The sequence below is a fragment of the Paenibacillus sp. PDC88 genome (assembly GCF_900106725.1).
Lineage (GTDB): Bacteria > Bacillota > Bacilli > Paenibacillales > Paenibacillaceae > Paenibacillus > Paenibacillus shunpengii.
On the sequence record NZ_FNNT01000003.1, the window covers coordinates 1 to 461373 of the forward strand.

At 47.1% G+C, this 461373-nt stretch carries 394 protein-coding genes, 1 rRNA gene, 5 pseudogenes and 1 riboswitch (1 of these 401 only partly in view); of the genes and pseudogenes, 96 read left to right on the forward strand and 304 right to left on the reverse strand.

The genetic code is table 11. The features are described 5' to 3' along the window. From BLW49_RS10655 to BLW49_RS10685, 7 genes are all read right to left on the reverse strand, one after another. Positions 1-193 (reverse strand): 16S ribosomal RNA (locus tag BLW49_RS10655); the annotation flags it as partial. 449 nt (positions 194-642) lie between these two features. Further along, on the reverse strand, positions 643-2658 hold the full coding sequence (gene ligA / locus BLW49_RS10660; RefSeq protein WP_090724568.1) for an NAD-dependent DNA ligase LigA: 2016 nt from the start codon (positions 2656-2658) through the stop codon (positions 643-645). A gap of 245 nt (positions 2659-2903) precedes the next feature. Beyond that, entirely contained in the window at positions 2904-5225 is a 2322-nt protein-coding gene (pcrA, locus tag BLW49_RS10665; RefSeq protein ID WP_090724570.1) for a DNA helicase PcrA, read from the reverse strand. A gap of 40 nt (positions 5226-5265) precedes the next feature. After that, positions 5266-5976 carry a heptaprenylglyceryl phosphate synthase gene (locus tag BLW49_RS10670; protein WP_090724571.1) on the reverse strand — a complete coding sequence of 237 codons (711 nt, stop codon included), beginning with the start codon at positions 5974-5976 and terminating at the stop codon, positions 5266-5268. Positions 5977-6266: 290 nt separating this feature from the next. Beyond that, positions 6267-6743, reverse strand: coding sequence for a hypothetical protein (locus tag BLW49_RS10675; RefSeq protein WP_090724573.1), 477 nt, complete (start codon positions 6741-6743; stop codon positions 6267-6269). Between the two features lie 254 nt (positions 6744-6997). After that, a complete protein-coding gene (locus BLW49_RS10680; RefSeq protein WP_090724574.1) occupies positions 6998-9556 on the reverse strand; it encodes a diguanylate cyclase domain-containing protein in 2559 nt (852 codons plus the stop codon). 18 nt (positions 9557-9574) lie between these two features. Then, positions 9575-10171, reverse strand: coding sequence for a biliverdin-producing heme oxygenase (locus BLW49_RS10685; protein WP_090724576.1), 597 nt, complete (start codon positions 10169-10171; stop codon positions 9575-9577). Positions 10172-10367: 196 nt separating this feature from the next. On the opposite strand from BLW49_RS10685, the gene BLW49_RS10690 reads away from it, so the two are divergent. After that, entirely contained in the window at positions 10368-10748 is a 381-nt protein-coding gene (locus BLW49_RS10690) for a TIGR02328 family protein (RefSeq protein WP_090724577.1), read from the forward strand. A gap of 124 nt (positions 10749-10872) precedes the next feature. On the opposite strand, the gene BLW49_RS10695 is transcribed toward BLW49_RS10690, so the two are convergent. From BLW49_RS10695 to BLW49_RS10785, 19 genes are all read right to left on the reverse strand, one after another. Continuing rightward, positions 10873-12273 carry an undecaprenyl-phosphate glucose phosphotransferase gene (locus BLW49_RS10695; RefSeq protein WP_090724579.1) on the reverse strand — a complete coding sequence of 467 codons (1401 nt, stop codon included), beginning with the start codon at positions 12271-12273 and terminating at the stop codon, positions 10873-10875. After that, the gene (locus BLW49_RS10700) at positions 12270-13202 is read right to left on the reverse strand and encodes a glycosyltransferase family 2 protein (protein WP_076314574.1); all 933 of its coding nucleotides are present in this window, start codon (positions 13200-13202) and stop codon (positions 12270-12272) included. The genes BLW49_RS10695 and BLW49_RS10700 overlap by 4 nt, the downstream gene beginning before the upstream one ends. Positions 13203-13282: 80 nt before the next feature. After that, on the reverse strand, positions 13283-14281 hold the full coding sequence (locus BLW49_RS10705; protein ID WP_090724580.1) for a glycosyltransferase family 2 protein: 999 nt from the start codon (positions 14279-14281) through the stop codon (positions 13283-13285). 150 nt (positions 14282-14431) lie between these two features. Then, a complete protein-coding gene (rfbD, locus tag BLW49_RS10710) occupies positions 14432-15313 on the reverse strand; it encodes a dTDP-4-dehydrorhamnose reductase (protein WP_090724582.1) in 882 nt (293 codons plus the stop codon). 3 nt (positions 15314-15316) lie between these two features. Next, a complete protein-coding gene (rfbB, locus tag BLW49_RS10715; RefSeq protein ID WP_076314571.1) occupies positions 15317-16333 on the reverse strand; it encodes a dTDP-glucose 4,6-dehydratase in 1017 nt (338 codons plus the stop codon). 88 nt (positions 16334-16421) lie between these two features. Next, positions 16422-17318 carry a decaprenyl-phosphate phosphoribosyltransferase gene (locus tag BLW49_RS10720; protein ID WP_256209715.1) on the reverse strand — a complete coding sequence of 299 codons (897 nt, stop codon included), beginning with the start codon at positions 17316-17318 and terminating at the stop codon, positions 16422-16424. Between the two features lie 15 nt (positions 17319-17333). Beyond that, positions 17334-17732: a divergent PAP2 family protein gene (locus tag BLW49_RS10725; RefSeq protein ID WP_090724584.1), complete on the reverse strand. Its 399-nt coding sequence runs from the start codon at positions 17730-17732 to the stop codon at positions 17334-17336. Positions 17733-17764: 32 nt separating this feature from the next. After that, complete coding sequence (locus tag BLW49_RS10730; protein WP_090724585.1) at positions 17765-18880, reverse strand: glycosyltransferase family 4 protein; 1116 nt, start codon at positions 18878-18880, stop codon at positions 17765-17767. A 4-nt stretch (positions 18881-18884) separates the two neighbouring features. Further along, the gene (locus BLW49_RS10735) at positions 18885-19310 is read right to left on the reverse strand and encodes a GtrA family protein (RefSeq protein WP_090724587.1); all 426 of its coding nucleotides are present in this window, start codon (positions 19308-19310) and stop codon (positions 18885-18887) included. A gap of 31 nt (positions 19311-19341) precedes the next feature. After that, positions 19342-21021 carry a hypothetical protein gene (locus tag BLW49_RS10740; RefSeq protein WP_143042110.1) on the reverse strand — a complete coding sequence of 560 codons (1680 nt, stop codon included), beginning with the start codon at positions 21019-21021 and terminating at the stop codon, positions 19342-19344. A 795-nt stretch (positions 21022-21816) separates the two neighbouring features. Beyond that, positions 21817-22989 carry a glycosyltransferase family 4 protein gene (locus tag BLW49_RS10745; RefSeq protein WP_090724591.1) on the reverse strand — a complete coding sequence of 391 codons (1173 nt, stop codon included), beginning with the start codon at positions 22987-22989 and terminating at the stop codon, positions 21817-21819. A gap of 27 nt (positions 22990-23016) precedes the next feature. Beyond that, entirely contained in the window at positions 23017-24084 is a 1068-nt protein-coding gene (locus BLW49_RS10750; RefSeq protein WP_090724592.1) for a glycosyltransferase family 4 protein, read from the reverse strand. An 18-nt stretch (positions 24085-24102) separates the two neighbouring features. After that, a complete protein-coding gene (locus tag BLW49_RS10755) occupies positions 24103-25587 on the reverse strand; it encodes a class I SAM-dependent methyltransferase (RefSeq protein ID WP_177178712.1) in 1485 nt (494 codons plus the stop codon). Positions 25588-25592: 5 nt separating this feature from the next. After that, positions 25593-26861, reverse strand: coding sequence for an ABC transporter ATP-binding protein (locus BLW49_RS10760; protein WP_090724596.1), 1269 nt, complete (start codon positions 26859-26861; stop codon positions 25593-25595). Positions 26862-26878: 17 nt separating this feature from the next. Continuing rightward, a complete protein-coding gene (locus BLW49_RS10765; RefSeq protein ID WP_256209747.1) occupies positions 26879-27616 on the reverse strand; it encodes an ABC transporter permease in 738 nt (245 codons plus the stop codon). 41 nt (positions 27617-27657) lie between these two features. Continuing rightward, positions 27658-28614, reverse strand: a complete 957-nt coding sequence (locus BLW49_RS10770) for a GDP-mannose 4,6-dehydratase (RefSeq protein ID WP_090724599.1) — start codon at positions 28612-28614, stop codon at positions 27658-27660. A gap of 28 nt (positions 28615-28642) precedes the next feature. Continuing rightward, positions 28643-29602 carry a GDP-mannose 4,6-dehydratase gene (gene gmd / locus BLW49_RS10775; RefSeq protein WP_090724600.1) on the reverse strand — a complete coding sequence of 320 codons (960 nt, stop codon included), beginning with the start codon at positions 29600-29602 and terminating at the stop codon, positions 28643-28645. A 29-nt stretch (positions 29603-29631) separates the two neighbouring features. After that, entirely contained in the window at positions 29632-30708 is a 1077-nt protein-coding gene (locus BLW49_RS10780; RefSeq protein WP_090724602.1) for a mannose-1-phosphate guanylyltransferase, read from the reverse strand. A 1-nt stretch (position 30709) separates the two neighbouring features. Further along, complete coding sequence (locus BLW49_RS10785; RefSeq protein ID WP_090724604.1) at positions 30710-31999, reverse strand: glycosyltransferase family 4 protein; 1290 nt, start codon at positions 31997-31999, stop codon at positions 30710-30712. 337 nt (positions 32000-32336) lie between these two features. On the opposite strand from BLW49_RS10785, the gene rfbA reads away from it, so the two are divergent. The 3 genes from rfbA to BLW49_RS10800 all read left to right on the forward strand — a co-directional run bounded on the left by rfbA (position 32337) and on the right by BLW49_RS10800 (position 36434). Continuing rightward, positions 32337-33215 carry a glucose-1-phosphate thymidylyltransferase RfbA gene (rfbA, locus tag BLW49_RS10790; protein ID WP_090724605.1) on the forward strand — a complete coding sequence of 293 codons (879 nt, stop codon included), beginning with the start codon at positions 32337-32339 and terminating at the stop codon, positions 33213-33215. Positions 33216-33233: 18 nt separating this feature from the next. Then, the gene (gene rfbC / locus BLW49_RS10795) at positions 33234-33794 is read left to right on the forward strand and encodes a dTDP-4-dehydrorhamnose 3,5-epimerase (protein WP_090724607.1); all 561 of its coding nucleotides are present in this window, start codon (positions 33234-33236) and stop codon (positions 33792-33794) included. Positions 33795-33965: 171 nt separating this feature from the next. Further along, on the forward strand, positions 33966-36434 hold the full coding sequence (locus BLW49_RS10800) for an O-antigen ligase family protein (RefSeq protein WP_090724609.1): 2469 nt from the start codon (positions 33966-33968) through the stop codon (positions 36432-36434). Between the two features lie 70 nt (positions 36435-36504). On the opposite strand, the gene galU is transcribed toward BLW49_RS10800, so the two are convergent. The 9 genes from galU to uvrB all read right to left on the reverse strand — a co-directional run bounded on the left by galU (position 36505) and on the right by uvrB (position 50864). Further along, positions 36505-37386, reverse strand: coding sequence for a UTP--glucose-1-phosphate uridylyltransferase GalU (gene galU / locus BLW49_RS10805; RefSeq protein ID WP_076314559.1), 882 nt, complete (start codon positions 37384-37386; stop codon positions 36505-36507). Between the two features lie 234 nt (positions 37387-37620). Next, a complete protein-coding gene (locus tag BLW49_RS10810) occupies positions 37621-40134 on the reverse strand; it encodes a U32 family peptidase (RefSeq protein ID WP_076314558.1) in 2514 nt (837 codons plus the stop codon). Positions 40135-40413: 279 nt separating this feature from the next. Then, positions 40414-42321, reverse strand: a complete 1908-nt coding sequence (locus BLW49_RS10815) for a stalk domain-containing protein (protein WP_090724610.1) — start codon at positions 42319-42321, stop codon at positions 40414-40416. After that, positions 42318-43472 carry a S1C family serine protease gene (locus tag BLW49_RS10820; RefSeq protein ID WP_371264549.1) on the reverse strand — a complete coding sequence of 385 codons (1155 nt, stop codon included), beginning with the start codon at positions 43470-43472 and terminating at the stop codon, positions 42318-42320. The genes BLW49_RS10815 and BLW49_RS10820 overlap by 4 nt, the downstream gene beginning before the upstream one ends. 272 nt (positions 43473-43744) lie before the next feature. Continuing rightward, complete coding sequence (locus tag BLW49_RS10825) at positions 43745-43954, reverse strand: hypothetical protein (RefSeq protein ID WP_170862559.1); 210 nt, start codon at positions 43952-43954, stop codon at positions 43745-43747. A gap of 120 nt (positions 43955-44074) precedes the next feature. Then, the gene (ant(6), locus tag BLW49_RS10830; protein WP_090724611.1) at positions 44075-44923 is read right to left on the reverse strand and encodes an aminoglycoside 6-adenylyltransferase; all 849 of its coding nucleotides are present in this window, start codon (positions 44921-44923) and stop codon (positions 44075-44077) included. 145 nt (positions 44924-45068) lie between these two features. Next, positions 45069-47930 (reverse strand): excinuclease ABC subunit UvrA, encoded by a 2862-nt coding sequence (gene uvrA / locus BLW49_RS10835; RefSeq protein WP_090724613.1) that lies wholly within the window; start codon positions 47928-47930, stop codon positions 45069-45071. A 107-nt stretch (positions 47931-48037) separates the two neighbouring features. Beyond that, positions 48038-48370 carry a hypothetical protein gene (locus BLW49_RS10840; protein ID WP_090724614.1) on the reverse strand — a complete coding sequence of 111 codons (333 nt, stop codon included), beginning with the start codon at positions 48368-48370 and terminating at the stop codon, positions 48038-48040. A gap of 499 nt (positions 48371-48869) precedes the next feature. Further along, the gene (gene uvrB / locus BLW49_RS10845) at positions 48870-50864 is read right to left on the reverse strand and encodes an excinuclease ABC subunit UvrB (protein ID WP_090724616.1); all 1995 of its coding nucleotides are present in this window, start codon (positions 50862-50864) and stop codon (positions 48870-48872) included. A 464-nt stretch (positions 50865-51328) separates the two neighbouring features. Between uvrB and BLW49_RS10850 the strand changes: the two genes are divergently transcribed. Continuing rightward, positions 51329-52123: a flagellar motor protein gene (locus tag BLW49_RS10850; RefSeq protein ID WP_090724617.1), complete on the forward strand. Its 795-nt coding sequence runs from the start codon at positions 51329-51331 to the stop codon at positions 52121-52123. Beyond that, positions 52107-52943: a flagellar motor protein MotB gene (locus BLW49_RS10855; protein WP_090724619.1), complete on the forward strand. Its 837-nt coding sequence runs from the start codon at positions 52107-52109 to the stop codon at positions 52941-52943. Before BLW49_RS10850 ends, BLW49_RS10855 begins: the two co-directional genes overlap by 17 nt. 159 nt (positions 52944-53102) lie before the next feature. Here BLW49_RS10855 and BLW49_RS10860 read toward each other — a convergent pair whose 3' ends face one another. The 5 genes from BLW49_RS10860 to ftsE form a co-directional block, all read right to left on the reverse strand. After that, on the reverse strand, positions 53103-54398 hold the full coding sequence (locus tag BLW49_RS10860) for a PDZ domain-containing protein (RefSeq protein ID WP_090724620.1): 1296 nt from the start codon (positions 54396-54398) through the stop codon (positions 53103-53105). A 163-nt stretch (positions 54399-54561) separates the two neighbouring features. Continuing rightward, positions 54562-56022 (reverse strand): S41 family peptidase, encoded by a 1461-nt coding sequence (locus tag BLW49_RS10865; protein ID WP_090724622.1) that lies wholly within the window; start codon positions 56020-56022, stop codon positions 54562-54564. Positions 56023-56592: 570 nt separating this feature from the next. After that, the gene (locus BLW49_RS10870; protein ID WP_090724624.1) at positions 56593-57900 is read right to left on the reverse strand and encodes a murein hydrolase activator EnvC family protein; all 1308 of its coding nucleotides are present in this window, start codon (positions 57898-57900) and stop codon (positions 56593-56595) included. 133 nt (positions 57901-58033) lie between these two features. Next, positions 58034-58951, reverse strand: a complete 918-nt coding sequence (gene ftsX, locus BLW49_RS10875) for a permease-like cell division protein FtsX (protein ID WP_076314548.1) — start codon at positions 58949-58951, stop codon at positions 58034-58036. Then, positions 58941-59627: a cell division ATP-binding protein FtsE gene (gene ftsE, locus BLW49_RS10880; protein ID WP_047912341.1), complete on the reverse strand. Its 687-nt coding sequence runs from the start codon at positions 59625-59627 to the stop codon at positions 58941-58943. Before ftsE ends, ftsX begins: the two co-directional genes overlap by 11 nt. A 204-nt stretch (positions 59628-59831) precedes the next feature. Here ftsE and BLW49_RS10885 point away from each other — a divergent pair, with 204 nt between their 5' ends. Further along, entirely contained in the window at positions 59832-61301 is a 1470-nt protein-coding gene (locus BLW49_RS10885) for a VanW family protein (protein WP_090724626.1), read from the forward strand. A gap of 151 nt (positions 61302-61452) precedes the next feature. On the opposite strand, the gene BLW49_RS10890 is transcribed toward BLW49_RS10885, so the two are convergent. From BLW49_RS10890 to BLW49_RS10900, 3 genes are read right to left on the reverse strand one after another with little or no spacing between them, the layout of a single operon-like run. Then, positions 61453-62196 carry a hypothetical protein gene (locus tag BLW49_RS10890; protein ID WP_090724627.1) on the reverse strand — a complete coding sequence of 248 codons (744 nt, stop codon included), beginning with the start codon at positions 62194-62196 and terminating at the stop codon, positions 61453-61455. 14 nt (positions 62197-62210) lie between these two features. Next, entirely contained in the window at positions 62211-62984 is a 774-nt protein-coding gene (locus BLW49_RS10895; RefSeq protein WP_090724629.1) for a hypothetical protein, read from the reverse strand. Then, positions 62977-63630: a YhbD family protein gene (locus tag BLW49_RS10900; RefSeq protein ID WP_090724630.1), complete on the reverse strand. Its 654-nt coding sequence runs from the start codon at positions 63628-63630 to the stop codon at positions 62977-62979. Before BLW49_RS10900 ends, BLW49_RS10895 begins: the two co-directional genes overlap by 8 nt. Before the next feature lie 576 nt (positions 63631-64206). Here BLW49_RS10900 and BLW49_RS10905 point away from each other — a divergent pair. Then, a complete protein-coding gene (locus BLW49_RS10905) occupies positions 64207-64992 on the forward strand; it encodes an alpha/beta hydrolase (RefSeq protein ID WP_076314543.1) in 786 nt (261 codons plus the stop codon). A gap of 89 nt (positions 64993-65081) precedes the next feature. Here the strand turns inward: BLW49_RS10905 and argH are convergent, their stop codons facing one another. The 7 genes from argH to argC all read right to left on the reverse strand — a co-directional run bounded on the left by argH (position 65082) and on the right by argC (position 73516). After that, entirely contained in the window at positions 65082-66488 is a 1407-nt protein-coding gene (gene argH / locus BLW49_RS10910) for an argininosuccinate lyase (protein WP_090724632.1), read from the reverse strand. A gap of 137 nt (positions 66489-66625) precedes the next feature. After that, positions 66626-67858, reverse strand: coding sequence for an argininosuccinate synthase (locus BLW49_RS10915; RefSeq protein WP_090724634.1), 1233 nt, complete (start codon positions 67856-67858; stop codon positions 66626-66628). 128 nt (positions 67859-67986) lie between these two features. Beyond that, a complete protein-coding gene (gene argF, locus BLW49_RS10920; RefSeq protein ID WP_090724635.1) occupies positions 67987-68931 on the reverse strand; it encodes an ornithine carbamoyltransferase in 945 nt (314 codons plus the stop codon). Between the two features lie 14 nt (positions 68932-68945). Then, positions 68946-70196: an acetylornithine transaminase gene (locus BLW49_RS10925; protein ID WP_177178713.1), complete on the reverse strand. Its 1251-nt coding sequence runs from the start codon at positions 70194-70196 to the stop codon at positions 68946-68948. Positions 70197-70302: 106 nt separating this feature from the next. Continuing rightward, positions 70303-71136, reverse strand: coding sequence for an acetylglutamate kinase (argB, locus tag BLW49_RS10930; RefSeq protein ID WP_090724639.1), 834 nt, complete (start codon positions 71134-71136; stop codon positions 70303-70305). A gap of 26 nt (positions 71137-71162) precedes the next feature. Beyond that, positions 71163-72398 (reverse strand): bifunctional glutamate N-acetyltransferase/amino-acid acetyltransferase ArgJ, encoded by a 1236-nt coding sequence (gene argJ / locus BLW49_RS10935; RefSeq protein ID WP_090724640.1) that lies wholly within the window; start codon positions 72396-72398, stop codon positions 71163-71165. Between the two features lie 68 nt (positions 72399-72466). Continuing rightward, on the reverse strand, positions 72467-73516 hold the full coding sequence (gene argC, locus BLW49_RS10940) for an N-acetyl-gamma-glutamyl-phosphate reductase (protein WP_090724642.1): 1050 nt from the start codon (positions 73514-73516) through the stop codon (positions 72467-72469). Positions 73517-73907: 391 nt separating this feature from the next. Between argC and cls the strand changes: the two genes are divergently transcribed. Beyond that, positions 73908-75356: a cardiolipin synthase gene (gene cls, locus BLW49_RS10945; protein ID WP_076314535.1), complete on the forward strand. Its 1449-nt coding sequence runs from the start codon at positions 73908-73910 to the stop codon at positions 75354-75356. Between the two features lie 277 nt (positions 75357-75633). Here the strand turns inward: cls and BLW49_RS10950 are convergent, their stop codons facing one another. The 82 genes from BLW49_RS10950 to BLW49_RS11355 all read right to left on the reverse strand — a co-directional run bounded on the left by BLW49_RS10950 (position 75634) and on the right by BLW49_RS11355 (position 177554). Beyond that, positions 75634-76533 (reverse strand): YitT family protein, encoded by a 900-nt coding sequence (locus BLW49_RS10950; protein ID WP_090724643.1) that lies wholly within the window; start codon positions 76531-76533, stop codon positions 75634-75636. 117 nt (positions 76534-76650) lie between these two features. Next, positions 76651-77764 (reverse strand): peptide chain release factor 2 gene (gene prfB, locus BLW49_RS10955; RefSeq protein ID WP_143042111.1). Its coding sequence is split into 2 segments (ribosomal slippage): positions 76651-77691 and positions 77693-77764, totalling 1113 coding nucleotides; the frame shifts between segments, so codons are not numbered across the junction. 156 nt (positions 77765-77920) lie between these two features. After that, the gene (gene tnpB / locus BLW49_RS10960; protein ID WP_090724647.1) at positions 77921-79009 is read right to left on the reverse strand and encodes an IS200/IS605 family element RNA-guided endonuclease TnpB; all 1089 of its coding nucleotides are present in this window, start codon (positions 79007-79009) and stop codon (positions 77921-77923) included. 297 nt (positions 79010-79306) lie between these two features. Continuing rightward, positions 79307-81814, reverse strand: a complete 2508-nt coding sequence (secA, locus tag BLW49_RS10965; RefSeq protein WP_076314532.1) for a preprotein translocase subunit SecA — start codon at positions 81812-81814, stop codon at positions 79307-79309. A gap of 541 nt (positions 81815-82355) precedes the next feature. Then, positions 82356-82928 (reverse strand): ribosome hibernation-promoting factor, HPF/YfiA family, encoded by a 573-nt coding sequence (gene hpf, locus BLW49_RS10970; RefSeq protein WP_076314531.1) that lies wholly within the window; start codon positions 82926-82928, stop codon positions 82356-82358. A gap of 545 nt (positions 82929-83473) precedes the next feature. Then, positions 83474-83671 carry a cold-shock protein gene (locus BLW49_RS10975; RefSeq protein WP_007132290.1) on the reverse strand — a complete coding sequence of 66 codons (198 nt, stop codon included), beginning with the start codon at positions 83669-83671 and terminating at the stop codon, positions 83474-83476. A 291-nt stretch (positions 83672-83962) separates the two neighbouring features. Beyond that, positions 83963-88729, reverse strand: coding sequence for an S-layer homology domain-containing protein (locus tag BLW49_RS10980; RefSeq protein ID WP_090724648.1), 4767 nt, complete (start codon positions 88727-88729; stop codon positions 83963-83965). A gap of 307 nt (positions 88730-89036) precedes the next feature. Then, positions 89037-90107: a tetratricopeptide repeat-containing glycosyltransferase family 2 protein gene (locus BLW49_RS10985; RefSeq protein ID WP_090724650.1), complete on the reverse strand. Its 1071-nt coding sequence runs from the start codon at positions 90105-90107 to the stop codon at positions 89037-89039. Between the two features lie 44 nt (positions 90108-90151). Further along, positions 90152-91879 (reverse strand): glycosyltransferase, encoded by a 1728-nt coding sequence (locus BLW49_RS10990; RefSeq protein ID WP_090724651.1) that lies wholly within the window; start codon positions 91877-91879, stop codon positions 90152-90154. A 20-nt stretch (positions 91880-91899) separates the two neighbouring features. Then, positions 91900-93849 (reverse strand): glycosyltransferase, encoded by a 1950-nt coding sequence (locus tag BLW49_RS10995; protein ID WP_090724652.1) that lies wholly within the window; start codon positions 93847-93849, stop codon positions 91900-91902. A gap of 15 nt (positions 93850-93864) precedes the next feature. After that, positions 93865-94206, reverse strand: coding sequence for a hypothetical protein (locus BLW49_RS11000; protein WP_090724654.1), 342 nt, complete (start codon positions 94204-94206; stop codon positions 93865-93867). Further along, positions 94206-94589, reverse strand: coding sequence for a flagellar export chaperone FliS (gene fliS, locus BLW49_RS11005; RefSeq protein ID WP_090724655.1), 384 nt, complete (start codon positions 94587-94589; stop codon positions 94206-94208). Before fliS ends, BLW49_RS11000 begins: the two co-directional genes overlap by 1 nt. Positions 94590-94607: 18 nt before the next feature. Further along, positions 94608-96101, reverse strand: coding sequence for a flagellar filament capping protein FliD (gene fliD, locus BLW49_RS11010; protein WP_090724657.1), 1494 nt, complete (start codon positions 96099-96101; stop codon positions 94608-94610). Between the two features lie 21 nt (positions 96102-96122). Next, positions 96123-96458, reverse strand: coding sequence for a flagellar protein FlaG (locus BLW49_RS11015; RefSeq protein ID WP_090724658.1), 336 nt, complete (start codon positions 96456-96458; stop codon positions 96123-96125). Between the two features lie 137 nt (positions 96459-96595). Then, positions 96596-97366 (reverse strand): flagellin N-terminal helical domain-containing protein, encoded by a 771-nt coding sequence (locus BLW49_RS11020; RefSeq protein ID WP_090724660.1) that lies wholly within the window; start codon positions 97364-97366, stop codon positions 96596-96598. A gap of 156 nt (positions 97367-97522) precedes the next feature. Continuing rightward, on the reverse strand, positions 97523-97750 hold the full coding sequence (gene csrA, locus BLW49_RS11025; RefSeq protein WP_090724662.1) for a carbon storage regulator CsrA: 228 nt from the start codon (positions 97748-97750) through the stop codon (positions 97523-97525). Next, positions 97750-98160, reverse strand: a complete 411-nt coding sequence (locus tag BLW49_RS11030; protein WP_090724663.1) for a flagellar assembly protein FliW — start codon at positions 98158-98160, stop codon at positions 97750-97752. Before BLW49_RS11030 ends, csrA begins: the two co-directional genes overlap by 1 nt. Positions 98161-98360: 200 nt before the next feature. Further along, complete coding sequence (gene flgL, locus BLW49_RS11035) at positions 98361-99269, reverse strand: flagellar hook-associated protein FlgL (RefSeq protein ID WP_090724665.1); 909 nt, start codon at positions 99267-99269, stop codon at positions 98361-98363. A 25-nt stretch (positions 99270-99294) separates the two neighbouring features. Then, positions 99295-100854 (reverse strand): flagellar hook-associated protein FlgK, encoded by a 1560-nt coding sequence (flgK, locus tag BLW49_RS11040; protein WP_090724667.1) that lies wholly within the window; start codon positions 100852-100854, stop codon positions 99295-99297. 15 nt (positions 100855-100869) lie between these two features. Beyond that, positions 100870-101370 (reverse strand): flagellar protein FlgN, encoded by a 501-nt coding sequence (locus BLW49_RS11045; protein ID WP_090724668.1) that lies wholly within the window; start codon positions 101368-101370, stop codon positions 100870-100872. A 13-nt stretch (positions 101371-101383) separates the two neighbouring features. Then, entirely contained in the window at positions 101384-101668 is a 285-nt protein-coding gene (gene flgM / locus BLW49_RS11050; protein ID WP_076314517.1) for a flagellar biosynthesis anti-sigma factor FlgM, read from the reverse strand. 132 nt (positions 101669-101800) lie between these two features. After that, the gene (locus BLW49_RS11055; protein WP_076314516.1) at positions 101801-102208 is read right to left on the reverse strand and encodes a flagellar protein; all 408 of its coding nucleotides are present in this window, start codon (positions 102206-102208) and stop codon (positions 101801-101803) included. Positions 102209-102464: 256 nt separating this feature from the next. Continuing rightward, on the reverse strand, positions 102465-103418 hold the full coding sequence (locus tag BLW49_RS11060; RefSeq protein WP_090724670.1) for a ComF family protein: 954 nt from the start codon (positions 103416-103418) through the stop codon (positions 102465-102467). A 206-nt stretch (positions 103419-103624) separates the two neighbouring features. After that, on the reverse strand, positions 103625-105631 hold the full coding sequence (locus BLW49_RS11065) for an ATP-dependent helicase ComFA (protein ID WP_090724672.1): 2007 nt from the start codon (positions 105629-105631) through the stop codon (positions 103625-103627). Between the two features lie 201 nt (positions 105632-105832). Then, a complete protein-coding gene (locus BLW49_RS11070) occupies positions 105833-106255 on the reverse strand; it encodes a hypothetical protein (RefSeq protein WP_076314514.1) in 423 nt (140 codons plus the stop codon). A gap of 709 nt (positions 106256-106964) precedes the next feature. Then, entirely contained in the window at positions 106965-107687 is a 723-nt protein-coding gene (locus tag BLW49_RS11075) for a response regulator transcription factor (protein ID WP_047912369.1), read from the reverse strand. A gap of 4 nt (positions 107688-107691) precedes the next feature. Next, positions 107692-108852 (reverse strand): sensor histidine kinase, encoded by a 1161-nt coding sequence (locus tag BLW49_RS11080; protein ID WP_076314513.1) that lies wholly within the window; start codon positions 108850-108852, stop codon positions 107692-107694. Positions 108853-108899: 47 nt separating this feature from the next. Next, entirely contained in the window at positions 108900-111608 is a 2709-nt protein-coding gene (locus BLW49_RS11085) for a stalk domain-containing protein (RefSeq protein WP_090724674.1), read from the reverse strand. 253 nt (positions 111609-111861) lie between these two features. Beyond that, positions 111862-115563, reverse strand: coding sequence for a SwmB domain-containing protein (locus BLW49_RS11090; protein WP_090724676.1), 3702 nt, complete (start codon positions 115561-115563; stop codon positions 111862-111864). Between the two features lie 350 nt (positions 115564-115913). Beyond that, entirely contained in the window at positions 115914-117116 is a 1203-nt protein-coding gene (gene metK, locus BLW49_RS11095; protein WP_090724677.1) for a methionine adenosyltransferase, read from the reverse strand. Between the two features lie 226 nt (positions 117117-117342). Then, positions 117343-117621: an alpha/beta-type small acid-soluble spore protein gene (locus tag BLW49_RS11100; protein ID WP_090724679.1), complete on the reverse strand. Its 279-nt coding sequence runs from the start codon at positions 117619-117621 to the stop codon at positions 117343-117345. Positions 117622-117892: 271 nt separating this feature from the next. Continuing rightward, positions 117893-118399 carry a hypothetical protein gene (locus BLW49_RS11105; protein ID WP_090724680.1) on the reverse strand — a complete coding sequence of 169 codons (507 nt, stop codon included), beginning with the start codon at positions 118397-118399 and terminating at the stop codon, positions 117893-117895. Between the two features lie 90 nt (positions 118400-118489). Next, complete coding sequence (locus tag BLW49_RS11110) at positions 118490-121291, reverse strand: hypothetical protein (RefSeq protein WP_090724682.1); 2802 nt, start codon at positions 121289-121291, stop codon at positions 118490-118492. A gap of 127 nt (positions 121292-121418) precedes the next feature. Then, positions 121419-124448: an S-layer homology domain-containing protein gene (locus BLW49_RS11115; RefSeq protein WP_083656036.1), complete on the reverse strand. Its 3030-nt coding sequence runs from the start codon at positions 124446-124448 to the stop codon at positions 121419-121421. A gap of 539 nt (positions 124449-124987) precedes the next feature. Further along, complete coding sequence (locus BLW49_RS11120; protein ID WP_090724684.1) at positions 124988-125329, reverse strand: hypothetical protein; 342 nt, start codon at positions 125327-125329, stop codon at positions 124988-124990. A gap of 147 nt (positions 125330-125476) precedes the next feature. After that, positions 125477-129370, reverse strand: coding sequence for an S-layer homology domain-containing protein (locus BLW49_RS11125; RefSeq protein WP_076314505.1), 3894 nt, complete (start codon positions 129368-129370; stop codon positions 125477-125479). A gap of 165 nt (positions 129371-129535) precedes the next feature. Then, entirely contained in the window at positions 129536-130657 is a 1122-nt protein-coding gene (locus BLW49_RS11130; RefSeq protein ID WP_076314504.1) for a glycosyltransferase family 4 protein, read from the reverse strand. Positions 130658-130817: 160 nt separating this feature from the next. After that, positions 130818-131519, reverse strand: a complete 702-nt coding sequence (locus BLW49_RS11135) for a WecB/TagA/CpsF family glycosyltransferase (RefSeq protein ID WP_256209748.1) — start codon at positions 131517-131519, stop codon at positions 130818-130820. Positions 131520-131633: 114 nt separating this feature from the next. Beyond that, positions 131634-132806 (reverse strand): polysaccharide pyruvyl transferase CsaB, encoded by a 1173-nt coding sequence (gene csaB, locus BLW49_RS11140; RefSeq protein ID WP_076314503.1) that lies wholly within the window; start codon positions 132804-132806, stop codon positions 131634-131636. Further along, the gene (locus tag BLW49_RS11145) at positions 132779-134797 is read right to left on the reverse strand and encodes a DUF5693 family protein (protein ID WP_076314502.1); all 2019 of its coding nucleotides are present in this window, start codon (positions 134795-134797) and stop codon (positions 132779-132781) included. Before BLW49_RS11145 ends, csaB begins: the two co-directional genes overlap by 28 nt. Before the next feature lie 325 nt (positions 134798-135122). Next, positions 135123-136838, reverse strand: a complete 1716-nt coding sequence (locus BLW49_RS11150) for a phospho-sugar mutase (RefSeq protein WP_076314501.1) — start codon at positions 136836-136838, stop codon at positions 135123-135125. A 96-nt stretch (positions 136839-136934) separates the two neighbouring features. Beyond that, a complete protein-coding gene (gene fabZ, locus BLW49_RS11155; RefSeq protein ID WP_076314500.1) occupies positions 136935-137366 on the reverse strand; it encodes a 3-hydroxyacyl-ACP dehydratase FabZ in 432 nt (143 codons plus the stop codon). Between the two features lie 291 nt (positions 137367-137657). Then, on the reverse strand, positions 137658-137861 hold the full coding sequence (locus tag BLW49_RS11160) for a DNA-directed RNA polymerase subunit beta (RefSeq protein ID WP_076314614.1): 204 nt from the start codon (positions 137859-137861) through the stop codon (positions 137658-137660). Between the two features lie 9 nt (positions 137862-137870). Continuing rightward, positions 137871-138695 carry a flagellar hook-basal body protein gene (locus BLW49_RS11165; protein WP_076314499.1) on the reverse strand — a complete coding sequence of 275 codons (825 nt, stop codon included), beginning with the start codon at positions 138693-138695 and terminating at the stop codon, positions 137871-137873. 50 nt (positions 138696-138745) lie between these two features. Next, on the reverse strand, positions 138746-139630 hold the full coding sequence (locus BLW49_RS11170) for a flagellar hook-basal body protein (RefSeq protein ID WP_076314498.1): 885 nt from the start codon (positions 139628-139630) through the stop codon (positions 138746-138748). A 109-nt stretch (positions 139631-139739) separates the two neighbouring features. Next, entirely contained in the window at positions 139740-140738 is a 999-nt protein-coding gene (locus BLW49_RS11175) for a rod shape-determining protein (protein WP_047912384.1), read from the reverse strand. A 315-nt stretch (positions 140739-141053) separates the two neighbouring features. After that, positions 141054-141341, reverse strand: a complete 288-nt coding sequence (gene spoIIID / locus BLW49_RS11180; protein ID WP_047912385.1) for a sporulation transcriptional regulator SpoIIID — start codon at positions 141339-141341, stop codon at positions 141054-141056. A 203-nt stretch (positions 141342-141544) separates the two neighbouring features. Beyond that, positions 141545-142288, reverse strand: coding sequence for a M23 family metallopeptidase (locus BLW49_RS11185; RefSeq protein ID WP_076314497.1), 744 nt, complete (start codon positions 142286-142288; stop codon positions 141545-141547). Between the two features lie 84 nt (positions 142289-142372). Then, positions 142373-144049: a stage II sporulation protein D gene (gene spoIID / locus BLW49_RS11190; RefSeq protein WP_256209717.1), complete on the reverse strand. Its 1677-nt coding sequence runs from the start codon at positions 144047-144049 to the stop codon at positions 142373-142375. Positions 144050-144465: 416 nt separating this feature from the next. Further along, complete coding sequence (gene murA, locus BLW49_RS11195) at positions 144466-145806, reverse strand: UDP-N-acetylglucosamine 1-carboxyvinyltransferase (protein WP_083656032.1); 1341 nt, start codon at positions 145804-145806, stop codon at positions 144466-144468. Positions 145807-146404: 598 nt separating this feature from the next. Beyond that, a complete protein-coding gene (locus tag BLW49_RS11200) occupies positions 146405-146662 on the reverse strand; it encodes a DUF1146 family protein (protein WP_047912388.1) in 258 nt (85 codons plus the stop codon). Between the two features lie 295 nt (positions 146663-146957). Then, positions 146958-147356, reverse strand: a complete 399-nt coding sequence (locus tag BLW49_RS11205) for a F0F1 ATP synthase subunit epsilon (protein WP_076314495.1) — start codon at positions 147354-147356, stop codon at positions 146958-146960. A 75-nt stretch (positions 147357-147431) separates the two neighbouring features. Beyond that, complete coding sequence (gene atpD, locus BLW49_RS11210) at positions 147432-148838, reverse strand: F0F1 ATP synthase subunit beta (RefSeq protein ID WP_076314494.1); 1407 nt, start codon at positions 148836-148838, stop codon at positions 147432-147434. 114 nt (positions 148839-148952) lie between these two features. Then, complete coding sequence (gene atpG / locus BLW49_RS11215; protein WP_047912392.1) at positions 148953-149819, reverse strand: ATP synthase F1 subunit gamma; 867 nt, start codon at positions 149817-149819, stop codon at positions 148953-148955. Positions 149820-150116: 297 nt separating this feature from the next. Further along, a complete protein-coding gene (atpA, locus tag BLW49_RS11220) occupies positions 150117-151631 on the reverse strand; it encodes a F0F1 ATP synthase subunit alpha (RefSeq protein ID WP_076314493.1) in 1515 nt (504 codons plus the stop codon). 19 nt (positions 151632-151650) lie between these two features. After that, positions 151651-152193 carry a F0F1 ATP synthase subunit delta gene (locus BLW49_RS11225; RefSeq protein WP_076314492.1) on the reverse strand — a complete coding sequence of 181 codons (543 nt, stop codon included), beginning with the start codon at positions 152191-152193 and terminating at the stop codon, positions 151651-151653. Next, positions 152190-152678, reverse strand: coding sequence for a F0F1 ATP synthase subunit B (gene atpF, locus BLW49_RS11230; protein WP_076314491.1), 489 nt, complete (start codon positions 152676-152678; stop codon positions 152190-152192). Before atpF ends, BLW49_RS11225 begins: the two co-directional genes overlap by 4 nt. Before the next feature lie 91 nt (positions 152679-152769). Next, positions 152770-152982 carry a F0F1 ATP synthase subunit C gene (gene atpE / locus BLW49_RS11235; protein WP_076314490.1) on the reverse strand — a complete coding sequence of 71 codons (213 nt, stop codon included), beginning with the start codon at positions 152980-152982 and terminating at the stop codon, positions 152770-152772. 101 nt (positions 152983-153083) lie between these two features. Then, a complete protein-coding gene (gene atpB, locus BLW49_RS11240) occupies positions 153084-153845 on the reverse strand; it encodes a F0F1 ATP synthase subunit A (RefSeq protein ID WP_076314489.1) in 762 nt (253 codons plus the stop codon). Between the two features lie 32 nt (positions 153846-153877). Continuing rightward, entirely contained in the window at positions 153878-154255 is a 378-nt protein-coding gene (locus BLW49_RS11245; protein WP_076314488.1) for an ATP synthase subunit I, read from the reverse strand. Next, positions 154248-154535, reverse strand: coding sequence for an ATPase F0F1 (locus BLW49_RS11250; protein ID WP_256209718.1), 288 nt, complete (start codon positions 154533-154535; stop codon positions 154248-154250). The genes BLW49_RS11245 and BLW49_RS11250 overlap by 8 nt, the downstream gene beginning before the upstream one ends. Positions 154536-154754: 219 nt before the next feature. Continuing rightward, positions 154755-155909: a non-hydrolyzing UDP-N-acetylglucosamine 2-epimerase gene (gene wecB, locus BLW49_RS11255; protein ID WP_076314487.1), complete on the reverse strand. Its 1155-nt coding sequence runs from the start codon at positions 155907-155909 to the stop codon at positions 154755-154757. A gap of 34 nt (positions 155910-155943) precedes the next feature. Then, positions 155944-156573 (reverse strand): uracil phosphoribosyltransferase, encoded by a 630-nt coding sequence (gene upp / locus BLW49_RS11260; protein ID WP_090724685.1) that lies wholly within the window; start codon positions 156571-156573, stop codon positions 155944-155946. A gap of 239 nt (positions 156574-156812) precedes the next feature. Beyond that, the gene (gene glyA / locus BLW49_RS11265; RefSeq protein ID WP_076314485.1) at positions 156813-158060 is read right to left on the reverse strand and encodes a serine hydroxymethyltransferase; all 1248 of its coding nucleotides are present in this window, start codon (positions 158058-158060) and stop codon (positions 156813-156815) included. Positions 158061-158102: 42 nt separating this feature from the next. Further along, positions 158103-158699, reverse strand: a complete 597-nt coding sequence (locus tag BLW49_RS11270) for a TIGR01440 family protein (RefSeq protein ID WP_076314484.1) — start codon at positions 158697-158699, stop codon at positions 158103-158105. 195 nt (positions 158700-158894) lie between these two features. After that, positions 158895-158977, reverse strand: a riboswitch (ZMP/ZTP riboswitch). 71 nt (positions 158978-159048) lie between these two features. Beyond that, positions 159049-159621, reverse strand: a complete 573-nt coding sequence (locus BLW49_RS11275) for a low molecular weight protein arginine phosphatase (RefSeq protein ID WP_076314483.1) — start codon at positions 159619-159621, stop codon at positions 159049-159051. Positions 159622-159735: 114 nt separating this feature from the next. Next, complete coding sequence (locus BLW49_RS11280; RefSeq protein WP_047912405.1) at positions 159736-160296, reverse strand: manganese efflux pump MntP; 561 nt, start codon at positions 160294-160296, stop codon at positions 159736-159738. A 79-nt stretch (positions 160297-160375) separates the two neighbouring features. After that, positions 160376-161398, reverse strand: coding sequence for an L-threonylcarbamoyladenylate synthase (locus BLW49_RS11285; RefSeq protein ID WP_076314611.1), 1023 nt, complete (start codon positions 161396-161398; stop codon positions 160376-160378). Between the two features lie 293 nt (positions 161399-161691). Beyond that, positions 161692-162360, reverse strand: coding sequence for a stage II sporulation protein R (spoIIR, locus tag BLW49_RS11290; RefSeq protein WP_076314482.1), 669 nt, complete (start codon positions 162358-162360; stop codon positions 161692-161694). 279 nt (positions 162361-162639) lie between these two features. Next, the gene (locus tag BLW49_RS11295) at positions 162640-163842 is read right to left on the reverse strand and encodes an FtsW/RodA/SpoVE family cell cycle protein (RefSeq protein WP_076314481.1); all 1203 of its coding nucleotides are present in this window, start codon (positions 163840-163842) and stop codon (positions 162640-162642) included. Positions 163843-164028: 186 nt separating this feature from the next. After that, a complete protein-coding gene (gene prmC / locus BLW49_RS11300; protein ID WP_090724687.1) occupies positions 164029-164916 on the reverse strand; it encodes a peptide chain release factor N(5)-glutamine methyltransferase in 888 nt (295 codons plus the stop codon). Positions 164917-164923: 7 nt separating this feature from the next. Continuing rightward, a complete protein-coding gene (gene prfA / locus BLW49_RS11305) occupies positions 164924-165991 on the reverse strand; it encodes a peptide chain release factor 1 (RefSeq protein ID WP_047912410.1) in 1068 nt (355 codons plus the stop codon). 403 nt (positions 165992-166394) lie between these two features. Beyond that, positions 166395-167495 carry a redox-regulated ATPase YchF gene (gene ychF, locus BLW49_RS11310; protein WP_076314479.1) on the reverse strand — a complete coding sequence of 367 codons (1101 nt, stop codon included), beginning with the start codon at positions 167493-167495 and terminating at the stop codon, positions 166395-166397. Positions 167496-167747: 252 nt separating this feature from the next. Beyond that, positions 167748-168224 carry a GNAT family N-acetyltransferase gene (locus BLW49_RS11315; RefSeq protein ID WP_256209720.1) on the reverse strand — a complete coding sequence of 159 codons (477 nt, stop codon included), beginning with the start codon at positions 168222-168224 and terminating at the stop codon, positions 167748-167750. Between the two features lie 24 nt (positions 168225-168248). Continuing rightward, on the reverse strand, positions 168249-169358 hold the full coding sequence (gene fni, locus BLW49_RS11320) for a type 2 isopentenyl-diphosphate Delta-isomerase (RefSeq protein WP_090724688.1): 1110 nt from the start codon (positions 169356-169358) through the stop codon (positions 168249-168251). 142 nt (positions 169359-169500) lie between these two features. Continuing rightward, positions 169501-170979: a phytoene desaturase family protein gene (locus tag BLW49_RS11325; protein ID WP_090724689.1), complete on the reverse strand. Its 1479-nt coding sequence runs from the start codon at positions 170977-170979 to the stop codon at positions 169501-169503. After that, entirely contained in the window at positions 170979-172193 is a 1215-nt protein-coding gene (locus tag BLW49_RS11330) for a glycosyltransferase family 2 protein (protein WP_090724691.1), read from the reverse strand. The genes BLW49_RS11325 and BLW49_RS11330 overlap by 1 nt, the downstream gene beginning before the upstream one ends. Positions 172194-172195: 2 nt before the next feature. Further along, a complete protein-coding gene (locus tag BLW49_RS11335; protein ID WP_090724692.1) occupies positions 172196-172933 on the reverse strand; it encodes a lysophospholipid acyltransferase family protein in 738 nt (245 codons plus the stop codon). After that, a complete protein-coding gene (locus BLW49_RS11340; RefSeq protein ID WP_090724693.1) occupies positions 172902-173672 on the reverse strand; it encodes a carotenoid biosynthesis protein in 771 nt (256 codons plus the stop codon). The genes BLW49_RS11335 and BLW49_RS11340 overlap by 32 nt, the downstream gene beginning before the upstream one ends. Before the next feature lies 1 nt (position 173673). Next, the gene (locus BLW49_RS11345) at positions 173674-174546 is read right to left on the reverse strand and encodes a phytoene/squalene synthase family protein (RefSeq protein WP_090724695.1); all 873 of its coding nucleotides are present in this window, start codon (positions 174544-174546) and stop codon (positions 173674-173676) included. Next, positions 174547-176007 (reverse strand): phytoene desaturase family protein, encoded by a 1461-nt coding sequence (locus tag BLW49_RS11350; protein ID WP_090724697.1) that lies wholly within the window; start codon positions 176005-176007, stop codon positions 174547-174549. Continuing rightward, positions 176004-177554, reverse strand: coding sequence for a phytoene desaturase family protein (locus BLW49_RS11355; protein ID WP_090724698.1), 1551 nt, complete (start codon positions 177552-177554; stop codon positions 176004-176006). The genes BLW49_RS11350 and BLW49_RS11355 overlap by 4 nt, the downstream gene beginning before the upstream one ends. Before the next feature lie 432 nt (positions 177555-177986). Here BLW49_RS11355 and BLW49_RS11360 point away from each other — a divergent pair, with 432 nt between their 5' ends. The 7 genes from BLW49_RS11360 to BLW49_RS11390 all read left to right on the forward strand — a co-directional run bounded on the left by BLW49_RS11360 (position 177987) and on the right by BLW49_RS11390 (position 186443). Beyond that, the gene (locus BLW49_RS11360; RefSeq protein WP_076314470.1) at positions 177987-179489 is read left to right on the forward strand and encodes a phospholipase D family protein; all 1503 of its coding nucleotides are present in this window, start codon (positions 177987-177989) and stop codon (positions 179487-179489) included. Between the two features lie 137 nt (positions 179490-179626). Continuing rightward, positions 179627-180220 (forward strand): TetR/AcrR family transcriptional regulator, encoded by a 594-nt coding sequence (locus tag BLW49_RS11365; RefSeq protein WP_076314469.1) that lies wholly within the window; start codon positions 179627-179629, stop codon positions 180218-180220. Beyond that, positions 180217-180567 (forward strand): DMT family transporter, encoded by a 351-nt coding sequence (locus BLW49_RS11370; protein ID WP_076314468.1) that lies wholly within the window; start codon positions 180217-180219, stop codon positions 180565-180567. The genes BLW49_RS11365 and BLW49_RS11370 overlap by 4 nt, the downstream gene beginning before the upstream one ends. Further along, a complete protein-coding gene (locus tag BLW49_RS11375) occupies positions 180568-180882 on the forward strand; it encodes a DMT family transporter (protein WP_076314467.1) in 315 nt (104 codons plus the stop codon). It abuts the gene before it with no gap. Positions 180883-181070: 188 nt separating this feature from the next. After that, positions 181071-181988 (forward strand): TetR/AcrR family transcriptional regulator, encoded by a 918-nt coding sequence (locus BLW49_RS11380; protein ID WP_177178714.1) that lies wholly within the window; start codon positions 181071-181073, stop codon positions 181986-181988. 49 nt (positions 181989-182037) lie between these two features. Further along, a complete protein-coding gene (locus tag BLW49_RS11385; protein WP_090724701.1) occupies positions 182038-185238 on the forward strand; it encodes an efflux RND transporter permease subunit in 3201 nt (1066 codons plus the stop codon). 239 nt (positions 185239-185477) lie between these two features. Next, positions 185478-186443, forward strand: a complete 966-nt coding sequence (locus BLW49_RS11390) for a 1-phosphofructokinase family hexose kinase (RefSeq protein WP_256209722.1) — start codon at positions 185478-185480, stop codon at positions 186441-186443. Between the two features lie 21 nt (positions 186444-186464). Here BLW49_RS11390 and BLW49_RS11395 read toward each other — a convergent pair whose 3' ends face one another. Further along, on the reverse strand, positions 186465-187103 hold the full coding sequence (locus BLW49_RS11395) for a DJ-1/PfpI family protein (RefSeq protein ID WP_371264550.1): 639 nt from the start codon (positions 187101-187103) through the stop codon (positions 186465-186467). Between the two features lie 125 nt (positions 187104-187228). Between BLW49_RS11395 and moaA the strand changes: the two genes are divergently transcribed. Then, positions 187229-188230 carry a GTP 3',8-cyclase MoaA gene (moaA, locus tag BLW49_RS11400; protein ID WP_090724703.1) on the forward strand — a complete coding sequence of 334 codons (1002 nt, stop codon included), beginning with the start codon at positions 187229-187231 and terminating at the stop codon, positions 188228-188230. A 127-nt stretch (positions 188231-188357) separates the two neighbouring features. Here the strand turns inward: moaA and BLW49_RS11405 are convergent, their stop codons facing one another. Further along, a complete protein-coding gene (locus tag BLW49_RS11405) occupies positions 188358-188963 on the reverse strand; it encodes a LysE/ArgO family amino acid transporter (protein WP_090725069.1) in 606 nt (201 codons plus the stop codon). A gap of 149 nt (positions 188964-189112) precedes the next feature. Between BLW49_RS11405 and BLW49_RS11410 the strand changes: the two genes are divergently transcribed. The 3 genes from BLW49_RS11410 (at position 189113) to BLW49_RS11420 (ending at position 192394) form a co-directional block, all read left to right on the forward strand. Continuing rightward, complete coding sequence (locus BLW49_RS11410) at positions 189113-190573, forward strand: MocR-like pyridoxine biosynthesis transcription factor PdxR (protein ID WP_090724705.1); 1461 nt, start codon at positions 189113-189115, stop codon at positions 190571-190573. Between the two features lie 259 nt (positions 190574-190832). After that, complete coding sequence (locus tag BLW49_RS11415) at positions 190833-191660, forward strand: aldo/keto reductase (RefSeq protein WP_305728142.1); 828 nt, start codon at positions 190833-190835, stop codon at positions 191658-191660. 125 nt (positions 191661-191785) lie between these two features. Then, a complete protein-coding gene (locus BLW49_RS11420; protein WP_090724708.1) occupies positions 191786-192394 on the forward strand; it encodes an NAD(P)H-dependent oxidoreductase in 609 nt (202 codons plus the stop codon). Here the strand turns inward: BLW49_RS11420 and BLW49_RS11425 are convergent. Further along, positions 192372-193022 (reverse strand): molybdenum cofactor guanylyltransferase, encoded by a 651-nt coding sequence (locus tag BLW49_RS11425; protein WP_090724710.1) that lies wholly within the window; start codon positions 193020-193022, stop codon positions 192372-192374. The genes BLW49_RS11420 and BLW49_RS11425 overlap by 23 nt on opposite strands. Before the next feature lie 206 nt (positions 193023-193228). Here BLW49_RS11425 and BLW49_RS11430 point away from each other — a divergent pair, with 206 nt between their 5' ends. Next, positions 193229-194422 carry an MFS transporter gene (locus tag BLW49_RS11430; RefSeq protein ID WP_256209723.1) on the forward strand — a complete coding sequence of 398 codons (1194 nt, stop codon included), beginning with the start codon at positions 193229-193231 and terminating at the stop codon, positions 194420-194422. 361 nt (positions 194423-194783) lie between these two features. On the opposite strand, the gene BLW49_RS11435 is transcribed toward BLW49_RS11430, so the two are convergent. Then, complete coding sequence (locus BLW49_RS11435) at positions 194784-196487, reverse strand: glutamine--tRNA ligase/YqeY domain fusion protein (protein WP_090725070.1); 1704 nt, start codon at positions 196485-196487, stop codon at positions 194784-194786. A 148-nt stretch (positions 196488-196635) separates the two neighbouring features. After that, positions 196636-196926, reverse strand: coding sequence for a hypothetical protein (locus tag BLW49_RS11440; protein WP_090724714.1), 291 nt, complete (start codon positions 196924-196926; stop codon positions 196636-196638). A 116-nt stretch (positions 196927-197042) separates the two neighbouring features. Between BLW49_RS11440 and BLW49_RS11445 the strand changes: the two genes are divergently transcribed. From BLW49_RS11445 to BLW49_RS11455, 3 genes are all read left to right on the forward strand, one after another. Then, positions 197043-197297, forward strand: a complete 255-nt coding sequence (locus BLW49_RS11445) for a DUF2164 domain-containing protein (RefSeq protein ID WP_076314455.1) — start codon at positions 197043-197045, stop codon at positions 197295-197297. Positions 197298-197360: 63 nt separating this feature from the next. Continuing rightward, positions 197361-197909, forward strand: coding sequence for a GNAT family N-acetyltransferase (locus BLW49_RS11450; protein WP_076314454.1), 549 nt, complete (start codon positions 197361-197363; stop codon positions 197907-197909). 149 nt (positions 197910-198058) lie between these two features. Continuing rightward, positions 198059-198274: a hypothetical protein gene (locus BLW49_RS11455; RefSeq protein WP_076314453.1), complete on the forward strand. Its 216-nt coding sequence runs from the start codon at positions 198059-198061 to the stop codon at positions 198272-198274. A 270-nt stretch (positions 198275-198544) separates the two neighbouring features. Here BLW49_RS11455 and BLW49_RS11460 read toward each other — a convergent pair. The 8 genes and pseudogenes from BLW49_RS11460 to BLW49_RS11495 all read right to left on the reverse strand — a co-directional run. Further along, positions 198545-198670: pseudogene (locus BLW49_RS11460) on the reverse strand (RNA polymerase sigma factor); the annotation flags it as partial. 183 nt (positions 198671-198853) lie between these two features. Further along, on the reverse strand, positions 198854-199351 hold the full coding sequence (locus tag BLW49_RS11465) for a GNAT family N-acetyltransferase (protein WP_256209724.1): 498 nt from the start codon (positions 199349-199351) through the stop codon (positions 198854-198856). Positions 199352-199696: 345 nt separating this feature from the next. Beyond that, positions 199697-201805, reverse strand: a complete 2109-nt coding sequence (locus BLW49_RS11470; RefSeq protein ID WP_090724715.1) for a glycosyl hydrolase family 18 protein — start codon at positions 201803-201805, stop codon at positions 199697-199699. After that, positions 201805-203358: a chitinase gene (locus BLW49_RS11475; RefSeq protein WP_090725073.1), complete on the reverse strand. Its 1554-nt coding sequence runs from the start codon at positions 203356-203358 to the stop codon at positions 201805-201807. The genes BLW49_RS11470 and BLW49_RS11475 overlap by 1 nt, the downstream gene beginning before the upstream one ends. A gap of 407 nt (positions 203359-203765) precedes the next feature. Then, complete coding sequence (locus BLW49_RS11480; RefSeq protein WP_090724717.1) at positions 203766-205001, reverse strand: MFS transporter; 1236 nt, start codon at positions 204999-205001, stop codon at positions 203766-203768. Positions 205002-205037: 36 nt separating this feature from the next. Further along, on the reverse strand, positions 205038-207131 hold the full coding sequence (locus BLW49_RS11485) for a molybdopterin-containing oxidoreductase family protein (protein WP_090724720.1): 2094 nt from the start codon (positions 207129-207131) through the stop codon (positions 205038-205040). 286 nt (positions 207132-207417) lie between these two features. Continuing rightward, on the reverse strand, positions 207418-208245 hold the full coding sequence (locus BLW49_RS11490; protein WP_090724722.1) for a formate/nitrite transporter family protein: 828 nt from the start codon (positions 208243-208245) through the stop codon (positions 207418-207420). 228 nt (positions 208246-208473) lie between these two features. Then, on the reverse strand, positions 208474-209850 hold the full coding sequence (locus tag BLW49_RS11495) for an FAD-dependent oxidoreductase (protein ID WP_090724724.1): 1377 nt from the start codon (positions 209848-209850) through the stop codon (positions 208474-208476). Positions 209851-210304: 454 nt separating this feature from the next. Here BLW49_RS11495 and BLW49_RS11500 point away from each other — a divergent pair, with 454 nt between their 5' ends. Further along, a complete protein-coding gene (locus BLW49_RS11500; protein WP_090724725.1) occupies positions 210305-211540 on the forward strand; it encodes an MFS transporter in 1236 nt (411 codons plus the stop codon). Between the two features lie 141 nt (positions 211541-211681). On the opposite strand, the gene BLW49_RS11505 is transcribed toward BLW49_RS11500, so the two are convergent. From BLW49_RS11505 to BLW49_RS11595, 19 genes are all read right to left on the reverse strand, one after another. After that, complete coding sequence (locus BLW49_RS11505; RefSeq protein WP_090724727.1) at positions 211682-212158, reverse strand: glutathione peroxidase; 477 nt, start codon at positions 212156-212158, stop codon at positions 211682-211684. Positions 212159-212307: 149 nt separating this feature from the next. Beyond that, positions 212308-213162, reverse strand: a complete 855-nt coding sequence (locus BLW49_RS11510) for an ABC transporter ATP-binding protein (protein ID WP_076314445.1) — start codon at positions 213160-213162, stop codon at positions 212308-212310. Between the two features lie 279 nt (positions 213163-213441). Further along, complete coding sequence (locus BLW49_RS11515; RefSeq protein WP_090725075.1) at positions 213442-215010, reverse strand: DEAD/DEAH box helicase; 1569 nt, start codon at positions 215008-215010, stop codon at positions 213442-213444. Between the two features lie 33 nt (positions 215011-215043). Next, positions 215044-216414 carry an aldehyde dehydrogenase gene (locus BLW49_RS11520; protein WP_090724728.1) on the reverse strand — a complete coding sequence of 457 codons (1371 nt, stop codon included), beginning with the start codon at positions 216412-216414 and terminating at the stop codon, positions 215044-215046. Positions 216415-216434: 20 nt separating this feature from the next. Continuing rightward, a complete protein-coding gene (locus BLW49_RS11525; RefSeq protein WP_090724730.1) occupies positions 216435-218099 on the reverse strand; it encodes an ABC1 kinase family protein in 1665 nt (554 codons plus the stop codon). Continuing rightward, positions 218099-218500 (reverse strand): phasin family protein, encoded by a 402-nt coding sequence (locus BLW49_RS11530; protein WP_090724731.1) that lies wholly within the window; start codon positions 218498-218500, stop codon positions 218099-218101. Before BLW49_RS11530 ends, BLW49_RS11525 begins: the two co-directional genes overlap by 1 nt. 80 nt (positions 218501-218580) lie before the next feature. Further along, positions 218581-219225, reverse strand: a complete 645-nt coding sequence (locus BLW49_RS11535) for a ThuA domain-containing protein (protein WP_076314441.1) — start codon at positions 219223-219225, stop codon at positions 218581-218583. A 221-nt stretch (positions 219226-219446) separates the two neighbouring features. After that, a complete protein-coding gene (locus BLW49_RS11540; RefSeq protein ID WP_083656024.1) occupies positions 219447-220778 on the reverse strand; it encodes a hemolysin family protein in 1332 nt (443 codons plus the stop codon). A 236-nt stretch (positions 220779-221014) separates the two neighbouring features. Next, positions 221015-221836 (reverse strand): uroporphyrinogen-III synthase, encoded by an 822-nt coding sequence (locus tag BLW49_RS11545; RefSeq protein ID WP_090724733.1) that lies wholly within the window; start codon positions 221834-221836, stop codon positions 221015-221017. A 103-nt stretch (positions 221837-221939) separates the two neighbouring features. Next, positions 221940-223280, reverse strand: a complete 1341-nt coding sequence (locus BLW49_RS11550; RefSeq protein WP_090724734.1) for a GerAB/ArcD/ProY family transporter — start codon at positions 223278-223280, stop codon at positions 221940-221942. A 24-nt stretch (positions 223281-223304) separates the two neighbouring features. Then, a complete protein-coding gene (locus BLW49_RS11555) occupies positions 223305-223532 on the reverse strand; it encodes a hypothetical protein (RefSeq protein WP_090724736.1) in 228 nt (75 codons plus the stop codon). Beyond that, positions 223529-224713, reverse strand: a complete 1185-nt coding sequence (locus BLW49_RS11560; protein ID WP_090724737.1) for a Ger(x)C family spore germination protein — start codon at positions 224711-224713, stop codon at positions 223529-223531. Before BLW49_RS11560 ends, BLW49_RS11555 begins: the two co-directional genes overlap by 4 nt. Beyond that, complete coding sequence (locus tag BLW49_RS11565) at positions 224714-226471, reverse strand: spore germination protein (protein WP_090724739.1); 1758 nt, start codon at positions 226469-226471, stop codon at positions 224714-224716. A gap of 187 nt (positions 226472-226658) precedes the next feature. Then, positions 226659-227072 carry a DoxX family protein gene (locus BLW49_RS11570; protein WP_076314435.1) on the reverse strand — a complete coding sequence of 138 codons (414 nt, stop codon included), beginning with the start codon at positions 227070-227072 and terminating at the stop codon, positions 226659-226661. Between the two features lie 30 nt (positions 227073-227102). Next, positions 227103-227975: a M56 family metallopeptidase gene (locus BLW49_RS11575; RefSeq protein ID WP_076314434.1), complete on the reverse strand. Its 873-nt coding sequence runs from the start codon at positions 227973-227975 to the stop codon at positions 227103-227105. After that, the gene (locus BLW49_RS11580) at positions 227975-228391 is read right to left on the reverse strand and encodes a BlaI/MecI/CopY family transcriptional regulator (protein WP_090724740.1); all 417 of its coding nucleotides are present in this window, start codon (positions 228389-228391) and stop codon (positions 227975-227977) included. Before BLW49_RS11580 ends, BLW49_RS11575 begins: the two co-directional genes overlap by 1 nt. Positions 228392-228564: 173 nt before the next feature. Continuing rightward, complete coding sequence (locus tag BLW49_RS11585) at positions 228565-230028, reverse strand: catalase (RefSeq protein WP_076314432.1); 1464 nt, start codon at positions 230026-230028, stop codon at positions 228565-228567. 247 nt (positions 230029-230275) lie between these two features. Beyond that, a complete protein-coding gene (locus tag BLW49_RS11590) occupies positions 230276-231088 on the reverse strand; it encodes a response regulator transcription factor (protein ID WP_076314431.1) in 813 nt (270 codons plus the stop codon). Next, positions 231067-231462 (reverse strand): Fur family transcriptional regulator, encoded by a 396-nt coding sequence (locus BLW49_RS11595; RefSeq protein WP_047912458.1) that lies wholly within the window; start codon positions 231460-231462, stop codon positions 231067-231069. The genes BLW49_RS11590 and BLW49_RS11595 overlap by 22 nt, the downstream gene beginning before the upstream one ends. 194 nt (positions 231463-231656) lie before the next feature. On the opposite strand from BLW49_RS11595, the gene BLW49_RS11600 reads away from it, so the two are divergent. Beyond that, complete coding sequence (locus BLW49_RS11600; RefSeq protein ID WP_090724741.1) at positions 231657-231983, forward strand: hypothetical protein; 327 nt, start codon at positions 231657-231659, stop codon at positions 231981-231983. Here BLW49_RS11600 and BLW49_RS11605 read toward each other — a convergent pair. The 15 genes from BLW49_RS11605 to BLW49_RS11675 form a co-directional block, all read right to left on the reverse strand. Continuing rightward, positions 231897-233003 (reverse strand): GerAB/ArcD/ProY family transporter, encoded by a 1107-nt coding sequence (locus BLW49_RS11605; RefSeq protein WP_090724743.1) that lies wholly within the window; start codon positions 233001-233003, stop codon positions 231897-231899. The genes BLW49_RS11600 and BLW49_RS11605 overlap by 87 nt on opposite strands. A 2-nt stretch (positions 233004-233005) precedes the next feature. Then, a complete protein-coding gene (locus BLW49_RS11610; protein ID WP_177178716.1) occupies positions 233006-234259 on the reverse strand; it encodes a Ger(x)C family spore germination protein in 1254 nt (417 codons plus the stop codon). Then, on the reverse strand, positions 234222-236093 hold the full coding sequence (locus BLW49_RS11615) for a spore germination protein (RefSeq protein WP_177178717.1): 1872 nt from the start codon (positions 236091-236093) through the stop codon (positions 234222-234224). The genes BLW49_RS11610 and BLW49_RS11615 overlap by 38 nt, the downstream gene beginning before the upstream one ends. A gap of 159 nt (positions 236094-236252) precedes the next feature. Then, a complete protein-coding gene (locus BLW49_RS11620) occupies positions 236253-237197 on the reverse strand; it encodes an aldo/keto reductase family protein (protein ID WP_090724747.1) in 945 nt (314 codons plus the stop codon). Positions 237198-237353: 156 nt separating this feature from the next. Next, entirely contained in the window at positions 237354-237758 is a 405-nt protein-coding gene (locus tag BLW49_RS11625) for a DUF350 domain-containing protein (RefSeq protein ID WP_090724749.1), read from the reverse strand. 3 nt (positions 237759-237761) lie between these two features. Continuing rightward, complete coding sequence (locus BLW49_RS11630; RefSeq protein WP_090724750.1) at positions 237762-239096, reverse strand: glutathionylspermidine synthase family protein; 1335 nt, start codon at positions 239094-239096, stop codon at positions 237762-237764. Positions 239097-239101: 5 nt separating this feature from the next. After that, positions 239102-239452 carry a hypothetical protein gene (locus tag BLW49_RS11635; protein ID WP_256209725.1) on the reverse strand — a complete coding sequence of 117 codons (351 nt, stop codon included), beginning with the start codon at positions 239450-239452 and terminating at the stop codon, positions 239102-239104. Position 239453: 1 nt separating this feature from the next. Beyond that, positions 239454-239933, reverse strand: coding sequence for a hypothetical protein (locus BLW49_RS11640; RefSeq protein WP_076314424.1), 480 nt, complete (start codon positions 239931-239933; stop codon positions 239454-239456). A gap of 182 nt (positions 239934-240115) precedes the next feature. Continuing rightward, positions 240116-242539, reverse strand: coding sequence for an EAL domain-containing protein (locus tag BLW49_RS11645; RefSeq protein WP_177178718.1), 2424 nt, complete (start codon positions 242537-242539; stop codon positions 240116-240118). A gap of 135 nt (positions 242540-242674) precedes the next feature. Next, positions 242675-244321 (reverse strand): extracellular solute-binding protein, encoded by a 1647-nt coding sequence (locus BLW49_RS11650; RefSeq protein WP_256209726.1) that lies wholly within the window; start codon positions 244319-244321, stop codon positions 242675-242677. A 15-nt stretch (positions 244322-244336) separates the two neighbouring features. Then, positions 244337-246673: a helix-turn-helix domain-containing protein gene (locus BLW49_RS11655; protein ID WP_090724754.1), complete on the reverse strand. Its 2337-nt coding sequence runs from the start codon at positions 246671-246673 to the stop codon at positions 244337-244339. A 223-nt stretch (positions 246674-246896) separates the two neighbouring features. After that, positions 246897-248018, reverse strand: coding sequence for a glycoside hydrolase family 88 protein (locus BLW49_RS11660; protein WP_177178719.1), 1122 nt, complete (start codon positions 248016-248018; stop codon positions 246897-246899). A 31-nt stretch (positions 248019-248049) separates the two neighbouring features. Continuing rightward, complete coding sequence (locus tag BLW49_RS11665; RefSeq protein WP_047911344.1) at positions 248050-248931, reverse strand: carbohydrate ABC transporter permease; 882 nt, start codon at positions 248929-248931, stop codon at positions 248050-248052. Positions 248932-248942: 11 nt separating this feature from the next. Further along, a complete protein-coding gene (locus tag BLW49_RS11670; protein WP_090724757.1) occupies positions 248943-249866 on the reverse strand; it encodes an ABC transporter permease in 924 nt (307 codons plus the stop codon). 50 nt (positions 249867-249916) lie between these two features. Then, positions 249917-251545, reverse strand: coding sequence for an extracellular solute-binding protein (locus BLW49_RS11675; protein WP_090724759.1), 1629 nt, complete (start codon positions 251543-251545; stop codon positions 249917-249919). Positions 251546-251857: 312 nt separating this feature from the next. On the opposite strand from BLW49_RS11675, the gene BLW49_RS11680 reads away from it, so the two are divergent. Together BLW49_RS11680 and BLW49_RS11685 are read left to right on the forward strand one after the other, a co-directional pair. Continuing rightward, positions 251858-253414, forward strand: coding sequence for an FAD-dependent oxidoreductase (locus tag BLW49_RS11680; protein ID WP_090724761.1), 1557 nt, complete (start codon positions 251858-251860; stop codon positions 253412-253414). Between the two features lie 242 nt (positions 253415-253656). After that, positions 253657-254880, forward strand: a complete 1224-nt coding sequence (locus BLW49_RS11685) for an NAD(P)/FAD-dependent oxidoreductase (protein ID WP_090724762.1) — start codon at positions 253657-253659, stop codon at positions 254878-254880. Between the two features lie 101 nt (positions 254881-254981). Here the strand turns inward: BLW49_RS11685 and BLW49_RS11690 are convergent, their stop codons facing one another. Then, entirely contained in the window at positions 254982-255362 is a 381-nt protein-coding gene (locus BLW49_RS11690; RefSeq protein ID WP_083656012.1) for a YrhK family protein, read from the reverse strand. Between the two features lie 202 nt (positions 255363-255564). Between BLW49_RS11690 and BLW49_RS11695 the strand changes: the two genes are divergently transcribed. The 5 genes from BLW49_RS11695 (at position 255565) to BLW49_RS11715 (ending at position 260089) form a co-directional block, all read left to right on the forward strand. Further along, positions 255565-255891 (forward strand): PadR family transcriptional regulator, encoded by a 327-nt coding sequence (locus BLW49_RS11695; RefSeq protein ID WP_047911339.1) that lies wholly within the window; start codon positions 255565-255567, stop codon positions 255889-255891. Next, the gene (locus tag BLW49_RS11700; RefSeq protein WP_090724764.1) at positions 255888-256535 is read left to right on the forward strand and encodes a DUF1700 domain-containing protein; all 648 of its coding nucleotides are present in this window, start codon (positions 255888-255890) and stop codon (positions 256533-256535) included. The genes BLW49_RS11695 and BLW49_RS11700 overlap by 4 nt, the downstream gene beginning before the upstream one ends. Further along, positions 256536-257495 carry a DUF4097 family beta strand repeat-containing protein gene (locus BLW49_RS11705; RefSeq protein ID WP_090724766.1) on the forward strand — a complete coding sequence of 320 codons (960 nt, stop codon included), beginning with the start codon at positions 256536-256538 and terminating at the stop codon, positions 257493-257495. A 94-nt stretch (positions 257496-257589) separates the two neighbouring features. Continuing rightward, positions 257590-258807, forward strand: a complete 1218-nt coding sequence (locus BLW49_RS11710) for an NAD(P)/FAD-dependent oxidoreductase (protein WP_090724767.1) — start codon at positions 257590-257592, stop codon at positions 258805-258807. 58 nt (positions 258808-258865) lie between these two features. Then, the gene (locus tag BLW49_RS11715) at positions 258866-260089 is read left to right on the forward strand and encodes an NAD(P)/FAD-dependent oxidoreductase (protein ID WP_090724769.1); all 1224 of its coding nucleotides are present in this window, start codon (positions 258866-258868) and stop codon (positions 260087-260089) included. A gap of 123 nt (positions 260090-260212) precedes the next feature. On the opposite strand, the gene BLW49_RS11720 is transcribed toward BLW49_RS11715, so the two are convergent. Further along, positions 260213-261007 carry an SDR family NAD(P)-dependent oxidoreductase gene (locus BLW49_RS11720; RefSeq protein ID WP_090724771.1) on the reverse strand — a complete coding sequence of 265 codons (795 nt, stop codon included), beginning with the start codon at positions 261005-261007 and terminating at the stop codon, positions 260213-260215. 117 nt (positions 261008-261124) lie between these two features. Next, on the reverse strand, positions 261125-262159 hold the full coding sequence (locus tag BLW49_RS11725) for an AraC family transcriptional regulator (protein WP_090724772.1): 1035 nt from the start codon (positions 262157-262159) through the stop codon (positions 261125-261127). Between the two features lie 246 nt (positions 262160-262405). Between BLW49_RS11725 and BLW49_RS11730 the strand changes: the two genes are divergently transcribed. The 5 genes from BLW49_RS11730 to BLW49_RS11750 all read left to right on the forward strand — a co-directional run bounded on the left by BLW49_RS11730 (position 262406) and on the right by BLW49_RS11750 (position 266464). Further along, positions 262406-262882: a DUF2798 domain-containing protein gene (locus tag BLW49_RS11730; protein WP_090725078.1), complete on the forward strand. Its 477-nt coding sequence runs from the start codon at positions 262406-262408 to the stop codon at positions 262880-262882. A 202-nt stretch (positions 262883-263084) separates the two neighbouring features. After that, complete coding sequence (locus BLW49_RS11735) at positions 263085-263603, forward strand: hypothetical protein (protein ID WP_177178720.1); 519 nt, start codon at positions 263085-263087, stop codon at positions 263601-263603. A 322-nt stretch (positions 263604-263925) separates the two neighbouring features. After that, positions 263926-265122 carry an MBOAT family O-acyltransferase gene (locus BLW49_RS11740; RefSeq protein WP_090724774.1) on the forward strand — a complete coding sequence of 399 codons (1197 nt, stop codon included), beginning with the start codon at positions 263926-263928 and terminating at the stop codon, positions 265120-265122. Between the two features lie 18 nt (positions 265123-265140). Continuing rightward, positions 265141-266301, forward strand: a complete 1161-nt coding sequence (locus BLW49_RS11745) for a hypothetical protein (RefSeq protein ID WP_090724775.1) — start codon at positions 265141-265143, stop codon at positions 266299-266301. Next, a complete protein-coding gene (locus BLW49_RS11750; RefSeq protein WP_090724777.1) occupies positions 266282-266464 on the forward strand; it encodes a hypothetical protein in 183 nt (60 codons plus the stop codon). The genes BLW49_RS11745 and BLW49_RS11750 overlap by 20 nt, the downstream gene beginning before the upstream one ends. Before the next feature lie 91 nt (positions 266465-266555). Here BLW49_RS11750 and BLW49_RS11755 read toward each other — a convergent pair whose 3' ends face one another. The 20 genes and pseudogenes from BLW49_RS11755 to BLW49_RS11850 all read right to left on the reverse strand — a co-directional run bounded on the left by BLW49_RS11755 (position 266556) and on the right by BLW49_RS11850 (position 288231). Further along, positions 266556-267173: a nitroreductase family protein gene (locus BLW49_RS11755; protein ID WP_090724778.1), complete on the reverse strand. Its 618-nt coding sequence runs from the start codon at positions 267171-267173 to the stop codon at positions 266556-266558. A 342-nt stretch (positions 267174-267515) separates the two neighbouring features. After that, the gene (locus BLW49_RS11760; protein WP_090724780.1) at positions 267516-268586 is read right to left on the reverse strand and encodes an ABC transporter substrate-binding protein; all 1071 of its coding nucleotides are present in this window, start codon (positions 268584-268586) and stop codon (positions 267516-267518) included. Then, complete coding sequence (locus BLW49_RS11765; protein WP_076314402.1) at positions 268583-269386, reverse strand: ABC transporter permease; 804 nt, start codon at positions 269384-269386, stop codon at positions 268583-268585. The genes BLW49_RS11760 and BLW49_RS11765 overlap by 4 nt, the downstream gene beginning before the upstream one ends. Continuing rightward, complete coding sequence (locus BLW49_RS11770) at positions 269373-270194, reverse strand: ABC transporter permease (protein ID WP_256209727.1); 822 nt, start codon at positions 270192-270194, stop codon at positions 269373-269375. The genes BLW49_RS11765 and BLW49_RS11770 overlap by 14 nt, the downstream gene beginning before the upstream one ends. Beyond that, the gene (locus BLW49_RS11775; protein ID WP_090724781.1) at positions 270184-271320 is read right to left on the reverse strand and encodes an ABC transporter ATP-binding protein; all 1137 of its coding nucleotides are present in this window, start codon (positions 271318-271320) and stop codon (positions 270184-270186) included. The genes BLW49_RS11770 and BLW49_RS11775 overlap by 11 nt, the downstream gene beginning before the upstream one ends. Positions 271321-271574: 254 nt before the next feature. After that, complete coding sequence (gene rocF, locus BLW49_RS11780; protein WP_090724783.1) at positions 271575-272480, reverse strand: arginase; 906 nt, start codon at positions 272478-272480, stop codon at positions 271575-271577. A gap of 162 nt (positions 272481-272642) precedes the next feature. Continuing rightward, positions 272643-273809 (reverse strand): nitric oxide synthase oxygenase, encoded by a 1167-nt coding sequence (locus tag BLW49_RS11785; RefSeq protein ID WP_090724784.1) that lies wholly within the window; start codon positions 273807-273809, stop codon positions 272643-272645. Positions 273810-273982: 173 nt separating this feature from the next. Beyond that, the gene (locus BLW49_RS11790; protein ID WP_076314397.1) at positions 273983-274462 is read right to left on the reverse strand and encodes a Dps family protein; all 480 of its coding nucleotides are present in this window, start codon (positions 274460-274462) and stop codon (positions 273983-273985) included. 401 nt (positions 274463-274863) lie between these two features. Further along, on the reverse strand, positions 274864-275616 hold the full coding sequence (locus BLW49_RS11795) for an HAD family hydrolase (RefSeq protein WP_090724786.1): 753 nt from the start codon (positions 275614-275616) through the stop codon (positions 274864-274866). Between the two features lie 286 nt (positions 275617-275902). After that, complete coding sequence (locus BLW49_RS11800; protein WP_090725082.1) at positions 275903-277609, reverse strand: adenine deaminase; 1707 nt, start codon at positions 277607-277609, stop codon at positions 275903-275905. 116 nt (positions 277610-277725) lie between these two features. Further along, positions 277726-278163, reverse strand: a complete 438-nt coding sequence (locus BLW49_RS11805; RefSeq protein WP_143042112.1) for a hypothetical protein — start codon at positions 278161-278163, stop codon at positions 277726-277728. A 193-nt stretch (positions 278164-278356) separates the two neighbouring features. Continuing rightward, positions 278357-279418, reverse strand: a complete 1062-nt coding sequence (locus tag BLW49_RS11810) for an ABC transporter ATP-binding protein (RefSeq protein WP_076314394.1) — start codon at positions 279416-279418, stop codon at positions 278357-278359. Positions 279419-279439: 21 nt separating this feature from the next. Beyond that, the gene (locus BLW49_RS11815) at positions 279440-280228 is read right to left on the reverse strand and encodes an ABC transporter permease (RefSeq protein ID WP_076314393.1); all 789 of its coding nucleotides are present in this window, start codon (positions 280226-280228) and stop codon (positions 279440-279442) included. 5 nt (positions 280229-280233) lie between these two features. After that, the gene (locus BLW49_RS11820; protein WP_090724789.1) at positions 280234-281055 is read right to left on the reverse strand and encodes an ABC transporter permease; all 822 of its coding nucleotides are present in this window, start codon (positions 281053-281055) and stop codon (positions 280234-280236) included. Beyond that, positions 281056-281997, reverse strand: a complete 942-nt coding sequence (locus BLW49_RS11825) for a nucleoside hydrolase (RefSeq protein ID WP_090724790.1) — start codon at positions 281995-281997, stop codon at positions 281056-281058. Positions 281998-282008: 11 nt separating this feature from the next. Then, the gene (locus tag BLW49_RS11830) at positions 282009-283049 is read right to left on the reverse strand and encodes an ABC transporter substrate-binding protein (RefSeq protein ID WP_076314390.1); all 1041 of its coding nucleotides are present in this window, start codon (positions 283047-283049) and stop codon (positions 282009-282011) included. A 225-nt stretch (positions 283050-283274) separates the two neighbouring features. Continuing rightward, positions 283275-283619 (reverse strand): DUF2294 domain-containing protein, encoded by a 345-nt coding sequence (locus BLW49_RS11835; protein WP_076314389.1) that lies wholly within the window; start codon positions 283617-283619, stop codon positions 283275-283277. Positions 283620-283913: 294 nt separating this feature from the next. Next, entirely contained in the window at positions 283914-284636 is a 723-nt protein-coding gene (locus tag BLW49_RS11840; RefSeq protein WP_076314388.1) for a hypothetical protein, read from the reverse strand. A 239-nt stretch (positions 284637-284875) separates the two neighbouring features. Continuing rightward, positions 284876-285822 (reverse strand): annotated as a pseudogene (locus tag BLW49_RS11845) (nucleoside hydrolase). A gap of 177 nt (positions 285823-285999) precedes the next feature. After that, entirely contained in the window at positions 286000-288231 is a 2232-nt protein-coding gene (locus BLW49_RS11850; RefSeq protein ID WP_090724791.1) for an MMPL family transporter, read from the reverse strand. Between the two features lie 185 nt (positions 288232-288416). On the opposite strand from BLW49_RS11850, the gene BLW49_RS11855 reads away from it, so the two are divergent. Next, positions 288417-289034: a TetR/AcrR family transcriptional regulator gene (locus BLW49_RS11855; protein ID WP_076314385.1), complete on the forward strand. Its 618-nt coding sequence runs from the start codon at positions 288417-288419 to the stop codon at positions 289032-289034. 13 nt (positions 289035-289047) lie between these two features. Here BLW49_RS11855 and BLW49_RS11860 read toward each other — a convergent pair whose 3' ends face one another. Together BLW49_RS11860 and BLW49_RS11865 are read right to left on the reverse strand one after the other, a co-directional pair. Continuing rightward, entirely contained in the window at positions 289048-289944 is an 897-nt protein-coding gene (locus tag BLW49_RS11860) for a diacylglycerol/lipid kinase family protein (RefSeq protein WP_090724793.1), read from the reverse strand. Positions 289945-290045: 101 nt separating this feature from the next. Further along, a complete protein-coding gene (locus tag BLW49_RS11865) occupies positions 290046-291353 on the reverse strand; it encodes a serpin family protein (protein ID WP_177178721.1) in 1308 nt (435 codons plus the stop codon). A gap of 153 nt (positions 291354-291506) precedes the next feature. Between BLW49_RS11865 and BLW49_RS11870 the strand changes: the two genes are divergently transcribed. Continuing rightward, positions 291507-292031, forward strand: coding sequence for a hypothetical protein (locus BLW49_RS11870; protein WP_047911309.1), 525 nt, complete (start codon positions 291507-291509; stop codon positions 292029-292031). Positions 292032-292196: 165 nt separating this feature from the next. Here BLW49_RS11870 and BLW49_RS11875 read toward each other — a convergent pair whose 3' ends face one another. The 4 genes from BLW49_RS11875 to uxaC form a co-directional block, all read right to left on the reverse strand. Next, positions 292197-294050 carry an ABC transporter ATP-binding protein gene (locus tag BLW49_RS11875; protein WP_090724796.1) on the reverse strand — a complete coding sequence of 618 codons (1854 nt, stop codon included), beginning with the start codon at positions 294048-294050 and terminating at the stop codon, positions 292197-292199. Next, the gene (locus tag BLW49_RS11880; protein WP_090724797.1) at positions 294047-295774 is read right to left on the reverse strand and encodes an ABC transporter ATP-binding protein; all 1728 of its coding nucleotides are present in this window, start codon (positions 295772-295774) and stop codon (positions 294047-294049) included. The genes BLW49_RS11875 and BLW49_RS11880 overlap by 4 nt, the downstream gene beginning before the upstream one ends. After that, the gene (locus BLW49_RS11885) at positions 295771-296346 is read right to left on the reverse strand and encodes a MarR family winged helix-turn-helix transcriptional regulator (RefSeq protein WP_090724799.1); all 576 of its coding nucleotides are present in this window, start codon (positions 296344-296346) and stop codon (positions 295771-295773) included. Before BLW49_RS11885 ends, BLW49_RS11880 begins: the two co-directional genes overlap by 4 nt. 316 nt (positions 296347-296662) lie before the next feature. Next, entirely contained in the window at positions 296663-298090 is a 1428-nt protein-coding gene (gene uxaC / locus BLW49_RS11890) for a glucuronate isomerase (RefSeq protein WP_090724800.1), read from the reverse strand. A gap of 399 nt (positions 298091-298489) precedes the next feature. On the opposite strand from uxaC, the gene BLW49_RS11895 reads away from it, so the two are divergent. Both BLW49_RS11895 and BLW49_RS11900 read left to right on the forward strand, forming a co-directional pair. Continuing rightward, a complete protein-coding gene (locus tag BLW49_RS11895; RefSeq protein ID WP_177178722.1) occupies positions 298490-299239 on the forward strand; it encodes an MBL fold metallo-hydrolase in 750 nt (249 codons plus the stop codon). Next, positions 299229-299498: a hypothetical protein gene (locus BLW49_RS11900; RefSeq protein ID WP_090724803.1), complete on the forward strand. Its 270-nt coding sequence runs from the start codon at positions 299229-299231 to the stop codon at positions 299496-299498. Before BLW49_RS11895 ends, BLW49_RS11900 begins: the two co-directional genes overlap by 11 nt. On the opposite strand, the gene BLW49_RS11905 is transcribed toward BLW49_RS11900, so the two are convergent. Beyond that, positions 299479-301800, reverse strand: coding sequence for an ATP-dependent DNA helicase (locus BLW49_RS11905; RefSeq protein ID WP_090724806.1), 2322 nt, complete (start codon positions 301798-301800; stop codon positions 299479-299481). The two genes, BLW49_RS11900 and BLW49_RS11905, sit on opposite strands and share 20 nt — an antisense overlap. Before the next feature lie 187 nt (positions 301801-301987). After that, positions 301988-302815 carry a glycerophosphodiester phosphodiesterase gene (locus BLW49_RS11910; protein ID WP_076314378.1) on the reverse strand — a complete coding sequence of 276 codons (828 nt, stop codon included), beginning with the start codon at positions 302813-302815 and terminating at the stop codon, positions 301988-301990. Between the two features lie 230 nt (positions 302816-303045). Between BLW49_RS11910 and BLW49_RS11915 the strand changes: the two genes are divergently transcribed. Together BLW49_RS11915 and BLW49_RS11920 are read left to right on the forward strand one after the other, a co-directional pair. Further along, a complete protein-coding gene (locus BLW49_RS11915; RefSeq protein WP_090724807.1) occupies positions 303046-303534 on the forward strand; it encodes an antibiotic biosynthesis monooxygenase family protein in 489 nt (162 codons plus the stop codon). A gap of 297 nt (positions 303535-303831) precedes the next feature. Next, positions 303832-305730 carry an LTA synthase family protein gene (locus tag BLW49_RS11920; RefSeq protein WP_090725083.1) on the forward strand — a complete coding sequence of 633 codons (1899 nt, stop codon included), beginning with the start codon at positions 303832-303834 and terminating at the stop codon, positions 305728-305730. 154 nt (positions 305731-305884) lie between these two features. On the opposite strand, the gene BLW49_RS11925 is transcribed toward BLW49_RS11920, so the two are convergent. The 4 genes from BLW49_RS11925 to BLW49_RS11940 all read right to left on the reverse strand — a co-directional run bounded on the left by BLW49_RS11925 (position 305885) and on the right by BLW49_RS11940 (position 309156). Beyond that, positions 305885-306556: a GNAT family N-acetyltransferase gene (locus BLW49_RS11925; RefSeq protein ID WP_090724809.1), complete on the reverse strand. Its 672-nt coding sequence runs from the start codon at positions 306554-306556 to the stop codon at positions 305885-305887. A gap of 73 nt (positions 306557-306629) precedes the next feature. Beyond that, complete coding sequence (locus BLW49_RS11930) at positions 306630-307292, reverse strand: GNAT family N-acetyltransferase (protein WP_256209728.1); 663 nt, start codon at positions 307290-307292, stop codon at positions 306630-306632. A 21-nt stretch (positions 307293-307313) separates the two neighbouring features. Then, complete coding sequence (locus BLW49_RS11935) at positions 307314-308168, reverse strand: carbon-nitrogen hydrolase family protein (protein ID WP_076314374.1); 855 nt, start codon at positions 308166-308168, stop codon at positions 307314-307316. Between the two features lie 100 nt (positions 308169-308268). Next, positions 308269-309156 (reverse strand): cidABC operon transcriptional activator CidR, encoded by an 888-nt coding sequence (locus tag BLW49_RS11940; protein ID WP_090724811.1) that lies wholly within the window; start codon positions 309154-309156, stop codon positions 308269-308271. A 164-nt stretch (positions 309157-309320) separates the two neighbouring features. Between BLW49_RS11940 and BLW49_RS11945 the strand changes: the two genes are divergently transcribed. From BLW49_RS11945 to BLW49_RS11960, 4 genes are all read left to right on the forward strand, one after another. Continuing rightward, positions 309321-309752 carry a CidA/LrgA family protein gene (locus tag BLW49_RS11945; RefSeq protein WP_076314372.1) on the forward strand — a complete coding sequence of 144 codons (432 nt, stop codon included), beginning with the start codon at positions 309321-309323 and terminating at the stop codon, positions 309750-309752. Beyond that, complete coding sequence (locus BLW49_RS11950) at positions 309688-310362, forward strand: CidB/LrgB family autolysis modulator (protein WP_090724813.1); 675 nt, start codon at positions 309688-309690, stop codon at positions 310360-310362. Before BLW49_RS11945 ends, BLW49_RS11950 begins: the two co-directional genes overlap by 65 nt. A 111-nt stretch (positions 310363-310473) precedes the next feature. After that, positions 310474-311010, forward strand: coding sequence for an AbrB/MazE/SpoVT family DNA-binding domain-containing protein (locus BLW49_RS11955; RefSeq protein WP_076314370.1), 537 nt, complete (start codon positions 310474-310476; stop codon positions 311008-311010). A 153-nt stretch (positions 311011-311163) separates the two neighbouring features. After that, positions 311164-311475 (forward strand): winged helix-turn-helix transcriptional regulator, encoded by a 312-nt coding sequence (locus BLW49_RS11960; protein WP_076314369.1) that lies wholly within the window; start codon positions 311164-311166, stop codon positions 311473-311475. Between the two features lie 86 nt (positions 311476-311561). Here the strand turns inward: BLW49_RS11960 and BLW49_RS11965 are convergent, their stop codons facing one another. From BLW49_RS11965 to BLW49_RS11975, 3 genes are all read right to left on the reverse strand, one after another. Continuing rightward, complete coding sequence (locus tag BLW49_RS11965) at positions 311562-312542, reverse strand: Gfo/Idh/MocA family protein (RefSeq protein WP_076314368.1); 981 nt, start codon at positions 312540-312542, stop codon at positions 311562-311564. Between the two features lie 193 nt (positions 312543-312735). Then, positions 312736-314391, reverse strand: coding sequence for a glycerol-3-phosphate dehydrogenase/oxidase (locus BLW49_RS11970; protein WP_090724814.1), 1656 nt, complete (start codon positions 314389-314391; stop codon positions 312736-312738). A gap of 251 nt (positions 314392-314642) precedes the next feature. Beyond that, positions 314643-315299, reverse strand: a complete 657-nt coding sequence (locus tag BLW49_RS11975) for a GntR family transcriptional regulator (protein WP_083656004.1) — start codon at positions 315297-315299, stop codon at positions 314643-314645. Between the two features lie 237 nt (positions 315300-315536). On the opposite strand from BLW49_RS11975, the gene BLW49_RS11980 reads away from it, so the two are divergent. From BLW49_RS11980 to BLW49_RS12000, 5 genes are all read left to right on the forward strand, one after another. Continuing rightward, positions 315537-316466 (forward strand): phosphate/phosphite/phosphonate ABC transporter substrate-binding protein, encoded by a 930-nt coding sequence (locus tag BLW49_RS11980; protein WP_090724816.1) that lies wholly within the window; start codon positions 315537-315539, stop codon positions 316464-316466. A 77-nt stretch (positions 316467-316543) separates the two neighbouring features. Next, positions 316544-317311 (forward strand): phosphonate ABC transporter ATP-binding protein, encoded by a 768-nt coding sequence (gene phnC, locus BLW49_RS11985; protein ID WP_047911290.1) that lies wholly within the window; start codon positions 316544-316546, stop codon positions 317309-317311. Position 317312: 1 nt separating this feature from the next. Next, positions 317313-318104, forward strand: coding sequence for a phosphonate ABC transporter, permease protein PhnE (gene phnE / locus BLW49_RS11990; protein WP_076314364.1), 792 nt, complete (start codon positions 317313-317315; stop codon positions 318102-318104). Then, positions 318101-318940 (forward strand): phosphonate ABC transporter, permease protein PhnE, encoded by an 840-nt coding sequence (gene phnE, locus BLW49_RS11995; RefSeq protein WP_256209729.1) that lies wholly within the window; start codon positions 318101-318103, stop codon positions 318938-318940. The genes phnE (BLW49_RS11990) and phnE (BLW49_RS11995) overlap by 4 nt, the downstream gene beginning before the upstream one ends. Before the next feature lie 147 nt (positions 318941-319087). Continuing rightward, entirely contained in the window at positions 319088-320095 is a 1008-nt protein-coding gene (locus BLW49_RS12000; RefSeq protein ID WP_090724817.1) for a tyrosine-protein phosphatase, read from the forward strand. Between the two features lie 240 nt (positions 320096-320335). On the opposite strand, the gene BLW49_RS29175 is transcribed toward BLW49_RS12000, so the two are convergent. From BLW49_RS29175 to BLW49_RS12010, 4 genes are all read right to left on the reverse strand, one after another. Next, positions 320336-320467, reverse strand: a complete 132-nt coding sequence (locus BLW49_RS29175) for a hypothetical protein (RefSeq protein ID WP_256209730.1) — start codon at positions 320465-320467, stop codon at positions 320336-320338. Between the two features lie 311 nt (positions 320468-320778). Next, complete coding sequence (locus BLW49_RS28775) at positions 320779-320934, reverse strand: hypothetical protein (RefSeq protein WP_177178723.1); 156 nt, start codon at positions 320932-320934, stop codon at positions 320779-320781. A 95-nt stretch (positions 320935-321029) separates the two neighbouring features. After that, on the reverse strand, positions 321030-322523 hold the full coding sequence (gene glpK / locus BLW49_RS12005; protein ID WP_090724819.1) for a glycerol kinase GlpK: 1494 nt from the start codon (positions 322521-322523) through the stop codon (positions 321030-321032). A gap of 25 nt (positions 322524-322548) precedes the next feature. Then, positions 322549-323106: a glycerol-3-phosphate responsive antiterminator gene (locus BLW49_RS12010; protein WP_076314359.1), complete on the reverse strand. Its 558-nt coding sequence runs from the start codon at positions 323104-323106 to the stop codon at positions 322549-322551. A gap of 332 nt (positions 323107-323438) precedes the next feature. On the opposite strand from BLW49_RS12010, the gene BLW49_RS12015 reads away from it, so the two are divergent. Beyond that, positions 323439-324914 carry a PTS transporter subunit EIIC gene (locus BLW49_RS12015; protein WP_090724820.1) on the forward strand — a complete coding sequence of 492 codons (1476 nt, stop codon included), beginning with the start codon at positions 323439-323441 and terminating at the stop codon, positions 324912-324914. A 78-nt stretch (positions 324915-324992) separates the two neighbouring features. On the opposite strand, the gene BLW49_RS12020 is transcribed toward BLW49_RS12015, so the two are convergent. Continuing rightward, positions 324993-325751 carry a GTP cyclohydrolase II gene (locus BLW49_RS12020; protein ID WP_090724822.1) on the reverse strand — a complete coding sequence of 253 codons (759 nt, stop codon included), beginning with the start codon at positions 325749-325751 and terminating at the stop codon, positions 324993-324995. 353 nt (positions 325752-326104) lie between these two features. Between BLW49_RS12020 and BLW49_RS12025 the strand changes: the two genes are divergently transcribed. From BLW49_RS12025 to BLW49_RS12035, 3 genes are read left to right on the forward strand one after another with little or no spacing between them, the layout of a single operon-like run. Further along, positions 326105-327364 carry an ABC transporter substrate-binding protein gene (locus tag BLW49_RS12025; RefSeq protein WP_090724823.1) on the forward strand — a complete coding sequence of 420 codons (1260 nt, stop codon included), beginning with the start codon at positions 326105-326107 and terminating at the stop codon, positions 327362-327364. A 40-nt stretch (positions 327365-327404) separates the two neighbouring features. Next, the gene (locus BLW49_RS12030; protein WP_076314355.1) at positions 327405-328346 is read left to right on the forward strand and encodes a carbohydrate ABC transporter permease; all 942 of its coding nucleotides are present in this window, start codon (positions 327405-327407) and stop codon (positions 328344-328346) included. A 15-nt stretch (positions 328347-328361) separates the two neighbouring features. Next, positions 328362-329189 carry a carbohydrate ABC transporter permease gene (locus BLW49_RS12035; protein WP_076314354.1) on the forward strand — a complete coding sequence of 276 codons (828 nt, stop codon included), beginning with the start codon at positions 328362-328364 and terminating at the stop codon, positions 329187-329189. A 122-nt stretch (positions 329190-329311) separates the two neighbouring features. Here the strand turns inward: BLW49_RS12035 and BLW49_RS12040 are convergent, their stop codons facing one another. The 7 genes from BLW49_RS12040 to BLW49_RS12070 all read right to left on the reverse strand — a co-directional run bounded on the left by BLW49_RS12040 (position 329312) and on the right by BLW49_RS12070 (position 337679). Then, positions 329312-330898: an FAD-dependent oxidoreductase gene (locus BLW49_RS12040; protein WP_090724825.1), complete on the reverse strand. Its 1587-nt coding sequence runs from the start codon at positions 330896-330898 to the stop codon at positions 329312-329314. Positions 330899-330933: 35 nt separating this feature from the next. After that, positions 330934-331758 carry a MurR/RpiR family transcriptional regulator gene (locus BLW49_RS12045; RefSeq protein ID WP_076314352.1) on the reverse strand — a complete coding sequence of 275 codons (825 nt, stop codon included), beginning with the start codon at positions 331756-331758 and terminating at the stop codon, positions 330934-330936. Continuing rightward, a complete protein-coding gene (locus BLW49_RS12050; RefSeq protein ID WP_076314351.1) occupies positions 331736-332455 on the reverse strand; it encodes an N-acetylmannosamine-6-phosphate 2-epimerase in 720 nt (239 codons plus the stop codon). The genes BLW49_RS12045 and BLW49_RS12050 overlap by 23 nt, the downstream gene beginning before the upstream one ends. A gap of 30 nt (positions 332456-332485) precedes the next feature. Further along, a complete protein-coding gene (locus BLW49_RS12055) occupies positions 332486-334012 on the reverse strand; it encodes a DUF4127 family protein (RefSeq protein WP_090724826.1) in 1527 nt (508 codons plus the stop codon). Positions 334013-334509: 497 nt separating this feature from the next. After that, positions 334510-335310: a carbohydrate ABC transporter permease gene (locus tag BLW49_RS12060; protein ID WP_371264556.1), complete on the reverse strand. Its 801-nt coding sequence runs from the start codon at positions 335308-335310 to the stop codon at positions 334510-334512. Positions 335311-335390: 80 nt separating this feature from the next. Beyond that, entirely contained in the window at positions 335391-336269 is an 879-nt protein-coding gene (locus BLW49_RS12065; protein WP_076314348.1) for a carbohydrate ABC transporter permease, read from the reverse strand. A gap of 90 nt (positions 336270-336359) precedes the next feature. Further along, positions 336360-337679, reverse strand: coding sequence for an ABC transporter substrate-binding protein (locus BLW49_RS12070; protein ID WP_076314347.1), 1320 nt, complete (start codon positions 337677-337679; stop codon positions 336360-336362). Between the two features lie 329 nt (positions 337680-338008). On the opposite strand from BLW49_RS12070, the gene BLW49_RS12075 reads away from it, so the two are divergent. The 5 genes from BLW49_RS12075 (at position 338009) to BLW49_RS12095 (ending at position 343116) form a co-directional block, all read left to right on the forward strand. Next, positions 338009-338968 carry an MraY family glycosyltransferase gene (locus BLW49_RS12075; RefSeq protein ID WP_083656002.1) on the forward strand — a complete coding sequence of 320 codons (960 nt, stop codon included), beginning with the start codon at positions 338009-338011 and terminating at the stop codon, positions 338966-338968. 203 nt (positions 338969-339171) lie between these two features. Next, positions 339172-340350 (forward strand): hypothetical protein, encoded by a 1179-nt coding sequence (locus BLW49_RS12080; RefSeq protein ID WP_076314346.1) that lies wholly within the window; start codon positions 339172-339174, stop codon positions 340348-340350. Positions 340351-340361: 11 nt separating this feature from the next. Beyond that, a complete protein-coding gene (locus BLW49_RS12085; RefSeq protein ID WP_076314345.1) occupies positions 340362-341111 on the forward strand; it encodes a glycosyltransferase in 750 nt (249 codons plus the stop codon). Between the two features lie 2 nt (positions 341112-341113). Beyond that, on the forward strand, positions 341114-342457 hold the full coding sequence (locus tag BLW49_RS12090; protein WP_090724827.1) for a glycosyltransferase family 4 protein: 1344 nt from the start codon (positions 341114-341116) through the stop codon (positions 342455-342457). Further along, positions 342454-343116 (forward strand): class I SAM-dependent methyltransferase, encoded by a 663-nt coding sequence (locus tag BLW49_RS12095; RefSeq protein WP_090724829.1) that lies wholly within the window; start codon positions 342454-342456, stop codon positions 343114-343116. Before BLW49_RS12090 ends, BLW49_RS12095 begins: the two co-directional genes overlap by 4 nt. 26 nt (positions 343117-343142) lie before the next feature. Here BLW49_RS12095 and BLW49_RS12100 read toward each other — a convergent pair whose 3' ends face one another. The 4 genes from BLW49_RS12100 to BLW49_RS29180 all read right to left on the reverse strand — a co-directional run bounded on the left by BLW49_RS12100 (position 343143) and on the right by BLW49_RS29180 (position 350649). Next, positions 343143-345125, reverse strand: a complete 1983-nt coding sequence (locus BLW49_RS12100; RefSeq protein ID WP_177178724.1) for a glycosyltransferase — start codon at positions 345123-345125, stop codon at positions 343143-343145. A 19-nt stretch (positions 345126-345144) separates the two neighbouring features. Further along, positions 345145-346965, reverse strand: a complete 1821-nt coding sequence (locus BLW49_RS12105; protein ID WP_177178725.1) for a glycosyltransferase — start codon at positions 346963-346965, stop codon at positions 345145-345147. Continuing rightward, positions 346958-349129, reverse strand: a complete 2172-nt coding sequence (locus BLW49_RS12110; RefSeq protein ID WP_090724834.1) for a glycosyltransferase — start codon at positions 349127-349129, stop codon at positions 346958-346960. The genes BLW49_RS12105 and BLW49_RS12110 overlap by 8 nt, the downstream gene beginning before the upstream one ends. Before the next feature lie 86 nt (positions 349130-349215). Further along, positions 349216-350649 carry a DUF6385 domain-containing protein gene (locus BLW49_RS29180; RefSeq protein ID WP_256209732.1) on the reverse strand — a complete coding sequence of 478 codons (1434 nt, stop codon included), beginning with the start codon at positions 350647-350649 and terminating at the stop codon, positions 349216-349218. 235 nt (positions 350650-350884) lie between these two features. Between BLW49_RS29180 and BLW49_RS12125 the strand changes: the two genes are divergently transcribed. The 3 genes from BLW49_RS12125 to BLW49_RS12135 all read left to right on the forward strand — a co-directional run bounded on the left by BLW49_RS12125 (position 350885) and on the right by BLW49_RS12135 (position 352587). Continuing rightward, positions 350885-351289 carry a hypothetical protein gene (locus tag BLW49_RS12125; protein WP_090724835.1) on the forward strand — a complete coding sequence of 135 codons (405 nt, stop codon included), beginning with the start codon at positions 350885-350887 and terminating at the stop codon, positions 351287-351289. A gap of 151 nt (positions 351290-351440) precedes the next feature. After that, the gene (locus tag BLW49_RS12130; protein ID WP_090724837.1) at positions 351441-351974 is read left to right on the forward strand and encodes a hypothetical protein; all 534 of its coding nucleotides are present in this window, start codon (positions 351441-351443) and stop codon (positions 351972-351974) included. A 31-nt stretch (positions 351975-352005) separates the two neighbouring features. After that, a complete protein-coding gene (locus BLW49_RS12135) occupies positions 352006-352587 on the forward strand; it encodes a hypothetical protein (RefSeq protein WP_090724839.1) in 582 nt (193 codons plus the stop codon). Positions 352588-352590: 3 nt separating this feature from the next. Here BLW49_RS12135 and BLW49_RS12140 read toward each other — a convergent pair whose 3' ends face one another. The 11 genes from BLW49_RS12140 to BLW49_RS12190 form a co-directional block, all read right to left on the reverse strand. Then, positions 352591-353922: an MFS transporter gene (locus BLW49_RS12140; RefSeq protein WP_177178726.1), complete on the reverse strand. Its 1332-nt coding sequence runs from the start codon at positions 353920-353922 to the stop codon at positions 352591-352593. 60 nt (positions 353923-353982) lie between these two features. Further along, positions 353983-355155 carry a winged helix-turn-helix domain-containing protein gene (locus tag BLW49_RS12145; RefSeq protein ID WP_090724843.1) on the reverse strand — a complete coding sequence of 391 codons (1173 nt, stop codon included), beginning with the start codon at positions 355153-355155 and terminating at the stop codon, positions 353983-353985. A gap of 128 nt (positions 355156-355283) precedes the next feature. Then, positions 355284-356078, reverse strand: a complete 795-nt coding sequence (locus BLW49_RS12150; protein ID WP_090724844.1) for an ABC transporter ATP-binding protein — start codon at positions 356076-356078, stop codon at positions 355284-355286. After that, positions 356078-357001 carry an ABC transporter permease gene (locus BLW49_RS12155; RefSeq protein ID WP_090725090.1) on the reverse strand — a complete coding sequence of 308 codons (924 nt, stop codon included), beginning with the start codon at positions 356999-357001 and terminating at the stop codon, positions 356078-356080. The genes BLW49_RS12150 and BLW49_RS12155 overlap by 1 nt, the downstream gene beginning before the upstream one ends. A gap of 96 nt (positions 357002-357097) precedes the next feature. After that, a complete protein-coding gene (locus tag BLW49_RS12160; protein ID WP_076314336.1) occupies positions 357098-358144 on the reverse strand; it encodes an ABC transporter substrate-binding protein in 1047 nt (348 codons plus the stop codon). A 286-nt stretch (positions 358145-358430) separates the two neighbouring features. Further along, entirely contained in the window at positions 358431-359063 is a 633-nt protein-coding gene (locus BLW49_RS12165; protein ID WP_090724846.1) for a helix-turn-helix transcriptional regulator, read from the reverse strand. Positions 359064-359105: 42 nt separating this feature from the next. After that, positions 359106-359999: an oxygen-dependent tRNA uridine(34) hydroxylase TrhO gene (locus tag BLW49_RS12170; protein WP_076314334.1), complete on the reverse strand. Its 894-nt coding sequence runs from the start codon at positions 359997-359999 to the stop codon at positions 359106-359108. Between the two features lie 319 nt (positions 360000-360318). Further along, positions 360319-361149, reverse strand: a complete 831-nt coding sequence (locus tag BLW49_RS12175; protein WP_076314333.1) for a carbohydrate ABC transporter permease — start codon at positions 361147-361149, stop codon at positions 360319-360321. Continuing rightward, complete coding sequence (locus BLW49_RS12180) at positions 361149-362015, reverse strand: carbohydrate ABC transporter permease (protein WP_076314332.1); 867 nt, start codon at positions 362013-362015, stop codon at positions 361149-361151. Before BLW49_RS12180 ends, BLW49_RS12175 begins: the two co-directional genes overlap by 1 nt. A 19-nt stretch (positions 362016-362034) precedes the next feature. Next, positions 362035-363243: an ABC transporter substrate-binding protein gene (locus tag BLW49_RS12185; protein ID WP_371264557.1), complete on the reverse strand. Its 1209-nt coding sequence runs from the start codon at positions 363241-363243 to the stop codon at positions 362035-362037. Between the two features lie 307 nt (positions 363244-363550). Beyond that, positions 363551-364522, reverse strand: coding sequence for a quinone oxidoreductase family protein (locus tag BLW49_RS12190; protein WP_076314330.1), 972 nt, complete (start codon positions 364520-364522; stop codon positions 363551-363553). Positions 364523-364652: 130 nt separating this feature from the next. Between BLW49_RS12190 and BLW49_RS12195 the strand changes: the two genes are divergently transcribed. Next, on the forward strand, positions 364653-365180 hold the full coding sequence (locus tag BLW49_RS12195; protein WP_090724849.1) for a nucleoside 2-deoxyribosyltransferase: 528 nt from the start codon (positions 364653-364655) through the stop codon (positions 365178-365180). 76 nt (positions 365181-365256) lie between these two features. Here BLW49_RS12195 and BLW49_RS12200 read toward each other — a convergent pair whose 3' ends face one another. The 3 genes from BLW49_RS12200 to BLW49_RS12215 form a co-directional block, all read right to left on the reverse strand. Continuing rightward, positions 365257-366174, reverse strand: a complete 918-nt coding sequence (locus BLW49_RS12200; protein ID WP_076314328.1) for a prenyltransferase — start codon at positions 366172-366174, stop codon at positions 365257-365259. 830 nt (positions 366175-367004) lie between these two features. After that, positions 367005-367472 carry a signal peptidase II gene (gene lspA / locus BLW49_RS12210; protein WP_090724852.1) on the reverse strand — a complete coding sequence of 156 codons (468 nt, stop codon included), beginning with the start codon at positions 367470-367472 and terminating at the stop codon, positions 367005-367007. A gap of 259 nt (positions 367473-367731) precedes the next feature. Then, positions 367732-368679: a nucleoside hydrolase gene (locus BLW49_RS12215; protein ID WP_090724854.1), complete on the reverse strand. Its 948-nt coding sequence runs from the start codon at positions 368677-368679 to the stop codon at positions 367732-367734. A gap of 201 nt (positions 368680-368880) precedes the next feature. Here BLW49_RS12215 and BLW49_RS12220 point away from each other — a divergent pair, with 201 nt between their 5' ends. Both BLW49_RS12220 and BLW49_RS12225 read left to right on the forward strand, forming a co-directional pair. Beyond that, positions 368881-369330 carry a DinB family protein gene (locus BLW49_RS12220; protein ID WP_090724856.1) on the forward strand — a complete coding sequence of 150 codons (450 nt, stop codon included), beginning with the start codon at positions 368881-368883 and terminating at the stop codon, positions 369328-369330. 128 nt (positions 369331-369458) lie between these two features. Next, the gene (locus BLW49_RS12225; protein WP_143042114.1) at positions 369459-370364 is read left to right on the forward strand and encodes a DUF6612 family protein; all 906 of its coding nucleotides are present in this window, start codon (positions 369459-369461) and stop codon (positions 370362-370364) included. Between the two features lie 147 nt (positions 370365-370511). Here the strand turns inward: BLW49_RS12225 and abc-f are convergent. The 7 genes and pseudogenes from abc-f to BLW49_RS12255 form a co-directional block, all read right to left on the reverse strand. Next, positions 370512-372149: pseudogene (abc-f, locus tag BLW49_RS12230) on the reverse strand (ribosomal protection-like ABC-F family protein); the annotation flags it as partial. Positions 372150-372263: 114 nt separating this feature from the next. Further along, the gene (locus BLW49_RS28780; RefSeq protein ID WP_177178727.1) at positions 372264-372404 is read right to left on the reverse strand and encodes a hypothetical protein; all 141 of its coding nucleotides are present in this window, start codon (positions 372402-372404) and stop codon (positions 372264-372266) included. Positions 372405-372515: 111 nt separating this feature from the next. Then, complete coding sequence (locus tag BLW49_RS12235; protein ID WP_090724860.1) at positions 372516-373514, reverse strand: glycosyltransferase; 999 nt, start codon at positions 373512-373514, stop codon at positions 372516-372518. Between the two features lie 149 nt (positions 373515-373663). After that, on the reverse strand, positions 373664-373879 hold the full coding sequence (locus BLW49_RS12240; protein ID WP_076314321.1) for a cold-shock protein: 216 nt from the start codon (positions 373877-373879) through the stop codon (positions 373664-373666). 124 nt (positions 373880-374003) lie between these two features. Further along, entirely contained in the window at positions 374004-374207 is a 204-nt protein-coding gene (locus BLW49_RS12245) for a cold-shock protein (protein ID WP_047912726.1), read from the reverse strand. 436 nt (positions 374208-374643) lie between these two features. After that, complete coding sequence (locus BLW49_RS12250) at positions 374644-375297, reverse strand: glycerophosphodiester phosphodiesterase family protein (RefSeq protein ID WP_256209735.1); 654 nt, start codon at positions 375295-375297, stop codon at positions 374644-374646. 311 nt (positions 375298-375608) lie between these two features. After that, the gene (locus BLW49_RS12255; RefSeq protein WP_090724862.1) at positions 375609-376154 is read right to left on the reverse strand and encodes a TetR/AcrR family transcriptional regulator; all 546 of its coding nucleotides are present in this window, start codon (positions 376152-376154) and stop codon (positions 375609-375611) included. A gap of 161 nt (positions 376155-376315) precedes the next feature. Here BLW49_RS12255 and BLW49_RS12260 point away from each other — a divergent pair, with 161 nt between their 5' ends. Continuing rightward, the gene (locus BLW49_RS12260; RefSeq protein WP_090724863.1) at positions 376316-377020 is read left to right on the forward strand and encodes a GAP family protein; all 705 of its coding nucleotides are present in this window, start codon (positions 376316-376318) and stop codon (positions 377018-377020) included. Between the two features lie 127 nt (positions 377021-377147). Here the strand turns inward: BLW49_RS12260 and BLW49_RS12265 are convergent, their stop codons facing one another. Together BLW49_RS12265 and BLW49_RS12270 are read right to left on the reverse strand one after the other, a co-directional pair. After that, positions 377148-378581 carry a pectate lyase family protein gene (locus tag BLW49_RS12265; protein WP_090724864.1) on the reverse strand — a complete coding sequence of 478 codons (1434 nt, stop codon included), beginning with the start codon at positions 378579-378581 and terminating at the stop codon, positions 377148-377150. 298 nt (positions 378582-378879) lie between these two features. After that, complete coding sequence (locus tag BLW49_RS12270) at positions 378880-379395, reverse strand: DUF2179 domain-containing protein (protein ID WP_076314316.1); 516 nt, start codon at positions 379393-379395, stop codon at positions 378880-378882. Between the two features lie 242 nt (positions 379396-379637). Here BLW49_RS12270 and BLW49_RS12275 point away from each other — a divergent pair, with 242 nt between their 5' ends. After that, positions 379638-380672: a Leu/Phe/Val dehydrogenase gene (locus tag BLW49_RS12275; RefSeq protein ID WP_090724865.1), complete on the forward strand. Its 1035-nt coding sequence runs from the start codon at positions 379638-379640 to the stop codon at positions 380670-380672. Between the two features lies 1 nt (position 380673). Here BLW49_RS12275 and BLW49_RS12280 read toward each other — a convergent pair whose 3' ends face one another. The 8 genes from BLW49_RS12280 to BLW49_RS12315 form a co-directional block, all read right to left on the reverse strand. After that, positions 380674-382287, reverse strand: a complete 1614-nt coding sequence (locus BLW49_RS12280; protein ID WP_090724867.1) for an alkaline phosphatase family protein — start codon at positions 382285-382287, stop codon at positions 380674-380676. A gap of 236 nt (positions 382288-382523) precedes the next feature. Continuing rightward, entirely contained in the window at positions 382524-383147 is a 624-nt protein-coding gene (locus BLW49_RS12285; RefSeq protein ID WP_090724868.1) for a PepSY domain-containing protein, read from the reverse strand. Positions 383148-383326: 179 nt separating this feature from the next. After that, complete coding sequence (locus BLW49_RS12290; protein ID WP_177178728.1) at positions 383327-384109, reverse strand: PepSY domain-containing protein; 783 nt, start codon at positions 384107-384109, stop codon at positions 383327-383329. Positions 384110-384184: 75 nt separating this feature from the next. Beyond that, the gene (locus tag BLW49_RS12295) at positions 384185-385561 is read right to left on the reverse strand and encodes a sensor histidine kinase (RefSeq protein ID WP_090724872.1); all 1377 of its coding nucleotides are present in this window, start codon (positions 385559-385561) and stop codon (positions 384185-384187) included. Beyond that, entirely contained in the window at positions 385558-386274 is a 717-nt protein-coding gene (locus BLW49_RS12300) for a response regulator transcription factor (protein WP_090724873.1), read from the reverse strand. Before BLW49_RS12300 ends, BLW49_RS12295 begins: the two co-directional genes overlap by 4 nt. 50 nt (positions 386275-386324) lie before the next feature. Next, entirely contained in the window at positions 386325-386969 is a 645-nt protein-coding gene (locus BLW49_RS12305) for an SDR family oxidoreductase (RefSeq protein ID WP_090724877.1), read from the reverse strand. Positions 386970-387251: 282 nt separating this feature from the next. Continuing rightward, positions 387252-388433: an NAD(P)/FAD-dependent oxidoreductase gene (locus BLW49_RS12310; protein WP_090724879.1), complete on the reverse strand. Its 1182-nt coding sequence runs from the start codon at positions 388431-388433 to the stop codon at positions 387252-387254. Between the two features lie 36 nt (positions 388434-388469). Continuing rightward, a complete protein-coding gene (locus BLW49_RS12315) occupies positions 388470-388904 on the reverse strand; it encodes a DUF1641 domain-containing protein (protein WP_090724880.1) in 435 nt (144 codons plus the stop codon). Positions 388905-389716: 812 nt separating this feature from the next. On the opposite strand from BLW49_RS12315, the gene BLW49_RS28785 reads away from it, so the two are divergent. Further along, on the forward strand, positions 389717-389869 hold the full coding sequence (locus BLW49_RS28785) for a hypothetical protein (protein ID WP_177178729.1): 153 nt from the start codon (positions 389717-389719) through the stop codon (positions 389867-389869). Between the two features lie 138 nt (positions 389870-390007). Then, positions 390008-390529, forward strand: a complete 522-nt coding sequence (locus tag BLW49_RS12320; protein WP_090724882.1) for a cupin domain-containing protein — start codon at positions 390008-390010, stop codon at positions 390527-390529. Here BLW49_RS12320 and BLW49_RS12325 read toward each other — a convergent pair. From BLW49_RS12325 to BLW49_RS12340, 4 genes are all read right to left on the reverse strand, one after another. Beyond that, positions 390505-391113 (reverse strand): TVP38/TMEM64 family protein, encoded by a 609-nt coding sequence (locus tag BLW49_RS12325; protein ID WP_256209736.1) that lies wholly within the window; start codon positions 391111-391113, stop codon positions 390505-390507. The two genes, BLW49_RS12320 and BLW49_RS12325, sit on opposite strands and share 25 nt — an antisense overlap. 363 nt (positions 391114-391476) lie before the next feature. Next, on the reverse strand, positions 391477-392340 hold the full coding sequence (locus BLW49_RS12330; RefSeq protein WP_090724884.1) for a transglutaminase family protein: 864 nt from the start codon (positions 392338-392340) through the stop codon (positions 391477-391479). Between the two features lie 7 nt (positions 392341-392347). After that, the gene (locus BLW49_RS12335; RefSeq protein WP_090724885.1) at positions 392348-393349 is read right to left on the reverse strand and encodes an alpha-E domain-containing protein; all 1002 of its coding nucleotides are present in this window, start codon (positions 393347-393349) and stop codon (positions 392348-392350) included. Continuing rightward, on the reverse strand, positions 393350-394807 hold the full coding sequence (locus BLW49_RS12340) for a circularly permuted type 2 ATP-grasp protein (RefSeq protein WP_090724887.1): 1458 nt from the start codon (positions 394805-394807) through the stop codon (positions 393350-393352). Between the two features lie 331 nt (positions 394808-395138). Here BLW49_RS12340 and BLW49_RS12345 point away from each other — a divergent pair, with 331 nt between their 5' ends. The 3 genes from BLW49_RS12345 to BLW49_RS12355 are packed head-to-tail and all read left to right on the forward strand — an operon-like array spanning position 395139 to position 397074. Next, positions 395139-395507, forward strand: a complete 369-nt coding sequence (locus BLW49_RS12345) for a GntR family transcriptional regulator (protein ID WP_047912709.1) — start codon at positions 395139-395141, stop codon at positions 395505-395507. Continuing rightward, positions 395507-396400: an ABC transporter ATP-binding protein gene (locus BLW49_RS12350; protein ID WP_090724888.1), complete on the forward strand. Its 894-nt coding sequence runs from the start codon at positions 395507-395509 to the stop codon at positions 396398-396400. The genes BLW49_RS12345 and BLW49_RS12350 overlap by 1 nt, the downstream gene beginning before the upstream one ends. Continuing rightward, positions 396400-397074 (forward strand): hypothetical protein, encoded by a 675-nt coding sequence (locus tag BLW49_RS12355; RefSeq protein WP_090724890.1) that lies wholly within the window; start codon positions 396400-396402, stop codon positions 397072-397074. Before BLW49_RS12350 ends, BLW49_RS12355 begins: the two co-directional genes overlap by 1 nt. Before the next feature lie 289 nt (positions 397075-397363). On the opposite strand, the gene BLW49_RS12360 is transcribed toward BLW49_RS12355, so the two are convergent. Together BLW49_RS12360 and BLW49_RS12365 are read right to left on the reverse strand one after the other, a co-directional pair. Beyond that, the gene (locus BLW49_RS12360) at positions 397364-398548 is read right to left on the reverse strand and encodes an acyltransferase (protein WP_090724892.1); all 1185 of its coding nucleotides are present in this window, start codon (positions 398546-398548) and stop codon (positions 397364-397366) included. A 304-nt stretch (positions 398549-398852) separates the two neighbouring features. After that, positions 398853-400259, reverse strand: coding sequence for an MATE family efflux transporter (locus BLW49_RS12365; RefSeq protein ID WP_090724893.1), 1407 nt, complete (start codon positions 400257-400259; stop codon positions 398853-398855). Between the two features lie 272 nt (positions 400260-400531). On the opposite strand from BLW49_RS12365, the gene BLW49_RS12370 reads away from it, so the two are divergent. Continuing rightward, complete coding sequence (locus BLW49_RS12370; RefSeq protein ID WP_090724895.1) at positions 400532-401995, forward strand: alpha-amylase; 1464 nt, start codon at positions 400532-400534, stop codon at positions 401993-401995. A gap of 110 nt (positions 401996-402105) precedes the next feature. Here the strand turns inward: BLW49_RS12370 and BLW49_RS12375 are convergent, their stop codons facing one another. Then, positions 402106-403404: an alpha-glucosidase/alpha-galactosidase gene (locus BLW49_RS12375; protein WP_076314296.1), complete on the reverse strand. Its 1299-nt coding sequence runs from the start codon at positions 403402-403404 to the stop codon at positions 402106-402108. Positions 403405-403610: 206 nt separating this feature from the next. Between BLW49_RS12375 and BLW49_RS12380 the strand changes: the two genes are divergently transcribed. Then, positions 403611-404441, forward strand: coding sequence for an AraC family transcriptional regulator (locus BLW49_RS12380; protein ID WP_090724897.1), 831 nt, complete (start codon positions 403611-403613; stop codon positions 404439-404441). A gap of 71 nt (positions 404442-404512) precedes the next feature. Here the strand turns inward: BLW49_RS12380 and BLW49_RS12385 are convergent, their stop codons facing one another. Further along, positions 404513-405574 carry an LCP family protein gene (locus BLW49_RS12385; protein ID WP_090724898.1) on the reverse strand — a complete coding sequence of 354 codons (1062 nt, stop codon included), beginning with the start codon at positions 405572-405574 and terminating at the stop codon, positions 404513-404515. Between the two features lie 306 nt (positions 405575-405880). Between BLW49_RS12385 and BLW49_RS12390 the strand changes: the two genes are divergently transcribed. From BLW49_RS12390 to BLW49_RS12400, 3 genes are read left to right on the forward strand one after another with little or no spacing between them, the layout of a single operon-like run. Then, positions 405881-406444, forward strand: coding sequence for a bifunctional transcriptional activator/DNA repair enzyme AdaA (locus BLW49_RS12390; RefSeq protein ID WP_090724900.1), 564 nt, complete (start codon positions 405881-405883; stop codon positions 406442-406444). Between the two features lie 36 nt (positions 406445-406480). Continuing rightward, positions 406481-407029 (forward strand): methylated-DNA--[protein]-cysteine S-methyltransferase, encoded by a 549-nt coding sequence (locus BLW49_RS12395; RefSeq protein ID WP_090724902.1) that lies wholly within the window; start codon positions 406481-406483, stop codon positions 407027-407029. Further along, entirely contained in the window at positions 406989-407945 is a 957-nt protein-coding gene (locus BLW49_RS12400) for a DNA-3-methyladenine glycosylase family protein (protein ID WP_090724903.1), read from the forward strand. Before BLW49_RS12395 ends, BLW49_RS12400 begins: the two co-directional genes overlap by 41 nt. A 31-nt stretch (positions 407946-407976) precedes the next feature. On the opposite strand, the gene BLW49_RS12405 is transcribed toward BLW49_RS12400, so the two are convergent. Further along, a complete protein-coding gene (locus BLW49_RS12405; RefSeq protein ID WP_076314292.1) occupies positions 407977-408312 on the reverse strand; it encodes an ArsR/SmtB family transcription factor in 336 nt (111 codons plus the stop codon). 5 nt (positions 408313-408317) lie between these two features. Further along, complete coding sequence (locus tag BLW49_RS12410; RefSeq protein ID WP_090724905.1) at positions 408318-408731, reverse strand: SRPBCC family protein; 414 nt, start codon at positions 408729-408731, stop codon at positions 408318-408320. A 213-nt stretch (positions 408732-408944) separates the two neighbouring features. On the opposite strand from BLW49_RS12410, the gene pepT reads away from it, so the two are divergent. Continuing rightward, entirely contained in the window at positions 408945-410180 is a 1236-nt protein-coding gene (gene pepT, locus BLW49_RS12415) for a peptidase T (RefSeq protein ID WP_090724906.1), read from the forward strand. A 106-nt stretch (positions 410181-410286) separates the two neighbouring features. On the opposite strand, the gene BLW49_RS12420 is transcribed toward pepT, so the two are convergent. The 5 genes from BLW49_RS12420 to BLW49_RS12440 form a co-directional block, all read right to left on the reverse strand. Next, entirely contained in the window at positions 410287-411399 is a 1113-nt protein-coding gene (locus BLW49_RS12420) for a mechanosensitive ion channel family protein (protein ID WP_076314289.1), read from the reverse strand. A gap of 218 nt (positions 411400-411617) precedes the next feature. Beyond that, positions 411618-413711 carry a catalase gene (locus tag BLW49_RS12425; protein ID WP_090724908.1) on the reverse strand — a complete coding sequence of 698 codons (2094 nt, stop codon included), beginning with the start codon at positions 413709-413711 and terminating at the stop codon, positions 411618-411620. A 168-nt stretch (positions 413712-413879) separates the two neighbouring features. Then, positions 413880-414800 (reverse strand): macrolide 2'-phosphotransferase, encoded by a 921-nt coding sequence (locus BLW49_RS12430; protein WP_090724909.1) that lies wholly within the window; start codon positions 414798-414800, stop codon positions 413880-413882. A 469-nt stretch (positions 414801-415269) separates the two neighbouring features. Next, positions 415270-416304 carry a Gfo/Idh/MocA family protein gene (locus BLW49_RS12435; RefSeq protein ID WP_090724911.1) on the reverse strand — a complete coding sequence of 345 codons (1035 nt, stop codon included), beginning with the start codon at positions 416302-416304 and terminating at the stop codon, positions 415270-415272. Positions 416305-416319: 15 nt separating this feature from the next. Then, on the reverse strand, positions 416320-417201 hold the full coding sequence (locus BLW49_RS12440; RefSeq protein WP_076314275.1) for a sugar phosphate isomerase/epimerase family protein: 882 nt from the start codon (positions 417199-417201) through the stop codon (positions 416320-416322). A 206-nt stretch (positions 417202-417407) separates the two neighbouring features. Between BLW49_RS12440 and BLW49_RS12445 the strand changes: the two genes are divergently transcribed. Beyond that, on the forward strand, positions 417408-418025 hold the full coding sequence (locus BLW49_RS12445) for a cupin domain-containing protein (protein ID WP_090724912.1): 618 nt from the start codon (positions 417408-417410) through the stop codon (positions 418023-418025). Beyond that, a complete protein-coding gene (locus BLW49_RS12450; RefSeq protein ID WP_090724914.1) occupies positions 418004-418267 on the forward strand; it encodes a helix-turn-helix domain-containing protein in 264 nt (87 codons plus the stop codon). Before BLW49_RS12445 ends, BLW49_RS12450 begins: the two co-directional genes overlap by 22 nt. Positions 418268-418282: 15 nt before the next feature. Here BLW49_RS12450 and BLW49_RS12455 read toward each other — a convergent pair whose 3' ends face one another. Further along, the gene (locus BLW49_RS12455) at positions 418283-419080 is read right to left on the reverse strand and encodes a hypothetical protein (protein ID WP_090724915.1); all 798 of its coding nucleotides are present in this window, start codon (positions 419078-419080) and stop codon (positions 418283-418285) included. 189 nt (positions 419081-419269) lie between these two features. Between BLW49_RS12455 and BLW49_RS12460 the strand changes: the two genes are divergently transcribed. From BLW49_RS12460 to BLW49_RS12470, 3 genes are all read left to right on the forward strand, one after another. Further along, the gene (locus tag BLW49_RS12460; RefSeq protein WP_076314272.1) at positions 419270-420310 is read left to right on the forward strand and encodes a FecCD family ABC transporter permease; all 1041 of its coding nucleotides are present in this window, start codon (positions 419270-419272) and stop codon (positions 420308-420310) included. Then, complete coding sequence (locus BLW49_RS12465) at positions 420311-421357, forward strand: FecCD family ABC transporter permease (RefSeq protein ID WP_090724917.1); 1047 nt, start codon at positions 420311-420313, stop codon at positions 421355-421357. A gap of 134 nt (positions 421358-421491) precedes the next feature. Further along, on the forward strand, positions 421492-422688 hold the full coding sequence (locus BLW49_RS12470) for a M20 family metallopeptidase (protein WP_090724919.1): 1197 nt from the start codon (positions 421492-421494) through the stop codon (positions 422686-422688). 101 nt (positions 422689-422789) lie between these two features. On the opposite strand, the gene BLW49_RS12475 is transcribed toward BLW49_RS12470, so the two are convergent. After that, the gene (locus tag BLW49_RS12475) at positions 422790-423698 is read right to left on the reverse strand and encodes a helix-turn-helix transcriptional regulator (RefSeq protein ID WP_090724921.1); all 909 of its coding nucleotides are present in this window, start codon (positions 423696-423698) and stop codon (positions 422790-422792) included. Positions 423699-424177: 479 nt separating this feature from the next. Here BLW49_RS12475 and BLW49_RS12480 point away from each other — a divergent pair, with 479 nt between their 5' ends. Continuing rightward, the gene (locus BLW49_RS12480) at positions 424178-425668 is read left to right on the forward strand and encodes a peptide MFS transporter (protein WP_090724922.1); all 1491 of its coding nucleotides are present in this window, start codon (positions 424178-424180) and stop codon (positions 425666-425668) included. A gap of 248 nt (positions 425669-425916) precedes the next feature. Continuing rightward, entirely contained in the window at positions 425917-426123 is a 207-nt protein-coding gene (locus BLW49_RS12485) for a hypothetical protein (RefSeq protein WP_076314267.1), read from the forward strand. A gap of 113 nt (positions 426124-426236) precedes the next feature. On the opposite strand, the gene rlmN is transcribed toward BLW49_RS12485, so the two are convergent. The 3 genes from rlmN to BLW49_RS12500 form a co-directional block, all read right to left on the reverse strand. Next, complete coding sequence (gene rlmN, locus BLW49_RS12490) at positions 426237-427325, reverse strand: dual-specificity RNA methyltransferase RlmN (protein WP_090724924.1); 1089 nt, start codon at positions 427323-427325, stop codon at positions 426237-426239. Positions 427326-427612: 287 nt separating this feature from the next. After that, on the reverse strand, positions 427613-428461 hold the full coding sequence (locus tag BLW49_RS12495) for an aldo/keto reductase (RefSeq protein WP_090724926.1): 849 nt from the start codon (positions 428459-428461) through the stop codon (positions 427613-427615). Positions 428462-428490: 29 nt separating this feature from the next. Further along, positions 428491-429696, reverse strand: a complete 1206-nt coding sequence (locus BLW49_RS12500) for an MFS transporter (protein WP_090724928.1) — start codon at positions 429694-429696, stop codon at positions 428491-428493. Between the two features lie 133 nt (positions 429697-429829). On the opposite strand from BLW49_RS12500, the gene BLW49_RS12505 reads away from it, so the two are divergent. Next, the gene (locus BLW49_RS12505; protein WP_076314263.1) at positions 429830-430210 is read left to right on the forward strand and encodes a winged helix-turn-helix transcriptional regulator; all 381 of its coding nucleotides are present in this window, start codon (positions 429830-429832) and stop codon (positions 430208-430210) included. A gap of 99 nt (positions 430211-430309) precedes the next feature. On the opposite strand, the gene BLW49_RS12510 is transcribed toward BLW49_RS12505, so the two are convergent. The 9 genes from BLW49_RS12510 to BLW49_RS12550 all read right to left on the reverse strand — a co-directional run bounded on the left by BLW49_RS12510 (position 430310) and on the right by BLW49_RS12550 (position 439194). Further along, complete coding sequence (locus tag BLW49_RS12510; protein ID WP_076314262.1) at positions 430310-430705, reverse strand: rhodanese-like domain-containing protein; 396 nt, start codon at positions 430703-430705, stop codon at positions 430310-430312. Positions 430706-430889: 184 nt separating this feature from the next. Further along, positions 430890-431912: a FecCD family ABC transporter permease gene (locus BLW49_RS12515; RefSeq protein ID WP_076314261.1), complete on the reverse strand. Its 1023-nt coding sequence runs from the start codon at positions 431910-431912 to the stop codon at positions 430890-430892. After that, complete coding sequence (locus tag BLW49_RS12520) at positions 431905-432915, reverse strand: FecCD family ABC transporter permease (protein WP_076314260.1); 1011 nt, start codon at positions 432913-432915, stop codon at positions 431905-431907. The genes BLW49_RS12515 and BLW49_RS12520 overlap by 8 nt, the downstream gene beginning before the upstream one ends. Before the next feature lie 18 nt (positions 432916-432933). Next, a complete protein-coding gene (locus tag BLW49_RS12525) occupies positions 432934-433962 on the reverse strand; it encodes an ABC transporter substrate-binding protein (RefSeq protein WP_076314259.1) in 1029 nt (342 codons plus the stop codon). Between the two features lie 136 nt (positions 433963-434098). Further along, positions 434099-434974, reverse strand: coding sequence for a helix-turn-helix domain-containing protein (locus BLW49_RS12530; protein ID WP_090724930.1), 876 nt, complete (start codon positions 434972-434974; stop codon positions 434099-434101). 172 nt (positions 434975-435146) lie between these two features. Next, entirely contained in the window at positions 435147-435983 is an 837-nt protein-coding gene (locus BLW49_RS12535) for an alpha/beta hydrolase (RefSeq protein WP_090724931.1), read from the reverse strand. 79 nt (positions 435984-436062) lie between these two features. Further along, positions 436063-436995 carry a hypothetical protein gene (locus BLW49_RS12540; RefSeq protein ID WP_090724932.1) on the reverse strand — a complete coding sequence of 311 codons (933 nt, stop codon included), beginning with the start codon at positions 436993-436995 and terminating at the stop codon, positions 436063-436065. After that, positions 436974-437642 carry an RNA polymerase sigma factor gene (locus tag BLW49_RS12545; RefSeq protein ID WP_090724934.1) on the reverse strand — a complete coding sequence of 223 codons (669 nt, stop codon included), beginning with the start codon at positions 437640-437642 and terminating at the stop codon, positions 436974-436976. The genes BLW49_RS12540 and BLW49_RS12545 overlap by 22 nt, the downstream gene beginning before the upstream one ends. Before the next feature lie 88 nt (positions 437643-437730). Beyond that, a complete protein-coding gene (locus BLW49_RS12550; protein ID WP_090724936.1) occupies positions 437731-439194 on the reverse strand; it encodes a copper amine oxidase N-terminal domain-containing protein in 1464 nt (487 codons plus the stop codon). A 320-nt stretch (positions 439195-439514) separates the two neighbouring features. On the opposite strand from BLW49_RS12550, the gene BLW49_RS12555 reads away from it, so the two are divergent. Next, a complete protein-coding gene (locus BLW49_RS12555) occupies positions 439515-440102 on the forward strand; it encodes a hypothetical protein (RefSeq protein WP_076314255.1) in 588 nt (195 codons plus the stop codon). 77 nt (positions 440103-440179) lie between these two features. Here the strand turns inward: BLW49_RS12555 and BLW49_RS12560 are convergent, their stop codons facing one another. Further along, positions 440180-441553 (reverse strand): leucine-rich repeat domain-containing protein, encoded by a 1374-nt coding sequence (locus BLW49_RS12560; RefSeq protein WP_090724937.1) that lies wholly within the window; start codon positions 441551-441553, stop codon positions 440180-440182. Positions 441554-441686: 133 nt separating this feature from the next. On the opposite strand from BLW49_RS12560, the gene BLW49_RS12565 reads away from it, so the two are divergent. The 5 genes from BLW49_RS12565 to BLW49_RS12585 all read left to right on the forward strand — a co-directional run bounded on the left by BLW49_RS12565 (position 441687) and on the right by BLW49_RS12585 (position 447990). After that, complete coding sequence (locus BLW49_RS12565) at positions 441687-443126, forward strand: multicopper oxidase domain-containing protein (protein WP_090724939.1); 1440 nt, start codon at positions 441687-441689, stop codon at positions 443124-443126. Positions 443127-443514: 388 nt separating this feature from the next. After that, positions 443515-444204, forward strand: a complete 690-nt coding sequence (locus BLW49_RS12570; RefSeq protein WP_090724940.1) for a response regulator transcription factor — start codon at positions 443515-443517, stop codon at positions 444202-444204. Beyond that, entirely contained in the window at positions 444201-445205 is a 1005-nt protein-coding gene (locus BLW49_RS12575) for a sensor histidine kinase (RefSeq protein WP_076314251.1), read from the forward strand. The genes BLW49_RS12570 and BLW49_RS12575 overlap by 4 nt, the downstream gene beginning before the upstream one ends. 101 nt (positions 445206-445306) lie before the next feature. Further along, positions 445307-446062: an ABC transporter ATP-binding protein gene (locus BLW49_RS12580; protein ID WP_047912670.1), complete on the forward strand. Its 756-nt coding sequence runs from the start codon at positions 445307-445309 to the stop codon at positions 446060-446062. Next, a complete protein-coding gene (locus tag BLW49_RS12585; protein WP_090724942.1) occupies positions 446059-447990 on the forward strand; it encodes an FtsX-like permease family protein in 1932 nt (643 codons plus the stop codon). The genes BLW49_RS12580 and BLW49_RS12585 overlap by 4 nt, the downstream gene beginning before the upstream one ends. A 148-nt stretch (positions 447991-448138) precedes the next feature. Here the strand turns inward: BLW49_RS12585 and BLW49_RS12590 are convergent, their stop codons facing one another. Beyond that, positions 448139-449353 (reverse strand): MFS transporter, encoded by a 1215-nt coding sequence (locus BLW49_RS12590; RefSeq protein ID WP_177178731.1) that lies wholly within the window; start codon positions 449351-449353, stop codon positions 448139-448141. A 310-nt stretch (positions 449354-449663) separates the two neighbouring features. After that, positions 449664-450482 (reverse strand): alpha/beta fold hydrolase, encoded by an 819-nt coding sequence (locus BLW49_RS12595; protein WP_076314248.1) that lies wholly within the window; start codon positions 450480-450482, stop codon positions 449664-449666. A gap of 199 nt (positions 450483-450681) precedes the next feature. On the opposite strand from BLW49_RS12595, the gene BLW49_RS12600 reads away from it, so the two are divergent. Further along, positions 450682-451572 (forward strand): diacylglycerol/lipid kinase family protein, encoded by an 891-nt coding sequence (locus BLW49_RS12600; protein WP_090725096.1) that lies wholly within the window; start codon positions 450682-450684, stop codon positions 451570-451572. Between the two features lie 3 nt (positions 451573-451575). On the opposite strand, the gene BLW49_RS12605 is transcribed toward BLW49_RS12600, so the two are convergent. The 8 genes and pseudogenes from BLW49_RS12605 to BLW49_RS12630 form a co-directional block, all read right to left on the reverse strand. Continuing rightward, the gene (locus tag BLW49_RS12605) at positions 451576-453138 is read right to left on the reverse strand and encodes a histidine kinase N-terminal 7TM domain-containing diguanylate cyclase (RefSeq protein WP_177178732.1); all 1563 of its coding nucleotides are present in this window, start codon (positions 453136-453138) and stop codon (positions 451576-451578) included. A gap of 269 nt (positions 453139-453407) precedes the next feature. After that, on the reverse strand, positions 453408-454463 hold the full coding sequence (locus BLW49_RS12610) for an LLM class flavin-dependent oxidoreductase (protein WP_076314246.1): 1056 nt from the start codon (positions 454461-454463) through the stop codon (positions 453408-453410). Between the two features lie 115 nt (positions 454464-454578). Next, entirely contained in the window at positions 454579-455247 is a 669-nt protein-coding gene (locus tag BLW49_RS12615; RefSeq protein ID WP_090724945.1) for a YdeI/OmpD-associated family protein, read from the reverse strand. Between the two features lie 206 nt (positions 455248-455453). Next, positions 455454-456209 (reverse strand): SDR family NAD(P)-dependent oxidoreductase, encoded by a 756-nt coding sequence (locus BLW49_RS12620; RefSeq protein WP_076314244.1) that lies wholly within the window; start codon positions 456207-456209, stop codon positions 455454-455456. Between the two features lie 282 nt (positions 456210-456491). Beyond that, positions 456492-457055 carry a LamG domain-containing protein gene (locus BLW49_RS29185; RefSeq protein WP_371264558.1) on the reverse strand — a complete coding sequence of 188 codons (564 nt, stop codon included), beginning with the start codon at positions 457053-457055 and terminating at the stop codon, positions 456492-456494. A 99-nt stretch (positions 457056-457154) separates the two neighbouring features. After that, positions 457155-459695, reverse strand: a pseudogene (locus BLW49_RS29190) (LamG-like jellyroll fold domain-containing protein); the annotation flags it as partial. A 624-nt stretch (positions 459696-460319) separates the two neighbouring features. Continuing rightward, positions 460320-460886 (reverse strand): annotated as a pseudogene (locus BLW49_RS29195) (S-layer homology domain-containing protein); the annotation flags it as partial. Between the two features lie 221 nt (positions 460887-461107). Next, positions 461108-461373, reverse strand: the final stretch of a protein-coding gene (locus tag BLW49_RS12630; RefSeq protein ID WP_256209737.1) for a sugar-binding transcriptional regulator. It continues 712 nt past the right edge of the window; only the last 266 of its 978 coding nucleotides appear in the window; its start codon lies beyond the right edge, outside the window; the stop codon is at positions 461108-461110.

Here is a 461373-nt window from a genome sequence, read left to right on the forward strand (position 1 = left end):
AGAGAAGAACCTATCCGGTATTAGCTACCGTTTCCGGTAGTTATCCCAGTCTTATGGGCAGGTTACCTACGTGTTACTCACCCGTCCGCCGCTAACCATCAGGAGTGCAAGCACTCCATCAAGTTCGCTCGACTTGCATGTATTAGGCACGCCGCCAGCGTTCGTCCTGAGCCAGGATCAAACTCTCCAATAAGGATTTATCGAGCTGAACACCCTTCGAATCGCTTCGAGAAAATATCCAACCTTCAAAATATTGAAAGAGCGATTAAGCTCATTTAAAAAAACTGACGAGAACGTAATGTTCTCTTAAATTTCATCATCCATTTGTTCAGTTTTCAAAGAACTTGATTCTTTTATCTTAGTCGCTAATTTCTCGCGACTGGATATTTATCATATCATTTTACTGTCGTTGTTGTCAACATCTTTTTTCGACGTTTTTCAATATCTTTCGACAATGTTTTTACACCGCTTGAAGCGACAAGAAATAATATAACACGTTAAAATTATTTTGACAACCCTTTTTATAAATTAAATTTCTTTTTACGGAACTGAGAAAAAAAGAAACGCAGCTGTCGACAAAGATCAATACGACAGACTGCGCTTCTACATCTATAACAATACATGCTGGTTAACGATAGAATTCTACTTAAGCTGCAGAAGCTTAACGAACTCATCTTCGTCTTCAATGGTGTCTATGCCTAGCTGCTGTGCTTTAGCCAGCTTACTTCCGGCTTTTTCTCCCGCTATAACGAGATCTGTTTTTTTCGATACACTTCCCGTTACTTTTGCGCCCAGCGCCTCAAGTCGTTCGGTAGCCTCTTCTCTCGTTAGCTGATGCAAGGTTCCTGTAAGCACAACGGTCTTCCCGCTGAAGAATGAATCGGTCACAACGGCCTGTGCTTCTTCAGGTGCTTTGGCCTCGACTCCAAGAGACAGCATCTTCTCGATACTCGCTTGTATAAATGGATCCTGGAAGAAGGATACGATACTCTCAGCAACAATAAGTCCCACATCAGGAAGCTCCACCAGCTCCTCTACTGTCGCATTCATAATGCGGTGAAGATCTCGGTAATGGTCAGCGAGCATTTTGGTGGTTGATTTTCCGGTGTTCGGGATACCCAAAGCATATAAGAAGGATGCTAGATCTCTGCCTTTGCTCTCTTCGATGGCTGCCAGCAGATTTTTCGCCTTCTTGTCACCGAATCGGGATAACCCAATAAGATCTTCATAAGTCAGGGTGTAGAGCTCTGCCGCTTCTTTTAAGCCTTTTTCATCATGAAGCTGAATTGCCGTCTTGTCACTGAACGTTTCAATGTCCATGGCATCGCGGGAAGCAAAATGAGAGATGCGGGCTACGATTTGCGGCTTGCAGTTCATTTTATTGTTGCAAAATAAATGTGCACCCCGCTCCTCCAGTGGGAACCCGCAAGAAGGACATTCTGTAGGATACACAATCTCTTCACCATCTGCCTCTTCTGTCACCTTACCCAATATTTCAGGGATGACATCGTTCGATCGGCGAATAAAGACACGCGTTCCGAGTGCGAACTTCAAGTTCTTACGCTCAATATCGCCAACGTTGTTCAGTGTACAGTTGGATACCGTAACTCCTGCTAGTTCAACCGGTTCAACACGAGCCAGCGGCGTGACTTTTCCTGTACGTCCCACATTCCAGCTGACCGAGTTCAGCACCGTCGTTGTTTCCTCCGCCTCAAACTTATAGGCAACAGCCCACCGGGGGAATTTATCTGTATAGCCCAGTACCTGCCGGGTACGCATATCTGTAAGCTTAATCACCGCTCCATCAATAAGATAGTCCAGCTTATCACGGTTCTCCTGGATTTCCGCGAGACGCTCCATCACATCGTCAAACTCTTGGAAGTAGCTGATATATGGATTTACCTTGAAATGATTGTCGCGTAAAAACTGCATCATTTCTTCATGACTCTCAAATTGAACTGCGTCCGAATAGCCCACATTATAGAAGAAAGCACTGAGTCTGCGCTCTGCTGTCACTTTGGGATTCAGGTTGCGAAGGGCGCCTGCTGCGGCATTACGCGCATTTTTGAGAGGATCGGCTGCCGTCTCGTTGTATTTGTTCAGCACGGAGAGATTCATAATCCCTTCACCTTGAACCTCAATCGTACCGTCGGTGTATGGAATGGTCAGCGGCACAGACTTGATCGTTTTTACTTGCGCCAAAATACCTTCACCTGTAACTCCATTCCCCCGGGTCGAGGCTTGAACAAGCTGCCCATCCGTGTAGGTCAAATTCAAAGTGAGACCATCAAACTTCAATTCAATCGCATAACCCGGTTCCGGAAGCGGTGTATCAGGATTCTTGCTGTTATAATCCTGAACAAGACGCTGTACTCTGCCGTTCCAGCTGCGAAGCTGTTCAATGTTCTGTGCCTTGTCCAAGCTCCATAGAGGAGATAAATGGCGATGAGGCTTGAAGCCTTTGAGCAGCTCGCCTCCCACACGCTGAGTCGGAGAATCGGGCAGTACAATCCCGCTTTGCGTCTCCAGCGATACCAGCTCATCGTACAAAACATCATATTCTTTATCACTAATCTTGGGCTTATCCAGCGTGTAATAGTGATAGTTGTACTCATTCAGCTCCTTTACGAGCTGTTCCAATCGATGCATTGGATCCATGTAGGGCTATCCCTCCGTGAAAATAAATTAAAATAATATGTAAGGCCCGTGAGAGGCCAAATTCATGCATTGCCAGAATATGCAGCTAGATGCTAGATAAGCGCATTCTGCCCTACAGATATTACCTTCTCACGGGTACCTCATTAAATGGTGTACTCACCTATGATGTTCAGTTTAAATCCGAAAGCTTGATCGGTTAATCAGCAAAAAGCTATGCATACACAGCCTTGTAATCATAATCATTATTATTCCACTTTGGTAATCGGCGCAAAACCGGCAAGCAGACGTTTCACACCAACCGGCGCAGGAAAAGCAATCTGCAGCTCCATATCATTGCCTGCACCTTTAATGGAGACAATCGTGCCTGTTCCCCATTTGCCATGCTGAACTTTATCGCCTGCGGCGAAATCCTTCGAGCCACTGCCTGCTGCACTTGCGGCTGCAGCTGGTCTTCCTGTCGTAACAGATACTTTAGATGCAGCTGCAGATGCTGTGGAACCACCGAAGCCGGTACTGGTTCGAGAGCCTCCAAAGTTGCTTCCTCCTCCAGAGAATCCGCGTCCTCCATAGGAACCGCCAGCATTGGTGCCTCCTCCGCGGCGATAGCGGTCCTGGGCTATTTTCGTATCCTCCTTGAGATCTTCCGGAATCTCATCCAGGAAGCGAGAAGGCGGGTTCGCTGTCGTCCGTCCGAACAACGTCCGCATTTGAGCACAGGACAAGAAGAGCTGCTGTTCCGCACGCGTAATCCCTACATAGGCAAGGCGACGCTCCTCTTCAAGCTCCTCCTCATCCATAAAGGTCCGGCTGTGCGGGAACACACCTTCCTCCATCCCGATAATGAAGACAACCGGAAACTCAAGCCCCTTGGCACTGTGCATCGTCATCAGAACGACTGCATCGTCCTGCTCTTCCTCATCATCATTCATGCTGTCAATGTCAGCGATCAGAGCGAGATCCGTTAGGAACGAAACGAGCGACTTATCTTCGTTGTTCTTCTCGAATTCCATCGTCACAGACAGGAACTCATCTATATTTTCAAGTCTGGCCTTGGACTCCAGCGTATTCTCATTCTGAAACTCCAGACGATACTGGCTCATCTCCAGTATTTTTTCCGTCAGCTCCGTTACCGATAGATACTCAACCATCCGATGCAGGGCCGCAATCATATCATAAAATTCAACCAGCGCATTGCGTGTACGTCCAGCAAACCCCAGATCATCAACCACCTCAAGCACCTTGAAAATGGACACGCCTCTCTCCCCTGCTGCGACAGCGAGCTTGCCAACGGTCGTATCACCAATGCCGCGTTTAGGCACATTAATAATTCGTGTCAGACTGATATCGTCATCAGGGTTCGATAGAAGGCGCAAATAAGCAAGGACGTCCTTGATCTCTTTACGGTCATAGAACTTAATCCCGCCGACGATTTGGTAAGGAATATCGGACTTAATCAATATTTCCTCGATTACCCGGGACTGTGCGTTGGTCCGATACAATATTGCATGATCCTGGTAGCTCTTGCCCTTATTGACGTTCTTACTGATCTCTGACGTAACAAAGTATCCTTCGTCATGCTCGGAATCTGCACGGTAGACCTTAATCTTGTCTCCGCCCGTCTTATCCGTCCACAGCTTCTTCGGCTTGCGTCCCGAATTAAGGGCGATGACAGCATTAGCTGCGTCCAGAATGTTGGAGGTGGAACGATAATTCTGCTCCAGCAGAATCGTACGAGCTTCCGGATAATCCTCTTCAAAGTTCAAAATATTGCTGATATCCGCACCGCGCCAACGATAGATCGACTGGTCACTATCACCTACAACGCATATACGGTGATGCTTGTCCGCCAGCATCCGAGTTAACATATATTGTGCACGGTTTGTATCCTGATACTCGTCCACATGGATGTATTGGAATTTCTTTTGATAAAAATCAAGCACTTCCGGCACTTCCTTGAAGAGCTGAATGGTCGTCATGATGAGGTCATCGAAATCAAGCGAGTTGTTCGCCTTCAGCCGTTTTTGGTACATCGTGTATACTTTCGCCACAATACCTTCAAAATAATCGCCAATCTTCGCTTCATACTGTGCCGGAGTGACCAATTCATTCTTCGCGGTGCTCATGGCAGACTGAATCGCTTTGGGTTCAAATTTCTTCGTATCGATGTTCAAATCCTTCATGCAATTACGAATAACCGACAGCTGATCTGCCGAGTCTAGAATACTAAAGTTCGAAGTGAATCCGATTCGTTCTATATCACGGCGCAAAATCCGCACACACATGGAGTGAAACGTGGATACCCATATATCCCGTCCTTCAGAGCCGACGAGCTTGGATACCCGTTCCTGCATCTCCCGTGCTGCCTTATTCGTAAATGTAATGGCGAGAATGCCCCATGGTGCTGTTTTCTTAGTGGCAATCAAGTAAGCGATACGATGGGTCAACACTCTCGTCTTACCACTGCCTGCGCCGGCCATAATAAGAAGCGGCCCTTCTGTTGTAACAACAGCCTCCCGCTGCGGAGGGTTCAGACGTGCAACAGCGTCCTGTATATTAATGGATTGCATACATGCAAGCCCCTTTCGTTATTGAAGTAAAAAAAGTGCATCACCCGGTTTGTTTGTTCTCACCCGGTTTGACAGCCTTAACCGTAGCAAGCGCTGATGGCAGATCATAATAAACGGCATTACCGACAACAATAGTGTGTGCTGCTTTTGCCGCCTGAGCTGCTGTATCATAATCAACAATTCCGCCGCCATAAAATAGCTGAGACTGGAATGCTGCATGGCGAGCAGCCTCTACCTTTTCCATCTCACCGAAGGTTCCACTGTATTCAATATACACAACAGGTAGATTCATCAGTCTGTCCGCTACCTGTACGTAAGCAGCAACCCCTTCGGCCTCAAGGTCTGTATTCGGAGAAGTCAGCCGCGCTACCGTTGAATCCGGGTTCAATACAATATATCCTTCACACACAATAAGCTCCCAAGGAATCATATACCCAAACTGCTCAATGGCGGCCTGATGCTGTCCGGTGATCCAGCGCGTATCCTGTGCATTCAGCACCATGGGGACCATGTACAGATCAAATCCCGGGACAACCGCCTCAAGGTCAGAAATTTCTTGCACACATGGAAGCTCGTATCTCCGTACCCTGGACAGCAGGTCCACCGTGTTATCGTACGTGACGCCGGAAGAGCCGCCGATCATAATCGCATCGGATCCAGACATGCATACCGCATCAAGCGCCTCATCCGTCAGTTCCCGGTCAGGATCGAGTTTGAAAATATGCTTCCATTCCTTGATCATTTCCTTCAAAATTCCATTCCTCCACGCGAGCAAATCACTACTAAAACAAGTCTATGATAGGGGATAAGGTAAGTCAATGTTCGTATGCGAGGCGAACAAGATTTTTAGCTGGAAACGGAGGATGGAATACCAAAAAACCTGCGCCTTTCTCGCGAAAGAGCAGGTTTACACAGGAACTAGGAAGCCACGGATAGGGAGCTGCCTTAATTACGCTGTCATTGATTTAATTTAACCGGATTAAACATTTGTGCTCTAAACCATTCACTCATTAAATCATTCACTTATGACACAATCCTGCCTCAATACTCACTTACCCGATTGCGGACATATAATTGTTTGGGCTTCTCCGCGTAGAGCTTCTGCAATTCTCTCAGCTCCCGTTTTAATTGAGCATTCTCATCCTTCAGTAGACGAATCTGCTCCTCCGCAACATGAAGCTTATCCTGCAGCTTCTCCTCCAAGGTCCAGTGCTTACGGTTATGCCGCTGTCTGCCCTCATTCATAAGCCCCTTCTCTCCATACTTATCAAAGATCGCCCTCCATCGCTGCAGGCATCTCTTCGGAGTATCGGTACCTATCGCTTCCAAGCAGAAGCCGCCGCGTATAAAAATCTCCCTTGGCCGTATGCCGTCCTGATCTGCCCGTATCGCAGCAATTTTGAAAACGGGTGTGTATGTAATATTCCTGCCCTCTATACTGGACACATTCGGATTATGTCTGAGCTCATACAGCTGGGCCTGTGTAAACTCTTTGGGTCTTCGGGTTGCTTTTGCCATATCCTAAAACCTCACTTACGCTTATGTAATTTATATAATTCTTCCGAGCTGATCAAAAAAAGACCCGCTAAGAGGCGCGATCTAAGCAGCCTTCCAAGCGAGTCTGAATGGTGTGCTTAAGGACAGCCCCTAAGCTAATTATCTGCAAAATACTTCCAAAAGTTTATAGAGAACCTTAAATTCATCGTGAATATATGCAGTGACTCATTCATGATGAAATAGAATTGAATGAATCATTTATGAAATAAGTTCCGTTATAGCATCGTAACATTGTTCTTACCTTGGTTTTTGGCTGAACGCAGGGAAGCTTCTGCTTGCTCGAACAAAACATCAGGATGAGTCGTTGCATCGGGCAATATGACCGCTGCGCCAACGCTTACGGTCAACCATTCATGATTGTATTCATGTAGACTATGTTGTACAGGGATTTGAAGTGCCTCGACTCCTTGTCTGATCTCTTCTGCCAGGGTCAGCATCACTTCTTTGGTCACATCCTTGAGCCGCAGCCTGAATTTGCCGCCGCTTTTTCTACAAATGGAAGCATGATATTCTTCCCTTTCTCCAAGTACTCTCAGGACGTCAGCAACCCATTGCAGACAGAGATCTCCGTTCTTAAGCCCATGGGTAAGATTGTACGTGCGAAAATCATCTACATCAATCATGAGCAGCCCCATGGAGTATTTCTCTTCTATACAACTCTCCCATTCCTGACACAGCTCTCTATCAAAAACAGAGCAGATCGAAAGTCCTGTGAGCGAATCGGTAACAAGATAGCTTTTGAGCTGATCTGTCATTTCCGCATATTCCTTTTTGTCACTACTGGATACACCCTGATGGATTAGAATCATAAAGGACGGCTCGCCCCCATGCATAACAGAAGCCAGCGTATACTCCAGAAGGAGTGAATCACCATCAGCCTGTTTGAAATAAGATTTGCCTGTAATCAGCTCAGTATTTCCCGTATCAAGCTCTTCCATCTTCTGATGAAAACCATCCTTTGATGAATCAGCGATATAATGATGAAACGCTTTGCCGTTCAGCTCTTCTGTTGACTCGTAGCCAAGCTGCTGAGCTGCTTTAGAATTACAGTATATGATCTTGCCTTGGGTTACCGTAAAAAATCCGACCGGAGACAGCTCCATCAGCTGCAAATACCGGTGTTCATTATCTCGAAGAATGCGGGCATTTTGAATCGCTTCTACTTCCATCTGTCTGAGCTGATTCTCTGTCTGGCTCCGAACAATACTTTTTAGCTCAGGGAGAATATTCAGCTCCTTGCTCAGCCAAGGATACGAAGTTGATTCTACTACCTCTCGCCATTTTTCAAAAGATTTGCGGGGGGACAAGCGGTATCCGTCGTCTGCTTTTATGACCGCTTTCGCTGGATCGCCTGCCCAATCCACGGTCTGAAGCACCTCGGCTCTGAACCAAATGATATAATCCCGATGCATTTGGTCCATAGACAGATAGAGCACTCCAGAGCCTACTTTTTTGTATTTCTCAGCTGGAGGATACTCTGCACTCAGCTTCGAAGAATGATAGGTATAGTCCTTCGCTTGACTCGAAAGCCAGTCTGCCAGATCTCGAACCTGTTCAGCAGAAGGCGTCTTCCCATAAAACATGAGATCATTCTGATACGATACGACCACTCCTGATGCTTTCATCAGATGAAGCAAAGACTCCTGCTCCTTATCCAAATCCGCAATCACACGGTTTGAGCTTGTATTGCCAATAAAGATCTGCACAATTCGCGAAGCGGTCTGTCTCAGCCTAATCTCTTCCTGATAATCATCCAGCTGCTGACGCTGAACCAATTCACTGCTGAAGAAAGCACCCAAAAAATTACACAGGTTCCTTATACGGTGGGGCACATATTTAGGAGAATAGTGATGGCACGTAATCAGTCCCCACAGCTCGCCATCATGAATCAGAGATATCGTTACCGTGGCCTGGACTCCCATGTTCTGCAGATATTCAATGTGCATGGGAGATACACTTCTGAGCACAGACAGGCTGAGGTTCAGCGGTTTACCTGTCAATGGCTGCACAGTCGGCACAATCGGCACAGGTGCATAATCTACGTCAACAATCGTTCTAAGCCAGTTGCGGAGGTAGAGCTCACGGGCTTGTCTCGGAATATCGGAGGCTGGATAGTGATGACCCAAAAAAGGTTCCAGCCCCACTTCCCTCGCTTCCGCTATAACCTTACCATTCCACTGCTCATCAAATTCATAGACCATGACCCGGTCGTACCCAAGCATCTCCTTCACTTGTTCAGCAACCACCTGGCTGGCCTCATATCTCGTACTGGTACGCTTAACTCGACTGAAGAAGTTATGAATCCAGTTATAATCATTCGTCGTAGACGGCTCTTCTTGAGCCGGCTCAAGCTCTAATATAATCAGACCTTCGCTGGAATGAGCGATGCCAAAGAAACGATCATCTGTATCACCAGCGTTAATCTTTAAACTCATATATTGCAGATCTGACGTATCACTCGCGCTTAAATTACGATCAATCAGCTCTTGCAGTGACTCCCCGCCAATGAGATCTGCAACCGGTGTTCCGATCAGCTCCTCCGCATTTCGTCCGAAAAATTCAAAGGTATTGGCACTGCATTGCACAATCGTATGGGGAGATTCACTCAACACGGAGATCAAAACCCCATGCGGCTGAATCATTCCCGGAATGTGTATCGGCTCCTTCTCACAATTGGTCAGGTCTATAGGCTCACCCGGATCGAGTTCCTCTTGTGAATTGTACAGTGTTCGATTCAATAACTGGTCATCCTGGTAATCCCCGGTTCCTGACATTGTCGTAAGATCCTCCCTTTATAATTGGCTACCAGCAGTACGGCTGATAAGCCATTGATTGAGCAATCGGAAGGTCTCTTTTGCCGTACCAACGATTATCTCGCGATCCGCACCGGCTTCAACAGCCGTGTTCATCGTCTCACTTAATTCTTTCCACTGCGTACGTGTATCTTGTCCATAAGCATTAAAATAAGAGAGGCCCGCTCCTGGCTCCAGGGCAAGATGGTCCTTCAGCTTACGGGTGATGATCTGTCCTCCCAGCGTGGAGCCTTCAATGACATATAGATAACCCAGCAGCTGTTCGGTTGAAGCGATCTCGGGAATGTCATGGCAGATGGGAATCTGCTCTCTATTCGAAGAGATGAATGCCAGATCCTGCTCCAGCAGTGGTGATTTGGCACGGTGCTTCATATCGATGCCGAGCTCCTGGACACCATCTATCTTTGCAATTTGCTGTTCAATCGGCAGAATAAAGCCGTAAAATTTCTCTAGATACGCCTGGTATTCGGCTGTAGTAAGGGTATGGTTCATAATGGCTGTGGCGTAATCATTTTGCTCAATCTGATCATGATCCTCCGCCGTTTCTTTTCTGAGCTGTTCCATAATGGTTGTCATATCCACGAACCTCCCTATTCCTATAAAATTAAAAATATAGATCAAAATCCAATTCTTTCAGTATAAACAATGTTTGTCGAAAAAACGATAGATTTTCAAATAACCCCATAGGAAGATGTTTGCCATTGACCTGCTTAAATCCTCTCGCCTATGCTTATACAAATAGAAATAAACGATGATTGGGTGAGAAATATAAATGCGTTTGTGGCATGAAGATCTAATCCGTGTGCTCCCGAGACCCCAGCTGCTGGGACAGCACCGGGAATGCTGCGCCCTGCGGGGCGGCGGATGGGGCAAGAAACACGCGACCGTGAATTATGTGTTTGACTATCATCCGCTGAAGCTGGTTCGTTACCACATTTTAATTATGGAAGAAATGAAAAACCGAGGATACAACGTAGACAGCCTTTGGGAGAATCCTGCTTATCGCGGAAAGCAGACCGATTCTTGGGATTGGGCGGAAGCATACGATGTGATGTCCCATGCGCGGTATGATGAGCATGACGATGTCTACCTGAAGGAGTGTCTCGATAATCTTGCAGAAAAGGGCATTATTCTTGAAATGGGTGTGAAGTAGGCGGACAGTTTAAGGTAATAGGTAGAGGGAGATATTTTGATTAGATAGAGGCAAGTAATAAGGACGGTAAAGAAAAAGATGGCGTTCTCTTGGAGCAAGAGTCTGCCATCTTTTTTCATAGCTTTCAGTATGCGTTCTTAAATCCATTAAGGATGGTCTTAAAAATAATTTTGATGTCAAACAGCAGGGACCAATTCTCAATATAGAAAATATCCTGCTCGATCCGGTCCTGAATAGAAGTGTCTCCACGTAGTCCCTGGCTCTGGGCAAGCCCAGTAATCCCTGGACGCACATGATGCTTAATCATGTATTTTGGAATTTCCTCCTTGAACTGATTCACAAAGTACGGACGCTCCGGACGCGGACCAACCACACTCATATGTCCGAGCAGTACGTTGAAGAACTGTGGAAGCTCATCTAGACTCGTAGCTCTTATGAAGGAGCCGAATCTCGTGCGTCTCGGGTCATTGCGAGTAGTCCAGCCGGTGTCCACCATTCCCTCTGGAAGCAGCTTCATCGAGCGAAACTTGTACATATGGAAGGTTCTGCGGTTCAGGCCCACACGCTCTTGTTTAAAAATAATCGGTCCAGGTGAAGTCAGCTTCACCCCCAGCGCAACAAGCAGCATCAATGGGAGGGTAATGATAATGGCCAGTATGGAAAAGACGATATCGAACACCCGCTTGACCAATCGGTTCATCGTCAGATCGAGCGGAATGTCTCTTACGTTGATAAGCGGCATGCCGGCAAAGTAATCAAACATCGGGCGCGCTGGCAAATAATCAAAAAAGTCCGGGATGATTAAGGTGCGGACACCTGCTTTTTCACATGTGTTAATAATCTCCGGATATTTGCTGTGTGCATCCAGCGGGAGAGCGAGTACAACTTCATCGATCAAATGTTTAGTAAGAATGGCTGACAGATCATCCATCGAGCCTAGAATCGGCTTGAAATGCTTCTGCTCGTCCGTATCCCACTTCCGATAATCGTCCAGAAAGCCAATGACCTCATAACCTAAGTCAGGATACTGTCGCAAATTATTGTAGAATGTTCGGCCAAGAGAGCCCGCTCCTAGAATGAGCATAAACTGACGATTGTACCCTTTTTGACGTAAGGACTTAAGAATCTGTTTTAATACATAGCGGTACAGCAGGGTAAAGGTAATGTTCCCGATCATGTACATTCCCAGATAGGCACGGGAAATATCCACTTCTTTGAAGAAAAACATCAAGCTTAACAAAATGAATAAGCTGATTAAATGAATCTCGATAATTTTCCAAAAATCCTCGGCATACCGCTTCTTACGCTTAGGCGTGTATAAAGATACTAGAAAACCAATGATAATGGCAACTGCTCCATATACAAGGCTCCACAGCGTATAAGTTTCGAGAGGTACGGACACATCGTATGGCAGCAATCCACTCTCAAACTTCAGCCACCAGGCGAGTAAAAAAGAAAGCTGTATAATGAAGAAATCCACACCGACATACAGCTGTGTTAACAACTGCTGATTTCTGCGGATCATAAGTTCACCTCATTGCGAGAAGACTTTCCGGTTAATTGAGGCTCTGACTCTCCCCTGCTAACAAACCGGGCCAATCCATTTTTAAAGAAAGATGCTGCGAGTTTGACTCCAATTCCGCTATACACGGCTGCATTTGTCACTACACTATATTTCGCTTGGTAATGCTTCTGATGAAATATCCACATGGCTCTATGAAATTCGTAGATGATCTTGGCTGGCTTTCTTCGAGAACTGGCGCCTTTGTAGTGAATAATATATGTATATGGGTAGTAGTGAATGTCCCAGTCCGCTTGTTTGATCCGGTAGCACCAGTCTATATCTTCGCCGTACATAAAGAAGGTCTCGTCCAGACCTCCCACCTGCTCTATAGCTTCTCGCCTTACCAGCATAAATGCCCCTACTAGGCAATCGATAGGATAAGCTTGATCCGGATCCAGATGTCCCAGCTGGTATTGATTATACTTCGGGTTATCGGGAAACAGCTTCGAAATGCCAAATGCATAATAGAATGACGCAGAAGGCGTCGGGAAGCCTCTCTTGCAGGCCTTATCCAGCGATCCATCCGGCAAAATAATCTTGCAGCCCGCTGCTCCTACCTTCTTATTCTCCGGGGCATCCATGAAGGATAGCATCGTTTGCAAAGTGTCCTGCTGTACGACGGTATCCGAATTGAGCAGAAGTGAATATCGGCCACTAGCTATCGCGAGCCCCTGATTGTTCGCTTTCGCAAATCCTGTATTCTCTTGGTTGGCTATTAGGCGAACCTCTGGAAACTGTTCAGCAACTGCTTCAACGGTACCGTCGCTAGAATGGTTATCTATTAAAATGATTTCATAGGCATACTCCGTTCTGGATTCATATACAGATGCAATGCAATCCAGCGTCAGCTGCCTCGTATTGTAATTCACGATGATAATGCTAAGATCCATGAGAAATCTCCTGACAAATTGTACTAATATATCGACAATTATAGCACATGGAGATATATTTTTCCTGAAATGTCCTGGATTTAACTTTTAGGAGGGGTTTTACGAGCCCTCTGAATGTATCCTCTTTTTGCTTTTAATTCCGTACGGCATTTATAAAATGACTTCCAAGCGCTTAAAACATCCCTTTCCTTCCATAGAAAATAAAAATGACTTGCCAGTTCGTAAGGTAGAAAAAAAATCAAATTCTTTAACAACATACCTACACTCTCATTTTTATAGATCATCTTGTAACGATTGATATAAGAGACTTGGCGAATAAATAAAGGTATGGATTTCCGATTATCTTTTTTCCATCCCCGTTTATGCAGAGCCACCGCTTCAGCAATATAGAAGGATTTCCAGCCAAATACCTGAGCTCGCCAGGCTACATCCACATCCTCTTTATAGGCAAAAAAATCACCATCGAAAAACTGCCCGTTAATACTGATGTCGTTAATCATTTTTCGAGAATACATTGCTGCAGCGCCAGAGACGCCAAACACCTCACCAGAAGACTTCCATTTATCCGCTGATTCGCCTGCACCCCGATCAAACGCTCTATAGGTCCTGTTCATCGTTAGACCCGTACTATCGATTAAAGATGGATCTTCTTTGAGCCTAAGCATTCCTGTGGCACTTCCAACTTCGCTATGGTGATCCATGAATTCGACTAAATATCGAATATAATTAGGTTCAAGGGAAACATCCGGATTCAACACCAGCACATAGTCTGTCGCCGTGGCTTGTATCGCCTGATTATGGGCAGGAGCAAATCCCGTATTGGATTCATTCTCAATGAGTTGAATGTTAACCTTACCTTCTCGATAGGCAGGATGCTGTCTGATCCGATCTGTGGTCTGGTCCGAAGAGTTGTTATCCACGATGACAATAGATCGAACGGGATAGCTCTGTAGGAGAACATGATCAATACATTCCTTAATATCGCCGGCACTGTTATATGTAACGACATGCACACTAACCGTGCTATACCGTTGTTCATTATTTAGTATCTGCTTTGGTTTTGCTAAGGTTTCCTTCATTGTGTACAGTTGTCCTTATCTCATTTAGTATATTGATTGTCGTGATTCCATAATAAACCATACAAGTTAATCTGACATCCACTATAAATCAAAAAGGCCCCATCTCACCTTTCCCCCGCTGGAAAAGATAAAACGAGACCTTCTCATCATCTATTCTGTTCTAACACTTACTGCTTTCATTTCGGCCAAGAAGTCGTTTAATCCTTCCCGCCATGGACGAAGATCCGTTAAACCATTTGTTCGAATAGCGAGATGCTCCATCACCGAATTTTGAGGACGGGGCGCAGGCCGAGGAAACATATCTGTCGTGCACGGCTCCAAGGATGCAGTTACCTTCATATCAAGCACCTGAGCTGCATCTTCCAGTATCGCTTGTGTAAATTCATACCACGTGCAAGAGCCGCTGTTAGAGGCGTGATAGATTCCATACTTTTCTGTCTGGATCAATTCATACAGAAATGCGGCCAAATCTACTGTGTAGGTAGGAGATCCCTTCTGGTCGTTCACCACATTCAGCAGGGGCTTTTCCTGTCCCAATTTTAGCATCGTCTTCACAAAGTTACTGCCGTGAAGGCCATAAACCCAAGAAGTACGTACAATAAAATAACGTGAAGATAAGCTTTGAGTCAGAACCTCGCCAGCTCTTTTCGACTTACCGTAGATACTTTGAGGGTCCGTATTGTCATACTCATGATAAGGTTCAGAGGATTGGCCATTAAATACATAATCTGTACTAATATAGACGATTTTAGCTCCAATCTTCTCAGCAGCTACGGCCAAGTTTCGGCTTCCTGTGGCATTCACTAAGTAGGCACCTTCTACGTCTGTTTCCGCGGCATCCACTGCGGTGTAGGCTGCACAGTGAATAATCGCTTGTGGACTGAATCCAGTCACTACGGCTTTACACTGTTCTGAGTTTGTAATATCAAGTGTTTGACGATCACAAGCAAGGATCTCGCAGCCTTTACTTTGCAGCAGCAAAACAACGTCCTTCCCGAGCTGACCTGCTGCTCCGGTAACCAGAACTTTCATCGATTAGTCCCCCAGTCGCCCTCCATATTGTTGGGAATAGTATTGTTGGTAGGCTCCGGATTGAATGCGGGTCCACCACTCCTCATTGTCCAAATACCACCGGATCGTTTCCTTGATTCCCGTCTCAAAGGAATGCTTCGGTTTCCACCCAAGCTCCGTCATCGTTTTGGCCGGGTCAATGCCGTAGCGGCGATCATGCCCAGGACGGTCCTTCACATAGGTAATCAAGGATTTGGGCTTCCCAAGCTCCTCTAGAATGGTCTCAACGATCTGTATATTCGTCCGTTCGTTGTTACCTCCGATATTGTACACCTCGCCAAGTTTACCTTGATGGATGACCAAATCGATGGCACTGCAATGGTCCTCGACATACAGCCAATCCCTAATGTTTAACCCGTCTCCGTATATGGGCAGGGATTTGTCCGAGAGAGCTTGAGAAATCATAAGCGGAATGAGCTTCTCAGGAAATTGATAAGGTCCATAATTGTTTGAACAGCGTGTAATGTTTACAGGGAGACCAAACGTTTCATGATAGGCTCTGACAAGCAGGTCACCGCCCGCTTTGCTCGCAGAATAAGGACTGTTTGGCGCCAAAGGCGTTTCTTCCGTAAATAGCCCTGTAGCTCCAAGAGATCCATATACCTCATCCGTCGATACCTGAACAAATTTGGATACGTTATACTTCTTCGCCGCATCGAGCAGCACCTGCGTTCCAAGCACATTTGTCTTAACAAAAACGTCCGGTTCCATAATGCTGCGATCCACATGAGATTCTGCCGCAAAATTGACAACGACATCTACATCCTGCTGAATCAAGGCATCCATAGTTTTTGCATCCGTAATGTCTGCTTTTACAAAGGTATGCTTAGGATTGTTTTCGACTGACTTTAAATTTTCCAGATTACCAGCGTATGTGAGTGCATCAACGTTAATGATCTCGTAATCTGGATATTTTTCTAACATGTATAGTACAAAATTACTGCCTATGAACCCAGCGCCGCCCGTTACAAGTAGTTTCATATAGAATTTTCACCACCCTCTAGTACCTGAATATATTTGCAACTAACAAAATATCTACAGCTCTGTTCTGAATCAATAAATATGTATATTACGTAAAATTTTTAATTATAACAACTAAAATAGAAAATAAGATAACAGTAACTAAGATGTGCTTGTCATTTAACAGTACCTCTTCCGGTTTTCCACCGGCATTTTCCATGTGTATCAGGTAGTAATACCTAAATATCCCGTATAAAACAAAAGGAATTGTAAACATCATTGCTGTTCCTTCAGAATAACAGTACATTGAATAGAACATAATCAGGACACCGGTAATCACCGTCATAAGTTGATCAAGTAACTCAACACTATAAAATTTCAAAACTTTCCGTTGACTGATCTGTTTGTTCTTAAGCAAGAGCAATTCGTGCCTTCTCTTGCCTAATGCTAAAAACAAGGAAAGACCTAAAGTACATAGAATAAACCATGAAGTTAATAATCCATCAACAGCAATAGCCCCCGTTACAGCTCTGAGAACAAATCCTGCCGCAATTATCATTACATCTATAATCACAATGTGCTTTAAATAAAGACTATAAGAAAGGTTCATAACAAAATAAACAAGCACAGCAATTAAGACATGACTATTAATAGAGATCGCTATTCCAACTGCAATTAAAAAAGTGAATAATAATAAAATAATAGATACAGGAATATTTATTGCACCAGATGCAATGGGTCTGTATCTTTTTTCTGGATGAAGCCGATCTTTATCTACATCAACAATGTCATTAATAATATAGATTGTGCTAGCCATAAAGGAGAATGAGAGAAAGGCTAAAAATGCTTTTAGTAAGATCCCAGGGTCAAGAAAAGCCCCTGAAAATATAGCCGATGCAAATACAAGAAGATTTTTTGTCCATTGCTTAATACGCATTTCTGTAAGCATATCAATTAATACATGAAATAACTTTCTTTTCTTCTGTACTACCATTTGATGTTCCAAGATGATACACTCCTACTAAAAAATATTTATCACATAACCTATTAAAATCCCCAAAACGATTCCTCCAACCACTTCAACCTTTGTATGCCCTATTCTTTCTCTTAACTTACCTGAATCCCTTATATTTAGTATATTGATGTTTTTGGCGTGTTCTCCGACATATTTACGCAACCCGGTCGCATCAAATATGACGATCATCACCAATGCAACTCCTAAGCCAAAAACAGCAGAATTAAATCCTTCTCTTAAACCAATTAGCCAAGTAATTGTAGTTACCACAGTTGTATGATTACTAGGAAATCCACCGTTACCAATATATGTGTTCGCTTCTTGTCCAAAACGAACTCTATTAATTAAATACTTCAAGCAGCCTGCAATAAACCAAGCAATAAAAGGAACAAAGAAATAACTCATCCGTACGATCTCCTATTCGTATCCAACTAGTTCTATTGTTGAAAACACTCCATATATTTCAGTGCTGCGCTTTCTACTCCGAATATTTCTTTAATCATTTCTGAATCTTGTATATATTGATCCCTATTTTCCAAAACTTTAATTATTTCTTGAGCAAGCTGATCCACATCTTTAGGCGGCGCTGTTTCTCCCATTTTTGTTTTTCTCGTTATAACCCTTACTCCGGGTAAGTCTGAAGCTACCACCGGTACACCTGCAAGCATTGATTCGACCTGAACCATTCCAAAGGCTTCGAGCGAATTTGTACTCGGGAGAACAAAGAGATCAAGTGAGTAGTAAAAATCAATGAGTTCTTGTGTCGATAATCTCCCTAGAAATTTCACATAGGTATCATCCCAACCTATACTACTCTTTATGTCCTCGTAGACACTACCGCCTGCAACATTGCTGTAATCACCAGCTATCAAAAATTGAGCATCCGGTACAGCTTTCTTTACGATAGGTGCTGCTTGAAGCAAGATATCTATCCCCTTCTCCTCAACAATCCTTCCACAAAACCCTATATATCTATTATCATGTGCGGAGCGAGGCTTTGAATTGCTAAATTCTTTATAGAATGAAGAGGTAGGATGAATTTCTACCCACTTATCTCTATATTCTGGAAGTATTCTTGAACTTTCTGCATAATCATAAGAACTCACAATTATCTTCCTTGCCCTTTTAAAACTCCACCTAGAGGAAATATCCATTAGTTTCACAATAGTGGAGTTAACCAGAGATTTGGGAAGATTAACATCGCACTGATAAGTTAGAAATAATTTGTCTTTACTTGTCAAATGGCTAATTATACCGGCTTCTGCCATTGGTAGATGTAAATTAACTACGTCTGCGTTTTTTTGATACTTTTTAAATAATCTAAGGAACTCTAAGCTAATATAGCCTTTACTTATATTGAACAGAACATCTGCACGCTTTATTTTGACTCCATTAATTTCTTCGGACTTCGGTAGTTCTTTTTTGTGCCTCGCCGTCAATACGGTCACATCATGCTTTTTAGCCAACTCCTCAGCTAAGGATTTAGCACATTCTGAAAGACCGCTTATATATGGATAGTAATAATTTAGAACAATTAATATCTTCAGTCTCATTTCTTTACCTCTTCTTTGTATTGAAAACAAATAATTTATTCACACCAAAGGTTGCCACAATAATTGTAATGCTCAAAAGAATACGTGATAAGTTCACATTAAAACTCAAAATAGATACTAATAAATAGAACAAACCGCTATCAATTAATAAAGACACGATTCTTACGATTACAAATTTTACGAATTGTTTATATTCATTTTGTGAGGAATTTTTGAAGACGAATTTCTGATTAAAAATATAATTAATGATGACTGCAAAAATATAACTTATTACATTCGCAGTTATGTAATACATCCCTAGACCTTCCAACAAAAAGAAAGCAAAAAGATTGAGAGCGGTCGTAACCGCCCCCCAAAAACCATATTTAACCAACTCGATTATACTTCTTTTTGTATTTTGAATTTCCAAATCAGAACCAGGTGAATCCACATCTTACACCACCAATAATTATTAGATACTCTTATTTTAAATCAACGTCGAGATGCCTAAGAATAAACCCGAAGTTTCTAGTATCTCCCGTATCTACCGTGTTTAAATTCCCTTCAGAAATAACCGTTATGCTTAAACTTTCGTTAGGCAAAAGATTTATCGTCTCTGTTTCAATAACATTGTTAGACATTCCTTGACCAATTAAATTGCCATTAGCATACACCTTAATAGGGCGGGAAGAAAATATTCCATTCTCAGTCTGTAAAGATATACTTAAAGTTTGTTTATTATCGCTTCCATTAAATACAGATAGCTCCGACTCATTAGAACTTGTCCATCTAAAATAACCAATCCCGTCTTGTTCAAGATTATAGAACCCACTCATCGGCCTAATTGCTACTGTTGGAGCATGTAACAAAACATACTTATCGTTATGCCACAGCACTTCTTCTGTTTGGGATAAAAACGAGTAATAATCCTGCTTTGAAACTATTGAATATTTTGTGTTTTCAAAATCGTGTGGAACGAGAAATCCAAAATAGGAATTATCAAATTCATAAGTTTTATTGTGCTTTATGGGAACATCTTTTAGAGCATAAACAATACTATGCTTATCAGCAGGAGAACTGCTCGTTATTCCTATCGGCTCATCGGGCGGAACTAATTTCACAGCTTCTTTTAATTCAATAACAGCATGATCGAAATAATATATGTACCCCCCTTTATAATTTTGATAAGCAGTTACTACATTAGAACCAGCAACAAAGATAACAGCTGAGCCAAGGATTATCTTCCTAATATAGGATTTTTTCGAGTTAAGTTTCCAGCCGTCAGCAAAATAAGCAAAGAATAGAATTATAAACGGGGCAATCGTTGTAATATGTTTCATTTCAGCATATGCACTCGTACTGGATCTTAAATACAGCTCATTTGCGGCAAAGAAAATGATAACGCCTAGTATCGCATATTTATACCATTCTTTTTTTATAAACATCCCGATAACAACAACGGATATAAATACTAGAAGGAGGAGAAACTTAAAAATTGTATGGCCTGCTATAAAATATTGAGAGTTAATTCCTAATACGTTTAAATCATATCCTAAATGCTCAAAATCAGGTCCGCCATACAGTTTACTAATAATCTGATCCTTACTCATTAAATTGCCTAAATAGGGATCTATATCACTCGCATCATCTATGACCCTTGTGAGTATATTGATATTAAATCTGGCTGCAATAAACATTCCCACTGGATTGAGTATAAAAGAGAGTGACCCAACCTTAAGTGAATCAATCAAAATATTAATTCTAGTTTCACTACTAGCTGTTATATATTTGCTCACACCAATAGCAATAAAAATAAATAATAAATAAATCGCATACTCAGAATATACGCTCAATGTTCCTACTAGTAACAATGCCGATAAGAAGACAAAGCCCTTATGTTGTTTTTGTCTGTCCAACCTTATGAACAAACCTGTGAAACTGATTAGACATGTTATACCGAAAATTTGGGGCGCATACTGTGAGAACATAAGAAATGCCCACAATCCACCTGCTGCAAATATAGCAGCAGCACATAAAGAGGCTTTCCTACTAACATTTAAACAATAGGAAAGGAAAAAATAAGCTGAAAAAACAGTCAATGTAGCAAGTGTACCGGTTAACAAGTAATATACTTCATGCGAATCCAGTTGAAAGACACTCATGAAGAATGCCCCCAACAGGTCAGTTCCGATTCTCGTGTTATTTACCATATAATGAGCAAGCGAGTTAAATGGCATCTCAGAGGAAAAAAGGATTGACTCCGTGAATCTATGAGATTTCAGCCAATCCATACTTGATAGATAATAGGCAATATCATTATTACCATTCTGTAAGCTCAATAGTTCATTTTTAAATAGAATTGGAAACTGCAATATAACGATTGCTATAAATATAATTAGTAATAACAATTTATTAGAACACATTGTTCTCAGCCAAATCATACTAATATCTCGTATAACAAATAATAAAGCGTATATTAGTAGACCAGTAAGAATTAGAGCAGTAATTTTCACTGGAAGAGCAAGGGAAAGAATTTGAATGACGCAAGTCAGCGAAATGGCTCCTATCACTGGAATGAAGACGGAGAACCTCTGGTCAGACAATAACCCTTGGTCCAATCTAATTAATTTGAAAGCTAACAAGCCAGATATACAAAATATCAGTATCATGAGAACTGATAGGAAAATTGGTAACATTATTTAAAGACTCCTTCGGCATTATTAACAAAAAAACTTACCCATCGACTAATTCAAACACATATAAAATTAAAGGCTAATGGAAAGGATTATCACATCAAGGATCTTATTTCATGTATATTTTAAAAATAGCTGTAAATTCTATTACTTGGATTTATATACGCAATAAGGAACGAACTTCTGCCTTCACCATCAACAATTTATACAACAGACCCTAATTGATAATCCAATCTGGCCTTTCTTATAGGACTTATGGGCTCCTCATCGATTAACACATTCAATAAATTTCCCTAAAATAATTTCCCAATCAAAGTGTTTCATTACGTACTCTTTTCCACTCAGTCCCATTTTTTTTCTTAAGTTATCGTTCTCGAGCATCATATTTAGACAATATACAAATTCACTATAATCTGTATAATATAAACCTGCGTTTCCTCGTTCACAATGTCCTACCAATACATCGCAATGCCCATTGACAATAACCGGTGTTTCGTAATACAAACTCTCAAGTACTACCATGGATAGGCTTTCGAACTTAGAAGGCATCATTAAAACCTTAGCGTTCTTCATCGCAGCAAATTTCTCTTCATCCGTCACAAAGCCCAGCGGGATAATGTCGGGATCATTTGGGATATCAATCACAGATTTACCTATCAAAACCAACTTAGGGGGTTTTGAGACTGTTTTTTTATATCTTAAATAATAATCAAATAATTCCTTGCATCCTTTAGATTCATCAATTCTACCGACATATAGAATGTAATCCTCATGAATATTAAATTTTTCCTTAAATCCTTGAATATCTATTTCCTTGTTAGGAACATCGACACCCACACCTGCAACAACGCTATGTAAATGGTCGTTGTGAAAAGTTTTATGAACAAAATCTTTTTCTTCTTCAGTTAAAAAAATGAGGGATTGAGGAAGATGAAAGAGCGGTTTAAAGATAGAAAAATATATATAAGGTTCATCATGGGCAGTAGGAACTAGAATACTTTTCTCTGGGATTTGCTGCACTCCCCAAAAAGCAGTAAAATATAGATATGTAAAAAAAATCACTTTATCATACTGATCATGATTACTTTTAATATAGTTAATCAAATCAAACGATACAGGTCCTTGTGCCTTCATCCATTCTAATTCGTCATATACATTTCTATCAGCGTTTGTAAAAACCTGCTCATTAACCTTATTGAACTTCTTCATTTCTCTAGGAAAATCCGTTTTAAATCTTCTGACCGTCAGGTTATGGATTTGTTCGACATCCGCCTGATAATGATTTTCCCAGGTGGTGTAATCCAAAGCTTTCGTAGTCAATATCTCTACATCATATATTCGGCTTAATTTTTCAGCAATCAGCCTGCAACTCAGCTCTGAACCACCATTCACCTCTAGACCGTATCTTTGCACAACAAAAGCAATTTTCTTTTTCATACTTCCTCCATGATCAATCAAGCTTATCTATTTAACTGCGGCCATTTCACCTTTTAATTTACTCATAAAGATTTCAGTTGTATTCTCCTTAGAGAAATATTCCAGACGTCTTTTCTGGTTCATTAAAATTTTCTCTCGAAGTTCATGATCATCAACCATCACCTTGATTAAGGAGGCTACGGAAGAATACTCTTTGTCCATGAACAAAATCCCTCCATTCCCTAGCGTCTCGGGAACCGCTGCCTCCTTGTAAGCTACAATGGGAATTTGGAATTTCATCGCTTCAAGAATCGGCACGCAGAAGCCTTCATGCTCGCTCATATTCAAGAACATATCTGCATTCCTGTAGTAGGATAGAATGTCTCCAAAAGGTATATGGCCCGTTAAGTGGACGTCTTCTAAATGCAGTTCTTTAATTAGTCCTTTTAACTGCTCGTAGTACTTCTCCATTCGAGTGTAAGAACCCACTAGATGTAAGCGGGCATTTTTATCAAAATACTTTTTGTAAATATAAAAAGTTTTGATAATATCCTCTTGTTTTTTATTCGGGGCTAATCTTCCGACAAACAGAAAATCAGTCCCTATTTTAGATTGTTGAAGCTTTTTAAAAAGCGCTGCATTATATTTACCATCATAATCTTCATAATTAATGATGATCGGTGTTACATGGGTGTTGGAATATCCGACCTCATCAAGTTCTGCTTTGTTATAAGCAGAGTCTGCAAAAGCAATATCTATAAAATCTTTCAAAAAGAGCAGTTCTTTTCTCCCTTTATCACATAGATCAGCGGATTGATTGTCATAGCCTCTGAAGTAATGACTTGGAGTTATATTATGATATATTATCATTCGTTTATCAGTGAATTTTGGTATTTCATAAGCTAGGTCACATCCAATGGCCAAGTGATAAATAACCGGCTGATCTTTTGGTATACTGTGGGCAGGCTGTACAAGATGAGAAACTTTAGGATGGATATGCTCGGCATAAATCTTTGATTTAATCCCCATCTTCTCCATGGCCACCTTCATATTGATTGCTGAATTACTGACCGCATCGCCATAACTCATAGCGGGTAAAAGTTGATTTATAATCATCGTATATCACCGTACTCCTCATTTTTTGCCTGCGACAAAGTAATCCTGATTTCCAAACACAACTTCATTCCAATGCTGTAACCCCGTATTAAATCTAGCCAGGGCTTCCGGATCCATCGTCGGGATCGACAAGGACGGCAGTTGAACAATAGGATTGTTAGGAGAGAAATATTTGACCTCTACGCCTCTAAACCCTTCCGATTCCCATATAAACTGAGCTGTAAACGGATGAATAGGCTTATTATGAGTCAAATCCAAATAAAAGCTTTGGGCGAAAATAGATAAGCTTCGTGGATTAGGTGTCTCGGCAATAAGCCAACAATTCGGTTTTAATTTTTTGTAGGCTAACTTAACCATATTAATGATATCTTCCGGCTTCATATGCTCGATAACTTGGCCCAGGAAAATACCCTCCACGGAATTATCCTCCAAAGTCTGAAGGTATGATATCAAGTCAGCCTTTTTAACGTTAAATCCTCGTTCACGGCAATACTCAACCATATCATCGTCAATATCTATTGAGACGACACTAATATTTTGCTGCCACATCAATTCTGTAAACTCCCCACGACCGCATCCAAGATCGAGCACATTGGAAGCTTGCGAGAAGTAAGGAAGGTATTGTTTTTGTCTTTCAATTATCTCCTCCCTGCTTCCTCTGAAATATTCCTCAAATAAATAATAATCAAAATCAAGTCCAGTATTTTGAGACTCATCTTTATATCCATCTTTCGCTATAGCAAGTTCGATATGACCATAATCATCTGTTTGGACAGATCTTAATTTCCGTTCTATTCTTCTTAGGCGTTCATTAGCAACCCGAGTAGTTTGCTTCAAAGTAATCAGCTCTGCATCAAAATGAGTTTGATTCAATTGTTCAATATGGGATAGTTTATTATAGAAAGTGTTTTTTATCTCTGTTAACTCTTCCTTAGCGTTGGTTAATTTATCTTCCATTTCTCTAGATAAAGCATTAGCATAGGCAATGCCAGCCTGATCTTTATGCTTTTCAGACAGCTCATGTATTTGGGCTTTTAATACTCTTATTTGTTCATTTTTATTTTCTAGTTCGGCTTGAACGCTGCTATAATTCGCCTTATTCAGTTCGAATTGTTCACATACTGTCTTATATTGTGAGAACAATTCATTTATCGTTCTTGTTAGATTTGCATTAAACTCATTTTGTCCTGATGCATATGGATTGATATACCATCTCAATAATTTACGAATTAACTTTTTACCCTTAACTATTATTGGCCCTAAGTATTTTCTATGTGATGTTATATTAAACTCCGGATTTGTATTCCATGAACGATTTAAGATATCCACTTTCTCATGTAACGCTCTTAGATCCAGAGTACTGTCCGGAGTGTAATTATTCTCAACTTTACTTAAAGAAACTTCATGCAGCTTTTCTGTTATATTGTGTTTGTTCAGCTCTTTTTTCATCTTTGAAATAATTTCTCGCACATCTATCTCATCATCATTGATTTCGATTTCCATAGTCCTCATCCTTTCAATTCCCAAGTATGATCCAAACGAAAAATACCTACATCATTTATATCTGAAGATACTTGAAATGAATAGACGCTGGTTAGATAGTCGTACGGTTCTCCATTTTCATGATGTACTGCTACATCCAGCTTATAGACACCTGGCAGAAGCGTTAGCTTGCTAATATTAAATCTGATATGGCCTTCATTCGGTAAAGATTCAGAAGGAATGGAACGATCAATATATGTGTTGGTTCCATAGCAATAGGTATTATCGCTTGTAAAAAAACCAACTCCGAATACTACACTGCTGGCTTTTTCATTGATCTTATATTGAATATTGATGATCATTTGTTCCCCAGTATTGAAATTTCTTTTGATTTGTTCTTGAGAGTCACTAAACCAAACATTGAGTATTTCTATCTTCTTATTTCCTACTCTGCTATGATTTGAGCTTTCTATCGGTTTCGCTATATGCCAAAGTTCAGGTGATTCATTCAACGGTATTTCATTGCTTTCTGACTTTTGATCTTCGATCAATCTTTTATTTTCTTCTTCTGATAGAAAAGCCATATATTGCATAATAATATCTCTAGGAGATCCATCAGCCCTTACTTTTCCGTTATTAATCCAAACAGCTCGGTCGCAAATTTTCTCGACCATACTATTGTCATGTGTAACTACAACAATTGTTTTGCCTTTTCCTTTTAATTCTTTTATTTTCTCTAGGCATTTGTTTTGAAATGCACTATCACCCACAGCTAAAACTTCATCTATCAGTAAAATATCGGGGTCTACACTTATGGCAACAGAAAAAGCTAAGCGCATATACATTCCAGACGAATATATCCTCACAGGCTGATGAATATATTCATGAAGTTCTGAAAACGCAATAATTTCATTTAATTTAGCATCAATTTCTTTCTTTGATAGACCCAATATCGAAGCATTCATATAAATATTTTCAATCCCCGTAAATTCCGGGTGAAATCCTGCACCTAATTCTAAAAGACTTGAGACTCTTCCATTTATTTTTATAGAACCTACATCCGGATAGAGTATTTTGGTCATAAGTTTCAGAAGTGTGCTTTTCCCTGATCCATTTCTTCCAACTAATCCTACGGTCTGCCCTTCATTGATCATCAGATTAATTTCTTCTAGAATCCAATCCTCTTTAACTGTTTGTTTCCCAAATCTCAACACTTTATCTTTTAAAGTATTTTGTTTATCGATATAATTTCTGAATTTTTTTGATACATTACTTACCTCAATGGAGTATGACATAGGACGTTCGTTCTCCTTTACACTTCTTCAGCAAATCGTTTACTCAATTTCCTGAAAATAAACCAACTAAATAACAACAGAATCAGATTATAGACTAGTGATTTTAATAAATTTATAAACTCAGGATTACGCTGATAGTAAAATATATCTTGCAGAGACTCGATTATTGGCTTCATAGGATTAAAATCAAATATAAATTGATATTGTCCCGGAATCATACTCGAGGGATATATAATAGGTGTAAAGTAGAACCACGCCATCACAATTACCCCTAATATATGTTCCAGATCTCTAAAATAAACATTCAGAGAGCTGAAAAGTAAAGTCAGGGCATACGTAAGCAGGAACTGTAAAAAAAGAATAACCGGAAAAAACAAAGCATGAACTGACAGGGTCATCCCGCTAATAAAAATAGCAGCAAACATAATAATAAGTCCGAATAAATAGTTCACCATACCTCCGAACACGGTCGATAATGGCAGAACTTCATGCGGAAAATAGATCTTCTTGATGAGATTTGAATTTCGAATGATGATGCTAGCGCTACCCTGGACCGAAGAGGAAAAATTCAACCAAGGCAGCAAACCTATAAACATGTATATCGTGTAGTTATCCATATCAAATCTCATAATTGTAGAGAACACAATAGTATACACCAAAAGCATCAACAAAGGATTGAGAAAAGTCCAGAGGAATCCCAAGATAGATCCCTTGTATCTAGTTCTTAGATCAGAGAGCACTAAGCTTTTTATCATTTGTTTATAGTTAAACAGTTCTATTAGTATATTTTTCACAGTTATACTCTTCCTTCAATCTTTACTCTATTGCGCCAATAATTAAGCACGTCCCCTAGTGTTTCTTCAATACCTATATGTTGTTTCCAATTAATTGTACTAGTGATTTTTTTATTTGAACCTATATAAAGAGGAATATCAATGGCTCTGAGTAGAGATGGCTCTGTTACGATATCAATCTCTTTATCTGATAGGGCAACTAATGATGTCAGAATATCAGCAATGGATACTGGCTCGCCTGAACAAATATTATATGCTTCCCCTGGAATACCTTTTCTAATGATTTCACTGTAAGCTCTGATAATATCTCTAACATCAAGGAAATCTCTCTTTGCAGAGAGATTTCCCACTTTCATGATTTGCTCTGACATTCCCAACTCTATTTTTGCGATTTGATGCGAAAAATCAGAAGTTACAAAGCCCAAATCCTGTCCTGGTCCAATATGGTTAAATGGCCTTACATGGACAATTTGCAAACCTAGTTTCATATACATTTTTGCAAGCATATATTGAGACACCTTAGAAATACCATACGGGCTAATCGGATTTAAAGCACATTCTTCATTAATAGGCATGGAATCAGAAATAACCATTCCGTATTCTTCTGAGGACCCTACGGAGAGAATGCGTACCTTCTCCCCAATGTCCGACTTGCGGATCGCCTCATAAAAATTAGCTGAGCTAATCACATTTGATTCCAAGGTTTCCACTACTTTATCCCACGATTTTCTAACGGAACTTTGGGCAGCAAGATGAAAAATCATATCCGGTTTAACATGATTTAAAACCTCAATCATTTCTGCTTCGTTCGAAAAACCCATTGCAATTCTATTCTTAGCCCCACCTTGAATATTCAATGTATTACGAGTGGTCCCCCATACTTCTATATGATCTGATAGCAAATATTCTTCTAAATGTTTGCCAACAAATCCGTTTACACCTGTAATTAGAGCTCTCATTTTTAAGCCTCCTTCTATTCTGAAAGCCTTATTTGAGTTTCTCCAAATCACTATCAACCATCATTTTAACCAGTTGTTCAAATCCAACTTCAAGATCCCAACCCAGATTCTCTTTTGCTTTCGTGCAGTCACCGAGAAGTAGATCTACTTCAGCTGGTCTTACAAATTTTTGGTCAATTACAACATAATCTCTCCAGTTAAGACCAACATGACTAAAAGCAATCTCGACTAGTTCTTCTATCGTATGAGTTTCACCAGTGGAAATCACATAATCATCTGCTTTGTCTTGTTGTAGCATTAACCACATTGCCTTCACATAGTCTCCCGCAAAGCCCCAGTCTCTCTTTGCATCTAGATTCCCCATGCGAAGTTCATTTTGAAGTCCTAGCTTAATTCTTGCGACCCCATCTGTTACCTTGCGTGTTACGAATTCAATACCACGACGCGGTGATTCATGGTTAAACAGGATCCCTGAACATGCATACATATTATAGCTTTCTCTGTAATTCACAGTAATCCAGTGTCCATAGACTTTAGCCACTCCGTAAGGACTACGAGGATAAAAAGGCGTTGTCTCTTTTTGTGGCGTTTCTACTACTTTCCCGAACATTTCACTACTTGATGCTTGATAAAATCTAGCTTCTGGTTTAACTAATCTAACCGCTTCAAGCATATTCGTGACACCCATCCCCGTGGCTTGTCCTGTAGCAACCGGCTGGACCCAAGATGTTGCAACAAAGGACTGTGCCGCCAAATTATATACCTCATCAGGATTAGCGATCCGAACCGCATTGATTAATGAACCAAGATCCAACAAATCACCGTCAATGAATTCAATTTCGTTTTTAATGTGTTCAATATTTTCCATGATCGGGACACTTGTTCTGCGGCGTAAGCCAAACACTTTATATCCTTTAGAAAGCAACAACTCTGCCAAATATGATCCATCTTGTCCAGTAATCCCAGTAATAAGTGCACGTTTTGTCATGTAGTGAATTCTCCCTTTAAATTAATATATTATAAGTACTGCTCAAGCTTCTGCATACGCAATTCTTTAAGCAAAAGCTTGACTTCTTGAGCTTTATCTTTAGTGCATATGAGTGTTACATCTTCTGTATCGACGATGATTAAATCTTCTATTCCGAGTGTTGCTATTAACTTTCCATTACTCTCTATAATGCAGCGCTTGGTGTCTAAGTTTAAAATATTCCCTTTAATTACATTACCATGATCATCTAATTCATTTATGCGTTCCAGTGCTGTCCAGCTGCCGACATCATCCCATCCAAACACACAAGGTATAACATAAATGTTTTTCACTTTTTCCATGATCCCGTAATCTATGGATTGGTCCGGCATTTTTTTAAATTCAGAGCGAATTACAATCTCACGATTTCCGGATTTCATTCCAGCCTTCATTGTCTCCATAATATCATGCATGTCAGGCATCAATTCCCGTATGTAACTTCTTATGGTATCGGTCTTCCAAACAAAAATTCCGCTATTCCAGTAAAAATTCCCAGCGGACAAATATGCTTGAGCCGTTTCAAGATTTGGCTTTTCAACAAATTTATTCACTTTATAAACGTTCAAACCATTTATTTCTGTAACTTCTTCAGTACTCTGAATGTACCCATATCCTGTCTCTGGATATTTCGGCTGAATACCTAATGTCACTAGATTGTTATTATCTTGTGCAACTTGAATAGCAGTCTCTAATATTTTTATAAATCCTGCTTCGTTCTCAATAATGTGGTCTGATGGAATAACTACCATTGTGCTGTCCGGGAATTTTTCTTCTATAAGAATGGAGGCAAGTCCAATACACGGAGCAGTATTTCTTCCTACAGGCTCTATAATAATATTCTCATGTGGTAGATGAGGAATTTGTGCTTTAATTAGTTCAGCATATAATTCATTAGTCACAACGAATATTTGACTTATATCCATTAGCAGCTCTAAACGAGCGATGGATTGCTGTATCATCGACTTACTTCCGGAAATATTTAAAAATTGTTTAGGAAGATTTGTGCGGCTTTTCGGCCAAAACCGTTCACCTTTTCCCCCTGCCATTATTACGCTAGTAATCGTCATTTCAACCTCCAAGATTCCTCAAAGCAATATATTTTAATCTTTTCTCTATAAGATTACCGACAGCTTGTGGAGAAAAGTGTTCCTTAATATATGATTCTCCCTTTGATGCTGTCTTGAGATAATACGCTCTGTCATTAAAGAGCTTCCTCATATACTCACTTGCATGGTTCACATTTGGATCAGCCCAACATTGATAAGACTTATAAGGGCCATGATCATGATTTAACTGGATTAATTCGTAGTCAACAAGGCACGAATTATCCGGAGTCATAAAGTCTGTATTTGAAGACCAGTTAGTTCCTATCACTGGTTTACCTAAATACATCGCCTCCGCAAGTCCTAAGCCGAACCCCTCGCTTCGATGAAGGGATATGTAGCTATCAATTACTGAAATTAAAGCATTGGTATCATTTCTAGATAACGTTCTTTCTAATAAGTAAATATTCTTATAGCCGCCTATCAGTTCATGCAGCTCCTTAAGATCATCCGATTTGCTGTCAGCACTATTCACTTTAATAACCAAACCGACATTCAAGTCATTTGAATGAAATGCTTTTTTAAAAGCATGAATTGCTGCTTGAGGATTTTTCCTTTCCTGATAGCTTTTTAAATCATACATGGTTAGAAACAGAAACCGGTTGTCAGGTATACCAAAGTACTCTCTATCTCTTGAATTTTCAATTTTAACCTCAATGCTGTGAGGAATTTTGACTACAGGAACAGGACTTTTAATTGCAATGGAATCTACGACAAAAGTGGACGGTGCCCATATTTCATTTACCAGACTGAAACTTTCTTCCCATTCATCTGGAAAGTCAGGCAATTCCCAATGCCAGAATCCAATATTATAATGGTCTTGAAAAATACCATTGCCAAAATGAGCATAGATTTCCGTCATCTGTTCTGCATTAATATGAAAAATGTTTATATTATATTTGTACTCTGTTACTTCTTTATGAATCCAGGATGTATCATTCATTCTAGCGGGATTTGTGCCGATAAAATTAATGATGCCAAAAGGCAAATCTACAGCGCTTATACTTCTGGCTGCAATTCGGCAGGATTCTCCGATTCCCATTTCTGCTCTTGCATACCCAATCAAATTAATTCCGAATTCTTTCTCTGTTTTAATTATACGGCTATTCGAATGATTAATAGGGAATGCTTTCTTTAAAATCCTTTTTTTAACTTTTTGTCTGATAGAAAAAGGGACAGCCTTGACAATTATCGGTTTGGAGACCACCGCTAACCGGTATAACCATCTAAAAAAGTAAGACTTTATATTTTCCACTAATCTTCCCCTCAATCAAAAACAATAAAAAGAAAATACTACACAAATAAAGAAACGAATTATGTCGTAAATAAGAGAATTAGCAGATTTATCCGACATCTCATCCAGTATACGGTAAAAAAACAATTACGTCGAGAAATCTTGGGAAATTAATACGATATTTTCTACTTAAGTAGATGTCCTTTTCTTATAACTACAATTTGTAAATGAATGTCATTATTTATCATCCATATTCATTTTATATACTTAAAAGGTAAAAATGGACATTAATATGATGTGCGCGTAAACTATAATAGTTAATATTTTTATATTCGTTATTATAAGGAGATCCTATTAAATGAAAGGAATTATTCTAGCCGGTGGCAGCGGCACTCGTTTATACCCCCTTACCTTGGTAACAAGCAAGCAATTACTGCCGATCTACGATAAACCCATGATTTACTATCCATTATCTACTTTAATGCTTGCAGGAATTAGGGAAATTTTGATTATTTCAACTCCCGAAGATACGCCGAGATTTGAGAGTTTATTAGGAGACGGCTCACAGTTTGGCCTCAGTTTGAAGTATATGGTTCAGCCCGTCCCCCTTGGATTGGCACATGCCTTTATTCTTGGCGAAGATTTCATAGAGAGAGATTCCGTAGCCATGATTCTCGGAGACAATATCTACTATGGCGCTGGTATGCGGCAGTTACTTATCCAAGCCTCCAAGAAAAATCATGGAGCCACTATATTCGGTTATCACGTACCTGACCCGGAGCGATTTGGCGTTATCGAGTTTGACCAGAACGGAAAAGTTATCAGTTTGGAAGAAAAACCTTCTTATCCGAAATCAAATTACGCGATAACTGGGTTGTACTTTTATGATAATCAAGTCGTTTCAATTGCAAAAAGTATCTCCCCCTCGAAACGTGGAGAATTAGAGATAACTTCAATTAATGAACAATATTTGAAGCTCGATGCTCTGAATGTTCAACTTCTCGGACGCGGTTTTACTTGGCTGGACACAGGTACTCATCAAAGTTTGGCCGATGCAACCAATTTTGTAAAAACAATCGAGGATCATCAAGGAATTAAAATCGCAGCTTTAGAGGAAATTGCATATATTAATGGATGGATTACAGAGGAGCAGCTACTCGTCCACGGTCAAAGATTCGCTAAAACTTCTTATGGAGAATATTTAATTAAGGTTGCAACTGGAAAAATAAAATATTAAGGAGTGCGAGCTATTACTATGAAAATCACACCTACTAAACTGGATGGGGTAATGATCATTCAACCCGACTATTTTGGTGATCATCGTGGATGGTTTATGGAAACATACAATTCTTCTAACTTTACTAAATACGGGCTGGATATTAACTTTGTCCAGGATAATCAATCATATTCGGCTAGGAAGGGAACACTTCGGGGACTTCATTATCAATTAAATCCAAAAGCACAATCGAAACTTATTCGATGTACACGCGGTGCTATATTTGATGTAGCTGTAGATATTCGCAAAGGCAGCCCAAATTATGGAGAATGGTACGGTTTAGAGCTAAGTGAATCGAACAAGACTCAGCTCTTGATTCCAAAGGGTTTCGCTCATGGATTTATTACTCTTACTGATGACACAGAAGTGCAGTATAAGTGCGACGAGATCTATTCACCTGAATTTGATCAGGGCATTATATGGAACGATCCTCAAATTAATGTGATTTGGCCATCGAAAGTGATCCCCATACTGTCTGATAAGGATGCAAACGCACCTTTGTTAATACACGCTAATAACAATTTTGTTTACAAGCTATAAATAGAAACTAAATTTAAATCAAGCTGACGATGGTGCTCCTTTTACTTCTGACTATATTAATAACATGAGCTGATTATATATTGCATCAGGTATCTATTTTAAACAGTTCCAAATTCCCAAGATATTGTGCTAAAATATTTGTCGTATCTACTAGAAAAGGAGAATTCTACCTTGTCGAATCCAGTATACGGTAAATCCGCTAAGCCATCGAGCGGTATTGATCCGAAGAACCAAATCAGTGTTACCCGATGGATTCTAGTCATTGGCTTCATCTTATTTTTGTTCTGGGCTCCGTTCCAGATCGCCCTATTTAATGGACAAATGTTAAATTTCGAGAAGCCAATCTATTGGGCAGTACTCATCTCAACTCTCTTAATGTTCCTATGGATCGCCAGCTATTACAAAGAAATTAAGCTAGAAACACAAAGAGATTGGCTGCTGGTCGCTGTCCTGTTGCTTCCATTAACTTATGTCATCTCTCTTATATCGGCAGCCTCCCACTATCTTGCAACGAACATGGTACTCATTCAATGCATTTATGCGGTTGTATTTGCCATTGGAGTGTATATTCTCCAAAGCAAACAAATCAATCATATCATACATTTGGCAATTTTGGGTATTTCATATGTTATTGTCGGATTTGGTCTATTGAACTGGCTGGGAGGGTCGAATCTGGCAGCGAATCTTGTCGGATGGTTTACGAGCGCTGTACAAAATGGAAAATACATCGATGCCGTGATGGTTGATTCTAACGGTCCGAGGCTAACCTCAGTATTCCAATATGCTAATACATATGCAGCATTTCTCATGGCTCTGCTCTTTGCATCCATCTTTAGCTTAGTTAGATCTAATAAATGGTACGGTCAGTTAACTCATGGATTTATGCTTGTTCCGATCATTGTCTCCATTATGCTGACTTTGTCGAGAACAGGTCTTGTTCTTCTACCGGTTGTTTTTGTTGTGTTATTACTGTTCCTGAAGCCTGCAAAACAAATTTTATGGATCATATACTGTCTCATAGCGGGCGCAGCGACGGTAATTGTACTTAATCCTATTACTTCAGCAGGTCTGGCATTGCATGAACAATATTCAGCATCTACAGCTTTAAACGGCTGGATTTACCTGATTGTTGCATCTATTGCTGTGGCAGTTCTTGCCTGGGTTATTCAGAGCTATGCTGCTTCCCGCCTGACAAACGGAGTACAGCGCTGGTCTGATCGCAAATTATCGAGCCTATGGATTCCCATCGGATCTTCCATTGTTGCAATTATTGCTGCTCTGCTGCTTCTGTTTACGAGTCTCAAAAACATTTTGCCCGACAGCATTCAAGTTCGTTTGGAGAACATCAACTTTAACCAGCACAGTGTGCTCGAGCGATTTACGTTCTATCGGGATGCACTGAAGCTGCTAGCCGACTATCCAATCATTGGAGCCGGCGGTGGAGCTTGGGCGGCTTTATATGAAACGTACCAGAATAACCCGTACACGAGTCGCCAAGCGCACAACTTTTTCATGCAATATCTCGTAGAGGTCGGTATTCTAGGATTCATTATTTTTATGGCCTTTATGATCTTTATTATCTGGAAATATATCAGAGGGTACATTCGTCAGTCGGAGCAAGACAGAGAGTCCCATTTCCTGTATTTCATCATTACATTCTCAATCCTGGTTCATAGTATCCTGGACTTTAATATGAGTTATGCATTTATAGGTATGCTCGTCTTTCTCGGGTTCGGCGGTATGGCCGCGGTTATGGATAATAAGCCCCTGAAGAAGCTCAGCTTCAAAGGAGCAGGTATTCGTTACCTATATGTCGGGGCTGTAGGTATTCTGTCTATCTTTGTACTATTTACTTCGGTTCGTTATCTGCAGTCCAGCTACGCTGCTGTCGATGCACAGCAAGTCGTTCAGACAAGTCAGGATTTTAATGAAATCAAGACAGCGCTGGATAAGGACCTGTCCATCCGAGACACTCACCCGGATTCCTTGCTGCTGATGGCAGAGATCTACCAGCAGGTCTATACACAGACTCAGGATGAACAGTATTACAATGAGGCAATGGCATGGATTAACAACGGGCTTGAAGAGGAGCCTTATAATAAAAATATGCTAAAACGCAAGATTTCTCTTCTCCAGACAAAAGGGGAGAATGAGCAAGCATTTGCTATTCAGGAAGAAAAAGCCGCCAACTTTGCTTGGGATATTGATTGGTACGAGACGCTGATCAGCCAAGCCTTCGAATATGGTTACCAAGCTCTTGGCAATCAGGATACAGCGAAGAAGGACGAATACTTCGCAGCAGGATTACAAGCTTACCAGCATGTAGTAGAGGGTATCGAGCATCTGAAGACACTGCCTGAAGGACAGCTCCAAGGGCGTGCATTTGAAATCACACCCGCTATTGCTCTGAATGCAGGTAAGATACAATTTATGAAGAATCAATCCGCTGAAAGCGCAGCTACCTTGAAGCAAGGTTTGACAGAAGATATGAATGACCCTGCCAATCAAGAACTAGCCCGGTGGTATCTGGCATCATTACAAAAAGCAGGCCAAACCGACGAACAGGTCTACAATCAGTTAATTGGAACTCAGCCTGAAGCAGATGAGCAAATCGATCAGTTAGCCTCTTTAAATTTCTAGCAATACAAACAAAGCAGCGAGTTGAAGAGTTGTCTTCAGCTCGCTGCTTTTTTAGATCGATAATCCTTGCTTATTTCAAAGTCCGATAAGAGCTCAAGAGCTCCTCCAGATATTCACTTAATCCTTCACGAAGCTCTTCACGCTGCATCGCATAATGAAGAGTGGTCTGGATAAATCCTAACTTCTCTCCGACATCATGACGAGTTCCATCGAAATGGTATGCCAAAATGTCTCTGCTGGCACCAAGTGTAGCAATCGCATCCGTCAGCTGGATTTCACCATTCACACCCGTATGTTGATTCTCAAGGATATTGAATATATCTGGTGTTAATATATAACGCCCCATAATCGCCAGATTAGATGGGGTGCTTCCTACTGGTGGTTTCTCTACTAAATTATTGGCTGTATATACTCTATCTTCGATTTGATTTCCTTCTATAATTCCATATCTCGATACTTGTTCCCACGGAACGGGTTGAACTCCGACTACAGGCTGTTCATGCTGCTCATATATACCCATCATCTGCTGCAAACAAGGAGGATCAGATTCAACAATATCATCTCCAAGTAATACGGCAAACGGCTCATTTCCTATAAACTTACGAGCACACCAGATTGCGTGCCCGAGTCCCTTAGGTTCCTTTTGTCTAATATAATGGATATCTGCCATCTCAGAAGATTTACGAACTTCTTCAAGCAACCCCCATTTTTGTTTTGATGCCAGGTTATGCTCCAGTTCAAAATAGTTATCAAAATGATCCTCGATCGCTCTTTTTCCTTTACCTGTCACGATAATAATGTCTTCTATTCCGGAGGCTACCGCCTCTTCCATTATGTATTGGATCGTAGGCTTGTCTACGATCGGCAGCATTTCCTTGGGCATTGCTTTGGTCGCTGGCAAAAATCGTGTACCTAGTCCAGCCGCAGGAATTATCGCTTTTCGAATCTTCATTCAGAGATCTCCCTCGTTAAGATATGAATTCATTATAAAGGAATGAACTGGAAACTTCTCTAAGCAGAATCAATTTCATAACTCATTAAAACAACGACGAGTATGGAATTGCTTTGATACTTGGAAGCTTTTCATGGCTTTAATATCTCTACATAATGTTGTTCACACAATAAATTTTTCACTAGCAAAAAGAGCCACCCTCTTCATTGTAAAGAGAGCGGCTCTAATTCATTTTTATTTCACCAATTGCCCACGTGTTACGCCTAGCTGGTTGGTTGCCTTAAGTGTCTTCCATACCTGTGTACCGCTGATCTCACCGCGCAGTGCACGGTTGTACAGTCCAAGCACCTCACGTACCTGCTCCGGTGTCTCTTCCAAGAACTCTACGCGGTAGCGGGATACACCCAGATCCATGAAGTTCGTCAGATACTCGGCACCGGATTGCTCGACGGCATTGTATACCGTGTTCCGGCAGCCTTCATCGACACGCACCGGATGAGACATACCAATACGGTCCTGCAGAGATACGCTGTGATCTTCACAAGGACGTCCGCAGTTCGTGTAGTCCGTTCCTTCACTGAGGAACGTACAATATACACAGTGCTCTGTATGGAACATCGGCAGATGCTGATGAATAACAACTTCCATCTTGTCTGTACGGGAACGCTCCAGCAGATCGACCATTTGCTGAATGTTCAGGTCATACGATGGAGTAACCGCATCACAGCCTGCTTCAAGGAATAGCTCAACCGCTTTATGGTTGGCAATGTTCAGTGAGAAGTCACCAATCAGCTCCGGATGGTTCGCCTCCGGGTTCTCCATACGATGACGCAGGTAGAAATACAGTGCGCCCGTATTACGAACCAGCACCGCGTCCGGCTTCAGACGCAGGATGTTGTTATGGTAGCCGTTCTCACCAGGCATGTGGATGCGTGGTGTAACGAGTGCAATTTTCTTGCCTGCAGCATGCACCATCTCTACCGCAGCCGGGAACTGCTTGATGAACTCGAAGTCTGCATAGATAAAGTCTACGCCCGCTTCAAGACAAGCCTCTACTTGAGGCAGACTGCGGCATAATGCGGTGAGCTCCGCTGCACCGCGCTTCACCGCTGGAGCTGGCTTAACGGAATCACCGTAAACCTCCACTTCACGCTTCACATATACCGGCGGCTTCGGACGTTCTCCTGCCAGCATTTCCACTGCCTGACGGCGAATGTTGTTCAGCTCCCGCATTGGAATAATGATATCTCCATGCAGCTGTACATCCAGTTCCTCGAGCTGATACACTGTACCACCCAGTCGTCCAAACTGCTCTTCGAGCAGCTCATCATTCATCGGGCGTTTCTTCGCTAGTTCAAGCTCCATCTCGGAGTTCACCTGAACCGTAGTGCCTTTCTGCACATCGGTCCACCAGGTTTCGAGTGGCTGCCCTGGTCTTCCTACCGCCTTCACATGAACTGGGAAGACACGATATGGCTTCTCTGTCTCATAGCTTTGACGCAGACGCTTATCCAGTGCTGGGTCGTTCGTCTTCCAGATCCGATCGCCCTCATGCAGACGGCGCAGATCCACATCACTGCGGCCAGGCACGATGTCAATGATCCAGCCTTCGCCTGCTTCGCCTTCAATCTTCACGCCTTTACGACGAATATCATAGACACGTCCGCCTTCTTCGCGCTTAGTTGGGTCGCCGGCATCAAATACAATACCGTCTCCACGCTTCACCGGAGCTTCCAGTTTACATACGACGCCGTCGCGAAGAATTTTTTCTACACGGCCCAAATAGACACCACGGCTCTTCGGAAACGTTCCGTCCACCAGCTTCTTGTTGTTGGTCCCTTCAAGGAAGCCATGCGTAAAGCCACGGGAGAAGCTCTGCTGCAGCTCACGAATCTCCTCAGAGCTAATTGGATCCTTAATCCCGTCAAAATAGGCATCAATGGCTTTGCGATATTTGCTTACTACATTCGCTACATATTCCGGTGTCTTCAGACGCCCTTCTATCTTGAAGGAAGTAACACCCGCTTCAATCAGCTCAGGCATAATATCGATTGCAGCCAGGTCCTTCGGAGATAACAGATAAGCAACATCACCCATTGGCTTCTGCTCGCCATCCACCATCAGATCATAAGGAAGACGGCAGGCCTGTGCACACTCACCGCGGTTTGCAGAGCGTCCGCCCCACATCTCGGAAGTCAAGCATTGACCTGAATAAGAAACGCAGAGTGCACCATGCACGAATACTTCCATCGGCAGCTTCGCTTGCTCACCGATTTTTTGAATCTGCTTCAGGTTGTTCTCACGGCCTAGTACGACACGTTCAATATCAAAAGGCTTCGTAAACTCTACCGCCTCCGGCGAAGTAATCGTCATTTGTGTTGAACCGTGAATTGGGAAATCTGGCGAGATTTCGCGGATCAGCTTCACTAGACCCAGATCCTGCACAATTACTGCATCCACACCTGCATCTACACAAGCATCAACCAATTCTTTGGCGTCCGCCAGCTCATTTTCAAATACTAATATGTTAAACGTCAGAAAGCCCTTGACTCCATAGCTATGCAAAAAAGCCATAATCTCAGGCAGCTCTTCCATCCGGAAATTGTTCGCTCTTGCGCGGGCATTAAACTTCTCCACACCGAAAAAGATTGCATCTGCGCCATTCGCTACTGCTGAACGCATACAATCCCAATCGCCGGCAGGTGCTAACAGCTCGACATCTTCTCTTCTCAATGCTTTTGTATTCATATATCCTCCTAAACAGGCTTTTTTTACTTTGCCTATATCCTAATACATCGTTCAAATGATCAACTAAATACTCTATCAGTGTAGCCATTCTGCTAAACAACTATAATAGTGTATCAAATCCTTGTTCTTTCCTCTACTACTTCCTGAAAAAACCGAAATTTCCGTCCATTCTCCATGGACTTTTCTATCAACAGTGTAACAAGGGTCCTTCTTTAACTCTATAAAAAAAGAACCCGCATGCCAAATAAATTTAGCTCTGCCGGTTCTTCACCGTATTCATTATTTATTGAATGAAAAAGAATCAAGCGTCTTCGAAAGAGCATTCAGCTGTACTTCCGTTCGATTCGCATCATTCAGTGCTGCGGTTACGGTGTAAGTTATGCCGTCATGCTCAAATACAAGCTGCCTGCCTTGCATGGGAACACCCTTCTCGACTTCATGATAAGTGAACTCGGTCGCCGGTTCTCCTGCAAAGGTCATATTCTTCGTATCCGTCACACGGAAATCCTTGCGGCTCTGGGCTGCTTCAGCATACGATTCACGGAGCTGACTGACGGCCATCTCTACGGAAATCTCCTTATCCACATGAATGGAGAAAAAACCTCCTGTAAACTGATACGCTACAATTGTGGATTCAAATCGGTTCTCCACTGGAGTCCAGTATCTCGGGATATCGAGCGTGTAGCCGTATGTTTTGGAAGTCCGGGTGATCATACTCGACTTATTGACTAAATAAGGATCTTCGCCCAGCTTGCCAAAATTCTCGGAGACGGTATCATAATCAATTTCAAGTGAAGCGAGGATCTCTTCGAACAAGCCCTCATCCCCTGCCGCCGTCTCAGGTACAGCGTATTCCAAATAATAACGATATCCGTTCTCTTGAATCAGCACATTGTATTCTGTAGTCCAGCCATCTCCAAAATCATATTGGAACTGGTTCACCTGAGCATCCTTACCCGCTACGTTCAGCGTGTAGGAATCGACCTCCCGGTGAGCATCCTCCACGAACACATCCCGCATCCACTGATTCAGCTTGTCGCTCCAATCCTTAAGCGATGCGCCTTCCGGCGCCGAAGTCACCTGGAGGGATAAATGCGTCCCTTCCTTACTCTCATAGATCAGGGACTGATTATCCTTGTCCCACTCCGCAGGCACTGACAAGGCAATACCATAATCTTCGTTATACACTGACGTCATGCCATTCTCAACCGTGGACAAATCCTTCATTGTCGTATCCGATATGTTGAATGAAGTGCGGAAAGAATTCAACAGTGAGGCATGCTTTTGCAGATCCTTGTAATTGACAGCCTCATAGTCGGAAAAATAGACTTCATACAGGCGCCCATGATCGTAGTATTGTCTTGCTTCCCAGAACATACCATCTCCATCCTTGGTCACGATGCGGGCATAAGGTGTAACGGCCTCTCCATAGGCTTCACGATCCATCACGGTCTCACCCATATCCTTGGCGTCCTGAACAAGCTGCTGCAGCATATCCTCCGCATCCAGCTCTACTTCCTGATCACTGACCAGCACTTCAAGATAATAGGTGCCTTCGGCGTTCATGAAGCTGGTAAAGTCCTCACTCTCATTGTAGGATCCTCCCACAATCAGTCCGGTTGGATAATTCATAGACCATTCGTAGTAACTGTTCCCTATCTTTGTCTTGCCTATATCGCTATCAATTTCGTTCTCGGGATGTTCCTGAGGAGCTTCAGCACCATTCGCTTTCATACGAATAACCAGCTCACCTTGATCTGACTTATGAAGTGTGGCTCCAATACCTGCAGCTACTGGGCGCAGCGGGACCATAAGCACATCCTTCACCATCTTGGGTGCAGCAGCCATTTCTACTTTTTCCCCATCGATCCAGGCGGTCTTGCTCCCGATGGTGAGTGCAACCGTATGTGGACCATCCATGACTTTGACGACATCTTCTCCGGATAGACGAATCTCGCTATGGAAAGCTTTTTTGAATACCCCTGCCGGAACCATCAGCGTTCCCTGCTCCACATAGGGCTTATGAATCGTTTGCTTCTCTCCATTAATGGTTGCCGTCTGGCTTCCCGTCCTTAGTCTAAGCTCTTCCACAAGATCAGAAGCTGCAGCCGGCTGAACTGCACTGCTTAACACAATGATGCCCGTCAATAGCGCCGTTGTAATGGTACGTACCGTTCTTGTATTCATCGATCTACCTCATCCCATGCTTCGTCTTCAACTGAAACGACCGAATTCTCACCCTGCGTCAATACCAGATATCGAGTTACGATGTCTCCATCTGACTGCATGAGCAGCTTCACTTTCTGGCCAGGCAGATACTTCTTAAGCAGCTCATTAATATCGACAACCGAAGTGACTCGCACCCCATCTATGCTGTACAGCACGTCACCTTCTTGGATTTTGGCCTTCTCTGCTTCATTTGTATGAACACTCGTAACGGTCAAAGGATCATCAGTTGGCAGCCCCACAATGGCCGACCAGCTCTCCTCCAGCGTAAGCCCCAGACTTGCGCGCTTGACTTCGCCATATTTAAAGTAATGATGGATTACATAATGTACCGTCTCCGCAGGGATCGAGAAGCCTGTATTCTCCACTCCAACCGCTGCATACTTCATTGTGTTAATCCCGATCACTTCACCCTTTAGATTTACGAGCGGACCGCCGCTGTTCCCCGGGTTAATGGCTGTGTCGCTTTGAATCAGACGATAGGATGCATTCACTCCCCGATTGAGCCCGCTGACCACACCTACTGTAGCTGAATTCCGCAGGGAAAAAGACACCGGTGTGCCGATCGCAATGACGGTCTCGCCCACCCGCATATGGGAGGAGGAGCTGGCCAGCTTCGCTGTTTTCAACGATTTCGCATTGATCTTAATCAGTGCTAAATCGCTGGTCGGGTCGCTGTAACTGTCAGTGATCTTATAGGTCTTACCATCGGATGTGACTACAACTGCATTGGATAAACCGTCAATGACATGGGCGTTCGTCACTATCCATCCGTTTGATTTGATAATGACACCCGTTCCGTGCGTCAAATTGTAACGATCTGAGCTTCCTCCTTCTGCACCTGCATCCGGGCGTCCTATGATTCCAACAACAGAAGGGGATACGGCCTCGACAACCTCCGGTATTTCATCTTTTGCTGTATAAATGAATGTTCCTGTCTTCGTGTCATATTGACCTGTACCGCCTAACGCTTTAATAAGGTCTTTTGAATTTATGTATATTTGATCATCCTGTAGCTTCGCATTCAGCTTAACACTAGCGCCTTCGATTACTGCCGGGTTAATCGCACTTGCCCCAAGCATAAGGATTGCCATGACAGCAGCTGTTGTCATTTTTGTTCTTACCTTGTTTAGATTGAGATTTGTGTCCTTGTTTCTATCCGTTATTCTATCGTTATTTGCATTTCTAGCTCTAGTTCTATCTATATTATTACGTTCCAAATGGCTTCACCGATTCCTCTCCCAATCTATCATTCTCGTACTCTTATGTGATATTCTGAATCCATACGCCAGCTGCATTCTTTCTTCAAATGAGGATTAAAAAACACCTTCCCTTCGCACAGGGGAAAGTGTTCTGCAAATCTACTTATGTTGTATGTAACCGTCTAGCTCAACCAATGCTTGATCATCGCATAATCCGTAATTAGAAATACGATTAAGCTGACAACACCAAAAGCAATGGCAAACAAATTCTTCTTGGGTGCCTTGATCAGGCGAACAACACCGATGAAGATAATAATGGTAAATAGAATGACGAAGATATCAAATCCATTAAATTTAGAAGTTGTGCCTCCAGCTTCCGCTAATAGCAGCATACATGCGCCCCCTTATGACGAGATATCATATACGTACAAGCGTTTACACCTTCTTATATGTTATCTTCATCGCCCCGGTTTAGCAAGACTTTTCATCCAGAAAATCTAAAATAATCCAATTCAATTCCTATAAATACTTTTCGTATAATTAGTAATGACTTCATCATAATCGGGATACTTATATCCGAAACTTTCTGACACCGCTTTTGAATAATTTCTAAATAACTCATAACAAGTGAATAAAGACTGCCACATTTCCTCATACCCATTCTCCACATAAGTGGACAGGAGTTTTTCCCAATCTTCATCTGGGAGGCAGCGATTTATAAACTTATAGTTCTTCCCTACACTAAAATGATATCCTTGCTCTGATCCAATTTTCCAAGCCATCATTCTCAATAAATTCGGTCTTGCAATCTCGTTCAGATGGTCAATAGCGAATAGGATTTCTTTTCTCCCCAACCCTTTAACCACGTATGTGGAAACCATCCAGAACTCATTACAGCAATCATCGAATTCTCTTGCTGTCGGCTTTTTAATCCAATATTGACGATCATTTGCGATTACTTCGTGTTTAACGAGATTGTCCTTATCAAGCAGCACCTGAACTAAACCATCGCTGTGGGTAAAATAATCGTTAGCCTCGTGGACTGGGATAAGTGTCAGGTCTAACTTATTCCAATCTTCAAATAGGATTAAGTATGAATACCAATTACCTAACTCCGGCGGAAAGAGCTCCATATCTTCGGGTTTTTGCATCATAACCGGTTTCCCGAATACTTGAAGCCACTGATCATTCTCCTTGAAAGAATTCATGTCCGTTACAAAGTATGACAGGTCATAATCTTGGAATAGATCAGGAGGAATATTGGGGTTTGTTCGGGACCCTTCCAAAGTAACCAATCGAATTCGATCATCATTTTTGGCAAAATCGATCAGCTTCTTCATCATCTCTTGTTCATTTCTCACGACAGTCATCCTCCGTTACAACTATTTTTTAGATAGCATGAATAATAGAGAGTTCGATATAACCACGTCGCTCTAATGATGACGGATTACTTTAAAAAAGCTGGAGATGAGATAAATGTATCTCCTCCAGCTCTTCATGCAGCAGCTATGAACGGTTTAACACCAGGGTTTGACTGCGCTCGGTATCCCGTTCCAACACCGGCTTCAGGTATTTACCTGTGTAGGATTCATTCACTTTGACGATTTGCTCTGGAGAACCTGTACCGATAATGGTACCGCCGCCGTCTCCGCCTTCCGGTCCCAAGTCGATAATATGGTCGACCGTCTTGATGACATCCAGATTGTGCTCAATGACAAGCACGGTTTCCCCAGAGTCCACCAGTCGATGAAGTACCGTCAGCAAACGATCAATATCATCCACGTGCAGACCGGTGGTCGGCTCGTCCAAGATATACATCGTCTTACCGGTACTGCGGCGGTACAGCTCAGATGCGAGCTTGACGCGCTGCGCCTCTCCCCCGGATAGTGTTGTTGCCGGCTGTCCGAGCTTGACGTATCCTAAGCCGACATCCAGCAGGGTTTGAATTTTGCGATGAATCTTAGGAATGTTGCGGAAGAATTCCACCGCATCTTCAATCGTCATATCTAGTACTTCAGAAATGTTCTTTTCTTTGTATTTAACCTCTAACGTTTCCCGGTTATAACGTTTCCCTTTGCAGACTTCACAAGGTACATAAACGTCCGGCAGGAAGTGCATCTCGATCTTAATGATTCCATCGCCCTTACACGCCTCACATCTGCCGCCTTTGATGTTAAAGCTGAATCGGCCCTTTTGGTAGCCGCGCAGCTTGGCTTCATTCGTTTGAGAGTACAGATCTCGAATATCATCAAATACACCCGTGTACGTTGCCGGGTTGGATCGAGGTGTACGGCCGATTGGAGATTGATCAATATCAATGACCTTGTCAATATGCTCCAAGCCTTTCATTTCCTTATACTGCCCTGGGCGTACTCTTGCCCGGTTCAAATCCCGTGCCAGTGTTTTGTACAAGATCTCATTCACAAGGGTAGATTTGCCTGAACCGGATACACCAGTAACCGCTGTAAATACACCTAGTGGAATCTTCACATTAATGTTCTTGAGATTGTTCTCCTTCGCACCGCGAATTTCCAGCCAGCGATCATCCGTCTTCCGTCTCTCGGCAGGAACAGGGATAAACTTGCGTCCGCTGAGATAGCTGCCCGTCAATGAATTAGGATCATTCATGACTTCCTGCGGTGTGCCCTGCGATATGATCTGACCGCCATGAATTCCGGCTCCCGGACCGATATCAATAATATAATCCGCTGCCATCATCGTATCCTCGTCATGCTCTACGACAATGAGCGTATTTCCAAGGTCACGCATATGACCCAGTGTTGCAATCAGACGGTCATTGTCACGCTGATGCAGTCCGATGCTTGGCTCATCCAATATATACAATACACCCATGAGACTGGAGCCGATCTGTGTCGCGAGCCGAATACGCTGTGCTTCCCCGCCAGATAATGTTCCAGCAGCTCTGCTCATGGTGAGGTAGTTCAACCCGACGTTTACGAGGAATCCCAGACGACTGTTGATCTCTTTGAGAATCAAATGGGCAATCGCCTGTTCCTTCTCGGAGAGCTGCAAATTGCTGAAGAATTCCATGGCCGCTCCAATGGAGAGATTGGTCACATAAGCCATGTTGTTGCCATTGACAGTAACGGCCAGCACTTCTTTTTTGAGACGATGACCTTTACATGTTCCACACGGCTTCTCGCCCATAAAGCCTTCGATGAACTCACGAATGCCTTCCGAAGCCGTATCACGATACCGGCGCTCCAGATTGGGAATAATCCCTTCAAATACAACATAAGCTTCTTTTCTTTGGCCAAAATCATTCTCATAACGGAAACGGATCTTCTCACCATTCGTCCCTCGAAGGAGCTTGTTCATCTGATCTGGTGACAGCTCGCTGACAGGAACGTTCATCGGAATCTTGTAATGCTCACATACGGAACGTAAAAATTGCGGGTAGTAGTTCGACGTCCCTCCAGCCCAAGCTTCAAATGCACCGCCTTCGATCGACTTGCTGCGATCTGGAACGAGCAGATCAGGATCGACAATCATCTTAGTTCCCAAGCCGTCACAATCCGGACAGGCACCAAATGGACTGTTGAACGAGAACATACGCGGGGAGAGCTCCTCCATGCTGAATCCGCATATCGGACAGGCATAGTTGGAGCTGAATCTCAGCTCTTCTTCTCCAATGATATCAACCAGCAGCTGACCGCCGGATATTTTAAGCGCGGTTTCAATCGAATCGGACAAACGTGACTGAATGTCTTCCTTCACGACGATCCGGTCCACTACGACCTCAATCGTATGCTTCTTGTTCTTCTCAAGCTCAATGTTCTCCGACAAGTCACGGAGCTCGCCATCAATCCTTACCCGTACGAAGCCTTGCTTCGAAATATCTGCCAGCAGACTCTTGTGCTCACCCTTGCGGCCCGAAATAACAGGCGCAAGAATCTGCAGTCTTGTCCGTTCCGGGTAGCCCATGATCCGGTCAACCATCTGCTCTACGGTCTGGGAAGTAATCTCCACACCATGATCCGGGCAATGCGGATGACCAATGCGTGCAAACAATAGACGCAAATAGTCATAAATTTCGGTAACGGTTCCTACCGTTGAGCGCGGATTGCGGCTTGTTGTTTTCTGATCTATCGAAATCGCAGGAGACAGTCCATCTATCGAATCTACGTCGGGCTTCTCCATCTGACCTAGAAACTGACGGGCATATGCGGACAGTGACTCTACATATCTGCGCTGACCTTCGGCATATATCGTATCAAATGCCAGCGATGATTTACCGGATCCGCTCAATCCGGTCAGGACGACAAAACGGTCGCGCGGGATCGTTACATCGATGTTCTTCAGATTGTGCGCCCTTGCGCCTTTAATGATTATACTCTCATTCGCCACACTCTCATCTCCTTAAAAGAACCCTCCTAAATCCTCCCTGAGAGGGAGGACCCCAAAGGGACCTCCCTTTGGAAACCGGAAATTGGCCGAAGTAGTTGGGCTCGTGGTTATTTACAGCTGGGTTGTTGTGCTTGGACCGCATTCGTTCTGGACAACCCATCTGGTTGTCCAGAACATGCTTTACATCCGACGCGTACCGTGAGTGGGATTGCTTCGCTATATCCCACGGGCGGACCATTGCTCTTCGAGCTCGGTCCTTCAAGTGCATGTTGGTGGGATTGCTTCGCATCATCCCACAGGCGGACCATTGCTCTTCGAGCTCGGTCCTTCAAGTGCACGCTCCTGCGTGGGATCGCTTCGCTCCATCCCACGGGCGGACCATTGCTCTCCGAGCTCGGTCCTTCAAGTGCAACTTCCTGCGTGGGATTGCTTCGCTCCATCCCACCGGCGGACCATTGCTCTTCGAGCTCGGTCCTTCAAGTGCGCACTCCTGAGTGGGATCGCTTCGCTCCATCCCACAGGCGGACCATTGCTCTCCGAGCTCGGTCCTTCAAGTGCAACTTCCTGCGTGGGATTGCTTCGCTTCATCCCACAGGCGGACCATTGCTCTCCGAGCTCGGTCCTTCAAGTGCATGTTGGTGGGATTGCTTCGCATCATCCCACAGGCGGACCATTGCTCTTCGAGCGCGGTCCTTCAAGTGCAACTTCCTGCGTGGGATCGCTTCGCTCCATCCCACAGGCGGACCATTGCTCTTCGAGCTCGGTCCTTGTTCTACTAAATTAAACAATATATCAATTTATCAATAAGTATAGCCCTTATGATCAGCTTTCAACGTTATTAAACGAAATACAATTATGAAATTAAAGAGTACAGAAATAGCAACGTACCTTATGCACTCTTTAAGAAGAGAACGACCCCTCGGCCGTTCTCTTCTTATTTTATTCAGCCTTCAATTCAAGCAGGGCGTCACGCAGTTCTGCGGCACGCTCGAACTGCAAATTCTTCGCTGCATCCTTCATTTCAGCCTCAAGACGCTGCATTAACGACTGACGCTCGCGCTTCGACATCTTCTCTGTGCCGCCTGTCAGATAATCGCTCTTCGCCTCGGCCACCTTCGTTGCCTCAATAACCTCACGAATCTTCTTGCGGATGGTCTGTGGTGTGATTCCATGCTCTTCATTATAAGCGACCTGAATCGCACGACGACGTTCCGTCTCCTTAATCGCTTTATCCATGGAGTCCGTAATCTTATCACCATACATGATAACTTTACCTTCACTGTTCCGGGCTGCGCGTCCAATAGTCTGAATAAGTGAGCGTTCAGAACGCAGGAAGCCCTCTTTGTCAGCATCCAATATAGCAACAAGCGATACTTCAGGAAGATCAAGTCCTTCCCGCAGCAGGTTAATTCCGATAAGTACATGGAATGTGCCGAGCCGGAGATCCCTCAGAATGGCCATACGCTCCAGCGTCTTAATATCTGAGTGCATATATCTGACCTTAATGCCGACTTCCTTGAAGTAATCGGTCAGATCCTCTGCCATCTTCTTCGTCAGTGTCGTAACAAGCACGCGCTCATCCTTCTCTACACGGTCCCGAATCTCACCAATCAGATCATCAATCTGACCTTGGGTTGGTCTCACTTCAATGATCGGATCAAGCAGACCTGTTGGACGAATAATCTGCTGAACCATATCTCCTTCGGTATGCTCAATTTCATAAGGACCTGGAGTGGCAGAGACGTATACGAGCTGCTTCGTCTTCTTCTCGAATTCCTCGAACTGCAATGGACGGTTATCCAGTGCGGACGGCAAACGAAATCCGTGCTCTACGAGTACGGTCTTCCGTGCACGGTCACCGTTATACATCGCACGAATTTGGGGCAATGTCACATGCGACTCGTCAATGACAACCAGCATATCGTCAGGGAAATAGTCGAGCAGTGTATACGGTGTAGCTCCTGCTTCTCGGAAGGTCAGCGGTCCAGAATAATTCTCAATCCCGGAGCAGAAGCCGACTTCCTTCATCATCTCAATATCGTATCGCGTCCGCTGTTCCAGACGCTGTGCCTCGAGCAGCTTGCCCTGCTCACGCAGTTCAGCAAGACGCTCCTCAAGCTCACGCTCAATATTAACAAGCGCTACTCTCATCGTCTCCTCACGCGTAACGAAGTGAGATGCCGGAAATATGGCCACATGATCGCGCTCACCGATCAGCTCGCCGGTCAGCACGTCAATCTCTGTGATGCGCTCAACCTCGTCTCCAAAAAGCTCGATTCGCATCGCGTGCTGATCTTTAGATGCCGGAAAAATCTCAATGACATCACCGCGCACACGGAATGTCCCCCGGACAAAATTAAGGTCATTGCGCTGATATTGGATATCCACGAGACGTGACAAAATCTCCTTGCGAGACTTCTCCATCCCTACACGAAGCGACAATAGCATATTGGAATATTCGATCGGAGAACCGAGACCGTAGATACAGGATACACTCGCAACAATAATAACGTCTCGGCGCTCGAACAAAGAACTTGTAGCCGAATGCCGAAGCTTATCAATTTCTTCATTTATACTTGAATCCTTCTCAATGTACGTATCTGAAGAAGGAATATAGGCTTCTGGTTGATAGTAATCGTAATAGCTTACAAAGTAATCTACCGAATTGTTAGGAAAAAACTCCTTGAACTCACTTGCGAGCTGTGCCGCAAGCGTCTTGTTATGTGCAATAACAAGCGTGGGTCTATTTAACTTCGCTATGGTCTGAGCAATGGTAAACGTCTTACCGGTACCTGTAGCACCAAGCAATGTCTGATGCCTCTTCCCTTGCCGGATCCCTTCTACCAGCTCTACAATCGCTTGCGGCTGATCCCCTTGAGGTTCAAATTCCGATACGAGTTCAAATCCTTTATTGCTCATGACAATATCGCTCATTGCCCAACCTCACCTTCATCGTCTAAAATAGTTTTACACCAGGATTATGCAAATTTCGATCTCTCTCGCTAAGAAACTACAAATATCCAGATAGAATGAAGTCATCAATGTACATACTTACACTCAAAAACTTCAAATCAACCTAGATATTGTTGTAAGAACTGCCCATAGCAAGCTGTGCAATATCCTTATATATGTCGAGATTTACCGAAAATATAACATTCGGAAACCATTTTATATCTGTATTGCTTATTTACCTAACATTAAACAAATGAAGTTCCTCAGCCGAAATAAAAAAGAACCCATCTCAAAAAGTGGAATGAAGCTCTTCATCAGGCTGTTTCATCGGCTCTTCGTTCGTGAGTTAAGCAAAAGCATTTATAAGAATGTTTGTTCCCGTTTATTATACTCGGTTCATGTCCTGGATGCAAATATAGAAAGCAAATGAATGGAGGGAATTTTTGATGGATATCGCGACCCTAATCGGCCTTATAGCCGGAGCTGTCGCAATCATTGGAGGATTTTTATGGGAAGGGGGACAAATAACAGGACTATTTCAAGGGACAGCTGCTCTTATCGTCTTCGGCGGTACGATTGCAGCCGTACTTATCAGCTATCCGCTGCACCGGATCCGTACTCTGCCTGCCGGCATTAAACTGGCCTTCAAACCGAATTGGTCTGAAGTGAATGAATGGCTGGAGGATATCGTAGAGATGTCCATGGTTGCAAGACGTGAAGGCGTTCTAGCCCTGGAGCAGAAGGTCGTTGATCACCCTAATGTTTTCTTAAGAGAAGGCATTCAGTTAGTTGTGGATGGAACAGATCAGCCGATCGTCCGTCAGATTATGGAGCTGGATATCGATGCCAAGGAACAGGAGTATGATAACTATGCCAAGCTATTTGAGTCTGCAGGCTCCTATGCGCCTACCATGGGGATTATCGGGACCGTTATGGGACTCATTCAGGTGCTTGGCCATCTGACAGATCCGAGTCAGCTCGGTCCATCGATCGCCGTTGCTTTTATCGCGACCTTATATGGGGTGGCCAGCGCTAACCTGATTTTCTTGCCTATCGCCTCCAAGATCAGAGCCAAGAGCGCAGAGGAAATTATGGGCATGGAAATGATTCTGGAAGGTGTATTGTCAGTACAAAATGGTGATAATGCGCTGCTCGTTCGCAAAAAGCTGAACACTTATATTACCTCACTGCCAAATTCATTAAGCCCGAGGAAGGATGTCATGCATGAGACAGCGGAATAGGCGAACACGGAATGTAAAGTCAGCGCATTCCTCCGGCTCTTCGCATGATCGCTGGATGATCACCTATGCGGATCTCATTACGCTTCTGCTCATTTTCTTCGTGATGATGTATGCGATGAGCCGGCTTGATGCAAACAAGTATGAGGAAGTCACCAGCTCCTTGCAGACTACCTTTCAGAGCTCAAGTGGAATTCTTGACGGAGGAAATGGCGTAATTAACTATCCCTCTGGCCAGAACGGTGAGACAGGCAGTGGAGCAAACCAGCCCGGTTCGAGCGGAGCCGGTTCAGATACGGAACAAGAGGCAGACAGCGGACCTTTGACCGAACGAGAGACTGCCTTCCGTGAGCAAGAAAAAGAGCTTCAGGATCTCATGGCCTTGATCGAAGATTATATAAGAGACCATGAGCTTGAGAATCTTATTTTTGTAGTGGACAAGCCTCAAGGGATCTCCATTACGCTGAGTGAACAATTTCTGTTTCGCACTGGGGATGCAAATTTAATGGAGGGTGCAGGCCCCGTTCTGTCTCAATTAGCCAGCTTGTTTAGGGATCTTGCGACAACCATCTCAATCGAGGGTCACACCGATAATACCCCAGTGACATCGGGCTCCAAATACCGGGACAACTGGGAACTCTCCGGTGAGCGCGCACTCTCTGTGCTTCGTTATTTTATTGAGCAGGAAGGACTGGATCCGAACAGCTTCCAATATGCCGGATATGCGGATAACCGGCCTGCAGCAGAGAATACGACCGCCGCGGGCAGACAACAAAACCGCAGAGTGGAAATTACGGTTCTGCGCCAGCTGCAAAGTGAGTAAAGCTAGATCTCATTTGAATATAAAAAAGTAAAACCTCCACCCTGCTTTATAGGCAGGATGGAGGTTGTTTTTTGTGCAGAGAAGCTTGTGTGTAGATGTTCCCCTTCTCCGGCTTAGCTTATCGCGTGATTGCTTAAAGTAATTTCAGCTTCTATTCCCTCATGCTTCGTGACTGAAAGGATCGGGCGCTGGCTTATCGGTACGATGTGTATCCACCTTCATCCCGACGATCTGAAAGAACGAGGCAGGACGCTCATCGACTGCAAAGCCGGAATCCGGATCCGGCGCAAGCAGTGCTCCGAGCTGGTGATGCTCACCTTCGTATATCGCACGCTGCAGGAATTTACTCTCGCCTTCAATATTGCGTACTTCCAATTTGCAAAATGCAGGGTTCATACGAAGCGCGCTGTGCAGCTCCGCTTGGGAGTTGACATGCTGCCCATTCACTCGGAAGATAACCTCACCCGTCTGGATCCCCAGCTCCTCCGCAGGACTTCCCGGCAATACGGCCAGAACCTGCAGTCCCTGCTTAGGATGTACATAGATTGGGCTGCGATTTTCTTCCTCCGACGAACTGATCCAGCATATCGCTTCGAGACCTAGAAGAGCAAATAACACCGCCACCAGTGACAGCGGATTCCACCACACGGACAAGAGACTCAAGACAAGCAGTATGACTCCATACAGCAGGAGCCGCTTCGTGGTAAGCGCTGATTTGTCTTCAGGCAGCATACTTTTTGTCATTTCACTAAATCCGACAATAAATGGAACAGCAAAAAGCATATACATATCGGCACCGCCGGAAATCAGCGGACTCCACGCTAAATCTGCTCCACTTCCCGAATTGGTGGGCATAAGCAGCATAAGCGGCACCGGTACATAGTACTGCAGCTGATAACCGCCGACAAGCTTGCCCCTCTTCCCTTTAAAATAAACAGGAGAAGCGTTTTGCCGCTGCTGCAGCCTTACGAACAGAGCCTGAGTCAAGTGCAGCACTGCTGCTAGCACCAGCAGCTGAGGAATCGGCAGATCACGGATTGTAGAGACGACGGCTTCGAGGAAGCCTTGAGGCTCCCAGCTGCCAAACAGCTTAAGCACCCATTGTATGATACCGAGTAAACCCACTGCATATACCGCGTTCAGGTATCTGATCCGCAGCAGCATCAGTGTAATCGATGTTACCCATATCACCAGCACAGCCTGTGCTGTCATTTCAATTCCCAGGAATAAATAAACGACAGATACAATAAGACCAATCAGTATACCTGTAAAAATAGCTCGCAGCGTTAACAGCGGCCACCCATTAAGACGTGTGTGAAGCAATCTTCGTTCCAGCATCCCCTGACGACGGTAACTGAGCGCTAATAATACGATGGCTATATAATAAAATGGCTGAGTCAGCAAAGCGATTAATGCATCCACAACAAGCCATAGCCATGTGATGACTTCATTCAAGTTAGCTCACGCCCCCTCATAATTCAACTGCTGCATGCCCTCTCCAGATACTTGATCCAAGTAAAAAAAGAAGGCTGAACAAGCAGCCTTCTTTCATCTGTTTTTCTAATATCGACAAGAAAAACTTATTCTGAACGCTTGATGTTCGGGTCGTTTTTCTCTCTTAATTCGACGCTGCTGAAGAGATCTCCTGCTTCATCTTGGAAACAGCCTGTTTGAGCTGCGTATCGTATGCAGGATCGCCGATTCGCTCAATGAGCGCCGTCTCGAGTGCTGCAGCCGTTTCCTCGTTGATATTTCCGCTCACGCTCAGTCCTTGTGAGCTTTGGAAAGCTTTGACGGCTTCTACGGTCTTATTATCATAATATCCGTCTTTACGATCCGTCTTATATCCGAGACCCTCGAGCATCGTTTGTGCGTTCTTCACGTCCGTGCTGTTGGTATCGTACTTCAATGGAAGATTATCCTTATTGATTGGTGCCACGGAGAAATAATCAGGCTGACTTACACTAATGTCAGGCTCAATTCCTTTCTCATGAATCCAATCACCGTTTGGCGTAAGCCACTTGGCTATCGTAATCTTCACAAGACTTCCGTCACCAAGCTGACGTTCAAAGCTGGTCTGCACCGTTCCTTTACCGAAGGAATGCTCACCGAGCAGTGTCGCTCCAGCAGATTGCTGCAGTGCGCCTGCCAATATTTCAGATGCGCTCGCACTTCCTTTGTTCATCAGGACACTCACCGGGTAATCCTTCGCTGAACCTTTGGACTTATTTGTTTCCCGAGTTCCGTTCTTGTCTTCCACTTGCACGATCAGTTCTCCAGAAGGAACAAACTGCTCTGCAATATCAATGACGACAGACAGTACGCCGCCCGGATTGTTACGAACGTCGATGACAAGCCCCTTCATGTTCTGGCTTTCAAGCTTAGCAAGCTCCTCCTTGAACCGTTCAGCTGTATTCAAAGAGAACTGCGTTATCGTAATGACACCGACACCATCTTCCTTCATCTCCGCATACACGGTCTCCAGATCAATGTCATCTCGTATAATACTGAACTCGAGCGGCTCATTGGATCCAGAACGCTGAACCTGAACCTTGGCTTCGCTGCCCTTCGGTCCACGGATCTTGGAGACGGCATCATTGAGATCAAGCCCCTGCAAAGATTCACCATTGACAGACAGGATCACGTCCTTAGCCCGTATTCCTGCTTTTTCAGCGGGAGAGCCCTTGATCGGTGATACCACTACAACATTGCCATCCTGTGAGGATACCTCTGCGCCAATACCTGTAAATGAACCTTCAATCGATTCTTCGAATTGAGCAGCTGTTTCCTGACCCATGTAATTAGAATAAGGATCTCCGAGGGCCTCCATCATTCCATTAATAGCGCCATCAATTAATTTAGTACGGTCCACATCTTGATAATAGTTAGCCTCGATCAGGTCAAGTGCGGTTTCAATCTTCTGCAGTTCATTCTTCTGATTGCTGCCGGTTACACTGGCAAGCAGCCCTTCTCCGCCCTGGCTGTTCAGCCCCGGGTAATTTACAACAGCGAGTGTAAGCAAGCTTCCACCCAGAAGCGCAAGAACCACCAGCAGTATAGCAGAGCGCTTCTTCATCATGAGCGTCACCGCCCTTTCTATTCCGACTTACTTGCTTTGGATGTAAATAGGATACAAGTTAACTTAGAGCCAGGCTTCATCAGAGGATGAAACCGTCGGCGGCTATGTTACGCCATCCGTTTCATCCTTGGATGAAACCGTCGGCGGCTACGTTACGCCATCCGTTTCATCCTTGGATGAAACCGTCGGCGGCTACGTTACGCCATCCGTTTCATCCTTGGATAAGATAAAACAAGCTCCTTATTTACTTGTATCATATTTCGCTGAAGGATGAAACACTGCACGACTGTGTTGCGCTTATTGTTTCATCCTTGGATGAAACAGCACACGAACGCTTTACGTTGCCTGATTCATCCTCGGATGATTCAGAAAATCGATCGTATATCCGCTGTCTGATTCATCCCCGGATGATTCAGGCAATCGTCTATATGTTCGTTGCCTGATTCATCCCCGGATGATTCAGACAATCGTTCGTATATCCGCTGTCTGAATCATCCCCACACATAAAACCATATACCAGCAAGAGTATATGTAAAGCTTGTACGGAATATGTCCAGAATAGACCTCTGCTTACAAATAATTCATCGGGTTTTGCGTACTTCCATTCACACGAACCTCAAAGTGCAAGTGAGGTCCCGTAGAGTTTCCTGTGGATCCGACTTCGGCAATCTTTTGACCACGGCTTACAGAATCTCCTTCACTCACCTTGATGCCGCCTTCGCGAATGTGTCCATACAGCGTCCATAGTCCATCCCCGTGATCGACCATCACCGTATAGCCATAACCACTGTACCATTCTGCCATAATAACTACGCCATCTTCAGCGGCATAAATGCTTGTACCTTGAGGGGCAGCAAAGTCAGTACCCGTATGCATCTTACCAACCACACCTGTGATTGGGTGAACACGCGGTCCATAGCCTGAGGAGATACGCGCGCCTGAGATCGGCATTCCCAGCACACCGCTGCCGCTGGAAGACATGGTTTCACTTGAGCTAGAGCTAGAACCAGAAGAGCTGGAGCTGGAGTTCGAGCTGGCTACTTTCTTCTGAGCAGCCTTTCTTGCTGCTTCTTCCGCTGCCGCCTTCGCTCTTGCCGCTGCTGCCGCCTGCTCTGCCTTGAGCTTGTTCTTCTCTTGAACCAGTGCTGAACGTTTCGATGCGATCTCTACGAGCATGCGATCCTGTTCCTCGCTAAGCTCGCCATGCACATGGATTTCTTCCTCATAACCTGCAATGAGCGTCTGTTTCTCTTGCTCTTTACTATCCAGCTCTGCCTTGCGTTCTTTTTTCTCAGCATATAGACGTTTATGTTCTGCATACTGCTGTTCGAGTTCTGCCTTCTTGTCTACAACAAGCTGCTTATCTTTCTTGTGTTCAACGAGCAGATTCTGATCCTGATCCACGATCATCTTCAGTGAATCTGCACGCTCCAGAAAATCGGAAATGCTTGTAGAAGCCAGCAATACATCCAGATAGGAAACTGTTCCATCTGTGTACATCAGACGAACACGCGATTCGAGCAGCTCCTCGCGGGCTGCAATTCTCTCTTCTGCTGCCTGCAGTTCCTTCTTCGTGTTCCGCAAATTCTCTTCCGTAGTTTCAATGCGGTAAGACACGGTCGCCAGCTCATTACTTACGGCTTCAATTTGTTCCATAATAGCTTCGAGATAGGCTTCTTGCTTCTGCTTGTAGTGTTCTGCTTCCTGCTTCTTCTGTTCCGCCTTCTGTTGCTGTGACTTCGCAGATTCGGACTGCTGTTCCAGCTGATCCAGCTCTTTATCAATATCGCTGATGCTTGATGCAGCGATTCCGTATCCAGGACTAAGCACTGTGGCTGTAAGTAAACTTAACGCTATTGCAGTGGCCGTCTTTTTCAAGTTCGTTTCCCATCCTTCTTCGTAAGTATTTTATATATCAATCCATGACGAGTTATGTTCTTACTTAAGGGCTGCCCGATAAGGACAGCCACATGATTATACGAAACTACAAACTACTAAAACTATGAAAACCTTACACTTTCAAAGATTTACGAATAGACAACGTGCTTCCCAGGATGCCCACGAGCATTCCCATAAGGAGCAGTGATCCGCCAAACCAAGTCCATATACTGGACAATGGCACCAGATCAAGCATCTGGATGATAATATCTTGTTGAATTGAGTTCAGCAGCTGGTTGTATCCGATAAATAGTATAGCGATCGTAATAATAGATCCAATGAATCCAATCAAGGCCCCTTCAACAAAGAACGGCCAGCGGATAAAGGAGTTTGTTGCTCCTACCAGCTTCATGATGCTGATCTCCCGGCGTCGTGCCAGGATCGTTACGCGAATCGTGTTCGAGATCAAAAACATGGACATGAGTGCAAGACCTGCTACAAAAACAACGCCGATCGTCCGGATCAGACGAGTGATCTTGAACAGTGTCTCCACCGTGTCTTCTCCATAGTTCACTTTCATAATGGGCTGCTCTGGGTATTCCTCGTTCAGCGCTTCAATCTTTTCAGCTACAAAGCTGACTGTGCTCGGATCAATAACCTCTACCCTGAGCGTATCCGGGAGAGGATTGTTATCCTCGTCGAAGCCTTCAAGCAGCTCCTGACCATCTTCTCCAAGCTCTTCTTTAAAATCTGCCAAGCCTTGCTCTTTAGGAACAAATTCAATCTTGCTCACTTCCGGCATGGCTCCAATCTCGTCCTGAAGCTTACCGCGCAGCGCCTCATCTACATTAAGCTGCAGGAATGTACTGATCTCCACTTGGTCATCTGCCTGATCCGCCATGGAATTGACGTTCACCACGAGCAGAACGAACACGCCCAGAATCAACAATGAGACAATAATCGACGTAATAGATGCTATGGACATCCAGCCGTTACGGAATAGGCTCTTGAACCCTTCCCGCATATGGCGCAAGAAGGTACTAAAATTCATAGCCGTATTCCCCTCTCATTTCGTCTCGGACGATATGTCCCTGCTCAATGGCAATAACCCGCTTACGCATGGTATTTACAATATCCCGGTTATGGGTTGCCATCACGATTGTTGTTCCTCGGAAATTGATTTCATCCAGCAGCTGCATAATTCCCCATGACGTCTCCGGGTCAAGGTTACCCGTAGGCTCGTCCGCGATGATGACAGACGGATTGTTCACGATCGCCCTTGCGATCGCAATACGCTGCTGCTCCCCGCCTGACAGCTGGTTCGGCTCGCGGTCTGCCTTGTTCTTAAGACCGACAAGATCCAGGGCTTCCATAACCCGCTTCTTAATCTGTTTCTTCGGTGCTTCAACAACCTCCATTGCGAATGCGACATTCTCATACGCCGTCATCTTCGGCAGAAGTCTGAAATCCTGAAAAATAACGCCGATATTACGCCGAACATAAGGGATTTTGCGATGCTTCAGCTTACCGATATTAAATCCGTTAACTGAAATCTGTCCTTTTGTCGGAACTTCTTCTCTGTAAATGAGCTTCATAAATGTCGATTTCCCCGCACCAGACGGTCCGACAATATAAACGAATTCGTTGCGGTCGATCTTTACCGACACACCTTGCAAGGCATGTGCCCCATTCGGATAGGTCTTCCACACGTCCTGTAATTCAATCACATGATCACTTCCCGTTGCATAGTAGCCTTTATCATTTCGACACTTTCCATTGATTTCCTTTAAAATCTCTCGAATTTCATCAAGATGTTTCCCATTGTAACAAATTTGTTACCTTTTGAGTAGCCGAAAGATTTCCGCTTCCGGAACATATACATGTAAAGTGTTTGTAATCCGGGGAAACAAGAAGCAGGAAAGGAGTTACCCATGAAAAAAATTCACACTTTCGCCATCATTTCTGTGCTATTTGCCCTCTTTTTCACCACCCTTTTGGTGTGGATTTATATGTATACTCATCAAGTGAAGCTCCCGTCAAAAGTAACCATCTCCGGCTGGGCTGTCGGCGGCCAAGATATCCCTTCAGTAATTCGTGAGCTTGATCAGAAGCTCCAGGCATTAGAAGACCTGCCTCTACAGCTTAAGGAAGGCAATCGTACCCTATCCACCCCCAAGCTGACACTTCAGCATGCCGGAGTGAGGTATAACGCGAATGAGTTTAAACAGGCCGCAGCTGGGCTGACCGAAGGAAACATGGTTCAAAGACTCCTCAACCGACTTCGTTTTCAAAAAGACTGGAACATCTCCTACAGCTATGATCGTGCTAAATTGCAAAGCTATCTGTCTCCTGCCTGGGAACAATCTGAATTTGGTGAAATGATCCCTGCTAAGGTCCATATTACGAAGCTGGATGAGATCGAGTTTATACCTGAGCACAGCGCGAACAGGATTCACTGGACGGAGATGACCCGGCGCATAGAACATGCTGTCCCGAGCGATTTCACACGACTTATGAATCCAATAGAACCCAGACCTACTATTGTTATCGACCTTCCCCTCCAAGTGATGAACCCCTCGGTAACAATTGACTCTCTTAGACAGTCTGGCATTCAGCGAAAAATCATTCAAGTCTCTACCCCACTCGGCACGAGCGGAGAAGGAAGAACCTACAACGTCACGGCTGCCGCCAAAGCGGTGGATGGTATGATACTTAAGCCGGGAGAGGAGCTCAACTATGGACAAATTGTCAAGAAGGCAGAGAAGGACAGCGGCTTCAAGGAAGCCCCTGTCATTGTAGGCGGAGAGCTTGTTCCAGGTATCGGCGGGGGCATCTGCCAGGTCTCAAGCACCCTCTATAATGCGGCACTCAGAACAGGGCTTCACATTGTGGAACGGAGAAATCATTCACTGCCGGTCAGTTATATGCCCAAAGGCCTCGATGCTACGTTCGCGACGGACTACATCAATTTCAGATTCAAGAATACTACGGGCAAATCGCTGCTGATCAAAGCAGAGATTAAGAATCGCGAGCTGGTTGTAAAGTTTTTTGGAACCATGCCGGAGAATGTAACCTATGAGCTCGAAACACTTCTCCTTGAAACACTCCCTGCACCCACAGAGTTTACGAATGACTCCTCTCTGCCGGTAAATACGCAGGCCGTAGTCCAAGAAGGAGCACCCGGATATATTGTGGAGACCTATCAGATTAAACGAATCGATGGCGATATCGTCTCCCGCACTCTGATCTCCAAGGACACCTATCGTCCACAAGCGCGTCTAATTGCAGCCAATCCAGACAACCCTTCCTCTGAGACAGAAGACCGCTCAGAACCTGCGCCATTTGACCCTGCTCCTCCGGTCGAGGACGGTATACGTACACAGGGAGCCATCGGAAATTGATGTTGATTTGTGAGCTGCAGGAGCTTCTGCCCTATTTTGAAGCCTTTTAAAAAAACAAAAAAACTCATGGGCCTGTAAGATACAGGTTCATGAGTCCATGAGTCTTCAGTTCCTGAGCGCTTTTAGTTCTTGAGTTCATTGCATCCTATTTTTAGCGACGCAAGCTCTTGTCTACCTTCGCAGTGGGATGCTCCTTGTATTTCTCCGTATATTCAACCAGCCCGATCCGGCAGCCTGGACCAATCGTGACTCGCCGTCCTCGCACAACCTTTGCCTCCACATGCTCAAGCCTGATGTTATCACCCTCAATCAGATCAGCCGACAGGGTCTTGTTGACTCCCTTACTAAGGAAGCGCGGAAACCAGGATAAAAACGCCTGCCCAACATCAATCTGTGCCCCGCATAATTCCCTTACACGACTCGGACCATTCAGTTTAATTCCAATATGCTCCGCGTTCACGGCTCCTTCTGCCCTAATCACACCTCGTATGCGCACTTCTTCAGAGGTACAGTCCCCGTGAATTTGCAGCTGTCCTGAGCATTTCAGCTTCTCACCGCGAAGATTCTGTCCTACTTTCATTGCCCCGAGCAGCTTCATATGACGAATCTGCAATGTTCCATCTACACGAAGCTCCCCCAGCGTTGATGCGGAATCACCGGATAATCCGCCTTTTATACGCACATTTCCCAAGAGTTTGAATGAGGATGCATCTAATTGCCCTTGTACAGAGGCGTCCCCCATACAACGAAACAGCTCGCAGCTCGCATCCCCGTCAATTCGGCCTTGACCCATAATGCTTATTTTTCGAAATGATCCTCCAGCTGACTCCCCTTCGCCAATCATTCTAACGTCACTTTTCCAATCGCTGTTAAGCTCACGGTTACCTGTAATCACAACAATTCACCCCTTTACGTTTGAATGTAGCGATCGACCACCGTATCCTCATCCTGATGATAGGATTCCTTATACTCCACAAGACCGATCTGGCACCCTGGGCCAATAACCACTCGATTGCCCCTAACCGTTTGAGCATAGGTCTGCTCCAAGTAGATGTCGTCTCCTTCAATCACTTTGGCTTTCAGCTTAGGCGCGAGTCCTGGCACGAAACCATCGAGAAGCTTTACCTTCCGGTCACGGCGCACATGAATGCGTTCCCCGCCAATTTCCTCCGCCTCACAGCCCAGAAGCAGTTTAATATCAACATCACCTGCGTTCAGCAGCCCATGGATCTTGAAGCCGCCCTGTACCTCGAACTTCTCGCATTCCACATCCCGGTCTGCTGACAGGGTTCCTGCTACTTCTACGCTGCTGGCAATGAGTTTGCCGCCTACGTTAGCTTTGCCGTTGACGACAAGCGATTCTGTATCCAGCTGTCCTCTAATCGAAAAGACACCATCCACTCGAGTTCGGTCAGCTCCCACATTCCCTTTTGCTTTACTTGTGCCGTTAACGATGATTTCTTCTGCAGAGATGTCACCATTCACCGTTGATAGCCCGTTCACGAAGTAGCGATTACATTTGAGAGCACCATTCAAACTTGCGGTTCCGTTCACTTCATAACTGATACAGTCGATATCACTGGAAAATTTGGCCATCCCATCTGCTCTGACATGCTGGTAGATCCCCCCTGAAGTACTGCAAATTCCCGCAATATTCCGATTCCGTCTCTCTGCTTCACTCATAGCGATAACCTCCAGATCGATTTAAATGCACCTTCAGCTGTTCTATATAAACTGCAATTGGTAACCTCAGAACTTCCTTAACGCCTATATCGTAATATATTCCGCTTCCTGCACTGACCATCACAAGAATCGGCACGCCCATTTTGCGGATCAGAATGATGTCACAGCCCTTATCCTCGAACTTCCTGTATTCATGATGAAACGTACGAATGAGAAGCGCTCCCTCATCTCGGGTCATTTGTCCACTGGACAAAGCCTGATCCAGAACATAAAGGCAAAGTAGCTGCTCGAACTCCAGCTGCTCTGTCTCATGAAGCTCCGCTTGCTCTAAGTACAATTGCATGGTGATCGGTGTAACCAGCTGTCTATGCATAATTTCTTCCTGTGTCAGAAGAAGCGTGCTGACCGATGGAGAGAACACATCTGCGAGCTCATCCAGAGATAGATCATCTTTCATGTTTTTTATTTTGTGAATTCGTGATAAGATGCTCTCCCTGGGGAAAAACGTCTCCTGACCCGTAAAGGAAGATCTGCGAATGAACCAATCCTCCGGAATTAAATTCTTCCGCTTCCATCGGTATAACTGTCCATATGAAATACCGGTGATCTCCAGCAGATCTTTCTTCGATATCAAGTCCTCCTGCATGTGAAATCAACCTCCTGAACACAATGTAACATAACATTGTTACGCTGTAAATGAAATAGAGCATCACATTTTCCTTAAAGGCGGTAAGTTCCCTGCGGAATAGGCTTTCTAAGCGTCGGATACCCGTGAATAACATGCTCACCCTTCTTCATTCTATCCACATTTTCATGCAGAAAAAGGATAATGTCTCTACCTGTCTGTGAGTAATGTGTATAGATATGTGCATAAACGTGAAAAAAATGTCGTTATTTCGTGCACGCTGTGTATAACACAATGTTATGCACATGAAAACGCATGATTTTATCCTGATCCAGAATGAGACTTCAAAATACATTCATTCTCACCGGAAAAGTTATCAACATTTTGGTATCTGTTGATAACTTTTCGTTCAGCGCTCACGCAATATACAAGACGAAGACCGCCATCAAGCCCCTTTTTAAACCCTTCACTCCCCGTTCATGGTATCACCCCTGCTTGAAATGAATCGTTATGATAAAAATGAAACCGCTTTTTATTCGAACATGCTTTATAATAGAAATGACAACAATTCATCTTGATTTGAAGGGAGCACTTCTAATGGCCTTTATGCAATGTCACTTTTATTCCGAAGTACTAGGACTGAATACAACGATGCACGTCATTCTGCCCCAGCAGACTTTCTCTCAGATTGGAGTGGATACGAAGCAGGGACAAGGGCCCTACCCGACACTCTATCTGCTGCATGGTCTCTCCGATGATGACTCCATCTGGATGCGCCGGACCTCCATCGAACGCTATGCTTCCGCGCTAGGAATTGCGGTAGTCATGCCGAACGCATATCGCAGCTTCTATACCGATATGGCTGAAGGAAGTAAGTATTACACGTACATAACGGAAGAGGTTCCGAAGCTGGCGAGATCCTTCTTCCCGTTATCTTCTGCACGTGAGGACAACTTTGTTGCCGGGCTCTCCATGGGCGGATACGGTGCTATGAAGATTGCATTATCCAGACCAGAGGAATATGCTGCTGCAGCAAGCCTCTCTGGTGCTGTCGATATGGCGGCCCATTATGACAATCTCAAGGCTCAGGATGACGCGCGCAGCGTGGAATTCAAACGGATCTTCGGCGACATCATTGCAGGAACAGAAAATGATCTGATCCATCTTCTGAAACAGTGCGATCAGCAGCCAGGTCCTAAGCCTAAGCTGTTCCAGTGCTGCGGAACAGAGGACTTCCTATATGAGGATAATCTCAGCTTCCGTTCGGCAGCTGAACAAACCAATCTTGACTTCACTTATACCGAAGGACCGGGAGAGCATGAGTGGGGATACTGGGATGCACGCATTCAGGATGTTCTGGAGTGGCTTCCTTTGCAGAAATAATAGAACATGTGATAAAAAAGGGATTACTTCAAGGACGGCAGCCTTAGCCTCCTTCAAGCAATCCCTTTTTACATTTAGAACGATCTTAGTTACTCTGTATGCTCTTTAAGCCATTGCGTGGTCAGACCCAGCATCGCTTCGCTCCGGCGAATCGCATCGGCCACTTGAGTGGAAGCCGTACCTCCGTAAACGTTACGAGCATTGACGACGGCTTCTGGCTGGAGCACCGCATAAATCTGATCATCGAACAGCTCGGAGAATTGCTTGAACTCATCAAGGGATAGATCAAGCAAGTATTTTCCGTTCTGGATACAATACAGCACCGTTTTACCGATAACTTCATGTGCCTGGCGGAAAGGGAGGCCCTTGCCTACGAGGAAGTCGGCAATATCGGTCGCATTGGAGAAGTCCTGATTCACGGCTTCGCGCATCCGTCCTTTGTTCACCTTCATCGTAGCAATCATCGGCGCAAACAGCTGCAGTGCTCCTTCGAGTGTTGCCACAGTATCAAACATGCCTTCCTTGTCTTCCTGCATATCTTTGTTGTACGCAAGCGGAAGGGATTTAAGCACGGTGAGCAGACCCATCAGGTTACCGTAGACACGTCCTGTCTTGCCGCGGACAAGCTCCGGAACATCGGGATTCTTCTTCTGCGGCATAATGCTGCTGCCTGTGCAGAACGCATCATCAAGCTCGACAAAATTGAACTCCGTGCTGCTCCACAATACGAGCTCCTCACTCAGACGAGACAGGTGCATCATAATAAGGGAAGCATCCGCCAGGAACTCAACGATAAAGTCACGGTCACTTACCGCATCAAGGCTGTTCTCATATACCCGGTCAAATTGAAGCTGCTCAGCAACAAAATGACGGTCGATCGGGAAGGTTGTTCCTGCCAGTGCGCCTGCACCCAGTGGAAGCACATTAATCCGTTTGTAGCTGTCGATCAGACGCTCGGCATCGCGCTGGAACATGGAGACATACGCCATCAGATGATGAGCGAATAGAATGGGCTGTGCTCTCTGCAAATGAGTATAGCCTGGAATAATCGTATCCAGATTCTCTTTGGCCTGTCCGATCAGTGCCTCCTGCAGCGCATGCAGCATCCCGACAATCTCGATAACGCGAGACCGCAAGTAGAGATGCATGTCGGTTGCTACCTGGTCATTCCGGCTGCGTCCCGTGTGAAGCTTACCGCCCACCGGTCCGATCTCCTCAATCAGATTCTTCTCGATATTCATATGGATATCTTCATCTGAGACTGAGAACTCAATCTGGCCTTCACGAATTTTGCCGAGAACCGTGTTCAAGCCTTCTTTGATCTTCTCCACATCATCCTGTGGCAAAATTCCGCATTTACCCAACATTGTCACATGTGCCAGACTGCCTTGAATATCTTCCTCTGCGAGGGCCTTGTCAAAATTGATCGATGCTGTATATTCCTCCACCAAATGATTCGTCTGTTTTGTGAAACGCCCGCCCCATAATTTACTCATGTCTGTGCCTTCCTCCCTTTCACATCTCATGGATAAAGGCCGCTCCTGAGTTCTCTTCAAGGAACGGCCTTACGCTTCCTTACCAGCTTACAGCTGCTTCATCTATAATCATGCCACATTACTTCTAGGGCACATCATTATTGGTTCTGTGCTACACCCGATCCGACCTTGAGACGCAGTGCATTCAGGCGGATGAAGCCTGTTGCATCCCCTTGGTCATAAGCCTGGGTAGGATCTGCTTCCATCGTCGCGATGTCCGGATTGTACAGACTAACAGGGCTCTTCACGCCAGCCGCAATAATATTGCCTTTGTACAGCTTCACGCGAACCGTTCCTGTTACATTCTTCTGGCTCTCCGTCACCAGCGCCTGCAGCGCGAGACGTTCCGGTGCAAACCAGAAGCCATTGTATACGAGCGTGCTGTAACGTGTGATCAAGCTGTCACGCAGGTTCATCACTTCACGGTCCATGGTAATGGATTCCATCTTGCGATGCGCAGTGAACAGAATCGTTCCACCTGGCGTCTCATACACACCGCGGCTCTTCATGCCAACGAAACGGTTCTCTACCATATCAACACGGCCGATTCCGTGCTTACCGCCCAGCTCATTCAGCTTCTCCATGACTTCAAGCGGACTCAGCTGCTCACCGTTCAGAGCTACACAGTTCCCTTTTTCAAACTCAAGATCCAAGTACTCCGCTTCGTCGGGAGCATCCTCCGGTGAATTGCTAAGAAGGAACATCTCCTTGTTCTCTGGTGCACTCGCATCAAACCAAGGATCCTCAAGCACTCCGCTCTCATAGCTGATATGCAGCAGATTGCGGTCCATGGAATACGGCTTCGCTGCCGATGCAGTTACAGGAATACCATGCTGCTCTGCATAAGCGATCATCTCCGCACGACCCGGGAATTGATTGCGGAATTCCTCCAGACGCCATGGTGCGATCACTTTGATGTCTGGTGTAAGCGCAGCAGCATTCAACTCGAAACGTACCTGGTCGTTCCCTTTACCTGTTGCACCGTGTGCAATGGCTGTCGCGCCTTCAGAAATCGCGATATCAACCATCCGCTTCGCGATCAGCGGACGCGCGATACTGGTACCGAGCAGATATTGGCCTTCATACAAGGCACCCGCCTGGAACATCGGGTAAATGAAGTCACTTGCGAACTCATCCCGCAGATCGTCGATGTATACTTTGGAGGCACCTGTTGCGAGTGCTTTTTCCTCTAATCCGTCCAGCTCTTCCTTCTGTCCGATATCTGCTGTGAACGCAATAATCTCTGCATCATAAGTTTCCTTGAGCCATTTTAGAATGACGGAAGTGTCCAGTCCGCCGGAATAGGCCAGTACAATTTTCTCTTTTGCCATAATGTCCTCCTTAGTCGCTTGAACAATAGTCTATATCGATTCCAATATCTACAATTTATTTTAACATTAACGAATCCATTTTATATACCTTCAGCTGCTTAACTTAAGAGTATATAAAAATCTCTTCATTACCCCATCAGGGCAGCCATCAGTGCTTTTTGGGCATGGAGACGATTTTCCGCTTGGTCAAAAATAGCCGAGTTCGGTCCATCAATGACCCCTTCACTTACTTCTTCACCACGGTGTGCTGGAAGGCAGTGCAGGAAGATATAATCCTTCTTCGCTCCTTTAACAAGCTCTTCATTAACCTGATAATCAGCAAAAGCAGCTTCACGGGCCTGCTGCTCTTCCTCAAAGCCCATGCTGGCCCAAACATCCGTGTAGATCATGTCCGCATCCTTCACTGCTTCCTCTGGACTGCGGGTCACGACCACCTGAGAACCCGACTCTTGTGCAATGCTCTTCGCCTTCTCCACAATCGCCGAATTCGGTTCGTATCCTTCAGGACTCGCCACCGATACATGAACACCAAGCTTAGCAGCACCAAGCATCAGGGAATGAGCCATGTTATTGCCGTCGCCTACATAGGCCATCTTGAGACCCTTCAGCTGTCCCTTGTGCTCCAGCACCGTCTGGAAATCTGCCAGCACCTGGCAAGGATGCGCATCGTCGCTCAGCCCGTTGATTACGGGAATATCCGCATACTTGGCGAGCTCCGTCACATTGCTGTGCGCAAACGTCCGAATCATAATCCCATCCAGGTAACGAGAGAGCACTTGAGCCGTGTCACTGATGGTCTCACCGCGTCCAAGCTGAATGTCATTTTTGCTTAAGAACAGCGCATGCCCGCCCAGCTGGAACATCCCTACTTCAAAGGATACGCGCGTACGTGTGGATGATTTTTCAAAAATAAGTCCGATCGTCTTGCCCTTCAGCGGCTGATAGACTTCACCGCTTTTTTGCTTCTTCTTGATCTCAATGGCAAGCTGGAGAAGATATTCAATCTCCTCTTTGCTATAGTCTGTGAATTCAATAAAATCCCGGCCTTTGAGGTTCAGCTGTGTAATTGTCATGTGTTCATCCTCCTTCAAACTTCGTTCGCAGCGATGTGTTCTTCAATCAACGTCTTGATTAGAGCCACTGCTGTATCAATTTCTTCTGTGGTCACGTACAGGTTTGGCAGGAAGCGGATCACTTCAGGCCCTGCATTCACGAACAGGAAGCCTCTGCTCTGGCCTGCTGCGACAATATCGCCAACCGGTCCCTGACATGCAATCCCAACGATCAGACCTCGGCCGCGTACCTCGGTTACAAATGAAATGCCTGCGAGCTCCTTGCGCAAGGATTCGATCAAGTAATCTCCCATTTGCTGTGCCCGTTCAGGCAGCTTCTCTTCAATGATCGTCTCGATCGTTGCATTGACTGCTGCCATCGCCAGAGGTGTGCCCCCGAACGTAGTCGCATGACTTCCCGGGGTAAATGCATCACGCAAATAAGCTTTACCCAGCATCGCACCAACCGGGAATCCACTGCCGATCCCTTTGGCTGAAGTGAAAATATCCGGCTCCACATCATAATGCTGATGAGCAAACAGCTTGCCTGTTCTTCCCATGCCTGTCTGCACCTCATCCATAATCAGCAGTAAGCCGTGTTCCTCGCAGAGCGCCTTCACTTTTCTCAAAAATTCCGGCTCGACGACATGAATGCCGCCTTCAGCCAGGATCAGCTCTAGCATAATCGCCGCCGTATGCGGAGTAATTGCTGCTTCCAGTGCAGGGATATCATGCAATGGCACATGAACAAAGCCTTCTGGCAGCGGAAGGAAGCCTTCCTTCACTTTATCCTGTCCAGTTGCAGTGAGCGTCGCTAGTGTCCGGCCATGGAAGGACTGTTTGAAGGTGATAATCTCAAACTTGCCTTTGCCAAGCACTTTTTGCTGATATCTGCGCGCCAGCTTAATCGCCGCTTCATTAGCCTCTGCCCCGCTGTTGCAGAAGAATACCGCATCAGCACAAGTATTTGCTGTCAGCAGCTTCGCTGCCTGCTCCTGTCCAGGAATGGTGAACAGATTCGATACATGCCACAGCTCATCCAGCTGTTCCTTCACTTTATTCACAATCTTATCCGGCGCATGACCCAGATTGGTGACGGCGAGACCGCTCATGAAATCCAAATATTTATTGCCCTTGTCATCCCACAGGTAGCTGCCCTTGCCCTTGACCAGGCTAAGCGGATACCGTGCATAGGTTGGAAAAAGCGAGCTACCTGCCTCATTCGTCACTTGCTTATCAGGTGCTGCCGCTTGTGTCTGCTGTGATTGATTCGTAACGGTCATCATCTACACTCCCATCTGATTTTGGCGCATGCGCCGTTTTAATAAAAAACATTCGTTGCTCTAATTGCGAGCTGTCCGTTCATTCACCTAGATCTTCTCGCTGTCATCGTTACATCCGTACGATTCTTGTGCCAATGACTTCTCCCTCAAGCACCCGGCTCAAGATCTTCGGCTCGCTGCCGTCCACGATCACGACCTCTTTCACTTTACCTTGAATACATTGAATGGCGGCTCTTACTTTCGGGATCATTCCGCCGTATATTTCGCCGCTCTGGATCATGTCTTCAATCTCCTGCACTGTAACTGAAGGAAGCACCTTCTTCACTCCATCGACATTCTTCATAATCCCGGGCACATCGGTGACGACAATCATGCGGTCCACGCCCAGATGGGAAGCGACAGCTCCTGCTGCCGTGTCTGCATTGATATTGTAGCGTTGTCCTGCTGCATCAACACCTATAGGCGCGATCACCGGCATATATCCCAGATTGACGATTCCTTCTATAATAGAAGACTCTACCTGAGTGACATCTCCTACATGACCGACCTCAGCGCTGTTGCTCACCGGCTTCGCCTGAATCAGACCACCGTCCACACCGGACAGTCCGATTGCTCTTGCTCCAGTCCCTTGAATAAGACGGACGATCTGCTTGTTAATGCTGCCTGCCAGTACCATTTCCACAACATCCAGCACTGCTTCTGTCGTCTTGCGCAGTCCACCGACAAATTCAGTCTCAATACCAAGCTTCGCCAGATTGTCCGAGATCGCCGGACCGCCGCCATGAACGATAACCGGTGCTATGCCTTCAGCCTGAAGATCACGCAAATCCTCGAAAAACGAAGCCGGCAGCGCCGCAAGCGTACTGCCTCCGCATTTCATGACAAACGCTCCTGCTGTATGCCCGGTCGAGCTCTTCTTCACTTCTGTGCTTGCCTGCGTCATTCCCCTCTCCCCTTTTCCAAGTATCTTTAAGTTCTATAAGCTGCATTAATCCGTACATAATCGTAAGTCAGATCACAGCCCCAGGCAGTCGCCTTACCTGTACCCCCATGAAGATCAACAAAGATCTGAACCGTATCGCCTTGAAGATAGACAAGTGCCTCATCTTCACTAAATGCCACAGGACGAGAGCCTTGCAGCACCAAAATATCCCCCAGCTTGACATCAACCTGCTCCGGATTCACCGGCACGCCTGCACGACCAACGGCAGCAATGATTCGTCCCCAGTTGGCATCTGCACCGAACATGGCGGTCTTGACCAGACTGGAACCAATGACCGTCTTCGCGATCGCTCGGGCGGAATCATTCGTATCTGCTCCTTGAATGTTCACTTCAACCAGCTTCGTAGCCCCTTCTCCGTCTCTTGCAATTGCCTTTGCCAGCACTTCACATACATAATTGAAAGCCTCTGCAAAAGCCTCCCAGTCTTTATGCTTCGGAGTCAGTGTATCGTTGCCTGCCAGGCCGCTGGACATCGCAACCAGCATATCATTCGTGCTTGTGTCACCATCCACCGTAATCATATTGAAGGTCGCATCTGTCGACTGACCCAGCAGTCCTTGCAGTGCCTGCTGTTCAATCGCGGCATCACAGGTTACAAAAGCAAGCATTGTCGCCATATTCGGATGAATCATCCCCGAGCCCTTTGCCGCTCCAGCAATCGTGACTTGTTTGCCATCCACTTGAGTCGTGACACAGATTTCTTTTTTCACAAGATCGGTGGTCAGAATCGCTTGAGAGAACTCAGCTGCTACATCCGCGTCCTTTCCCATCTTCGCAGGCATCGCCTTAATTCCGGCATGTACACGATCCATTTTGAGCAGTTCACCAATGACACCGGTTGAAGCAACTGCCACATCGGCTTCAGCCACGCCCAGCTCACGCGCAGCAGCGGCTCTCATCGCATATGCATCTTCTTCTCCCTGCTTGCCCGTCACAGCGTTTGCATTACCGCTGTTTACGATAATGGCTTGAAGCTTGCCGTTCTTCAGACTGTCTCTTGTCACTTGAAGCGGTGCTGCTTGGAATACATTCGTTGTATACACGGCAGCAGCGTTCGCGATGACATCACATTTAATGGCGCCAAGATCGTTACGCTCCGCCTTCTTGAGTCCACAATGCAAACCTCCTGCGCTAAACCCTAATGGCGATACGATCGATCCGTTATCCACGATGCTAAAAGCCCGAATTGCAACCTGTCCCATAATTTCTTCCCCATCCTATCCAAGTTAATATGAAAAGCCGGACATGCACGGATTATGCTTCATTCTACTTATGGGTATACTGGTGAGAATTGAAGCCCTGTTGCTTCATCCCAGCCCATCATCAGATTCAAATTCTGAATGGCCTGCCCAGCAGCACCCTTCACGACATTATCAATAACAGCGAAAATGGTAACTCTTCCTGTGCGCGAATCGGCTGAGAAGCCAATGTCACAATAGTTGGATGCGAATACTTCCTTCGTCGCCGGCCAGCTGCCCGCCTGCCTGATTCGAACGAACGGCTTGCCTTCGTAGTACTGGTTGTATGCATCAATGAAATCCTGGTCTGTATAATTTCCGTTTAGGGATGCATAAATCGTGCTCATGATCCCTCTAGTCATAGGTACGAGTTGTGTTGTGAACGTGACCGTTACTTTATGACCTGCTATATCGGTTAATACCTGCTCAATCTCCGGAATGTGCTGGTGCTTATTAACCTTGTAGGCTTTGAAATTCTCGTTAATTTCAGCATAATGAGAAGTCAGGCTTGTGCCACGGCCTGCTCCGGATACACCGGATTTCGCATCAATAATGATGCTTGCGGGATCAATCATGCCTGCTGCGATGGCAGGAATCAGACCCAGCAGCGTTGCTGTCGGATAACAGCCCGGGTTAGAGATGAAGTCTACACCTTGAACCTTCTCTCCGTACACTTCGCTCAGTCCATAAACAGCCTGCTCCAAATACCGATTCTCTGCAGGAGCGTGTTTATACCATGTTTCATACTCTGCTCCATCCTTCAGCCTGAAGTCGCCTGACAAGTCAATGACCTTGAGACCCGCATCAATGAGCTGAGGAACGAGCTGTGTACTTACGCCGGATGGAGTCGCGGTGAATACCAGATCCACATTTGCTGCCATTTGGGCTACGTCGATGCCGTCCAGTGTCTGCTCCATAATGGTATTTAAATGGGGGAACCCTTCTGCTATGGATACTCCGCTCGTTGATGACGAAATGACGGAAGCGATCTCTACGTTCGGATGATGCTGTAAAAAACGAATGAGCTCCACTCCGCCGTACCCAGTGGAACCCACAATTGCGACTTTTAATTTGTCCTTCATAATGTCTCCCCTTCTCTCTTCAGCTGAGCTCACAGTTCATGCAGCTCTCTATGTATGCAGCACTCTATCTGACGGTGCCTGTCATATCGGCAATTGCTGAATTTCTGCTTACTATTATCCGATTTCCTCAAACCATTTAACGATACGTTCTCTTTAATAGATGTGAATTATTATACATCCACGCTTATATAAATACAACACTTTATGCATGATTTCTATTTGTTATTATTCATTCCTGTTTCTTCCTCAGCTCAAAAAAATGATGACAGGCTATGAAATCTCTTTTCGTTGATTCCGATTGAGTGATATGATGCATAATAGGGTTAATTAAGATAGATTGATTATTAGGCCCAGCTACATAGATATCATCGAATTTGGAGGAACAACTCACTTGGATATCAACCATATCAGCTACATTGTAGTGATCATCATTAACATGTTACTAGCGGCCGCTCTTATATTTCTGGAACGCAAAGACGCTTCTTCCACCTGGGCCTGGCTGCTGGTGCTTACGTTTATTCCGATTGTAGGGTTCGTGCTCTACCTGCTGCTCGGGCAGAATCTTACAAGATACCGCCTTTTTCAATGGAAGGAACGCGCCAAGCTCAACATCGACCAGATGGTCATCGATCAGATTCGCCACCTGCAGGAGAAGGATTTCCCATTCCGCAAACAAGACACATTAGAGTACAAGGATTTTATTTATATGCATTTGATTCAGAACGGTGCATTATTTACGGAAGACAATAGTGTCGAAATCTTCTGCGACGGACATCATAAATTCAACAAGCTTATGGAAGACATTGAAAATGCAAAGGATCATATTCATATCCAGTACTATATCCTTCGAGGAGATGGGCTGGGGAGAAGCATACGAAATGCGCTGATCAAAAAAGCCCAAGAAGGCGTATACGTGCGGGTGCTGTATGATGCGCTCGGCTCACGGAGCATGAAGAAGAGCTTCTTCAAGGAGCTGGTTGCCGCCGGCGGGAAGGTCGAGGTCTTTTTCCCATCGAAGTTCAGGCTGATCAACCTGCGTCTCAATTACCGTAATCACCGCAAGCTCGTTATTATTGATGGAATTATCGGCTATACTGGCGGATTTAATGTCGGGGACGAGTATCTGGGCAAGGATAAGAATTTTGGATACTGGCGCGATACCCACCTGCGAATTCAAGGAACTGCGGTTTCCACGCTGCAGGCCCGGTTCATTATGGACTGGAATGAAGCGTCCCGCTATCATGACATTACATTTGTGCCCGAACATTTTCCCGAGCCGGAAGGCAAGGATCATATCGGTATGCAGATTGTAACGAGCGGGCCTGATGCCGAGATCGAGCATATCAAGAATGGTTATATCAAAATGATCTCTGCTGCGAAGAAATCCATCATCATTCAGACGCCGTATTTTATCCCTGATGCCAGTATGCTCGATGCGGTGCGGATCGCCTGTCTGTCAGGAATTGACGTGCGTATTATGATTCCGAATAAGCCGGACCATATGTTTGTCTACTGGGCAACCACCTCGTATGTCGGTGAGCTTATTAAGGTTGGCGCCAAGATCTATATTTATGACAATGGCTTCCTGCATACGAAAATGATTGTCGTGGATAAGAAAATTGCGACCATTGGTACAGCCAACTTCGATGTCCGCAGCTTCCGGCTTAACTTCGAGATTAACGCATTCATTTATGATACCAAGATTGCGCTTGAGCTGACGGATGCTTTTGAAAAAGATATGCAGCTCTCTGCCGAGATGACGGCAGAACACTACCGGCAGCGTTCACTCTGGATTCGGTTCAAGGAATCGATATCCCGGCTGCTGTCGCCTATTTTATAGCTTTATAATAGAGAAAAAGGGAGTGCCTCCGTTTAAACGTGAGGTCACTCCCTTTTGTCATTTCAATAATAACCCATAACTATATAGTCTTGATTGAAGCAAATGATCGTATTATGAAATTGATTCACTCAGTCTGCCTAGACTTCATCTCTGTAGTTGTACATTTATTCATCAACATGTGTACTTTCAACGATCGAACGATTTCTTACACTTCATTTATCCACAGTGCGTCTATAAAGTACAATTGCAAATAAACAGCTAAAGCCCAGCTCTGTGTCTAGAACGTCATCTTGAACCCTTCTCCCAGCACCTCATGCGCATTCGTAATGGTCACAAATGCATTCGGGTCCACCGAACGAACGAGCGTCTTCAATCTCGCAATCTCACTTTGACCCACAACCACCATCAGCACCGTACGTTCATCATCCGTATAGCCGCCTTGGGCAGAGAGCTTTGTTACTCCTCGGTCCAGATCATGCAATATTGCCTGCTTAATCGGTTCTGTGAAATTGGATATGATATAAGCAACTTTGGACGTACCAAATCCCATTTCAACGGCATCGATCACTTTTCCCGTGACATATAAACTGATAAGCGCATACAGTGAGTTCTCTAGTGACAGCAGCATCCCCGCTATGACAATAACCGCTCCATCTAAGAGCATGACACTCAGCGACAGCCGGAGACCACTGTATTTCTGAATAATTTGCGCAAGGATCGTCAGTCCCCCGGTTGATCCTCGTCCGCGGTATACGATACCAATTCCGAGTCCAACACCAATCCCGCCAAAGATCGAGGCCAGCAGCGGGTTGCTGGTCGGCACTGTCCAATCCTTGGTTAGATAAACGAATAACGGAAGCATGACACTTCCCAGCAGAGACCGGATGGCATATTGTCTTCCCAGTATCGAATACCCTGCAATGAATAACGGAATGTTCAGCGCCCACTGTGTAAATGCCGGTTCGAAGCCGAAGGCCGCCTGCCCCAGAATCGAGATCCCCGATACACCCCCTGAGGCGATTAAGTTCGGCACGAGGAACAAATTAAAGGCAATCGACATGACAAATGCCCCGAATATGATGAAAAAGGCATCAACGGCCACTCGCAGCGGACCGTCTACCGGAATGAGATTTGAAGCTCGTTTGTTCCTGCTCTTGCGCTCTTGTGCGTGCTGCATCTTGATTACTGTCTCCCCTTAAATAGATGATCAATGACAAAAGTTCATAATTAAAGACAACCAAAAAAATTCCTACACGGCTATACTTACCCTTACCATGTAGGAATTCCATATAAATTATTCAGACTCCACCTTAATTTGCTTGCGGAGGTATCCATCAATGAAAGCATCGAGATCGCCGTCCATCACTGCACCTACGTTCCCCGTTTCCACGGATGTACGGTGATCCTTTACCATACTATAGGGATGGAATACATAGGAGCGGATCTGGCTGCCCCATGCAATATCCGACTGTTCTCCTCGGATTTCATCCAGTTGTTTTTGCTGCTCTTCCAGTTTTCTCTCATATAGCTTTGAACGAAGCATGGTCATGGCACGCTCACGGTTCTTGATCTGAGAACGCTCATTCTGGCAAGTAACGACAACACCAGTGGGAATATGCGTAATCCGTACAGCAGAGTCCGTCGTATTGATGTGCTGACCGCCGGCGCCGCTCGCACGGTACGTATCGATCTTCAGATCTTCCGTCCGGATGTCCACTTCCACGTCCTCTGTAATCTCAGGTACAACATCACAGGATACGAAGGAGGTATGTCTGCGCCCAGAGGAATCGAATGGCGAGATTCGTACCAGACGGTGCACACCCTTCTCGGCTTTGAGGTAACCGTAAGCGTTATAGCCCTTAATGGACAAGGTCACACTCTTGATGCCTGCTTCATCCCCAGGAAGGTAATCCAGCACTTCCACCTTGAAGCCGCGCTTCTCTGCCCAACGGGTATACATCCGAAGCAGCATCTGTCCCCAGTCCTGAGATTCGGTACCGCCTGCTCCTGGATGCAGCTCCAGAATGGCGTTCATCTTGTCATAAGGCTGATCCAGCAGCAGCTGCAGCTCGAATTCCTCCAGCTTGCTCACCAGAGCTTTGATCGCTTCGCCAATCTCTGCCGCGATGCTCTCATCGCCTTCCTCTTCGGCCAGCTCGATCATCATGCTTGCATCATCATATTCCTGCTGCAGCTTCTTATACTGATCGACAGAGCCTTTCACCGCATTCATCTCGGAAATGAGGGCCTGTGCTTTATCATTATCATCCCAAAAATCAGGGGCTGACATCTTCTCTTCGAAGTTCGCGATCATTTCATTCTTCAGATCTAAGTCAAAGAGACCCCCTAAGGTTGGTTAATTTCTTGCTGATCTCGCGCAAATCCTGCTTAATGCTTGGTTCAATCATAATTCACTGATTCCTCTCTTTACTTGTAGTTGAACACTCCCACCATCTAAAGAGATGGGGGATTCTTGGATTGTCAAACCCATCGGTTTGAAACTGTCCTGCTTGTGCAGTACCCCAAGAGAAGCTGTGGTTCCCACAACTTGTCTGTGCGAGCAGCTATATAGCGACTCGCTTAATATTTTGAGCGGCATTGTCGTCCCGATCATGGCTCGTCTTGCAGGATGGACAACTCCATTCCCGTATAGACAGAAGTTTGATCTTTGGATTTACATAGCCGCATACATGGCAGGTTTGGCTTGTCGGTGCGAAGGTATCCGCAAACTTCAAGGTTCGTCCATACCATTTCGCTTTATAGGTAAGCTGGCGTTCAAATTCACCCCACGACGAATCCGCTATCGATTTCGCAAGTTTGGTGTTTTTAAGCATGTTCACCACATCTAAGCTTTCTATGCTGATCGTTTGGTTTTCACGAATCAGCTTGGTTGTCAGCTGCTGCAAGAAGTTCTGGCGAATGTTCGCGATCTTCTCATAGATGCGAGCCACGTTCATCTTGGCTTTATGCCAATTTGAGCCTCCCTTTGTACGGCGGCTCATGCGGCGTTGCCAGAAGGCTAACTTCTTTTCATAGCGGCGAAATGCCTTCGGGCTTTCTACCCGCAGCCCGTCTGAACAGACGGCAAATTCCTTTAAGCCCAAGTCAATGCCGATATGCTTATGTGCGGCAGGGAGCGGCTCTTGCTCCACTTCACAAAGGATGGAGACGAAATACTTGCCTGATGCATTGCGCCGTATGGTCGCTGAAATGATACGACCTTCGCATGCCCTGGAGTTGGCAAAGCGCATCCACCCCAGCTTGGGAAGCTTGATCTCATGACCACGGATCGCAATATTCCCATTCGTATGCTTAGCCGTGTAGCTCTGAACAGGATTGCGGCGGCTTTTGAAACGCGGAGCACGGCTTTTCTTCTTGAAAAAACGATTAAAGCTGTCTGCAAGATGGCGTGCGGCAGTTTGAAGCGCCGTACTGTCCACTTCTTCAAGCCATTCCAGTGAGGTTTTTAATACAGGCAGTTGTTTGGCACATTTGCTGTAAGACAACCCTTTGCCTGTTTCAGCATAAGTTGTATTCCACTGTTCTAGGAAGTGATTAAAGACGAAACGGCAACAGCCCAACGTTTTTTGAATAAGCAACTGCTGTTCATCGTTAGGGTAAATGCGATACTTGAAAGCCTTTTTTACCAACATGCCCAAAACCTCCTTTATCTGGATGCTTAGACACATTGTAGCACATACGTTCGTCTAGTGGGCAAAAAAGCAAAAAAGTCGCTCCCCCTATTCAAGTGCTTGAAGAGAAGTATTCTCGCTAGGGTATGATAAAGCCCCACTGAGACCTGCGTACATGAATACGGGCAAGTCTCAAGGAGCTGTATTATTAAATAAAATCTATTTTGGATTATGCATCACGCTATAGCACGTATTCTTCCCATCACACAGGTGGGATTCTGAGCAAAACCCTTAATTTATATTATATTCTATGCCGAATTAAGAAGTTTGACCATGGCAATGTTTATATTTCTTGCCACTGCCGCAAGGACAAGGATCATTGCGTCCGATTTGGTCTGCTACCTTCACGGGACGCTTCTCCGCAGGTTCACCGCTTGTCGAGATCTGCTTCTCGTCCACAACCGCTTGACGCTCCTGGTTGCTCTCGATTTGAGCTCTCATGACATAAGTCGCGACTTCCTCCTGAATCGTGGAGATCATCTCGTTGAACATCGCAAATCCTTCGAACTGATACTCGCGAAGCGGATCTGTACCGCCGTACGCCCGAAGGTGAATCCCTTGACGCAGCTGATCCATCGCATCAATATGGTCCATCCATTTGCTGTCTACCGCACGAAGCACAATAACCTTCTCGAACTCACGCACCATTTCTTCCCCAATGCGTTCTTCACGGGCATCATACTTCTCCTGTACCTTGCCAAAGATGAACTCAACGATCTCTTCAACCTCTTTGCCCCACAGATCATCGCGGGTAATTGCGCCCTCTTCGAGCATCTTGCTGTTTATATAATCTGCCACTTCCTGCAGCTCCCAGTTCTCTGGGATATCATCCGGACAGTGAGCTTCCACATTACGCTGAATCGTTCCACGGATCATCTCCATCACGATCTGCTTAATGTTCTCGGACTCCAGCACTTCACGGCGCTGCTTGTAGATGACTTCACGCTGCTGGTTCATCACATCGTCATATTGAAGAACGACTTTACGCATATCGAAGTTGTTGCCTTCAACACGCTTCTGAGCCGATTCTACGGCACGCGTAATCATCTTGCTCTCGATCGGCTGATCTTCCTCAAAGCCAAGACGCTCCATCATGTTCAGTACGTTGTCAGCACCGAAGCGCTTCATGAGCTCATCGCCAAGCGACAGATAGAACTGCGTCGAACCCGGGTCACCCTGACGTCCGGCACGACCGCGCAGCTGGTTATCAATCCGTCTCGACTCGTGGCGCTCGGTACCGATAATGTGCAATCCGCCAAGCTCCGCTACGCCTTCACCGAGGATAATGTCTGTACCGCGTCCAGCCATGTTGGTCGCAATCGTTACTGCTCCAGCCTGACCTGCGCCGGAGATGATCTGTGCTTCCTCTGCATGGTATTTCGCGTTCAATACCTGATGCTTCACGCCCTTGCGCTTCAGCATCTCAGACAGAACCTCTGAGTTCTCAATGGATACGGTACCCACGAGCACCGGCTGCTTCTTCGCATGGCGTTCTACAATCTCGTTCACCACGGCTCTGAACTTGCTGTCTACGCTCTTGTAGACTACATCCGCCATATCCTGACGCTGGTTCGGACGGTTCGTCGGTACTTGAAGCACTTCAAGTCCATAAATCTTCTTGAACTCTTCTTCCTCCGTCTTCGCCGTACCGGTCATACCTGCCAGCTTCTTGTACATCCGGAAATAGTTCTGGAAGGTAATCGTCGCGAGCGTCATGCTCTCATTCTGAACTTCAATGCCTTCCTTCGCTTCGATCGCCTGGTGCAGGCCATCACTGTAACGACGCCCCGCCATCAGACGGCCTGTAAATTCGTCAACGATGACAACTTCACCTTCGGCAACGACGTAATCTACGTCACGACGCATGATGACATTCGCCTTAAGCCCCTGCACGATATGGTGATTCAACGTGACATGGGCTTGGTCGTACAAGTTATCAATGCCAAAAGCACGCTCCGCCTTCGCAACCCCTGCTTCCGTCAGCGCTACGGACTTGACCTTGATATCTACAGTGTAGTCTTCTTCAGCGACCAGCTTCTTCACGAAACGATCGGCTGCAAAATAAAGCTCTGTCGATTTCTGGGCTTGTCCGGAAATGATGAGCGGTGTACGCGCTTCGTCAACGAGGATGGAGTCCACTTCATCAATGATACAGAAATACAGCGGACGCTGTACCATCTGTTCCTTATAAAGAACCATGTTGTCACGCAGGTAGTCGAACCCGTACTCGTTGTTCGTTCCGTAAGTAATATCACATGCATATGCAGCCTGCTTGGACGCATGATCCATACCGCTCAGGTTAATTCCAACAGTCATGCCAAGGAACTCATAAATCTGTCCCATCTCTTGGCTGTCACGCTGAGCCAAATAGTCATTGACCGTAACCACATGAGCACCCTTGCCAAGAAGTGCATTGAGATATACAGGCAGCGTTCCGACAAGCGTCTTCCCTTCCCCTGTCTTCATCTCTGCAATACGGCCCTCATGCAGTGCAATACCGCCAACCAGCTGTACGTCGTAGTGACGCTTATTCAAAACACGCTTCGATGCTTCCCGTACAGTAGCAAAAGCTTCCGGCAGCAGTTCTTCAAGAGTAGCCCCTTTCTCGATCCGTGCGCGGAACTCCTCTGTCTTCCCTTTGAGCTGAGCGTCGGAAAGCGCGGCAAATTCCGGTTCCATTTTATTAATCGTATCGACCGTCTTCATCAGACGTTTGACATCACGCTCGTTGGTGTCGCCGAAGATCTTCTTCACTAGTCCTAGCATGGTTAACCCCTTTCGTGCAAAACAGATGTTAGAATCAAACTCGGCATGCAAAGGGTAAATGTTAGGAACTTGAGTGGTTCGTTATTCATTCAAAGTTCTTACATGCACAAGCTGATGTTCATATCGAATCAATCATTAAATTTTTATGCATATCCAAAATGCGGTGAATCCATTTCAAAACTCAGTACAAGGATGAATTTGATTCAGTAGTATACATAAAAATGGTTTTGCCTAAATTGTAACAGTTTGTCAAGGCAGTCGCAACAAGGGCAAGCCCTTTATTTTCACCGAATTCCGCGATTGAAAAGAGCAGTGAAACACATCACAGCCCTATCCCTTCTTCCGGCAAGACCCTGTATATATAGACGCATGAGCCTAATATTAAGTTTCGCTATTTGACGAAGACATTATGTGGAAAAATACAAAAAAGAGCCCCTGCTCATCAAAGAGAGGGCTCCGGGTTATTTTCCAGTTCATCCAAATTCTCAATTCAAACCTTAACAGCACACATCCTGCACGATTCAGCCATCATTCTGGCTGCTTATTCCTGTTCAATCAAGCCATATTTACCGTCATTACGCTTGTACACGACATTGACCTCATTGTTCTCAATATTGGAGAATACAAAGAAGTTATGGCCGACCATGTTCATCTGCAAAATGGCTTCTTCCACATCCATCGGCTTCAGAAAGAACCTCTTCGTGCGGACCACTTCCAGATCGTCGTACTCACTGTCCAGCTCCTCATCGGTCACTGGGGACGGGCTGGCAGGAACATTTTCAACAAAAAACGTCTTTAGATTATCTTCTTGACGGAATTTGCGGTTGATCTTCGTCTTATGCTTCCGAATCTGACGCTCAAGCTTCTCCACCACAGCGTCAATGGACGCATACATGTCAGTGCTCTCGTCTTCTGCGCGAAGGACTAGACCTTTCATCGGAATCGTAACCTCAACAGTGTGGAACCCGCGGTTAACATTCACGCTGAGTGTCACATTGCCATCAGAGGTTAGAGGTTCATCGAAATACTTCTCTAGCTTGCTAAGTTTCTTGTCGACATATTCTTTCAAAGCATCGGTAACCTCGATTTGTTGACCTCGAATACTCAAATTCATAGGGCAATTCCTCCTTTTCCTTTGCACCTCGATTATAACATGTTTGTTAGGCGAATGTAAAAAGAATGAGGGCGTTTTACACATATATAACACAAAGTTATGACAATTGTATGAGGAGCGTTTGAGCCGAGCAGGAATCGGTTAAAATACTGTGTTAGCCTTGTGAAATGAGAAGAAATCTGCGGATTTTGACGGAGACTTCCGCTCATTTTGTCGGAAATTTAATATGATGTGAAATTAAAATTTCTGGTTATGCAAGAAAATAAGCTTTAGATCTCGGTGAGATAAGGTTGAAGTTGTCTTGCATGGGGCTGAGATTCTAAGAAGGGTGCATATCAAAATTAGGAATTGGATATTCCAAAGAGACCATGCATGTGTTTGTCCTCTCATGTGTAACTTGGTACTCCCACTGAACAAGGATTAGAAATCAACCCTTCCAGCGGGAACAAAAAAAACCTTGAGACAACTGTCTCAAGGTTGACGCTAGCTAAACTCAATTGTTAACCATCTAACCGTTATATGTAGGTCGGGCTAAGCCGGGATGATTATAATTTGATTACGTTAGCAGCTTGTGGTCCACGTGCGCCTTCGACGATTTCGAATTCTACGGATTGACCTTCTTCCAAAGTCTTGAAGCCTTCGGATTGGATTGCGGAAAAGTGTACGAATACGTCGCCGCCTTCCTCAGTCTCGATGAAACCATAACCTTTTTCTGCGTTAAACCATTTAACTTTACCTTGCATGCACGAACATTCCCTTCGTCATCAAATGAAGTGAGCTTGGCTCACATCTCCGACTATACCATCCAAACTTATCCATTGTCAATTGGTAAAGAAAATGATTACCTTCAAATAAATAACATATGAATGTTAATATATTGTCGAAAATTGTCCTTTCCATGAACTTCTGTTTAATTTAAAATCATTCCAAATAAAAGGAGATTGCTTGGTAACAACGAGACTGATCGTCATCACCCCAAGCAATCCCCATATTGATTTTACGAAGTATATCCTAGTCCATTACAAACTTAGACCCTAGTTAACTGCAGTAGGTTCAAAATAGTAATACTTAAAGCCTTCCTTACCTGGAGCTGTGATGTCTTCTACTCTGTATTGATTCGAAACATCCTTAATTGTTGGCGCACTTCCATTCTTAGGATCAGTCCAGATTGCAACTTCCTCATTGTGGTGACTAATTCCCTCAACCGTTAGTGTAGGTTGTGACTCAACATTGGTGCCTCGGGAGACTTCAATTCCTCCCCATGCATTATCGGAAGTCTCGATATTGTGCACCGATACCTCTGCACCGTTAACGAGCATACCACCATTCAGGGCTGTGGTTAGATTTACATTCTCTAGTGCAACACCGGTAGCCTTGTAAACATGGATGTTGTATTTCTGTGAACCAGCCACGGTAAGATTCTTGAGCTGTGTACCGTTACCAAAGATAACGAAGCTATTTCCTGCTTCGGTAAGGCTAAGTGTATGATTAGCACCTTCAATAATTACATTTTGACCTGTAACTTCGAGAACGACGCCTGTTTCGGTAATCGATTTCCCGAGTTTGATTTTATTGCCATCCCCCTTAACTGCAGCAGAAAGTTCTTGGAACGAGTTTACTACTTGGTGTGCATCTTTCAGAATATAGTTGGTATAGCCTTGCTTGTCAGGGCGCACATCAGCATAGGAACGGTATTGCTCAGATGCATCAATAACCTGGTTACCTTCACCAGATGGGTTTACTGTCCAGATCGCTACTGCTTCGTCATGGCTGCTTGTTCCCTTAACCGTAAGAGTAGAAGCTTGAAGACTTTCTCCTGCACCTTTCGAAACTTCGATACCACCCCATGCATTCCCGCTTGTTGTCACATTACTTACAGTAACTTCTGATCCGTTAATTAATAGTCCGCCTTTAAGCGAGTCCTGTAAGATGACATCTTCGATGTTCACATTGTTGGCATTATATACTTGAAGATTGTATTCAGTGGAACCTTGAATGGTCAGATTGCTTACAGATACACCATCGTTCTCAACGGTGAATCTGTTACCTTCACCGGTGATCTCAAGAGTATAGCCATCGCCATCAATTTGAACATTTTCTCCAGTAACTGCTACCGACTCTTCTCCGGCTAAATCAGCTCCCAGTTGAACCTTGTTGTTGTCGATAGTAACCGCCTGTTTAAATTCTGCTAGTGAATTTACAACTTGATATGCTTCACTCAAAATATAGTTGGTATATCCTTGTTTGTCAGGACGCACATCAGTATAGGAACGGTATTGCTCAGATGCATCAATAACCTGGTTAGCTTCACCAGCTGGGTTCACAGTCCAGATCGCTACTGCTTCGTCATGGCTGCTTGTTCCCTTAACTGTAAGAGTAGAAGCTTTAAGCCCTTCTCCTGCTCCTTTTGAAACTTCGATACCGCCCCAATCATTGCCGATTGTCTTTATGTTATTCACAGTAACTTCTGATCCGTTAACCAACAGTCCACCCTTAAGCGAGTTCTGCAAGATTACATCATTGATGTTCACATTGTTGGCATTATATACTTGAAGATTGTATTCAGTGGAACCTTGAATGGTCAGATTGCTTATAGATACATCATCGTTCTCTACGGTGAATCGATTACCTTTACCTGTGATCTCTAGTGTAAAATCGTTCCCATCTAGTTCTACATTTTCACCTGTAACTGCTACCGACTCTTCTCCCGACAAATCGGCCCACAGTTGAACCTTGTTGTTGTCGATAGTAACCGCTTGTTTAAATTCTGCTAGTGAACTTACTACTTGGTATGCATCTTTCAGAATATAGTTGGTATAGCCTTGTTTATCAGGACGCACATCAGCATAGGAACGGTATTGCTCAGATGCATCAATAACCTGGTTACCTTCACCAGTTGGGTTCACTGTCCAGATCGCTACTGCTTCGTCATGGCTGCTTGTTCCCTTGACTGTAAGAGTAGAAGCTTTAAGCCCTTCTCCTGCTCCTTTCGAAACTTCGATACCACCCCATGCATTCCCGCTTGTTGTTACGTTATTTGCAGTAACCTCTGATCCGTTAATCAATAATCCGCCTTTAAGCGAGTTCTGCAAGATGACATCTTCAATGATCACATTATTGGCATTATATACTTGAAGATTGTATTCAGCAGAGTCTTTTATGGTCAGGTTGCTTACAGATGCACCATCGTTCTCCACTGTGAATCGGTTACCTTTACCTGTGATTTGTAGAGTAAAACCATAGCCATCTATTTGAACATTTTCGCCTGTAATTGCCACAGATTGCTGTCCTACGAGATTGGCTTCCAGCTTGATCTTGTTGTTATTAATTGTCACAGCTTCACTAAGCTCAGATAGTGTTGTCACAGAAACCACTTCAATGACAGATGACTCAAGTATGCTTACAGCCAATTGAAGATCTGAAATTGCGGTATACACAGCTTGCGATGATATTTCTACATTACTATACACACTCTTAGCAACAGAAATTTGCTCATCAAGGGCTTCTTTTTGCTCCGCTGGCACTTGTCCGATCTGATCCCCGACAACGTAAGTATCAGCAATTACAGTGGCTCTTTTAATCTCGCTGTACAACACTGCTTTTGCTGCTTTGACAGCTTCGGATTCTACTTGCTCGTCTGTGATAATAGCAGCATTAAAGCTGCTAATCGCTTCATTTAAGCTTGAAGTCGCTACATTGACAACGTTGATGTCCGTTTGATTTGAATATACAGACTTAGCCACCGTTATAGCTGCATCTAAATTCTCTTTAGCAGCTTGTGAGACTTGGCCTACCTCTTCACCTACACTTGTATTAACATAAAGCTGATCAGCTTCTACGATCCTTACGTATAATTGTTGCTTCGCATTCTCCAACTCGTCTGAACCATCTTGATCCTCTTTATTTATTGCACTCTGGAACGTTTGAACTGCATTATCGAGATTACGGTTTGCCAGATTGACTTCCGCAACACTAACCGTTATATCAGCATATACGGCTTCAGCAACACGAATAGCTTCAGTGAAATCAATTTTGGCTTGTACAGAAACCTGACCTACCTCTTCGCCTACATAAACTGCTTCGTTGAGGGATTTAGCATTGTTAATGGTAAGACCAAGCTCTAACTTCGCTGCTTGTAATCCTTCTTCTGTACTATCTGTTATAATTGCGGCGTTGAATGCTTCAATCGCAGCAACCAGGTCAGCGTGAGATTGATTCACCTGTGCTTGAGTCGCATTCGCATTAAGATAAACAACGTCAGCAAAAGCAACTGCAGATATAAGTGCATTTTTACTATCCTGATTAATTTGGCCTGGTTCTGTACCAACTGGAACGTCTTCAATCAGATCTCTCGCAATATTTAATGCCACGAACAATGCCGATTTGTCTACTTGAGCCGGTACCGGGTCCGGATTATTTCCCGAATTTCCACCACCTCCACTGCCACCGCTAGATACTGGAGGTGTAGTACTTGGTGGTAAAATGACGTTATCCTTTTGTACACCATCCAATTGACTTGGCTTGGTCTCAAATGAAGAGCCTTGAGCACCCTCATTTAATGTAGCTTTCGAAATCGTCCCTGAACCCAATAATTGAGTCATTGCACCCAGTACAAGCTGAGCAATTCGAGTATTGCTGCTAAGTGTAATTTCATTGCCGTCTGCATCTTCGCTTACCAAGAAATTCTCAATGGAGCCACGAACCAGTTCAACGGAAATAGAGGCAGCATACAGATCTACATCATCAAATATTCCGTTTAATACAACGGTGCTATTCGATGGAAGTTCTCTCGACAGCTCCACATCTGTAAAACCTACGCCTGATGCATTTTCCTCTTCCAATTTTACAGATGAGTTCACAATTACGTTCTGAGCACTTGTGGATCCCTCTGCTACTATACGTACAGTACCGTCCTTCTTGTTAACAACAATGTTGATGAGGACAGAATCCACGAGATGAATGGAATTCTCACCGCCGCCCTCTACATTCGTCGTACCATAAACCTTTACATTTTTTATAGTGACATCTCCTGCTCCAATACCTTCAGCAAACAGAAGATCCCCTTTAATCTCTGTGTTCACGAGCGTGACATCTGGCACGCTAATAATGACGTTACCTTCGATAACTGTCTTCTCTTCATCAGAGCCATATGTTCCAGCTTCGTCATATGTAATCGTATTCAACTCTTTTTCATTTGCTATCGCGTTATCAATCAAAACTATTGCTTCTGCTCTGGTCAAAGAACGGAGAGGAGCAAACGTATCATTCGGATATCCCTTCATTACTTCTCGCTCTACTACGGAAGCAACCGCTGCTTTACTCCAGCCAGCAATACTGTTACGATCTGAAAATTGATTCAGCGTATTATAATCATTGCTCTTCACATTTAATAATTTGGAAATCATGACTGCTGCTTCTTGTCTAGTTACGGTTGTGCCAGGTCGGAACGTATTGTCCTCATATCCTTGTACATATCCTGCCTCAACGGCTTTGGCAATATCGGTATATGCCCAATTGGATACAGATAAATCCTCAAAAGATATTGGAGCCTGTGCTGAGTATCCAAAGCTTCGGTTGATTAAAGAAACAAATTCAGCACGTGAAATCGACTGATTAGGCTTAACCGTTCCATCTGCATATCCATTAAGGTTCCCTTGGTTAATCCAGCTTTGAAGCTGGCTCTCCGCCCAATGTCCTTCCAAGTCTTTTCCTAATTGTGCAGCTCCTACGGTGCCCAATGAACTCAGCGCCATACTGATGCTTAATAACCCTGTGACTGTACCACGAACTTTCTTACTCACTTTTATTCCTCCCTGATGTTTGAATATAGAAATAAAGTTGAAACAGCTAAAACTAGGGTCCTAAAGACTAATTTCTCTGATATGCGAGATATAATTATATCTATAGAACTAAGTCTAATGAACTACTCATCTAGGAATATAATACCATTTTAATTTTATTTGTGCTAGATGTTGTCAAAAAATATATTATTTTGGATGATCATTGAAAGTAACTCACGTCTTTAAATGCAAAAAAGATAGCACTGGAATAAACTCCAGAGCTATCTTTGATTAGTTGGCTCATCTTGTAACAAAACATCAAGTGAGCCTATATTAATAAATTTTTCATTCTTTCAATAGAAGGTTCATAATTATACTTTGCAGCCTGCTCATATTGTTCTTTAGCTAAAGGCAGTTCTCCAGTCGCTTCGTAGTACACACCTAAATTATGATGTGCAGCAAAACTCCCGGTACCTAATACACTACCTTCAGAATTGCTATCACCGATCTCAAGAGCTCTTAAGTAATACTTCTCAATAAGCGGTAACAAGCTAATGAATTGTTCAGGATTACTTAATGTAACTTCTAGTAGATAAAGACCCGATACAAAAAAGAAATCTGGGTTATCCCACAGAAAATCCCGATTATCCTCTATTACGTCCAAACCCTTATGTAAGAGATTAGAGTTTATCATAGAATACAAATAATCGATTATGATCCTTGGTGCATAAGGTTCTCTTAAGTTCATTAGTGAATAGGCCTGCTCCAAATACTTATTGGATTCGAGATGCTCATCTAATCCCCGATACTCTTTTGCAATCTGATAGTAATAGTATGGATCTTGAGGATTCTCTTCAATCACTTTTTTTAGTATCGGTATGTTTCTTGAGCTTTTCTTCTTCTCCAGGTATCCGTCATGCTGTATTTCGATATCTATTATCTTACGTGGAAGATCTGAATCTATTTGTTCATGTATTTTTCCAGTATATCTGCAATGAGAAGGAAATAGCCTAGATATATAACATTGCTCGTAATTAATGCCGTCCGAACCCAAGAATTTATTTATTATCTTCACTTTCCCTATAGCCTCATGTGAGTTTATAAATGATCTGATTAATTGCTCACAATCATTAGCTATCACTTCATCTGCATCGAGCACTATACTCCAATCACTTTTCATATGTGAAAGAGCATAATTTCGTGCTGCTGAAAAATCCTGCTCCCACACGTAATCAAAAATCCGAGCATTAAATTTGCGCGCAATATCCTTAGTATTATCTGTAGATCCAGTGTCGACAATAACAATCTCATCAACCAGGTTATTCACACTCTCAAGACAGCGTTCTAACACAGAAGCTTCATCCTTAACAATCATGACTAAAGCAAGGGTAGAATTCATATTTATCTCCGTAGAGTTTTATCTTAATAACATATTAACTTTCATTATGAAAAAATACTTTCCAATTGTTCCGATAAGTTCGTATCAACTATTCTTAGTCGATTAAGATAGTCAGCAGACAATTGGTCTTCACCAACATAATTCAAGAAATACGAAAGGTTATAAAGAACTTCTCTGTCTGAGGGATTTAGCTCAATTGCTTCTAGGAAAAAAGGGATTACGCGTTCGTGTTTACCATTCTCAAAAAATGATACTCCTATAGAATTAAGCACTTTACAACCATCAATTTCTTCGGAATGTAAGATCTGATCAATCATTTCTTGATCTTCATACCCGAAAAAGAGCTCAAATATATCGGTAGTACTGCAATCATTATCATTTATATATTTTAATTTATTGTATAAATCAGTATTCTTAGCCTTAACGAGATACTGGTAAACAGTAAACTGTTGAAGCATTGCACCATTTGAAAATTTGGATAATTCTCCAATAAATTTCTCTGCTTTAGAATTGTATATTTCTTTCCCAGTTATGCTTATCTCTTTATAGTGAGCATTCATAAACATTCTTTGAATAGAATCATAGGTAAAAAATCTTAAATGTGTCTCATCAAGTATACCTGATTTGGCATAATTCCATTGCCCTCGCTGTAAAAGTCCAGACATCACACTGTAATGCATAATATTAGGTATGCTTGCAATAATGTGTCCGTCCGGCTTTAAATATTCTTTCATATGATCAAGCACTTTCCAAGGATCCTTTAAATGTTCGAGTACATCTGCAAATATGATATAGTCGAAATAGCCTTTTTCGTAGTCAAAGAGAGATTCATTCTCAATGTCAAATGATTTAACATTCGAAACAAGAGAAGCAACACCTGCTGCTTGATCGTTTAATTCTATTCCGTAAAGCACAGCATTTTTATACAAATTCTTAATCTGTAATAGTGTTCCTCCACAAGCACACCCTACCTCAAGAATATTAATACAATCTTTGAATCCAGATTCAATCATGTCTATAATCTCGAACCTAATATGCTGATTATAATCAGGATTGAACCCCCATTTTTCCTTAAATTTGTTGGAATTAGATAACATCAATTCACTATAAGCATCGCTTTGTTCTCTAAAGGAAACACTTCCATAATGATGGATAAACGTATCTTTACATAAAACCAGCTTATATCCTGCTTTTCTTATTCTTAAGCTATAATCATCATCTTCATAATTACCTGGAGTAAACCGTTCATCTAACAATCCAACCATGTCTACGACGTCTTTCTTTATTAACATGCAATATCCTACTAATTTCAATCTTTCTTCCCATTTATCTTGACTGGAAATATTAAATTCTGCAGCAAAATTATGCATATCTGATAAAGTCTGATAACTTGTATCAATCTGTTGATAATAGGATGAATTGTTTGTCACACAACCAACTGCTCCTATTTGTTCACCACTGTATAAAGCAGCCCTTAAATTTTCTAGCCAGTTGGTTGTTACAATAGTATCATTGTTTAGCAATAAAATGTCTGAGCCTTTGGCTATTCGAATACCTTGATTACAGCCAGCCGGAAATCCTTTGTTGGTCTGATTATATATTGCTATTATATCTTGCTGCTCTCTCAACCAATCTACCGTACCATCATTTGAATTATTGTCAACAACAATAATTTCGTAAGTCGAGGACTCAGTAAATTTCCTAATACTTTCAATACATTCCTTCGTATAGCTTAGCTGGTTCAAAGTCAAAATTATAATTGAAGTCTTCACATGACCCTCCTTGTTTATGTTTAAGCAAATGTTTTTTTTATAAACTTAATAGATAAGAAAGGGTCAAATTCGTTCTTAAATTTCTCAATATATTCCTCTCTGATGGACCCAGATGCTTGTAGGATTAAAGGATAATAAAGATGTCTTCTCTTTGGGTCTTTTCTCAAAGCTTCTCTTAAAAATTCTATCGAATCTTCATGCTGGCCATAATTGTACATGTAAAGTCCTAAGTTTTCTAAACTTATCACATCTAAATCATTTGTAGATAATAATGATGAATAATATTGAAAAGCTAACTCGTATAATCCTACCTTGTAGAAATAATTTGCCAGCATATTAGTTATCTTTGGATGTTTGACTTTAGCAATAAGACGATCATAATCATCGAATTGCTTTAATTGAAATAGTGCTTTACAGATTAGAAAAAGCTCTTTACTCCATTTTACAATCATTTCTGTTGTAAATTCTCTATCATCAACTAAAGTGTAAAGTAATTCGTTAAATTCTGGACCCTCTTCACCATCAAATATATATCCACTGTTATCAATCACTGCTTTATTATTCCAAATTATGAAGCCTGCAGCTAATGCTATTTTTGTATTAATATTTTCTCGCGAAATATCTTTTAAGTTTGAAGCGGCCTCGAGCCATTGATTTACATCCTTATTTACTAGTCCTAATCTTAGCTGGTCTGTCCACTGCACAGGAGAATCCATTGGTTGGAGATTTTGATAATGGTCAATAATATCTTTATTACTTAGACTTAAAGCTATTTTGTAAATTAAATTTAAATCGTAGTTATCTTTTAACTCTAGTGTCCTGCCTAACATATCCAAAATATCTTCAATTGTCTCATGCTGTAAAAGCCACTCTAATAATCTTAATAAAGCCTCTCCATCCCTTTGATTACTCTTAATTATTTTTGTCAGCCAATAAACAGCTCTTTCTTCCTTATTTACACGAAAACAGAGATTAACTAATTGATATACAGGTAAATAGAAAGCAAACTTCGGATCTGTCAGCCAAATTTCACGTGACCATTTTGCATTTTTTTCTGCACATTGTATACCTTTCTCATAGCTTTCCTCTGCTTCTTTGAAATAGCCCAAAGTTTCGTAATGAATCCCTCTAGTTACGAAATACTCAGGATAATCTGCAAACTTCTTGAGTTTCGTCTCAATTAAATCCCATGATTTATCGAGCATATCCTGCCTTATATATAAAGTAATTAGTCCCATTAAGCAGAAAGGATACCATGTGCTTGTATCGGATCCTCTTTCTAGAGCTATATTAAAACATTCAATTGCCTTTGATTCTTCTCCACCATGGGCATGTTGGTTCCCAAGTGTAAAATAATCATAGGCACTCATCTCACCTTTTTTTTGCATCTCATTAAAGATGTACATATTACGCTCATGCTTTTTCTTGCTTTCAATAATTGATTGTTGGTATCCTGAGTGAAAAATATTGAGCTCGAACAGTTTACTTTGCAGCATTCCATTCTTCCCAACTAATTGTTCATGGATAGGGTTAGTAAATTTAATTCCATTATAATTAGGAAATAGTCTTGTTACTGGAGCTGTCGAAATTTGATGGTTTAGTTTTCTGTCGTCCAAATGATTTACTATCATTAATGTATAAACCAGCTCTTTATGGGGATTCTCTTTTTTTAACAAGTCTCTCCATAAATGAATTTGATGATTAGGCAAATACTCGTCAGCATCCATGATAAGAATCCATTGGCCCTTAGCGAATTGAATAGAGTAATTTCTTGCAGCTGCGAAGTCATTGCACCATTCAAAATCATAAACTTGTTCAGTATATTTTGCAGCTATCTCTTTTGTCTTATCTGTGGAGCCAGTATCAACAATTATTATTTCATCAGCAACACTTTTAATGCTTTCAAGCGCCTGGGATAACACGGCTTCTTCGTCCTTGACAATCATGCAGACACTCAGTAGGTTGTTCATAAATACCACCTTAATTTAATTCTTCTTATCAAAAAAGAAACTGTCTGGAGTATAGTTCATGTTATAAGCTGAACGTTGTTCTTTAATTGATTCTCTTTTTAATAACCACTCAGTTGCTTCATCTTTCAGTGACTGCATCCTAGAAATAACTAAACTATCTTGTATCATTAAAGCTTTAATTTTCTCTTTTGTATCTAAACTCAACTCTTCTTTATATTCTAATAAGTTGCTAACGATCTCTTCTTTCTTATCAACTAATTCAACAATTTGCTCGTAATTTGCATGGTTCACCACTGATAACAATTCATTTACATTTCTTTCTAATTCATTGATAAGTGAAGATAAAATGGCCGTCATCAATATTCTCCTTTAGTAGTAAGGGACTTACTCGCTAAGTCCCAAGTATCTCTCAACTCTACAAGCTGATTAAGGATTTCAGACGCAGCTCCCAGATCTTTGTGTATATTGGCATGTATTAAACGGTGAATCATATACTCATATACTTGGTATAATTGATTAGAAATTTGATAATTGAAATTAAGAGATGCAATTAGTTCGTGAATGATTGCTTGAGCTTTGCCAAAAAACATATTCGTCTTCTCTATATTTTTCTCTTCTATCGCAGCTATACCCGCTTTCACAAATCGGATTGCTCCATCATAAAGCATTAATAATAACTGCGAAGGTGAAGCTGTCTGCATACTGGTTTGTTGATATTTTTTTTGAGCTGTACTAAACATTCAAACCTCTCCTTATCTTTACGAAATAAAACTTGATAAACTGGAGGAGATACTATTATACTTATTCATCGCAGTTTCCATTGCTGTAAATTGTCTGTAGTAACGAGTCTCCAGCATATTTAATCTTAATTGGACATCTGAGATTCTTTTATCGAATGATTTCAGTTGATCACCCATTTCGCTTTGAGGCAGAAATGCAGTTGTAGGATCTGTGCTAAATCTAGATGTACCTGCTTTTTCGGAAATAAGCTTTAGTGAATCCTGTTCTATCTTCTTTAATCTATTGAATAATCCATCCGTTTGGGTATATCCGGTATTGCTAGAACCATCAACTTTTTTAAAAAAAGACGCAACTTGATCGGGATTAGCCTCTATAGCTGCACGAAGTTTATTTTCGTCTATTTGCAGCTTACCTTTTTGTTGATAGTCGCCTGTAGTTATTCCTATATTGGTAAGATTCATGTTTTTTACTACACTGCCGTCGGGAAGAGTGAAGTCAGAAGTAAAATCACTCATAACAGCAAGCCGCATCTGGCTTATTGTATTATTCAATATAGAATCATTCTTCAACATACCGCTCTTAGATTTTTCTTCCCAAAGCTTAATTTCGCTCTCGCTCATCGCCTCTTTTTGTTCTGTTGTAAGAGGCAGATAAGTTCTGTATCGCTCCTGACTTGTCATTGAGTTAAGATATGAGAGTGTATCATTATAAGCATTTACAAACTCTTTAATCGTCTCTACTGTTTTATCTACATCCTGAGTAACTTCAATTTGTGTACTTTGATCTTGGGGAGTTGTTCCATTTAAGCTGATTTCAAGACCGTTCACAGTGAATCTATTAGAAGATTGCGTAGTTTTAATACCATTAATAATGACTTCTGCATCTGTACCTGGGGTTGTAGATTCAATTACGAGAGACGAGTTGCTTACCAACCCTCCAGATAGAGAGATCGTATTGTCTTTTCCCGTTGCTTTGCTTGTAAAAGATAATTTTCCGGATGCTGTATCGTAAACTGCAGTGACTCCTGTTTTACTATTACTATTGATCTTGTTTATGAGAGAATCAATTGTATCATCTTTATTAAATACTATCGGATCTGCCTCACCGATTTTTATTGCGTTATCTGCCCCATTATATCCACCTGCATAAATATCCGAAATTTTTGTTGCACCTGCTGTACCTTGAAGTACAGTAGTGGATGCCTTTGCAAGACTAATAACTTCAACATTCAATACCGAATTTGAAGCAGCGCCAGTTGGCTTAGCAGTAAGTACGTTTGAAGCACCCGAAATCACCGTTTTCTTAGCGTCTATAGCACTGCTTAGACTCAGTGAAGACAATTTTTCTTGGAACGTGACCAACTTGGTGCTCACAGTTCTATAATCTTCTCGTTTCCATTCTACAAGCTGTTTCTGCTGATTCAGCTTATCCAAAGGAGCTTTCTGTGCTGTCATCAGTTGCTTTACAATTGAATCTATATCAAGTCCAGAAGCAAATCCACTAATACGCATATTTTTATTTACCTCCTAATATCAAGCTCTTTTATCAATAATTAATCCGTTAATTTCCATCATTCTGGCGGTAACATCAAGCAGCTTTTCCCTTGGAATCTCTCGAATTACTTCGCCAGTTGTTTTATCCACCACCTTAATCATAATTGCGTTTGTTTGTTCATGAATGGAGAACTGAATTGTTTTCTCTGTACCTTGTATGGCTCTGATTGATTTTTCTAACTCCTGTACTGCAATTTCTTCTTCTCTCGATAGAGCAGCTATAGTCAATTGCTCGTTGTCATTATTCAATTTATGACCAGTTCTTCCATAGTTCCCCCCAAAACTTACACCACTCCCAGATATCCGACTTTCCATAGCAGTCAATCCTCCCTATATATTGGAATCATAATCAACATTGTTACTGTTTATATCGGAAGATTGTAGAGTGAAGTGAATAATAAAACAAAAAAGAGACCTTGTTATACCAAGGTCTCTTAAGTAGCGAAAATAAATTAACGAAGAAGGGATAGTACACCCTGCGGTTGCGAATTTGCTTGTGCCAACATAGATTGGGAAGCTTGCAGCAAGATATTATTTTTGGACAATGCCACCATTTCTTTAGCCATGTCTGTATCACGGATACGAGACTCAGCTGCAGTCAAGTTTTCAACAGTTGTACCAAGGTTATTAGAAGTGTACTCAAGGCGGTTTTGAACCGCACCAAGTTTCGCACGCTCTGTAGAAACAGCTTTGATTGCATCTTCGACCGAAGCAAGCGTAGTAGTAGAACCTAGACTACTAAAGGATGTTGTAGTAATGCTTCCGATAGCAATTTTACTTGTTGCTTTATCATTAACTGTAATAGTAGCACCCGCAGTGATACTGATTCCGTTAAATGTTGTTTTAGTCATAATTTCATCGATTTGATCACCAAGTTGATCCAACTCTTGGTCAATATTAGCTTTGTCTTCAGTGCTGTAAGTTCCACTATCTTTTTGTACATTAAGTTCTTTCATACGAGTAAGCATGGAAGATACTTCGTTCATCGCACCCTCAGCTGTTTGCACGAAAGAAATACCGTCTTGAGCATTTCGTTGTGATTGTTCAAGACCACGGATTTGTCCGCGCATGGACTCGGAGATCGAGAGACCTGCTGCATCGTCTGCCGCACGATTAATGCGAAGACCAGAAGAAAGTTTCTCCATGTTTTTGCTAGCTGCTGTGTTGTTCAGACCCATATTGCGGTGCGTGTTTACCGCTGGAATATTGTGATTGATAATCATTGTTTATTTCCTCCCTGAAATGGTGTGTTCCCACATCCTTGTGGTAGAGCGTATCTTCACAGGTCGGCCGCCCTGAAGAATTACCGCCGTAATATATATATCGACCATGATTCAGGGATTGTTTATACTTTACAACAAATTTCCTAGAAAATCACTTCAATTTTTAGGAAGTGAATTAAGCAGTGAATTGAGCTGACTAATGTTAACTGCGGCTTCTTGATTACTCAGCTTTATTTCTTGATAGACCTCGTTTCTGTAGATATCTATATTCTTAGGTGCCTTGATACCAATCTTGACCGTTTCAGAATCTACAGCCAACAAAGTAATTTCTATATCCTCGCCTATGATGATAGATTCACCTTTTTTCCTTGATAATACTAGCATTAGCGATCGCCTCCTTCAGTATGGGTTACATTAGGCCATAACAAATGCTTTGCAGTATATCCATTGTCATGAAGCACGATTTGTTTCCCTTGCTTTTTGCTAGCATTAATAATCACAGGAGCAAGTAAATTGGCTGTTGTCTTTTGGACATTGCTATGAAGCGTAACGATGCATTTAATTTCGAGGTTATCACCGTCTACGAACCCTATATCCTCGAGAGCTTCTTCAGTCGCTTGAAACTCATATTCTGGAAAGAAAGGAAATGGGTCGACGACTACAAAAGATACTTCATCCCGCTCTGTAGATTTTAAATAGCTAAACACTTCGTTGTGCTCTTCAAGAACATAATACTTTAACTCTTCAAACCCTGGCAGACCTTTGGAAAAGCTTATTTTTTCGGATCTATTCATAAAATAATCTCCTTATTCATCTGTCTGAGTAATAAACTTATTAACATCATAAAAATAATACTACCTTAGTATGCATTAGATATCTATTCACTCTTCTATTAAGCAACTATTTATACGAAAAGAGCTAGGGACTCGCTGGTCCATAGCTCTTTTTTCTTTGTAATCAGAAGAATTTTCAAACGATTCTTACTCGTTATATCTTATCTCATAAAGTCCATCAATGTCGGTGTTAAAATCTTGGCGGATGCTTGTAATGCCGCTTCATAGATCGTACTTGCCGAAGTGGCTTGAATCATAAGACTTGCGATGTCTGCATCTTCTGTTTTCGACTGTAGGGTCGTTAGATTAAGATTCTGATCTTTGAGCCGGCTCTGCATGAGCTCAACCCGATTCGTCCGGGCACCTACTTCCGAGAGTGCAGCCTGCATTTTTGTATTTCTATCTTCGAGCTTAGTCAGCTCTCCCTGAATTCCACTGTAGTCCCCGCTGCCTAGAGCTGCAATCAGATTATCCGTAATTTTAAACAGATTATCGTCCTCAGTGCTTGTCCCGAAGAAGTCACTGCCTGAAGTGTTGATTTGCATATTCACTTGCTGACTTATACCGAAATTAACGGCAGCTTTATCAGGATCGAGGCCAGCATAGCTTGTCGTCCCACCTGTCAGCTCATAAGGGGCCTGATCATACTTTTGCCCATTGAAGATATACTTTCCGCGAATTTGGGTATTGCCTATATTCACAAGCTGTTTCTGAAGCTCTTCCATTTCCTCTTTTATCGCATCGAGTCCTGATTGAGGCACTGTCTCACTAGAACCTTGGACAGCAATCTCCTTGATCCTTGTCACGATATCTGTTGCTTGCTGCATTGTGGCATCGGTAGTATCCAGCCAGCTAATAGCGGAATCGACATTTGATTGATATTGCTCGTTAGAAGCTAACTCCGCACGATAGCGAAGTGCGTAGGTTACACCAACCGGATCATCGGAAGGTTTATTGATCTTACGTCCTGTGGAGATCTGATTCTCCAAATTACTCATCTTGTTCAAGTTTCTGTTGATATTGCTAAGCATTTGCGTATTCATCATGCTAGATGTTACTCGGATCGACATATGTAATGCCTCCTACTTCTCAGGTTTAACGTCCGACAGTGCCGGTGCTGTTAATCAGCTTGTCTAATAACTGGTCAAAGGTTGTCATGAAACGGGATGCTGCACTATAGGCATGCTGGAACTTGATCATATTCGACATTTCCTCATCTAGTGAGACGCCGCTTACGGATTGACGATTGATGTCGACTTGCTGTGTCAGCAGGCTTGCATTCTCGGTTTGACGTTTAGCTTCTTGAGTCTCAATCCCAAGCTGTCCGACAATGGAACTGAAAAAATCATCTACCGTGCCTGGCTTGGACAGTGCTGTTCCAAAATCAAATTTAGTGTCCTTCATTCTCGCCATAATCAGCGCAAGGGAGTTGTTCCCTTTGACTACAGCTTCCCCGGCTCCTGTTCCATCCGTTCTCATGGACGTAGCAATCTTGTTCGGATCATTCTGAATTTCCGGATTTAATGTAATATTACCAGCAGTAATGGTGCCACCATCTGTTGAAGTAAAGAATGCCCCTCCAGCTTCAGGTGTTGTACCATTTACGGTATATCCCAGCTGATGTAAACCGTTGATCCCCTGTACAGTTACTGTCAAATTATCATTCAACGTACGGTTGCCATTAGCGTCCGAGTAGGTGACTCCATTCAGTACGGTTCCTTCCGGAAGTACAGTTCCCGCAGGAAGTGACACCTCAATATTTCCATTAGCAAGTGTATTTGCGAGCTGATCGAGCTGCTGTTTATAATCCGCTACATAGACATCGCGGGAAAAGATCATTCCATACACTTCTCCGCCTGTCAGTGTACCGGAAGCATAAGCCGTTTCCAGCATGTCTGGAGTTACTTCAGTGGCTGCATTTCCCGTCACGACCTGTTGTCCGCCGAGTGTAACCTGATATCCCGTATCCAGCTCTGTAACTTGAACATTCGCAATCTTCGATAATTGATCAATGGCGTAGTCGCGTTTGTCTCTCAAATCATTTGCATTATCCCCCAAGCTTTCAACTCTGGAGATATTTTGATTGAGGCTCGCCACAGTTGACAGTAAGGAGTTGATATCTCCTGTCTTTAATTCAACATTACTCGTAAGATCACTAGTTAGAGCATCAAGCTGACGGCTTGTCTGATTAAGTGCATCGGTCAGGGCAAGTGTCGTTTCTTTTACAATCTTACGGTTCGTAATATCTTGTGGATCCTGGCTCAAATCTGACCAAGCATTCCAGAAGTTATCCATCACCGTCCGAATTCCGGTATCCGATGGCTCATTAATAATTGTCTCTAGCTTATCGAGTGTATCGAAGCGAACGTTCCAGCCGCCAAGGCCGGTATTTTCGTTTCGATACTGATCATCGAGAAACGTCTGGCGAACTCGTGTGATTGCGTTAAATTCAACACCTGTACCGAGCTGTCCAGGAGCTGTGCTGCGATATAAGCTGACGGCCTCCATTGAGCTGGATGCTGTCATGTGAACAACCTGTCTGGAATAACCGGCCGTATTGGCATTGGAAATATTATGACCTGTGGTATTTAACGCAGCAGACTGTGTAAATAGACTGCGTTTGGCTGTTTCTATACTATGAAACGTGGATGGCATATGAACCTCCTTGAATCAGGCTCTCGTGTCGAATAACCCGGAGCTCTGCGCATTATGCTGTTTGTCAGCTGGATTTTGATATGTGACTTCTGTTTCCGGCCTATAGGATAGCGTCTCTACATAAAAATCAATGTATGACAGTGACTGCTTGAGCAATTGCTGATTAATCTCATTCAGCTGTTTAAGCGTTGTCAAAGTATCTGAGAGCTGTCCAAGCGCTGTTTCCAGCCGCTGCTTATCTGTCTGATCAAAGATGAGCCGAATCAGCTCAGGCATCGTCAGATTGAGACGCGATTTAATCCCACGTTCTTGAAGAACACCATACACCGCTTCCTGACGAGCCAGCTCCAATTCCTCAATTCTTTTGACTAACTTTGATTCTGCATTCGTGATCGCAATCATTTCGTTAACTTTATTCTGTATAATCGTCTGCTTCTTAGTTTCGCCTAGCTTAATCAGCTGCTCATGGCAAATATTAAGCTCCTCAATGGATACAATGAGTTGATTAAAGGACATCGATTTGTCTCTCCTATTTGTCAGAGCCCGGTTTAAAATAAGGCATCATTCTCTCTGCCAGCTGTTCCGTGTCGACCTTATATGTTCCTGAAGCGACCTGCTGCTTCAGTTCCTGAATGCGCTGTGCGCGTTCGCTGCTATTCACTTGTTCCTGCTGCTTGAGCATTTCCATAGCTTCAGGCGAGATGGATACCTCATCCTTACGCTTGCTCTTCTTATTTTCGGTCTGCTGACCGGATTCTATATTTCTCGAATAAGAGTTAATTGCCCCAATTCGTCCGGATTCATTAATCTTCATAATGAACACCTGCTTTCATAAGAGTTTAGGATCAAGAATCGCCCTAAAATAAAAAACCGATAATCTTTACTAAAGTTATCGGTAGAGGTTGAAACATTGTTTATAGAGCACTCTAGAATTGAGCCATGCCTCCTAAGAACGCTTGAATTTGTCGATTGCATTGTAGGCACGAGAGCCTAAACCCGATGTCTCCCCCTGACTTACCTCCTGGGTTGCACCGGCCAATTCCTTGGTCAAACGCGCACGACAGCCGTCGCACATGTGGCCCTCTCGAATAAAAGTACCACACACCTCGCAGGGATAGGTCAAATTGGGTGCATCCTTCACCGATATGCGTCCCTCTTTGATAAATTTCGTTATTTGTTTAACGGATACACCTGTCGCATCCGATAGCTGTTGTATGTTTGCGCCCTTCTCTTTGCGTAAATACTCCACACATTCATAATACTGCTGCTCAACCTCTTTTAGACAAGCAGGACAAGCCTCCAACACGTTTAATACGTATAGCTTGCCGCAGCGAGGACAGTTCCCGACATTCATCCTCTTTACGCCCCCTTCTGCATGAAAACCATTTACTTTTCGTCATTATAACCTACCTTAAAATAGCTTGTCATCTGGATAGGAGTACTCTGTTACATACAGATGACCATTGCATGATTGTGTAAAATCAATTCTATTCTGAATCTCATCTATCCCTAAAACTATATCCCGAGCTTTCAGATTACTTCCTACTTTATATATCGGTAAATTGATTCAGAAATTAATCTTAGTTCCTCATTATCAAATATTCTTCCTATTAAGATCTAGCCCAAGTAACAGTATACATTGAAATATGAATGTCTCTCTTTGATCCCCATTCTCTAATCACTTTACAGCATGCTTCCAAGGTGCTGCCTGTCGTGTAGACATCATCTACCAGCAGGATTTTCATCTGAACCTTATCGTTTATAGTATGATTCTTGTCTCGATGAAGCTTGCCATTCATCTTTTCACTTATTAGAAAATTGAGGATTCGTTCCGTGTCCGGACGCAGGTCAAAAGCATGCTGCATCGAGATTTCTCTTTCTCTTCTACCCTTGAAGCTCTGCTTCTCTGTATGCTTGGTTCTTTGCAGTAATGGAATTACTGGTATCCCCTGATATCTCGATAACTCGACTGCCATCCGTTCGGCCTGATTAAATCCTCGCTCCATTAGTCGCTCATAGCTTACAGGCACATAGGTTATGGCATCGGCTCGCCAGATATCTGGTCTGTGTTTGTTTATGGATAAATCATGGCGGTTGATAATAGAAACCTTACCTACGTTATATTTAGATTGTTCTGCACTCTCACCCTCATGCTCATCCACCCGACCGATGTCACCTCGAAGCAGCTGTGTAGAATACTCTCTTTGCATTCCCAAATACGCCTTATTAAGCATGGCCCCGAATAGTGGAGCGAATCTTTCTTTCCCCCGGTACTTGTATACCGCCAGCCATTCTCTCATTAAAGAATCATATACTACAGCACTTCGGTTACACTCAAAGGATCTGCGGTTATGATCTCCTCTGGAGCAATCCGGGCAGCCTATTGCCCGTCCACATTTAACACAGCGAATCTGAGTAATCCAAGGAATGGAACGGACACAGCGATAACAGATCCCAGGCAATTCCCTGGATAGTTGAGCATGTGTACCACAGGCGAGACAGGTATTCCCGGAAGGGGATGCCAAGCTGTGCATAAATGTAGATATGCGATTCAATATGTTCATTCTCTTGGACTCCCTTATTTCATTGGACTATATTGGTCTGTATTGGTCTATGAGTGCGGTGTTGTTATGCAACTGTAAAAATCATTGTTTCAGCTTAAAATGTAATCTACTTAATCTAACCGAACAGTTCGACGGCCGAGCCCCTCTGACATCGGGGTACCTGCGACAGCCTCCTGCTACACTGCGCTCAAAGGGAATCGTCCGAGTTACTCTAACAGATAACCGTTACGGCGAGCGATGGCATTCATTCTTTTGATCTGGTTGACGGCGACTTTCTGCGCACGATTCACTTCTGGAGCACCGAATATGACGGTCCCGGCTGGATCATCCTTGGATCTGCCCGCTCGACCTGCCATCTGCACAAGCGATGCGTCATCGAACAGCCGCGTGTTTGCATCCAGTATGTAAACATCGCTCTTGGGAACGGTCACACCACGCTCTAATATAGTTGTTGTTACGAGCAGGCGAATTTCTCGATCGCGAAAAGAGATGACCTTCTCGCCCCGTAAAGGATCCTCGGAAGAGGTGCCTTCGACACGAATACCTGGCAAGCTTGCTCGAAGAAGCGCAACGAAGGACTCGATCTGTGAGATCCGTGTAACGAATAGAAACACCTGCGCCCCTCGCTCCAACGAACGCTTTAGCCTCAGCTGAAGCTCACGTGGCAGCTTACGCTGCTTAATCTGCTGCGCTACGTATGGCACCTTCATGTATACCGGGACAGGCAGCGGGTGCCGATGGAAGCGAACCGGCACTCTGGCATGAGCCAGCTTGCCGCGGGCTGCTTCCCGCTGCAGCTGTGCAGGCGGGGTGGCAGATAGATAGATGAAGCTGCCTCCCGGCTTGCAGCATGCTTCGGCCGCATAGGCAAGCATGGGGTCGTTGTGGTAAGGGAAGGCATCGAGCTCGTCGATGATGACCAGGTCAAAGGCGTGGCGGAAGCGCAGCAGCTGATGTGTCGTGGCGAGGGTCAGCTGCCCTCGCTGCCAGCGTTCGCTGCTTCCGCCATAGAGGGTGACCCGCGCCGTATCCGGGAAGGCGCGGGCCACCCTCGGTGCGAGCTCGAGCACCACATCGCGGCGCGGTGTGGCGACGAGCACGCTGCCCCCGCTTGCGAGGATGTAATCCAGCAGCGGGTAGGTCATCTCGGTCTTGCCTGCGCCGGTCACGGCCCAGAGCAAGAACCGGCCCTTCGCCCGGGCGTCCTCACGCCGCCGGGCCAAATACGCGAGCGCCGCGCCTGTGGCTGCGCTCTGCGCCGGGCTAAGTCCCCACCGACTCACCAGATCGGTGGGGGAACCCCCGGCCGTGCCCCGCACGGCCGGAAGCGCTGCGCCTACGAGCAGCAGCGCGCAAGATCGGCTGCGCCCGAGCGCGAGGCAGGCCTCGCAATAGGCGCACGCCGCAGACCCGCAGGCCGCACACGCACTCTGCTGTGCGGCCATGCTGCCGCATCGGCGGCAGCGCAGCTGCTCTCGTCTGACCCAAGGCCAGACGAATCGCGCAGAGCGCGCCGCCTGCGGCGGGGCAAGGGCGGGCACGTATCTAACCCGCCCCGCCAGATACGCCAGCTGCACTGCAGCCTGCCATTCGCTCCCTATCTCGGGAGCGGACTCCGCAAGCAGTGCCTCTGCTTCCGGCATAAGCAACTGTCTTCCTGCCAGCTGCTGTGCCACACGCTCTGCCTTCACTCTCAGCTGGTATAACTCATCCACTGAATTAAACCTTTGGCTACCTGCTCTCCTCTGATCTATATGCTCTGTTCTCATAACCTCTCTGTACAATTCGTCCTCTGACTTAGCCCTTTGCCGCTCTCTCCGTTCCTCCAGCCCGCTATGCCCAATTCGGAACTCCCTTATCGCCACACACTCAAGAAACATCCGCTCTCCTTGCTCTCCAGGCTCTGACCTGATCAGCGGGGCAATTAAAGACTTCACCATCTCTATCCACTGAACTTCAGTTCTCTCTGCTCCCTCAATTCCCGATGTCCTTGTCCCGTTTTTAAATAATTCCTCCTGTACCCGATACGCCCAGGATAACGGCATTGCCTCTGAGATCATAACCACCTGCCATATGCCTGCTGGAGATGCTTCACGAAGCTGCTCTCTCCACCACAGCCAATCTACGCTTAAATGAAGTGACAGAAATATTCTCCACTCCCTGCCATTGCCGGACTCCGCACATAATCGGATTGCGTATAGCCCAATTCTCATTTCATCCCCTCATTTCTCGTCCTTCCAATTTCGACCAAACACCCATTTATGAACGCAAAAAAAGCACATACCCGGCGTATTTGCCGAAGTATGTGCTTCATACTTTTCTTCTACAGTTAAATTAAACCAAAAAGATCCTATATTTACAATATTAATGACAATACCGCAACTTTTTAACGATATATTCGTCTTATAATATGATTAATGTTTAGTTACGAACGGAAATTCCGTTAGACTTGCATCGTTGCGAAGATCAACGAACTTGACCTCTTCGTACACCGCAGGCTGTAAGGCAAATAAGGTGCTCATCGGCTCCTCACTTGCTGAGACAATGCTCAAATCTACGCCTGCAATACTACCGAGCCGGTAGAGAAGCGGAAGAGTATCATCTTTGGAATCAAGGTCCATCACAGTTACTTTATGACTCGTGCCTCGAAACAGAGCGTCGATGGACAATCCGCGGATAATCCACTCCAGCTGAAGCCCATGGTTACATGTGATGAGAACATAGTGAACGGGTATGGCGGCAGGCTGCTGCTTGGTCTGTGAACGTGCGTATAAATACCGAACGCATAAGGCTGTTAAGCCATAGACAAGCGCAATCCATATCAAATGTTCGATCAAATACGACTACACCTCCCTATTGCATCCATGGATGCAATTAACCGCAAAACTACTCACTTCACAGCAGCCGTGTGAATGACCAGCCGGCGGATCTTGTTTATACCGCCAATATATGCGGATACCCGGGACGGTGACACAGTCAAATGAATCAGCAGAACATATGATAAATCTTATTTTTTACTAACACGATAGATTGAGCATTTAGAGCGACAGTTCCATTCGTTATGATTGGGTGCGAGCCAACAATAGCGAAGATAGACCGGACTGCACGATTTCAAATGATTCTATCAAGCATACACTGAACTAAAGCATCTTCTATTCTGTGCTTTAGTTCTTTACTATACTATAGAAATGTAACATCCTATCTTTATGAAAAGAAATGTTATTTTTTCTTGCGCTTTCAAAAATTCCATAACTATATAACCGAACTAAAGTAATAACTAATTTGTTCCTTGCCGTAACCTTCGAATCAGAATCACATCCGTAATCAGATTAAAAATACGACAAAATCAACGTTAGCATCCTCAACTTTAGATCAATCTATATTTTCTCACGCTTCAAGGCAGTATGAATATACAGCACAAGAAACGCTCCCCCGTACATGCTACCTATGTAGTACCAGAGACCACTATCTGTACGCATGACTTCAGTAGTTCCCCCAGGGAAAGCGGCAGATCACACTTCCCTTATACCGAAGGCTACGTTCCCTTTACAGGGTAACCCATCCATATTTAATGGAGTTGATAACGGCTTGTGTACGGTCATCTACTTCCATTTTTTGCAGAATGCTGCTGACATGGTTCTTCACTGTCTTCTCACTGATAAAGAGGAACTCACCAATCATCTTGTTGCTCTTACCTTCCGCCATCAAACGAAGCACTTCGGCTTCACGGCGGGTCAGCGGATTGTTATCGCCTGCAACGAATTTAACGCCAGCTTCCTTCACGCCGCCTTCATTCATAGCGCCTGTCTCATTCAAATATGTCATCCGGCGCAGCTGCATAATGAGCTTGCCTGTTACTTTTGGATGGATAAAGGCATATCCTTCATGCACAGAACGGATCGCATTAATAAGCGACTCTGCCTCCATGTCCTTCAGCAGATATCCATTCGCGCCCTTGCGCAATGTTTCGAATACATAGCTCTCATCATCGTGAATCGACAAAATAATAACCTTGACGTCCGGGAACAGCTCTCTCAGCTTCTCCGTCGCTTCAACCCCGTTCTCTACAGGCATATTAATGTCCATAAGAACGATGTCCGGCTTACTCTGGTTGCAGAACTCCAATACCTGAATGCCATCGCCGCATTCACCGATGACCTCGATATCGTCCTCCATGTTCAAGATTCGTTTCAGACCCTCACGAAACAGCTGATGATCATCAGCCAGCAATACCTTAATGTTACCCCTTATCATGTTCTGGTTTTCCATCCTGCTACTCCTTTCCCTTTTCCACGTTTGTCGGGATATGAATCACAATCTTGGTGCCTTGATTCTCTCCTGATTCAATTTCCATTCGGCCTTCGAGCAGCTCGACTCTCTCACGCATCCCAATCAGACCAAAGTGTGAATGGTCCTTGCTCTTCTGTTCCAGCAGTTCGGGCTTAAAGCCAAGCCCGTTATCCTGTACAACAATCTTGACGAGCTGTGCCTGAAAAGTAATCTCCACCACGACATAGGTCGGGTATGCATGCTTGGCTGCATTCGACAAGCCTTCTTGCACTAAACGATAAACGGCAGCCTCCATAGCCGAAGACAAACGGTGTTCCTTCCCTCTGGTTTCAAAAAGCGCGCGAATCTTCGTTTTTTCTTCAAAATCCTGCACGTATTTTCGAAGCGTGGGAATTAAGCCCAGGTCATCTAGTGCCATTGGACGCAAATTGAAAATAACTTTGCGCATTTCTCCAAGGCTTGAACGAACCTGCTTCTTCAAATCTACTATTTCGGCCTGCACCATCTTAAAATCCTGCTTAACCAGCATTCTTTCTACAATTTCCGTCCTAAGCACTAAGTTTGCAAGCATTTGTGCAGGGCCGTCATGGATTTCCCGGGCGATTCTTTTGCGTTCTTCTTCCTGGGCCAGGATAATCTTCAAACCGATCATTTGTCGATTCTTGGCAGACTCGATGATTCGGGTCACCTGACCTAATTCGCCGGATAGGTACTCCATAACAACATTCATCTGTGAACCGATAGTCTCTGCGCGCTCCACAGATTCCTCAATGCTTCTCGCACGCTTCTGCAGATCGTCGCGGCGTGCTTTAAGGTACATTTCCTTCTCTCTGTAAATCATCAAATCCAGCTGAAGCTGTGTCGCCTTTTCATAAGCTTGCTTGATGTCATGCTCGGAAAAGCGGACGAAATCCCGGCTGACCTCTGTCAGCCGGATTCGGGACCGGCGGAAATTAAGCTCAAGCTGATCGACCTTCTCGATCGTTTCCGCCGTCTCTTTCAGGATGGATTGAATCTCCTGATTGAGCGTCTTCAGCTCGGTTCGAGCTGAGTCCATTATTTCAAAAATCTGATATTTACTACTTTCCATGACCTGCATGGCGTTTTTTATGACGCGGTCAAGAGCATCAGCTTGAAAGTCCACAAATGTTCGACTCCATTCCTAACGTTTCCAGGATATATCATACCATATCACGAGTCGATAGTGACGGTCTTCGTTTTCTGTTCCCATTTTACGGTAAGGCCAAGCTGTTCAGATACTAGTCTGAGCGGGACTAAAGTCCTACCGCCGGAAATATACGGAGCCACACTCGCGCTTAGGCGCTGCCCGTTAAGGATAAATTCCTTCTCGTTTACTGTAAGATCAATCAGCTTGCCGCCGCGGAGAATCGTCACACGCTGGTTCTTACTGTCCCAGGTTGCTCTGCCTCCGAACGCATCCAGCACATGCTTGATTGGTACATAGGTTGCATTATTCTTCAGTACAGGCGCTGCATCGATTGCCTTCTTCGTTCCATTGAAGGTGACCGATTTTTGTCCAATGACAAACTTGGCAGTTCCTGTTGGTAATCCTGCTTCACTAGATAGGGAAGGCATGGTTAGAGCAATATTATCAAAGGCTACTGTTCCTGCCATCGCTCTCTCATCCTGACCTTCCTCAAGATTGACGACATACAACCGCTTCAGCTTCGCCGGATACGCAATGTCTGAACCGCTTAGATCGACACTAATGTTCTTCCAGCCTGTCCAGTTGATATTACGGGCAAGATCAATGTATACCGTTTTGCCGTTTGCATCAAGCACTTCTGCCCGCAGCCAATTCAGACTGTGATCGCCAAGGACGTCCATAGACAGCGCCGTAGCACTGGACTCGATTTGTTTGCCGGAAGTGCCGTTAAGCTGTGCATAAGCATACATTTTACCACTTCCGCCGTTCATATCATAGCTCAGTTCCAGCACTTTGGAGCCGGACTTCTCGCCAGTTCCGTTAACAACGCGTGCTGCTCCGGTGACGCCGGATGCATTCGTCGTGAAGCTGATTGGATAGCTTACATTCTCAAAGTTTTCCCACATCGTTTGTCCTGCAGTCGTCAAGACAACGACCGTGCTGAAGCCGTCATAACGGCCAATGGCATAGCCCACCGATGTGCCTGAATTTACAGAGGATACAGTGAGTGTATCACCCGATACACTTCCCTTAAATCCAACGAATTCCCACTTCAAGCTGTCTGCCGGCAGGGAGACGGATTGTCCATCTTTGGTCGTTGCGGTAATCGGAATAGCAATGGCCGCTCCTTTTTGCAGCGAACCTGTACCTGCTCCAGCCTTAAGTGACTTCAGATTGCTTGCGCCCACAACGGTGATCTGCATCTTCGCACTTGCCGAGCCGCTCACTGCGGTCAGGGTTGCTGTACCGCCGCCTGTGGCAGTTATTTTGCCGCCGCTAGTGCTGATGACATTGCCGTTACTGGATTTCCAAGTGACCGAAGCGCCGCTCATATCATAAGGATTATAATACGTATCGTAGCCCTTGAGGCTGTAAGTTCCTTCCTGTCCAACGAGCATAGAGGACGTTCCGCTGATTGTCAGTCCCTTCAGCTGCCCTTGGGGTGCCAGAGAATAGACCCCTAGACCGTTAATAACCGCACGCTGCTCTGTCCCATATTCCGTTGCAAAAGCAAGGCCTGTGTTTATTTCACCAAGCGGTCTCGTAATCATCGTTGTCGATCCCCCGCCGTCAAGGTTCATCCCTTTCCACACGCCAATACTTACCATGAACTTCTGCAGCTCCGACAGTGACATTCCCGAGCTAGAGCTGTTATCCTGAACTGCGATTAAATACACATATCTTCCGTCTTGGGAATACCCTACTGCCGTGCGGGCCCGGTACCCTCCAATACTCGATACATCTCTTGAAAAGGAGGAGGCTCCCCCACCATTCACGAGAAGCGTATGCCCGCCAATCATCATATCCAAATTGTCCGGATTCACGGTTTGTCCCGTGGTCTTCGCGATCAGCTTATAATCCGCACGAATGGATTGTCCAACGGCCAGATTCGTATTGATCCAGTCTCCTGCCGTACCATGAGCGCGCAAAATATACGCACCCTCCGGAATGGTCGTGTTGAGTGGAGTTTTATAGGAAATTTGCTGAATGACATCGTTCTGTACCAGCACTTCTGTAGCAGCAGCGGTTGCCGGATCATTCGGCCGCTTCACTGAAGTCCATGCGGATGTATAAATATACATCGAATTTGCATGACTGTATTTGACAGAGCCCGACTCCAGAGTGTAATCTTCCTTATTCATTCCTCTCAGCTTAAAGGTAGACCCATTCGAAGCCGTAACCGAGCCTTCAAAGCTGTATTCATCAATCATCGGTTTGCCGTCCTTGGTTACCGTTAGTGCCTGCATCCCCGACAGCTCGGAAGGGGTCGACATCAGCACGCCATTCATCACCTGACCGCCAATCGGCGCGCCTTCCCCGCTCACATTAAAATAATCACCATTCACGCCGGCTACTGCGCCGCTTTCCTTCACCATTCCCCCAGTGCTCTGTTTGCTGTTGAACTTGCCTTGTTTACCTGTCATCACATCCAATTTCACATTCGGATTATTCAAATCCACTTGAATTACATTCGCCAGCACGTTTGATGAAGCCCCAGAACGCGTTGTTGTATATCGATAATTGATCATTTTGGCTCCCGCCGTGATCATCTCTTCTGATATTTTGGTTGTACTTGCCGCCATGGCCACACTTGATATTTGAAGGGTATCCTGCAGTACCTGCCCTGTTCCAAGAACGGGGGTCACCCATAATACGCCTGCGATCGTCACAATCATCCACTTCTTGCCTGATCTTGCCGCCAGTTTCCCCGTTTGCTTCCTCTCTTTGCTCATAAAAAAAGCGCCTCTCCCATCCTATGTGCTTTCTATTAATGAGTTCAGCCCCGCAAGCCTCTGTAATAGAGATTCACGGAGCTGAAGACACAAACATCCTCTCAATAATAGACTGCTAAAAATGGAAAAAGTTACGCTCTTTCTCTAACTTTATCAATAGAATCTAGCAAGTTGAACATATCCATCGGTTTTGTTGAAAAACAACATTTAAGAGGATTGCTCATCTCTGCCGATTTTAAGAGCTTAAGTCCAATTATTCTGTATAAATGCTCAGCATTCTAGTAATCATCACAGCTGCTTGAGCGCGGGTTGCATTGCCGCCCGGTTTAAATGTGTTCTGAGTCATCCCTTCGATAATCCCTTGCTGGACAGCCTCAGCCACGATATTGGGTGCTTGAATGTACGCACGATCCTTAAACTTGCTCAGAATGCTGTTCGCTGAACCATTAAGTCCGGAATCATGACCGCCATAGTGCAGAGCACGAACCATCATGATCGCCATTTGCTCACGCGTGATCAGCTGATTTGGCTTAAAAGTTCCATCCTGATGACCTGTAATGATGCCCGCTTTTGCTGCCGCACCAATATAGGCACCTGATACGTTGTAAGGTACGTCGCCAAATTGCTGCGTTGTATCCCAGCTCCCATTTAAACCTAATGCTCTTGCAATCATGCCAGCAAATTCGGCACGTGTAATCGCGGTATTTGGTCCGTATTCTGCGCCTGCTGCAGTATCAATAATCCACTTGGCTGCCAGCCCTTCAACTGCTTCTTTACCCCAGTGTCCATATAAGCCCATATACTGTACTGGATGATTCGCTGCAATCAATGCGTGGTTTTCTGAAAGATTCGCTTGTACTAGCACAGCGTCCGTTATTTGCGAAATTTTACTCGGCACCGGACTCAGTCTTTGAATCGTACTATCCAGCTTCACTACGCCAAGCGTTCTGCTATTGGTCATGCTGCTGAGTCGCAGCTTAAGCTGTCCCTTGAGTGCTACTTCTGCCTTAGTAGAGGTATCACTTACGATAAAGGAGCTGACATCTGTATAAGCGGACAGCTTCGTTGCTGATGCTTGAGACAGCATGGTATCCATCGCGACCGACGAGCTGGATGGCACTTCTTCAATCTGAAGATACAGCGTCGTCTTCGTGATGTCACTGTACACTCGTGCAGCCATAGAGGTGAGATCCAGATCGGACACACTTACAGTGAATATTCGGTCTCCATATCTGACACCAATCACCGCATCAGGATACTGACGTTTCAATTCATCCAGCGTCTGTACTGGAAAACCAACCATTGCCGCAGCTTCCGTCTCTGGAACTTCTACAACCAGCATCTTGGATACTCCAGAAGCCGAGCTTGCAAACGCGAATGCCTGTTTTAATGTGTCCGCACTGACGGTATATGAACCCACAGCCCGATTGTATTTAGACAAAGCTGTCGTTCTCTTGGTAGCCGCCGTGCTAAGCGCATAGCCTGTTTCATTAAACAACCCGGAGTTTAGCACGGATAATCCACTTGGCATTCCAGCCGCGCCTCCGCTGCCGCTGCTTGGGTTGGTGCTGCCTGTCGTTTTATTCTGAAGAGTGATTGGCCCAAAGCCAGCGATCAATTCCCCTGCCGCTGTTCGAAGCGGTGTTGTACCTGGTGTATACATCATCGTAACCGCTTGTCCAGTCAGTACAGGGTTAGATAACGTTAAAGTTAATGTCTGTCCCTGAACTGCGGCCGTTGTCGGTTGCATATTTTGTCCGCCTGCATTTACCGTAAACTGGGAAGCAGCTGTCCCCGAACCTTGCATGGCCTCGGTCATCGTCAGCAGCACGGTTGAACCTTGAACCTCAGCCTGTCGAACACTACCGCTGCCGTACACCGTAACAGGCACCAGATTGATATAACCAGCCGGATTATAATTAAGATCCGTCAGCCTTTTAACACCTGGAATATAGGATAGAGTTACGTCTTGATTCATTTGTATTGTACTCGCTAAAGTGAGGGTAACCGTATCTTCCTCTGCTTCCACGGCGTTAACAAACAACGGCGCTCGGTTTACAAGCACAGAGAACTGACTTTTTAGAGGTAAATCATTCGTACGAAGCGCTTCATTATACCGAACGTACATTTTATTCCCACTAGCGGTTACCTCTAGCAATTCCGGAGCTTTTGTATCGTTACTGTTTCTTACAAAAAAATCAGTAAACCCTGCAAGTGACTGCTCCCTGTTATCTTTCAGCGAATAAGATCCCGGAGTGTAGTTCACCCGGATGACTTCGCCATCTCTTACCGATCGATCAAGCGTCAGTGTAACAACGGAACCATTACTTATGGAGATGCTGCTTATTCCGATACTGCTGCCATCTGCTGTTACCACAAACTGATCTTTAGCTGAGGAAGAGGTCACTTTCACACTTTCCGTAAAATATAAATAGAGTGTATTGCCGTATACCGTACCTTCCCTCGGTTTAGATAGAACAGAATCCAGATCATTTATGATTTCTCTACTGGAATAAGCGGCAACTGCATTCCCTGCATCATCCTGCAGCGGCCTGATCCCAGGCGTGTAGGATAAACGTACAACCTGGCCTACGGCTACGCCCGTATCAAGCATAATATAGACGCTGTCTCCTGAAATACTCACATCACTGATACCTCTGGTCTCACCGTTGACTGTAACCGAATAGCTCGATATTAATGGCCTCGTATTCGAATTCAACCATTCGTCGTAAGTAAGACGGATCAGCTTGTTACTGTACATTTTGGAAGTCTGTAATACAGGAGCCGTGGTATCCCTTGTAAAGGTCTTAAAGCTCCAGGAGCTGCTGCCAACGAGCCCCCCAAATATATTACCTGCCGCATCTCTAAACACACCACCGGGCACATCGACTTGATACGTCATATTGTGTTCGAGCTGAGCGGCAGGGCTGATTACAAGCTGCCTGTGATTCTTATCATTAATAACGGTTGTCGTATTGACGACACTGCCGCCCGCTTTGCGTAGAGTAACGTTCCCCGGGTAATTAGTATCCAATGCTTTATTAAAGGTTAGTGTTATTGGTTGATCTACGGGCGCACTCATATTCCCGTCATATGGAGATAAGGAAGTAACTATGAGTGCGGTCGTATCGGTTGATACCAGAAAACGCCAATCCCCCTCACGTATCTCGGCACTTCGATTCTGCTGCGCATCCCAGAAAGCTCCAGCACTAACGAGAACGTCATACGATGTATTATTTTCGAATAAAATTGAAGGTTTGATCTTGATTGTATTGGTACCTCCCCCACTGACATTTGAGGATGTGGAAGAAATGGTTTCAACCGTCTGACCACTCTTACGGTTAATAATCTGGATTGCACCTGCCGCCGGATACATCTCCTTAGCAAATTGGAGTGTCAATGTTGAAGTCGGGAGTATCCCCGATGCTCCGTTCGCCGGCACTTTCTCAACGACAGGTACTTCACCCATCCCCACTGTCCAGAATCGCCACTTGCTCGCATCTAGAATTCCGGCAAAAGGTACCCCCTGTTCTTTCATGAACGTTCCTGCATCAATCAGCACATAATAACCGCCGCTTTGCAGCTGAGTAGTGCCCAAATTCATCGTAATGTATGTACCGTACCCCTCAGGAGAAACCTCATTTCCTCCTTTAGTCTCGTAAATCTTTACTTCTGTCGCTAAATCAAATGCTTTCACTTCCTTATTATCAGACAAAGAGCGAATGCGAATCGAGCCTTCCCCTTTTTTGACCGGCTGGGTTAACTCCATCGTTAGGCTCGGGGTTTGAGCCACTTCAACTTGTCCGGTATAGGGACTAATTTCCTTTACATCTTCAATTTGCGTTGATGCTTGTGTCACTCCTGCTTCTGCCGCGTAGTTCTTTTCCATGCCCCAGCTGAACATCATTTGTGCGCATAAAGCAGCTGTCAGCAGCAGTGATATTTTTTTCTTCATTGAAATGTATTTCCTCCTTCCAGCATTTTAGTTAAAGAGTAACTTAAAAATATGATTATAGACCTCTTCTTTTCATCGGTTAGTTGGAAAATATAGTTTAGCCGCACCAACGTAATGACAGAAGGGATAGGACAAAAGGAGTGTTGATGCTATGGAAATGCTCTCAGAATAGAGGGAGTTCAGGTTACGAGGTTAATTTTCTTTGCGAATAATAAAACAATCGCTTGCTACAAAGTATGTATTTTGACATACGAAAAAAGCCCTCGATGGTTATCCATCGAAGGCTTAAAATTGGTCGCTCTCTTATACCGAGCTTATCCAGTTCGTTCTATCCGTCCCATGCGTGTTGATTATAGACCTGCTTGGCTCTTCAATACGTCAACTTTGTCAATGCGTTCCCAAGGCAGATCGATATCCGTACGGCCGAAGTGGCCATATGCCGCCGTTTGCTTGTAGATCGGACGACGTAGATCCAGCATACGAATAATGCCAGCCGGACGAAGGTCGAAGTTGTTCCGCACGAGTTCAACCAGCTTCTCTTCACTGATCTTGCCTGTGCCATAGGTATCGACGTTAATCGATACCGGATTCGCTACACCGATCGCATATGCAAGCTGAATCTCCACCTTGTCAGCAAGTCCTGCTGCAACGAGATTCTTCGCTACATAACGCGCTGCATAAGCTGCAGAACGGTCTACCTTCGTAGGATCCTTGCCGGAGAAAGCACCGCCGCCATGACGCGCATAGCCGCCATATGTATCCACGATAATCTTCCGTCCTGTAAGTCCTGCGTCCCCTTGAGGTCCACCGATCACAAAGCGGCCTGTCGGGTTAATGAAGTATTTCGTTTCACTGTCCAGCAGCTCAGCAGGAACAACAGGAGATAGCACATGTTCACGAATGTCAGCCTGAATTTGCTCCAGCGTAATATCTTCAGCATGCTGTGTAGATACTACGATGGTGTCCACACGAACCGGCTTGTTGCCATCATATTCAATCGTGACTTGGGTCTTGCCGTCCGGACGAAGGTATCCCAGTGTACCATCCTTACGAACTTCTGCCAGACGACGAGCGATACGGTGAGAAAGAGCAATTGGGAGTGGCATAAGCTCTGGTGTCTCATTGGTTGCAAAACCAAACATCAGACCTTGGTCACCCGCACCGATATTTTCCGTTTCCTTCTCCATGAGAGCCGGGTCGCGGTTCTCTAATGCCGCATTAACACCCTGAGCAATGTCCTTGGACTGCTCGTTCAGGGAAGTAAGTACAGCGGAAGTCTGGTAGTCAAAACCATATTTCGCACGAGTATATCCGATCTCTTTAATGGTGTTACGCGCAATGGCCGAAATGTCGATATAGTCAGCTGTTGAAGTAATCTCACCGATAACCAGCACAAGTCCGGTCGCGACAGATACTTCACATGCTACACGGGCATTTGGATCGGCTTCAAGAAATGCATCCAGTACTGCGTCTGATATCTGATCACAGATTTTATCCGGATGTCCTTCAGTTACGGACTCTGATGTGAATAAGTGACGCCCTTTAACAGACATTGTAGTAATCAACCTCCCACATATATGGATATTATGGTCTTTCCCCCATACGTTTATCCTTAAACAAAAAACGAACCTTTTCCACCATGGAAAAGGTTGCAATACATCCTCATACGACATGTTAACGTATTTGTCAATCCGTGTCAATCAGATAAAGTATGAATATTCCAGTCGGATATTACGGTTTTATTGCCTTTTGTACAGACAAAATGCAGTTTTATGCTTCCTACAGATTAGGAATCTGGAATGCACTAGACTCCGCAGATCGGACAAGACGTTTTGTGATTTCTCCGCCGATCGATCCGTTTTCTCTAGAGGTCAGATATCCCCATCCAGCAAACGAAGAATGGCCATTGGTTGAGCCCAGCTCATCACCAAACTCTGTGTCTGCACCCCCTGCATGGGAACCGCCCGTATATATCCCAAACTCCGCTGCGATTTCATATTTCATTTGCTCCAGCATTTGACGACATTCCGGAACCAGCTTGCTCTTGTTTCTTGCCATGATCTATGCACCTCCTGTGTATTGGTCTTGCAGGCATATTGTTTGCACCTCAGGGGCTTTATAGACTGGCGAATCATTGTTACTTATGGAAAAATGACACACATTAAAAATCATTCATCGACGCACACTGAAATCCAAGAAACTGAAATCCAAGAAAAAAGACGTTCCGCCTCATATATAATATGAAGCAAAACGTCGCATACTTAGAAATAACAAGCTATTAAATATAACTTCGGTTTGTAATAACCAAATAAGAAACCAAACCCAAACCCTAAGGAACTAAGAAGAGATTATAATTACCGCGAACCATAACCGTCAGATTGTATTTGATGCCCTGCTGTACCTCGATACCTCTACCCTCACGAGGGAAAGAGAGAAGATGGTTGTTCGTAATCGCCGTCCCATTGGTCAAGTCCTGGCCTGCAGTCAGATCGGCTACACCGTTCGCGTCTGCAGAATAGATAACGGCCTTACCGCTACGAACGATAAACTCCGTTCCTGCTCCGGCAACAAGACGCTGTCCAGGCTTCACAACGACAATTTTCAGTTCTTCCCCTGCAGCTGGGGTGGACGGTTCAGATGGACCAGTTCCGCTCCCGCCATTTAGTGCATTTTGAATTGCTTGATCTACATAACTCTTTGTAACGACTGGATCATCCGCTGTACCCGGCTGGGTATTCACTGATGCACCGTCCGCAGTAATATTCATAACTGATCCAATCCATATGCCACCACCGATCGCAACGGCAGCCATACCTAATTTCAACATGCGTTTCATGATGTTCCTCCTCTAATCTATCAATCCCATAATTATCATGATAGAGTGATTTTGCCATATAGACAAGAAGAACTTGGTAATAAGAAAAAACTATTCTTCTGGAATTACAGCAGGAAGGCGATTGGGATTATAGTACATGGACTGACCAGCGATCTTTAACCTCTCCCCTTGGAACTCGTCATAAATGGATATTTGATAGGTTCCCGCTCTGCGATCTTCGAAGATCCGATCATCTATCGACCAGGATAGCAGCTGATTCGCTCCAAGCTTCATGTCCGTGCCCGGTACAAGCTCCTTGGCAAAGGTTCTGCCCGTAGAGTCGGTAATCTCGACAATGAACTTGTGCTCATTCTCAGGAAGGCTATACTCGTTGTTCTGGCTAAGCGTATAGTACCATTCAATAGATACATTGGATCCACCGGACAGGTACGCATCGAAGGTATGCGTCTGTACTTGGTATGGGAACAGCTCAAAATTTTGGATGGTTGTCAGTGCAGTTATTTGCTGCGGGCTAATTTCAAGAGATGCCGCATTAACATAGCCAGTAGCTTCTCCTTTCACCGGTGTCAGCTTATCCTCTGTAACTCCTTCACCGACGATTAGTCGCATATCAGACACGGTTACCCGCTTCGGAATTTTGGTCCACATGGTTACGATGCTCTTGTCTTCAGGGCCGGCTGGATAATCAATCTGTTTGACATTCGCTTTGAAATAGAGGCCGCTGGAAGACATATAGTATCCGCTGAGCTGCGACAGATCAGCCTGACGATTCTCCATATTGGTCATTTCCAGCTCTGTATACACAAGATCAGTCGTTGTCCCTGGATAGACGACAGATTTTCGTGTCTTGACTTCTGCCTTTTTGCCAAGAGTGGTTAGCGTATAAGCTTCATCCTTCTCAATCTCCGGCACTTTTGGAATGGCTCCAATATTCGTCAGCTTGATCCACTCTGTTGACTCTTCTCCTACCTTCTCTTCAAGGGCTACTTGCAGCTGAGCAATATCTAGCGTTGTAGGAATTTTCGTTACCAGATACATATCTACTGCCTGCCCTGGTCCGAGCAGTGAAGCGGCCTGACTCTTAATCAGTTTGGTGCTGCCCGCGTCCTTCGCTGCATCTATTGTATATACACCTTGCAGATCTGGAAGACGAAGCGTCTTCACCGACGTATTCTTGACCGTCAGCTTGGCAGAGAGCAGATCCCCGTCTGTCCAAGGTAAACGTTGAATGGAAGACCAGGTCACACCATAGGTTCCGCTATCATTCTTTACAGAGATCTCTCGCCCAAGCGTATTCTGTAATGAAGATGGCTGAGGAAGTATATAGATTCCTGCGGGATAACTGTAAGCGGGTGCTTTGCTCTCTGGATCCTCCGATTTAGGTGTATTCATGATTAGCTTTAGCGCACCTTGAGCCACTTCATAGGATACGGAGATATCCAGCTTGATCGTCTTCTCTGCACCTGGCTGTAAAGATAGATTCTCTAGCGCCTTCGTTGTCATCGGATAGGAGTTTCCATTACCGCTTTTCAATAGAAATTCGTATTTAGGCACCATGATAGTTTCTTTGCTGATGTTCTTGAATTTGAAGCTTAAGGACAAATCATTGCTGCCATAGCTCTGACTGACCGTCGCTGCTTCCAGCGTCGTTTCCAGCTTCAAATTCTCCACCGTGACTTGTCTTGGTTTAAAAGGCGGCGTCGATACAGTCTGTGTCGTACTTGCTGCAGGCAGCTGTAAGGTAGCAAGCGGAAGCACCGTCTTGGCCTCGCCTTCCTCTTCAACGACAATGAGCTCTGCTCCTGCCAGCTTGACCGACTTCGGGATACTGGAGAGCAGCTTCAATGTCTTATTCTCCTGTGGCTGAATACTAAAGGTAGCTTCTGCCGAATCCAAGAGCAGCGGATAGTTGCTGCCTCCTGCTGTTCTCAGAATCCATTTTGCGGTAGGGTTCTCCAGCAGCTTGTAGCCCGTATTATGCAGGTTCACACTGACCTCTGCATAGTTGTAATCCGTACCCGAATGGAACTCAAACTTCGATACTTTAATCTTGACCGGTATATCGTTGAGACGTATGGTCTTGGATTGTTTGACTGGTGTAGACAAGGTATAAGATGCAGGCACATTAAAATGCCCTAAATGGCTCTCATAGTTCGGTTTGCTGAAATCCCATTTCACGATCTGGAACAGAAGATCACTGACTTTTACGTTCTTTCCAACCTTCACAATATAGGTAACGGCAAGGGACGAACCTGCGGCTACACTTTTCTTTTCCTGATCGCGCGCGATAAGGTTCGGAGAATACAATGTTCCGCCCTTTGTCTTCACTTTGGTCCAATAATCAATAAGCATTAAGGTCTTGCTGTCATTATTCTGATAGGTCAGGGTGTAGGTGAGGGTCTTGCCATCTTCTTGCGTCAGTACATTGAGGTCGGTGAGTTTAACAGTGCTCTTAGAGGTTAACTTGACGGGTTTGAGGTTATTAAGTGTATGTATGGGTTTGTCACTTTTTGTCGATGATACATTGGAGCTTTTGCTTGTTGAGGAGTTCTTTACAGTTGAGTTTGATTTTGAGTTACTGGCCGAGGCACCGATTTGATTTAGATCGGAATTGGCATTCATCAAGCCTGCTCCAAGTAGTTGTGATCTTGGCTCTTGCCCACTATAAAGTAAGTGCGAAGGTGTTAATCTGGATGTGTCTGAATAAGTGGACGTTAATGGATGAATAGGCAGTGCTTGTACTACTTGATCTGAGTGAGGATGTGAAGTAACCTGCGTTCCTGTTAAATCACTGGAATCATCTGATACAGCACCTACGGAAGTGCCTTGCCCGATAATAAGTACGGCAGCGGTGATCCAAAGTAAGGCTTTTTGAGTATGTTTATGATCCACGTCTGTACCTCCAATTGTTTCCTTTTTTTGAAGTTACTATATAGACGCGAGTTTGGAAGAAAAAGTTTCTATAGATATAAACAAAAAAACAGTGGGGTTCCCCCCACTGTTTTTTCTGCTCAACTAATTATTTGAATACTACAGATGTAGAGAATGCTTTTGCAGCATTACCTTTAGTTGTATCCTTAATAACTTTAGAGCTTTCGTTGCTGGAGTTCAGTTCAATAGTTACTACAGAGTCAGTAGTCAAAGCTTTATCAGTAGTAAATGTAACTACCAAATCTTTACCACTAGCGCTGTACTGAACGTTGCTCACAGTTACTCCTGTAACAGATGCAGATACTACGTTAGTACCGGAAACAGCTGCGATTGCTTCGTCGAAAGTCACACGTGCTTCGTAAGAAGTACCAGTTCCAGTAACTTTCAATGGGTTTTCGGAAATAATAGCAGGAGCAATCTTATCAGTTAGATTGATTGTAAATCCAGTTTGTACTTTAACTCCAAACTCAGTTGCGGAGTTAGGTTCTGTTGCATCTACAACAAATGCATAATTTGAAGCATCAGCAGGAAGAACTTTATCTCCTCTTAAGACGAAGTTGTAAGCATCAGAAGTTTTACCATCATAAGAAACTTCGTAAGTGTCACCAGTTACAGTGTTCTTGATTGCAAAATCGTTAGCATCAATGCTGGACAGATTCGCATCAAATTCAACTGCAATTTTCGTGTTAGATACAGCATTTGCTACTGTTGCTTGAACTGCTGAACTTGGTTTAACAACTACATAACCAACATAACCATTGTTCTTATAAGCATAGTTTCCAGCTTTGTCTGCTACCAATGTCACTCTAAGCTCAGCGCCATTAGCAGAAACTTGTTTAGTCGTGCTAGGAACTGTAATCTTCACTGTGTCGGCTGTAACAGCTTCTACTGTTGCGTTAGTTGGAAGTGCTTCGTATGTGCTGGAAGCCGCAGTCCACTTCACATTATACTTAGTTCTTTCCAATACGCTTCCAGAACCATCAGTAGCCATTTCTTTATTATAAGTGAGGTAGAAGCTTACATCACGCGCACCGTTAGTATTAGGTGTACCTTCTTCAACCCAAGCAGTTTTCAGTTCCGGAGTAGTTGTATCGCCTACTTCGAATGTACCAGTGTAAGGCAAGATTGTGTTAGGAACATATGCATTATCTTGTACTCCAGCAACTGCTAGTGTATAAGTACCTTGTTTAAAAGTGCTAGAAAGAGTGATTGTAGCTTCTGTTTTATCAGCGCTTAGAGCAACCTCTCTTACAGGATGACCTGCTGAATCAAGTCCATTTCCAGTAACTACTTTGCCGTCTTTATCTTTGATAGTGTAGTTATCTTTATTAGTTGCATAGTTTACTGTTTCGGAATATTTCACTTTAATTGAGATATCTCCGTTGTCTTTAACACTTGTAGTAAGAGAAGTAACTTCAGGACGTGCAGTGTCTAAAGTAGGAGTAATCTTAACTTCACGATTTGCACTGTTACCACTATAGTCAGTAGCACCTTCAATCACAATTGTGTTCTCATTAACTGCAAGTGCGTTCTCTTTTGTGAATACTACAGTAACTTTGTTACCGGAACGAGTAACTGTACCGGTTTTGGATGATACACCGTTGTAAACTTTACCTACGGATCTCAATGGCTCGTTAAACTCGATTTCCACTTTTGTAAGATCAGAAGATTTGGATGTCACTACAGTTGGAGCTTCAGTATCAACTGCTACAGTGAAGTCATAGGATACTGGAGTAACTACGAAACCAGCAAAATCTTTAACTCCATTTACTGTAAGTTTGTGATCTCCTGTAGCGAGTTCAGTAGTAACGATCACTGTTGAAGAGTTAACGTATTCTACAGAACCAGCAATGGATTTACCATCAATTTTGTAGTTTGCAGTAGAGATCGCTGTTGCACGGTCAACCGGCTCAGAGAATTCTACTTGGAACGCTTTAGTACCAAGACCAGTTACTTCTTCAACTTCAGGAATTGTAACGTCTACTGGAGTAAATGTTACTTCTTCAGAGAAAGTTTTAGATTTATCAGCGTTTTTAACGCCGTCAACTTTGATCTTGATAGCTTTTTGGTTCTCTAGTTTGTTAGTATCAGACAGATTTTCGCCTTTCAAGGAAAGAACGACGGATTTCTTATCAGCAGACAATACTGCGGAATCAATTGTTTTAGAGAAAGAATAGTTTGTAACTTCTTCTGCAGTTTCTTCGTCAACTTCTCCGTCAAAATTCACTACTACTTGTTTCAAGTTGTTAGCAGAAGCACCTTCAACTTTAGTTGCAGAAGTAACTACGTAAGTAACTTTCTCAGTGAATTCTTTTTCTTGGTAAGTAAATTTAACTTCAGTTTCTTTGTTAGCTTCAAGAGCTTTATCTAAAGTTACTTTTACAGTTTCGCCGTCAGTCATTTTGAATTCTACAACTTTACCAGCTTCGGATACAGTGTAGGATTCTACGGACAGGCTCAATTCTTGATCAACTGCGTAAGCAGCGCCTACAAGAAGTTCGCGAGTAGCGTTGGATTGGAAGTTAGCGTTAGCGTCAACCAGACCTGCGTTGATTGCTGCTTGAACATAACCTTTAGCCCATGTCGTTGCAGAGTTGTTAGTTTCAGTTGGTACTTCAAGATCAAGCGCACGTACAAGTACAGTTGCCATTTCTTGAATTGTTACTGGGTTAGAAACTCCGAAGATTTTCTTAGTAGAGTTAACGCCTTCCATGATACCTGCAGCGTAAACTGCTTCTACATAAGGAGCTGCCCAGTGTTTCTCACCGTAGTTTTTGTCTTTGAAGGAGTAAACGCCTTCTACTTCTTTAAGACCCAAAGTCTTAGTGATGACTTTAGCGAACTCAGCGCGAGTCATTTGTCTGTCAAGGTGTGCTTGACCGTCTGGGAATCCAGAGAAGATTCCTTTATCTTTCAAGTAGTTGTATTGCGCGTTTACATCAGTAAGACCAGTTTGACCGAATGCTACAGAAGCAAACATGGAGAATGCCATTGCTGTAGACAAAGCCACGGATAAAATTTTCTTCATAACCTTTTTTTCTCCTCCTCGAGAAATCATCACATGATTATTTTCTTTATGATTGCTAGTACTAGTAAATGGGTTGCCCGTGTTACTCATTAGCCGATACACCCCCTTTCCAGAGTTGAGCAAGTAAATCCATATAAAATGATGTCTGTGATAGATCACAGAAACTAGTAAATATAAGCCAGGGTAAGAAAAAATAGAGTAGTTTCCTAATCCTACCTATCGTATTATACAATGCGGTTTAGAAGACGTAAAGAAAATTTTTCTAATAAATAGACAAAATTCTCCATGAATCTCTTTCCTAAATCCTCCATCGTTTTGGCTCTACATCTTAAACGCAGTAGTTTCAAAAAAGTTGCGAAGTTTCGAAAAAAATTTTCCACTAATTAAAAAATGATGGGATTCATCCTTCAATATAGAATATCGGTTCCAATTAATTGATGATGAATAGCGCGGAAACTCTATGTTATATGTAACCACAAATAATACTGGAATATACTTCAATTTAAGTAACATTTCAAAAAAAATTCAAAATCCCCTCAGGTGAAACAGCAACGTAACTAATAGAACGATAAAAATATAAAAAAGGTGCCGAATTTCGGCACCTTCATCTCTTAAGTTATCCAGTTGATTTACTTAATGTTCATTGCCAGTTCAATGATGCGAGCACGCAGCTTAGGATCGGTATTCAAATTCTCATACATATCCTCGATTGGTTTCTTGTTATCGCGGTATGTCTTCTCATGCTTGATCGTAACATGGGACCATTCAATAAGCTCATTCTCTGCTGCCATCAAATTATTATATGCATCGTGGAATCCAGTCTTCATAACAAGACCTTCCATAACTTCCTGCGAGATCTCCTGAGTCTTGCGTGTCTTCTCAATCTCTACTTCTAGAATCGCTGCTTGTTTCTCAAACTGTGTCTTTGCCTTCATGTAGCCAAGCTGAGCTTTCGAATAGATTGCTTTCATCAGATACCTTCACCCTTTAGCAAAATGTGTATTTTAACGCTATTGTATCTTATAATCTATTAAATTACAAAATCTAGTGAATGATTCTTTCTATAGATAGAAAAGAACTGCGCCTCAGAGGAGCAGTTCTTTCTCTGTTAGAAGATTTTAACTTAAATTAATTGGAAAAAGTTTGTTGCTCTTTTTGAACAGCTCCACAGCAATTTTAGCTGCTTCTGCACGTGTCAGGAAGCCCTGCGGATTAAAACTGTACTGCGGCTTGCTCTGTCCGGCAACCGTTAATGCATTTCCTGTCATGATTTTTGCTTTGTTCACTGCCAGGACGGCCGGCTTCGCATAATAGTTAATGCTGCCCGAATCCACATACAGCTTCGCCAGATTGTCGGTTAGCTTGCTGTCATTAGCAGCTAGCTTGAGCTTCATTGCACGGGCGATCATCACAGCCGCTTGTTCACGGGTCAGAGGCTGGCTCGGGGCAAATACCCCTTCCGTTAGTCCTGTCACAATTCCTGCTCTTGCTGCTGTTTCAATATGCTCGTAATCCCATGTTTCGCTTCGTGCCCCAGGCACAAGATCCACGAAGGTTTGATTATTGTCATAGTTCAAAGGCAGATTCATACCCTTAACGAGCAGCGTAGCGAATTCTCCGCGCGATGTGCGATCATCAGTACCAAACTGATCAAATCGAATATTCTCCATCAAGCCCTTAGAATACATCGCGTTCAGGACGTTTCTAGCCCAATTGTGATTCGTAATATCTGTGTAGCTGCGGCTCAGCTTCATTACCACATAATAACCGAACTCATCGAAAGGAACAGTAATGGTATGGTTCTTCGCGTCGACAATACCACCAACATTGATCCATTCCCGATCAGAGGTATATTTAAATACGGTAATTGTAGAACCCACTTCATCAACCACGCTGCTGTTGTAAGTAAGTGTTAGTTCCCCACGCTGCGACGGAGTAACCTCACGTTCAGCTGCAATTGTCGGATCACCATACAAGCCTTCAATCGAATATGGAGCAAGTCCATTGGTAGGCGGCAAGTAATCTGCAGAACCTAATGTTCCGCGTTCTCCAAGTCCTCCACTGATCCAGTAAACATTAGAGATCGTCGTAAAATTCTGTTTATCTCCAGAGGAAGCTCCGAATCGCAGGAAGTACTCATCCGGGATATCCCATACCGGATATCCTGTTTCTTCATTAGAAAGACCGTTGTTCGGGAAACCGATAATGTTGCCATAATCATTTCTGCGCTCCACTACGCCGTCTTTTGGATCTGCTAGACCGAATAGCAGCTGTGTTGTAGGGTAATATTTATTAATCCCTCTCGAATCTGTAGATTGCATAATAGTTCCCTTAGGAAACTCAAGCTCTAGACTCTTATTAAATACACTGTATTTAGTAGCGACTTTTGGAGCCATGTACTGGGAATCAACTGCGACTGCACCTGTATAATACACCGATATCGTGTCTTCAAGTGTTGTACTTCCACGTACGATCTCAATATCAATATCATTTGCTTTGTCTTGCTTGAGGCCAACATAATCATACAAGAAGCGATCATCACCGAGATCTGTTCTCTTTACCGCAGGCTCTCCATCGATTAATACTTCAGTGGCGCCTTCTGCTTCAATATCAAAGCGAACAAAATTCTTATTCACAACATAGGCTCCATCAACCGTCGGCTGTGGTGCTAACAATCGATAAGGCTTAACCTCTCGGACCAATTGGAGCTGCTGGCTTGTCTTCGCCCCAGTGCTATTAATCAATTCCAGATTATATACATAGGTTCCAGGCGTTTCAGCAGGCAAATTCTGCACACGGATAACAAATTCAGCTGAACTGCCGAAGTATTCATAGGCGTATGTCTTATTGTTGTAAGTAAACTCGCTTGTCTGCTTAATAATTGTATCTGTGACATCCAAGGAGAATAAATTCTGTGATCCTAGATTCAAGTTCACCTTGGATGCTCCATTACCGCGAATAACGATGTCATGCTCTTGAAGACTCGTTGTATACGTTCCGCCATTGTATATGAAATCAGGAGTCAGATTGAAAATCTTCGCCCATTGTTCATTATCTGTATATTCCAGCGGGAAGGTAACTCTGTTATTGCCTACAGCCGGCTGAAATTTATCAATGTTGGAAACATTCTCATCCAGAATATAGATGCGGATTTCTTTTCTTACAACCCGGTACTGATTGTTATCATCTGCAACCGTTCCGGTAAATACGATTCTGTTTTCACCATAATATAAAGGTCCGGTGTCTGCATTGACTTGCAGATTCAGATTAAACTTTCCGTTTGTCAGCCAAGTTCCAAGACCCGATGGTGTTGTTCCGTTAACGAACACTTCTCCTTTGAAAGCCGTGCTGTTCAGATCAAAACCGATATACTCCCCTGAGACCTGCAGGTTTGTTGTCTGATTCGAATCAATGGTCACCGTCTGACCATCCGTCAGGTTAGAGACATAAATATAAGTTTTGGAAACAAATGAAATGACAGCGTCCTTATACTGCGTGGATCCGGAATATTGGAAACGAACGGTTTGATTCCCGTTCTGGAAACCAGAAATTCTGTAAATATACTCTGTTGTTGAACCTTCTACCGGTCCCACATAATTGATTGTCATGTTGCTGCCTACGGGCAAGTATTTTGCTGTTAGGGCATTAGGATCTGTGACAGGAGAATTCGTCTTAACGGAAATATAATAATCGCTGGAATCTACGTTTGCTCCGTTAAGATTCTCTTTGGAATATGTTGCTTTACCATCTGTGCCTACTGTATAGCCCTTCAAATGATACAGCTGACTAATTACGACTTCACCTTGAGCAAAATTGAAATTTGCAGCCTTGTTCACTATTGTTGAACCGTAGGTAATATTTAATGTGTGTCTTTGGCTTTTTGCTGTAGTCCCGCTTGCATCGTCAAGAAAAGGAAAGTTCGGAACTGCAAATGTAATTAGTCGGTAAGCCGAAGTGGCCCCTTCGACACCTTGAATAACAACATCGCTATTACCTGCAGTAACCAGCTTGCCTGAGCTGTCTAGTGACAGGGAAGAAAAGTATACCGGAGTTACATCAAGACCATTAAGCTTAATTGACTTACTCACAGCATCGCCTTCATCAGGAACTAAGGCTTGAACATACAATGTCGCTGTATCTTCCGCTCCTGTCCATGTTGGTGTTCCTGTTAATAAATTGTTTGCATTACGATCGGAGTCAGCTAAGTACATAGAAACGATCGGATTGCTGGTATCAAAGTAATACAGTGAGTGATTTACTGTAATTCGATCTGAACCATTCTCAATAACGAGAACAATATTGTTAAGTCCAGGATTCAGTGATAATTGTGGAGAGTAGAACGTCCCATCCGACAATAATGTCGTTGCTAGTGCTGACCCTCCATTTAGAGCCACCGTTGCTCTCGTCGCATTTTGAATTTTACCTTGAAGGGTAATATCTTTTCTTGGGATAACCACTTGAGTCCCCTCATTCAAGGTAACAGGTTGGGACAAGCCTAGTACACTTAAGCTCTCTACATATGGAACTTGGTCAAACAATACATAGAAGCTCTCCGACCGTGTCATATTGCCTTGTGTTCCAGAGAAAGTAATTTCATTCATACCTGGATACAGCGTTAGTGTAGATGTAAAACGGTTTTCCGGGCTGTCTAAATCAAGCTGAATGGTTCCTGGAGTTACTTTTGAAGTATCACGAGTCCACTTCGAGGTGAGTGGATCCCATGTTAATTGTTGAATGCTGGCACTGAGTGTTGAGCCTGTAACTTTGGTATAGGTACCTGTTGCTGTTAGCATTTTATTTGTTACTTTATATGCATTTTCTCTACTCAGTAATTTATCCGTTCCTTCGAGCTTCAACTGAACGGTATTCTTCAGCGTTTCGATATCCGGAGCAAAATAACTCGTAGATACATTGTCCGCTGCCTCTGCCTTATTAATCAAACCAGGGGGGAACAGTGAAACAATAAGTGTTACTAACAGCAGCCATACCATCGGCCGTTTGATGCGCTGCATATAATCTCTCCTTTAAATATAGTTACCTCTTATATCGGATGGCCTGGGTTAAATATGAAGAAGTTTCAACAAAAAAAGCCTTATTCCCTAAATAGGAACAAGGCTGGTTAATAATAGTTCAAAGGTTTAAATTATAGATGATATAATGGCTGTTCAATTCACTTCTTATTTCGTGCGAGACTCGGACGCCTTCACTCTCAGCTTCATGAAGAAGTTGATCAGCGGACGCTTGGTTTTATCGATCAGGCCGATGACCTCTGCACCGATCTGCAGGAAGAACATCATGACACAGATCACAACAAACGTAACCCAGTTCGCTTCATGCATCGTCGCAGAAGACTGGATCACGGCAAGCACGCCGAAGAATGCGGCAATACCGTAGATAATCAGCACCGTTTGACGGTGGCTGAAGCCAAGCTCACGCAGACGGTGATGCAAGTGACCTTTATCCGGTGCGAAGATCGGCTTCTTGTTCAAGAAGCGGCGAAGAATCGCAAACAGCGTATCGGACAATGGCACAGCGATAATAATCAGCGGTGTGATCAAGGATACGACAGCGATCTGCTTAAATCCAAGAAGTGAGAGCATAGCAAGACTGAAGCCCAGGAACAGTGATCCTGTATCTCCCATGAAGATCTTGGCCGGATGAAAGTTAAAGAACAAGAATCCGATAATACTGCCGAGCAATACAAGACAGATGAGTGCAGTCGTAACGTTGCCCATAATGAAGGACATCACCGCAATCGTACCAATCGCAATGGCAGACACACCCGCAGCAAGACCATCGAGTCCATCGATCAGGTTGATCGCATTCGTCACACCGACAATCCAGAAGATCGTCAGCGGAATCGAGATCCATAGTTCAAGTGATGAGTAAGCATCAGCAAAAGGAATATTTACAAAATCTATACGGATCTGAAATCCGAACACAACGACACACGCCGTAATAATCTGAGCTAAAAATTTAACCTTGGCCGACAATTGGAACCGGTCATCTAGCGCACCGATCAGGGCAATCATTGTACCGCCAATCATAAAAGCTTGGATGAATCGGGAATCTCTTGCAGTGAAGTATTCCGAAACAAACGGAAGCAGCGCCAGCATCGTGACCATGAAAGCAAGAAAAATACCGAGACCACCGAGTCTAGGCATAATCTTGGTATGAACCTTCCGTGCATCAGGCACGTCAACGGCTCCCACATTTACCGCAAACTTCTTCACGAGAGGCGTAAGTCCTACCGCAAGTCCGAGAGCCACGATAAATCCCAAGATATAGAACATTAACATTTGTTCATTCAACCCCCAATTTTTAAAAACAAAGAATCCTTCACGAATCTGTCCATGACCCAACTGAACAGCATTATACTCTCTTGACCTCTGAATTACTATTCTTTTTTTCTAGCAAAAAACATTGTTTTTAACAGATCTTCCTGTATTTTCACACGATTTACACTATTTTCGTCACGTTTTTTTTCTCACGTTTTACCTTGAGTACAAACTGCGGCAAGGCAAGCATGCGCTTGGCCCGCTTCGGTTCCTTGAGCAGCCGGTACAGCCATTCCGCTCTCAGCTTCTGGAATACGACCGGTGCACGCTTAGACCTGCCGGAAATAATATCGAAGCTGCCGCCCACGCCCATCATCAGCGGAACGCCGAGCTGCTCCTTATATTTACCAATCCAAGGCTCCTGGGTGTCTGCACCCCTGGCTACAAACAGCAGGTGCGGGCTCGCTGCACGAATCTGCGCAATGACTTCCGGATCTTCGGGCTCACCGAAGAAGCCATCGCGATATCCGCACACCACGATGCCAGGATATTGCTTTTGTAACCTGCTTGCTGTCTCTTGAATCACTTCTTCTGTAGAACCGAGCAAATACACTCTCCACTGATAGGATTCACCAACATGCATGAGTTCATGTAACAGATCAAATCCGGCAACACGCTCTGCTACAGGAACACCGCAGTATTCGGCTGCCCAGACTACACCGGTACCATCTGGAACGACCAGCTCGGCCGACTTCATAATTTCCATATATTTCGGATCATTCAGCGCTGCCATGACCATGATCGGGTTGCCTGTAATGATCTGATGAGGCTTACCGGCCTGTATCGCTTCGGTCAGATAAGCCACGGTGTCCTTCATATTCATGCGCGAAAACGGAATGCCAAAGATCGGCACCGTCGGTACGGTTCTCACGGGGGATTGAGTTTGATCTGCCGTCCCGCCAGACGCTTGTTCCTTACGCTCTATCATGACTTTCAATCATCCTTTGCCGCTAAGAAATTTTAGAATGTGAGCTGCAGGCTCCTGAGCTTGCTCTTTCAGCGCAGCGATCGCCTCTTCCTTGTCCGCAAGCCACTCTGCATGAGAATCCAGCATGTCATTAAGTGCAGCAAGCAGCTTGTCTGCATCCAGTGATTCTGTGCTGCCGACAGGCTCACTGTTCAGCCGCTGAAGGAATGCATCGATCTTGGGATCATAAGATACACCTGCGAGCGGTACCCGCTGTGATGCAGCATAGATCAGACTGTGCAGACGCATCCCGAGGACGAGCTTGCATCGGGATACCTCCAGCAGCATCATCTGGGGATCGGTCTGCTGGGAGCAGATACTCACCTTGCTGCCTGTCCCATTCAAATGCCCGATCTTCTTTTTCACATAAGCAGAGGCTTCCTCATCCGAAGGAAGATGGAACGGAAGCAGTCGGATATGCACCTTGCGCTGCTCCGCGAGCTTCTTGAGTCCTTCGCCGATGGCATCCAGCTCTCTTCTCTCCTTGTCCCAGAAACGAACCGACACCCCGATTACAGGCAGGTCTTCCTCCTCTTGTCTTGGTGTCGTTCTTCTTGCACTTCCTCCGCCATACGCAGCGGCCTTCTTCACCTTGGATTCATCAGGCAGTGGCAGCCCCATGACAGGGTCTGGGACGACCTTGACATCATTCCACTGAATCCCATAGCTCTGAATGAGCTTAGCTGAATCCTCGTCACGTACTGAGATATACTCACAGTGTTTGAAGACACCACGGATCATCGGGTGAAAAATCTTCCGGTGCACTGGCCCCACGCCCTGCGCATATATAAACGTCGGCTTCTTCATATTCTGTGCCAGTTTAAGAATACCCAGATAATAAGGAATGGACTTCCAGCCCGTTGCATCCTGCAGCAAGCTGCCGCCTCCGCTGATCAGACCGTCGCTCTCCTTAATGGCCCGCCGAACCTCTCCGAGCTTCATCCGATGTACAGCTCTCACGCCATACGTCTGCTGTGTCCATTCAGGATCACCTGATAAGACGATGGGCTCAATTTCAATAGACGAACGCTGGCTTTGTTCCTCAAGCGCTGTAAGAATCGACTTAAGTACCGCTTCATCTCCGCTGTTTCGAAAGCCATAGTATCCTGAGATAACTATTTTCTTAGTAGTATTGGTGACCATTTTTTCCAACATCCTTCCAGAACTTGCCACACCAGTATTGCAATCAGTCCAACAACCAGTCCCAGTCCGAGACCAAGCAGTCCACGAATAAGTGACAGATGCACCGGTGTATGAATGTGAGCGAAGGTGCCCACCATAGATAGCTGTGCAATAGCTGCAATGATTAGCAAGTAAATCCCATGACGGTATTTAAGAGCAATAAATGCTCCTACCACGAACATCGGATGGCCCAGCAGGAATTCCTTGTTACGCGGACGTACGCCAAACGTATTCTCAAGGAATGTACGCAGCTGTGCTTCAAACGGCAGTACCGTTCCGGCGTTCCCAGTTCGAGTCATATAGTAATAGCCTACCACACCGACAATACCCACTGCCACTATCATCAAAATCGTGATCGGCCGGTTCAGCAATTGGCGAATTGAAGCGACTGACATGGACTTCAGGTAGAAAAATACATAGATGGCAACGAGCAAAACAGGTCCAGAGTACAGGATGCTTACGCCTCTAAATTGATCGATGACGAGTGAATACGTAATGTTGTTAAGCAGTGCAATCATGAACGGAACACCAACAAAGGATAGGATAGATGTCCATACATACAGCAGGATGCTCTTCGATAACCGGCTCTTCACCGATAAGTCAGGCTTTCTCACCTGTGCAGCATTAATCTTTCTTACCGCAAGGATCATCGCAACGGTTGGTGCACTGATCGCAGCCAAGAGAGCTAACGCTTGTTCAAGCAGTGTTGGTCTAAGCAGGAACAGTCCAGCACTTCCAATCAGTCCGAGAACAAAGGCCGGCAGAGTCAGGAACGGAATAAAGTAGGATATCATCAGCGCAATCATCGCCACGCTGCCGACAACGACGACGGCCTTAAAGTATCTCTCACCGCCCGTTTCTGCAACATCAAAAGGCTCTGCCTTGCCCATTACAAAACCGTTGTCTTCCATTCGCTGAACCGCTTTTCCTTCTTCACCCAATGCATCCATCAGGTTATCCAAAGGATCCGTTACTTGAGCCGTAAGTGCACTTCTAGCCGGAGCGGCATTCAGGTACAGCATTCGGATGTTCCGGTCCTTCGTTGCCAGTGCGAATCGATCTGAGATCACGTTCACATCCAGGTTTGCATCCGATTCACTGAGTGAATATAGACGAGTGACATTATAATCCGTCAGATATGCAAGGGTGCTGAATCCACTCTGAGGCTTCTTCAGATTCTCGATGGCAGCAAGCCCAATCCCATGCTTGTTCATTAGTTCTGCAAAGGCAGACAGACTCTTCATGTCTTCGTTATCGTTATAGCCCTTAACTTTATCGCCATCAAACAGAATCCGTGATACACCATACTGCTCAAAGGTCTCCATCATCGCAGCAGCCGCTTCTTGATCATACGGCAGTGCATCACCCAGACGAGGCATGATGTTGAAGCCACGCTCATGGAGTTCCGCCATCGCAATAGGATCAGGAAGCATCGGCTTCAGCTTCGCATTTTCCGTCGGAGTCTGAAGAACCAGTCCTTCTTCATTCAAATAGGTCCATGGATTCACGGGAATATCGAGTCTTTCGAAAGTATCTTCGATAATTGAAGACAAAGCCTCCCGGCTCTCATCCGATGTGAAGAGAATATACGTGTAGTTCTCATTAACCGGTGGGATTTGACCTGTCAGGTTGGCCGCTTGTACGCTGTCATAGATTGTAATCCTCTCTGACTTGCGGAATTCTTCCAATGTGCTCTCGTACACTGCCATCGTGATGACACCAGCATCCTTCAGCTCGGTCAGCTTCTGGTCAATAAAATCCTGTGGATGCGCCTGATAAGCGGCTACTTCGACAAGATCCCGATAATCGAACGCAAGCTCCACGTTCTTCGCGCTTGATTCTGTCTTCACACGATCTGCAATGATGGGAATCGAGGCAATGAGTCCGATAATAACAAGGATCCAGAGCCATTTGCGGGATACGGTGTTCCAATACTGCCATTTTTGACGCACTAAAAGTACCTCCTAAACAAAATAAATTAAAGATAATGAACAGAGACGGTAGAAATGAAGGAAATGAATTCAGATGAAGAATGAAATATAATAAATTTCTATATTCGCATGATACATCCTTACGATGGAGGGTAATAAGTGTATAGGGTGAAAAATGACCTCATATTTTTATACATTCCATATCATGCCCTAAGGAACCAAAAAATTCTCCTTCTCATCAAACTTGCAATCTGCTGACATAGGAAGAGCCTTTCCGCCAAACAACCCATAACGGTGCGGAAAGGCTCTCTACAATTAAAGTATTGCTTATGTTAACTCCTTGACCTTATGCATCCACACGCGCCATTACAGCTTCGATCAGACGATCAATCCGTGCTTGTGCATCTTCATAAGAAGTACCCTGTACCGCAAAATAAACCTTAATCTTCGGCTCCGTCCCTGATGGACGAAGGCAGAACCAGGATCCATCCTCAAGGATAAATTTCAGTACATTTTCTTTTGGCAGACCGTTCAGGCCTTTGGAGTAATCCTGCATCTCTGCCACTCGGATGCCTGCAACCTGATCAGGTGCGGATGTGCGCCAATCTGTCATTTTGGACTGGATTTGCGCTACGCCGTCTTTCCCTTTCAAAGTTCTCGACTGCAGTGCTTCAAGGAAGTAGCCGAACTGCTCGTACAGCTCCTGCAGTACATCGTACAGCGTCTTGCCTTGGGCTTTGTAATAAGCCGCCGCTTCACAGATCAACATCGCTGCAAGGACCGCATCCTTATCTCTCGCATAATTGCCGGCAAGGTAGCCGTAGCTCTCTTCATAGCCGAACAGATACGTATGGCTATCCGTCGCTTCAAAAGCATCCATCTTCTCACCGATATATTTGAATCCGGTCAGTGTATTAAACACCTGTGCACCGTAATGCTCGGCAATCACTGCCCCCATCTCACTTGTTACGATCGTCTTAACAACCGCACCGTTCGAAGGCAACTCTCCCCGCTCCTTCATCTGACTGAGCAGGTAATGGGTCATAATCGCCCCGGATTGATTGCCGGACAATACGAAGTATTTGCCGTTCTTATCCTTCACGACCGCTCCCATCCGATCTGCATCGGGGTCGGTACCAATCAGAATATCAGCTCCAACTCGTTCTCCAAGCTCAATCGCCAGGGTGAAGGCTTCACGCTCCTCCGGGTTTGGAGATTTCACGGTAGAGAACTCGGCATCCGGTTCTGCCTGCTCAGGTACAATATGCAGGTTCGTAAACCCGATGCGCTCAAGCACCTGACGAACCGGATGATGGCCTGTCCCGTGCAGCGGCGTGAATACAATGTTGAAATCCTTCGCGTAATCGGAGGCAATGCGATCACGGTTCAAGCTTACGGAAGCAACCGTTTCAATAAACGCTTCATCCTCCTCTGCGCCAAGCCATACCAGCAGTCCTTCTGCCTCGGCTTCAGCCTGGTTCAGCTTCTTCACTTCACGAAGTGAGGAAATCTCCTGTATGTAGCTGATGACACGTTCTGCTTCGTCCGGTACCAGCTGTCCACCTGAGGCATTGTACACTTTATAGCCGTTATATTCCGGCGGATTGTGGCTCGCTGTAACGACAATACCTCCTGTTGCAGCAAGATGTCTTACGCTAAAAGACAGCTGCGGCGTAGGGCGCAGTGATGGATACAATTTAGCAACAATCCCATTCGCAGCAAGCACCAGCGCAGCCTCCAGGGCAAATTCAGGTGAGAAGTGACGTGAATCATGCGCAATGACAACAGAAGGCTGCCCTTCGCCTTGATGCTGTTCAAGAATATATTTGGCAAATCCTTGCGTCGCTTTACCAACCGTATAACGGTTCATGCGGTTGCTTCCTGCTCCAATTACACCACGGAGACCCCCTGTACCAAATTCCAGCTCTCGGTAGAAGCGGTCCTCCAATTCTGTAGTGTCATTCGAGAGCTCTTTAAGCTCCTGCTTCGTCTCCTCATCGATTGAAGGATCCGCAAGCCATTGATTCAAACTGCGTTCTGCTGTTTCACTTAACATTACCATCATTTCTCCCTCCGGCCATGATCATTATTTTCTCTATGTGTTTATCCAGTAAGTACAACCATTAGAGCTGCTATTACTATATAATCATTAACCAATTTACCTAGGATCTGATAACGCAAACATGATTTCGCCTTCAGCAACCACTTTGCCTTCCACGCGAGCCGTTGCTTTTCCCTTGCCAATGGAGCCCTTCAAACGGGTAATCTCCACCTCAAGCTCCAGCGTATCGCCAGGCACTACTTGTCCGCGGAAACGGAAGTTATCCAGTCCAGCCAAAAATCCGATCTTGCCCTTGTTGGCTTCAACGTTAAGAATGGCAACCGCTCCGACCTGAGCCAGTGCTTCGGTAATGAGCACACCCGGCATCACCGGATAACCGGGAAAGTGGCCTGTGAAAAACGGTTCATTGATGGTCACATTCTTGATGCCAACGGCACGCTTGCCCTCTTCCATCTCCACGATCTTATCCACCAGCAAAAACGGAGGACGGTGTGGAATAATCTCTTGAATTTGATTAATATCGAGCATTATTGGTAAAACTCCTTCCATTCTATGCATAACATCTCAGCTTCTCGTCAAAACTATTCTTATCCTTCATCATCTGCAGTAGTGAAGGTTAAGATAAGGGGGTTTCTCTACCGCTTGCAGAACCGTAAACAGCCTTATGGGCTGCTTGCCCTGCTATAGAGAAGCCCTTTTTTGTTGTTGTTAAATGGAGCCTTGCTTTACGCACAAAGTCCCCCATCATTATACATTTTTCGGGAACAAAAAGAAAACTCCTGCTAAACAGGAGCTTTCCGTATTTTAAATGTTAAACGTCTATGGTGCAAATACCAGATCAAAAATATGCTTCCAGGTACGATAATCAAAGGCTGAACCGATATCCTGTCCACCAACGACCACATAACCCGCAATCATACCGCCGACGAGTGCCAGAATGAACAGCATAGGGATGAGCCACCAGCGCAGGACCTTCTTCCCAGATCCTTTCTTCTTCACCACAGCTGTATCTTCTTGAGTCATTACGTTCACCTATGCCCTCATATTATTCGCGAGATTTAACATGGTATCACTGGAGCTGAGTGCACGCGCAGCCAGCTGGTATGTGCGCTGTACCTCCAGCATCTTGGTCATCTCTGCGGTTAGATCCACATTCGAAGTCTCCAGGTAACCGGAACGAATGGAGGCACCCGCAGGAACACGAGCCGCTGCATTCTCTCCAAAGACTTCTGCTTCCGTCGCTCCCGGTGCTAGTGTATAGAGATTGTCCGCACTTGCAGAGAGCCCCTCCGGTCTCATTGGCTCAACAAATTGCAGCTGACCTGCAATCGCTGCGTTAGGCGAGTTGCCTATACGGACCAGCAAATTCCCGCTTGCATCTACAGCAGCAGATGAATTTACCGGTGCGGTAATCCCTTCTCCGTCTCTGCCGAGAACAGCGTAACCTTCTGCGGTAACAAGTCTCATCCGCTCATGATCTGCTGGGTCGGGAACAAATTGAAAATTCCCTGCCCGGGTCCAGGCCTTCTCTCCGTTCACCTCAACAGCGAACAGGGCGTTGCCTTCAATAGCCAGATCCGTCGGATTGCCAGTTGCATTCATTTCGCCCTGCGTCATATCCTGCGCAAGTGAAACCATCTGGATGCCATAGCCTTGCGTAAAGCCTAGTGGCGTGGCACGGCCATCCCGGTTCAGTGGTGAAGCCTGCTGCTGGAACGTGGTTAGTACATCTTCAAAAGAAGCCTGCTTGCTCTTATATCCCACCGTATCTACATTCGCAACGTTATCGGCAATTACATTCAGGCGCTGCTGCAGACTTTGCATAGACACGAGTGCACTTATCATCGAATTATTCATAAATTATCCCCCCAAACTTAAGAGATATGTAAAGCTCTAGCCGTATCCATTTAGACACGACCAATCTCATTCACAGCCTTTTCAAGGCTTTTATCATAAAATTGTATTACCTTCTGATTCGCTTCATACAGTCGCAGCGCCGCCATCATGTCTACCATAGACTGAGACGCATCAACCGTAGATTGCTCCAGAAATCCTTGCTGAACCTGTACATTATCCCCATCTGCCAGCTGCCTTGCCGCCCCTTCACTAGAAGGATCCAATGCAAAGTTACCATTACCTTCTTTAACAAGCTGGTGAGGCTGATCAATAATGGAAATTCCTAGACTAAGCCCTGCAGGGGTGCCGTTCACGGCATTCACCAGACGTCCTTGCTCGTCCACTTTAAATTGATTTACGGATCCTGTCAACACAATCGGCTCGCCATTATCTGACAGCACTTCGTAGCCGGTTGCACTAAGAAGTCTCCCTTCAGCATCCACACTAAATTCACCATTCCGTGTATATTTAACATTGCCTTCACTGTCCTGTACGGTGAAAAAGGCCTGCGGCTGATAAATGACGCTGCCGTTATCGCTAATATATTTACCTGACGCATCAAAGGGTACAGCCTGGCCTGTATTCGGGTCAATCACATTCAGATCGGAATACAGCGCAAAATCCATATTGTTCTCCGTTGGCGTAAGCGCTCCTTGGATATTCGAATACAAGCTCTCCTCCGCATATACACCTGTGTTGAGCAGACCTACCTTCTTATTGCCGGGCGAGGAAGCATCTCCTGTCCGCTCCAAGAGCATTTCGGGAAAAGAACGAGTCACGCTCTCCACCTGCTTGTATCCTGTTGTATTCAAGTTGGCGATATTTTGCGTCACGGTATCATGTCTGCGCTGCTGGGCTACCATTCCGGCTGCCGCTGTATAAAGACCACGAATCAACCTTACTCCTCCTTCATGCTGTCAGCATATTTGTATATATTATTTAAAGACCAGCTGTTTGATAAGTTATCAATTTAATTTATGTACTGCTTATTGCTATATCGGCAGATTAGAACTTTTTCTTAAGGGAACGATCCAAATGATTAAGCATCAGGCCCGTCCCCTTGACGACGCAGTGCATCGGATCCTCCGCCACCAGAACCGGAACTCTGAGCTCTTCTGCGAGCAGCTCGTCCAATCCTTTGAGCAGTGCACCTCCACCGGTCAAAATCACTCCACGATCAATGATATCCGCAGCCAGTTCAGGCGGAGTCTGCTCCAGTACCGATTTGGCAGAGGCGACGATCCATTCTACAGGGTCGGACAATGCCTCCTGAACCTCACCTGATGTGACCATAATCGTCTTCGGCAAGCCGCTGACCATGTCCCGTCCGCGAATATCGAGCTCAGCCTGCTCACCATTCGGATGTACCGTACCGATCATCATCTTAATATGCTCTGCCGTCCGCTCTCCGATCAGAAGCTTGTACTTATTTTTGATATACTTCAGTATCGCTTCGTCAAACTTGTCCCCCGCCATTTTAATAGAAGAAGAGGTAACGATCTCACCCATCGACAGTACAGCGACATCCGTTGTCCCCCCGCCGATATCGACGACCATATTTCCACTCGGCTCATAGATATTCATGCCTGCGCCAATCGCCGCCGCTTTGGGCTCCTCCTCCAGAAATACTTCCTTCGCCCCACTACGTTCTGCCGCTTCACGAATTGCCTTCTGTTCTACAGAAGTGATATTGGTTGGTGCACATATTAAAATACGGGGACGGCTGTACCAATTCTTGCCGCCAACCCGATGAATGAAATATTTAAGCATCGTTTCCGTAATATCAAAATCAGCAATGACCCCATCACGCAAAGGCCGGATAGCCACGATGTTCCCAGGTGTACGCCCTACCATACGTCTTGCTTCTTCTCCAACGGCGAGGACTCTCTTGGACCCGCTCTCAATCGTAACGACAGAAGGCTCGTCAAGCACAACTCCGCTTCCTTTCACGTGAATAAGCACATTTGCTGTGCCAAGATCAATGCCGATATCCTTGCTAAACATATAAAAGAGCCCCCAAAGTGATATTTTATAGGTCCGGGATTTTGCATAAGGTGAATGGTTAACGAATGGATTTATGCAAAATCCTCATGAAAATACGTTGTTTGCTGCATATCGAATCTTGCACCACTCGAATGACTCAAATGAATGCTTAATCCCTCATATAGCTATTGTTCGACAAAAGACAGCAACTTTATGTGAAAGTTCAATCGTATACTAGTCATATTTCGACGTAATCCCATCTTTTAACATATCATACTTCAGGGGAGGTATTCAATGCATTTGTATGCTTCTGGTCCTATCTTAAGCAGGGTGGTCTCAAGATTTGCTGGAGGCGAGCACCTCCCGTTTTTTGCCGCTCGATTTCTTATATTTGATCTTGGTGGCTTCTCCTCCCCGCAAATGACGGATGGATTTATGATACTCAAGAATGTGCTTTACCTGATCGGCAAGATCAGGGTTGATTTCCGGCAGCCGTTCGGTCAAATCCTTATGCACCGTGCTCTTTGAAACGCCAAATTCTTTGGCGATTGTCCGGACCGTATGCCTCGTCTCAACGATGCAGCGTCCAATCTTAATGGTCCGTTCCTTGATGTAATCGTGCACGCTCCCGCCTCCCTACTGTGGATAGTTTGGTACATTATATGAGGGGCGTGCCTAGATATTCACGGTTTCAAAGGGTGACAAGCTTAGGTAGATGGATTTATTTTCATTTTCATTATCCACAGGTTTGTCCATTTCCGCGATTTAAGCGGCAAAAAAGAAAAAGCAGCGGGTTTCCCCGCTGCTTTATAAAGATAGATCTTTAATTATTTTTGTGGCAGGTACTGCTCTGGATTAACCGGTTTTCCTGCTTCGAATACTTCAAAGTGGACGTGGTTGCCAAGATCCTTCTTCAGCTCGCTGGTTCCGGATGAGGCAATGATATCACCTTGTTTGACCTTGTCATCCTGTTTCACTGTTACGTTAGACAAGCTTTGGTATACCGTCTTCAAATCGTTGTCGTGTGTAATTTCAACGACCATTCCATTTAACGGATGTGTTTCAACACGAGTTACGGTACCGCTCATTGCTGCTTTGACTTCAAAGCTCTGATCATCTGCTCTTGCGAGGTCAATACCGACATTGGCAAAAAACGTTTGGTCATACTCTAGCAATGCACTTGCTTTTTCTTCATTCGAAGCTTCTGAATCATAGAAAGGCTTCACGACACTTACATCAGCTGGGCTTGCAACCGGCCATGCGAGATTCTCGGCTGTACCTTCTCCTTCACCGCTGCTAGCAGGCTCTTCTTCTAGATTCACTCCAGTGGTAGGAACGGATTCTCCTGTTTCTGAAACCTCATTTACGGTCTCATTCACTAGAGATTGTCTGGTTGTGTCCTGGTAGACCCACACTAAAGTTAGTATAATAGCTGCTGCGGCAATGTAAGCTGCCGGGTATACCCACCGTTTGGACAACAGCCTTTTCCAGGATGAAGGTTGTGAACTTTGTGCTCCTTGATTGGATTTTGGAGCATCTTCTTGGTTTTGATTTTTGTTTTGTTCATTCATATTCTATCACCTCAGTAACAAGTGTTACCGGGCGCAACTCTTTTATACTCGCCTATTAAAATATTTATGAAATTTTTTGAGAGTTCAGGATTTCTCTTTATATAAGAGCTCAGAGGCTCGTCCGAACGATATCCCTGTATAGTAGTGTTTGAGAATCTCTGTTGCTGTATATCCTTCCATAGCCATGCCGTTCGCCCCCCACTGGCTCATCCCTACGCCATGCCCGTAGCCGATCGTCGTGATCGTAATCTCATTTCCTTTGGTAGACCATTTGAACTCACTAGATCTGAGCCCCAGCAGCTCTCTTATATCTTGTCCGGAGAAAATCTTGCTGCCTACCCGAATCTCTTTGATCCGATTCCCCTCGGTCTTGGAGATGACTTCGATAAAAGGCTTGACCCCTGCGTTATTCGTAGACACTGGCACCGGATCCGGAATGACATTCAGCTTATTCATAAATTCCACACGCGTCATTGTCACACTCTCTTGAAATCCAGGTGCAATCTTGGCATCCCATGGACTTGCCACGCTTCTAAGGTAAGGAACCGCCTCCTGCCACACTTCCTCGGAGTTCTCTGTGTATCCATTGCTGGTGGAGAAGAAGGAGGCCGTAATCGGTTGTCCTTTGTACGTCATAATCGAATCCTTGCTCTCCCGGACAGCCTGCTCCAGCTTGGCCCATTCCTCTTGCTTGCCAAGCTCGGCCCATTTATCCTTCAGACCGCCGAACGGATGATAAACCTGATGATCCACGGTATCCGTGACATCAGCGCCGCTGACCGGAACGCCGCTGGCATCGCCTGCGGCGAGACGCTTCACGATATAAGTGCGCGCGGCAATGGCCTGCGCCTTCAACGCCTCGAGGCCGAAGTCCGAAGGCATTTCGGCCGCCAGTACCCCGGTGACGTACTGCTCCAGCGTCACCGTATCAATGGTGCCCGTCTCCGCCAGGTAGACGCGCACCGTGGGTTCGGGATACACCTGGGCCGGCTGCGTAACGGCCGGCCCAGGTGTATCCGGCGCTGAGGCAGCGGGCGGAGCTGCTGCCTCCTGCGGCGCCTTCCCGCCGGTGCTGCTGCCGGCGGGAGGCGCGGTTTGCTCCGCCGCTGGCGCTGGCTGCGGCGGGGTCCCCTCGCGGGGCCAAGCGAGCACTGCTGGGATCAGCAGTGCGGTGAGGGCCAGCCCCGCGAGGCCGGCGGCAGGTGCGAAGCGCCGCCGAGGGGGGCGCCGCGAGCTGCTGCCGCGGCGCCAGACGTAACGGGCCGTGGCGGGAGCCGGCCCGTCCTCTTCGTGAGCAGCCGGCGAACGATCCGGCTGCGGCCCCACCCCTGGCTGCAACTTACCCCCTGGATCCGTCTCCGATTCAGCCGCTGTTTTTCCTGCCGTACCGAAGAAAAACACCTCAGGCAGCTTGTTTCTGATAGAAGCCGTCTGCTTCATCCCTGATTGATTTCCTGCATGCTTTTTAGCTGAGTCATGCTTGACGGGCGCCTCCTCAGCAGCTGTAATCTGATGATTCAGTTTTTTTAACCTTTTACTTTCTTCTTTTTTTTGTATCACGTTGATATCTATTAGGGTAGAGTCAGGTGCGTTCTGCTTCTTTTTTGAGATCAAGTACGGAGTAGATTCCACCTCTTCCTGCTCTGTGGGATTAGAATTAACAGAATGACGATCTGGCCATGGGATTCGGACGATCCGGCTTCTTCGATAAGTGCGTACTCGTTCTTTCTTATAAGATGTATTGCTGCGTATCTTGCTCATCTTCGTGTTTCCCTCCGTTCTATTTGCCTGTCCATGTTTCAAACAAGGCTCGTAGAGACTTCATAGACTATACATATGAGTCCCCACCATCTGATAGAACCAAATAAGAGAATCGAAATGAAGAGACTAGCAGGTCGTTATAGAGTGATCTTACATCGTATTCAAACCCTAAATGCGCATGCAGCGCGTCATTATAATCATTTTAAAAACATTCCATATAGGAGCTGTTACCGCTTCATATTAGAAGCTGCTACTAATAGTAGATAACACAGGCTCTAATCCTTGCTTTTTCCAAATTCGTAGAATTACACTTTTAGTAACTTACTTTAATCGATATAAAATCAAAAAAAAGAACCAGGGCTGCTAGGAGCCTGGTTCTCTGTTCGAACACACTGTTGCATATATTTGTATTATCCTTATGCCAAACTGGATTGAACTTTGAAGAGAGGTGTTTCTTCCGCCTTCTTCTCGCTTGCCTTGTTCTCCAGCTTCGGCTCTTCCACAGATACACGGTAAATGTCAGCACCAAGGCCATTCAGCTTCTCAGCCAAATGAACATATCCACGATCGATATGATGTACACCACCGACCTCTGTCGTACCGTCAGCAATTAAGCCAGCCAATATCAGAGCCGCCCCTGCACGCAGGTCTGTCGATGTGACTTTGGCTCCGGTCAGCTTAGCACCGCCCGTAATAATAGAAGAGCGGCCTTCTACTTTAATTTCGGCATTCATCAGATTAAACTCATCGACATGCATAAAGCGATTCTCAAACACCGTTTCCGTTACAACACTGGTTCCTTCAGATTTAAGCAAGAGCGCCATCATCTGCGATTGCATATCTGTAGGGAAACCTGGGTATGGTAAGGTTTTGACATCTACAGCTTTGAGAGGACCGTCCGCAATTACACGAACACCGTTCTCATCAGGAATAATGGTTACGCCCATTTCTTCCATCTTGGAGATAACCGGACCGAGGTGATCCGAGATCGCTCCCTCGACATAAACGTCGCCGCCTGTAATGGCAGCTGCCGCCATATAGGTACCTGCTTCAATCCGGTCAGGAATAACGGTGTGCTTCACGCCATGAAGTTTGTCAACTCCATCAATACGAATGACACCTGTACCCGCACCGCGAACCTTAGCACCCATTCCATTGAGGTAGTTAGCAAGATCGACAATCTCAGGCTCTTTTGCTGCATTCTCAATCGTCGTTGTTCCTTCAGCAAGTGTAGCTGCCATCATGATATTCTCTGTCGCTCCCACACTGGCTACGTCCAGATAAATCTTAGCTCCACGCAGCTTGCCGTTAGAACGTGCTTCTATATAACCTTGACCAAGGCTGATTTCCGCACCCATCGCTTCAAACCCTTTGAGATGCTGGTCAATCGGGCGAGTACCAATGGCGCATCCGCCTGGTAAAGATATTTTTGTATAACCCATCCGAGTTAGCAAAGGACCCATAACCAAAAAGGAAGCCCGCATTTTCGTAACCCATTCGTAAGGGGCCTCGCACGAAGTTAAATTCGTTGCATTTACAGTAATTACCTCATCCTGGTATTGTACTTCCGCTCCTAGCGATTCCAGTACTTTGTTAATAGTCATCACATCGTCGAGAGGAGGTGCATCAATAATTGTGCTTACTCCTACTTCCCCTAAGAGAGAGGCGGCGATGATCGGAAGAACTGAATTTTTAGCGCCGCTGACTTTGACACTTCCGGTCAATCTCTTGCCTCCGCGGACGATAAATTTGCTCATCATGGTTCCCTCCGCGCGTTTTTTTCCCTTTTCTGCTTACAATCTTAGATCCTGTAAAACAGATCATCCGTTGCTTGCCCGAATGAATCGGAAAATTCGACATCATCATTTAATGTTCGTCAAGATGTCTTTCTTCAGAAAAGAATCGTTTTCATTGTTATTAGAAAAATTTGATCATAACTACACTACAAATCGAAGAAAAAGCGAGTCATTCGCTAATCCCCTAAATTCCATCATAACACCTTATAAATAAAGGAGACAAGCATTTTTTCAATTAAGGCAGAATATTCAAGTTCCAACTTCCATTAACACTTGTTTGACCCATCTTATTCAAGGACATTCATTACTTTCATTGTTCACATAAATACATGATGTTATTCGACAAAAGCCGTGTTGTTCTTGCCTAACAGAGATTAACCAGCTTTATATATCTTTAAAACAAGATTTTTATAAAATTATTCTTCACCTTGCTTTATGGTAATTCCTGGTCGAAAACAAGCTGAACAGCACATTTGATTAAATCTCACATGACTGAATCAATTTCTTGAACAACTTATACTATGAAATTGATTCTGCGAAGTGAATTTATGTAAATTCACTAGAACAGATATCTCAGCATTTGAGTCCAGCTTAAATACTTTAGTATGAACTCAGATACGAAATGACCAATGACAATTGCGATTAACAGCTGCAGCATCCTTGCTTGGGGACTCTGCGGGTGACGTACGAATAAATCCAATTTCAAATGCTGTAATGACCACCAAGCTAAGGCAACACAGGCGAGTGAAACGATCATCGCTACCAGACCATTCACACTAACCGCTTGATTAAGCTGGTCGTTCACCAATTGATCCATATCCTACCCTCCGCCTTTATCATAACATCAGAAAATCACACACTGAGAAATCATAGTCGGTAGACGTCCCCTTGTCAACATGCCAAATACCTTATCTGACTGCCAATATACGTCACTTCCGTCAAAATTGTTCTCTTTCAGACACATTTCCTGTTTGTCCGAGCAATTCTCTGTCATTTCCTCGGAAATAATATCAAAAAATTAAAAGAAGGATCTGGGACACATTCATGCCCCAGATCCTTCTTCAGTTCATATATATTTAGAATGATCTCAAAGCTTCATTCTAACTTATTGATTACTGACCGGAAACTTTAAGTCGGTTCATGGCTTTTTGCAGTGCAAGCTCAGCACGTCTGTGATCAAATTGATCCCGATTGCTCGATAGACGTGTTTCTGCACGCTCTTTCGCAGCTCTTGCACGATCAACATCGATCTCATTAGCCAGCTCCGCACTTTCAGCCAGAATAACGACCTTCTCTTTGCGAACTTCAACAAATCCACCGGCAACGGCGATCTTTTGTTCTTTACCGTTCGCTTTAATCGTTACAGGGGCAATCTGCAATGGAGTCACGAAGGGTACGTGACCAGGTAAAATACCCAGTTCTCCCTCTAGACCTCGTACAACCAGACTGTCAGCCTGTTCAGAGTAGATGAGTCGCTCCGGAGTTACGATTTCCAATAAAAAGGTGCTCACTGTCATCCCTCCTGAACACTATCCGCAAGGGATAGTTCACTTCATGTGTGGATCATTAGTTCTAAGTCTTAAGAACTATTCCATTGATTTTGCTTTTTCTACAGCTTCTTCAATAGTACCCACGAACAAGAATGCAGCTTCCGGAAGATGATCGTACTTGCCGTCGAGGATTTCTTTAAAGCTGCGTACTGTTTCTTTAACAGGAACATATTTACCCGGAATACCGTTAAATGCTTCTGCTACGTGGAACGGCTGGGACAAGAAACGTTGAATTTTACGTGCACGTGCAACGAGCATTTTATCTTCTTCACTAAGCTCGTCCATACCCAGGATCGCGATGATGTCTTGAAGCTCATTATAACGAGCCAAGATACGCTTAACGCCTTGTGCCACATTGTAATGCTCTTCACCCACAACGTCCGGTGTAAGAATACGGGAGCTGGAAGCAAGAGGATCTACCGCAGGATAGATACCCATCTCAGAGATTTTACGCTCAAGGTTTGTCGTTGCATCCAAGTGAGCAAAGGTTGTTGCTGGAGCCGGATCCGTATAGTCATCGGCTGGTACATAGATCGCTTGGATGGAAGTAACGGAACCTGTCTTCGTGGAAGTAATACGCTCTTGCAATTGTCCCATTTCCGTTGCAAGTGTAGGCTGATAACCTACCGCAGACGGCATACGACCGAGCAAAGCGGATACTTCAGAACCCGCTTGAGTAAAGCGGAAGATGTTATCGATGAAGAGAAGTACGTCTCTTCCTTCTTGATCACGGAAATACTCTGCCATTGTCAGACCTGTCAACGCTACGCGAAGACGTGCACCTGGTGGCTCGTTCATCTGTCCGAATACCATTGCCGTCTTGCTGATAACGCCGGAATCCGTCATTTCATGGTACAAGTCATTACCTTCACGTGTACGCTCACCAACACCGGCAAATACGGAGATACCACCGTGCTCTTGTGCAATGTTATTGATAAGCTCCTGAATCGTAACGGTCTTACCTACACCGGCACCACCGAAGAGACCGATCTTACCACCCTTAGCATAAGGAGCAAGCAAGTCGATAACTTTGATTCCTGTTTCCAGCATTTCTGCTTGTGTAGACAATTCTTCAAACTTAGGTGCTTGACGGTGAATCGGGTTACGAGTAACGTCGGCTTGAATCGTTGTTCCATTATCAATCGGCTCACCCAATACGTTAAATACACGTCCCAAAGTAGCCTCACCAACAGGAACGGAGATTGCTTGTGTTGTATTCACTGCTTCCATGCCGCGTACAAGACCGTCTGTGGAAGACATGGCAATACAACGTACACGGTTATCACCAAGATGTTTTGCTGCTTCAAGAGTCAGATTGATCTCGGTGCCGCTGTCTGTAGTTGTGTTGATCGTAATCGCATTATTAATATCCGGGAGTCCGCCGCGGTCGAACTCGACGTCAACGACCGCACCCTGTATGCTGACAACGCGTCCTTTATTCATCTTTTAGTTCCCTCCTACAAGCTATAACAGATCAAAAAGTCCAAAGAAATATTTATTTCTCCATTAACATTAAGCCCTGATTAGCCTTCGATTTATATTATTCCGTACATGACTTTAAGATTGAGCGTTAGCTCCCGCAACGATTTCCGTAATCTCTTGCGTGATCGCAGCCTGACGAGCGCGGTTATACGTAAGAGACAGCTCTCCAATAAGCTTGGAGGCATTCTTCGTCGCAGATCCCATGGCTGTCATCTTGGCACCGAGCTCACTTGCTTTACCGTTCAAGAGCGCCCCGTAGATCAACGTTTCTGCATAGCGTGGAAGAAGAGCTTCCAGCACAGCATCCGCAGAAGGTTCATACTCATATTGAGCAGAAGCACCCGTGGATTGTTTCTCTGGTCTTTCCATAGGCAGAAGCTTCTCAACGGTTGGAACTTGAGTAAGTGCATTCACAAAACGGCTGTAACAGATATAAATCTCATCAAACTTACCTTCCTCAAATCCATTTACAGCTTGGTTCGCAATGGTTTTGATGTCTGCAAAAGAAGGCGAATCTGATAGATCCGTTACATCCAACTCAATGGCCTGTTCCCGGCGTCTGAAGTAATCACGACCCTTTCTTCCGATGACATAGAGAACATACTCATCCTGGGAGGAGTGGCGTTCTTTAAGGGTAAGTGTGACTTGACGCAGGATGTTGGCATTGTATCCACCCGCAAGACCACGGTCTGAAGTGATGATCAGATAAGCTGTTTTCTTAACCGGACGTGAGACAAGCATCGGATGACTGACCTCATTGGAGGAAGATGCGATGCTTGTTACGACTTCCTTAAGTTTCTCGGAGTATGGGCGAGCAGCTTCTGCTTTCTCCTGGGCTTTTCTTAGCTTGGAGGCAGCGACCATCTCCATTGCTTTGGTGATTTGCTTCGTGCTTTGAACACTTTTGATTTGGCGCTTGATTTCGCGCATGCCTTTTGCCATTTTTTTCACCACCTTAAAGTTTTGACGTAGTCAAAACTAGCATCGTAAGCATAAACCTTAAAGTTTTGACGTAGTCAAAACTAGCATCGTAAGCATTAACTTAGTTTTGACGGAGTCAAAACTAACTTCGTAAGCGTAAACTTGGTTTTAACGAAGTCAATGACTGAGTCAATTCCAATCGGTTCACATTCAAATATATATACCATTATGCAAGAGAGGCTGCGGCGTACGTTAGTCGCGCAGCCTATTTGCACAAAGCTTATAAGCTCATTCAACTCGCTGGAAGCACTAATCTACTTAAGCAGATGTAGAAAAGCTCTTTCTGAAGGTCTCGATTGAATCCTTCAATGCAGCTTCGTTGTCAGCTGTAATTTCTTTAGTTGTACGAATCGATTCCAGGACTTCTGGCTTGTTGCTCACCATGAAGCTGTGGAATTCCTTCTCGAAGCGAGTTACATCGCCAACTGGAATTTCATCCAGGTAGCCTTTCGTCGCTGCGTACAAGCTGATGACTTGCAGCTCAACTGCGAGCGGCTTGTGTACATCCTGTTTCAAAATTTCCATCATACGCGCACCACGGTTCAAACGAGCCTGTGTGGATTTATCAAGGTCAGAACCGAACTGGGAGAACGCTTGAAGCTCACGATATTGAGCCAGGTCTAGACGCAGGGATCCTGCTACCTTCTTCATGGCTTTGATCTGAGCGGAACCACCGACACGGGATACCGAGATACCTACGTTGATCGCTGGACGTTGACCCGCGTTAAACAAGTCTGCCTCCAGGAAGATCTGACCGTCTGTAATCGAGATTACGTTTGTAGGAATATAAGCAGATACGTCAGAAGCTTGTGTTTCAATGAATGGAAGAGCGGTTAATGAACCACCGCCAAGCTCGTCGTTCAGCTTCGCTGCACGCTCCAGCAAACGGGAGTGCAGATAGAAGACGTCACCCGGATATGCTTCACGGCCCGGAGGACGACGAAGCAGCAAGGACAGCTCACGGTATGCAGATGCTTGTTTAGTCAAATCATCATACACTACGAGAACGTGCTCACCTTTGTACATGAAGTACTCACCAATCGCACAGCCTGCATATGGAGCGATGTACAAGAGCGGTGAAGGCTCAGATGCAGATGCAGTTACGACAGTTGTGTACTCCATTGCACCGTTGCGGCGCAGTGTTTCAACAACCTGTGCAACGGTGGACTGCTTCTGTCCGATCGCTACATAGATACATTTCATTCCATTGCCTTTTTGGTTCAGGATGGCATCAATTGCAATCGCCGTTTTACCTGTTTGACGGTCACCGATGATGAGCTCACGTTGACCGCGGCCGATTGGAACCATCGCATCAATCGCCTTAATCCCTGTTTGCATTGGCTCGTGAACGGATTTACGTGCCATAACGCCTGGAGCTTTATTCTCAACTGGACGGAACTGATTCGTTTCAATCGGTCCTTTGCCGTCGACAGGCTCTCCAAGTGCATTAACAACACGGCCGATCATGGCTTCACCAACAGGAACCTGCATGATTTGACCTGTACGCTTCACTTGATCGCCTTCACGGATATCCGTGTAAGGTCCCAAGATAACGATACCTACATTGCTTTCTTCTACGTTCAGTGCAAGACCCAATACGCCAGTTGAGAATTCAACGAGCTCACCGGACATTACGTTCTCGAGTCCATATACGCGGGCGATACCGTCCCCGACTTCGATTACAGAACCAACCTCGCTAACTTCGATATCAGTTTTGTATTGTTCGATCTGATTTTTAATTAAAGTACTGATTTCCTCAGGTCTGATACTCAAGTGTCCTCACCCCTCACAACTATACTCGTCTATTAAAAGACTGTTCTATCCGTTTTAATTGACCTGCGAGACTTCCATCATAAACCGTATCGCCGATGACGACCTTCAGTCCGCCGATCAAACTCTTATCGACAATATTTTCAATGCGGATCTGTTTATTGATACGATCTCCAAACTCTTTCGACACCGCTTGCTTTTCTTCTTCACTCAGCTCATAAGCAGAGTACACACGAGCGTTCACCATACCCAGAGATGAGGCTTCAAGATCAAGATAGCTGTCTACAACAGCATCCAGCACCTCAATCCGTCCCCGCTCAATGAGCAGCTTGATTGTGTTGAGAACCGGCTCTGATACTTTCTCTTTCAGGGCGTCCAGAACACTCAGCTTCGTTGAAATACTCACATTCGGAGAAGATATAAATTTCAAAACGTCGCGATCTCCCGTAATGGAGCTTGCAACCGCGCGAAGTTCGGCTTCCACTTCCAGGACGGACTGTTTCTCGATCGCCACATCATACAATGCTTTGGCATATCGTTTAGCAACTACCGTATCCTGACTCATGGTCTGCCTCCTACTTCATTCAGATACTTCTCAACCAGTTCTTCTTGAGCTTTATCCTGCTTAACTTCCTTATCAAGAATCTTGGATGCGATTTGTACAGAAACTGTACCAAGCTCGTTCCGCAAGGAAGCAACTGCTTTGTTTTTCTCACTTTCAATTTCACGTACAGCTTCATCTTTCATGCGTTCAGTCTGCTGCTTCGCTTCAATCAGCAGCGCCTCAGCCTGACTTGCGCTTGTCTTGCGAGATTGCTCAATGATTCCCTGTGCTTCTTGACGTGCTTCTTGCAAAGCCGCCTTTTGCTCTTCAACATATTGAATCGCTTGCTCACGGGTTTGCTTTGCATCTTCCATTTGCTTCGCTACCAATTCACGACGCTGCTCCATAATCCCAAACAGCTTATTGAAAGCAAATTTAGATAGCAGGAAGTAAAGAATTAGAAATGCAACGATCGTAATTGCAATATTTTCCCATAAGATGTGCACTCACGTCACTCCTTTCCGTTCAATCCATTATCGTAACAAAACGAAGGCGCGGATGGCATCGCCCTCCCCGCCAAACCGTCTAAATGTGATATTAAGAAAACATGATCAAGAACGCGATAACTGTAGCTGCCAAAGGAATAACCTCTACGATACCAACACCGATAAACATTGTCGTTTGCAATTGACCGCGAGCTTCTGGCTGACGAGCGATAGATTCTACCGTTCTGCTGACAATCATACCGTTACCAAGACCTGCACCAAGTGCACCCAAACCTACTGCAACAGCTGCTGCTAAAAATTCCATTTTAAATTTCCTCCTCGAAATATATATACATTTTTTTGATAAAAACTGTTTAATATAATAATCTTCTAGCGAGTAAACTCGCATAAGAAGTTACCACCTTGCTAGTGTTCCTCATGAATCGTTGTCTGTGCAATGTATACCATTGACAGAATGGTAAAGATAAAGGCCTGAAGTGCACCTACGAATATACTGAAGCCTTGCCACGCCATCATGGCCGGAATCCCGTACCATCCGATTCTCAAAATGGTGGAGATCAGGATCTCCCCTGCAAAGATGTTTGCAAACAAACGAATTGCAAGCGCGATCGGCTTCGCCAGGTTCTCAATAATGTTAAGCGGAAGGAAAACCGGGAACGGCTCGATGTAGTGCTTCAGGTAATGCTTGCGGTTGTGTTTCAAACCTAAATAATTCATTAGAATAAAGATGACGATCGCAAGACCTGCAGTCACAGAAATGTCAGCCGTAGGTGATTTCCACCATAGGATGTGCGCATGATGATCTTCCGTCAACCCCCTGGTCGCCTCAATGACGAATGGACCCACATTGGATTCATGATGATGCTCAGAGATAACAGAGAATGGCAACCCCAGCAAGTTAGCGACGAAGATGAACAGAATCAAAGTCAGGCCAAGATTGATATAAGCCTTCCCTTTGCTGAGCGGCATGGCGCTTGCAATAAGATTCTGAACAAACTCGACAACCCACTCCATGAAGTTCTGAACCTTTCCAGGATTCTCAACTGATAGATTGCGAGTTGCCAGTCGGGCGAGTATGAACACAATGAGCACCGTCACTGTGAGCATAATTACAGCGGAAAGGTCAATGTTCAATCCTCCGAGCTTAATTATCGGTGAGTCATGCATAGTGATTTATTCACCCCTTTCCAAAAGTATTTTCATTTGCCGGCTCTGGCGTTCAAGATAATACTGACCGGAATAGCCAGAACCTGAACTAAGAAAAGCCCAATTATAGTGAAGCTCATGGATACCTGCTCAAACCGCACTGCAAACATGATCGCCAAAAGAGTAATGCACATTCGTGACAAAAAACCGAAGTTGACTCTTTTGCCTCCGGGCGTTGCGGCGCTTTCCGACACCTGGTTGATTTTCACCGATAAATATCGAAAATTGAATAATCCTGCAGCTAATCCAATGGTAAGTCCAAGAAACACCGGACGATGTTCGGGCATAAGCACCCAAGCGAACAGCGATACTGACAAGAGTACAAATGCCAATCTTGTCACAGCATTCACGATGGAAGACAAACTAATCATTTTGTGCCCCCAAAAACTTCTTAATAAACATAGCTATATTCAGAACCCCCAGCACGAGCCCGGCCATACAACCAATTGCGATTATATATGCCTCTCCGTCTATGAGATTCATCAGCCACCTGCCTGCAAAGAATCCAATGGTTATGTACGTAGCCAGCAGGATGCCGGAACCACCGATTGCAAGAGCAATTAACCACGGTTTATCTTGGTTCATCGTAGACACAACCCATCCCTTAGAAAGCGCTGTATATGGAAAATGAGTCAAAATCTCGTTCTTCACGAATACTCCGTAAAAACGATGAATTATGCATCTGGCCTGTCCAATCCCAATTATCTTACTGAATGGGTAAACTGTTTGTCAATCGGTCGATTCCTTGCTCCAGCTATGAAAAAGGCCTTGAAAAACAGTGAAAAAATCTCACAATATCTCTCAAAGCCACGTAAACCGTACAGTTTGACTGTATGCTGTACTGTTCACTTCATCACATAATAAAAATAATTATTTTTCGAACTTTCTGTGAAATTGCTCAGGGCGCTCTTCTTTTTTGCCAAAATGGTGCAAAATCGCACTGACAATCCGTTCAGAAGCACGTCCGTCACCGAATGGATTCGCTGCTTCGCTCATTGATGCGTACAGCTCCGAGTCGGTCAATAATGCCTTCGTTCTGGAATATACTTGCTCCTCGTTCGTACCGACAAGCTCCAGTGTTCCCGCTTCAACCCCCTCAGGTCTCTCCGTTGTATCACGAAGCACAAGAACAGGTACTCCATAGGACGGCGCTTCCTCCTGCATACCGCCTGAATCCGTTAGAATCAGATGCGTATGCGGATAAATATTGTGGAAATCCACAACGTCCAGCGGATCAATGAGCTTGATACGCGGGTGTCCTCCCAGAATTTCGTATGCCGGCTCTTTCACTGCAGGACTCAGATGCACAGGGTAAACGATGGCTACATCCTCAAACTCATCTGCAATGCGCTTGACGGCTCTGAATATGTTACGATGAGGCTCGCCTTGGGATTCACGGCGGTGAGCCGTCATTAGAATCAGACGCTTCCCTTCTGCAAATTCAAGCACCGGATGCGTGTAATCATCCCGTACCGTATATTGAAACACATCCGTGACCGTATTGCCTGTGACGTATACACTTGACTCCGGCTTATTTTCTCGCAGGAGATTGTTCGCAGACATATCTGTCGGTGCAAAATGCAAGTCAGCAAGCACACCTGTCAGCTGTCTGTTCATCTCCTCAGGGAATGGTGACAGCTTGTTCCACGTACGAAGCCCTGCTTCCACATGTCCAACCTTGATCTGCTGCAAAAATGCCGCATAGCTGGCAAGGAATGTGGTCAAGGTATCTCCATGAACCAGCACAATGTCCGGTTTGGCTTCCTGCAGTACCGGTTCAAGTCCTTGAAGGACTCTTACCGTAATTTCGTTCAGTGTCTGACGATCCTTCATGACATCCAGATCATAATCCGGTGTAATGTTGAATACTTCCAGCACTTGATCCAGCATCTGACGATGCTGGGCTGTGACACATACAATTGATTCGATTTCATCCGGATGACGTTCCAGCTCCAAAATAAGCGGCGCCATCTTGATCGCTTCCGGGCGGACTCCGAAAACCGTCATTACTTTAATCTTCGACATTCGCGTTCGAGCCCCTTTGTATCAGATTGATTTGTTATTTCGTACCGTACAAGCGGTCTCCTGCATCACCAAGACCAGGAATAATATAACCGTGGTCATCCAGACCTTCATCAAGTGCAGCCACATAAATGTCCACATCTGGATGCGCATCCTGAACCGCTTTGACACCTTCTGGTGCAGCCACCAGGTTCATCATCTTAATCTGAGTGCAGCCGCGCTTCTTCAGCACATCAATCGCCGCAATCGCAGAGCCGCCAGTCGCCAGCATCGGATCGATTACGATGAGCTCGCGCTCCGTTACATCCGTAGGCAGCTTCGTATAGTACTCCACAGGCTGCAAAGTCTCAGGGTCGCGGAACAGTCCAACATGGCCTACTTTGGCCGCAGGAATCAATTTCACGACGCCATCCAGCATACCAAGCCCAGCGCGCAGAATCGGAATAAGTCCCAGCATACGTCCTGAGATGACCTTGCCCTCTGTCTCGGCTACAGGTGTCTGTACAGTTATCGTTTCGAGCGGAATATCGCGTGTTATTTCGTATGCCATTAAAGTTGCCACTTCATCTACGAGTTCACGAAAATCCTTAGTGTTCGTGCGCATGTCACGAATAATCGTCAATTTGTGTTGAATCAACGGGTGATCACATACCACCAATTTTCCCATTGCTTGTCCCTCCGGTAGGTTCTTCATTCATCATCAACAGCCCAATCTATGCAATGATAGACAGGCAAGTCGATAAATCCTGTATATTATATCATTCCCTATCCTTAAAATGCACCTTCATCTGGCTGTATCCTTCGAACAATATAAAAAAGACCGGACCACTACGACAGCGGTCCGGTCTGTTGTTCAAGAAAATAGCCGAAACAGCTAATTCTTAGTATAGGAAAATTTGTTTCATTTTAGTACTTTAGCTCCGGATAAAGCGGGAATTTGTCAGTTAATGCAGTTACTTGTCGTTTGGCTTCTTCCAGCACCGTAGCGTCTTGGGCGTTCTTCAGCGTCTTGGCGATAATTTTACCGATCTCAACCATCGCTTCTTCGTCCATACCGCGGGAAGTTGCTGCAGGCGTACCAATTCGAATACCGCTCGTAACAAACGGGCTTGTAGGATCAAAAGGGATCGCATTTTTGTTGACAGTGATACCGATCGAATCCAGCACATGCTCGGCATCTTTACCTGTAATGTTGATATTACGGGTATCAATCAGCATCAAGTGGTTGTCCGTTCCGCCGGAAACGATATTCAGACCTTCGGCAATCAGAGTTTCCGCAAGAACTTGAGCATTTTTGACTACATTTTGTGCATAGGTTTTGAAAGAAGGCTGAAGAGCTTCACCCAGAGCAACCGCTTTGGCAGCAATAACATGCATCAAAGGTCCGCCCTGGCTTCCTGGGAATACAGCCTTGTCAATCGCAGCAGCCCATGGCTTGCGCGTAAGGATCATACCACCGCGTGGTCCGCGAAGTGTCTTATGCGTTGTTGTCGTTACAAAATGAGCATGAGGCACTGGATTTGGATGCAGACCTGCCGCCACGAGACCTGCAATATGGGCCATATCCACCATGAACAATGCGCCTACATCATTAGCAATGCTCGCAAGTGCTTCAAAATCAATGGTGCGCGGATATGCACTTGCGCCTGCTACGATCAGACGAGGACGATGCTTAAACGCCGCTTTGCGAACCTCATTGTAATCGATGCGGAATGTATCTTCCTGAACACCATAAGCAACAAAGTTATAGAGAAGACCCGATGCATTCACCGGGCTGCCATGTGTTAAATGACCACCATGTGCAAGGTTCATCCCGAGCACAGTGTCTCCCGGTTTGAGCGCAGCAAGATATACAGCCATATTCGCCTGTGCACCGGAGTGCGGCTGAACGTTGACATGCTCTGCACCAAACAATTCTTTGGCACGCTCACGAGCGATATCTTCAACCACGTCAACATGTTCGCATCCGCCATAGTAACGTTTGCCAGGGTAGCCCTCAGCATATTTATTTGTAAGTACGGAGCCCATCGCTTCGATAACTGCTTCGGAGACGATATTCTCAGAGGCGATCAGCTCGATATTGTTTTGCTGACGCTTTAATTCCAATCCCATCGCATTGAGTACTGCCGGGTCTGCTTTGCGCAATTGATCCATAACTTGAATTCCTCCCATATGATAGCTGTTTTAATTAAATTCTCAATCACAAGTTGAAGTGTTGCCGATTACATCAAGCTGGTACACCGCACGCTCTCCGCCAATAAGCTTCGGCCTCGACAATGCGGTAGTCACCCGTGCTTCCCCAATATAACGCCTTGCTGTACGGTAAGGAACAGCAACTCTCCTCAAATGCATGCCGATGAGTGTCTCACCGATATCCATGCCCGCATGCGCTTCAATCGTTTCGGCAAGACAGGGTTCTTGCAGAGATCGATAAGCTGCGGCGGCCATGGAGCCTCCTGCCTTCGGAACCGGTACGGCTGCTACCTCCGTAAGTCCAAGCCTCTCAAGCAGCGAACGCTCCAGAACCAATGCTCGGTTCAAATGCTCGCAGCACTGCACAGCAACCTCAAAACCGTAAGCATTCTTCACTTCATTTATACCTTGAAGCAATGCTTGTGCAATCTCTGAGGCTCCAGCTGTCCCAATGCGCTTGCCTGCTACCTCGCTTGTACTGGTGCCAATGACGACGACTTTACCTGGACCAAGCTTTCCTTCAATCGCAAGCTCTTCCAGCACCTCAGCTGTCTGTGCCGTAATTTGGTCCAATTCCGGGTGACTGCTGTTCTGTTCCATAGCCTAATGAACCCTCCCCTTCCGTTTGTGACTTCAAAACGATCGCAAGAAAGAGTTGTTCACTCATGAGAATCGTCTAATTCGCCCTATTTTGCGATCTGCCAAGATCATTTGAGTCTTATTATACCGAAAAATATGACGAAATACGAAAAAAGAGCAGTCTCCCACACAAGTATACCTTGCGTGCAAGAAATGCTCTTTTGCCCAGGCGACCGGCCGTTATCTCCGATGCTCCATCGTGGTTTAATCCACACTTGTCGCCAGTTACACCGGAATCTCATTTATCTTCTTCATCATAGAACATCAGATGTTAGAAATCAACTATTTCTAGAGTGCTGCACCAAAAAAATCAGCTGAGCTTATCCAGTACACGCTCAACCGCAGAACGGATCTCCGCTGCCGTCACATCATAATCTTCTCTGCTGCCCCCAAAAGGGTCTGAAATATCAAAGCTTGGAATTCGCTGCTGGATTTCGATAATACGCTGACGATCCGAGTCCAGCACTTCCTGTCCAAGCGCACGCTTCATTTGCCATTCTGCATACAATCGATCCCGTTCCTTAAGATCAGCCAGGACTTTCGGATCATCTTCTGCATATTCCTTCAGCGTGTAGATCTTATCAGCACACTCAGGATAGTGATGAATGACTTGCTGCTTATGTGAACCCGTTAGGGTTAATATAAGATCTGCCCATTGGACTAGATCGCGATTGACCGAGGATGAAGTTATGACATCCTGAATATCGTGATCCCTGAGCACAGCAGCTGCATGACGAGAGATGGTACTTCCATCTATCGCAGACACTCCTGCGGATCGAACTTCGACATCAATACCTCTTGAAGCAGCAGCTTTGCGAAACAGACCCTCTGCCATCGGGCTGCGGCATGTATTGCCTGTACATACGAATAGAATATTCTTCATATTGTCACCTCCGTCGTCTGTATAACTGGATGAAATCCATTGTCATTAAGTTCCCTATGAGATGAATTCTATTGTATGACGCTTCGTCTCAATATGCAAAAGAGAAAAATCGAGCTAGAAGATGAACAGCATGCCAAAAGCCAGCAATATGGCCCCTCCTACAGCTTCTCCGTATTCTCCGAGATTACGGCTCACTCTTCTGCCTATCAATAAACCGACCATCGACATCACGAAACCACAGATGCCGAAGGCGATAACGGTCAGCCATAAATCACTCTTGAACATACCGAGGGTTACACCAACGGAGAAGGAATCAATACTAACACTAACCGCAAATATCATCGTCCCCGCAAACGTCCGGTGGTCCATGAAGTTGGACTCCCCAGGTCTCAAGGCGTTAAATATCATATGTGCACCGAGTGCAAGAAGCAAGCCTCCTGCTACATATGAAGTAATCTGACCCAGAAAGGAGCTGACATACTGTCCTGTGTAGAAACCAATCAAAGGCATAAGAATATGAAACAGCGATATCAACAAGCTCAGCCGAAGCACATGCAGAAGCCGAATCCCCTTCATGCCTATTCCGATACCCAGCGAAAATGCATCCATTCCTAGAGCAACAGCCATAATCATAATTGTGATAAGATGGCCGAGTTCAGCAGGTGCGACCAGCATTCATTCATACCCCCATGTTCACTATAAGTCTTGTACACGATATGCGGACAAGAAGTAAAACATGACAAGTATGAGGTTCTTACGTCACATGGATGATCTGATGTCCGGCTGCTTTTAACAGACGATTCATAATCGCTGCACCAAGCCCCGTGGAAGGACATGCCTCAGCCAGAATATAGGATGCGCCCATCTCATCACAGCTTCGGAGTGCGGCATATAGCAGATGAGCTCCCTCTGCCAGCCGGTCCATACTGCCCAGCGAGAACAAACCATCTGCCTGATACTGACCGATATGCTCACTGAAGGCTAGAACCGCAGTTACTTCCCCGCGTCCCTTGGCTTCGTGAAGCCTGCTGGAGATATAATCCGTTACTTTAGAAGCATCTCCATCGACTATACAGAGTGCACCTTTGGGGGCATAATGCGTGTATTTCATACCTGGTGAACGGGGCGCAACCAAGCTCTCATTGTGATCCGCAGCAAGACCCGGGTCCACGCGAACCTCGGAAGCAACCGTCCCCAGCTGTTCTGCCGTAATTCCACCAGGACGCAGAATCGTTACTGTTCCATCCGCATTTGCTTGCACGACCGTTGATTCCACCCCAACACCGGTAGCCCCGCCGTCCACAATCCCGGCAATGCGTCCATCCAGATCAACCTGAACATGCTCCGCGAGTGTAGGACTGGGTCTTCCTGAGCGATTCGCACTTGGAGCAGCAACAGGGCAGTCCGCCAAGGCCAGGAGCTGCAGAGCCACAGGATGGTCCGGCATACGAACGCCAACCGTGTCGAGGCCCGCAGTTACCCGTGCTGACAAGACTCCTGGCTTAAGCGGTAGAATAATCGTAAGCGGTCCCGGCCAAAAAGCATTCATCAGCGCTTCCGATATTTCATTGATTTCACTTACAAATTCGACTAGCTGCTCCCGATTCGCAATATGCACGATTAACGGATTGTCTGAAGGTCTCCCTTTGGCTTCAAACACCGCTTCCACCGCTGACGTATTTCTCGCATCCGCCCCCAGTCCGTACACCGTCTCTGTAGGAAACGCAACAATGGAACCGTCCCGAAGGAGCTGAGCAGCTTCTTCCAGATGTTCCATCGCTTGTATCGTATGATGTTCCTGCCAGCCATTCTGTACACTGCTGTTCTGCGGCGACACCTGCCAATAAGAGGTCTCCATTCCCGCGTCTCCTCCACTAGCTTTGATAACAGGCTGTTCCTTATCTGTTCTATTTGAATTGTTTGTCATTTGTAATCATCCAGCCTCATCTTGTATTCGTAAATGTTTATAGTATAGCATAGTTGTTGAGTTTTCGATGAGATGGCCATGCCATTATTCGATTCCGGTGAACGGCACCCGCCTCACACTTTTCCCTCGTTAACTACGATCTGCTAAGCAAACATGCTGTCTGCCCAGTCCCATATTTTAACCAATAAATCCCATAAGAAAAATCGGACTTCAGGCTCAGAAGTGCCCTCTGCAGCAGCTACCTCTGTGGTTTGTTCATTTCCATTCGCCGAATTCCCTGTATCCGCTGTATCCTTATCCGCGAGATCTCCGTTACTGCCACCTACAAAGCATAGAGGAGGGAATAACACGCACCACCAATTCTGACCTTCGCCTTTACCGAGCGTAATTCGAACCGCTTCATAATCGCCTGCCGGATAGATCAACTTGCCGTACATCTTTGTCGGAAAAGGGACGACCGCCAGCTCTACATTATACTCATAATCCAGTCCGCGTGCAGCGAGCTCCTCGCCTACCAATTCTTTAAGCTGAGGAATATGCGTTTGAACCATCGTTCTTGCCTGATTCAGACTATTCGGGTTGTCGAGCTCAGGGACCCACTCATTCATCTGCATGACGACAGCGTCCCGAATCTCTCTTTTGACGAGCTGGTCACCCGGCATATCTGAGTTAGCCAGTATACGCAGCCGGATGGACTCCTGCGGAATAAGAGTTTGATGAAGCGCAGCATCCATCTTTTGACCTTCCCAGCTCATCATGACAATCATCATTACCACCACGATCATTAGAAACTGCTTCATACTCTTCCGCATACCCGTCTCCCCCTTAGGCCATGTTCTTCATGTCTATCAGTATGTCCCCATTTGCTAGAGTTAAACCTAGCATTTGAAAATTTAAGAGATTCGATTCATTTCGTAAATAACGCCAACTCGTACGTAGAAATGAGACTGCAGATAAGGGGATCGAGAGATGGGATGATAGAGTTCATAGAAAGGGAAGTCCGCACTTGTGAAAATAAAAAGAGAAGCACAGCTCTGTGCAGAGCAGCTCCTCTGCGACAGTCCGTACTTCCCTGATTCTTATCTTACTTACTAGGCTCTAGCTTCCTTGCGGCTGAAAGAGCGCTTCTTCTGCTCATTGCTCGATGGAGATGGGATATCATCATCGGTCTCCTGTCCGTGCACCCGAATACTCATGATCAAGCCGATACTTGCCATATTAATCATAAGTGACGTTCCCCCGTAACTAATGAAGGGAAGTGTAATTCCGGTCAGCGGCATGATCCCAATGAAGGCGCCGATATTGACGAACACCTGATACAAATACATCGCCACCACACCGACAATAATGTACGGCCCGGTCCTCTCCTTCGTCTCCAGTGCAATCAAGATCATGCGGTGAATCAGTATAAAGTACAGCAGCAGCAGTACCGATGAACCTACAAACCCGAATTCCTCCGCAATCAGCACAAATATGGAGTCGGAGTAGGTGTACGGAACTCGTCCGGATTGTACTGAGGAGCCGTCCATGAAGCCTTTCCCCGTAATCCCGCCAGATCCGATGGCGAGCTTGGCATTGTCGGTGTGCCAGGAGGCTTTGGCTGTCGCCTTCTCGGGAACGAGCCAAGGGTCGAGACGCTCAGCCCAGTGCGTACGGCCGAGTTTGTCTAGATAATCATAGATCGAGTCGTGGTATACCGTATACAGCTTGATGCCGCCGCCCACTATAACAGCGACAATGACAAAACCAATGAGGGCATGAGACGCTTTAACATTCCCGATCCACAAGAGAGCAATCAGTATCACCACATAGGCCAGCGCGTTTCCAAGGTCATTCTGAAGCATGACAAGAGCAAACGGCAAAAAAGTCAGAAGGCCGATTGGCACAACGTCTTTCCAAAAATCCAGCTTCGACTTGTCCCGTTTAATCAGCACAGAGGCGAGGAAAATAACCAGTACCAGCTTGAAGAGCTCTGCCGGCTGAATAGACAGCGGTCCGAGCTGAATCCAGCCGGTCGCATTATTCAGGTTACTTCCGAAGAAGTTCGCTGCGAGCAGCGTAGCCAGTCCGAAGAAATAGATATACAAAGCATATTTGACTAACAGCCGATAATCGACCAGCGTAATTGCAAACATTGCTCCGAAGCCCAGCACATAATAAGCCAGCATCCGAAGATGATGACCTTCTAGTTTCGTGCCGTGCGTGGCACTGTACAAGCTCAAGATACTAATGACCATAAGCAGGCAGATGATAACCAGGATGGAAGCATCCATCTTTTTAAACTTCTGCAGCATGAAGCCGTCCCCCTAAAACGCATCCTGTTTCGGTTCGACACGATAAAGCGTGTATGAAACCATCAGCGCATTTCACAATTCACAATTTTAATTCGACATAATATTACACACTTCATCTATTGTAAGGGATAGATTCGGAAAAAGAAAATCAAGAGGGATTACAATTTCGTAATCCCTCTTCCAGCTTTATCCTTTATTTCTGATTCCCATAACATGACGATCAATTCCAGCGAGATCCGGCACAACAATGATCTCATCCCAGTGGCCGGCCACACGCAGCAGATCGGCCACATCCTCCGCCTGGCCTTGGCCAAGCTCGAAGCCAACGAGCCGCGGCGGCGCAGCGAGCAGGGCCAGCTGCGCCATCATGGTCCGGTAAGGGCCGAGCCCATCCGGACCTCCATCCAGCGCAGTGCGCGGCTCATGCTCGCGCACCTCACGCTGCAGCCCGGCGATATCATCCGCCGGGATATAAGGCGGGTTCGACACCAGGATGTCGACCCGCTCCCCCGCGAAGGGCGCGAGCAGATCGCCCTCGCGAAACTGCACGGCTGCGCCGTTCGCTGCTGCATTCTGTGCAGCTACGGCGAGCGCCTCCGGGCTGATGTCGCTTGCTTCGACATGCCAGCCCGTCCGCTTCACCGCCAGCGTCACCGCAATGGCGCCGCTGCCTGTGCCAATATCTGCGGCCAGCGGTGTTCCGCCTGGCCACAGCCTGTCGCCGTGCAGCATGACCGCCTCGACGAGCAGCTCCGTCTCGGGCCTCGGGATCAGCACGGCGGGACTTACCATAAACGGCAGGCCGTAGAATTCCTGCCGCCCTATAATATACTGGGCCGGTTCCCCCTGGCCCTTGCGATTCACGGCCTCTTCGAATGCCGAAATCTGCTCCGCCGGAAAAGCATCCGGCAGCGCCATATAATAAGCAGCCCCCTCGAGCCCCAGAACGTACTCCAGCAGCAAACGTGCATTATTCTGCGGCTCCAGCACACCACAGTCTTCTAAAAAAGAGGAAGCCTTAAGAAAGGCTTCCCGATTGCTGCTTCCTTGCGGCAGTTCAAATTGCAACCGCATCAAAGCTTTATTCCCCTTTTTCCATGATTTCTGCCTGCTCTGCAATGGTCAGGGCAGACAGAATCTCTTCAATCTCACCGTTCATCACTTGATCCAGTCTATGCATGGTTAGACCGATCCGATGATCCGTTACACGGCTCTGCGGGAAATTGTACGTGCGAATCCGTTCACTACGATCACCCGTACCGACTTTGCTCTTCCGCTCACCTGCATATTTTGCCTCTTCCTCTTGACGCATCATGTCATAGATCCGAGTACGCAGCACTTGAAGTGCCTTTTCCTTGTTGGAGTTCTGGGATTTGCCATCCTGACATGTAGCGACAATGCCCGTTGGTACGTGCGTTACCCGAACGGCCGATTTCGTCGTATTAACGGACTGACCGCCTGCACCGCTGGAGCAGAACGTATCAACACGAATATCCTTGTCATGAATTTCAATATCAAAATCCTCAGCCTCAGGCATAACCGCTACGGTAGAAGTAGAGGTATGAATCCGTCCGCCAGATTCTGTCGCAGGGATGCGCTGTACCCGGTGAGCGCCGCTCTCGTATTTCATTTTGCTGTAAGCGCCGCGGCCATTGATCATGAAAATAACCTCTTTAAATCCGCCAAGGTCACTCTCATTCACATCCATCAGCTCGACCTTCCAGCCTTGGGATTCTGCATAACGTGTATACATCCGGTATAGATCTGCAGCGAACAGCGCAGCCTCGTCACCGCCTGCCGCACCACGAATCTCGACAATCACGTTCTTGTCATCGTTCGGGTCTTTCGGCAGAAGCAGAATACGAATCTTCTCCTCGAGCTCCTGCTGGCGGGGAGCCAGCTCATCAATCTCCATCTTCACCATTTCACGCATCTCATCGTCAAGCTTCTCGTTCAGCATTTGCTTCGCTGCATCGAGCTCTTCAACGACGGTTTTATATTCGGTATAAGCCTCATACGCAGGCTGCAAATCCGATTGTTCCTTCGAATAATCTCTCAGCTTCTTGCTGTCACTCGCCACATCCGGGTCACACAGCAGCTCACTAAGCTTCTCATAACGATCCACAAGGGCCTGTAAACGATCCAACATAGTAATCACCTCTTCTTAAGCATCTTTCACATTCGTTCGTATCCGACATTATATTATAAGGTTTAAAAGGTTGTAATGAGGGTATCGCTACAACGTCATCAATCCTTTGTCATTATTAAAAATAATCATACAGTTAAAGCAAGTCTGTCGACTCTTTATTATATCATACGGCAAAGCGCTTGAGAAGATACTGCTGTGAGGATGTATTTGAAGATATTTGAAGATATTTGAAGATATACTTGAGGATGTAATTGAGGATGTAATTTTTTTATAACGCATGCTACTTAGATGTACCGAAGCTAAGAAGCGAGGTTATGAATTCAGGCAATTATTCTGCCTATCCATGATTCCACAATAAAGCCCCTGTCTTCCCAACAAAGGAAAGGCAGGGGCCTCTTCATGATTAAACGTTAAAGCGGAAGTGCATCACATCGCCGTCCTGCACAATGTATTCTTTACCTTCCAGTCTCAGCTGACCGCGCTCCTTCGCTCCGTTCATGGAGCCTGCAGCCATCAGATCAGCATAGGATACAACCTCGGCACGGATAAAGCCGCGCTCGAAGTCAGAGTGGATCACGCCTGCTGCGCCCGGCGCCTTCGTACCTTTGCGGATCGTCCAAGCGCGAACCTCTTGAACACCTGCAGTAAAGTAAGTGTACAGACCAAGAAGGCGATAAGCTGCCTTAATCAGGCGGTTAAGACCGGATTCCTCCAGCCCCAGCTCTTCAAGGAACATTTCCTTGTCTTCTCCTTCAAGCTCTGCGATCTCAGCCTCTACTTTAGCACTGATCGGTACCACTTCAGCATGTTCTGCGGCAGCAAATTCCTTCACTTGCAGCACATACGGATTCTCGTCCGCAGTAGACACTTCATCCTCACTAACGTTTGCCGCATATAGTACGGGCTTCATTGTCAGCAGGTGAAGATCGCGAACGACGAGACGTTCGTCTTCTGTCAGCTCCAGGCTGCGTGCTGGTTTGTCTTCATACAGCACTTCCTTCACCTTCTCCAGAACTTCCACTTCCTGAGCGCCCTGCTTGTTGCCGCCCTTCATATTCTTGCGGGCACGATCAATGCGCTTCTCAACACTCTCAATATCAGCCAGAATCAGCTCGAGATTGATCGTTTGAATATCGGATACCGGATCAACCTTACCATCCACATGCGTAATATTCTCATCTTCAAAGCAACGTACAACGTGCACAATCGCATCGACTTCGCGAATATGAGCCAAGAACTTGTTACCAAGCCCTTCACCCTTACTCGCACCGCGGACAAGCCCTGCAATGTCGACAAATTCAAATGCCGTAGGCACGGTCTTGTTCGGCTGTACCAGCTCTGTAAGTTTGTCCAGGCGCTCATCAGGAACCTCAACGACACCGACATTCGGATCAATCGTACAGAAAGGATAGTTTGCGCTCTCCGCGCCTGCTTGGGTAATCGCATTAAAAAGGGTCGACTTTCCTACGTTCGGAAGTCCGACAATCCCTGCTTTCAAAGCCATGTATTCCTACAACTCCTCAAATAAATATTTGTTTGCAGCGAGCGTATTCGCTGAGAAGAACGTATTTCATAATGGTATGAATCCATTCGTTATAAACGAAGATATCATGAAATTCATTCGAAATGTATGCAAATTACGTGTATAAACTTTCGTGACAATCCCACTAATTATATATGAGAAGCGGTAGACCATCAAGACAAGAAGCGGCTAAAGTCTCCCGTTTGTACATAATTGCCAGCACCAATCGTAAGCCTACAATTCCTTATACATGGTAATGCTCTTCGCCTCATAGCCCATTTTGGTATACAAGCTCATGGCCCGGGCATTATGACCAAATACATGAAGTCCAATCCGTTCAGCCTGTAATTTGCGAGCTTCCTTCTCCAGCAGCTCCATTGTCCGCGTACCGTAGCCCTTGCCCTGATATTCCTCGGCTATATGTATGTCATACAGAAAGGCCTCTCTTACTCCATTCCGCAAGTAGATATTAAACCAGATAAATCCGATGACTTGTCCATCACCTACACTTGAATCGATCAAGTTGTAAAAATAAGCATCCTGGGTAAGGTATCCTTCCGGGAGGATCCGGTGCATATCCTCTAACGCCCGGCTCTCGGCATGCTCAGGCAGCCAGGTTCCGGCTGTAATCTTCTCCTGAGCATATTGTTTCAGAGTAAAGGACATAAAATCCTCAAACTGCAATTTATTCATTGCACTAAGCTCAATCACGATCCAATTCACCTTCCTGCTGATTCAATGTTTGATGAGTCTTGATGTGCCCTGAAGCTCTGCAATCGTTCTTACGCCTATACCAAACATGGCAGCACGCAGCTCGAATTCAACCTGCGCCAATCTCTCATGAAGTGCCTCTTCTGAATGGACGGCGGATTCAAGCAGGGATCTCCCGAACCCGGCCAGATCTGCACCCAGTCCAATTGCTTTGGCTGCATCCACTCCATTCGTCAGTCCGCCGCTGCCAATCAACGCCCTGCCAGGGTTGTACTTACGAACTTCCAGGATGCAATCGCTAGTAGGAATTCCCCAATCAGCAAATGCTTCGGCTGCGGCCTTGCGCATCGGATCCTGATTGCGATACTTCTCCACCTGAACCCAGCTTGTCCCTCCTGCTCCGGCAACATCAATAAATGAAACTCCAGCAGAATACAGCCGGGCTGCTGTGCTTCCATCAATTCCCCAACCCACTTCCTTGACACCGACCGGTACCTCAAGCTTCTTGCATAGAGCTTCAATTCGCTGCAGCAGGCTGCTAAAGTCCGTGTTTCCTTCGGGCTGAAAAACCTCCTGCAGACTGTTCAGGTGCAGGACCAGCATCGATGCACCCGCAATGTCTACTGCCCGCTGACAGGCTTCTGCACCGAAGCCGTAGTTCAGCTGTACCGCTCCCAGATTCGCAATGACAGGTATGGTAGGCGCATTTCTTCGGACAGCAAAGGTATCACTAAGCTCCGGCTTCTCCACAGCTGCACGTATGGAACCCACTCCGAGTGACCAGCCTCTCGCTTCTGCCGCCGCCGCAAGACGTTCATTGATTAAGCCTGTCGTTTTGCTCCCACCGGTCATGGAGCTGATCAGCAGCGGTGTACGGAGCTCTTCCCCTAGGAAGGCGGCGGCAAGACGGATATCGGAGAAGCTAAGCTCCGGCAGCGCCAAATGGCGGAATCGATATTTCTCAAATCCAGTTGATATCCCCTGACCGTTCACATCCTCATTCAGGCATAACCTGACATGCTCCATTTTCCGTTCTCCGGTTGGGATCTCAGGCAGCAGATGCTCGCTAACCCGAAATCCATTTGTGCTTGTGCGCTTGTTGTCTTCATGATCCTGATCGGGTCGTCTTTGCATACTCTCCTCTTCTCCTCTCATCACGCCCATGAGTTGTTGTGAGATTGATTTCACATTCTTTATGATCCTGAACTATTATAACGAAATGAGTACAGCTTATCGATGTGAGCTTGCTCATCTTTTTTTCATAATCACTAATATCTTAGCCTATATACTTACCCGCTACCTGCTCTCCAACAAGCTGACCGGACAACGTCACAATCGGCGTTCCTCCACCTGGATGTGTCGTTCCTCCGACAAACCATAAATCCTCAATATCCTTGTGCTTGTTGCCTGGCCGGAAGAAGGTCTGGTTCACCGTGTTGGAGGATATACCATAGATACCGCCGCGATAGGCAAGTGTATCTTGCTCGATCTGCTCCGGGTTGTAATGGATGATAACTTCGGACTGATCCAGTCCATCTAAGCCTCTTGCTGCGAGTTTATCAAAAATCAACTGCCGATAGGTGTCTGTATGCTGTTCCCAGCTCCAATCCTCAGACACATACGGGGCATTGGCCAGTATAAATAAGTTACTGCTTCCGTCCGGAGCCATTCCCTTCTCAGAGTAACCAGAATAACACAGATAGAGTGTTGGATCCTGCGCCGCCTGTCGTCTCTGAAAGATATCCGTAAATTCATCCTGATAGACCTCAGGGAAAAACACCGTATGATGCAGCAGCTGCTCATACTGCTTACGCACGCCGCACAGCGTTACAAAGCCAGATAATGAGGGCTCGTACCGGGAGATTGCCTTATCGTTCATAGACGGGCGATATTGCTCAGGAATAAGCAGGCGGTTCATGCTAAGCACATCTCCATTTACGACCACGACATCTGCGGTGTATTCCCCCTTGTCACTCTGGACTCCTGCCGCTCTCCCATTTCGGATAATCAGCTTACTCACATGCTCCTCAGTATGAATGCGTACCCCAAGCTCTTGTGCCCGCTTTACCATCCCCGTAATGAGGGAAGAGGTCCCTCCTTCTACACCGTAAATACCAAGATCGGCCTCCACATGACCCAGCATGGCGAAGATCGACGGTGTACTGTAAGGGGATGCGCCGATGTACGTAGCATACCTCCCCAGCATCATCAGTGTATTCGGATGTTCAAAATATCGACGCAGCAGCGTATCCAGCTTGACGAGCGGCCTTACTCGCAGAAGGCTCTTTAACATGGACAGGTTGTACTTGTCTCTGGGAGTGAGCAGCAGACGATTCAGAAACTTGTCCTCCGCCTCTCTGTACAGTGCTTGGGATTCCTCCATGAATGCCTCATATCGCAGCGCATCCTTCGAACTGTAGACGGCCATCTGCTCCTTCATCTGTTCCCGGTCTTTCGTTAAATCCACTACACTGCCATCCGCAAAAACATTACGTGTACGCGGATCAAGGTTATATAACCGAACGTAGTCTTCCATTGAGACCCCGGACTGTTCAAACACTTGGCGGAACACATGCGGCATCGTGATTGTGCTGGGTCCTCGATCAAAGGTATAGCCCTGTTCCGTAATTCTCTGAAGCTTGCCGCCTGGATGCTGCTGCCGCTCGAGCACAGTAACATCCATTCCTGCCGATGCTAGACGAATGGCGCAGGACAGCCCTCCGAATCCTGCGCCGATAATGACTGCCTTCTTCATTAGTTGTACCTCCGCCCTTTCCACACATAACCTTTGCCTGTAACTGCGCCAAGCCAGGAGGATATTCCGATCATAATGACACAGGCGATGCTGACCGGATGCAGAAACATGAGCCACAGCGGCTGGCTGTTCACCTGGTCGGCCACCCTCTTCACACCCATGCCGAGCAGAGTGGCAGCTAATCCATAGCCGATGACCAGAGGATCACCTGTCAGTATACCTATGATAAGGCCTATCGGCGGCAGCAGGTACAGCAGGGCATACATGAGCAGCACGAGAGTCAGCAGGAAACCGCTGCGCCCCAGCCCCTCGAACAGGTTCTTCTTATATCCGTTCCATACCTCCCGTGCATTCTGATACATACGGGTATGGGTATGCTGATGGATATCAGCCAAGGTTACCGGCTCCCCTGCGCGTTTTACTGCCCTGGCCAGCTGCATGTCATCGAGCAGATCCGCTTTAATTGCGGCATGCCCTCCCGCAAGCTCATAGGTATTGCGATGAATGAACATAAAAGCTCCGGTCGCCGCAACAAATCTGGCGTCACCCGAGCCTCGTACAAGCCGAATCGGAAGATGGCTGATAATCGTGAATTTCATCATCGGTACGACCAGTTTCTCAAGCCATGTACCTGTAACCTGTCTAGGAAAGCCCGTAACAAGTCCTGTCCCCTGCTGTACTGCGGTGTTCAAAACTGCAGTTATCGCATGGCGCTCAAGCCTTACATCCGCATCCATGAACAGCCACCATGTCCCGGCTGCCTGTTCAGCAAGCTGATGACATGCATGGGATTTGCCCATCCACCCAGGCGCGAGCTCCCTGCCATCTATAATACGAAGTCGAGAATCCTGCGCAGCCATCTCTTCCAGTATACGCCCGGTCGCATCTTCTGACCGGTCATTGAGGACAAGCACTTCCAGCTGGATACCCTCTGTATCTGCGGCAAGCACGCTGGCCAGACAGTCTCCGATATGCCGCTCTTCATTGCGGGCCGGGATCAGGATCGAGACCTTGACTGCCTCAGGATCCCTTCCGTTCGCGGCGCTCGATTCCTTCATGGAACTGGATTGGATTGCACGCATAGAGCCGTGTAATGCAGAGGAGCTCCCTGCATCGCCAAGACGCGGAAGCTGCCTTTTATTCCATATCGAGAAGACCAGCTGTACAGTCAAAATACCGCACAGAATCATGAGCAGATATGCAAGCACATTCATGTCTATTGCTCCCCCCGCTTCACAAACACTTTCTCAAATCGCTCACTCGTTGACCTCTTGCTGTGTATCAAAGATATGTATTCTACTGGCCGTCCGAGAGGAGCAGCCATGATCTCGCGCTTCTGTCTCTCCAGCTGCCCAGTAAGCACGTCCTCCAGTATCCTCGTAATTTCACGACTGGTGTAATCGGACCAGTTCTCTATAATCGGGTGCCCGGCATTCAAGAACGCCTCAGGCTTATCCCGGCTGTACAAGCCGTGTACAAGAGTTACCGGTATTACAGCCGTGTTGGGCAAGCGCGACAGCAGCAGTCCGACCCCGCGCTCGAAGCCAAGCGGACGAACATCCTGATGCCGGATTTCCCCTTGCGGGAAGATCCAGACTCTATGACCTGCGGATAACAGCTCACGTGTGTAGTTTAACGTTTGGCGCACTTCCCCCGTATCGCCTTTGCGTATCGAATAGGCGCCAAGCTTCCGAAAGAACGCAAATTTGTGCAGCTGCTCCTCCTCCATCATCACATAGTGCTCACCAGAAGACAGCCGCTGCAGCGCATGGTGCACAAGCAGTCCATCCCACCAAGAGCTGTGATTCATGATGTAGAGGACAGGCAATTTGGAATCTGCAGGATCCAGCTGTCCGCGAATACCAATATAGCTGAATCTGCGCTCAAGCAAGTATTTTTCATTGTATATCGAGAACAGCTTGTTAAAGAATCGGGACTTGTTTGCGGACAGCATATTGATGACTCCCCTCTGCTACAAAGATGGCAACAGCCGCAATGATGGTAGAACCGTACAGTCCATCTTGAAGCGCCAGCAGCCCAAACAATAAAATGAACATTTGGTACAGCAGCTTCCCTCTGCGCTGGAGCGACGGATTGTAGTCAATCGGAGGCAGCAGCAGGGACAAAATTGCGCCCATAATGAACCAGCTGGCAAAATTCGTCCACGGCACCCCGTAGAATCCGCCCACTCCCTCCCAGCTCCAAAATTCCCGCTGATGCATAACAGGGTCCAGTACCAGATCCATCACAAGAGCCCATGTTCCGACCTTCAGTGCTCGAATAAGTCTACCTCTTACACCATGACCACCACCGCTCAGCAGCGCAGCATTTCCTACTACAGCAATCCATGCAAAACCGAGTGTGAACGGCACCGAAAATACATGGAAGCCGAACAGAAATGAATAGCTGTATTCACCAAATGGCCAGCCGCTGTGGACTCCCAACCACTCTACGCCCATTCCACCTAGCCACATGAGGAAGGCAATTAGCCATACAGCAGGTCTTCTCCACCATTCATGAGGCTGATTAGACATGGCGGGGTTCAGCTGTCTACCAAACACAAGACTGAGCGCACACAATGCGTAGAAGACAAGAAATAATCCATTAGAGAAGTTCAAATATTCAGGAACACCAATGGTCAGCAGCAGCACTGCACCAATGCTGTACCATATCCAATATACAATCTGAATCATCTTAGGACACCGCTGCTTTATTACGCTTGCCGGAACGCTTCTTATGCTTGGCCGCGAGCTTAAGGAAGAGCTTCATTTTTCGCTCATCTGTTACAAATGCCCGCTTGGTATACACATCATATTGATTCACCTCTACCGCATCCAGAATGGAAGCATAGAACGAGGCTGCCAGCTCTACAGCAAAGCCGCTGAGCGGCGGATACGTATCAACATCGGCCAGCCCCTCTTCAAACCACCGGCTTGCGATCTCTTGTAATTCCCGAATGACGGAGATAAAGCGTTCATCCACAATTTCCTCATCAAAATCCTTCATCGTATAACCGTGTCTGACCATCAGCTCCATCGGAATGTATCTGCGGTTACGAGCCTTGTCCTCACCGACATCGCGTATAATATTCACAATCTGCATCGCCTTGCCAAGCGCAATACCCGAAGTCATGGCGGATACACTGTTATCATCGCGAAGCACAGGAAGCAGCATCTCTCCTACCGTGCCTGCTACCAGATAGCAGTAATGCTCCAGCTCCTCCATCGTAGAATAGTGCGTTAGAGTCAGGTCCGAGATCTGCCCCTCCATTTGGCGGAAGAAGGGCTCCTTCGTCAGATTCGGAAATTCTCCGAACAGCCAGCGAAGGGCCGGCCATATGAAATGTCCCTCAGCCTGATCCAGCTCTTTCAAATGATTTTGCAGCTGAAAAATGGAATACGGCGCTTGGTCCGGCTCATCTACACTGTCATCGATCAGACGACAGAAGGCGTAGATAACGAAGACCGCTTCCCGTCTTGGGCTGGGCAAACCGCGAAAGGCATGGTAAAAGGAAGCAGAGCCCTTCCGTATCATTTCCTCACAGCGTGATATAATCGCTTCATTCATTTATCCCATCTCCTTTATCAACTCGTTTGCACATAACCTTGCGCCTTGCATAACAATCGGTATTCCACCGCCTGGGTGAACAGAGGCTCCTGCTGCGAACAAGCCTCGAATGTTCGGATACGGCTTGGGCTGAGGCCGATAGACTCCGGATTGAAACAAGACCGGAGCTATGCCGAAGCTGCCGCCGCCGTATAACCCGTCTCGTCTGGCATCCTCTGGTGTGCGAATCTTGCGCCATCGGATGGCTTCTCGAAGCCCGGAAAATGCCTTCATCTCAGCAGCTTCCAGCACTTTATCCACTATAGCTTCCGCTTCTTTCCAATCTTCTATTCCTTCAGCATTGGGCACGGGTATAAGGAAGTAGAGTACGCTGTGTCCTTCAGGTGCAGCAGTCTCATCCACAGCTACCGGATTAAATACGTAGAAAGAAGGATTGTCCGGCAATGATCGTTTCAGGAACACTTCCTTCATATTGGATACAAACTGATCCGGCAGGAAAAACTGGTGTACCGTTGCTTCAGGAAATCTCTTATCTACCCCCAGATAGACGAGGAGACAGCCAGACGAAGCGGTATACTTTCTTCTAGTTCGGATCTTCCCGTTCATCAGCTTCGATATTTCGGGAAAATCCCCATTATAAACGACGGCATCATATAAGGCAGGGCCCTGAGAAGTAATGACACCCTTGCATTCCCGATTCTCCACAATAAGCGTCTCCACTTCCTCATTCAGCCGAATCTCCCCGCCCCGTGCCAGCAGCTCATCCGCCAGCAGAGAAGCAAGGGAAGCGTAACCGCCTCTTACCATCCAGACTCCAAATTGATGCTCCGCATAGGGAAGCAGCGTATAAATGCCTGGGGTAGATAATGGTGAGCCCCCAATATACAAGCTTTGCAGCGAATAAGCATCCTTAAGCTGCTCGTTATTAAAATAACGGCCCATCGCAGATCTTAAGCTGGTATATGCCCTCATATCCTTCAATAGCCGAGTGACTTCCCGTGTATAGAAGTCTCTCCTTCTCGGAAACGGCCGTTCAAGGATCGTACTTACTCCAGATGGAAAGAGCGGGTCCATGTCCTCCATGAAACGCTGAAAGCCGGCACCCTCACCCGGAAACACACGATTAATCTCCTCGATCTGTGCCTCCCGGTCAGACCACTTCGACAGTACCCTGCCATCCTCGAAGTAAAACCGATGCATCGGATCACAGCGGATCAGATCTATACGGGATCTATCAATACCCGCTTCCTCGAGAATACCGAGCAGCATCTCTGGCAGGAGGACGATCGTAGGACCCTGGTCAATCCGGTAAGGTCCCTCTTCCTCATATGCGAGGCGGCCTCCTACACGAGCGGCCTTCTCGTAGATCGTCACTTCAAACCCTTGTTTTGTAAGAAGCAGAGCGGTCGTTAATCCTCCAACACCTGAGCCGATAACGGCTATTTTCTTGGTTGTGCTCATGACAATTGCCCCGCTTCCCTAGCTTTGCTCATATAGTTCTTCCTTGGATGCTTGCGTGCATCAGCCTCCTGAATGAGCCTAACACTGATCTTGGCTGATTCAAAAATCGTAGGCAGCCCGCTGCCTGGATGCGTTCCTCCACCAACCAGGTAGAGACTCTCCAATTCCTCAAATTGATTATGGGGCCTTAGATACATCATTTGATCAAGCCCATGGGCCAGGTTAAATAAGGCTCCATTATAGATATCAAGCTCCTCTTCCCACTGAAGGGGAGTGAAGAACATTTCTTCCTCAATATGCTCGGACAGCCCTTTCAGCTCGGGAATTTGCTCGAGGCGGTTCATCATTGATTGCCTGATTTCTTCCCTCTGCGCTTCCCAGTCAATGTCTGCTGTCGTATTCGGAGACGGCATCAGCACGTACAGCGAAGATTTTCCAGGAGGAGCCAGTGTCGGATCCAGCACTGACGGGTTATGTATATAGATAGAAGGATCTGCAGACAGCGTTTTGTGCACTGTCATTTCATCGACATTCTTCCGATAATCCGCTGCGAAATGGACGGAATGATGCGCCAGATCAATCTTCTTGTTCACACCCAAATAGAGCATCGCACCTGAACAGGAATACTTTTTGTTACGAATCTTCTCAGGCGTATATTTCTTCAGTACACCAGGCTCAAACAGTTTGACCATAGACGAGGAAAAATCAGCATTCAGTACCACATGATCGGCATATACCTTTTGTCCGTCATCCAGTAGTACCCCTGCTGCTCTTCCTTCCTCCACCAAAATCTTCTGCACGGGCCTCGAAGTATGAATCCGGCCGCCGTGCTCCTTGATGACTTCCTCCATGGCGCGAAACACCTGATTCACACCGCCCTGCGGATGATGAAGCCCGAAATGATGCTCTATATAAGACAGAATCGTAAAGGTACCGGGACAATCCCAAGCAGACATACCTAAATATTTTGCCTGAAAAGTGAAGCCCCAGCGAAGACGTTCATCCTTGAAATAACGGGATAATCTCCCGTACACGGTATCGTTCAAATGCAAATAAGGCAGGGCTTTGAATGCGTCCGATTTAAGATAATCCGTCAGCTTGCCAAAAGGTCTGCGTAATAGCGGCTCCACCTTCTCATATTTAGCCTTCTCATCCTTCATGAATCGAAGATAATTGTCCTCGTCCCCAGGGAACACACGGGCAATCTCCTTCGCGGTCTTCGCTTCATCACTCGAAGGAGCGAACACTTCGTCCCCAAAATGAAGAGTATACAGCGGGTCCAGCTGCTGCATATCCACATAGTCATGGAGTGAACGCCCGACTTGTGTGAACATTTCTTCTATTAGATGAGGCATCATCAGGAAAGTAGCACCTCGGTCAAATTTATACTCTCCCAGCGTTAATTTCGCAGAACGCCCCCCGATTACAGGCTGCTTCTCGTACAGATCCACTTCATAGCCTTGCCCTGATAACAGCATCGCTGCTGCCAAACCGCCGGGTCCAGCTCCAATCACAATGGCTTGCTTTTTCTTATGTACAGGCTTCATGTTTTAGGCACACCTTTCTATGTATTTATTAAGATTGGCGGTTATGCTAGACAATATTCATAGACTTTCCAAAATATACTTTCTAAAAGTTAGATAACCAATATAAAGGCAATAATAATTATTTACACCGGTAGGTTAATTATTAAACAAAAAAAATAAAAAACTTTTTTATAGCAAGATTTTTATCTATTCAATCAGACTTATGCAGTTTGGACTACCCGTATAATGAATGACATTATATATTATGACGCTCAGTTAAGATAAAGTACATTTATTATACATAAACGGATTACCCTTGTCGATGCCTCTAAGCCGGCTGATTTGCTTCATCTCCCGTATGTTGGCGTTAATAATGTGCAGGATATAGAAATCATGATATGTGACCCATCATCCTATCTTATATTTATTACTTTTGAAGGGGCGTCTTCATCAATGAACAATCTACATCATCCGCATCATACGCAGGCATCGAGCTCAGCTGTTTCCAAGAAAAAATTCTCTATAAAAAAGCTCCTCCTGTGGTTTATCATCCTTAACATACTATGGCTTGCAGGTGTCATTGTGTATCAAATGAATAAACCTCTGCCTGAAGGTGTATCCTTCGAGGGACCTGTTCATCATGTAGAGCATGTCGAGTTTTTTGCTGATCTGACCTATCCCGATCCGAAAGCGCCGGAGGGTACCGAACGACATGAACAACGCATCATTAAGCGGATGGAACAAATTGTTCAAGAGGCAGAACAATTTCTTGTCATCGATATGTTCCTGTTTAACCATTATGAGCACGCAAACCAGACATTTCCCCAAGTGAGCAAGCGTTTCACCAACCTGCTGATCAAGAAAAAGCAAGCGAATCCTGATATGGATATCGTATTCATTACAGATGAAGTCAACACCAATTACAACTCTCACCCCAACGCCTTGCTGGAGCAAATGAAAGCCAGTGGAATCCGGGTAGTCGTAACCAATGTGGATCCGCTCAGGGATTCAACCCCCTTCTACTCTGCTGTATGGCGTACATACTTTCAATGGTTTGGTGAACAGGGAACCGGCTGGCTGCCGAATCTCATGGCCACAAACGGTCCTGATGTGACCTTCCGCTCCTATCTCAAGCTGCTGAATGTGAAAGCCAATCACCGCAAGCTTGTAGCCAGCGAACAGACCGCTATCGTTGCTTCTGCCAATATTCACGACGCCAGCGTCTATCACTCCAACATTGCCTTTGAGGTCTCAGGTCCGATTATCGGAGACATTCTCAAGACAGAACAGGCTGCCATGGATTTATCCTCCGCAGGCAAGCTTCCCGAATATACTGCACCAGAGAATGCTGAGTCAGGGCCTATTCGGGTGCGCTATCTGACCGAAGGGAAAATAGCGAAGCATGCGATATCTTTAATCGAGCAGTCTCAGTCTGGAGATACCCTATGGATGGGGATGTTTTACTTGGCGGACAAAGCGGTGAAGGAAGCCCTGCTGGAAGCATCGGAGCGGGGAGTTGAGATTAGGATCATTCTTGATCCGAACGAGAATGCTTTTGGACAGAAGAAGATCGGTATCCCTAACCGCCCGGTTGCCGAAGAGCTGACTGAGAAGTCCAAGGGCAGGATCAAGATCAGATGGTATAACACGACCAAGGAACAATATCATACCAAGCTGCTGTATCTGGAGCGCCGTTCTGGAGACCATATGATGCTAGGGGGATCAACCAACTTCACTCCCCGTAATTTAAATGACTACAATCTAGAAAACAATCTATGGATTGAAGCTCCTTCGGACAGCAAGATTGCTGCTGATGTATCTCAATACTTTAAACGTTTATGGAGCAATAAGGACGGCGAATTCACTCTTGATCTATCGGCATATGAGGACCCTACTACGTTCTGGACCGGCATCCTGTACAAGATTCAATATGCTCTCGGCTTCACTACTTTCTGATAAATGCTGATCTGATAACCGCTGAATGATCATTCAGCGGTTATTTCCGTATTCCTATCGCCCATATTATCAGCATAACTAGTTGACATTGAACGTTAACCACGTTAGACTAACGATCGTTAGGTAGGTGAATGATAATGAGTTCAGACAAGATAAAAGAAGCCGCGCTAAGTCAATTTGCACTCGAGGGCTATGAAGGGGCCTCCCTCCGCAAAATTGCGGATGAAGTCGGAATCAAGAAGCCGTCGATCTATGCACATTATAAAAATAAGGACGACCTGTTCATCCATGTCGTGGAGTATGTGTTCCAGCTGGAACGCAGACGAATCCTGACTTATTTTCAGGAGCAGTCCAATAAGCATAGTACGCTTGAAGAATGCCTTCATGGGTTCTTCGATTGGTTTGGGAAAGAATTCGAATCTCAGGACGCCGCCAAGCTGCTCATGCGAGTCAGCTATTTTCCGCCGGCATCCCTGAATTATGAGGTTAGTCATATGGTGTATCCGTTTCTGGATGGCCTGGAGAGAGTGCTCGCCAAATTTCTGGTGCGCCAATCTTATGAACGCACTCACGCAGCTCAAATCGCCATCAGCTATATGACGCTGGTTGACGGCACGACTGTTGAGCTGCTCTATGGGGGCATGGAGCGTTATCAGAAACGTGTCGAAGCCGCCTGGCCCGTGTTCTGGCATGGTCTTCAACTTTTTCATACAAAGGAGTCATCTTCATGAATCGCAACTGGTTATTTGTTATCCTCGGAGGAGTCATCGAGGTTATTTGGGTCTCTGGCCTAAAGCACGCGGAAACACCGCTGGAGTGGATTGCTACTGTAGTATCGATTGCCGTGAGCTTCTGGCTCATTATTCAGGCTGCCAAGCGGCTGCCTGTCGGGACGGTCTATGCCGTATTTACTGGACTGGGTACCGCAGGTACCGTCATTGCGGAAATGCTCTTGTTCGGAGAGCCCTTCCGCTTATCCAAAGTACTCTTAATCGCACTATTGTTAGCCGGTGTAGTCGGACTCAAGCTGGTAACGGATCAATCGTCGAAGCAAGAAACGAAAGGAGGTCTGACCTAAATGGCATGGGCAGCAGTTATTTTTGCAGGTCTGAGTGAAATACTTGGTGTTATTGGGATCAAAGGCATGTCATCGGGGAAAGGAAAAAAATACTTCCTGTTGATGGGCGTAAGCTTCCTGCTGAGCTTCTCCCTCCTCTCCTATGCAATGCAGTCTTTGTCTATGGGTACGGCATATGCTGTATGGACCGGAATTGGCACCGTCGGAAGTACTATTGTTGGAATGTTCATTTTTGGGGAACCTAAAGAAGCGAAGCGCGTATTGTTTATTGCAATGATCTTGTGCTCCGCTGTCGGACTAAAGCTGATCGGTTAAGAATCAGTGAAAGACAAGGGTGTTACAGGAGAAATTTCCTGATGCACCCTTGTCTTTTTTCAAAATACTTTGTGACGAGCACAATACATATTCAAAGAGTTGTTTCTCCTGTTTTTTTAAGATATAATTTTTCTGACCCATTAGTCAGATTAAGAACCGGGGAGTTCTGAAAAGAGGTGATCCTATTATTGTCGAACTCAACCACGGATAAGAAAAAACATATTCTAATCGCTGCACTGCAGCTATTTTCTACGAAAGGCCCTGCTGCAACGTCTATGCAGGAGATCGCGGAGCTGTGCGGCATTTCCAAAGGGACACTGTATCTCCACTACAAATCCAAGGAAGAGCTTCAGGAAAGTGTGGTCAGCTACTGCATTCAAACGATATACGACAAGATTGCCGTTGTGGAACGGGAACGCGAGCTGCCTCCACGCGATAAGCTGCGCAGACAAATTGAAATTCTGCTGGAGAATTTCCTTGAACTCAGAGAGTTCTTCATTGCTCAGATGCTGGATATGGCGAACCGGGGAGATAAAGGATTTCCTCTGGAGAAATGGCCCGAGGGCATGCTCGCCCACGCCATGAAATTGTTCAGCCAGAAGATGGTCGATATATATGGTCCAGAAGTGCTTCCTTACTCGGTTGATCTTGCGCTTCAGCTTCACAGTATGATGGGATCTTACTTGAAGCTGATTGTTACGGAGCTGTTATCCATTCATCTCCACCGGATGGCCGAGTATTTGGTTGAAACGCTGGATATTATTGCTGAGGCCAAAATTCGCGATCAGCGTGAGCCTTTTATTCCAAAAGATTTATGGCTTCCGTGGATGGAAGAAAATCTTCACAAGTACGACTCCAAAAAACACCCTCTGTTCCTCATCAAGGAAATCAGGCATGCGGTTCGGAACAGCGATGTACTGGAGGAGCGCCTGCGTGAGGACACGCTTGATTCGCTTTCTATACTGGAAGACGAGTTCTTTGAGCTTAAGCCCAGACGTGCCATTATTCTCGGCATGATTGCCAATCTGAAGCAGGTGACAGACGTTCAAGAGCTTGTCCAAGAGCTCCAGCAAGTGTTCGATATGTATTTGAAGTGGAGAGACTAGAAACATGCTTACAACTTTGTGCTAAAGAGAGAGGAGAAGAAACTTAAGAATGAAAGGAATTATAAACTTCTCGCTAAAAAACAAATTAGCGATTTGGATTCTGACGATCATCCTGATCTTCACCGGCTTGTACAGCGGTCTCACGATGAAGCAGGAAACGATACCAAATATCAACGTACCCTTCCTGAGCGTCAATGCCGTATATCCAGGTGCAGCCCCTGAGGCTGTCGTCGAAGAAGTGACCAAGCCGCTTGAAGAAACACTCCGTAATGTTGAGGGGATCAAGAATATCACATCAACCTCAATGGAGAATGTTGCTTCCGTTAATATTGAATTCGATTATGGAACCAATCTGGATAACGCGACGGCTGCTGTACGCGAGGTGCTGAATGATGTTCAGCTTCCAGACGATGCACAGAAGCCGAGCATTTCCAAATTCAGCATTAACTCCTTCCCTGTTGCTTCCATCAGCTTGTCTGGAAAGAACGGAGAATCATTGGAGGATTTGACTCGTATTGCCGAGAATGACATCGCCCCTGCCTTCGAGGACGTGGATGGCGTTGCTTCCGTTCAAATCTCGGGTCAGTTTGCGAGAGAAGTAACACTGAATTTCGATGATGCCAAGATGGCAGAGCTTGGACTTACCCAAGAAACGGTGCAAAATATCGTTCAAGCTTCCTCTATGCGCGCTCCTCTCGGACTCTTTAACCTGGATGATGCCGAGAAGGCTGTCGTTGTAGACGGCAACATCATTAGCATTGAAGATTTGGAGAACATTGAAATTCCAGCTGTCCCTAGTGGTGCGGGTGCTGGTGCAGGCGCGGGTGCTGATGCGGGCGCTGGTGCAGGTACTGGTGCTGGTGCTGGTGCAGGCGCTGGTACGGGTGCTGACGCGGGTGCTGGTGCAGGCGCTGGTGCGGGCGCGGGTGCTGGTGCGGGTGCCGCAGCAGGAATACCTACTGTTAAGCTTAGTGAAATTGCTAAAATAGAAGTTATCGGTCAGGCCGAGTCGATCTCTCGTACCAACGGAGCAGAATCTCTTGGTTTCTCCATCGTAAAAGCAAATGATGCCAATACTGTTGATGTAGTCAATGGTATTAAGGACGCTTCTGCTGACCTTGAAGGACTGTACGATAACATCAACCTGGATCTTCTGCTTGACCAAGGTCAACCGATTGAGGATTCCGTTCATACGATGCTCTCCAAAGCATTATACGGCGCACTCTTTGCGATCATTATTATTCTGATCTTCCTGCGCGACTGGCGTTCAACGCTGATCTCCGTCATTTCCATCCCACTGTCTCTGCTTATTGCACTTACAGTACTGAACTTGATGGATATCACGCTTAATGTCATGACCCTGGGTGCGATGACTGTAGCGATCGGCCGGGTTGTCGATGACTCCATTGTCGTTATCGAGAATATATATCGACGGCTGGCACATTCCGGTGAGAAGCTCAAGGGTCGTGAATTGATCCTCTCCGCGACGCGTGAAATGTTCGTTCCGATCATGTCTTCAACGATCGTTACGATTGCCGTGTTCCTTCCGCTTGCCCTTGTCAGCGGTATGGTCGGTGAATTGTTTATGCCGTTTGCATTGACGATGGTATTTGCCTTGCTGGCTTCCTTGGTTGTGGCGATTACAATCGTTCCGGCAATGGCACATTCCCTCTTCAGAGGCGGACTTAAGAACAAGGTTAATCATGATGAGAAGCCGGGCAAAATGGCTGGCGGATATAAGAAAATTCTGAATTGGACGCTGAACCACAAGTCCATTACCATTATTGCAGCTGTACTCCTGCTGGTAGGCAGCTTGTTCCTGACCCGCTTCATTGGAACCAGCTTCATCCCTGAACAAGGTACCAACTATACACTGATAACCTACAGCCCAGAGCCAGGTGCAACACAGGAAACGGTTGAAGAGCGTACACTTGAAGTCGAAGAATTCATCCTGAATTCTGAAGGCGTGAAGAGCATGCAGTACTCCGTAGGCGGCGGTAACCCGATGGCAGCGATGGGCGGATCGTCCAACTCCGGTCTCTTCTACCTGATCTTTGAAGATGGCGTAAGTATATCTGAAGCAACAGAACCGATCATTGAAGGACTTCAGGAGCGTGTGCCAGAAGGTGAATGGTCCACTCTGGATATGGCAGCCGGCATGGGTGGAAACACACTGACCGTCAGCATCTTCGGTGATGATGTGGAACAGATTAAGCCTGTCGCAGATGACGTTCTCGAAGTCGTTAAGGCGGATACTGAGAACTTCGAAAAAGCAGAATCCACCCTTGAAGAAGGCTATGATCAATATACACTTGTAGCCGATCAGCAAAAACTGAGCTCCCTTGGCCTGACAGCAGGTCAACTGGCGATGGCGCTTGCTCCGCAAAATGAGCGTCCTGTCCTGACCGAAGTTGAAGTTGACGGCAAGAACTATAACGTGTATATCGAAACAGAAGAAAAGCAATACGCAAGTATTAAGGAAATTGAAGAAGAAACTCTTACTTCCCCACTTGGAATTGAGGTTCCAATCAGTGAAGTGGCTACTGTAGAAGAAGGAACAACCCCGGCATCCATTATGCAGATTGATGGGGAGACTGTGGTACAGGTAACAGCAAACATCCTGTCCGCTGACGTTGGTGCTGCTTCAGCTACTGTAGAGGAAGCCGTTAACAATATGGAGCTGCCAGAAGGCGTTCATGTTGAATTCGGCGGTGTAACTGAGCAGATTAATGAGACCTTCTCACAGCTTGGCCTTGCCATGCTGGCGGCGATTGCCATTGTCTATTTCGTACTCGTTGTAACCTTCGGCGGAGGTCTAGCTCCATTTGCAATCTTGTTCTCCCTGCCGTTCACCGTTATTGGTGCGCTTGTTGGATTGCTCATTACAGGCGAGACACTCAATGTATCGTCCCTCATGGGCGGACTGATGCTGATTGGTATCGTAGTCACGAACGCGATCGTCTTGATCGACCGTGTTATTCATAAAGAAAATGAAGGAATGTCCACTAGAGAAGCCTTGCTTGAAGCGGGAACCACTCGTCTTCGTCCGATCCTGATGACTGCACTTGCGACCATTGGTGCGCTTCTGCCGCTCGTCTTCGGATGGGAAAACAGCGCGGGTATTATCTCTAAAGGACTTGGCGTTACCGTAATCGGCGGTCTGATCAGCTCCACATTGCTGACACTCGTTATCGTGCCGATTGTGTATGAAATTCTGTCCAAGTTCAAGAAAAAACGGATTGACGATTAATGAGCAGATGAGCTTAATCTAAACATTTCATTCTAGAACAAGCCCATATAGCAGCATTATGAACGATCAATCTGTCATGTTAGCTCCAAGGAACAGGGTCTCCTCTGTTTCTTGGAGCTTTTTTATATGAGAAAGGAAGAGTAAAGTATAGTGTTAAGGGAAGAAAAAACTTTACGCAGAGCAAGAAATCGACAATAATCCAGCCTGATTTCGAGGCTCGGACATAAGGAGGTAAAAAAATGAAGGATGTGTATCGAAACGGCGTGGTGACCACCGTTACGCTAAACGCGGCACTGGACAAGGTGTACACCGTGACGCAATATGCCTTGGACCGCGTGCATCGCATCGGCAGCGCGGTCACCGTACCGGGCGGCAAGGGCATTAATGCCGCCCGAGTACTGCACGCGCTCTCCTTTCCGGTGCGCGTGGCCGCATTTGTTGCCGGACACACGGGCCGGCAACTGCTGGATCTGCTGCAGGCCGAAGGGATTGCAGCAGACCCCGTGGCAGCCGCGGCCGGAGAAACGCGGCTTGCCATTACGGTGCTCGACCCTGTGGCGAGCACCCAGACCGAGCTCATCGAGGCGGGGCCCTGTATCGCCGGCGATGAGCTTGCGGCGATGCGCCGCAAGGTAGAGACCCTGGCGCGGGACTCCGCCTGGGTCATCTTCTCGGGCAGCCTTCCGGAGGGCTGCCCGCCCGGTACTTACGCCGAGCTGATTCAGCTGGCGAAGGCGCAGGGTGCGCGCACCGCGCTCGATGCGAGCGGTGCGGCACTGGCGGCAGGGCTTGCTGGCGGCCCGGATCTTGTGAAGCCGAACGCCGATGAGGCAGCCCAATTCGCCGGGATGCCGGTAGCGAGCCCGGATACCGCGATGGTTGCAGCAAGTATGCTTGTTCAAGCCGGAGCAGGACTCGCTGTGGTCTCGCTCGGTGCAGAGGGCGCTCTCGCTGCTACACGAGAGGCAGTATATCGCATTACGATTCCAAATGTACGCATCGTCAGCCCTCTTGGCAGCGGGGATGCGATGGTCGCAGGACTCGTTGCTGCTTCCCTTCAGCACGAAGGCGATCTGCCTGCTATTCTGAAGCACGGAGCCGCCTGCGGTACAGCAGCAGCTCTTCATAAGATGGCAGGGATCGTAACGCCTGCTGATGTGGAAGCATTGGAGCAGCAGATCGAAGTTCAACTCATTTCGAGCTGAATTCCTGTTTCCATATGAGGCTTATGCTAAATTTCTATCTTCGAACAAGGTAAGATCATATTCCATATCTCTTGCGACAGTCAGGGCTGCATCGATGCCCAGCATCTTCTCAACGAGATACAAGGCCATCGGGATACCGGTCGAGATTCCGCCTGAAGTGATGATCTTTCCGTCCTCCACATATTTGACGCGATCTTCAATATGAATATCCTGATCCTGGTACGTCATGCGCATCCGCTCCAAGCTCGCTTGGCCTGTGGTTGCGCGTTTGCCATCCAGGAGGCCCGCTTCGGCAAGAACAAATGCCCCTGTGCATACGGAAGCCACCCAGCTCGCCTTCGTGGTCTGCTGGCGAATCCATTCAAGAACCTTAACATTCTGTGCCAGCTTGCGCGTGCCATAACCTCCAGGAACAATCAAGATATCGTATTCAGGCGCAGCTTCAAGACTGTAATCTGCTATAACCTTGAGACCGTTCCGAGTTGCAACCTGTCCCCCGTGCTCCGAGATCGTCGTCACATGAAAAGGCTCCAGCAAGTAATCTTGTCCACTCGCCTTCGTCGTAGCGACCAGAGAGAACACCTCAAGCGGTCCCGCAAAATCGAGCAGCTCTACATCATCAAATATCAGAATACCTACCTGTATCGGATTCACAGTCACACTTCCACTCCTCATAAATGAAAATCCTTGTCTATAAATGAACGGGCATTGTATGCTATGGTAATATTATAGATTGATTTTTACAAAGCGTATAATATTATTCGTTAAAGGAAGGTGGATCTGGAATGGAACTGCTGCAAGATCCTTTTGGCCGGATTCACGATTATATACGAATCTCGGTTACGGACCGCTGTAATTTACGCTGTGTTTATTGCATGCCTGAGGAAGGCATGGAATTCGCGCCTCATGAGGACATTATGACTTTTGAAGAAATTACGCAAATTCTGAGGGTGCTTGCACCTATGGGTCTTCGTAAAGTCCGATTGACTGGCGGTGAACCCATGGTACGCAAAGATCTGGAACAACTGGTCGCCATGATATCCGCGATTGACGGGATCGAGGATATCGCCCTGACAACGAACGCTATTTTTCTGGAGAAAAAAGCTCAACTGCTGAAGGACGCCGGTCTGACCCGAATTAACATTAGTCTGGATTCCTTGCGCAAGGATCGCTTCTCCATGATTACACGCGGCGGTGACGTGAACAAAGTCCTTCGCGGCATTGAAGCTGCCCAAGCGGCTGGGCTGGATCCCATCAAGCTGAATGTCGTACTGATGAAGGGCATCAATGACGACGAGATCAAGGACTTCATTGCACTGACCAAGGATGCTCCGCTTCATGTCAGATTTATTGAATATATGCCGATAGGTCATGCCAATGATTCATGGCGCAAATCCTACCTTCCGCTGTCTACGGTACTAAATGCCTGTACCGAAGCAGGCTGGGAAGTAGAGGACACGTCGGGTCCGAACGGGAATGGCCCCTCCGAATATCGCAAGCTTCGGGGAGCCCAGGGCACCTTCGGCCTGATCCACCCTGTCAGTGATCACTTCTGTGATAACTGCAACCGGCTGCGTATAACAGCAGATGGACATATCAAGGCCTGTCTCTACTGGTCTGATGAATATAATGTCCGTAAGGTGGCCGGAGATCCAGCGGCGACAGCAGCGTTATTTCTGAAGGCCCTCGGCAACAAGCCGAAGAACCACGAGATGGCGCTCGCCCTGGAGCAGCAGGCACAGAGTCATACACCGACCGTTCGACGAATGTCTCAAATTGGCGGATAAATAGAGAGGGGATGGTCCCAGTGACCATCCCCTTTTTTTTGATTAACTTATAAATACGCCGAATCTATTCCTTATGCCAAGCAGATACCAGAGAGATCCAACTGAATTCTCAATGGTTGCAGCCGCCTCAGACAATCTTGTACAGCATATATAACGCCAGCAATGCCATTGTCATTGAGGAGACTTTATTCATATAAAAGGAGATCTTACCGCTCTCATCCCATCTGCCCATGAGTCTCCCTGCTGCAGACAACAGGATGAACCATAACCACGAAACAAGTATGGTTACGATTGTAAACGTAATCCGCTCGGTTCCCTCATACTCCAGAGAATTCGTACCGATTACTCCCAGAATGTCTATAATGGCATGCGGATTAAGGACAGATACGGATACCGCGAAGAGAATTTGTCTGCGTGGAGACAAGGCTCTTCTCTCGGCCCCCTGCCTGCTGTCTGACCGCCATAGTGTCCAAGCCATGTATAAGAGAAACACACAGCCCCCAATATAAATAAAATCAGTGAGCCCCTCTTGCCCCGCCAAGATGACGGACAAGCCCCCAATCGAAAGTACAATAAGGATGGTATCGCATATTGCCGCCGTGATGACCGAAGGCAAAGCGTAGATCCATCTCGACTGGGTTGCTCCCTGGTTAAAGATGAATAGGTTCTGAGCTCCCAGCGGCAATATAAGCCCAAATGCCAATAGCACCGCATGGATTATGACTTCCTGCATCATTTCAAATGTTCTCCTGCCCTTCTCTTGTCTGATTCTTATTCATCCTACAGCATCACTGCTGAATTGTACCCAGCCATTTGGTTGATGCTATACCCAGCCAAGTGATATAGTTACACATCATATGACCAAAAGGAGTCTGCTTCCTCATGAGATCACAGGATATCCATTGGCAGCCCGATCCTGAGCTGTCCATCCCGCTGTATCAGCAGATTGAACAATATATCAAAGATAAGATTATGCAGGGAGAGTGGACCAAGGGCATGCGGCTGCCCTCTCAAAGGGCACTGGCCGCAGCCTTCAAGGTCAATCGGAGCACGATTATCGCTGCCCTGGATGAGCTTCGAGCCGGCGGTTTCATCGAAGGAAATTATGGCGGAGGGACGATTGTATCACGGGCAGGCTGGAATGGGATGCCTGTAACGGTTCCGGATTGGGAGGATTACGCTGAGAGCGGAACGCATTACCCTAACCTTCCTGAAGTTCAGGAAATTAACGATACCGAATTTAGCAAAGCCATGAACCGGCTCGGAACAGGGGAATTATCACCTGAACTTCTTCCGAATGCTGAATTCAGCTCCATCTATGCAGAGTTAGCCAGACGACAGGCTCATCACCTGGGATATCTTGAACCTCAAGGCTCCCCAGGACTCCGTGAAGCAATATCCTCTCATTTGGCGACACAAGGCATCACTGCTTCTCCGGATTCGATTCTCGTCGTGTCCGGCTCCATTCAAGCGATGCAGCTCATTGCGATTGGACTTCTGCCAAGAAATGCTTCCATCCTGGTCGAGAAGCCCTCCTATCTATACTCGATTCATCCTTTTCAGTCGGCAGGTATACGCATGATTGGCATGCCAATGGACCATGAAGGCTTGAGAGCAGATCGTGTGCAGCATTATGTACAGCAGTATCACCCTTCCCTGCTCTATACGATCCCGTCCTTTCAGAACCCGACAGGAACGGTGATGAGCGCGGATAGACGCAGCCAATTAATGAATACAGCCCAAAATACGGGGCTCCCTATATTGGAGGACAGCGCCTATAGCGAGTTATGGTTTGAGACAGCGCCTCCTCCTTCCCTCAAAGCGTTTGATCCCGGTGGTTATGTCCTTCATATGGGAACACTGTCCAAGACCGTGAGTCCAGGTCTGCGAATCGGGTGGGTCACAGGTCCTTTGCCCGTTATTAAACGTTTGGCCGATCTAAAAATGCAAACCGATTATGGGGCAAGCAGTCTTGCCCAGGATGCTGCCGAGCTGTGGCTTAAAGAAGGATATCATGATGTCCACTTACATCGGATTCGACTTGCGCTCAAGCATAGACGTGACTATGTTCTCGAGCTGTTGCAGCTGCATTGTGCCGATCTGGCAGAATGGAATGTTCCGCAGGGGGGATTTTATATGTGGATCAGGCTCAGCAGCGGCATCCGTTCTGACAAACTGTTCCGAAGAGCGCTCGCTGAGCAGATTCTGATTAATCCCGGAAGTATATATGACCGAATGGACCAGGATTATATTCGCTTGTCCTACGCCTTTGCATCGCTCTCTGAACTTCAAGCCGGAATCACAACACTCGCCCAAATTATGCGTGAGCTCGCTGTGTCTTGATGAAGATTTTGCCATTTATATGGCCTTTTGAAAATGCAGCTGCTTGCTATTCACCCGTTAAAAATTTTAGAATAGGGGTTGAGTCAATCTCATCACTTTCCTATCAGGTGAATTCGAAACGATATGCTCTTCACTAGAGCAAATTAACGGTTTTAGAAGATTGATTCCGTGTAATATGAATTATGGTGTTCGCCTCTCAAGCTGAGCAATCTGGCTGAATTCCAAACAAAACTACAAAGCGGAGGGATTAACAATGACTATTGCACATCTACAAGATACCGTCACACTGAATAATGGAGTTAAAATGCCGCAGTTTGGATTAGGTGTATGGAAGGTAAAAGAAGGCGATGAAGCCTATAATGCGGTTAAGCATGCGATTACTCATGGCTACCGTGCCATTGATACCGCTGCAGCCTACAAGAACGAGGAGAGCGTTGGCCAAGCGATCAAGGATTCAGGCGTTCCTCGCGAAGAGTTGTTTATTACGACCAAAGTATGGAACAGTGACCAAGGCTACGAATCCACGCTGCGTGCATTTGATGAGAGCCTTGCGAAGCTCGGACTTGATTACCTTGACCTCTACCTCATCCACTGGCCGGTAGCAGGCAAATATAAAGATACATGGAAGGCACTGGAGAAGCTCTATGCAGATGGTAAAGTACGTGCGATCGGCGTCTGCAACTTCCATATTCATCATCTGGAGGACCTGCTCGCGGATGCCACTGTCGTTCCCGCGGTCAATCAGGTTGAATTTCATCCACAGCTCTCTCAAGAGCTGCTTCGTGCCTTCTGTAAAGCACAGGGCATTCTGTTCGAGGGATGGTCACCGCTCGGCAACGGTAAGCTGCTGGACAACACGACGATCCAAGTCATCGCTGATAAATATAATAAATCAGTAGCTCAGGTCATTCTGCGCTGGCATATTCAGCAGGGTGCCATCACAATCCCTAAATCCGTTACACCAAGCCGAATCGAAGAGAATGCGGATATTTTTGATTTCGAGCTGACAGTTATGGATATGGACACGATTAACGGACTTAACAAAAATGAACGTTTTGGAGCCGATCCAGACAACTTCAATTTCTAATAAAGTAGAGGATGAACCCCGGCTAAGGCACATAAGCAGGGACGTTACATCTGAGAAGGGGGGATTCCATCACGAATCTCCCTTCTCGCTGTACCCTATTCTGTAGGCTGGGAGGAGATAGGACAATGAAGCATCTGATCATATATGCACATCCTGTTCAGGAGAGCTTTAATCATCGAATATGCCAAACGGTGCAGCAAACACTGGAGAAATCAGGCCACACGGTTGCGGTGAGAGATCTGTATGCACTGAATTTCGACCCTGTTCTCAGCGAGCAGGAAATGGCTGACTGTTACGCTGGAGAAGCACCGAAGGAAGAAGTGCTGAAGGAGCAGCAATATATATTAGACGCTGACTCGCTTATCTTTATCTATCCTATATGGTGGGCAGGCATGCCAGCTATACTGAAGGGTTACATTGACCGCGTGTTCTCCTATGGTTTTGCCTATGCTTACAATGAGGACGGCCAGCTGATCCGGATGCTCACGGACAAGCACAGCTTGATTATTAATACTCACGGCTCATCCGCAGCACATTACGACCAGATCGGAATGACAGACGGTCTCAGGGTTACCGCAGGTGCAGGCATACTGGAGTTCGTGGGTACACAGCCGGTAGGTCATCTATTGTTTGGCGATATGGATGATGCCTCAGAAGCTCAGAAGGAACAGATTATAGAGCAAATCAAGACTGAATTGTCCGCTATGTTCGCTACAGACGACAGCGCTTCTTGATTCGCTCATAATCCTCCATCTGATTCATATTGGTAAACATCTCTGAAATTTCGGACATTGTCCATGGCATTCCAGCTTCTGCTGCCAGCTCATGCGCTGTGATATATCTAACACGGATCTGAGAAAGAAAATCCATGACCCTTCGCTTGCCCGTCTCAAGCTGCTGCTCAAGTACAGGGATGACGCAATCGTGGTACATCGCAATCAGGGGATGCGTCTGACCTTCAATCACAGGGACGATCGCCTGATAGCCGGAGTTCTCCTGCTCTTCTGCATATTGGATCAATACCTTGAACAGCTCGGCGCGGACAAGCGGAGTGTCACACGGAACAGATAAGCTCCAGCCTCCTACCCCGGAGGAGTTGGCACCCCAGTGTGCTGTCAGGCCTGCATGCAATCCTGCAAGCGGGCCGCCTCCCGGGTATACATCAGCTGCCTGCCTATACCCAAGCTCTGCATACTCCTTCTTATATTCTTTGCCGACGGCAATACGGACATCATCTACAGCTCTAGCTAATTCAGAGGCGATCGTCTGAATGACATTGGCTTCTCCCAGTGGCAGCATTGCCTTGTCTGTCCCCATTCTGCTGGAGAGCCCGCCTGCCAAAATAATTCCCGAAACTCTCATTAAATCCACCCGCTCTCACGAAAATAATGCAAATGTGTATCAAAAATGATTGTATCCCCTTACAAGTACATGCTACAGTGTATTGAACACTCCCTCCACCTAAAGAGGCGAGGGATTCTTGGATTGTCAAACCCATCGGTTTGAAGTTGTCCTGCTTGTGCAGTACCCTAGCTCGGTCCACCTGAAATGAAAGGAATGGCATCCCTTTGCATACATTATCGCAGCTGAAGCTGTATAACTTCTTCGTGTACGGTGCTGTCGCCGTGTTCACCAGCTTTTTCTCAATTTATCTTCAAAATAATGGATTAACCAAGCTTCAGATCGGAACACTTATGGCCATTGGCCCCTTCGTGTCCCTCTTCGCCAACCCCTTCTGGGGCTTCATGAGCGACCGCTCGCAAAATATCCGTAAGACGGTTCTTCTCATGTTAGCAGGGACGCTGGTATTCGTACAGGCTGTATTTCTTGCTCCGACGTATAGCCTTATTTTTGCAGCGATGATCTTCTTCTACTTTTTCCAGAGTCCCTTATTCGCACAAACCAACAGCATGATCCTGGTATACATTGATGGGACGAACCATAAATTTGGCTCATTTCGTCTATGGGGATCTCTCGGCTGGGCGCTGACTGCTGTCGCTGCAGGTCCAGTCATGGATCGGCTCGGTGACAGCGGCATATCGATCGTATTCAGTGTACTGCTGCTGACGGCCATCTTCTTCGCTGTTCTTCTGCCGCAGCTGCAGCGAACCTCGGACGGTCCGGTCGTCAGTATGCGCGGGTTTGGTCAAGTGGTGCTTAACCCTTATTTCATGACTTTTATTATCCTCGGTGTTCTGGTCTCCGTGCCGAATGCGATGAACAGTGCGTTCGTCTCGCTGTACATTACCGAGCTCGGAGGAAGCAAGCAGATGGTTGGACTTGCCGTATTTATGTCCTCCATATTGGAAGTGGCAGTGTTCCTCTTATTTGATCGGTTTCTAAAGCGTAAGATGACCGTTATGCTGGGCTGTCTGACCGTGGTCAGCATCCTCTTCGCCGTACGCTGGGAGCTGATGGCGCTGGCGACAGATCCGCTGCAGATCGCATTCATTCAGCTGCTTCACTCGGTAACCTTCGGAGGGTATTTCTATGTAGGCACCCAGCTGACGATGCTCTTCATTCCGAGACCTTATCGTTCATCCGGGCAGGCGCTCTATACGCTCTCCTGGGGCGGCGTATCCGGCGTTATCGCCGGAATCTTCGGGGGATTCATGTTCCAGAACTTCGGAGCGTCCGTGATGTATCAATATGGTGTTATCCTGTCTGTGATCGGCATCATCGGGTTTGGTATCATGTTTTATATCGTGAAGAAATACGGATACCAGCCTCCACTGCCTTCCAGCTACAAGGTCGGGGACTAACACTAACAAAAAACGCCGTTCTCTGTACATTAGAGAACGGCGTTTCCTATATCTCCGCCTTAGAAGAGCGGAAAATGGATTATTTGAAGTTCATCACGCTGAGCAGCATCAGCGCCCCCTACATCTATCCCACTCCTTCCATTCTCCTTTTCGGAGAGTGGAAGATTGAAAATAGTTACTTGAGGCGTTAAGCGAAGGAAGCAGAATGATCACGTAGGAGCGTTAGCGTTCGCCTTTGCTTTCGAATTTGCCCAGCATTATGTTAATCAAATCATCAAATTCGTAAAGCAACAGCGACCAGAGGGATCATCTGCTGCCGGAGCGGCCATAAGCCTCAACATGATCTTTCATTCCTTCCATTTTACGCCTTCGGCAAATGGAAGGAACTCTTCAGTGATACAACCCGGTTAAACACAGGCTTGCCTGGCTCCGAATATTTGGAATCCACATTAAAGTAGCCATGGCGGAAGAACTGGAACTTGTCCTGCGGCTTGGCATCCGCCATATTCGGCTCGACATAGCCGTGAACGATGGTCAGCGAATTCGGGTTCAGCTCATCAAGGAATGACTTAGGTGCTGCAACCGAAGCTTCTTTTTCCTCCTCAAGCTCTGTATCGCCTTCCGGCTCTTCCTTGTTGATCAGCGGCTCGAACAGGCGGAATTCTGCCGGAATCGCTTGACTTGCCTCCACCCAGTGAATCGTGCCTTTGACCTTGCGGCCGGTAAAGCCGGAACCGCTCTTCGTTTCAGGATCATAGGTGCAGTGAATCTCAACAACGTTGCCTTCTTCGTCCTTGATAACATCATTACATTTAATGAAGTAGGCATGCTTCAGACGAACCTCGTTCCCAGGGAACAGACGGAAATATTTGCTCGGCGGATCCTCCATAAAATCCTCGCGCTCAATGTAGATTTCGCGGGAGAACGGAATTTGGCGAGTTCCCATCTCTTCATTCTCCTGATTGTTCTCTGCCTCCAGCATTTCGGTTTGACCTTCTGGATAATTCGTAATAACGACCTTGATCGGATCAAGCACAGCCATTGTACGAGGTGCCTTCAGCTTCAAGTCCTCGCGGATAAAGTGCTCCAGCATTTGCAGATCAACCAGGCCCTGGCTCTTGGAGATTCCTGTCTCATAGACAAACTCCCGCAGCGCTTCCGGCGTATAGCCTCTGCGGCGAAGTCCCGAGATGGTCGGCATCCGCGGATCATCCCAGCCATCGACATGCCCTTCGTCCACGAGGAGCTTTAATTTGCGTTTACTCGTTACGGTTTGGGCCAGATTAAGACGGCCAAATTCATATTGATGAGGCTCTGCATCCATTTCGCAATGCTCAATGACCCAATCGTAGAACGGACGCTGGTCCTCGAACTCCAGGGAACAGAGGGAGTGAGTCACATGCTCGATCGCATCCTCCAGCGGATGGGCAAAGGTATACATCGGATAAATGCACCATTGATCTCCGGTATTGTGATGAGTGACATGAGCAATCCGGTAAATAACAGGGTCCCGCAGATTGATGTTTGGGGAGGCCATGTCAATCTTGGCACGCAGCACACGCTCGCCGTCCTTGAATTCACCGTTTCGCATCTGTGTGAACAGCTCCAGATTCTCTTCAACGCTGCGATCACGGTATGGGCTGTTCTTGCCTGGCTCAGTCAACGTTCCGCGCAGCTCGCGGATTTGGTCCGCACTCAGATCATCGACGTAAGCAAGACCTTTCTTAATCAACTTGACTGCCGCTTCATACATTTGTTCAAAATAATCCGATGCGAATCTTTTTTCCTTCCATTCATAGCCGAGCCATTTCACATCTTCCTGAATGGATTTCACATACTCTTCGTCTTCCTTTGCCGGATTCGTATCATCGAAGCGCAAGTTGGTGCTGCCGCCAAATTCTTCAGCAAGCGCAAAATTAATCCAAATGGCCTTGGCATGTCCAATATGTAGATATCCATTCGGCTCGGGCGGGAACCGAGTGACAACTTCCTTCACTTTACCTGCACGAAGATCCTCGGAGATCACGTTTTTTATAAAATTGGAGGGGGTTAAGGACTTCTCCACAATTATCAACCTTTCTCTCGTAAATTGTATCGACTATACCTTAAATATGATCGAATAATGCATAATCCTGATCTAATAAATATACCTTTAACTTCAGCGCACCGCAATGATTCTGACATATCGAATCCAGTATAACAATTACATTTCTTTAAAGATGGGAATTCCCTCTCATTGCTTTTTGTAAAATACGGGCGACAAACCGAATAAGGTACATATCCAGTATGAGAATTGCGAATAGCAGCAGGTACCCCGATACAAGAATTACCCAGGAGAGCGTACTGCTGAGCATGCCATTCGGAGCATACAGAGTCGCTGCAATCATCGGGATAAATAGGACGGCTAATATATTTTCTCTTGTCATCCACAGCATAACCAAAGTGACCACCATACTAATCATCGACAGCCAGAGCAGTACTTTGGTAAAGGAACGCATGGGCATATTCGGCACCTCCTTTCTACATAATGTGCTTGTTATTGATCTGTAAATGTCATTTTGACGGTTCGCCTAATATAAGGTAGCATGAAGGAAAATGAGGTGTAAAAGGAGTATATTTGATGAAGGCTACAAAATTGCCCAAAGAGCAGAAAGAGCACATGATTCGTCTAATCCAGCAGCATTTTGAAGAAGAGCGGGGAGAAACCATCGGTGAGCTGGCAGCAGACAGCATGCTTGATTTCTTCCTGACATCACTTTCTCCCTATATATATAATCAGGCACTAAGTGACTGCCGCACACTCGTCAATCAGCGGATGGTATCCATGGAAGACGATATCTATGCACTGGAGCAAAAAATCCCGTTATCTAGATAAATCTAACTCATATAAAAGTATTGATCTATCTATTTTACTCTATGGATGAAAGAAGGTTTGATGATGTTTGCATACAAGGTCGATGAAGATATTGAATTAAGACCCCTGTCACTCGAGCACGCTGGTGCATTGTTTAATCTTACAGATCGATCCAGAGAGCGGCTGCGCGAATGGCTGCCATGGGTAGATCAGATTGTTGAACAACAGCATTCCGTTAATTTCATCAAAAATTCGCTCAAGCAAGGCTCTGAAAATGGTGGATTCACAGCTGGAATTTGGGTCAAAGATGAGCTTGCCGGCGTGATCGGCTTTCATGAAATTGATTGGAATAACAGATCTGTGAGCATCGGCTACTGGCTTGGCAAAAATCATGAAGGTCAGGGACTCATGAGCTCGGCCTGCCGCGCGCTTGTAGATTACGCGCTCATTGAGCTTGATTTGAACCGGGTGGAGATCCGCTGCGCTACTGGTAATCACAAGAGCCGCGGAATTCCAGAGAGACTCGGATTTGTCCTCGAAGGGATTGTCCGGGAGGCAGAGAAGCTGCCGCAGGGCTATGTGAACCATGCCGTGTATGGCATGCTCCAAAGCGAATGGAAGCTGCTCCGGTAACGATCTATACTACATAATGAACATGATTAGGCCTATGCAGATAGGCCTTTTCTATTTTTAATGTGAGCTTAAGCTTCTCTTCATCCTGACTTCATCCCGTTTGGTTAAAGTATACATGTCCCCACATTAGGAAGGGAAGGTATGAACACATGAATAAGACGATGTCGCAATGGGTGATGTCCAGCTCACTTGCGATGACTTTAACGATGGGAATGGCGCTGAATGCAAGTCCATACAGCAATCAAGCGCAGCTAAATTCAGGCACAGAGAACACACAGGCATCAAGCAAAAGAATCTCCGCCAAGGTGGAGTTCGGACCTCAGCAGGCGCCGCAGACAGTGCACGAAACGAAATATCGGGAATAAGCTAACTCTAATATAAGAATATGAACAAAGAGGCTGTCCTGCTTGCGGACAGCCTCGCTTAATGTTGAATTCGAATGAACTCTCCTATTGCTGCATCTAGAATAGCTATGAATCAGTATGTTTATTCGCCGTCAGTGAGAGCTACACGAAGCACAGCTTCTGGCTGCTCGATACCGTACATATAAGCATAAAGCTCGAGCTCATTCGCTCCTGGTAATTCTCGTACACATCCATCCTTTTGTTTTCCCCATTACCTGCAAAGTCTTGTTGCTGACGGAATACCGTAATAAAAATATCATGGCACGCATCTTCGGCATCCTGTGCATGCCTTAGCATGTAGTAGCATGTTCTGTACACGTCCTTATGGTACGAGTCAAACAGCTCTCGTTCGGTCAATGACTTCACCCCTCTCTTTACCTGATGCTATATAGACAATCGAGGACAAAAATCGGTTCATTTCTCAATGATTTCTTTATCACCTGTCGGTTTCTCACCACAGCAAAAAACCGTCTGCTTCTTACAATAAGAATCAGACGGTCGCCTAATTTTTCACTCCAATTAAGAAACGCAGTCCATCCATTAGTTCAACAAATAGCGCATTAATATGTCATCAACGTATTTACCGCCGATACAGAATTCATTCATCAGCCGGCCTTCCTCAACGAAGCCGCATTTTTCATAGAAAGCAAGCGCCCTTCTATTATGGGACAGCACTCTTAAACGGAGCTTCTTCACTTGTCGTTCTCTCGCCAGCTCTTTCACCGCATCCATGAGCATGCTCCCAATTCCTTGCTTCTGGTAGGCAGGATGGACAGCAATATGAATCTCCAATACATGTGAATTGCTCCTCAGTCCAGTCGGTGTTCTGAATCCAACATAGCCGACAACGCGAGTATCCATAACCGCAATCATCTGACTGCCTGGTGGACAAGCGTTCAAGTACTGCTCTCTGGATTTCCATTGGACCGGTCCAGGTGCGGTATGCTCGTCCCATACAAGTGCATCCAGATCCATAAGCTGTCTTGCATCTCTTAGATGCGATAGCCGGACCTCTATGGCCTCCTGGATAATAATCACATGAATCCAACCCTTCTATTGACGCTCTTTCAGCAAATGCGCCTGACTAAAGCGTTTTTTCCTATTCTATCACACGCTTTTGACAGAATTATAGATGAAATGACATGAAACGCTGTATTTCAACGTGCATAAAACGTAAAAAAGAGAAGCCTCCGAAGAAAAAAACGGAAGCATCTCTTATGGTTAGGATTACGGTTATTATAGCAACGAATTCAATGCAGTGGGTTGGCTTACCAAATGGAAAGAATCATCACACTCCTCCTGATCTGGCCGCCACCAGAGCTCCTTGTTGAAGCTGCTTTTGCAAAATGTTTGTACTGCGGTTTGTACTGCGGCTGATCATTGCTACTGCTTCTGCCACAAGGCCGGCACATTTGCAGGCTCCCAGCCAGGTAAGGAAGTGTGGGCTTGGAGGCATTTATACGTGCTGCCATTATAGGTCACCAGCTGACCAACCGTATATGCTGTGTTCGCTTGCCAAGGTGAAGCACCTGGATTACCTGTTTCCGCCTTGGTCTTCACACTAAGCGCGCTGCTTGCCGCAGACAAATTGCCGGCGGCATCCTTCGCTTTCACTGTAAAAGTATATGTGGTATTTGCCGCAAGACCACTGATTGTCGCTGTAGTTCCGGTTACTGTCGTTGCCAAATTCCCTCCATTGTATACCTCATACCCTGTCACACCGACATTATCCGTGGAAGACGCCCAGCTCAGTGAGACACTGGAGGTCGTTTGGGCTGTGGAGGTCAGATTAGCCGGTACGGTTGGAGCCGTCGAATCGGACGGCGGTGTCGTGCTGGAAGTCTTCACAGTTACTGCATTGCTGGCAGCAGATAAGTTGCTGGCTGCATCCTTCGCCTTCACTGTAAAGGTGTAAGAAGTGTTTGCCGCAAGCGAGCTGACCGTAGCCGTTGTACCTGTAGTGGTTGCTGCCAGGTTTGCGCCATTATACACGTTGTAGCCGGTAACCCCCACGTTGTCCGTCGAAGTGTTCCATGCGAGCGTCACGGAGCTTGCTGAAACCGCCGTCGATCGAGCATTCGCTGGAGCGCTTGGTGCAGTCGTATCCGCAGGAGGCGGTGTTGTGCCTCCGGTAGACAGATCTGCCTTCAGCTTATTCTGGAGCGTCTTGTTACGGTCTCCGCTCAGCTCCCAGAACATCGCTCCGCCAAGTCCTTTGCTCTTGATATAAGCGGTCTTGTGTCCGAGGGATTCCACATCATCATAGCTGATGAAGCGCTTATTCGATGCATTGTACAGATAAGGAACCTTGGCCGTATCGTTCCAGTAACGTGTATATCCGTTCTTGTTAATGTAGTTCGCTTCCAGATCGTAAAAATCAAATGAGCCTGGCTCCCATGTTCCTACGGAGGAACCACCCGAGCATGTTTGATACTGTCCGTTACTCGTCTGTGTACAGCCATCCCAGCCGCGGCCGTAGAATGGCACGCCCAGTACAAGCTTGCTTGCAGGCACGCCTGCATCAAGATGTCCCTGTGCCCCAGCCGAGACATTAAACGTGCTGGTATCAGGCACACCTGCGGCAGCAGCCGCCGGGTCATTATACAGCGGCGCGTTATGTGCTGAGATCTTTTGCCATGCACCATTAAAGTCATATGTCATAATGTTGATCCAATCTACGATAGATGCGATATTCGCCAGCTCCGTATTGGCTACATAGCTCGGGGAGGCTCCGCTTGCGATCGTCAGCAGATAATCCTTGCCATCCACTGCTTCTGCTGCATTCAGCTTCTCACGGATTTTGCTAAGCAGGAGCGTGTAATTCTGTTTGTCTTGAGGGCGTTTGCTGTTACCTTCAAGTCCGCCTGAAACCGGGTATTCCCAGTCCAGATCTACACCGTCAAAGTTATACTTCCGCAGGAAATCTACCGCCGAATTGGCAAAGGTCTCTCTAGTTGCCGCGGTTGCCGCGACATCGGAGAAACGGTTAGACCACGTCCAGCCGCCAACGGAAATAATTGTCTTCAGATTTGGGTTAATCTGCTTCAGTTTATTCAGCTGATTAATGTTGCCGGCATAGGGTTGATCCCATGTATCTCCTGCAAACTGCTTACCGGTATCAATCCAGGGATCACCAAGCACAATCGTACCGTTCGGTACGCTGATCGCCTGCCCTTTCTCATCCTGACAGCTCCAGGTTGCTGGGTTCGGGCCTGTGGGATCAGCATTTCCGTGAATTCCATTCCAGCAAATATCAGCAAAAGCATAATTGATATGCGTCACCTTGGTTGGATCGATATCCGTTACATTGTAAGTTCTGCCATAGGCTGCCCAGGCCGGATAATATCCGACAATTTTATAAGCATCAGCGGCCTCCGCCTTAGCTGAGGTTAATGCAAGCGAAGGAATGAAAATAGATAAGAGCATGGATAATCCTAAAAATAACTTGGCGACTCTGGCAGCAGCATGACGATGACGAGACGACTTTGGCATTAGTACACGGCCTCCTTCGTTGTTTGCGTGCTAAATCCGTTCAGAAACGGACGATGTGCGTTCGAGAACTGATTATTCGTATAGGCATCCCAGTTGATGGACCAGGTCATAATCCCTTTAATCGCTGCATAGCCTGCAGGCTGGCGAAGGGTATATGAACCACCGTATGAAACACCCTTAATCAAGTAATTCAGCGCCTTTTGCAGCTCAGCTGGCGCGGTGTAGCCACCTCCTGCCGCTTGCTGGGAAGCAGGGACCCCAATCGCGATCTGGTCTGGTCTTAGTGGACTAAAGAAAGGCCCTCCGCTTCCGCCAACATGAAATCCTTGCAGCAGCATTTCAGCCATGGCAACGTGGAAATCAGCTGTCCCCTGGGAGTAAGAGCGTCCGTCCAATCCCACCATCGAGCCGCTGTTGTAATGCTGTACATGCAGGAGCGTCAGATCATTACGCAGGGCGTGAATGACCGGCAGGTATGCGCCCCATGGACCGCCATAACTCAAATATCCGCCTTGTACATAAGCCGTTTCAGGTGCAGCAGTCAGGATAAAATCAGCACCAAAATAGGCTTTGACTGCCTTGACTCCATTAATGAGATTCACGATCTTAGGGGTTGTCGGATTGCGAAAATCCGTATCTCCCGCGTTAAGAGATAACGAGCTTCCTTCGAGATCAATATCAAGCCCGTTAAACCCATAGGCGGAAATAATCGATTTGAGTGATTCTTCAAACTGCTGGCGCTTAGTCACATCGGTGAGCTCAATCGTCCCGTTTGCACCTCCCATGGAGAGAAGGACCTTCTTGCCCTGACTCTGGAGATAAGCGATATCGGATTTGAATTGCTCTACGGTGGAGTTGTAGGGTGTGAATGCAAGAGTTCCGCTGCCATGTGAGACAGGTTCGGCAAAGGAGACGTTGATAATGTCATAGGCTGGTGAGACGTTGCGAAGTCTAATATTGGTAGATCCATTGTCGAAGTTATGCCAGTAACCGATCAGCCATTTGCTGCCGGTCGGAGCAGGACCCGGATTCGTAGAGCCAGTAGAGGTGGTTACACTGAGAGGACTGCTTGCAGCGGAGAGATTACCTGCCGCATCTTTGGACTTAACGGTGAAAGCATAGGTAGTACCGGCGGTAAGTCCACTTATAACAGCAGATGCCGAGGAAGTGCTGGCTGCAAGGCTGCCGTTCCGGTACACTTCGTATCCGGTTACGGCTACATTATCTGTGGAGGCGTTCCAGATCAGCTGAACGGATGTCTCCGTTATAAGTGTTGATGCGAGTCCCGTTGGAACGGAAGGCGGTATCGTATCCGGAGCCGGGGTTGGGTTCTCTCCTCCCGTACCATCTCCGACATCCTTCCACAATGCAGGCACATTCGGCGGCTCCCATCCGGTTAGGGCTGTATGAGCCTGAATACATTCATAATTCTTGTTCTGATATGTGACAATATCTCCTTTCTTGTATGCGGTCCCTGCCTGCCACTGGGCAGCAGCGTCAGCTCTCGGTGCAAGCCACGGAAGAATGAGAAGAATGACCAAAGCGATTGTCATTACACGGCGGAATTGAACAGCCTGATTCAAGTTAAATCCCTCCTGTACTTATTCTATTAATCTTTCGAGCATAACAAGGATTTCCTGGTGCTCATGTGGGCTTACATCGTTTTAGAAAAAAGAGTCTGAACAAACTGTGCTATTTAGGTGAATTACACCACTCCTCTCACAATAGAGTCGGACCCTTCCCTTGGACGTTCATTCATATACGGTCCTTCATCCAAATTTAACAGGGAATTTACAAATCCTCACCTAGTATTTAAACAGCAAACGATAGGGAAGATAAGGGATAAATTATTGCTATAGAGGGTGAAAAATGTGTGATTTTCCGCACAAAAAAGACTGTTCCCGAAAGTCCGGCGGACTCGTCAGAAACAGTCTGATTCTATGGATGCTTTTTGCTAGTCTTACAGAACGGCGGATTCCTCTTGTAGAGCATGACTCCTTGATGCGTTCACTTTGGCATGAATTACAAAAGCGATAATGCTGATTCCTGCTGTAATCGCGGCGAACCAGGCAACGGGCGATAGTCCTCCTGCATCATACATGATTCCCATTGCATAGGGACCTGCAACTCGTCCAATCGCAGCAATGCCTCCGGATACACCCAAGTAGAACGGTGCTGCCTTCCCTCCATACTCAGATATAAACGCCGGTGTAGCAGGTGAGATCAGCATCTCCCCAAGCGTAATGAGAATCATCGCCAGAATCATACCGGGATAATGCTGGAACAGTGCAATAACAGCAAAGCCTGCCGTGTAGAATATCGCACTTACAATCAGCTGGGCAGACGAAGTCTGAGCAAACCATCTTTTGATCAGAGAGGTGACCGGCTGAGCCACAAAAATAAGGATCCCGTTCATTGTCCACAGCAGGCTGTACGCTTTTTTCTCCATCCCTTCCTCAATGATGAAGGGCGACACCCCTGTATTCCAGATGGAGTTGCCCAGCAGGATGAACAAGGAACCGACACTGATAAAAAGGTACAGCCGAACGTTGCGAAGCAAATACCAGGTATTGTCCTCCGGCAGCTTCACCTTCTTATGCTGTGCCGGTACATAGGTCGTCCCCTGCTCCCGATCCACCTTGCTCAAATACATAAAGAAGTACCCGCCAAATATAGCTGAAGTGACACCGTTCATAATAAAACTCAAATGATAGGATATATCGGCCAGGAATCCACTGAGCGCTGTCCCGAGCGCAACCCCGATATTTTGAGCGACATAGATGACGTTGAACAGCTCGCCTCTGCGATCAGCAAAGCGAAAGCCGACAAAGGCTTGAATGGCAGGAAGAGACAAGGAGTTAAACAGCCCGATGAGGCCCATCATGACTACAAACAGCCACCATACTTCATTGATCCATGGCAGTGTGAACAGTCCCATGGCGTTCAGCAGCAGCGAACCAACGATCAGCTTCTTCACACCTATTCTATGGTATAAGCCTCCGCCGAGCAGCTGACCGAATATGCCGCCCAGGGATTGAATCAATATGACAAAGCCTGCCTGTGACATGCTCCGGCCCAGCTCATCAAATACATACATTGTGGTGAGCGGCCACATTAATGAACTGCCGGTTGCATTTACAAGGCTGGCAATTAAGAATACTTTGACTTCCTTCGGATATTGTTCAAGCCATTTCATGTTCTGTTCTCCCACGTTGTCGTTAACTTTGTATGATTAAACTTCTTGCTTGATGACTTGAACCGTTGTCGAGAAGAAGGTAGCCCCTCTGCCCATATCGGATAATCGGTCCGGAGTCAGCACGTTCGCACGCTGTCTGCCGTCCGCTCCTTCCCACCAGAGACCCTGGCTGATGACTGTACCGGGCAGCATGGTTTCACCTAACTTGGCTGTTAACTGATAAGTTCCCCGGTCATTATATACAACGACCTGATCTCCCTCCTCAATGCCTCTATGCTCAGCGTCCCGTGGATGGATATGCAGCATAGGCTGCTTCTCCATCTTCTGATGCTTCTCTACGTTTGCAAACGTCGAGTTCAAGAAGTTATGATTCGGCGGCGAGAGAAACATGAGCGGATACTTGTCTTCCCTTCCTGCCGGATGCTCGCCGTCATATCCTTCATGAAGCGGCGCATAGGCAGGCAGAGGTGACAGACCTGCTTCAAGCATCACCTTGGAATACAGCTCAATCTTGCCGGAAGGAGTTGGCAGATGATCAAGAAACTGTTCATACTCAGACATATCCAGCTTCACGAATCGCTGCTCCTTCAGCTTATTCAGCGTCACCCCGTTCAAGTATGGATTATCCGGGTAATTTAGTGCTCCCTCGATCATGGACAGCTCCGTCTCACTGAAGGCTGCTTCATCAAATCCCATAGCTTGTCCAAGCAGTGAGAACAGCTCTACGTTGCTCTTGGCTTCGCCTAGCGGTGCAATAACCGGCTCCTGGATATGTACATATTGGTGCCAAGGCGAGCTGTACAAATCGGTGTTCTCAAAATTAGAGGTTGCCGGAAGCACAATATCTGCATATTTGGCTGTGTCTGTCATGAAGAGATCGTGAACCACCGTAAACAGATCTTCCCTCGCAAACCCCTGCTCTACCCTCTTCGTATCTGGAGCGACCACGAGCGGATTCGAGCAGTATACAAACATCCCTTTAATTGGCTGCTGTTCATCATGAAGCGCTGCGCCAATCTGGTTCATGTTAATGCTTCGTGCATTCGGATTCTCTCTAAGATCCGGACGCTCCAGCGCGTCGCTGTTCAAGCTCGCGTAGCCTCCGTTGGATCTGGAGGCTCCGCCCCCGAGCTTCGCCCAAGCTCCTGTCAGCGCGGGGAGACAGGCAACAGCCCTTACATTCATTCCCCCGTTATCATGGTGCTGAAGGCCATTCCCAATATGGATGTAACCAGCCTTAGCCTGACCATAGGTCTCTGCCAGCTTCACAATATCCTCCACAGAAACACCGGTAATGAGAGATACCCGCTCTGGTGTATAGCTCTTAACATGCTCGCGAAGCTCCTCGTGACCTACTGTGTGTTGCTGCAAGAATGCCTCATCTACAAGCCCCTTCTCGAACAGCACGTTCATCATGCCGAGTGCGAGTGCGGCATCGGTTCCGGGATACAGCGGTACGAACCAGTCCGCCCACTGTGCCGTGCGGTTGCGATGAACATCAATGACAATGACCTTAGCACCTGCTTTACGCGCTTTCTCTGCAAGGACTACCTGATGCATGTTCGTGCTGATAATATTTCCGCCCCACACGATAATGACATCGGCATGCTCTGTTTCTTCCGGCACAGTCCCCCGGTTCGCACCCATCGTATATTTCCATCCGGTAGTGCCGGCTGCATTACATATGGTCTGCTCCAGCTGACTTGCACCAAGCGCATTGAAGAAGCGCCGATCCATTCCGTCTACACCGAGAATCCCCATATTTCCATAGAAGCTGTAAGGCAAAATAGCCTCTGCTCCGTATTCCTGCGATATAGCCTTGAAACGTCCCGTAATCTCGCTGATCGCTTCCTCCCAGGTTATCCGCTCAAATTTACCCTCGCCCTTGAGACCCGTTCTCCGCAAAGGATACTTCAGACGTTTCTCATCATATATACGTTCTGTCATGTTTCGGACCTTGTTACAAATGGCGCCCTTGGTAATCGGGTGATCCGGGTTGCCGGTCACCTTCACAATTTTGCCTTCCTTCTTATGCAACAGTAGTCCGCAGGTGTCGGGGCAATCAAGTGGACATACAGCAGGAAATATTCCATTCTGTTCATTAATCACAGCTTGCCTCTCCTTTCTCATAGCACTTCTTAAGTTTCAAAGTCGCTCAAACCAGTTCTTTTATCATAATTCCGGATTCCATAATCGTCAAAGTGTGACAAAAAATAAAAGCAGTTCCCGCCACTGGCAGTAACCGCTTTTCACACGAGCTGATCTAATCAAAAATATTTTTTTCACTTGTTTCATCATTTCCATGCAAGGGTAATAAAAATCAAGGCAGTTAGGAGTTAGGAAGACCCCTCCTCCAAGTGCCGTATCATAGACCACTCCCGAAAATTCGTCATGTAAAGGTTTCGTTCCCCCGAACCTAGACATGGCGAATTTTAGTATTGTCCTTGGCACCCTGTGCAAGAGGCTTGCCTTGCGGCTGTTCATGAAGATACGCCAAATAATAGGCACCTGCTACAAACACGGCTCCACCTGCAAAATTGCCCAGCCAAACCGGAATGAAATTAGCCAGATACATGCTCCAGGAATAATGTCCTTCAAATATGGCAGCGGGTATGAGAAACATGTTCGCGACAACGTGCTGAAAGCCAATCGCTACAAACGCTGCTGTCGGAATCCAGATCCCGAGCACCTTTCCACTCATCGTATCTGCTGCATAAGACAGCCACACCGCAAGTGCCACAAGCCAGTTACAGCCTATTCCCGAAATAAAAGCCTGCAGGAAGCTGTCTTCCAGCTTATGTCCCGCCATATCCACCACTTTATCCAGATAGACGCTTTCACCTGTCATCCCCAGCACATGACCGAAAAAGTAGGCAACAAAAATGGCCCCCGCGAAATTTGCCAACGTGACAAGCGCCATGTTTCGGATGAGCAGAAGTGTAGAGATCCGCCCTCGCAATCTTGCCAGAGATACGGCCATCATATTGCCCGTCAGGAGCTCTCCTCCGGCAATCAATACCAGCACCAGGCCGATGGGGAATACAAGCGCCCCGATCAGATTCGTAATACTGCCCCAAGCTTCGGGAGCCGCTGCGGTAACCCTGATATAGAGCAGAAATCCAAGGGATATATATACACCCGCCAAAAAGCCGAGGATCAAGACGACAGATAGTGGATTATGGGCTTTGGCAAAGCCGGTATCCGCTGTAAGTTCAGCAATGTCTTTAGGTTTCTGAGCTGCCATGAGCCATCCCCCTTATTTCTTTTACATTAACCCATACCTCCATTGTATCGCTTTTTCAAGCTCTCGATTGTTAATAAATTCACAAACATAAATACTGGATCGGTATTCTTATTCGTAGTCTTCACTTGCAGATAAGACGATTTAGAATAAACTGCAATTCTTAGCGTATGAAAAAACCGCCAGAGCAAAATGCGCTGACGGTCATAAGTCCAATCAAATATAGGATTATTAAACGAGAACCTCTTCCTTCTTCTCTTGAGCTTGGGCATCAACTGGCTTCAGTGCTTTCTGTCCTACACTGTTCAGGAAGTTCCAAGGCTTGTTGTAGTGCGGCTGGAAGAAGAAGTCGATAAACGCCAGCTCATCTACAGTCATCTCATTCTGGATACATACGGACAAGGTATTAATCGACTGTGTAAGCTCGGCTTCACTCATCAGCTGTGCCCCCACAATCCGGCGGGATTCCTGCTCAAATATCACTTTAATTAGAACCTTCTCTGCCGTAGGCATGAATTCCGGACGATAGCTGTCCTCGAGAGTAACGCTCTCGACCTTAAGTCCCGCTGCTACTGCCCCAGCTTCTGTCAGGCCTGTTCCCGCGATGTTCTGTTCATAAATCTTGATCCCTGATGTACCTTGGGTTCCCATGTAGCGTGTCACAGGAGCCTTGAGGTTGCGGGCAACCAGCGTACCCATGCGCACCGCATTGGTTGCGAGCGGAATATAGGATGCTTGTCGAGTTGGATTGTAATAGATCGCACTGCTGTCTCCGGCTGCAAAGACATCAGGATTGCTTGTGCGCATGTAGCGATCCACCAGAATCGCTCCGTTCGGCATCATGTCAACCTGACCCTTTAAGAGCTCGGTGTTCGGACGGAAGCCAATGCACAGAATAACCAGATCGGTTTCGTAAGTGCCTTTGTCGGTAACGACTTTGCGTACGCTGCCCTCTTCTCCTTCGAAGCGGCTTACTTTCTCGCCAAGCACAAGCTGAATGCCCTTGTCCGTGAGGTCGGACTGAATACGGTCGGTAAATTCAGCATCCAAATATTTGCTTAGAATGCGGTCTTCTGCATCAATCAGCGTTACTTCTTTGCCATTCATCTGGAATGCTTCGACCAGCTCAATACCGATATAGCCTGCACCTACAACGGTTACGTGGCGTGCATCTTGAGATTTGGCAATAATCGTATTGGAGTGCTCATAGTTCTTGCACAGAAGCACGTTGTTCAGATCAATCCCTTCAAGATTCGGAATAATCGGCCATGATCCAGTCGTCACAATCAGCTTGTCATAAGTGTCCACAAGCTCCTCGCCTGTGTTCAAGCTGCGTGCTTTAAGCGATTTAGCCTTCGTATCCACTTCAATTACTTCATGAAGCATACGCATTTTGACGCCCAGCTCCTGCAGCTGTGCAGGTGAAGAATAGAACAATCCGTGAGGATCTTTAACGACCCCGCCAACATATAGTGCAATCCCGCAGGATAAGAAGGATACATTGTCATTGCGTTCATAAACGGTAATTTCGGCATCTGGATAAAGCTTTGCTGTATTAATAATGGCTGCTGTCCCAGCGTGTGTACATCCAATAACGGCTACTTTCATTCTAAAATACCTCCTTAAGGTTAAAAAAGAGCTTTATGGTTGTGATGTGAAATATTTCACTACTATAGGGTTAACGATGCCAGGGCTTTATTTCGTTAAGCTAAGCTAATAACCATCCATCGAAAAACTGCCCTGTAGCATCCTATCTTTGTTGAATGTGATTTATTTCACTATGTCTATGTCTTTATTATAATGTGACACATTTCACAATTCAAGCCAAGTTTAACTTTTTACAAAAAATTTTGTTTATAAGGCCGCTAAAGAAAACAAATGAACTCAGAAAGCCTTGATTAGAAAGGGATTTGATACATTTGGACCGTTCTCCTTCGTTCCCCGAAAGACAGCTGGACTCCCTGCTGCCATTGGCGGTTCCATATTTTAGGAGTAGAATGAGACCTGTTAGCGGATCAGCCGCGAAATACGGTTTATTTTATTAGGAAAGGAGCTGCACATTATGAAGTTCTCTTGGAAACGGAATTTGTTTGTGCTATGGGTCGGTGTCTTTTTTTGCAGCACAGCTTATTCCATCTCCATCCCCTTCTTGCCCATATTTATGAATACCGAGCTGGATGTCGGAGAAGACTATATCGAGCTGTGGGCCGGGGTTGCTTTTGGGATTACTTTTCTCGCCAGTGCACTGATATCCCCTTTCTGGGGCTCTCTTGCTGACAAATACGGGCGAAAACCGATGCTCATTCGCTCAGGATTTGCGCTTGCCTTCCTGTATTTAATCAGCTACTTTGTGCACGATCCTTATGTCTTTATTGCCGTCCGCATCTTTCAGGGGCTGCTAGCGGGCTTCGTGCCTGCTTCCATTGCGCTCGTAGCCACGAACACGCCGGAGGCCAAAACCGGATATGCTCTCGGGATCATGTCGACCGCAGGAGCTACCGGCAGCATCATCGGTCCCTTGATCGGCGGAGTTGTCAGCCATTACTACGGTAACCGCAATGCTTTTCTGTTCTCTGCCCTGATTGTGCTGGTGTCCGCACTCATTGCTACCTTCTTTGTCAAAGAGCATAATTTTAATCGTTCTGCCGCCCGTTCAAGAGTACGGGATGATATTAAGCAGGCATCTGCCAATAAACCATTCATGGCACTGCTCGCCATTATGGCCGTGACGACTTTTTCTGTCATGATTCTGGAGCCGCTTCTTACCGTATACGTCATGGAGATGGGTGTATCGGTTGATGAAGCCTCCCTGACCTCTGGAATTATTTTCTCTTCCGTCGGCATCGCGACCATCATCATGGCTCCAAGGTGGGCCAAGATTGGACAGCGAATCGGCTACTCCAAAATTCTCATTATTGGACTTGTCGGCGGCGGACTTGGCAACATGCTTCAGGTTCTTGTAAGCGATTATATTGGCTTCGGCCTGCTTCGGTTCGGATACGGATTGTTTTTTGCTGCTGTATATCCAACCATTAATGCACTCATCGTGGAAACGACGGATTCCGCATTTAGAGGCAGGGCCTTCAGCCTCAACCAATCGGCTTCGCAGCTCGCGACCATGGCAGGGCCAATTATCGGCGGTCTGCTTGGCAGCCTGATGCCGATCCGCTGGATCTTCGTCCTTAATGGACTCGTGCTTCTTATCGCTGCCTGGATGATCATTCGCAGCAGGCGAAGCAGCAATTATGCCTTTACCAAATCTTCTTCACCTGTACTTAAACAGGTGGATCGGTATTAGCATTTACAAATCAGCCGTTTCAATTCAGCACGATATATGGAAAGCATGATCTCAATATAAAAAGCTTGTCATCCCATAGAATCTTTTGATTCCATTAATGGGTGACAAGCTTCGTTTTTTTCATAATAATATAAAATCTACCTACAACAGCTTCTCGATGAGCTCGGTCATTTCTTCTGGAGATTGCTTGGGCTCAAAGCGCTGAATCACCTGTCCATCCCGATCAATAACAAACTTCGTGAAATTCCACTGGATGTCACTGGTCTCGCCAGCACCAGGCTCCTGCTCTTTGAGGTACTGGAACAAGGGATGGGTGTTCTCTCCGTTCACCTCTACTTTGGCAAAGACCGGAAAATTCACACCGTAATTGATCTGACAGAACTCTTCAGCTTCTCCGCTCGTTCCCGGCTCCTGCCCGCCAAACTGATTGCAAGGAAATGCTAATACAACAAGTCCCTGATCCTTGTAGCGGTCATACAACTTCTGCAGCTCGCCATATTGCGGTGTCAGCCCGCATTTGCTCGCTGTATTCGCAATAACCAGCACTTTCCCAGTGTACATATCAAGAGGGACCTCCTGATTGGCCGTTGTCACTGCAGTGTAACCATATACTGACATGTTCTTGTGCCTCCTTCTTAATCTCATCTAATAATTACCCGTTCGTCTTACAGCTCTAATCATACCAAATCCAGACGTGAAACAAAAAAGGCTTCCCGCAAGGAAGCCTTAATGAATGGTTTAACCCTCAAGTCACGATGCCTGGTGCCTTACACACCCGCCACTTGACGAATCTGTGTATGAATCGAATTCGTTGCGCCCACAAGACCCGCATTGTCTTTACCTGCAAGTGCATACGGCAGGCAGAGCGGAACGCCTGTACGCGGATCAGTAATAATATCCGCCTCTATCCCGAACACTTCACGCATGACATCTGACGTCATGACCTCCTGCGGAGATCCGATCGCCGCTGCCTTACCCTGTTTAATTGCGATCATATGATGGGCATAACGAGTAGCATGGTTAAGATCATGCACAACCATGACAATTGTACGCTGTGAACTGATATTAAGCTCCTCTAGCAGCTGAAGCACCTCCAGCTGATGCGCCATGTCAAGGAAGGTTGTCGGCTCATCCAGGAACAAAATGTCGGTATCCTGAGCAAGTGCCATCGCAATCCATGCACGCTGGCGCTGACCACCGGACAGCTGGTCAATGGGACGATCATGAAATTCATTCAAGCCTGTCGCTTCAATGGCCCACTCGACCATCTTCTTGTCTTCTTCCTTGAGTGAACCGAAGCCCTTCTGATAGGGAAAACGACCATAGGATACGAGCTCAGTTACCGTCAGACCTTCCGGAGCTGTAGGATTCTGCGGCAAGATAGCCAGCTGCTTCGCCACTTCACGTGTTGACTGCTTATGGATGGATTTGCCGTCCAATAATACTTGACCCGCCTTCGGCTGCATTAAACGTGCCATCGTTTTGAGAATTGTCGATTTCCCCGATCCATTGGCTCCAACTAGGGCTGTTATTTTCCCCTGTGGTATTTGGATATTCAAATCCTCAACAATAAGTCTATCCTCGTAGGCTATAGACAGTCCGGTCGTTTCTAAACGAAACATGAGCGATCATCTCCTTAGAATGGTTGGTCATCAGAAGCGTAAATCTTGGATGTATGTAAATGAAATGAAATTCGTATGAAGATCAGATGAGTAATCAATGTTAAATCAACGTATAAATTAGAACTCTATTTAAAGATACTGATAATCATTATCATTTGTCAAGTACTGTGATCGATGCTCACACAAAAAACACACCTTCTAGTGTAAGCTAAAGAGTTCATCTTAGGCCTGGAATTAGAAGGTGTGTCACATTATATGGTTATTTCATTTAACAAAGCGTTACCTGCCTCGGCGTCCTCCGCCCCTGCGGCTGTCACGCCCTGCAGCAGAGCCTCCTTGGCTAGAGCTTGGACCCGAACGGCCTCCGGTCTGCTTGCCGGAACGTCCCGATGAGGACGGACCGCCTCGCCCATCTCTGCTGCCACTGCCTCGGCCAGAGCTCGGCTTGCTGTCTGCACGCCATGGTCGATCCTTATCCGCTCGCTTTTGACCTCCACGACCGCCGGCTCCGCCATCACTGCGTGATCCGCGCGCATTGTCCGGGCGTTCGCCTGAACGCCCGCCTGTGCCCTTGCGAGCGCGATCTCCTCTATCGTCTCTTGACTTACGTGCGCTGCCCTGTCCGCCGGAGCGGCCACCGTCACGCTTCGCATCCGAACGCACTTTGCGTGTATCGATTGTGCTTCCTCCGCCGCTGAACTTCTGGAGCGAGCCCGGCTCGCCGGCATAGCCGCTCTGCCAGCCAATGCGGTCCAGACGCTGATCTGTGCCCTGCTCAATACGTGCGAGCTCCGGCTTGTCCTTCGGTGCGGCAAAGGTAAGCGCTAGTCCCTTGCCGCCTGCTCGCCCTGTTCTGCCGATCCGGTGAATGTAGCTCTCCGGGTCATGTGGAATGTCATAGTTAAACACATGAGTTACGCCTTCCACATCCAGCCCTCTAGCAGCGACATCCGTAGCGACAAGCAGTTGCAGCTTGGCATTTCGGAACGCCTTCATCACCGTCTCGCGCTTCGCTTGGGAGAGATCGCCATGAAGCTCATCGCTCGCATACCCCAAGTCCTGAAGCGCTGAATTCAGCGCAGACGCACGGCGCTTGGTACGGCAGAAGATGATGCCCAGGTATGGACGATACTGCTCAATCGCACCAATGAGCGCTTCCTGCTTCGTACGATCCGTACATTCTACGACCAGCTGACGAATCTGCTTAATAGGAATCACAGAGTCGGATTTGACTTTAACATCAATCGGCTCCTTCATGTAGGTGCGGCCCAGTCTGCGGATGCCCGTCGGCATGGTTGCAGAGAAGAGCATCGTTTGACGCTTGTAGGGCAATGCCTTAATCAGCGTCTCCACCTCGTTCAAGAATCCCATGTGGAGCATTTGATCGGCCTCATCTAGAACGAGAATCTTCACTTTGTCCAGCGCAAGCGTTCCTCTGCCCAGATGATCAATGAGTCTTCCTGGCGTACCGATAATAATTTGGGCTCCGCCCTTCAGCTTATGCAGCTGCTTCTCCACGTCCTGACCGCCATATACAGCAAGCACTCGGATGGCTTCGTTCGCTTCCGTCAGCTTCTTCGCTTCGGTCGTAATCTGCAGCGCCAGCTCTCGGGTCGGTGCAATAATGAGAGCCTGTGGGGATCGATCCTCCGCATGGATACGCTGCAGAATAGGCAGCATAAATGCAAACGTCTTGCCTGTTCCTGTCTGTGCCTCTGCAATCACATCTGAACCCGCAAGGGCAAGCGGAATGGACTTCTCCTGCACCGGTGTTGGAGTGGCGATTCCCTGCTGACGCAGAACCTCGCTCCATTCCGGCTTAATACCTAATTGTTCAAAACTCAAAATAGTCACCTCATAATATCCATTCGCTAAAAAGACTTATTTCATCACTTTGCGTATGATTTTCAAATTGTTTTTTGACGGATATTTCATCTTGATATCAAATTTATTGGTCTGCTTAAGCACACTCTTCATGTGAGAAAAAGCAGCAAAGCTCGATTCTCCATGATAGCTTCCCATCCCGCTCTCTCCGACTCCGCCAAAAGGAAGATGCGGTGTGGCAACATGCATCAGTGTATCATTAATACAGCCTCCACCAAAAGAAATTTGTTCAATAATGCGCTCCTGCACCATTTTATTCTCCGTAAATAGATACAAGGCGAGCGGTTTAGGGCGCGCATTGACCATATGCACCACCTCATCGAGATGCTGATAGGTCATCATAGGAAGAATCGGTCCGAAGATCTCCTCCTGCATGACCGGGTCCTCCCAGCTGATCTCCTCCAGGATGGTAGGTGCAATCTTCAGGGATTCCTCGCGCACTTCGCCGCCCAGCACAATAGAGCCTGTCTGTAGAAATGCTTGCAGCCGCTCAAAATGCTTGGGAGATACGATTCTTCCGTAATCCGGATGCTCCACTGGTTCTTTGCCATAAAAAGACTTGATCGCCTTCGCATACTCCTCTACAAAGGCATCCCTGACACCCTCATGCACAAGCAGATAATCGGGAGCTATACAGGTCTGTCCCGCATTCGTGACCTTGCCGAAGGCAACCCGCTTGGCCGCGAGCTTCACATGGGCGTCCTGATGAATGATGCAGGGGCTCTTGCCGCCCAGCTCCAGCGTAAGCGGAGTCAGCTGCTCGGCTGCAGCCTTCATGACGACCTTGCCCACCGCGACACTACCGGTGAAGAAGATCTTGTCAAAAGACTGATGCAGCAGCTCCTGACTGGTCTCCACCGCGCCTTCAACCACTGTAATATAAGCGGGGTCATACAGCTCTCCGATCAAGGAGTTAAGGACAGCAGAGACATGCGGCGTCAGCTCTGACGGCTTGATGACCGCTGTGTTACCGGCAGCAATAGCTCCTAGCAGCGGAGACAAGGCCAATTGGAAGGGATAATTCCACGGAGCGATAATGAGAGCTGTGCCGTATGGCTCGGCCACAATATATCCTTTGCTTCCAATGTGCGTCTTCAGGCTTGTCTTCACTCTCTTCCGTTTCATCCATCCCTTCAGCCTTTTCTTAATAAAATCGATCTCCTCCAGCAAGATGCCATATTCGGTCATGATCGCTTCCTGTTCGCTCTTGTTTAGATCGATTCTAACGGCCTCCAGAATCTCGGGCTTGCGCCGTACGATACCTTCTCTCAGCAGTCTTAGCTGCTCCAGCCTGAATTCCAGTCTGCGCGTCGCACCGCTGCTGTAATAGTCTTTTTGTCTCTGTACAATTTCATGAATTCCGTTCATTTGTGACAACCACCCTTACTTTAAAATCTACCTGAACGAATAATATGGATAATGAACCACACCACCATAAGACCCGCTACCGCAAGCCCAATCTCAACAATTGGAATATTCCACTTCTGTTCACTTAAGGCAGCCCCGACGATAAGCCCAACCATCAATATACTGAACGCAAGCAGTACAATGCTGAAGGACAGCCGATTGCTGATCTGATCAAGCTTCTTCATCACCTGCTCAACCTCTGGGACGCTCACCTCGAGTTTTAATTTCCCTTTGCTAATAATCGAGGTCAGAAGCCGGGCTTGCCCTGGCAACTCAATGATGGATTCCACAAGGTCGCTCACACCGCTGAACACTTTGCCGCGAAGGCGTCTTGTATTGAACTTCTCACGTACCAGCTTGCGACCGAAGGGCTCGGCCATATCAATAATGCTGATGCTCGGGTCCAGGTGCTCAATAACCCCTTCCAAAGTGACCAGTGCCTTGCCCAGCAGGATAATGTCCGGGGGAAGTGTGATTTGATGACGCTGCGCCACACCAAACAGATCGCTCAGTGCCTTGCCTATGCTGATTCTGGAGAATGGAATGTCATAGTATTCATCCCGCAGCCGGTCTAGATCACCGTGCAGTACGCTCATATTGATTCCTTCAGGAATCATGCCAAGCTTATCAATAGCTCGAACCATGCTGTCTGTGTTCTTACGCATCAATGCGATAATCAGCGATGCCAGGTGCTCCTTCATATCCCCATGCAGACGCCCCACCATGCCAAAATCGAGATAGGCCAGCGTCTCATCCTTCATAACCATGAGATTTCCGGGATGGGGATCAGCATGGAAGAAGCCCTCAATAAAGATCTGGTTCAGCATGGAGTCAACCAGCTTCTGGGCGATCCCTTTCAGCTCATACCCCCGGCTAAGCAGCAGTTCTCGCTGATTCAGCATAATTCCATCCATGTATTCCATCGTCAGCACTTTGGCACTCGTGTAGTCCCAATATATTTTCGGGATATGTATTTGCGGATGATCGATAAATTGTTGCCCAACTTTCTCTGTATTTCTTCCTTCATGGCTGTAATCAAGCTCGGCGAGCAGAGAATCCGCGAATTCTTCCACCATCTCCCGAAGCTGATACCTAATCACCCACTCCCACCTGCGCTCAGCAAGTGCCACAAAGTCTCTGAGTATATCAAGGTCTCGTCTAATAATCGGAGCAATGCCCGGTCTCTGTATCTTGATGGCTACCTTCTCTCCCGTCACCAGCTTGCCAATATGGACTTGTCCTATGCTGGCGGCTGCCAGTGGCGTATCATCAAAATGGCTGAGCACCTGCTCGAGCGGTACTCCCAGCTCCTGCTCCAGAATGCCCTTTGCCGTTTCAGACGAGAAGGCAGGAACCTGATCCTGTAATTTGGTCAGCTCCTGTACGATACCCGCAGGAAGCAGATCCGAGCGGGTACTTGCAAGCTGGCCCAGCTTCACAAAGGTAGGACCCAGATCCTCCAGCACATGCCGTATTCGTTCGCCCAGCGATTTGGATTCAGGAATACCCTCCCGCATAATCCACCGTCTAGGCAGTGATAACGCTTGAAAGAAGCCCATTTCCTCCACCATATAGCCGAAGCCATGACGCATCAGCGCCATGGCAATATCTCTGTACCGTCCTGCATTTTGTACACGAACAGCCATTATTCAATCTCTTTGGTAGGAGGCTGCATATCAGGCGTTGTTTCATCAAGCACCGGCGTTTCCGGCAGAGGCTTATTCGGCAATTCCGGATCTGCTGCGGGCTTCTGCTGTGCAGCCCGAGCTTCTAGCTCAGCGATACGCTTCTCCAATCTCGCCACATCTGCTCTTGTCGGCACACCAAGGTCTACAAGCACCTTCTCCACCTGATCCGTAATCGCCTTCTTGATCCCGGCCGATTCCTCGGCTCCACGTTCCATCAGCTTATCAATAACTGCCTTGGATTGAGACGGAGCAAGCTCTCCGCGTTTAACAAGCTCATTTACAGCACCTTCAATCTTTTCCTTACTGTAAAGAGTAAATCCTACGCCAAGGGATACTGCCTTCTTGAACAAGTCGCTCATGATTACGATGGCCTCCTTTATTTTCCTTTATTGAATCAATTTATTATGAAATTAATTCTATTATATCTGCTTTTGCCGTCTTATACTCTCATCTTTGTACGCGTCGCCCACATTGCAGACTGAACGATCAGCTTGCGGAAGGGCTCCGCGGAGAAGGAAGGAACATCATGTCCCGGCATAAGGTATACGACTCTCCCCATTCCGTAAGAGTGGGCCCAGGCACAAGGCCACGTGCCTTCACCATCTGTATATTCCAGCAAGACCGTCTTCTCCGAAAATGAATCGAATTCGAATCGGTACGGTTCTTCCTCCATTGTAAAATGATTTACCCCCTCAACGATGGCGTGACCCTCCGCGGCCACTTTAAATTCAAGCTTCCGTGGTGCCGGGTGTCCTGTAAATCTTCCCCCGAGCAGCTGAGCGATCTCATACCGATTGTGCATCGAGATCCCATTATGCAGCACCAGCAGCGCTCCTCCTCCGCTTACATAGCTGAGCAGACCCGCTGTTTGCTGGGGCGCAATGGCTCCCTTCCAATCATCCACATAGGAAATGAGCAGATCGTAGCCGGATAAGTGCTCAGCAAGCAGCAAGTTTCGATTCTCGCTGCACTGAACCGTCATCACATCCTGCAAAATATGGCTGATCTCCTCATCCACACCTTGCAATGGATGATACATCGGATGTGTGTAATCTCCTAACAGCAATGCTTTCTTTCGTTCCATCCTTCTTTCCTCCTTGCTCTTTCTTAGCCGTTTAGCTCATAGAGCCTAGTATAGCCTCAATCGATGAGCTAAATCCACACATTCTATCTCCTAGAATCAAGCCGGCTGTCACTGAATAATCACATAAAAATACGAACCAGGCCGGGCTTACTGCCTGAGCCGGTTCGTATCTAAGTTCGCGAAGCAAGCCTTTATTCCTCTAATCACTATGAATTCACCCTTCAAGCTTCTACGAGTTCATTCTCCACATCACCATCGGGAAGCTTCTTGACAAGAATTTTGCGGATGCGCTGCTTGCCCACTTCCTCGACCTTATAACGAAATCCGCGATAATCAAATTCCGGACGCTCCTGCTTGGTCGGAATCCGTCCGAGTGTCCCAATCATGAAGCCGCTAAGGGTCTCATACTCATCCTCAGGCAGGCTGGCTCTCACAATATCAGCCACTTCATCCAGACGAGCTGTTCCGTTAAACGAGTAGGTTACCTCATCTATCGCTTCGTATATGGATTCATCCTCATCATATTCATCGTATATCAAGCCTACAATTTCTTCGATGAGGTCCTCAATTGTGATAATACCGGCAGTTCCTCCGTATTCATCAACTACGATGGCCATGTGCACATGATTCTGCTGAAGCTCTTCAAGCAGATCATCACCCTTTTTGGTTTCTGAGACGAAGTAAGCGGGCCGAATGATATCCTTCAGCTGTCTTGGATTCGTATTGTTCTTATTAAACTGCATAATCAGATCCTTCACATGCAGGATTCCGATGACATTATCAATTCGTTCTTCGAACACCGGGAACCGTGTATACTGCTCAGACTGAACCATTTCCAGCACATCATCAAAAGGCGTATCCACGGAGATGGAGACCATGTCTGTGCGATGTGTCATCATATCGGATACCGTTTTATTATCAAAATCAAAAATATTGTGAATGATCATTTTCTCACTTTGCTGAATGGTACCTCGTTCAAGACCCGTATCCACCAGCATCCGAATTTCTTCCTCAGAGGCTTCCTCCTCCTCCGAATTCGGATCGATACCGAACAAGCGCACCGTTACATTCGTGGATGCAGTGAGCAGCTTGACGAATGGGGCTACGATCTTTGACAGCAAGCTGAGCGGCCCAACGACGGCAAGGGCGATCGCCTCCGCCTTTTTCATCGCAATACGTTTCGGCACAAGCTCACCGAATACGAGCGTGAAGTAAGACAGAATAAGCGTAATGACAATGACCGAGATCGAAGACAGAACAGAAGGAGCAACGTCCACTCCGATCGAGATCAAGTAATTGACCAGCAAGGACGCGAATTTATCGGCCGCAAAGGCACTGTTCAGGAATCCCGCCAGTGTAATCCCGATCTGGATCGTGGACAAGAAGCCTGTCGGCTCCTCAACTAATTTCTCCAGCTTCTGAGCCCGCTTATTTCCTTCCAGGGACAGAACCCGAATGCGATTATCATTAATGGAGATTAGTGCCATTTCAGATGCGGCAAAAAAGGCATTGACCACAAGCAGCACGAGGATAACGATGATGTCAAATAACAAGGGTTGCACCTCCCAAGAGATATCAATAAATCGGACAGTGCCTATATCGAATAGATCAGGTCATCCGCCAACATATGTACAATTTTTCTAATTAAATAGGAGAAATTAATTCTAAGTCTTACTCTTTTCTAAACACAAACACGGAATCTTTAAACGAAAACACAGAGAAAACACCTCACCTCGTCATGCATCAGGTAAGGTGTCTTAAGGAATAGCATGTGACAAAGCCTGCTTCCTTATACTGTCTTCTGCTCTGCAAAATACTTGCCAAGCGCGACCATCATACTGCCCATACGCTCCTCGGCAGGAACGACCTTGGGTTCAACCCCTTCTTCGATCATCGCTTGCGCTGTCACCTTGCCTACAGCCGCTGCCACGATGTCTTGTTCAAGCCGCTGCTTCATCTGTTCAAGCTTCCCGTGCTGTTCAGCATATTCCACCAGAAAACGGATTTGTGGTGCACTGGTAAAGGTGATCGCATCAATCTGCTGATTCAGGATGTCAGACAACAATAGTGCAAGGTCACTCTCCTCAGGCGGCACATGCCGGTAAGGCAAGACCTGCGTAATCTCCTGTACACCCTGATCAGAGAGCCATGCCATAAGGCGCGGTGCGGATTCGCCATGCAGCTGAACAAGGACCCTGCTGCCATCAAGTGAATAAGCTCCAAGCTCACGAATAAGGCCTGAAGTGCTTCCATCGTCATCTCTTACTACCGGCTTTAGCCCTCTTTTGCGCAGCGCATTCACGGTCTTGTATCCTCTTGCAGCGATTTGGGACTGCGACAGCGCCGCAGTAAGAGTATCCTCTACGCCCATCTGTTCTGCCTTACTAAAGATCGCATCAAGCCCCATCCCCGTCGTCAGCAGAGTCCAATCGGGCGGATGCTTCACCCAAGCCTCTATACTGCTCTCTAGATGTTCGTCATCGAGAAAAACAGTGCCTTGCGCCGGCCGCAGTACCGGGGTTCCGCCCAGCTTCTCAATGATCATGGACATTTCCTCTGACTTTCGAGGACCTGCCAGCGCTACTTTTTTACCTAGCAAATTCTGAGCCATATGCCTAACTCCTCTCCACTATACGAGATATTGTATCTAGTATATAAGGAGCTTGGCCCAGAAGAAAGTAATCCCCCAATTTCTATATGGATTCGTTACTGCGTCAGGAACCTTCTGCCGAGCCTGCGTTCCCATTCTGAGAGGTTCCACTTTTTTTGGTGGGGCTCCGATGCTGAGAAGACTCATTCTGAGCAGACTGCGCTTTTTGAGTGGATTTCTCCGCTTGAGCAGACTGCGCTTTTTGAGTGGATTTCTCCGTTTCGGTAGATTCTCCCTCTTGAGAAGATGGCCCGTTCTGGGATTCCTCGTTCTGTGCAGACTGCTTGTTCTGAGTCGCCCCATCCGTCTTATTTTTCTTGGATGGCCTGAAGATCAGGTAAATAAGCACCGGCATAACCAGCGTGAAGAAGAGCACGATCGCTGACCATTCCCGATCGAACTTGAACAGCTGAATGGAATCCTTGAAGAACCAGAAGGCACATACATATCCGAGCAATATAATCGGCCCCTGCATCATGCGTCCGGATATGTTTTTGTTTAAACAGCCCATTCCGTAGCACACCACATAAGTGTTAAATGCAACCTTTGTCATATGTATAGGGAGAATCGCAGCAGCTAGAAACATGTCAAACCGATCCAGGAAGTCACTAATCTGCACTTGACGGACAAGCTCATGGGATGGATAGGAGATCCTTGGAATAATCGGCAGCCCAATGATCAGAATCATCATAATGATATCTATAACGAGCAGAAAAAAAGCAAAGGATAAGCCTTTGACAGCGGATTTCAGCTTAAAGGTCTCTTTTCCGAAAATGAACGGAAATATAATGATTTCTCCTGCGTAGGAGAAGAAGTACCATGTTCCATTCCCGACACCGACCATATCTACAGGGAAAAACGGCTTTAAGTAGTGAAAGTCCAGCGCGCCGGATACAAACAGCGGGATCATAAAAATGGTGAGAATCAGAATCGGCATAAAAATCTCAGTCATGCTGACGACTGATTTCATGCCTCCCCGAATAATGAATCCCGACATGACAAAGATACACAGCAGAATGATCATGACGGGAGTAAGCGGGAGTAACGTGGTATCCACATACTCCGTCAGCAGCCTTGCATCTCTTGCCAGAATATAAAAATAGTACAGGACATACATCCCCACAATCACTCTTCCGACAAAAGGCCGGCGACCAATCATCGCCTGGAACAAATTCTGGCTGCCGAAGCGGCGCTGTGTTCGGGACAGCAGCCAGATGCAGATCAGGAGTACAAGATACACCAGAATAATGCACAAGTAGGCATGCTGCTGGCCAAATTGCACAATATCGGACGGAGAATGAACCAAGGTCATGGGCAGCGTAACCATGATAATCATGAGAACAAGCTGCCGCTCTGTCAATGGTCTAGCATCATGTTTCTTAACCTGTTTGGTTGCTCCACTCATATAATTATGCACCTGCCTTTCTTCTTACTCAGACGGAACAGGAATGTAGGGATACATCCACTGCGAGATTAGATATGTCGGATGAATTACAGGAATCGGCGATAGCGTGTAGATCCAAATCCCGATGCCGAGTCCTATAAATACGTAGGATAAAATGCGATTTATCGGCTTGTAATTTTTTAAATTTTTGTGATCCTTCAGCACGATAATCAGACTAAACACAAGGACTGCCGACAAGGCCATGAGATTCATTTCTCAATATCCTCCTCTTCCACTGCAAATGGACTTGTAGCCGCTCCATTATTCTCAAGCCGATAGTCAGCCTCTACCTCGAAAGTAATGTTCGGATACATTTCGTACCAGCGATCTCGTATTTGAGACCACAGCTTCGGCTTTTCTGTCTTAATAATTCGACCCAAGCCGAGTGCATCCGAATTATATTTCTGAAGCAGCTTAAGATCGTGAGTGAGCTTCTCTTTCATGTATTCATTCATCTTCTGTTCCAGCTCTATAATATTGTTCTCATTATTGGTATCGAAGTTGGACTCATTCGTCGTAATGGACATCCTGCCGCCCGTGTACATATGAAATCGAATTCCTTCTCCGTTCACAATCGGCTTGATCCTCGTATGATTTGCTCTGATTAAGAAAAACACTTTTCCATTTCCACGGGGTACCGTTATCGGAAGCTCCAGTGTTCTTGCCTGGTCCATGGCCACAAGAATGCCATGCGTGTCCTGCTTCTTAATAATTCCGGTCAATCGATCATCACGGAATACCGCGAGTCCGCCGACTCCGATATTTTTATGCGGCTTGTCGATCTTCTCCGGCACACTATCCACCGTTTCCACAAGCGGCATAATGGGATCAATTCCGTCTTCAAGCATCAGATTGACTACGGTCTTGAGCGTCCAAGGCTTGCTGAGATAAGAGAAGACAAGCTCACGCACCACTTCACCGGGATATTGCTCAATGGTCGGTTCTCCCCCAAGCACTTCATATGCATGACCTTCGGTTACGACAGGCAGAGCAGACAGCCGGTTCTCCGGAAGTCGTCCGATGGAATCCAGCGTCTCGGCAATCCCTTCTCTGGCAAGTGCCTCCCCCAAGAGCAGTGCCCTGCGATGGGAGAAATACAGCTTACGGGATGTGCTCGTTTGCTCTTTTAAGGTCACACCTCTTACGGTTTCACCGACACTAGACTTCAGAAACCAAGGGTTTTTGTCTCCACCTCCACCCCCGCCACTTGATCCCGCGAGCATACCTGGGATGGTGATTTGAAGGGTAACTCTATACTTCTCCTCCTCTTTATCAAGTGCTGTACCGACCACAAAAGCGATATCGTTAATCTCTCTTCGATCCCAGCAGCCTGTCAGCAAGAGGCACAGCATCAGAATTATTACGGTTTTGGATACTCTGTTCATCAGATCCATTTACCACCCTTCATCCGAGTTGGGAGACCCATTCATTCCTTCGTTCATCCGCTTACGCTCATGATTGGGTGTCGATGATGGCTTGAATATCATTTTCCACCAAGGCACCCGCATAATAATATCTTTCGTTTCTCCTTTACGGTATGGACTCACACCAAGCAGATAGGGCTGTCCAAATGAAGTGAGCTGTGTCAGATGTGCCGAGATCAGGACTGTTCCAATGACAATCCCGAATAGACCCAAGGTTCCAGCCAGCACCATAATCGGAAACCGCAGCAGTCGAAGCGTGATAGCAAAGTTAAACCTTGGAATGGTAAAGGAGGCAATCCCTGTCATGGATACGATGATCACCATGGGAGCGGACACGATGCCGGCCGTTACGGCTGCCTGCCCAATGACAAGCGCCCCCAGAATACTCACGGCCTGACCGACTGCCTTTGGCAAGCGGACCCCTGCCTCCCGCAAGGCTTCAAAAGAGATTTCCATCAGCAGAGCTTCGACTAAGGCTGGGAATGGGATCGCTTCACGGGCAGCCGCTATACTGATAATGAGTGTGGTCGGCAGCATGTCCTGATGAAAGGTTGTGATCGCAATATATAAGGCAGGAAGAAATAATGCCACCATCATAAAGAACAAACGGATCCACCGTAAGAAGTTACTGATAAAGAATCGTTCATAATAATCCTCACTCGCCTGAAGCATCTGCCACATCGTTACAGGTCCAAGCAAGGCGAAGGGAGTCCCATCCACCAAAATGCAAAATCGTCCTTCCAGCAAGTTGGCAACGACGGTATCAGGCCTTTCCGTGTAATGGAGCTGAGGGAACGGAGAGTAGGGATGATCCTCAATTAATTCCTCGATATAGCCTGATTCAAGCACTCCATCGATATTGATCTTCTTTATGCGCTGCCGCACATCATCGATCAGATCATCACGAGCAATTCCTTTGATATAAGCAAGCACAACACTTGTTTTGGTTTCCGTCCCGAGCGTAAAATTCTCCATCTTGAGCATAGGCGTCTTCAGCTTGAAGCGGATCAGCCCTGTGTTCGCTCGAATCATTTCGGTAAATCCTTCACGCGGTCCCCTGACAACCCCCTCCGTCTGGGGCTCTTGCACGGAACGACGAAGCCCGCCCTTCAGATCGAAGAGCAGTGCCTCGTCATTCTCTTCAACCAGCACGAGTACACAGCCATCGGTTACACCATCAGCAGCTTCGCGCCAGGTCTTGGCCTTCTTCACATGAGACAGCGAGATCGGAACCTTCTCAAGCTCAATATCCTCCGATGCTCCTTGAATATTTGCCAGATCAACACCTCTTACGAGAGGCAGTATGATATGATCCTGCACTTCAAGAGATATTACAATTCCTTCCAAATAGGACAGGCATACGTCCGGATATCCTTCACGCTTGATCTCGCGGAACACGAAGTCAGAGCAATCCTTGAACACCTCTTGAAGGACCTCAAGGTTCGACTTCAAATCCTTTACAATCGGTAATTTCAACTGTGGAAGCTCGGGAACCGCTTTATCCTCATTTGATGAGGTATCCCCCGATGGCTTCGAGTCCTCCTGATCGTCTGCGTCTGAATCTCCTGATTCTTTTGAATCTTGCTTATTCGACTGCTGATTCCCCTCTTGTTCTCCGGATGACGCCTCCGTCTGTTGTTCAGCAGACTCTTGCTTTTTCTCAAGCCCTTGGTTGTCAGGTGTCTGATCCTCGGAGCCTTGCTTCAGCTCTTCCTTCTCACTGCTCATGACTGCTCACCTCTCTTGTTCCGGCGAAGGTTAACTTCCATCCATTTTCTGAAAGATAGCATGCAACCATTGGCACCAAATTATGCAAAAAAGGATTTTGCATCATCCCAAAATGGAACGATACAAAATCCTAATAAAAAAGACTCTGCCAATGCAGAGCCTCTCATTTCTTTATATCAAGTTTTGCTTATCTGCGGCTTCGTCTTCTAAACAGGCTGTCCACTGCCAAATATCTGCTGCCTGCTACCGCGAGTGTTAACGCCATCCCAATTAGAGCGATATCGAGCTCATACCCACCTACAAACGGAGCACCCGCCTTCGCGGTAAAGATCGCTACAACCAGAAGGATGACAAAAATAACGCTGATCCATCTCGTAAACAGACCGATGATCAGAAGCAGCCCGCCGAAAAATTCAGCCAGAGCGACCAAAGTTGCCATAAAACCAGGAAGGCCAAGGCTCACAAAGTAGCTCTCCGTCCCTTCCATTCCTTGAAATTTGACAACTCCATGTGCCATGAAGATGAGTCCCAGCACGAGCCGGGTGATCAACAAACCAATCTCCATACTGCGGATCTGACTATAATTGTTGTTATTATACATTTGATTTACTTCCTCCTTCTAATTGCTATTTTAATAATGTGCGTAATTAAATAATAAGAATAAGGCCGTCATGACGATAAAAGATATGGCGATATTCCATTTGGAATAAGGAAGCAGCAGCTCCTTGTCAGGCTCCAAAATTCTGGAGATTCGGTCATTAATGGAGACATCCGCGGCGAATGGTGAAACAACGGCTCCAGTAAACATCCGGTGATTCCGGCGAGCTGCACCTGATTTAATCAGCTTGATTAGTGCACCTCCGATTCCCAAGGCAGAGCCTGACTGCTTGATCGCATAATTATCGGCCAGAATCTCTCTGACCATCTTATAATTGGCTAATATGTTTTTTAGTATAGGTACATATCCAAGGATGGATACACTGAGTGTTAGCAAAAAAGTCTTGAGCGGGTCATAATGACGCAGATGATAGTACTCATGATAGAGTACTGCGTTTAATTCATGCTCATCGAGCATATCCATAAGCCCGGTAGATAACACAATTCTTCTGCGAAACATGCCAAAAGCAAGCGCAACAGGCTCGGCAGCCGATATGACGATCAGCTGCTGCTCCAGGTGAAGATGCTTATACCGTGAAGCCAGCTTCTTGGACGCATTATCATCCTTAAGCCACCGTATGTACTTATGCACATTCATTGTTCTGACCGCATGCTTGATGATATAGAGCAGCATGAGTAAGAACGTGCTTAATACCAATACATTCAACAAGTGAATAAGCGACCATAGCCCAAGCTCTTTCATCCAGTGTGTACACCAGGTCAACAAATTAAATGTAATCGGAACATTCCAGATCATATGGACACTGTACAGCCCCATCTGTGTGAAAATAGCAGCCATGATCCCCATGCCGACAGAGAACAACGCGAGGGAACGAGAGGACCACATCACTGTATCTCCTTCTTCCATTGTTCAATCTTTTGCTCCAGCCGTGAGATAAGATCCGGGTCAGCCTCCTCGACGGCATCCAGCATATGAGCTACAGCAATAGAACCAAACTGATCCATGAGCTCCTGTGTAAGCTCCTTGGACTTTGTGTTCATGAACTCTTCTCTGCTCTCGGCAGGAGTATATATCGATGTTCTTCCCTGCATTTCCTTCAGAAGCACACCTTTATCGACAAGCCGGTTCATGACAGTCATCACCGTATTGAAGTTCATCACCTTATCCTCACCCAGCTTCATTTGTACTTCCTTGATGCTAAGCGGTCCCTGACTCCACAATACTTCCATAATCCTTGCTTCCAGCGATCCAAAAAATCGGTTCAGTCCCTGCTCTCCAACTTTAAAGTGACTTATCTTCATGGCGCACCCCTTCCACACTACTCATTGTAATGTCATATGTTCTGTTGTCAACCATAGAAGATAAACAATAATAGCCATGCAGGAATTGAATTCCGCATGGCTATGATTAGCAAGGAATCAATCTCATTCTACCATTAGCACATAGATAGGAGATTGATTCAAATATATTTGGATTAAACTTCTTCTGTTACTTTCAATTCAACCGACAGACCCAGACCCTCAGCGATACGTGTTCCGTATTCTGAATCGGCTTTGTAGAAATGCTCGATTTGACGGCGTTTGATCTCATCAGATTCTACCGGCATCATCGAACCTACAATATTTGCGACCAAGCGAGCACGCTCATCCTCGCTTAACAGACGATAGAGATCTCCTGCCTGAGAGTAATGATCATTACTATCATAGGATACTTGTGCTGCTTCGCCTGTTACTTCAAACGGAGTTTGCTTCGCGCTCGGATCCTCGAATGGCCCGCCGAAGCTGTTTGGCTCGTAGTACATGGAACGGCCGCCGTTATCGCCTGTCGCCATGAAGCCGTCTCGCTGATGATGATGAACCGGACATTTTGGGCTGTTCACCGGCAGCTGGTTATGGTTCGCACCAACACGGTAGCGGTGTGCGTCACCGTAAGCAAACAGACGTCCTTGAAGCAATTTGTCAGGGGACGCTTCGATACCAGGTACAAATGAACCCGGAGTGAAGGTTGCCTGCTCTACTTCAGCAAAATAATTCTCTGGATTGCGGTTCAGCGTCATCGTTCCTACTTCAATCAGTGGATAGTCTTTTTGAGACCAAACTTTGGTCACATCAAACGCATCATAGCGATACGTATTCGCATCTTCAATCGGCATGATTTGAACATACAGCGTCCAGGAAGGGAAGTCCCCATTCTCAATGGCGTTGAACAAATCTTCTGTATGATAATCAGGATTCACGCCTGCAATTTGCTCTGCTGTAGCGTTATCCAGGTTTTTGATTCCTTGGTTCGTTTTGAAGTGATATTTAACCCATACCGCTTGACCTTCAGCATTCACCCATTTGAAGGTATGGCTTCCGAATCCATGCATATGTCTCCAGGTTGCAGGGATACCACGGTCAGACATCAGAATTGTGACTTGATGCAAAGCTTCAGGAGATAGCGACCAGAAATCCCAAACCGAGTTCGGATTTTTCAAGTGTGTACGCGGATCTCTCTTTTGTGTATGAATGAAATCCGGGAACTTGATCGCATCACGGATGAAGAATACAGGCGTGTTGTTACCAACAAGATCGTAGTTCCCTTCTTCTGTATAAAATTTGACAGCAAATCCGCGCGGATCGCGCTGAGTATCAGCTGCACCAAGCTCACCGGCTACAGTGGAGAAACGAATGAACATCTCTGTTTCTTTGCCTACGCCGTTGAACAATTTTGCTTTTGTATACTCTGACATATCATTCGTCACTTTAAATGTACCGAATGCGCCGCCGCCCTTGGCATGCACGACACGCTCAGGAATGCGCTCACGGTTGAAATGAGCCAATTTTTCAAGCAAATGTACATCCTGAATCAAAGTTGGTCCGCGATGGCCTGCAGTCATTGAATTTTGGTTGTCTCCCACTGGAGCACCCCAGCTCGTCGTTAAACGTTGGTTTGTCATTTTGCTGCACCTCTCTAATCTTTGTCTATTTATATGTGTATTTAGATCTGATCTAAATTTATGTATAGATTGTAGCATGGCATCCGATCAGCTTGCATGAGGAACAAATGAACTTTTGAGAGCGTCACATGAACCTTATTTACATCAGATGAAGAACTGTGAAGATTATGGAAATTTCATGAATTCCCCAAAATAAAAAGAAGTCTTTAAATGAGCAGTCGATGAACTGTCATTTAAAGACTTCCTTCTAGTCCGCGAGCCGGTAGCCGACTCCTCTTACAGTAATGATATATTTAGGTGCCGCCGCTTGATCCCCAAGCTTCTTGCGCAGACTCTTGATATGGACATCCACAACATTGCTGCCTCCGGTAAAGTCCGTCTCCCATACTCTTGATAGCATTTCCTCGCGGGAAATGACAGAACCCTTCGCGTTCATGAGAATAAGCAGCAAATCATATTCGGTCTTGGTCAGATGAATCTGATTGTCCTGCTTATACACAAGCATGCGTTCTGTGTCTACTCTGAGGTCCTTGAAGACCAGGCAATCACTTCTGTTCGGATTCACTGCTTGGTTATTTCCAGATGTACCTCGGCTAATAATCCGCTGAACATGATACAGTGCCTCATGAGGACGTCCAGGCCATACAAGCAGCTCTTCCTGAAGCAGCTCCGGAGCTGCCCCTCGAATGAAGTTCTCACTAACCAAGAACAAGGTCTGCCCGGCGGTCGAATTCTTCAGCTTCAGCTGCAGATCCAGTGCATCCATCTCATCATATGACGTCACATCATAGATCAGAAGATCATGGGGAATGCTTCCGTACAAGTCTGGCTCAAGCCGGTGGAACATCATCACGTCAAAACAGCGGTCCGTCAGCAGCTTCACCAGATCATGAACTTGATTCAGCAGGGGACTTACGAGCAGTATACGCTTCGTTACTGCACAGAACGGCACCACAGGCTCCTCGGCTCGATTAAACATTTGAACGGCCTTGTCCTGTGAGATACGAATCGAAGCATAAGGATACTGATTAATGTTCGCTATTTCTGCTTGCTTTTGCATTCCGGACATACACCTCCAAATACAACATGTGCATGATCAATTTCATACCCTGTCTCTTGTGCTACCAATTCCGTCCAGCTCTCAGGTACATCTGTCATCACTTCGTCAACCTTACCGCACACTTCACAAATAATATGTTGATGGTCATCTGTTCTGGCATCGTATCTGCTGGCGGTTTCACCCAGCTTAAGCTCTTGTATCAACTCTTTCTCCACCAGATACCGAAGGGAATTGTATACCGTACCATATGCTAGATTATATCCTTCCTGGGACAGCATGGTCATCACTTCTGCTGCTGTAGGGTGATTATGTGATTTGCGGACGACATCATAAACAGCTTGACGCTGAGTCGTTAAATTTAATGTTTTAGCCATAAGATCATCAGATCTCCTTCTATATGAAAAGAACTTATTTTTAGATTAAGTATAAATCTAAAGTCATAGGCAGTCAATCCCTGTATAAATTCCAATGCATGGACTAAAAATAGGGTGAAAACCACCCGGCAAACGATAGCTTTTGTCTTTTTCCCAGATTGCTTTACCAAAAATTTATATAGGGAGGCATATACATGCTCAAGGCTGCAGGCGCTTTTATTGTCTTATCCGTGCTTACCATAGCGTTTGATATGGCTACTGATTTTTTCTTCGGCCACGGCTCGATTGACTCTGCCTTTAACTTTGATAATTACATTCTCCGCCCGGCGGAAATAAACACGCTGATGCTCGTAGGGTCTGTCGTCTTTCTATACTTTACCGGCAAGCCGATTGGAAAAGGCCTGTTTAAACTATTCACACTTATTAACAAGCCTTTACGCGATGGTGGTGCTCCTCCTCTGTCTTCGCTTATGAATCCAAGCGGCTACAAGCAGCAGGCTGGGAAAAAAGAACAGAAATAAAGGATGAACATAATAGAAGGCGAGAACACCGAACTCAATTTGAAAAATATAATTTCTCGCCATACTATAGGACCATATTAGAAAGATAAAGGCCACAGGAATGACCAGTTTACGGTAAGGGATATTGAAAATATCTGATGCACCGATCAGCACAGCTGTGAAATACAATGCGACTCTGTAGAAATTAGTAATAATCATCGTCATCACGACCAGAATGTCTACCCGCTGGATAAAGTCAGAGATCTGAATGGTACTAATTGTGGATAGAACGGGAAATGGTGATCCCTTCGCGATATTGAGCCCCAATGAAGCTACATTTAAAAACATCGTCTGAGTGATGAGCAAACCTCCGATGATAATAGAAATTACGCCGATATAACCGCCTTTCTCAGGTCTTCGCATATACGGCAGCAGCATCAAGAAGAGGATCATTTCGCCGAAAGGAACGATAAGGGTATCTGTCGTAATTGCCTCCCATAGGGGCCCGATCCCATCAGCAAGTATGGGGAGGATATAATCAACATGGACTGAACCCGAAGCAAACAGCAAGACATTAATAATCAAAACAATAGAGAAAATAAAAACCATTAATAATACAGCTGTGCGAGCCAATACCTCAAAGCCTAAATAGGTCACATATGCCACACAACAAACCATGAGTGTAGTAATGACGACAAGGGGTGTATTATTCAGCAAAACGATGTTTATGAGATTGGAGCCTTCCCGCAAATTACGGGAGCCAATGTACATAAAATAGATCACATACATTAAACCCACCGCAGCACCCGCATATTTACCAAGTAATTTCCGGCTGATCGCTGTCAGGGGAAGTGTAGGGAAATGTCTGGATATAGAGGTATAGAACCAGAACAATACAGCCCCAAAGATCATACCGATCAGCGAGGCCATCCATGCGTCCCTGCCTGCCGAAAAGCCTAGATTGATGACCGCAGCAACACCTATTTCAAACATAAGCATCAAGGAAATCATTTGCCCCGTACTGATCTGGTTTCTATTCATCTCTAATCCTCCCCTCCGCTGCTATATGGATTGGTACGTGTCAATGTGTTCATAATGACGGACTGTACGTCGACTTCCACTTCACTTTGCGAAAATTTCTCAGACCAGTCATCACTTTCTTCCCATTGCTTATATTCAGGAGAGCGGTTCTTCTCCAGCACATAGCCAAAACCAAGCACATCCGTACCCGCCTTCTGTGCTGCGGTTACAGCTGACATGACAATCTCCTTGGTCTTCTCACTCCAGGTTTTCTCATAGATCTCAATGACCTCCCCTTCATCCAGCTTCAGCGGACAAGTCACCTCATTAATCGTACCTTCCTGCTTCACATCAATATGAAAATGAGGTACCCCATCGATGACCGATGCTTTAATACTGGACTTATAGAAATAGGCTTCAATTCCGACAACTTCCGCGGGATCGATATGACAGGACAGATTGGCCATTGACTTCTTCGTTCTGTTCTTGATAATCGCAAGACCCAGCGGCTCATCGCCTTCCATCCACCCTACCAGCTTGTCTCCCTTGAACATAGCCATGCCATCTAATTTCGTATAAGCAGACACATAAGAGCTTTCGGTATTTTTTCTTTCTGTGCCCGCGCTTTTGTCTCCTTTAACCACCACACCACTGATTGTGGGGCCGCCACCCGGAACAATCATACCCCGGATCGTTTCATCCACCTCGGAGGAGAAGTTATGCGAATATTGCTTGGAGGCAAATCTAACCTTTTCGGTAATATTATTGGCTGTAATTGGGCTTACAGGACTTGTAATGGCGAGCACATCTTTGGCCTTTGAGCCTCTTGCAATGAGAATCTGCATGGTTATTCTCGTTTCGGGATCTCGCTCGATGAGATCTATAAATCGACCTATACCTACATCCCTGGCCAGATCTTCACTGATAATCACGACTTCCGCATGAGAGCCCGACGATCGCCTCGGAATCTTCTGAGACATTTTGCTGACGACTTCCTGTAAGGTTCTTCCCTGATCTGAGAATACAAATGAGGGTGTGGAACCAATTTTCCGGCTACCAGATACTTCATTGGATACAACACCCTGGAATGAGAATTCGTATACTCCATCAGCATTACCTCGGTCCATAGCAAAGCCGGAAAGAATCAAGCGATCCTTCAGCTCTACGGCATCCCAGCAGCTGGTGAGAGTCATCGACACCAAGGTAAGTACAGTGATAAGCAGCAGCTTCCGCTTCATATCAAGATCCTTTCTGTTTGTTTTGTCTTGCACTTTCATTCTTATCATCCGTTTTATCCGCGGTAACAGGCCCATCCTCGGTTACGACGTTATACTCACCGCTCCGGCTGCCTGGTCTCTGCTTCATCAAGGAAACGGGAAGTCTGAGAACCGCGTCCTTCTGCTGCTTCAATACGAAGGGACTGAACGGGGTCATGTACGGAACACCAAAGGATCTCAGACTATTCATGTGAGCGAGCAGCGCGATCAGCCCCAACATGATGCCGTACAAGCCAAACGTCGCAGCAAGTACGATAAACCCGAACCGAAATATACGTCCTGCGATCGCCATGGTATAGGTTGGAATCGCAAAGCTCGCGATGCCAGTAATGGCGATAACAATCGTGAGCAGGGGACTCACAATACCGGCTTCTACTGCCGTTTGTCCCAGTACAAGACCGCCGACGATATTTGCTGCCTGACCTACGACGCGCGGCATTCGAACCCCCGCTTCTCTCAGAAGCTCGAATATCGTCTCCAGAATAATCGCCTCCACGAAGGAGGGGAAGGGAATCGCTTCTCGCTGTGCTATAAGACTGTACAACAGTGCACTTGGAATCAGCTGATAATGGAAGGTCGTCATAGCGATATATAAGGACGGTCCCAGCAGCAAAATGATAAAGCTGATGATTCTGAGCAGACGAAGCAGTGTCGCAATATCGTTCCGATCCGAATAATCTGCTGCACTATGAAAAAAATGTATAAACACGGTAGGTACGATCAGGACAAATGGGCTCCCATCCACAACAAGGACGACCCTTCCTTCAAGCAAACGGACTGCGGTCGTGTCGGGCCGCTCTGTGCTGTATACGGTCGGGAACGGGGTTATTGCCTTATCCTGAATAAGCTCTTCTATATTGGTCGAGTCAAAGACCCCGTCAATTTGAATCTCATCCAGTCTCCGAAAGACCTCGGCCACGACATCTTCATCGGCAATCCCGTCCATATAAAGAACGGCCACACGTGTGTTGGACTTATAGCCGATCGTTTGATACGTCACTCGCAAATCCGGACTATGAATTCTTCTCCGCAGAAGGGAGACATTAATGGACAGTGTTTCAACGAACCCTTCCTTGGGTCCACGGACGACAGACTCCGTCTGCGATTCTGTAATCGCCCGGAATTCTCCGCCGGCTGTAACGATATGAAGCACATCTGTGCTGTCCTCGGTCAATACGAGCGTGTTCCCGAGCAGCAGCTTGTCCATCATATCTTCCCAGTCTTTGCAGTACTCCACGGTACCCAGACTGAATACTTTCTTCGTCAGTCCTTCCTTCAGAATGCTCTTGCTGTCTTTACCGTCTGTGATTTTATCCAGCTTGAATTCAGAATTCAGCAAGGAACGAATAATAAAGTCGTTAATTGTGTCTTCCTTTACCAAACTGCTGATGTATACGATAGCAATAGAAATACTGGGGCTCGTTCCTATTTCCAGCTTTCTAATTGTAATATCACTACTGTTCCCATTTTGGATTAGAATACCATCCAGCATCTGCTGAAGATTCCCGCTGAGCTCATCAAGCTTAGCCTGAGGTGCTTGTGAAGATTGAGACACGGGTGATCCAGAAGAAGCCTCGCTATTAGAGCTGTCAGAATTCTTGTCTGATTGGTCACTGCCGTTTGAGGCATATTCACTTCCTGCAGAAGCCACTTCCGGCTGCTGCTGATCCGATGACTCAGGAGCTTGATCTTGGCTGTAATCGCTATTTATATACTGAGCGGTACTTTGCTCCGTATTTTGGACTGGGTCCTCGCTCGTATCTTGTGCAGGTTGGTCACTGGACGATTTTGGCTTGAGCTTTTTTAAGTATTCACTGCGACGATGACGTTTCAAGCTGCTCCCCTCACTTCCAAAAAACGTATATACTGATTCTAACCATCCAGTATTTACTTTATGTATGGATTTATAAAACGACAAAAAAGCTTCCTGCATATTCAGGAAGCTTGTGCTTATATTCGCTGTGTTATTTATTGATTTATACTAACCTCTTATTTACGATCCGGAGAGAATTCCTTCAATCCGTTCCAGTACTTCCGCCTCTAATTCGATTCCAGAGGCCCCGATATTTTCTTTGACCTGCTCCGGACGGCTTGCACCCACGAGTGCACTGGATACATTCGGCTGACGCAGAATCCAGGCAAGGGCCAGCTGACCCACCTTAATATCCAGCTCGCCGGCAATGTCAATTAACTGCCGAACCTTCTCAATTCGCTCAGGGCTCATTTTCTTGTCATCCCATCCAAGCCTTGCAGCACGGCTGTCCTCTGGAATGCTGCCTGTATCGTTATATTTACCTGTCAACAGCCCTTGTGCCAGCGGAGAATAGACGACTTGTCCGATCCCCTTCTGCTCGCCAAGCGGAATAATCTCATCCTCAATATACCGCTCAAACATATTATAGATCGGCTGGTTCACGACGATCCGATCAAGCAAATACCGGTCTGCAAGACCCAGCGCGGCCTCCATCTGAGCTGCTGTCCACTGGCTGACTCCGACATACAGCACTTTTCCTTGACGAACCAGATCGTCCAGCGCTCTCAGTGTCTCAAGCAGTGGCGTTTCGGGATGGAACCGGTGGCAATAATAGATATCTACATAATCGGTGCCGAGCCTTCTAAGGCTTGCTTCGCACTGCTCCATAATGTGCTTCCGTGAAAGGCCTTGATCATTCGGACCCTCGCCCATCTTGCCGAATACCTTGGTAGCCAGCACATAGGATTCCCTTGCGTAATTCTTCAGTGTCTTGCCCAGCAGCTCTTCTGCTGCTCCGCGTTCATATACATTGGCTGTATCAAAGAAGTTGATCCCCGCATCATATGCAGTTTCAATGGAACGAACCGCATTCTCCTGCTCAACGTATCCTCCATACGTGAGCCAGCTTCCAAGACTGATCTCGCTGACCTTCACACCGCTGCCACCTAATCTCCGGTACTTCATGCGTGCCATTCCTCCCTTGAAAAATATGTATCTGTTTCCTTTTTAATATAAACCTTCGGTCTTAAAATGAAAAGGAACGCGACAATTCCTATAAGCATAAATAAATAACAAAAAATCCGGTACTCCAAGCGTACCGGATAACGGATTATGCATCTTTTATAACAAAAACGTTCCTATGACCAGCGATACTCCGATAATAATGGAGCGAAGCAATTGAGCCACTGCCATATTGCCTTTCTCAATCTCTTCACACACTTTGAACTTCGGCGTTATAAAATCAAATATAAGATATACAAGAATAAGTACAGCAATACCCACTACAGACCAGACAATCATATCTACCCATGAATGCGAGCTGAAGGAGACCATAGCCACAATAATACACAGACCCAGCAGCTTGCTGCCCATGTATACCCCGGCCGCTTCATTCCCGCCTCTAATTTCCTTCCCGTCGTCAAACCGGGTAACCTTGCTGAACAGGGTATATCCGACGAATAGGATAACCAGGATCAGGACAATCCCGATGGCCACATTCAGCAAATCAACTCCGAAATTCTCCATTTTCTATTGTTCCTCCTTCAAATATATAGGAAATGCAGCCGGACAATAATAAGCCATATCCCCTGTAATTCTTCCGCCTACGCGTGGAAGCAGCCCTGAATACTGGCCGCCAATAACATAAACTCCAGTCAATAAATATCCGGAAAAAGGGCCCTCTTCCGTATGTACCTGCACATCCTCCATCTGACAGCGCAGCTGATAGATAAGCGGCTGATTCCCGTAATAGTTCTGAATGTCCTCACGGCTGTCTTCCTCGCTCTGTCCCCATTCCGCCTCCGTCAATTGGCCTGCCTCATCAAACAGGGAAGTCCCCTTGCCCTCTCTTCCCCAATATCCTTTGGCAACATAAGCCTGACCTTGTTGAATAAACAGTGCGGGACTGTAATAGGTTGGCAGCAGATACTGCTGTATGGCCTCTAGCTGCTCATCCGTATACAGCGGTTCACCCAGCAGTTCGCTTGCCTCTTCGTGCCGTTCATATAGTGACCAGATTAGAGCCATGAAGCCTTTGCTCTGGGTGAGTATGCTTTGAGCCGGATTAATAAGACCTAGCTTCCCCTCTTTTACCAGCTCAAGCATCCATTCTCCAATTCTGTCCTCTGTATCCTCAGCTTCGTCATTGACCAGATACTCTAATGGATACAGCCGATATAGCACCGATATGCGCTCACCCTTGGAATACAGCCCCTCACCTCGGACGATTTCCAGTTCAGATAGGGGAACATAGCAGGCTTCATACCCCATTTCTTGAACGATCTCCATCAGGTACTCGGTGTTGCGCCGATCCTCCACATGCCATTCATAGCAGGTGAATACAACGCGGCCGCCAAGTCCAATCGATTCATAATACTCAAGCAGCAGGCGAAAAGCCTGAGCAATATGCAGCCTCATCTTCACCGAAGTGGCCTGCAGACCGGAAGTATGACACTCGATCAGCTCCCGTGCCAGATAGGAGGCTTCAGGAATTCCAGTTGGAGTATCCGTATTATTCTCTATACACTTGATCCGCCCGCCAGGCTCCAGAATAAAATCCTGCCTGGATACCCCGTGTCCCGGGACCTCCATTCGCGCTGCAGGAATAAGGCTTGCAGGAACACCCAGCTGCTGCGAAAGAAAGGCATCCGGCAAATATCGCTGGGCAAAACGCAGTGTGCTCAGATAGATGCTGTCGATCATCTCCGAGGCATACATCAGCTGCTCGATTTCTTTTTCTGAATAACGTACTGCAGCAGGGAGACAATACTGTTTGCCGTACATCCGATGGTAGGGAATCTGTTCAGCTCTTTCCCCTGCAAAAATTTCATCATGCGGCTTATCAAATGGCAAAATTCGATTCATGTGATCTATCCCCCAGAGCTGAAAAATCCGCCGCTGCCAAAGCCCTTGGAGCTGGAACTCGAACTTGATTTATAGGTAGCAGAGGATTTGCCTGAAGATGAGCTTGATCCGCTGCTGCCTCCATAGTAATAAGCTCCGCCGCCGCTCGACCCGCTGTTATCATCACAATATCCATCATTATTATAATCGTAGCAGTCATCCGATTGATTACCGCAGCCTGCCAGCGCTACAGGAAGGGTGAGGAGAAGAGAGAAGGTCACCATCTTCTGCGCGTTAATTTTCTTAGGGGCTTTGGGCTTCTGAGCTGCATCTGGCTTATTCGTTCTAAGCCTAATGTCTTCTGTCTGTCCGTTCATCTTAGAATTCACCTCGCTTCAAATACAGCACAACCTTGGACCGATCGGTGTCAAATACGGTGTACACACTCTCATAGGTTTCATCACGGTGAACTAGATAATGATCCAGCAGGAGCCGTGCAATATCCATTGTCGAGGACAGAGGGATATTCAGCTCGAACGACTGGAAGGAACGCCCCTTCCACAATACATATTCACAAGCGATACTGCCTGACGATACTTGATAAGCATCGAATGCGGCTTCATACAGTGCTTTGCCATAACTGTATTCGTCCGGATTGAATTTCTTCGCGTAGATGAAATGTCGATGTCCATCTTCAGATTCGTTAGCCGTATGCTCATACAACTCGCCGCGAATGATCGTTGCATTCACCAGCTTGCGGACAAACAGCTCTTCTTGAGACACATGAAGCTGAGTGAGCGGTTCAATCACTTTCTTATCCGACTCAGACCAGTGCTCATAAATTACCGGTACATGCATGTTGTCATCTTTCCCCCATCTTGAGTCTTCTCTTGCCTTGCAGATCAGGCCTCTTGTTTATGCTTAATTTTAAACGTACGAACAGGGGAAGAGGTTACAAAAATTTTCAAAATTTCCTTTAACAACATTTATAAGGATAAGGATCTATGCAAAATTCGGATTGAGAAATCCGAATTGAATGATCACGGATGAAGGTACACTCTTTCCAGCTCACTTGCAGGCAGAGGACGGCTGAAGTAATAGCCTTGAACCTCTCTGCAATTATGCTGGCTGAGAATCTCCAGCTGATCCTTCGTTTCAATCCCTTCCGCAATGACATTCAAATTCAAATGATGCGCCATGTCAATGATGCTGGCAACAATCGCTTTATCACTATCATTGTGAGCAATATCCTGAATAAAGGAACGATCGATCTTGAGCTTGTTGATGGGCAGTTTTTTTAAGTAGCTTAGCGAGCTGTATCCGGTTCCAAAGTCATCCAGACTTATTCTGATGCCCAGATTCGCCAGCTCCTTGAGCACGGTGCTGGACACCTCCGGATTCATCATCAGACTTTCGGTAATTTCGAGCTCCAAGTACTTGGCCTCAAGCCCAGTCTGCTCAATAACATCCTTGATTTGCTGTGTCAGGCTCGAATGATAGAACTGATGAGATGACAGGTTGACGGCTACTGAAATCAGCGGCGCCCCTGATTCATGCCATGACTGCATTTGGCGGCATGCTTCGTACAATACCCTTGACTCCAGCTCCATGATTAATCCGGTATCCTCTGCCACAGGTACGAACATGCCGGGAGGCAGTATGCCCTTTGTCGGATGATTCCACCTTATCAAGGCTTCAACCCCGATAATGGATTCGTCATCAGCCCTTATTTGAGGCTGATAATGCAGTAAGAACTCGCCGCGCTCCAATGCTCTGCGCAAGTCAGCTTCCAGCTCGACCCGCTGCTCCACCTGGGCGTTCAGCTCACAGGAGAAGAATTGGTAGCCGTTCTTGCCATTCTTCTTCACCTCGTACATCGCCGTATCGGCATTCTTCATAAGCTGGATCGCGTCCTTCCCATGGCTGGGAAACACCGTAATTCCGATGCTGGTAGAGACGTAATAGTTATTCCCCTTCATATCATAAGGCTCACTGATTACCGCCATTAACCGTTCAGCCAGCTCCGAAGCATCTGACTCCTCGTTATAGTCGAGCAATAATATGGAGAACTCGTCTCCGCCGATGCGTCCTACCACCACACTCTTGTCCATGGTATGATGGACAATCCTCTTGCTCATCTCCTTCAGAAGGAGATCCCCGTACAAGTGCCCCAGTGAATCATTGATAATCTTAAACCGATCCAGATCCATCACCATGAGCACAAACGGCTGTGTCTCACTATTCTCCCTGTCAATGAGATCCGCAAGCACATTATTAATCAATCGTCGATTAGGCAATCCGGTCAGATCATCGTGAAAAGCTAAAAATTGATTTCTTTCCTTCACTTGCTTCTCAAAGGTAACATCCCTGACGATAATGTAATGGCCTGTAACCTTCCCCTCAATAATGATGGGTACATGCACCATGTTAAGATCAACACGGGTGCCCGCCCGGTTATAGATGACCGATTCATAGCTGAGCTTCTCTCCTGCTACAGATTTCTTATACATTTCCCGGACTCTCTCCCGCTCACTTGGGTCAAAAATCGGAAGAATCTCTTCAATATGCCGGTTCTTCAGCTCTTCTTCTCTTACCCCCGTAATTCGCTCGACAGCAGGATTAAATCCGATGATGTAATGACTCAAATTGACCGAGATTACCCCATCCTGATTGTTATCATATAGGGACTTATACCATCGTTCCTGCTCTCGCCTCTCCTTCTCCTGATTAGAAAATCTTCGTGACACATATAGCCCGATCATAGAGAGACCCAGTGTAAGTAAGGCTCCGCCGGCAATAAGATAACCAAGCCATGTTTGATCCAGCTGAACCCCGGACCGGTTCAAATGAATATGATTCATATCGTACTCGGTTCCCAGCATGCCGATATAGTGCATCCCGGAAATTGCAGCCCCCATGAAGAGTGCACCACCGAGTTTTTTCAAGTACCAGCTCTTCGAGTACTTTGTATTCTTGACAAAATAAAACGAGAACCACAATGCAGCAACCGATGCCAGAAAAGCAACGAGAACAGATAAGACAACAAAAATCCAGTTGTAATAGTGGTCTACAGCCATGGCCTCCATCCCCAAGTAATGCATAGAGGAGATCCCTGCTGCAATGATGCTCGCTCCTAGATATAATCGCGTTCTGGTCAATGATCCATATGCTACAAGGTACAAGGTGACAAAGGAAGCTCCGATCCCGACCACAACAGAAGCCAGAATAAGTGTTAAATCATACGTAACGGTCAGGTGAGTAGAACCGGCCATCGTGCCGACAAAATGCATAGACCACACACCCAGTCCCAAGACAACGGCTCCGTACACAAGCCAGGCTCGGTTTGCCCCCTTCGAACTGCTAAGGGCTCCCGCCAAAGTTAATACGTTGTAGGATGAGACTACAGCGATCAGATATGAGAATAGAACCAGCAATTGGTCAACCGAATGTTCAGTGTATTCCATGAAACTCCCTCTTTCATTTGTCATACGCACCAATGAATAATATATCGTCCAATAAAAAGCAAAAAGTAACATCACGAGTCACCATTTGGTTAACAAAAAGAGCCTTAATTCGTTTAATAACGAACTAAGGCTTCATTAAGGCATACGGACTTTGCTATTGTACCGGTCAAGCGCTTGCTGCTGAATAGCAATGGCTTGCTCCATATTCATGGATTTCAGCTGCTGTATATAGCTCTCAAACTCGGAGAGAGGCTCAATGCCCATAATCATCTTGAGAGACACTTCGTCGACATGCTTGTTGACCTCCTGCATAATGGCAGACAATTCCGCATTCTCTATCTCCGACTTTGGAAGTGCAGGCAGAAGGTGAAGTGAAGCATCCGTATCCGCCCAGATCTGAATCGCCTCCTTCTGTTCAGGCAATGTGTAATACTGCTCCAAATAACGAATGTCCTGCACGAACGGGCCAAAATAGCTGGCACGGGTGTACATCGCGAGCGCCTGTGACGGAGAGAGCTTATCCTTATTGTTCAGGATGAGATCCGTGTATGTCGGATATCCATCGATCATCTCATAGCTCAAGCCTTCAATTCCAAAATTAAACAGCAGATGTCCTTCTTCTCCATATCCGTAATCCAGCATTCGGATCGCAGCCTCCGCATTCTGAATGCTCCCTGAAAGTGCTACACCGCCGCTGATGCCCACCTCAGGAGCCAGCTGCCCGAACTTGGGGCGCATCCCTTCATGTAGGACGGGGTAAGGAGCGGCAATGAGTTCTGCGGAAGGATTCTCTTCTCTGATCTTCGGAAGCCATGTCCCAATGCCCGCTCCTGCATTCCATATCGCTGCTCCGCTCCTCTCCATCGTCATGTTCATATCCTGGGTTTCGGTATCGGTTGTTGCAAAATGCTGGTCAATGAGACCTTCTGCGTACCACGATCGGAACAAAGCCAGGAACTCCTTGTATTCCGGCTCCATCGGACCGAATTTGACGACTCCGTCCTCCATATAGAAGCCTTTTCTTATTCCGTAGGCTCCCACGAAGCCCCCGCCCTCAATTCCGGATAAAGGGTTTGAATTACCAAGAATCGTAAGCGGAGCAGGTACTCCTTTTTGCTCTTTGAAGGCGGTTAGTACGGTATGCCACTCCTCAATGGTCTTCGGGACAGGCAGCTTAAGCTCATCCAGCCAATCCTTTCTTATAATAGGACCCTGATAGGTACGCAGCTTATCCTCTGCCTGAATGAACGGAAAGACGTAATAGCTTCCATCTGCCGTCTTGATTTGACGATCGATTTCAGGGTGGTCTTCTAGAAACTGTTTGAAATGGGGTGCATGCTCCTCGATGAGCTCATTTAATGGGAGGATAATGCCGTCATGAATCGCCTTCTCTGGTCCTCCGGGATAATTCATCCATTCATACTCGATCATATCCGGCAAATTGCCGGATGTGATCATCACATTAAACGCCTCTTTACCTTGATTGAGGGGCGGATTAATAAATGTAAGATTCACCCCTGTTCTCCGCTTCCACTCTTTAAAGAAAGGAATATCCTCCAGATTGGATTTGATACTTGCCGCGTTATTGCTTAGACCTGCCCAATAAGTTAGATCGGCCTCGTCTTCCAGTACATCATCCGAATCCGTATGCTGAAATTCGGCCACACTCAATAGAGAAGATTCGTTTCCCCCTGTATTCATACAAGCCGACAGCATGAGCATGGTTAAAACAGCCAGAGCAGCGATCCACCCTCTCTGATATCGTAGGAGCCGGCATCCCATTCATAGGCCTCCTTTCTAATAGAGCTCTTTATATTTGCCAGGTGTAATCCCTTCATATTTTTTGAACACCCTGATAAATGTTGCGGCATCGTTATATCCTACATGCTTGGAGATTTCATTGATTGAATCCTGCTTGGCAGTCATCATCTGCTTGGCCTGCTCGATCCGATATTTGTGAATGCAGTCAAGCAGGCCTTCTCCTGTATGCGTTCTAAACAGCTTGGACAGATAGCTCCCCTTGAGCTCAAAATGCTCTCCAATTGAATTAACATTCAAATTCATATCCTGGTAATTCTCTTCGATGTAGCTCGTAACCTGTGCCGTTAAACGCACCAGGCTGTCTTCTCTCTCCTGCGTAATGCCGTGTGCTCGCTTGGCTGCAGCATAAGAGCAAACCTCCTTTAACAATGACTCCAGCGCTTCACGCATTTCCTGAAGGGTATCACAATCGGTAATGTGTTCAATGAAGCGTGGATTGCGCTCCACGATGCTCTGATCCACCTCGTTAATCGCCTTCATCATGGTAGCTGCAAGGTTATACATCAGACACCGGGCAATCGTTAAGGACATGACCGGCTTGTTAAAGTTGCGGTCCGTTATTTCTCTCATATAATCGGTTGCCTGATCTAATTCCCCGGCTTTGATCAGATTAATCAGCTGCTGCTCGACCTGAAGCGGATAATAGTAGCCGTATTGATCTTCCAGGGCACCTTCTACCCGGATATTCTCATGCTGAATGATTCCGCTCTTGCCAAGGACCATCTTATATTCCATTGCATCCACAGCCTCTTGATAGGCTGTAGCTATTCCAATCCATGAGCTGTGCTTCCCACTGATGGAGACGGTTATTTCCATCTCATACCGATGAAGGAACTGCTTCGCTTCTGACGCAATGGCATGGAGATCAGCCGCCGCCTCACAAGAATCCGCTTTCAAATTTACGAGGCACACCATCATATCATCTACCTCGGCTACGTATCCAACATGCTGATGCGTATGCACCAGCTCCTCTACCACATTGGAAACAATCAGCTGGATGAGCTTTCTTCGTTCGTTGATATCAATACCCGGCAGCTTCTCATACAAATTCTCTTCATTTTCTACATCAAACAAAATAACAGCAAAATCCTGCGATTGCAGCGGCATGTGAAAGGAACGAAAGGCATCCTCATACGGGACAAGTGTATCGGGTCTGCCCTTCAACAGGCGATTGATCAAGTTGGACCTGAGCACCTGTTCATGCTTGTGCAGCTGCATGCTGATCTCATCATGCTTCGTTCTCGTTTGCAAGACTGCCTCCTGAATAAAACGCAGCTCATTGCCCTCCTGGAGCTCCATCGTTCCAGTATGATCTGTCAATGCACGCACCAGCTGCTGAATCGGCGAATAATTCCTTCTCATAAAAAACCAGGTGATGAGTATCGCACTGATGATGCTCACCGCGATGCTGATATACGTGAAGCTGCGGACATACTCGGCTTTTTCCCAATAGATCCGGCTTGGGATGATGAGCGCATATTTTAGGTCCGATACGGCCGATGGAATGTAGAATATTTCTGATTCCCCCGCTGCTGTTGCGGATAGCTCTACCCGCTGCCCCTTCAGGAATGGAGCAAGCTCCGGTGCATCCGGACGGGTGGACATAAGCACCTCATTATTGTCATTCAGAATGAGCAGCAGGCCTTCATTGAAGCCGGCAATGCTCTCCAGCGGCTTCTGAAACCGGGTCATATCGGCCATAACGACCACGCTTCCGGTATCTCTCCCATTCAAGCCCTTAGGCAGATGTGTTATGTAGGCAATGGATGACGGCAGCTCCGTATTATTTAAATGGGGCAGTACCGTGAACCGGTTTGAGCCGGGAAGCTGAACGGTATCTTTCCATTGCTCATAGGTGAGAGTCCCTGTATCATGCAGCGTTCTAAACGCCGTTTCCATATCCCGGACATTCCCGGAACGGAGGACAGAATGATCGCTGTCCCGGACAATGTAGAACTCGTCGATCGAGGCATAAGATGTCTTGTACAGCTTGAACTGCTGAACTAATTGATAGGAAGTATAGGAAGATTCCTCAGGAGAAATATTGGAGTACATCAGTGTCTGCAGGTTCGAATTCCAGGTCATCTCCATACTCAGACGCTTCATCAGATCAACTTGGTTATCGATCGTATATCTGACTTGCTTCAGAAGCGAATCATTCGCCCGGTCAATCTCGCCCTTCAGTGTATCGCTTGCCTGAAAGTAGATGACAAGACTAATGATGATCGGTATAAAAAGGACTGCCGTGTAAGAAACAAGCCAGGTGACAATGATGCTTTCACGCTTTTGCCACAAATGTTGAATGTTCCTCAATAGTCCATCACCCTATTATTCGTTTTTTTGTGAAGTTCCACTGACTGTGGATTACATTATAACGAAACAAGGCCAGGGACGGAATATACAATAAGTACAATATCATGAGCAAAACGTACAATCCCTTGGAGTCATGATGAAAAAAGAACGCAAACAGCCCGAAGGGCAGCAGTAATACTGTCATTCGGGTGTTGCGCTATATTGTGCTGTATATCCAGTAATGCTAGAATATCCGATGCTTCCAGCCATTCAGCTTGGCGGTCGCCTCAACGAAGAAGTAATCTCCATAGATGAGCGACACGTTGACATTCTCATCCGCAGGACGGTTTCCCGTCCCCTGCAGAAGCATTCCTTCATGAGCGGTGTTGTCCCATGTTCCGTAAGATTGATATAGAGAACCGAGGATATGTTCAGCAGCTGCACGATATCCTCTCCCCTGGGTGTCTCCAAGATGTCCCGCCAGATCGATGAGACCCGAAGCCGCACAGGCCCCTGCCGAACTGTCCCTCGGAATACCACCTTCCTCTTCATCCGCTCTGAAGTCCCAGTAAGGAACCCCATCCTCCGGCAGATGAGCGATGAAGAAATGGGCGACACGCTGTGCAGCGCGAAGATACGTCTCATCACCTGTATGAGTATACGCATTCGTCATCCCGTACAGCGCCCATGCTGCTCCCCGGCTCCAGGCCGACTCCTGAGCTGCCCCTTGGCCGCCGATTGCATCTACCCGCTCTCCTGTCTCCGGGTCAAACCGGACGATGTGATAAGTAGAGCCGTCCTCCCGGATAAATTGTCTCACGACCGTATCCGCATGTGCTCTGGCCACATGCATGAATCTTGGATCGCCGCTCTCCTTCGCAGCCCAGAACAACAGAGAGAGGTTCATGGCGGTATCGACGATCGACCATCCTGTCTTATCCGCTTTCCAAGCTCTAATAAAATTCCCCTTCAGATTGAACCTTCCAGCGAGGAAATTGGCTGCAAACAACCCCCGCCTTGCTCCATCCTTGTCGCCTGTAATCTTGTGCTTGATGACCGCTGTCGGTAGAAACTGAAAGCCCACATCATGATCATAACGGTTCTCCGTCAGGAACAGCTGCTCCATTCGTTCATCCCAGCTCCAGGCGGCATCCTTGTACCGCTGCTCACCCGTCATATCATGCATAATCCACAGAATACCCGGCCAGAAGCCGGACGTCCACCAATCCAGTCTCGTATCATCGTAAATACCGTCACTCTTCGCCACATGAGGACATTTGCCAGCCATCCTGGGAAGCACCGCATCGACCTTTCTACAGATTTGTTCCCATACCGCCTGATTTGCAGCTGTTTGCAATTGCACCATGAACAATCCCTCCATCCGCTGAATTTGGATACTAGCCTTTAAGCGAACCTACCATGACGCCTTTGACGAAAAAGCGCTGCACAAACGGGTACACGCACAGAATCGGTACTGTTGCGACGATAATTGTGGCATATTTAATCGTTTCCCCAATCTGAAAACGGTCTCCGGCTGAGGCGCCGGTGGACATGCTGTCTGTGGAGTTGGCAATCAGAATCTCCCTCAGCACCAGCTGGAGCGGGAACAGCTCCCGGCTCTTAATGAACACCGATGCATAGAACCAGCCGTTCCATTTGTCTACGGCATAATACAGAATCATAACGGCAATGACCGGCATGGACAGCGGAATGATAATGCGGAACAAGATGGTAAAGTGGTTGGCACCATCAATTTTGGCCGATTCCTCCAGACTGTCCGGTATGCCCATAAATGCCGTACGCATAATGATCAAGTTAAACGTGCTGATGCTGAACGGTATAATGGTAGACCAGAGCGAATCCAGCAGTCCGACGCCCTTGACCACAAGATAGAGAGGAATCAGCCCGCCGCTGAAAAACATCGTAAATACGATCAGGAACATAAACACCTTGTTCCACATCACATTTTTGCGTGACAGCACGTACGCCCCAAGAGAAGTCATCAGCAAGTTCACGGTTACCCCCACCACGACAATGAACAGCGTATTCCGAAACCCGAGTCCAATCCCCGGGTTAGCAAGCACGCTTCGATAAGCATCCAGATTAAAGCCTAGCGGCCGCCACAGAATTCCGTCATTCTGCAGCAGCTTTGCCGCATCGCTGAAGGAAGCGAATAGTACATACAGCAAGGGATACAGCGTCGCTGTGACCAGCAGCAGCAGGAATGTATAATTGATGAGATCAAAGATCCGGTCAAACCAGCCAGTTTCCTTTTTCATATCGCTTCACCTCACCATAGGCTGTTATTACTGACTCTTCGGCTAATGTAGTTGGCTGTCACCAGCAGAATCAAATTGATGACGGAGTTGAACAAGCCCACCGCTGAGCTGTAGCTCCATCCGAATTCCAGAAGCCCCTTCCGATAGACAAAGGAGGAGATGACATCGGCTGTCTCATAGGTCACCGGATTGTATAGCAGGATAATTTTTTCGAAGCCGACATTTAGAAGATTCCCCATCCGGAGGATGAGCATAATCGTGATCGTAGGCAGAATGCCGGGCAGGGTAATGTAGAACATCTGCTTCAAACGGTTCGCTCCGTCAATGCGTGCAGCTTCATACTGCTCTTGGTCAATGCTTGTAAGTGCCGCAATGTAGATGATGGATTCCCAGCCGATCCGCTGCCATATTTCGGACAGAATGTAGATCGGCCTGAACAGCTCAGGCTTCTGGAGCATGGCCTGCCCATCATAGCCAAGCCACATGAATAATCGATTGATCAGACCATCCGCATTTGTAAAATCCGTAATAATTCCACAGATCACGACCAGTGAAATAAAATAAGGCATGTACGTAATCGTCTGCACGACCCGCTTGAACCGCCGCTGACGAACCTCATTTATGAGCAGAGCAAGCAATATGGGCATCGGAAATTCAAACAACAGGGAGTACAGGCTGATCAGCAGCGTGTTCTTTAGAATCCGCCAAAAATAGTAGCTGTCAAAAAAATCAATGAAATGCTTCAGACCGACCCAATCGCTGCCGAGAATGCCTTTAATGGGTGTATAGTCTTTGAAAGCAATGACTGCACCGTACATCGGCGTGTAATGAAAAATGAGATAGTACGCGACGACCGGAAGCATCATGAGATAAAGGTATTTATTCAACATGAAATCCCGGATAAACCGGCTTTTGAAAGATCGGGAATGGTCCATGGGGCGGTTTAGTCACCTCATTCTTTTTGAGAGTTTATTGATCTATTTGGTTAACGGTTGTTGTAGCGCTCCAGTGCGGCCATTTGAATCTCGATCGCCCGATCCAGGTTCAGCTGCTTCATCTTCGCTACATAGCTCTCGAACTCATCTACAGGGTCGGTTCCGAGAATGATCTTGATCGTCATCTCGTCCACAAGTGTATTGATATCATTCATAATTGTGGCATACTCGGAGCTCTCCTCCGGGTTCGGCGTAATCGGCGGCAGACTGTACTTCTCTGCATCTGTTTTACTCCAGATTTCTATCGCTTCACGCTGTGTCTCAAGTGCAAGATACTGCTCTATATAGCGTCTATCCTGGACAAAAGGCCCGTTGTAGCTGCTTCGTGCGTACATGGAGATGGCTTGAGCCGGTGCCAGATTGTCCGGGTTCTTGAGCAGCAATTCCGTAAACTGCGGGTATCCGTCTTCCGTCAGATTATAGCTGACACCTTCCTTGCCGAAATTGAAGAACATATGCCCCTCTTCACTGTATCCATAGTCGAGCATCTTCACAGCCAGCTCTGGATTCTCAGACGTTGAAGTAACAGCAACCGTTCCTTCCGACGAATATGCCTGATTTCGCTGTCCAAACATCGGCACCTCGCCCTTGTTTAGGACGGGATAGGGGGCAGCAGCAAGCACAGCGTCCGGATCATTCGCTTCAACGAGCGGCTGCCACTTCCCGATGCCTCCGCCTGTATTACCGACCGTGGCTCCCGTCTCACCGGAAGCCATATTGCTGTCAATCGCTTTCAAATCTGTCGTCGCGACGTTCTTGTCGATCAAACCTTCTGTATACCAGCTGTTGAATAAGCGAAGGTACTCCTTGAAGCCCGGCTCTGCCGGTCCAAATTTCACCTGTCCATCCACCTGATAGAAGCCTCTCGTGACACCGAATGCACCTAGAAATGCACCATTTCCTGAATCATTAAAGAATCTCGGTTTACTGACGACTGAGAATGGAGCAGCAGCACCCTTCTGTTCTTTGAAAGCGCGCAGCGTCGTTGTCCATTCGTCAATCGTCTCTGGAATGGGAAGGCCCAGCTCATCGAGCCAATCCTTACGTATGATGGGCCCTTGGAATACACGCAGGTACTCGTCCTCTCTAATGAACGGAAAAGCATAATAACTGCCGCTATCCGTCTTCACCATCTTGTCAATCTCCGGATGCTCCGAGAGGTACTTCTTCAAATTGGGTGCGTACTTGTCAATAAGCTCATTCAGCTCAATAATGTAACCGTCTTTGATCGCCTTCTCTGGACCCCCCGGAAATCCGAGGAAATTATACTCAATCATGTCTGGCAGATCCCCGGAGGCAAGCATGACATTGAGTGCCTCTTGAGCCTGTCCGGATGGAGGCGCGGTATAGGACAGCGGAACTCCGGTTGCCTTTTGCCACTCCTGAAAAAAAGGAACTTCATCGTGTGTAGCCTTGACTCCTATGAGGTTCCCTGGAAGCTCGCCCCAATAGGATAACGTCACATCGGTTTCGATTGGATATGTCGTCTCTTCCGTGACCACCGGAGCTTCTTGATCTCCTTCATTGGGTTCCTCCGCACTTCCTCCATTTCCAGTACAGCCGATCAATAAGGATGACATCAGCGCCATCACAAGCGTAGAAGCAAACCAACGTTTCATGTACCCAACCCCCACTTTGATTGAATTGAATTGCTGTAGTGACAGATTAATGGATGAAAGCTAGAGCGCGATATGTACAAATCATCAAATGGAGTGTTTATTTTGTTCAACGGAACTGACCATTTCGCAAATGCAATAGACAAAAACGCAAAAAGCGATGGAATGGCTCCTTCGAGAATACCTAGAGGTCACCTAAATTTGCTTCCAAGCGCAATGTTTCTGGCTAACGCGCGTTTCTATCAGGTGCCGGGTGGTAATAATTGAGAAATCGGAACATATTAGGCCCGTACTTGAATAGGAGGATTTGAATATATGAATGACATGAATCAGGAATTTACTGCAGCAGAGCTGCCGAAGAGCCGGGAATCGTTATGGCGTGGAACCGTCTCTCTGCCTTCATTTGAACGATTGTCTGAGAACCTGAACACAGAAGTAACAGTTATTGGTGCCGGTATGACGGGGATTACTACCGCATATCTTCTCGCCAAGGAAGGCTATAAAGTTGTCCTTATTGAGGCAGGCTCAATCCTGGATGGAACGACAGGTCATACGACCGCGAAGATTACTTCCCAGCACAACCTGATTTATCACGAGCTCATTCAACACTTCGGCCATGAACAGGCCAGACTGTATTATGAGGCTAACGAGGAAGCACTGCGTTTTATTCGAAGTGTCATTACCGAAAAAGAAATCGACTGTCAGCTGACGGAAGAGGATGCGTATGTCTATATTCAATCGGAGAATGATCTAAAGAAGCTGAAGGACGAATTCGATGCCTATCAGCAGCTGGCTATTCCCGGTGTGTGGCATGATAAGCTGCCGATTCCGGTACCGGCTGTAGCGGGGATCAGTGTGCCGAATCAGGCACAGTTCCATCCACTCTCTTATCTCAAGAAGCTGGTTGAAGAGCTGATCCACCTCGGCGTTAAGATCTATGAAAAAACGACGGCTGCTGACCTCAAAGAGGAGGATAACAAGGTGACCGTCATGCTGGAAAGAGGCGGCCATCACATTACAAGCGAGCATGTGGTCGTGGCAAGTCATTTTCCGTTCCATGATCCACGTATGTACTTTGCCCGTATGCATGCAGAGCGCTCCTACGCCATTGCTGTGGAGCCGGAAACGGAGTTTGAGGGCGGCATGTATGTAAGCTACGACAAGCCGGAGCGCTCTGTCCGCTCTGCACTGTACAATGGCAAGAAGCTCCTCGTTATTGGCGGAGAGAATCATAAGACGGGTCAGGGAATCAGCACGCACCAGCATTTTGAGGAGCTGGTTCGGTTTGCCGGACAGCATTTTGGTGTGAAGAAGGTCCATTTCCGGTGGTCTGCACAGGATCTAGTCACCATTGACAAGATGCCGTTCATCGGGCCAATTGGCGGAGCTTACGAAAGGGTGCTGGTTGCCACCGGCTTCCGGAAATGGGGGATGACGACGAGCACCGTTGCCGGCAGACTTCTGACGGATCTCATCGTCGGCCGCCACAATCCTTATACAGAATTGTATGATCCCGGCCGGTTCAAGGCAGATCCTTCGATTAAGAACGCCGTAAAGGATAATCTGGATGTAGCCAAGCATCTCATCTCGGGCAAACTGGGTCTCGTTCACAAGAAGATTGAGGATATTCAGCCTGGTGAGGGTGCTGTTGTACGACATGAAGGCAAGCGCGCGGGAGCCTATAAGGACGAATCCGGAACACTGCATCTTGTCGATACGACCTGTACCCATCTGGGCTGTGAGGTGGAATGGAACTCGGGCGAATGCTCGTGGGACTGCCCTTGCCATGGCTCGCGGTTTGCTTATGACGGATCTGTGCTTGAGGGACCTGCAGTGGAGCCTTTACCTAAACTTGATGCACATCAGGCCTAGCGGCTTGTTCAAAATTTCTGGATTGCCTTGTTTCTAATAAGCGAAATCATGGTAGATAGATAGCATGAACTTAAGTGAAAAAAGCTTAAGTTCATAATATCGATAGATAGCATGAACTTAAGTGAAAAAAGCTTAAGTTCATAATATCAATAGATAGCATGAACTTAAGTGAAAAAAGCTTAAGTTCATAATATCAATAGATAGCATGAACTTTTTCAGCTTATGATTAGGAGGCATTTCATATGGATTTACAAACTGGCAAACTCTATTGGCCTGCTACAGTGAGCAGTCCTCCCATCTATCCCCCGCTCACCGAAGATATTCAGTGCGATGCACTGATCATCGGGGGGGGCAGCTCAGGAGCTCAGAGTGCGTATCAGCTTGCGAGACAAGGCCTTCATGTCGTCGTGGTTGATAAACGAACGATTGGAGGCGGAAGCTCAAGCACCAATACGGCATTAATTCAATATGCCGGTGACAAGATGCTTACAGAGCTGGCAGCAGATTTTGGTGAAGAGAAGGCTTCGGCTCATCTGAAGCTCTGCAGACAAGCCATTGACGACATTGAGCAAGCCTGCAGTCAGCTGCCGGATGCAGCTGATTTCGTTCGCAGAGACAGCCTGTACTACGCCTCATCGGAAGCTGATGTACCTGCACTTAAGCAGGAGCATGCTCTACTGAAAAAGCACGGATTCGATGTGGACTTATGGGATGAGAACCAGATTGCAGCGAAATACCCCTTCCGTAAATCCGGCGCCTTGTATTACAGAAACGATGCGGAAATGAATCCGCTGAAATATATTTACGGTTTGTTTGAAGAAGTCAGAGGGATGGGCGGCAAAGTTTACGGAGGAACCGAAATTACCGGCAAGAAGTTCAGTTCAGATGAGGCCGTCTTCTATACCAAGAGCGGACACCAGATTCGCACCAAGTATGTCATCATGGCAGCCGGTTACGAGCAGATGGAGCTGACGCCTAACGCCAATGCCACAATTACCAGCTCGTACGTTGTCATTACGAAGCCTGTTGCTGATCTAAGCAGCTGGTACAAGCGAACGCTTCTATGGGAAACGGCTCGTCCATACATGTATATGAGAACAACACCGGATGATCGAATTATTGTCGGCGGCATGGACCAGGAGACGCATCGATCCGTGAGCAGGGATGCGCACATTGAGTCCGGACGAGATCAACTGATGAAGAATCTGTCCGAGATGTTTCCTGAAATCAAGACCGAACCGGATTACGTGCTTGGTGCCTTCTTTGCCGGAACGCTTGACGGTCTTCCGATGATTGGCCGAAGTGATGAGTACCCGAACTGCTATCACATCATGGCTTATGGAGACAATGGGACGGTATACAATATGACCCTGTCTCGCATTGTCACCGACATGATAACGAAGGGCAGCAGTCCTCACCTCGACTTGTATCTGCGCTCGAAGCCGCCGCGTAAGCAAGCCCAGTAGTAATCAACCGAAAGTAAATAGACCGCCTGCAGCTGCTTGTCCAGTCAGCTGCAGGCGGTCTTTCTTTTGTGCCACACATGATCCCACCTTCGACGGAAGTTTTAGTGCATGATGTGGTTCTGCTCCTGATCTCTATTTTCATCAATGTAGTCCCATTTTTTAAGTTTAAGCATATATGACATTCGAATTAATGCCCGGACCAGCATTTGAATACTTCCCAGTATAAATAGACAGGTACCGATCAGCTTAACTTCCGGATAGAACAAGCAGAAGCTGCCGGCAAGAAACAAGAGTGATGTGGCAATTTCGCTAATCATATGCGCGATTTCATAACGATTGCGAATCTGAAGTCTTTTTCTAGATCGGGGTGATCTTCTACGATAGAAATGGAGACCTATCCTTCTTTTCTTAGCATGCTTCTTCTGGGAATGCTCCTGTTTATGTGAGCTGGGCTCCTTCGCCTCTTGATGGTTGTGATTCATGTACGATCCTCTCCTTCTCTGCTTTCCTTACCCGTAGGGGAGAGTTTCAAACGGATGAGCCGCTTCATAAATTTCACTACCTTGCATTATTCAGTACTGAGTGTTAATATTTACCTGTTCACTACTATATAATAAACAGTACTAATCTAAATTTAGTATTTATTTTTAAAATGATGGCCACAGAAAGGAGACCCGAATCTGGTTGAATGTGAATATCCAATTTAAAAAAGGCGCATTAGAGCTGTGCGTTCTTGTACTGATTCACCGTAAAGACCGTTATGGATATGAGCTGGCTCAAGCCGTATCCAGGCATATTGAGATTGCAGAAGGCGCCTTGTATCCCCTGCTTCGCCGATTAGTCGCAGATGGATACTGTACTACCTATCTGCGTGAATCTAACGAGGGGCCTCCGCGTAAGTATTATAGTTTAACGGATTCTGGACTTGCCTATATGCTGAATTTGGAGCTTGAATGGAATGTATTTGTGTCCAGTGTTACCAATCTACTGAAGGAAGGATATAGCGAATGAACAGACGTATGTTTATGACGGCTCTGGAACGCGAGCTTAGACTGCTTGACAAAGGTGAACGGATGGAGCTGTTAAGTGATTACGAGCAGCATTTTGAAATGGGCTTGGCTGAAGGCAAGACGGAAGAAGATATTTCTAGAGAGCTGGGTCATCCAAGAGAGCTGGCGCTGGAAGCCCTCGGTGATCGGTATGCTCCCCCAGCACGGGAGGCCGCTTCACCTAGGTTCAATTACAATAACGCCTATGGTACATCTAACAATGCAGATGTGCCATTCACAGCGAGTATGCCTTATATGACAGAATCGAGATCAAGCCACCGCGCTTTCGGCAGCTTTTTCTCTGCCATCGGCATGTTCTTTCTGAATCTCATCTTTGCCCTGCCGATCTTTGCAACCATATGGTCCGTGTGGCTGGCTATTGCCGTAACATCAGCCGCTGGCGTTCTGGCTCCATTCCTTGCCCTGGCCGACTTTATGTTCCAGGAGAAGCGTGTGATCTGGGCTGAAGCGTCCTTTAGTATCGCCATGCTTGGCATAGGTATCCTGCTCGGCATTTTCTCGCTGTGGGCCGCCAAGAAGCTCGGAATGCTCACACGGAGTTATGTAAGCTGGAATGTCAAAGTGGTGAAAGGAAGGGACCAATAGATGAAGAACTGGTTGAGATTTGGCATAGCCTGCATTGCTGTCGGCGTTGTCGGCATGTCCATTTTCGGATTTGAATTTGGAGATGACCGGGTGGCATATGAGAAAGAGCTCGCATTTTCGGAAGCAGGCATCCATTCACTTGTCATGCGGACGGATAGCAGTACGAATATTAAATTTGTACCGACTGAGGAGGATCAAATTACCGTATTGTTCACAGGCAAATGGCATCAAGATGCCATAGATCGAATTGAACAGACCGCGCCGGAGGGCAGCAGGCTTACAGTGGATACGACAGCGGAGGATTCCTTTCAATTCCTATCCTTTAATCTGGATTTCTCAGACAATCATATCGAGGTTCGGATGCCCGCCGACAAAACGCTAGATGAGCTTATTGTTGACAATATATCAAGCAGTAACGATATTACCGGAGTTAAGGCAAGGCATGTTGCTATTTCTTCAACCTCAGGCGATTTCAAGCTCGAAGATGTTCAAGCCAGTCAGCTGGCCGTAAGTCTCTCGTCAGGCAATCTGGATATGAAGAATGTCATGGCCAAGGACAGTGCAAGCTTCGAGATGATCTCTGGAGATATTGAGCTTGAGGACTTCAGTTCAAGTCAAATTGCAGTAAAGCTCCAGTCCGGTAGTATAGAGGCGGCGGCAATCCAAGGTCATCTGGAGGTCAAGTCCACTTCCGGTGATATTGAAATTGACGATCTGCACGGAGATACCAGCATTGAAGTACAGTCCGGGAATGTGGAAGTCAGTCAATCGGTGATCGGCAACTTAGATATCCGGGCTGTATCCGGCGATGTGGAGGTTATAGCAGCACCTGATTTTGCCGGATTCTATGATGTTCAGGCCGTATCTGGAAGCATCCATGCTCCCGAATCACCAAGAACCGGAACAGAGCTGATTAAAGTGCGCACCACTTCCGGAGATATTCAAATCGAACAGCCGTAAGCTTCAATTAACTTGCATTGAGGCCCGGCAAAAAATCCATACTATATGAATCCACTTCATGAATCAATTCATGATAGCAAGGGAGAGATTAGGTATGGATTTGCAAAGTGGTAAATTATATTGGCCTACAACTGTTGTTCGCCCTCCTTCTTATTCCAGGCTGGAAGAGGATATATCCTGTGATGTACTTATTATTGGTGCAGGCAGCTCAGGCGCACAGTGTGCCAATATTCTGGCTGGACACGATCTATCTGTGGTCGTGGTTGATAAAAGAAAAGCAGGTGCAGGCAGTACCAGCACCAATACGGCACTGATACAGTATGCAGGCGTGAAGAGCTTCGTATCACTGAGCAGCTCCTTCGGTGAAGAGATCGCCGCACGCCATCTCAAGCTGTGTGAGGCGTCCATTAACGATATTGAGCGGGTGTGCGCTCAGCTGCCATTCGATTCAGAGTTTATAAGACGAGACAGTCTGTATTATGCAAGCTTCAAGGAGGATGTCCCTGCCTTAGCGGAAGAACATGCCCTCCTTCAAAAGTACGGGTTTCAAGTTGATCTGTGGAATGAGAAGCATATTTCTGGACTCTACCCTTTTCAAAAGGACGCTGCGCTCTATTATCATAATGATGCCGAGATGAACCCTTTAAAGTTCGTTTACGGGCTTCTGGAGAACATCAAATCTCAGGGAGGGCGCATCTATGAAGAGACAGAAATTGTAGGCAAACGTTTTGAGCAGGATTACGCTGTCTTCTATACCAAGGAACGCCGTAAAATTCGTGCAAGGCACGTCATTATCGCTGCCGGATATGAGGATAAGGATTTCAAGACGGAGAAAAATGCCACTCTGACCAGCTCATATGCTGTCATAACCAAGCCGATTGACGATTTCACCAGCTGGTATAAACGTACCTTGATCTGGGAAACCGCGCGTCCCTATGTATATATGCGTACAACTGCGGACAATCGGATTATTATCGGAGGTATGGATAAAGACACGACCTATACGGCAACAAGGGACTCCAAAATCATGGCAAGCAAGGACAAGCTGATTCAGGAATTTAACAAGCTGTTCCCTGACATGAATGCAGAACCTGAATATTTTCTCGGAGCGTTCTACGGAGGCACGCATGATGGGCTGCCCATCATCGGTCAATACGAAGGTTATCCACACAGTTATGTCATTATGGCCTATGGAGATAACGGGACCGTATACAATGGTGTCTTAGCCAAAATTGTCTCTGACCAAATCGTTACAGGATCAAGCCCTGACCTCGATATCTATCTGCAGAACAGACCGTTAGCCGCCAACTAAGTCAGTGCTTTTTACAGTCCAATATATCATTAGTCAACATCAAAGGGAGACATGCATCATGGATCTGCAGAGCGGCAAATTATACTGGCCAACCACGGTCCGCAATCCTCCTGTTTATCCGTCTTTAGCAGAGGACATTCAGTGTGACGTTCTAGTGATCGGGGCGGGAATATCAGGATCTCTATGCGCCTATCATCTTGCTGAGCGGGGGTTAAAGGTTGCTGTCGTAGACAAACGCAGGATCGGAGAAGGCAGCACAAGTGCCAATACCGCTGTTATCCAGCTATCAGGTGAGAAGAGCTTCGTGACACTGGCCAACCACTATGGTGAACACATCATCTCGCGGCATGTACACCTGTGCTGGGAGGCGCTGAATGAGCTTGAAGACATTTGTATGAAGCTGCCGATTCATGCACAGTTTGTTCGCAGAGACAGCCTGTATTACGCTTCCTCTACAGAAGACATTCCTTCCATTCATAAGGAGTATGACTTCCTGAACAGGCTTGGACTTCCAGTCGAGTTGTGGAATAGGGAGCAGATCAGAGCTGTGTATCCTTTCGATAAACCGGCTGCCCTGTACAGCTACAACGAGGCAGAGCTGAACCCGCTCAAATTCGTGTATGGATTATTGGAGAGGGTGAAGTCTCTCGGCGGCTCCATTTACGGTGAAACAGAAATTACAGGAAGAAGAAAGGATATGAAGGAAGCTGTCTTTTATACGGCTGCTCCTCGCCGGCACCAGATCAAGGCCCAGCATGTCATTATCGCTGCAGGGAATGAGAACCGTGATTTCCAATCGGAGAAGAATGCCGATATGATCAGCTCCTACGCGGTAATCACCAAGCCAGTTCCTGACCTCTCCAGCTGGTATAAGCGCACATTAATCTGGGAAACCGCACGTCCTTATGTCTATATGCGGACAACACCGGACAATCGCGTCATCATTGGTGGAATGGACAAAGATACCACCATCCCTGAGGCCAGAGATACCAAAATCATGCGGAGCCGGGACAAATTGATGGAAGCCTTCCACAAGCTGTTTCCAGATATCCCGGCAGAGCCTGAATATTGGCTTGGCGGCTTCTTGAGCGTAACGCATGACGGTCTTCCCATGATTGGCCGGTATGAAGCGTATCCGCACTCTTATATGGTAATGGGCTATGGCGACACAGCCATACTATATAATGCCGTCTTATCCAGAGTATTGGCCGATGTCATTACAGAGGGCTCAAGTCCAGACCTTAGCATCTATCTCAACACCAGACCTCTTCATACGGACTAACTCCAAAATTCAAGCAGGAGGCAGCCATGGACGAAAGATAGAGTTCGTGGCTGCCCCCTGCTTTATTATTCCTTTAATGTTAGGTCGTTTCATTCACTGAAATCGATGATCGTGGGCATTACATTAATAAATAGTCGGCACCATACCCCCATCCATACGGATCGGCGAGCCTTTAAATGCAGAGGCATAAGGACTGCATATAAATGCAGCTAGTCTGCCAATTTCCAGCGGTCTGATAAATCGCTGAATCTCCGATTGGGGCAGATTTGACGCCATAAATTGTCTCTCCTTTTCCGAAAAAGACATCTTATCGTCAGCATAAATCCCCTCGATGATCTGCTGCACATTTTCGGAGAGCGTTGGTCCCGGCATAATCGTATTGACTGTTACTTCAGTGCCTATCGTTAATTTGGACAGACTTTTCGATAAGGACAGCAGCATCGATTTGGTCATGCAATACTGCGGCATCTGACCTGAAGGCATCACGGCCTCCTCACTCGCAATAAAGATCATGCGTCCAAAATTATTTTTCAGCATTTGAGGTAAATAAAATTTAGACAGGCCGTTGGCTGCAAGTACATTTGTACGGAAATATTTTTCCCAAGTTGCGTCATCCACGTCCTCATATTGCATAATTTCATAGATCCCCATATTGTTAACCAAAATATCCACATGTGGATATTTCTCAAACAGAGTCTCTCTTTGTTTCATATCTACCATATCGGCAGCCGCATTTTGAGGAGAAGTCGTTGGAAATTGCGACCTAATTTCGTTAACGGTTAGTTCTACCTCTTCGTAATTTCTTCCATTAATAAGTACATTCACGCCTTCTCTAGCAAGTTCAATAGTAATGGCCTTCCCTATACCTTTCGTTGAACCCGTGATCAAAGCTGTCTTGTTGTGTAATCCCATATCCATAATGCATTTCCCCTAAAATTGTGGTGACATAGACTCGCAAATCCATCTATGCGATAGGGATTATATTACCTTATGAAGTTAGTCATGTATCTAGCTCAGGGTGTCAAGCTTCTTGCATTACACGCCAATAAATAACTTCTTCCCGCCATTTAAATATTCGGAACGCCAATGAGAAGGGGTGTCCCCTTCCCATTGACGGAAAGCGCGATAAAATGAATTCTGGTCCTCGTAGCCAACCAAGAACGCCACTTCTTTGATCTCGAGCGAGGGATCGGCCAAATACTCGATTGCCTGCTCATGTCTCGTTTGCGTTAATAGCTCCTTATAACTCGTACCTTCCTCATTAAGCCTGCGCTGAAGTGTTCGGTCGCTCATATTAAACTCCTTCGCCACCGTCTGCATGTCGGGCCTGCCTCCCATAAGGCTCCGTTTCATCATCCACTTTACGGTGTCAGTAAGGGAGCGGCGGTGCAGCAGTTCCTCATCCAGCGTTCGATCCATCACCGGGGTCAGGATATCGAGCAGCTCTTCGTTATATGATGTAAAAGGAAGATCCAAGTCCCGTTGCCACAGCGTAATCCGGTTTCTGTCTCTACCTACCCGGACAGGACATCCGAAATAAGCTTCCAATGTCTGCACATTACCCATGGGCTGTACAAATTCAACGCAGCATGCTGTCAATTCACGCCCTGTTCCCCGGCGCCCCAGCTCCAGAAGGTAGGCTAGCGTAATGCCCACCAATACCGATGGACCAGGCGCGTCCGTATGCTGCCACTGCAGCTCGACAATGCAGTCCTCGCCTGCCTCGGTAATACGCAAGCCCTCAGGAGGACACATTTGTTTGTACCTTGCCATGCGGTATAGAGCATCTCGATAATTGCGGGCATGGTATGTCGCCAGCACAGCCGGCGGATATTGTGCGGTTTCGAAGGCTTGGGCAAGTCCAATAATACTTTCGGCAGTATCCCCTGCTAGATCGGAATAAGCCTGCCATATTGCAAAGTACTCGCTAGTGGTGACTTTTGGCTCAGTGATAACCGTAAGCGGCAGTCCCGCTCTGCGAGCTACATCCAGAGGAGCAATTCCTAACGATTTAAGTCCGGACCAGAATCCCGATGGAAATTTAATATGCGCAGCAGTTTGTGATCTCATATACAAGCCTCCTTTTAACTACTGGTTTGGATATATACACATGTATTAATATGGGTTTGCAGTTTAAAACACACATCAGCATACTCTCAAGTCTATTCCTATGTCTACTTAAGCCTAATTCCCTCCCATCAGCTGAGCTAGCACTAATCCTTCTAAAAAAAGACACAAAATTGTCACTTATGAAGCAAGCTGCGTATCATATATCATAACTTTTATGTTGTTCTAAAAAAGGAAGGATGTATGGAATTGCCTAGTAATAAAAAAGAAGGAATGATCTTTGGACTGTTTATGTGTTTTGGAATGGTCCTGATCATGTCACTGTATAACACAGCTTTAGTCGGATTCTCCACATTTCATATCCAGACGTTTGCCATTCAATTTGTCATAACCTTTATTGTCGCGTTTCTCGCAGAGTCTGTCGTGGAACCCAAGGCGCGTAAATTGGCATTATCTCTGCCTTATGATAAATCGAAGCCCATGAACATCATTCTGTCCATTGCCGTGTGTATGGTCCCGATGATGGTGCTCATCATGTCTGTCTATGGCATGATTCTGAAATCCATGATGGTAGGAATCGAAGGTTCTATTTTCACAGCCTACCTCAAAACAGTCGGACTAAATATTATCGTTGCACTCCCTGCACAGCTGCTGATTGTGGGACCGATCTCACGGTTCTTGCTAACGAAGTTTGTTAAACCAGCACCTCATCTTCAGCCGGAGTGAAGCGAATAAATAAGGAAGCAGGCTGCCCTCGGCAGCTTGCTTTTTTTAATACAAATAAAGAGGAGCACCCTCTCTTCTTCTCATCCCAGATTATACTAGACTCAGGTCCAGTATGATTCACTTTCTCAAGACCGATTACAGCTTATAACAAGTATGATAAGATTCTGGTTAGATAAAATTTAGAGGGAAGGAGTGTCTCGCCTTGAGTATTAAAAACAAAGCAAGTTTGTTTGCCCCCCTGCTCATTATCGTCGGTGTGTTCCTGCTGCTGAACTCAGGTAATCATCTCGGAACCGGCTCCATCTTCGCCTATTTCTGGCCGTCCTTTTTCATCATCCCGCTGGGCATCTTTTTTCACTGGCTATATTTCTCGCTGATCGGAAGAGGCATCGGGCTGCTTGTACCTGGAGGGATCTTGCTCGTCGCAGGACTGACCTGCCAAATTGCTATAGTAACCGACAGCTGGATCACGATGTGGCCAGGCTTTATTCTTGCAGTGGCAGCCGGGCTGTTTGAGCTGTATTGGTTTGGCGGCCGAAATAAATATTTGCTGATCCCTATCAACATTCTGACCGCCTTGTCCTTCATCTTCTTCATTGCATTCTCACTTGGCTCCATGCTGAATCAATTCTCTGTTGTCCAGCCCTTCATTGCCCTGATTCTCATCGTAGCTGGAGTATCGGTCCTGTTTCGCCGCAAAAAGAAGCCGCATTTCTATTGATGTCTGACAGATCTCTATCCGGCTATGACTACATATAACATCGGCAAGCCTCTCCCCGTTTTAGGGTGGAGGTTTTTTGCTTTACCAAGCTTGCAGTCACGCTGCGGGCTTTTTTTCTGCAGAAAACCGTCCTTTATCTGGTGTTTTTTCTTCTAACCATCCTGTTATTCCATATAATGAGGTTGGCACCTGATCCCTCTTTGGGGTAAAATTTATATTTGGTACTTCCTGCCTTAAATTTGAATTTTTATCAAGTAAACTTATAAACGAATTCATGATCAATTTGAGCTTGCTCAATCAGAAATGGTGGAAACAGAAAAACATGATGTACACAGACTGGCTATATTGGCTATTCGTACTCGCAGCAGTTGTCCTGTACTATATCAGCCCTCATCGGATTAGACCGCTTGTTCTCATTGCGGCAGGGATTTCATTTTATTCCTATTATGCAGGCTCCTTTGTCCTACTGCTGCTCGCAGAGGCGATCATCGCCTTCCTGTTGATTCATAGATCGATTAAACATGGTAAACGCTGGATCTATCCTGCGGCCATTCTTCTAATCGTCATTATACTCGGGTATTTTAAGTACGGCAGCCGGCTTGGCAGCATGGTGAACAGCTTATTTGGGTTTATACACGAACCTTCCCTGCCTACCGTAGATGATGTCATACTGCCGCTGGGGATTTCTTACTTTACCTTTGAGCTGATTCATTATGTCATTGAGAAGAAACGTGGAAATCTGCCGCAGCATAAGCCTGTAGGCTTCCTGGCATTTCTCTTCTTCTTCCCGACGATGGTGGCTGGTCCGATTAAGCAGTTTCAGCAGTTCTACCCTCAGCTGACCGCCGCTTTTCAATGGAGTCATGTTCGAATCGGCGTACTGCGTATCGGGATTGGATTATTCAAAAAGCTGGTGCTGGCCGCATCTCTTGACATTCTTGCTCAGCCTGTTTATTCGCCTGAAGGAATCAGTGGCACGGACACATGGACATTATGGGTATCGCTGATTGCCTACACCTTTGTTATCTATTTTGATTTCTCGGGCTACTCTGATATTGCAATCGGGACGGCACGTTTATTCGGCATCGTTATACCAGAGAATTTCCGCAATCCCTATCTGGCCCGCAGCATTGCCGAGTTCTGGAACCGCTGGCATATCTCGCTGGGCTCCTGGCTTACTCGTTACGTCTATTTTCCACTCGGGGGAAGCCGTGTATCCAAATCACGGATTTATGTAAACCTGATGTGCACGATGACCGTGTCCGGAATGTGGCATGGAGCAGCCTGGCACTTTGTAGTTTGGGGGATGTTTCATGGTGTGATGCTCTGTATTCATCGATTCTTTATTAAGGAAATTAAGCCCCTTATGAGGCCCGTACCGGTCTGGCTTAAACCCGGAACGACACTGCTTGCCATTGGAATTACTTTTTTTGGCGTTACCCTGAGCCGGGTGTTCTTCGTGCTGCCCGTATCGGATGGAATGGATTTAATGCTAAGACTATTCGGTCTTGGCTCCTGAGAGTGAGGATGTAAGATCATGTTAAACAAGCTTCCTATCAAAAAACTGGCCCTGGCAATGCTGGCTCTCGCTGTCCTTGGTTTATGCGCGATAACCTTATGGGCCGGCAATGCTGTGGAAGAATCAGAGCAAGCGATCGTAACCTACGCTGAAGAAGAGCTAAGGGTGCCTGCATATGATTCTATTGTATATACACCGCTGTGGATTGAGCATTTACAGGCGCAGCCGGATGACCATAAGCCATGGGTCGGACTGTTCGGAGCTTCCACCGTGTACGGAACCACCGTAAGAGACAGCAGTAACACGACCTCCGGCGTGATGCAGGTTCACCTGAACGACAAGCGTGTGCTGAACCTCGGATTAACGGGGGCTCGGCTGGCCGAAACGTATGCCATCCTCGCCTCTGTCATCGATGAGGTGGATTATGTAATCTATGAGATCAATTACGGCATACTTCCACTGACAGATAATGATCCAGAAGTAACGGTATACCCTTCATTGCTCAGCAAGCTGGATCAGAATATTCCGAAATCGTGGCTGCGTCATTCTCCTGCCAAGAACGAGGAGTCCGTACCTAACGCCGTCCACGATTTCATGACAACCGAAATATTAAGCCATTGGCCGCTGTATCATGACCGCGATGTATTAACTTATCGCCTGCTATCTACACGTACTTCACTTGAGAAGCTGCGCAGGGAGGTAACTGCGGAACGGAATGAAAGACAAGGCATCGTAACACCTTACACACCACCGTATACACCCTATGAGCAGCTTTCGGCAGAGCAGCAGGCGGGCATCGTCAATCATTTTACCAATCTATATACATGGAGCAAGCCATTTCATGCAGAGAGCAGCTTCGGACTGACCCTGATGAACAAGACCCTCGATTTGCTGGACAAGCATAGCAAGCAGGCTGTCTTCTATACGGCTCCACTGGACAAGGATCTGATTACACGGCACAACATGCTGAATTGGACAGACTATTTTACGGTTATGGGGGCCTACCAGGAGCTCATTGAATTCCGCGGCTATCCCTTCATTGAATTCAATGCGGGGGGAAGTAACCTGATACCACATGAGTTCTATCACGACTCTTCCCACATGGTAGATGAAGGAAGTCGAATCTTCGGGGAAATCTTATACGAAAGGCTGTTGCCATATGGAATTACAGCGCAGTAAAGCGCGGACAGAGCCCAATATCTTGGATCTCATTCCCCGCGCAGCTCGAATCGCAGCCTATGGATTGATATCCATTGCGGGTGCACTTGTAATTATCGCCGTCGTGCTGGGGATCATCTTCTTCTCTGGAGAATCAACGGAATTTATTTATATGAATTTTTAACGACAACGACAAAGGTCTGACCCTGTACAATGCAGTGGTCAGACCTTTTACATGTTGATAACCTTTAATAGGAGATATTCACTTATAAGACTTAATAGATACTCACAAATTCATCCACAGGCTTTCTATATCCCCGCGGTCTTATTTTCTCCTCATCCGCTTTGCCGAGCGTAATCATCATAACGGGAATAAGGTCCTCCGGGATATTTAGCAGTGATACCAGCTGCTCATCATCGTAACCGATCATCGGACAGGTATCCCATCCCATATCCTTCGCAATCAGCATGAGCTGCATCGCTGACAGGCTCGCATTACGAATCGCCTCATCCCGCTGGAAGGAAGGCCCTCTCGTCTCATACATCTCGATCACACTGCTTGTCTCCAAGTCGTATTCTGTTTGTGTCATCATGCCAAGTGCGAGCATTCCTTCGTACAGTCGTTTCACCTGCTGATAAGCCTTGGTATCCCCGAGCACGATAATGACTGCGGAGGAGGTCAAGGTCTTATATTGGCCGGATGCTTCATAGGCCTTCTGCTTGTCCTCCGGACTCTGAAGTACCAGATAATTGGCATGCTGCAAGTTAAACGCCGAAGGAGCAAATTTATTGATCGAGAACAGCTTCTCAAGCTCTTGTTTGCTAATCACTGCTCCTTCCTTAAACTTCATAGCGGAACGCCTTTCTTTAATTACCGTCTGCAGCTCTCCCATTGTGTTAACCCTACTTTCTTAAATTAAGATTCATATGTATCCACAAGCTTGTATTTCATTGAATCAATTTCATAAATCATTAACCAGGTGGATTTGAAGCTATATACCCTTGTTTGAAGCAGCTCAAGGTATTATGAAATTAATCCTATTATATATTATTTAGTAAGTGAAAATAAGTATGTATAATAGATTACTCTTGATGGATAAGAAATTTGATAGATAGCCATTGATCAAAATAGCAGCTTAAATTTGTCATATACAATAATTGCATAATTATTCAGTTGTTAGAGAGAGAAAAAGACCTGTTATCCACATGTGGATAACAGGTCTTCGTATTTAAGCTTATTTCGGATGCATTTTGAACTCCAGGAATAAATCATTGTAATGGGACAGCATCCGTCTGCCCAGGTTATCGTAGACCTCCAGCTTCCCGGTAAGCTCTTCATCTGGATAGAATCGCTCATCTCCAGAGATATCCTCAGGCAGCAGCTCAAGCGCTGCCGCATTCGGCGTTGAATAACCGACGTACTCTGCATTTCTTGCCCCATTCTCGGGATCCAGAATGAAGTTGATAAACTGATGTGCTCCCTCTATGTTGCTCGCTGTCTTCGGGATCACCATGTTATCAAACCACAGGTTCGAGCCTTCTTGCGGAACAACATAGTCGAGCTTCTCATTCTCGCTCATGATTTCGGATGCGTCACCAGACCAGACGAGACCTACCGCGGCCTCCTCGCCGGCGAGGAGCATCTTGATCTCATCCCCTACGATAGCCTTGACGTTGGGAGTAAGGGTGGACAGCTTCGCGAGTGCTTCCTGCAGATGGTCTTCATTGGTATCATTCAGTGAATAATGCAAGCTGTTGAGTCCCATCCCAATGACCTCTCTTGCCCCATCCAGAAGCAGGATCTGATTCCTCAGACTCGGATCCCATAGATCGTCCCAGCTCTTGAAGGTGAGATCTGTCAGCTCCGGATTGAACACAATGCCCACCGTCCCCCAGAAATAAGGAATAGAATATTCATTGCCAGGATCAAAGGACAAATCCATAAACCGTTCATCGATATACTGCAGGTTCGGTATTTGAGAATGATCCAGCGGAAGCAGGAGATCATCCTCCTTCATTTTACTGATGGCATATTCAGAGGGTATCGCAATATCATACGTCGTACCTCCCTGCTGAATCTTCGTCATCATCGCCTCATTGGAATCAAATGTTTGATAGATGACCTTAAGTCCGCTCTCTTCTTCAAACTCCGTAATCAGCTCAGGATCGATGTAATCGCCCCAGTTATAGATCGTAAGGGTGTTGCCGCTAGAATAGCCTTCACTGGAGTTGAGAACCGATGTAAGGTACATCAGCAGAAACGCGACGATCAGCACCACACTGAACGTCTGTACCAGCTGCTTCATGGTCTCAGCCCCTTTCCTTGAAGCTTGGCCTGCCGGGTGTTAATGAAGTAATAGCCAATAACAAGCACAATGGTAAGCAGGAATAACAGCGTCGACAATGCATTGATGGAGAGCGATACCCCCTGCCTTGCACGTGAGTAGATCTCAACCGAGAGTGTTGAGAAGCCATTGCCTGTAACAAAGAACGTCACAGCGAAGTCATCCAGTGAGTAAGTCAAAGCCATAAAGAATCCGGCAAAAATCCCCGGTTTAACAAACGGCAGAATGACTCTTGTCAGTACATGCCAGCCAGAGGCACCTAGATCTCTTGCTGCGTCAATTAGCGTTGGGCTCATCTCCTGCAGCTTAGGAAGCACCATCAAGACAACAATTGGCACACTGAACGCAATGTGGGACAGCAGCACTGAGCTGAACCCGAGCTGAATGCCCAGCATTGTAAAGAAGATCAGGAAGGAGGCACCGATAATAACATCCGGGCTCACGATAAGCACGTTATTAAGTGAGAGCAAGGTATTCTTGCTGCGCTTGCGCCGAACCTGATAAATCGCAAGTGCACCGGCAATTCCTAATATGGTGGATACTACCGCGGATAGCAGCGCAATAACAAACGTATTCAGTACAATAATCAGCAGCCTTGTGTCTGCAAACACTTCTTCATACCATTCGAGTGTGAAGCCTTCAAAGTTCTGCATCGTTCCACCACTGTTGAAGGAGTAGAAGATCAGATAGAAGATTGGCAGGTACAGTATGGCGAAGATAATAAACAGATACAGATTAGAGAGCTTACTATTTCTTCCCATGAGGCACACCCCGCTTTCCTTGACCGCTGATGAACATAATTGCGATCATAATAATGATCAGGAAGACGGCAATGGTGGCTCCCATTCCCCAGTCCTGTGTCACGAGAAAATGCTGTTCGATGGCTGTACCCAGCGTGATCACACGGTTACCTGCAATCAGTCTTGTAATCATGAACAGTGATAACGCGGGAATAAAGACAGCCTGTATACCAGCCTTCACACCACTTAAGGTCAGCGGAAAGATCACCCGCCGGAACGTGGTAAAGGGCGATGCCCCCAAATCTCTTGCTGCGTAGATGAGAGATGGATTAAGCTCCTCTATTGCGTTAAAGATCGGCAGAATCATAAATGGAATAAAGATATAGACCGAGACAAAAATAAAGCTGAAATCCGTAAACAGAATTTGCTGTGTTCCAATTCCAATCGTCTCAAGCAGCGCATTGGTGAACCCATACGTTCCAAACAGCCCAATGAACGCATACGCCTTCAGCAGCAGGTTGATCCAGCTTGGCAGAATGACCAGCAGAAGCCACAGCTGCTTATGCTTCGTTCGAGTCAGCAGATAGGCGGTCGGATAAGCGATCAGCAGCGAGAAGATCGTAATGAGCAGCGCATACCAGAACGAGCTCAGTGTCATTTTTAGATAAACCGGTGTAAAAAACTTGGCATAATTCTCAAATGTGAACTGTCCTTCAACATTAAAGAAAGAGTAGTACAGGATCAGCAAAATCGGGGCAACGACGAACAGCACGATCCATAGCATATAAGGGATCAGGTAGAAGTTGCGGGTTCCCATGCTACGATTCATAGCTTACTCCTTGTCCTTGAATTCCTTCGGACAGATCGCCATAGGATTCAAGACGCTTGTCGAATTCCTCCTCTGTCTCGCCAAAACGCATGACGTGGATCGCCTCCGGGTCGAAATAGAGCCCGATGGTCTCTCCAACAACAGCACGCTTCGTAGAGTGCACGAGCCACTCGTTCCCTGCATCATCATAGCTGGAAATTTCATAGTGGACTCCGCGGAACAGCTGAGAATCTACGCGTACCTGGAGCTTACCATGGTCGGCCGTCGTAATCTCGAGATCCTCTGGACGAATGACGATCTCAATCGGCTCGTCCTTCTTAAGTCCTTTGTCCACACATTCAAATATCTTGCCTGCAAACTCGACCCGATAGTCCTCCTTCATCTTTCCAGCCACAATGTTGGACTCTCCAATGAAATCAGCGACAAATCGGTTAATCGGCTCATCATAAATATCGATCGGTGTACCGCTCTGCTGAATGACACCTTCGTTCAGAACGAAGATCTCATCGGACATGGCAAGTGCTTCTTCCTGATCATGCGTAACAAAAATAAAGGTAATGCCCAGCCGCTGCTGCAGCTCACGCAGCTCATACTGCATCTCGGTACGAAGCTTCAGATCAAGCGCTGACAACGGCTCGTCCAAGAGGATGATCTCCGGCTGATTGACAATGGCACGGGCAATCGCCACACGCTGCCGCTGACCGCCGGACATTTCTGTAATTTCCCGGTTCTCGTAGCCTGCAAGGTTGACGAAGCGAAGCGCTTCGCTGACCTTCTCCTTGATCTGAGCATTTTTCATCTTCTTGATTCGAAGACCGAACGCTACGTTCTCATACACATTCAGATGAGGGAAGAGTGCGTAATCCTGAAACACCGTGTTAACCTGACGTTCATGCGCCGGGACCCGGTTAATAATGCTGCCGTTAAAATAAATATTTCCTTCAGACGGCTCTGTAAAGCCGGCTATGAGTCGAAGAATCGTCGTTTTTCCGCAGCCAGAGGGTCCAAGCAGGGTGTAGAATTTACCTCTCTCAATTTCAAAGCTGACCGATTTAAGGATCGGATCGTCGCTATCATATTGTTTTGTGACGTTCTCAAACCGGATGATAGACTCCTGATTTGTCATGTAATAAAAAACCTCCTTTTTTGAGGGGATGTGCCTTGCGCCTTCGAGTTCATTTTGCATATGTCATTATATCCGTTCGGGCACACATCGAAACCATTATATATAATCCACCCCAATGCGCAACCTCTTTTTTTGACCAATCGTGAAAATTTTTCAGAAAAAAGCAGAAAAAAGCACCTCTATGGACTTAAATCTCCACGAGATGCTCTAACCCAAGTACAAGACACAGGCGTGAAATTGAATGTAATTGATGGTTACAAGATCCGTTTACCAAATAACGACCCGATCAGATCCACCGCCAGCTTCGAGGTCCGATTATTCCGATCCAGCCGTGGATTCACCTCTACAAAATCGCAGGAAGTAATGATCCCGGCTTCATACAGCAGCTCCATGGCAAAATGACCCTCTCTATAGGATAATCCGCCCTGAACCGGCGTGCCTGTTCCCGGTGCCTCTGTCGGGTCTATGCTGTCGATGTCGAAGCTGAGGTGGACACCATCAGTTCCGCTGCTAGTGATATCCACTGCCTCATCGATCACCTTCTGTATGCCGAGCTTATCAATCTCATGCATTGTATAGCAATGAATTCCCAGCTCCTTAATCAGCTCCTTCTCACCGGGATCCAGCTCTCTGGCCGCGATCAGCACCGTCTTGGAAGGATCAATGTCTGCGGCGCCTTCACAGATGTGAGACAGCTTCAGCGCAGCCCTGCCCAATCCGACAGCTAAGGGTATGCCATGCATATTCCTTGATGGCGTCGTCTCCTCCGTGTTGAGATCAGAATGGGCATCCATCCAGATGACACCGAGACTCCCTCCATCCGCCGTCAGCCCGGCAAGTGAGCCCATTGCAATACTGTGATCCCCGCCGAGAATGAATGGAAAATGTCCTTCGTCTCTTTTCAATTTAACCTCACTGGCTAATGCCGTACATATGGACAACACCTTAGAAGCATTTTTCAAAGGTACACTCACTGCCTTATCGCTCCATTGATCCTTTAATAAAATACGGGAAGGCTCATCAAGCACATACCCAAGCTCCTTCCATTGCTCTATCAGACCCCATCGCAGAAGACGCTCAGGGCCTAGCTCACTGCCCATTCGGCCTGCACCGTAACCAAAGGGCACTTTAATCAGAGAAATCAGCTGGCTTTTGTCCATTCCTTGCCCCTCCCTCGTGTAAGGTGATTCGAGAGCTTACCACTATATCTATTCCGAAACAGGCCGATGAATGACATGCTTCCTTCGCACCTTACGATGAGCACACAAAAAACCGCCAGGATAAACCTGACGGTTCAAATGAATGATGAGAATGAGCCCGTTCTAGTGAAAAGGGCATTTTACTGAAGAAACAGTCTCTTGCCGTTGTGTTGTATCGTCTGCCACTTCCCGATCTGCAGGATAAGGGGCCTGTTGATAGAAGAAATTCGGCTTAAGCGTCGTGTTGTCATAGGATTTATGAAAGATATGCGTTGTCGCTGGCGAGACTGGCGGGATAAGCCAGGTCCAGTCACCTGTAACATGCCGTCCTGCATTTGCTTCCCGTTCTTCAAACCTCGCAAATTGATTCGCTGCCGTATGATGATCTACTATGCTGACTCCAGCTTCTCTATACGAATACAGCACCGCCAGATTCAGCTCGACAAGAGCCTTGTCCCTCCAGAGTGTTCGTTCAGAGGAGGTATCCAGCCCCATTAGCTTCGCTACCTGTGGCAGCATGTCATAACGGAACGTATCTGCCAGATTTCGTGCACCGATCTCTGTTCCCATATACCAGCCGTTAAACGGAGCTGCCGGGTAATGAATGCCTCCTATCTCCAGCCGCATATCCGAAATCATCGGAACCGCATACCATTTCATGCCGAGTTCTGCGATCGCAGAATATTCCGGATGACTGATCGGCACTTCCAGCACCAGCTCCTTCGGAATCGGGAAGAGCTTCGGCATCTCACCATGGATCTCGATGATCAGCGGGAGCACATCATGGGCAGTTCCTTCTCCTTCCCAGCCGAGACGCTGCGCCTCTTGGGTCAGCTGCACCGAAGCAGGATCGCCGATTATACCTTGCTCTGTCTCGTAGCCAGCATATCGAATAAGCTGGTGATTCCATATTCTAATCGGAGCCTCCCCAGCTGCATTCATCGGCTTGAAGGCGGTGAGCATAGGAATCACCTTGCCTCCGTTTGTTGCCTGTCGGATGTGGGAAAATAACAGCTCAGCCACTTCTTCGGCCGTGGTGGCATCACGTGCATCCACAAGGCGAAGCGACTCCCAGAACAGCCGACCAATACAGCGGTTGCTGTTGCGCCAAGCCAGCTTGATTCCATACTCCAGCTCCTGTGTCGTATGCTCATAGGTGCCTGTTATTTCGATATCCTCTCGAATACGAATAAGCCGGGTCTCTGCCGTATCACGGCTCAGACCCAGCTCTTCATAGCTTGTATATATAAAAGCTTCCGCTTCTTTAATAAGTGCAGTCTTGTTCGTCATCCGACCTGCCGACCTCTCGTTCTACCGTCATCTTACCATCTAACACTTCAATGGCAAGCGTGACTTTTGAATTAGTTCCATTATACCCATCTGGTATCCATGAAACTACAAGAGCAAGAGGAAGTTCATCAGTTGGACACTTTCATGTGTCTATTTATTGAGCAGGATCCTGCTTATTTACCCAAGAAAGCGTTCAGCATCCAAACTTGCTTTTGCAGGGATGCCTGCATGCCAATCAGCATATCTGCGGTCACTTGGTCATCAAGATTCTCCGCTGCTTCCTGCGCTTCTGCCATGGCTTCGACCATTGTAGTATAGTCTTCTACGATCGCTTGAACCATTTGTTCCGCGCTCAAGCCTTGTGCTGCTTCTTCAACAGGAGAAAGGCTCAAGTGCTCAGAAATCGTAGCTGCTGGACGTCCGCCAATGGCCAGCAGTCTCTCAGCTACAACATCAAGGTTCTCTGCTGCTTCGTTATAGAACTCTTCGAATTTCTCATGCAGTTTGAAGAAATGAGGTCCTTTGACATACCAGTGGAAATTGTGAAGCTTCGTATAGAGCACGGACCAGCCAGCAATTTGGCGGTTCAGGGAGCTGTGCAGAAATTGCTCATCTTTCACTTGGTTCGCTTGGTTTGTTTGAGTTGTTGTCATATTCGTTATCTCCTTTAAATTAGAATTAAATTTACTAAGTAAGTTATTTCATTGCTAATTTTTTATTGCGATGTTCGTGATCACTTTATATTTCACTTTATATTTCAATTTAGACTTAATCTAAATCCTGATATCATTATAACATGTTCTCTAGAAAAAGGAAGTGTTTATTGAAAATAATTTATGTAAATCAATTTCATAATAACTTTAGCTGCTTCAATCAAGAGTATATATAGTTTCAATTCTACCTTTTTAATGATATATGAAATTGATTCGTGTAATTTTAGAATTATTTTTTTCTTGTTGCGCTGCCGCTATACTAAAAACATCGGACACTCCCGCTCTACTCTTTAGCGAAAGCCCCGATGTTTATACATATCTGCCATTTCAGTTTCATTCTATTAGTACAGCTGTTTCTTCAGCATATTTCCGAGCTGCTCATAGTTATCAGCAATAAAGTGCGGCTTATGATCTGACTCGGGTTCTGCTCTCCGGTGATTGAACCATAGTACCGTCCAGCCTGCAGCAATCGCACCGACGACGTCATTTCTCCATGAATCGCCTACATAATAACAGTTCTCGGGCAACGTTCCTGTAACGTTGTTCACATGCTGGAACAGCCGCGCATCCGGCTTCGCATACCCTACTCCGCCTGAGACGAAGAATAGCTGCTGATCCACATACCTTTCCATTTGAAGTGCCTTGATCTTCGCCAGCTGATGCTCTTCTGGCCCATTCGTAATTAGACCCACCCGAATTCCATGGTTCTTTAATTGCTGAATCAGCTTAACAGCTCCCGGAAATGGCTTAATCTGAAACTGCATATCGAGATACGCCGCTTGCGCTGCCTCTGCCTGCTCCTCGTTGATGAATTCTCCAAATTCGGCCAGGGCGAGCATAAACCGGCGTCTGCGCATGTCTGCCATATCCTCTGGCGTAGGGACGGCGGATAGGTTCTTTTCCGCCGATAACAGGTCGCTGTAGTACCTGAATCGGTGGTAGATCTCCTCGTACGGCAGTGTCTCCGGCAAATGAAGCCTCTGTATTAAAGCCTCTCGCAGTGGAGTAAGATGATCATACAAAGTATCATCCACATCAAAAAATACAGCTTTGGCTGCTGGGCTTGCTTCTGCTGCGGTGCAGATGTGTTCCATCTGAGCTTGTCCCTCCAGATCCATATTTTTTTACTAGTTTATCTTAACAGAGGTGTTTTTGTTTGTTGAAGTCTAAATATGGATAAGTTAAGTTAAGATAAGAATAGAAAAAGGGAGCCGTGCTCCTACACACGACTCCCTGCACAACATACCGCTGTAAGAGCGGTCGGCAGTGGGCGCAAGTTCAAGAAATAGACCGTGATCCTCACTCACAAAGGGCGGTCTATTTCTTTTTGTCTCGGTTCACTATAGCAACGACAATGCTAACGACTAATCCGATCAGCGCTTAAACGATTAAAGAAACAATCTTACCCTCGTTTACATCAATTAGTCCGTGATCCGTAATTTTTAACGCTGGGCTGACGGCGAGTGAATGCGTGCTGAGCGACATAATCGGATTATAGTGCACATACCCGAGCGACAGCATCGCTTCACGCAGCTCCTTCACCTGATGTGCCACAATATGAAGCGGCTCCTCCGTCAGGATTCCACCTACCGGAAGCTCCACATGAGACAGGATTTCTCCATTCTCTACCACACAGAAACCGCCTTGGCTTTCGATTACCGTGTTCGCTGCGAGCAGCATGTCCTCCGGGTTGGCTCCGACGATCAGCAGATTGTGATTGTCATGGGAATACGTCGTCGCGATGGCTCCGCGCTTGATCGTATCGCCTCCAATGAGTCCAAATGCATGATTTCCGTTCTTCTCGTAGCGCTCGAACGTAGCAATCAGACCATAGCCTGTATCTTCCCATTGCAGCACGCCGTCTTGAACAGTCACATCGACATGCGCTTCCTGAGTGAAGGTCGAACCATTCTTAACCATCATGGCCCGTGCTTGATGAGGACCATCCGGTACATCCACCTTCACTGTCAGGTCTTCCAGGCTTAGAGGCGCAAGCTTCACACTGCTGTAAAAATGAGCAGGGAACGCCCCGGTCTCACTCTTCTGCACATCATTCTCGTACAGATCGAATACTTTCTTGCCGCTTTTGTATACCTGCCTCACATCAAACTGATACAGATCAGATACAAGGATAAAATCGGCAATCTTGCCTGGTGAGATACTCCCCCGATCATCCATCTTCATCCGCTTCGCAGGCGTATAGGTCGCCGCAAAAATGGCATCCTCCGGCTTCATCCCCATCCGAATCGCCTTGCGCACGATATGATCGAGATGTCCTTTTTCCACGAAGGAATCTGGCATCACATCATCTGTGACAAAGCAGAAATGAGAGGATACCGGATGATGAATTACATAATCCATCACTTCCTGGGTCATCGACTTCTCTTGCAGCTCAATGAACATCCCTGCGGCAATACGGGCTTTCATCCCTTCAATACTCTGGTGTGTATGGTCAGAATCTACACCCGCATAGATCATACGATGCAGATCAAGTCCCATCAGCTTCGGTGTATGGCCTTCAATGACGAGCTTGGGATAGTTCTTCTTCATATGCTTCAAAATACGGTTTGTCTTGCTGTCCGGCTTGTTAATGACATCAACATAGTTCATGATTTCGCCAAGGCAAATAATCTCGCCTGTTGCCATCAGCTTGTCCATGTCCTCGATCTCAATGCTGCCGCCTGTTGTTTCCATCGGTGTAGCCGGAACCGAGCTCGGAATCGCATAGAACATATCGACCGCGCATTCCTTGCTCGCTTCCATCATCTCCTGCACACCCTCAATGCCGAATACATTTGCCATCTCATGCGGCTCAGGTACAATCGTCGTGACCCCGCAGCGCAGCAGTCCGTAGGAGAACGTCGCTGGTGTCACCATCGTGCTCTCGATGTGAAGATGGATATCAATCAGTCCAGGAATCATGTAATGGCCGCGGCCATCCACAATTTCGCTAGCTGTGAACATTTTTTCCCCGCGCGGTCCGATATATAAGAACCGTCCGTCGCATACAGCCACACTGCCCTCTTCAAACACTTTATAGTAACTATTGTAAATTTTTACATTCAAGATTAATTGATCTATTCTCACGTCAGGAACCCCTTTTACAATCACCCTCCGGAAGGTCACCCTCCCAAACCCTCCCTGACAGGGAGGGCCCCAGAGGACTCTGCCCTCTGGACACCCGGAATTGGCGGTTCGTTAGTTTAGTTCAAACTTGCTATGGTTACGATGGAGCGTGGAGCCGCGATGCGAGCTTGCCTGACGAATATTTCCGTCAGGCTGCTTTGCCCGCATGGCTCTTGTGCGTAGAGGCGCTTAGCCTTCGCACTTCGTCTGCTCGGCGGGGGCCAGTGAAGCTTCGCTCTCTGTCCCCCAAGCGCGGGAAGATCTCCTTTGCCTCCGCACTTCGTCCGCTCCGGCGAGGGCCAGCGAAGCTTCGCTCGACTGTCCCAAAGTGCGCTAAAGATCTCTTTTGCCTCCGCACTTCGTCTGCTCCGGCGGGGCCAGCGAAGCTTCGCTCTCTGTCCCCCAAGCGCGGGAAAGATCTCTTTTGCCTCCGCACTTCGTCCGCTTCGGCGAGGGCCAGCGAAGCTTCGCTCTCTGTCCCCCAAGCGCGGGAAAGATCTCTTTTGCCTCCGCACTTCGTCCGCTCCGGCGAGGGCCAGCGAAGCTTCGCTCGACTGTCCCAAAAGTGCAAGAACAGAGTGCCTTCGGGCTCCGCTTCCTCCGGCGTGTCAGCGGCATTCCTTCGTCATGCGACTGACACAAAGACGAAAGGCAAGAGACAAGAGACAAAAACAAAAGATAAAAATAGGCTAAACCAAACTCAAAATATCACTGCACTAGCACAAGCTTCTCCGGTGGGAAGATCAGGTTCACTCGCTGGCCGCTCAGGTACGCGCTCTCCATTTCCTGGTTCGCGGTAAAGTCGCCCAGCTCGGTCTCCACGACATACTGGTAGCTGCGTCCAAGGTACGTGCTCACCTTCACCACACCCGGCAGTGCATTCGCAGGCAATTCTCCCCCATCTGCCGCAGTCACGATCAGATCATCCGGGCGGATTGCTCCTTTGCGCGCTCCCGGCGTAAGTGTGCCTGGGTTCTTCGTTGCGGTAAACTGACGGGCGCCGACACGCAGTGCAATCACTCCATCCTGCTCGCTCCGCTCATCAAACTCGACAAAGTTATGGAAGCCGATGAACCGTGCAACGAACTCGGTCGCTGGATATTTAAAGATCGTCTCCGGACGCTCCAGCTGCTCCACATTCCCCTTATTCATAATCGCCACTCGGTCGGAGATCGAGAAGCACTCCTCCTGGTCATGCGATACATATACTGTCGTAATCCCCAGCTCCTGCTGAATACGCCGGATCTCCACACGCATATTTACCCGCAGATTCGCATCGAGGTTACTCAGCGGCTCATCGAACAAGAGCAGATCCGGCTCGATCACGAGCGCACGGGCAATCGCCACCCGCTGGCGCTGACCGCCCGACAGCTCCTGCGGCAGTCTTTTCTCAAATCCCGCCAGGCTGACCACCTCAAGAATACGCATCACACGTTTCTTGATCTCGTCATCCTTGACCTTCCGCATTTTCAGTCCAAATGCTACGTTCTCATACACCGACAAATGCGGGAACAATGCATAGCTCTGAAACACAAAGCCAAAGTTACGCTTATTCACCGGCACCCGTGTGTAATCCTTACCGTCAAATGTAAACTTGCCATCTTTGGCTTCCAAGAAGCCTGCGATCAGACGCAGTGTTGTCGTTTTGCCGCAGCCGCTCGGGCCGAGCAGGGAGATGAGCTGTCCTTTTTCAAGCGCCAGATCAAAATCCTTGAGTATATAATTGTTGTCATAGGCCACTGAGACTTTGTCTAAAGTTAGCAATGCCATAATCTGAAGTGCCTCCTGTCATTAGCGTTTCGTGAAATAGGACAGACCCATCATCCGTTCAATCAAGAACATAAATGCGCCGGTAACAACCATCAGCAGCACGGATATCGCCGCGATCGTCGGGTCAAAATAATTCTCTACATATGTGAGCATCTGGATCGGCAGGGTGCTTACCCCTGGGCCGGTCATAAAGACGGAAATGTCAACGTTATTGAATGATTCCAAAAAGGCGATCAGAATCGCGGCAATAATACCGGATTTAATGTTCGGCAGAACGACCTTGAAGAAGGTCGCAACCCGTCCTGCACCCAGGCTCAGTGCCGCCTCTTCGATTGCAAAATCGAAGTTCGACAGACTGGAGCCGATCACCCGAATAATAAACGGCAGCATGATCACCGTATGACCAATCAGCAGTCCCGCATACAGCGGAAGCTGATACACGACGATCAAATAACGCATGAGTGTAAAACCAAGTACAATTCCCGGTATAAGCACCGGCGATAGGAAGATGGCATTCAGCGCATCCCGGCCTTTAAACCGAAACCGGCTGATTGCATAAGCGGCCGGTACGCCGATAAGCAGTGCGAGCACATTGCCCGCCAGCGAAATGATAACCGAAATCATGAAGGTTCGTACAAAGCTTCCTTGCTCAAAAATATTTTGATACCACCTGAGGGAAAAGCCCTCCGGCGGAAATTTCAGCACCGTCCCCGGCTCAAATGAACTGGCAGCGATAATCAGAAGCGGGCCCAGCAGAAAGATGAAGACCACAAGACTGATCAGGCTGAGCCCGATATTTTTCTCCCGCATGTTGTTTACCCCTTCGGATTTAATTTGTTCGCCGCCTTGTTCATCAGACCGACGACAATAAACGTAATGACGATCATAATCGTTGCGATAACCGACGCGAGGAACCAATCATTCAGCGTCATTGCATTCTGATACAGGAACGTGGATATGACCCGTTCTTTACCTCCAAGCAGCGCAGGTGTCGTATAGGCCGTCAAGCTGCCGACGAACACAAGCGTCGAACCCAGCACAAGGCCCGGAACTGCCAGCGGGAACACGATGCGTCTGAAGGCTGTAAACCGGGAAGCGCCAAGGCTCTCCGCTGCCTTGATCAGATCGGTATCGATATTCTCCAGCACACCCACCAGTGAAATAATCATAATCGGCAGGAACAAATGCAAGAGACCAATCGTGATCGAGATCGGTGTATAGAGCAGGTCGAGCGGCTCATTAATCAGACCCATACCCATCAAAGCGTTGTTGACGAGTCCCTTGCGGCCAAGAATGATCATCCAGCTGAAGGAACGAACGACCGGGCTTGTCAGCATCGGGAAGATCGCCAGTGCAATCAGGATCGCTTTCTTACGGGCACTGCGCTTGGCAATATAGTAGGCCGTCGGAAATCCGAGCAAAATACATAGCACCGTCGTCAGTACACTGACCTGCAGCGTAGTCCACAATATTTTCAGAAAATAAGTGTCTTGTAAAAAGTGTTGGTACCCCGCAAGTGTCAGGCTCCCATCCTGCACAAAGGTAGAGCCGATCGTCAGCACGATCGGAACCACCATGAACAGCGTCAGAAACAGGAAACCCGGCAAGAGAAGGTAATAAGCATATTTATTCTTCATTTAAGAGGCTCCAATGGGTTTGTTAAGTGCTTCGATAAATTGTTCCAGAAAAGCAGCCTGATTCACTTCCTCACAGACCAGTACATTCGCTTCATGCCCCAGTCGATTCTGGAAGTCGCAGACCATCTGTCCGTCGCACAAGCGGCTCGCCGTCTCTACGTCAACATAATACGCATTCCTTGTTACAAGGTCTGGATTAAGCGCCACTCCTACTGCAAGCGGATCATGCAGAGCGCAAGCACGCACTCCATTCATTTCTTCATAGCGCTTGATGTAAATCGCTGTGCTCTGCGCGACATAATCCTTGATCGCTGGAATGGTGAGACGTTCAATATGAGCTTCCGTCAGCAGCGTCTTGCGCGTCACATCCAGTCCTACTTGAGTGAGCTTAGGGAACCCCGCTTGCAGTACGATACGCGCCGCTTCGGGATCGGCATACGTGTTGTACTCCGCAACCGGCGTAACATTGCCCATCCCTTTCACGACGCCGCCCATGAAGATCACTTCTTTGACATGCTTGACGAGATCCGGCTTCTTGAGCAGCGCAAGCGCGAGATTGGTCAGTGGCCCTGTCATAATGAGCGTCACTTCCCCCGGTCTCTCCATGACAGTCTCGATGATACGGTCGGGCGCAAATCCGCTGTCTGCCTGCTTCTTGGCTGTGAACTCCTTGAGTGCTCCGCCTAGACCATCCTGTCCGTGCACGCGGTGCTCATAATGCGATTTGCGGATAAGGGGGCTCTCCGAGCCGCGATATACAGGAATCTGATCGGCCTGCATGAACTCAAGTATTTTACATGTGTTCTCTGTAGCTTGATCCAGCGACACATTGCCGCATACGGTCGTAATGCACGCAATGTCGTCTTTGCGAGTTTGAACCGCCAGCATGATGGCGAGTGCATCATCAATACCTGTATCTACATCCAGTAGAATCGGATTCATAAGACTCCTCCTTAGTTAGCAATTTCACGGTTCCAGCGGTCTGTCCATACAGCTGCATTGTTGTTAACGAACTCCATGTCCAGAAGCTTCAACTGATCTACCACGTCTGCGCCGTAAGTGATGCCCTCTGCTTCTTCCTCTGTCAGCTTCACGTTCACGTTAACCGGGGAATCCACCTTAGCTTTAGCAGAAGCGGTTTGCACTTCCTCGCTAAGCTGCCAGTTAATGAACTCTTCTGCAAGCTCTTTATTTTTCGATCCTTTTACGACATTTACTGTATTCATTACGGCATACGCGCCTTCACTAGGTGTTACGAACTTCGCTTCAGGCACAGCAGCCTGGATATCCTTGAAGTACATTTCCATGATCGGTCCGCCCGCAATTTCCTCTTGAGCGAACATGTTCACATACTCTGAGGTTTGGCTGTAGAACTTCACCACACCATCCTTCAACTTAGTCAGCTCGGCAAAAGCAGCGTCTTCATTGAATGCGGTATTGCCAGCTACGGTGGATGCTGCATCAAGCACCATAGGGCCTGCTGTTGCTGTGATGTTCGGCAATGTTAGATTTCCGGCGAATTCATCACTCCACAGATCACTCCAGGATGTCACTTCGTTCTTGATCAGGTTCGGATTATAAGCAATGCCCAGCTGCCCAACAGTATAGGCTGGACCGTAATCTTCACCCAGTGGTGCTTTGGCAGAATCATAGATTTGTTCGATGTTCGGGATATTCGCACGGTCGATCGTTTCAAACAATCCTTCTGCAATCCCTTGCTGTGCATAATAGTCAGACAGGAACACGATATCGACTTGTGAAGTCCCCTGACGGATTTTATTCAGACGTTCTGCGTTGTTACCGACCTCAACGACAATATCAACGTTATGCTCTTCTTCAAACGGAGCGTACACTTGCTCATTGAAGAATTCTTCCGAGAAGCCCCAAGTCGATATGACCAGTTTTTCTTTTGCCGCTCCGCCGCCGTCGCCGCAGCCTGCTAGCAGCATGGAAGCCAGTGCAACACTCGTAATTCCTGTCAGTACCTTTTTCATTGTAAATATCCCCCTCAGAATCTTTTGTCTTTTGTAATATGGCCCAAAATGAAACAAAAAAAAGAAAAGCATCCTTGTCAATGTACAAGAACACTTTTCTTCGTAAACAAAGAAATAGCGACACCCGCTTATAAATTCACTGGTTCTCCTCCAGAGTTGATCCGAAGTTGATTGCCGTTATATATGGGAATTGATTGAGTTGTAGACCCAATCCACACCCTATTGTCAGGACTCTTCGCGCACGATCAGCGTCGTAATCGCAATCTGCGTCGGAGCGTCATAATCTCTCAGCAATGCTTCTATCTCAAGGTTCATCTGCTCCTCAAGCTTGTCCCGAAATATCTTCTTATATAGAAGAGACATTCGAAAATCAACTTCCTGCTTGAGTTCAGGGGCTTCCCCTTCAAGAGCAGCCGAACGAGGTGAACGGCGGTGCTTCGCATAGAAGGTAACAATCCGATCGTCAACACTAGCCTTCAGGAGGGTCGTGCCGAATCCGAATAGCTCCTTAGATACTTCATTATAAATCTGGCACATCTTCTTCTTGTTCTCGTTCGTGTCCAGCTGCATTCAGATACCACCTTTACTATTCGAAAGATACTACCGTACATTCGGACATCTCACAGGTTTGATTATACATAATCATTCGTATTCAAGCAAGACATGAGGAATATTTTACATAAAAGGTTATTAAAACACGAACATTGCCGAGGGTCATTCGCTTATTTTATTCGGAACCGCTGGACTCCTGCTATCCATGCCTACTTTATAAGGTTCTTGCTATGACCAAGAAAACCTCCCGTTAGTGCCCATAAATGTAGTGTGCCTCTAATGGAAGGTTTTCATTTACTTATTCCTGAATCTTTAGCCGACCTCAGTAAGTACGTACATGCCACTTGGGTTGTACAAATAAGGTTCTTCTTCATTAAAACATTCGGGTTCATACTGGCTCGCATACGTTCTACCATAAATCTTGAATTCTTTGCCTGCGCTGCTCTCTTCTTCCGTCTGCGTCAGCAGGCCATACAAGAATTGAGACATGACCTGCATAGAGGCATCCGGATCCGTATCTATGCTGATCGCTGCTTCGGGAAGGCCAAACATCTGCATCCCGCAGGAATAGTAGTATTGTTCATTCTGCCGATAGCTGACAAAGGTATGCAGCAGCTGGTCGACTCTAGCTTCACTTGTCAGCTTGTCCCATTCCTCAGATGTATAGGCTTTGCCTGAATTCTCAATCTTCACCGCGAGCCCGCCGCTCTTCAACAGAAGCTGCACGGCCGGCACGATTTTTTGTACAGCATCCAGGCTGCCCATATAGCTCATCAGATGCAGCACATGGGTATGCTTGTCCAATTTATGCAATGCCTTCTCATTCATCATGCCTCGTTCCGAATAATAGAAGGCTTCTGACAGCTTGGCGTCATGCTCCTGGAATCGAACCTCAAACGCACGATTGTGCTTCGTATCCATCAGCAAATCTTCAGCCAGCACATACTCGCCCCGACTCTTCTTCTGAACCGAACGCTTCAGCTTGTCCCGATCCTTCCACTGACCTGGAATACATATAACTAGCTTATCATTCATTTTTCGTAAAATATCCTTTCTCGTCAACACCTGAAGGTGACTTCCCGTCATCAGCTCCGTGCATAATCTGCTGTGATGCTTAAGACGTATCCTTTCATTTTACCAAAACAGTGCCTTGAGTAAAAACATAGATGATAGAGAGGCCAGGACTTAGGTTTGCACAAAAAAAAGGGCTGATGATTCCGACCAAGAACAGCCAGTTCGGGAACCATCAGCACTCTTATTCTCTAAAGCAGGTATTAATAACGCTTAGGTGCTGCTTTCTTAGCAAGCTCTACCAGATAGGCAAAGAAGGCATCCGGGTCCGTATCATATACCAGATTTACTGGCTTACCGTTCGGATCGATGACGGTACGTCCTTGACTTGGACCCTCTGGAATGACAGAACAATGAACCACTTTCCGTGTAACCAGGTCTTCTCTACCCACAGCCGCTGTCGTTAATACATCCCACAAATAATAGGTGGAGTTCGTCTCGCTATATACCAGCGGCGGCACTCCGGCATAGCAGTTACCCAGGAAGTCTACACCTTCGTAATTACGGTCCTTTGCCCACAGATTACGCACAGCAGGGGTGAGTGGAACCTTATTTGTGCTCTCAAGTGCCACAAGATCAATCTCAATGCCCGTCTTCCAAATTTGGTATGCGGCCTCCGGATCCCAGTACACGTTCCATTCCGCTGTTCCATCATGCTCTGGCTCCTGAACATTCCCGTTCTCAAATGTACCGCCCATCCAGACCAGACGCTCAATCTTCTCTTCTATCTCCGGCGCTTCCTCAAGCGCACGTGACAGATCGGTTAGCGGACCTGTGAAGAGGAGCACGGTCTTCTCTTCTGTATTGTTCAGTGTCTCAATGATATGTTTGTGTGCAGGCAGCTCCGACAATGGGGCTTCCATGGTGCCTGACTCGTTCAGAATAGGAAGTGCATCTACGAAGTAAGAATGGATTCTCCAGTCGCTTGGAAAAGGGTTCTTACCGCGTGAATTCGATTTTGCCACTTCCACCGGATAGGTGCTGAATCGATCTAGCGGCTTGCATCTGTTGCCGGTTCCAAATAACCGTCTGCCGGAATAACAGATACACCCGTTACCTCTACGTTATCCATTTGCAGCAGCATAAATAGTGAAACAAGATCATCAACACCGCCGTCATGGTTAAGATATACTTTTGCCTTCTTTGTCATGTTGTAAATCCCCCTGCTTGTCTAGTCTGATGCTTAAATATCTGGTTAAACTTCATTCATCTTAAGTCTTATCTTAAGGCAATTGCAACCATTCATCTGATATTCCTACCTGCCCCTATGCAAAAAGGGCACGTTAGCTTCACACTTCTGCTAACATGCCCCTTATTATATATTTTTTTACATTTGTTTTTGCTTAACTGCGTTCTGGGACTCTTCCTCACGAGTCAGCTTGCCTGGCCAGAAGGCCCATTTCCCCAGCACCGTAGTTATAGACGGTACAATCAATGGCCTTACGATGAAGGTATCCAGCATCACACCAATCGCTGTAATGATACCGAACTGCACAAGCACCTGGATCGGCAATGTTGTCAAGACAGCAAAGGTCCCTGCCAGAATAAGTCCAGCGGAAGTAATGACTGAGCTGGTCTCTCCGACCCCTTCCTTGATGGCCTGTTTGAGCGGCATCTGCTTACGCTTCTGCCAGATGCTTGAGACCATAAAGATGTTGTAGTCCTGTCCAAGCGCGATAAGGAAGACGAAGGCGTACAGCGGAATCGCTCCTTGAATCGCATCTGCACCAAGACCGTAGTGAATAATAATCCAGCCAAGGCCAAGTGCCGAGAAGTACGACAGAATAACCGTCGCCATCAAATAGATGGTGGCAACGATAGAACGCAGGTAGAACAGCAGGAGCAAGCTGATCAATCCGATAACAACCGGTATGATGACGTCGGAGTCACGATTACTAGTTACCTCAGAATCATATTGCATAGCGGTCTGTCCACTGATCCAGACGTTGTTCTCCGGGTTAGAAATGCCAGCTGCCGCAAGAGACGCTTCGGCCTCTGCTCTGAGATCCGGAATGTGCTGCATGGCTTCCATGGAATACGGGTTGATCGTCAATTCTACATCATACCCTGCAATTTGGCTGTTCTCTGCTCCTTGCTGCGGCTCAGAAACAACGTTCACATAGTCAAGCTCGGCCAGACGATCAGGAAGGTCTACAGCCTCTCCCTTCGTATCCACCATAATCTTGACCGGAGCAAGCTCTCCTTCAGAGAATTGCTCTCCAATGATCTTGAAGCCTTCGCGTGAAGGTACATCCTCCGGGAAGGATGATAACAGATCGTAAGTATATTTCACCTGCGGTGCGAAGGCAGCGAACACACTTAGCAGCACTACTGCCGATATGATAACTGTCCATGGACGTGTTGTGACAATATTACCGATTTTGCTCTCTTTCTGCTTACGTGGAGCGGGAGCCGGCTTACCCTTCTTCTTCGCATGATCAGCAGCAAGTTCAGGCGTTCTTGGCACGAATGGATAGAAAGACACACGGCCAAAAATAGCAAGCAGTGCAGGAATCAGCGTCAGGCTGGCGATGAGCATGATCAGAATGGATAGACTGAATGGAACCGCGAAACGCTGATAGGCCCCATATTCCGCGATAAGCAGCGAAAACAGAGAAATAACAACGGTCAGCCCGCTCATGGCGATCGCGCCCGAGGAATTCATAATCGCTCGGAACAAAGCCTTCTTCTTATCGGATTCTTGCCATAACAGCTGACGAAATCTTGAAATGATAAACAGGCAGTAGTCCGTACCTGCACCAAACAGGAGCACCAACATAATTGAAACGGATTGAGAATCCACGGTTATAATGCCCTGGTCAGCCAGCATTCCTAACAAAGGACTTATCACCAAATAGGCAAATCCAACACCGATCAGCGGAATGATCGCCAAGATTGGAGATCGGTAGATCAATAACAGAAGAATCAGTACGATGAGAACCGTTGCGATGAGCAAGGATACATCCGCATCCTCGAACAACCCGGTAGCATCAATGGAGATGCCGACGGGTCCGGTTACACGCGCACTCAGCTCGTCACCATTGATATCAGCTTCAAAAGGACTCTCGCCATATAACTCCTCAGCTTTGACCTCCAGCTGTTTGATTCCTTCCTCCAGAGCAGCCGCATCCGCAGCTTCATCAAAGAACACAGGGAGTATAATCGTGCTGCGGTCTTCAGACAGCTGGGCATCCAGTGCCGGTGGCGGCAGCTCATGCAGCGGAACAACCTGGCTCTGATTAGCCACAGGCTCGCTTGTCAGTTCTTCGGTAAGCTGCTGAAGGTTGGTTAAATCCTCATCCTGCAGCCCACCCTCCCGGTGCCACACGATCAGTGCCGGAACACCTGTATTATTCGGGAATTCCTGAGCAGCAAGGCGCTCAGCCTGTACGGATGCCTTGTCATCGGCAAGGTTCTCCGCATTGTTATTCTCACGCTCTCCTACGGCAGGCAGCGTCAGGTTAAGAACGAGAGCGAGGACGATCCATACGAGGAGCGTAATCCACTTGCTTCGATTTCCTGCAACCCATTTACCATAATTCGGGCCGGATTCATGCATTATAGTCTCTCCTTTTTGTAGATTGCTTTTTTTTGAATTCAATTCATAACACCGACTCATTTAACTTGAATAAGGAAGTATTTAAGAATATGATCAAAGCAATTATATATACCGGAAGGTTAATTATCAAGTTTAATTTTGATAAAATCCGCATCTTGTCATAAACTGTTCACAGGAGGTTTCATATGAAAAATACACAAACCCCGCGTACGCCGGGCAGACCCAAGCAAACCCATGACCAAGTTCCGATTCAGGAGACGATACTCAGGACGGCCTCTATACTCTTCATGGAGAACGGTTACGAGCCGGTATCGCTTGCTCAAATCGCCAAAATATGTAATGTGACCAAGGCATCCATTTACTATCATTTCACTAGCAAGCCTGAGCTCTTCAAGATCTCTGTGACGACCATGCTGACGAATGGGTACAAGCATACAGCTAGGTTCCTTGAAGAAGCCGATACATTTGAACAAGGGCTGCTTCGCGTTGCCGAGGCCAAGATCGCTAGGCCACACGCCGAAATGGAAACAATTATGCGTGAAGCTGAGGCATTCTTGAGCCCAGAGCAGATCAAGGAAATTCGAGATGCAGAACACCGCATCTATGAAGTGATGTCTGTTCATTTTGAGAAGGCTATGGAACAAGGTGTGCTTAAGAAGGGCAATGCCATGCTTCTCGCCCAGGCTTTCACTGCAATGCTGATGCTTGGCAACCGGGAGGACACAAGAATCCAGTACCCAGCCCCGCTTGATCTTGCACAAGCGCTGGTTCAATTGTTCCTGCAAGGTGCTGCGCAGCAATAAAGAACGGAGCTCATCACGAGTCTCCGTTCCTTGGCATTAGAAATTTTAGTCTCTGCTCAAGCACTTTTATTTCAGCCGGTGCAGAGAGATAGACTTCTCCATCCGTATCTGCCGGCATCTCTACTTCTGTCTCCAAATGAATATGACTCGCCTTGAAATATTTCAGGCTGTCATTATGCGGCTCCCACCTGCCTTCGGGCTTTCTTGCCAGCAGTTCCCGTAGAAGAGGGATACCCGCCTCGCGTATGATGAGCACATCAAACTGTCCATCCGTAAGCGAATCCTTGGCAAATGGCAGTGTGCTGGTGCCTAGAGATCTGCCGTTCGATACATAGATCATCACAGCCTCATCTTCGATCTGTGTGCTCTCCGTCTTCAGCTGATAACGAAAAGGTTCGGCAGCCCGAATCGTCTGCAGTGTGCTGATGAAATAACTGAGCTTGCCGAGTGATCCTTTGAGTAGGGGATCAATATTCGCAGAGGTCTCTGTTATGATTCCAACACCGAAAAAATTGGTGAATACCCGATTGTTAGCCATTCCAAGATCCAGGCTTACCGCATCTCCGTGAATCAAAGCCTCCGCTGCCTCCGGCACATGGATCGGAATACCGAGCGTACGTGCAAGATCGTTACATGTCCCGCCCGGCAATATGCCCGCTACAGGTGGCCGATGAAGCTGTGCCAGCCCGTTAATGCATTCATGAACTGTACCGTCACCGCCCAGAATAAAGACCGCATCCACATCTTCGCCCCGCTGCCGGCATATCTTCTCCCCATCGCCCGCTGCCTGTGTCTTCATGACAACAAGCTCTGGAATAACAGGGGCCAGCGCAGACACCGCTCCGCCGACCATACTCATTGCCGAACCCGCCGCTTCGTTATGGATGAGGAGAGCTTTTTGAATATCCATGCTTATCTCCTCCCCACCAAAATCACATCTTACTTTTATATCTACCCTAAATGAGGAAGAAATAAAACAAGCTCAGCGCTGCAGACGATGAACGGATCGCTTTATTGTGCACCCCTTGGATTATTTATGGACCCCACAAACAACCAGGCTCCCGTATCCTCATCCTCAATAACTGTAAAGAAGGGCCGATTGATATTCATCACTTTGGTATCTGCGACCATTGCCCCTGATTCTTCCATAGCCACGGAAGTCGCTGCCGCTGCCTCGGAGCCCTTTTCATTCACTTCAAGCACGGCTTTATGCTGTATATCGCTGATGAATAAATCGCCCTCTGACATCCGAGAGAAGTCAGCATCTTCAAAAGCCGACTTCATCCCCATATTCATGAATGGGTCCACAAGCCCTGCTTCATATTCGACCTTGTATTTCGGCATGGAGAGCTGAATCCGATGTTCATCGAATGGAGCGGCAAATACTTCAGGCTGCTGTATCAGCTGCTTCATGGTGTCATCCAAGCTCTTGCCCTCAGCCGGCAGAATCACCAGCATGTTCATGCTTGAATCACGATAAGGCAGACGAACGGCCTGCCAGTCCTCTGACTCCTTATACCCATACGGATTGGTATCGTGCATCATCGGTATGTTCAGCTCCGTACCATCCCCGGTTGTAAAAGCTCCCTCCTTGGTTAGATTCTCATCGAAGGTGTACAGCCAGGTTCCTTTGAAATACAGGGCATTCAGCAAATAAGCCCGCACCGCGCTGTCCAGAGGCTCGCTCAGCATCTTGTCTATCAGACCTTCTGTTCTCTCACTGACCCAGGTATTGATGGAATTCATGGCTTCCTCGGAAGACAACTCTGCTTCCAAGATCTCAGCTCCATAGCTGGTTCCTGCCGTTTCAAGAAACGCCGGTTTTAAGGTATAGCCCGCATCTACCCAGACCGAGTTTGCTGTCATCAGCTCCACCCCTTGACCAGGGCTGTTCAGAAGCTGCATATATATCCGGCTGGCCTCATTCACCTCTTCCATACTTAAGCCGGTAAGCCCAAGTACTTCTGCCATTTCCTGCTCCGTTACACCATTGGAGCCGGTATAAGCAAGCGTTAAGGCAGAGGCAATACTGTAGGGTGAGATCAATACATTCTTAGGTGCAGCTTCCTGATCTCGAAGCTCCTCCATCAGCTGGATACCCAGTGTATTCTGCGATTTAATCAGTACCGGATCTAGTGCTGCAGCCAGCCGATCACGCTCCTCTGTACTCATCTGATCGACCTTAGCAGGTAACGTGGACAGGCTTTGCGGGATTTCTTCCCCCATGTCTGCCTGAGGTGCACAAGCACTTAAACCGAGCACAAGCATAATGGCCAGAAACGATCGATTCACTGCCTTCTCTCTCTTCGTCATTAGCATCCTAATCATCCCCCTTTTTTAGGTAGACTCTCACGGCAGCAGAATAGTTCCAATATATAATGGGATTTTTTCTTTGTTTCTAGCGTGTCTTAGAGCGCTCAATAGGGTAATGAAGCTGTAAAATGATGTCCATCGACGAGGAGGAGTGTTTCTATGATTCCAGCAACGCTTGAAGAACTTGAAGCCATTCGCAAAGAATGCCGTTCCATGGTAAATACAAGAGCCTTCGCATCCGGCGGCACTGCGCTTGTACCGATTCCCGGAACAGATGTTGTCGCGGATGTAGGCATGCTGATGCAGCTCCTGCCTGCCATTAATGATAAATTTGGCTTGTCCGAGAAGCAGCTCAGCGGTATGGATGCAGAATCCAAGGCTGCAGTGTATGGACTTGTTATGTCCATGGGGAGCGCGGTAATCGGTAAGCTCATCACCCGGGAGCTCGTCATCAAGCTGCTCCAGAAGGTTGGCGTACGGATGGCGGCCAAACAAGCGGCACGCATTATCCCGATCGCCGGTCACGCTTTATCTGCAGCGCTGAGCTTCTCTGCCATGCGGTATGTTGGCAATAAGCATGTAGAGGATTGCTATAATGTCGCCAGACAGCTGATCGAGCAGAGAAGAGCGAAAGAGCTGGAAATACCGGCAGACGCTGTTATTGTAGACACGGTTAAAGTATGACCTGATCCAAGCTGTCCGTCATAATCATGCTGCTTGCGAGAACAAAAAAAACACACTGTACCTCTTGGGAGGAGCGCTCTTGCTCATTCAAGAGAGTACAGTGTGTTTTATCTATTGAGATGAATCCATCTCATAACAGCCTAAGCTTGCCAAAATTTACGTTAATCAGCCTACCTCTGTAAACTGGCTGTTATATAGCTCTGCATAGAATCCATTTGCCACAAGCAGCTCCTGATGGGTCCCTTTCTCAATTACATCCCCATGGTTCATGACGAGAATAACGTCAGCATCCCGAATCGTTGACAGTCTGTGGGCAATCACAAAGCTGGTGCGATCCTTCATCAACTCATTCATCGCCTGCTGAATCAAGGTCTCTGTCCGGGTGTCGACCGAGCTTGTCGCTTCATCGAGAATAAGGATGGAAGGATTCGCAAGAATGGCACGGGCAATCGTCAACAGCTGCTTCTGGCCTTGTGAGATATTAGATGCTTCTTCATTGAGAACCGTTTGATACCCATCTGGCAGTGTGCGGATAAAATGATCGGCTCTAGCTGCAACAGCTGCTTGCCGCACCTCTGTCTCCGAAGCTCCCTCACGGCCGTATGCAATGTTGTCATAGATTGTGCCGTTGAAGAGCCATGTATCCTGCAGCACCATGCCGAACATGCTCCGCAGTCTGCTCCGCGGCATATCCGTAATATCCACACCATCGATTCTAATGGTGCCACCTTGTACTTCATAGAAGCGCATGAGCAGGTTAATAAGTGTTGTCTTGCCTGCCCCTGTCGGTCCTACGATGGCCACCGTCTGTCCCGGCTTCACATCGACATTCATATCAGTGATGAGCGGCTTGTCCTCGCTGTAGCCAAATTTTACATGCTCGAAGGTTACTGCACCCTGCACCTTGCTTGAAATACGGGCTGTATCCTGTTCAGGCACTTCTTCTGTTTCATCCAGCAGCTCGAACACGCGCTCGGCCGAAGCCACCGTGGATTGGATGACATTCGCAATGTTAGCCAGCTGATTGATCGGCTGAGAGAACTGACGTGAATATTGAATAAACGCCAGGATACTTCCGACATCCAGTGACCGTGTCGATACGAGAATTCCCCCAACCACACAGATCAGCACATAGCCAATGTTTCCGATGAACATCATGAGCGGCATGATCAGACCAGAAATAAACTGGGCCTTCCAGCCAGTCTCATAGAGCTCCTCATTGATCTTGTCAAAATCGCGGATCGACTGCTCTTCCCGTCCAAAGGCTTTAATGACATTATGCCCGGTGTACATCTCTTCGACATGACCATTCAGCTCCCCGAGCCTCTTCTGCTGTCCTACAAAATATCCCTGTGACCGGGAAGCGACTACGGCAACCACGATTAAGCTGAGCGGCAGTGTAAGCACTGTAATCAGTGTCAACAATGGACTGATCGTCAGCATCATGACGATGACACCGACCAATGTTACAAACGAGGTAATGAACTGCGCGAGACTCTGCTGCAGCGTATTGCTGATATTATCGACATCATTTGTAGCCCGGCTGAGGATTTCCCCGTGTGTTCTTCCATCAAAATATTTGAGCGGAAGCCGTGACAGCTTGTCGTTAATCTGCTCCCGCATCTCAAATACAACACGCTGCGAGACGCCGGCCATGAGATACTGCTGTATATAGGCAAACAGCGAACTCAATAGATACAAGGCACCAAGCCACATCAGAATTCTGGCAATCTCTACGAAATCAATAGCCGCATTCGGATCAAACAGCGGCTCGGATAAAATATTTGTCGCCACCGCCATTAGTTTAGGTGAAACAATGGTAAACACCGTGCTTAGAATAGCCATAATAAACACAACGATTAATATAGTGTTTTGCGGCTTCAGATAACGAACCAGCCTCTTCATTGTGCCTTTGAAATCCTTGGCCTTCTCAACTGGTCCACGACCGGGATGGCCCCCTGGATGCTTCGGCCCTGCCATGCTGGACGTGTTTTGCGAAGCTTTACTTTTACGACTCATGCAATCTCCTCCTCTGACAGCTGTGAGGACACAATTTCTCGGTATACCTCACTATTTCGGAGCAGCTCGTCGTGAGTTCCACTGCCTACGACTACGCCTTCATCCATAACTAGAATCCGATCTGCATCTCTTACCGTGCTTACCCGCTGGGCAACGATAATGACTGTTGAGTTGACGGTTTCGTCAACAAGAGCAGCTCTAAGCTTGGCATCCGTCTTATAATCTAGAGCGGAGAAGCTGTCATCGAATACATAGATCTCGGGTCTGCGCACCAAGGCTCTCGCAATAGACAGACGCTGCTTCTGTCCCCCAGATACATTGCTGCCTCCTTGCGAGATGATACTCTCATATCCTTCCTCCATCCCGCCGATAAATTCTGCGGCCTGAGCGACCTCTGCAGCATGCCGAATCTCTTCCTCGGTTGCATCCTCCTTGCCGTAACGGATGTTGTCTGCAATGGTACCTGTGAATAGTACGGCTTTCTGCGGGACATATCCGATCTTCGAGCGCAGCTCTTGCTGAGAAATATCTTTTACATCGATGCCATTGACGCGAACACTGCCTTCGGTGACATCATAGAAGCGCGGGATCATCGCAAGCAGCGTGGATTTGCCTGACCCTGTGCCGCCAATAATGGCAGTAATCTCTCCTGGCTGTGCCGTGAAGCTGATATCCTTAAGTGCATATTCCTCAGCGCCTGGATATTTAAACGACACGTTATCGAATTCAAGAGTTCCATGCAGCTGACCTGCCGGCTTGGACACTTCAGGATCTGCAAGCTCCGGCTTCATTGTCAGTACTTCATTGATCCGTGCCGCAGAAGCTGCTGCCCGGGGCAGCATGACGAAGATGATCGACACCATCAACAGAGAGAACATGATCTGCATGGCATATTGAATAAACGCCATCATATTCCCTACCTGGATCTCTCCCGTGTTGATCCGAAGACCGCCGAACCAAATAATAGCGATGACAGAGAAGTTCATCACCAGCATCATAACCGGCATCATAAAGGCCATAATCTTGTTCACCTTGATCGCGGTATCTGTGAGGTCACCATTGGCCTCGGTGAAGCGCTCCTTCTCGTACCCGGTACGATTGAATGAACGGATGACCCGAATGCCTGTCAGCTGCTCGCGCAGAACGAGATTCAGACGATCCAGCTTCTTCTGAATGGCCTTAAAGAGCGGCAGCCCCTTGAAGGCAATCAGGGCAATGGCTCCTGCAAGGATTGGAAGCGATACAACAAGAACAAGAGACAGCTTCGCATCTTGGGATATGGCCATTACAAGACCACCTATAAACATCAGCGGTGCACTAATCATCATCCGCAGCATCATCAGCAGCACGTTCTGAACCTGAGTAATATCATTTGTTGTTCTGGTGATGAGCGAAGCTGTTCCCACCTGGTCAAACTCATGAAGAGAGAAATTCTCAACATGTCTAAACAAACGGCTGCGAAGATCACGTGCAAATTTGCCTGTAACCTGGGAGGACAGGAAGCTTACAAGAATAGAGCATACAGTACCCAGCAGTGCAACAATGAGCATTACACCGCCAATACTCCATATGTAAGAAACGTCCCCATCTGGTATTCCAAAATTGACGATATCAGACATTAGTGTAGGCAAGAATAAATCAGATAACGATTGCAGCAGAAGCAAAAAAACGACGATCGATACACCCGCCTTATACGGATTCAGCATCCGCAGCAGTTTCATCATGTGTGATCACTTCCTTTTGTTGAAAATCTATCTTTGCAGTGCGGGTCAGTGCTTGTCCGCTTCTGTTCCTTATACTCGTACACCCGAGTCAGTAATTTCGCTAATTGAGCACTATCCTCTTCACCTAGATATTCAATCATTTCCTTCATATTGCTAATGAGCTCGCGGTGAACACCCCGGACAGCCTCCCGCCCGGCTTCAGTGATGGTAATCCGCATCACTCTGCGATCGGCTTCATCCATTCTTCTCTCGACTAAGCCCTGCTCCTCCAGTCCCTGAATGACAGGAGTAATGGTCGGCGCCTTGACCCGCATAATTTCACTGATCTCGGATATCTTAAGCCCTTCAAGCTGATCCTTGGTCGTTGGTCCATTCTCTTGAAAATCCGTAATCATCCGCCCGACCACAGCAGGATCGTGCTTCTCAGGCGTTTCCTTCCCCCGGATTAAAGTAACCAGGAGCACAATTTCGCTCGGATTGCGGCCTTCCGTCTTAGGCTGCTTCCAATTGCTGCGGTTAAATCTCATAAATGCAAAGAGTAGATTTTGTGCAAGTATATCCTTCTCTTTCAATGCCTCACCCACTTTTTTTATTTGAACAAAAATCTTTGCGATATTGCGATAGATCGAATTAATTAGGTCTCCTAATTAATTATAAATCCATGCAGATTATATGCTTTTGCACGCCTAAGTGTCAAACCGGAACCTTGCAGGATTTTGCTGATCCTTAAGTTATATATTGGCTGTTCTTGGACCGTCACATTCTCTTCATTCCATATAAAAAAAGACGACTGTGGCTCTATAGCCACAGCCGTCCCTCCGCGGATCTGTCATCCATAACTTTTTCTCACTGCTCACCGCATTCATTTCAGCACCAGCATTTACTCTACTATACCTTGCTGTATGCACTCTCAAAGTTAAAATAAGTCCGTGCATTCTCGTAGGATATGCCCTGTACAATACTGCCGAGCAGCTCAAGGTCATGCGGCGCCTCTCCGTCCTCTACCCATTCTCCAAGCAGATTGCACAGCAAGCGGCGGAAGTACTCATGCCGTGTATAGGACAAGAAGCTTCTTGAATCGGTCAGCATGCCGACAAATCGACTGAGCAGACCGACGTTAGACAATGCCTTCATCTGGGCGAGCATGCCATCCTTCGTATCGTTGAACCACCATGCCGCACCGAGCTGGATTTTGCCAGGAATACCGTCACCCTGGAAGCTGCCAGCGATCGCAGCCAGCACTTCATTGTCACGAGGATTGAGCGAGTACAGAATCGTTCTTGGCAGCGCATCCTCACTAGCCAGTCCATCCAGCAGCTTCACCAGCGGACCGGCAAGCGGGCTGTCATTGACGGAGTCATAACCAGTATCCGGGCCAAGCAGTCCGAGCATACGTGAGTTGTTGTTTCTTGCTGCATTGATATGGTATTGCATTGCCCAGCCGCGTGCAGCATACAGCTTGCCGAGGAAGATCAGTGTGTAAGTCTTATACTTCTGCTCCTCCAGCAGACTAGCCTTCTCGCCATTTAACACCTTGGCGAAGATGCCAGCTGCTTCCTCGCGGGTTGCTTCCGCATACGGTACATAGTCGAGCGCATGGTCGGATACACGTCCTCCAACAGAATGGAAATAATCTACTCTTGCCTCCAGCACCTCAAGAAACGTATCGTAGCTCGTAATTGAACGTCCAGCAGTCTGCTCCAAGCGGGAGAGCCACTCCCCGAACCCTTCGCGGTTAATCTCAAGCCCCTTATCAGGACGGAATGAAGGCAGCACCGCGGTATCAAAACCATTCAAGTCCCGAATCGCTGTATGATATTCCAGCGTATCCGCAGGATCATCTGTCGTGCAGACTACCGTTACTTTGGATTTGGTAATCAGATCACGAGCACCAAAGCCTTCTCCGTTCAGTTTGGCATTTACTTTCTCCCAGATGACCGGTGCATTCTTCTCGTTAATCAGCTCATAGACGCCGAAGAAACGCTGCAGCTCCAGGTGTGACCACGCATATACCGGATTGCCGATCGTCATCGGCACCGTTCTTGCCCAAGCGAGGAACCGATCGTAATCGCTGACTCCCTCGCCTCCTGTTACATACTTCTCTTCAACCCCGTTTGCCCGCATCAGCCGCCATTTGTAATGATCGCCGTACAGCCAGGCTTCGGTTATATTGCGAAACGTTTTATTCTCATAAATCTCCTTGGGACTCAGGTGGCAGTGATAATCAATAATCGGCATATCCTTTGCATACTTCTCGTACAGCTCAATCGCTGTATCATTCGTAAGTAGAAATTGCTCATCCAAAAAAGACTTCATCTTCCTTGCCCACTCCCTTAAGGTTGATTTTGGTTCGTTCAGGTTTATTTCTGCTCTCAAACTCTAACCTACACCCTTTCCCAAGAAAGTTCAACAATAAAATGAGAACGCTAACAAAAATGTTTACTGAATGGACATGTGCGTGCGCTCACTGACATTTTTCGTGAATTCATGCAATGTAAATGACTGTTGACTGACATGTCGGCATTGTGATGAACCGGAGAATTGAATAGAGAATTTGGTTCAGGGAGAGATTCTGATGATCTATATACCCTTGATTGAAGCAGCTAAAGGTATTATGAAATGGATTCAGGTGAATAACTTTTTCTGAATTTTAACGTTCTTCTATATTGGGAACGGTATAATTGAAGAAAAAAGAAAATGAGGTGTATCGGACAAATGCAAATTACATTTCTGGGGACGGGAGATATGTTCAGCTTCGAACAAGACCACAACAGCGCGATGATCCTGTATAATGACACTCGCCTCATTATTGACTTTCCCGAGTCGAACGCGAAGGTGCTGTATAAGATGGGAATCAAGCTGGATGAGATCAAGGACGTGTTTATTACCCATCTGCACGATGATCACATCAATGGCCTGCAGCAGCTCGGTTATTACGCGCAAGTATTTGGTGAGCAGAAGCCTAGGCTCTACATCCACGAGGATTTAATGGAGCCGCTCTGGCGCTCGCTAGAGCCTGGCATGCGTTATACCGTACAGGGTGAGCGCACCCTAGAAGACTATTTCGAGCTGGTTCCGCTGCGGGAACAGAAGCCCTTCAACATTGGAGGCGTTACATATGAGCTTACGCTCACGAAGCATGTACCCGGCATGCTGAGCTGTGGATTGTATGCTCCCGGGCTATTCTATTACAGCGGTGATGCGACGATGGATTCCGAGCTGCTTGAGCGCATTGCTGATGATGTGCAGATTATTTTCTATGAGTGCCATTTGCAGGACGTGACCATCTCATCGCATACCCATTTGGACGACATCAAGTCTCTACCGCTGCCGATCCAGGCCAAAACGCTGCTCATGCATTACCACGACGGCTATGCGTCACCTGATGCCCGCAAACAATTTAACAAGGGTGCTGTGTCCAAGCTCGTAGAACCGCTGGAGGTGATTCGGCTGCATGAACAATAATCCACAGAACTCCCCCGATGAGAAGCATACTTCAACAGGCCTGCTATCTAAAAACTCTTTCTACATGGTCATGATCGTTATTCTTTTGGTCATTCTCACCATAAGTATTATCATGAGCTCTCTGGGGATTAACATTGCAGTAACTCTCTCGATCTTAATGAGCTGTGTTGAGTGGATGACGAAATTCATCCTGCCCTGGATCTTCCTTTTCTACTTCATCAAGCTCGTCCACAGCTACACTAGATCGAAGCAGGGTTAATCTGCTTGTACTCCCTCCACTCTTCAGGCAGCAAGGAACGGTAAGGCTCCTGTGCGAAGCGGTCATCGACCAGCACGAGCACACCCTCGTCCTCCTCCGTACGGATGAGTCTCCCGCCTGCCTGAAGCACTTTGTTCATTCCCGGGAAAACATAAGCGTAATTAAACCCGTTTCTCCCGGTCTGGTTGAAGTAATCCCGCAGCATATTGTTCTCCAGTCCAATCTGAGGCAGGCCTGTACCTACGACGATTACACCGTTCAGCCTGTCGCCGGGAAGATCAACCCCTTCGGAGAATACGCCCCCGAGCACTGCAAACCCCAGCCGCGTGCGCTCAGGATTCGGCTGGAAGCCGGACAGGAACGCATCCCTCTCCTCCTCGCTCATGGAAGACTGCTGTATGATGGCATCTACACCCTTGCCTTCATCCTGAGTATAGGTTTCATACACTTCCTGCATATAGGAATAGGACGGGAAAAAGACGAGCAGATTTGTCCCCGGCCGCTCCTCCGCGATCCGCTGCAGAAGTCTGGCGATGGCTCCCTTCGACCTCTCCCGGTCGTTGTATCTGACCGACAGCGGTACCAGCCGTACATCGAGCTGATCCTTGCTGAACGGCGAAGGAATGCTGAGCGTATAATCCTCTTCGCCAGCACCCAGCATATCCCGGTAATAATTCATCGGTGACAGCGTGGCAGAGAAATGAATGATAGACCGGTAGCCTTTGCCTGCCTGCCGAAGCAGCTCCGAAGGATCGAGACAATACAGCTTGATTCGGAAGTCACTGCGGATGATCTCCGCATATGTCAGGTAGTGATCATCATAGAGCTTAGCCATTCGAATAAAGTTCTGGGCCGCGAAATACGTGCTAAGCAGCTCTTCCTGCGCTTCGAGACTGACTCGATCTGCAGAAGAGCCGGAGACCAGCTCAATTTCTGCTGTCTCTACGAACTTTTCCAGCCGCTTGATCAGTTCTTCCGGCAGCTCAGACTGAATGATCCGCCCCTCGCTGTTGCAGTTGTTCTTGACTGCGTACAGGAACGAGTTAACCTCTCCGGCCGTTCGGGATACCCCTTCATTGGCCGTCTTGTACTCATCCTTAATCCCGAGAAAGACGGATTTGACGAGCTCCGCCGAGAACATATTCCGGCCTCGATCGACCAGATTGTGAGCCTCATCGACCAGTACGGCCGTCTGCTTCTTCTGGTCCTCAAATAAGCGTTTCAAGGACACTCGGGGATCAAAAATATAATTATAGTCGCATACGACCGCATCCGCCGCGTAAGCAATGTCGAGCGAATATTCAAACGGGCACACCTGGTGCTTGCGGGCATATGCTTCAATAACCGGCCTAGTCATGATCGTCTCGTGCTTCATAATATCCAGAACCGCCCCGTTGATCCGGTCGTAATATCCTTCGCACATCCTGCACTGCCCGGCATCACATGCTTCCTCTTCCTTGAAGCAGATTTTGTCCTTGGCGGTGATTGTCACCGAGTTCATATACAGCCCTTGTGCCTGCATTCGCGCAAAGGCTTCCTCCGCCGTTGCCCGGGTCGTTGTCCGTGCCGTCAAATAGAAGATTTTGCTGATATGTCCTGCTCCGACTGCCTTGACAGCCGGGAATAAAGTCGACATCGTCTTGCCAATTCCTGTCGGCGCCTTCGCCATCAGCCCGGCACCTTCGGAGATCGTTTTGAATACAGCACCTGCCAGCTTGCGCTGTCCCGCACGGTAGGAAGGAAAAGGAAAGCCAAGCGCTTCAATGGACGGCTGGCGCTTCTCTTCATGCTCCCTCAGCATCTCCGCATAAGGCGCATAAGCTTCAACAACTTCTCGTGCAAAGATCTCAAGCTCTTCTATAGAGTGGGTAACCAGCATTCTCTTCTGCTCACCGCTGCCTGTCCGTACATAGGTCAGCTGAATCTGCATGCTTGAGAGTCCCTCTGCCTTGGCATACATATAAGCATACATTTTACCCTGTGCCCAGTGAACCGGAAGCCCGCCACCCAAGTCCTCAAGCGGAGCTGCTGTCGACTTGATCTCATCAATCGTCCATGCCCCGTCCAGCTGAATAAGTCCATCGCATCTCCCTTCCACCTTGAATAGAAGATCTCCGCAGGGGATCTCACCCTTGAGAAATACTTCCTTTTGATCCGTATCTGCATAGGTCTTCTGAATGCTCTGATGAATCCGGGTCCCTTCGTGCATCGTCGCATTCGTCCGGAATCCGCCCGTAATGCTGCCGCTTCGATATACATACTCCACCAGAGGTCTGACAGATATAGAAATTTCATATGGCATGCGTTTCACCCGTTCCTGTTCATTTTCGTCTTCTCACTGTATCAAAATGAAGGTGAAGATACCAGTTCTCTAAGCAGCTTATCCGTATTCGTAAAAGATCGACAAAAACCCCTCTTACGACCACTTGAACGATAGCAGCCAGAGAGGGGTTCTATGAACAATTCGCATGAATTCACTTAAATTCACTTTACTTCTTCGTTTCCTTATAAGGCACGTAATCGGGATAGTCGGTAATAATTCCGTCTACCCTTAGATCAAGCAGGTAGTCCGCTTCCTCTCGGCTGCGCAGTGTCCAAGCATAAATCTTCATTCCTCTAGCATGGATTTGACGAACAAGTGAATGCTCTACTGCATAGATATGTGGATTTACATACGAAGCATAGGCTCGGTATTCATCCAGCTTGTCGTTATCCAAATCTGCAGGATCCTCGATCAGCACACCCGTCGGTACGGTAGGCAGCATATCATGGAATGTCGCCATGGATTCATGGTTAAAGGACTGAACGATCACCTGCCCGGGCCCCATTTTGTCATATCCGTACTTGATCAAGGAGTCCGCCACTTGTCTCTCGATGCCGGGATACAGCTCAGGTGCCTTCAATTCTATGAGAAACCCGATATTCTTACCTCTGTAATGCGCCAGAACCTCTTCGAACGTAGGAATCTGCTGGCTGCTATACTCTCCTCCGAACCAGCTTCCTGCATCCAGGCTTCTCAGCTCCTCCAGCGTATGCATTCTGACTTCTCCCGTCCCGCTTGTCGTCCGATCCAATGTGAGATCATGAATGACGACGAGCTCTCCATCCAGGCTCCGCTGTACATCCAGCTCGATCATACTTGACTGCATTCGGTATGCTAATTCAAAAGCAGCCATCGTATTCTCCGGCGCGTACCCCGCTGCTCCCCGATGGGCAACAACTACCGGATCAGCCGAGTTGGCAGCGGCAATATGATCTGTATCTCCACCAATTCCGATGATGGAAGCGATAAGCAAAGTTCTCAAGGTTTTGACCACGCCCGACTCACCTCTCCTTTTTTTACCTCAACATAACAGGAGAATGTAAAGACCTATCATCATCTGCTGTATATGAATGTAAAGATTTTGAGTTTACTGTTATATACCCGGAATCCATTTCATAATACCTGTATCGTTATTATTTCCATTGATCTGTTTAGTAAATAGAGAAGAGAATAAGCTATTGCTATATTGGATATTGAAAATTAAGTAACAGGAGGTCTAAAGCGATGTATCTATATTTTTTGTCATCACCAATATCGGATGCACTTAAGGAGCACCCTTATTTCACGCTTCAGAATGATGAAGACACACGTTATGTGATCGAACTCGATGCTATGGTCGACAACGACCCGGCCATTCCTGCCTATGAAGCGATTGATGCAAGCGGAAGCCTTAGCGGAAGCAAGTTTATTGTCATGAACAATATTCCGGTCACAGACGATGGAAGAGAAGCATTTGAAGCGAGATTTATGAACCGTGCTCGAAAAGTAGAAGATGAGCCAGGCTTTGCAGGTATCCGCGTGCTTCGTCCGCTGAACAGCGATACGTATGTCATCCTTACCGCATGGGATTCCAAAGCAAGCTTTGAGGCTTGGCAGCAATCCCAGGCCTTTGCCCATGCTCATCAGAAGCGTGATTCTCAAGAAGGTCTGAAGGCTCAAGCTCCTTCAATCTTTGCCCGTCCTTCGTTTATTACGACGTACACGGTGGAATAATCTGATGAAAGACTAACACGATCCTCATGTAAGCCCGTATTACCTGATCCTGATCCTTTAGGGCTGGTGAATGCGGGCTATTTTACATTCATTTCCCACTTGGCGGCTTTTGACAACTTTTTAAATCCATAGGATAATATTTTATTGCAGTGCTGTAACAAGCACCCGATCTTATTGTATACTAATACCATTATTTTACATTGCAGACTGCTTGCAAGTGGAAGGAAGGCGGTACATTTGGAACGCTTCGCTTGGAAGACATTCTTAACCAAGCCGTTTGTTTTCTTTACCTTAATCATGCTGATCAAGAGCTACCTTACCTGGTACGCCATATTTGATGATATCCCATTCTGGCAACCTCTCTTGACTGAGATTCCTTTTGTATGGCTGATCTTTGCCATCATTGAACGCTTCGCTGACAAGCGAAAGATCGGGTATTACATGATGACGAATCTCATCATAACGGTCATCTTTTTTGCTGCTATTATGTACTACAAATATTACGGAGTTATCGTTACCTACCATGCTCTTGCCCAGGTTAATCAGGTAACTTCGGTCAACAGCAGTATCTTCTCACTGCTCGCTCCTTATTATCTGCTTATTTTTGTAGATATCATTGTGCTGCTCGTATATTTCATTCAGCGCCGCATTCGTCAGAATAAGCAGGTATTCTATACCCCGAAGAAGCTGCCACGGCTTGGAAAGAGAACCGCTGTCAGCATATTCGTCATCTCGGCCATCATTACCGTATTTAACATCTGGCCGAACCGGGCAAGTATGAATGAGCTGAATCAAGCGGAATCCATGGGTATACTCAATTACGAGGCCTTCTTGATTGCCTCAGACCGGCCTGAGGACCCCGTGCCTCAGAAGGAGATTACCCAGGAGAGCATTAATGAGCTCAAAGGCATCGATGCACCAGAGTCCATCATTTCCAGCTACTGGGATGCAGCCAAGGGCCGCAATGTGATTATCATACAGCTCGAGTCTTTCCAGAATTTCCTGGTCGGGCTGAATGTGGATGGCCAAGAAGTTACGCCTAATCTGAATAAACTGGCGCAGGAAAGCTTGTATTTCCCGCATTTTTATCAGCAGGTCGGTCAAGGGAATACATCCGACGCCGAGTTTGTCGTCAATTCTTCCTATTACATCCCTCCGCGGGGAGCCGCCTCACAGGAGTATGCGGATTATGAGGTGCCGAGTCTGCCGAGACTGCTTACGGAGAACGGTTATAATACAACCACTTTCCATACAAACCATGTAGAATTCTGGAACCGGCTGGAGATGTACTCGGCTCTCGGTTTTGGAGATTACTATGAATATGACTTTTTCGGGGAAGAAGATATGATTGCATTCGCGGCATCAGATGCCGTGCTGTACCGTAAGACAGCAGAGGAGCTGGCAGCTCTGCAAGAGGAAGGGCGGCCTTTCTATTCACAGGTGATTTCGATGTCTGCCCATCATCCTTACCATTTGCCTGAGGACAGATACAAGATGGACCTGCCGGAACGTTTCGAGGGTACGCTGGTCGGCAATTATATTCGAGCACAGAATTACGCCGATTACGAGTTCGGCCTATTTATAGACCAGCTCAAAAAGAACGGCGTCTGGGATAACAGTCTCATCGTTGTGTATGGCGATCACCTGGGTCTGCCCATCTATTCCCTTGAATCCGATGATAAAGCACTGATGAAGGAAATATTCGGACGTGAATATTCCACGGCAGACATGATCAATATTCCGCTCGTTATTTCCGCCCCAGGTGCCGTAGAAGGTGCAAGAGTAGATCAGCTTGGCGGGCAGGTCGATATTGTACCGACGGTTGCAAGCCTGCTGGGCATCTCAATGGACGATTATATTCATTTCGGACAGGATCTGCTGAGCGGACAGCCGAATCTGCTTCCTGAGCGCTATTATCTGCCAACCGGATCATTCATCAGTCAGGAGGGAATGTTCATTCCCGGCAGTGGCTTTGAGGATGGCAAGCAGTATAAACTGCCCGAGATTGAAGAAACAGCATCAAAGGAATTTATAGATTCTCTTGTGCCGCCTGAAGACCCTCTGCTCGCGAAGGAAGCATCAGGAACGGAAGCTCCTGACGTAAGCCAAGATCAGTACGAACGAGCGCTTGCCCTAATGCATTATTCATACAGCTATGTGTCACAGCTGCCTGAGCGCTCTGACATAGAGGAATAATTTAATTAAGTAGATATATAATGATAAGAAATAAGCCTTCTGCCGCTGGCAGAAGGCTTATATTTATTCTATATGCGGACCGGATCAGACATCCGCTCCGAGCTAGGCGTCATAACTGTCCGCAGATCATTCAGCTTCGCTATTGTCAGCCCAATTAGAGCGGAAGCAGCGCCTGCTCCTCCTGCTCCTCCAGCTTATCCACCATGGAAGTCCACTCTGCCGGCTTGACAGGCAGCACTGCATAATAGCGCTTCAGGAAGTTCGCCACCAGCTTGCTGGAGATCCCCTTCTGTGATTCATCTGTCGGCATGAAGCACAGATCAAGGCCGCCGACCGCCTGTCCATCACCTTGCCATGAAGGATGAACATAAGGGAAATCAATCTTTTTATAACCTAGATGAGACAGCACTTCTCTACGTACATAAGGATTCATCGACTTGATGCCGCCAAATTCATGCTCATCCGATATGTAGGGATTATAAATCTCGGCAAACATGCCGAAGAGCTCCTTGCCTTCCGCCTGCGCCAAGCTTCTCAGATCGCGCCGGCGTGCATTGGCCAGAAACGGTCCAATCCCAAGTCCATCATGCCCGATAATCGTGAAATCGGTCATCGCTACATTCCAATCCGAATAATAGCGATACTCCGTAGCTCCAACCACCTGATCGTCCAGCACCGCCACAAATACCCGGATCCCCGGGTCCTTTAATGGTTCCTCCCACAGTGAGAATTCAAGCACTTCCTCCGGGGGAAACACCTCTTGCATCAGCTTATGCATTTGTGCAAAGAGCGGATCCTTGATCGAGACAATACGAATATATTCCATTATGACTACCTCCTCGTTCACCTTAATTAACTAGCCCGCATTCTCATTTTACGATTCTGCGCATAATTCAGTTTTATTTAAACGGATTGCGCCATTCCATCAGTGCTCCATAGTGACAGGATTCCTCGTCATCCAGGTAATTCTCAGCGACGGCCACAGGTGTTCGTCCACAGCGCAGCAAAAAGGAAATGACGGGATCACGAAGCTCACCGCAGGCGACCGCAGACAGGTAATCCGCAGCACTCATCCTGTCCGCCACTTTATGGTACCCGGGCATTCGGCCGCCTCCCAGAAGCCGCTGAGCACCTTCCTGTATAACGACATGGTACATGGATTGCATGAGCAGCTGTCCAATGCCGAGTTTGCGATAAGCAGGACGGACGCTGATATCCACGACATATAGTGTATCACCATCCGGCTGGTGATTTCGAATATAACCTTCGTCAGTTGCTTCTGCCCAGGTATGTTCGGGATGTGCCGGGTCAAACATCGTTCGAAGCCCCGTCATTGAACCGGCTAGTATGCCGTCTACCTCAACCGTAAGTGCCCCTTGTGGAAACAGGGTAATATGACTGCTCAGCTGTTCTCTGCTCCACCACAGCTCCGGTGGGAATGGAGGCGGAAAGCATTCTGCCTGAATCGCAATCAGCTCATCAAAGTCGGTCTCGGTATAATTCCGAACGACGGCAGGAACCGGCTTACCCTCACTTAGGATATACATTTCTTTACGATACACCGCCAAGCTCACCTGCCTTTTCTACCAGTCTGGGTACAGATCCACCCGGCGGTCACGCCAGGTTGTTACCGCTCCGCGCTCACGCACTTCATACAGCAGGTCAAGATCCAGATCCGCGGTTACGATCATATCGTCATTGATTTCCCCTTCGGCCATAATTCCGCGCGGCGGAAACGGAATATCATTCGGCGTAATAATCGCAGCCTGACCATAATTGGCCCGCATGAAGTCAACGGTCGGCAGGCTTCCGACCGTTCCGGTCAGAACCACATATACTTGATTCTCTACAGCTCTCGCATGGCTTGTGTATCGAACACGATAGAATCCGTGACGGTCATCCGTACAAGAAGGGCAGAAGATCACATCCGCTCCCTTGGCTTTGGCCATACGAACAATTTCAGGAAACTCAATATCGTAGCAGGTCAGCACGGCAATCGTTCCTTTATCCGTCTCAAATACCGTTAATCCCTCGCCTGCCCCCATATTCCATTCCTTCACTTCCGTAGGCGTAATATGCAGCTTCGGCTGCCGGCCGATCAGGCCATTCGGATAAAATAGATGTGCGGTATTCAGCAGCTTGTCATCCTTCTTGATCACATGAGTGCCTGCAATAATATGGACATTGTACTGCTTGGCGAGCTGTGTAAACAAAGCCTCGTAAGCCTCCGTAAAATTCGGCAAATCCTCGATCCCAAGTGCATTCCTATTCTCATCGCCGATCGACATCAGCTGTGTTGTCATAAACTCTGGAAACAGGATAAACTCGGCGTCAAATTCCTCGGCTGTCTTTATATAATGCTCCACTTGGGCTGCAAACTGCTCAAAGCTGGTAATAGTCTGAAGCTTGTATTGTACGGCAGATACACGCAGTTTCATTCGGGCTTCCTCCTTCACTTATCTAAAGTTCGATGTGGGTCATGGTCTAAGTATTGAATCGTCACTTCAAAGCCATTGTATCAGGGAATATCCCTTCTGTTTAGTGCTTAGGCTTAAGCATTTTCTCTGAGAAAGCAATCCACTCTCGTACCGCAAATGACTGGTAGCGGTCCTTCCGCCACACCATGCCGAGATCCCACGGAATCCGCTCCTTCAGCTTAAGGATCCTTACCTCCTCTTGGCGAAGCTCTCTGCAGATCGTCTCCGGCAGCAGAGCAACCCCGAGTCCGGCGGCAACCATGTTGCTGATCAGATCCCACTGTGCGCTCTCATATATAATTCGCGGCTGATATCCTGCCTTCTGACAGGCTCCAATAATCCGGTCATGCAGTGAGAAATCCTCGCGGAACAAAATAAATCCATCCTCGCTAAGCTCGGCGAGCTGAATCTCATCCTGTTCTGCAAGTGGATGTGTTGGGTGAAGGACGACCTTCAGGGATTCATCAACGAAGATATAGCTGTCGAATAAATCCTCATCTGCAGGCAGTACCGTCACCCCCACGTCCAGCGCACCCGACAGAATGTCATTCTCGACCTTCTTCCCGCCATCCTCAAACAGCTCAATTGTAATGTTCGGATACTGCTTATAAAATGCACCAATTACTTTAGGAAAAAAAGAAGCGCCGATCATAGGCGGGAGTCCGATCCGGATATGCCCCTTCTTCAAATTCATCAGGTCATCCAGCTCAGAGGATAAATTGTGGAATGAAGTCACAATCTCCTGGGCCTGACGGGCAAATACTTCACCTGCATCGGTCAGCTTCACATTCTTGCCATAACGGTCAAGCAGGGTCACACCAAGCTCGTCTTCCAGACTTTTTACCGTTTTGCTGATCGTTGGCTGCGTGATGAACAGCACCTGCGCTGCCTTCGTGAAGCTGTGCTGCCTCGCCACCTCTAGAAAATACTGCAAATGCCGAATATCCATGGATTAATAATCACCTTCTATAGAAAAATGGAATGACAGGCATGCTTAATATGCATTTTACTCATGAAAATGAATCATGTAAAATTTCAGTAACAACTAGTATACATTCTAGGAGAATGGAAGACATTATTATCACTTTAATATAAAGGAGGCGGACTCATCTTATGAAGCAAACGGGAAAGATCCTATTTCAAGTCGTGATTCTGCTCGTCATCTCATTTGTGATGAATGGGTTGGTACAGCTCTTACAGCTGCCGATCCCCGGCTCCATCATTGGCATGCTATTGCTATTCATATTGTTGAAGACCGGTATCGTTAAGCTGCGCTGGATCGAGGCCGGTGCCAGCTGGCTGCTGGCTGAAATGCTGCTATTCTTCATTCCTTCCGCTGTCGGCATCATGAACCATCTAGATCTCATGAAACAGAGCGGTCTCAGCATTCTGCTCGTGATTCTTATCAGCACATTTATCGTCATGGCACTATCCGGGCTTGCGGCTCAGGCAATCACCAAGAGAAAGGAGAATAAACCCTATGACAGCCCTGCTGTGTCTCCTGTTCACCATAGCCATCTATCTGCTGGCCAAAAAAATGTATAAACAATTTCCTAAGGTCTACCTTTCCCCGCTGCTTATCGTACCTGCGGTAATTGTCGTCGTTCTGCTTCTAACCGGTACGTCTTATGAGTCATATAACGAGGGCGGCAGTTTGATTACACTGCTGCTTCAGCCTGCTACAATCGCTTTTGCAATACCGCTCTACAAGCATTTCGATGCTTTAAAGAAGAATTGGCGAGAGATCGCCATTGGAGTTACAAGCGGCTCGCTCACCGCCATCATCTCCACTATGGTTACCGCAAGATGGTTTAATCTGGACACAGCGCTGGAAACCAGTCTCGTCCCTCACTCCATCACAACACCGATAGCCATGGATATTTCGACAATGATCGACGGAATTCCGCAAATAACCGCCGTTTTCGTTGTCATTACAGGTCTCACTGGGCTGCTGATCGGACCCAATGTAGTAAAATGGCTGAAAATCGATGGAGAGATTGCCAGGGGAATCGCTTTTGGTACAAGTGCGCACGGTACCGGGACTTCCAAAGCATTCGAATACAGCCCGCTGACAGGTACCATTTCGAGTATATCCATGGTTCTCGCCGCTCTCATTACCCTCATGGTCTCCCCCCTATTTTCGGTATTTCTATAATATTAGTCTATTATATTGGCTAATTTTTGAAAAAACCTATTGTATTGCAGTACATTCTTCCCTTAAAATGAAGAAATGATAATATCTGCTGATTAGCGGGGGAGATTACCCATGAAAAGAACCGGTATGAAAAGAGCGCTCGACCGTCTTGGCCGAATTGTACTTCCCAAGGAAATGCGTGACACCATGGAGATCGATATCGGAGATCCGCTGGAGTTTTTTATTGAAGGTAAAGAATTAATTCTTCGTAAATACAAGTCTACTCTATGCATTTTTTGTGGAAATGTGGACACGGAGATGTATTTCAAGGAACAATTTATTTGTAAGAGCTGCGCTCAGGAACTGAAATTCACGGATCATTCGGTGGACATGCCTGAGTCTGATCGACAAGGTTCGACTAATTCCAACCAAGAACACCGCTTATCCCCATTTACAGATTCGAAATTCGCAGGATCATCAACTGTACATAAACATCTTTATTCAACGGGATCGGATGAATTTGCCCGTGACGTACGTCCCAAGACAGCCCAAATGCTTCGCAGGATGAAAGAAATTATAGAAGGCAATCCAGGTATCTCGCAGAATCAAATCGCTGAGAAGTTAGGTATTAGTCAAGGCCGTGTATCTCAGCTCAAGAAGCTCCTCTAGTCATATTAATATGAATTACTATAACCCTCTCGGTAGATCGAGAGGGTTTCGTTTTTTTTATTCACAGCTTGACTCGAATTTATTGAGTTAAGAGGTATAATAGAGTTATATCCATTAGTATGATTCTGTTCTATTATAATTCGAGGTGATCTCATGGAGCCCCAAAACAACGAGCGATGCCCGATTACCCAGGCAATGGACCTCTTAGGCAAGAAATGGGCTGTCCTCATTATGTATCATTTATTATCTGGCCCGAAACGCTTTACGGAGCTGGAAGCAGCTATGGCTATCAGCGGGCGGCTGCTGTCCGAAAGACTGAAGGAGATGGAGGTCGCTGGTATTGTCACCCGTAAGATGTATCCGGAGATTCCTCCACGCGTCGAGTACGAGCTCACGGATAAGGGCCATGCCATTGAACCGGTCATTAAAGAAATTTACGAATGGTCCACCGAGTGGATTATATAAATTTATGAGTTACAGCCCTGAGCAGAATCGATCGATAAGAATCTGTCCCAGGGCTGTTTGCTATTGTCATGTATGTTTAATGAGGATCATAAAAGGGAAACACGTTCTCCGGTCTGCGCAGATTTCAGGGCAGCCACGGTGACTGCTTGTGTACGAACCGCGTCCGAGTAATCGGAACGGATACGGCTTCGATCACCTGTACGCAGGGCATGAATGAAGGCTTCATTTTCCAGCAAGTATGCGTTGCCCTTATTCTCTATTGTTGTCATCCCTGCAGGTTCGGGCTGCGCAATCTGCAGCCTCTCCGGATTCCAATCCCATACACCATGAGATGAATAGAAGGTCAGCCCACTGCTACCCGGTACACCATCCGGTAGAATACATGTGTTGGAAATATTTGCTACGGCTCCGCTCTCAAGCCGCAAATTGACCGTTCCTACATCAGGTACGCTTACACCTTCATGCAGCTCGTGAAGGCTGCGGTTTGCGTACATAGCCTGAACCTCCACCACTTCTCCGGCCACATATCTCAGCAAATCTACAATATGTGTCGTTTGCTCAATAAATTGTCCGCCTGATCCTTCCTGACGCCGCCACCAAGCGACTCCTGGCATGCCTCCATTCCATGCTCCGTTCGCCATGCCAATGGTATGTCCGGCCAGATCCAGCCTCAGCTGGTCCACCGTCTCCTGATAACGGAAATGATAGCCCACCGATGTCAGCAGCCCCTTCTCCCGAATGGCAGCCTCGATCTTCTGCGGTAATAGAAGATCCGTTGCCAGCGGCTTTTCAACGAGAAATGGAATATTCCGCTCAATGAGCGCAAGCTCAATCTCCCCATGAGACATAGGCGGAACACAAATATATACGGCATCCAGCTGTTCAGCATCCAGCATATCTGTCAGCTGATCGTAACCCTTTGCAGCATAGTCTGCTGCCATTCGGTCTGCCTTCTCCGAGCTTGTCCCAAGGATGGATTGAACTTGTACACCCTCCATCTGCTGCAGCAGCCCGGCGTGCACCTTACTGAACCAGCCCGTGCCGATAATTCCAATTCTGAGTGTCATCTCGCCAATTCCCCTTTTCTAATTAAGATAACGGTTTCACTGAGAACCACAACCCATGAAACGCCTCCGCATGTTATCATCATTTTCCTTATTAAGGATAACAAATTTAACCGGCGAACTCTATCTAAACCACCGAAAAAAATGCCCTCCTGAAGAGGGCATACATCTTAATCATTATTTGTTCTGAATTGTCTCAGCCTGCTGCCGGTTTAGTCTCTGCAATAAGCTGGTCCAGCTCCTGTGTGTAGATCTGCTGCTCGACGTCTGTCCAGCCATTCACCTTCATCATGTATTCAATGACGGGAGCTTTATATTGCTTAACCCAGTCAATATGGAAGAAAAGTGCCCCTGTACGGCGGATGAAAAAGTCGGCTGGCGTTACCGCCATCTCTTCCTTCATTGCATAATTCAACTGCATGAGCACCTCGATTGGCAGATGAATGCCAAGAGAAGGTTCACTGCCTTCCGTATGCTGAAATAACCGTTCTGCATTCGACCCGTACATCTGTGACAAACGTGCTGCATCCGCTTGGGTCAGTCCATGCCGCATACCGATTTCTGTCATTCGCTGAACAAACGCAGGATAGCCCGTGCTTCCGCCGACATGTCCGCCTGAGATCGGCATACGAACCGTTTGGCATGCCTTGAAAGGCCCTTTTCCTTCGTTATGCAATAGTTTCGCAGTCAGATCCACAACGCTCTCCGCCATCTTGCGATAACCAGTCAGCTTGCCTCCCGCAATCGTGATCAAACCGGAGTTAGACTGCCAAATTTCGTCCTTCCGTGATATTTCTGAGGCGCTCTTTCCTTCCTGAAAAATAAGAGGGCGAATCCCCGCCCAGCCGGATTCGACATCATCAATCGTAATGTTCAGATCACTGAACATATAGTTAATCGCTTTGATAACATACTCAGCATCCTCTTTTTCGATCGTAGGATTCGCGAGTTCTTCTTTATATACCGTATCCGTCGTCCCCACATACGCCTTGCCGTCACGTGGAATGGCGAATACCATTCTTCCATCCGGTGTGTCAAAATAGATCGCCTGCTTCAGTGGAAACCGGCTTTGGTCAATGACAAGATGAATGCCTTTGGTATGCTGGAGCACTTTCCCTTGCCTCGATTGATCCTTCTCTCTCAGCTGATCGACCCAAGGACCGGTTGCATTGACGATCTTCGCTCCATGTATGGTAAAGTCGGTGCCTCCGATCAGATCCTTCGCCTGGATACCGCACACCTTGCCGTCTTTATAAATGAATGAATTTGCCTTGACGTAGTTCACGGCGAGAGCACCATTTTTCACAGCTTCCTTCATGACTTCAATCGTTAGTCGTGCATCATCCGTCCGGTATTCCACGTAGTAGCCGCCGCCCAGCATTCCTTCTTTCTTCAGCAGGGGCTCTTTGCTGAGCGTCTTCTCCTTGCTGAGCATGACCCGGCGTTCGCTTCGCTTCACCCCGGCCAGAAAATCGTAAACACGAAGTCCAATGGATGTCATAAACTTACCGAATGTCCCGCCTTCATAGAAAGGGAGCAGCATCCACTCCGGTGTCGTTACATGCGGTCCATTCTCGTAAACGATGGCGCGCTCCTTCCCGACCTCAGCCACAACATCGATCTGCATCTGCTTCAAATAACGCAGCCCTCCATGCACAAGCTTCGTGGAACGGCTGGATGTACCTGCGGCGAAATCCTGCATTTCGACGAGCGCTACCTTCATCCCCCGAGTTACGGCATCTAGTGCAATACCAGCCCCTGTAATACCACCGCCTATAATCAATAGATCAAAGTTCTCCTTACTCATCGCCGTTATGGCATCTGTTCTGTTCAGTTCAGCAAATCCTGTCATATCTATGACCTCCGCTTCTTATATTTACACACAGAAAACAGAAAAAGAGACCACGAAATAAACATCAATGGCAGGGTGCCAAATAATGTATTCGCGGTCTCTCCTCGTCTCCTGACAACTATTAACTTGTTACGACTATCATAACACGGGTTAACCGTAATGCAAACCTTTAACTGTATATCTTAAACCATCTGTCCATCTGTGTATTCCTATCCCTCTTGACGAAAAATAAATGCTTGGCTCTCTTCTCCTTAAAACTGTCCAGTAGCCAGCATTCTCTCCCTTGTTATACGGCCCAGTTGCAGCACAACCTCCTGGGCAGCTTCATAATTCTGCTCCTTGAGCACTTTCAGCGTATCCCGGTTGATGCCGATCGCGCTATAGTGCTTGATGTGAGGCGTTAGCTTGAACCGGACAATCGCATACATCCCCAGTTTATCCTTAAAGGAATCAAAGGTGCTCAGCATAACAGTGTTGCCAATGGATGCTACGATCTCCCTCATAAACAGAAAGTGATGCTCGATATATATCGCATAATCATTATTCTGCTCTGCAGTCCGCTGTGCCTCTACATGGGCAGTCAGTGATTCTAGATCTATATAAATATCTCTGCTGCGGTCCTTCATTACCTGGAAGCAGTAGAAGAGCATAGACTGAATTTGTTCATTCAAATCGATGAATTCCTTGCTGTTCATTTCCTTGACCAGTATTCCGCGATTCTTGAGTGCTGTTACATATCCTTCTGACTCCAGACGAGCGATGGCATGCCTTACAGGCGTCCGGCTCATCTGAAAATCTACGGACAGCTCATTCTCTGACAGCAGCGTCCCTGGCATTAATTCCCCGCGAACGATTTGATCACGCAGCAACGTGTATGCCGTATCAACCAGCGAGTTTTTTTTCATCATTTATGTAGTCCCTTTCTGCCCATGACTTATACTCACACTCGATTGTTATCACAGTTCAAACAAAATATCTATATTTTCGATATCATTTTACCTCATATTAACAATACGCGAAGAAAGGCCGCAACCCTGCCGAATATTTTACAAATCTTCAAAATTACCGATACATTCTTCTTACACTCAACTTGTATCCTACTTGTGTACCACATAATATGAACTTCAATATCGGGAGGATATAACATGTTAAAAAATAGGGGTCGTAAAGGTCATCAAAGCTTAATCGTATCACTTATACTTATGCTCGTTATTCTGTCTGGCTGCGGTGCCGAAGCAAGCTCAACCTCTGGTGAAGGTGAGGGAGGCATGCCGGAGGTCATTCGAATCGGTATGATGCCAAGTGAAGAAGGCGAGATGAACCGTTCGCAGGATCAGCTGGCCGCAGATATTACAGAAGCAACCGGCATTCCCGCCGAAATTTTTGTAGCTGAAGATTACAACATGGTTATTGAAGCACTGCGTGCAGGCAAAATTGAAATCGGGTTGATCGGTCCCTTCGGATATATTATTGCTACAGAACGCGCCAACGCCAAGCTGCTTGTCCGTTCAGAAAGTGATCAACCATCGAATACTGTCATTCTGGTTCAGAAGGATTCTCCTTATCAAACGGTACAAGATCTGAAAGGCAAGGATTTCTTGTTCGCTGATCCGGCATCCACATCTGGGAACCTGTACCCGCGTGCAACACTGATGGACGAGCTTGGCCTGACGAATGAAGAGCTGGATTCCTTCTTCGGCAGTGTTGCTTTCTCCGGTGGACATGACAAATCCCTGCTTGCGCTGGCTAACGGCAATGCAGATGCGATCGGTACTTCAAGCCTCATGGTACCTATGATGGCAGAATCCGGTCTTGTGAGTGAAGATGATTTCCGTGTGATTGCTGAATCCGAGCCGATTGTCGGCGGTGCACCGCTCTTGTATCGTCAGGATTTGCCTGAAGAACTAGTAACACAGCTGCGTGAGCTTATGGTGAATTACCATGAGAAAAACCCTAGTTTCCTGGAAAGTGTGGGCGCTGCTCGTTTTGTGGAAGGCAGTGACAGCGACTTTGATCCCATTCGTGATGTAGCTAAGGCACTTGATATGTCTCCAGAAGAACTGTTAAGCAAATAATTAATTTCGTAATTCATAGCGACGATGAATTGGATTCAAATAAGCTGAGTATTTGAAAAGTGGGGAGGATTTTTAATATGACACTACTACAAGTGGAAGGTTTGTCCAAAGTATATCCAGACGGCACGAAGGCGCTTGATAACCTCGATCTTACAATTAATCCGGGAGAATTCGTTGTTGTCATCGGGCCGAGCGGAGCGGGAAAAAGCACCCTGCTTCGCAGCCTGAACCGGATGATTGAGCCAACGGACGGCAAAATCCAGTTTAAAGGCAGCGAAACGATGGGGATCAAGGGCAAAAGGCTGCGTGAGCTGCGCCGTCATATGGGTATGATTTTTCAGGGATATAATCTGGTCACCCGTGTGTCCGTACTAAGAAACGTACTTCATGGCCGATTGGGGTACATGAGTGCGTTCAAGGGAGCCCTTGGCCTCTTCTCCAAATCAGATACAGAAGCGGCGAAGAAGATGCTGCAGCGCGTCGGTTTGTTCGAACAGATGTACAAGCGGGCCGACGAGCTGAGCGGCGGACAGCAGCAGCGGGTAGGTATCGCCCGTGCACTTGCCCAAAGACCCGATCTGATTCTTGCTGACGAGCCGATCGCGAGTCTGGACCCCGCCTCATCGGAAACGATCATGAACTATTTGTACACGATCTGTAATGAGGAAGGCATCGCTTGTCTATGCAATCTGCATCAGGTAGATATCGCGAAGAAATATGCATCCCGTATTATCGGCATTCATAAAGGAACCAAAGTATTCGATGGAACACCAGATGAGCTTACGGACGAGATGATCCGGCTGATCTACAACCAGACCAATTCCCAAGTGAAGGAGACCGCCTGACATGAATGCGGCACAAATGCAATCTGCCCGTAAAATGAAACGCACTCAAACGATTCTGTTTGTTATCGTGCTGCTTGCGCTCATCATCTGGTCCTCCATCGGTGCTGAGTTTACTCTCGGAGCTCTGTTTACAGGCGTTGGTGAGAGCTTCCGATTTATCTTTTTCGACTTTCTGCCGCCGGACTTCTCATCCCTGTCCCAGCTCGTAGAGCCTGCGCTGCAGACGTTATATATGAGTGTTGTTGCGATGGTGATCGGCTCAATCGTTGCTGGACTATTGTCCTTCCTGGCTGCGGCGACAACGAGCCCGCATCCTTACCTGCAGGTATTCGTTCGGGCGGCAACGTCGCTCTTCCGGAATATCCCGGTCATTATTTGGACGATCCTGCTTGTCGCTGCATTTGGACTCGGCGCAGTCGTAGGAACGATGTCCCTCATTCTGATCTCGATCGGAATGCTGACCCGCTCTTTTGCCGAGGTGCTTGAAGAGATTGATATGGGACAGGTTGAGGCCGTCCGCGCGTCGGGCGGAAGCTATTTTCAAGTGCTGTCTCAAGCCGTCATTCCACAGTTCCTGCCTGGCTTTATCGGCTGGACCTTGTACAACTTTGAAATTAACGTTCGCGCCTCCACGATCGTCGGTATGGTGGGCGGCGGCGGTCTCGGATTTATTTTGCAATCCAAATTGAAATTGTTTCAGTACCAGGAAGCCAGCATGGCCGTTCTGCTCGTGCTCGTCATCGTCCTTGTCGTTGAAACGATTACCAATCGCGTAAGGGAGCGGATCATATGAGTATGCAGCTAAACGGGCCTAAGCCATCCTTTACGGTGCTGACATCGACGGTCGAGCCGCCGAAGCCGAAGAAAAATAAGCTGGTTGTGATCGGTCTTCCGCTGGTCGCTGTACTGTTTATATTCAGTCTCCTGCAGCTGCAGTTTGATTATGCCAAGATTGCCGAGGGCTTCACGAAGCTGTGGGGTTATATGGGGACGATGTTCCCTCCCGACTTCTCCGATTGGAAGCATGTTCTGCTCGCTGCCGTAGAATCACTGCAAGTGGCCATTATTGGCTCCGTGCTGGGTATAGTCGTTGCGTTCTTCCTGTCGTTTCTCGCAGCCAGCAACCTGACACCACATCCGCTGATTGCCTGGGTTATCCAAAGCGCAGCCTCTCTGCTGCGTGCGATTCCTACCATTGTGTGGGCGCTCATCTTCATCGTGTCTGTCGGCCTTGGACCGCTTCCAGGTGTGCTGGCCATCGCCATATCTGCCGCAGGCATGCTCGTCAAAGTATTTGCCCAGTCACTTGAAGAGATCGACAAGGGTGTGCTTGAAGCAATGCGGGCAACCGGAGCCAGCTGGCTGCAGATCGTAATGCAGGGCATTCTGGCTACAGTGAAAACGGCGTTCATCGCCTGGTGTGTGCTCCAGCTCGAAGGCGGTATTGCCGAATCCACCATCCTCGGTGCAGTCGGTGCCGGCGGGATCGGATTTGAAATGACGCATGCGATGAAATCGTACAATTTTGCGGCAGCTTTGTTTGTCGGCCTGGTCGTCTTCGTCATGGTATTCAGCGTGGAGTTCATTGCGAATAGGTATAAAATGAAATTGAAAACACGTAAGAGTTAAATCCATATTATATTAAATAGCTTTAATCCAGAGGATGTATAGATCGAATTGTTTAATTTAATGAGTTGTGAAATCGATTCAGTTTATGAGTTGGTTTAATGAATTTTGAACCTGTTATGTTCATCGAAATCTAAAGGAGGATTTATTATGTCTACATTTAACCCGTCATTGGAGCAAGGACCGATAGTACAAGCGAAATATACCAGCAATAATATCATTACGCTCGCCTGGAATATGCCAGAGAGCCTGAAGGCCGAAGCGATCTACCTCTCAGCCAGCCCTGAATTTGATGAGAACAACAGCACACCGCTTGATGTTCAGATCGAGCCGGTAGGTGCATCCTTTACAAGAACGCCGTTCCCTGGGCGAAGCTATTATCATGTAAAGTTTAATGACGGCTCCGTCACTACCGTAACCGACCGTATGATTCACACCGATGGAGTGGTCAATTTCCGTGATATGGGCGGATATCTTACAGAGGACGGACGGACAACCCGCTGGGGAATGCTCCTGCGTTCCGCAGATCTGCATGAACTTAGTGAGCAGGATCTGAAGACCGCAGATGCTCTCGGAATTGATTGGATCTGTGATCTTCGCAGTGATTTTGAAGTCGCGAGCCGCCCGAGCCCTGCCATCGGTAAAGCGATCAACACGAATATCCCTTTTATGGCCGAAGCGAGTCCGCAAGAAATGCAGAAGATTGGACTTGACCTGAATGCAGGCTATAAGGCGATGATCTTGAACACAGATAAATGCTCGCTTATCCTGCATGAGCTTCTGAAAGAAGATCGTGACACCTCCTTGTTCCACTGTGCTGCGGGTAAAGACCGTACGGGTGTCGTATGTGCACTGATTCTCTTAACGCTTGGAGTGCCTCGCGAGGTCGTTATTGAAGATTATGAGCTTACCAACCTGGCGCTTGATGGACTCATGCAGCGATTCCTGTCCTCAAGTAAAGAGGAAGATTATAAACAATACATGGACCAAATGCCTGAACTGAAAAACGGGATTCCAGAGATGATGAAGGCTGCCTTTATCCGAGCTTCGCTGGAAGCGATCGACAATAACTATGGGACATTCGAGAACTACCTTCACGACGGTCTTGGCATTACCGAGGAAGAAAGAACACAGCTTAAGAAGAAATTCCTGGTATAAACCATTACTGAGAAATGAACCGACCCGTTCTTTAGCCTTGCTAGGTTCATTACACAAGTCAAATAAACCGACCCAACACAAAGTCCGGCTGGCGAATTGCCAAGCCGGATTTACTATTCCCCTCCCGTTTGAGAGGGGAGGGCTGCTTCTACTTGCGGTTCCACTTGCGGAGGGAGTGAAATATTCAGGGAGAAGCGACAGCGTTCGTATTTGGACAGGAATGGCTTCCTTATAGCCCATTCACTGCGATTCCTGTCCAAGAACGATCGACGGAATATTCACTACCGGAGCAGCACAAGAACCGCCCGCCGCTTTACCGCTCTTGTATTGCCCTTGCACGGCTCCTGCACCGCTCTTACACCGCTCTTGCAACGCTCTTAACTCTTTTAGCCCTGCCCGGTTCATTACGCAAGTCAATGAACCCTGAACACAACAAAGTCCGGCGGCGAAATGCCGAGCCGGACTTTACTACTCCCCCTCCCGTTTGAGAGGGGAGGGCTGCTTTCTACTTGCGGTTCCACTTGCGGAGGGAGTGAAATATTCAGGGAGAAGCGAAGCGTTCGTATTTGGACAGGAATGGCTTCCTTATAGCCCATTCACTGCCATTCCTGTCCAAGAACGATCGACGGAATATTCACTACCGGAGCAGCATTAGAACCGCCAATCATTGCATACCAATTTGTTTATTGACTTCGTTCCTTTTCTTTACGAATTTTCTCATCTCGTTCCATTGCTTCTTGTACAGCATCGGCGACAACGTCCCTCTTCGGAAGCTTTCCATCAATTTTAATCAAATAACCAATGATGATAATCTGAAGCAATATGATAACAGCTAACATAATTATGCCCACCTCACTTTAACAGTGAATGAAACACCTTTGTCATTTACTGTACCAAATCATTGGGAACTTACAGCGCTAACTGAATACTATCTCTAAATCTTAAACACCATCGCCGCCTCCACAGCCTTCTGCCAGCCTGCATATAGCCGCTCTCTCTGCTCTTCAGCCATCCCCGGCTCAAATATCCGCTCTGACGCCCACTGCTCACAGATCTCCTCCCGGCTGCTCCAGAATCCAACGGCAAGACCAGCAAGATAAGCCGCTCCGAGCGCCGTGGTCTCACTAATAACCGGCCGCTCGACCGGAGCACCCAGAATATCACTCTGGAACTGCATCAGCAGATTATTCTTCACCGCGCCGCCATCAACTCGCAGCTTAGCCAGGGGATTCCCGGAGTCCTGCTGCATCGCATTCAGTACATCCCGGGTCTGATAGGCCAGTGACTCCAGCGTGGCACGGATAAAATGCTCCTTGCTCGTACCGCGTGTCAGCCCAAATACGGCGCCTCTAACCTCACTGTCCCAATACGGACTGCCCAGTCCAACGAAGGCAGGCACCAGATATACGCCGTCGGTAGAATCCACACGGGAGGAATACAACTCGCTGTCCTTGGAATCTTTGATCATGCGAAGCCCGTCACGAAGCCACTGAATCGCAGAGCCGGCGACAAAGATACTTCCCTCCAAAGCATATTCAATCTTGCCATCGATCCCCCAGGCGATTGTCGTAATAAGCCCATGCTGTGAATGGATGGCCCGCTCGCCTGTATTCATCAGCATAAAGCAGCCCGTACCGTAAGTGTTCTTAATTGCGCCTTCTTCATAACAGGCTTGACCAAATAGTGCAGCCTGCTGGTCTCCTGCAGCGCCTGCGATCGGAACCTCTGAGCCAAAGAAATGATATGGAACCGTATGTGCATACACTTCGGAAGATCCGCGCACTTCAGGCAGCATCGCTTGGGGTATATCAAGCAGGTCCAATATTTCCTGATCCCACTCCAGGTCGTGAATGTTATACATCATGGTCCGGGAAGCATTCGAATAATCGGTGACATGGGCTGTACCTCCCGACAGCTTCCAGATCAGCCAGCTGTCTATTGTCCCGAACAGCAGCTCGCCCCGCTCTGCTCTGTCTCTTGCCCCATCCACATGATCCAATATCCATTTGACCTTGGTCGCGGAGAAATAGGGGTCAATGAGCAGTCCGGTTTTTTGACGGATCATCTCTTCATGACCTTGAGTTTTCAGGTCCGCGCAAATATCAGCCGTCTGTCGGGATTGCCATACAATCGCGTTGTATACCGGATGACCGGTGTCCTTCTCCCACACAACCGCTGTCTCCCGCTGATTCGTTATACCGATACCGGCAATCTGGGAGGGCTTCACCTCCGCTTCTGCCAGACAAGTTGCAATGACAGCAAGAATTGAGCTCCAGATCTCACTGGGATTATGCTCTACCCAACCGGGCTGCGGAAAATATTGAGGGAACTCCCGCTGTGCGGTGTATACGATCTCCCCTTTTTTATTGAATAGAATGGCTCTCGAGCTCGTTGTTCCTTGATCTAATGACATGATGTACTGTTCCATCTGCTCTACCTCCTGTTAACCAATGCTATTTTTGATAATGAGCGATAAGCTCCTGATTAGATGTGGTTACATATGTTGCTCCCGCTTGAATGGCATTGTCGACATCCTCTACGGTTCGAATCAGACCACCTGCAAATATAGGTATTCCAGTTCTGGATGAAACTTCTTTGATAATATGGGGCATAATACCAGGAAGAACTTCAATATAATCGGGCTGGGTCTTCTCAATTAGTACATAGCTCTTCTCCAGTGCAATGGTATCAAGTAAAAAGACGCGTTGAATCGCGATCAGCCCCTTCTGCTTGGCTACACGGATGACACCGGCACGGGTCGAAATGAGACCGGCGGGACGAATCTCTTGGCATAGAAACTCGGCAGCGTACTCGTCATTTTTGAGCCCATTGATCATATCGGCATGAAGAAGGATCTTCTTGCCATGCTGCTCAGCGAGCTTGACAATATTCTTCAGCTGAGCGACATGAGAATCGAGCAGAACAATATACATATAAGGACTGTGCAATACGCGTTCCAGCTCTCTCATGCTCTTGACTGCAGGTAATATAGGCAGCGAATGAAAAGACATATGCCCTCCCCCTAATAAAGGTAATTGTTGGCATATACGCATGAAGCGCTTTCAAAGAAAACGGGCGCAAAGCCTTGATTTTAGTGATCTTTTTCATAGTTAATCTATCCGGTTGAAGTGAAGAAGTCAATACAAGGCACCTGCAAGATGCAAAAGTCCTATTCCATCTTCCGCAAATATCGTTATAATAGCAAGTGTCACAAAAATATTTTTCTATTTTTTAACCGTTTTCACGAAAACTATTTTCATCTATTAAGGACTTTGCTTAGCTCTCTAATTAGAAAGCTCAATTTATTTATGCAAAATCCTCATCGAAAAGGAGTGCAGTAAGCATGTTACAAGGTCTTCAAAAGCTCGGCAAGTCGCTGATGCTTCCGGTCGCTACTTTGCCTGCAGCGGGTATTCTCCAAGCTTTTGCTTTAATAGACTACCAACAGGATATTCCGCTCGGAGCTGTAGGCGGTTTCATTAATCAGTTCATTACCCCCTTTCTGAATGCGGGTGCTGGAACGATTTTCGGCAATCTTCCGATTATTTTCGCCGTCGGTGTTGCAATTGGTCTCGCAGGGGATGCCGTTGCGGCGCTGTCTGCCGTCATCTCTTATCTCATTCTGGTGAAGGTTCTGGAGCAGGTTCCGCTGGTCTTCGGCTATATCCCGGACGATGTTGTGCTCAACACCGGGGTGCTCGGCGGATTTATGACCGGTTTGCTGGCTGCCTATTTATACAAACGGTTCCATACGCTCAAGCTTCCCGAATGGCTCGGCTTCTTCTCAGGTAAACGGTTCGTACCGATTATTACCTCAGTTGCTACCATCGTCTTTGCCACATTGCTCGGGATGATATGGAGTCCGATTCAGGACGCCATCGCTGCATTTGGTAATTGGGTAGTAAGTCTTGAAGGCATCGGGGCATTTATCTTTGGTACCGCCAACCGGCTGCTCGTACCGATCGGTCTGCACCACGTTCTGAACTCCATTGCCTGGTTCCAGATTGGGGAATTTACGAATGCAGCTGGAGAGGTTGTGAATGGTGACCTGACGCGTTACTTTGCAGGGGACAAAACGGCAGGGATGTTCATGTCCGGATTCTTCCCGATCATGATGTTCGCTATGCCGGCAGCAGCACTCGCGCTCATTCATACCGCAAAACCGTCCAAGCGGAAGATGGTAGGCTCCATCTTTATCGGTTCGGCCATTGCTTCCTTCCTGACAGGAATTACAGAGCCGCTGGAATTCTCATTCATGTTCCTGGCGCCTGTACTCTATGTCATTCATGCGGTTCTTACGGGTTTATCCGGATTCATTATGTATATGCTTGACGTCAAGCTGGGCTTTGCGTTCTCCGCAGGCTTAATTGACTACCTGCTCAACATGAAGCTCGCAACGAATCCATTGCTGCTCATACCGGTGGGGCTTGCATTTGGAGTGGTGTATTACTTCCTGTTCCGCTTCGTTATTGTTAAATTCAACTTAAAAACACCAGGTCGTGAAGATGATGATGAGCTTGTAGAAGGTACAGGAACGGGAGATGCTTCTGATAAGCCAGGAGTAACTGCTGTCTCTGCAGAAGGAGAAACTAAGGCAGATCAAGTGCTTCATCAGCTCGGCGGTGCTGATAACATTGAGAGCATTGATGCCTGCATTACAAGGCTGCGGCTTGTCGTTCGCGATGAGAAGGTCGTGAATGACGCAGGGCTCAAGAAGCTGGGCGCAGCGGGAATTATGCGTCTAGGCAACGGTGCTGTTCAGGTGATCTTCGGTACCCAATCTGAAGCGCTCAAGGACGAAATCAAGAAAAAAATGTAGAGCCTCAATATAAGAAAACCTGCTGAAATTTTCAGCAGGTTTTCTTCATTGTTTCTTATTCGAAACTCTATAGGATGATTAGGATAAACGTACATCTTGAACCCATTCCGCATGCTCTTCTAGATGCCCGGAACGACTGACCTTCGTCTTCAAATACTTATCATTATAGGCAGAGCGGTCTCCCCAGAGCGGAACTCTGCCGCTTACCGACATTCCCGCCTTCTGAAGCGATGCCAGCTTGCGTGGATTATTCGTAATCAGACGTACCGGCTCTTCTCTCAGCGCTCTCAGTACACGAATGGCCTCACTGTAATCCCGCTGATCATCGGCAAAGCCCAGCGCCAGATTGGCATCGACCGTATCATAGCCTTCCTCCTGAAGGAGATAAGCCATCGTCTTACTGAACAAGCCAATACCACGTCCTTCATGATTGGCCAGATAGAAGACTGCGCCTGCCCCGTGAGCAGCGATCATCTTCATTGACTCATGCAGCTGATAGCCGCAGTCACAGCGCTTGCTACCAAAGATATCACCTGTGTGACAAATGCTGTGCATCCGTATCATCGCATCCGGGTGGTGTTCAAAATCCCCATATACCAGTACACTCGATTGCTGCTGATCAGCAAGCTGCGCATTGGCAAGAGAGGCGATGAGCTCCTGCTCATCCATCTGCTTCTCTGAGGTAATCCAGCTGTACCACTTAAATTGTAGTGTATTATCCTCTATGTTCACCGGAAGCTGTACAGGACCGACCAGATAGATGTGCTTCTCGCCTTCATTGCCGCTGATCGTCTTTATTTTATTTTTCAATATTTGAATCGTATCGTTCGTGATCATTTATGCTCCCCCTATTCAGGTCTTACTTGTACGCTGCTGGAACCATTTATTTATCGTATTAATCGCCACAGGGTATGTGCCATTTTTCCTTTAGTTACTTTACGTAAGTAAGTATAGAATAGATTAGTCATAACTGTCAACATAAAACAGAGTAAACTGCTATGAATAATAAATATTTTATAAATTGTTAAAATGGTGCATATAAAATTGATTCTGTTACGAACAATTCGGGGATTTTATGGTATTATGTAACAAACATCATAGATTCTGCAGAAAAACTTCATATCTTTCTTCTTGTCTCATATCCATAGTTATGCGAGTAACAAAACGAAGACTACCAAGGGGGAAAACCTATGAAACGGACGTCCTTGATTATTGTCAGTCTCATTGTTGTGCTTGTCATGAGCGGTTGCAGCTTCGGTGCATCTAAGGATTCTTCCGCATCTGACAAAAAGATAACGCTTACATTATGGTATTGGAATCGAAGTATTGATGATGGACTTCTCGCCAAAGCAAAAGAACAATTTCCCCACATTAACCTGGTCACTCAAAAAATCGGCGGTGATTTCAAATCGAAGCTGAAAACGACGCTAGCCGCCAAATCCGGAGAGCCCGACATCGTTGCCCTGAACGACTGGGTCATGGAGCTCTTTCCAAGTGAGGACCGATTCTACGATTTATATGAGCTCGGAGCTGCCGAGGTCGAGGATCTTTATCTTGACTGGAAGTGGCAGCAAGGAGTGACGCCAAACGGTAAAATGATCGCGTTTCCAATGGATACCGGTCCCACCGCACTCTTCTATCGCCAAGATTTATTTGAGCAGGCCGGACTGCCAACGGATCCGGATGAGGTCAGCCAGGCCCTGTCAACCTGGGAAGACTATATTGATGCAGGCCTGAAGGTCAAGGAGACCTTTGATGGCAAGGTATTTATGACCGACAATATTGACAACGTTTACAATCAGATCATTTCACAGAGTGAGCAGAAATATTTTACCGAAGATGGGCAATACATCGGGGATCAGAACGAAGTGATCAAATACGCATGGGATACAGCAGTTGCGTTCTCCAATAACGGCCTCATTGCGAATGCTGAGCACTGGACACCGGAATGGAATGCGGGAATCAGCAAAGGAAAGATTGCTTCCTATGTCGGTGCCGTATGGATGAAGCAGCCACTGCTCGAAGCGGCTCCAGACAGCGTAGGGAAATGGCGGGTAGCAAGGGCACCCGGCGGAGATGGAAATGTCGGCGGTTCCTTCCTGGCGATCCCTAAATCCAGTGAGCACCCGCAGGAAGCCTTCGAGGTCATCAAATGGCTGCAAAACCCAGAGAACCAAGAGACAGCCCTATCGAACCTCAACCTCTTCCCTGCTACACCGGGTGTATTTGACAGCGAGACGGTTCAGAAGAAAGAAGAATTTTTTGGCGGTCAGGTTACCGGAGAAGTATTCGCTGCATCGGCGAACAATGTCAAAGTCTCCTTCTTCGGCGAGCGCTACCCTGCAGTGCATGGCATCATGACCCGCTGGCTGAAGAACATCTCCAATCTGAATCAGGAAACGGCCTTTGATGAAGCACTGCAAAGGGTCGAGCGGGAGTTGAAGCGATAGATCTGCACGTATTCCTCACTCACAAAAGGAGGCTACCGATATGCAATCTTTGGAACCGAAAACAGGCTCATCCTATGTGCCTGCAGCCAAAAAAGAATCGCTATGGTCTGAAATCTGGAAGAATCGAGCTGTATACACGGCCATTTCGCCTTTTTATATTGTGTTTGCTATCTTCGGTCTATTCCCGATTGGATTCTCTCTATATCTAGCCTTCCAGAAATGGGACGGCATCGGTGAAATGACGTATAACGGATTGAATAACTTCAGCTACCTGGTGACGGATCCAGAATTTTGGCAAGCGGTTGGGAACACCTTCATTATCTGGATTTATTCCACCATTCCAATGCTGTTCATCGCCCTTGTCATTGCGTTTCTGCTTCATGCTCCATTCGTTAAATTTAAGACCTTCTTCCGGGTCGGCTTCTTCCTGCCCAATGTCACGTCCATTGTTGCAGTCTCTATTATCTTTGCGGCCCTGTTCTCAAACAATTACGGCATATTCAACTACATTCTTAATCTCTTCGGGATTCCCATGGTGCAGTGGCTGGATACCGGCTGGGGAATCAAGACGGCCATTGCCTCGATGGTCATCTGGCGCTGGGCAGGCTACAATGCCGTCATCTATCTGGCGGGTCTTCAGGCCATTCCGCAGACGCTGTACGAAGCGGCTAAGATTGACGGTGCAACCGGCATCCAGTCCTTCTTCCGTATTACGATTCCACTGCTCCGTCCTGTCATTCTGTTCACGGTCATCACCTCCACGATCGGTGGTATGCAGCTGTTCACCGAGCCGCAAATCCTGCTCGGCAATGATGGCGGGGTCGGCGGAGCAGGAATGACGATTGTCCTGTATCTGTACCGTGAATCCTTCATTAACAACTATTTTGGATATGGTGCAGCTGTCGGCTGGGGAATGTTCATCCTCATCGCACTGTTCTCGATCATTAACTGGAAGCTCGTTCAAGGCAAATCATCCAATTAGAAGGAGTGAGGCTTCATGATACAGGCAAGACTCAAATCTATCGGTCTATACGTCGGCTTAGCCATTGGTCTCGTTATCTCGATGTTCCCCTTCTACTGGCTGATTGTCATGTCGACGAGAACGACGGCAGATATCTATTCCTTCCCGCCGAAGCTGTGGTTTGGGGGAGAGTTCTGGAACAATCTCACGAGGGTTATGGAACAGATTGATTTTGTCGGAGCCTTTCTTAACACCTTGTTTGTCTCAGCTGTTGTTACGATTCTCGTCTTGTTCTTCGATTCGCTCGCCGGCTTTGCCTTTGCCAAATTTGAATTCCCGGGCAAAAAGTGGCTGTTCGTTCTGCTGCTTGCCACGATGATGGTACCAACCCAGCTCTCGCTCGTACCGTCCTTCGTTATTATGGCTGAGCTCGGCTGGGTCGGCTCCTACAAAGCACTCATTATTCCCGGCATGGTCAATGCCTTCGGGATCTTCTGGATTCGGCAATATGCAGAAGGCTCGATCCCGAAGGAGCTGCTGGATGCAGGACGGATGGATGGCGCCGGCTTCTTCCGACTATACTTTAATGTGGCTCTGCCGATTCTGCGTCCTGCGTTTGCCTTTCTCGGTGCCTTTACTTTCATTGGCGTATGGAACGATTATCTCTGGCCGCTCATCGTGCTGACGGACGAGAGCAAGTATACCCTTCAAATTGCCTTATCCCAGCTAAATGGACTGTACAACACCGATTATGCCATGATCATTGCCGGAACACTGCTGGCCATCGTTCCACTCATCATCCTGTTCCTGTTCATCAGCAAGCAGTTCATATCAGACATTGCGGCAGGAGCAATCAAGGACTAACCTTGATCTGGCAGCTAACTTAATAGAATCGAATTAAGTAAATATTCTACAAACCATAATAAGCGTCCCCACGTCATTACTGCTGAAGTGGGGACGCTTATTTTGTTGTCTACCATACAAATTTAGTACATCGTATCATATACCTCATCCGGCCAGTGCAGCTCAACGCCTTGCTCCGTAAGGAGAAGCTGATACTGCTCCAGATGCTCGCTTGATTCATATACATGAACAGGATGGATGCCCTGTCTCAGGCAGTAAGCTGCCAGATAGCCGGCTGCCTCGCCAATGTTCCATTCCGTTGGATGAAGACGGTAGCAGCCATTCGCGATCTGCGTCATCCCAATATTTTTGCAGGCAGGAAGCAGGTTCTTCATACGAATCGGAATGAGCGAGCCAAGCGGGATCTCATAAGGATAATTAGGTATGTAAAAGGATCTCAGCGATTTGGTTGTCGGATGCAGATCCAGATGGTAGCTGCCGACACCAACGCTGTCTCTGTATCGTTTGATACCTTGATCACCGCGCAGCGCCTTGCTGACATCATGCTCGGTAACCGTGTAGCGTGCTTTGATTCTTCGCGACTCTCGGATATATGCTGTTTTGGCCAGACCATCGGATGTGCCCAGAACATCGCCGCGAAGCCTGACTCCGGGATAACCTGCGCCCCCATCAAGTCGAGGTGCTTCTGTCTGCAGCCAGTAAACAAGTGAGCGTGTCAGATCCCGTGCCTGTTCTTCGTGCTCCCGCTGTTTCTGTGCTCCAACACCAATGATCGGTGCCAAGTAGTAATCGTTCTGCGCCCAGTTGAGCAGCGTCACTTCTCCTGTCGGCAACGCTTCCCGCCATAGGGATGGGTCTACAATTCGGCGGTACGTCCATAACGGAGTAATTCCTTGATCATTGGGAAACATCGTAAATTGTTTCTGCTTCGTGGTGTCATTCGCATCTCCTGCGTACCAGCTGAATAGAGGCATCCGATCCGGCAGCGGCGTATAAGCCTTCCAGAACTCATAGGATACAGGACGTTCTATCGTAAAATCACCGCCCTCCACATATTCCAGCGCTGCGACATGCGTAATGGACTGGATGTCACAGGGGTCAGCCTTGAATAATGCATGCGGCTCGCCTGTGTCCTCACCTGATTCAGCACCTACCACAAACTCTGCGCCCACGATCGGCAGCAAATCCCCGTTATCGGTACCATCCAGAAAGTATTCACCTGTTAACACGAGTTCCTCGCCAGTGTACACCTGTCTTACATTGACGCTCTGCACGTGGTCACCCTTACAATCCGCTCCAGTCGGCACCGTATGATGGAGGATACGAATTTGTCCGGAGTTGACGTATGCCGCCATCATGTCTTCCAGTACTCTTAGTGCAATCTTCGGCTCATGAGCAATCCGGCTCACCCAACCATTACCTGGGTTAAGAACAGGATCGTCCATCGCCTCATCATTAAGAGGATAATTCCGTCTGTAATACTCCCTCACCCGGTCCCGAAACTCGCGATAGCTCGCTGTACAGCCAAAGGATTCAATCCATCTGTGCTCATCCGGCGGAACCGCTTGCGAAGTAAGCTGTCCCCCGATCCAATCCGTTTCTTCTGTCAAAATAACGTTCAGACCTGCTCTTGCTGCTGCTCTTGCCGCTATCGTTCCTCCGAGACTTGCCCCAACTACAATGACATCTGCATGCAAAACTAACGTCATTTCCTGGTCTCCTCTCCTTTAAGGCCCTGCCTGTATCAATAGCTTCGATCAATAACGGACCTTGCTGTCTTTTCCTTCATCTTCTTTGTTTCTGCTATGTTTGTTCTTGCCAGACCTTCACAGATGAGATCAATAATGAACAGCTGTGATATTTTAGCCCCAATAGATCCCCCTTCGAGCGGCATTTCCTTGCCCGCTGTCAGCAGCACGAGGTCAGCTATGGATGTAATCGGTGACTTGGCATAGTTCGTAATGGCAATGACCTTCGCCCCGCTCTGCTTCGCCTTAAGCAGCATATCGTTGGTGTCAAGCGTACTGCCGGACACACTAATTCCGAAGGCAACATCCCCTTCCCGCATACTGACTGCCATCATGGCCTGAATGTGGCTGTCTGCCACCGCCTCGGATCGTCTACCGATCCGCAGCAGTCTGTTCTTGGCATCCAGCGCTGTAATACCGGAGGCTCCTACGCCGAAGAACTGTACATTGCCAGCCTGATCGATCCATTCAATTGCCTGCTCCAGCTTGCTTCTGTCTAAGAGACTCATGCTTGAATGCAGAATGTCGATATTGTTCTCGTAGACCATACGGACGAAGTCCTTGCTGTCCTCGTCCTGCTCCCCCGGCTTTTTCGCCCCTGCGTTCTGAGCCAGCGACAGCTTGAAATCCTGATAGCCCTTGAATCCAATCTTCCTGCAAAAACGCATGACTGTTGTCTCCCCCACCCCGGCAAAATCGGCCAGCTCCGTGACAGAGTAATACATGAGATCATCGGCATTCTGCAATACGCATTCTGCTACTTTTTGTTCTGACTTGGTCAGCGAAGGATAGTAGGTATTAATGCGATCTTTCATTTCCATGGATTGAAATCACTGCCTTCCGTGCGGCTTCCGCGAACCGCTTCGTTATTAATTGAGGACGGGAAATAGCGGAACCGACCACGACGGCATATGCACCGAGCCGAAGCACCTCCTCCACTTGAGCCGGCTCACTGATTCTCCCTTCCGCGATTACCGGAATGGCAAGCCGCTCCGCGGACTCCTTGACCAATTCAAGATGAGGACCTGCGAGGTTCGGAGAGTACGATGTATAACCCGACAAGGTGGTTGACACACAGCTGACACCGAGGGACGCGGCGTACAGCCCTTCAGCTAACGTAGAGATATCGGCCATCACTGGCATATTCTGAGACTTCATATACTCCACCATCGTCTCCAGCGTAACCTGGCCCGGCCGCTTTCTTCGCGTAGCATCCAGAGCGATCATATCCGCTCCCGCCTCAATCAGTTCATCGACTTCTTTCGTCGTGGGCGTAATATATACCTCCGAATCCGGATAATCTCTTTTGACGATTCCAATGACAGGAAGGCCCACTGCCTGCTTGATCGCTCTCACGTCTTCAGCACTGTTCGCGCGAATCGCGATTGCCCCGCCTTCTTCCGCTGCCTTGGCCATCTTCGCCATCGTCTCCGAACCATGAAGCGGTTCACCCGGTAAAGCTTGGCATGATGCAATCAGTCCATATCGTATTTGCTTCAATACGGGAATCACTAGCATACACCCTCTTCCTGGTTACTCCTGCCTGAATCATACGGCATGATATTTCACTTTCAGTCCAACTTCAAAGGTACGATTCCACGGCATGTAACAATCAACAATCTCAACTCGGCCCGCCGGACCATTGATCTTCTCCTCCAGCACTTCAGTAAGCCGCTGCTCGACGCGTTCCGCCACTTTCCCACGCGGCCCATCCAGCAAAAATTTATTGTAACCCATTTCCTCGACAACTCCTGCATTCATTTCCTTACGGACCGTCGCACAGTAACATGCATCTTCCGCATAACGTAGCGCGAGAAAATCGAGGTGCTCCTGCGTTCGTCCGTACAGCGTATAAATGAGTGCCTGCGAGATAACAGTTCCAAGTGAATTTGAGCTGGTGTTCCAAGCGGCATAGCCTGCCAGATCAAACAGTATGCCCTTTTGGCGCAGCATTTTGACCAGCTTGAGATCCGCACCATTCGCATAGCCTACATCGGCAACGGCTACCGCCTTGCCTTGTTCCTTCATCATGTAGCTTCCGTATTCGATCAGCTCCATTAAATTGCGGTACACATCATAGCTGAAGAATGGATGCTCCTGCGACACTGCCTCCATCATCGTCTCCCCCGGGGTGCTGGCAAGCAGGATGAGATCTGCTTCACTCGCACTGGAAGCGATTAAGGCTCCTGCTGCCGTGATCTGATACTTTAGTGTCTCGTAGAAAAAACGATCTTCATATACCGGTGTAACAAATGCACCTTGTATAGAGGATAGTCTAGGATACACCAGCGGCTTTAGTCCCTTCGTCTCGTTCAACATCCGAGTTATCAGTGTACAGCCGACTTCATCAGCTCCTGGATACATGTACGCCTTTAGCTCCAAGTCGAGCTCACTGATCCGCTGTCTCGCCACCTGCTGATCTTTTGCCGTATAACCATACGGTGCGGAATCATCCTGCGGGAAGATCAGGAAGTCAATGACCCCATCCTTCACCAAGTCCAGTACGGCCCGATTAGCCTGGATGTTGATCCTCCTTCTTCCCAGATAATCATCCAGCACCTCCTTCGGCAGACGTTTGTTAATGTCCTGAAGCTCTTCTAGCTCCTCTTCGGTAGCTAATTTCAGCTCCTTCCGATGACTAATATAGCCTTTGCGGAAAATCTCACGACCCCAATCCGCATAATAGTCCGGCTCTTCATCTGATATGGAGTACTGCGGACAGCGCATGATGAGCTGAAATGCAAAAATTTTGAGATTCAAATGCTTCTCTTTGAGCTTGCGCAGTCTTGTTAGCCTTCCAATAAGCTCATCTTCCGTGAATTCGTGAAGTCTCGAAGGAATAATTCCTCCATATAAAAGGGTATCCAGCGCGATGACAGCGCCTCCTGCACCTTCGGCCTTCTCTTCAAGCCAGGTCCACAGCTGTTCAATATCGCCCGGTCTTTTTTTAAGTCCCAATATCGACAATGGTGGCCGCTCTACTGTAAGCTCCGTGCCCTCTGCCAGCATGTACGGGAATTCGTAGTTGCAGGGTCTTTCGTCGAGTGGGATGAAGATCGTATGCATGTTTATCATTCACTCCTATTCGGACGCTCCTGTTCGGACGCTCCTGTTCTGACTTCTTCGCTCCGACTTGTTTTGAATGCGAAGTGATTGCTTCGGAGTTGTTCATGCATTCAAAGCCAAAAGTCGCTCAGAATCCAGAACACTCGCTTGGCGCTTAGGGGTGGCGGGTTGCTTCGCGTCACCCTTGCCTTGTTATTAGTTAGTTTGTTAAGGGATGAAAGATCAGAATTACATGAAAACCTTTTAGCCTTCGGCTTGCCTCTATCTCCTTGCGGGATACAGACATCTAAACCCTTTTAGCCTTCGGCGTAACTCTATCTTCCTTGTGGGATAGAGGAGGTCTAAACCCATTAGCCTGCGGCATCGCTCTATCTTCCTCGCGGGATAGAGAAGATCTACACCTCTTTAGCCTGCGGCATCGCTCTATCTTCCTCGCGGGATAGAGAAGATCTAAACCTCTTTAGTCTGCGGCGTAACTCTATCTCCCTCCAGGGATAGAGAAAACCTTAGCCCTTTACTGCTCCGGCGATACCCTCCATGTAGTATCGCTGTGTGAACAGGAACACGACGATGATCGGAATCACCGAGATCATCGTACCGGCGGCGATCCAGCCAAAGTTATACGAGAACTGTCCGTTCAGCGTCGTCAATGCGGACGCAAGCGGGTACTTTAATGGGTCATCCAGAATAACCATTGGCCACAGGAAGCTGTTCCAGAACGACATGAACTCCAGCAGGGCAATAACGGCAATCCCTGGCTTCACCAGCGGCAGGATCAGCTGCCACCAAATCCGAAATTCGGAGGCTCCGTCGATCTTTCCAGAATCACGCACATCAATGGGGATATTCAAGAACGTCTGCCGCATCAGAAAGATATTAAAAACAGACACTGCCGCAGGCAGAACTACACCCAGGTACGAGCCGCCTAGTCCCAAATCCTGAATGGTCAGGTAATGTACGATCATCGCGGTGGAGGATGGAATAATCATCGTTGCAATCAAGGTAACGAATACGAAGTTTCGACCCTTAAATCGGAATACGGCGAGCGGGTACCCTGTCATACATGACAAAACAATATTGAACACTACACCCAGCACCGTAATTACAACCGTGTTCCAGATATACCTTGGGAAGTTCATAAACTGCCATACCTGCACATAGTTATCAAAATCAATAAAGGTCGGGAAGATTGCAGGCGGCGAAGAGAAAATATTACGCCCCGGCATCAGTGACACACTCAGCAGCCATAAGAACGGTCCCATCATAAAGATAGCCAGGAGGAGCAATAGCAAGTACGTAATCGCCATCCGCAATCCGTTGACTACTTTTTTCTTGCGCTTGCTCGTCTCGATCAACTTGTCAGCTTGGGTTAACTCGACTGTTTCCATCAGTATGAATTGACACCGCCCTTCTGATTCAGCTTAAACACGATGACACTGAGTCCTCCGATCAGTACACTCACAATGAGTCCCAGCGCAGAGGCATAGCCGAAATTGAACTGCTCCAGACCTTTTTCAAATATATACACACTGGATACCAGCGTCGATGTTCCTGGGCCACCCTTGGTCAGAATATATACCTCATCAAATACGCGCACCGCCCCCATAACAGAGATCAAGGAGCAAAAAAAGATATGCGGACGCAGGAGCGGCAGGGTAATGGACCAAATCAGCTGCATTCGGTTCGCCCCATCTACTCTCGCTGCCTCGTAGAGGTCATTCGGAATGCCCTGAAGACCTGCAAGATACAGCATCATGTAATAGCCGAGTGCTTTCCACATCGTAATAAACATGAGCGTAGCCAGTGCCGTTTCACTGGTCGACAGCCAAGATACCTGCTCACTGATAATTCCTACCTGCATCAGCAGGTAGTTGACCACCCCATTGCTGCTCAGCAGCCAGCTCCAAATCAGGGCTACAGCAACCATGGAGGTAACGACAGGAATGTAGTACGCCGCACGGAAGAGCTTAATTCCAGGTATACGGCTGTTCACAAGAATCGCCATTAAGATAGAAAAGATCTGGATAAACGGAACCACGATAACGTACAGCAGTGAATTCCATAAGGAGATGGTGAAGTTCTTATCCAGAAACGCATTCTTGAAGTTATCCAAACCAACATACTTTGTTTCCCCAATAACGGAATAATTCGTTAAGGACAGCGGTATTCCATAAATAATCGGCCAAAATACAAATACGGCAATAATGAGCAAACCTGGGGTCATGAATGCCCAGGCTGCAAAAGATTCAGAACGAACCCACCTCATTTGCATTCCCCCCTTGTGAATTAGACGAGGCAAGAAACGTATTTCTTGCCTCATTTAATGCATTCCAATTCTCCTTACACTCAAGTGGCACTACTGCTTCAGGATATTGTTCACTTCGGCCTCTACAGCATCCAGCGTGGCCTGAATTTCTTTACCGTTCAGCAAGATTTCCTGCAGTCCGCGTGCGATTGCAGAGTTAATATCTCCTGCATTTGGTACCCCGACCATGTAGTCTGTCGCTTCGGTAAGACTTTGGCTCGATGCCAGCTTCGCTTCAGCTTCAAGAGATCCATCAGATTCCTTGAAGAACGGATCCTCAACGGACTCCTTCGTGGAAGGCAGTGTATTGGCTACTTTGGAGAAGGCGGTTTGATTGGCTGCATTGGTAATAAATTTGGCAAACTCAGCTGCTGCCTCCGGATGCTCGGTCTTGGAAGGGACGACAATGTTCATAGAGTTAGACAATCTCAGGCCGGCTTTACCTGTCGGCAAAGATACAGCAATCGTGTTCTCATACACATCAGGTGCGGATGTCTTGATAAAATTGATGAAGGTTGGTCCAGCGAGTACGAAGGCCGTCTGCTCTGCCGAGTAGAACTGGATCTGCTTGGAGAATTCAGCATCCTCCTTCACGACCAGCCCTTCTTCCATTAACCCCTTCAGGTTCTCAATCATAGCCACCATTTCAGGTGTATTGAAGGCAGCTGCGGTCTTGTCTTCGTTCAGGATCTGGATACCGTCGATGGGCAGAAGCTTCGAAACGAGCTGCACCGCGTAACCGGCTTTGCCTGTCTTTTCTTTTACCGTACGGGCCCACTCTGCCAGTTCCTCTCTGGTTTGCGGCGGATTTGCCGGATCAAGTCCAGCCTCCTCCACTATTTTCTTGTTCATAAACAGCACTTCGGTACCGGTGTACCATGGGAGGGCATAAGCTTTGTCGTTAATGATGGTGGAATTGAAGATTCCGTCAAAATATACGGCTTTCTCTTCATCTGTGAGGTGTTCGTTCAGGTCGGTCAGCGCACCTTTGGTGCCCATCTGACTCGCAAATTCGGTGTTGAGATTCACGACATCCGGACTTTCATTATTGGCTGTTGTCGTCAACAGCTTCTGGGTGATCGCATCAAACGGAAAATCACTCCATTTAATCGTCACATTCTCATGTGCTGCCTCGTACTCCTCAATCAGTCCGTTAAAATAGTCGTTAAACGTAGGCTGAAGGGCAATCGTCCAGAACTCAAGCTCAATCGGCTCACTGGCTTCCTCTGTTCCTCCTGAACCCGGATCAGCAGGCGTTGGTGCAGGGTCCGCTCCGTTATTACCGCCTCCGCCACTGCATGCACTAAGCAATAGGGATAGCAACAACAGGGTTAAACACGACAGCTTGAAACCTCTTCTGCTTCTTCTCATTCCTTTTTCCCCCTTCATAATCGACAAGAGTCATTTGCGAAGAGAAAGACGTGATGATGTGTTAAAAAGCAAGGAAGTTTTACCTTTCGCTTCTCTTTGTGGGAAATTATAGCAAAGAAAACCAAAATAAAAAAGATTTTTTCCTAAATTTATTTAAAAAGCGGAATATTTTTTCTTTTGTACTAACACGCTCTTGTTACTCGGAATATAAAAGGCTGAAGAAAACAATCGAGAAAACAATCGACAATCCCTGAAGAAAAAAGCTATAATTTGAATAAATGGAATCATTTTCTGTCAAAAATATGCTGAAAAGTGGTGATTTCTGTTCCATGCTGTATGCTGGTGCCTTTATCGTATCCCTGCTCATTGTTGTGCTGCTCATTCCTCCATTAGGCAGGCTTGCTCTTAAGATCGATTTCGTGGACAAGCCTAGAGAGAATGAGGAGCGCAAGCTGCACAAGAAGCCCATCCCTTTGACCGCAAGCTATGCGATCTTTGCCGGATTTTTCATCGCCTATCTGCTGTTCTCAGGCGAATATACATGGCAGACGGCAGCCTTGTTTGCCGGAGGACTGCTCCTGCTCGTTATTGGAACCGTTGATGATTGGTACAAGACCAGAGGCAAGGACTTTCCCGCTCTGCCCAAAATGCTCGTTCAAGTATCAGCTGCCGTTATTGTATATTTAGCAGGCATTCGTTTTACCGGGTTCTATAACCCTTTCAGCGAGGAATACATCTCACTTCCGGTCTGGCTGCAGTTTACACTGACCATTCTGTGGATCTTCGGTGTTACGACAGTTATTAATTTCTCCGATGGAATGGACGGGCTCGCGGGAGGACTATCTGCCATTTCAGGCACGACATTGTTCATTGTGGCATTGACGATGGGTCAGAGTCACTCGGCCATGCTTGCGATCGTACTTGTCGGTGTAACTGCAGGCTATCTTAAATTCAACAAACCCCCGGCCAAAGTATTTATGGGAGATGCGGGAGCGACGTTCCTCGGGTTTATTCTCGCCGTCATCGCCTTGGATGGAGCATTCAAGCAGGCAACGGTTCTATCCATCCTGATTCCAATTCTGGCATTAGGTGTTCCGATCTTCGATAACCTGTTCGTCGTCATCAAGCGATTCCTTGAAGGAAAAGCGATCTATCAGGCAGATGCGAGTCAGGCGCATTACAGATTGCTAAGAGCAGGTCTGACCCACAAGCAGACTCTGGCCGTCTTATGTCTCGTAAGTGTATGTCTCTGCTTGTCCTCGATCATTCTGATGCTGGTACAGATCTAAGAGCGTAGGTTTATATCCAACAAAGAGCATGATCCATGAGTCTCCTCCACTCAGATCATGCTCTTTTTTGTGTGCCTGGAAGGCCGCCAGTCCGATATGCCCAGCATAAGAAATTGTTCATGAACTGCCCTCTGCTCCCATACAGTATATAGATGCAGGCAGAAGCCTGTGTATCAGTACAGCTGTTGAAGGAGCGGATGAAGTTGGACACTCTTCAATTTGTCATATTTCCACCACCCAACATCGCAGATCCGATACTGAAGCGACTCCTGGCCCTTCTCTGTGAGTCAGCCCCTGTATACTATGTTACAAGCCGGCCAAAGGAGGAATTCCACGAACACTCCGAACCTGAGGAATTAAATTATGTACTCAGGAGCGCGCTGGCTCAGCTCTGGAATGAGAATACCATCGCCTTCGTGGCCCATCCATACTGGGTACATGCAGCGGCGTCCATGCATCCGAAGTACATAATTACATACGAGGCTGCCCATCTTGATGAATCAGATGAAGGACTATATAAAGCATGTATGCAGCAATTGACGGCGATATCCAGTCTTGTATGCTCTGATTCCGAGATGAAATGTCTGGACTGGGCCTTCCGAGGCTGTGCCGCCCTCTTCCTGCAGGAGGAATCTGCTGTCTATGATGTGCTTTTTCAGGAGGCCGTCCATGAGCTTGTCCACAGTGAGACAACATCCATTCATCGACGTCAGTGGTTAGAGCGAGCTGCCTATTACGAATCGTTACGGGAACAATCCGGTCCTCATGAGACGATCTCCTTCCTGCTGTCCGTCTATAGGTACTTGCTGGAGGATAAGAATGCGCTTCGCTATGCGGAGGAGGCCTTCCTGCAGGCTGTCATGCAGGGTAGAAATAACGCCCTCATCACGCATTACAGATTCCTCTCGGCCATTCAGGCACAGCAGGGCAATCTTACTCAGGCTGTCAGCACCTACGGAATTACAGCCTATAGTGATACTGACACGAACAGATACCACTCACTTCTTCAGTTAATGGCGGATGGGCAAGAGACGACTGCCCTCTTCCATATCTATCGATTCAACGATGATTATCGCGCAGCCTTATCCATGCTGGACCTGCTGCCAGAGCAGAATGCAAGACATCTATCCTTTCAGCTGTACCGGGAAACCGGCCGCCTCGAAAAAGCACTCGGAGAGGTTGCAGCCTCCGATCTGCAAACGGAGCAGGACCGAAGGGAATTCCGCATACTGTCAGGCAGTGTAGAAGCCATGAGAGGTGACCGGCACACCGCAATCCGCCTATTCATGGAAGCAGCCGAGGGCGATGAGGATGTGCTTGTGCAGATTATTGCACTGGATGCACTCGATGAGAAGCTTCGCATTCTGGAGCAAGGGAGCTGAGCCGAAAGACGATGACGATATCCAATTCACCACCTATATCTCCTGTGAGGAAGAAGGAAAATAATAAGCTGACGGCCATGCTTCAGGTTCGTAATGAAGGGGGCCGATATTTGGAGGAAGTGCTGGAGGATCTCTCTACCTTTGTTGATCATATCGTGATTGTGGATGATGCAAGCACAGACCACACGCTTGAAATCTGCAGATCCTTCGACAAGGTAGAGAAGCTGGTTACTTTGGCTTCGTCTCTGTTTGATGAGGAGTGGAAGCTCCGCTCGATCCTGTGGCAGACGACGGCCTCCACTTCACCAGACTGGATCCTTGCCGTCGATGCCGATGAGTTGTATGAAGAGCGTGCGAAGCGGAGTATTCGAAACCTGATTAACCAGGATCGTTACGATTGGGTCAGCTTCCGACTATATGATATGTGGGGGAGCAGACAGTATTATCGGGAGGATAAGCTATGGCAGGCGCATCGCCGTCAGACGATGACGCTTGTCCGCTATTTTCCAGGCTTCCCTTATCTCTATCCCGAAAAAGCGCATCATGTACCCCGCCTTCCCGCCACCTGTGCCGCACTGCAGGGATTAACGACCGATCTGCGGATCAAGCATCTGGGCTGGGCCGGCCCTCTTGAGGAGCGCGTTCAGAAGTACGTCCGCTACAAAAAGCTTGATCCTGAAGGCAAATGGGGGAATATCGCACAGTATGAATCCATTCTGGATCTATCCCCAAGCCTTGTGGAGTGGAAGGAGGAGATCTAAGCATGGGGTATATCAGTGTGCTTACGCACAGCTTCGCAGATGGCTACAATCGTGACTTCGAACGGCTGTTTGGCGGCGGACTGGAACGGTATATTTTTCGGCTGTGCCAGGTCATACGTGATATCGGCTATATCCCGGAAGTGCACCAGCTCTCCTATTACGAGGCATTCCATAGAACGATAGAAGAGATTGAGGTATTCGGTTACCCTTATGATCCGGACCACATCCCACAAGCTTTTGACGAAATGGCCTCTCGCGCCCGTGGCCCACTCATTTACGCCAGCTGTATATGGCACCCGCTGAACTATGCGCCAGGCAGTCTCGGTATCTGCCACGGTATTAACTGGGATCGACACAACCTTCCGGCGGCTGCCAAACGCGAGATTGCCGGCTCGATTCAAAGGGCGCTGGACCAGCTCGACACCCTTGTGTCGGTAGATTCACATTTTCTCACCTACTGCCGGGCTGCATGCACCTATCAGGATCCCCATCAGGTTGTGCTCATTCCGAATAGTGTCGATACAGAATATTTCAAGCCTGTGCACCTGATGCTCGGAGACACCGATGCCGACAAGACGATTGATGAACAAGCACTGCGCAAGAAAGTGAAGGGCCGGACGGCCTACCTTCATCATGGAGATGAAGAGCAGGATGGAGAACACCGAGATCAAGAACACGAAGGGGAATTCAATTCTCCAGCGGATCTCAACGCTGCAATAGAAGCACCGGACCTGCAGGACGCTGACGACAGCTCTAACCAGAAGAGTATACGGCTCTTGTTCCCGAGAAGAATCAGCCTGGAACGAGGCATCATTCCTATGATGCTGGCCAGTGACCGTCTGCTGGGCGCCTACCCCACACTCACCATTGAATTTGCAGGTGAACGGGTTGAAGGCAGTACGATCGGGAAGACATTCGAGATATGGAGAAAGCATCATCCACACAAAGATCGCATATATGCGAAGAGCTATAAATTTGATGAAATGCTGCTGGCCTATCAGCAGGCGGATATCGCTGTCATTCCGACGATCTTCTCGGAAGGAACCTCCTATGCCTGCCTTGAAGCGATGAGCTGCGGGCTCCCCGTTGTCGCGGGCAATGTCGGAGGATTAAATGATATCGTCCAGGACGGGTTCAATGGACTGTCTGTTCCTCCCGTAGAAGAGAACATAGTCGCCGCCATATGCAGGCTGATCGATGATGATGAGCTTAGGGAGCGGATGGGTAATCAGGCTAGACAAACTGCACTTGCCTATGATGATCACAAATGGGAGCTGGCTTGGAAAACGGTGCTCCAACACCACCTCAGCCGCAAGGCCCGGAAGGAGCGTATACTGCTGCGATGACAATCGAATCAAGATATGTACGGCGTGATGATGAACGAATGGACACGGTGCTTGTTCCACTGCATCCAGCCTGGTGGAGCAGACCATATGAATATGCCTGGGCCCGTCAATTCGCTCATGCGGAAGATACTGTGCTGGATGCTGCCTCCGGCATTCCTCATCCTTTTAAATTCTGGCTCGTTGACCGTGTGCATAAAGTATATGCCTGTGATCTGGACCCGCGCATCTTATCCAATGAAGCGATCCGTTCCGCAGTCGCGGACGATTTTGGTATTCATATATCGCGAATTCTGCCAGAGCGCTACATCGAGAATGTGGAGCGGGCTCAAGCTGACTTAGCTGCACTGCCTTATCCGAATGAGCAATTTGATACGGTCTTCTGCATTTCTGTACTGGAGCATTTAGATCACCCCACAAGGCTGAAATCGCTGAAGGAATTTGCCCGGGTGCTGAGACCCGACGGCAGACTCGTGCTTACTGTGGATGTGCCCGAAATTGAACCAGAACAGCTTGCCGCTCTCCTGTCTGAAGCAGGTCTTATGATCGTGGGTCCGCTGAGCACCGAACGGCCTGACGATGCAATATTTACAACCATGTATGGTCCAGTCATCTACTGCTTCCGGGCACTTATCAAAAAAAGACATAAGGATGATGCGTGACGGTAAGATCGCCACACCTCATCACTTTATAACAGCATGAGCTGGGCTGCTGCTTGGAATCTGTCTTCAGCGCGCTGAGGATTCTGCTTCATGAACAGCTCTAAGGCGTTCCATCCGGATTGAGCCGCTTCTATAGAAGATGCAGGCTTATATTTCAGAATCCGTGCTGCCTCTTGCTCATAGCTCGGGAGATCCAGACCTGCCTCCTTCTCCTTGAAGCTGGCTCTCAAGGCAAGCCGCATAAACAGCTGCACAGTCGGCACCGCTCGGTCGGAAGAATCTACTTCCAGTCGGGCGGTGTCTGGTTCGTGTTCTGACGTTCGATTCAGGTATGCTTGTTCAGATGCCGCTGTCCTCTCCCGCATTTCTCGGTCAACCTCCTTCTGCTCCTGCAGCCAGGAGTAGAGCTGCCTGCGGACGGACAGCGGAGCAAGCAGCAGCCCTATTCTTGCAGAAGGAGACAGCTGAACCAGCACAGCAGATGGCTCCTTCACCTCTGGCAGCCATGCACCGAAACCAGCCCATGCCCCCAGCCGGATGAATGCTTCAGCCTGCTTCCCCATCCAGCGTGCATCCTCCATTGCCACAGATCGGTCAGGATCGCCGCTGCGCAGCTGCCCTCTGCCGGCAGCATCCGAGCAGAGCGCCTGCAGATAGATGCCGATCTCTGCCGCCATGTCCTGATGTGTATGCCAAGGTTCAAGCAGCCTTGCAGCAACGCGCCGTTCCCCAAGCTGAGCCAGCAGGATGGCTTCTGCCCAGGGCATTTTACTAAAGGCTTCTTGCAGCCAGCATTTCTGTTTCAATACCCATACAGATTGCTGCATATCAAGCATTTGCTGGAGAACAACCTGCTGCGCCTTCTCTGTAAGTCCCCTTTTTCCAATCCAACGTTCTACCTGAGCGAGCTCACCGCTGCATACAGCGAGCGGAATCCAGCGCTGCCACGCCGGCACATAATCAGGGTTCGCCTCCACAGCTTTTTCATAAGCTTCACAAGCATGCCTTCCCTCGCCCTTGCGTTCATAGACGACTCCTGTCAGATATGAGGAACGATACGTACCTGCTCCTGATACGGAGGTATACTCCCTGCTACGACTGATGTTAGTCAGTACACCCAGCGCCTCATCGTCCCTCCCCAGATCCATAAGCAGAACCGCCTTCAGCTCCTGTAAATCGGCAAACCCTGGATACCTGGATACCCCTTCTTCCACCTTCTCTACCGCTTGATGCAGCTCTCCCTTTTCCCGTAAAGCAAATATCGTCTTAAGAAATACATCGGAGGCATATCCGGCCTCTGTCGGCAACTTATCCAGAAGCGGCTCCAGTATGCGTACCGCAGCATCATAATCACCCAGCTGAAAATATTCTGTACCCAGAGCATAGAGCAATATTCTGCTATCCGGCTCCTGCATTAAAGCCTCTTTAATAAGCTGAAAATTCCGTTCGCTTTTATTTTTCCGTTTAACGATGTGATCAAGGTACCCGTAATGCAGGAGCTGCAGCCCTGAGGCTCTAAGCGTACTTGCTCCCAGTGCGAGTATAGAAGTGGCCGCTTCTTCATGAATTCGCCCTTTGAACCTGATTCTCGTATCATTCCGGAAGATTCGGCAGGCACTGTCCGTTACAGAATCCTCTCCAGAACGACCAAGCAGGCTCTTGATCTCCACCTCAAATCCGTATACCCCATCACTTGCTTCAAGCAATAATGAAAACAGCCGGCTCTGCTGTCCTTCGACCCATTGTTCATCCGCATCCATAATCAAAACCCAGGGCTGTGCCGCATGTCGAAGGGATTCATTCCGAGCTGCAGCAAAATCGGATTGCCATTCCATATGGACAACCGTTGCCCCATACGCTCTAGCGATATCGACACTCCGGTCGGTGGACCCGGTATCGACGATGATCATTTCGGAGACGACGCTCGACACCGAAGCCAGACACTGCTCCAGAAACAGCGCCTCATCACGAACAATCATACATAAGGAAATCGGTGATCTGTTATTCATGCCCGCTCCCTCCCCATCACTAATGCCCATCACTCCATGGCAATGTAAGCCGAAGCCGCTGGATGATCCGCCAGTCCTTGCCTCGATGCTCCTGCTCACGCTGAAGGGTGCTCATATGGGCCAAATGGTGGTCAGCTGCGCTGATCATCGTATGCAGCAGCATATTGACGCCGGACACAGAAGTGAATTCTCCTTCTTGCAAGCCTTGCTCTACCGTTTCAATCCAGCCTTCTAGAACCGATGAGAACAGCTCCTGCCTCTTGGCATTCATTGCTGCCTGACATAGGCTCGCGAATGAGTTCCAGAGCTGCGGGATTTCCTCCCGAGTGGCGGCGGCAGCTGCGCCTTGTTCGGCTCTGCCGCCCAGTGCTTCCGACAAGGACAGCTTATTCTGAAGCAGCCGAATGGCCGGATCTTGATACAGCTCATCCTTACTCCGTCTATCCATGCTCCAGCTCATAAGCTCAGACAGAGAAGAGGAGGACGGAATATGGGCTTTGCGCCGCAACCGGTCAGCCTGCTTCCATTCCCCTGCCTTCCACATCGCCTCCACCCGATGGACACGAATCTGTTTTCGCGCATGCGGAGGACTCTCTTGTTCCAGCTGATGCAGCATTGGGATTACAGAAGAATAGCATCCGCATTCGTTCAGAATATGAATCACTTTCCATGTGCTCTCCGGTGTCGAGAAGGAAAACCGTGCCTTAAGCAGTTCCGGAATATGCTCCTCCTGAAGCGCAGGCTGCATAATCCGAAATATCCGATAGAGCGGTGGAGTTAAGCTGGGCTTGCAGCGAATCGCCTTCACATAACAGTCAACCGCCTCATCCAGTGCCTCCCGCTTCTCTGCATTTAATCCCAGCAGGTAATGCGTCTGATAGGTGCCGATTCCCTCTTCCGTATGATATAGATCCGGCGCCGGACCTAGACGCAGTGCTTCCCTGAGCGCGGCTTCCGCCTGCTTCTCCCTGCCAAATGCCTCCTCGGTCAAGGCTCGGCAGTGTAATATGTCAGTATAATTAGGATACAGCTGCAGCCCCTTCGCAATCCGTGCTTCCGCTTCCTCCCATCTGCCGAGCGCCTGCAGACATCGAATCTCGTATTTAAGCACCAGATGAGCATAGCTGGCCTTTATTGGATCAAGACCCTCCCACGCCTTGCGAAACGAGCTCAATGCTTCCTCCAGTCGGCCGATCCTCAGCCATTCAACCCCCATGTTATACCGGTGAAATGGATTGTCTGGATCCTCATGAATCACCTGTTGAAGAAGCCGTGTATTTCGGCTGACCTTGTCTTTTTCCAGCACAATCTCTTCACTGTAGCCATAATGATGAATGATCATATCTGTCATATGAAAATGCGCCTGGGGATTGTGATTCACAATGGATTCCGCGATCTGCTCATGAATGCGTCCGGAAAAACGATGCTTCGGGTCATTGCGAAACATCCGTAGTACAGGATTGATGGTGACTCCGCCCGATCCGTTGCCGGTATAATTGTGAATTTGCAGAAAAAATCCGTCTACTCCCTCCTGTGCTCCCCACAGCGGAAGCTCCTCCCTAGCCTTGTCATCCAGCATTTCATCGGCATCCAGAAACAGAATCCAATCTCCTGTTGCAGCCTCAAGACCCCTGTTGCGGGCAGCCGCAAAATCATCACACCATTCGAATGGAATTACAGCAGCACCTTGCTGTCTCGCAAGCTGTACCGTTAGATCGGTGGAGCCCGTGTCGACCACGATGACCTCATCAACCGCCCCTCGTACACTGTTCAAACAAGAAGGTAAGCTCCGTTCTTCATTCTTCACGATCATACATAAAGAGATTCGGCCACTAGACATGCTCATTCCTCCGCTCCCGTCCGGATCGCCGCGTCTGCCATCCCAGATCCATCAATTGAAGAGTAGAATCGCTCAGTTTCTGAGCATGACTCTGAAGCTGGGAAGCCCCTCGCAGCTGCCCTGCTAAATTAAGTATCTGGATCGCCGTGTTGCGGGCCAGCTGCAAGTAACTCGCTGCTGCACCGGCACGGGATGGTTGATGCTGGGGATTCAGCTGGATCGCTCTATCGAACAATGCCGCTGATTTGGCATACAGCTTCTGATCGTACAGCAATTCAGCAAGCTCAAATGCCCCATCGGCATCCAGCTGGTCTTGAGCTAGTAGCTCCAGGTACTGATCTGCCGCACTCCGGCGGTAACCAGAGCGATATAGAATGCCTGCGCTTTGTCTTGTCGTGATAATTCCGGCCGCTTTCATTTGTAGAACAAGCTTCTTCCAGCCGCATTCTGCTGCCCGTTCACACAAGCGGACGGCTAGAGCGGACAGAGCGGCTTCATTGGCTCTAGCTTCCTTTGAAGCCGCTCCTCCTTCATCCGTTGCAGGATTCGCAGCACCCGGATCCGCTCCACCTTCGCTGTTCTGCAGCCCGTAGTGAAACAATCGAGCTTCCATCTGAAGATACACTCTTGATTGTTCGCCAAGTACCGTCACAAGAGCATCCGGCAATCTGGCCCCTATCCGCCATTCGGATAAGCTCCAATCAATTACTGCCATATCCAATATCGTCGCCTCTGCCTCTGTGTCTGCTTCTCTTTCCCCTTCAGTTCTGATCATGGCTGTATCTTTGGCTTCCTCGCGAGCAGCCGCTTGTGCTTGCTGCAGCAAGCGGATCTGCTGCTGTGCACGTCCGGCTGCCCACGGGTAACGTTCAGTCTGCATGAGGCATAAACGTACCCAAGCCTCATCACTGGCTTGAATCCGGTCCTCCGGCAGAACGGACAACGCAGCTTCATATGCCCCGCACAAGCTCAAGGCATAGGCTGCTTTGTACAGCAATATCGGATCCGTCGGTGTCATGAGCTGTAGTAAGCGCTGAGCAATGGTTGCGTCTTTCTCCCCTTGAAGCTGCAGAAGATCTGCAAGGCCAATCGCGGCAGGTATGTAGCCAGGACACTCCTCAAGACTGGCAGAATATCGCTCTTCGGCCCGTGCCCAGCGCCCTTTATGCTTATCTATATCTGCCATATGTACCTGTGGCACATAGCTGTTCATTCCCGCATCCGTTACATAGGAACCGGCAGGCTTCATCTCTAGCGCAGCATGAAAAGACGCATAGGCAAGATCCATCATGCCTTGTGACCTTTCAATCATTCCCAGCACAACATGCAGCTCTGCATAATCGGAATAATGCAGCAGCTCCGTCAATAACAGAGCTCTCCCCTTATCATACAGCTCCAGTGCATGCAGCAGCTTGGCAAGATCACGGACCAGTGTCGCACGGTAAGGTGCAGATACTGGACAATCCTGCAGTGACACCTCAAAGGCTTCCTTCGCCTGCTCCCACATGCCAAGCTGACAGCAGGTAACCCCAAGATTGTAGAGATGGAACTTATCCTTTGGATCGAGTTCTAACGCTTTTTGAAGGAGGCCAAGGTTACGCCGAGCGGTTTGTTTCTCCTGTATAACTGCAGGCAGATAGCCATAATGCTGCACACGAATCGGACTTTTGCCGATACGAGCTTTCAATCCTCCTTCTTGCCTCATGTTGTCATTACGAACAAGCTGTTCATGAATGATTCCTTTATAAAAAAAACCGCATCGATTACGAAACAGTCGCTCTGCCTCATAGAACGTTCGATCCTCAGGCTGCATTCCCGTCCAATTCTCCAATTGTATCGTACAGACGTCAGCAGATGTCTCCTGCAAAAAAGCCTTGATCTCATTCTGACCATCCGTCAACTCTTCATCTGCATCCAGCACTAGAATCCAGTCCGTCCCTGCCAGTGATATCCCTTCATTCCGTGCCTTTGCGAAGTCATCCTGCCAGGTGCTGCATACGACAGCTGCTCCGAACTGCTTGGCGATCTCCACAGATCTGTCTGTAGACCCGGTATCCACAACAACAATCTCATCCGCGATGGGCTGAATGGATGCAAGACAATTCGCAAGACGTGCTTCCTCGTTACGTATAATCATGTGAACACCCAGTGTAGGCTGTTTCAACTTGTCTTTCCTCCTTTACACGCAAAAAAAGGTACAGGCTCTTTCGTGCATAGAGATTCCCTGTACCTATATGAAATAAGGCTGTCTTATGTTCCTTGTCCGTTGAAAAACACATCAATTGTCGTTGCAGCACCCGGTGTACTCGAACGATAAGCAAGCCGTGTATATTTAAGGAAACGCTGAGGCACAAGCACGTCTACCGACCCTGCAGTAATACCGGTAACCGTGTCTACATCGGCAAACCAGTTCGTTCCGTTGGCACTGATCTCTACCCTTGCGTCCACGCTGTTTGCAGGGCCTGCATTATATACGAAGAAGGAGTACGTTCCGAATACGCTGGTGCTTACCGGACCCAGCGGGGTGAACGCATCCGCTGTCGGAATGCCGAGCACCTGAGTTTCCGTAAAGCTTTTTTGTGAAATGGAGGTGACGCTGCTAAGTGTACCGGCGGTGATGGTCGCCCCGAGGAGGCTGTTGATCGTTCCTGCTGTAATCGTCGCTCCGAGTATGCTTGTGATTGTTCCTGCCGTAATTGTAGCTCCAAGTACGCTCGTTAATGTTCCATCCAGCAGGTTCGTTAGTGTACCAGCCGTTATTGTAGTGCCTAGCACACTTGTGATCGTACCCGCTGTAATCGTCGCTCCGAGCACACTCGTGATCGTACCCGCTGTAATCGTCGCTCCAAGCACACTCGTCAACGTTCCATCCAGCAGGTTCGTTAGTGTACCGGCAGTGATCGTCGCTCCGAGCACACTCGTTAACGTCCCATCCAACAGGTTCGTCAGGGTTCCCGCCGTGATCGTCGTGCCTAGCACACTTGTGATCGTACCCGCTGTAATCGTCGCTCCAAGCACGCTCGTTAACGTCCCATCCAGCAAGTTCGTCAGGGTTCCTGCGGTGATCGTCGTTCCCAGTACACTTGTGATCGTACCCGCTGTAATCGTCGCTCCCAGTACGCTTGTCAACGTTCCATCCAGCAGGTTCGTCAGGGTTCCTGCGGTGATCGTCGTTCCCAGTACACTTGTGATCGTTCCTGCGGTGATCGTCGCTCCTAGCACACTCGTCAACGTTCCATCCAGCAGGTTCGTTAGGGTTCCTGCGGTGATCGTTGTTCCCAGTACACTTGTGATCGTACCCGCTGTAATCGTCGCTCCCAGTACGCTCGTCAACGTTCCATCTAACAGGCTCGTGAGTGTACCCGCTGTAATTGTCGTACCTAGTACACTTGTGATCGTACCCGCTGTAATCGTTGCTCCGAGCACGCTTGTAATGGTCCCGGCTGTAATGGTAGCTCCCATCACATTCGAGATGGTTCCATCCAGCAGGCTTGTGAGCGTCCCGGCAGTGATCGTCACATTCGATATGCCTGGCATGTTACTGATGGTTCCGTCCAATATAACGCCAATCAGGTTGCCACTTGTATCTGTTCTGACCGGATGGCTGACATTTGCATCATCAGTTCCGTAAATTAAACTCCTTAAATTATCCGGATTCAAGTTAAAGGTTGAAAAGTTAGGCATTTCTCACATCGCACCTCCTTATCGCTTAACCAAGGGTTCACACATATAAAGTGCTACCGTACAGTATGCAAGTGGAGGGACACGCGGTAACGGCACAAGCCGGGAAATGCTGCCTAAGCTTTTTATAATTGAGAGTCACGGTCACGGATCAGATGGTTATGTTGAAGCAGGAAAAAGATTGTCCTGGGCGAAATAGACTGCTATTCAACTTCTTACTAAGGAGGACAACTATAACATGGATCCAAAGAAAATTTTTTTAATTGAACTGCATGAAATCATTAAAAATAGCTCCGAGATACGAAATCAACTTGTATACCCATCAGAGGATAACATGATGTGGGATGAGTATAAGTTGAGTACAGAAGAAGTGAATGCTTTGAAAAACTATAATTTTGATGATGCAGCCTTATCCGCTATAGAAAAAACAGTCAGAGACAGTATTATGGGCGCATTCTTCCGTGCTTTTGCCTTGTTGGACGCCGTAGGAGATCCCGAAATTGTTGAAGGGGAGCAGCCTTGGCTGGGATTGACATTGCGAGAACGGAAGTCGGGTGAGGAGGATGTTCACGAGGAATTTTTGCACGATGAGTTTTATGCGGTTTATTGGGATTGGCTGGAACAGAAAAATAAAGATAAATGATTCAGGTAACTTACAATGCTTATTTCTCCTGCGCGATATAGAGAGACAACCCAAACCCGTCCGCCAGGCTTCGCATATATATAATTCAAGGTAGTCGTGAACGGCAGCTGCTAACAAATTAAATCTTCATAATGCAAGGGAGGAGGATCCTATGACGAATTACTCTGTATTCAATACAGCCAATAAACCTATTTATGTACAGCAGACCAATACTTATGTGTCGCCTGCCGTTGAATCTATGCCTGATCTCAGTGCTGCCTTTGCCGGCAGGCTGTTTACACTTACTACAGGAAATGTCAGTGCAGGCGGAGGAGCTAATCTGCTGCTTCAAGTCGCTAACCCTGCAGCAAGCTCCCGCACACTGTATCTATCCCAGATCATCGGAGGCAGCACAGTCTCCGCTTCACTTATTGTGTATAACGGCGGGATACTTACCGGAGGTACGGCTCCTGTTCCGGCCAACAACAACTTCGGAAGCAGTGTGACCAGTGCAGCGACAACACAGCAGGTAACAGGAACCGTAACCGGCTCCCCAATCACCCTGATGAGTATTCCTCTTACGGCTGGAGCGTACAATATTCAGCTGCGCGGGTCTGTTATTGTTCCTCCTGGGCGCTCAGTAACCATTAGCATCGGCCCTGGAGCACTTACCGGCTCCATCAACCTGACTTGGTGGGAGGTCTGAGTATGAATACATTCGTAAAGGAGGGATCTGTGTGCCAAACGACCATATCTTCGGATCTGCGAACAAACCCCTTGCTAATCGTAACGTGAATACCTATCAAGCTCCGGCGATCGGCGCCCCTCCCGAATCCAGTGCAGGCCGAGCTGGAGCCTTATTCACCGCTGGAGCCACAAACTCGACTACACTGGGACTGCTTGGCGGTAGTGTTATTATCACCGTTCAAATTACGAATCCTGCGGGCAGCGGAAGAAACGTTTATATTTCCCGAATAACCGGAGGAATCAATGTCGCTCTTAACCTCCTCTCCTCCTTCACCGGAACTTTGGCTATTGTACGCAATGGAACCCTTGGAAGCCCGGCTCTGCTGACTCCAGTGAACACGAATTTCGCTAGCAGCAGTACCTCTCTGATGACAGCGAGGTCTTCTAACGCTGCGTCTACAGGCGGAACACCGGTTCTGTCCATGCCGCTCGCTGCAGGTCCCTTCAGCTTCGATGAAATCGGTCGCTTCATTGTGCCGCCTGGCCAGTCCTACACCTTAACGGTCAGCGGTTCTCTATCTGTAGCCGGCCTGCTCGCTTCTACGGCCAATGTGATGTGGTGGGAAGCTTAGACTTTACTGCATTGCTGCTTGCTTAGATTCAGGCTCGTCCTCGCTGCTCACGCGGTGAACCCCCCACCAATTCTTACCGAACAGCAGACCTACTAATCCAATGACTGTAACGATGAATCCAATCCAGAAAAAGGCACTTTCTATACCCGCAAGCTCAATGATCGCCCCTCCTGCCAAAGGCGCAGTGACGAGTGCGACACTCATCAGCGTATTACTAATGCCGAATACACGGCCTACCATTTTTGTGCTGCTCTCCTTCTGCATGATGGTCTGGTTCGTGACCATGTACAGACCATTTCCCAGCCCGATAACCAGCGCAAGTCCAGTGATCATCCATGAAGAGCTGCCGCTTGGAACAAGCCCCAGCCCGGCAATGCCGAGACCGATTCCCATCGCACCTGTACCCAGGCCAAACCGGTATCCTATATGCTCCTGCCTGTTTACAATGAGCAGCACAATCACTGCGCCCAGCCCAATTGCGGCCACCAATATGCCCAGCATCGATTCATTATTAGGGGCAATCTCCCGGAGCAGAACGGTAAACTGGTAATCCACCATCAACAAGGCTGCCAGGCCAAAAAAGCTATAGATTATCGTGTGCAGCAATATCTGACGCTGTAAAAGGTATTTCCACCCTTCCTTCCACTCCTGCCACACCGTTTCTCTCTGAATATATGCTTCCTCGGATTGAACCACTTCTGTATAGGTATCACCTACCGGTAATACCTTCTTCACATCATCTGAAGCATGACGAACCGTCCAGAGCATTGCACAAGAAGCGATTCTTCCTGCTGCACCGATTAAAATACATATCTGAGGTGTAAACATTGCGAGAATCACACCGCCGAGAAGAGGACCCGCAATCTTGGAGAGCTGGTTGACCAGCCCGTTAAGCGATGTTGCTTGCAGCAGCTCCTCATCCTTAACCACCTGTCTCGTCATTGCCTGCTGAGCCGGCATCACAAAAGTCGATACGGCTGACCGAAGCATAAGAACAGGAATAATCCAGTAGATACTCGGTGCGACAAGTAAACACAGGGTCAGAACAGCACTCAGCAAGTCACATAGGAGCATAAGCCTTACCTTCGGTACTCGATCTGCAATTGTACCCGCTAAGGATCCAAGCAGCAGTCCCGGCAGCGCCATGGCGACAGGCACCAATGCCAGTGTCATTGGTGTTACGCCCCACCGATAGACGAGCAGTACCTGAATGGCAATGGCATCAAACCAATCGCCAAAAGAGGCTGTCGCATAGGCAGAGAACAGCCTCATGAATATTTTATTAGAGAGCAGACTTCGACTCTGGAGCTTGGTGTTGAACCATTTATGCAGCATATGAATTCCCCCGCTATCTTTAGATTGCATCCAGCATAACGGGGTTATATCAGAGGAATATCAGACAGAGCGCAGGAGTCTTCTGATGAGGGAGGAGCAGGCTTCTTTTCGCAAGGTATAGTGATGTCGATCGTCCAGATCCTGAAAGATGCTTAGAAGCTTCGATCTTAGACCTATAACTGCCTTATCCGTCTGAGCAGGAGGGTGAATTTCCATATAATACAAGAATTGGCGTACAGACAGCAGAATGTGAGGCACGAAACCGGATTGACCGTAGACTTCAAGTGCATCATCCACCGCTGCTGAAGCCTCCCTGATCTGTCCCTGTCGGTAATACCATATTCCTTGCATATAGAGAAATCTGCATATTTCCCGCAGATAGGGCTTATGTTCAAGCGATCGGCTGATCTCCTGGATGCTCTTCTCAACTCCGGCACCGTCCTCTTCATGAATATATAGGAGCAGCTCAGATAACATGAGTGGAATACGAAAGCCTTCCAAGTCGTCCTCTTCGTCAAGCAGCCTGTAGGAAGCGGCGATTCGTTCTTCTGCTTCGGAATACATGCCATTCTCGACATAGAGATCAATGATGTTTAGATAATACATTTCCCTGTGGAACTCAGGCTCCAGTCTGGAGTGTAACAGTGCCGTCTCACAGAGCTGAAGCCCTTCCTGAGGAGATGCAATCACGCCATACAGAATCAGCAGCCAGTACAGCCTATCCTCAGCCTTAAGGTCATCACGGCTCATAAACCAGTCGAGATCACCACCCAGAAAATGCAAATAGTTCTCGTAAAAAGGGACGACTTCAATCCCAAGCGCCTCCTGCTGTGCGATCAGCGTTGTAATGGATTTGCCTTGACCGAAGAGATGATACTTTTGGAATAACTGATGGACTGCCGACTGAAGCTCCGTATCTGCCATCGATGGATTGAGAACACCCGAAGATTTCTGTTCTGCCGTAAGACGGTATCCAAAGCCTCGAACGGTATGTATTTTAATTTCCGAGATGAGAGACAGCTTCTTGCGCAGCCTGTAGATATGATCATCCACCGTCCGTTCCACGGGATATTCAAGCGGCCATACCTGGTCCAGCAAATGCTCCCGCGTAAAGGTCTTCCCTTGGTTCCGGTACAGAAAATAGAGAAGCGCGAACTCCTTGGACAGCAAGGTGACCTGTCCGCCCGAACTGCTTACCGAATAATCTCCTTCATGAAAATAAATGTGAGCCATGCTCGTTCACCCCTTGCCTGATGCTGCTTCTATTGTATATCGGGCGAGTCAAACATTGCACGCACGTCTAAAAAGCCCCCTGCACGAGAGGGCCGTGAGGGGGCTTAAGAGGTCTAATACATATAGCTTTAACCGAGCACAACCCGGTCATCTGACAGCTTTGTTCCGCTGATTCGCTCAAACTCCTGAAGCAGCTCCGGTACAGTTAATGTCTTCTTGCGCTCGGCATTGACGTCAAGAATAATCCGGCCTTTATCCATCATAATAAGTCGGTTGCCAAGCCTTATAGCCTGCTCCATGTTATGAGTAACCATCAGGGTGGTCAGATTCATCTCACGGACCAGCGTTTCGGTAATATTCGTAATCAGCTCCGCTCTTGATGGATCAAGTGCAGCCGTATGCTCATCCAGCAGCAGAATCTCAGGCTGGGTGAATGTTGCCATGAGCAGGCTGAGCGCCTGACGCTCACCTCCGGACAGCAAGCCGACCTTAGCTCTGACTCGGTGCTCAAGACCAATCCCCAGCTTCTCCAGCTGCTCTCGGAACAGCGCCCGCGTCTTCTGGTTGATGCCAAAGGATAAGCCGCGGGATTTCCCGCGCCGGTAAGCCATTGCCAAATTTTCTTCAATCGTCATCATCGGTGCGGTTCCTGCCATGGGGTCCTGAAATACCCGGCCGATCCACTGACTTCGCTTATATTCAGGCAGCTGGCTGATCGTTTGATTCCGAATCTGCACTTCACCTGCATCCGGCTTCATTACACCCGATATAATATTCATCAAAGTCGATTTGCCTGCGCCATTACTGCCGATGACTGTTACAAAATCGCCTTCATTCAAGGTTAGATGGGCATCCATAAGCGCAATCTTCTCATCCACGGTACCTGGATTAAACAGCTTGGATACGTGATTGATATGCAGCATTACAGGTCACCTCCCATCGATTTACTACCCGTGCCGGACAGCAGCTCTGTCGTTCTCCGCCGCGCCATGTTCTTCTGACGAATACTGCGTTGTACAGAAGGAATCAGAAGCGCCAGAATAACGATGACAGCCGTAATAATCTTCAAATCCGAGGTCTCAAATCCAGGGACTCGAAGCGCGATCATAACGACGATACGATAAACAACGGCGCCGATGATAACGGACAGTGTCGCGAGGAAGATGCTCCGCTTGCCCACGATCGCTTCTCCGATAATAACCGATGCGAGTCCAACGACAATCATCCCAATCCCCATGCTAATATCCGCAAACCCTTGATACTGTGCCAGGAACGCACCGGATAGAGCCACCAGCCCGTTAGACAGACTGATACCTACCAGCTTGGTTGTATCGGTATTGGCTCCAAAGCTGCGAATCATTCGCTCATTGTCTCCTGTTGCGCGGAGAGCGAGACCCAGATCTGTTTTGAAGAATACATCAAGCAGCACTTTAACAACAAACGCTACAATGAACATGAACAGCAGAACAGACATGCTGGAGAAAATATTGTCCACACCAAGCAGAGACAGATTCGGCGCACCCAGAATCCTCATATTGATCGAATGCAGGGCAATCATCATCAATATACCAGACAACAGACCATTAATTTTGCCTTTCGTATGCAAGAGACCTGTACATGCTCCGGCGATCAGCCCCCCTCCAAAGGCTGCAAGTGTCGCAAGCCAAGGTGAGAAGTCGTTCGTAATCATAATTGCAGCAATTGCCGCACCAGTCGTAAAGCTCTGATCCACCGTAAGATCTGGGAAATCAAGGATTCGGAACGTAATGTATACACCGAGAGCCATTAATGCATACAAGAGTCCCAGTTCAATGGCTCCAGGAGTCGATTTCAGCAGACTAAGCATCGTTTCTAACATGTGTTATCCTCCTATTTACAAAAAAACAGGGTGGTATGTCGTCCACCCTGCTTCCGAGCATTCAGCATACTAACCTCAATTAGGTTACTCGATGATGTTGTTCTCTTGATCCTCTACAGCAGCCTTCATCTCATCTGTAACTTCTATGCCTTGCTCTCCAGCTGCCTTCAGATTCAGGATAAGATCCAGCTTGTCCGGTACAGTCACCTCAAGATCTCCTGGATTCGTTCCGTTCTGCAGGATGTCAGCTGCCATCTCGCCTACTTGGTAGCCATGATCGTAATACTTGAAGCCGACGGTAGCAAAGGCACCTTTCTCTACCGTATCCCGATCACTAGAGAAGAAAGGAAGGTCATTGTCATTAGCCGTCTTGATAATAGTATCCACGGCACTCACGACAATATTATCCAGTGTGATATATAGTGCATCTACCTTATCAACGAGTGAAGCAGCAGCTTGTTGAACCTCCGACGTATTTGTTGCCGCTGCTTTCACCAGCTCGATGTCATGCGCGGCAAATGCTTTTTCCGCGCTAGCTGCCATGACAACTGCGTTTGGCTCACCTTCATTCAGAACAAGTCCCACCGATTTAATATCCGGCATTTGTGTCGCAATGAATTCTGCCAGCTTCACAATGGCCTCTGGATTCGTATCGGATGCGCCAGAGACATTACCGCCCGGTTTCTTAAGATCGGTGACCAGTTTAGCATCCAGCGGATCCGTCACTGCTGCGAACAATACCGGCTTGTCCTTCACTTGGCTTACGACAGCCTGTGCGGAAGGTGTAGCAATCGCAAGAACGAGGTCACTGCTGTCCGTTGCAATCTTCTGGGCGATGGAGTTGTTATTCGCTGCATCGGCCTGTGCGTTGTTATAATCAATCTTTAGATTCTCATCCTCTACAAGTCCTGCATCCTTGAGCGCTGCAATAAACCCTTCCTGTGTTGCATCCAGTGAAGGATGCTCAACATACTGAGAAATAGAAATAGAATAGGTCTTCTCTGCAGCCCCTTCATCTCCTCCCGCTGTACCTGAAGTTCCGCTCTCTGTGCCGGATGGATCGCTGCCGCACCCTGCAACCAGGGCGATTGAAGCCGTTACCATTAATGACATCCACCATTTTTTGCTCATCTTTGTTTCCCCTCTCTTTTCTACATGTCCCCATTTTCCATTAAATACCTCTTACATACTGCGTCACATAATAGCATTAGTGCTTTTATATTTAACTGCACTAAAGCAATATGGCGTGTTCGGTTCCTGTTTTGGAAATTATTGACGCGTGGTCGATACAACTTTTCCCTAATATTAAGGGCGCCTGCACTATTCGTCAATTAATACTTTTATTGTATGTTAAAAAAAAGAAACGTCCAGCAGAAATTTCTGCTGGACGCCTCCATATTTGGCTCTTATTCTTTATTTAAGTTTCACAAGACGAAATCTTGTAAGTGCAGCATCGGCCGCCCTTAGCAAGACACTCCGTGCGCGATACCGAAACCTCAAGCAGGGACTGAAACAGCTCCAACTCACAGCGGCAGGCCTGTCCATAGGCATCTGCCACTTCGGAGATGGGGCAATTGTATTCTTTCAGCACGAAGCCCTCTTCCACTTCCATCAGCTCGGTCATATATCCGTTGTCATTCTGGATGCGGGCAAGAGATCGAACTCGGCCAGCCAGGTCCTTGCCCTTCATCTCCGTGGCATACCGCTGGTGCAGCTTGTTCCTTCTCCGCTCGAATAACAGGTCGATCATCTCTTCACCCGACTCCTCGGCAAGCTCGCCTAGCAGATCGAGCGTTACCTTCGGGTACGTCTTCGGAAACAGCCCCTCTCCACTGTCAGTAAGACCAAATACTGCAGAAGGGCGACCGGCTGTCTGCCGGATTTCGCTGGTCGCAATATGTCCATCCTTCTCCAGTGTTGCCAGGTGCCTGCGGACCGCCATTTCCGTAATGCCCAGTTCAGCTGTAATTTCACGAGCACTTAAGGGACCTTGAACCTTCAGCATGTGAAGGATTCGCTGACGTGTGGACTTCTCTTTGGGCGCGCTCATTACAACCACCTGCTTTCTTGTCAGTGAAGATGCGGATCTGATTTAAGATATAGCCTTCGCGTGCGCCTCTTCCCGGCAAGCATCAGAGCAGAAATGCTGATGCTCTTCCTCACATGCCTCACAAGATACGTACTGGAGATTGCATGTCGGGCAGTTCACATATTGGTCATGCGTTGTTCCACAGTGGTAGCAGGAAGCAATGACAATATCCTCTTCCGTCTGATTGATTGGCACGGAAATTCTTTCATCGAATACATAACATTTTCCGTCAAACAACCGGCCTTGTACTTCCGGGTCTTTACCATAAGTCACAATACCGCCCTCAAGCTGGGCTACATCCTCGAAGCCTTCTTTGATCAGGAATCCGGTCAGCTTCTCACAGCGGATGCCGCCTGTGCAGTAAGTGATGACTTTCTTGTCTTTGATATCGCCTAAATTCTCGCGAATCCATTCGGGAAACTCACGGAAGGATTTGACGTCCGGACGAATTGCACCGCGGAAGTGGCCAATCTCATACTCATAATCATTCCGGCCGTCAATGACAACAACGTCATCGCGTTGAAGATGCTCATAGAACTCTTTCGGGCTGAGGCGTTTGCCGCCAATTACATTCGGATCAAGCTCTTCATCATAACGGAAGGTAACGAGCTCTTCCTTATGACGAACGAACATTTTCTTGAATGCATGCCCTTCGACTTCGTCAATCTTAAACCAAATATCGCTGAACAGCGGATTGGCCTTCATGTCGTTCATATATTGCTCGGTCTGCTCGTAGGTACCGGATACGGTGCCGTTAATTCCTTCTTTGGCAATCAGTATCCGTCCTTTGAGACCAAGGTCTTTGCAGTATTTTAAATGTTCCTGTGTAAAAGCCTCAGGATCCTCAATCTGGACAAATTTGTAGTACAACAATACACGATAATTAGAATTACTCATTTTCTTCATTTCCACCTGTCTTTATTTATAGTTCCAAGCTATGAATTAGACAACTTGAATTTGTTTATTACCTCATAAACGACAAGAAGCAGCCGCAAAAAAGGGATTCCCTTCCGCCGCTACCGTCAGTTCTCGGGCAATGTATACATTAAGTCTATAAAAACAACGAAGCTTAGTCAATATTTATGTATAAAAAGGGGGCTGTGGCTTGCTGGAAAAGCATCCGTTATTTTCTGCAGACACATAAGGACGCTTCAAAAAGCATGACCTATAAAAAACACCAGGGAATCATGCGATTCCGCTGGTGTATTATGATGAATTAAGCTTTGACCGACCCTTGAGTTACACCATTGATGATCCATTTTTGTGCGAAAATATAAATGAGGATCATCGGCAGCATGGCCATCAGATACGAAGCAAAGGCCAGGTTGAAGTCGGTATTAAACTGTCCTTGGAAGATGTACTGCACAAGCGGCAGTGTATACTGATCCTGATCGCTGATCATAATGAGCGGCAGCAGGAAGTCGTTGTAGGTGGACAGACAGGTCAGAATTCCGACCGTTGCACTCATCGGTGCCAGCAGCGGGAAGATAATCCGCCAGAATGTACCCCATGTTGTTGCTCCATCGACCTTGGCCGCTTCTTCCAGAGCGATTGGAATTGAACGAATATAAGCCACGTAGATAAATACGTTAAAGGCCAGACCATATACTGTGTGCAGCAGGATAAGTCCCAGCAGGTTGGTCATGCCGAGCCCTGAAGTAAGCTTAACGACAGGCAGCATAATAATCTGGAATGGAATGAACATCGCACTGACAAAATAGAAGTACAGCCCTTTAAAAAATTTGTGGTTCATGTTCCGCGCGATCGCATAAGCGACAAGCGAGTTGGTCAGCAATGTCAGGACCACCGTCGATATCGTAACAATCGCACTGTTACCCAGCGCGTTGAAGAAGCCTGTCATCTCGATGGCACGAGAGAAGTTATCCCACTGAATATCTGCGGGAAAGGAGAAGACGGATTGACGCATCTGCTCCGGATTTTTGATCGCAATCGTCAGCGTCATGTAGAGAGGGAACAGGATTACAATCGTACCGAGCGCGACGAGCAGCGTAATCGGCCAATTGGTGCGTGAGCGTGATTTTCTCATTACATGTCACTCTCCCTTCTCTGCAGAAATCTAAGCTGAATAATCGAGATAATGGCGATCAGAATGAAGTAAATGATGGCATTCGCCGATTGATAAGCAAATTCGCCGCCTTCGAAACCGCCGGTATAGATCAAGTGCGCAATGGATTGTGTGGCCCGTCCTGGTCCACCGTTCGTCATGGCTACGATGAGATCGAAGACCATAAGCGAGTTCTTCATGGCAAGCACCATGTTGATCGTGAAGAATGGTGCGATAAGCGGGAAGGTAATACTCCAGAATTCGCGCCATTTGCTCGCTCCGTCCAGATTGGACGCCTCATACAGATCCGTTGGAATGGTCTGCAGCCCGGCAAGATACAGGATGGTGTTGAATGCAATCCCTTGCCAGATCGCAACTGATACAACCCCAACCCATGCGAGATCCTGGCTGCCCAGAATATTGGTTGATAGGGCGGTCAATCCTAGATTCTCTCCCCAGATCGGGAATACATTCGAGAACAGGTAGTTGAAAATATATCCGACGATCAGAATGCTCAAAATGTTCGGAAGGAAGTAAATCGCCCGGAAGAAATTCCGGTATTTGATCTTCGCATTCAGCCCCAGCGCAATCAGCAAGCTGATGATGTTAATGAAGATGGTCGCCACAATGGCATATTTAATGGTGAATCCGTATGCATTCCAGACGTTCTCATCTGCAAACAGATTAATGTAATTTTTAAATCCAACCATATCATATTGATCACCGAAGCCGTTCCAGTTCGTAAATGAGTAATACAACCCTTGTAGTGCAGGCAGGGTCATAAACACAAAGAACAGTGCTACGGCCGGCAAAGTCATCCAGTAGAACGGAGTAAGCCGATTCTTCATGTTTGTTCCTCCTCGTATCCTATCTTCGATTTGCTACCTTATCCCACTCTTCGTCGAGCTTCTTAAGATAAGCATCAATGTCTCCGACCTGCAAAAATTCCTGTACGATTGAATTCAGCTGAACAGCAGACGGAATGTAGTGGTCAGCAAAGTCGGTGACCTGGCCTCTCTCGATATAAGGAAGGATCTCAGCTACGCTCGAATCATCCTGCGTTACTCCTTCTACTGCCGCAAACAAATTCTGCTCATCAATATACTGCTTCATGTTATCTTCACGCAGCAAAAATTTGATAAATTCAATGGCCTCAGCCTGATGCTCTGTATCTTCAGAGACCGTAAGCAGCGTGTCTATCCCGTTAACCAGCTTGATCTCTTCAGGGTCATTTCCGGTCGGGAAAGGGAAGAATCCGATCTCAATATCCGGGTTGGCCTTTCGTATCTCTGGAATTGCCCACGTGCCTTGGATATACATGAAGGCATCCCCGTTCGCGAAGGCACGGTTACCGTCCGCATAGGTCTTACCGAAGTTATCACTATGCCCGTAATCAAGAATCTTCAGCTGCTTCTCCGCTATTTCGCGGTAACGCTCCTGGAACGTCACTTCGCCATCTCTGCGCTTCAAATAGAAGTCGATCCCTTCCAAGTTCGGGGCGAGTGCATTAAATGCAAGGTTGGTCTGCCAGTCGTCTTTATAGGTTAGGTAAAAAGGTATTTTACCTGCATCTTTAATTGTCTCCGCTGTCGCAATCAGGTCATCCCAAGTCTTCGGAACCTCAAGCCCCATCTCGCGGAACAGCGTCTTGTTATACATGATACCGTTTGCATTTGTTGCAAATGGAATCCCTGTGAGCTCTTCAAGACCGCTTACGTCTTTCACCATCTGAATATAGCTCGGATTGATCAGATCGATCATTTCTTGATCGGTCTGATCCATGAAAATACCGCTCTGAGACAGCAAGGAGAATGTATCCGTTGCTCCCAGCGCCATAATATCCGGAACATCATTCTTTACAAGCCGGGTCTTAAGCACCGTTTCTGCATCCGGTGGATTGACCTGTGTCACTTCAATTTCAGACTGCTCCTGATTGAATTTCTCTACAAGTTTGTCGAAGGATTCTTTCGCCTCGGGCTTGTTTTGAAAGAATTCAATCTGGACCTTGCCGGAGGCCCCTTCGCTGCTGCCGCATGCGGTAAGCATTAATGCCGCTCCACCGGCAATGAGGAGCATTTTACAACTCTTAAGCCATTGAAATCTCATGGTGTACCCCCTCTATCTTGTTCTGATAAAAGTGCTTACATTTCCACTCGGTGTAAAGCATAGCACACTCGTTTTTAATGACCAATGGTTATAAATGTCTAACTTTAAGGTATATGTATTTAGTTCCATTGCAGTCTTGCCAACCGAAACCGGTTTCGATTAACCAGAAAAAAACGAGTGATATTTATTAAACACCCGTATCCTGGTTTAAACACCTGCATAATGAATTTTGTATAGTTGAATTTTTAGAACCTTTAATTTTTTGAAACAGACTCGTTTAGGGAATGAGCAGAATTTTTCCTGTGCTTTGCCGACTTTCAATCCATTGATGTGCTTCTGCTGCACGATCAAGCGAAAATTTCATGGGTTCAGCTAGTTTAATGTCTCCGCTTGTAATGGCTGTAAATAGGTCGTTCGCCCGCCGCACACGGTCGGCATGATCTGTCACATGATTCCATAAGTCTCCCCCGGTTAATGTTTTGGACGTATCCATCAGCATCCTTGGATCGACTGGAACAGGATTACCTCCGGCCATGCCGTAGAACACGATATGGCCTTTGATTTGAACTGCTCGGAAAGTGTCCATTAACGTACTTCCAACCGAGTCATAGGCCGCTCTGACACCTTCCTGCTTGTACGACCATTGCCTTGCTTGATCTACCCAATTGCCTTCATTGTACAGCAGAACTTCATCAGCTCCCGCTTGCAGAGCAATGTCACGCTTTGACGAGCTAGAAGTAACCCCTAATACTCTTGCCCCTTTTGCTTTGGCAAGCTGGACAAGCAGCTGACCTACTCCACCTGCAGCTGCGTGCACCAGAATTTCATCCCCAGCCTGTACAGGATAACTGTCATTTAACAAGTAATGGGCCGTCATACCCTGTAGCAGCACGGTTGCTGCCTGGTCATACGTAATCTCGGAAGGCAGCTTAATGGCTTTCTCCTGAGGAACCAATACCAGCTCACTATTTGCATGTGGAACATCAGCAAAGCCCACACGGCTGCCTGGCGGCAAGCCTGTAACATCGTCTGCAGTCTCCACCACAATACCGGCTCCTTCGTAGCCTAATATGTAGGGCGGCTCCCCCTCCAGATGATAATTTCCTTTTCTGCGATACACATCTGCATAATTTAGACCGACGGCCTTCATTCGAACAAGCACACAGCCCGGCTTAAGTTCAGGCGTCTGCACATCTTCAATGTGCAGCACCTCAGGACCACCAAATTCCCTAAATACTGAAGCTTTCATTTATATTCATCCTCCCTTAAGGATTATATATTTTTTGAATATATACTCATGCCCTGTTGACACATGATAATATAATATATTTTATATGATCTCCTACTCATATTGAAGAAAGTGAAGGTGCAGCGACAACATGAACTCCGTAGAAACAAAACCTCTCCATGTCTATATGGCTGGCTATGAGGTGTTCCGTACCGATGCTTCCGAGCTGGGACAACACATGAAGGCGCTGTGCGCTGAATATGGATTTGAAGGTATTTTTCCACTAGACAAGGATATTAAACCCCAGCCTACACGGCATGAGACGGCGGTCGCTATATTCGAAGGCAATGTGAGACTGATCGAGAAATGCGATATCATCATCGCCAATCTGAATCCCTTCCGCGGGCAGGAGCCGGATTCCGGCACCGTATTTGAATGCGGGCTTGGATATGGACTTGGCAAGAAGCTGTATGCCCATGTTCTTGATGCACGCACGATGGGGGAGAAGCTGGCAACTGCGACAGATCCAGTGACAGGACTGTATGAAGACGGGATGACGATTGAGAACTTCGATCTGCCCACCAATCTCATGCTCGGCATTCCTGTTACTATCGTAGAGGGGACATTAGAGGATGCGCTAAAGAGACTACGTACAGATCTGGGTATGGATGCTGAGTAGTCTCGCTGATGAAGTCAAAAAAAGAACGTTCGCCATGAACGTTCTTTTTTAGTAGCAAATATTATTATTAATGATTTCATGCCATTCCTTGAATCAATAGTCCAATACACATGATCAAACCGCAGAGCACCGAGGATTGCTGTGAAGCTCCCATAAGCGGAAGATAGGCCTCCGACGGGTTTACTTTGCCGAGAGATTTATATACTTTGTACATAGGTATGACAGAGACAACGGCCAGAAGCCCATACACAGGCAGTGCCCCAAACACGACACTTACAATCAAGAGCACATAGGCGAGAACCGTCATTATTTTGGACAGACGCAGCGCACGCTCTTCTCCCCACATCACGACCAGCGTTTTCTTGCCAATCTCACGGTCCGCACGCCAATGCAGAAAATGATGGTTAAACAGCAGCATCGTGGTCAGCATGCCGACAGGCAACGACAGCAGCAGCGGTGCAACTGCAAATTCACCTGTCTGTACATAATACGCCCCAAGCACAGGCAGTACTCCGAATGAAATGAAGATACCAATCTCACTGTAGCCTTTGCCGCGATAGCCGAATTTAATCGGAGGTGCAACATAGAAGTATGCGATAAGCGCACCAATCAGGGCAAGTACCAGAATCGGCCAGCCGCTGACGATGGTCAGAATCAGCCCGCACACGGCAGCCAGAATAAGAAATCCCCACGTAATTGCAGCAAACTTCTTCTCCGACATGGTTCCCATCGTCAGGAATCCAGAATTCGTTGATATTGCTCCTTCTGTTTCAGCCGCCTCTGTGTCCGTACCGTTACGGTAATCCCACAGATCGTTGACCATGTTCGAAAATATATGAGCGGATACAGCCCCGACCAAGGTCAGCAAGAACAACAGAAAGTTGAACTCCTTATCAAACGCATAGGCTGTAATCGTGCCAAGAACAACAGGAACAATCATGACGGTCACTGAAAATAATCGAGTCATTCGTTTAAAAAAAGTCCAGTTACTCATGATGTATTTTTTAAGCCTCCTAATATGACAATAATCTCAACACTTTGTGACAACGTTCACACAATGTTTGATTATACACCAAATCAGCGGAGTTGTAATCGGAAAATTTTTGGGTTCGGTATTTGGGGTTCGGTGTTTTGGCTGTATCTCTCCGGTTGCCTCCGGCAAAAGTCGTTCTACATCCAAAAACCTCTCTGGAGAGGCAAGGCTTGGCTTGGGCTACTCGGGGAAGTCTTGTGCCGGTTCGGTGTTTTGGCTGTATCTCTCCGGTTGCCTATGGCAAAAGTCGTTCTACATCCAAAAACCTCTCTGGAGAGGCAAGGCTTGGCTTGAGCTGCTCGGGGGAAGGCTTGCGTGGGCGAGCGGTGTTTTGGCTGTATCTCTCCGGTTGCCTCCGGCAAAAGTCGTTCTACATCCAAAAACCTCTCTGGAGAGGCAAGGCTTGGCTTGAGCTGCTCGGGGAAGGCTTGTGTGGGCGATCGGTGTTTTGGCTGTATCTCTCCGGTTGCCTGCGGCAAAAGTCGTTCTACATCCAAAAACCTCTCTGCGGGGCAAGGCTTGGCTTGAGCTGCTCGGGGAAGGCTTGTGTGGGCGATCGGTGTTTTGGCTGTATCTCTCCGGTTGCCTGCGGCAAAAGTCGTTCTACATCCAAAAACCTCTCTGCGGGGCAAGGCTTGGCTTGAGCTGCTCGGGGAAGGCTTGTGTGGGCGAGCGGTGTTTTGGCTGTATCTCTCCGGTTGCCTGCGGCAAAAGTCGTTCTACATCCAAAAACCTCTCTGCGGGGCAAGGCCTATGGGGGATGCTCGCAGAAGTCTTGTGTGGGCACAGGGTCAAAAATGTGAGCGCTGCACCCTCCGGGATCTCATCCAGCTAAGTATTGCGCCTGCGATAAACAGCAATACACCAACATTCAAGGCTACATCTGCGAAATTCAGTATCCCGCCTTCTTCCGAAAATTTAAGGAAATCGGTTACTGTGCCTCGGAAGAATCGATCTACCATATTCCCCGCCGCACCTCCAACCAGAAAGCCTGCCCCCACATTCATCAGCCGGCCTTGAATCTCTCCCTTATGCCTGTAGTACAGAATAAAAGCAATAAAAACAAGCGCAACCACGCCAAATAATCGTGCATACCCCTGGAACAGACTAAATGCCATTCCCGAGTTTTCGTAATGCTCTAATTGATGGACAATATTTCCCATAGGAATGACTTCGCCAATGTCCATATGCTCTCGGACCCATAGCTTGCTAGCCTGGTCTATAATCAATATAACGATCGCCGTAATATAAAATAGCATTATTTCCTCCTTCTCCTCATCTGCTGCTCCATATCTATAACCTGAAATAAAAACTTCAAACTACGTTTATACTGCAATCCGCGCCTCTTACTCCTAATCGTTATGTATTTGCGTGTTAGCTGACTGCTTCTATTCCTATCTACTTCACTGTAACACAGCCGGTCTGTGCAAATCCAAATCCTGTACATCCAATCTTTCTAACCAGCAAAAAAGGGGCTTCATCTATAAGTTAGAGAAGCCCCTTGATCACCTCATGTTTCTATTTAATGGATGAGAGCACATCAAGCAGCATACGCTTGAAGGCTTCACGATCGATCTCTTCACATACACGTACATTCGGTGTCTGCCCCAGCCGTCCATTAATATCGACGACGCTGTACCCTCTAGTGTACTGACCGCCCACTTCAACATCTACAAAATATTGACCCTTTCTTGTCATAATGGATTCATCAGCAGCAGCGGCCATGAGCAGCGTATCCGGATGCGTTGTTCCAGGCAGCCTGTGCACCGACTTGTTGAACTGCATAACGACCTTGTTGATATCGATAAAGAATTGCGCCCCAGAAGTGCCGAGTGCCGCAATCTCCTCATGATCCTGATTATCCATGATGGAATAGCGAGTACACATCTCCCAGCCTACCATGGTCATAGGAATACCCGAATGCAGCACGATCTGAGCTGCCTCAGGGTCTGTATAGAAGTTGTACTCAGCCGCCGGTGTGATGTTACCCAGCGAATTGTTGGCTCCACCCATAATATAAATATGAGGGATTAGGGGTGCAATACTCGGATCCTTTTGGATAGCCATCGCAATATTGGTCAGCGGCGCGATCGCTAGAAGATGAATCTGTCCCGGATTCGCATGCACTGTTTCAATGATATAATCTACCGCATGTCCTGACTCGGGGCGCTGATCTGCTAATGGAAAATGAGCACCTCCCATTCCGTCATCCCCATGAACATCATCGACATAACGGTGCTGCCCTGAACCAAGGGTAAGCATTGGCCGTTCATACCCTTTGTACACAGGTACTTGTCCGCCTTTGCCCGCAACCTGAACCGTGTAAAGTGCATTCTCGACCTCTTGGTTAAATTCCACATTACCGCCCGTAATCGTAATTCCCTGCACGTCAAAATAATGGAGAGCCGTCAAAATGGCAATCGTGTCATCACCGGCGGTATCCGTATCAATAATTACTTTCTTCATATGTAGTTCCCCCTCACCTGTCTTGTTCATGTTGTCATCATTCCTTATTGAACCATTATAGCGTCACGACCTGCAAGCGAAAAAATGACTTATGCTTCATAGCATCTCCCATACACAAATAACTTCATTCAGATACGTTTGCAATTTCATGCATAAATCGTTAACATCTTTTACGGAGAAGAACTAATAGGAGGATTTTATATGTTAAATATGGATAGCTACACACAGCATTGGCTGACCCATCGCGAGGTTCTACATAAGCTGGTCACACTAGATCAGGATAATCTTGTTCACTTCACCCCATGGGAAGGCGGAATGAGCTACGGAACGCTTGTCCTTCACATCGCCAGCTCTACACAAATGTTCGCGAACATGGTCAGCAAAGGGGAATTCACCCCTCCGCAAACCAAAGATGAATGGACAACACTCGAAGACGTACAACGTCTTGTGCATGCGTACACGGAAGCGACGAAGGAGACTCTTGCTTCCATAACAAACGAGCAGCTGCAGGCAGAAATTACGTTCTTCGGCCAAACTGCACCTGCTCATGTGTTCTTAAGTAAAGCGCTGGATCACGAAATTCATCATAAGGGCCAATTACTCACGTATGCGCGAATTGCTGGTGTGAAAGAGCTGCCTTTCTTTATGTAATTTAAATTGTTTACTATGATTTATTCAATATCCGGGTCCCCTTCGACTCGGATATTGCTATTTTGGGCTGATTAACGCGCCTTACATATGGGTAAATATGGAGATAAAATTTTAGGAGGTCTCATATTTTGAAAAAGTGGAAATGTTCAATGATCGGAATGATTCTCGTCCTTATGCTGGCGGCCTGCGGCGCAGAGAATGAGAGCCAGGAGGTCACACCTACGGATGAGGCAAACACAGAAGCGACAACAGGTGCAGATAACATCGAGGAATCGACAGAAGCACCAGCAGAAGAAACGTCAGCAGAGATTCCAACAGCGGAGGAGCTTCTGAAGCAGGTGTCTGAATCCAGCAGCAGCATAGAGAGCTACTCCATGGACACAAATATCACGCAAAATATTACGATGGCAGTTGACGGTCAAGAGCAAACTCAAGATGTAGAAATGAACATGAAGCAGGACATGGTTCTCTCACCCATTGCTGTTTATCAAGAAATATCTACCTCTTTGCCTGCAGAAAGCGGTGCTCAGGAGATCAAGCAATACATAACGGAGGACGCGATCTACTCACATGTAGAGGGTTCATGGATGAAGCTCCCTCAGGAGTCCATTGGACCTTTGGTCGAGCAATTTAAGTCCCAAGGCAGTGCTGCCGAACAGTATGATCAGCTGAACAGCATCGCGAACGAGATCGAAGTAACGGAAGAGGGCGATGTATATTGGTTGAAAGCGAATCTGTCCGGTGATGGCGTTAAGGGCCTTGCTCAGGAAATGATTGCACAGCAAGGTGCGACTGATCCGCAAATGGCAGCCATGATGGAGCAGATGGATATTAAGAGCATTGATCTGTCCTATAGTGTAAACAAAGAAACTTACTACCCTGCAGATATGACCTACAACATGGAGATGAGCATGGAAATGGAAGGACAGAATGTAACCATTCTTATGGCGATGGACGGCTCCTTCTCCAAGTATAATGAACTGGACAAAATTGATATTCCACAAGAAGTTCTCGATGCTCCAGCACCACAATAATATCAGCAAGCAAAATTTCTAAAATACACAGAGAACAAGCACCTTCAAGACAAGAACAATCCGGCAAATTCTGCTTTTGAAGCTTTTGCCGGAAGTCTGTCTTGGAGGTGTTCTTTGTACTATAACTTAGATGATTGATGACACACCATCTTCTTTTTCTTTTCTCTTCTCCGCATAGTAGTCATAGTTGCCCAGGTATACATCAAGAGCCCCTTCGTGCAGCTCCCATACCTTGCCCGCCAGTCGGTTAATGAAATAACGATCATGAGAGATCGCGAGTACGGTCCCTTGGTAGTCCTCAAGTGCTTCCTCAAGCGCCTCCCTAGAAGCAATGTCCAGATGATTCGTCGGCTCATCGAGCAGCAGAACATTCGGCTTGTTATTTACGAGCACGGCAAGTCTGAGTCTCGACCACTCACCACCTGACAGCTTCCCGATCTCCCGGAACACATCCGGTCCATAAAACATATATTTCGCCAGTATCCCTCTTGCAGCGCCTTCCTCCATACCTACCTCTTCCCGGAAAAATTCAAGCACCGTCTTCTTGGGCTCCTTCATCTCTTCCTGCTGAGCAAGATAGCCGATGGTGACACCGCTTCCCCATTCAATGTATCCCTCATCTGCCTGTTCATCACCAAGCAGCAGCTTGAAAAAGGTCGATTTGCCAGAACCATTAGTGCCGAGAAGGGCGATTTTATCCCGAAACTCAATCATTCCCTCCACATTCTGAAGTATCTGTTTATCCGCGAATTGTTTACACAGCGCTTCGAATAGTAACACGACCTGTCCGGAGCGGTCTCTCGTCCCCAGATCAAAGGAAGCATGCTTCGGATTCAGGACCGGCCGCTTCACCTGTTCCATTCGATCCAGAGCCTTGCGTATGGAAGCAGCACGCTTGAAGAACTTCTCATTCCCGCCGATCCGCCCCCATTCCTCGAGCTGACGAATCGTTTCCTTCATCTTCTTGACCTGCTTCTGCTGCTCCTGATATTCGGCAAACTGCTGAAGTACACGCTCCTCCTTCATACGGACATAGCCGGTATAGCTGCTCAAGAAAGTGCTTGCTTCACCGTCCTCCAGCTCAACGATTTTGGTCACCACCCGATCAAGGAAAAAGCGATCGTGAGATACAATGATGCACGCCCCTGAGTATTGCCGTAAAAATTGCTCGAGCCACTCCATTCCTTCCAAATCCAGGTGATTGGTCGGTTCATCGAGCAGCAGCAGCTCAGGCTTCATAATCAGCTGGGATGCGAGCACGATTCGAGTCTTCTCCCCGCCGGATAGTGTATCGAAGGGCCTCGAATACATTAATTTCTTAATGCCAAGTCCTGTCGCCACTTGATCAATGCTGGCATCGATCTCGTAGCCTCCGCCCCGCTCATACTCCTCTTGGAGCACAGCATATTTATGCAGCAGCCGTTCAAGTGCATCCGGATCAGCTGCTACAGCCGGATCACCCATTTGCTGCTCCATCCGGGACATCTTCTGACGGCAGTCAGCAAGCCTACTGAAGCCATGCGACAGCACCTCATATACTGTCAGCTTCTCAAAAGCAGCGGGTATCTGCGGCAAATACCCGACCCGGGCTTCCTTTTTCACCGTAAGCAGACCTTTATCGGGCTTCTCCAATCTTGCAATAAGAGAGAGCAGTGTTGATTTGCCGCTCCCGTTAGCACCGATCAGTCCTACCTTCTCGCCTTCATGCACTTCGATGGTTACGTCATTCAGCACCAGATTGGCGCCGTGGTATTTTTGTATATTTTGACCGTTCATTATGATCATCTTAAGGATCCTCCTATGGTGTAGAAGACCCTGACCTTAGCCGCAAATAAAAAGAGCCGCGGGAACAAGCCCCGCGACTCCTTAATCGGAAACAAATCTAATCCGTTCTGGAGGTTATGGCAGGCATCTTCTCGAATGGGTAACGATATGGGACAATTGGACAGACTTCTCCCGTATTTCGAAACCTCTGAAAAAGATGCCAGACAGCACCATTGGCAGCTGGCTCAAGCGGTTGTTTACCCATTCAATATTCACCTGCCTCACCTCCTCTCATCAAAGTTATTGTTAACTATACCACAAAAAGGATGATAACCCTACCCGGCTCGTGCGGAAAAAATGTTTATAGCTGTTCTTTACTTTTGTCAGCTACTTAAGCCATGCTTCAAAGAACCTGCGATAGCCTTCCTTCATTACCGTTCTGGAGAATGCACTGAAGGCATAGTCCCGGTTATCCTCAGACGTTCTGCGCGGAGAAGCGCAGGCCATGTTCACCAGCTCGAAGAAATTGCGGTCATTCCCGCTGAAGGCATGGGTAGAATTGATATGTCCGTAGCAGGGATGCTCTGGCTTCACCACCATTTTGCCCATGGCCAGTGCTTCTGTCAGCGGCATGGCAAATGTATCAAAGCGTGAAGAGCTCCAGTACACCTTGGAGGAATTCATCAGCTCGAACACCTCATCTTGAGTCAGAGCAAAGCGAAGCTGAATATTATCCGGAATATCATACTTCTTCATGCTCTCCTCATACCGGCGTCCACCGAACACCATGAAGACTTCCTTGTCCGAATTCTGTCTTGCATACTCCAGCACGAGATCCGGCCTGCGGTTTGCCTCATCCCGCCCAATCCACATGACCCGGTTATCCACGACCGCAGACGGATCATAATACTTCTTCGCCAGTTCTTCATCGAACCCGATGGGGATAACGGTAATGTCCTGAACGCCGTAATTTGAGTTCATCTCTCTCTTCAAGAACTCCGTCTGTACAATCGCCTTGTCCACAATGGAATAGAACGGCTTCATCATCTCATAGCCGGTCAGCGCAGGATCGGGGAAGCTGTGCGGAAAGAGTACGCTTTTATCGAGGAACATCTTCAGAAAAGTAAAGCCGGATACCGTGTAAATCACATGCTCTATATTTTGAGAATAGAGCTGATCCAGCACGATATCATAATTAACCAGATCCCCCTTCTCGTGCTCATAGCCTTGCACCCAGTCATATCCGCTGACATGCCGCTCCGGCGATATAAATACGATCTCGACACCCAGCTCCCGTCCGATGCTCTGCAGCCTGTCTGCAAAAACCCGAGGTCCTTGTGCTTCGGCAAACTGAATTTTGCGCATTACGAGTCCAACCTTATCCAATAGCCTTCTCCCCTTATCGTTGTCTTATCGATAAATATAGCATGAAAAAACCGCCATAGGGGAAGGAGTAACCTTACCTTATCGCGGTACACTTACAGAGCTATGCTATTTCTTGTATTCCATTTTGCATCAACATACATACAAAAAAACTAACCTTTTTTCATTGCTTTCAAATCACTGGTTGCGTTGGAGAGTACAGGCAGCATTCTCATCTGCCGCTCCATTGGCGAGGAACATAGACTGCAGCTTGGTTCGCTCTCGAACGTAAAGTCGTCCCGCATCCAGCCTTTGCAGTCATCATTGGTGCATGACCACACTTTTGTGTTTTCCTCGGGGATTTCCTCTGTTACTTGACGTCTGTACATGAATACTTCCCCTCCTATCTACGCAAATAAACGGCTCATTTCCGTCTATCCCGCATTCGCTATTTTGGAGTGAAAACAAGAACTGCCTTCAACTTGTCAGTTAAAGGCAGTTTAGCAGGTCGGCTTAGTATACTTTTACTACGTTCTCTGCTTGTGGTCCGCGGTTTCCTTCTACCACGTTGAATTCAACGCGTTGTCCTTCGTCGAGGGTTTTGAAACCTTCGCCAGTGATTGCGCTGAAATGTACGAAAACGTCGCTTCCGCCTTCAACTTCGATGAAACCGAAGCCTTTCTCTGCGTTAAACCATTTAACTGTACCTGTTTGCATTAGGGTCATTCTCCTTTACTCTTATATTAATATGGTTATTTTCATAAAAAAAATTCACATATTGGAAAAAGTGCCATTTCGAAATGAAGCTCTTTCCAAAATGTGAATTACACCGTTTCGTATACATTACCATATTCAAATCAATAACGCAATAGAAATTAAGAAAAAATTACTTAATTTACCAAACTAGATTGCGTTTGTTGATTTCTTGACGTAGTGCACTCGCTTAAAAAAGTAAGCTGTGGCATGACTCTGCCATTTCGCCGCCTCTTCATTCATTCCCCAGATCAGGCTTTATCATACCACAGCAATTGGCATTTTTTTAAACCGTACCCTCGAGCTGCTGTTTAATGCGCAGCGCAGGAAGCGGGTCATTACAGGTCATGATCGGTGTTCCGCAGCCGACCGCATAGAGGACGCTGTCAGTTGTGTCCGGTCAGTAGCTCCACACCTGCAGACCCCTATTCCGAAATGCTTGTACATCCTCCCGATGAAGAAGCGACATCTCTATCCCGATAGCCCACATTTTGGAGTATGTGCCGTTCTCCCCATGCACAAAATTACGCATGACCTCCGCCTTGAACCCCTGAGTCTTGGCCCCATAGTGATCATAGAGGTAAGCGATAATTTCAGCATCAAAGCAGGTGAAGACACATCTCTCATACAGTTCATATGCATGAAGCAGCTCTATTGCAGCATCGGCGGTATCCTTCGCATCCGGGCTGGATTTGATCTCCACGTTCAGCAAGATGTCCGGATATCCGGCAAGCAGCTGGCACAGCTCTTGAAATGTAGGGATTTTAAGGCCTTCGAACTCCGGAGCGAACCAGCCTCCCGCATCCAGTTTCTTCAGCTCCGCGAGGGTCTGCTCCCTCACTTCACCGCTCCCATTCGTCGTGCGGTCCACTGTTGCATCATGAATAACGACGACTTCACGGTCCTTTGACATACGCAGGTCAAACTCCACCATGTGACAACCTACTTCAATAGCACGCTTGAAGGATAGCAGTGTATTCTCCGGGTAAGCTGATTTATACCCCCGATGTCCTGCGACGACCATGCCTGCTGCGGATTCCAGTTGCTCAATCATTTTCTATACAGCCTCCTTATCAACATCTAACCTCTAAATACATCTTACGAAGATTTATTAAGAGACGATTATCTGAAAATGAAGAGCATGTATAACTTAATAGAAAAAGCCCAGCGAGCTCTGTACTGCGATGCTCACCAGGCTGTGTGATCTCAATAAATAAGGTGGATCAGAAGGCAGGAGAATATATGCGCGAGAATAATATCGCGTATGACTGATTAGCACATCGTAAGAGCTGCCTTGAAACTCTCTGCAAACGAAGCAGCCATTGGGATTGGTACACTTGAGAAAGACTTTAATGTCCCAGCAAATTAAGTAAGTTTCATGTTCTCCAATGCATACAACAAACGCAACATTCTGCTTCTGCGCTGCGAATTTAGCGTGTTTAATTGAAAGAGATCGTTAAACAGCAAACCATCGAGCGTCATAAGGATGAGGTCCGCTTCGGCACTCCCGTTGGCATCTTGCACGAGGCGCTCGTTTAACTCGTTCTGCTTACGTTTCACCAGATCCAGTAGAGTCGGATTAATACCAACAGCTGCCATTAGGCCAAAATAGCCGAATTGCGCATCCAATGGCTCACTCGACAATGAAATATAGGCGCGAAGCAAATCACCGCGTTTCTTCTCTGTATGCTCGTAACGCTGTTGCAATTGTCGCTCGAACTGATTCATTTCCTCCTCAAGGATGCCTTCAATCAAGGCATCCTTGGACGGGAAATGATGAAGCAGCCCACCTTTGCTGACGCCTGCCTGCTTGGCAACCGCTTCTAACGTAAACCCGCCTATCCCCTTCTCCCGTATAACAACATGTGCTGCGCGAATCAGCTTTTGCTGTGTTTCTAAGGAACGCCCCATTCTCTTTAAGCCCCCGACTCTCCATAATTGTGCCCATACTATAGCATGAAACCCTAAAGAGGTCAAAATAGGAAAAGGAGGGCTGAATTTGACAAAAAGACCGTCTGGACGGTATTATTTTTTCATCATCAAAACTTCACTTACGACTTGGAGATGGAACAATGGTGACAATTATCATGTCGATGATTGGATGGGGGCTGCTGGATAGTCTGAATCCGTCTACGATCGCCACTATGATACTTCTCATGCCGCTGGTAACGAGGCGACAGCATGCCTGGTATTATATCGGAGCTACTTTTTTCATTTATTTCTTGTTTGGCCTTCTGTCTCTCTGGGGAGCGGAACGATTTGTTGCGCCTCTTATAATGAGCATTATGGTTAAAGTGGAACCCTTCATTGGCTGGCTGGAATTGGCAGCAGCCGTTCTTATGCTGGGTTTCGGCATTACCTTAGCATGGCGGTCGTGGATGAGGTGGAAACGAAAAGTTCCGCTGCCAAATTGGGTCGGGCGGTCAGCACGCTTTGTAAATCCCGTGTCGTTACTTCTCCTTGCGGCTGGGTCAACCTTAGTCGACCTGCCTACTGCGTTACCGTACGGTGCATTTATTGCCACGCTCGCAACACTGGAGAACCAGACGACAATAGAGCCTTTGTTTCTTCTGATATACAGCTTTCTATATATTTTACCTATGATCCTTGTCTATATTGTGTTTGTTAAACTGGACAATAGCCGATACCAATTATTCGAAGTGAAATTCAAACGTGTGATGAACGCGACAATAGCCATTGCAATGCCGCTTTTACTAATAGGTTTCTCAAGTTGGTTGTTGACCGACTGTTTAAGAAGATTATTGCACTATATCTAGGAGTCTCTTCGCTACGAGTAACGACAAACCATTACTTCTGGATGAAACAAAAGGACGAAGTTGAGCTGGAACAGTTGCGTGCAGCTAAAGCCAAAACGCTTACGGAACATCCAGCTTGGTGCAAGAGTTAATAAGCCGTCTTCAGCCAATTGTCCTTGCTCCAGCTCAGCTTGCCTGCTCCCGCTCCTGCCGCTCCCGTGAGTCTCGATTGGAGCGTCGAAGGATCATCCATCGTGTAGCTGTAAGGCAGCGAGGTTATCCCGCTCCAGCTGAACGGAACAATTGGGGCAGGCACAGGTGCGAGCGGGCTGCCAGCTGTATCACTGCTGCCCCGGAAGGAGGAGCCATCAAGTGAATACATCGTGTCAACGGCGCGAATTTTACCTGTGTACGAAGCATCGGATGGGTCCGTCTGGTTGTTGCGCATTGGATACTGGATGCCGATGATGCTTGATTTCTCAACGAGCACAGCGCCTCCCTCGGTTGAGATAGCTCCATTGCTCGTTACATCAAACTTATATCCTTTGGATGAGATGGCAGCAGCCATCGCCGGTGTAATTCGCTGCTTGGCCAGCCTCGCATCTCCACTGTCCATAACGATGTTATAGGCATGTGCGTTTCCGCCCCGGAGGCGCGGCAAGCGATCTTGAATATCCTTGTAGTAATTATGATGCAATGTTATCGATAGACTTGGATTTCCGGAGTCAAATGAAGTCGAGCCGACGAGATGTCCTTTTTTCTGAGAGGCTGCGATGGCAATAATATCGTCCTTGCTCAGACCTACCGCGATGCTGCGCAGATCATTGTACATTGGATAGGAGGAGCGGTTTGCTTCCAGTTCATTGATCTGCTGTGTAACCCAGCTGTTTGCGCTTCTGTCATCACCCTTGAATACTGACCACGAGATCGTGACACCATTTGTTCCTTTTTTCGAATCAACCAGCCCGTCATAGGCTTTATGAAACGTACAGTGGTCGATCCACACTTTGCTGGTCTCCTCAAGGGTAATGTAATCCCAGTCATTCTTGTCATAATCCCCCTTAGAGGATTCATCCCACTCCCATAGCTCATCGAACTCTAGATTTCGAATGATCACATTCTGGCTGCGCTTCACGCTGATCGCTGCATGCTTGATTGTAGCTCCGTTTGCAGAGAAGATCGTAAGTCCATTAAATCCGTCAATGGTCAGCTTGCTGACACCTGTCTGTTTCAGCACAGGGTGAGTCAAGGCATCATTATGCTCGGCAAAAGGCGACGTTTGAGCCGCAGCAGGAAGCTCGTTCCAGCCTAGATCAAGGTCGTTCATAATCTCCACTACCTTGACACCTGATCCTTTCTTTAATGCGGCCGCCAGTTCTGTGGCATTATAAACTTTTCGATATTTTGCTGTGTCGGTCTCGCTGACAATCCCCCCTCCCGTATTCCCGGCCGAGAAGCCTGTCAGGTTATAATCTGTAATTCCTGCTGCAGCCGTCTGTTGTAGAGGAACAACCGTTATGACCAGCGCGAGACTAACGACCGCTGCAAACAGCGTCCTCCAAGGTTTCTGCTTTCTTTTCATTATTTCTTGCCTCCTCTGTTTCGAATTGCTCTCAATTTAACGTATGGAAGCGATTACAACAATAATCAGCAGAACAGCTGTGGGCTAGATAATGCACTCCTTCAGCAGGACAATAATCATTTCTTCACATGCGCTGTAATAGAAAAAGAGCCTGCTCACACCGCTATGGTGCTCGCCAGGCTCTTAGGCTTTAGATTCATTGGACTTCTTGGACTTTACAAGCTTTTAGTCTCTTTATACTCATGCAATCTTTAGCTCATTGTTTTTGGTATCCTCATTTTGAGATGAGTTCAGTCTGTTATCGCTTAATAGATCTTGTCCAAAATCCTCCATGGAACTGCTTGGGCTCCACCGTAATAATAAACGCCTTGGGATCAAGCTCCAGAATGGACTGGTAGAGCCTCTTCTGATTTTTACGCTTCGCCAGTATTTCCATCACGAGCCGGTCTCCGTCCCGTCCATTGCCGAGCCACGAGGTAACCCCGTAGCCTTTTTCTCTAAGCGTGGTTACAATCGTTCCTCTTGCCTGGTCACAGATCACTTTGACTGTCACATAGCCAAGAGCGATCTTCTCCTCAATCCAGGCCCCGATCAAGATACCCAGACCGTAGCCAACCGCATATACGACCAAGGCGGCAATCTGATCCAAGTAACTAAGCACCAGATTTAATCCGAGTACATAAATAACGATCTCGACCATACTGATGAGCGCCGCGATATACTTCTGGCCCTTCAGCGTCAGAATCATCCTCAGCGTATAAGCCGATACGTATACAATCTGGATTGCAAAAATAAAAAGCAACGTTGTGCCCATGTCATCACACTCCTGTCTGCCAAGCTGTAAGCCCCAATACGCTCTTCTTATTCGGTGCCTTATCCGATGTTCCTAAATACAGCATATCCAATTGTATTACACCTGTATCATTATACTGAATCAAGCCGTTTCCTGCGAAGCACCAATAATCGGTACATCTGTCCATGCGCTTTCAAGAGACGATGCGAATATATTAGACAAATATAAGGTGCAGATAGAACAACGGAGGAGGCGCATCAGCCATGGATCTCTGGAAGGCAATGCAGGACCGCGGGATGGAGCAGCTCGTATTTTGTCAGGATCAGAAGAGTGGTCTCAAAGCCGTTATCGCCTTGCACAGCACCAAGCTGGGACCGGCACTAGGCGGCTGCCGTTTATGGTCGTATGCTTCGGAGCAGGAGGCAGCCCAGGATGCCATGAAGCTCGCCAGAGGCATGACCTATAAGGCGGCTATTTCCGGATTGCCCTACGGCGGAGGCAAGGCCGTAGTCATGGAGCATGCTGGGATGAGGCGGGATGAAGCATTTGCTGCACTCGGCCGATTCATAGAGAGACTACACGGAGAGTACATTACCGGGGTTGATCTTGGCACGACTCCACACGATATGGACCAGATCCATCGTGAAACGAGGCATGTGACCGATCAGAGCGGAACGCTCGGAGCAACCGGAAACTTCACTGCCGAAATGACTGCCTATGGTGTATTTCTTGGCATTCAGACTTCACTGACCCATAAATATGGGCTGAGTGATATGAATGGAGTCCGCGTCGCGCTCCAAGGACTGGGCAAAGTCGGATATGCCTTGGCAAGGCGCCTTCATCAGGCCGGGGCTCAGCTGATCGTATCTGATATTGATTCAGGAAAAATGAGTCAAGCTGTTCGTGACTTCAAAGCATTAGCCGTCTCACCTGACGATATTCATCTGCATAGCTGTGAGGTCTATGCTCCCTGCGCGATGGGCGGAACACTTACTCATCTGAGCATTCCCCAGCTGTCCTGCGGGATTATTGCCGGTGCAGCTAACAACCAGCTGGCTGATGAACAGCTGTGCGATATGCTGGAGCAGCGAAATATTCTGTATGCTCCTGATTATGCCATTAATGCAGGAGGAATCCTTAGTACCGGCGCAGAGCTTGCCGGAACCGGGGCACGGGGGGCGGCTGCAGCCGTAGAGAAGATACCCCATACCCTTAAGTATCTGTACGATTATGCTCGCAAGAACGGCATTACAACGGCTGCTGCAGCCGATTCCATTGCCGAAGCCAAGTTTGCTTAATTCAGTCCGCGAGCAGCTGCAGCACAAATCCTTTCAAATCAATAATCCTTACATGTTCAGGCGGCTTCTGATCCGTTCCGTATATAATCAGAGGGACGAGTGACTCGTCCTTGCGGATGGAACCATGCCCGCCGCCACCTTCATGTGTCGGTGAGCTGCGATCCGCCAATTCATATCCCGGCTTGGCTGTGACGACCATGAAATCTCCTGGATGGGAGTGAAGTGCACTAGACAATCGCCGGAGCACATCAGGATAGTCACCATATTTTAACGATCCACGCCCCTCATCTATGCTCAAATCCAGTACATTCCCCGCCTCTTTAATCGTCCAATTCTGCTGGTAGGGATCGGCAAGGCTCCCGCCAGCTCGATACATAAGCTCCTTGTTCGTTCCCCCTTGGCGTACATGGATCCATTCACCCTCCTGCCATGATACAAAATCGATACGAGGGTCTATCGTCATCAGACGAGCCCATTCTTCATAGGACTTCACAGCAAGGTTTGGATATACATAAGCCATCGTTTCATTCACAGCGAGAATGATATCTGTCTCGTCATTGACTTCCTTACCCGCACGAAGAACTTGATAACCTGTGAACAGATCGGGCAGATCAATCACCGAGTTCTGATCCTTCGGCAGCAGTCTCGTCATTCCGCTGTCTCCCGCAATGATAATAATTGACTTATCCATCGCTGTCTCGCGCGATCCAAAAGCCTGCAGGATTCCGTCAAGCTGCTTGTCTACTTCTTTGACTCCCTTTAGTCCAGGCGGGCCGCTCTTATGTATTTTTTGATCCAAATCGGGAAGATAGGCAAATAGAAAATCAGGCAGCTTGTTTTGCTTCACCAAATATTTTACTGCTTCTACAGAGTATTTGTTCGTAAGACCCATCCGATCAGGGAGACCATCGGGCAAATTATGCGCAGTTGTACCCCCGGACGAGTTCTCTAATGGATTGGCGATCGAACCCAAAGATAGCAGATCGGGGCCCTTGACCTGGATTTGCTGCGGCAATGAAGACGGTCCATACACCCAAGCGGGAAGCTGAAGTGTATGATCCGACATCCCCCGGTAGATCAACCCGTTTATTGAACCGGATTTTAGATGTTTACGTGCCAAATCCTCGTAGATTGTGGAATGCTGCGAGCTCAGATGCTTGTCGTTTAGATGTATCAGAGCATCTGCTAGTGTTCTGTTGATGCCATGATTCCAGATCTCCGCAGGACCTGATCCATAGTTGATCAATCTCTTCTCCTGTGCGGAATACCACACGAGTCCTGGAACTTGATGCTCATCAGGATAGGTACCCGTCAGCAAAGAACTGTCAATAGAAACCGACATCGTAGGAAAGGAGGTAACCATATCCCTGTAATATTGGCCGTGATCAATTAAGTATTTGAAGCTTGGCAGCTCACCCTGCCGGATACCCTGATCAATGGCTTCTGCCATTAACGAATCGACCAGCAGAAATATAACCTTCTTGGATTGAACTCTGTCCGCCGACTTCACGTGCAGCAGATCTTGATCCTCGGATTGCGAGCTTTGATGCTGACACCCTGTTACCAAGCTTAGAATAAGAACCATGATCATTACCTTGCACAGTAGATCTCTCATGTATCACTTTACCCCCTCTATCCGTCGATTCACGTATAACTTATGAATTAGCATAAACTTCAACATTTGCATCATTCATCATTGTTATCGTTCGCCACAGCATAAAGAAACTTACTAGGGATATTTTGTTAAATTAATCTAGCTATTCAAATCAAAAAAAGGCCCTCACTCGTGAGGGCCTTCCATCATGCATTTACATCTAATAAGGCTGTAATTGTTAACCAGCTCACTCTCGATTAATCGTCGTCACGCTCATCCTTGTCTACAGACAGCACCTTGCCGGTGTTCGCATCAATCTCAACATCTGCTTCATACTTCGAGTTAACAACCTCTACCTCATATTGAAGCCGGTTGTCATCCTCATCCAGCTCAATCTGTACCACCTTGCTGTTGCTCAGCTGTTTCTTCGCTATTTTCTCTGCATCCGCTGCAGAGAGCTTCACAGAAGCGATGGCTTCCGACTCGTAACGATCATCGTCATCCTCGTAGCGGTCATCATCATAACGATTGTCATCATCATTGCTTGTGAATACATCAAGTGTCTTTCCCGTGTAAGCATCGATATGAACGGTAACATCTTTGTCGCCTTGCTCGATTTCTACATCATAGAAGGCTTTGTTATTATATCTCTCCAAATCAATATCATCGATATGACCTTTATTCCCAGCTGCCTTCAGCGCTGCTTTCTTCGCCTCACCGAAGTTTATCATCGTGTCCGGGTTGAAGGAGGATGAGGATACCCCGCTATTTCCCGTTGTACTTGCAGTTCCTGTTCCCGTATTACTTGCGGCGAAGATTGCCGTCCCTCCAGCGATCAAACCTACTGCCAAAACTCCGCTCAATACGACTTGTTTCTTCATTACTCATCAGCTCCATTTCGTGTTATTGGGTTGTTCGTTTCTCCCTTACAACACCATCTTACCCCTGCAAAATGAGAGCAAAGAAAGAGTAAGATTAGAATTTGATGAGAAAATGAAGTGATTTCTCAGCTACATGAAATCGTCTCTAATGATTAGTTAACTGAGTACTAAAGAAAGGATTATTGGTTCTCATCATCTTGATCGTCGTCATTGTCATCAAAATCATCCTCATGCTCAACAGATTTGACCGTACCCGTAATGGCAAGCACTTGAACGATCATCTCCTCACCGCTCACATTCTCAATTTCAACCAAATAATAAGGAATATCCGATTCTCTGGCACGCAGCTCGATGTCTTCGAATTCTCCCTTCACCTCGGCTAGCGCGATATCGATTGCATCCTGTTCACTGATCAGACGGATCGGTTCCTGTGTTTCAGCTGGCTGTTTATTGTCTGAATCGGGATTCTGAGGCTTTGTTTCAGATCGGGAGAGAACCTCCCCGCTGTACGGATCAAGCCTTAGTTCTACGATCTGATCTTTCGTCTGTACCTCAGCTTTGTAATATTTTCCTTCAGGGGAATCAGAGACAAGCTCCAGTAACAGCAGCTTTCCTGGAGTATCAGCCAGGACAGCCTTCTTGATAGCTTCTCTGCTCTGAGGTACCGGTGTATCCACTTCCCCCTCTGAAATCTGCTCAATGGTTTGTATGCTTCCACTCTCCGCATCTACCGTTAGGCGGTATTCGCCACCCGTTTCCGTAACCAGCCGAAGGTGATACTCACTACCCTGCAATCGGTTATCCTCAATCTTGAAGTCTGGGTACTGCTGAAGCACACTCTCGGATACGGCCTCCGCTGATAAAATATCTGATTTATTCCATGGCTGAAAATAATAAAGACCAATTGCCAGCACCAGTACTGCAGCCACACCGCCATATAAACCCCACTTTTTAACGTTCATTAGGAGAACACCCCTCTTAAGTTTCATATCACAACACAGCCATATATGGCTTATGTATGCCATTATAGCGGAGCTTTATGAGAATTTGCTGAGAAAGGAGGGGAAGCGTAATATCGCCGTTGTACCTTCTCCAGGACGGCTCTTCAGCTCAATCTCTGCCTGAATATGGCCGGCGATCTCTTTGGCCAGCGACAGCCCGAGTCCTGATCCCCCTTGCTTACGTGTTCTGGCCTGATCCACACGATAGAAGCGGTCATATACTTTGGCGAGCTCACTGTCCGACATGCCAATACCGTAATCTCGAATCGATACTTTAATATGACCTTCTTCCTTCTCGACATGGATGTCAATGTGCTCTTCACTATATTTCCTCGCGTTATCGAGGAACAGAATAAGGAGCTGCTTGGCTTTATTAAGATCCGTGATCGCGAACATCTGCTCATCAGCTTCAGCGGCTTCGATATGCACATTCACCTCTCTGCGATAAGCCGTCTCATAGGACCGGGCTGTGTCCTGCGTCATATCCGCGATATTGCAGGATTCCAGCTTCACTCCGGCCGATTCGGTCTGCCTAGCCATGAGCAGCAGCTGTTCTGTCATTTCACGCATCCTTACCGCCTCAGAATGAATGGCCTCAACAGACTCATTGAACAAATCAGGTCGCTCTGCTCCTCTACGTTTCAGCAGACTCGCGTAGCTCTCAATTACGGTTAAAGGTGTCTTCAGCTCATGAGAGGCGTTGGAGACAAATTGCTCCTGCTTCTCATAATTCATCTCCAGCCTGTCGATCATGCGATTAAACGTATTGCCCATCTCAAAGAGCTCATCCTTGGATTTCTTCTCCAAATCGATGGATTTGAAGCCGCCGCCCTGTTCAATATTTTTCATTGTGTCAATCATTCTTGATATCGGCTTGATAATAATCCCGCTAAGTAGACGACTGGAAATAATGACCGCAATGAGTGCTGCTACTGAGACGGAAAATAGTACGTTACGCAGGACACGCAGATTGTTATCTGCGCTCGCCAAACTTTCAGTAATTTGTATATTTACGACCTCACCGTCTACCCATATAATCGGCATCGATACAAATACATACCTCGCTCCTTCGACCTCAATGACCTGTGATAGCTTGTTTGGATGGTATGTCACTGCAAGGCGATCCAGATGCTGCTGTGTTGGAGACGTTACGACAGGTCCCTCGCCCGACATCCGTACCAGACGGAGCATGCCATCAGCCGGAACAAAAGCGCGAAGGAGATCATCCGGAGCAACGTTCACCGCTGCGTTCTTTATTCCTACCACAACAGTACTTGCTTCAGCCTCTGCACGCTCTGTCTGGGTATTAATCGACATGCGATCAAACAGAATATAGATAAATGCGTTAATCAACAGAAGCAGTACCATAAAAAATACGGACGTATAAACGTAAATCGTCGTTCTCAGCTTCATGCGTCCGCCTTAAGCACGTAACCTACACCGCGCACTGTATGTATAAGTCCGGTTTCATGGCCATGATCCACTTTTTTGCGGACATAACGAATATAAACATCAACCACATTCGTATCTCCCATATAGTCATAACCCCACACGGATTCAAGAATTTGCTCTCGATTCAAGACTTGGCGCTGATTGCGCAGCAAATAGACAAGCAGATCAAACTCACGGGGAGTGAGCTCTATTGAGCCATCCCCGCGTTTGACCTCTCTAGTGGCCTCATTCACACGCAGATTACCGGCTGTGAGCCACGTCTCAAACTCTCCGGCGTTAGAAGCTGCAGCTGGCTGGGGCTGCATCTTACTGCTCAAACGCAGCGCAGCCCGTACACGAGCCAGCAATTCTTCAATCTGAAACGGCTTAGTGATATAATCCGTTGCCCCCAGATCAAGTCCCGACACCTTATCCTCCACAGATCCCTTCGCTGTCAGCAAGATGACCGGCGTGTGCTCGTCCTGACTGCGAATACGACGCAGCACCTCAATTCCGCTCAGTCCCGGCAGCATCACATCGAGCAGAACGAGATCATACTCCCCTTGTTGATAAGCCGCAAGCCCCTCCGTGCCGCTTGCCGTTTTATGCACTTTATAATTCTCGTACTCCAGCTCGATTTCAAGCAATCGAGCGATCTTCTCTTCATCCTCCACAATGAGAATGGATGCACTCATGACGACTCCCCCACTTCATTTAAATATGAATATCATCATAGATCAAAGGACTAAATTTGCTCAATCACCTCGTTAATAGATTTCGTTCCGGATACGATTGGGAAGGCCTTTCTATACGTGTTGTCCGCATCCAGCGCAGCGACAATGACAGCAGCTACATCTTCGCGAGGTATACTGCTCTCTCCTGCCTCTGGATCCACTGTCACTTTGCCATTCCCCGGCTCATTCTTCAGCCCTCCTGGGCGAATAATCGTATAATTCAAGGACGAATTCTCAAGCCACTTATCTGCGTAGTGCTTAGCCACATAGTACGGCTTAATTGACTCAGGCCATTTGGTTCTGTCTTCTGCATAGAGTGCGCTTACCATAAGATAACGAGAGATGCCTGCCTTCTCGGCTGCTTCCATCGTCTTCACCGCACCATCCAGGTCGATGAGTAAGGTCTTATCTGCACCTGTACTTCCACCAGATCCAGCAGTGAAGACAATGGCATCATTCCCCTTCATGGCTTCAGCCAGCTCCTCTACCGTGCCTTCAAGATCGGCAAGTACCGCCTCTATCCCTGATTTATCGAGTGCCTCTAACTGTTCCTGTTTACGAACCATAGCACGAACAGTATGTTCCGGGTTTTCTTTTAGCTGAGATACTAGATGTCTTCCAATTTGGCCGTTGGCTCCGATAACGAGTACATTCATGATGTAATAACTCCCTTCGATTCATTAGTGTATACCTTGTCTAATATTATAAAAAGGTATTCCTATCTACTTACCCAATTTGATGAGTCTATCGCATCCATTATATTCTCTAGCTGCCCTGCTACCTCATAGGGTTCCAAATTAGCTGTTTAATATAAGATGAATATACATGAACTCTCTGAGTCAGGTCCACTACATACAGGCACAGATCGATTTGTTCCTATGTACAGTATGATGATATGAAAAAAGACGCCCCCTAAGGGACGCCTTCTAGATGAGGAGTTAGTACGCCAGAGCGAACAGACCCTCAATATGTTGCAGGTAACGAATGTTACTTGCTTCTTTCATGAGTGTTGCAGGAAGACCCTTCAGACGAGTCTGGCTTCCTCCAAGCATTGCGATTGCATCTTTACGTCCAAGGCTTCCCAGTGTACCGGAGAAGACTGGAGTGAAGACTTCAAGCTCGCCGCCCTTGATGGTTGCTGCCAGGTTATGTCCGATCGTCTCACCCATTTGCCAAGCAAGCTGTGCTGTTGGAGGGTAAGGACGAGCGCCTTCACTTGGAATAACAACTGCGCTGTCACCAGCGATAAACACATTCTCATGAGATGTGGAATGCAGTGTTTCTTTTACCGTTGCACGTCCGCGGTTCACTTCAATACCACAGTTCGCTACTACAGCATTACCTTGAACGCCGCCAGTCCAGATCAGAGTGCTTGTCTCGATGGAGCTGCCGTCTTTCAGGAATACCGTATGCTCTTGCATTTCTGTGATCGCTACGCCAACGATGAATTTCACGCCTCGTTTCTCAAGGCTTGTTTGTGCACGCTCAACCAGCTCTGGCGGGAATCCTGCCAGGATCGAAGGACCTGCTTCTACACTATAGAGCTCAACTTCGCTGCGGTTGATACCTTTTTGTTTACATACTTCTGTAAGCACATCTGCATACTCACCAACAAGCTCGATACCTGTCAAGCCGCCGCCGCCGATAACGATGGTAGCGTCTTTTTTCTCGCCTGTTTTCTTGTATGCATCCAGACGAGCTTCCACGTGAGCGCGAATGTTGTTCGCTTCTTCAACAGATTTCAGCGTAAAGCTGTACTCTTGAAGTCCTGGAATACCGAAGAATGCTGTTTCACTACCCAGAGCAACTACCAGGTAGTCATAGCTATAGATGGTTCCGCTCTTCATTGTGACTTTGTTCTCGTCAGGTTTGATTTCAGCAACCGTATCAATTTTAAGATTCACGTCTTTACCGCGGAGCAGCTTCTCAAGTGGAAGAGCAACAGCCTTCTCTTTGATTGTACCTGCAGCCAGACGATGCAATTCTGTAATGATTTGGTGAGTCGGGAAGCGGTTCACAACCGTAATGGTCGCTTCTTCAGCAGTCAGGTATTGACGCGCTGCAAGTGCGCTAAGCAATCCGCCGTAGCCGCCGCCCAGGATCAAAATTTGCTTCGACATATCCATCCTCCGTTCTTACTTTCGTATGAAAAAATCTTAGTCTTGTTTGTTTTGCTGACGCTCGTTCAGAATGTTCAAGAAAGCTTGAGCAAAACGAAGCGTATGTTGTACGTTAGGGTCTTTCAGCATTTTGAGCATGCCGAACAGGCCAACAGAAGACTGTTCCGCTTGAGCGCGATCGCCAGCTTCGATGGCTGCAGAAGCAACACCTTTTGCTTTTTCTACTACTGGAGTAGTAAATTCGCCAAAGGCAACTTTCATGTCGTTTACGAATACTTGGTCCTTCGCCAGCCCTTGAGCAAAGTCATAAGCTGTAGTCATTGCAGTTACCATTTCAGCCAGTTTAGGCAAGTTCTCAACCAGAACAGTAAGAGACTCCTGAACCTCCGGCTTCATCAATTGATCGAGCACATCATTTTGTGCTTGAGGAGCACCTGTAGCAGGTACTTCTTGTTGCGTCGGTTGTGACATAAGAGAACGTCCTCCTTTACTTTGGGTTATAAGCCCGCTCGCCTGACATTTCTGCTAAGCAATCTAGTCGATCAAGGAACTACATGATTGTAATGTAACAATTTTCACACAAAGAAAGAGCCGATGCCACTAAGGGCGGCTCAGGCAGCTCTACAGCAGAAGTGTGATGTATTCCATGGATCTATTGCAGACACGAATATGATCATTCATCGCAATAACAAACTTACCGAACAGGTCATAAAAACGGATCCTATACCCTAATATTACACTTCTTACACGTGAACATGAAATAAATATTTTAGCAATTGTGAATACCTTGTGAACATTGTAACAAATACACCTTTTTTGTCAATACGACGTGCAAAAGCCTGTTCTCCATCCATGAATTTGCTTTTTCTCATATTTGCTACTATATGCGGTGTCAAAGAGCATGCTGATCACTATATGTATCAACGTATACCGCTTAAAATTTCCATAAAGTTTTATTCTCACTCTTGTTAAAATTTAACTCCACCAAATTTCACAAAATAAATAAGACTGCTCATGCCTTCTCGCACGAACCGTCTTATCATCTCGGTATTGTCCCCTGGCCCGCCCTCGCCATTACCTGAAAAATCAGCATTTGGTCATAACATTAACATTCACATGTGATATGTACATTGTACTGGGGATAAATTGTAATGAATGGAGTCCCCGGCTCGCTATTTATTGTTTATTACCGAATCAAATAGGCCCGTCTCCGCTTCATGTTTGCCTTTCTACAGACCGGGTATGTAATAACTATACTCATTAAGAATAAGGAGGCGTTCACGATGAAACAGCAATCAAGCGAAGAGGTACGCAATCAATTAGACAAGGAGAAGGACTCCAAGGAGCAGGTAGAAAAAATGAAAAAGCATGAGGACGTGGAGCCTCAAGCCGAGAACTGGAATCCCCGCTCTGAGGACAATCTGAAGCAGTCTTAATCCTGCTAAAAGGGTTAGAATAAGCTGCAGTAACGTAATCGTATACTGCACATACAAGCCATGACCAGAGGTTATCCCTTGTTCATGGCTTGTTTCATATATGACCTTTAAACCGCAAACAGAAGGAGGAGAACTTACATGGCACAAACCGAATTTAAGACACGGGCTTATCGTTTTGAGGATGATGGCATCATCCCAAACCACCCGAATCTGCCTGTACTCTTATATCCGGGCGTTCTTAGAGGCAGGGAACAGGAAACGGAAGCCCTATTCAACAGCCACAATTGGCAGAACACCTGGACAGGCGGCGTATTCCCCTATCATCATTATCACAGCAACACACATGAGGTCCTCGGTGTTATCAGCGGATCGGTCAAGCTGCAGCTCGGGGGAGAGCAAGGGATCGTAGTCACTGCGGCGGCCGGGGATGTGATTGTCCTTCCTGCCGGCACAGGCCATAAGAGGATTGAAGCAAGCAGTGATTTTCAAGTGGTGGGCGGTTATCCCGACGCCATCGAATATGATACCTATACGGGCGAAGCTGGAGAGCGGCCCAAGGTACTTCAGGACATCAAGCAAGTTCCCTTGCCCGATCAAGATCCCGTATTTGGAAAGAGCGGACCGCTCCACACCTATTACCGATTGGAAGATTCAGTGTAATAAGCTTCTATTCTCTTGCTCGCCACAATGGTCAAGATGATGAATATGACGACGCCAACCAGAATGAGCGGATGCTGGATAATCTCCTCCAAGTTGGTGCCAATATAAGTCACATAAAATATCATGATTCCTTTGCCGAGCCCTGCCGCGAGCAGGAAGAGACCGGGGCGCATCTGAGCTGCGCCTGCTGCCATGTTCACCAGCACAAAAGGCCCCATCGGGAACATCCCCAGTATGAACACGTAGCTGAACGCATTGCGGCGAATCCATCGCAAGCTCTTCTGAACCTTGGGCTTCTTCGTCCAGCGCTGGATATAGGAAGTGGATGCGATTCTGCGGATGATAAGAAACGTCAGGAAGCTGCCCCCCACCAGACCAATCCACGAATATATAAATCCAGCCCAGCCATATACAGCCCCGTTCGCTCCTACGATCAGCAGGGTTGGCAGCGGCGGGATAAAGGATTTCAGAAATGTGATCAGAATGCCGGGCAGCGGTCCATAGGAACGAAACTGTTCAAGCAGCATGATGATATTTTCTTCCGTGAAATAGGACATGATATCCGTGAAGGACCAACTGTACATTAATGAAGCCTCCCAGGTACTCTGGTAAATTTAAGGATAGTATAGCTTAATCCCCGTGATTAAAACATCGCTGCCCATAAAAAAACCTGCCCTCGGCAGGTTTACATTTATTTATTTCTAAGCTGGAGCATATTCCGCTCCTGCTCATGATCTGCTTGCAGCATGGGCTCCGCCTGAATTTGACTGCACTCGTGCAATATATGTTCAACATGCTCCAACACATCGTTTAATGATTTTCCACAAATATGACATTTCATCATGTTATCACCTATTCTCTATTGTACCTTTCGTATATCCTCCTCTTATTAACCGTGATGCATCCACACGAAACCATTCTTCCTCGCTTCAGACCCTTGCAGCTCTTCATGCCGGTTCGTCTGCATCCAGCAGCTGTACCGAAACACCGACATCCAGAGTGGACTCTCCGCCCCGATACTTTCCTTGCAGTGGACTCACATCGGCATAATCGCGGCCCGTACCCACTCTTATATGATTGGATAGTGCCTCCACATTGTTCGTCGGATCAAGACCCGCCCAGCCAATGCCAGGCACCATCACCTCAACCCACGCATGCGAAGCAGCATCTCCCTTCAGTGCCGAATCTTCTCCTACGTACAGATAACCACTCACATAACGTGATGGAATGCCACTGGCCCGCAGAATCCCCAGCATAACGTGAGAAAAATCCTGACAGACCCCTCTACTGTGCTCAAAAGCCGCCTCTGCCGTTGTTTCTACGTCAGTAGAGTCTTTATCATAGGTGAAGCTGCTGTACAGATAATCCATCACTTGTAATGCATAACTGAGCGGATCCTTCATGCTCCCCGCTTCCTTCTGTACAGCTCGAATCTGCTCCATATTAAGCTTGGTATACGCGGTCTCCACTAGATAAGCTCCATAATGCTCTTTATATAAATGAGACTCAAACAACGTCTTCATCTCAGAGGAGTACGGAATATCCTGCAAAAAAGGACTCCGCTGCACCGTCACAATGGAGGTAGCAATGACCTCCAGAGAGGTATGGGGCTCCGCGATAAAGAATTCTTCCACATAATTCCCCCACACATCCTCATGCCCCTTCGTCAGAGCCGAAGGATGGATATCGGTACGGTATGATATTAGCTGCTGACACTCATCCTCTAGTGGACGCAGCCGTATTGTATTCATGCTCTGATCCACCGGAGCGTCATATTTAAACGTGTTGGTATGCACAATTTTGTATTTCATCGCTTCTCTATTCTCCTGCGTAGTGAAATTGAAACTGCCGCTCTCCTGTATCCATTAAATAATAAGTTCTCGAGAACACATGGCCGATCTCTCTGCACTTTTCTTGAAATTGGCTGAGAAAGAAGTCCAGCTCCGGTCCCCTCAGCTCCGTAATATGGACCTCATCCAGCATACCCAGCAGATCATCAAGGGAAGCATACATCTCCCAGGAATAATGAGATACCCTGCCATACTCCAGAATTTGAACCGACTCCCGTACCTGGCTTATGCAGTAGCGGATCGATTTGGGATAGGCTTCATCCGCAACGAGAAAGCTGAGGATCGGACCGGGCTCCATAGCCGGCGGATGACGCTTCAGAAATGCCTCATACCCATTTGCCAGTTGCAGAGCCAGACGCCAGTAATACGATTCTCCTTGGCCTCTGCAGGCCGGATCTGCATAGATATAGCTGCTTACGACATCCAGAATCCGAGCTGTCTTCTCTGCTTGCTCGAGCCATTTGCCAACGTTGATCATATGATAGGCAGGTCCGCGTGACATCGAGGTTTCGATGATGCCTCTCGCAGTAAGGGAAGCAATCTTCGTCCGCTCAAGACAGCGCCTTACCTCTCTGCTGTCGATATCTTCTCCTCTGTTCATCCGGTTCATATCCAGGTAAACATCGTTCCAGATCTCCCAGAGGTCATCCGGGAGCTGGGTTCTCGTCATTCTTGCATTCTCCCTGGCATATTGGACACAGTTCACCACGGAATTGGGATTGGCCCTTGCGAAGACAAGCTGGTGAATAAGCGCTTGCTCCGCCCCCATTCGTTCCTGCATTGCTTCATGAAACAGATCGGTCCGTGCACATATTTCAAAGATCATCTCCCAGTCATGCTTGGCAAGAATCTCTTCCTCTGAAGCTTCCAGCATCTGAATGAATTGTACATTCAGTATACGCGCGTTGCTCTCTGCCCGTTCAATGTTACGGGACATCCAGTATAAGCAATCTGCCACTCTGCTCAGCATCTATACCTCTCCTCCCTCTCTCCGCAGAATCCATGTATCCTTTCCACCCCCGCCTTGCGAGGAATTAACAACAAGCGACCCCTCCTTAAGGGCAACTCGTGAGAGTCCGCCAGGGAGCACATGCGTGTTCCGGCCCCGGATAACGAATACGCGCAGATCGACATGGCACGGGTAAAAGCGTTCGTTCTGAAAGGACGGTGCTCTAGATAAGCGTATGGTGGGCTGGGCGATATACTGATGAGACTGCTGCATGATTTTTAGCCTGAACCTATCGATCTCTTCGCCTGTCGCATGCGGGCCAATCAGCATATCATAGCCGCCGGAGGCTCCGACGTTCTTGACGACCAGCTCCTCCAGATGGTCCAGCACCCACTCCCGTTCCAAGCGTTCGGTTAAACGATACGTTTCGACATTCGACAGAATTGGATCTTCGTTCAGATAATAACGGATCATATCGGGGACGTAAGCGTAGATGGCTTTATCATCAGCAACCCCGTTTCCGATGCCATTCAGTATAGCAACATTGCCTTTGCGATAAGCGGAGAGGAGGCCAGAGACGCCAAGGACAGAGTCTTTGCGAAAATGCAGCGGATCAAGAAAATCATCATCAATCCGGCGATAAATAATATCGACCCTTCGAAGTCCGCGGATCGTCTTCATATATACAACATCATCTACCACTGTAAGGTCTCTTCCTTCTACTAAAGGAATACCCATCTGCTGAGCCAAAAACACATGATCATAATAAGCCGAATTGTACATACCTGGAGTCAATAGCACCGCACAGGGGGAGGAGGAGAAGCTGAAGGACTGCGGTGTATGGTCAAGCAAGGCTTGGTAGAGATGAACAAGCTGATGTTCAAGCGGGTGAATCGAGTGTCTGGCGAACAATTCAGGGTAAACCTGACGCATAACGTAGCGATTCTGATACACATAGGACATACCGGACGGATTGCGCAGATTATCTTCGAGAATATGATATTTACCCTGATCATCCCGAATCAGATCAATACCTGCGAGGAAGATATGGTTGTTCAGTGGAATGTCTATTCCCTTCACTTGCTTATGATAGTAGTAGGGGTTGTTCATAATCAGCTCTTTAGGAATGACCCGGTCACGAATAATGTGCTGTTCACCGTAGATATCCTCCAAAAAGAGGTTGAGGGCTTCTGAGCGCTGAATCATCCCCTTCTCAATCAGCTCCCAGTCTCTAGGGGGAATGATAATGGGAATAAAATCAAAGGGCATTGCACGCTCTGTTCCTATCTCATTGTTGTATACCGTAAAAGTAATTCCTTGTCTTAAAAAAGACAGCTGTGCAGTTTCATGCTTCTCCTTCAGCTCTTCTGCTGTAAAGCGTCTGAGTCTGCGATAGAACTCGGCATAATGAAGCCTCGGCTCACCCGCCTGCATGAACATCTCATCAAAGAACGGCTCCGTTTGATACGGAATCAGCATAACGTCATCCCCTTTTATCTTTTTCTTGTGTCAGGGAAGCTGCCTATTGAAGCAGAACAATGTCGAATACACTAAGGCCTCATGATGAATAATGTAATATTTCCTGCTACTGAAATGTGATTAATTACTGAAAAACAGCTGATTTGTGTTAATCATTATACAACACGTTAGATTATATTACACTTCATTTTTGTAATCCGAAACGACAGCGAGGATGGAATGAAGAGCAACCGATTACATTGCGCCTATTTTTTGTAAAAGTGTTGACTTCTCACCTTGTTGCTTGTATGGTTAATTACATAAGTAACTAACCAATGAGGAGAGGTGGCACATGGGACTGCAAATGGATGATGACCGCCCCATTTTTATACAGATCGCGGAACGAATCGAAGACGACATTATTGAGGGTGGTTTGGAAGAAGAAGCTCAAGTCCCTTCAACGAATCAATTTGCTTCTTTTTATCAAATTAATCCTGCCACAGCCGCCAAAGGTGTAAATCTGCTGGTCGATCAAGGCGTGCTGTACAAGAAACGAGGAATTGGCATGTTTGTAGCCAAAGGCGCGAGGGGGATGGTTATGGAGAAACGCAGAGAGCAATTCTATGAGCAATATGTCACCAAGATGATCCAAGAGGCACAGAAGCTCGGCATCAGCAAAGAAGAGCTGTCTATTATGATTCAACGGGAGGAGAAACGATAATGCGTGATGTAGTGGAAATCCGGAATCTGACCAAAAGCTTCGGAAATGATGTCACCGCGATTAATAACATCAGTCTGAACATAGAAGAAAACAAAATATATGGACTTCTCGGACGAAACGGAGCAGGTAAAACAACCTTGATGCACATCTTAACTGCCCAGATCTTCCCCACGTCCGGCGAAATTCGGGTGTTTGGTGAGGAACCCTATGAGAATGCCAAGATGCTCAATCAAATGTGCTTTATTAAAGAGAGTCAAAAATATCCGGATTCCTTCCGGATCAGAGATGTCATCGCCATTGCCTCCTACCAATTTCCGAATTGGGACGCGAAGCTTGCAGACACCCTGCTGACGGAGTTCAATCTTCCTTTGAAACGTCATGTGAAGAAGCTGTCTCGGGGGATGCTTTCTGCCGTCGGTATCGTAGTCGGTCTGGCCAGCCGTGCTCCGCTCACCATCTTCGATGAGCCTTATCTCGGATTGGATGCTACCGCAAGACAAATGTTCTATGACCGGCTGATTCAGGACTATATGGAGCATCCTCGCACCATTATTTTATCGACGCATCTCATTGATGAGATCAGCGCCATGCTTGAGCATGTCATCCTTATTGACAGCGGCCGGATTCTGCTGAGTGAAGAGGCAGAGAAGCTAAGAGGAGCTGCCTATACGATCAGTGGAAAGAAGCAGGATGTGGAAGCATTTATTCATAACAAAAAAGTCCTTCACAGCGAGACGCTGGGCTCTATACTTCAAGTCACAGTACGAAGCGAAGGAATTTCAGACTTCCGTAAACAAGCTGAGAGCAAACATCTGGACGTAGCCCCTGTATCGCTTCAGCAATTCATTGTCCATTTGACCAACAACCGTAATAAGGAAGAGGTGATTCTATAATGCCAGGTATACGTAATGTCATCAGAACTCACCATATCGATCGGTGGCTGTGGGTTTACATGCCCTACACGATTATGATATTTAACTTTTTGACCAATTTGATCGTCAGCACCTTTACTGGGCCCTATACTTCTGGAGGCGTGCTGAGCATTTATGTATTCATGATGACACTTGGCATCATTATCGTGCCTATGAATTTCTCGTTCTTGCTCGGCTTCGGTGTCAGAAGAAAGGATTACTACTCAGGAACTGTTATCTGGCTGACCGTCCATATGCTCGTCGCCTCAATCGTACTCGCTGTGCTGCGGGCCATAGAGAAGGCCACCTCCTGGGGGACTGGGCTTGGGTTCTTTAACTTTCCGTTTACTAACGAGCTCGGTTTTCTGGAGTTCCTCGGGCTCAACTTTGTCGTATTCACCTTCTTCTGCTTCTTCGGCTTCTTACTCCCCAGCATTGCCCGCAGATTTGGTGCTCTAGTGCTGGCTGGGCTGCTTGTACTTTTGTTCGTTGTCATGGGCATTGCGAGCGTGCTCGTTACGTTCTATGAACTATGGGATGAAGTCAGCCGATTCTTTGTAACTTATCAGACCGATTCCATCTGGTACCTGACTCCCTTCACTCTGCTGTTTGTCGTCATTACCTATTTCTTGCTGCGCAGGTCGACTGTCAAGTAAGCCGCTCCATGTTTTGAGCGGCTTACTTGACACTCTATTTTTGATTTAGCAGATTCAGTCGTTTCATTTTTTGATTCTCTCTCTCCGGTTGCTAAAGCAAAAGTCAGGCGCTCCATTTTTGGCTGGCTCTCTCCGGTTGCTAACGCAAAAGTCGTTCGCCATCCAAAAATTCCGCTTGGGATATGAGGTAGTACGCATGGTCTTTGCTAAACGGCTCGACCATGGTTAGCGCACAAAAAAGCATGCCGCTAAATTTCGCGGCATGCTTTTTTGTATGAGAAAAGATTGATTATGCAGGGAGGTCTCTCTTCTCCCCAATAGTGCGCTCCTTCTTCTTCGGCTTCGGCAGGTTCCCGAACAGGATCCACGACTGTGGAATTCGAGATGCCAGCGACACGACGATATACGAACCGATCAGTGCCACCAAGAAGCCGCCTACGTACCATAGATGGTGCAGCATAGAGATCCCGGTTTGCGGCGGGAACTCGCGGTAGATCAGCAGGAAGAAAGGGTGAATCAAGTAAATCCCGAAGGACAGTCCACCAATGCGAGACATACCGCGTACAAACATGTTCTGCCCACGTTCACGTTTATATAGCAGGAAGGCGATCTGGAAGAGCACCAGAGCCGCTGCAAATGTGTGCAGGTTCCACAAAAATTCATACCAGAGCGAATCGTATACGGCAATGCCTTTGCGGTTCAGATACCAAATCTGCGCATGGGCAATCCCCGCACCAAGCCAGACTACCCAGAGCCCAATCCAGGCGGTAATCTTAGCCGGCGTGGCATACTCCTTTTTCATCACAATCCACTGTTTGATCTTAGGGAAGTATACGCCAAGGAATGCACCCAGCATAAAATAGGCAAAATAAGACGGTGACCAGCTTCCTTTATTTGCAACAGAGATGACTCCGTACTTGTTCATGAGAATAAATCCCCATTGAATCGCTAGACCGATCGGGACTGCCCATTTGACAAGCGATGGCGCCTTCTTGAACAGCCACAGCACAAGCGGAAATAAAATATAAAACTGCATATTGATAAATACGAAGTATAAGTGCGTATATGCCTTACCTGTAAACAGCTTATCAGTGAAGCTTGTTATTGTATCCACTAAGGAACGGTCCGGATAATGCGTCACATGCAGGATTCCAAAGTAAAAGAGTGAGAACATAAAATACGGAATCAGGATGTAAAGCAACCGTTTCTTATAAAAGCCTGTGACCAGCTGTTTGTCCAGCGGTCTTGTGTAATAATTGTAGAACAAGACAAAGCTGCTGAGAAAAATAAATGTCGGTGTACCAAACTTCATAAAAATATTGAAGAAGTTGTATACACCGTACATACCGGAATCAATCATGTTTAATGTCGCAAATGAAGACGAATGCACGGTCAATACCCCGAGAATCGCCATACATCGTACCAGGTTCAGCTCGGGAATACGTTCCCTTTTTTCTAATTGTGTTTGACTCATCATTTAAAACTCCTTGTTTCTATATAATAGAGTTCAGCAATTTGTCCTTATATAACAGGATCTTCTGAGCTCACAGTGCTTCATCTATCATAGATCATTCATGTTCTGTGTACCTTAAGAATCTCTTAATCTATTTTTAAATACGGATAAACATCCAATCACTCTGACCAATCTATTGTATATGATAACATGATTTATTTGTATTTTTACTAGTAAAAAAACCACCTATTGGCGGCTTTTTTTAATATTAGCTATTTTTGGATAGGTGCTAACTGCGTGAAATCGCAATCAATGCCGGTATCCGTCAGGATTGTGCTGCAGCAGGCTGTGCTTGTTCATGTACGGGCAGATGCTCCACCAAGGCATGCTTGCGCCAAGCACCGCTCTTCCAGCGGAAATGCATAATGAACGCTCGAATCCACTCATCCGCTGCATTCGCCATCCATACACCAAGGAGGCCCATATCGAGAGAGAATACGAGTACATAGCCAAGCGGAAGACTTACACCGACCATGGAGATGAGACCCATATATACCGGGAATCGCGCATCTCCTGCGGCGCGCAGCGAATTAATCATGATCATATTGCAGGTTCTGGCTGTCTCCAGCACGATACTGAACAGGATCACCTGCGATCCAAGACGAATAATTTCGGCGCTGTCTGTGAAGATCCCAAGAAGCGGCTCCCGCAGCGCAATAATAATCAAATCCATAATAATCGTGGAGGTCAGCCCGATCTTGACGCTTTTTCGCAAACGGGCATATGCTTCTTCCGGATTCCCTGCACCAACGAAGCGTCCGACAAGAATGGAGGTACCGATCGAAACCGCCATGCTGAACAGATAGATATAGTGTGAAATCTGAGCAGCATACTGCCTTGTCGCCAGGGATTCCGTACCGAGATAAGTGACATAATATAAGAAGACGAGCTGACAGACCTGATAGATGATCTGTTCAAAGGCCGACGGAATGCCGATCTTCAGAATTTTCCCTACATAATCTCTGGAAATCGTGAAGTAATGCTTCCACTCGATACGAACAGACAGCACCCTGTACAGGAGCCAGAAGAAAATGACGACACAGATTAATCGACTGAGCACCGTCGAGATGGCTGCACCTTGAACACCCAGCGGACTAAAGCCAAAATGCCCAAATATAAGCGCATAGTTACCGACCAGATGGATAACATTCATCACCAGAGAGACCAGCATCGTCTGCTTCGTATATCCATAAGTCCGAATGATCGCGGCAAGGATGTTAATCAAGGCTTGGAGGAATATCCCTCCCCCTACAATGGTTAAATAAGCCTGACCGAGTGCAAGAAGCTCTCCCGAAAGATTCATGGCTTGTAGTATGGAGCGCCCTCCAAATACAAACAATATACTGATCGCAAGTCCGACACACAGGTTCAGGGTAATCGCGATAGCAGATACTCTTGAGGCTTCTGCCAGCTTCCTTGAACCGATGTACTGGGCAACAACAATGGCTGCTCCATTACCGATGACCTCTAGTATCAGAATGGCGATGGTTACGATCTGATTCGCTGTACCAACGGCCGATACGGCCTCATCGGATACCGCGCTGAGCATAAATGTATCGACTGTACCCATTAGCATGAACAGAAGCAGCTCTAAAAATATGGGCCAGGTTAACGCAAAAAGCTTAAGATTATTCGTTTCGGCGGCGCCCCCGCCCGTTGCTGTCGTCGTCATAATTTCTCCCTTGCTGACTCATTAATTAATATAAGAAAACGGATTTCGAAAATTTTCTGGAATTGATGAAAAACATAGGTAGTTTATCATAATATTTTCATTTGATCACCTAAAAAAAGAATATTTTTGCGGGACATCGTTTAGCTGCAGGTTTTTCGGGGTTATTTCTACAATAAAAGCATTTATGTGTTCTGGAGTTCCGCCCTTCCGGCGATCTTAAGAAATACATATAGGATGCACGAGATTTTTTGATATGGAGAGGGGAACATACCATGAAACGTAATCATACGATGATGCAGTTTTTTGAGTGGCATGTTGAACCGGACGGTTCCCATTGGAAACGACTGGCCGAGAAAGCTCCCGAGCTGAAGGCACAAGGCATTGACTCCGTCTGGATTCCCCCGGTTACGAAAGGCTCCTCGCCTGAAGACACGGGATATGGAGTGTATGACTTATACGATCTCGGCGAATTCAATCAAAAAGGGAGCGTTCGAACCAAGTACGGAACCAAAGCGGAGCTGCTCGAAGCACTAGCCGCCTGTATGCAGAACGGCATTGCCGTATACGTCGATCTGGTCATGAATCACAAGGCTGGAGCCGATGCAACGGAGCGCTTCAAAGTCATTGAAGTCGATCCTAACAATCGTACCAAGGATATCTCCAAGCCGTTTGAGATTGAGGGCTGGACCAAATTTGATTACCCTGGACGGGGTGACAAGTATTCCAGCTTCAAATGGAATCATACTCATTTCAACGGCACAGATTATGATGCCAAGACCAATCGGACCGGCATCTTCCGCATGGCAGAAGAAGACAAGGCCTGGAACGAGAATGTAGACGATGAATTCGGCAACTATGATTATCTCATGTTCGCTAACATCGACTACAGCATCCCTGAGGTCAGAGAGGAAATGATCCGCTGGGGTAAATGGCTCATCGACACTTTACAGTGCAACGGTTTTCGTCTGGATGCCATCAAGCACATCAACCATGAATTCATCAAGGAATTCGCTAAAGAGATGATCAACAAACGCGGACAGGATTTTTACATTGTCGGTGAGTTCTGGAAGCCGGATCTCGCGGCCTGTCAGAACTTCCTGGACACGGTCGATTACCAGATTGACTTATTTGATGTATCTCTCCACTATAAGCTGCATGAGGCCTCCCAGGCTGGGAAGAACTTCAATCTCAGCACGATCTTCCAGGATACACTCGTTAATACCCATCCGACTCATGCGGTAACGTTCGTTGATAATCATGACTCTCAGCCAGAAGAGGCACTCGAATCATGGATTGATGATTGGTTCAAGCAGAGTGCCTATGCGCTGATTCTGCTGCGTCAAGGTGGATACCCTTGCGTATTCTACGGTGACTATTATGGAATATCCGGTGAGCATCCAATTCCTCCGAAGAAGGATGCGATCGATCCGCTGCTTCACGCCAGATATCATTACGCCTATGGTCCACAGGAGGATTACTTCGACCATCCGAATACGATTGGCTGGGTACGGCGCGGGGTCGCCGAGTTCCCTCATTCCGGATGTGCCGTCGTTATCGGCAATGGCGAAGAGGGCAAGAAGCACATGAAGGTAGGCTCAGAACGGGCTGGGCAGACCTTTATCGATATTACGGGCAACCGGACTGATCAGATCAAGATTGGCAAAGACGGCTTTGCCGACTTCCCTGTGAACGGTGGAAGCGTATCGGTATGGGTTGAAGCATCGAACAACAATTGATCCGCTAATTGGATAGAACATGCTTACCAAATTACAAATCCCCTGCCCTCTAACGTTATGGAGAGGCAGGGGATTTATGTTATTTAATTTTGGAACAGCTTCTTGGCCTATTATTTGAATGCCGGCAGCCAGTCACCGTGAGCCTCAATCAAGTCATCACACAGGGAAGTAATATCGTCCAGGGACAGCTCGGCAGCTGTATGTGGATCAAGCATCGCGGCATGATAGATATGCTCCTTCTTCTGAGTCACCGCTGCTTCAATCGTCAGCAGCTGGGTGTTGATGTTCGTACGGTTCAGTGCAGCAAGCTGAGGCGGCAGATCCCCGACATAGGTCGGCGTAATGCCAGAGCGGTCTACTAGACACGGCACTTCAACACAAGCTTCCTTCGGAAGGTTCGTAATGAGTCCGGTATTCATGACATTACCGCCAATCTTGAACGGATTACCTGTCTCCATCGCTTCCATGATGTATGAGGCATACTCTGCAGATCGTGTGTGCTCAATACTTTCGCTGGCAAATATTTTGTCCCGCATTTCCTTCCAGCCATTAATCTGGTTAACACAGCGGCGCGGGTATTCATCCAGCGGTATATTGTATCTGTCGATGAGCTCAGGATAGCTCTTCTTAATAAAGTAGGGATGATACTCTGCATTATGCTCCGAAGATTCGGTGACATAATAGCCAAACCGAAGCATCAGCTCAAACCGTACCATATCATGATGCTTCTCCTTCTGCTTCTCAGCCGCCCGGCGTTTAATCTCCGGATACAGATCCTTGCCATCCTTCTTCACTTCAAGCAGCCAGGCCATATGGTTGATGCCGGCAATCTTCGATTCTACTCCCGCCGTATCCATCTCAAGCGAGCGGAACAGATCGGAGACGCAGTGCTGTACGCTGTGGCAGAGTCCAACCGTCTTGATGCCGCCAACCGTATTCATAACATTCGTAAGCACAGCCATCGGATTGGTGTAGTTCAGGAACCAAGCGTCCGGGCAGACCTCCTGCATATCGCGGGCAAAATCCAGCATCACCGGAATCGTCCGAAGATTACGGAAGATTCCCCCGATCCCCAGCGTATCCGCTATCGTCTGGCGCAGACCATATTTCTTCGGAATTTCAAAATCAGTGATCGTACACGGATCATAGCCGCCGACCTGAATCGCATTAATGACGTATTTCGCACCGCGAAGTGCTTCTTTGCGGTCATGATAGGCGATGATTCGGCAGGTGCTGCCGAGCGTTTCCTTTATGCTGTTAAGCAGCCGCTCGGAGTCCCGCAGCCGCTCTTCATCAATATCAAACAGAGCAAGCTCGAAGTCCTGCAAAGCTGGAGTTGTCATCACATCGCCGAGTACATTTTTGACAAAAACGGTGCTCCCCGCACCAATGAATGTAATTTTGGACATTTTATCTGCCTCCCATAGTCAGCAACCGCTGTATTAAATACAGCCTAACTATACGCCTGGGCAAGGGCAGGAGGACATAGAATAGTCCAAGATAAACATGTCATAATCCCACTTGATTGATTAGGGACGGTAATACATTTACAGCCGTTTTGCCCCTTTTATTTGGTATAATACAGCTACATACGTGCAAAAGGGGATATCATACAATGCCAATCAATGAAGTCTATCTAACCCTCCAGGATTCGCAGGAGAAGATGGAGCTCCGCATGGATTTCTTCGGCCTGCAGGAGTGTGAACCCGGGCACAGCTGGGGTCCAGGTCTACGAGATGCCTACATCCTTCATTACATCCATAAGGGACATGGGAGCTTTCGCTATGAAGATCAGACGGCTCGGCTCGGTCCAGGACAGGGATTTGTCATTTTCCCAGATGAACGTATTCACTATACCGCCGATGAAGAGGACCCCTGGACTTATTCCTGGATCGGTTTCAGAGGAATATATGCCAAATCCCTGCTGCAGCGCGGAAGCTGTACGCCTGAGCATCCCATCTATTCAGCTGCATCCGGAACTTGTTTCACTTCTTTCTATGACGATCTCATTCATGTTCGTCATCATGCCGGTGGGGATGTTCATAGTCTGGGTGTTCTGTATAAAGTGCTGGGCGATCTCATACGCAGTGCTCCCGCTCCGGCTGCATACCATAAGTCCCCTTCACGGGACAGCTATATTCGGAAGTCGATCCGCTTCATTGAGAACGGATACAGTCAGAAGATGACGATTCAGGATATTGCAGAAGCGGTCGGTCTTGACCGCACCTATCTGTCAGGCATCTTCAAGGAGCATTTTGGCGTGTCGCTTCAGTCCTATCTGCTGGAATACCGGATGAGACGGGCCGCAGAGCTGCTCCGGAATCCGGAGCTGTCAATCAGTGATGTCGCCCACTCCGTAGGCTATAACGATGCATTTTTATTCTCCAAGATGTTCAAGAAGAAGCAGGGCCATTCTCCCCGCCATTATCGGCAGCAGCTTAAATAATGATCGTAAATGACGCCCCTGCTGGCGGATCACACAAAAAGGGCCTGTCTGCATAGGACAGGCCCTTCATATTATGGTGTTTGCTCTTCATCCTTTTCCGGATCCATCAGCTGATCGCTGGTAATGGACGCATCTGTCCAGTTATCGACTAATTGCTGCGCGTAGTCCAGCTTCTCGTCATCCAGCATGTAGTACCAGGCCCCATCGCTCTTGCCGCTACCCTCCAGCATATAACTGGTCATCTGCGGAACAGCTTCCTTATCATAGAGCAGCTTGCCAAGATCCAGGATAAAGTCTGAGGTCATATCTGTCTTCATATTACTGCTCGCGATAGACAGGATTTCTGGAATCTTGGTAATATTTCCGATCTGCAGCATCCGTTCTGCTGCGGCTTTGAGAAAGATACGCTGGCGCTCCGTCCGCTTGAAATCGGAATCCTCACGGTACCTTACATAATTGAGTGCATCCTCCCCTGTATAGATGGGCTTGTTTGCCTCAATGTACAGTGGAATATGGTACTTGTATTTGTTCTGAATCGGTTCTGTGATAGGAAGCTCGACACCGCCGAGCGCATCGACCACTTCAACAAGCGCGTTAAAATTCACTTTTGCATAATAATCTACGTCCGTTTCCAAGAGCTGCTCAATGGTCTCCACACTCATCTTGGCGCCGCCATAGGCATAAGCCGCATTCACTTTATCTCTTCGATCTCTCCCGGCAATCTGCACATAGGAGTCACGCGGGATCGACAAGAGCAGCATCCGGTGATCTTCTGGACGAAATACGGCATAGATCATCGTGTCAGATCTGCCGACATCCCCTTCGCGCTCGTCTACACCAAGGAGAAGCATGCTGAACGGCTCCAGCTCCTTCTCTTCTTCTGTCACAGCGGGTCCGGTAACTTCATCAAGCGGTTCATAAGAATCATCGAGTGCCGTCTTGACCGGCTTCTCTACGAACAGCTGCAGCGCTGCCCACCCCAGCTCCTTATGAAAAATATAAGCGAATGAGCCGACTAGCAGCAGGATAATAAAAGAGATGATTAATGGCTTTTTCGTCTTCTTCTTCGCTTTTTTGTTCTTGCCGGCTTTCTTACGGTTGCTCCGTGTCAACGGGTATTCAAGATCGCTCATCAGCTTCTCCTTTCTTCACTATCTTTTTTGTCGACGCAATATATATCATTTTTAATAAAATTTGATGTTTTGGGTCAGATTTTGATTCGATAACTCATCTAATATACTACAGTTTTCCATATTAAGGAATGTTCATTTCGCAGAACGTCGAAATCTTGCTCTCCTATTTCTATAACGTGCCTTTTCGGATGAATGTTGCCTATAATGTGATTTAGTAGGATCAATTTCATCCTTTATTAAAGCGACAAAAAAGATATCATGAAATTGATTCGGGCAATAAAGATTTGGATATGGAGGATGATAGGTGTGAGGGATCAGGAGCTGTTTGACAAAGTGTATGCTGCGATACTTGCGCGAAGCGACCGGTATGACGGCATTTATTATTCCGCGATCAAAACGACAGGCATCTACTGCAGACCCTCCTGCCGCTCCAGAACACCGAAGCCGGAAAATGTCACGGTCTATGCCAGCATTTATGAGGCGGAACGCAGCGGATACCGGGCCTGTAAGAGGTGCCAGCCGAATAAGCAGGGGCTCATTAACCCGGATGCTGATATTGCAGAACGGGTTACCCGCTATATTTACGCACACTACAGAGAGCCGCTTACTCTCCCGCAGATCGCTGAAGCGCTCAGTATCAGTCCATATCACATGCAGCGGGTGTACAAGAGAGTTACCGAAGCGTCCCCGGCTCAGCAGCTGCAGCATGTCCGTATTGAGCATGCGAAGGAACAGCTGAAGAGCTCGGATTCGGAAATTCAGGATGTAGCATTAAACGTCGGTTTTAAGAGCGTCTCGCACTTTATCCATGTTTTTCAAAAGAGAACAGGTGTCACACCCCAGCAGTACCGCAAAGGGGATATCACATAGAGGTTATTCATTTGAACAGAGGAGGAGGTATACCGTATGGAGACCGTGTACTGGGCTGAGCTCAGACATTCTTTATTTCAACATCAGACGATGTATATAGCCGCAACAGAGAAGGGACTGTGCAAAGTGACCTGGCCCACAGATTCGATGGAGGTGCTGATGAGCTGGATTCACCGCCGTTTTCCAAGAGCAGATATGATAGAGAGTCCCGAGAAGCTCGCACCCTATGTCTCTCAGCTGAACGAATATATGAATGGAGCAAGACAGAGCTTCCGTCTGCCGCTGGATCTGAGAGGCACAGAATTTCAGAAGAAGGTATGGCATGCGTTACAGCAAATTCCCTATGGCGAAGCGCGCAGCTATTCCGATATTGCTCACGGGATTGATCGCCCTCAAGCAGTCCGTGCCGTTGGTACGGCAAATGGGGCGAATCCTGTGCCCATTATCATTCCCTGCCACCGTGTCATTGGTAAGAACAACACACTGACGGGGTTTGCAGGCGGATTGAAAGTAAAGGAAGCACTTCTTAACTTGGAGGGATATCATGGATATACCGCAGCCGGACATGCCCGGTTCCAGTTCTAGAGTGGAGTACCATCCTGGAAATAACACCTTTAAGCTGTCTCTGCCGAAGCTGTTTAACTATGAAGAGATTCTGTATTATTTGAACCGTTCCAAGCTGGAATGTCTGCATCAAGTGGATCAGGGGAGGATATATAAGCTGATTAAAGTGAAGGAAACCGTACTTCTACTTCAATTGGAGTACGATCAAGAGACTCATGCGCTGGTTGTTCATTCCTTGCTGGAAGCACCGCTCCGTGCTGAAGAATGCCAGGCAGCAGCAGCCTATATAACCGAATGGCTGGATCTGGACAGAGATCTCACTCCTGTGGAGACACTTGTCGCGTCTGACCCTATTCTTTCGAAATTCTCTGAATCATTACGAGGGCTCCGTATCGTTGGTGTTCCTGATCTGTTCGAGGCTTTATGCTGGGCAGTGCTCGGACAGCAGATCAATCTGACGTTTGCTTATACGTTAAAACGCCGCCTCACCGAGACTTATGGGGAGCAGCATCCATTTGGAGAGCGGACGTACTATCTCTTCCCGACGCCTCAGTCTGTGCTGACGGCATCCGTACAGGAACTGAAGGAGCTGCAAATTACGACCAAAAAATGCGAGTATATATTGGATCTGGCCAGAAGGATCGACAGCGGTGAGCTCCAGAAGGGGGACCTTCTTGCTTCGGGCTTCCAGGAAGCCGAGCAGACGCTCATCTCCATTCGCGGGATCGGCCGCTGGACGGCGCATTATGTGCTGATGCGCTGCCTGCGTGATCCCGCTGCCTTTCCTATCGGTGATGCCGGACTTCATGCTGCGCTAAAGCGGCAGCTTGGTCTCAGCATGAAGCCGGCTCCTGATCAGATCCGGGAGCTGTTTAAGCCTTGGGCAGGCTATGAGGCCTACGCCGTCTTCTATCTATGGAGAACCCTTACGTTGTAGGTCACACTCCTGGACGATTTTGATCCTACTTTTAATCCTCTTGCAAAGGCTCATCCTGTTCTGCATAAAGCTTCAGCATCGTGAGCTTGTTATCCCAGAACCGCTCATAGTAAGACAACCAGCGCTTCAGTTCGGTCAGAGGCTCGGTATCCAGTCGATACCTGGTCTCGCGTCCAACCTTACGGTCCTGTACAAGTCCAGCATCAGCCAGCACACGCAGGTGCTTGGATACGGCGGTTCGGCTGATGGGAAACCGCTCACTGATGGCACCAACCGGCATTTCCCCATGGCTCAGTAAATGAAGCAAATCCCGGCGGGTAGGATCTGCAATCGCTTGAAAGACATCATGCTTGGGTGCAGCTGACATGAATGCTACGCTCCAAACTGCGCTGCCAGCTTGCTAAGAATTCCAGTCCAGCCGCCCGACATCCGGTCTCGCACTACGCTGTGATCTTCGCCGAAGGAGGTCTTCTCTTCTACACTCCAGCCGCCATGGGTAAGTGTGAACTCCGTCTGCCCATCCTTCTCTGCCAGCTCGAAGGTAATGAGCCAATCCTTGTCCCATTTGAAGCTGAGCCGATGCGGCGGTTCGAGCTCAGTCACTTTGCACTGTGAATTTCCAAACGGTCCTGCATGCAGTTGAAATTCATGCCCAAGCACGGGTTCAAAGTCATTTGGCATAAACCAGGCAGCGATACCTTCGGCCGTAGCCACCTTACTCCATACTTTCTCGATGGGCGCATCGATAACGATTGTCTTCTGAATATCCGGCAATGTTTGCGTCATTTATTCTCTACTCCTTCGCTATTTCCCAGTTAAATTGTCTAAGATTATAAGTGTGTTCAATTTCTTTCATGATTATATGACACCTTTTGGTTTCATGTAAAGGGAAACCCTTAGGTTTCATTTTACAATTTATGAATCTTCGTTTGTTCATGATAAAATGGAAATATTGAACACGGGATTATCGTCCCGCCATAATAAGGAGATGAGGAGTACATGAAGCAAGATCTGATTCGGCGTATTACCGGTTATGTACGTATGGATACTCAGTCGGATGAGAACAGCGAGACCTGTCCGTCTACACCGGGCCAGCTGGAACTAGGCCGCAAGCTTGTAGAAGAACTTCAGGAGATCGGGATGCAGGAAGTCACAATGGATGATAACGGTTATGTGATGGCAACACTGCCTGCGAATACAGACAAAGAAGTTCCGGTGATCGGCTTTCTAGCGCATCTGGACACAGCTACTGATTTTACAGGCAAGAACGTAAATCCTCAGCTCATCGACGCCTACGACGGTAATGATATTGTGCTGAACAAAGAGCAGAATATTATCCTGTCACCCAAGGATTTTCCAGAGCTTGTGAACTATAAAGGACACACCTTGATTACAACGGACGGGACAACCCTGCTCGGTGCAGATAACAAAGCCGGCATTGCCGAAATTATGACCGCCATGGACTACCTGCTGAATCATCCTGAGATCAAGCACGGCAAGATTCGAGTCGCCTTCACACCAGACGAAGAGATTGGGCGCGGACCACACCGGTTTAATGTTGAAGCCTTTGGTGCGAAATATGCCTATACGGTTGACGGCGGACCCCTTGGAGAGCTGGAATATGAGAGCTTTAATGCGGCGGCGGCCAAGATCGTCTTCAAGGGCAAGAACGTTCACCCCGGCACTGCCAAGAATAAAATGGTCAACTCCGCCAAAATCGCTATGGAGTTCAACCGTCTGCTTCCAGTAGAGGAGGCGCCGGAGCATACGGATGGCTATGATGGTTTTTATCATCTGAACTCCATACAAGGAGACGTAGAAGAGACCACGCTCAGCTATATCATCCGTGACTTTGACCGTGCACGCTTTGAAGCAAGGAAAGCAAACATGGAGCGGATCGCTAAGGATCTTCAGGCTAAATATGGTGAAGAACGTGTCCAGCTTACGCTCCGCGACCAATATTACAACATGCGGGAGAAGATTGAACCCGTCAAATTTATCGTTGATATTGCGGGCGAAGCGATGAAGAGTCTCGATATTGAGCCTCACATTGTCCCGATCCGCGGAGGCACAGACGGTTCCCAGCTGTCCTACATGGGACTGCCGACACCGAATATTTTCACCGGCGGAGAGAACTACCATGGGCGCTACGAATATGTATCTGTAGATCATATGGTCTTAGCCACACAGGTGATCATTGGAATCATAGAGCGGTTTGAGCAGCGGGAAGCGTAAGGCATATAAAAAAGAGCGGCACATCTGACCTGCGGGGACAGATGTGCCGCTTGCTTGTGCTTATACTATACGGCAGAGTAATCTCTATCTTATCCAGATGTGGAGACTAGTTGTTTGCGTAGACGCGTTCCTTCTCCACATCCACTTCTTCTTCTGGTGCAAAGATCATATTCTTCTCAACGAACAAACGCTGTGCCGGCACAGCCAGCTTGATCCCCTCTTTTTCCAATATGTTCAGAATCTCAAAGTTGATCGACTCCAGCACTCGCATATGCTCGACCCAAACCGTCGTATACGTAAAGAAATAGAAGAAGATCGTAATCTGTTCATTGGTCATTCCTTTAACACGAACCATCAGCAGCTCTTTGTCCACTTCCGGATGACTCTCAATATATTCACGAAGCCGCTCAACGGCTGTGACCAGCTTCTTCCGATCCGAATCAATCGCAACGCCGAGATCGAAGGTGATACGTCTCTTGCCCATCCGACTCCAGTTGGTAATGGCCGACTTCGCAAGAATATTGTTCGGAATAATAACGATAGAATCCGCAAAAGTACGGATCTTCGAGCTTCTAAATGAAATATCCTCTACCATACCTTCTACGGTATCGGTCTTAATCCAATCACCCTTCGAGAAAGGCTTCTCTGTCACGATAATAACGCCTGCGATCAGGTTACTGAGCGTATCCTGAGCGGCCAGCGCAACGGCAAGGCTTCCGAGCCCTAGTCCTGCGACTAAACCATTAATGCTGTAACCCCACTCTGCTGCGATAATTGTCAGTGTCAATGCAATAACTAAGAATCGGAGCACCTTGGATAAAAAGGGAATGATCATATCCGACTCTTCAACGCCCCATTTGGTGGTAAAACCGGCAAAGAATCGGGATGACCTTCCTGATAAGTTATACAATCCCCATCCGATACAGGCGATAAAGGCGGTTCGAATGAGATGGGAGAATAGAACCCATTCTCCGCCCCCATCGAAATAAAACCGAACTGCACCCGAAACGCCGAGCAGAATCATTAAAGCGCGGATCGGATTACGAACAGTCAGGTAGAGATTATCCCACTTCATACCGAAGAATCGTTTCATTAAACGAAAAAGACGGGTTGAGGTCCATTTGTTAAAAACCGTAAAGACCAGCAGAAGAAGCACCGCAACGGCTAGTCGAAACCAATTAATTTCACCAAAAAATTCGACAACACTATTCAAATTCAATAATAGACACACCTTTACTACGATTTAAAACGAATCACCTTTAATACTGTGGACCATTGTAACATGAAGAGGTATTGCAAATCCAAAACCGACTTTATTCCACTGGGGTGAAAGGTAAACAAAAAAAGACAAGCAAATCAGAAAGTGAACAGCCGTCACTTGATTGCTTGTCTTTAATATTGATCTTTTTAGTCACTTTTACTCTGCTTCTATTCCCCTTAAATAACGCGATCCCAGAATCGATGTGCTGCTATGGCATTCAAGAATTTCTCAGCGAAGCTTCCCAGCTCTTCTCCACTCGCAGCCGTTATAATTCCCGGTGCTGAGGCAGCTGCAGAATCAGACGCCATACCCAGGCCTTTTATAAGGAAGGATACTCCTTCATTAACTGCACCAATCGGCTTATAGTGTCTGTAAGCTTCCTTAATAAACTCCGCCGCGTTAGGGTCGGCTGCAAGCGCCTGCACACTATGTTCACCGCCGGCCACGTAGATCGCATCAAACAGTAATGAATCGCTCGTGAGGAAAGTATGCATCGCCTCCATACTTACCCCTCCTTGTCCTGCAACAGGTCCCAGATGATCACTGACCACTTCGGCCATGGCACCTGCTTCAGTCAAGGCGTTCATCAAGGTGATGGCATGCTGATCAAAACCATCTCCCGCCAGTATGGCCACTTTACGCGTCTTTGCGGAATGAATTGTGTTCGCCATGCTAAGTGCAGGAGAAGACTCAATCACCGGTGACTTCGCTGGATGCTCGGCAGACTCGGGCAGCTGGACACCGATCTTAGGAGCCACCGCAGCAGCCAGCTCAGGAGCAATGTTCATCAGCAGATGAATGACCTGCTGACGTATTTCCATCCGCTGAACCTTCCCAAGCTCAAATTGGAATGCGCTGATGAGATGTTTTTTCTCCGGCGCTGACATACTGTTCCAGAACAGCAGAGCCTGGCTGTAAAAATCTTCGAAGCTTCCGCTTCTTGCCTTGATCTTGTGCCCTTCCACTTTCTCCGCATAATGCTGATATCCGCCTTCCTGCGGCGATGCAGGCGAAGGCGTGTTACCCGCAATACTGTTCTTATGATAACTCACCGGACCTTGATTGATCGTCATCCGGTGCATGCCATCACGCTGGTTGTTATGCACCGGCGCGACTGGACGGTTGATCGGAATCTCCGCAAAGTTCGGCCCGCCAAGTCTGGAGATTTGAGTATCCGTATAAGAGAATAGACGCCCTTGGAGGAGCGGATCATTACTGAAATCAATTCCGGGCACAACATGGCCTGGATGGAAAGCAATTTGCTCCGTCTCCGCGAAGAAATTGTCTGTGTTGCGATTCAGCGTCATTTTGCCGACTCGGCGCACAGGAACGATCTCCTCCGGCCAAATTTTTGTCGGATCCAAAATATCAAAGTCAAATGAAAACTCGTCCTCTTCCTTAATAATCTGAAGCCCCAGCTCGTATTCCGGATAATTGCCGGTCTCAATCGCATCCCACAAATCTCTGCGATGAAAATCCGGGTCTTTACCCGCTACCTTCTGGTTCTCATCCCATACTAAAGAATGGACGCCAAGGACGGGCTTCCAATGGAATTTGACGAAATGGCCGACGCCTTCCTCATTGACCAGACGGAAAGTATGTACACCGAACCCTTCCATCATGCGATAGCTCCGCGGCAGTGCCCGGTCCGACATCGCCCACATCATCATATGCGCTGATTCATGATTATTCGCAATGAAGTCCCAGAAGGTATCATGTGCAGAAGAAGCCTGCGGCACTTCATTATGCGGCTCAGGCTTAACGGCATGCACAAAGTCAGGGAATTTCATCGCATCCTGAATAAAGAACACCGGTATGTTATTTCCTACGAGATCATAGTTTCCTTCCTCAGTATAAAATTTCGTGGAGAAGCCCCTTACGTCGCGCACTGTATCCGCCGAACCGCGCGAGCCTGCGACCGTAGAGAAGCGGACAAAGACAGGTGTCTTCACAGAAGGATCCTGCAGGAATTTAGCTCGGGTAAGAGAGGTTAACGGCTCGTACACCTGAAAATAACCATGCGCGCCAAATCCGCGGGCATGTACAATTCGCTCCGGAATACGCTCATGGTCAAAATGCGTCATCTTCTCCCGAAAATGAAAGTCCTCCATTAAGGTCGGACCGCGGACTCCCGCTTTCAAGGAGTGTTCATCTTCAGATACCTTCAGTCCCTGATTGGTGGTCAGCTTCTTACCGTCATTATTTACGCGAAAAGAATCCAGCTGCTCCTGCTTGGCATTTTCATTCATGCGCTTTTCTTCGTTACTCATCCTGGCCTTCCTCCTCTTGATCATCTAAAGTCCAAATAAGTCCAAGCTTTTAAATAAGTACCCTGCATGGATAACGGTTAAACGGCTTCATCACCAACAAAAAAACCATGAGGATAAAGATCACCTTTACCTCATGGTTTCTTCATTTAATTTTCACTCTTCGTGACTTTAAAGCAAACCGAGTGCACCTCGCGCCATTGCCATAACTCCTTCATCACCTGACAGTAGAGCAAATTGTCCCACAAGAACCGGGTAGGCCGCATATCGCTCCACAATATGCTCCTCCATTCTCGGCCATACCTTCCCTCCAGCTGCTTCATAATGAGTCAGCAACCGCTGAAGCTCATCCTCCCCAAAAATGGCGTAGTAGATCGTAAAGTCGGCAGCCGGATCAGCCACCTCGGATTCCGTCCAATCAATCAGCCCGGTCACTCGCTGCTCACGATCCAGCAAAATATGAGGCGGATGAAGATCTCCGTGGATCAATCCGCATACATCAGGCCAGTATGTCTCATCGGACAGCCAGGCCCGCCACCTATCCCACAGCTCCGCCTTTACCCCGATCTTCTCCCTGACTTCCTGTGCTTGGGACGCATAATGGCTTCTTACCTCCTGCGGTGTCTTCACCCGCAGTCCTGCTCCAGCTGCCTGGGTCCCGTTAATCGCATGCAGGGCTGCAAGCGCCGCTGCCAAAGATCGCACAAATTCGTCCTTCAGCTCCTCATGGTTCGTATTCCAGGCATAGCCCGATGTCGATACATCCGCCATAGGAATACCATCCAGTCTAGGATAGGCGATGAGCTCATCCGAGAATACTTTCCAATCCGGAACATTCACGGGCAGTCTGCCATGGATATAATCAAGCACCTTCTTCTCATTCGCAGCACGCTCGAGTACATCTGACCTTCTTGGCTTACGAATGACCCAGTCCACATCCGACGCATCCTTCGCCATCGCGACTTGGAAATCCATCCCCGACTCGGTTACCTTCGCTTCATTCGACGCAAAATGTAATCCATATTTACGGGCAAGATCCAGCAGCTCCTTAGCCGCACTCGTATTCTCCTGCTCTTCATATCCATTTGTCATTACTGTTTCCTCCTAATTGATCAAAATAAAAAAAACACAGGCAATCGTCTGCCTGTGTTCGATTTACGGGATCGCAAAAAAGCATAATGAGCGCCTAGAGCGTGAGCTGGAACACAGCTTGCCAGCGTCCGCGTGCTCAGCTCTTCTCATTCATTGCTTTATGACAAATAGAATGCCAACTCAGGTATGCCAGGCACCCGAGCTGCTCATAGCTCAGGCAAGCATATTCTTGAGAAGTGATCTACATGTGGACATACTTATCCCGCTTCATCTATACACAAGACAGATGACAAGAGTTTCTCTTCAGCTGCTAAATTCATATGGAATAACTTAGCACTAAGCATTTCTCAAGCGGATATAAGCAATCAGCACACGTAACCCTCCGTTCCCATTTGAGTTAGTATCAGCTTAGCATACCCTAGACCGGCTTAACAATGAGAAGATACGTCTTTAATAGGTAATAAACGATTTAAATCATCAGGAGCGGCTGCAGATCCATTTTCTTGCCCACTCTTGCACTCTCTATTGCACCAAACACCATGGCCATACTATAGATGTTATCCCTGCAGTCGGTTTCAGCCAGCCTTCCCTCGTCCAGCGCCTGAAACATCTCGTCGAGACAGCCGTAATGTCCCTCGCGTCCTGTCCAGCTCTCTCCAAGCTCCACCTGCTCTACCTCATGAAAAAATCCTGTGCCTCCCTGATCTTTGATAAATTCCGCAATCGGCATCCGGTGCCCGTCCCAGCGTGCAGTTCCAGTGCTTCCGATGATACGCCAATCCGCTTCCCAGGATGTATTCAAGCCGACAGCTGACCAAGAGCCGCGGTAGCTGAATACGGAGCCGTCGCTCATTTCAAATATACAGATGGCAGATGCATTACCCTGATACCATGAGCCTTCTGGATTGTATTCATGACAGTAGACAGATACTGGGTTTGCCCCTGAAATGTACCGTGCTTGATCGAAGGTATGAATCGCCATATCAACAATGAGTGGACTACTCATGACATCGCGAAAGCCGCCAAACCTCGGTCCCAGAAAAAAATCGGCATGCACGGCGCCTATTTTGCCTATCCTGCCACGGTGCAAGAAATCACGGAGTGCCCTGATTTGTTTTAAATATCGGCGGTTTTGCATGACTACATACCGTTTTCCCGTCTCGCTGCTGACTCCTACAATCTCCTTCGCATCTTCAAAGCTCTCTGCCATTGGCTTCTCGCCAAACACATTGCAGCCGGCCTTCATCGCACAGGTGACGATGTCCTTATGACTGGCGGGTATGGTGCAGTCGAACACTAGATTGGCATCCGTCGCTTGAAGAGCGGCGGACAGCTCCGTAAATGTAGGCACCTGCAAATTCCGGCGCTCCGCCATTTTCTTTGCACTCTCTTCATATAGGTCAACCAGCCCAACAATCTCCGCATCCTCTTTGGCTGCAGCATAATCAAGCCAGGTATTGGACATCCCGCCGCACCCCGCAACGATGATTTTGTGCTTAGACATAAGACTCCCCTCCCTCTATACCGGATTCGGCACAAAGTCACCGCCGCGGCATTGCTTCAAGTAACGGAGTGCATGAACCTGACCTGTCATCTCCAGCTCTCCCCGGTATACCGGATCATGCCATCCTTCAATATCTATACTGCCTGTATAGCCCGCCTGTCTTAAGATCGTAATGACATCGGTCCAGTTGGTATCCCCGAATCCAGGCGTGCGATGCCATACATAAGGCTCCGGACCATGAATCCCATGCTCCTTGATGACATCCCAGGCAATGGTGGCATCCTTGCCGTGTACATTAAACACTTTGCTCACCCATTTTCTAAGCTGTGGAATCGGGTCAATCAGGCCGACCATCTGGTGGCAGGGCTCCCATTGCAGTCCGATGTTCTCCATCGGCAGGGCATTAAACATAAGCTCCCATGCTGCGGGATGATGAGCAATATTCCAGTCTCCACGCTTCCAATCTCCATCCATGCTGCAGTTCTCAAAAGCTAGACGCACCCCTTTACTCTCAGCAAAACGAGCCAGTTCACCGAACACCTCTACATACCGCGGAATAGATTCATCAATGGAGCCGGGCATACGACCCGTAAACCCCGTAACAAGATCTGTTCCAAAATCTGAAGCATGCTCAATCAGACGCTTCCAGCTTCCCAGCGTATCCGCATTCTTCCCCTCCCCAGTCAGCGGATTGCCAAATATGGATAAGCTCGTAACTGGGATATGATGCGGGTCCAGTAGTTCCCGCACCCCTTTGGCAAGCTCCTTCAAATCAATCCCGGCAGTTGTCTGCCAGAAAGTGAGCGAAAAGGACTCGAACCCATGAGGGATAATCTGAGGCAGTACACGTACGGCATCGCCTCCATTAACCAATGTTCCAATTCGAATAGGATGCATTTGGTGGTAACCTCCATTTAAAGTAGGATCTTTAACTGAGTACTATGGTACTTAAAGGAGCCTTGCCTCTGCTATATCCGAATTAGCGATATATTCGCACAATCTTACGCAGTTTGTATCGATGATAGCGTTGACATTCCGCTTTTTGCTCCAATATATTGATAGAAATGGTTGAGTACACATGACTCTGACAAGGGGGTTATTCAATGACGATGCATCCACACAAGGAAAATACATGGATTCCCGATCGAACTTTTCCGATTAACGTATTTTTCGTAAACGGCATCTATTTGCACTGGCATGATCATATGGAATGGGTGTATGTAAAGACAGGAAAAGTGAAGCTCCAGATCGATGGTGATTTTGATGTTCTGGAGCAAGGGGATCTTGCTTTTGTTAACTCGAAGCAGCTCCATCGAGCTGAACAGCTGGCACCGGATACACAGCTTGTATGCATCGTCTTCAATGAAGCTCTCGTCAGAGGCAATGGACTCGATATCACCGAGCATCACTACTTTCTCCCCTACCTCCATCTCAAGCAGCAGTGGCCCAGAATTGTAAGAAGCCGGGAAGCCTGCATGCAGACGATCAGCTTGTCCTTCTTGAGACTGGTAGAGGAGTTCGAGAAGAAGCAGCCGGGATATGAGCTTATGGTTAAGAGTGAGCTGCTCCATATCTTTGGACAGTATTTCCGCCATGCACAGCAGGTAGCCGAGGTTCGAACCTACCGTCAGCCTGACACGCACAATCTCTCCCGTCTCCTCGAAATGCTGCGGAGCGTTATCAGGAGGATATTTCTGTTATGGAAGCGGCCCGGCTTGTGAGCTTAAGCCCCAATTATTTTTGCAGTGTGTTCAAAAAAGTGACGGGAAAGACACTGAAGGAGTACATCCATACGCTTCGTACCCAGGAAGCAGAGCAATTGCTGCTTACAACAAGCTATAGTATTAGTGAGATCGCCGAGGCTGTCGGCTTCTCGAATTTAACTTACTTTGGGAGGGTCTTCAAAAAAATAAAGAACATCCCTCCATCGGATGTCCGCAAAATGAGATCCATACCTCAATGACATGGATAGCCCGTACTACCATTCCTCCTCCATTCGAAAAGTGACGACCAAGTCATCGCTGCCCGTCAATGAGCTGACAACTAAGGTAAGGATTGTGCCCGAATTCAGTGCATACGTGAGATCCTGTGCTGCAAAATAAACCGTCGTATTCGCATACGCGCCCGACAAGCCTGCCGAGGTTCCCTGGGTCAGCACTCTTCCGCCGGTGATGGTCGTGGCGGTTGTGTTCACTTGAAGCACAGTATCGCTCGTCGGTATGCTCGTTGTTGATGTAGGGAAATTGACAAAAGTCCCGTCAATCGTCCCCCCCTCGACCAGCATGTAGCGGACTGGCTGCTTGGACAGAATGTCGAAGCTCTGCGGATAGACCGCTGCGGCAACACCTGCCGGCAAGGCAAAGGAAGGAATCCGCTGAAAGCTGATGGCCGGGAAGTACACATCTGTTACCGAGAAATCAGAGTGAATCTCCGATGTGATTCGGCTTATATTAAGCTCCCGCAGAGAGAGGGGATTATAGAGGCCGTCCGGACTTATTCCGTATATGGCAACTTCCATACCCTGCAGTGAGCATCTAACATCAAATTGAAAGAAATCGTAGGTCACTAGGTACGTTCTGTTTACAATCTCGCCTGGGTTGATGAGGAAGAGATCTTCTGCAAATAGTCCCTGAATTCCCGTACTGTTCACTGCCCCCGTCAAGTAGCAGGTTCCCGCTGAATCGGCATTGTTAATGATCTTGATGAGTGCTTGGCTATAAGGCCGGACACCTTGTACTACTTGATTTAATACGTTCATTGTTGATACCACAGGCATTACAAGCCCTCCTTATTGCCACGTATTCTATATACTATATGTAGGTTTCCATAAAAAGTGTGGGGTGTGCTATAGTTACATTAGTCCATGGAATTCGATTGTTTTTTCCTATAGAACTATATAGAATGAACTAAATATCTTTAATTGATAATGATACTCATTATTGATGATGACATAGGAGTATATAACGTGTACACAAAACCCTCTGAACCTCCGAAAAAACCCAAAATTCAGGCACGCCCTGTCAGAGCATTGCTGACGATTGTCATCGGCCTGGCTGCCATCATTCTATTCATTGGGGTATCTATTGCTGTCGGAGCAGCTGATATTCATTTGCAAACTGTCATTGATGCGATCTTCAGATATGATCCCGATTCTACTCAGCACAACATTATTCATGAGCTGCGCATTCCCAGATCCTTGGCAGATGTGCTTATCGGCGCTGCCTTCGCTGTATCGGGAGCCGTCATGCAAGGAATGACACGCAATCCACTCGCGGACTCCGGTATTCTTGGCATCAATGCCGGAGCTACGTTTATGATTGCTCTGTCGCTCGCTTTCTTTCCCGGCATGTCGTATGGAGGAACGATCCTCTTCTCCTTTGTTGGAGCGGCTATGGCGACCGGTCTGATCTATGGGACAAGCTATCTCGGCAAGGCCAAAATCACTCCTGTACGTCTCGTGCTGGCAGGTGCTGCGATTACCTCGCTATTAACGGCACTCAGTCAAGGAATTGCGATCCACTTTAGATTAAGTCAGGACCTTGCTTACTGGGTCGCAGGAGGGGTCGCAGGCATCAAGATGTCGCAGCTCATCGGTGTGCTTCCTTGGATTGTCGGGGCGCTCATCTGTGCGATGCTGATCTCCAGATCCATCACCCTAATTAGTCTAGGGGACGACATCGCCTCCGGGCTTGGTCAAAAAACAGGCATCGTCAAGCTGTTCGGCGGAATAATTGTGCTCATTCTGGCCGGAGCTGCCGTATCTGTTGCCGGGCCGATCGGCTTCGTCGGTCTGGTTGTGCCTCATATGGTACGTTATATCGTAGGCGTAGATTACCGCTATATCATTCCTTGCTCGGCTGTTCTTGGCGGACTGCTCATGCTCCTGGCGGATATGGGTGCACGGACCATCAATCCTCCTTATGAAACACCTATCAGTGCTCTGTTCGCCCTCGTCGGCGTTCCCTTCTTCTTATATATCGCTCGCAAAACAGGGAGGGGACTATAAATGACCCAAGAATCACTTAGACAGCAAATCCAGTCAAGTAAGCATAAGAAAAGAACGAAGCAGTGGATTGTACTCAGCAGCTTCTCGCTGCTCATCATCATATTTACGCTGATCAGCATAAATACCGGATTTTCCAAATTGACCCCGGCTGAGGTTCTAAATACACTGCTGGGGAACGGGACGGCTAGGCAGAATCTCATTCTATTTGAGTTCCGTATGCCGCGGATCATTATTTCGATGCTGGTCGGCGCCGGTCTTGCCGTATCCGGATGTATATTGCAGGGTGTATCCCGCAATGCGCTCGCGGATCCGGGCATTCTCGGCATTACTACTGGTGCGGGCTTCGTTGTTGTAATCTATATATCCTTCTATTCCAGCAACTCCGATGCCCCTGCCTTCCTGCTTCCCATCCTTGCACTCATCGGAGGACTCTCAATAGCAGCGATCATCTATGCTCTCTCTTACAGCAAAAAAGACGGCCTCAATCCTAATCGTATGGTCCTTAACGGTATTGCCATTACCGCAGCAGTAAACGGGCTCATGATTGTGCTGATGCTCCGGCTGAATCCGGAGAAGTATGATATGATCGCGAGCTGGCTTGCGGGGAGCATCTGGGGCTCGACCTGGAATCAAGTCATTGTCCTTGTGCCTTGGGTCCTCTTGCTCATCATCATTGCCTTCGCGCGCTCCAGAATGATGGATGCCCTGACGATGGATGAGCATGTGGCGATGTCTCTTGGTGTTGGACTGAACAAGGAAAGACTGTTTCTTATCCTGATCGCTGTAGGACTTGCCGCATCCTGTGTAGCCTTTACCGGGGGTATCGGCTTTGTCGGGCTGATTGCACCGCATCTCGCCCGCAGGCTTGTTGGTCCGAGCCATAACATGCTCCTGCCAGCTTCGGCACTTGGCGGGGCACTTCTCCTGCTGGTGGCCGATACACTTGGGCGCTCCATCCTCCAGCCTTCCGAGATCCATGCAGGGATCATGGTAGCCATAATTGGAGCTCCTTATTTCTTATATTTACTGTCACGTTCGAGAATGTAAGCTCGCTCTATAGGCAAGCTCCAAACATGACATTGCGATTGGATAAATCCCTGACATTTAAAGTGAAGAAGGTGTGCGGGAAGAGAGCGCGAATGTATTTTAGATATCGTTTGATAAATGGAGGAGGAGCTTAGATGTCCACTGATGCGGTATCTCACAGTACGTCCAGTACTCTCTCGGGGGAGCTGGAGGAGCAGATTATTACATGGAGAAGACATTTGCACCAGCACCCGGAGCTGTCTTTCGAAGAATTCGCCACCTCACAGTTCATATTTGATACACTCAGCCAATTTCCGGGTCTTGAACTGAGCAGACCCACGCCTACCAGCGTCATGGCCAGATTAACGGGGCCTTATCCGGGCAAAGTGCTGGCACTGCGCGCTGATATGGATGCCCTGCCGATTACGGAGGAGAATGATATCCCCTTTGCTTCGATTCATGAAGGTGTAATGCACGCATGCGGACATGACGGACATACCGCCATGCTGCTCGGGGTCGCCAAGATCCTCGCGGAGCGCAAGGATTCCCTGCATGGCGAGATCCGGTTTCTGTTTCAGCATGCGGAGGAGCTGCTGCCTGGGGGAGCCCAGGAGATGGTCAAGGCCGGCGTGATGGAAGGTGTAGACTACGTCGTTGGCAGCCATCTGGATGCAGGTCTCCCTACCGGTCAGATTGGCATCATTTATGGCCCGGCCATGGCTTCGCCGGATAGTTTCCGTCTTACGATCACTGGCAAGGGCGGGCATGCTGCCTATCCTCATATGACGGTCGATCCGATTGCCGTCGGAGCACAGGTTGTGATCAATCTACAGCATATCGCATCCCGCAACATAGACCCGATCGATCATTTAGTCGTCTCCGTCACCAAGTTTATTAGCGGTACCGCCTATAATGTCATTCCCGGCTCTGCTGAACTGGCTGGCACAGTTCGCAGCTTCACTCCCGAAGTGCGCCGTGAGGTTCCCGAGCTGATGCATCGCATACTGCGCGGAATTACTGAAGCTCATAATGCCGAGTATGAACTCGACTATGAATACGGCTACCATCCTGTCGTGAATGAGACGGAGGTCACTCAAGTCGTGCACACAGCAGCTGAAGAGCTGTTCGGTAAAGATCGTATCGCTATGATTCGACCTGCGATGGGTGGAGAAGATTTCTCGGCATATCAGCAGGAAGCCCCTGGTGTATTCTTCAGAGTAGGCTCTCGTAATGAAGAGCAGGGCATCGTCTATCCTCACCACCATGCACGCTTTAATATAGACGATGAAGCACTGGCCTATGGAGTTCAAGTCTTTGTCAGAACAGCAGAGAAGCTGCTGAAATGGACTTGATATGATCAGATAACCTCTCTGCATGGAACCATCGAATTGAAGCACCTTAAGCTCTATCCATATATTTATGAAATGAAGAATAGCCGCTTCGATATCAACGGCTATTCTTCATATTGCTTCAAGCTTTGCATCAGTAATAATCGAACATGTTCTTTGAGTACATCCGGCTCAAGCACCTTCACTTCGGGACCATAGGACAACAATCGCCGCGCAGTATAGGCGAGCTCCGATTCCGGAATCCTCCCTCTCCAGATCCCTTCGTGCAAGTCCGCAAAGATAGGATCATTCTCAGCCAGCCGCTCTCCAATATTCGTAAAGACGACCACCGCAGCATGTCCTTGAGGCTGCTCCACTCTATGAAGCCACTCCTTCAAAGTAGGGAGCGTTTCATTACTCTCTTCCAGCATCTTGGCAGCATCCATCCGATCTACCCTGTACAGCAGCGTTCTCCCGTCGTCCTTCTGTGCCGGCATATACCAGAAGCCATGCTCGTAGTACAGGCCCAGCGGGAACGCGTCATGAACCTTCATGTCTGATTTTCCTGCGTAAGTAAACTGCAGCTTTCTTCGATCTATCGCTGCATTCAGTACCACCGTCGTGTATGGAGCCGGTCTTGCCTTGACGGACGAGATAAACATAATATGCTCTTTTGTACGGTCAATTCGATCCTGAACCTCAAGGGGAAGGTCATTCGCATAATATTCTGACAATGCCTCCCTGATACCGCCGTAAGGCATATCCTGAATCTTTTCCAGCCATTCCATCATCAAGTAGATTCCATATGCTTCCTGTAAACGAAGCTGAAGAGGTGGTAAAATACCATTTTGCAAGACCTGATACCCGCCATGGGCTCCAACCTCGGTATATACAGGCATTCCTAACTCCTGCAAGGCAGTCAGATCCCGCTGTATTGTACGAATGGACACCTCAAACCGCTGTGCAAGCTCACGGGCCGTATATTTCTTGCGAGAATTCAATAGTCTCATGATGGCAAGTCTTCTGCGATTCATCAGCATACCTCCACCTTTGTTGATTTTCAGAAGATAACAGGCCTTGAAGGAGACCCAGTTTCATGCTCTCAAACCGTATTATTGATGATAATAAACGGATTGTGGATGACATGGACTTTTTTTATCCTATTTTAGCTTTTGTGTATTACAGTTACAAAGCAGTCAAGTAATTCATACATCCGTATTGTTTTGTCCTGACGGAGGCAATCTATATTTACTGCCATATGAAATGGGATGGATTGCTTTGTCAACTTTTACTACACATGGGTATCAATAAACGGAAGGGAAACCTTACCCGTTTACATAGGAGACAAACCGTCGTTAGCTGAATTTACACTTGGCATTGCAGGAAGTGCACAGCCCTTTTTACTTCGTTCATGATAATTTGGCAGGCAGATGCTTAATATTACCTCCTGCAAAGTTTTTGACAGGTAAAAACATCTAACGGTATGATTAGCAGAAGCACAGGAGGTTATTTCATGTCAGACATCACGAAAAAGGACATTGTCGACAGTGTCCCGCAGAAAGGTTTTTTTGGACATCCTAAAGGGTTGTTCACCTTATTCTTTACAGAGTTCTGGGAACGCTTCTCCTATTATGGAATGAGAGCGATCCTTCTCTACTATATGTACGATACGGTGACAAACGGTGGACTCGGCATTGCCGAATCTACGGCATTGTCCATCATGTCGATCTACGGTTCACTCGTATACATGTCCGGAATCATCGGCGGCTGGTTAGCCGACCGGGTATTTGGTACGTCCAAGGCCGTCTTCTATGGTGGTATACTTATCATGTTCGGTCATATCTTGCTTGCGATTCCAGGCAGTGTGGCCACATTCTTTGGCTCCATGGTACTGATCGTACTCGGTACCGGATTATTGAAGCCCAACGTGTCGAGTGTCGTCGGCGATATTTATGCGACGGAAGACGACCGCCGCGATGCCGGTTTCAGTATCTTTTATATGGGGATTAACCTGGGGGGCTTCCTTGCTCCGCTGATCGTAGGTACGCTGGGTGAGTACAACTATCACCTTGGTTTTGGTGTCGCAGCTGTAGGTATGTTCCTGGGTCTTGTTGTATTTATGCTGACCAAGAAGAAGAACCTCGGTCTTGCGGGTACAGTGGTAGCTAACCCAATTCCACCTGAGAAGAAGAAAAAGCTGTACACTTCGATCGTAATCGGAATCATTGTCGTTGCTGTTATCGCTGTGGCAGGTGCCCAGACCGGCTTACTTACGTTTGACTCCTTTATTTTCATTGTCGGGATTCTCGGTATTCTAATTCCGGCCGCTTACTTTATTGTCATGTACAACAGTCCGAAAACAAGCAAGGTGGAGCGCTCGCGTATACTCGCGTACATCCCGCTCTTTATCGCCTCTGTTATGTTCTGGGCTATTCAGGAGCAAGGTTCAACGATTCTCGCTTCTTATGCAGATAACCGGACTCAGCTGGAATTCGCAGGCATCACGATTGCACCAGCCTGGTTCCAATCCGCGAATCCGCTGTTTATCATTATCCTGGCACCGGTATTCGCCTGGCTGTGGGTTAAGCTTGGAGACCGTCAGCCGTCCATTCCGCAAAAGTTCTCGCTCGGGCTTCTGTTCGCAGGGCTATCGTTCCTTGTCATCCTGCTGCCAGCCTACTTCGGCGGAAGCGATACACTGGTTAATCCGCTGTGGCTCGTACTCAGCTACTTCATCGTCGTGCTCGGTGAGCTGTGTCTGTCACCGGTCGGTCTGTCCGCGACAACGAAGCTTGCGCCTGCAGCCTTCTCGGCTCAAACGATGAGTCTGTGGTTCTTGACGAATGCGGCTGCTCAGGCGATTAATGCTCAGGTCGTTAAGCTGTACTCACCTGAATCTGAAATGGCATACTTCGGTATCATCGGGGCGATCTCCATCGTACTCGCGATTATTCTGTTCGCTATTTCTCCGATCATCCAGCGTGCCATGAAGGGTATTAGATAACGATGATTTAGGAAAGAGCTGTTTACAGTCCATAATGGACCGTAAACAGCTCTTTTTTTGTACAAACCGATGCAGACTAAATTTTACATTGCGATTACATTGTTTTAAGGATGCATTAAGCTTGCTGCCCTATAATAATATGATATTTAGCAATTTCGCTCTGTTTAAGGGAAGGCTACGGTGGGTTATATTAATCATCATATCCCATAAGGATGCGAATACGCTAAGAAATAAAGAGGTGTTTATATATGCTTAGAAAACTGATCGACAAGGTTCTTCACTCCACTTCGCACAGTCAGGGACGCAAACGATACAGCAGCTCAGACCGGAAATACCGTAAACGTTCTTCAAGCTCTCATCGTTATTCACGCAGAGGCTCCTCGTCCGATTACAAGCACAGACACAACCGTAACGGCTCCTCATACTACAAGAGCAGAAAATATAGTTCAAGCTAGGCCGTGCCTAATTAGATACGAAATGCCGAAGGAAAGGGAGGAATCCCTTTCCTTTTTTTGTCCCGTGTCAAAAAAAGGATGAGCCAAGCTGGCTCATCCTTACCATTGATATATTAAGATAGTACCTTCTCCCGGCTGCCGTCCACGTCCTTCTTGATCTGCTTACTGCGCAGCTGTCCGCAGGCAGCATCAATATCCGTTCCGTGCTCCAGCCGCACACTTACGCTGATATTTTGCTTCTTGAGCGTATCATAGAAGGAAGTAATGGAGTCCTTCTCGCTCCGCTGATACTGGCTATGCTCATCTACAGGGTTGTATGGGATGAGGTTGACGATCGCGAGGCTCCGTCTATGCTTCAGCAGCTCTGCGAGCTCTAATGCATGCTCCGGCTGGTCATTTACATCCTTCAGCAAAATATACTCCACCGTAATCCGGCGATTGGTCTTATCCCAGTAATACTCAAGCGCGTCCATCAGCTTCTCGATCGGGATGGCCTTGTTAATCTTCATAATACGTGTTCTTAGATCATTGTTCGGTGCATGCAGCGATACCGCAAGGTTAACGTTCAGGTCCGAATCCGCGAACTCCTTGATCTTGCCGGCCAGTCCGCTGGTTGAGACGGTGATGTGGCGTCCTCCGATCGCAAGCCCTTTGTGATCCTTCACGACACGAATGAAATCAGACATGTTCTTATAATTATCAAACGGTTCTCCGATCCCCATAACGACGATGTGACTCACTCTCTCACCCGTACCCATCGAATCGAGATGCAGCTGCACCTTCATGATCTGCTCGACAATCTCTCCGCTGCTCAGATCCCTGCTCTTCTTGAGCAATCCGCTCGCACAGAAGCTGCAGCCAATGTTACAGCCAACCTGCGTTGTCACGCAGACGGACAAGCCAAATTTGTGGCGCATAAGCACGGTTTCAATCAAGTTGCCATCGGACAAGCGGAACAGAAATTTTATCGTCCCGTCGATGGACTCCTGACGCGTATGCTCAGTCAGCGTTTGAATAGAGAAGTGTTCCGACAGCAGCTGAAGGCAGTCCTTATTGACTTCTTCCATTTGTTCAAATTCTGTAACCCGTCTTCTGTAGAGCCATTCCCATACATGGGTGGCCCGGGATTTCTTGTGGCCCTTCTCTTCGAGCCAGGCTCCCATTTGATCAAGTGTTAATCCATAGATGGATGGTTTAATCATGAATCTTTTGCCCTCTTTTCACATACCAGGATTGTGCGTCATTCTGTATGAAACGAGCAGAATCCTCATACTTCAATATATTTAAACAATCAATAAAACGATGAATTTGAAAATGTCGTATAGACAACGATCAGCTTAGTAACGAACAACCGGAATTTGGTCTCTATAATCATGCGGTAATCCGTCTATTATTGTCCCAAACTTTTCACGTTTAAACAAGGCTTAATCCATGGAACTTGAAAAAGACGGCCCCCTATAAGATTAGGAACCGCCTTAACTCGAAATTTTTAAAAATCAATATGATCCGGATCTGGACCTACCCGGTCATTTTGATTCAATTGATCTATTCTAGCCATCTCTTCATCCGATAGGGTGAAGTCAAATACTGTGGCGTTCTCTATAATCCGGTGCTCCTTTGTGGATTTGGGAATCGTGACAATTCCATGCTGGAGATCCCAGCGCAAGATGACTTGGGCCACTGAACGGCCATGACGCTCTGCGATGTCTTGCAGCACCGGCTGATCCAGCAGCTGCCCTTGCATGAGCGGGGACCAGGCTTCAATCTGAATATGATGCTTGGCCGCATAATCGCGCAGCTCGGTTTGGCTCAAATAAGGATGAAGCTCAATTTGGTTAACGACCGGTGTAAATTCAGCATCCGCCAGCAGATCCTCCAAGTGATGGATTTGGAAGTTACTCACTCCAATTGCTCTCACTCTTCCATCCTTGTACAGCGTTTCAAGCGCTCTCCACGCTTCTTTATACTTCCCTTGCACCGGCCAATGCACAAGATACAGATCCAGATACTCCAGTCCCAGCTTGTTAAGACTTGCCTCATAGGCAGCCAGCGTCTCCTCATATCCCAGATCGGCGTTCCACACCTTCGAAGTGATGAACAGCTCCTCTCTTGAGAGTCCGTTCTCCTGCAGAGCTTCACGAATGGCCTGTCCAACGCCGGCCTCATTCTGATATACGCTCGCTGTGTCGATGCTGCGGTAGCCGTGAGCTATAGCATTTTTCACAGCTTGAACGAGCTCCTCGCCCTCCTCCACTTTAAAAACGCCAAGACCAAACCATGGCATGTTCACTCCGTTATTCAGCTTAACCGTGTCTTGTAAATGCATTGCTGTAATCATTTGTACATTCCTCCATTATTGTTAATTGTTCAGGCTGCCGGACTCGTGTGAACCGGTACCTGTTTTCTTTCCAGCATTAAGCTCCATATGGTGAGCAGTACTGCCCCCAGAACCATCAGCGATCCAACCCAAGGGGTATGAATCAATCCGATGGAATCGTTGACCACGCCGCCGAGATAAGCTCCGATCGCAATTCCCGCATTAAAGGCTGCGATGTTCAGTGAGGAAGCTACATCCTTGGCCTCCGGTACATACCGCTCTGCCAGAATAACCACATAGACTTGCAGTCCGGGAACGTTCATAAAGGCAAACAATCCCATCATAAAAATGGTGATGAGCCCTACAATCTTAAACGGTGCTGTAAAAGCAAGCATGAGCAGCACTACAGCTTGTAGAATAAACATAACGAGCAGCGACTTGAGCGGGTTTCGATCGGCCGCTTTGCCGCCAATGATATTACCAACGGCAATGGCGATTCCGTATAGCAGCAGGATGGCCGCTACCGTATTTTCTGAAAATCCGGTTATATCATGCAGCAACGGGGATAAATAAGTGTAAACAACAAACGTTCCTCCGTATCCGAGTGCCGTTATAGCTAGAATTAACAATAGTCTTCCGTTCGTAAGCAGCCTGCCCTGATCCCGAAAGCGCACGGTCTTGCCTTTTTGCAGCTCAGATGGAACGAGGACGGCATTCGCGATGAATGCGAGAATACCGATAATGATGATCGTGACAAAAGCCGCTCTCCAGCCGATCTGGCCTCCGATAAATGTACCCAGCGGCACACCCGTTACGGTCGCTACCGTAAGACCTGTGAACATGGCGGATATGGCACTTGCCCGCTTATCTTCCTTGACGAGATCTGCCGCGATCGTTGATCCTACCGACATGAAGACCCCATGTGTAAATGCAGACAGAACACGGGCAGTCAGCAGAACTGCAATGCCGTCGGCCATGGCGGCTACACTGTTCGCAATAATAAATAGAATCATAATGGATAATAGCAAGGCTTTGCGCGGCACACGGGCCGTAAGTGACGTCAGAATCGGTGCCCCGAAGGTGACTCCAAGCGCATACAGTGTCACCGTCAGCCCTGCGGTGGTAACGGATATATTCAGGTCATCAGCAATCATGGGCAGCAGCCCTACACTAATAAACTCGGTTGTTCCAATGGCAAAGGCACTGATCGCCAGGGCTAACAGCGCCAAGGTGCTTCGTTTTTTTTCGAATGACATGGACTTTTCGCTCCTGTATGATAGAATCGCCGGCCGGCAAAAGCTATTATGATCCATATGAGTTATAATGAACAGTACGTACTTTAAAGTACTATAGGTACTTTTTAGTGCCTTTTGGAAAGGGATGATGCAGATGAACAAGAAATATAACATCTCTGTGGAAGCAACACTTGAGGTCATCGGTGGAAAGTGGAAGAGCGTCATTCTGTGCCACCTGACTCACGGCAGGAAGCGCACCAGTGATCTTCGCAGGCTCATGCCCAATATTACGCAAAAAATGCTGACCCAGCAGCTTCGCGAGCTTGAGGAGGACGGAATCGTAAACCGAATCAGCTATAATGAGGTCCCGCCACGGGTCGAATATGAGCTGACCGAGTATGGCTGGAGCCTCAAACCGATTCTGGACTCCATGTGCAATTGGGGAGAACAACATATTATTAAGGAGCATGGCAGTTTGACCGATATGCTGGAGGACAGCATTCTGAACAAGAAGGAAGAGCATTCGGTCACTTAGTATATTCTCAATTAGAACAGAACGCACAAAGAACGCCGGAACCACTATGCAGTGGGTGCCCGGCGTTCTTATGCATATCTAATATATTATTGTGGTCTCTTACAGTGCTTCTACGTCAAAGCCTGCTTGTTTCCACGCTGCTGTACCGCCGTCAATAAAATGAACGTCAGTGAAGCCCATCTGATGCAAGATATAAGCACCTAGAGTAGCTTGTCCGCCTGCACCGCACGTAACAAGAACAGGACGGCTGCGATCAGCTAGACGCTCGTCACGAAGCTCAGCTGGCAGCTCAAGATCTGCACGAATCGGCAGCATGCCAAGAGAGATGTTGACACTGCTCGGAATGAGTCCGCAAGCACCGGCATCAGCGGCATCCTGTACATCGATCACTAGCGTGTTCGGTTTGTCAGCAATTTGCTGCTTCGCTTCCTGGGAGCTAATCCCGGATACATGCTTCAATGCTTCTTCAATCATATTCTTAAATGTCAAAGCCATTCGTCATACACTCCTTTTTCCGTATGGGGATTGGCACGTTTAACTTCGCGCCTTATTTATTCTATCATGCACGATTCAATTATGCGAAATGAATGCTCAAATAGACTTATAAAAAAGAGACAGGAGTCCTCCACTACCCCTGTCCTTCCTTCCCAATGGATTCCACACATATCTCAACTGTTCGCTATACTCTTGTCTTGAATAGCAAGTACACAAAGTAAGGAACCCCTATGATGGATATAACGATACCCACCGGCAGCTCCGCCGGTGCAAAGATGGACTTGCCGATGAGATCGCCGACGACCACCATTGCCATCCCTATAAGCCCGGATACAGGAATAACATGCCGGTGCTTAATCCCGACAAGCCTGCGGGCGATATGCGGTGCAATCAGTCCGACAAAGCCCACGCTTCCTGATACCGCTACACACGCACTCACAATGCCAACACTGAACAGGAGCAGCCATAAGCGTTCACGGTGTACACGCACACCGGCTCCCAAGGCACTGAGTTCTTCAAGCTGCATGACATCAAGCACGAGTGATTTACTCCAGATCAGCGGGATTAATATGATCAGCCATGGCAGCATGGCAAGGATAAACTGCCAGTTCGCATTATAGATACTGCCTGACAGCCATACTGTGGCCATCTCGAAGTCACTTGGGTTCATTTTGAGCGATACATACAAGGTCAGTGCACCGAACCCTGACGATACCGCGATCCCTACCAAAATGAGCCGCTGCGAATCGAGTCTTCCTTTGTCCATCGTAAACAGCAGGATGAAAGCCGCCGCTATAAGCCCGCCGACGAGCCCGAACAAGGGCATCAGCATAATAGAGCCAAAGCTCGCTCCTGTAATCGTTCCTTGGAACAAGAACATGAACAGCACGACCGCTGAGCCAGCCCCTGCGTTAATACCTAACATCCCGGGGTCCGCAAGCGGATTACGGACGATACCCTGAATAACGGCACCCGCTACCCCAAGCCCCAGTCCGAGTAATATGGCAATGACAATTCGAGGCAGCCTGAAATCAAAGATTACCAGATCGTGCTCTGGCGTCGGATCAATCCGAAGCAGTGTCTTGATCACCTCAGCTACCGTCATGTCAAAGGTGCCATTCGTTACACTGATATAAGAAGCGGTAAGGATAATGAATAGCGAAACGGTAACAACCGTCCATCGCTTAAAACGAGCGGTTCTAGGCATTGGACTTCCCTCCTCTGGTCTTGATCAGGTAGAGGAAGAATGGTACACCAAATATGGCTGTCACAACGCCAATCGGTGTCTCAAACGGAGCGTTGATAAACCGGCTCATAATATCACACCAAGCCAGGAATATGCCTCCGATTAACGCAGAGCATGGGATGACCCATTTATAATCAATACCGACAATAAACCGGGTAATGTGCGGAATGAGAAGACCGACAAATCCGATCTTACCCGCAAGCGCTACTGAAATTCCTGTCAGAATGACTACGCTGAGAATGGACAATGCCTTGACCCATTTGGTCCGTTGGCCAAGACTGGTAGCCATCTCCTCGCCCATCGACAGAATCGTAATGGACCGTGCCAGACCCATGGCAAGCACAAGGCCGGCAATCGCGAATGGAATAATGAGCTTGATCAGCTCAGGATCCATCTGATGGAGTCTGGCATTGTACCAGAAGCTGACCGTCTGCGATACCTGAAAATAAGTAGCTGCCGCCTCGGACAGTCCACTCAAGAAGGTCCCGATGATCGTTCCGAGAATGGCCATCCTGACCGGTGTCATCCCCCTCGGCAGCAGCCATGCAAGTGAGAACACGATGCCGGCACCGATGGCAGAACCGATCAAGGAGTAAGCTATGTATCCCAATGAGGATGTGTTAGGGAGCAGAATCATACAGATCGTGATTACAAATACGGAACCGTCCGATACACCCATTATGGAAGGTGAAGCCAAATAATTTCTCGTCATCCCCTGCATCAGCGCACCGGAGACAGCTAGAAACGCACCAATTAATAATGCCCCCACGACTCGAGGGAGTCGTGAGGTTAGTATAATCTGGTGATCGATACTGTCCGAGTCGAATTGGAATAAGGCATTCCATACTTCAGACGCGTTAATATCCTTGGCACCATATAGTATCGAGACGAGAATGGTAACAGCTATGATGACCGGAGCGACCAGGCATATGAGCAGCGGATGTACTCGTCTTTTGGATAACATGGATGAATGAAAGCTCGTTTACTTCTTCAGCTCTGCCACAGCAGCTGTCAGGAAGTTTGTTCTGCTCCAAGCAGGTCCGCCTTCAGACAATGGATCAATGATATTGGTATATACATGTCCATCCTTGAAAGCATTTGTTTTTTGAATAATCGGGTTGTTCTGGATGTCTTCGAGTGCAGTAAGTTTATCCGCGTTCTCCGCATCTGCAAATTGCAGGAAGACATAATCAGGATTAATCTCGGCAAACTGCTCAACCGTAATCAGCTCCTGCGCTTTGGCTGCAGCTACTGCATCTGGAACAGTCAAGCCTAGGTCAGTGTAAAGCACAGGGTTAAAAAATACGTCCTGCGGGTAAACATACATCTCTCCACCACGAATACGGATCGCCATGACCTTCTTACCTTCAAGCTTCGTACCAAGCTCCGCTTTGGCTGCTTCTGCCTCTGCTTTGTAATCTTCAATGACTTTAGCTGCCTCATCCTGTTTGCCGGACAGTTCACCCATCAGGTTCAGGTTAGCTTCCCAATCCGTTGAGATATGAGACACTTGAATAAGTGGAGCGATCTTTTTCAGCTGTTCTACAACTTCTGGTTTGAATTTGGTTGTTCCCAGAATAACGTCTGGCTTCAAGGAAAGAATCGTTTCGAAGTTAGGCTCTTGCTTCGCTCCGATCGAGGTTGCCCCTTCCGTAATCGAAGCGTAGCGTTCAGGGAACTCGCCGCCTACTTCGATAGCACCTGTCAGCGGCACATCAAGTACAAGAGCGTCCTCCATCGCCTCCATAGCGCCCGTTACGACGATCTTCTCCACATTTGCTGGAAGAGTATACTCTTCTCCCAGATATGTAACCGTACGTGTCTCGCCTTCTGTACTGTCTGTTTCTGTTGTATCGGTTTCTGTAGTATCCGTTTCGGCAGGCTGCTCAGAAGCAGCTGGAGTTGTCTCTGATGTGCCGCTTGCGGTCTCGTTTGTGTCGCTTGCTTGTCCGCATGCTGCCAGCATGACCAGCATCAGAACGAGCATGGCATAAAAGGAAATCTTTTTCATGAAAATAGGAACCCCTCTCTTATATCTCCATAATTGATAATGATTATCATTATTGAATATTATAAGAGTTTTATAAAGGTATCCATGGACATTACTCGGTAAAGACATGGACTAAATCCACATTTTTTACCAATACCTAGGAAAAACGGCTGCCTAAGAAGGTTAACTCCTGCTGCTTCTTATATTCAGATGGGGAAACACCCATCATTTTTTTAAATTTACGGCTGAAATAGAATTCATCCGGGTACCCGACTAAGTGGGCAATATCCCGCAGCTTGAGCTCTGAATCCATCATGAGCTGCTTAGCATGCTCCATCCGCGTCGTCGCAATATATTCGGTTACACTTACTCCATATTGCTTCTTGAACAGTTCACTGTAATACTTCAAGCTGAGTCCCGCCATCCGTCCGAGCCGCTCCAGTGTCAGATTCTCATCATAATGCTGATCAATATACTCTTTTGTCTTCTGAAGTGTCGAGTTCGAGTCCTGCACATCAGATGTACGGCTTTTTGCTACCCAGTACAGAAATTCCTGAAAAATAATCTGGCTGCGGTAGCGTCCAAGTCCCTCACCGCTGTGCCAATGACCATATATGGACTGACACATTCCTGTGAACCAGCTTGCCTCTTGACTGAGCAGCTCACTGCCTGGTTCCATAATGTAATCATCAACAACGACAAGCGGACCCTTGTTGCCCTGTTCCTGGTAGATATCATACTCTATAATCATTAAATCGAGATCCCGGCCGCAGTTACATGTCATTTCAATACTCGCTTCCGGCACACAGGAATACACGCAGGGCTTCTCTACTTGATATGAACAGTTGTTCATCGTAAGGGAGCCCTTTCCATCCGTGATCACAAGCAGTCTGCGTGATGCTGTACGGGTTCTCGGAAGGGACCATCTTGATCTGGTACTGACTCTTGCAATATCACGCAGTCTTACCGATGAATAATCAAGCGTCTTGCTTGCCAATTCATGATCTGCACTATCCATCTTCCATTCATACATGTTGGAATCACCACCTCATTAATGATAATGATTATCAATATCATAAAGAGTATATCAAATTTCACGACTTTGCAGTGATTTTTTTTGAAATAAACGAAAATTCATTTTCATCCGCAGAAAAAAAGACAGCTTCCTCAAAAAGCACTCCTGAGAAAAGTTGTCTTGTTGTCTGTTATTCGCTCGCCCAGTCCGCAAATCGTAAAGCCCGATTAATCAGTACAGGCAGAATGGAGCTGTGATTCTCGTCCTCGAATTCCTTGAATACAGCGTGTACGCCATATTCGGATAGAGCAGAGAGCCGTTCTGCCTGCTTCTTGGCATTCTCAATCATCGGGATCTTGAAGTTTCCCTCCAGCTCGCCTACAGCCACCAGAACCCGAACCTTCAGTGATGCAAGCTCTCCGGATGTCAACGCCTTCGTCCAAGTCTCCTCCTGCTGCGCAAGATAAGATCCATTCCAATGAATAGAAGGACTTCCGGCAATGTAGGTATGAAAAGTACCCGGTCTCGCAAACAGCATGTGCAGCACGAACAAGCCTCCGAGTGAATGTCCGATGATCATTTGTTTGCTTGCATTCACCGAATAATGCTGCTCTATATCCGGTTTGAGCTGTTCTTCAATAAAGGACATAAATTCCTTAGCTCCGCCCTGCTCCGGACGTTCTCTTCCCCCTGGCATCACAGGCAGCTCCGCTTCATTAGCCGGCATCGTCAGATCATAGTGCCTGCGCGGCGGAAACGGCGCATCCAGATCATAGCCAATACCGACCACAATCGCTGGAACGACCCCCGTCTTCTCCCGTCTAACCGATTGAATTCGAATCATTTCCGTTGTCATTGCAAAGGTCGCATTGCCATCAAGGGTATAAATGATAGGAAAGCCTTCTGCTGGAGGCTCCTCTACTGGGCAATACACACAAATTCGATAGTCATGTCCGTTAAATCGGGAACGCAGGATCCATTCTTTTGTTGCAGAAAGTGTGACCTGCTTCGCTGAAGTTGTTGTCATACCTCTCCTCCTCCCTACTTGCCTAGCCATTATAGAGTATTCGCCCCTGACAAAACATGGACTTATTCCGTCTCAAAGTCTAGTCAGCACCAGAGATCGTACTTCTTGCAATTCGAACGAGCTCTTCTTGGTCCGCTGTGTGACTGGTCAGCACATAATTGGCTGTGAATTCTCTCTCTTGGATTGCCCAGATCAGCGAGTTCTCGTGCATATGATCATTCTTATAATAATAGGTATCCACCCCATTAATCTCTGTCACGTTATCAATCGTTGGAGCATCATCATAAAAATGGGTTTCTTCTTGAGTTTGAGTAAAATGAATGTTGTAGTCGATTACGTGCTTGCCGTTCTGGTAGCTCAGTATAATTGAATTCTGCTTACTGCCTAGCTTTTGAGTATAATAACCGTATTCTTGTCCATTTGAGGCAATACCATAAACGATCTCTCCCTTTTCCCTTACTGATGGGTTTGAGTTCATATAGATGGATGCTTCCTTGAAACGATACTCATCAGACAACTGCCTCGGAAATTGGTTTGACTTGAATGGAACAGAAACAGCTTTCAGAAATTGTTCATAATCCGTGTATTTGTATGGTGAAATGGTCCCCATCATATTTTCCGGATTTTTATTCTCAATGTCCTCCTTGGTGCCAAAATAGACTGTAGCCGACTCTCCGGGAGGTAGCATTTCTCGAATTTCATTTAAAGCAATCTCATGAGTTGTTGGAATGGACTTATCCGTGAGATGTACTTCCATTACCGTGTTTCCATCTTTATCTTGCAGCTCAAACCAATCTGCTGCAACAAATGAAAAGCCAGTAAGTAATCCTACCACTGCCACTACAAGCGTTACACGTTTTAATATCACAAATCTAAGTTTCCCCCTTGACTGCTCCAACCTGTTAATATTGTCCATGATATTTAAGGAGAAATCCCGCTTGGGTAAATACGATGTATTGAACAGATTATTTAGATCGTTAATATCATCATCTAAATGCTGTTTTTGTTCCATTTTGGGTACTCCTCCATTTGAATCAATTTGAGTTTTTTTCGAATGCGTTCAAATCGCTTGCGGAGTGCTGCTGGCGTTCGGTTCATAATTCGGCTGATTTCCTCGAAGCTCTTCTCTTCACTTACTCTCAGTACGAGCAAATTTCGATCCTCTGGGGATAGTAGGCTTAATAGCTCATGAATAGATGGAGAATAATCCAACATCCCTTGCGATTGCTCACATTGTACACGATAAAGATTAAGTATTTTATAACGCACTTTACGCTTTTTAAGTAAATTAATACAGTGATAATAAGCCAATTTATATAGCCATCCTGAGAAGGCTGTGCTGCTGGCATATTTACTTATCTTTTGATAACACTTTAAGAAAATTTCTTGTACCGCATCTTCGGCCTCTTGACGGTTTCCTAGCATGTGATAACAATACAGGTGAATTTTTCGCTGATACTTGTAAACAAGAAGTCGAAACGCTTCCTTGTCTCCGTTCTTGACTTGATCAACAATAAGCTCTATTTCTATTTCTATGTCTATATTATCCTCGCTCATAGCTCCTCCTTCCCTACAGGGCGCCCTGTCTATGAGTAATAACAAAGTAAAATGCTTATTTGTGACATTCATTTGATTATTAATAGCAAATAATCTGATCATCAGTTGTCATCTTAATAAAGAAAAAGCTGTTCAATACCGCCATCGGCAGCATTGAACAGCTCAGTGCTCATGTTACAGTGTCGTGCTATTACATGCGCTCTACGGCATACCAGCCGTCTTCAAACGTAACCGTTGCATCCAGTGCTTCTGCAATGGAACGCAGTGGAACATAGACCATCCCATGCTCCATATAAGGTGCAGAAGGCAAGGTTACCTTCTCTCCATTGACGACAGCTTGTTTAGAGCCCAGCGTATAAGTGGACTGCGCAAGTGTCAGGTCATTCGTAACGACAATCTGATTCGAGCCTTTGGTCCATTTCACATCCGCTTCAAACTGGTCTGCAAAATAACGAAGGGCTACAAATCCAGTACCGTCGTAATTCACCAATCCGTAGTACTCGTCTTCCGGATCAAGATAAGTGAACATGCTGGTCATACCGGAGTTCAGCAGCAGCTCATGCACCGGTGCGGACCCTTCAAAATTACGCAGAATTTCGCCTGTCGTTGCTTCACCATACATCACATCAAGAACACCACTCGAAGTGTCGACTTTATCTGCCTTAACTTCAGTTCCATAGTTCCAAATCTCAGAAGTGCTTACAAGCTTGATTTCATTGATTGGCAGTTCATCCGATGCCGGAATGGCTACCTTCAGCTCCATATCTGATTTGCGTGCATTCAGCTCGCTGTCGAAATAATAATCTACTGTAAGATTCGTATTATCGCCAAATACGGTCTTCAGCTCTGGTGTTTCATTGAACAATTTCTCAACTTCCTGATCATAGTCCACCAGGAGCTCATCCAGATACCCTGTGATCGCGCCATGAATCATCGCTACCGTCGTATCCTTGGATTCCGGAGACAGAAACTCCGAAGCTCCTTCCAGTGACTCATCTTCTGCTTCGATCGCAACAACCATGACCGAGATGGCATCGTAGAGATTGCCGATGAGCTGCTTCAAGCCTTCTTCATCCTCAGCAATAGAAGTCAAGAATGGACGAATGAGCTCAACCATCTCTGTACCACTGAGTTCCACATGAAGCTGAGTAAGGTCAAGCTGCTCTCCATTGACTTTCTCTTGTACCTTCGCAACAGAGATCGTCTCTGGATTAGGCAAATGCTTCACTAAGAAGCTCGCCAATTCCCAGGTTACATCCTCTACCTGCTCATAATATTCTGTCATCTCTGGTGTTTCTAACTCTTCCCCAAGCGAGAAGTAAACCGGCTTCTCTGCACCCTCAATATCAAGGGCAAACCCGGCTTTATCCATGCTGAAGAGGAATGGAATTTCATTATCCGAATAGTATACAGAGCCTGTAACCGAAGCATGATCCATATCTTCTGATTTTGCGCTGTCAATATGTACAGATATGGAGTTCAATAGGTCTATCATTTCCTTATCTTCCGCAGTTGCATTCGCAGACGGTGTAACTTCCAGATCGAGTGTCTGACGGGATTCCATCGGCTGATATAATTTTTCCTTGCTTCCTAGTATGGCTGAATTGACATCAAATCCACCTACTGACTGACAGCCTGTCAATACGACCAGCATGAAAATGAGTGGCGCGGCGAGCCACTTAAACGATTTACGATTAATAATATTGCTCTCCCCCTTAAACGTTATGGACGTACTCCTTCATACTATATTTAGAGGGAAAATATGTAAACCTATTTTTTTAAAAAATGCCTATATATCCTTGTGTATCAATTGTTGAGAAATGATGACAATAGTCGACAATCTATCATATTCCTCTGTTTTTCATGAAAATATTAATATTTTCGGCATGATGTAATAAAGATTCTATTGCAACTTTATGTAGAACGCCGGCGTCAGTAGAAGTATTAATTAAATCAAAAGGAGTCGTTATACAGATGAAAAAAAGCCGAATTATCCTCTATGCAGCAAGCGCCGCAGTGTTACTATGGATCACTGGATGTAGTCAAGCAGAGACGGAGACTTCGACTCCTGATCTTCCCGACCCTGTTAATGCGACAGAAACAGCGCCAAAAACTGTTCCAGCAGAGCAGCCGGAGGCTGAAGAACAAACGATTATATTTGAAAGGTCCGCCCCCTCTGATCCCACTAAATTTCAAGAAGGTGTCTCTATAGATATGGCAGGTTATGTACAGGATTTTTTTACATTGGACATGGCGGAGACCATCCAACGCAATATGGAAGCGATCGTCAGCAATGATTCAGAAGGCTTCTCAGAAGGAATGTCCGAGGATGTAGTGGAACAAAATCTGAATTTATTAGCCTATCTGCACACGGATGGAGAAGCGATTGAGTTCCAATCTGTTGATTCAATCACTTATTTGGAGAAGGAGAAAAGAATCCAAATTGCAGTAAGCTATGCCATTCAGATGAAAGAAGAAGTCACCTATGGATCTTTTGAATATACTTTGATTCCGGAGAAGGGGACAGAAGAGGACAGGTGGATCATCGCTACCATGGACTAGAAAGTAGATCCAATGCGAACAAGCAAACCCCCATCAGCAAGATGAGGGTTCACAACAAAAGAATGAAATGGATGGATTTATTCCTTATTGAAAATGAGGGCTGTCTTCGTTTCGTTGATAAAGGCCGTATCCGCATTCAGCTGTTCGGATATGAAGCGGACAGGAACGAACAAACGGCCATGCTGCTGCATGAGCGGGACATCATACCGTTCAATCCTGCCATTCACATCCACCTGCCTGCTTCCCTCTGCCCAGCGAATCGTTGTGTCTCCAGCCTGGATCGTCGCTTCTCTAAGATCTTGATTCCACTCAACAACTGCCCCCAGCTGTTCTGCTGCAAACCGAAGCGGTACATAGGTGCGGTTATCGCTTATATATGGGGCAGTTTCCAAAGAAAATTCCATGCTGCCGGCATAGGCTGTGCTTGATCCAATGATTAAGCGCTGCAGCTCGCCTTGGGATCGTTTGTCTTTGTCATTCGCCGTTATTTTCTCAAAAATATCTAATGTATCGCTTCCTTCGCTTAAGTCCAGATAGTTGTCAGCGAGCCCCAAAGAATAGTATTCCAGCACGTTTCCAACCTGGTTTGCCGGATAATAGATAAAGTCATGATCTGCAAGGGGCGAAATATCCCATATTCGATTGCCTGACAACTGCAGCTCGCTGAGCTCTGCCAAATCTGCCAGTGGTGCCAGATCATAGATCTGGTTATTGGCCAGCTGGATGGATCTTAAGTTCGTCAGGCTCGCAAGTGGTGTTAAATCGGTGACTTCATTATTATTCATACTGATTCCCTCAAGGGTCTCTGTCAAATGCTCAAGAGGGGACAAATCCGCAATCTGATTATTGTCCAGCTGAATATACCGAAGGCTCGGAAGCTCGGCGAGCACCGAAATATCTGTAATCCCATTATCGGTCGCTTCCAGCCAGCTTAATGCCTTGGCTTCTTCCAGTGCATCCAGTCGATCTACAGGATTGCCGCTGATCAGAAGCGTATGTAGCCGAGGAAAGTTTCTGACGACCTCAATGGATGCAACTCCATTATTGCTTATGTACAGTCTTCCCAAATCCGTAAGTGCTGCTAACTCCTCTATTGAAGTAATATAGTTACTCCTTACATCGACTTCCCGCAAAGTCTTTATTCCACTTATAGGTGCAAGATCCGATATTTCATTGCCGGAGAGCCTCAGATGGGTCATATTTACCGCGTGCTCCAGTCCAGCCAGACTCTTAATTCCCAAGCTCCGCAGATCAACGACCGTCAAGGAAGCCAAATCTTCTGTCGTGAGCGGCTCGTCAACCGGCTTATTAAGTATTGACTTCAGTCCATAGGACAGTGCCTCATCTTCAATAAATATCTCTTCGGTGTACGCTGCGGCAAAGGAGGATTGTCCGACAACACTTATACTGATGATTAAGAAAATAAGTATGCTGGATATGTATTTCCTCACTACGCATATTCCTCCCCCTGTTTGCTTAAACTGAAAGCCAGAATCCTAAATATATGGACGTTTCTTGTGATCAAATGTTTCGATTTATTATCTCTGTTACATATACCCAATTTCAAGGGGAAAGGAACAATATATGATAAATTCATCCAATAAAGCACTTCTGTTCCGTACAGGCACTATCCTGCTCATTGTTATGGTTTTATTTTCGATGATAAATATAATGACCGGATTGGAGCCTAGTTCTTCTGCTGCCGCCGCTTTCCAACGTCCGAGCGAGATGAATACGTCTCTTCCGGAGACCAAACGTTTTCACCTCTATGCCACTGACGGCACTCTCAAGCTCCCTGATGAGACATCTGTATATGTGTGGGGGTATAGTGAGCAACAAGCAAAGGGGACTGCCGGATATCCTGCCCCTACTCTCACCGTTAATGAAGGAGATCAGGTAGAGGTGACCTTGACCAATCTGGGTACCTCCCAGAAGGGGATTAAGCAGGTCGGGCATACGATTCATTTTCATGGGCTCGATACGGATCAGGCAAACGACGGTGTGCCGCACACCTCCAAGGATTTGCTTGTGGGAGACAGCTATACCTATAGATTCAAGGCCGATCATGCAGGAACCTATTTCTATCACTGTCATGTCGATACGATTGAGCATCTGCAGATGGGAATGACCGGGGCTTTTATTGTCAAAGCAAAGGACCGAGCTAATGAGGCTTGGACCAGTGGTCCGAAATACGATAAAGAATATACTTTCGTACTGAACGAGATTGATCCGGTATGGCACAAGGCCGTGCAGGAGGGCAAGAAGTATGATCGTACTGACTTCAAGCCTACCTATTTTACAATCAACGGCAAGGCCTATCCTGATACGGAGAAAGACCCAGGTACGCTGATCACAGGCAAGCTCGGGGAGAAGGTACTCGTCCGCATCATCAACTCGGGATACCGGCCTCATGCCATGCATCTGCATGGACATCATTTTCAGGTGATCGCATCTGACGGCAGGCCGCTGCCTGCCCCGCTTGAGAAGGACACGGTAAATATCGGGCCCGGCGAGCGCTACGACCTGTTAATTACATTCACCCAGGAAGGGGCTTACCCCTTCCACAGCCATAACATCGTCGACAATACGAACAATGGAGTCTATCCCGGCGGTATGCATACGATGGTCATGATCGGTGATCAAGGACCGGCGCCAGGACATGAAGGGCATGGGAAGAATGGTGAACTTGAGGATCAAAACGAGAATGAACACCCTAGCAGCATAACAGGAGCAGGAGCCGCTGCACCCCCTGTCTCCCCCTTGGAAGAGTCCCGGGAAGGAGCTATGGTTGCAATCAGCCACATGAAATATTCCGTGAAAGAGCTTCGAATCAAAGCCGGAACAACCGTTACCTGGGAGAACCAGGACCCTGTCTTTCATACGGTGACGGATATAGGAGGCACCTTTGACAGCCGTCACCTCGGACCTGGGGAGGAGTTCAGCTATACCTTCCATGAAAAAGGCGTTTACAACTACTACTGTGCTACCCACCCGAGTATGGAAGCCAGTGTTATTGTGGAGTAAGCATAAGACTGACTTACTTCATTAAAAAACACCCTCTCGTCTTATACACGAAAGGGTGTTTGGTGTTTGGCACTTAACTTACGCGTTGCTTTACTCAGACTTCTCTTCGTCCGCGCCAGCCTTCCCGCCGGTTTGCTCAAATTGGTCCGGTTCATCATCACGGATCGCTTTATCTTCTTCATTGTTTTGTGTATCTTTGTTTACCATGATGCAGCCCTCTTTTCTGTAAAGTTGTACGTATGCTCATTATTAACCCGTTACAGCAAATTGAACCTGGCACCCGATTCAATTTGAGTATGCTTCATCAAAAAGGCCCTCACTTTAATCAGCAAACAATTTCCTATACACTGGCTATAGTAATCTATAGAGAAACGTGGTGACTTGTCATATGTTCACAATCATGCTCATCGAGGATGATCTGACCTTGTTTCAGGAGATAAAAGACCGTTTATCGCAGTGGTCTTATGATACATACGGGGTACAAAATTTTGATAAGGTCATGCAGGAGTTTGCAGAAATCCAGCCCGATCTAGTCATCATCGACATCCAGCTTCCCAAGTTCGACGGGTTTCATTGGTGCCGCATGATTCGGGCCCACTCCAACGTTCCCATCATCTTTCTGTCCTCCCGTGATCATCCGACGGATATGGTGATGTCTATGCAGCTCGGTGCTGACGACTTCATTCAGAAGCCGTTCCATTTCGATGTCCTTATCGCGAAGATCCAGGCTACGCTCCGCCGTGTCTACAATTACAATACAGAACCGACTCAGCTCAAGACCTGGAGGGGAGCTACCGTAGAATATGTGAAGAACACGATTTCTAATGATCAAGGTACGGCAGAGCTGACGAAAAATGAGATGTTCATCCTCAAGATGCTGATTGAGCAGAAGAACCAAATCATCAGCCGAGAGGATCTGATCAAGAGCCTGTGGGACAACGAGCATTTTGTGAGCGACAACACGCTCACCGTCAATGTGAACCGCCTGCGCAAGAAGCTCGAAACCATCGGCCTTGGGGCTTATATCGAAACCAAGGTTGGACAGGGTTACATGGCTACGGAAGAGGCTGCCCCATGATTCGGGGGTTTCTTATTGAACGGCGCAGCTGGCTGCTGCTGATTCTCGTCCTACAGCTGCTGACACTGTTCGTCGCCTATATCGATGCCTCTGTTCCACTGCTGCCGATTTTGTATATTACACTGCTGTCCTCCATGCTCTGTATTTTGTTCCTCTTTATTCGGTATCATAAGGAAACCAAGTTCTTCAAACAGTTGAAGGCCTGGAATCACACCTATGATCTTACAGCCTTCAAGAACGCCGAGAGCCCCTTCGAGCAAATTGTGGAGGAAGCAGTGACATTACAGACCCAGCACTATAAACAAGAAGCTTCCGGCCGTCTTCTGCTCCTTGAGCAGGAGAAGGATGAACTGCTCTCGTGGATTCACGAAGTCAAGACACCCCTGACGGCAATGAGGCTCATGATCGACCGGCTGCCTGATGATACGCTCAAGAACCAGCTGCAGTTCGAATGGCTGCGGATTCACCATCTGCTGGATCAGCAGCTGCACCAGAAGCGGATTCCTTTTATCGAGAATGATCTGTATATTGAGGAGACCTCGCTCGAGCCGATCATCTACAAGGAGATTCGGGACTTGAAATCTTGGTGTATCCAAAAAGGAATCGGCTTTGACGTATCGCTGGAAGCGCCTCAGGTGCTCACGGATGCGAAATGGCTCGGCTTCATCCTTCGTCAGCTCCTGACCAATGCCGTCAAATACAGTGAGGCTTCGGATATTATCGTAGAGAGCCGGCAAGAGAATGGACATGTTATTCTGACCATTCAGGATTTTGGCCGCGGCATTGATCCGAAGGATCTGCCCCGCATTTTCGATCGGGGTTTCACCTCAACGACCCGGCATCAGGAGAGCGCGGCTACGGGAATGGGGCTGTATTTGGCACAGAAATCGGCTGATTCGCTTCGAATTCATATAGAGGTTCAGTCTTCTGTAGGGCATGGCACGGCCTTCTATCTTACCTTTCCTGTTCCTAATGATTTCGATCACCTTGCAGGCATGTGACAACATTGTCACATGCTTTTGTGCTTTGTTCGCTGAATCGAAGGAGAATCTTACGTGAACCAGGTAAGATGGATTCATAAAGAACATAAGGAGTGAAACCCGTGGTTATATTGGAAGCAAACAAGATCCACAAAATATACGGCAACAAATTCAACAAGCAGGAAGTGCTGAAAGGGATCGATCTGAAAGTAAACAAAGGAGAGTTTGTCAGCATCATGGGCGCCTCGGGCTCAGGCAAGACCACCCTCTTGAATGTGCTGTCCTCCATCGACAAGCTGAGCGAGGGAACCATAGAGATTGAGGGCAAGGAATTTACAGGCATGAAGGAGAAGGATCTCGCTGAATTCCGCAAGAACCATCTCGGTTTTATTTTTCAAGAGTATAATCTGCTCGACACACTGACGGTTAAGGAAAATGTACTCCTTCCGCTATCCATCAAGAACGTATCCAAGCGGGCTGCGCTGGAGAAATTCAAGGCGGTTGCATCCGAGCTTGGCATTTATGAGCTGGCGGATAAGTATCCGAGTGAGATTTCAGGCGGACAGAAGCAGCGAACCTCTGCTGCGAGAGCCTTCATCCATGATCCAGGCATTATTTTTGCAGATGAACCGACAGGAGCGCTCGATTCGAAATCCGCCTCCGATCTGCTGAATAAGCTCAGTGACATGAACGAGAAGCATGCGGCAACGATCATTATGGTTACGCATGACCCCGTAGCGGCAAGCTACTGCAGCCGGGTCATCTTCATCAAGGACGGACAGATATACTCGCAGCTGAATAAGGGCGAGCAGCCGAGATCCTCCTTCCTGAGCGATATTATGAAAACCCAAGGCGTGCTGGGCGGTGTTCAAGCGTGAATCTGAATACCATTATTTTTCGAAACCTGAAGAAGAATATACGCAATTACTATCTTTATGTATTTGCTCTTATCTTCAGTGTCGGCCTGTACTTCTCATTCGTAACGCTGCAATACGATCCGTCCATGGATGAAGCGAAGGGTACGGTCAAAGGGGCTGCGGCACTTGGGGCAGCTTCGGTTCTGCTCGTTGCCATTGTCGCCGTCTTCCTGCTCTATGCCAACACGATCTTCATCAAGCGTCGGAGTAAGGAGATCGGATTGTTCCAGTTAATTGGTCTGACAAAAGGCCGCATCTTCCGGATCCTGACGGCGGAGAACCTGATTCTGTATTTTGGCTCCATGGTTATCGGTATTGCGGCAGGCTTCGCCGCTTCGCGGCTTATTCTTATGATTCTGTTCAAAATACTTGGCGTGGATGAGCTGGCAGCCCTTCGCTTCTCACCGGAGGCTCTCACGCAGACCGTTATTGTGTTTGCACTCATCTATGTGCTGATCATGATCATGAACTATCTGTTCATTGTCAGACAGAGCATACTCTCCCTGTTCCGTGTCGTATCCACCGCACAGCAGCGGGTGAGTAAGATGTCACTGCTTGAAATATTACTCGGCGTACTGGGAATCGCTCTGATTCTGGGCGGTTATTATGTTTCCTCTGAATTATTCGGAGGACGCTTTACGGAAATGGGAGATCTGATGTGGGCCATGATCTTTATTTTGGCGTCCGTCATCATCGGTACTTATCTCTTCTATAAGGGCTCGGTCAGCTTCATATTCAACGCGATCCGCAAGAGCAAGAATGGATATTTGTCCATTGGCGAGGTGCTGTCGCTCTCATCCATTATGTTCCGGATGAAATCGAATGCCATGCTCCTCACCGTCATCACGACCGTCTCGGCGCTCGCGATCGGCCTGCTGTCACTCAGCTATATCTCTTATTATTCTGCTGAAACAAGTGCGAAGAATAGTGTACCGCATGACTTCTCCTTTGCAGATGAGCAAGTCAAAGAAGATTTCATATCCGAGCTGGATTCACACCTGATCGCTTATGAGGTCATCCACAGACAGCCGATTACAGCTGAGATGGATGCAAGTAAACTCATGTCTAATAGTACATTTGCCGATGAAACGATTGCAACGCCTGTGCTCAGTGAAACGATGGTTGGAGGAATCGAGCTTGAACCTGGTGAAGCTGTATTCATGGGATACGATGATTCGTTATCAAGCTTCATGACGATTGCTAATACAGGTGAGTTCAATTTGATCGGAAGAAATGGAACTGAAATTCATCAGAAACTGATCGGAATCAAGAAAGAGGCTGTGCTCTCCTATTTTTACGGCGGCTTATCACCTACTGTTATTGTAGACGAGACTGTGTATCAGCAGCTGCACCAAGATATGAATCCGGAGCTTCAAACAGACGACCGTGCCAACTATTACGGAGTTCAGCTCAAGGACCGTTCACAGGTCAAAGAAGCCCATCAAATATATAAAGAGATGGATCTTGGCGTACCAAGCTTCTCTCAATATGATTTTGAATTGAATCAACGTAATAACATGGGAATGATCATGTTCATCGTCGGCTTCCTCGGTCTGACATTCCTGATTACCTCCGGCTGTATTCTGTACTTCAAACAGATGGATGAAAGTGAAGAAGAGCGGCCTAATTATACGATTCTGCGCAAGCTGGGCTTTACAGAGAGCAACCTGATGCGCGGCATAAGGTTCAAGCAGCTGTTCAACTTCGGCATTCCGCTCATTGTCGGTCTGTGCCACAGCTACTTCGCCGTCAAGTCAGGCTGGTTCCTCTTCGGTACCGAGCTCATGGCGCCGATGCTGATCGTGATGGGTCTGTACACCGTGCTCTATTCGATCTTTGGCATCCTGTCAGTCAACTACTACAAACGGGTGATCAAAAGCTCGCTGTGAGCATGACTTGAATAACATCCCCTTGCACTATGCAAGATCTCATTTCGCGATACCAAGAACAAACGGTGCTGATATAAAAAAACTCCCTGCCAAAGAAGGCAGGGAGTTTTTTTAATAGGCATTAAGGCTGGCCACGACTTCTCAGTCGTTAATTCAATATCTTAAGCTCTGAATTCTGCATTGCGGCTTCTTTTCTGCCCACCAGTGCATAATAAAGAACAAATCCAACGATCATCAGTGCCGCCATTGCCATGTACATGCCGTTGTAGCCGATGACCGGTGTAAGGAACCCGAGAATAAAGGGCCCCACGCCGATTCCCACATCCACAAAGATATAAAAGGTCGAGGTAGCCAGTCCCATCCGGTGAACGGGAGATCTCTTCACGGCGAGAGCCTGAGCGCTGGCCTGCGTTGTTCCGTAGCCAAGCCCGACGAAGACGGCGGAGAGCAGCAGCAATGGACCGCTGTGCACCTGACTCAGTATCGCAAGTCCAATGGCGAACAGCACAATAGCAGGGTACATGACCACGTTGATTCCATGCTTATCGAACCATTTCCCTGTGAAGGGTCTGGTCAGAATGACGACAATCGCATAGACGATGAAGAAGAAGCTTGCGACCTCCACCAGGTTTATTTTTTCGGCAAACAAGGTGAGGTAAGTTAGAATGCTAGAATATCCAAACGCCATGACGAAGCTGATGATGGAGATCGGAATGGCCTTCGGTTCCACCAGGTTGGATATCTTGAAGCCTTTTAAGTCCTTCTGCTGTTCCGCGGTCAGTGTAAGCTTCGGAACCTTCATCAGGAAAGAGGAAGCCAAGGATAGTACGCCAAGAACCGCGCATAAAATAAAGTTTAACGTGATGCTCCCGTGTTCTTTGACCAGCAATCCGATAAACGGGCCAATGGCAGAGGCAATAATGATGCTGACCCCGTAATATCCGGTTCCTTCTCCTCTTCTGGAATGAGGGATGAGGCTGGCCGAGATGGTTCCTGTCGCAGTAGAGGCTAGCGCAAAGGCAATCCCATGCAGCAGACGGACGATCAGGAGCACTCCCAGATTAGGGGTGACGAAATAAAGAAAGGTTAGGATGACAAAAGAAATCAGCCCGGTCAAGAGCATTCTTCCCCGTCCCACCTTCTCAATTGTGCTGCCTCCAACCAGCCGGCCGATCAATGCACCGATCACAAAAATACTGGATGCGAATGCACCCATGCTCTCCGATGCCCCAAACTCATTGATCGCGTAAGATGGCATGATCACGACAAGCAAGTAGAAGCATAAAAATAATAAAAAGTTCACACCGAAGACAATGAAGAAATCCTTTGTCCATAATCGGTCCTTTGAAATTGTCTGTTCCATTGCATATTCCCCTTTCTATACATCAAAAAAAGGACCACCCTGCATTGGTGCAAGTCTGGTTCTTTGCAGCAAAAAGCTTTATTGAGCTTAATTAGTCAAAAAAGGCCGTGTTCTTTTCACTATTAGTTACCCTAGGTAACTATATTGCTCTATTATTATAATGTACTTTTTTACATATGTCCAGGTGCGTATGAGGCGTACCTAAAAAAGGACTCCTCAACCCATAAGGTAAAGGAATCCTTCAAAATCACGATCTCTCGTAAGGCGACAGCTTTGCTGTAGATATAATCGCAACTACACAGACCAAATACTATCCACGCTGGCCGAGTATGGCCAGGGAGAGCGCTGCATCAACGACCGCTTCCGGCTGATGAATATGAATGTCTTGCTCACTGTCCTGAACCGTTAGCGGTATTGTGCAATTGGTCAGTTCAAACAATGCCTGCTGGCTGTCCTTCCACTCTTCCGTTTGCTTGCCTGCCGTCAGCACGATGACCGGCATCGAAGGCCGAAGCGGTGCAGCACTATACAACTGCCGAACACTCTCACGAGCATACCTAAGCTCAAGCTCAGGATCAGCGACTGCAAATGCACTGCGGCGATATCCTGAAGCTATAGCCTCGATGTTCATGCCCTCATGAATCGAATCGACGAGCAGCAATCCAGACACTTCATCCGGATACATGGAAGCAAACAGCCGTATGGTCATTCCACCGAACGAGGTCCCGACAAAAACATAGGGAGGCTTCAGCTGCTTCACAGCCAATAGGGTTCGCAGATCCTCCACATCCTCTCGGCAGGTCTGCTGCTTCTCCTCTCCCCTGCTCCAGCCGAATCCTGCACGATCATAGGAGAGCACTACTGCATGCTTGGACAGCTCAGGCTGTATCCGAGACCAGTCCTGTGAGCAGCCGCCGTTACCTGCTTCCAGAATAATCGTCTGATCGCCTGATCCGGTAATCAGCGTGTGAAGCTGGCGATCCCCCACCGGAACAAGCTCTCCAGGCGGCGTGACGAAACGGTTCTCATCATCGGACAGCATGAATGGGTTCAGCATATAAGGAAATTCTGTAACGACAGCACAGGTATCTAAATTTATATATTTATCCGTTAAAGGAGTAGAAGTCATATCAACACACCTCTCTTATTTATCGCAAACAGCGTAGCTGCATCTACATACGATAATAAAGGGAAATGCTTCTGTGAAAAATAGAAGGTATGTGGGCGATTCTTTCTTATTTTTTGAGGATGTAGGCTTGCCGGGTATTCACATGGGGACTTCTCAGGGTAAAGAATATCAAAATGATAACCAAGGAAGGAACAACGATATGAAGCAGGCAATGATTATTATTAACCCTTCTTCAGGTAAGGAAGAAGCTCTTGCCTATCTGAGAGATGTACAGGAGGTCTTGGAGGAACAGGGCTACCAGACGTCCGTAAACGAAACAGCGAAGGAGCATGATGCAACAGCCTTCTGCATTTCCGCCTGTGAGGATTGCTATGATCTGGTTGTATCCATCGGAGGAGACGGTACCTTGCACGAGACGCTGAATGGTTACATGGATCAAGCGCACAGACCCAAGCTTGGCATTGTTCCTCTCGGCACTGTTAATGATTTTGCCAGAGCACTCCATATCCCGCTTGATCCGGATGAGGCGATCCGTACGCTCCGTTCCACCCGCTTGAAGCCGATTGATATCGGATTGATCAATGATCGGATCTTTGCCAACGTCATTGCGGTCGGCATGCTGGCTGAAGTGTTAGCTGAGGTGAGCTCTGAGCAAAAATCGAAGCTCGGCGCGTTCGCTTATTACAAAGAAGGCCTTAAACGCCTCGTGAACAGCCCGTCCAATCATCTGATTATCGAGCATGATGATGAAACATGGGTAGGTGAATCCCCCTTGTTCGTGGCTGCATTAACGAACTCTGTCGCCGGATTTGAGAAGATGGTGCCTTCGGCCTCCGTGGACGACGGACTGATTCACTGCTTCATCATCAAAGATATAAACTTCTTTAACACTCTTACTGTCGGAACGTCGCTCTTACTCGGGAACTTAAAGGATCATTCCGACGTGGTTTACTTTACAGCGAAGGAAGTCCGTGTTCGATCTGAGGAGTCATTGTCTACCAATATTGATGGAGAAGCTGGTCCTTCTCTGCCCCTCCATCTGCGTATATTACCCCGTCATATTGATGTGATCGTTCCAGAGGAAGATTAGATTTTATACATGGATCCATTTTCTAAGCGGATAAACACTGTTTCTCCCCGATTTCTTGGCGGTATACAGCGCTTTATCTGCTTCCCTCATGAGGGACTGAGCGGAATGCTGTCCTTCGCCAGGGACGATACCGGCATGCGCTACACCAAAGCTGGAGGTTACCCTAACTTCTTGGTCCTCTACAATCATCTGACGTCCAGCAATATTCTTACGAATCGATTCCGCAAGCTCACACGCCTCCGTCAGGGAGGTGTCCGGAAGCCAGAGGATAAATTCATCCCCGCCATACCGGCCTGCAAATCCTGCACCGCTGAGTGTCGAATGAATGGCATCTGCCACATGGGTCAGCACGATATCTCCTGCTTCATGACCATACGTATCATTAACTTCTTTGAACAGATCGATGTCGAACATGATCACGGAGAGCCTTCCCCCATGCTCGGTGTATTCACGAATGACCCTATCCGATTCTCTCAGTAGTGCGGTTTTGTTTAGGAGTTGGGTCAGACCGTCCGTATCAGCCAGCTCCTTGAGCTGTTCTTGCATCAGGATGCGCTCTGAGATGTTGGCAAACGTGATGATGCGGCCGATCGGCATCCCTTGCTTCATCATCGGTGTAAATCTGACGTGAAAATGCTGATTCACTCCATTTATTTTGAGCATATAGTCAAACTCCAGCCCACGGCGAACCAGCTCCGCAAGCTCAGGATAATCCTGAAGTGCAGCCGATGCCGAGCGGCCTATAACCCCCTTGGTCATTCTTGGAAACACAGTCAGCACTGTTTGGTTGTAATCAACAATGATGTCCTTGTCATCTAATACGACGACTCCTTCCCTCATATGCTCGAATACCATCTCTCTCGCCAGAGGTACGGCGCTGAACATCTGAAACCGGAACAGGGCGATGCTGTGAAATATAAAGGACAGACTAATAAAAACAGGCCCCAGATCGATCCCGTAAGGACTCATACCCGCCAAGTACAAAAAGGCGCCGATAATCGGCACAAGATTCCCAACCGCCATCGTAAGAAGCTGCCTCCGAAAGGCGGGCGCTGCCTTGCCCCATTGTACAAGCAGGATAGCGGCACTCGCGATGATGCATCCGTACAGATAAACCGAGTGCACCGCGAACCACGGTCCATAAGTCAGCTCCACGATCGGAAATGGAGCGTTCCCCCGGAGTGTCACGGAGGTGTAGTACAGATGATGCAGCTCGTTCGTGCTTTGGATGAGTGTCGTCGTCACTGGGATGGCAAAAAGGATATAATAAACCCACTTTTTCATAGCCACGCCGACGTATTGTGTGCACATGAGCAGCATGAATGCAGGAATAAGCGGAAGCGGGATGTATTCGACGGTGATCCAGAACTTGATCTGCATCAGTGTCGAGCTGGTCAGCTCCGCCGCATAGGCAAATGAAAAAAAGGATGCCATTAATGTCATCCAGACATAGTACATCCCGCCAGGTGCACTCTTAAGCCTCAGCAGTCCGTATACACATAAAATTACGCTTATACTGCCGCCAGCCATGATCATGAATACCGGTAAGCGCAGCTCTTCTGCCATCTTCATCTACTCCATGATTACTTTTATGGTTTCATACTAAATCCTCATTAAATTATAAAACAGGTTGTTGCCGTTCTCTAGCCATAATTCTACATAAAACGACTTTAATCTACTATATCACGATAGGAATAATTGTAGATTATTTTTTTTTGCTTTTTTCACTTCTTTGCCATCTATAACGCAAAAAAAAAGATCCTCAACCCTTACGCTTAAAGTAAGGCTTGAAGATCTTCTATTTATAATCAATCACTTATCATGATATCACTGATTTAGGCTCCACCATTCGCTTCCCACGCAGCGATCTCTTCCCGAACCCGAGGGGCGACCTTCGTGCCGAGCAGCTCAATCGCCGTCATGACCTCCTCATGCGGCATTGTGCCCAGGGGGACGTGAAGCATGAACCGAGTAATGCCGACATTTTTTCGCAAATATATAATCTTCTCGCTCACCGTGTCCGGGTCACCAACATACAGCGCCCCTTCAAGACTGCGGGCTGCATCATAGCTCTGGCGCGAGTAGCTCGGCCAGCCCCGTTCCCGTCCGATGACATTCATACTCTGCTGGGTCGGAAGGAAGAACTTCTCCACAGCTGTCTCTTGATCTGCTGCAATAAAGCCATGGGAGTGAGAAGCCACTGGAAGCTTGGAAGCATCATGCCCTGCATGGGCAGCCGCCTTCTTATACAGCTGAACCAGCGGTGCAAACTGTGCAGGTCTTCCTCCAATAATCGCAAGCACGAGCGGGAGCCCCAGCAGCCCGGCCCGGATGACGGATTCCTGATTCCCACCACTGCCAATCCATACCGGAAGAGGGTCCTGAACCGGCCTTGGATAAACGCCAAGATTGTTGATTGCCGGACGATGAGTCCCCTGCCAGGTTACCTTCTCCGATGCGGTTAACTTGAGCAGCAAATCCAGCTTCTCATCAAACAGGGTGTCATAGTCATTCAGATCATAGCCAAACAGGGGGAAGGACTCGATAAAAGAACCTCTGCCCGCCATAATCTCCGCGCGTCCGTTCGAAATGCCGTCCAAGGTCGCAAAGTCTTGAAACACACGTACCGGATCGGCTGATGACAGCACGGACACGGCGCTCGTGAGCCGAATTCGCTTGGTCTGCGGTGCTGCTGCTGCCAGAACGACTGCAGGATTGGATGCGGCATAATCTTTTCGATGATGCTCCCCAACTCCATATACATCAAGTCCCACCTGATCGGCCAGAATAATCTCTTCCACCACTTCGCGCAGACGCTGCGCGTGACTCATCACCTCACCGGTATGCACATCGGGTGATGTCTCTGCAAAAGTACTGATTCCTATCTCCATTCGATTTCTCCTCCTGCTTTATATTAATTAATTTTTGTAAGTTAATAACTTTAACGCACTATCTATATTCTGAGGTCGAATGGCTGATTTATCAAGCACTATTTTATCCGAAGATCTACCCTTGCTCCTGGCGGTACAGCTCGCGGCTCTTGTACCCTTTTCCGAGAATCATCTTCATCTCTTCCCGTCGTTTCTCTCTCGTTGCTTCCTGCTTGGCACTGTATACGTACCGTGCCCAGTCCTTCTGATATCCAGGGGTAAGGGTGAGGTAGAAGGCAAGCAGCTCCGGCTCATTTTGCAAATCCTGCTCCACATTTGGGATCATGGCGACATAATCTTCTACTCTCTGGCTTGCTTTGGAGGACTCCTTACTCTTCCGCTGTTCCTTCTTCAGCCCTACCACGGTAAATACGTCATCCATACCCACCATGCGGGCAAATTTAATACTGCTTGTCCCTACATAGCCGTCCTCATCTGCCCCTATTCCTCCCAAGATCTCATCACGGTGAATGTAAGTAGCGTAAACCTTGTTGCCCTTTTTGGGATAAGCGAAGTACAGGTAGCCCTTCTCTTCGAGCAGATCCTCTTCGATTACCCTGCTCACCTGTGACTTCATCTGGTCCATATCCAGCACGAAGGCAAAGATCAGATCATATTTACTCTCTGCCAGCTCCTGCTCATATTCCCCGAGCTCTGCAAAATAATCGATGTCTGCAGGCAAATTCAGCACGGCCTTGCGGGTAAAGTTATGTAAATTCAGCTTTTGTACAATGGTCTTTGTCATCTTCTCACCTGTCCATTCATATATTCTGTGAAAAAAGAGGAAGCTAGAGCTTTCACTAGAGATTATAGCGAACGAATCATATAAACACGAGGAGACTGAATCGATATTTAGTTCGTGTGTCCTGCTCATATGAAAAAATCGGTGCATAAACGCTTTAAACGTCTATACACCGATTCGTGTGCAAGTCAGCTATTCAAAAACGGCAATTATTTTGTTTTAAAGCTCAGGAAACCATCATCCACTGGAAGCGTTGTTCCGTTAATGGCAGAAGCAGCATCGGTAAACAGGAAGGTTACAGCGCTTGCTACTTTTTCCGGCTCAATCAGTTCACCGCGCATATGCTGCTCGGCCAGGAATTTCTTCGCTGCTTCATCTTCCCCAAGAATCGGCGTATTAATAAAGCCAGGAGCAACACCCACCACACGGATCCCATGCTCGGCCAGCTCAAGTGCACCAGATTTGGACATCATCACAACAGCCGCTTTGGCTGCGTTATAGTTGAAGCTGCCGACAGCAGCAATGGTTCCATAGATGGAAGCTGTATTCACGATGGTACCTTTGACGCCAAGCTCAACCATTTTCTTAGCTCCGTAGTACATACCATAGTATACGCTGTGTTGGTCGACATCAATTACACGGTGATAGGACGCAGGATCCATCTCAAGGAACGGTTTAACCAGACCAATACCCGCATTATTGAAAATACCGCTGAAGGTTCCGAATTTCTCAGCTGTAAAGTCGATTAATGCTTTGATCTCATCGCCATTGGATACGTCTACTTTGTAAGCAGCCGCTGTACCGCCCTGCGCTTCAATCTCGGATACGACTTTCTTGGCACCTTCTTCATTAAAATCAGCTACAACAATCGTTGCTCCTTTTGCCGACAACTGCAAAGAAGCCTCTCTGCCGATACCGCTTGCTCCACCTGTAACGACGATGACTTTTCCGTTTAATTCAGACATGATTCAGGACTCCTTTGTATATAAAAAGTAAGTATATTGAAGTGAGTTACTAACTATTTGTTATTGTACTCCTCTGTCACAGTTTTGTCAAATGTAGTCGAACTTTGTTGGTTCGAGCTTCAAGACGAACTGTTGCCAGACAACTCCATTTTTATATGTTTGCCCAAGAAGCTCTTAAATATGAGGATTTATGACATACGTCGAATAGCCCAAAAAAAGGGCAGACGAACTTATTGTTCGCCTACCCTTATTGTGTTATTCCTGCTTGATCCACCTGCTGTGTTAGTTCACTGCCGATGTTGTTGCAAGCTCCTGTACCTCTTCTGCACTGATGGCACCTTGATATATTCTCAGCTCATCCATCATGCCTTTGAACGGGGGGTCCCACCAATTCACAGCCAGACTGAAGGTTCCTGTATTGTCGAGAAAGATGTCCGGGAAGCCTGAACCTGTGAATTTTTCTTCCCCATTAACATATACCTTGACCTGATCGCCAGCGACTGTGAAGGCCAAATGAGTCCACTCACTTAATGGAAGCTTAGTGCCTGTTACCGCATTGTACCAAGCTCCATTGGAATTAGACCAGAGCATGGACTTACCCTCAGGACCTGCCGGCTTTAGACTAAGCCAGCTTGCATTCGACAGCGCTCCAAAGAAAGTGGTCGTATTCACGCCTGGCAGCTCATCTGCATATACCCACATCGTTACAGAGTAGCTGTCACTGGATATAAGCCCATTCGGCAGTCTTACGCCCGACTTGCCATCAAATACGGCTGCTTTACCTTCTGTCCCGTCTTGGTAGGTGATGGATCCACCGTCCGGAGTATTGATATTGTTACCAATCACGGTTCCTGCTTCAAAGTTACCGACAGTGTCTGCCAAATTCTCTTCGAAGGAATACTGCGCTTGCAGCTCTGCAGGTCCTTCTTCACGCGGCGGCAGATCTTCAGCAAGCTTCGATGCAACTTCGGCTGTAATGGCCACATCATAAATTTTAAGCTCATCTATTTTCCCTTTGAACGGCGTATCCCAGAAATTCACACCAAGACTAAACACACCTTCACTCGTCGTAAATACATGAGGAAATCCTGTTCCGGAGTAAGCTTCTTCTCCATTAACGAACACTTTAACAAATTCACCATTGACGGAGAAGGCTACGTGATGCCATTGATTGGTTCGAATTCGGGAGCCTGTTGATGCATCGTACCAGCTCTCCCCGGACCATAGCATCGTATTCCCATCGCCTCCATGGGGAACGAAGCTGATCCAGCTCTTATCCGAGCCTCCGAAGAAGGCCGTTGTATATTGTGTTGTCTGTGCCGGGTTCAGCCACATGGACACCGAATATTCGTTTCCTTCGATCAATCCATTGGGCAGCTTGATGCCTGAATTTCCGTCAAATACAGCGGACTTCCCTTGTACTCCTGCCTCATAAGTAATCGCTCCGCCTTCATTGTTGATGCGATCACCGGTGATTGTGCCCTCCCCGAAATCGCCAACCGATGCGGCAAGATTCTCTTCAAAGGAATACTGTGCAGATAAGCCAAGCGTCACATCAATCGGTGTGACTGTAATGTTGAAATCTTTCGTGCGTGATGCGTCACCTTTGGTGATGGTAGCCGTCAGTACAGCTGTTAGATTCTCTTCACCTACCTCAGGAGGGAATACTTCTCCTTCCGCAGTAATTACAGTTGGATCGGAAGTTGCCCAAGTAATCGTTGTGTTTCGTGCCGCTTCTGTTGGAAGGTCCAGACGGGAGCTTACATTGGATGTATTCCCGAGCGTCAGTGCCTGCTGTACATCCTGTACGACCTGCTCATCTGACTTGTCCGGCTGCTGGATTCCCCATACCGTTTCGCCAGCTTCAGAGATGGCTGTAAAATTCATCGTCTCCCGCTTCGTCATCTCATCCCACTGGGATATAAATACGCCGTCATAAGTCACATCATCAATAGTAATTTGCGTTTCGTAGTCATCAACAAGAGTCCATGTTCCATATACATCGCCGGATACCGTATGATCCTCGTTCAGAACGATATTCACAGAGCTGACAATATCTCCTGAATAGGCAAGTCCATGGTTGACGAATTTATACTCTCCTGCAATTTCTTCTTCTGCCACCTCTTCAAGTGATTCACCTGAGTAGCGATGCGGGGCAACAACAGGCCAGCCGTCCTTGTTCATAAACATTTGATGGACACGCAGCTCGTGTGCCTCCCCTTTTTGCGGGAATCGAGTATGGAAGAACAAGAAATGCTTGTCCAGCTCTTCATCGTAGAAGACGGAATTATGCCCTGCCGATACATATCCATAACCGCTTCCTGTTCCAGCCTCACCAATTTCTCTCTCGAATAGGAAGTTACCAATAAGCTTAATGCCAATCTTCTCGTTCTCCGTCCCCGCTGGCAGAACAGCATCATTTCCAGCCGCATCGAGGTAAGGACCTTCTGGGCTCTCTGCTCTAAACTGCCGGATGTTATAACCACCGTTTGCTCCAAGCCAGCCATAGGAAACGGTCAAGTAATAGTAGCCGGAGGCTTCATCATATACGATGAATGGACCTTCGCCCGATTTGGTATGTCCGCCTGCGATTTTGATTCCGAAGTAACGGTCGATCATACGTCCATCAGAGGTCTTCCCATCTTCTCCCGGATAGAGCGCTCTGCCTGTCTCTGGATCAAGCTCCAGCAGGAAAATACCGCCTGACCAGGAACCGTAGGTCATCCACAGTCTTCCGTCTTCGTCCTTGAACAAGGTTGCATCGATTGCATTCGGGTATTGTGAATTATCATAGGCACCGTCCGCCTTGAACCAATTCGGGTTCGGCTCTGCCAGCACTTCGCTGTCAACAAGACCTTGAATGTTGGTATTCGTCCATTTCTTGTTAACCTGACTGTCTGCATCTTTTGCATCGTTCTTGGTAAATCCAGAGTATACAATCGTGTCAACATAAGTGTACGGACCTTCGATATTTTGTGATACTGCAATACCAATGGCGGAGCGGATATACGTCGAAGACGCGCTGTAATACATCATGTAGGCACCTGTCGTTCCGTCCTCATTGATATAATCCTCATTCCAGTACACATCAGGTGCCCAGACCGAGAAACCGCCTTTACTGTCTGAGTCATTCTCACCCGCCCATGCAAATGAGCCTGCAAGATTCTCGGACAAATCGCCATACAACTTGTTACCTGGAGTCGTGTAGCCGTTCGTAAAGGTAGACCAGTTCATCAAATCAGCCGATTTGGCAGCTTCAATATGCGAACCGAACACATAATAGGTATCTTCGTCTTTAATGATAGAAGGATCATGTACAGATACGTTCGTAAAAGCAGGAGCTTCCTGACCCGGTTCTTCTGGCGTAGGAGTCGTAGGGGTCGATGGATCACTTGAGTCCGATCCTGGATTTGGATCCGGGCTCGGATTCCCACCCGTTGTTTCGTCACCGCGATCATGAACAATACGGTCATCCTTGGAATTCACTTTCCCTTTTCCTGTTACCTGAATGGAGCCCTCGACATGGATTTCTACCTTATCAATGACCGCTCCCTCACCAACCTGAAGCGCTGCCGGTTGATTCAGAATGATCTGCTTGATCAGACCCTTAATCAGGTCAATCGTAGGCTGATGCTCTGCCTCCACTTCGACCCGCTCAAACTCCCCGCTCAATCGAACGACTGCATTCAGGGGCAGCTCCGCTTGCAGTACGATATCTAAGAAACCGACGCCCGTTAAGTCCTGTTCTTCAAGAGATGCACCGGAAAGAACATAGGACTTGTCGATGTTCGTACTTCCTGTAGCAAGTAAGCGAATATTGCCGTTCAGCTTGTTCACCAGCAGCTCATTAATGGCAGAGTCCTGCAGGTGCACTGTATTCTCACCGCCGCCACTAGCGATAACCTGACCTTTGACAGTGACATTGTTAAGCACCACGTCTCCATCTGCAATCCCTTGAGTCAGATAGAGATTTCCATCAATGGTCGTATCCTCCAGCGTCACACCCGGCTGATTAATGACCACATTACGGGATGTAATGTTGCTGTAAGTTCCTGATTTATTGATGACCTGTCCTGAGATGTTCTGAAGGAGGGTCACTGCTTCAGCTCTCGTGATCTGGCGTTCTGGGCTAAAGGTGCCGTTCGTATAGCCCTTCACATAGCCCTCATTAACAAGCGTATTAACATATGACCGGCTCCAATCTGGAAGCCCTTTCACATCAGAAAGTGCAGAAGACCCAAGAGCAGATTGCAGCGGCAGTCCATAAGCCTTCGTCAGCATCACCGCCGCTTCTTGACGGGAAACATAGCTGTCCGGCTTGATTGTCCCGTCTGCATATCCGTTCATATAACCGTTCGCAACCGCTTTCAATATCTCTTGATAAAAAGGATCTTGCACCGACAGATCGGAGAACTTACTGCTGCTGTTCACCTCAACCAAGTTGAACGTACGATTAATCAGTGTCGCAAGTTCAGCCCGTGTGATCGGCTGGTTCGGCTTGTAGGACCCATCCGGATATCCTTGCATCAGACCGCTGTCGATCCAGGTGCCGAGTTGCTCCTTCGCCCAATGACCACTCACATCTTCCTTCTGGCTGGAGTCAGCGAATGCGGCGCCAGGCAGTAGCATCGTAAATGTGAGAAGCGTGGCCGTAACTTTCTTCATCATTCTCTTCATGCATATCCTCCTTCGTTAATATAGCTGTATCGCTCAATTTCTTGCGGGATTGCTGACAAGATTAGGACTAAACCATCCATAGCCGGCGTGTGGAGAACTGTTCACCTCCGTTATCATATAATTAATAATAATATTAATTACTAAATAATCTAGTTAACATTTGTATTCTAACTTTATTTACCATATGGCGTCAATAACTTTCCCGCAAAAAAACAGACGGACTAATCATCCGTCTGCTTCCTACTAGTGCTATGCTCTTCGCTGTTTATTAATTGTACGGCTGTCGCTTCATCGGTGACCAGCATTTGGATCCAGCCTCCGCGAAGTGCAGCCGTTATGCTCTCAATCTTGTGCATGCCAAAAGCGAGTCCCACAACTTGCCCCACCTGCTTCAGATGCTCGAGGTTCATGCCGATCACCTTACGGTTGATGGAATGATCTACAACCTGGCCGTAATGGTTGATGAACCGGGAGTTGATGTCTGCTG

Excerpts from the sequence above, each read along its gene's own strand:
- ligA (WP_090724568.1), bottom strand. The coding sequence starts at position 2,658 with ATGGATCCAATGCATCGATTGGAACAGCTCGTAAAGGAGCTGAATGAG.
- pcrA (WP_090724570.1), bottom strand. The coding sequence starts at position 5,225 with ATGCAATCCATTAATATACAGGACGCTGTTGCACGTCTGAACCCTCCG.
- BLW49_RS10675 (WP_090724573.1), bottom strand. The coding sequence starts at position 6,743 with ATGGCAAAAGCAACCCGAAGACCCAAAGAGTTTACACAGGCCCAGCTG.
- BLW49_RS10680 (WP_090724574.1), bottom strand. The coding sequence starts at position 9,556 with ATGTCAGGAACCGGGGATTACCAGGATGACCAGTTATTGAATCGAACA.
- BLW49_RS10685 (WP_090724576.1), bottom strand. The coding sequence starts at position 10,171 with ATGACAACCATTATGGAACAGCTCAGAAAAGAAACGGCGGAGGATCAT.
- BLW49_RS10690 (WP_090724577.1), top strand. The coding sequence starts at position 10,368 with ATGCGTTTGTGGCATGAAGATCTAATCCGTGTGCTCCCGAGACCCCAG.
- BLW49_RS10695 (WP_090724579.1), bottom strand. The coding sequence starts at position 12,273 with ATGATCCGCAGAAATCAGCAGTTGTTAACACAGCTGTATGTCGGTGTG.
- BLW49_RS10700 (WP_076314574.1), bottom strand. The coding sequence starts at position 13,202 with ATGGATCTTAGCATTATCATCGTGAATTACAATACGAGGCAGCTGACG.
- BLW49_RS10705 (WP_090724580.1), bottom strand. The coding sequence starts at position 14,281 with ATGAAGGAAACCTTAGCAAAACCAAAGCAGATACTAAATAATGAACAA.
- rfbD (WP_090724582.1), bottom strand. The coding sequence starts at position 15,313 with ATGAAAGTTCTGGTTACCGGAGCAGCAGGTCAGCTCGGGAAGGACGTT.
- rfbB (WP_076314571.1), bottom strand. The coding sequence starts at position 16,333 with ATGAAACTACTTGTAACGGGCGGCGCTGGGTTCATAGGCAGTAATTTT.
- BLW49_RS10725 (WP_090724584.1), bottom strand. The coding sequence starts at position 17,732 with ATGAGTTATTTCTTTGTTCCTTTTATTGCTTGGTTTATTGCAGGCTGC.
- BLW49_RS10730 (WP_090724585.1), bottom strand. The coding sequence starts at position 18,880 with ATGAGACTGAAGATATTAATTGTTCTAAATTATTACTATCCATATATA.
- BLW49_RS10740 (WP_143042110.1), bottom strand. The coding sequence starts at position 21,021 with ATGAGTGTCTTTCAACTGGATTCGCATGAAGTATATTACTTGTTAACC.
- BLW49_RS10745 (WP_090724591.1), bottom strand. The coding sequence starts at position 22,989 with ATGAAAAAGAAAATTGCTTTTGTTGTGCAAAGATACGGTCTAGAGGTG.
- BLW49_RS10750 (WP_090724592.1), bottom strand. The coding sequence starts at position 24,084 with ATGATTATAAATCAACTTTTACCCGCTATGAGTTATGGCGATGCGGTC.
- BLW49_RS10755 (WP_177178712.1), bottom strand. The coding sequence starts at position 25,587 with ATGGAAATCGAAATCAATGATGATGAGATAGATGTGCGAGAAATTATT.
- BLW49_RS10760 (WP_090724596.1), bottom strand. The coding sequence starts at position 26,861 with ATGTCATACTCCATTGAGGTAAGTAATGTATCAAAAAAATTCAGAAAT.
- BLW49_RS10765 (WP_256209747.1), bottom strand. The coding sequence starts at position 27,616 with ATGATAAAAAGCTTAGTGCTCTCTGATCTAAGAACTAGATACAAGGGA.
- BLW49_RS10770 (WP_090724599.1), bottom strand. The coding sequence starts at position 28,614 with ATGAGAGCTCTAATTACAGGTGTAAACGGATTTGTTGGCAAACATTTA.
- gmd (WP_090724600.1), bottom strand. The coding sequence starts at position 29,602 with ATGACAAAACGTGCACTTATTACTGGGATTACTGGACAAGATGGATCA.
- BLW49_RS10780 (WP_090724602.1), bottom strand. The coding sequence starts at position 30,708 with ATGACGATTACTAGCGTAATAATGGCAGGGGGAAAAGGTGAACGGTTT.
- rfbA (WP_090724605.1), top strand. The coding sequence starts at position 32,337 with ATGAAAGGAATTATTCTAGCCGGTGGCAGCGGCACTCGTTTATACCCC.
- rfbC (WP_090724607.1), top strand. The coding sequence starts at position 33,234 with ATGAAAATCACACCTACTAAACTGGATGGGGTAATGATCATTCAACCC.
- galU (WP_076314559.1), bottom strand. The coding sequence starts at position 37,386 with ATGAAGATTCGAAAAGCGATAATTCCTGCGGCTGGACTAGGTACACGA.
- BLW49_RS10810 (WP_076314558.1), bottom strand. The coding sequence starts at position 40,134 with ATGAATACAAAAGCATTGAGAAGAGAAGATGTCGAGCTGTTAGCACCT.
- BLW49_RS10815 (WP_090724610.1), bottom strand. The coding sequence starts at position 42,321 with ATGAATACAAGAACGGTACGTACCATTACAACGGCGCTATTGACGGGC.
- BLW49_RS10820 (WP_371264549.1), bottom strand. The coding sequence starts at position 43,472 with ATGACAACAGCTGCTGTCATGGCAATCCTTATGCTTGGGGCAAGTGCG.
- BLW49_RS10825 (WP_170862559.1), bottom strand. The coding sequence starts at position 43,954 with ATGCTGCTATTAGCGGAAGCTGGAGGCACAACTTCTAAATTTAATGGA.
- BLW49_RS10840 (WP_090724614.1), bottom strand. The coding sequence starts at position 48,370 with ATGGAGCGAAGCAATCCCACGCAGGAAGTTGCACTTGAAGGACCGAGC.
- uvrB (WP_090724616.1), bottom strand. The coding sequence starts at position 50,864 with ATGAGCGATATTGTCATGAGCAATAAAGGATTTGAACTCGTATCGGAA.
- BLW49_RS10850 (WP_090724617.1), top strand. The coding sequence starts at position 51,329 with ATGGATATCGCGACCCTAATCGGCCTTATAGCCGGAGCTGTCGCAATC.
- BLW49_RS10855 (WP_090724619.1), top strand. The coding sequence starts at position 52,107 with ATGAGACAGCGGAATAGGCGAACACGGAATGTAAAGTCAGCGCATTCC.
- BLW49_RS10865 (WP_090724622.1), bottom strand. The coding sequence starts at position 56,022 with ATGATGAAGAAGCGCTCTGCTATACTGCTGGTGGTTCTTGCGCTTCTG.
- ftsX (WP_076314548.1), bottom strand. The coding sequence starts at position 58,951 with ATGAATTTTAGTACCTTCTTGCGCCATATGCGGGAAGGGTTCAAGAGC.
- BLW49_RS10885 (WP_090724626.1), top strand. The coding sequence starts at position 59,832 with ATGAAAAAAATTCACACTTTCGCCATCATTTCTGTGCTATTTGCCCTC.
- BLW49_RS10895 (WP_090724629.1), bottom strand. The coding sequence starts at position 62,984 with ATGAGTGAAGCAGAGAGACGGAATCGGAATATTGCGGGAATTTGCAGT.
- BLW49_RS10900 (WP_090724630.1), bottom strand. The coding sequence starts at position 63,630 with ATGCAGGAGGACTTGATATCGAAGAAAGATCTGCTGGAGATCACCGGT.
- BLW49_RS10905 (WP_076314543.1), top strand. The coding sequence starts at position 64,207 with ATGGCCTTTATGCAATGTCACTTTTATTCCGAAGTACTAGGACTGAAT.
- argH (WP_090724632.1), bottom strand. The coding sequence starts at position 66,488 with ATGAGTAAATTATGGGGCGGGCGTTTCACAAAACAGACGAATCATTTG.
- BLW49_RS10915 (WP_090724634.1), bottom strand. The coding sequence starts at position 67,858 with ATGGCAAAAGAGAAAATTGTACTGGCCTATTCCGGCGGACTGGACACT.
- argF (WP_090724635.1), bottom strand. The coding sequence starts at position 68,931 with ATGACAATTACACAGCTGAACCTCAAAGGCCGGGATTTTATTGAATTC.
- BLW49_RS10925 (WP_177178713.1), bottom strand. The coding sequence starts at position 70,196 with ATGATGACCGTTACGAATCAATCACAGCAGACACAAGCGGCAGCACCT.
- argB (WP_090724639.1), bottom strand. The coding sequence starts at position 71,136 with ATGACGCAGGCAAGCACAGAAGTGAAGAAGAGCTCGACCGGGCATACA.
- argJ (WP_090724640.1), bottom strand. The coding sequence starts at position 72,398 with ATGGGACAGGTTGCAATTCGGGCTTTTAGCATCGTGGATAACGGATCG.
- argC (WP_090724642.1), bottom strand. The coding sequence starts at position 73,516 with ATGAAGGACAAATTAAAAGTCGCAATTGTGGGTTCCACTGGGTACGGC.
- BLW49_RS10950 (WP_090724643.1), bottom strand. The coding sequence starts at position 76,533 with ATGCAGCACGCACAAGAGCGCAAGAGCAGGAACAAACGAGCTTCAAAT.
- tnpB (WP_090724647.1), bottom strand. The coding sequence starts at position 79,009 with ATGTTGGTAAAAAAGGCTTTCAAGTATCGCATTTACCCTAACGATGAA.
- secA (WP_076314532.1), bottom strand. The coding sequence starts at position 81,814 with ATGCTAGGACTAGTGAAGAAGATCTTCGGCGACACCAACGAGCGTGAT.
- hpf (WP_076314531.1), bottom strand. The coding sequence starts at position 82,928 with ATGAATTTGAGTATTCGAGGTCAACAAATCGAGGTTACCGATGCTTTG.
- BLW49_RS10975 (WP_007132290.1), bottom strand. The coding sequence starts at position 83,671 with ATGCAAGGTAAAGTTAAATGGTTTAACGCAGAAAAAGGTTATGGTTTC.
- BLW49_RS10985 (WP_090724650.1), bottom strand. The coding sequence starts at position 90,107 with ATGAATTCTACCCTTGCTTTAGTCATGATTGTTAAGGATGAAGCTTCT.
- BLW49_RS10995 (WP_090724652.1), bottom strand. The coding sequence starts at position 93,849 with ATGAACAACCTACTGAGTGTCTGCATGATTGTCAAGGACGAAGAAGCC.
- BLW49_RS11000 (WP_090724654.1), bottom strand. The coding sequence starts at position 94,206 with ATGACGGCCATTTTATCTTCACTTATCAATGAATTAGAAAGAAATGTA.
- fliS (WP_090724655.1), bottom strand. The coding sequence starts at position 94,589 with ATGTTTAGTACAGCTCAAAAAAAATATCAACAAACCAGTATGCAGACA.
- fliD (WP_090724657.1), bottom strand. The coding sequence starts at position 96,101 with ATGCGTATTAGTGGATTTGCTTCTGGACTTGATATAGATTCAATTGTA.
- BLW49_RS11015 (WP_090724658.1), bottom strand. The coding sequence starts at position 96,458 with ATGGAAAGTCGGATATCTGGGAGTGGTGTAAGTTTTGGGGGGAACTAT.
- BLW49_RS11020 (WP_090724660.1), bottom strand. The coding sequence starts at position 97,366 with ATGATTATCAATCACAATATTCCAGCGGTAAACACGCACCGCAATATG.
- csrA (WP_090724662.1), bottom strand. The coding sequence starts at position 97,750 with ATGCTAGTATTATCAAGGAAAAAAGGTGAATCTATCATCATAGGCGAG.
- BLW49_RS11030 (WP_090724663.1), bottom strand. The coding sequence starts at position 98,160 with ATGAATAGATCCGAAAAAATAAGCTTTTCCAAAGGTCTGCCAGGGTTT.
- flgL (WP_090724665.1), bottom strand. The coding sequence starts at position 99,269 with ATGTCGATCCGAGTAACATCTAGCATGATGAATACGCAAATGCTTAGC.
- flgK (WP_090724667.1), bottom strand. The coding sequence starts at position 100,854 with ATGCCATCCACGTTTCATAGTATAGAAACAGCCAAACGCAGTCTATTT.
- BLW49_RS11045 (WP_090724668.1), bottom strand. The coding sequence starts at position 101,370 with ATGTCCTTTAATCAACTCATTGTATCCATTGAGGAGCTTAATATTTGC.
- flgM (WP_076314517.1), bottom strand. The coding sequence starts at position 101,668 with ATGAAGATTAATGAATCCGGACGAATTGGGGCAATTAACTCTTATTCG.
- BLW49_RS11055 (WP_076314516.1), bottom strand. The coding sequence starts at position 102,208 with ATGAATGTCGGGAACTGTCCTCGCTGCGGCAAGCTATACGTATTAAAC.
- BLW49_RS11060 (WP_090724670.1), bottom strand. The coding sequence starts at position 103,418 with ATGAACATATTGAATCGCATATCTACATTTATGCACAGCTTGGCATCC.
- BLW49_RS11065 (WP_090724672.1), bottom strand. The coding sequence starts at position 105,631 with ATGAGAATTGGGCTATACGCAATCCGATTATGTGCGGAGTCCGGCAAT.
- BLW49_RS11075 (WP_047912369.1), bottom strand. The coding sequence starts at position 107,687 with ATGGAAAACCAGAACATGATAAGGGGTAACATTAAGGTATTGCTGGCT.
- BLW49_RS11085 (WP_090724674.1), bottom strand. The coding sequence starts at position 111,608 with ATGAGCAAAGAGAGGAAGCAAACGGGGAAACTGGCGGCAAGATCAGGC.
- BLW49_RS11090 (WP_090724676.1), bottom strand. The coding sequence starts at position 115,563 with ATGAAGAAAAAAATATCACTGCTGCTGACAGCTGCTTTATGCGCACAA.
- metK (WP_090724677.1), bottom strand. The coding sequence starts at position 117,116 with ATGTCTGTTAAAGGGCGTCACTTATTCACATCAGAGTCCGTAACTGAA.
- BLW49_RS11100 (WP_090724679.1), bottom strand. The coding sequence starts at position 117,621 with ATGGCAAGAAACAAGAGCAAGCTGGTTCCGGAATGTCGTCAAATGCTG.
- BLW49_RS11105 (WP_090724680.1), bottom strand. The coding sequence starts at position 118,399 with ATGAAACGCATGTTGAAATTAGGTATGGCTGCCGTTGCGATCGGTGGT.
- BLW49_RS11115 (WP_083656036.1), bottom strand. The coding sequence starts at position 124,448 with ATGAGTAACACGGGCAACCCATTTACTAGTACTAGCAATCATAAAGAA.
- BLW49_RS11120 (WP_090724684.1), bottom strand. The coding sequence starts at position 125,329 with ATGAAAGCAATCTATTCGAAAGCTCAGCTTGGCTACATGAAGGCAAAG.
- BLW49_RS11125 (WP_076314505.1), bottom strand. The coding sequence starts at position 129,370 with ATGCAGCGCATCAAACGGCCGATGGTATGGCTGCTGTTAGTAACACTT.
- BLW49_RS11130 (WP_076314504.1), bottom strand. The coding sequence starts at position 130,657 with ATGTTAATGTTCTATATCTTGGGATTTATCGTGGCTCTCGGACTTGCG.
- BLW49_RS11135 (WP_256209748.1), bottom strand. The coding sequence starts at position 131,519 with ATGAATATGAAGGACACCGTGGCTTATCTGACCGAAGCGATACAGGCC.
- csaB (WP_076314503.1), bottom strand. The coding sequence starts at position 132,806 with ATGGTCACCAATACTACTAAGAAAATAGTTATCTCAGGATACTATGGC.
- BLW49_RS11150 (WP_076314501.1), bottom strand. The coding sequence starts at position 136,838 with ATGGTAATGTTAAGTGAAACAGCAGAACGCAGTTTGAATCAATGGCTT.
- fabZ (WP_076314500.1), bottom strand. The coding sequence starts at position 137,366 with ATGCTCGATATTAATCAAATTCAAGAGATTATTCCACACCGTCCTCCG.
- BLW49_RS11160 (WP_076314614.1), bottom strand. The coding sequence starts at position 137,861 with ATGACTCAAGAAGATACAGCTGTGGTGAAGAAGAAAGGATCTGGGAAG.
- BLW49_RS11165 (WP_076314499.1), bottom strand. The coding sequence starts at position 138,695 with ATGAATAATTCGATGATAAGTGCACTCGTGTCTATGCAAAGTCTGCAG.
- BLW49_RS11175 (WP_047912384.1), bottom strand. The coding sequence starts at position 140,738 with ATGTTTAGCAAGGATATCGGCATTGATCTTGGCACAGCAAATGTGCTT.
- BLW49_RS11185 (WP_076314497.1), bottom strand. The coding sequence starts at position 142,288 with ATGAATGAACAAAACAAAAATCAAAACCAAGAAGATGCTCCAAAATCC.
- spoIID (WP_256209717.1), bottom strand. The coding sequence starts at position 144,049 with ATGAGCAAGATACGCAGCAATACATCTTATAAGAAAGAACGAGTACGC.
- murA (WP_083656032.1), bottom strand. The coding sequence starts at position 145,806 with ATGAGCAAATTTATCGTCCGCGGAGGCAAGAGATTGACCGGAAGTGTC.
- BLW49_RS11200 (WP_047912388.1), bottom strand. The coding sequence starts at position 146,662 with ATGGATCAATTGGTGAACGACCAGCTTAATCAAGCGGTTAGTGTGAAT.
- atpD (WP_076314494.1), bottom strand. The coding sequence starts at position 148,838 with ATGAATAAAGGACGCGTTGTCAGCATACAGGGTGCGGTCGTTGACGTC.
- atpG (WP_047912392.1), bottom strand. The coding sequence starts at position 149,819 with ATGGCAAAAGGCATGCGCGAAATCAAGCGCCAAATCAAAAGTGTTCAA.
- BLW49_RS11225 (WP_076314492.1), bottom strand. The coding sequence starts at position 152,193 with ATGAGTCAGGATACGGTAGTTGCTAAACGATATGCCAAAGCATTGTAT.
- atpE (WP_076314490.1), bottom strand. The coding sequence starts at position 152,982 with ATGGAATTTTTAGCAGCAGCTGTTGCAGTAGGTTTGGGTGCACTTGGT.
- atpB (WP_076314489.1), bottom strand. The coding sequence starts at position 153,845 with ATGCATGACTCACCGATAATTAAGCTCGGAGGATTGAACATTGACCTT.
- BLW49_RS11245 (WP_076314488.1), bottom strand. The coding sequence starts at position 154,255 with ATGATTAGTTTGTCTTCCATCGTGAATGCTGTGACAAGATTGGCATTT.
- wecB (WP_076314487.1), bottom strand. The coding sequence starts at position 155,909 with ATGTCGAAGATTAAAGTAATGACGGTTTTCGGAGTCCGCCCGGAAGCG.
- upp (WP_090724685.1), bottom strand. The coding sequence starts at position 156,573 with ATGGGAAAATTGGTGGTATGTGATCACCCGTTGATTCAACACAAATTG.
- glyA (WP_076314485.1), bottom strand. The coding sequence starts at position 158,060 with ATGGATCAATTGCGCAAAGCAGACCCGGCAGTACTCAATGCGATGGGA.
- BLW49_RS11270 (WP_076314484.1), bottom strand. The coding sequence starts at position 158,699 with ATGGAACAGAACAGCAGTCACCCGGAATTGGACCAAATTACGGCACAG.
- BLW49_RS11275 (WP_076314483.1), bottom strand. The coding sequence starts at position 159,621 with ATGAAGAATATTCTATTCGTATGTACAGGCAATACATGCCGCAGCCCG.
- BLW49_RS11280 (WP_047912405.1), bottom strand. The coding sequence starts at position 160,296 with ATGCTGGTCGCACCTGCTGAACTCGGCCATCTTATCACAATTATGATT.
- BLW49_RS11285 (WP_076314611.1), bottom strand. The coding sequence starts at position 161,398 with ATGGAACATCTGGAAGAAGCTGCTCAGCTCCTTCGGGACGGTTCCATT.
- spoIIR (WP_076314482.1), bottom strand. The coding sequence starts at position 162,360 with ATGCGGAAGAGTATGAAGCAGTTTCTAATGATCGTGGTGGTAATGATG.
- BLW49_RS11295 (WP_076314481.1), bottom strand. The coding sequence starts at position 163,842 with ATGCTGCAGAAGTTTAAAAAGATGGATGCTTCCATCCTGGTTATCATC.
- prmC (WP_090724687.1), bottom strand. The coding sequence starts at position 164,916 with ATGCGGTTGCAATTTGAACTGCCGCAAGGAAGCAGCAATCGGGAAGCC.
- prfA (WP_047912410.1), bottom strand. The coding sequence starts at position 165,991 with ATGTTGGATCGTTTACAGGCCCTTGTGGATCGTTATGAGAAGCTTAGT.
- ychF (WP_076314479.1), bottom strand. The coding sequence starts at position 167,495 with ATGGCTTTGAAAGCAGGGATTGTCGGACTTCCGAACGTAGGAAAGTCG.
- fni (WP_090724688.1), bottom strand. The coding sequence starts at position 169,358 with ATGCAAAGACGACCCGATCAGGATCATGAAGACAACAAGCGCACAAGC.
- BLW49_RS11325 (WP_090724689.1), bottom strand. The coding sequence starts at position 170,979 with ATGAAGAAGGCAGTCATTATCGGCGCAGGATTCGGAGGGCTGTCCTGC.
- BLW49_RS11330 (WP_090724691.1), bottom strand. The coding sequence starts at position 172,193 with ATGAATGTGCTTGCATATCTGCTCATGATTCTGTGCGGTATTTTGACT.
- BLW49_RS11335 (WP_090724692.1), bottom strand. The coding sequence starts at position 172,933 with ATGCTGTCCGCAAACAAGTCCCGATTCTTTAACAAGCTGTTCTCGATA.
- BLW49_RS11340 (WP_090724693.1), bottom strand. The coding sequence starts at position 173,672 with ATGATTCAGATTGTATATTGGATATGGTACAGCATTGGTGCAGTGCTG.
- BLW49_RS11345 (WP_090724695.1), bottom strand. The coding sequence starts at position 174,546 with ATGAATGAAGCGATTATATCACGCTGTGAGGAAATGATACGGAAGGGC.
- BLW49_RS11350 (WP_090724697.1), bottom strand. The coding sequence starts at position 176,007 with ATGAGCACAACCAAGAAAATAGCCGTTATCGGCTCAGGTGTTGGAGGA.
- BLW49_RS11355 (WP_090724698.1), bottom strand. The coding sequence starts at position 177,554 with ATGAAGCCTGTACATAAGAAAAAGCAAGCCATTGTGATTGGAGCTGGA.
- BLW49_RS11360 (WP_076314470.1), top strand. The coding sequence starts at position 177,987 with ATGAACAATCTACATCATCCGCATCATACGCAGGCATCGAGCTCAGCT.
- BLW49_RS11365 (WP_076314469.1), top strand. The coding sequence starts at position 179,627 with ATGAGTTCAGACAAGATAAAAGAAGCCGCGCTAAGTCAATTTGCACTC.
- BLW49_RS11370 (WP_076314468.1), top strand. The coding sequence starts at position 180,217 with ATGAATCGCAACTGGTTATTTGTTATCCTCGGAGGAGTCATCGAGGTT.
- BLW49_RS11375 (WP_076314467.1), top strand. The coding sequence starts at position 180,568 with ATGGCATGGGCAGCAGTTATTTTTGCAGGTCTGAGTGAAATACTTGGT.
- BLW49_RS11385 (WP_090724701.1), top strand. The coding sequence starts at position 182,038 with ATGAAAGGAATTATAAACTTCTCGCTAAAAAACAAATTAGCGATTTGG.
- BLW49_RS11390 (WP_256209722.1), top strand. The coding sequence starts at position 185,478 with ATGAAGGATGTGTATCGAAACGGCGTGGTGACCACCGTTACGCTAAAC.
- moaA (WP_090724703.1), top strand. The coding sequence starts at position 187,229 with ATGGAACTGCTGCAAGATCCTTTTGGCCGGATTCACGATTATATACGA.
- BLW49_RS11405 (WP_090725069.1), bottom strand. The coding sequence starts at position 188,963 with ATGCAGGAAGTCATAATCCATGCGGTGCTATTGGCATTTGGGCTTATA.
- BLW49_RS11410 (WP_090724705.1), top strand. The coding sequence starts at position 189,113 with ATGAGATCACAGGATATCCATTGGCAGCCCGATCCTGAGCTGTCCATC.
- BLW49_RS11420 (WP_090724708.1), top strand. The coding sequence starts at position 191,786 with ATGAAGCATCTGATCATATATGCACATCCTGTTCAGGAGAGCTTTAAT.
- BLW49_RS11425 (WP_090724710.1), bottom strand. The coding sequence starts at position 193,022 with ATGAGAGTTTCGGGAATTATTTTGGCAGGCGGGCTCTCCAGCAGAATG.
- BLW49_RS11440 (WP_090724714.1), bottom strand. The coding sequence starts at position 196,926 with ATGCCCATGCGTTCCTTTACCAAAGTACTGCTCTGGCTGTCGATGATT.
- BLW49_RS11445 (WP_076314455.1), top strand. The coding sequence starts at position 197,043 with ATGAAGGCTACAAAATTGCCCAAAGAGCAGAAAGAGCACATGATTCGT.
- BLW49_RS11450 (WP_076314454.1), top strand. The coding sequence starts at position 197,361 with ATGTTTGCATACAAGGTCGATGAAGATATTGAATTAAGACCCCTGTCA.
- BLW49_RS11455 (WP_076314453.1), top strand. The coding sequence starts at position 198,059 with ATGAATAAGACGATGTCGCAATGGGTGATGTCCAGCTCACTTGCGATG.
- BLW49_RS11470 (WP_090724715.1), bottom strand. The coding sequence starts at position 201,805 with ATGCCAAAGTCGTCTCGTCATCGTCATGCTGCTGCCAGAGTCGCCAAG.
- BLW49_RS11475 (WP_090725073.1), bottom strand. The coding sequence starts at position 203,358 with ATGACAATCGCTTTGGTCATTCTTCTCATTCTTCCGTGGCTTGCACCG.
- BLW49_RS11480 (WP_090724717.1), bottom strand. The coding sequence starts at position 205,001 with ATGAAATGGCTTGAACAATATCCGAAGGAAGTCAAAGTATTCTTAATT.
- BLW49_RS11485 (WP_090724720.1), bottom strand. The coding sequence starts at position 207,131 with ATGAGAAAGGAGAGGCAAGCTGTGATTAATGAACAGAATGGAATATTT.
- BLW49_RS11490 (WP_090724722.1), bottom strand. The coding sequence starts at position 208,245 with ATGGCAGCTCAGAAACCTAAAGACATTGCTGAACTTACAGCGGATACC.
- BLW49_RS11495 (WP_090724724.1), bottom strand. The coding sequence starts at position 209,850 with ATGAAAGTAGCCGTTATTGGATGTACACACGCTGGGACAGCAGCCATT.
- BLW49_RS11500 (WP_090724725.1), top strand. The coding sequence starts at position 210,305 with ATGAAGTTCTCTTGGAAACGGAATTTGTTTGTGCTATGGGTCGGTGTC.
- BLW49_RS11505 (WP_090724727.1), bottom strand. The coding sequence starts at position 212,158 with ATGTCAGTATATGGTTACACTGCAGTGACAACGGCCAATCAGGAGGTC.
- BLW49_RS11510 (WP_076314445.1), bottom strand. The coding sequence starts at position 213,162 with ATGTTTCGTTTAGAAACGACCGGACTGTCTATAGCCTACGAGGATAGA.
- BLW49_RS11520 (WP_090724728.1), bottom strand. The coding sequence starts at position 216,414 with ATGAACGGAATTCATGAAATTGTACAGAGACAAAAAGACTATTACAGC.
- BLW49_RS11525 (WP_090724730.1), bottom strand. The coding sequence starts at position 218,099 with ATGGCTGTTCGTGTACAAAATGCAGGACGGTACAGAGATATTGCCATG.
- BLW49_RS11530 (WP_090724731.1), bottom strand. The coding sequence starts at position 218,500 with ATGAGCGACTTGTTCAAGAAGGCAGTATCCCTTGGCGTAGGATTTACT.
- BLW49_RS11535 (WP_076314441.1), bottom strand. The coding sequence starts at position 219,225 with ATGGAACGAAAGAAAGCATTGCTGTTAGGAGATTACACACATCCGATG.
- BLW49_RS11545 (WP_090724733.1), bottom strand. The coding sequence starts at position 221,836 with ATGGCTCAGAATTTGCTAGGTAAAAAAGTAGCGCTGGCAGGTCCTCGA.
- BLW49_RS11550 (WP_090724734.1), bottom strand. The coding sequence starts at position 223,280 with ATGAGTGGAGCAACCAAACAGGTTAAGAAACATGATGCTAGACCATTG.
- BLW49_RS11555 (WP_090724736.1), bottom strand. The coding sequence starts at position 223,532 with ATGAATCTCATGGCCTTGTCGGCAGTCCTTGTGTTTAGTCTGATTATC.
- BLW49_RS11560 (WP_090724737.1), bottom strand. The coding sequence starts at position 224,713 with ATGGATCTGATGAACAGAGTATCCAAAACCGTAATAATTCTGATGCTG.
- BLW49_RS11565 (WP_090724739.1), bottom strand. The coding sequence starts at position 226,471 with ATGAGCAGTGAGAAGGAAGAGCTGAAGCAAGGCTCCGAGGATCAGACA.
- BLW49_RS11570 (WP_076314435.1), bottom strand. The coding sequence starts at position 227,072 with ATGTATAATAACAACAATTATAGTCAGATCCGCAGTATGGAGATTGGT.
- BLW49_RS11575 (WP_076314434.1), bottom strand. The coding sequence starts at position 227,975 with ATGTGGTCCTCTCGTTCCCTCGCGTTGTTCTCTGTCGGCATGGGGATC.
- BLW49_RS11580 (WP_090724740.1), bottom strand. The coding sequence starts at position 228,391 with ATGAAGATAAGTCACTTTAAAGTTGGAGAGCAGGGACTGAACCGATTT.
- BLW49_RS11585 (WP_076314432.1), bottom strand. The coding sequence starts at position 230,028 with ATGACAAACCAACGTTTAACGACGAGCTGGGGTGCTCCAGTGGGAGAC.
- BLW49_RS11590 (WP_076314431.1), bottom strand. The coding sequence starts at position 231,088 with ATGCAAAAGCAAGCAGAAATAGCGAACATTAATCAGTATCCTTATGCT.
- BLW49_RS11595 (WP_047912458.1), bottom strand. The coding sequence starts at position 231,462 with ATGGCTAAAACATTAAATTTAACGACTCAGCGTCAAGCTGTTTATGAT.
- BLW49_RS11600 (WP_090724741.1), top strand. The coding sequence starts at position 231,657 with ATGCTCAAGGCTGCAGGCGCTTTTATTGTCTTATCCGTGCTTACCATA.
- BLW49_RS11605 (WP_090724743.1), bottom strand. The coding sequence starts at position 233,003 with ATGAATAGAAACCAGATCAGTACGGGGCAAATGATTTCCTTGATGCTT.
- BLW49_RS11610 (WP_177178716.1), bottom strand. The coding sequence starts at position 234,259 with ATGAAAGTGCAAGACAAAACAAACAGAAAGGATCTTGATATGAAGCGG.
- BLW49_RS11620 (WP_090724747.1), bottom strand. The coding sequence starts at position 237,197 with ATGAAGTACCGGAGATTAGGTGGCAGCGGTGTGAAGGTCAGCGAGATC.
- BLW49_RS11625 (WP_090724749.1), bottom strand. The coding sequence starts at position 237,758 with ATGGAGAATTTCGGAGTTGATTTGCTGAATGTGGCCATCGGGATTGTC.
- BLW49_RS11630 (WP_090724750.1), bottom strand. The coding sequence starts at position 239,096 with ATGAATCGAATTTTGCCATTTGATAAGCCGCATGATGAAATTTTTGCA.
- BLW49_RS11635 (WP_256209725.1), bottom strand. The coding sequence starts at position 239,452 with ATGAACGGACAGACAGAAGACATTAGGCTTAGAACGAATAAGCCAGAT.
- BLW49_RS11640 (WP_076314424.1), bottom strand. The coding sequence starts at position 239,933 with ATGCATGTACCGGTAATTTATGAGCACTGGTCTGAGTCGGATAAGAAA.
- BLW49_RS11645 (WP_177178718.1), bottom strand. The coding sequence starts at position 242,539 with ATGGAATACACTGAACATTCGGTTGACCAATTGCTGGTTCTATTCTCA.
- BLW49_RS11650 (WP_256209726.1), bottom strand. The coding sequence starts at position 244,321 with ATGGGATGCCGGCTCCTACGATATCAGAGAGGGTGGATCGCTGCTCTG.
- BLW49_RS11660 (WP_177178719.1), bottom strand. The coding sequence starts at position 248,018 with ATGGTGCAATTGCAAACAGCTGCAAATCAGGCGGTATGGGAACAAATC.
- BLW49_RS11665 (WP_047911344.1), bottom strand. The coding sequence starts at position 248,931 with ATGAAAAAGGAAACTGGCTGGTTTGACCGGATCTTTGATCTCATCAAT.
- BLW49_RS11670 (WP_090724757.1), bottom strand. The coding sequence starts at position 249,866 with ATGGACCATTCCCGATCTTTCAAAAGCCGGTTTATCCGGGATTTCATG.
- BLW49_RS11675 (WP_090724759.1), bottom strand. The coding sequence starts at position 251,545 with ATGAAACGTTGGTTTGCTTCTACGCTTGTGATGGCGCTGATGTCATCC.
- BLW49_RS11680 (WP_090724761.1), top strand. The coding sequence starts at position 251,858 with ATGAATGACATGAATCAGGAATTTACTGCAGCAGAGCTGCCGAAGAGC.
- BLW49_RS11685 (WP_090724762.1), top strand. The coding sequence starts at position 253,657 with ATGGATTTACAAACTGGCAAACTCTATTGGCCTGCTACAGTGAGCAGT.
- BLW49_RS11690 (WP_083656012.1), bottom strand. The coding sequence starts at position 255,362 with ATGAATCACAACCATCAAGAGGCGAAGGAGCCCAGCTCACATAAACAG.
- BLW49_RS11700 (WP_090724764.1), top strand. The coding sequence starts at position 255,888 with ATGAACAGACGTATGTTTATGACGGCTCTGGAACGCGAGCTTAGACTG.
- BLW49_RS11705 (WP_090724766.1), top strand. The coding sequence starts at position 256,536 with ATGAAGAACTGGTTGAGATTTGGCATAGCCTGCATTGCTGTCGGCGTT.
- BLW49_RS11710 (WP_090724767.1), top strand. The coding sequence starts at position 257,590 with ATGGATTTGCAAAGTGGTAAATTATATTGGCCTACAACTGTTGTTCGC.
- BLW49_RS11715 (WP_090724769.1), top strand. The coding sequence starts at position 258,866 with ATGGATCTGCAGAGCGGCAAATTATACTGGCCAACCACGGTCCGCAAT.
- BLW49_RS11720 (WP_090724771.1), bottom strand. The coding sequence starts at position 261,007 with ATGGATATGGGATTACACAACAAGACAGCTTTGATCACGGGTTCAACG.
- BLW49_RS11725 (WP_090724772.1), bottom strand. The coding sequence starts at position 262,159 with ATGAGATCACAAACTGCTGCGCATATTAAATTTCCATCGGGATTCTGG.
- BLW49_RS11740 (WP_090724774.1), top strand. The coding sequence starts at position 263,926 with ATGATGTACACAGACTGGCTATATTGGCTATTCGTACTCGCAGCAGTT.
- BLW49_RS11745 (WP_090724775.1), top strand. The coding sequence starts at position 265,141 with ATGTTAAACAAGCTTCCTATCAAAAAACTGGCCCTGGCAATGCTGGCT.
- BLW49_RS11750 (WP_090724777.1), top strand. The coding sequence starts at position 266,282 with ATGGAATTACAGCGCAGTAAAGCGCGGACAGAGCCCAATATCTTGGAT.
- BLW49_RS11755 (WP_090724778.1), bottom strand. The coding sequence starts at position 267,173 with ATGGGAGAGCTGCAGACGGTAATTAAAGAAAGGCGTTCCGCTATGAAG.
- BLW49_RS11760 (WP_090724780.1), bottom strand. The coding sequence starts at position 268,586 with ATGAAGCAGCTGGTACAGACGTTCAGTGTGGTGCTGATCGTCGCGTTT.
- BLW49_RS11765 (WP_076314402.1), bottom strand. The coding sequence starts at position 269,386 with ATGGGAAGAAATAGTAAGCTCTCTAATCTGTATCTGTTTATTATCTTC.
- BLW49_RS11770 (WP_256209727.1), bottom strand. The coding sequence starts at position 270,194 with ATGAATCGTAGCATGGGAACCCGCAACTTCTACCTGATCCCTTATATG.
- BLW49_RS11775 (WP_090724781.1), bottom strand. The coding sequence starts at position 271,320 with ATGACAAATCAGGAGTCTATCATCCGGTTTGAGAACGTCACAAAACAA.
- rocF (WP_090724783.1), bottom strand. The coding sequence starts at position 272,480 with ATGGACAAAAGCCAGCTGATTTCTCTGATTAAAGTGCCCTTTGGTTAC.
- BLW49_RS11785 (WP_090724784.1), bottom strand. The coding sequence starts at position 273,809 with ATGACGAACAAGACTGCACTTATTAAAGAAGCGGAAGCTTTTATATAT.
- BLW49_RS11790 (WP_076314397.1), bottom strand. The coding sequence starts at position 274,462 with ATGACAACAACTCAAACAAACCAAGCGAACCAAGTGAAAGATGAGCAA.
- BLW49_RS11795 (WP_090724786.1), bottom strand. The coding sequence starts at position 275,616 with ATGGAACACATCTGCACCGCAGCAGAAGCAAGCCCAGCAGCCAAAGCT.
- BLW49_RS11810 (WP_076314394.1), bottom strand. The coding sequence starts at position 279,418 with ATGGCATTGCTAACTTTAGACAAAGTCTCAGTGGCCTATGACAACAAT.
- BLW49_RS11815 (WP_076314393.1), bottom strand. The coding sequence starts at position 280,228 with ATGCGGGAGAAAAATATCGGGCTCAGCCTGATCAGTCTTGTGGTCTTC.
- BLW49_RS11820 (WP_090724789.1), bottom strand. The coding sequence starts at position 281,055 with ATGAAGAATAAATATGCTTATTACCTTCTCTTGCCGGGTTTCCTGTTT.
- BLW49_RS11825 (WP_090724790.1), bottom strand. The coding sequence starts at position 281,997 with ATGAATCCGATTCTACTGGATGTAGATACAGGTATTGATGATGCACTC.
- BLW49_RS11830 (WP_076314390.1), bottom strand. The coding sequence starts at position 283,049 with ATGAAAAAGGTACTGACAGGAATTACGAGTGTTGCACTGGCTTCCATG.
- BLW49_RS11835 (WP_076314389.1), bottom strand. The coding sequence starts at position 283,619 with ATGCAGCTGGACACGAACGAGAACAAGAAGAAGATGTGCCAGATTTAT.
- BLW49_RS11840 (WP_076314388.1), bottom strand. The coding sequence starts at position 284,636 with ATGAATGATAAGCTAGTTATATGTATTCCAGGTCAGTGGAAGGATCGG.
- BLW49_RS11850 (WP_090724791.1), bottom strand. The coding sequence starts at position 288,231 with ATGCATGAATCCGGCCCGAATTATGGTAAATGGGTTGCAGGAAATCGA.
- BLW49_RS11855 (WP_076314385.1), top strand. The coding sequence starts at position 288,417 with ATGAAAAATACACAAACCCCGCGTACGCCGGGCAGACCCAAGCAAACC.
- BLW49_RS11860 (WP_090724793.1), bottom strand. The coding sequence starts at position 289,944 with ATGGATATTCAAAAAGCTCTCCTCATCCATAACGAAGCGGCGGGTTCG.
- BLW49_RS11865 (WP_177178721.1), bottom strand. The coding sequence starts at position 291,353 with ATGCTAATGACGAAGAGAGAGAAGGCAGTGAATCGATCGTTTCTGGCC.
- BLW49_RS11870 (WP_047911309.1), top strand. The coding sequence starts at position 291,507 with ATGATTCCAGCAACGCTTGAAGAACTTGAAGCCATTCGCAAAGAATGC.
- BLW49_RS11875 (WP_090724796.1), bottom strand. The coding sequence starts at position 294,050 with ATGAGTCGTAAAAGTAAAGCTTCGCAAAACACGTCCAGCATGGCAGGG.
- BLW49_RS11880 (WP_090724797.1), bottom strand. The coding sequence starts at position 295,774 with ATGATGAAACTGCTGCGGATGCTGAATCCGTATAAGGCGGGTGTATCG.
- uxaC (WP_090724800.1), bottom strand. The coding sequence starts at position 298,090 with ATGAAGTCTTTTTTGGATGAGCAATTTCTACTTACGAATGATACAGCG.
- BLW49_RS11895 (WP_177178722.1), top strand. The coding sequence starts at position 298,490 with ATGCAAATTACATTTCTGGGGACGGGAGATATGTTCAGCTTCGAACAA.
- BLW49_RS11900 (WP_090724803.1), top strand. The coding sequence starts at position 299,229 with ATGAACAATAATCCACAGAACTCCCCCGATGAGAAGCATACTTCAACA.
- BLW49_RS11905 (WP_090724806.1), bottom strand. The coding sequence starts at position 301,800 with ATGCCATATGAAATTTCTATATCTGTCAGACCTCTGGTGGAGTATGTA.
- BLW49_RS11915 (WP_090724807.1), top strand. The coding sequence starts at position 303,046 with ATGTATCTATATTTTTTGTCATCACCAATATCGGATGCACTTAAGGAG.
- BLW49_RS11920 (WP_090725083.1), top strand. The coding sequence starts at position 303,832 with ATGCTGATCAAGAGCTACCTTACCTGGTACGCCATATTTGATGATATC.
- BLW49_RS11925 (WP_090724809.1), bottom strand. The coding sequence starts at position 306,556 with ATGGAATATATTCGTATTGTCTCGATCAAGGATCCGCTCTTTGCACAA.
- BLW49_RS11935 (WP_076314374.1), bottom strand. The coding sequence starts at position 308,168 with ATGAAACTGCGTGTATCTGCCGTACAATACAAGCTTCAGACTATTACC.
- BLW49_RS11940 (WP_090724811.1), bottom strand. The coding sequence starts at position 309,156 with ATGGATATTCGGCATTTGCAGTATTTTCTAGAGGTGGCGAGGCAGCAC.
- BLW49_RS11945 (WP_076314372.1), top strand. The coding sequence starts at position 309,321 with ATGAAGCAAACGGGAAAGATCCTATTTCAAGTCGTGATTCTGCTCGTC.
- BLW49_RS11950 (WP_090724813.1), top strand. The coding sequence starts at position 309,688 with ATGACAGCCCTGCTGTGTCTCCTGTTCACCATAGCCATCTATCTGCTG.
- BLW49_RS11955 (WP_076314370.1), top strand. The coding sequence starts at position 310,474 with ATGAAAAGAACCGGTATGAAAAGAGCGCTCGACCGTCTTGGCCGAATT.
- BLW49_RS11960 (WP_076314369.1), top strand. The coding sequence starts at position 311,164 with ATGGAGCCCCAAAACAACGAGCGATGCCCGATTACCCAGGCAATGGAC.
- BLW49_RS11965 (WP_076314368.1), bottom strand. The coding sequence starts at position 312,542 with ATGACACTCAGAATTGGAATTATCGGCACGGGCTGGTTCAGTAAGGTG.
- BLW49_RS11970 (WP_090724814.1), bottom strand. The coding sequence starts at position 314,391 with ATGACAGGATTTGCTGAACTGAACAGAACAGATGCCATAACGGCGATG.
- BLW49_RS11975 (WP_083656004.1), bottom strand. The coding sequence starts at position 315,299 with ATGATGAAAAAAAACTCGCTGGTTGATACGGCATACACGTTGCTGCGT.
- BLW49_RS11980 (WP_090724816.1), top strand. The coding sequence starts at position 315,537 with ATGTTAAAAAATAGGGGTCGTAAAGGTCATCAAAGCTTAATCGTATCA.
- phnC (WP_047911290.1), top strand. The coding sequence starts at position 316,544 with ATGACACTACTACAAGTGGAAGGTTTGTCCAAAGTATATCCAGACGGC.
- phnE (WP_076314364.1), top strand. The coding sequence starts at position 317,313 with ATGAATGCGGCACAAATGCAATCTGCCCGTAAAATGAAACGCACTCAA.
- phnE (WP_256209729.1), top strand. The coding sequence starts at position 318,101 with ATGAGTATGCAGCTAAACGGGCCTAAGCCATCCTTTACGGTGCTGACA.
- BLW49_RS12000 (WP_090724817.1), top strand. The coding sequence starts at position 319,088 with ATGTCTACATTTAACCCGTCATTGGAGCAAGGACCGATAGTACAAGCG.
- BLW49_RS28775 (WP_177178723.1), bottom strand. The coding sequence starts at position 320,934 with ATGTTAGCTGTTATCATATTGCTTCAGATTATCATCATTGGTTATTTG.
- glpK (WP_090724819.1), bottom strand. The coding sequence starts at position 322,523 with ATGGAACAGTACATCATGTCATTAGATCAAGGAACAACGAGCTCGAGA.
- BLW49_RS12010 (WP_076314359.1), bottom strand. The coding sequence starts at position 323,106 with ATGTCTTTTCATTCGCTGCCTATATTACCTGCAGTCAAGAGCATGAGA.
- BLW49_RS12015 (WP_090724820.1), top strand. The coding sequence starts at position 323,439 with ATGTTACAAGGTCTTCAAAAGCTCGGCAAGTCGCTGATGCTTCCGGTC.
- BLW49_RS12020 (WP_090724822.1), bottom strand. The coding sequence starts at position 325,751 with ATGATCACGAACGATACGATTCAAATATTGAAAAATAAAATAAAGACG.
- BLW49_RS12025 (WP_090724823.1), top strand. The coding sequence starts at position 326,105 with ATGAAACGGACGTCCTTGATTATTGTCAGTCTCATTGTTGTGCTTGTC.
- BLW49_RS12030 (WP_076314355.1), top strand. The coding sequence starts at position 327,405 with ATGCAATCTTTGGAACCGAAAACAGGCTCATCCTATGTGCCTGCAGCC.
- BLW49_RS12035 (WP_076314354.1), top strand. The coding sequence starts at position 328,362 with ATGATACAGGCAAGACTCAAATCTATCGGTCTATACGTCGGCTTAGCC.
- BLW49_RS12040 (WP_090724825.1), bottom strand. The coding sequence starts at position 330,898 with ATGACGTTAGTTTTGCATGCAGATGTCATTGTAGTTGGGGCAAGTCTC.
- BLW49_RS12045 (WP_076314352.1), bottom strand. The coding sequence starts at position 331,758 with ATGGAAATGAAAGATCGCATTAATACCTACTATCCTTCGCTGACCAAG.
- BLW49_RS12050 (WP_076314351.1), bottom strand. The coding sequence starts at position 332,455 with ATGCTAGTGATTCCCGTATTGAAGCAAATACGATATGGACTGATTGCA.
- BLW49_RS12055 (WP_090724826.1), bottom strand. The coding sequence starts at position 334,012 with ATGATAAACATGCATACGATCTTCATCCCACTCGACGAAAGACCCTGC.
- BLW49_RS12060 (WP_371264556.1), bottom strand. The coding sequence starts at position 335,310 with ATGGCGATTACGTACTTGCTATTGCTCCTCCTGGCTATCTTTATGATG.
- BLW49_RS12065 (WP_076314348.1), bottom strand. The coding sequence starts at position 336,269 with ATGAGGTGGGTTCGTTCTGAATCTTTTGCAGCCTGGGCATTCATGACC.
- BLW49_RS12070 (WP_076314347.1), bottom strand. The coding sequence starts at position 337,679 with ATGAGAAGAAGCAGAAGAGGTTTCAAGCTGTCGTGTTTAACCCTGTTG.
- BLW49_RS12075 (WP_083656002.1), top strand. The coding sequence starts at position 338,009 with ATGCTGTATGCTGGTGCCTTTATCGTATCCCTGCTCATTGTTGTGCTG.
- BLW49_RS12085 (WP_076314345.1), top strand. The coding sequence starts at position 340,362 with ATGACGATATCCAATTCACCACCTATATCTCCTGTGAGGAAGAAGGAA.
- BLW49_RS12090 (WP_090724827.1), top strand. The coding sequence starts at position 341,114 with ATGGGGTATATCAGTGTGCTTACGCACAGCTTCGCAGATGGCTACAAT.
- BLW49_RS12095 (WP_090724829.1), top strand. The coding sequence starts at position 342,454 with ATGACAATCGAATCAAGATATGTACGGCGTGATGATGAACGAATGGAC.
- BLW49_RS12100 (WP_177178724.1), bottom strand. The coding sequence starts at position 345,125 with ATGAATAACAGATCACCGATTTCCTTATGTATGATTGTTCGTGATGAG.
- BLW49_RS12105 (WP_177178725.1), bottom strand. The coding sequence starts at position 346,965 with ATGTCTAGTGGCCGAATCTCTTTATGTATGATCGTGAAGAATGAAGAA.
- BLW49_RS29180 (WP_256209732.1), bottom strand. The coding sequence starts at position 350,649 with ATGCCTAACTTTTCAACCTTTAACTTGAATCCGGATAATTTAAGGAGT.
- BLW49_RS12125 (WP_090724835.1), top strand. The coding sequence starts at position 350,885 with ATGGATCCAAAGAAAATTTTTTTAATTGAACTGCATGAAATCATTAAA.
- BLW49_RS12130 (WP_090724837.1), top strand. The coding sequence starts at position 351,441 with ATGACGAATTACTCTGTATTCAATACAGCCAATAAACCTATTTATGTA.
- BLW49_RS12140 (WP_177178726.1), bottom strand. The coding sequence starts at position 353,922 with ATGCTGCATAAATGGTTCAACACCAAGCTCCAGAGTCGAAGTCTGCTC.
- BLW49_RS12145 (WP_090724843.1), bottom strand. The coding sequence starts at position 355,155 with ATGGCTCACATTTATTTTCATGAAGGAGATTATTCGGTAAGCAGTTCG.
- BLW49_RS12150 (WP_090724844.1), bottom strand. The coding sequence starts at position 356,078 with ATGCTGCATATCAATCACGTATCCAAGCTGTTTAATCCAGGTACCGTG.
- BLW49_RS12155 (WP_090725090.1), bottom strand. The coding sequence starts at position 357,001 with ATGCTTAGTCTGCTGAAATCGACTCCTGGAGCCATTGAACTGGGACTC.
- BLW49_RS12160 (WP_076314336.1), bottom strand. The coding sequence starts at position 358,144 with ATGAGCAAAAAATGGTGGATGTCATTAATGGTAACGGCTTCAATCGCC.
- BLW49_RS12165 (WP_090724846.1), bottom strand. The coding sequence starts at position 359,063 with ATGAGCGCGCCCAAAGAGAAGTCCACACGTCAGCGAATCCTTCACATG.
- BLW49_RS12170 (WP_076314334.1), bottom strand. The coding sequence starts at position 359,999 with ATGAGTAATTCTAATTATCGTGTATTGTTGTACTACAAATTTGTCCAG.
- BLW49_RS12175 (WP_076314333.1), bottom strand. The coding sequence starts at position 361,149 with ATGAGAAAATCACGCTCACGCACCAATTGGCCGATTACGCTGCTCGTC.
- BLW49_RS12180 (WP_076314332.1), bottom strand. The coding sequence starts at position 362,015 with ATGAAGAATCGGCTTACTCCGTTCTACTGGATGACTTTGCCGGCCGTA.
- BLW49_RS12185 (WP_371264557.1), bottom strand. The coding sequence starts at position 363,243 with ATGCTCCTCATTGCCGGTGGAGCGGCATTAATGCTTACCGCATGCGGC.
- BLW49_RS12190 (WP_076314330.1), bottom strand. The coding sequence starts at position 364,522 with ATGAAAGCTTCAGTATTTAGGGAATTTGGTGGTCCTGAGGTGCTGCAC.
- BLW49_RS12195 (WP_090724849.1), top strand. The coding sequence starts at position 364,653 with ATGAACTCCGTAGAAACAAAACCTCTCCATGTCTATATGGCTGGCTAT.
- BLW49_RS12200 (WP_076314328.1), bottom strand. The coding sequence starts at position 366,174 with ATGAGTAACTGGACTTTTTTTAAACGAATGACTCGATTATTTTCAGTG.
- lspA (WP_090724852.1), bottom strand. The coding sequence starts at position 367,472 with ATGCTATTTTATATTACGGCGATCGTTATATTGATTATAGACCAGGCT.
- BLW49_RS12215 (WP_090724854.1), bottom strand. The coding sequence starts at position 368,679 with ATGAAGAAAGTAATTATTGATACGGATACCGCCGGTGATGACACGATT.
- BLW49_RS12220 (WP_090724856.1), top strand. The coding sequence starts at position 368,881 with ATGTTAAATATGGATAGCTACACACAGCATTGGCTGACCCATCGCGAG.
- BLW49_RS12240 (WP_076314321.1), bottom strand. The coding sequence starts at position 373,879 with ATGTACAGACGTCAAGTAACAGAGGAAATCCCCGAGGAAAACACAAAA.
- BLW49_RS12245 (WP_047912726.1), bottom strand. The coding sequence starts at position 374,207 with ATGCAAACAGGTACAGTTAAATGGTTTAACGCAGAGAAAGGCTTCGGT.
- BLW49_RS12250 (WP_256209735.1), bottom strand. The coding sequence starts at position 375,297 with ATGATTGAGCAACTGGAATCCGCAGCAGGCATGGTCGTCGCAGGACAT.
- BLW49_RS12255 (WP_090724862.1), bottom strand. The coding sequence starts at position 376,154 with ATGGGGCGTTCCTTAGAAACACAGCAAAAGCTGATTCGCGCAGCACAT.
- BLW49_RS12260 (WP_090724863.1), top strand. The coding sequence starts at position 376,316 with ATGGTGACAATTATCATGTCGATGATTGGATGGGGGCTGCTGGATAGT.
- BLW49_RS12265 (WP_090724864.1), bottom strand. The coding sequence starts at position 378,581 with ATGAAAAGAAAGCAGAAACCTTGGAGGACGCTGTTTGCAGCGGTCGTT.
- BLW49_RS12270 (WP_076314316.1), bottom strand. The coding sequence starts at position 379,395 with ATGGGCACAACGTTGCTTTTTATTTTTGCAATCCAGATTGTATACGTA.
- BLW49_RS12275 (WP_090724865.1), top strand. The coding sequence starts at position 379,638 with ATGGATCTCTGGAAGGCAATGCAGGACCGCGGGATGGAGCAGCTCGTA.
- BLW49_RS12280 (WP_090724867.1), bottom strand. The coding sequence starts at position 382,287 with ATGAGAGATCTACTGTGCAAGGTAATGATCATGGTTCTTATTCTAAGC.
- BLW49_RS12285 (WP_090724868.1), bottom strand. The coding sequence starts at position 383,147 with ATGAAGAAACAAGTCGTATTGAGCGGAGTTTTGGCAGTAGGTTTGATC.
- BLW49_RS12290 (WP_177178728.1), bottom strand. The coding sequence starts at position 384,109 with ATGAACGTTAAAAAGTGGGGTTTATATGGCGGTGTGGCTGCAGTACTG.
- BLW49_RS12295 (WP_090724872.1), bottom strand. The coding sequence starts at position 385,561 with ATGAAGCTGAGAACGACGATTTACGTTTATACGTCCGTATTTTTTATG.
- BLW49_RS12300 (WP_090724873.1), bottom strand. The coding sequence starts at position 386,274 with ATGAGTGCATCCATTCTCATTGTGGAGGATGAAGAGAAGATCGCTCGA.
- BLW49_RS12305 (WP_090724877.1), bottom strand. The coding sequence starts at position 386,969 with ATGAATGTACTCGTTATCGGAGCCAACGGCCAAATTGGAAGACATCTA.
- BLW49_RS12310 (WP_090724879.1), bottom strand. The coding sequence starts at position 388,433 with ATGTCGAAGCAAATTTTGATCCTGGGCGGCGGCTACGGCGGATTGCTT.
- BLW49_RS12315 (WP_090724880.1), bottom strand. The coding sequence starts at position 388,904 with ATGTCACAACCGACGCAACAAGAAGTACCTGCTACAGGTGCTCCTCAA.
- BLW49_RS28785 (WP_177178729.1), top strand. The coding sequence starts at position 389,717 with ATGAAACAGCAATCAAGCGAAGAGGTACGCAATCAATTAGACAAGGAG.
- BLW49_RS12320 (WP_090724882.1), top strand. The coding sequence starts at position 390,008 with ATGGCACAAACCGAATTTAAGACACGGGCTTATCGTTTTGAGGATGAT.
- BLW49_RS12325 (WP_256209736.1), bottom strand. The coding sequence starts at position 391,113 with ATGTACAGTTGGTCCTTCACGGATATCATGTCCTATTTCACGGAAGAA.
- BLW49_RS12330 (WP_090724884.1), bottom strand. The coding sequence starts at position 392,340 with ATGAAATACAAAATTGTGCATACCAACACGTTTAAATATGACGCTCCG.
- BLW49_RS12335 (WP_090724885.1), bottom strand. The coding sequence starts at position 393,349 with ATGCTGAGCAGAGTGGCAGATTGCTTATACTGGATGTCCCGTAACATT.
- BLW49_RS12340 (WP_090724887.1), bottom strand. The coding sequence starts at position 394,807 with ATGCTGATTCCGTATCAAACGGAGCCGTTCTTTGATGAGATGTTCATG.
- BLW49_RS12345 (WP_047912709.1), top strand. The coding sequence starts at position 395,139 with ATGGGACTGCAAATGGATGATGACCGCCCCATTTTTATACAGATCGCG.
- BLW49_RS12350 (WP_090724888.1), top strand. The coding sequence starts at position 395,507 with ATGCGTGATGTAGTGGAAATCCGGAATCTGACCAAAAGCTTCGGAAAT.
- BLW49_RS12355 (WP_090724890.1), top strand. The coding sequence starts at position 396,400 with ATGCCAGGTATACGTAATGTCATCAGAACTCACCATATCGATCGGTGG.
- BLW49_RS12360 (WP_090724892.1), bottom strand. The coding sequence starts at position 398,548 with ATGAGTCAAACACAATTAGAAAAAAGGGAACGTATTCCCGAGCTGAAC.
- BLW49_RS12365 (WP_090724893.1), bottom strand. The coding sequence starts at position 400,259 with ATGACGACGACAGCAACGGGCGGGGGCGCCGCCGAAACGAATAATCTT.
- BLW49_RS12370 (WP_090724895.1), top strand. The coding sequence starts at position 400,532 with ATGAAACGTAATCATACGATGATGCAGTTTTTTGAGTGGCATGTTGAA.
- BLW49_RS12375 (WP_076314296.1), bottom strand. The coding sequence starts at position 403,404 with ATGTCCAAAATTACATTCATTGGTGCGGGGAGCACCGTTTTTGTCAAA.
- BLW49_RS12380 (WP_090724897.1), top strand. The coding sequence starts at position 403,611 with ATGCCAATCAATGAAGTCTATCTAACCCTCCAGGATTCGCAGGAGAAG.
- BLW49_RS12385 (WP_090724898.1), bottom strand. The coding sequence starts at position 405,574 with ATGAGCGATCTTGAATACCCGTTGACACGGAGCAACCGTAAGAAAGCC.
- BLW49_RS12395 (WP_090724902.1), top strand. The coding sequence starts at position 406,481 with ATGGAGACCGTGTACTGGGCTGAGCTCAGACATTCTTTATTTCAACAT.
- BLW49_RS12400 (WP_090724903.1), top strand. The coding sequence starts at position 406,989 with ATGGATATACCGCAGCCGGACATGCCCGGTTCCAGTTCTAGAGTGGAG.
- BLW49_RS12405 (WP_076314292.1), bottom strand. The coding sequence starts at position 408,312 with ATGTCAGCTGCACCCAAGCATGATGTCTTTCAAGCGATTGCAGATCCT.
- BLW49_RS12410 (WP_090724905.1), bottom strand. The coding sequence starts at position 408,731 with ATGACGCAAACATTGCCGGATATTCAGAAGACAATCGTTATCGATGCG.
- pepT (WP_090724906.1), top strand. The coding sequence starts at position 408,945 with ATGAAGCAAGATCTGATTCGGCGTATTACCGGTTATGTACGTATGGAT.
- BLW49_RS12425 (WP_090724908.1), bottom strand. The coding sequence starts at position 413,711 with ATGAGTAACGAAGAAAAGCGCATGAATGAAAATGCCAAGCAGGAGCAG.
- BLW49_RS12430 (WP_090724909.1), bottom strand. The coding sequence starts at position 414,800 with ATGACAAATGGATATGAAGAGCAGGAGAATACGAGTGCGGCTAAGGAG.
- BLW49_RS12435 (WP_090724911.1), bottom strand. The coding sequence starts at position 416,304 with ATGTCTAAGCACAAAATCATCGTTGCGGGGTGCGGCGGGATGTCCAAT.
- BLW49_RS12440 (WP_076314275.1), bottom strand. The coding sequence starts at position 417,201 with ATGCATCCTATTCGAATTGGAACATTGGTTAATGGAGGCGATGCCGTA.
- BLW49_RS12445 (WP_090724912.1), top strand. The coding sequence starts at position 417,408 with ATGACGATGCATCCACACAAGGAAAATACATGGATTCCCGATCGAACT.
- BLW49_RS12450 (WP_090724914.1), top strand. The coding sequence starts at position 418,004 with ATGGAAGCGGCCCGGCTTGTGAGCTTAAGCCCCAATTATTTTTGCAGT.
- BLW49_RS12455 (WP_090724915.1), bottom strand. The coding sequence starts at position 419,080 with ATGCCTGTGGTATCAACAATGAACGTATTAAATCAAGTAGTACAAGGT.
- BLW49_RS12465 (WP_090724917.1), top strand. The coding sequence starts at position 420,311 with ATGACCCAAGAATCACTTAGACAGCAAATCCAGTCAAGTAAGCATAAG.
- BLW49_RS12470 (WP_090724919.1), top strand. The coding sequence starts at position 421,492 with ATGTCCACTGATGCGGTATCTCACAGTACGTCCAGTACTCTCTCGGGG.
- BLW49_RS12475 (WP_090724921.1), bottom strand. The coding sequence starts at position 423,698 with ATGAATCGCAGAAGACTTGCCATCATGAGACTATTGAATTCTCGCAAG.
- BLW49_RS12480 (WP_090724922.1), top strand. The coding sequence starts at position 424,178 with ATGTCAGACATCACGAAAAAGGACATTGTCGACAGTGTCCCGCAGAAA.
- BLW49_RS12485 (WP_076314267.1), top strand. The coding sequence starts at position 425,917 with ATGCTTAGAAAACTGATCGACAAGGTTCTTCACTCCACTTCGCACAGT.
- rlmN (WP_090724924.1), bottom strand. The coding sequence starts at position 427,325 with ATGATTAAACCATCCATCTATGGATTAACACTTGATCAAATGGGAGCC.
- BLW49_RS12495 (WP_090724926.1), bottom strand. The coding sequence starts at position 428,461 with ATGATTACAGCAATGCATTTACAAGACACGGTTAAGCTGAATAACGGA.
- BLW49_RS12500 (WP_090724928.1), bottom strand. The coding sequence starts at position 429,696 with ATGTCATTCGAAAAAAAACGAAGCACCTTGGCGCTGTTAGCCCTGGCG.
- BLW49_RS12505 (WP_076314263.1), top strand. The coding sequence starts at position 429,830 with ATGAACAAGAAATATAACATCTCTGTGGAAGCAACACTTGAGGTCATC.
- BLW49_RS12510 (WP_076314262.1), bottom strand. The coding sequence starts at position 430,705 with ATGGCTTTGACATTTAAGAATATGATTGAAGAAGCATTGAAGCATGTA.
- BLW49_RS12515 (WP_076314261.1), bottom strand. The coding sequence starts at position 431,912 with ATGCCTAGAACCGCTCGTTTTAAGCGATGGACGGTTGTTACCGTTTCG.
- BLW49_RS12520 (WP_076314260.1), bottom strand. The coding sequence starts at position 432,915 with ATGTTATCCAAAAGACGAGTACATCCGCTGCTCATATGCCTGGTCGCT.
- BLW49_RS12525 (WP_076314259.1), bottom strand. The coding sequence starts at position 433,962 with ATGAAAAAGATTTCCTTTTATGCCATGCTCGTTCTGATGCTGGTCATG.
- BLW49_RS12530 (WP_090724930.1), bottom strand. The coding sequence starts at position 434,974 with ATGTATGAATGGAAGATGGATAGTGCAGATCATGAATTGGCAAGCAAG.
- BLW49_RS12535 (WP_090724931.1), bottom strand. The coding sequence starts at position 435,983 with ATGACAACAACTTCAGCGAAGCAGGTCACACTTTCTGCAACAAAAGAA.
- BLW49_RS12540 (WP_090724932.1), bottom strand. The coding sequence starts at position 436,995 with ATGGAACAAAAACAGCATTTAGATGATGATATTAACGATCTAAATAAT.
- BLW49_RS12545 (WP_090724934.1), bottom strand. The coding sequence starts at position 437,642 with ATGATCAGATTATTTGCTATTAATAATCAAATGAATGTCACAAATAAG.
- BLW49_RS12550 (WP_090724936.1), bottom strand. The coding sequence starts at position 439,194 with ATGCTGGTCGTATTGACAGGCTGTCAGTCAGTAGGTGGATTTGATGTC.
- BLW49_RS12555 (WP_076314255.1), top strand. The coding sequence starts at position 439,515 with ATGAAAAAAAGCCGAATTATCCTCTATGCAGCAAGCGCCGCAGTGTTA.
- BLW49_RS12565 (WP_090724939.1), top strand. The coding sequence starts at position 441,687 with ATGATAAATTCATCCAATAAAGCACTTCTGTTCCGTACAGGCACTATC.
- BLW49_RS12570 (WP_090724940.1), top strand. The coding sequence starts at position 443,515 with ATGTTCACAATCATGCTCATCGAGGATGATCTGACCTTGTTTCAGGAG.
- BLW49_RS12575 (WP_076314251.1), top strand. The coding sequence starts at position 444,201 with ATGATTCGGGGGTTTCTTATTGAACGGCGCAGCTGGCTGCTGCTGATT.
- BLW49_RS12590 (WP_177178731.1), bottom strand. The coding sequence starts at position 449,353 with ATGGAACAGACAATTTCAAAGGACCGATTATGGACAAAGGATTTCTTC.
- BLW49_RS12595 (WP_076314248.1), bottom strand. The coding sequence starts at position 450,482 with ATGACTTCTACTCCTTTAACGGATAAATATATAAATTTAGATACCTGT.
- BLW49_RS12600 (WP_090725096.1), top strand. The coding sequence starts at position 450,682 with ATGAAGCAGGCAATGATTATTATTAACCCTTCTTCAGGTAAGGAAGAA.
- BLW49_RS12605 (WP_177178732.1), bottom strand. The coding sequence starts at position 453,138 with ATGGCAGAAGAGCTGCGCTTACCGGTATTCATGATCATGGCTGGCGGC.
- BLW49_RS12610 (WP_076314246.1), bottom strand. The coding sequence starts at position 454,463 with ATGGAGATAGGAATCAGTACTTTTGCAGAGACATCACCCGATGTGCAT.
- BLW49_RS12615 (WP_090724945.1), bottom strand. The coding sequence starts at position 455,247 with ATGACAAAGACCATTGTACAAAAGCTGAATTTACATAACTTTACCCGC.
- BLW49_RS12620 (WP_076314244.1), bottom strand. The coding sequence starts at position 456,209 with ATGTCTGAATTAAACGGAAAAGTCATCGTCGTTACAGGTGGAGCAAGC.